The following is a 343,504-nucleotide window of genomic DNA, read 5'->3' as shown; positions in this document are numbered from 1 at the left end:
CAAAAGAAGATAAATAAGCGAAAACGGAGAGCTTAGGCTCTCCGTTTTTTTATGGGCGGTATAATCGATATTCATGCCAGTATGGCTGTACAAGCGGTCTAAAAATGAAAAAATTTTGCAAATGGTGTTAAGAGAAAGGGCAGGAGCGGGAGAGGAGTTTTAAATATGAAAACCTTATAAGTTTTTGAGCGAGATCAAAAAAATATGCTTTTAACGAAATTTCTTGTTAGAATATCCGCTGAGTTTTTACTCATATTTAACCTATTATTTTTTGAGGATTTAACTATGGCATATACATTACCTGAATTAGGCTACGCTTATGATGCGTTGGAGCCGCATTTCGATGCAAGAACAATGGAAATTCACCATTCTAAACACCACCAAACCTATGTAAATAATGCAAACGCAGCATTAGAAGCTCATCCTGAGTTATTAGAAAAATGTCCAGGTGCATTAATTAAAGATTTAAGCCAAGTGCCTGCGGACAAACGTGTTGCTGTGCGTAACAATGTTGGTGGTCATGTAAACCATACTCTATTTTGGAAAGGTTTAAAAACAGGTACAACTTTACAAGGTGCATTAAAAGAGGCGATCATTCGTGATTTTGGTTCTGTTGAAAATTTCCAAGCAGAATTTGAGAAAGCTGCAACTACTCGTTTTGGCTCAGGCTGGGCGTGGTTAGTTTTAAATGAAGGAAAATTAGCGGTAGTTTCAACTGCGAACCAAGATAACCCATTAATGGGGGTGGAAGTCGCAGGCTGTGAGGGATACCCTATTTTAGCATTAGATGTTTGGGAACACGCTTACTATTTACATTATCAAAACCGTCGTCCAGATTACATTAAGGCATTCTGGAATGTAGTAAACTGGGATGAGGCTGCCCGTCGTTTTGAAGATAAAGTGGCAACTTGTGGTTGTGCAAAATAAGCATATTGTAGCAAGCTAAACGAAAGGCGGAATTAAATTCCGCCTTTTTTGTTAGAACTATTTGGTTCCGAAAATTTTATCACCTGCATCGCCTAAGCCAGGAATGATGTAGCCGTTTTCATTTAAGTGGCTGTCGATTGATGCGGTATAAAGCTCAATATCTGGGTGTGCCGCTTCTAATGCCTTAATCCCTTCTGGTGCAGCAACGAGAACTAATACCTTAATATGTTTGCACCCAGCTTCTTTTAACAGATCGATAGTTGCGATCATTGAGCCACCAGTTGCCAACATTGGATCAACCACAATCGCTAAACGCTCGCCAACATCGTTCGCTAATTTTTTGAAGTATGGAACAGGTTCTAACGTTTCTTCGTTACGGTAGATCCCCACTACACTAATTCTTGCGCTTGGGATGTGTTCTAGAACTCCGTCCATCATACCTAAACCCGCACGTAAAATTGGCACAACGGTTACTTTTTTCCCTTTAATTTGTTCAACTTGTACTGGGCCATTCCAACCATCAATGGTAATTTGTTCTGTTTCTAAATCTTTGGTGGATTCATAGGTGAGTAGGCTACCTATTTCAGTTGCTAATTGACGGAAATCTTTAGTGCTGATATCACCCGCTCTCATTAAACCAATTTTATGTTTAACCAGAGGATGTTTAACTTCAATAACTTTCATTTTTATCTCCTATTGGGGCTGGGAATGTCGTATTATTTTATCAGAAATTCAGGCTGAGAGTTTAATCCAGATCAGACAAAATTGACCAAAATGCATTAATAATTGGCTCTTGCAAGCGACGTTGTTGTAGCAAAATGCCGAGTTCAAAAGATTCGATAGGCTGCTCAAGATGGAAAAAAGAAACTTGGTTATTTACAGGGCTATGCTGCGCAACGACATCAGGTAATAAAGCAACGCCACAACCAACAGCCACCATGGGTAGAATTGCTTCGTGTCCTTCCACGCTTGCATAAATTTTGGGCTGTTTAATTTTTTGCATTTTAAACCAAGCATCGATCCGCTTACGAGCAGGGCCATCAACTGGTAGGATAAATGGTACTTCGTTCCAATTAATCTCTTTTTGTTGCAGTAATTGTGTGGCAGGGCAGGCAATCCTAGGCACAATAAGAGAAAGGTGAATATCATCAATATAGTGAAATTCAATATTACTAGGTAAATGCTCCGGCTTGCCGGCGAGAGAAATATCAACTGCCAGTGATTGGACATTATGTAATGCCTTTGCTGGATCACCAGTGCTAAGTTGAATATCAATTCTGGGGTATTTGCGCCGGAACTTATCCAAAATTCTGGGCAAATGGCTGTAAGAAGCGGTGACAGAACAAAATAGTTTCAGCTCACCCTCTAATTCGGTCGTTTTGGGGGATAATCGATGTTGTAGTTCTAACCATTCTGCCCATGATTTTTCAGCAAAATGGCGAAATTTAGTACCAGCCTCAGTTAAATGTACTTGACGATTATCACGTAAAAAAAGCGGCTGGCCCAGCTCGTCTTCCATTCGTTGGATATGGCGAGAAAGGGCAGATGGACTAAGATGGTTTTTCTCTGCAGTTCGGGCAAAATTGCGATTTTGCACAATATCAAGAAAAAGCTTAAGGCTTTGAAATTCCATAAAGATACAAGATAAACAAAACCCCACAAAATTGTGGGGTTCGTAAATTATTTGATGCCTGGAATGCTGAAGCGTTTGTTGAAACGTTCTACACGACCACCAGTATCAACAACACGTTGTTTACCAGTGTAGAATGGGTGGCAGTTACCACACACATCAAGGTTTAAGTTTTTACCTACTGTAGAACGAGTTTTGATTACATTACCACAAGAACAAGTTGCAGTAATTTCAGTATATTCTGGGTGAATACCTTGTTTCATTATAGAGAACCTCATAAGAGACCATATCGCCACTAGCCGAGCGAGATAAGCAGTTCCGACTAGTACCATATGTATTAAAAAACACCAGGCTGTAGCCTAGCACCAAAAGAGCGCGTATTCTACGCTAATTTAAATTTGATTTCAACAATTCAATTCTGTGATTGAGATCACATTTTCTACTGATATTTTCCATTTGAAAGTGGAAAAATAGTGTAAAATCAGCGTACTTTTCACTTTGTTTTTTTAGGAGAAAATATGACAGAACGTAAAGTGTTAGCCAATGCGATCCGTTTTTTAAGCATGGACGCGGTGCAAAAAGCAAATTCAGGGCATCCCGGTGCACCAATGGGAATGGCTGATATTGCAGAAGTATTATGGCGTGATTTTTTATCGCATAATCCAACTAACCCTGCATGGGCAAACCGCGACCGTTTTGTGTTATCAAACGGACATGGCTCAATGCTGATTTATAGCCTATTACATCTTTCTGGCTATGACCTTTCTATCGATGATCTCAAACAATTCCGTCAGCTACATTCAAAAACGCCTGGCCACCCTGAATATGGCTATACTCCTGGTGTAGAAACGACCACCGGCCCGTTAGGTCAAGGGATTACCAATGCAGTTGGCATGGCAATTGCAGAAAAAACTTTAGCAGCACAATTTAACCGAGAAGGTCATGAAATTGTAAATCACTACACTTATGCATTTTTAGGCGATGGTTGTTTAATGGAAGGTATCTCACATGAGGCTTGTTCATTAGCAGGTACTTTAGGCTTGGGTAAATTAATCGCATTTTACGATGATAATAATATTTCAATTGATGGGCATGTTGATGGTTGGTTCTCTGACGATACTGCTCAACGTTTTGAAGCTTATGGATGGCATGTTATCCGCAATGTTGATGGTCATAATCCAGAACAGATCCAAGCTGCAATTGAATACGCTCAAGAAGAGAAACACCGTCCGACCTTAATTATCTGTAAAACCATTATTGGCTATGGTTCACCAAATAAATCAAATTCACATGATTGTCACGGGGCTCCATTGGGTGATGCGGAAATTCAAGCTGCACGTGAATTTTTAAATTGGGATTACGCGCCATTTGAAATCCCTACAGAAGTTTACTCGGCTTGGGATGCTAAAGTACGTGGTCAGCAAGCTGAAGCAGAATGGAATGCTAAATTTGCGGCGTATCAAGCTGCTTATCCAGATCTCGCGGCAGAATTTACACGTCGTGTAAATGGTGATTTACCAGAAAACTGGGCGAAAGATAGCCAAGCCTTCATTGAACAGTTACAAGCAAACCCTGCAAACATTGCCAGCCGTAAAGCATCACAAAATGCGATTGAAGCTTACGCAAAATTATTGCCTGAATTCTTAGGTGGTTCAGCAGACTTAGCAAGCTCTAACTTAACCTTATGGTCTGGTTCTCGCCCAATTCGTGCCACTGAAAACCAAGATGGCAACTACATTAACTACGGTGTGCGTGAGTTTGGTATGTCAGCGATTATGAACGGTATCGCCCTACACGGTGGTTTCATTCCTTACGGTGCAACCTTCTTGATGTTTATGGAATATGCACATAATGCCGTACGTATGGCTGCATTAATGAAACAGCGTGCATTATTTGTTTATACTCATGATTCTATTGGCTTAGGTGAAGATGGCCCAACTCACCAGCCTGTAGAGCAAACTTCAGCGCTACGTTTAATTCCAAATCTTCAAACTTGGCGTCCGTGCGACCAAGTGGAATCTGCGGTAGCGTGGAAAGCGGCGGTTGAGCGTAAAGATGGCCCGAGTGCATTAATCTTTACCCGTCAAAACTTAACACAAATGGAACGTACAGCAGAACAATTAGCCAATGTGGCTCGTGGTGGTTATGTCTTAAAAGATTGTGCAGGTACACCTGATTTAATCTTTATAGCGACAGGTTCTGAAGTAGAATTAGCTGTAAAAGCTGCTGAGCAATTAACTGCAGAAGGCAAAGCTGTACGTGTGGTTTCAATGCCAAGCACTAATCTATTTGATGCGCAAGACGAAGATTACCGTGAAAGCGTATTACCAAGTTCTGTAACCAAACGTGTTGCAATTGAAGCAGGTATTGCAGATTTCTGGTATAAATATGTTGGCTTTGGCGGACGTATTGTGGGTATGAATAGCTTTGGTGAGTCAGCACCAGCGGGAGAGCTATTCAAGCTCTTCGGCTTTAGCGTTGAAAATGTAGTTGCGAAAGCAAAAGAGATTTTATAATCATAACGCTTAAAAAAAACAACCGCTTGTAAACAAGCGGTTGTTTTTTATAGATTATTTTCAAACCAACTTTCTAAAATTAGGCAAGCAGAGATAGAATCTACTTTACTTTTTTTCAACGCACGGAATCCTCCTCGCTCAAAAATTTCACTGCGTGCTTCGACAGTGGTTAGACGTTCATCTTGCAGCGCGATCGGAATATTAAAGCGTCCGTTTAAGCGATTAGCGAATTTTTTAGCACGTTGAGTTAAAGGTTGTTCCGTTCCATCCATATTCAGAGGTAAACCAACAACTAATAAATCGGGTTGCCATTCTTGAATCACATTACCAATTATTTCCCAATTGGGGATACCATCTTGAGCTTTAAATGCTGGTAAGCCTTGAGCAGTGCCGGTAATACTTTGTCCTACTGCACAGCCAATGCTATTGGTGCCAAAATCAAAGGCTAAAATTGTTTGACTCATTATGCGCGACCTGCCTTTGCGGGGATAGTGTTAAAACCTAGTAAATCATAGGCTTTAGCCCAACGATCGAGATAGCCGGTTTCAAAAAGAATTTGTTCATCAGCTTCCCCGACTAGCCATAAATTACGTGCTATTTCTTGCTCTAATTGCCCAGATTTCCAAGTGCAGCACCCTAAGCATACTATAAAATGCTCTGGTGAATTATCTTGTCCAAAGGTATCTAAAATATCGCCTGAAGTAGTTAATACGACATGTTCTGTAACAGGGTAACTGTGTAAAAATGCATTTGTTGTTGGGCTATGTAGAATAAAGCCACGTTCTTGTGCAACAGGCCCTCCACTAAGCACTAGCTGATCCTTACTATAACTTCGTTCATTTGCTATTAAAAAATCCATTTTAGCAAGCAATTCCATCACGGAAAGATCCGTGGGTGAGTTAATCATTAGTCCCATTGCGCCTTGCTCGTTATGATCACAGATATAGATGACGGCACGATCAAAATAATCATCGTCCATATCTTGCGTGGCGATTAATAGTTGCCCTTGTAAATTCATGCGCAGAGATCTCCGTATAATGTTTGCAACGCGCTAATTGTTGCGAGCGAAGCCGTTTCTGTACGTAATATTCGCTTACCAAGGAGCACTTCAGTAAAGCCTTGTTGTTCTGTCATGCTGATTTCTTCTGCGGATAATCCGCCCTCTGAGCCAATAAGTAAACGCACGCCTTCTTTTGGCATATTTGGTAAGGATTTCAAGGTATATTTAGCGCGCGGATGAAGATTTAATTTTAGCATCGCATCTTGCTCTTTACACCAATCACTGAGTTTCATTATTGGGCGAATTTCTGGTACAACATTGCGTCCGCATTGTTCACAAGCTGAGATAGCAATTTTTTGCCACTGTTGTAATTTTTTATCTTGGCGCTCACCATCAAGTTTTACGCCACAGCGCTCAGACCATAATGGTGTGATAGTTGTTACACCGAGTTCAACCGATTTTTGAATGGTAAATTCCATACGATCGCCACGAGAAATCACTTGCCCTAGATGGATTGGAAGTGGGCTTTCACGATCATCAAACTGTGAATGGTGGATGATAACTTCAATGTGTTTTTTGCTGATGGTCTGAATAGTGGCATTAAAAATGTGGTTTGAACCATCAAATAGAATTAACTCTGCGCCTTCACCCATACGTAAGACGCGTCCAACATGGTTGGCTGCATCATCGCTTAAAATACAGTGGTTTTGGTTGGCGAGGGGAGTTGGATGATAAATTCTTGGTATTCTCATAGTGAATGTTAAGCGGTCGATTTTGCAAAAAATTCTGCAAAATTAACCGCTTGTTTGATTATTTTAAGTAGTGGATTGCTTGGGTTAATTCATTATCGTTGTAGATCGATTGAATTATTTCGCTATAGGTTTGATTTAATACCTTACGGATACCATTATTATCTGCGCCAAATGCGCCTTCATAAGCACGAGTAGTATTAAAGTTTTTGGTAAAGTTGCCTTTTGCTCCTTGCACTTGTACTTCCAAAGCAATTTCAGAAGAAATTTTGTGACGTAAATTGCCTTGTTCGACATTGGCAAAGAATTTTTTTACATTTACCACTAAATTCACATTGCCATTCGCAGGTACGACACCAAAACCTTTACTATTAAGACTTTGTTGCATGGCTTGCTGAAATAACTGACGTACATCAGGCACAGCAGTGAGTTTTTGCACATTACCGGCAGTGGTATAGCTCGCGACTTCAGCAGAGTTACGCAAATCATATGTCGTGACATTAACTGCAGCCGTTTGATTTTGAGTATTAAAACTGGCTGTTGGAACAGGAGTCGTGAACAAAATTGTATTTGACTGGCTTTGGCAGCCGGCTAATAGCGCCGCCCCAAATAGTGTTAAAATACAAAAGGATTTTTTTGAAAACAACATAGGCTTTCCTTCATCTGTTAGGGTAAAATTTTGTGACAAAGTATAGTATTATTCACGCCAAATTGCCAAAAATTCAAGGAGAAATTATGTCTGTTGAACAAACGATTGTAAGCAAACTGCATGAGCGCTTTAGCCCAACAGTGTTACATATCGAAAACGAAAGTCATCGCCATAGTGCTGGGCGAGGCGCAGAATCCCATTTTAAAGTAGTACTCGTTTCTGACGTTTTTAATGCTATGCGGGCAGTTGCTCGTCATCGTGCGGTGTATGAATGCTTAGCCCAAGAGCTGGAAAATGGTGTGCATGCCCTAGCTTTGCACCTTTATACTTTAGCTGAGTGGGAAGAAGATGGTGAAGCAATTCCAGCTTCGACCAATTGTGTTGGACATGGCAAATAGATTTATTTTATTTTCTAAAAAAATTGCTTGCCTTGACAGCGAAAAGTCAGTATAGTTCACCGTATCTTTCAAATGTGCATTTAAATGCACATTTTTTATTGATTCGGTGAGATGTCCGAGTGGTTGAAGGAGCACGCCTGGAAAGCGTGTATATGCGAAAGTGTATCGGGGGTTCGAATCCCCCTCTCACCGCCATTCAGTAGAGTGAAAGAATCTCCTTACTGTTTTCATAGATATTTCCTTGGTTAAGTTAAAGTAGTTAATACTTTATTTCTTAAAGTAGCCCAAACTTTTTGTTTGGGCTTTTTTTTATCCTGTTTTAAACAAAAAGCTACAGAGCAATGTCGCTGTAGCTTTTTCGGTTATTATTTAGCAATTTTCTGTAATCGGTAATCTGATTTCCCTTGTACAGGCTTACCATCAGGGCCACATAATTCGGCATGGGTTTCGCTGATTAAAACGGCTAAATTCTCCGAGTTTTCTAAACGAACCACATTAGGATTTTGTTTGTCCCAGCTATATTTTCCTTTGTCGGTGAATGGATATTCTTGTCCGCGTTTATAATAAACTGTGTGATATTCATAGCTATTATCTTGATTTAAAGTTAATTCTGCTTCAATTTTTTCGCAGTCGGCGCAAGGTAAGGTGCCTTTGAATACGCCTGAAACGCCTTTTTGTGGGGCGAAGCTTGAACAGGCGCTCAATAGTGTTGCTAACGCAAGAAATGCCATTTTTTTCATATTAAAAGTCTCCTCGTTGAGTAAAATGAATGGATTCAGTTAGAGTGTGTTGATGTTTCAAATTAAAATTGGGATCCACACGAATATTTAATGCATGTACCTGTGGCAAATCCTGTTGAATAAGTTTTAATAATAACCCTTGTTGTAGCAGTAAACCTTGACGTATAGTCGCATTTGGCACTTCCAACACAAGTTGATTATCAGCTAAATTACGAATACGGTAGAGTCCACGGTAAATACTAGGCAATGATTGTTGTATTTTATCATTTAAGCTATTTAACTCAGTGGCACGTTGGACTATGCGATGCAACGCAGAGTTCTGCAAAATTTCACTAATATTTTTAGTTGTTGAATTTTTCATCGTGTTAGCTCATTTTCCCTTGTTTTTGGCGTCAATCACCCCAATAAACCGACCTATTCTATAAAAATTATCGTATAATCAACACAATTTTTTTGAATTAAACCACTAATGACTCTCTTTTCTCGTTTCACAAAACCGACTTTTTGGACGCAATTCTTCTTTGGAATCGTTGCGGTTTTGGCGTTACCTGAAGTTTCACATAGCGAAAGCCATAACACAGATAACGTGGCTGAGCAGCAAGTGTTGAATGTTGTTCCGACAATCAAACAAGCTGATAGCGAGCAGATTTTTCTACAGCAAGCACGTACGAGTGTGCAGCAGCCGATAAAACAAGCGGTTGAAATTTGTATTTTTTCTGCAAAATACTACCGCTTGGAATGTCATCCTAATCCACCGATTCGGGCGGGGCCTGTTGCTTAAATTTTTCAATTTTTATGGGATAAGGTTAAACGTATTCCAATTCTGTCAGAAATGAGCAAATGCTCATTGCACATAGTGATTTTATCTTTTTAATGGAATTTTTATGTTTTCAAAATTAGCCACAGCGATCTTTGGCTCAAGCAATGATCGCACTTTAAAGCGTTTAAATAAACGCGTTGCACAAATTAATAAATTAGAACCTGAGTTTGAAAAATTAAGTGACGAAGCATTAAAAGCGAAAACCGCGGAATTTAAGCAACGCCTTGCCGATGGTGCAAGTCTGGATAGTTTATTGCACGAAGCGTTTGCGACAGTGCGGGAAGCAAGTAAGCGTGTATTAGGTATGCGTCATTTCGATGTGCAATTAATTGGCGGTATGGTGCTGACTAACCGTAATATCGCAGAAATGCGGACAGGGGAAGGCAAAACCTTAACTGCAACGTTACCTTGCTATCTTAATGCGCTTACCGGTAAAGGCGTACACGTAGTAACAGTCAATGATTACCTTGCTCGTCGTGATGCAGAAACCAATCGTCCACTATTTGAATTCTTAGGTATGACTGTTGCGGTAAATATCCCAGGCTTATCAGGCGAAGCTAAACGAGCTGCATATGCTGCTGATATTACTTATGCGACTAATAGCGAATTAGGCTTTGACTATTTACGTGATAATCTTGCTCATAGCAAAGAGGAACGTTTTCAACGCCAATTACACTATGCGTTAGTCGATGAAGTAGATTCGATCTTAATTGATGAAGCACGCACACCGCTAATTATTTCAGGTCCATCAGAAAATGCCACGGAAGTTTATCAAGCGATTAATACGATTATTCCGCATTTGATTGCTCAAGATAAAGAAGATACGGAAGAGTATACTGGCGATGGCGATTTCACATTAGACCTTAAAAACAAACAGGCAAGTTTAACCGAGCGTGGTCAGGTCAAAGTGGAGCAATTATTGGTGCAACTTGGTTTGATGCACGAAAATGAAAGTTTATATCAACCTTCTCGTATCGCTTTATTACATCATGTTTATGCCGCTTTACGTGCACATAAACTATTCGAAGTGAATGTAGATTACATTGTCAAAGATGGTGAAGTGGTGATCATTGATGAACACACAGGACGTACAATGGCAGGGCGTCGTTGGTCAGATGGTTTGCACCAAGCGATTGAAGCGAAAGAAGGTGTGGCAATTCAAGGTGAAAATCAAACAGTAGCGTCGATTACCTATCAAAACTATTTCCGCCTTTATGAGAAATTAGCGGGTATGACAGGGACAGCGGATACTGAAGCTTTTGAGTTTCAACAAATTTATGGTTTAGATACCGTTGTTATCCCAACTAATCGCCCAATGATTCGTGATGATCGTACTGACTTAATGTTCAAAAGTGAGCCTGAAAAATTTGCAGCGATTATCAAAGATATTCAAGATTGTATGGCTCGGCAACAACCTGTGTTGGTCGGGACAATATCCATTGAAAAATCAGAGGCACTTTCTGCGGCGCTGAATAAAGCAGGTATTGCTCATAATGTGTTAAATGCAAAATTCCACGCCCAAGAAGCAGAAATTGTCGCCGAAGCAGGTCGCCCTGGTGCAGTAACCATTGCCACGAATATGGCTGGTCGAGGCACGGATATTGTACTTGGTGGAAACTGGAAAGCGGAAGTGGCGAAATTAGAAAATCCAACTGATGAGCAAGTTGAAGCAATCAAAGCAGAATGGCAAAAAAATCACGATATTGTGATGCAGGCAGGTGGTTTGCATATTATCGGCACGGAACGTCATGAATCTCGCCGCATTGACAACCAGTTGCGAGGTCGTTCAGGTCGTCAAGGTGACCCAGGTTCATCTCGTTTCTACCTTTCATTAGATGATGCCCTAATGCGTATTTATCTGAATGAAGGCAAGCTCAATATGATGCGTAAGGCCTTTACCGAAGAAGGCGAAGCGATGGAATCGAAACTTTTAACTAAAGTAATTGCTTCAGCACAAGCCAAGGTAGAAGCGCATAACTTTGATGGTCGTAAGCATTTGTTACAGTATGATGATGTGGCAAATGAACAACGTAAAGCGATTTATGAGCAACGTAACTATCTACTTGAAACCGATGATATTTCAGCGATGATCGAAACTATCCGTAGTGATGTTTATAATGCGGTTATCGATCAATATATTCCACCGCAATCTATCGAAGAAATGTGGGATGTGCCGGCGTTGGAAACTCGTTTAAAACATGAGTTTGGTTTGGATTTACCGCTAGTAAAATGGCTTGAAGAAGATAACAATCTGCACGAAGAAACTTTGCGTGAACGTATTATTGCCATTGCAACAGAGCAATATCAAGCTAAAGAGGCAGTTGTTGGTGCGGAAGTCATGCGCAGCTTTGAAAAAGGCGTAATGCTACAAAACTTAGACGAACTTTGGAAAGAGCATCTTTCTGCAATGGATTACTTGCGCAAAGGGATTCATTTGCGTGGTTATGCTCAGAAAGATCCAAAACAAGAGTACAAAAAAGAGTCATTTGCAATGTTTACCGAATTGCTTGACCGCTTAAAAATGAATGTGATCAGCATCTTAAGCCGCATTCAAGTTAAAAGCCAAGAGGAAATTGAACGCGAACAACGCTTAATGGCAGAAGCACAACAAGCGGCAGAAAATGGTGAACAGGGTGGATTTGTCGCTGGCGATGTTAATGAAAATAAAACAGTGCTAAGTGATGAAGATTTTAAAAATCTGAATATCAGCCGTAATGACCCTTGCCCTTGTGGTTCAGGTAAGAAATATAAGCATTGCCACGGCAATAAAGCAAAATATGCGTAATTAAAACAAGCGGTGCGTTTTTGCAAAAAATCGGCAAAAACACACCGCTTGCCTTTAAGAGAGAATGCTATGACTAAACCGATAATCCAAGTTGCTGCAGGCATTATTCGTAATGAATTTGGGCAACTTTATTTGACTCGTCGTCAAGATGGGCAAGATTTTGCGGAATCTTTAGAATTTCCTGGTGGGAAAATTTCACAAAATGAAACGCCAGAGCAAGCGCTTAGCCGAGAACTTGAAGAAGAGATCGGTATTCATATTCTTGGCGCATTTCCTTACGAAAATTTCCGTTTTGAATATCCGACAAAAATCATCGAATTTTTCTTTTACTTGGTTGAAGAGTGGGTCGGTGAACCTTTCGGGCGAGAAGGGCAAGAAGGATTCTGGATTGCCCAATCCGAACTCGAAGAAGGATTATTTCCGCCGGCAAATTTGGAGCTGATTCGTAAATTAAAAGCGGAAGTAAATGCAGGATAATGAAAGGCTGATACATTAGTATCAGCCTAATTTTTATCCATAAAATAGAATAATACTTGACGAATTACTTTTGTACTAGTTTAATAGTGCAAAATTTCTTTCAAGGCATTGAATATGGTTCAAGTTCATCAAACACAGCTTCCTTATTATCAAGATACTACCGCACTGTTTCACTATCTTTGTGGTGCTTGTCCGCATACGCTGTTATTAGATAGTGCGGAAATTCAAAGTAAAAATAGCACGAAAAGTTTATTATTTGCAGTTTCTGCGGTGCAGATAAATTGTGATGGGAATACCGTAACCTTTAGTGCATTAACGGAAAATGGGCAAGCCATTTTGCCGAACATTCAAACCGCATTAAATCAATTAAATCCTACCCCAATTTGCACTTTTTCGGCGGAAAATCACCACTTGCAGGCGGTTTTTCCTGAAATTTCCGCAGAGCTTGATGAAGACAGTAAACTTAAAACCACCACAATTTTTGATGGTTTGCGTTGTGTGCAACGTCTGTTTGCAGGCAGTGAAAGCCCTGTCTATTTAGGTGGTTTGTTTAGCTATGATTTAGTCGCGCAATTTATGCCAATGCAGGGGATTGAATTAAAAGATGATGGATTAACTTGCCCTGATTTTAGTTTTTATCTTGCCGAGCAGTTGATTTTTATTGATCACCAAACGGAAACAGCAACCTTGCATTCGTTCTGTTTTAGTCCTGAACAAGCGGAAAATATCCAACAACAAGCGGTGCAAATTAGCGAAAAATTGGCAAAACAGCAACATCAACCATTAGCGCTTGAAACCCAATCAGTGCAAGGTGAAGCGGTGGCAAATTTAGATGATGATCAATTCAAAGCGATTATCCAGCAACTCAAATACCATATTCATATTGGCGATGTGTTCCAAATTGTGCCATCTCGCCGTTTTAGCTTGCCTTGCCCGAATACGCTCGCGACTTATCGTCAGCTAAAAATCAACAATCCAAGCCCTTATATGTTCTTTATGCAGGGGGAAAATTTCACCTTGTTTGGGGCATCGCCTGAAAGTGCGTTGAAGTATTGCCATCAATCTCGCCAGTTAGAAATTTACCCAATTGCCGGTTCTCGCCCTCGTGGCTTTGATGAGCAAGGCAACATTGATCCCGAATTAGATAGCCGTTTGGAATTAGAATTGCGTTTAGATCAAAAAGAGTTAGCAGAGCATTTGATGTTGGTGGATCTCGCTCGTAACGATGTGGCTCGTGTGTGTGAAAGTGGTTCTCGCCGTGTCGCCGATTTAATGCAGATTGATCGCTATTCGCACATTATGCACTTGGTTTCTCGTGTGGTTGGTACGCTCAAAAGCGATTTAGACGCATTACACGCTTACCAAGCCTGTATGAATATGGGGACACTCACAGGTGCTCCGAAAATTAAAGCCATGCAGCTGATTTATCAATTTGAGCAACAAAAACGCCATAGTTACGGTGGCGCAGTGGGCTATTTAACTTCCGATGGCAGCTTGGATACTTGTATTGTGATTCGCTCCGCCTTTGTGCAAAATGGTATGGCTTATGTCCAAGCTGGTTGTGGTGAAGTGTTAGATTCCGACCCGCAAATGGAAGCCGATGAAACACGCCATAAAGCAAGGGCGGTATTGAAGGCGATTGAGCAGGTTAATTTAGGCTAATTTTGCCCCCTCTCCCTGATTTTCACTTCTGAATGAAGTGAAAATCTGTCCCTCTCCCCATTGGGGAGAGGGGGAGAAAATCCGAAGGATTTTCGGAGGGAGAGGGGATATTGAGGACAACATATGGCAAACATTCTTTTCGTTGATAATTTTGATTCTTTTACTTACAACTTGGTTGATCAATTTCGCCAATTAGGGCATTCGGTTACGATTTTCCGCAACGATTATCCTTTGCAGGCTTTTTTAGACAAAGCTCGCAGTACGCCTGATTGCATTGTGGCGTTATCTCCCGGACCAGGTAATCCAAGTGAAGCAGGTAACCTTTTGGCGATTATTCGTGAGTTGAAAAATGACGTGCCATTGATTGGTATCTGTTTAGGGCATCAAGCCATTATTGAAGCCTTAGGTGGGGAAGTGGTGCATACAGGCACGGTGCTACACGGTAAAGTCTCTAAAATTGAGCACGATAATCAAGCAATGTTTGCAGGTATCAACAACCCAATGCCAGTGGCTCGTTACCATTCGTTAATGGGTGATAAATTGCCCGAAGAATTAACCGTTAATGCCAGATTTGGTGAGATTATTATGGCAGTGCGTCATAAAACCTTACCGATTTGCGGTTTTCAATTTCACCCAGAATCTATTTTAACGGTGGAAGGGAGTAAGCTATTGAAACAGTCAGTTCAATGGCTATTGGAGGCAAAAAATGATTAGTGTTTACGGATTAAAACACACACTTGCACCACGCCGAGCACTCATTGCAGACATTATTTTTAGCTGCCTTGAGGTCAATTTAGGCATTCCTAAGCAACGGCACGCTTTACGGTTTGAGTTACTTGATGATGAGAATTTTTATTTGCCTGTAAATCGTAGTGACAATTTTTTAGTGATTGAAATTAATTTAATGCAAGGGCGTTCAGAGCAACTCAAAAAACGTTTAATTAAAGGCTTATTTAGTGCGTTGCATTCAAAAGCTGGCATTATGCCGATGGATGTCGAGATTACGATTAAAGAACAACCCGAACATTGCTGGGGATTTCGTGGAATGACAGGTAACGAAGCCACAGATTTAGAATATCAAGTGCATCGATAAGACAATAAGGAAGAAAATATGCAACACGAACAAATTTTAGAAAAACTCTTTAGCCATTGTTTGCTATCTCAAGCCGAAAGCCATTATTTATTCAGCCAAATTATGCAAGGACAATTATTACCAGAACAGCTTGCGGCAGCATTAATTGCCTTGAAATTACGGGGGGAAACCATTGAGGAAATTAGTGGTGCAGTGGTTGCAACGCTCGAAAATGCTCAGGCTTTTCCACGTCCTGATTATGCCTTTGCGGATATTGTCGGCACTGGGGGAGATGGGCAAAATACGATTAATATCTCAACCGCAAGCAGTATTGTTGCGGCAACGATGGGTTTTCCGATTGCGAAACACGGTAGCCGTGGGGTATCAAGCCCAACGGGGGCGAGCGATGTATTATCAGCATTAGGTATTAATGTCGCAGTTTCGCCTGAAACCGCTCGCCAAGCATTAGACGAGATCGGTTTATGTTTTCTGTTTGCGCCAAATTACCACACGGGCTTTAAACATGCTATTCCTGTACGTCAAGCATTAAAAACGCGCACACTTTTCAATATTCTCGGACCGCTCGTAAATCCTGCTCGCCCAAGACATCAGCTATTAGGTGTTTATTCTCCAGAGTTGTTAAAAATCTATGCCGAAACGGTAGCTAACTTGGGACATAAACATACAATCGTTGTGTATGGCGCAGGGCTAGATGAAGTGGCGGTACACGGTGAAACTCAAGTGGCAGAGATTGAAAATGGCGAGATTCGCTATTACCGCTTAAGCCCTGAAGATTTTGGCATTACTCGTCATTCTATTGAGTCGCTAAAAGGCGGTGAACCTGCTGAAAATGCAGCAAAAATTACCGCTTTATTACAAGGTAAAGGCGAGATAGCGCATATTGATGCGGTAGCGGTGAATGTTGCACTACTCATGAAATTATTTGGCAAAACGGATTTAAAAGCCAATGTTATGCAGGTAAAAAATGTGCTTGAAAGTGGAAAAGCATTTGAAACTTTGCAGAAATTAGCGCAATATAGCTAACCGAACTCTTCTCAACCTAAAGCCCACTTTGTGTGGGCTTTCTTTATTGGATAAATTATGGCTGGAGCATCTCTTTTTACGCTTTTAGATGATATTGCCGCAGTGTTAGACGACATTGCATTAATGACCAAACTTTCTGCCAAGAAAACCGCTGGGGTAATTGGTGATGATTTAGCACTGAATGCCAACCAAGTGAGTGGCAAAGATATTCGTGCAGAACGAGAATTACCTATCGTTTGGGCGGTGGCGAAAGGTTCATTACTAAATAAAGTGATTTTAATTCCCCTTGCTTTGCTGCTCTCAATTTATCTGCCGTGGTTAATTAATCCGCTATTAATGATTGGCGGGGCTTACCTCTGCTTTGAAGGGGTAGAGAAATTACTGCACAAATTTTTGCATAAAAATCATGAAAATGCACCGCTTGTTGAACGTTCCGAAAATGAAAAAATCAAAGGGGCGATTCGTACCGATTTTATTCTTTCGGCAGAAATTGTGATTATCGCGTTAGGCGTGGTTCAAGGTGCGGAAATGATGACGCAAATTATTTCACTGTCATTAGTTGGTATCGGTATTACTATTTTTGTTTATGGGCTGGTCGGCTTAATTGTTAAGCTAGATGATATTGGTTTATGGCTGATGAAAAAGCACAATGTGACAGCACAAGCCCTTGGAAAATCATTATTATTTGCTATGCCAAATTTAATGAAAGCACTATCAGTGATAGGCATGGTGGCGATGTTTTTTGTTGGGGGCGGTATTTTTAGCCATAATTTACCGATATTACACCATTTCATCGAGCGCCTTGCGCTACCAAGTTCGTTAGCCTTTTTGGTTGATCCGATTGTCGGTGTGATTGTGGGGATTATTGCTTGTGTGATTATCCTGCCACTCATGAAGATTTTTGCAAGTGGTAAGCATGACTAAGCAGAGTATTTACGATAACCCCATTTTCTTTGAACGCTACAAACAGTTGCGAGGTAACCCAGTTAGCTTAAATGAAGTGGTAGAAAAGCCTACTATGTTTTCGCTTTTACCCGATATTAAGGGCAAAAAAGTCTTAGATTTAGGCTGTGGTGCTGGTGGACATTTATTGCATTATTTAGACCGAGGAGCAGTAAAAGTCGTTGGGCTGGATTTATCGCAAAATATGCTTAATCAGGCACAAGTTGATTTTGATACCTTGGGAATAGACAGTGAAAAATACGCATTTTACTGTTTGCCAATGGAGCAGATTGAGCAAATTCCTGATGCCAGTTTTGATTTAGTCACCAGCTCTTTTGCCTTTCACTATGTGGATAATTTCCCTGAACTTTTGGCAAAAATTTCCGCTAAATTGACCGCTTGTGGCACGCTGATTTTCTCACAAGAACACCCGATTACCACCTGCTATAAATCGGGCTATCGTTGGGAAAAGAACGAACAGAAACAGCAAGTTGCTTATCGTTTGAATTATTATCGAGATGAGGGCGAGCGAGAGCGGAATTGGTTTCAACAAGCCTTTAAAACTTATCATCGCACAACAGCAACGATTTTAAATAATTTAATTCAGGCAGGGTTTGACATTGAGCAAGTTGAAGAGCCGATGCTTGCTGAAAAGCCCGAATGGCACGATGAATTTAAAGATCTGCAACATCGTCCTCCACTACTATTTGTGAAAGCGAAAAAAAGGGTTTAAGTTATTCACATTGGCTGTGGATAATGTTGTGAATTAGTTTAGAGTAACAAGGGTAAAAAATCCAGAAAGCCTGTATTGTCAAGCTTGGGCTATTCTCATTACTTGATTGATTAGAAAATAGCGGCTTGAGTTTGTCGAATAAGCCACAAATTTAAAATTTCTCCTGCTGACTCTCTTTACAAATCTATACTTTTGTTGATTAATAACGGTATTCGTTACGTAAGTAGGAGTAAATTATGCAATTGAAATTATCTTATACCCTCGTGGCAACCCTCGTTGCATCTGGATTGTCTAGTCAAACTTGGGCGGCGAAAGTACCTGAAGGTACATTGTTAGCTGAAAAGCAGCAAATTGTGATCAACAATGGTGCAGAACCCTCCAGTTTTGATCCACACAAAACCGATGGCTTACCTGAAGCTCAAATTTCATATCAATTACTTGAAGGGTTAGTCACCAAAGATAGTGATGGCAATGAACAACCAGGTATGGCGGTGTCGTGGGAAAGTTCGTCAGATTTCAAACAATGGACGTTTAAACTTCGCCCTGATGCCAAATGGTCGAATGGTGAACCTGTCACTGCCCACGATTTTGTCTTCTCTTGGCAACGCCTTGCCACTCCAACTACTGCCTCTCCTTATGCCAGTTATCTAGATTATCTCAAAGTTGAAAATGCCCAAGATGTGATTGAAGGTAAAAAACAGTCGAGTGAACTTGGGGTAAAAGCCCTTGATGATTTGACTTTCCAAGTAACGTTAAGCGAACCTGTGCCTTATTTAGTGGGAATGACCACGCATCAATCAATGCTTCCTGTGCCTAAATCTGTCGTAGAAAAATATGGTGATGCGTGGGTGAAAGTTGAAAATTATGTGGGCAATGGTGCCTATAAATTAGCAAAACACGTTATTAACGAAAAAATCGAATTTGAGCGTAATCCAAATTATTGGAACGATAAAGAAACAGTAATTGAAAAAGCGACTTTCCTTGCAATTCCAAGTACCAATACGGATGTACAACGCTATCGCGCAGGAGAGATCGACATTACTAACTATGGATTATCACCAGAAATTTTCCCAAAACTGAAAGCGGAAATTCCAGATGAGCTGTTTGTGGTGAAAACCCTCAGCACCTATCTCTATGAAATAAACAACCAGAAAGAACCATTTAATGATGTGAGAGTACGTAAGGCGTTAAATCTTTCTTTAGACCGCACCATTATTACCGATAAAGTACTCGGACAAGGACAAACTCCAACTTATGTCTTCACTCCGCCTTATATTGATGAAGGTGAGCAAATTCAACAGCCAGCTTATTCCAACCAGCCGATGGCAGAACGTAATGCACAAGCGATTAAATTGCTTGAAGAAGTGGGTTTTAGCAAAGCTAATCCGCTCAAATTTACGATTTTATATAACACCAATGAAAACCATAAAAAAGTGGCGATAGCTGCTGCCAGTATTTGGAAAACAAATACCAAAGGTTTAATTGATGTGAAGTTGGAAAATCAAGAATGGAAAACTTTCTTAGATACTCGTCGCCAAGGTAAATCAGAAGTGGCTCGTGCAGGTTGGGCAGCAGACTACAACCAAGCAACAAGCTTTATTAATTACTTCTTATCAAATTCTAGCAACAATACGGCTTTTTATAAGAGCAAAGCCTACGATGCTGCTGTGGCGGAATCTTACCAAGCTAAAGATGCCGCAGGACGGGCGAGTGCTTATGCAAAAGCAGAGGCTATTCTTGCTGAAGATGCTGCAGTTGTGCCAGTCTATAATTACGTAAATACACGTTTGGTAAAACCTTATGTGAAAGGCTATACCGGTAAAGATCCGCAAGATGATATTTTGCTGAAAAATCTTTATTTAATTAAACATTAGTATTGCAAGCGGTTGAATTTCCAAAATTTTTTGCAAAATTTTGTAGCAATTTGACCGCTTGTTTTGTTCTTTTTAAATGTTAATTGGCTGGATATGTTGAAATTCCAATAATCTAGCTCCCTCTTTTAGAGGCACTATCAGGTTCTGTGAATGCTTGTATGTAGGGGCGTACTGCGTACGCTCTAACCTTGTATTTTCTACATTTAAATGTTGGAATTGACATCATTACGGGCGTACGTAGTACGCTCCTATACGAGTATTATCCTCGTTAAACTTAATTTTTCAGAACTTGCTCCCTCAATCCTCAACGAGGGGAACTATCTTCGATAGGACTTAGCATATGTTGAAATTTATTATCAAACGGCTGTTGGAAGCAATTCCGACCCTGTTTATTTTGATTACCTTCTCTTTCTTTTTAATGCGCCTTGCGCCGGGTAGCCCGTTTACCTCTGAAAAAGCCTATCCACCAGAGGTCATGGCGAACATTGAAGCCAAATACCACTTAAACGAACCGCTGTATAAACAGTACGGTATCTACTTAAAAGATCTCTCACAGGGCAATTTCGGGCCATCATTTAAATATAAAGACCAAACGGTAAATGATCTGGTTGCCTCTGCGTTCCCTGTCTCGCTTAAACTCGGGATTATTTCATTTATTTTTGCGGTGATTATCGGTGTGTCTGCCGGTGTGATTGCGGCACTCAAACAGAACAGTAAATGGGATTATCTGATCATGAGTTTTGCAATGACAGGGGTGATTATGCCGAGCTTTGTGTTTGCGCCGTTGCTCGTCCTCTTCTTTGCGATTTATCTGAAATGGCTGCCGGCAGGTGGCTGGAATGGTGGGCAACTCTACTATATGGTGTTGCCGGTGCTATCGCTGACCATCGGTTATGTGGCGGGGATTGCCCGTATCACTCGTGGCTCAATGATTGAAATTTTCCACTCCAACTTTATCCGTACCGCAAAAGCAAAAGGTTTGCCGATGCGCAAAATTATTTTTAAACACGCTTTACGCCCTGCGTTAGTGCCGGTGATTACTTACCTTGCCCCCGCTTTTGTCGGGATCATTACCGGCTCAATGGTGATCGAAAGTGTCTTTGGTTTACCGGGGCTAGGGCAACTGTTCGTAAACGGTGCATTAAACCGTGACTACTCGCTGGTGTTGAGTTTGACTATTCTAGTCGGCACACTCACCATTTTGTTTAATGCGATTGTCGATATTTTATATGCGGTTATCGACCCGAAAATTCGTTATTCATAGGAGTGTGTGAAATGTTAGCAGACAATAAAACTCAACAATTGGCGGAGAATTTAGCCGACAGCGCCGAGCAAATGGCAGTGGAAGGACGTAGCCTGTGGCAAGATGCACGCCGCCGCTTTTTCCGCAATAAGGCTGCTGTGGCGAGTCTGATTACACTTTGCCTGATTATTCTGTTTATTACCTTTGCGCCAATGCTAATGCCGTTTAGCTATGATGACACCGATTGGAATATGATGGGCATTCCCCCAGATTTTGAAAGTGGACATTACTTCGGCACCGATACCGCAGGTCGTGATTTGCTGGTGCGTGTGGCTATGGGCGGCCGAATTTCACTGATGGTCGGGATTGCAGGGGCGATCATTGCCGTGATTATCGGCACACTCTACGGCACAATTTCCGGCTATTTGGGCGGTGCAACCGACAGCATTATGATGCGTATTGTTGAAATTCTCGGTTCGTTCCCGTTTATGTTCTTCGTGATTTTATTGGTGACATTCTTTGGGCAGAACATTCTGCTGATTTTTGCGGCTATCGGTATGGTGGCGTGGTTAAGTCTTGCCCGTATTGTGCGTGGTCAGACGTTAAGCCTGAAAAATAAAGAGTTTGTGGAAGCGGCTCTGGTGAGTGGCGTGCCTCGCCGTCAAATTATCTGGAAGCACATTGTGCCAAACGTGCTAGGCATTGTGGTGGTGTATGCGTCACTGGAAGTCCCGTCACTGATTTTATTTGAATCTTTCCTCAGTTTCTTGGGATTAGGTACGCAAGAGCCGATGAGTAGCTGGGGCGCACTGTTAAGTGATGGTGCAGCCAATATGGAAACCCACCCGTGGTTGCTTGCTTTCCCTGCATTTTTCCTCTGCTTAACCCTGTTCTGTTTTAACTTTATCGGTGATGGCTTGCGTGATGCGCTTGATCCAAAAGATAAATAGGTGGCCAAAATGAAGTTATTAGAAGTTAAAAACCTTGATGTTTATCTGAAAACCGATGAAGAGCTGGTTCACGCTGTGAAAAACAGTTCGTTTACGGTGGAAAAAGGGCAGACATTGGCAATTGTGGGCGAATCCGGTTCGGGAAAATCGGTCACCTCAATGGCAATTATGCAGTTACTGCCAAAAAACATTGTCAGCTATGGTGAAAGATCCTCCATTTTATTCGAAGGTCACGAAATTTTAAGTTTAACCGAAGCTGATTTGCAATCGATCCGTGGCGACCGTATAGCGATGATCTTCCAAGAGCCGATGACCTCGCTCAATCCTTATCTGCCGATTGGCGATCAAGTTGCCGAAGCAATGAGTACCCATAATCCGCAAATGAGTGAAAAAGAAGCTCTGCAACACGCCCTTGAAATGTTGCAGAAAGTGAAAATTCCTGATGCCGAGAAAAAACTGAAATGCTATCCACACGAATTTTCCGGCGGTCAGTTACAGCGGATTATGATTGCAATGGCGATCATCAATAAACCGGATCTGCTGATTGCCGATGAGCCGACCACCGCATTAGACGTGACAACCCAAGCAGAAATTCTGGATTTAATGCTGGAACTGCAACGGGATATGGGAATGGCGATCATCTTGATCTCACACGACCTACGCCTCGTGAAAAAATACAGCGATGAGGTGTGTGTGATGCAATACGGTGAAATTATCGAACGGGGTAAAACCGATTATGTGTTTAATAACCCGCAACACCCTTACACCGTAGAACTGCTCACGCCAATTCCAAATAATCATAAGGTGGAGTTGAGTGACAATACTCCAACCCTGATTAATGGTGAAAAACTTTGTGTGGATTATGTGCTGAAACGCTCACTGTTTGGCAAGCCGACCAAAGTCTTCAATGCAGTAAAAGAAATTTCACTTCATTTGAAGCAGGGCGAAACCCTCGGGATTGTGGGGGAGTCCGGTTCAGGTAAATCCACACTCGGGCGGGCAATTATGCAAATCCTCGATTATCGGGGCAAACTTACCTTTAACGATAAAGAGATTGCTAACCTTTCCAAAGCCGAACGCCAATTACTGAAAAAAGATATGCAGATGGTGTTCCAAGATCCGTTTAACTCACTCTCACCACGTTTGACGGTGGGGGAAATTATCGGTGAAGGCTTGGCGGTGCATTATCCGCAAATGAGCAAAGCGGAGCGCCGTCAAAAAGTGGCGAAAATGTTGGAAGAAGTCAATTTATCGCCTGCGATGATCAACCGTTATCCGCACGAATTTTCCGGCGGACAACGTCAGCGGATTGCGATTGCCCGTGCAATGATCTTAGAGCCAAAATTTGTGTTACTCGATGAACCGACCTCAGCGCTCGACCGTTCAACCCAGATCACGGTAGTCGAACTACTGAACAATCTGCAACGTAAATACGGGCTAAGTTATATTTTCATTAGCCACGATTTAGCGGTGGTACGGGCATTAAGTGACCGTGTGATCGTCATGAGTCAAGGCGATGTGGTGGAAAGCGGTAGCGTAGAGAGTGTGTTTCAAGCCCCTCAGCATGTTTATACCCAACGTTTAGTTGCAGCTTCGAATCTCTAAGTGGCTTCTGAGCGCATTTGTAGATTTTTGATAAAAATCGACCGCTTGCATACTCATTTAGCAAGATAAAAATGGGGTAAAGCTTTCTGGCTTTACCCCATTGTGATTTAACTAACTGATTTAAACAGAGTGTTCTTCTGCTTTTTCTAGCTTGGTCATTGCCCCTTGAATGGTATGCTGCACCTCTAGTGAGATTAGCGCTCGTAGCAGTGCTTGGCAATCTTGGACTTTTTCTGCAACCGCTTTACCTTCATGGTCGAAGTAGCCTTCTGCTTTTAAGGTATTACTGAATGTTGAGAAGAGCGCTTTATCAAAGAATTCTGGTGCATTAATGCCATGTAACACTGAAAGACGTTGAGCGATAGAACGGCTCTCTTGCTCTAATTCTGCACGGCTACACTCAGGCTGTTCTAATAAAATGCTTAAGCTAATGTAATAACGTTGTAGCAATTCACGCACACCAGCAGAGTAAAGCTGCAATGAGCGGATTTGGCTACGGTTGATCATAAGCATCTCGCTTTCATCTTTAATTAAAGTTTGGCGGCTAAACTCATGAATAATCGCTTCAATTGTTTGGCGGAGCTCGCTCTCATCAAAATGCATAAACAGTTCCGCTTTTAAGAACGGATATAGACGTTGTACACTTTGAATCACTAAGTCTTTGGAAATCGCTTCATGGTGTAAGACAATATTGGCAACCAGCGAAGGTAAGACAAATAAATGTTGAATATTATTGCGGTAATAGGTCATTAATACCGCAGATTCACGATCTAAGCGAATCAACTCACCAAAATTATCTTTTTCCGAAATTACACCGGAGCGCGGCAGCGTAATGACATGATTTAACATTGTCTCAACATCATCGCTTGGTAATGTGATATCTGCCGTATAAGGCACATTTTTAAATAATTGCATCATACTGCTCATTTGCTCAAGTAATTGCTCACGACTTAACGCACGTTGGCGTGAAGCTAATAAAATTGAGCCAATTAAGTTTTTTGCATTAACTGCTGCAGCATTATTGATATTCACCATTACTTGCTTCGAAACCGCTTCCACTGCTTCATTAAACCATTTTGGACGGCTATTTCCATCTTCAATCGGCTCTTTCCATTCAGGATAATGTTGATTGAGGTAGTGGTTTAGCGCAATTGGCTCGCCAAAGTTTACGTAGCCTTGTCCAAGGTTTTTCAATTTTTTGATCACTCGTAATACTAAGCCCGCGTTCTCTTTCTCTTTTTCTGCTCCACGCAATTCTTTGGCATAGGTATCTACTTCTAAGACATGCTCATAGCCAATATAAACAGGCACAATGCTAATTTGGCGAGTTAAACCACGTTGTAGAGCTTGTAGTGTCATCGACATCATACCTGTTTTAGGTTCAAGTAAGCGTCCTGTGCGAGAACGGCCGCCTTCAATAAAGTATTCCACGGAATAGCCACGATAGAAAAGTTCTGCAAGATATTCACGGAAAATTGTAGAATAAAGACGGTTACCTTTAAAGGTACGGCGAATAAAGAACGCCCCCCAGCTACGGAAAATCGGACCAGCAGGGAAGAAATTCAGATTAATGCCTGCCGCAATATGTGGGGGCACTAAACCTTGATGGTATAAAATATAAGATAATAATAAATAGTCCATATGGCTACGGTGACAAGGTACATAGACAATTTCTTGTCCTTCTAGAGCAAGTTTACGCACTCGATCAGCGTATTGCACATTGATACCTTGATAAAGCTTATTCCATAGCCAACTTAACACTCTGTCGGCTGCACGCAAGCTTTCATGGCTCACTTTAGCAGCAATTTCATCCATAATTTTTTCTGCTTCTTTACGCGCTTTTTCTGGTGAGCTTTTTGGTTTTTTCGCTTCGTCTTCAATCGCTGCTAGAATGGCTGGTGATTGCAGTAATTTATTAAACATGGCTTGGCGATCAGGGAGGCGAGGGCCTGTTGCCGAATAGCGCTGTTTTGCAAAGTGCATTTTGGCGACACGTGCGAGCTTTTGTGCAATATTCGTTTCCGCGCCATGAGTTTCTACCATATAACGTAATGAAACAGCTTGTGAGAAACGTATAAAGTTGTCTCGCCCAAACCAGAGCATAGTCATAATACGTTGAAAATAGCCAAGTAGCTTTAATACCGGTAAACCACCTTTTTCTTTACCAGGTGCACGCCCCCATAGTACGGAAACCGGAACCACTTGAACATCAAGATCTGAGTTGTTTTTATGCAGGTCTAAATAGCGATAGAAGAGATTTTCAGTTTCGCTTTTTGCGCCTTTCGATTTAAAGAAACGGCGACCTTCATCTAAGAAAACAAAGCGTGGTAATGTTTGGCCATCGATCTCATTATGCCCAAGAGGATCAGGCAAATTTAGGGCAAGGCAGTTTTTTTGCAGAATTAAGAGATCGGTTTGAGAGGTGTAAGGAAGAACATAAATAATAGGCTGCTCAATTTTAAGTGATAATTCATTAATTGGATCTGTTGGAATTGAGCGAGATTTGACTAACAAAGAAAGTGGTAGGTTCAGTACCTGACGATAAACATTAAGCAATGCAGACATTTTTCTATCCCTTTTAGTAATTATACTTTGGACTAAAACGGAGCAAGTTTAGCATAAAATATGAATTTTCGCGGCAGATTATCGCTAAATCGCGCAACAAGCGCTGGGTTTTGGTAATAAATTTGCATAAAAAGTAAAAAATCAGGTTACAAATTTAGATTAACTGTATATAATGCCAAAGTTTTCTGTATATAAAGACAGTGGAGTTATTTTATGGCAAGACAGCAACATTTAACCGCTCGCCAACAAGAAATTTTTGATTTCGTTAAACAACATATTGAAACGACAGGTATGCCTCCAACGCGTGTTGAAATTGCACGTGAAATTGGTTTTAAATCGCCTAATGCCGCAGAAGAACATTTGAAAGCACTTGCGCGTAAAGGCTATATTGAAATGCTTTCTGGGACTTCGCGTGGTATTCGAATCTTGGTTGAAGATGAGGCAGCAAATGATGATGAGGGGCTACCTTTAGTTGGTAAAGTTGCTGCAGGTATTCCAATTGAGGCGATTGAGCATATTGAAACTCATTATCCAATTAAAGGAGATATGTTTTCACCTGCTGCGGATTACTTATTACGCGTAGATGGTAACTCAATGGAAAAAATTGGTATTTTAGATGGTGATTTGCTCGCAGTACATAAAACAAAATCGGTGCGTAATGGACAAGTAGTTGTTGCCCGTGTTGATGACGAAGTAACGGTTAAACGCTTTGAACGTAGTGGCGATTTAATTTACCTTTTACCAGAGAATGATGATTTAAAACCGATTGTTGTTGATCCAAAGGTTTCTTATATTGAAATTGAAGGATTAGCGGTCGGAGTGATTCGCAGTAACTCTTGGATGTAATTATTTGAATTAAATTCAAATTAAGCGAATAAATATAAGTAGTGAAACCGGAAGGCTTTAGCTATTTTCTTTGCTCAGGGAAGGAAAGTAATAAATTTGATGCTTTAAAGAATATTTAGATAAAAAAATATTGAAAAGCGGAGAATAACCTTTCAGAATATGTAATTTTTATTACAGAATTTAAAGAGAAATTATGAATATTGCGGAATTTCACCAAGAAATTGAACAAGTGTGGGAAAAAATTGAAGAGCGACTTGATGAACAAGGTTGTGATATAGATTGTGAGATTCAAGGTGCGGTAATGACGCTCACTTTTGATGATGATTCACAAATTGTGATTAATAAGCAAGAAGCCATGCTTGAACTTTGGTTGGCAAGTAAATTAGGTGGTTTCCATTTCGCTTTTCGTGATGGGGAATGGCTAAGCAATGAAAATCGTTCCTTCTGGTTACATCTTGAAGAAGCGGTAGCTCGTCATGGAGAAACAGTATCGTTTAGCTAATGGCAATCTCTACCCCTTCTCCTCTTGCAAAAGCCAAAGAGGTTCTACATAACGTTTTTGGTTATCAATCTTTCCGACAAGGTCAGGAAGAAGTGATTCAGGCAATTCTGTCAGGACAGGATTGCCTTGTCATTATGACTACTGGTGGTGGAAAATCGTTGTGTTATCAAGTGCCCGCCTTATGTCTTTCTGGCTTAACTATCGTGATTTCGCCTTTGATCTCGTTGATGAAAGATCAAGTTGATCAGCTATTGACGAATGGAGTTGAGGCCGGTTATCTCAATTCTACGCAAACCTTAGAAGAGCAGCAGCACGTTGAACAGAAAGCTATCGCAGGACAGCTCAAACTGCTTTATCTCTCTCCTGAAAAAGTGATGGGCAGTAGCTTTTATCACTTTATCTCATTATGTAAGATTAGCCTTATCGCTGTTGATGAAGCGCACTGTGTGTCTCAGTGGGGGCATGACTTTCGCCCTGAATATACTTTACTTGGTGGTTTGCGAAAAACTTTCCCAAATATACCGCTTGTTGCGCTTACAGCAACTGCTGATCCTACTACCCGAGCGGATATTATTCAGCATTTAGCCCTCAATCAGCCACATACTTATTTGGGTAGCTTTGATCGCCCAAATATTCGCTATACGGTGCAAGAAAAATTTAAACCCTTTGATCAGTTGCTTAAATTCATTCAGACACAGCAAGGTAAAAGTGGCATTGTGTACTGCAATAGTCGTAAAAAAGTGGAAGATATCACTGCTAAACTCGCTGCACGTAGAATTTCTGTGATGGGCTATCATGCTGGGATGAGTATGCAAGAACGAGAGACGGTACAAAATGCTTTTCAACGTGACAATATTCAAATTGTGGTCGCAACCGTTGCTTTCGGTATGGGGATTAATAAATCGAATGTGCGATTTGTGGTGCATTTTGATTTGCCAAGAAGCATTGAATCTTACTATCAGGAAACGGGTAGAGCAGGACGTGATGATTTACCTTCAGAGGCGATGCTACTTTATGATCCTGCTGATTATGGCTGGCTACATAAGGTATTATTGGAAAAACCAGAGAGTGAACAACGTCAAATTGAGCAGCATAAATTACAAGCAATAGGCGCATTTGCAGAGTCTCAAACTTGTCGCCGATTAGTGCTGCTTAACTATTTTGGGGAATCGCGTCAGAAAAATTGTGGCAATTGCGATATTTGCCTTTCGCCACCTAAAAAGTATGATGGTCTAGTTGATGCACAGAAAGTGATGTCGGTGATTTATCGAACAGGGCAACGTTTCGGTTTACATCATGTTATTGCTGTCTTGCGAGGTTTAAATAATCAGAAAGTAAGGGATTTCCAGCATGAGACGCTTTCGGTTTTCGGCATTGGCAAAGAGAAATCGCAAGAGCATTGGATAAGTGTTACTCGTCAGCTTATCCATTTAGGATTTGTTCGGCAAAATATCACGAACCACTCAGCATTACAGCTCACAGAACAGGCCCGCCCTATATTACGTGCAGAGCAGGGGCTGGAATTGGCGATGCCAAGATTAGGTTTTTCTGCAACTGCATATGTGCAAAAACAGGTTAGTCGACGTAATTATGATAAGGATCTATTTGCTCGTTTGCGTTTTTTGCGCAAGCAAATTGCAGATAAAGAGAATATTCCACCATTCGTGGTATTTAATGATGCAACTTTACAAGAAATGGCAGAGTTTTTACCAACGGATGAAAACGCACTGTTGAATATTAACGGGGTGGGAGAACGTAAATTGGAACGTTTTGGTGAGCTATTTTTAAATTTAATTCGAGAACACTTACATAATCGAACGTAAGGATATTGTATGCAAAATATGGAAAAACTAACAAAAAGTGTTGCAGTCATCACTTCAACTATTGGGCGAGCAGAGTTAGAAAGAGCAATTCAAAGTGTGCAAAATCAGACTTATCCTGCCAAGCATTATATTTTTGTTGATGGTGATAAATACCATGATAAAGCGCGGGAAATTTTGGTGAAGTATCCTGAAGTGATAGTGACTTATTTACCTATGAATACCGGTGCAGGCGGCTGGACAAATAGTGCAATTAATGCGATAGCACCTTATTTGATCAAAGAAGATATTTTCTGTTATTTGGATGATGATAACTGGTATGAGCCTAATCATATTGAAAGCTGTGTTAATACATTAATTGAGACGGGGGCTCCTTATGTTTATGCATTACGTAATTTATATACACAGAAAAATGAGTTCATTTGCCAAGATATTGTAGAATCAATAGGTTTTTATCGTAACCTTGTACAATATCCAATTACGGTACCAATTAATGAGACAGTAAATGCAGACTACTCTAAAAACAAATCCTTCCATATTGATACTAACTGTTATGCTATGTTGCGGGATGTCGCGCTTCAAGTTGCACCGAGTTGGTATAGTGGCAAAAATAATGATACCAATGTTTTTCATCGCTTAGTTCGTTTGAAATTAGAAGGTAAATGTACTCATTATTTTAGTGTGAATTATGTGATTGAACCTGCGAAACAAAGTAACTTGCCACCAATTTTATTAGAGATGGATCCCGATGAACTAGTTGAATTTTATAGTGATATTTTTAAATTAGAAAATCGGCTACAAAAACAGGCTTATGAAGATAATGGCGGTGGTAATAAATTTTGGGAGTTTAAAGCTTAATTAGTAGCTGAGTATTAGCGTTTACAGATGTAATAGAGATTTTTATGTAAAGGACGCACTATAGTGCGTCCTTTCATTTATCTTAACCATTTCTCCACTAATTCATTAGTCGTTTCTTTATGCACCCACATACTGCCAAGTTCCGGCATTGGAAATTTGGTGTGGTTGTAGCCGACAAATTGACGGAAATCAAACACTGCGTGTGGATAGCCGTTGATCAGTAAAAAGGCTTGATAACCATCTTCACTCCAACAAATTTCTAAACGGCGGGGTTCTTTTAATGAATGTTGCTCAATATCACTCACCCGAAATACAAATAAACTATCTACTACTGGTTGTTCGGTTTGGTGTAAGTCCATCGCATAAAAATAGCCGCTTTCTTCATCAATCTCAAACATCACCACTAAATGTTCGTGTTGGGTAGAATGCGCTCCATTGCGGTAAGGTTCGTTTAATAAAATATGATCAGTTAAAACAGAATAGAGCATTGAAATATCCTTATAAGCAAAATGCCACTGATTTCTCAGTGGCATTTCAAGATTTTCGAGCGATTATGCTTGACCTTTAATCTCTTTACGACCGTTGAATGGAGCAGGTGTTCCCGCTGCTGCCAAACGTTCTTCGATACGGATTAATTGGTTGTATTTAGCAACACGGTCTGAACGGCTCATTGAACCGGTTTTGATTTGACCTGCTGCGGTACCTACTGCTAAATCTGCAATGGTTGCATCTTCAGTTTCACCGCTGCGGTGAGAGATAACAGCTGTGTAACCTGCATCTTTCGCCATTTTGATTGCAGCTAAGGTTTCAGTTAAAGAACCAATTTGGTTGAATTTGATTAAGATTGAGTTTGCAATACCGTTTTCGATACCACGAGCTAAAATTTTGGTGTTGGTTACGAATAAGTCATCGCCTACTAATTGTACTTTATCGCCCAATACTTTAGTTTGGTATGCAAAACCTTCCCAGTCAGATTCATCTTGACCATCTTCGATAGACACGATTGGGTACTCTTGGCATAAGCCTTCTAAGTAGTGGGTAAACTCTTGTGAAGTGAAGGTTTTGCCTTCGCCTTTCATATCGTACACATTGCGTTCTTTATCAAAGAACTCAGATGATGCACAGTCCATCGCTAAAGTTACGTCTTTACCTAACACATAGCCTGCTTTTTCAACTGCTTCTTTGATACATGCTAAAGCGTCTGCATTTGAAGCTAAGTTTGGTGCGAAACCACCTTCATCACCTACTGCAGTATTTAAGCCTTTTGCTTTTAATACTTTCGCAAGATTGTGGAACACTTCAGCACCGATACGGAGAGCTTCTTTTAAGGTTGAAGCGCCAACCGGTTGAATCATAAACTCTTGAATATCTACGTTGTTGTCTGCGTGCTCACCGCCATTGATGATGTTCATCATTGGTAATGGCATAGAGTATTGACCTTCAGTACCGTTTAAGATTGAGATCCACTCATATAATGCTTTACCTTTAGATGCTGCAGCTGCTTTTGCATTTGCTAATGATACGGCTAAGATTGCGTTTGCACCGAAGTTAGATTTATTTTCAGTACCGTCTAAGTCGATCATAATTTGGTCGATCTCAGCCTGTGCAGTTGCATCCTTACCCACTAATGCGTTAGCAATCGGGCCATTTACCGCTTCAACTGCTTTTAATACACCTTTACCTAAGAAACGACCTTTGTCACCGTCACGTAATTCTAATGCTTCGCGAGAACCGGTAGATGCACCAGATGGCGCAGCCGCCATACCCACAAAGCCACCTTCTAAGTGAACTTCTGCTTCTACAGTTGGGTTACCACGAGAGTCGATAATTTCACGACCAAGCACTTTAACGATTTTTGCCATTTTAAAGTTCTCCATTAAGAGTTAAGTTGAAATAAAACTGGACGGGATTTTAAAGGGATTTTGCCTTTTTGTCTTGTAAAAAAGTGATCTGCTTCACAAAATCTAAAAGGAATTTGATCGAAAGGGGTTATTCAAGCAAAATAGTATTTGGATTTGCCGACAAGCGGTCGGTTTTGGCAAAAAAATGCAAAATAGATGACAATGAAAACAACAGAACTCTTACGCTGTGAAAATATCAGCAAATTTTATCAAGAAGGTGAAAATCAGGTTCAAATCCTGAAAAATGTTAATTTCTCAATGAAGAACGGTGAATTAGTCGCGATAGTTGGTAGTTCTGGTTCGGGAAAAAGCACACTTTTGCACACCTTAGGGGGGCTAGATCAAGCCAGTACCGGTGAAGTGTTCATAAAAGGGCAATCATTACAACGATTAAGCAATAATGCCCTAGCCAAATTGCGTAATGAGCATTTAGGTTTTGTTTATCAATTTCATCATCTGATGGCAGATTTTTCTGCGTTAGAAAATGTGATGATGCCAATGTTGATTGGTAAGCAAAATAAAAATGAAGCGAAAGATCGCGCAGAGGATATGTTACGCTCAGTTGGTTTAAGTCATCGCATTACGCATCGTCCTTCAGCACTTTCTGGTGGTGAAAGACAACGTGTGGCGATTGCCCGTGCTTTAGTGAATAATCCTGCTTTGGTACTTGCTGATGAACCAACGGGAAACCTCGATCAAAAAACCACTGAAAGCATTTTTGACTTAATTAAGCAATTAAATGCTGAACAAGGCATTGCTTTCTTGCTAGTCACTCATGACTTAAATTTAGCCGCTAAACTCAATCGTACGCTAACAATGCGTGATGGCGTGTTAATGGAGAATCACAAATGAATACCCCGTTTTTTATTAGTTGGCGTTATCAAAAAGGTAAGCAGAAAAATCGGTTGGTTTCTTTGATCTCTCTTTTTTCTAGTATTGGTATTGCGTTAGGTGTTGCGGTACTCATTATCGGTTTAAGTGCAATGAATGGCTTTGAGCGCGAGTTGAATCAGCGTGTTCTTTCGGTGGTACCGCATGCCGAAATTCAAGGCTATGGCAATGAGAACATTATTCAAGCGGGGCAAAATTTAGAAAAAATTGCAAAAAAAATTGAAGGAGTTCAAGCTGTATCGCCTTTTATTACGTTTACTGGACTAATTGAAAATGGCACGCAGCTTAAAATTGCTCAGGTGCGCGGCATTGATGCAGAGAAGCAAGAGCAGGTTAGCCAACTGGCACAATTTGTTCCTAGCGAACAATGGCAAGCTTTTAAACAGCATGGCGGGTTAATTTTAGGTGCAGGGATTGCGCGTGATTTAGCAATTGAGGTGGGAGATGAAGTCACACTACTTCTTCCAGAACCAACAGAAGACGGCAAGTTAGCACAGCCATTGCGTTTTAGTCTTGAGGTCACAGGTATTTTGCGTTTAGATGGACAGCTTGATCACAGCTATGCGCTACTGCCGTTGCAAACGGCGCAAGAATTGCTTGAGTTGGATAAAAATCACTATTCTGGTATTGAGCTTTCTGTCGCAAAACCGTTTGAAGTACGACAGCTCCGTTTTGATGCCCTACAGCATTTTCCGCAGCCACTTTATTTGCAAACGTGGATCGACAAATTTGGTTATATGTATAACGACATTCAGTTGATTCGGACTGTAATGTATATCGCGATGGTTTTGGTAATCGGTGTGGCTTGTTTCAATATCATTTCAACACTTGTAATGGCGGTAAAAGATAAACAAGGTGATATTGCGATTCAGCGAACATTAGGTGCGAATGATCGTTTTATTAAGCAAATTTTCCTCTGGTATGGCTTACTTTCAGGAATGAAGGGAGCGGTTATTGGCGTGTTGATAGGGGTAATACTCTCTCTAAATTTAACGCATATTATCAAATTCGCTGAGAATCTGTTTGGCGTAAAATTATTATCTGGTGGTATCTATTTTATTGATTTTTTACCAAGTGAAATTCATTGGCTGGATATTGTCTGGGTACTGCTTGCGACTATTATTTTAAGTCTTGCCGCGAGCCTTTACCCCGCGATGCGAGCCGCAAAATTAGAGCCGGCAAAAGTGTTAAGCGGGCATTAAAAACTGGGCGGAAGATTCCGCCCAAATTATTTGTCACTTTCACTATAGTGTTATTTCTTCCAACCTTTTAGTGCATCGGCAAAAGCATTATTCACGAAAGATTGATTTTGGCGAGGTTTTTGCTCTGTACGATCCGTTTTGCGATTTTTTTCACGATTTTGACCGCTTGTACTCTCCGTCGGTTTATCTTCTAAACGCATCGTTAAAGCAATCCGCTTACGAGCTACATCTACTTCCAGCACTTTCACTTTGACTACATCACCTGTTTTCACCACTTGATGCGGATCTTCCACAAAGCTGTTAGACAGCATAGAAATATGCACTAAGCCATCTTGGTGTACGCCAATATCCACAAATGCGCCGAAGTTTGTCACATTCGTTACTGTGCCTTCTAAAATCATACCGACTTTGAGATCAGAAATTTCTTCCACACCGTCCATAAAGGTCGCCGTTTTAAATTCCCCACGTGGATCTCGTCCCGGTTTTTCTAACTCTTTAAAAATGTCGTTTACCGTTGGTAAACCAAATTGGTCGTCCACAAAATCTACGGCGTGTAGGCGATGAATTTTGCTCTCATTGCCCATTAACTCCGCAAGGGTTGATTGCGTGGCTTGCAAGATTTTCTCTACCACAGGATAAGCTTCTGGGTGAACCCCTGAGGCATCAAGCGGATTTTTGCCATTGGAAATTCGCATAAAGCCAGCACACTGTTCAAAGGCTTTCGGCCCTAGACGAGGCACTTTTTTCAATGCTGAGCGAGATTCAAAACGCCCATTTTCATCACGATAGGCAACAATGTTTTGTGCCAACGTTTTGCTCATACCCGCAACTCGAGCAAGTAATGGTGCAGAAGCGGTATTTAAATCTACCCCCACCGCATTCACACAATCTTCCACCACCGCATCTAATTTACGTGCCAATTGGCTTTGATTGACATCATGTTGATATTGCCCTACGCCAATGGCTTTCGGCTCAATTTTGACTAACTCAGCCAGTGGATCTTGCAAACGGCGAGCAATAGAAACCGCCCCGCGCAACGAGACATCTAATTCAGGAAATTCAGCCGCTGCCAGTTCAGAAGCGGAATAGACCGAAGCCCCTGCTTCACTCACCACAACTGTTTGCGGTTTCCAATCAGTTTGTTTAATCAGATCTTTGGCAAAACGTTCGGTTTCACGAGAAGCGGTACCGTTGCCAATCGCAATTAAATCCACATTATGCTTTTTGCCCAACGTATAGAGTGTTTGCATTGCCTGAGCGGTTTGCCCTGTATGAGGATAAATGGTGGCGGTATCCAATAATTTTCCTGTGTTATCCACGACAGCCACTTTTACCCCTGTACGCAAACCGGGGTCTAGCCCAATGGTATTTCTTGCACCAGCAGGAGCAGCCATTAACAAGGCGGATAAATTACGAGCGAACACATCAATCGCTTCATCTTCGGCTTTTTCACGCAATGCCGACATCAACTCCGTTTCTAAATGCAAAGCGGCTTTAATTTTCCACGTCCAGCTAATCACTTGTGCACGCCAGCTATCCGCTGGTTGGTTATTTAAAATAATGCCCAAATGCTCACGAATAATCTCTTCGCAATAGGATTTTGTGCCTTCTTCATTTTCAGGATCGGCATTGAGCGAGAGCGATAAAATGCCTTCATTTCGCCCACGGAACATCGCCAACGCACGGTGTGATGGCACATTTTTAAATGGTTCACTATGGGCGAAATAGTCGCTAAACTTCACACCCTCTTCTTCCTTGCCGTCCATCACTTTACTTTCTAAGGTTGCGTAAGCGGTCAAATGTTGGCGTAATTTTGCAAGCAGTTCGGCATCTTCTGTAAAACGCTCCATCAAAATATATCTCGCCCCATCTAAGGCACTTTTCACATCAGCCACATTTTCATTTAAATAACTAAGTGCCGCCGTTTCAGGCGTTTGGCTTGGATCGTTCCAAAGCAATTCTGCCAACGGCTCAAGCCCATTTTCAATCGCAATTTGCCCACGAGTGCGACGTTTGGGTTTATAAGGCAAATAGAGATCTTCAAGTTCAGTTTTGCTTTCCGTTTGCTCAATTTTAAGGCGTAGCTCATCGGTCAGTTTGCCTTGCTCATCAATGGATTTCAAAATGGTTTGACGGCGATCATTTAATTCACGCAGATAAATTAACCGTGTTTCAAAATGGCGTAATTGGGTATCGTCTAATCCCCCCGTTACTTCTTTACGATAACGAGCGATAAATGGAATGGTATTGCCTTCGTCTAAAAGTGTCAGTGCGGCAAGAATTTGTTTTGGCTGTACGCTCAGTTCAGCGGCAATGATTTGGGAAATTTGGGAATTGAGAGAGTCACTCATTTTCTATCCTGTCTGTATATGAGAATGTAGGAGAAGTTGTCCTATATTGGTTAAAAATCTGCAAAATCTTACCATAAATCCTGTTGTCACGCTGTAAGCGGTCTGTTTTTCCTGAAAGTTTGCAAAAAGAAAGGCGAAATCTAAAGATTCCGCCTTTCATCATTAGCCTAGTAATTTATTCATTCGTTTAATAAACGCCGTTGGATTTTCTAACGTGCCTCGTTCCGCCAGTAATGCTTGTTCAAACAGCAGTTCAATCCAGTCGTTAAACTCATCATCACCTGCAATATCCGCCACTTTTTTCACCATTGCGTGATCAGGGTTTAACTCAAAGGTATATTTCACTTCTGGTGCAGTTTGCCCCATTGCGGCAAAAAGTTTCGCCATTTGGGTGGTCATTTCATCACTGCCCGTAGAAACAACCGCAGGCGTGTCGGTTAAGCGATGGGTGAGCACTACATCTTTCACACGTTCGCCAAAATAACCTTTGGCACGTGCTAAGAATGAACCAAATTCTTCTGTTTGAGCTTTTTTGCTCTCTTCATCTTCTTTATCCGCCAGATCGCCTAAATCTAAATCCGATTTTGTGATGCTTTGCAGTGGTTTGCCGTCAAACTCGGTGAGATAGCTCAACATCCATTCGTCCACACGATCAGAAAGTAGCAACACCTCAATGCCTTTTTTGTTAAACAGCTCTAAATGTGGGCTATTTTTAGCTGCGGTGTAGCTATCCGCAGTGAGATAATAAATTGCTTTCTGCCCCTCTTTCATTCTTGCAATATAATCGGCAAAACTCACCGCTTGTTCGCTGGAATCCGTATGAGTTGAGGCAAAGCGGAATAATTTTGCAATTTGCTCTTTATTCGCAAAATCTTCGCCCACGCCCTCTTTTAACACCAAACCGAACTCTTTCCAGAATTGTGCATATTTTTCACTGTCATCTTTTGCCAATTTTTCCAATAGCTGCAAGGCACGTTTAGTTAATGCGGTGCGAAGAGATTGGGTAACACGATTTTCTTGCAAAATTTCACGGCTTACGTTAAGCGGTAAGTCGTTCGTGTCTAACAAACCTCGCATAAAACGCAGATAATTCGGCATAAATACTTCGGCATCGTCCATAATAAACACACGTTGCACATAAAGTTTTAAACCGTGTTTTTGTTCACGTTGGAACAGATCCCAAGGGGCTTTGCTTGGCACATAAAGTAAGCTGGTATATTCCTGTTTGCCTTCCACTTTATTGTGCGACCAAATCATCGGGTCGGCAAAATCGTGGCTGATATGTTTATAGAACTCTTTATATTCGTCATCAGAAATTTCATTTTTTGAACGAGTCCACAACGCTTGGGCTTTATTGATTTTCTCCCATTTTGTGCCCGTTTCTTTCCCCTCATCATCGTACTCTTTGCTTTGAATTTCCACGCTCAGTGCGATATGGTCGGAGTATTTTGCGATAATTTCACGCAAACGCCATTCGCTTAAAAAGCCTTTCTCATCTTCACGCAAATGAAGCGTGATTTCTGTACCACGATCTTTTTTCTCAATATCGGAAACAACGTATTCCCCTTCACCAGCCGATTCCCACAGCACACCGTTTTCTGCACTATCACCAGCGGCACGGCTTTTTACCGTCACCTTATCCGCCACGATAAACGCAGAATAGAAACCGACCCCAAATTGCCCAATAAGTTGGCTATCTTTTGCCTGATCTTGCCCGAGATTGGCGAGAAATTCTTTTGTGCCTGATTTTGCAATCGTCCCTAAATTATCAATAATCTGCTCACGGTTCATACCGATACCATTATCCGAAATGGTAATCGTACCTAGCGTTTCATCTACCGACACACGCACACGCAATTCCCCATCGCCTTCATATAAAGCAGGTTCGGAAAGGGCTTTAAAACGCAACTTATCCGCCGCATCAGAGGCATTAGAAATCAACTCACGCAGGAAAATTTCTTTGTTGGAATAGAGAGAGTGGATCATCAGTTGTAATAACTGTTTGACTTCTGACTGAAAGCCACGAGTTTCTTGATTTGACATTCTTTTTCCTTATTAACATAAAAAAACGCCCCCTAGATGGGGGAAGTTTGGAAAATTTCAAGTAAACAAGCGCTGTATTTAGCGTATAATTTTGCAAAATTTCAAACGCTTAAAAATGACCTTAGAGACAGGGTTTATCTCGTCTATAAAAACGGACAAACTATGATAATGAGCCGGTATAAAGCCTCTCTCTACAAAAAATTATACGTATAATTTAACAAAATAAAAAAGGAATAATGCCATGAATCCCCCTGATATTTCACCACTACAAAATGTCGTCAATCGCTTGCAAGAAGGTCTGGCTCGTTATGAAAGAGACATTAGTGATGATCAAATTAGAGACGGCTTAATTCAACGCTTTGAATTTACTTATGAATTAAGCCATAAAATGCTTAAACGCTATTTAGAATGGACATTGCCAAACCCTGCTGAATTGGATGAGATGACTTTCCAACAGCTGATTCGTACTGGCAATGAACAAAATCTATTAAAAGGTAACTGGGAAAACTGGCGGAAATATCGGGATATGCGTTCACGCACCAGTCATACTTACGATGAACAAACTGCATTATTAGTTGTTGCCGGTATTCCTGAATTTTTAAGCGAGGCACAATTTTTATTACAGCAACTATCGGAGCGGCTAAATGGTTAAACTTGCCTTAACAGAACAAGAGAAGAGTATCGTTTTAGCTATTTTACAGCAACATATTCCAAGCCGAGAAGTATGGGCATTTGGATCAAGGGTAAAAGGCCCCCATAAGCCTTTTTCAGATTTAGATTTAGCCATTATAGGTAATCAGCCGCTTTCATTAGATGAACACGCAATACTTGCCGAAGCCTTTGATGACGCACCGCTGAATTTTAAAACCGATATTTTAGACTGGGCGATAACCAGCGAGCCTTTTCGCCAAATAGTGCAACAAAAATATGTTGTCTTACAAAAACCAAATGCTGAATCAGATAAACAATGAAATTCTCATTTAGCGTATAATTTATCAACCTTAAGAGAAACATTAAAGAAATAATGGAATTCCGCTATATCATCATCAACATCGTTGCGATTACTTCACTGCAACTGCTGATTTTTTGCTTTGTTCGTACACTAAGTTGGCTATTCGGTTGGCAGCAAAGCACTCGTAAAAAAATCGGCTGGACACTTTATTTAGGTATTAACAGCATTTTGCTTGTGCCGTTTTTAACGCCTTATAAAATCTTCCGCCCAATGGCGTTTATTTTGGTGTTTTTATGGTTTGCTTTTTTAATTAGCCTTGTCACACTCACATTAAATAAATTGAGTGGTTGGCGATTAAACGCTCTGCTGAGAAAGGTGTATCCCTTTGCTTATTTGGGTTTAATTGGTTTTGCCTTATTTAATGCTTATGTGCCACAAGCGGTACATTTTTCGGTAAAAATTGATAAACCGTTGAAAGAGCCAATCCGTATTGGTGTCGCAAGTGATACCCATCTAGGCGTATTGTTTGGGGCGAAACAGCTAGATAAATTGGCTGAGATTTTCCAACAAGAAGAGGTGGATCTGATTTTAATGCCAGGGGATATTATGGACGATGATACCCTTGCCTATGAAGCAGAAAATATGCAACCATCGCTTGCAAAACTGACAGCTCCACTTGGGGTGTATGCCACACTGGGCAATCACGATTTCTTTGGGCAACAACAAGCCATTTATCAAGCGATTGAGCAAGCAGGGATTAAGGTGTTGTGGGATCAAGCAGTAGAAATTGACGGAAAATTTGTCATTATTGGTCGTAATGATGATTTATACCGAAATCGTCCAACCGCAGAGCAGATTTTGCATAATGTGAATACTACATTACCCGTTTTTTTAATGGATCATCGTCCAACGGATATTGCTACTCATAGCCAATTGCCGATTGATATTCAGGTCTCAGGGCATACCCATAATGGGCAAATTTTTCCTGCCAACTTTATTGTAAAAATGCTTAATCGTTTAAGTTATGGTTATGAAAAAATTGGCTTGGGACACTATTTTGTGACTTCAGGTTACGGTTTTTGGGGCGTACCAATGCGTTTAGGCTCTCGTTCGGAAGTGTTTATTATTGATGTGGAAGGGCAGAGATAATATAAGGGGCGTCAGCCCCTTTCTATTCGTTAAAAATGTGCATTTGATGATCTTCAAAGGCTTGATAAAGTGTATAGAGTTGTTCGCCATTCGGTAATACCAAATCCGGATTTAATTCATACAATGGCACAATCACAAATTCACGATTTTGCATATCATAGTGCGGTACGGTTAAACGCTCGTTTTGAATTATTTCATTGCCGTAGAGCAGAATGTCCAAATCAAGTGTTCTTTCTCCCCAACGGCGTAGGCGGACACGCCCCTGTTCATTTTCGATACTTTGTAGCCAATTGAGTAGTTCAAGTGGAGCAAGATCCGTATCAAATTTCACCACTGCATTGACATAATCGGGCTGATCTTGTGGGCCGAGGGGTTTTGAACCATAAAAAGAGCTCACTTGTAGATTTTTTGCCGATTTTTGTAAAGTTTCGACCGCTTGCTTCAGTTGAGCAAGCGGATTTTCCAAATTCGAGCCGAGAGCCACATAAACGGTTGTCATGCAATTTCTCCTGTTACCGCTTTTTTCTTACGATAAACACGGCGGCGTGGTTTGCGTTTTTTCTTTGGCTGCTCGTCTTTAAAAGAGGGAATATGTTTCACGTTTTTGAGCTGTTCAGCACGTTGGGCTTCGTTGCTGAATTGGAACTCATGCCACCACGCACTTAATTCCACTAAATCGCCTCCTTCAATTTCCGCACGCATCACCAATAAATCAAAGCCAGCACGGAATTTGATATGTTCTAGCGTTTGCATTGGACGTTTACCTGTGCGTTTTGGGAATTGAAACTGCAACTGCCAAATATCACGAATAACTGCCGTATGGCGGCGATGCAATGCTACGGCTTTACAACTTTCAGCGAGAATATCATTTGCCGCAAGTTGCATGGCATCATAAGGGTTTAAGCCACCTTCATTTTTGAGTTCGTCAATTTTTTCTCGCAGTGGATACCAAAGCAGTGCAGCAAATAAAAAGGCAGGATTGACTCGCAAATTATCGCGAATACGATCATCGGTAGATTGTAGCGCTTTGCTAATCATTCTCTCTGCATTGCTATCTTGATGCTCAGTGAAAAATGGCGTTAAAACAGGGAAAAGCTGTTCAAATAGACCATATTGGCGTAATAATTCATAAGTTTTGAAGCCCGCGCCTGATTGTAATAATTTAAGCGATTCTTCAAATAAGCGGGCAGCAGGGATGTTCCCCAGTAAATATGCCATTTTTTTGATGGGGGTATCACTTGCTTTATCCAAGAACATATCCAATTTTGCCATAAAACGGATCGCACGTAGCATACGGACAGGGTCTTCTTGGTAACGTTGTACAGGATCACCAATTAAACGCAGATGTCCTGCTCGAATATCGTCGATACCATTAAAAAAATCAAAAATCAGATTATGCTGTAGATCGTAATAGAGTGAATTTACGGTAAAATCTCGACGTTCAGCATCTTCGCGTAGAGTGCCGTAAACGTTATCACGTAGAAGCATTCCTTCTTCGCTTGTTTTAGAAATTTTGTCGTTCGAGATTGACTGATGGTTGCCGCGGAAAGTGGCAACTTCATAAATTTCACGACCGAACACAATATGCGCTAAGCGGAAACGTCGGCCGATGAGGCGGCACTGTCTACCAAAAATTTTTTGGATTTCTTCAGGGCGAGCATTAGTGGCAATATCAAAATCTTTGGCTTTATGTTCAAGTAACATATCGCGTATGCAACCGCCGACTAAGTACGCTTGGTAGCCGTTTTGTGTCAATTTATTTACAATGGCTACGGCATTTTTAGGGAAATCTTTAGGACTAATATCATAATAACTCGCATCTTTGGCAAATTTTTTGTATTGGATATGCGGGCTATTAGAATCTTTAGTATTTTTCTTTTTAGGCGTCCCTTTGCTAGCACTTTGTCGTTTTTCTGAAAATGCTGGAGCAGTGCGGTGCTTTTTGCCGTCTGGAGACTTAAGTGCTGTCGTATTTTTCTTAGCTGACTTTTTAGTAAACAGCGATTTAATATAATTAAAAATAACTCACCTCGTTCAATAGAAAGGGCAATGAATTTCATTGCCCATTTTTTATATGTATGTTGGTTATCTGCCCATTTGTTTTTCGCGGATTTCAGCAAGAGTCTTGCAATCTACGCAAAGTTCTGCTGTTGGGCGAGCTTCTAGGCGTTTTAAGCCAATCTCAATCCCACAGGTATCGCAATAGCCATAATCGCCAGAATCTAACTTAATTAATGTTTGTTCAATGCGTTTTAGTAATTTACGTTCACGATCTCGGTTACGTAACTCTAAACTGAATTCTTCTTCTTGGGTTGCTCGGTCAGCAGGGTCGGCAAAGTTGGTCACATCATCTTGCATTTGTGCTTTAGTGCGCTGTGCTTCTTCCATAATTTGCGCATGCCACGCTTTTAGAATTTTACGGAAATGCTCAATTTGAGCATCGCTCATATAATCTTCATCTTTACTTGGTTGATAAGGTGTGACACCTGCAATTGCTAATAAACTGAGAGAAGTAGGCTGTGCCGCAGACATTTTTGCTCCTGTTGTTTTCATCGTATTTCTAGCCTGTTAAGAATAAAGGCTCTATTTTTAGGGGTAATTCAAAAGCGCGTATAAATAGCAGAAGTTTTATGATTTGGCAAATAAAATTTAGTAAGCTACTGATTTTTTGCTGGTGAAATCAGCAGTTTTTTCCACAGGCTTGATGCTTTTTAACGCAATTGAACCATTCTCTTGCTGTTACAGCGCATATTTGCATAAAAAAAACTAATCTGAACCGATAATTTATATCGGTTATTTACGTTTGAAAATATGAGCCAGATCACATTTTTCTTTGTTTTTCCTCGCTATCATATAAATAGATTTTAAATCTCTACTTAGGAGGACATGTTATGCAAGACTATCGTATTGAAGTTGATTTATTAGGTGAACGTAAAGTACCAAACGATGTTTATTGGGGCATCCACACATTACGTGCGATTGAGAATTTTAACATTTCTAAGAATGTCATTTCAGATGTGCCTGAGTTTGTCCGTGGTATGGTTATGGTTAAAAAAGCGACCGCGTTAGCAAATGGTGAACTTGGGGCAATTCCGAAAAAAATTGCTAAAGCAATTGTACAGGCATGTGATGAAGTATTGGTAAATGGACGCTGTATGGATCAGTTCCCATCAGATATTTATCAAGGCGGAGCAGGAACATCTGTCAATATGAATACTAACGAGGTTATTGCTAACCTAGCATTAGAAATTCTAGGCCATAAAAAAGGTGAATACAGCGTTCTTGATCCTATGGATCACGTCAATGCAAGCCAATCTACTAACGATGCTTATCCAACAGGATTTCGCATTGCCGTATACAATAGTGTGATGCACTTAATTTCAAAAATTTTATATTTGCAACAAAGTTTTGAAAATAAAGCAAATGAATTTGCTAATGTGCTGAAAATGGGGCGTACCCAATTGCAAGATGCGGTACCTATGACTGTTGGGCAAGAGTTTAAAGCTTTTTCAGTTCTATTAGATGAGGAAGTACGTAATTTAAAACGCACAGCAGAGTTGCTGCTTGAAGTAAACTTAGGTGCTACAGCAATTGGTACCGGGCTAAATACGCCTGAAGGCTATGCGCCTTTAGCGGTAAAATACCTCTCTGAAGTGACTCAATTACCTTGTACTCTAGCTGGCAACTTAATTGAAGCAACCTCCGACTGTGGCGCTTATGTTATGGTGCATGGTGCATTAAAACGCACTGCGGTTAAGTTATCTAAAGTGTGTAACGATTTACGTTTACTCTCTTCTGGGCCACGAGCAGGCTTAAATGAGATCAACCTACCAGAATTACAAGCGGGTTCTTCAATTATGCCAGCAAAAGTAAACCCTGTAGTTCCAGAAGTTGTGAACCAAGTATGCTTTAAAGTAATGGGGAATGATATTACTGTCACAATGGCAGCAGAAGCGGGGCAATTACAATTAAATGTGATGGAGCCTGTGATTGGGCAAGCAATGTTTGAAAGTATTGATATTCTTGCCAATGCATGTGTGAACTTACGTGATAAATGTATTGATGGCATTACCGTAAATAAAGAGATTTGTGAAAACTTTGTCTTCAACTCTATTGGTATTGTGACCTACCTCAATCCATTTATTGGTCACCATGAAGGTGATATCGTTGGTAAAATCTGTGCAACAACAGGCAAGGGCGTGCGTGAAGTCGTGTTAGAACGAGGTTTATTAACAAAAGAGCAGCTAGATGATATTCTTTCCGTTGAAAACCTAATGCACCCAACTTATAAAGCCAAACGTTTTGAAGAGGAATAAAAGCCTTGGGGTTAAAAGCCAGATCTATGATCTGGCTTTTGTTTTACGTTATTCTTGTGGTATGGCGACATTATGTTCTTGGAATAGTGCTTTTGCCGCCAATTTAAGCTGAAGATTTAAATTGAGATAGAATTTTTCATAAGCATAGCGATAAGTGCTATTAATCATTTTTTCGATCATCTCCGCTTTATCAGGAGAGGCTGCTAGTCGTTGTTGTTTTTGCTTCATGATCTTACAAGCGGTCAAAATGTCTTGAAATCCTGCAAAATTATCTTTTTTCAAGGTGCTACTTTGCGCGTTTCTACGGTAAAGATAAATATAGTTTGGAAAATACAGCACTTTTACTTCATGCATCAGGAAACAGTCGATCATAAAAAGGTTATCTTCAGAAATACTGACTCTTTCATCAAAATAGATCTGATGTTGGCGCAGAAACTCAGTACGGTAAAAACCAAGCCAACAACAAGTAAAGCCACAGCTTTCCTGCATTGCTCTAAAATATTGTGCTCCATTAATAGAGGCTGCAGGGTAAGTCGTGTTGAGCGATTCTGGCTTTCGTTGATATCCTATCGTGTTGTCTAACTCTTGTTCAACGACCAAGCCTCTTAAAATATCACAAGCACTCATGTCACAAAAGCGAATCAAACCATAATAGTGTGTATAGATAATACGATCATCTGCATCGACAAATTGGATATAACGACCTTTAGCCTGTTTGATACCCTGATTTCGCGCACTTGAAACACCTTGATGAGCTTGCTGGATAATTCGTATTTCGGCGTGTAGCTTTGCGTAAGCTTCTGCAATCTCGAGTGAATTATCACTAGAGCCATCATCAATAATGATAATTTCTTTGTCCACGTCAGTTGCTAAAATACTATTTAAACAAGAAGTGAGAAAAGGTTCTGCATTATAAACAGGAATAATAAAGGAGATATCGCAATTGTTTGCGATTAGAGTTGCTTCAGCCATTTTGAGAAAATAAGAAAAATATATATTGATTATACCAATTGAGGGAAATATAAAATCCCCCTTGCGGGGGATATATTTTACCAACCTTTTACAATTCCACCTGGGAAGTGTTTTAATGCTTCTTGATAAACTTCGTCTGTTTGGAAAGCTTTTACGTAATCTTGGATTAACGGATTGTCTTTATTGTCTTCGCGAGAAACAATTAAGTTTACGTAAGGAGAATCTTTGGCTTCCACGATAATGCCATCTTTTTCTGGATTTAAACCCGCTTGCCCTGCATAGTTATTATTGATAATAGCAAGATCCACATCATCTAATGCTCGGGTGAGGAGTGCGGTATCAATTTGAGTTATCGACACGTTTTTCGGATTTTCAACAATATCTAATTCAGTTGAATAAAGATTTGTTGGATCTTTTAATTTGATTACGCCATTAGCCTGTAACAATAAAAGAGAACGACCTACGGTGCTTAACTCATTTGAAATAGCGATTTTAGCATTTTCAGGTAGTGCTGCGATATTTTGAATTTTCTTGGAGTAAGCCGCGATTGGAAAGACAAAGGTATTGCCTTGAATCACAAATTTGTAGCCACGTTCTTGCATTTCACGCTCTAAGAATGGGCCAGATTGGAAAGCATTAATGTCCAAATCACCTGCATTGAGCGCAATATTAGGCTGAGTATATTCGTTAAACTCGACTAATTTTACTTCGAGATTGTATTTTTCTTTCGCAATACGGGCTGCAACTTCATTTACTTGTGCTTCAGGGCCTTGCATTACGCCAACAACTAATTTGCGTACGTCTTGCTGAGTTGCATTTGCTTTTTGTTCTTCTTTACAGCCGGTTAATGCTAAGGCTGAAAGTAAAGCGATGCTGAGAATTTTTTTGAAGTTCATTTCACGTTCCTTGTTTTTTGTATTAAAAATAGCGGTCTTTTTTTCAAAAATTTTGCAAAATTCTAAAAAAACTAGACCGCTTGATACTCGATAAATGTGATTACCAGCCTTTCACTACACCATCTTTAAAGTGTTTTTGCGCTTCTTGGAACACTTCTTCAGTTTGGTAGGCTTTGACAAAGTTTTGTACGGCTTCGCTATCTTTATTGTTATCACGAGCTACAATGATGTTCACATATGGAGAATCTTTATCTTCTACAAAAACACCATCATTAGCACTTAAACCGACTTGACCTGCATAAGTATTGTTTACCACTGCTAAATCCACATCATCTAATGCACGAGCGGCAACAGAGGTATCCACTTCTTGGATTTTGATGTTTTTTGGATTTTCAACAATATCTAATGAAGTAGAGAAGAGGTTAGTATTGTCTTTTAATTTGATTAAACCTTGTTTTTCTAACAAGATTAATGCACGCGCAAGATTGCTTGGATCATTTGGTACTGCAACTGTTGCGCCATCCGCTAATTCACTGACGTTTTTGATTTTTTTCGAATAACCCGCTAATGGATAAACGAAAGTATTACCTACGAGCACAAGATTTTTTAAGCCTTTAGCATCGCTATCTTTATCTAAATACGGCTTGTGTTGGAATGCATTTGCATCTAAATCACCATTGCTGGTGGCGGTGTTTGGCAATGCGTAGTCATTGAATAAAACAAATTCAACGTCTAAACCATATTTTTCTTTAGCAATAATGGCCGCAACTTCAGCCACGCTATGTTCAGGCCCTGCCATTACCCCTACTTTGATTTTTTGTGTTACTGCTGGTGCAGCAGGTGCTGCTTCTGCTTTTTTCTCTTCTTTGCAGCCTGTTAAAGCAAGCGCTGAAACAATGGCTAAGCCTAGTAATTTTTTGAAACTCATAAACAGTCCTCTTAAGAGTGGATTTATATTAACGGTGATCATTGCGATCGGCGATTTTGTTACCGTATTTTTCCGATAACATCACGAGTGCAACAATAATAATCGTTGCCACCCATTTTACGGCTTCCATATTACGATGGACACCGTAAGAAATTGCAGTATTTCCTAAGCCGCCTCCGCCTTGTGTACCAGCCATAGCTGAATAGCCAATTACACCGACTAAGGTGAGTGTGATTGCTTTAATGAGCGCGGTTTTAGCCTCTGGTAAGTAGAATTTGGTAATGACTTGCCAATTTGTTGCGCCCATAGCTTTAGCAGCTTCAGTCAGCCCTTTTGGCGTTTCTGATAGCGCATTGGCTGTTAAACGTGCAAAAAATGGCAATGCGGATGCGCTTAATGGAATAATTGATGCGGTTGTACCAATAGTTGTGCCAACCAGTGCACGGGTAGTATCCATTAATAATAATAAGAGAATAATAAATGGAATAGAGCGTCCTACATTAATGAAAATATTCAAAATGCGGTTGAGTAATTTATTTTCTAAAATCTCCCCCTTTTCGGTAATAAAGGTCAATACGCCTAGGGGCAGACCAAATAATACCGCGAAAGCAGTAGCGACAAGGCTCATATAGATGGTTTCGTAAGTTGAACGCCCAAGCAATTCCCAAATTGTTGGGGTTAGCTGGGTATTAATTGCGTTGATGATACTATCCAACATAGCCAAGTACCTCCACTTTGACATTATTATCAATTAAGTAAAAACGAGCTTCATCGATTTTTTCTGCTTCGCCCTCAACTTCTGCAACCACAAAACCGAATTTTACGCCACCAGCGTAGTCAATTTGTGACATCAAAATACTGAAATCAATACCAAATTTTTTAGAGGCATGTGACAGTAATGGCGCATCAACTGAGTTGCCGGTAAACTCAAATTTGATGATCGGTTTACTATTTGCTGTTGGCGAATTTGAAAGTTGCTCGGTATATTCTTCAGGTAATTCAAAATGGAAAGTTGATTGAATAAATTCTTGAGCCAATTCAGTTTTTGGATTAGCAAAAATTTCACTTACGGTGCCTGTTTCGACTAAACGACCTTTATCAATGACAGCAACGCGATCACAGATTTTTTTTACCACATCCATTTCATGGGTAATCAACAAAATGGTTAAACCAAGACGCTTATTGATCTCTTTGAGCAATTGTAAAATAGATTTAGTCGTTGCAGGGTCTAATGCACTGGTAGCTTCATCGCATAATAATACTTGTGGATCGCTTGCTAACGCGCGGGCGATTGCCACGCGCTGCTTTTGTCCGCCAGAAAGGTTACTTGGATAAGCAAGATGTTTATCAGCAAGACCGACCAATTCCAATAGCTCAGTAACCTTCTTCTTGATTTTATCTTTGGGCTCATTGCTGAGTTCTAATGGCAATGCGACATTGTCAAAGACAGTGCGTGAAGAGAGTAAATTAAAATGCTGGAAAATCATTGCGATTTGGCGGCGAGCGACAATTAATTCTTTTTCGCTGAGCGTAGTTAAATCCTGCCCATTAACAATCACTTGCCCAATAGTTGGACGCTCTAGCAGATTTACACAGCGAATAAGGGTGCTCTTACCTGCACCAGATGAACCGATAACCCCATAAATTGTGCCTTGGGGAACGGTTAAATTAACATTATCTAGGGCTGTGATTTTTTGCCCTTTGACCTCAAATTGTTTGCTGATCTGTTTCAGCTCAATCATAAATTATTATCCGTACTATTTTAGAAAATTAGCATAGCATTCTAGACGTCTAGAACTCTATGTCAAGTGTAGGTAAAAACTTTTTTATGCAGAAAAGGAATACGGAATAAATTTTTGATGATAAGAAAGCAAGCGGTAGCTTTTTGCCGATTTTTTACAAAAATAAAAAGGACTAAGTCCTGTGGCGTACAGAACTCAGTCCTTGAATTAAATGAATCTAACTTTTTGGGGTCAGATCATTATTGCGTCCTTAAGATAGCAAGATAAATTATTTACTTCCGAGTTGCGGCACAACACCATTTGTCGCAGAAATTAAGCCCGTGTTGGTATAAACGCCTAATTTCTCACGAGTATCTTTGATGTCTAGGTTACGCATGGTGAGCTGACCGATACGATCTGCTGGGGTAAACGGTGCATCTTCCACTTTTTCCATACTTAAACGTTCCGCTTCGTAGGTTAAGTTTGGTGATTCAGTGTTGATGATAGAGTAGTCATTACCACGACGTAATTCAAGCGTTACAGTACCCGTGATCGCTTTTGCCACCCAGCGTTGAGCGGTTTCACGCAACATGAGTGCTTGTGGGTCAAACCAACGACCTTGATAGAGTAAACGACCTAAACGTAAACCGTTGATACGATATTGCTCAATGGTATCTTCGTTGTGAATGCCAGTTACTAAACGTTCGTAAGCGATATGTAATAACGCCATTCCCGGTGCTTCATAAATCCCACGAGATTTTGCTTCAATGATACGGTTTTCAATTTGGTCGGTCATACCTAAACCGTGTCTGCCGCCAATACGGTTCGCTTCTAAAATCAGCTCAACGGCATCATCAAAGCGTTTACCATTTAACGCAACAGGCACACCTTCTTCAAAGGTTACCGTAACGGTTTCAGGTTTGATTTCAATAGATTGATCCCAGAATGCCACGCCCATAATTGGTTTAACGATGTGCATCGTGGTGCTTAATTCTTCTAAATCTTTGGCTTCGTGAGTTGCACCAAGCATATTTGAATCGGTTGAGTACGCTTTTTCTACTGACATTTTGTAGTCAAAACCGTTTTCAATTAAGAATTGCGACATTTCAAAACGTCCGCCAAGCTCGTCAATAAAGACTTGGTCTAACCACGGTTTGTAGATTTTTAATTTTGGATTGGTTAATAAGCCGTAGCGGTAGAAACGTTCAATATCATTACCTTTGAAGGTTGAACCATCGCCCCAAATGTTTACATCATCTTCTTTCATTGCAGCCACAAGCATGGTGCCAGTTACTGCACGACCAAGCGGGGTTGTGTTGAAATATGGCATACCGCCAGTGGTAATGTGGAATGCACCACATTGAATGGCTGCGATCCCTTCGTGAGCTAATTGCTGGCGACAATCAATTAAACGGGCATTTTCTGCACCATATTGCATCGCTTTTTTAGGAATTGCATTGTAATCATCTTCATCTGGCTGACCTAAATTAGCCGTATAAGCATAAGGTACCGCACCTTTTTTACGCATCCATAATAACGCAGCGGAAGTATCTAAACCGCCAGAGAATGCAATACCGACTTTTTGACCTTGTGGGAGAGTTTCAAGAATTGTGGCTGACATATTTTTTCCTATTATTGAATAATCATTGCAGAGACATAACGCGATAGGCGTACAAGCTAGGCATTCTAGCTTAAATCAAGCAACTTTTCATCTGAAAAATAATGGAATGCTTGGGCTTTAATGATTAGAATGCTGATCATTTTGCGACTAAATAGGAATTTCTATAATGACCAAAAAATTGCTTGTTATTCGAAATGATAAAATCGGCGATTTCATGCTCTGTTTCCCCGCCTTCGCGATGCTTAAGCAATCCGCGCCAGACTTAGAAATTACGGCACTTGTCCCCCAATATACGGCTGAACTTGCTAAACTTTGCCCTTCAATTGATCATATTATCATTGATAATAAAGATGAGCAGACTTTACAAGCGGTTAAAAACGGTGGATTTTCTGCAAGTATCACTTTTGTCTCTGATTGGTATAACGCTAAACTCACTTGGCAAAGTGGAATTAAATATCGCTTAGCCCCTGCAACAAAACTATTTCAGTTTCTCTACAATCAACGTCTAACTCAGCGCCGTTCTCGTTCTGAAAAGGCGGAATTTGAATACAATTTAGAATTGGCACGTCGTTTCTTATCCGATCACGCTTATGCAGTGGTTGAGCCGAAAGAGCCTTATCTTGCCTTTTCGTCTGAGCAAATCGCAAAAAAACGGACGGAATTGAGCGCTTGTTTAGGGCTTGATGAATGCAAGAAATGGCTATTTGTGCATAGTGGTACAGGTGGATCAGCGACTAATTTATCGTTAGCGCAATATGCGCAATTAGTGCAAGGTATTCGGGCAGAAGTGGATTGCCAAGTAATTTTGACGGCAGGAAGCTTAAATGAGGCAGAGAATGCAACAAAGCTTGCAGAAATGATAGCCTTACCTAATGTAGCTATTTATGCTAAAAATAATGGCTTAGGGGATTTTGCTCTGGCTTTAGCCTGTGCGGATCTTTTTATTGCAGGCTCAACAGGACCGTTGCACATTTCTGGGGCATTAAATGTGCCAACCGTAGGTTTTTACCCAAGCCGCCTATCGGCAATACCTCGCCGCTGGCGACCGATCAATCAGGCAGACAAACATATTGCCTTTTGTCCGCCAACGGGTAAAGCAACGGAGAAGAATCTAACCCTGATTGATATTAGCCTTGCTTTGCGTGAGATTGTGCCATTTGTCGAAAAAATGTGGCGAGCTTAACGGGTTCTATCCCATAAATCGGCATATTTCACGAAAGTGGAGTGTGCCGATAAAATAGCGAGTAACAAGCCTTGTTTTCCATCTAAAAAACCCGCCTTTAAAATATACATTTTGAAAAAACAGCTAAGTGCATGGCTGATACCTTGCCCAATTGATGCTTTTTTTCCTTGAGATGCACGTTGCATTGCCCATGCTTTGGCATAACTTGCTGATTTCACCAAATAATGGTGAATATCTTTATAAGTGAAATGCAGTAAATCGCCACTTAATTTTATTACTTTTGTGCCAGCAGGATAATGCACTTTCTCATGCACTAATTCATCGCCATATTTTGCTAATTTCGTTGGGTAAAGGCGCACAACATAATCTGGATACCAACCAGAATGGCGAATTTGTCGCCCAAAAATTTCACTTAAGCGGGCAAGCTGATACACGCTATCTGCTTTATTTTCCTGTACAGCACGTAAAATAGACTGTTTCAATTCTGGCGTTACTCGCTCATCTGCATCCAACCATAGTACATAGTCACTCGTAACATATTGCTGAGCCAATTGGCGTTGTTTGCCAAATCCTTGCCAATCGAGGTTCTCGTAAAATTTTGCCCCATATTCTAGGGCGATTTGTTTGGTGCTATCCGTGCTTCCACTGTCTAAAATGACGATTTCATCTACCCAGTCTTTGACGGTTTCTAAACAGGCTGCGAGATCTTGCGATTCATTTTTGACGATCATCGCTACACTTAAGCTTGGCATAGGCTTTCCTTTGAGTTGAAAATCAAATTTCGGCATTTTAGCACAACCAATTCCGACTTTAAAAACTTTGCAGTTTGTGCTATTTTGAGCACGTTTTTTACTTATTTTTAGAAAGGCAATTCAATGTCCATGACTTTAACCACGAAACAAAGACAATTTTTAAAAGGTTTAGCGCACCACCTGAGTCCTGTTGTGATGCTTGGCGGCAATGGCTTAACGGAAGGCGTGCTAGCTGAAATAGAGAATGCGCTAAATCATCATGAATTAATTAAAGTGAAAATTGCAGGTGCAGATCGCGAGACCAAACAGCTTATTATTCAGGCGATTGTGCGTGAAACCAAAGCCACCGAAGTTCAAACTATCGGGCATATTTTGGTACTATATCGTCAAAGTGAAGAGAAAAAAATCAGCTTACCTAAAGCGACGAAAACAGTTTAATTTGCATTTTTTTTATTAAAAATAACCGCTTGTTTTGCAAGCGGTTTTTTATAGGATTTCTATGTTTCAGCGACTGACTTTTTACACTTTTTTAATGTTACTTGTTCCACTTGCCGCCTGGCTAACAGGTTGGTATTGGGCAGGAGATGCTCATTTTATTCCAACTCTAGATTATCTTCTTTGGTTTATCACTGAAACAGGCTCTGCACCCTACGCGCTAATTCCTTGTGTATTATTAATGCTTTGGCTAATGAAACTTGCCCATAAACGCTATTCTTGGCTTTTGATTGGTGCGGTTTGTGCAGGTTCCGTGATAGGAACTCAAGCGATAAAAAGCGTAGCAAAATTTGGCTTTGCAGAGCCTCGCCCTTATGTGGTGCAAATGATGGGCGAGCAGAACGAGCAATTTTATGAACTTAAACGCCCCCAGCGTGCGGAGCTGGTTTCTGAATATTATAAAGATAGTGCATATCCGTTGATTGTGCAGCACCGTATGAATGAAACGGGCTATTCTTTTCCATCTGGGCATACAATTTTTGCAGTTTCATGGTTATTGGTTTTTGTGGGAATATTGCATGGTATGCATGGTCAAGCGGTTGTATTTGCCAAATATTTTGCAATGGTGTGGGCGTTGTTAATGCTGATTAGTCGCTTACGTTTAGGAATGCATTATCCCATTGATTTATTTGCAAGCACACTAATTGCATGGTTTTTTCATTTGGTACTATTTATTTGGATTGTGCCGATCTTAGAAAATTGGCAGTTTTTTAGGTTAAAAAAGGAATGATGAGATGGCTTACTACTACGGACTAGATATTGGCGGCACCAAAATGGAGCTAGCGGTATTTAATGAAAAATTGGAAAAATTACATACTGAACGAGTGCCAACCCCTCAGACAAGTTATGAGGATTGGTTACAAGCAGTGGAAAATTTAGTGAAAAATGCCGATCAAAAATTTGCAGCAAAAGGTACAGTCGGAATTGGCGTTCCTGGCTTTGTGAATCGTGATAATGGTATTGCTGAAATTACGAATATTCGAGTTGCGGATGGTAAACCGATTGGTAAAGATCTGGAAATGCGTTTAGGGCGAGAAGTGCGGATTGAAAATGATGCCAATTGTTTTGCGCTATCTGAAGCATGGAATAATGAAAATCAGCAGTTTCCGATGGTTTTAGGTTTAATCATTGGCACCGGATTTGGTGGTGGTTTAGTGTTTAATGGCAAAGTCCACTCTGGGCAAATTGGTATGGCGGGCGAAGTTGGCCATATGAAATTAAATTATCACGCACTGAATATACTTGGCTGGGATAAAGCGCCAATCTACGACTGTGGTTGTGGCAATCGAGCTTGTTTAGATACTTATATTTCTGGGCGTGGTTTCGAGTTGCTATATCGTGATTTGGTTGGAGAAAGCCTATCAGCAAAAATGGTGATTGAACGCTTTTACCAACAAGATCCTAAAACAGTGACTTTTGTTGAGAAATACATTGAGCTGATGGCCGTGAGTATTGCTGATCTGGTCACGGTGCTTGATCCTGATATGATTGTCTTTGGCGGTGGGTTATCCAATTTTGATTATATTTACCACGCATTACCTAAAGCGCTACCTCCTTATTTGATGCGCAGTGCAAAAGTACCAGTAATTAAAAAAGCCGTTCATGGTGATTCAGGCGGAGTACGAGGTGCGGCTGCACTCTTTTTGAAATAAGATCGAGGTTTTCATGGTTCAAATAACACCCATATCAGCGTTAAGTGATAATTATATTTGGTTCATTCAAGAACATAACCAAGTGATTATTGTTGATCCCGCTGAAGATCAAAAAGTGCTTGAGGTTCTTAAACAGGCAAATTTAACCCCTGTGGCAATTTTACTGACCCATAATCACAGTGATCACACTGCAGGTGTGGCAGGGATAAAACAGCGCTATCCAGAATTGATAGTATATGGATCTTGTGAAGTCAGCGAGTTTGCCGATCGAATTGTATATGATGGCGATCGCATTGAATTGTTAGGGCATCAATTTGAAGTGTTTGAAACTGCCGGACATACTGCTCATCATATTAGCTATTTAATGGATCTGGAGCATTTATTCTGTGGCGATAGTTTATTTTCTGCCGGTTGTGGCAGAGTATTTACAGGGGATTATCAAGCACAGTTTGCAGCGTTACAACGCTTTAAAAGCTTGCCGGATATTGTGAAAGTTTATGCGGCACATGAATATACGCTAACTAACCTTAAATTTGCCGAAACGGTACTGCCTATCAGCTGTAGTTTTGTGGAATACCAAGAATTAGCGCAAATAAAAAGAGCGCAGGGTAAGCCAACGTTACCGAGCACAATTGGCGTTGAAATGCAGATTAACCCATTCTTAAAATCGGAAAATTTGCAAGAATTTATTCGATTAAGAAAACTACGAGATAATTTCTAGGAGCAGTTAAAACCATTGGGGTATAAATTGAGTTAAATAGTAGCAGCTTGCAAGCGGTGCAAATTTGTAAAATTTTTGCAAAATAGCACCGCTTGGTTTTTTATTGTAACTTTCGTAAAAGCAGCCCTTATGGTATAGTTGCGACTATTTTTATTGAGCATCAACCCCTTATTGAAAGAGAGTTTAACGTGAAGTTTGATCCTGAAAATATGCCGCGACACGTTGCGATTATTATGGACGGCAACGGTAGATGGGCGAAACAGCAAGGCAAATTGCGAGTTTTCGGGCATCAAAATGCGGTGAAAGCGGTTCGTCGAGCGGTAAATTTTGCCGCTAAGCAGGGCATTGAGGTATTAACCTTATACGCTTTTAGCAGCGAAAATTGGCGCCGTCCGGAAAGCGAAGTGTCTGCTTTAATGACACTATTTATGAAGGTGCTAAATTCTGAAGTGAAAAAACTGCACCAAAATAATATTCGTTTGAAAGTTTTAGGCGATATTTCTAAATTCAGCCCAAGTTTACAAGAAAAAATTCAAGCTTCAGAAGCATTGACAGCAGAAAATCGTGGTTTGACTTTGAATATTGCTGCGAATTACGGCGGTTACTGGGATATTACTCAAGCAGCACAAAAATTAGCCATGAGTGTGCAGGCGGGAGAATTAGTCGTAAATGAAATTACACCAGAGCGATTGCAAAATGCATTAGTGACAGGCTCGCAGCCACAAGTTGATTTGCTAATTCGCACCAGTGGAGAACAGCGGATTAGTAATTTTCTACTTTGGCAAATTGCTTATGCAGAACTGTTTTTTACCCCTGTATTGTGGCCAGATTTTGATGAAGAAACCTTTAGCGAGGCAATTGCTGCATTTCAAGGGCGTGAACGTCGTTTCGGTGGTTGCTAATTAAGGAAAAGAATATGCTAAAAGAACGAATTTTATCAGCTATCGTGATGATTTTAGTGGTCGTTGGGGCGCTATTTTTACTCTCTCCATTGCCTTTTACGATAGCACTTGCAACATTGATTGTTATTGCAGTGTGGGAATGGGCACAATTTGCTGGTTTTAAACGAGCGATTGCGCGGGCGATAGTGGCCTTTGTTGCGACATGTTTGTTTATTTTTCCTATTATGGCGGCAACTAATCAGATTCAGGCTAGCCGTTTTTTAACCGATGAAACTGCGCCTTTGCTATTTATTGGTGTGATTTGGTGGGTTGTTGCGCTTTTTTTGGTGATAGGTTATCCAAATTCTGCGCGTTTTTGGGCAAAATCGGTAAGTGCTAAATTTATTTTTGCTTTTTGTACCCTAGTGCCTTTCTTTATTGGTACGCTAGCGCTGCGTTTCTATCAATATAATACAGACCAATACCAAGGGCTATATGTCTTGCTATATGTCTTTTTGCTTGTCTGGGGAGCGGATTCAGGGGCTTATTTTGTTGGTAGAGCGTTGGGTACACACAAATTAGCGCCTAATGTTTCTCCAGGAAAATCAATTGAGGGCGCGATAGGTGGTATTTTCTCATCAGCAGTGATCGCTTTACTTTTCTTAAAATTAACCCCTGAAAATGTATTTGGACGCGAACTTGAAATGATTCCGTTTTTAGTCTTATCCGTTTTAACCGTTGCTGTGTCAATTTTAGGTGATTTGACAGAAAGCATGTTCAAGCGCCAAGCAGGAATTAAAGATAGCAGTAATCTTATTCCTGGGCATGGTGGGATTTTAGATCGTATTGATAGCCTAACGGCTGCAGTTCCTGTTTTTGCTACAGGTTTTTTCTTCTTTCTATAAGGAATAATAGTGACTTCATTCCTCGCATTTTTCATTCTCATCTGTGTATTGGTATTTGTCCACGAGTATGGACATTTTTGGGCAGCACGGCGTTGTGGGGTAAAAGTTCTGCGTTTTTCTATCGGTTTTGGTAAAGTACTGTGGCGTAAAACCGATAAGCATGGTACGGAATTTGCTTTTTCTCTGATTCCGCTCGGTGGTTATGTACAGATGTACAATGGGGAACCAGAGTTCCATGCGGCTTCTTCGCAAGCACTCAAAAACAAAAGCCTGTTACAGCGTACTTTTGTGGTGATCGCAGGGCCAGCAGCTAATTTTATTTTCGCTATTTTTGCTTACTGGGCTGTCTTTGTTATTGGGATGCCAACGGTAAAACCAGTGGTTGGAGAGGTATTACCAGAAACAATTGCAGCGAGTGCGGGCTTAACGCCAGAGCTAGAAATTAAGAAAATTGATGGGCAATCTGTGCAAGATTGGGAAGAGGTCACTTTAAGCTTAATTGGCAAAGCAGGGAAGTCTTCAGTAATACTAGAAGCTAACCATGTTGATGAAAATATCACCCAGCAATTTTCGCTTAATTTGAGTCATTGGAATATTGATGGGACGAAAGAAAACCCATTAACTACTTTAGGGGTTCGCCCAAAACGTGCAAGCGTGGAACCTATTATCCATGCTGTAGTCGAACAGTCCGCTGCAGAAAAAGCAGGTTTACAACCCAATGATAAAATTATTACGGTAAATCATCAGCCTATGGATTGGCAATCGTTGGTTGAAACGGTGCAGACAGGTAAGACATTGGAATTAGAATTAGAACGTGACGGACAGCGTTTGAATGTGATGCTACAGCCAATTTTTTCAGCGAAAAATCAGCAGTATCTTATCGGTATTCAACCGACAGTTCAGCCCTTAGCTGCAAAGTATCGAACTGAATTAAAGTATGATATTCTTAGTGCTTTTTGCAAAGCTCTTGAGAAAGTTGCCAGTCTGGTAAAAAACATTATACAGTTTGTGTTTAGCCTAATTACAGGTGATATCTCTTTTAAAAATGTCGGTGGGCCAATTGCGATAGCAAAAGGTGCGGGATTAACCGCAGAAATTGGCTTGATTTACTATCTGAGCTTTATGGCATTAATCAGTGTTAATTTAGGGGTTATGAATTTGTTCCCTATTTTACCATTGGATGGAGGACAGCTCGTTTTATTGGCTGTTGAGGCTATTCAACGTAAGCCATTATCTGAGAAAATTCAGTTAAGGTTTCAGCAAATCGGTGTAGCTTTTGTACTGACTCTGATGGTTTTTGTCTTATTTAATGACTTAATTCATTTCTGATAACAAGCGGTCAGAAATTCAAATAATTTTACAAACTAATAGGATCTTTCAATGAAAAAACTATTACTTTCTACGTTATTAGCAGCGAATGGAGTAGCTTTCGCTGCGCCTTTTGTTGTTCAAGATATTCGTGTTGATGGGGTGCAACCTGCAACAGGCGAAGCAATAATTGCTAATATTCCTGTTAAAGTTGGACAACGTGCTACCGATAATGATGTTGCCAATGTGGTACGCCAATTATTTGTACAGAATTTATTTGATGATGTGCGAGCAACTCGTGAAGGCAATACTTTAGTGATTAAAATTACGGAGCGCCCGATTATCAATAAAGTGGATATCGTCGGTAATTCCGCTATTCCCAAAGATCCTTTAGAGCAAAACTTAAAAGCAAACTTAATTAATAAAGGTGAAGTGTTTGATGCTCAACGCTTATCTGCATTTAAAGAAGCATTATTAGAGCATTATCACTCTATGGGGCGCTACTCTGCGCAAATTGATACTCAAACTGTGCGTAATGAAAATGGTGGAGTTGATATTAAATTAGATATTAAAGAAGGTGATGTTGCTTACGTAAAACGGATTAATATTGAAGGAAATCAAGCGTTTAGTAGCAAAGAATTGATCAAAAGGCTTGATATTCAACCGGATGTTTCTTGGTGGAGCATTTTCCAGAGTAGTAAATTTGAGCAGCCTGCGTATAACCGTGATTTAGAAAATCTACGTGATTTTTATTTAAATCAAGGCTATGCGAAATTTGCTTTAACTGGAACAGATGTGCAGTTTAGCGATGATAAAAAAGAGGTGGATTTAACCTATAAAATTAGCGAAGGTCTTCCGTATCATATCAGCGCAATGCAAGTGGTTGGTAATACTGGGAAATTAGATAAAGAATTGAGTGGCGCATTGAAAGGCTTTGAAGCAGGACAATTATTCCGTAAAAGTGATTTAGTGAAGATAGAAGAAGAACTCAAAGAGATTTTAGGCAGAAATGGCTACGGCGCGGCAAAAGTTGATCTTTACCCAGTATTTGATGATGAAAATAAAACCGTTCGGATTAATTTCGTAGTGGATGCCGGAACACGTATGTACGTGCGTAAAATTCGCTTTGAAGGCAATGATGTAACTGCAGATTCAACGTTACGCCGTGAAATGCGTCAGCAAGAAGGTGCATGGTTATCGACTTCAGCAGCAGCTTTAGGTAAATCTCGTCTAGAGCGTACAGGCTTCTATGAAAGTGTTGATTTAAGCTACCCAGTGGTAGAAGGTACGGATGATCAAGTGGATTTGGTATATAAAATCCGTGAGCGCAATACAGGTAGTATCAGCTTTGGTATTGGTTATGGAACAGAAAGTGGTATTAGCTATCAAGCTGGGATCAAGCAAGATAACTTCTTAGGTATGGGGTCAACGATTAGTCTGAATGGTACACGCAATGACTATGGTACAAGCGTGAGTTTAGGCTATACCGAACCATACTTTACTAAAGATGGCGTAAGCCTTGGTGGAAACGTATTCTATGAAGATTACGACAACTCAAAAAATGACAATGTAGCGAGCTATAAACGTCGTACTTATGGGGTAAATGGAACTTTAGGTTTCCCTGTTGATGAAAATAACTCTTACTACTTAGGGTTGGGTTATACGCACGATACGATTAAAAATGCACGTCGTGAATATAATCGTGAGTTATATGTACGTTCAATGAATTATCCGATTGATGACAATTCAGATTATTACCCAAGAATTAAGGCAAATGACTTCGATTTTTCATTTGGTTGGAACTATAACAGCCTTAACCGTGGTTACTTCCCAACAGAGGGTAGCGTAGCATCCATTGGTGGTCGTGTTACAATTCCTGGCTCTGATAATAAATTCTATAAAATCAGTGCAGATTTCCGTAACTACTATCCATTAAACCGCGAACATAAATGGGTACTGTCCACAAAAGCGGGGGTATCTTATGCAAATGGCTTTGGCGGTAAATTATTACCGTTTTATCAAAATTATAGCTTAGGTGGTATCGGCTCTTTACGAGGCTTTGCTTACGGCGGGGTTGGGCCATTAGCAATTTATCGTGGTGATAATGGTGAATTTACCCATGTAAATGGCGATGTGGTTGGCGGAAATGCGATTGCAACAGCAAGTGTAGAACTTATTGTGCCAACGCCATTTGTGAGTGAAAAATTCCAACATAATGTAAGAACTTCGTTCTTTGTTGATGCTGGTAGCATCTGGAATACGAAATGGAAAAAAGATGTTTACCCAGGTTTAGATAATTACAAAGATTATAAACGTGTGCGAGCATCAGCAGGGATTGCGTTCCAATGGAACTCTCCAATCGGCCCATTGGTATTTTCTTATGCGAAACCGTTTAAGAAATATGAACGAGATGAGCTAGAACAATTTCAGTTTAGCATTGGTGGCTCATTCTAATTCTTGCAAGCGGTGTAATATTCAGGATATTTTGCAAGAATATTTCAAACTCACCGCTTATCTCTTTTATTTATTAAGGATGTTTTATGAAGAAATTATTTAAATTAGCAGCAATTAGTAGTGCATTAGCATTCAGCGTGAATGTCGCTCAAGCAAGCGATAAAATTGGTTTTGTTAATAGTGGTTTTTTAGTGCAAAATCACCCTATTGCGGTGGAAGCAGAGCAAAAATTTGCTGCTTTTATGCAAGAAAATCAATCGAAATTTGAAGCAGAAAGCAAAGCTTTAGCAGAGGAAGAGCAAAGTCTGATTGCAGAGCGCGATAAAATTAATGCAAAAGATCGAGCGTTAGCTGAAGAAGGGCAAAAATTTGAAGCTGAGGTGCAAAAATTCCAAAAAGATCAAACTGCGTTAGAAAGTGCAATCAAATCTAAAATGGCAGAATTAGATAAAAATACGCGTTTATCAACCAAGCAAAAAAATGCAGAGTTAGAAAAAGCGTTAGGCAAGCGCATGAAAGATATCGAAAATCGCGGTAAAGCATTGCAAAAACGCCAAGCAGATTTTGCTAAAAAAGCAGAGCCTTTCCAAAAAGAAGCGGCAGATTTCCAAAAGAAAGGTGAGGCTTTTGAACAAAAAGCTCGAGCTTTCCAAGAGCGTATTGAACAAGCAAATAAAGATGCAGGAGGTTTATCACCTGTAGAAGTACGTCAAAATGTTGCTAAAAGCATTGATAATGCAATTAAAAAAATTGCTAAAGATAAAGGTTATACCATCGTACTTCCATTAGAGGCGTCTGCACCAATTTACCTAGCTGATGAAAAGGCAGATTTAACCGAAGCTGTATTTTTAGAAGTGGGGGGAAAATTACCTTTGGAACAACCGAAAGCTGAAGAGAGTAAAGCAGAAGAAACTAAACCTGAAGAAGCGAAAAAATAATGAAGATATTCCGTTTAGCAGAGCTGGCGGAGCAGATCGGCGGTACTCTTAAGGGTAACGCCGATTTGGCTATTCAAAGCATTAGCGCATTGTCTAATGCAACAGCCCAGCAGATAACTTTTATTTCTAATATTAAATATCGTTCACAGTTGTTTGAAAGCCAAGCTGGGGCGATTATTGTCACTCAAGGCGATGTTGAGTTTTGTCGAGCAGATCAAAATCTCATTATTGTAGATAATCCTTATCTTGCTTATGCGCAATTGGCACAATATATGGATAATACGCCCAAAGCAGCGCATGGCATTGCATCTAGTGCTGTCGTATCTCCTGATGCCAAATTAGGGCAAAACGTTTCGATTGGGGCAAATGCTGTGATTGAAAGCGGTGTGGAAATTGGCGATGATGCAGTAATTGGTGCCGGTTGTTTTATTGGCAAAAACAGTAAAATTGGGGCGAGAACTCAACTTTGGGCAAATGTATCCATTTATCATCACGTACAGATAGGTACAGATTGCTTAATTCAATCATCAGCTGTGATTGGTAGCGACGGTTTTGGTTATGCTAACGATAAAGGTCAGTGGATTAAAATTCCGCAAACAGGTGGTGTTATCATTGGTAATCGAGTTGAAATTGGTGCTTGTACCTGTATTGACCGAGGTGCTTTAGATCCAACGGTGATTGAAGATAATGTCATTATTGATAACCTTTGCCAAATTGCTCACAATGTACATATCGGTTACGGTACAGCAGTAGCTGGTGGCGTGATTATGGCAGGTAGCTTGAAAGTAGGGCGTTTCTGCCAAATTGGGGGCGCAAGTGTAATCAATGGTCATATGGAAATTTGTGATGGCGCAATTATTACCGGTATGGGGATGGTAATGCGTCCAATTACTGAAAAAGGTATCTACTCATCAGGTATCCCATTGCAGCCTAATAAAGAATGGCGCAAAACTGCAGCATTAGTAATGAATATTGATGAAATGAATAAGCGTTTAAAAATGCTTGAAAAACGTTTAAGTGAATAATTTTTCTTAATTTTGAAGAGGTTTTACAGTGACAACGGAACTACAAACAGAAAATCGTGAGCCGAGAATTATCGAAGTAACCGAGATTATGGAAATGCTACCGCACCGCTATCCATTCTTATTAGTGGATCGAGTGGTGGATTTTGAAGAAGGACAGTGGTTACGAGCCGTAAAAAATGTGAGTGTTAATGAGCCATGTTTTACAGGTCATTTCCCGAATACACCGATTTTCCCAGGCGTATTAATTTTAGAAGCTATGGCACAAGCCACTGGTGTACTAGCGATCAAAAGCTATGGAAAATTAAAGGAGAATGAGCTTTACTATTTTGCTTCTATTGATAATGCCAAGTTTAAACAACCCGTTGTACCAGGCGATCAAATGGTTATCGAGGTAAACTTTGTGAAAGAAAAACGCGGCATTACATTATTTACAGGCAAAGCATTAGTGAATGGCAAAGTTGCCTGTGAGGCAGAATTGAAATGTGCTCGCAGATAATAGACCTTAGGTTCCGGGAGGTAATATGCAATTAATTGATCCTACAGCCAAAATTAGCCCGCTTGCCGTGATTGAAGAAGGTGCGGTTATTGGAGCTAATGTTGAAATTGGCGCTTTTTGTGTGATTGGTAAAGACGTTAAAATTGGCAAGGGTACAAAAATCCATTCGCATGTTGTTATTCAAGGCGATACTGAAATTGGTGAATACAACCAGATTTTCCAATTTGCTAGCATTGGTGAAATTAACCAAGATTTGAAATATAACAATGAGCCAACAAAAACCATTATTGGTCATCGAAACCGTATTCGAGAGAGTGTAACTATTCACCGTGGTACAGCACAAGGCGGTGGTGTAACTCAAGTAGGCGACGATAATTTATTTATGATTAACTGCCATATTGCACACGATTGTAAAATTGGTAATCGCTGTATTATTGCTAATAATGGTACGCTGGCAGGGCACGTGACACTTGATGATTTTGTGATTGTTGGTGGAATGTCTGCTATTCACCAATTTGTGGTCATAGGTTCGCATGTGATGCTTGGTGGAGGCTCAATGGTAAGTCAAGATGTCCCACCTTATGTGATGGCGCAAGGCAACCATGCCAGACCGTTTGGTGTAAACTTAGAAGGGTTAAAACGTCGTGGGTTTGAAAAAGCGACTATGCACGCTATTCGCAATATCTATAAATTGATTTATCGCAGCGGTAAAACAATCGAAGAAGTGCTTCCTGATATTGAACAGTTTGCTAAAACAGAAGCTGCAGCCAGCTTGTTCCTTGATTTCTTTAAACGTTCAACTCGCGGTATTATTCGCTAATTAAACAAGCGGTCTATTTGGGGATAATTTTTGCTAAATAGATTAAAAATAACTGAGTTAAGTAAAATTAAAGGGCTTGTGTTTATCACAAGCCCTTATTCTTAGAGAGTTTATTGTCTATTTTGCAGCACCAAATGCACCACCCCAAGTTTTTTCATTGTCAAAGAATGCTCCGCCTAGCTCTTTTGCATTTTCGCCATAGAATTTACCTTCAAGGTTTGCTTTTGTATTAAATGAATTTGATGAAGCACTACCATTAAAGCTGTTGCCCGAAATTGTTGCATTTACGTTAATTGGTGAAATGCCTGCATTCTCAAGTTTTCCAGATAATGTTTTCTTTGCAAAATCTACATTAAAGGTAGCTGAACCAAAAATTTCATCGTTATGAAAACGGTGATCTAATGTTGGGTAGTAATCATCGCTAAAGATGGCGACAAAATCCCCTTTATAGCTTGCAGTGCCAGAAGTTGGCATTGTTTTGGTTACGTTTCCGTTATAGAAAACATAGTCTCTATCATCAATATAAGGATGTTCAGAGTAACCAAAGCGAACATCGCTATATTTACCACAACATACGGCATAATCATCGTTAATTCTTGTCCAACCGCCACTGTAAATATTAGGTTGAGAAATTCTGATAGTTTGACCATCAACGACAATCTGTTCTAGATTTTTTGCATTATCATTTAATGATAGGCGAGTTACGCTGCGGAAATGGTCATCGCCATCAACACGATAAGCTGCACCGCTTTCTACTGCATTTGAATTATTTGTTGCAGTAGGCGTTGAACTAACAGGTTTATTTGTTGCTGTTGCGGGTTGAGTAACAGGTGTCGAAGTATTTGTAGCCGGCGTATTGCTACCACTATTACCACCGCCACTGCTACCACAAGCAGTAATAGCAAGGGAAGCTAAAATTGTTAAGGCTAGTTTTGCTGTATGTTTCATAGCATTCTCCTTTGGATGGGATTAAAAGTTGAGCATAATATACTTGTAAGTAAAGAGGTTATCAATAGAAAAAATAAAATCTGCATCATCAGCGATGAGATGCAGATTTTCGTTTTAAAGAGATGAATTTATTTAAATTACAGGGCTTTCAAAATATCGTCCACACGTTCTTTGGCATCACCAAATAACATTTGGGTATTTTCTTTAAAGAACAGTGGATTTTGAACACCTGCGTAGCCCACTGCCATTGAGCGTTTAAACACGATAACGTTTTGTGCTTTCCACACTTCTAATACTGGCATACCTGCAATTGGGCTTGATGGATCGTCCATCGCTGCTGGGTTTACCGTATCATTTGCCCCAATAACCAATACGACGTCAGTGTCCGCAAAATCGTCGTTGATTTCGTCCATTTCAAGCACCACATCGTAAGGCACTTTCGCTTCTGCTAGTAACACGTTCATATGCCCTGGTAAGCGGCCAGCTACTGGGTGGATACCAAAACGCACGTTTACACCACGTTCACGCAATTTTGCTGTGATTTCTGCGACCGGATATTGTGCTTGAGCCACTGCCATTCCGTATCCCGGAGTGATGATCACAGAGCTTGCATTTTTGAGCATTTCAGCCACTTCTTCTGCGGTGGTTTCACGGTGTTCGCCGTAGTCTTGCTCAGAGCCTGAGGCTTGAACTTCGGTGCCGAAACCGCCAGCAATCACGCTGATAAATGAGCGGTTCATCGCTTTACACATAATGTATGAAAGAATTGCACCAGATGAACCCACTAATGCACCAGTTACGATAAGCAAATCATTACTTAACATAAAGCCAGCCGCTGCTGCTGCCCAACCTGAATAAGAGTTCAACATTGACACCACTACTGGCATATCAGCCCCACCGATAGAAGCCACTAAATGCCAACCGAATAGCAGTGCGATCGCTGTCATCACTAATACAGGGAAAAGATTTTCAGGTTTGTTGATAAAGACGATCATCAACAAGGCAGAAAGTACTAATGCCGCCAAATTCCATTTATGTTTGTGTGGAATGTTTAATGCCGCTGAGGACACTTTTTTCCCTAAGAATTTACCGCTTAATTTACCGTATGCAACTAATGAGCCTGAGAAGGTTACCGCACCGATAAAGATACCTAAGTAAACCTCCACATTGTGGATAGTTTGCATTGCAGGTTCTAAATCGTGAGCAAGCCCATAGCTATTAAAGCCAACCAGCACGGCGGCTAAGCCCACAAAGCTGTGCAGGATTGCCACAAGCTCTGGCATTTCGGTCATTTCCACTTTTAATGCTTGGCGGATACCGAGATAGCCCCCAATCGCCATTGCGATTAAGATAAATAAAATGCCTGAAAAGCTTGATGTAGATTCTGGCCCGAAAATCGTTGCCACTAAGGCAATGCCCATACCGACAATCCCATACCACGCCCCAGCTTTGGCGGTTTCGTGTTTGGAAAGCCCAGCAAGGCTCATAATGAAAAGAATTGCTGCGATGATGTAGGCAGCTTGTACTAAACCAAATGACATTGTTGCCCCCTTAACCTTTTCTGAACATCGCTAACATTCTTTGGGTCACTTTAAAGCCACCAAAGATATTGATACTTGCTACTAAAATCGCAATAAAAGCGAGAATGCTGATAAAGAAATTACCGCCCTGTGCAATTTGTAGTAAAGCCCCCACGATGATAATGCCCGAAATCGCATTCGTTACCGCCATTAATGGGGTGTGCAGTGCGTGGCTAACATTCCAAACCACATAATAACCGACCACGCAAGAAAGGACGAACACGGTAAAGTGAGAAAGGAATGCCGCTGGTGCGACTGACATAATGAGTAAGAAGGCTAAAACCCCTGCACCTAATAAGCCATATTTCACTTTTGGATTTGCAGGTTTTTCTGCTTTTTCCACCGCTTGCTCAACAGGTTTGGCTTGCTGTTGCGGTTGGGCGGAGACTTGAATTGGTGGGGCTGGCCAGGTAACTTCCCCCTCTTTAATTACCGTTACGCCACGTTGCACCACATCTTCAAAATCAATGAAGATATTGCCATCTTTCTCTTTGCAGAGCAGTTTAAGCAAGTTCACTAAGTTTGTGCCGTAAAGTTGTGAAGATTGAGTTGGTAAACGGCTTGGGAAATCGGTATAACCAATCACTTTTACTTGATTTTCAGTGGTGACTACTTTACCTGCTTCGGTGTAGTCGCAGTTACCGCCCGTTGCTGCCGCTAAGTCCACAATTACCGAACCCGGTTTCATTGAATCTACCATCTCTTTGGTAATTAAGCGTGGTGCTTGTTTACCCGGAATAGCTGCGGTGGTGATAATAATGTCAACCTCTTTGGCTTGTTCTGCATAAAGTGCCATCGCACGTTTATTAAACTCTTCTGACATCACTTTGGCATAGCCATCGCCACTACCGCCTTCTTCTTGGAAATCAATTTCCAAAAACTCAGCACCCATGGATTGCACTTGCTCTTTCACTTCTGGGCGAGAGTCAAAGGCACGCACAATCGCACCTAAGCTATTTGCCGCACCGATAGCCGCAAGACCTGCCACTCCCGCACCAATCACAAGCACTTTTGCAGGCGGTACTTTACCCGCAGCGGTAATTTGCCCCGTAAAGAAGCTACCAAATTCGTGAGCGGCTTCAATCACAGCACGATAGCCTGAAATGTTTGCCATTGAACTGAGTGCATCAAGAGATTGAGCACGAGAAATACGAGGGACAGCATCCATCGCTAACACATTGATTTTTTTCGCAGAGAGTTTTTCCATTAACTGCGGATTTTGTGCAGGGTAGATGAAAGAGATAAGGGTAGCCCCTTCTTTGATAAGCGCAATTTCATTATCGTTGGGTGCATTCACTTTTAAAAGAATGTCCGCAGCCCACACTTCTTCTGCTTTGCCGATTTTAGCACCTGCTTGTGCAAAAGCACTATCTTCAAAGCTGGCTTTAAAGCCGGCATCGTGTTCTACGATTACCTCAAAGCCCAATTTTAAGAGCTGTTGAACCGTCTTTGGCGTTGCCGCTACACGACTTTCGCCATTCAACAATTCTCTTGGTACACCTATAAGCATAAAAACTCCTATTGGTTAAAATGAGAACGGGTTGTAAAAAGAGCTTAACTGTACCATTTATTTTTATGGTTGGGTAAAATTTTTCTAATCAATTCAGGAAATCTGTCGTGAGTGGGCGAAATAAAAAAATTCTCACTGATTTTCAATTTAATGTTTGGTGTTATAAACGCTTTTTTGTTATATTTACGCCAATTTTTGCCCCTGTTTAACAGGGGATAATTTTATAGCAAGTTTGATTTACGGATTTCTTTATGTTTAAAAAATTTTTAGGACTTTTCTCTAATGACCTTTCTATCGACTTGGGTACAGCTAATACGCTTATTTATGTAAAAGGACAGGGTATCGTGCTTGATGAACCTTCTGTCGTAGCAGTGCGCCAAGATCGTATTGGTTCAGCTAAAAGTATCGCAGCCGTTGGCTCTAATGCAAAGTCAATGTTAGGTCGCACACCGAAAAGTATCGTGGCTATTCGCCCAATGAAAGATGGTGTAATTGCTGATTTCCATGTGACTGAGAAAATGTTGCAGCACTTTATTAAGCAAGTTCATAGTAACAATTTTATGAAACCTAGCCCACGTGTTCTTATTTGTGTTCCAGCAGGTGCTACCCAAGTAGAGCGTAAGGCAATTAAAGAATCGGCAATGGGAGCAGGAGCGCGAGAAGTTTATCTAATTGAAGAGCCAATGGCTGCCGCTATTGGTGCAGGTTTGCCAGTAACAGAAGCTGCGGGATCTATGGTGATTGATATCGGTGGTGGTACAACAGAGGTTGCGGTGCTTTCTTTAAATGGTATTGTGCATTCTTCTTCTGTGCGTATTGGTGGTGATAAGTTTGACGAGGCGATTATTGCTTATGTGCGCCGTCACTATGGTTCTGCAATTGGTGAAACAACGGCTGAGCGCATTAAGAAAGAGATTGCTACAGCAGTTATCCAAAGCGAAGATGAAATTAAAACGACAGAAGTACATGGTCATAACTTGGCAGAAGGTGCGCCACGTACCTTTGAATTAAATTCAAAAGACGTGTTAGAAGCGATTGAGCAACCATTATCAGGCATTGTTGAAGCGGTTAAAGGAGTATTAGAGCAATGTCCTCCAGAGCTAGCAGCAGATATCTTTGAGCGAGGCATGGTTTTGACAGGTGGTGGTGCATTATTGCAAAACTTAGATGTATTGCTTTCTAATGCAACAGGTGTTCCGGTGATTGTTGCTGAAGATCCATTAACTTGTGTAGCACGTGGTGGTGGTAAAGCATTAGAGATGATCGATACTCATGGTGGCGATCTATTTAGTGACGATAACTAAATTTATTTGAGATAGATAGCGCCAAATGGACAATAAGTTTTTATTGTCCATTTCATTTTTTCCTTCCATTACGATTTTAGTGAAATTCAGATGAAGCCTATGTTTGCAAAGACTCCTTCGTTGGGGGTTAGATTTTTTTTAGCAGTTACTATGTCTATTGCATTGATTTTGCTTGATGGAAGAAGCAATGCAATGATTCAGATGCGTAACGTGCTAGAAAGCACGGTGAGCGGGCTTTATTATTTTTCAAATACACCAAGAACGGTTTTGGATGGGGTGAGTAATAATTTCATTGGTAGCCAAAAACTACAGTTAGAGAATCAAGCCTTAAAGCAACAACTCTTAGAAAAAAATAGTGATTTATTATTGCTTGATCAACTCAAGGTTGAAAATAATCGTTTACGCTTATTGTTGAGCTCTCCACTACGTCAAGACGAGTATAAAAAAATTGTTGAGGTGCTGACGGCAGAAATGGATGCTTATCGACAACAAATTATCATCAATCAAGGTAGTCATGATGGCGCATTTGTTGGGCAACCAGTAATTGATGAACGAGGAGTGGTTGGGCAAGTTATCTCTGTAGGAGAGACGAGTAGCCGAGTATTGCTTGTTACTGATGTAACTCATGGTATTCCAGTCCAAGTTTTACGTAATGATGTGCGTGCTGTAGCAAATGGCACGGGACATAATGATGAGCTAATTTTAGAAAATATGCCACGAGGAGTGGATATTGAAACAGGTGATGTTCTTGTCACCTCTGGCTTAGGGGGGCGATTTCCAGAAGGTTATCCAGTTGCTATTGTGGAAACAGTTCAAAATGATGGTTCAAGTCATTTTGCGCGAGCCACCGCACGTCCGCTTGCTTCATTAGAGCGCTTGCGTTATCTCTTGTTATTATGGCCGATGGGTGAAGACCGTCATAAATCACTTTCTCCTCAGGGCGTACGAGACGTTGTTGAAGAACGTCGTAATAGTTTAAACCCGATTGAGCGAATGAATAAAAAAGAAAAACTTAATCCGGATGTTAAGCCTGAACCCAAAGAGAATAATGAAATGCTAGAGAATTCAGAAATTGAGCTGGATGACGGTGTTGATCACAGCACTGAAGAAGGGGCTGAGTAATGCGGCATAATATCATTTTCAAATTACTCATCATTGCCTTTCTTTTTACCGTTGCGTTTGTGCTTGAAATAATGCCATGGCCGGTTGGTTTTCAAGGTCTACGTCCAGCTTGGATTGCGTTAGTACTCATTTACTGGGCATTGGCATTACCGAATAAAATTAGTGTAGGCACAGCCTTTGCTGCTGGCATTGTGTGGGATCTGATCCTTGGCTCCATTTTGGGGATTCATGCCTTAGTTTTATCGGTAGCGATCTATTTTGTGGCGAAACATCACCTAATTTTACGTAATCTGTCACTCTGGCTGCAAGGCATATTAGTGATGGCATATGTTGTCTTAATTCGCCTTTTTATTTTCTTGGTAGAATTAGTGCTACATGGAGCAGAATTTAATAGCCAAGAATTACTTGGTGCGGTCATTAGCGGTGTACTCTGGCCGTGGATTTTCTTGCTAATGCGTCAAATTCGACGAGGTTTACATTTACGCTAAATGCTATGAATAGCCTATCTTTTGATTTTTCTGACGATTTTCGACCGCTTGCGGCAAGAATGCGTCCTCGAAATTTAAGTGAATATATTGGGCAATCCCATTTGATCGGCGAAGGCAAACCCCTTCGCCGTGCTATTTTGTCTAAACATAGCCACTCAATGATTTTTTGGGGACCTTCCGGCACAGGAAAAACCACATTGGCAGAAATTATCGCTGCTGAATTAGATGCGGAAGTGGAACGCATTTCGGCGGTAACCAGTGGTGTAAAAGAGATCCGAGAAGCGATAGAGCGAGCGAAATTGAATAAACAAACTGGACGGAGAACGCTCTTATTTGTTGATGAAGTCCATCGTTTTAATAAAAGCCAGCAAGATGCCTTTTTACCCCATATTGAAGACGGCACCATTATTTTTATCGGGGCGACGACGGAAAATCCATCGTTTGAATTGAATAACGCGCTACTTTCCCGAGCAAGAATTTATATTCTCAAGCCGTTACAAGCGGTTGAAATTGAAAAAATTTTGCAAAATGCACTGAATGACAGTGAACGAGGCTTAGGCTCGGAAAAATTAGTGCTTGAAGATAATGTGCTTTCGTTGCTCGCTGATTATGTCAATGGCGATGGGCGCTTTGCTCTGAATTGTCTTGAATTAATGGCAGATATGGCAGAAGTGACAGCACAGGGAAAAGTGCTGAATAAAACACTTTTAGCCGAAGTGCTAGGCGAACGCCAAGCTCGCTTTGATAAGGGCGGCGACCGTTATTATGATCTGATTTCTGCTTTGCATAAATCGGTGAGGGGATCATCGCCAGATGGGGCATTATATTGGTATGCTCGTATTCTGACAGCAGGCGGTGATCCGCTTTATGTGGCTCGCCGTTTGCTTGCAATAGCCAGCGAAGATATCGGCAATGCCGACCCTCGTGCGATGCAGGTTGCCCTTGCTGCTTGGGATTGCTATACCCGAGTGGGAGCTTATGAAGGGGAAAGAGCGATTGCACAAGCGGTCATCTATCTTGCCGTCGCCCCAAAAAGTAATGCGGTCTACAACGCTTTTAATGCCGCTAAAAAACTCGCCAAAGAAGGCAAAGATTATGATGTACCAGAACATCTACGCAACGCCCCAACCAATTTGATGAAATCACTCGGCTACGGCGAAGAATATCGCTATGCCCACAATGAAGCAAATGCCTACGCCGCAGGGGAAAACTACTTTCCGCCAGAACTGAAAGATACCCAATTTTACTTCCCAAATGAAAGGGGAATGGAAAAACAGATTAAAGAGAAGATGGCGTGGTTAGCGAGTTTAGATGAGCAGAGTAATCAGAAAAGATACCGATAATTTGTAGGGGCGAACCGATGTGTCCGCCCGATTATACCTACGATTTTTAGGGCGGACACATCGGTCCGCCCCTACGAATTTTGTGAAAACATCAATGAAATTAAAAGATAAAATCTCCCAAGCTTTTAGCAAAGACGGCATGCTCAGTCAAAACATCAAAGGCTTTCGTCCTCGTGATGCCCAATTACAGATGTCGCAAGCGGTTGGAAAGGCAATAAATTCTGCAAATTCTGTGGTGATTGAAGCGGGAACTGGCACGGGAAAAACCTTTGCTTACCTAGTTCCCGCTTTGCTTTCAGGTAAAAAAACGATCATTTCAACAGGGTCTAAAAACCTACAAGATCAGCTATTTAAGCGAGATCTGCCAACCATTCAAAAAGCACTCAAGTATTCAGGCAAAATTGCTTTACTCAAAGGGCGAGCGAACTATCTCTGTTTAGAGCGTTTGGATCAAGTGACTGCGATGGGGGTATTGGGCGATAAAACGGTGCTTGCGGATCTCGGTAAAGTTCGCCGTTGGCAAACGGGGACAAAAACAGGGGATTTAAGTGAATGTATTGAAATCGCTGAAGATAGCCCGATTCTTCCGCAGTTGGTTTCAACGACAGAAAGCTGTTTAGGCTCGGATTGCCCAAATTATAAAGATTGTTATGTGGTACAAGCTCGCCGAAAAGCGATGGAAGCAGATCTGGTGGTGGTTAATCATCATCTGTTTTGTGCCGATATGGCAGTGAAAGAGACGGGATTTGGCGAGCTAATTCCTGATGCCGAATTAGTGGTTTTTGATGAAGCTCACCAGCTTCCTGATATTGCCAGTCAGTATTTTGGTTTATCGCTCACTTCTCGCCAACTTTTTGATATTTGTAAGGATACCAACATTGTTTATCGCACGGAATTAAAAGACGCTAAACAGCTTGGTACAGCCGCCGATCATCTGCAAAAAGTGATTCAAGATTTCCGTTTATTGCTTGGCGATGGCTCAGTTCGGGGCAACCTGCGAGAAATTTTTAATGATCGCAAAGTGGTCGAGGGTATCAATAAGTTGAGCGAAAATATCGATTTTTTAAGCGAAGTGGCGAAAAAATCACTTGGTCGTTCTGAAACGCTCGATAAAATTTTTGAACGCCTTGCGGAAGTCAAAGTATTACTTAAAAAATTAACCGATACGACTGTCACAGGTTATTGTTACTGGTATGAGGCGAATGGGCGATCTTTTGGGCTACATATCACGCCATTAACCGTTTCCGATAAATTTGGCGAACAGCTCAAGTCACAGAAAACCGCGTGGGTTTTTACCTCTGCAACGCTTGAAGTTGGTGGAAATTTCGATCACTTTTGCAACCGCTTGGGCATTGAAAATGCTGAGCAGATGGTGTTACAAAGCCCATTTGATTACCAAAATCAATCGTTACTGTGCGTGCCACGCTTTTTGCCTGATACCAATAAATCGCATACTTTAACAGCTTTAGGACAGATGTTAAAACCTGTGATTGAAGCCAATCATGGGCGTTGTTTCTTACTTTGCACATCCTATTTTATGATGCGTGGCTTGGCGGATTTTTTACGAGAACATAGCGATTTAAACGTGTTATTACAGGGTGAAACCAGCAAAAGCCGTTTGTTAGAAAAATTTGTAAAAGAGAAAAACAGCGTGCTAGTGGCAACCCAAAGTTTCTGGGAAGGCATTGATGTACGGGGTGATGCATTATCACTGGTGATTATCGACAAATTACCTTTTACCGCTCCTGACGAACCGTTACTTAAAGCCCGTATGGAAGATTGCCAATTGCAAGGGGGAAACCCGTTTAATGATATTCAAATTCCCGAAGCAGTGATTACCCTTAAACAGGGGGTAGGGCGATTAATTCGAGATGTGAGCGATAAAGGGGTAGTGATTATTTGTGATAGTCGTTTGGTGATGCGAAATTATGGGGCAACCTTCTTAAGAAGTTTACCGCCATCAGCACGTACACGAGATCTAACAAAGGTTATTCAGTTTCTTAAAAATGGATAAATCAATGCAAAACTTATTGAAAACAGTCGGGCAATTTGCCCGCTCCTTAGCGATTTTACTTTTTATGCTCTGGATTGGAAAAATACTGAATCGGGTAATTCCTGCCATTCCTGAAGGTATTTGGGGATTATTGTTACTCTTTTTCTGCTTAGTGACAGGGATTATTCAAAAAGCGTGGATTTTACCTATCGCTCGTATTTTTAACCGTTATATGCCTATCTGCTTTTTACCAATTTGTGTTGGGATTATGCAATACGGCGATGTGCTACAAACTCATTTTATCGATTTGGTACTGGCAAATATATTAAGTAGCGCTTTATCGCTCCTCATCATTGCTTTTATTGCAGAAAAATTATCTCACGAAGAAGAGGAAAATGAAAAATGACTTATCTCTTTTCTGGGCTCACAATCATGGCTTTTCTCATTGCAATTCGTTTAAGTCGTTTATTGAAGTCAAGTATTTTTAATCCTTTTATCCTCGCGTTACTCTTAATTATTGCTGTGTTATTGCTGGGGGATTTTTCGTATCAAGAGTATTATGCAGGTAACCAACCGCTTAATAGTTTATTGAATTTATCCATTGTTGCATTAGCGTTGCCATTTTATGAACAATTGCATCAAGTTAAGAGAAAATGGAAACAAATTTTAGCACTTTGTTTCATAAGTGCTGTGCTTACTATGCTAAGTGGAATGTATTTAGCGAAACTGTTTGGCGGAAGTGAAGAGATTATTGCTTCTATTGCTGGTAAGTCAGTAACCATGCCTATCGCACTATTAATTAGCCAAGAGCTAGGTGGTAACAACGCACTTACAGGTATAGGGGTTATGATTGCTGGTTTAACCGGTGCAGTATTTGGAACAATGCTACTCGGCATACTTAAAGTGAAACGCTTGTTTGCCATTGGTTTAAGTATGGGAGCAGTATCGCACGCGCTTGGTACGGCACGTAGTATGGAAATTGGTAACGAGGCAGCCAGTTTCGCAGCGATTGCTTTTGTGCTATGTGGTGTATTTTCTTCTTTTATCGCTCCTTTGCTATTGCGTTTAATTTTGTAAATTTTTCCTAAAAATTACCGCTTGTCAGGTGCAAATTTGGTGTAAAGCGGCTTTCGGCTTAAAATAGCTAAGATTTTTTAATGATTACCAAGATTATGAAACAAAAAAATATTTACTCGTTAGACGAGATGACTCAAGATCAAACCACTTGGCAGACTTTTAAACGTCTGTACCCGATGATTCATCCTTTCTTAGGTGGATTAATTGTTGCGGCGATTGCCATGATCTTAAATGCTGGTGCAGATGCTTACCTGATCACCATGCTCAAACCACTAATTGATGAAGGTTTTGGACAGGGGGCGGATCGTAATTTCTTAAAATATATGGCATTTATCGTTGTAGGCTTAATTTTTGCACGCGGGCTAACCAGTTTTGTATCAAATTATTGTTTGGCTTGGGTATCGGGCAAAGTCGTTATGACTATGCGTCAAAAAGTATTTAAGCACCTGATGTTTATGCCAGTTGCCTTCTTTGACCAAAACTCATCAGGTAAACTCCTTTCGCGTATCACTTACGATTCAGAACAAATTGCTAACTCGTCTGCATCGGCACTGCAAAGCGTAGTGCGTGAAGGGATTTATATTGTCTTCCTTGTCGCAACAATGTTCTATTACAGTTGGCGTTTATCCTTAGTGCTGTTTTTAATTGGGCCTGTGATTGCGATTTTAATTCGTTTAGTTTCGAAACGTTTTCGAGCTCTAAGTCGTAATATGCAAGAATCCATGGGGAGTATGACTGAATCTGCTGAGCAGATGCTACGAGGACATAAAGTCGTGCTTTCATTTGGTGGGCAAAAGGTAGAAGAAGAGCGTTTTAATCATTCAAGTAATGATATGCGCAGAAAAGGGATGAAAATGATGGCGGCAACCGCTATCTCAGACCCTATTATTCAAGTGATTGCCTCGCTTGCATTGGCAGTGGTGCTGTTTTTAGCTGGATCGCCTGAAATTATGGGGGATACGCTTACTGCTGGAGAATTTGCAGCAGTGATTGGGGCGTTAATGGGGATTTTGCGTCCACTTAAAACCTTAACCAATGTGAATGCCCAATTCCAACGGGGGATGGCTGCATGCCAAACACTCTTTACCCTATTTGATTTACCAACGGAAAAAGACACTGGCACACACAAAACCGAACGAGCCAAAGGTGATATTCGCTTTGATGATGTGACTTTCACTTACTACGGCAAAGATAAGCCAGCTTTGAAACAGATTTCATTTGAATTACCTGCTGGTAAGACCCTTGCATTAGTGGGGCGCTCTGGCTCGGGTAAATCAACAATTGCTAATCTCATTACCCGTTTCTATGAAATTGAGAATGGTAAAATTTCACTTGATGGCGTAGATATTCAAGATTATGAGTTGAATAATTTACGTGCTCAATGTGCGATTGTTTCGCAACAGGTTCACTTATTTAACGATACGATAGCCAATAATATCGCTTACGCGGCACAAGATAAATTTAGCCGTGAGCAAATTGAACAAGCAGCACGGGCAGCCTATGCGATGGAGTTTATCGAAAATCTACCACAAGGATTGGATACAGTGATCGGTGAAAATGGCGTAAGTTTATCAGGCGGACAGCGTCAGCGTCTGGCAATTGCCCGTGCTTTATTGCGTAATTCACCCGTTTTAGTGCTTGATGAAGCAACCTCTGCATTGGATACGGAATCAGAACGAGCGATTCAAGCCGCCCTTGATGAGTTACAAAAAGATCGTACAGTGCTGGTGATTGCACACCGCTTATCAACGATAGAAAATGCGGATGAAATTTTAGTGGTAGATCACGGTGAAATTATTGAGCGAGGCTCGCATTCTGAGTTGTTGGCAAAAGGAGGGGCTTACAAGCAGCTACATAAAATGCAATTTAGTGAATAAGTTTAAATGTGCTGCTTTACATGCTGGTTTTATTACAGACAAGCGGTTGTTTTAGCCACTAATTTTACAAAGTAACTACAAAAATAAAGGGAGCATTCGCTCCCTTTGTTCTTACTGGATTTTGCAGATTATTCTTGCGTTTCTACCGCTTGTTCGCTATCTGCTTCATCGTCAGTTGTATTGTCGTCTTCAATTTCGGCAATACGCTCTAAACCAACAACGCTTTCACCTTCAATGGTACGGATAATGCGTACACCTTGTGTGTTACGTCCGACTAAGCTCACTTCACCTACTCGGGTACGAACCAGTGTGCCGCCATCGGTAATCAACATAATTTGGTCGCTGTCAATCACTTGAACCGCCGCAACCACTTTACCGTTACGCACGTTTACTTTGATGGATACCACCCCTTTGGTGTTACGAGACTTAGTTGGATATTCCGCTAATTTAGTCCGTTTACCATAGCCGTTTTGGGTCACGGTGAGAATTTCGCCTTCATTTTTTGGAATAACCAATGAAACGACCTTATCTTTATTGAGATCAACATCTGTTTCATCGTTTTCCTCAACCTCAACGAGTTCTACTTCGGTTTCTTCTGCATCATCAGCAAGTTCGGTGAGGGCTAATTTCATTCCTCGTACCCCCGTTGCGGTACGACCCATTGCACGCACCGCTGATTCTTTAAAGCGAACCACACGACCTTGTGCGGAGAAAAGCATAATTTCACTTTCGCCATCGGTAATATCTACCCCGATTAACTCATCTCCATCACGTAAATTTAACGCAATCAAGCCATTTGAGCGGATATTGCTAAACGCATCAAGGGTCACTTTTTTCACGATACCGCTTGCCGTTGCCATTAGCACAAATTTATCTTCACTAAACCCATCTTTTTGGATTGGTAGGATAGAGGTAATGCGTTCGCCCGATTCTAATGGCAGAATGTTGATAATTGGTGTACCACGAGCTGCACGGCTGGCTTGCGGTAGCTGATATACTTTGAGTTGATAGACTCGTCCACGACTCGAGAAGCAGAGAATCACATCGTGGGTATTCGCAACCAATAATTTCTCAATGAAATCATCTTCTTTCATTTTGGTTGCTGATTTACCTTTACCGCCACGACGTTGTGCTTCGTAATCGGAAAGCGGTTGATATTTCACATAGCCTGCGTGAGAAAGCGTGACCACCACGTCTTCTGGGGCAATTAAATCTTCAAGATTAATATCACCAGAAGCTGAAGTGATTTCGGTACGGCGAGCATCGCCATATTCAGCACGCACTGCTTCCAATTCTTCACGAATCACTTCCATTAAGCGAGCAGGGCTATTTAAAATCAGTAAAAATTCGGCAATTTTAAGCAGTAATTCACCATATTCTTCCACGATTTTATCAAATTCTAAGCCAACTAAACGGCTTAAACGCATTTCTAAAATCGCACGGACTTGATCTTCCGATAAGCGATATTGGTCTCCGTGTCTGCCGTAATGATCTGCTAAATCTTCTAAACGGGCATCTGCTGAACCAGCTACTTCTAGTAATGCAGAGGCTAAGCCAATCTCCCAACTACGCTCTAATAATTTTTGGCTCGCTTCTTGGGTGGTTTTAGAGGTGCGGATCAGTTCAATGATCTCATCAATGTTAGCAAGGGCAATACCTAAGCCTTCTAAAATATGTGAACGTTCACGTGCTTTACGCAAATTGTAGATCGTACGACGAGTTACCACTTCACGGCGGTGATTGATAAAGGCGGCAATGATCTCTTTTAAGTTAAAAAGTCTTGGCTGACCGTGATCTAATGCCACCATATTGATCCCGAATGTCACTTGCATTTGGGTAAGGGCATAGAGCTGGTTTAATACAACCTCGCCAACGGCATCACGCTTGATATAGATTTCAATGCGAATACCGACTTTTTCACTGGATAAATCTTTGATATTACTAATACCATCAATTTTCTTATCACGCACTAATTCGGCAATTTTTTCCACTAATTTGGCTTTATTGACTTGGTACGGTAGTTCAGTAACGACAATTTGTTCTTTGCCATTGATATTTTCAACTTCGGCTTTGGCTCGCACATAAACTTTGCCTCGTCCTGTTTTGTAGGCATCTTCAATGCCTTTTCTGCCGTTAATTAACGCTGCTGTCGGGAAATCTGGGCCTGGAATATATTGAATAAGTTCATCAATACTGATAGCTTCATTTTCCATATAGGCAAGACAACCATCTAACACTTCATTTAGGTTGTGCGGTGGAATGTTGGTTGCCATACCGACCGCAATACCACTTGAACCATTGACTAATAACGCAGGAATTTTGGTTGGTAACACATCAGGAATCATTTCTTGCCCATCGTAGTTAGGCGAGAAATCAACGGTTTCTTTGTCTAAATCGGTCAGCAATTCCTGTGTGATTTTTTGCATTTTCACTTCGGTATAACGCATTGCCGCTGCACTGTCGCCATCAATTGAACCAAAGTTACCTTGACCTTCTACCAGCATATAGCGTAGTGAGAATGGCTGTGCCATACGTACGATAGTATCGTACACCGCACTATCACCGTGTGGGTGATATTTACCGATAACATCGCCGACCACACGAGCCGATTTCACGAATTTTTTATTGTGGGTAATGCCATTTTGGTGCATAGAGAATAGCACACGGCGGTGAACTGGTTTTAAACCATCACGCACGTCTGGCAACGCACGTCCAACAATCACCGACATTGCATAATCAAGATAGGACGTTTTTAATTCGTCCTCAATACCGATGGGGGTAATGTCTTTGGATACTTCGCTCATTGAAAATTCCTGATCAAATGAAAAGAAAAAGCCCCAAGGTTTTTCCCTGTAGGCAAAATTGTGCGAAGTATAGCATAAATCGGGGCTGATTTGGCGATTTTGTGAATTGACTTTCCGCTGTTTTCTGCTACTTTAGCCGCCATTTCCTGCATACAATTTAGATTAAGGAGCGAATATGCAAGAACGTTTAGTAACCTCGGCTCGTTCGGAGTCGTTGCTTAGCACGCACAAAGTGTTGCGTAATACCTATTTCTTACTTGGTTTAACCTTAGCTTTTTCCGCAATTGTTGCCACAATCACAATGCAACTTAATTTGCCAAGAATGCACTGGGGGATTATGCTTGCAGGCTTTTATGGTTTGTTATTTTTAACCAACGCTACAGCGAATAGTGCCGCAGGTATTGCCAGCGTATTTGCTTTAACTGGCTTTTTAGGCTATAGCGTAGGGACTATCTTAAATGTCTATTTAGGACATGGCATGGGGGATGCAGCAGCATTGGCTTTTGGTGCAACCGCATTAACTTTCTTTGCTTGTTCAGCCTATGTTTTAACCACTAAGAAAGATATGTCGTTTTTATCAGGAATGATGATTGCACTATTTGTGGTGTTATTAGTTGGCATTATCGCTAATATCTTCCTACAAATGCCAGCTTTAGCGTTAGCCTTAAGTGCATTATTTGTTGTATTTGCCACTGGCGGCATTTTATACTCCACCAGCAATATCATTCATGGGGGCGAAACGAACTATATTCGTGCAACTGTTGATTTATATGTTTCGCTTTACAACTTGTTCGTCAGTTTCTTACAAATTTTTGGCGTTTTAGGTCGCGATGACTAAGCTAGAATAAATTTGAAAAATGCCACAGTCTGTGGCATTTTTTGTTGCTATATACAAGCGGTCATTTTTGATGGATTTTTTGCAAAATGAATATGATTGAATTAAATGGACAACAATATCCTACCGATGAGTTTGGGTATTTAAAAAATTTAGATGATTGGAGCGAAGATTTAGCGATTGCCATTGCACATAAAGAGGGGATTGAGCTGAGCGAAGCCCATTGGGAAATCGTATTATTTGTGCGAGAGTTTTATCAAGAGTATAAAACTTCTCCAGCAATTCGTATGCTGGTTAAAGCGTTGGCACAAAAATTTGGCGAAGAAAAGGGTAATAGCCGTTATTTACAACGTTTATTCCCTGAAGGCCCAGCAAAGCAAGCCACCAAAATTGCAGGATTGCCAAAACCTGCAAAATGTTTATAAAAGAGATGGAATAATGAATAAACCGTTATCAATTTGTATTCTTCGCCTCTCTGCAATTGGGGATGTCTGTCATACGCTTGCGGTTGTTCAAGCAATTCAGCGACATTATCCAGATGCAGAAATTACGTGGATTATCGGCAAAACAGAAGCAAACCTGATGCAAGGTATTCCAAATGTAGCACTTGTTCCCTTTGATAAAAAAGCAGGCTGGAAAGGTATTTTTGCACTTTGGAAACAGCTTTCAAACAAGCGGTTTGATTTTTTACTGAATATGCAAACAGCTTTTCGATCCTCAATTTTATCATTAGGCATTAAAGCGGATAAAAAAATCGGGTTTAACCGTGATCGAGCAAGAGAAGGGCAGTGGTTGTTTACTAATCAGAAAGTAGAAATGACAAGCTCGCCCCACGTGCTAGATGGACAAATGATGTTTGCTCAAGCGATAGGTGTGCAAGATCTTTCAGCGCATTGGAATTTGCCGGTAAGTGAGCAAGCGCTAAATGATGCCGCACAGTTTATTGATTCTTCACGCAAGAATGTATTGATTGCGCCTTGTTCCAGTAAGAAAGAGAAAGATTGGTTGCCCGAACGCTATGGTGAAATTGCCCGTTTTCTGGAACAGCAGAATATTCATGTCTTAATTGCGGGGTCGCCTTCCGCATATGAGATGCAAACAGCCGCAGATATAGCAGCGCTTGCACCAAATTGTTGCAACATCGCTGGCAAAACTAACTTAAAACAGTTAACTGCATTAATTAAGCAAGTTGATTTGGTGATTTCCTCTGATTCTGGCCCAGCACACATTGCGACAACACAAAAGACACCGGTGATTGGGCTCTATGCATTGCATAATCCACGGCGTACAGGGCCTTACCAAGATTTAGATAAAGTTGTTTCGGTGTATGATCAAGCAATTCTTGAAAGTTATGGTAAACCTTGGCAGGAATTACCATGGGCGACGAAAGCGAAAGGCGAAAAATTGATGGATCGTATAACTGTTGAGCAAGTAATTGAAAAAGTGGTTGAAACCTTAAAGATAAACAGGTAGATTGTTTCTGTAATTTTTAATTTACAACACAGGAAACAAAAATGAACAAGGTCGTTAATCAAGACAGTATTCACAATGTCAATATTGAAGAGGAGTCAGTATTACTTACTCCTAAGGCACTAAAAGCAGAATTTCCACTTTCTGAAAAATTGCGTAAACAAATCGAAACATCACGCAAAGAAATTTCCGATATTATTCACAAACGTGACCCTCGTAAATTAATCGTGATAGGCCCTTGTTCTATCCATGATCCTAATGCAGCGCTTGAGTATGCAAAAAAATTAAAAGTACTTGCAGATAAATTATCAGATAAACTTTACATTGTAATGCGCGTTTATTTTGAAAAACCGCGTACGACTGTAGGCTGGAAAGGGCTCATTAATGATCCTAATTTAGATGGTAGCTTTGATGTGGAAAAAGGATTGAGAGTGGCTCGTAAATTGCTGTTAGACTTAGCAGAAATGGGATTACCGCTGGCAACTGAAGCTCTTGATCCGATTAGTCCACAATATCTTGCTGATCTGTTCAGTTGGTCTGCGATTGGTGCAAGAACCACCGAATCTCAAACGCACCGTGAAATGGCCTCCGGCTTATCAATGGCAGTAGGCTTTAAAAATGGTACAGATGGCAACTTAGGTGTCGCAATTAATGCAATGCAAGCTTCCGCCCAAGGGCATAGTTTTATTGGCATTAACCAGCAAGGGCAGGTAACGGTTTTAACCACCAAAGGCAATCCAGATGGACATGTGATTTTGCGTGGCGGTAAAACGCCAAATTTTGAAGCGAAATATGTGCAAGAATGTGAAGAAGCTCTACGTAAAGCAGGTTTACCCGAAGCGATTATGATTGATTGTAGCCATGGTAATTCCAATAAAGATTATCGCCGTCAGCCAATAGTGGCAGAAGATGCATTGCAACAATTATTGGCAGGAAATCAATCGATTATTGGTTTGATGATTGAGAGCCACCTATTCGAAGGTAATCAATCTTCCGAACAACCCTTTGAGCAGATGCAATATGGCGTATCAATTACAGATGCTTGCATTAGTTGGGAGACAACGGAAACATTATTAGAGAACTTTGCGGCTAAATTAAGAAATGCATAATTAATGATGAATGGTAGGGCAGGGATTATGATGAGCTCTGCCCATTTAAATATCAATTTTAGGGCAAGGATAGGCTTTGCTCTTTACGAAAGAATAAGAAATGAATAATCCTTTAACACCAATCCGAAATGAAATAGACCAAGTTGATCAACAACTTATCCAATTACTCGCAAAACGTCTTGAGCTGGTTGCAGAAGTTGGCAAAATCAAGCTTGAACATGGTTTGCCCTTATATGCTCCAGATAGGGAGGCTGCAATGATTGCAGCTCGCCGTGATGAAGCCGAAAAACAGGGGATTCCTGCGGATTTAATTGAAGATGTTTTACGTCGAGTGATGCGGGAGTCGTATATCAGTGAAAATCAGCATGGTTTTAAAGCGACAAATCCCGATATTCAGAAAATTGTTGTAGTGGGGGGACGAGGCAAACTTGGTGGACTGTTTGTACGCTATTTTGCACGTTCTGGTTATTACGTTGAGGTGCTTGGTGGACAAGATTGGCAGAACGCAGAATCTATTTTAAATAATGCAGATGTTGTTATTGTGTGTGTGCCAATAGATAAAACAGTGCAAGTGATTGAGCAGCTTCAACCTTATTTAACCGAAAATATGATTTTAGCGGATCTCACTTCGGTAAAAGCTCAACCATTAGCGAAAATGTTAGAGGTTCATGGCGGTGCAGTAGTCGGGCTGCACCCAATGTTCGGCCCTGATATTGCAAGCATGGCAAAGCAGGTGGTTGCATGCTGTAACGGGCGTTTTGCCGATCGCTATCAATGGTTATTAGATCAGATCCGCTTATGGGGGGCGAAGATCGAGCAGATTGATGCAACAGAACACGATCATTCTATGACTTATATCCAAGCGCTTCGCCATTTCTCAACCTTTGCCTATGGCTTGCATCTTTCCCGCCAACCAGTGAAGTTATCGCAATTATTGGCTCTCTCTTCGCCGATTTATCGCTTAGAGTTGGCGATGATTGGGCGGTTGTTTGCACAAGATGGGGCACTTTATGCGGATATTATTGCAGATAAGCCAGAGAATTTAAGTGTCATAGAGGCTTTGCAGCAAAGCTTTTCAGATAGTTTAAATTTCTTTAAACAAGGTGATAAACAAGGTTTTATCGAAACCTTTGAGCAAGTTCATCGCTGGTTTGGGGATTATTCCGAGCAATTTTTAAAAGAGAGCCGAAATTTATTGCAACAAGCCAATGATCTCCGAGTATAAATGCAAAAACGGTGCAATTTGTAAAATTTATGGCAAATTGCACCGCTTACTTTAGTGTTGTTAGTTTAGAGGCTTATCAAGCTGGATATCACTGACTAAACCTTTTTCATTGAAATAAACGAATAAGGTACGCTGGATAGGTTCTTCGTGCCCTTTTCTTTTGATGAAGACATAATCCCAGCGATCTTGCGCAAAATAGTCTTTTAATACCGGACTGCCAAGTAGGTAATGGACTTGCTCTTTATTCATACCCACTTTTAATTGATCGATATTCTCTTGTTCTAAATAGTTACCTTGTGGTACATCAATACGATACACAACTTTTTTTACTGTAGAACAAGCACTTACGCCAAGCGCAAGTAAAATCACCGCAATGAGAGACTTCATTTTCATAATCATACCTTTTATCAAAAAATTGTTGAAATAATACCTTGCTACTTGTTGCGTTGCAACTGATCACGCAAGTTGGCAGGTAAGCCTTTGATTGTGAGAGTGTCGTTTAGTTCGTCCCAAATAATGCGTTGGCTTAATAATTCGGCATCAAAACTAATGGTTACCCCTTTACCTGAACCAGAATATTTTGTGAGCGTTTTTAATGCATTGCGCACAGGTGGAATACTTTCTTCTAAATCGTACGCCTGATTTTGTGTAAAAGTAGCAAAATCTTGTTCATTTAAGTTTGGTAGGTTGGCCGACAGCTCTTGCAACGCGATTTCTTCACCGCTGTTCATTTGCCCTTTGCAGTAGTCGAATACCTGTTTTTTTACAGCTTGAGTTTGATTGCCATCTAATTCGCCTTGTTCGCAGTAGTCATGCACGGCTTGTAGTAATGTTTGGTTTTGTACTTGTGGATTTAGTCCTTCTTCCGCAGAGAGAAAGTCCATAAAGAAGTCAGCCACTTTGCGCCCAACACGTCCTTTAATAAAGGTCAGATAGCGATTCGATTGTGCATTTAGTTTTAATTCTGTCAAATTGATACGGCAAGCAATGTCATATTGTGCAATTTCAAGATATTCGGTACGTTTTACATCTAATTGTTCATCGACCAGCATCGAGGCGCGGCTATCTAACAGAGCGATGAAGAGATATTCGGTCGCAAGGAAGGTATAACGGCATAAAATAAAAGTACCGCCTGATGCAAAGGAATATTTTGCCAATTCGCTCGCAAGCATTTTGGCACTACTATGGCTAAATGGTAGAAAGTCATGTTCACCTTCTAATAAGCGATTTAACTGCTGGGCAAAAATAGATTCGTCTTTAAATACACCATAGGCTTTCGCTTTACCTTGATAGGCTTGATGTAGTTGTAGCATCATTTGTTCAACTTCAGGACTAATTGCCAGTAGTTCATTACGAAGCACGGTATCTAGTTGAGGCGTTTCGCTCTCAGCATTTTGCTGAAGTTGATGTAGGACAATTTCGGTAACAGTAATACTCATAGAGATCCTTGCAAGCGGGTTAAAAGAGAGAAAATTTTGCAAAGTATTATAAGCTATTTACAAATCTGGAAAAACCTTTCAAACTGCACGAATTAATTACACTTTTAAAGGAAATACACATGACAAAAATTATTCATACCGAAAATGCACCAAAAGCGATTGGCCCTTATGTCCAAGCAGTTGATTTAGGCAACTTAGTTTTAACGTCTGGGCAGATCCCTGTTAATCCTCAAACAGGTGAAGTGCCTAGTGATATTGTTAAGCAAGCACGTCAATCTCTAGAAAATATCAAAGCAATAATTGAACAAGCAGGATTGGCTGTGGCGGATATTGTTAAAACAACCGTGTTTGTGAAAGATTTAAATGACTTTGCTGCGGTAAATGCGGAATATGAAGCCTTTTTCCGTGAAAATAATCATCCAAATTTTCCTGCACGTTCTTGCGTAGAAGTCGCGCGTTTGCCCAAAGATGTTGGCATTGAAATTGAAGCAATTGCAGTAAGAAAATGATAATTTCGGCACGCGCTGCGTGCCTTTTTTCTAGGATTTACAATGAAATTTATCTATCCCACTTGGCAAGTGCCAAATAATATTCAAGCGTTGAGTACCACTCGTATTGGTGGAGTAAGTCAAGTCCCTTTTGACAGTTTAAATTTAGGCAATCATGTCGGCGATGAGCCACTTGCCGTGCAGCAAAATCGTAAATTATTGCACGAAGTTGCTAAGTTGCCACAAGCGCCGATTTACCTTAATCAAATTCATAGTACTAACGTTGTGCGTTTGCCGCTTTCTGAGCATAGCGATCTGAATGCCGATGCTGTTTATACCAATCAACCAAATCAGGTTTGCCTTGTGATGACAGCAGATTGTTTGCCCGTGCTTTTTTGTAGTCAAGATGGCACAGAAATAGCAGCGGCTCATGCTGGTTGGAAGGGGTTATGCTATGGGATACTTGAGACAACTGTTGCAGAATTTAAATGCCCTGCAAATGAGATTAGTGTTTGGTTAGCACCGGCAATAAGCCAAGCTGCATTCCAAGTGGGGGAAGAAGTTGTTGAACAATTTTGTGCGGTGGATAGCCAAGCACGAGCAGCATTTGTTCCCGATCCCACAACAAGCGGTAAGTTTTTTGGCAATCTTTACCAAATTGCAAATCAACGACTGAGTAAGCTTGGTATAAGCAATATATCAGGGGGAGAATATTGTACTTATACGGATAAGGAAAACTTCTTTTCTTACCGAAGAGAGCAACAAACAGGAAGAATGGCAACATTAATTTGGCGGCAGGCATAAATGAAGGGTGGAAATCCACCTTTTTCGATTTCAAGCAGTTGTGTTACAATCGCGCACTATTTTATAAGTTTAATTAAAGAAAATCATGAGCAGAAAAAAGAAAACTCGCCGTATTACCGATATTATGCCTACTCGTAAGGCTGATAAACCTGTAGTGATGCCGAAAGTTGGGAAAAGCAAAAATCGTAAACCGACACGTTATGAGTTAGATTTGTTGGCAAAAGAAGCCAAGAAAAAGCGTAAACATAAAGGTTTACCTTCTGGGTCACGCACAATTGATCCTGCCGAGCAGAAAAAAACGGAAGAGAAGGTGATAAAAGATAGCCGCATTGGTAGTAAGAAAAAAGTGCCATTAGTGGTGGAATTTATCAATCGTCCAGAGAAAAATGAATTTATTAAGCCTGTACCAGTGGAAGAAAAAGCGCGTCTTGCACCAGAACAAGAATTAGCGCAGTTAGAAAATAACGAATGCTTAAATCAGTTGCTTGATGATATTGAAGCAGGCAAAAAACTTTCTGTTGAAGATCAAAAATTTGTAGATGACTGTTTAGACAGAGTGCATGAATTGATGGAACAACTGGGTATTGTAGACGAAGACGAAAGTGAGGACGATTTATTACGCCAGTTTGAAACGATGGATGTTAATAAATTCCGTTAAATAGTATGTTACGATTTTTTCTATTAATTTTAGCGGTATTAGTCTTGCTATCGATGCTAGGTTATGCCGTTTATCTCTTTTCAAAATTGCGAAAGCAGAAGCAATTTTTTCAGCAAGCACAATATGCTAGAGGCTTGAATATTTGTGAAAGTGTGGAAATTATTGCAAAAGCAATGCAAAGTGGGCAGTGTGATTTATCTGAAGGTGTGTTACGCCTAAAGTCACTGTTAGATGTGTTGGGGCATAAATTGAGTTTGTATCCTGCAATGTGGGCGTTGTATCAGACGGTTGAAAATATGCCGATTCTGGAAGCTCGCAAACACTTAAAACGTAATGAACGAATGAAGCTAGATTTAGAACGCGAAGCGAAAGAAATTGAACTTGAAGAGTCGATCAACGCGGAATTAGTTACATTACTTGCTGAAAATGGCAAACGTAAACAAGAATATGAAAAGTTAGTGAAGTAGGTAGCAATGTCAGAGATTATCTGGGATATTGATCTCATTCAAAAATACAACCAGTCAGGTCCTCGCTATACGTCTTATCCGACAGCGTTGGAATTTAACGAATCTTATAACGATGATGATTTCAAAGCGGCAGCAGCTCGTTATCCAGATAAGCCGCTTTCGCTTTATGTGCATATTCCATTTTGCCATAAGCTTTGTTATTTCTGCGCATGTAATAAAATTATTACCCGTCATCAGCATAAAGTAGATATTTATCTCGATTATTTGGAAAAAGAGATCATCTATCGCTCTGCGTTATTCAAAAATCGCCAAGTAAGTCAAATTCACTGGGGGGGCGGTACGCCGACCTATTTAGACGAAGCCCAATCTGAGCGTTTAATGACAATGCTGAAAACGCATTTTAATGTGCGTGATGATGCTGAAATTAGTATTGAAATGGATCCGCGGGAAATTGAACTAGATATGCTGGATCACTTACGCAAAATCGGCTTTAACCGTATCAGTATGGGGATACAGGATTTCAATAAAGAGGTGCAGAAATTAGTAAACCGTGAACAAGATGAAGAGTTTATTTTCGCTTTAATGAAACGGGCGAAAGAGTTAGGTTTTGATTCGACGAATATTGATTTAATTTACGGCTTACCAAAACAGACGGTTGATAGTTTTATGTTTACTTTGGAGAAAGTGGTGGAGCTTAATCCTGATCGCATGAGTGTATTTAACTATGCCCACTTACCAAGCCGTTTTGCCGCACAGATCAAAATTAAAGATGAGATGCTGCCAGCACCTTCGACTAAACTTGATATTCTACAGCAGACGATCGAAAAGCTGGGAAATTCAGGTTACCAATTTATTGGTATGGATCACTTTGCCAAACCTGATGATGAATTAGCTATTGCACAAGCAAAAGGTGAGCTGCACCGCAATTTCCAAGGTTATACTACCCAAGAAGATGCCGATTTACTTGGTATGGGGGTGTCTGCAATCAGTATTCTTGGCGATAGCTATGCGCAAAACCACAAAGAGTTGAAACAGTACTATACTGAAGTGGAAATGCGGGGCATTGCGCTACATAAAGGCTTGATGCTGACGAAAGACGATTGTATTCGCCGTGATGTAATTAAAGGCTTAATTTGTAATTTCAAATTAGATTATGCGCTGGTTGAAAAACAGTATTCAATCGAATTTAAACACTATTTTGCTGAGGATTTGGCTTTACTTCAACCGCTTGTAAAAGATGGTTTATTAGATATCAATGATAATGGTATTGTCGTTTCTCCTCGTGGGCGTTTGCTTATTCGCAATATCTGTATGTGTTTTGATATTTATTCAAGACAACAAGCGAAAAGGCAGCAGTTTTCTCGAATTATTTAACGCAAAACAAGCGCTCAATTTTGAGCGTTTTTCTGCAAAATGGAAAGAAGAATGAAAAGATACCCATATAGTTTGCTTTCTATCGCTGTTGCAGCGGCTTGTTATAGTAGCCAGGCAGCAGCTGATTTACGCAGCCAATGTTTAATTGGCGTGCCACATTTTAGTGGTGAAGTGGTGCAGGGTGAGCAAACCCAAATGCCAATCTATATTGAAGCGGATCGGGCGGTGATTAACCAACCTCATGATGCAACTTATAGTGGAGAAGTGAGTATTCAGCAAGGGAATCGCAGTATTTTTGCTGATGAGGTACGCGTAGAACAGCATGGTGAAATGGCGCGAATGGCATATTTGCGAGGTAATTTTGATTACCGAGATAATCTTATCAATGCAAAAGGGCAAGATGCAAGTTTTGATTTAACCTCCAAGAATGCAGATTTAAGTCACGCGGAATACCAGTTAGTTGGCAGACAAGGACGAGGTCATGCACAAAGTGTTTCTGTAAGTGAAGAAACGCGAGTGCTGAAAAATGCAACTTATACTGCCTGCTTGCCAGATGATAACGCTTGGTCACTCGAAGCAAAAGAGATGGTACAACATGTGAAGGAAGAGTATGCTGAACTTTGGCACGCTAAATTCCGAGTGCTGGATGTGCCGGTTTTCTATTCGCCATATTTGCAATTTCCTATCGGTGATCGTCGCCGCTCAGGTCTGCTTTTACCTACCAATGTTGGGCATTCAAGTCGCGATGGATATTCTTATGGGCAGCCTATTTATTGGAATATTGCGCCAAATATGGATGCCACCTTTACTCCGACTTACTATAGTAAGCGCGGTTGGCAAGTGAGTCCTGAATTTCGCTACTTAACCGTTTTGGGTGAGGGTAAAGTTGCTGCTGAATATATGAATAAAGATCGCTTAGATGAGTGGACGGATAAAGGCCGTTCACGGCATTTACTTTTTTGGCAGCATAAAATTAATTTCTTAAGTAACTGGCGTTTTTCAGCCGATTATACACGGGTAAGTGATCGACGTTATTTTTCAGATTTCGATTCTGAATATGGTAATAGTACAGATGGTTATGCGACACAGAATTTTAAATTAGGTTATTATCAGCCAAATTATAATGTGTCGATTGCGGCTAAAAAATTCCAGACGTTTGATGAGTCTGGTGTGAAGCCGTATCGTGTTTTTCCGCAGATTGAATTTAACTATTATCAGAATGATTTGGTCAAACACGGTGATTTCCGCTTCTTTAGCCAACTTTCACATTTTGCAAATGATAGCAAAGAGATGCCAACTGCATGGCGTTTGCATGCCGAGCCAATGTTGAATTTTCCGTTTGCTAATCGTTATGGCAGTATTAATTTGGAAACCAAATTGTATGCCACCCATTATTGGCAAAAAAGTGGTGAGGGGGATAATGCCGAGCAAGTTGAACGTCGGGTGAGTCGCGTGCTACCTCAAGTGAAGGTTGATTTTAAAACGACCTTAGAGGCAGAGAAGCAGATTTTTAATGGCTTTACGCAAATATTAGAACCGCGAGTGCAATATTTATATCGTCCCTATAAAGATCAGCAAAATATAGGTTCTAAACGTCAAGATCATTTAGGATTAGGCTATGATTCTGCTTTATTGCAACAAGATTATTATTCGTTGTTTAATGATCGTCGCTATAGTGGTTTAGATCGTATTGCCTCGGCAAATCAAACTACCGTTGGCGCAACAACACGCTTTTTCAGTGATAAAACCGGTGCTGAGGTATTTAACTTTAGTGCGGGACAGATTTACTATTTTAATCCATCGAAAATTGATGACATTAGTGAAAATAGTACAGCTAAGCGTTCATCCTCTTGGTCGTTGGAAGCGAACTGGAAGTTCCATCCAAAATGGAATTGGCACGGTAGTTACCAATATGATACGCGTTTAAATGAAAGCTCATTGGCAAATATGTCGTTACAATTTAAGCCAAAAGAAAATAACTTAATTCAGTTAAATTACCGTTTTGCGAGTAAAAATTATATCAACCAAAACCTAAGTACAAATCGTTATGATCAAGATATTAAACAACTTGGTGGTGTTGTTGGCTGGGAATTAACTGATAAAGTTTCCATGATGGTGAGCCATTATCACGATATTGCCTTGAAAAAACCGGTGGAAAGCCAGCTATCTCTGACTTATAACACTTGTTGTTGGAGTGCAAATTTATATGCTGCGCGCCGTTTGACTGCGACCCCAACCGGTCGAAGCGATACCATCAACGATTTCTATTATGATAATCGCTTTGGTGTGAACTTTGAGTTACGCTTTGGCGGTAATTATAGTAGTGGTGTGCCGAGAATGCTAAAACGAGGTATGATTCCTTATACACAGGCATTTAATATTAATTAATAAAAACGTGTCATTCATAACATGAATGGCACGTTTTTCTCTATGACCCAAAGTAATGGGAACCAGTTCTCACAAGCGGTCAGTTTTACGCTATTTTTTTACAATTCATCAAAATAGTTATCGCCCCAAGTTTGTTCTGCAAGATTGAGTAAGTTAGCAAAATCTTGGTAGCTGGGCATAGTTTGATCAGCAATTTGCTGTTTGATTTCACTATTTAATTTTTGCCGTAACGTTTCATACCATTCTAGCAATGGTAACGGCAGTGGGGATTTTGCCCGTTTTCCCAGCCAATATAAACCTTGAAATGGAATACTTAATGCAAATAACGCTGTTAAGAAGGCGCTAGCGAAAGTAGATTGCTCTGGATCCGGGAAAAAATATTGCCAACAAATGGCAAAACAAGCAAACGCAGGCATTGCTTTTCCGGCAAATTTAACTAGGCGGATTAGACGATAATCAGGCATAAACAGATTAAGTTTTTTCTGATTGGGAAACGTATTCATATAACGTTGCCCCGCTTGAATGGTTGTTAGCATAAGTGCGATTCCGTCAAAATGATGGCGTATTGTAACGAAGTCGTAGAAATCTACAATAGAAATCACCACTAACAGTTGCTATACTTCGCAACATTTTTAACAAACCCGTTGAGAATTTCAATGCCGATTAATTTTCAATCTCTATTCCAAGATACTTGGAATTTCGTTCGTAACCGGGCACAATTTACTTTATCTGCTGTTGTGCTATTAGCCGCGTTACAAATTGGAATTAGCTTAATTATTCCTCGTTCTACATTCTTAGAGGCGGCTGAAGGAAGCGCTATTCATGAACAGATGAGAGCTATTGATCTGTTGATACCTTCAATGCTTTCCATGCTCGTTATTGTTTTTGTAAATGTATTACTGATCTTAAATATTAAATCAATTAATAACGGTGATTATCGAACCTTTCTGCATAATGCAGCTAGCGCTTTTAGTTTATTTCTGCAAGCCATTTTATTAACTGTAGTACAAGTCTTTCCAATCTCTTTAGGGCTTGCTTTTGCGTTGTTTCCTACACTTGGCGATAGCGCGCCTTTACTTGCAATGCCTGTCATGTTAATGGGATTATTTGTATTCATTAAATTAAATTTGGTGATTTATGCATATTTAATTGAAGAACCAAGAAAAACCTTGGGGGCAACGTTAAAATTTACTTGGGGACTCAGTTATGGACGTATGTTGCCATTAATTATGTTTACTGCCATTATCTATTTTATTCCTACTGCATTGAGCTCTGTAGTGGGGGCATTTAGTGCATTTGGTACATTTGGCGTAATTCTCGCTCAAGCATTGAATGCCTTTGTGAATTTAGTGATGGTAATTTTTAGTTTCCGTTTTTATCAAAGTTATCGCCAATAGAGGAAAAATGAAACAACTACTTGATTTTATTCCACTGATTTTGTGGTTTATCGTTTATAAAAGCCATGGCGTGCAAGAGGCAGCTCTTGTTCTTGTTATTGCGACGCTTATTCAGCTGATTTTACTTAAAGTGCTATATAAGAAAATAGAAAAAAACCAATGGATCATGGGAATTGCCGTTGTTTTCTTTGGCCTGCTGACAGCTTATTTTAATGATCTTGCCTTCTTGAAATGGAAGGTGACGATTGTCAATTTAATCTTTGCCTCAATTTTATTAATTAGCCAGTTTGGTTTTAACAAGCCATTAGTACAGATGCTCCTCGGTAAAGAGTTAAAACTGCCTCTAGCCATATGGAAAAAACTCAATCTTGGCTGGGCTAGCTTTTTTATTCTGTGTGCGGGGCTAAATATTGTAATCAGCGAATTTTTCTCAGATGATGCATGGGCAAGTTTTAAAGTGTTTGGCCTAACTGGGCTGAGCTTACTTGCCGTCGTTGCAACAGGGATTTTTCTCTACCCACATTTGAAACAACTAGAACAAAATAAGGAAGAAAGTAATGACAGAATCTAACGAAAGACCACACGGTAGCCTAGTATTGAGAACCTTAGCAATGCCTGCAGATACCAACGCCAATGGCGATATTTTTGGTGGCTGGTTGATGTCACAAATGGACTTAGGAGGCGCTATTCTCGCTAAAGAAATAGCGAAAGGGCGAGTCGTGACAGTATGTGTTGATAAAATGGTTTTTCTCACTCCCGTTTCGATTGGTGATGTAGTTTGCTGTTATGGCAGTTGCACTCGCGTTGGTCGTTCATCAATGGATGTGAAGGTTGAGATTTGGATTAAAAAAGTTTATGACGGCACAGGCAGACGTACGAAAGTAACAGAAGCACATTTTACCTATGTTGCGGTGGGAGAAGATAAAAAGCCACGACCAATTCCGCGCGAAAATAATCCTGAATTAGATCAAGCATTAGCGCTAATTGAACGCCATTCAAACTAAGTAAGGAGAAAACAATGATGATGTATTACGTAATTTTTGCCCAAGATTTACCAAACAGCTTAGAAAAGCGCTTAAGTGTGCGCGATAAACATTTAGCACGTTTACAAGCATTACAAGCGGAAGAGCGTTTATTAACTGCAGGGCCGAATCCCGCGGTTGATAGCTCAACACCAGGGGAAGCCGGTTTTAGTGGCTCAACAGTAATTGCTAAATTCCCTTCGCTAGAGGCGGCTAAAGAATGGGCGAGCCAAGATCCCTATGTTGAAGCAGGGGTTTATGGCGATGTTATTGTAAAACCATTTATCAAAGTATTTTAATTTTCCTAGGGGCAAGTCAAATTGCCCCTATTTCGATTTTGGCGCTATGGAATCTCTACTTTTTCAATCAGCAGAACAAAAGTTACAAACATTGTTTTCCTCTCAACGCATTCCTGACATTTTGCAAAATTCTGCGCAAATTGCACCGCTTGTAAAGGCAATTGCTATGTCAGATTTTGTCTATACCACTTTGCAAAACCAACCTGAATTGCTAACAAAATGGTTAGAGATGCCGCCTACTGAGCAACATTGTGAACATTATTCTACTCGTTTACATCAGCTGCTAGATTCTGTTGAAACAGAAGAGGAATTACATTCTACGCTGCGCCATTTTCGTCATCGAGAACTGGCAGCACTCAGCTATTTGCAATCCAACAACCCTCATTTAGTTCAAGTTGTTTTTGAAAAATTATCTGAATTGGCAGAAGCATTGATTATTAATGCTCGGGACTGGTTATTCACTCGTCTCTGTCAAGATTATGGCACACCAATGAATGAACAGGGCGAAGTGCAGGAATTCATCATTATTGGCATGGGAAAATTGGGAGGTCGCGAGCTGAATTTTTCCTCGGATATTGATTTGATTTTTGCTTACCCAGATATGGGTGAAACCACTGGTGGGCGTAAGCCAATGGAAAATAGCAAATTTTTTACTCGCTTAGGGCAGCGTCTTATCCAAGCTCTTGATCAGATAACAGAGGATGGTTTTGTGTATCGTACGGATATGCGTTTGCGTCCATTTGGAGAGAGTGGCGCTTTAGTGTTGAGCTTTACCGCGATGGAAGATTATTACCAAGAACAGGGTCGAGATTGGGAACGCTATGCGATGATCAAGGGGCGGATTTTGGGTGAAAATTTGCAAAATCATAATCATCGCTATTTATCACAAATGTTACGTCCCTTTGTTTATCGCCGTTATTTAGACTTTAGCGCGATTCAATCACTGCGTGAGATGAAATTAAAAATTAGCCGAGAGGTTGCTCGCCGAGGATTGACCGAGAATATCAAACTTGGTGCAGGTGGTATCCGAGAAATTGAGTTTATCGTACAAGCATTCCAGATGATGCGAGGAGGCAGGGATAAGATCTTACAACAACGCAGTTTACTCAAGGTATTGCCGCATCTAGCCGAATTAAAATTGCTTTCAAACGAGCAAGTCGCACAATTGCAGCAAGCTTATCTCTTTTTACGATTAGTGGAAAATAGTTTGCAGGCAATTGAAGATAAGCAAACACAAACATTGCCCCATGATGAAAAAGAACGTGAAATTTTAATTTATCTTACTAAGCAATATCTTGCTTCAACAGCAAAAGAAAATGTGCACTCTTGGCAAGATTTTCTGGCTGTACTTGCCCAGCATCAGAAAAATGTGCGAGCTATCTTTAATGAATTGGTAGGGGAAGAAGATGAAAGCGAAAAGAGTGACGAAAAACAAACATATGCCGCTTGGCGGGATATACTGCATTACCAAATTACTTTAGAAGAACTTGTCGTAAATTTACGTGCTTACACAGTGCAAGAAAAAGATTATGCAGAGATCTTTCAGCATCTTTCAACAATCTTACAAGAATGGCTTAAGCGTCCAATTGGCGTAAGGGGGCGAGATGTTTTACGTCAATTAATGCCGAGAGTTGTTGATCAGATTTTTAGTCAGCAGGATTATTTAGTATTGCTCCCACGTATTTTGAAAATCATCGATCAAATTGTGACTCGCACGACCTATTTGGAACTTCTCCTTGAAAAAGAGCAAATTCTGCCACAGCTCCTTAGTTTGTGTGGTAAATCGGTGATGATAGCTGAACAGATTGCGCGTTTCCCAATTCTACTTGATGAACTGATTGTTCAAAAAAGTTTAACGCGTGTGATAGGTTTAGATGAATATCCTGCCGCATTACAAGAATACCTAATGCGTATTCCCGAAGAAGATGAAGAAGCTTTAATGGATAGCTTACGTCAATTCAAGCAGAGCCAAATTCTGCGCATTGCGGCTGCCGACATTCTAGGGGTATTACCGGTGATGAAAATTAGCGATCATTTAACCTATCTTGCGGAAGCCATTATAGCCGTAGTGGTTAAATTAGCATGGCAATCGGTAGCTCGTCGATTTGGAGTTCCCGAACATTTGCAAGATGCGGCACAAGATTTTGTGGTGGTTGGCTATGGCAAATTAGGGGGGATTGAACTCGGCTATAACTCCGATTTGGATCTGGTATTTTTGCATAATGCGCCAGAAAATAGCGAAACCCAAGGGGGGAAAAAATCTATTTCCGCACATCAATTTTATTTAAAGTTGGCGCAGAAGATTAACGGCATTTTTAATTTAAATACTGCGGCAGGCGTGTTGTATGAAGTGGATATGCGCTTGCGCCCGTCTGGAGAAGCAGGACTGTTAGTTAGCACCTTTGAGGCGTATGATTTTTATCAGAAAAATGAGGCATGGACATGGGAAAACCAAGCATTAGTGCGTGCTAGAGCGGTTTATGGTTCGCCTGAATTGCGTCAAAAATTTGCACGAATTCGCCGAGAAACGTTATGCCAAAAGCGTGCAAGCGGTCAATTAAGTGAGGAAATTTGCAAAATGCGGAGCAAAATGCATATGCATTTTGCGAAAAATCAGTCGGATGTTTTCCATTTAAAAAATGACCGAGGTGGCATTACAGATATTGAATTTATCGCCCAGTTTTTAGTGTTAAATTATGCCGCATATTATCCAGATATGGCGGTTTGGTCAGATAATGTGCGGATTTTTGACAGTGCGATTGCATGTGGCATTTTAAGTGCCGAACAAGGCGAGCTGCTCAAGCAGTGTTACATCTGTTTACGTAATAGGGTGCATCAGCTTAATTTACTTAATCAAGAAAGTTATGTCGTTAAGACAGAGTTTGCAACAGAACGTGAAATTGTCTGTCAGATATGGAACAATCTCTTTTCTTCTCTTAAACAGGAGTAAGTTATGAAATTTCCCTCAAAATTAGCTTTAATCAGTAGTGCATTACTACTTTCTGCTTGTGCTTTAACCCCAGAACAAAAAGCGGTGCAAGAAGCGAAACGCTTACGGGCAGAGCAGGCTTTACAAGTTAAACTGGCAAGACAATGTGATACTGAAGCTGCACAGTTATTACACCAGCAATTTAACCCACCCTTAAGCCAAACAGAACAGCAAAAACAAGAATTTGAACAACGTTATGCAGAAAAAATAGGTCAGCCAATGTTTCAAGCATGTTATAAGTTGGCACTTGAAAATTACAAAGCTCAAGAAGAGCTAGAGTATATGCGCCAACGTTATTATTGGGATGATTATCCTCGTTGGGGATGGCGTCGTTTCTGCTATAGTTGCTGGTAATTTTAGGTAACTACACAAAAGTTTGGTAAAATTCTGACTGGCTTAAGTGAGGGGCAGCTAATAGCCAGTCTGAATGCTCAGTAGTCCCTAAATCAAACGAAAGTTTGATAGTTAATTTCCTCAATATACATAGTATGATCAAAAAATCCTCTTTGTTAGCCTTGTTGAGTGTATGGTGCTTTTCGCTAGTCGTGAGGGCAGAAACAATAGCAACGCCGTTAAGTTATTTAGTCGCGATGTCACAAGCTCAGCAACAGGCGAATTACGAACAATTTTATCTTTTCCAAGAAGGGCGTTCTCTTGAGTCATGGCGGTATCGCCATGTGCATTGGGATAATCAGCAATATGCCCAGTTGCTCAGTTTAGATGGTTCACGTGAAGAATTTTTACAGCAAGATAATTTAGTTGGCTATTTTGGCGATTTTCAACCCTTTAGCTTACAAACAAATAAAATTTTAGATAACCGTCCAATGGTGCTGTATGGTGATTTTAACCGTTTGGAAGGGTATAGTTTTATTGATATGGGTAAAGATCGTATAGCTAATCGAGTAGCCCGCCAAATTCGTATCGTACCGAAAGATGAGTTTCGCTATCAATATCGTCTTTGGATCGATGAAGAGAGCAAATTACTGCTAAAAAGTGAATTGCTCGATCGTGAACATAATGTGCTGGAGCTTTTCCGTGTGATTAATTTGCGTCTAGATGATCAGCTGTTGGATATGGTTGATGCTATTCGTCCGCTGATTTTATCTCCAATGATTCCAAGTAAAGCCCCAATGAATAGTGATAACTTAAGCTGGCAGCCTAAGTGGTTACCGAGAGGTTTTAGATTGCAATCGGTAGCGCGGGAACAGTTGCCTGATGGAGAAGAAGTTGATAGCCAGTTGTATAGTGACGGATTATTTTCTTTTACTATCTATTTGTCAGATAGCAAAGAATTGCCATTAAATGAGCATACTTGGCAAGATGGAAAAACAACCGTTTATACACTGAGTCTTGCGCAAAAAGATTTAGTACTTGTCGGTGAAATACCGCTTACAACGGCACAGCATATTTTGCAAAATATTAAAATAAAACAACCGCTTGAAAAATAAGGATAAATAAAATGATGCTTGAACAAGCTTTAGTCTTGCGCTACCAAAATGGCATTGCTACAATCCAAACCTTTGCCAAAAGTGGCTGTGGAGGTTGCGCAGCAGAAGGTTGTGGGACGAAATCATTATCCGCGTTAGTGGGCGAAAAACGTGAGCCACAATTTGATATTGTCGTGAGCCAACATTTAAACAGTGGTGATCAGATTGAAATTGGGATCACTGAAAATCATTTACTGCTTTCAGTTTTTTGGCTATATGCAGTGCCATTATTTGTGTTAATTGCAAGCACATTGCTCTTTTCAATGTGGTTTGCTAATGAACTTGTGATTGCTGGATTAATTTTATGTAGCACTCTTGTTGCATTTATCAGCATCAAAAAAATAATAAAACGCCAAATAATCAACGGCTTAAACCCGATATTTGTGCGTAAACTTTAGGGGAAACTAATGGAAAAAATTTGGTTTGAAAATTATCCGCCGAATGCAGAACGAATTATTGATGTTGAACCATATGAATCTTTGGTGGAAATGTTTGAGAAAGCAGTACAGCGTCATCCAGATTTAGCCGCCTACATTAATATGGGGCAGGTTTTAACTTATCGTAAATTAGAAGAACGTAGCCGAGCTTTTGCTGCGTATTTACAAAATGAGTTACGCTTAGAAAAAGGTGATCGCATAGCATTGATGATGCCAAATTTATTGCAATACCCGATCGCCTTATTTGGTGCATTACGTGCTGGACTGGTTGTAGTGAATGTGAATCCACTTTATACGCCCAGAGAACTAGAACATCAGCTTAATGATAGTGGTGCCAAGGCTATTGTTGTTGTGTCTAATTTTGCGGCAACGCTTGAGAAAATCGTATTTAATACGGCGGTTAAACACGTTATTTTAACCCGGATGGGTGACCAACTCTCTTTTGGTAAACGTACATTGGTTAATTTTGTGGTGAAATATGTCAAGAAATTAGTACCAAAATATAAATTACCGCATGCAGTGAGTTTTCGCGAAGCCTTGAGTATTGGTAAACAACGTCAGTATGTTCGCCCAACAATTTATCAAGACGATCTTGCTTTTTTACAGTATACGGGAGGAACAACAGGCGTAGCAAAAGGTGCGATGCTTTCACACCGTAATATGGTAGCAAATATCATGCAGGCAAAATGGGTAGCGTATCCTCTTACACAAGCTCGTCAAAATCGACTTGCAGTGATCGCCTTACCGCTTTATCACGTTTTTGCGCTAAGTGCGAATTGCTTACTCTTTATTGAACTTGGTGTAACAGGCTTGCTAATTACTAACCCTCGAGATATTCCTGGGTTTGTTAAAGAGCTTAAAAAATATCCTGTGATGGCAATTACCGGGGTGAATACGCTATTTAATGCCTTATTAAATAACGAACATTTTTCTGAAGCCGATTTCTCAAATCTGAAACTTTCAATTGGCGGAGGAGCTGCAATTCAACGTTCTGTTGCGGATCGTTGGCATAAAGCGACTGGTTGTCACATTATTGAAGGTTATGGTATGACCGAATGTTCACCATTGATTTCAGCCACTCGAAATGATTCTATTGAGTATTCAGGCTCTATTGGTGTACCTGTACCAAATACTGATATTCGTGTGGTTGATGATGCGGGCAATGATGTGCCAGCTGGAGAGCGAGGTGAACTTTGGGTAAAAGGGCCACAAGTAATGCGAGGATACTGGCAACGCCCTGATGAAACGGCAGAAGTCCTGAAAGATGGTTGGATGGCAACAGGTGATATTGTCACCTTTGGTGAAGATCTGAATTTACGTATTGTTGATCGCAAAAAGGATATGATCATTGTCTCAGGCTTTAATGTTTATCCAAATGAGATCGAAGATGTCGTTGCATTGCACCCAAAAGTGAATGAAGTCGTTGCAGTGGGTATTCCAAGTGAAAAATCAGGTGAGAGTATTAAAGTGTATGTCACTAAAAAAGATGAAAGCTTAACCCGCGAAGAATTGCGTAATCATTGCCGCCAGCATCTGACGGGTTATAAGATCCCTCGTGATATTGAATTCCGTGATGACTTACCAAAAAGTAATGTTGGTAAGATTCTTCGCCGTGTGTTGCGAGATGAAGAGATTGCAAGAATGGAGAAGTCTTAATCTTTTGTTAGTAAGGCATGCTAGAATATTTTCGAAGATGCAGTTGTTAGAAAAAACCGTTGGAAATTATTTTCCAACGGTTTTTCGTCTCTATTCTACATCATTTTCAATAATCTCAATTTTTCCTGCTGCGGGGGGATTATCACATAACCAGTTAGCAAGGCGGGTGTAGTCGGCAATAGCGAGATTTTCCGCCCGTGCATTAAGATCGATATTTAATGCTTCTAGTTGCTCTGGTGTAAATAGTGTAGAAAGGGCATTACGTAAGGTTTTACGGCGTTGATTAAATGCTTGCGTAGTAACACGATTGAGCCAATAAATATCTTTTACTGGATACGGTAAGGTCTTGTAGGGCACTAAACGTACCACAGCAGAATCTACTTTAGGAGCAGGCTTAAATGCATTTGGTGGCACTTCTAACACGGGCATCACTTGACAGTAGTATTGTGCCATAATAGTTAAACGTCCGTAAGCTTTGCTATTTGGAGCTGCGCATAAACGTTTTACCACCTCTTTTTGCAACATAAAATGCATATCTTGTACTAAATCGTGAAATTTAAATAGATGGAACATAAGAGGAGTAGAGATATTGTATGGCAAGTTTCCAAACACACGTACACCTTGTCCTTCTGGCAGATTTAAACTTTCAAAATATTCGCGGAAATTAAAACGCAATGCGTCTTGCTCAATAATTGTGAGCTTGTGATGTAAAAAAGGGTGATGACGTAAACGCTCAGCGAGATCTCTATCTAACTCAACCACGGTCAATTGCTCAACTTGTTCTGCAACTGGCTCAGTTAAAGCACCTAGCCCGGGGCCGATTTCGAGTAAGAATTGATCTTTTTTCGGATTAATTGCAGCGACAATATTATGAATAACATTCATATCGTGCAAAAAGTTTTGCCCAAAACGTTTACGGGCAGTATGTCCTAGATGTTTTTTTGAATTTGAACTCATTTTTATTCCTTACAAGCGGTAGATTTTTACCACTTTTTTGCAAATTTAATAAAGCAAAGAACCCCGCTTACGGCGAGGTTCTGCTATGTTAAGAAAAGATTAGTAGTATTTTATTTCTGCTCTATTTTTAAGCGCTTTTACCCAGTCTTTAGATGCATCTTGAGCTTGCTTATCAAATAACTGCTCATAAGCGCGTTGGAAATAAGCATCCTCAGTACGATCGCTTTGGCGAGTATCGGTGACTTTTAATACGTGCCAGCCAAATTGTGATTTAAACGGCGCTGAGATAACTCCTAATTTGCTTTTTTGGGCAGTTTGCGCAAAGGTTTTATCATAAGCATCTAAGAAATTCCAGCCTAAATCACCGCCTTCTGCGCCTGAAGCATAATCAACAGAATTCGCTCTGGCTGCATCTTCAAAACTGATTTTACCAGCTTTAATATCTGCCACAATGCTATTCAATTTTGCTTTGGCTTGAGCATCATTCAAAATCGGGTTGGTTTTGATTAAAATATGGCTCACACGATGTTGTAATGCCGTGATAGTTTTTAATTTGCCATTCGTTTTTGCTTCTTCAAGCATTTTAGTTGCAAGGCTTTGTACATCTTGTGGCTCAACGCGGATAGACTGCCCAATCGCTTGCTGTTTTACATTATCCATCAAAATTTGATGAGCAATTTGTTGGCGGTATTGGTTAAGGCTGATATTGTTATAATCTAAATAATCTAAAAATTGCCCATAAGTGATCCCATTTTGTACCACCATATTTTCAATAACCTGATCAACATAAGCGGTATTCACTTTAATGCCAGATTGCTGAATTGCACGCTGAACGAGAAAGTCATTAATTAAATCATCGGTTGCTGCTTTACGGTTTGCTTCTGTATTTTTACGTTTACCCAGCGTTTTTAGTACTTGGCTTTGCATGATAGGATGACCATCTACAGAAGCTACAACACGTTCTTCCACCGCATGAATTTGTGAAACGGCAAATAGTGCAAAAGTAGCAACAAATAATGATTTTAATGAGATAAATTTCATTTTTATTCCTGTTAAGTTGGTTGAAATGAATGCTGCTTAGAATAGCATTTATCTAAAAGGTTCACAAAGATTGAATTTTCTTAATGACATTGGTGGTAGAACAGCCATTTTCAAAGTTTAATACTCGAACTTCGCCACCATTCGCTAAAACTTCTTGATGTCCAGCAATTTCTTCCACTTTATAGTCACCACCTTTAACTAATAAGTTTGGTAAAATTTCACCAATCAGACGCTGTGGCGTATCTTCATCAAATGGTACAACCCAATCAACCGAAGCCAACCCTGCAAGCACTGCCATGCGGCTTGCTAAATCATTAATTGGACGATTTTCGCCTTTTAAACGTTTAACCGAATTATCGGTATTAACTGCAACAATCAAACGATCCCCTAATTTACGAGCATTTTCTAAGTAAGAAACATGTCCTGGATGTAAGATATCAAAGCAGCCGTTAGTCATCACAATTTTTTCACCACGCGCTTTTGATTGTTGCACAATCTGCTTTAGTTCTGCTTCTGAAACTACGCCAAAACCTGTTTCGGTGCGTTGGTGAATAGCTTGTTCTAGCTCACTTGGTGAAACAGTTGAAGTGCCAAGTTTACCCACTACAACCCCAGCAGCAGCATTGGCAATGTAACAAGCTTCTTCTAAATTTCTGCCATCAGCAATTGCCGTTGCAAGCACGCTAATTACAGTATCGCCTGCGCCTGTCACATCGTAAACTTCACGAGCTTGAGTTGGAAGATGGAATGGTTCGAAATTAGGGCGGAGCAGAGTCATGCCTTTCTCAGAACGAGTGACTAATAAGGCAGAAAGATCAAAATCAGCAATCATTTTTAAGCCTTTATGTACAATATCATCCTCTGTAGCACAATGCCCAACTACAGCTTCAAATTCACTCATATTTGGTGTTAAAAGCGTTGCACCACGGTAACGTTCAAAATCCGTACCTTTAGGATCGATTAATACGGGGACATTTGCTTGGCGTGCGATCTGAATCATTTTTTGCACATCATTTAACGTTCCTTTACCATAATCAGATAAAATTAATGCGCCGTAAGCGGTAATTTCTGAGGATAATTTTGCAAGCAACTCACTACTATCAACATTATGAAAACCTTCTTCAAAGTCTAAACGCAATAGCTGTTGATGGCGGGAAAGAATGCGTAATTTAGTGATAGTTGGATGGCTATCCAACGCTACGCAGTGGTTTTGAATTTGGTGAGAGTTTAATAATTTATCTAATGCTGAACCTGCATCATCTTGCCCAACTAAGCCATGTAAGGTGACAGGCACATTAAGCGCAGCAATATTCATCGCGACATTCGCCGCACCACCTGCACGTTCTTCATTTTCCTGCACTTTGACAACAGGAACCGGTGCCTCAGGGGAAATTCGATTTGTGGATCCAAACCAATAACGATCTAGCATCACATCACCAAGCACTAATACTTTTGCATGGTTAAATTGAGAGGAGTAGTGCATCATCATAATTTTTTACTCTAAGATAAGATGAAAAATGGCGACATTATAACGGATATTTAGCTACTTCAGCAGAAAATATAGATTGTTTTGTGTTTTCTTATGCAACATTTCAAGCGACAACCACGTGGTGGAGGCTGCAAGGCTGGAGACGCTATCCAGATATACTTCAAGATGTTTCAACTCACAGCCACTCGCAGGTGGCTGCACCCCCAGTCCCATTTTTTGGTACTGGTTCAAAGGTTTCAACTCACAGCCACTCGCAGGTGGCTGCGATTGGCGAAGTTATTGAACGTATTGAACGTGGTGTTTCAACTCACAGCCACTCGCAGGTGGCTGCGCATATTGGGGTATTCGTTTTTCATATCCTGATATGTTTCAACTCACAGCCACTCGCAGGTGGCTGCCTTGATCAGATGGGAGGCGGTGGTGCACTCCATGCAGTTTCAACTCACAGCCACTCGCAGGTGGCTGCAATTTGAGCATTTTTAACCTCTGCATTTTTTTGTTGTTTCAACTCACAGCCACTCGCAGGTGGCTGCTTGATTACAATGTGGGGCGTTTAACCTATAAGCCGTTTCAACTCACAGCCACTCGCAGGTGGCTGCCAACTGGAAGCGGATAACTTCATTATCCGCAAGAGTTTCAACTCACAGCCACTCGCAGGTGGCTGCTGGACGAACAACCCTATTGGCAGTATGTTGCGGTGTTTCAACTCACAGCCACTCGCAGGTGGCTGCTATTTTTATCCAGTCGTGTCAATGCTTGTACTTTAGTTTCAACTCACAGCCACTCGCAGGTGGCTGCCAAGGCCGCCCTGAAAGGCAAAGACGTAGACCATGTTTCAACTCACAGCCACTCGCAGGTGGCTGCCTCGTGATATTGATTTCTCTGACATTTACAAAGTGTTTCAACTCACAGCCACTCGCAGGTGGCTGCTCCCTATATTTCAACGCATTGTGCCACAAGGCTTAACGCTCTGTGATTCGCTAACTTGAAATAAAAGGAGTGATTTAAGTGTAGCATAAGATATGCAGTACTCGGAGAAATTTCTAACTGATTGATTATTAAAGGACAAATTAAAATCGCTAGTCTCCTCGTATTTTGATGAGAACCAGACGTTAGCGATGTTCCCAATACTACAAAATCAATGTATCTTTAAAAATATCTACCGCTCTCTTGGTGCCGTGGTGTTCCACTTTATTACGCCATTTGCTACCGAGATGGTAAAAGCGTAAGCTGTCTGTTTCAGGATTGTAAGTATCGAGGAGTTTTTGTTTGAGTTTAACCCATTGATCGGGTGTGACATCGCATTCAAAAACCGAATATTGAGCGCGAATACCATAGTCTAGGCAATGTTTGGCGATACGGCGTAGGCGTTTCTGCCCTTCGGCATCATCAAAAGAAATATCGTAAGTAATCAGCATCATCATCGTTGAGTTCTCACAAGCGGTCGATTTGGGGGGATATTTTGCAATTAGCGCATTAAAAATGGAGGATACTCGGTTAAATCACCTCGTAAATAGCGAGCCAATAACATTGCTTGAATATAAGGCAATAGGCCTATTTCTACCTCTTCACCCAAAAACGGGTGGATAATTTTTTCTTGCTTTTTGGCTTGCAGTGTTTGGAAGAGCAGTTTGCGTACTTCTGGTTTAAGCATAACTGCACCACCAGATTCAGTAATGAAATCATTCGGTTTTATCTGCCCTCGGTTAATCAGCGACAATACCATTCTATCCACCCACCACGCACGAAACTCTTCCAAAATATCCTGTGCCAAACTGTCTCGCCCCGGACGGTCGGCGTGTAGAAAACCAATTTGCGGATCAAGCCCCACACCTTGCAACGCGCCACTAATATCTTTCCCTACAATACTATAAAGAAATGAAAGCAAGGCATTCACACCGTCACGAGGCGGGCGGCGATTTCGTCCGTCAAAGTGAAATTCGCACTGTTCGCTCAGCAAATGTTGGAATACACCAAAATAGCGGGAAGCCGCATCACCTTCAATCCCTCTAATGAGATCTAAATTATCGGCTTTTTGTAATTGTTTCAGGCTCATATTTAACGCTGTAACCGCCTGCTCTACCGGCTCACACTGGCCGTGATTACGCAAACGGCGTTGTAATACACGCTTAGATGCCTGAATTTTGGCAGCAATAATGTTGCGAGCAACAGGCTCAGGGTTAGTCTCCGACTTTTTATACTGGGCTCTGCGTAACAACACATTACCGTTTTGCCGCCCTTGCAATCGTCCAAGATAACGCCCATTTTCTGTAAAAAACGCCAAATTGACATTATTTTCGCCGCAAAACCCCATCAAAAACGGTGACACTAATACATTCCCAAAACAGAAAATATGCCCAATTGAATGTACTGGCAACTGAGCAACTTTTTTCCTATCTTGCTCCACGACCAAAGTTTCACGTTCTTTGTGGAGATAACTGCCTTGGGTAGTAATGTAGAGGGTGTTTTGGAGTTTGCGCATGAACAATCCTCAAAGTTATTTAAAATTCGCTACATAATACCACATAAAAATACAACCCCTAAAAGGGGTTGCCTCGATTATCAATATATAATCAATAATCAATATTTCAACTCACAGCATCACCAAGGCTCGCTGATATAAGACTTTGTCTTACATTATCAAATTAATTTAAACTTAAATAAACCAAGCAATTAGTCCAACCATTCCTCCTATCCTAAATAACGTCATAATGAAAGCAACAATCCACACAGAGTATCCTTCACAAGATACATAGGTTGTCTTGTCCCCATTTTGTTCGACGAAAATAAATTTTTTCATGTCCAATCTCCCAAGTTGTTAGAAAGAGATTTGTTGCCACAAATTTCCTTATGACAACATGGGCATTATAGCTACCTTTAAACAAAAGTAAACTTTATTGAGTATTGATTATAATAAGGTGTGTGATAAATTGAATCATGTAATTAATTGTAGCTACCACCAAACAAAAACCACCTCATTTAAGTAATGATTATCGATTCTATTACAATGCTAAACTATCGAGCTTCATAAGCTGCTATTTTCACTCCTCAAACACCCCCTTCACATACCCCGCCGATTTATCCTTCTCCAACAACTTCGGCTGGCAAATCTCCACCAACGAGCAGGCTTTGCAATGTTTGCCATATTGGGGTAAAGGCGTTTTACCGCTTATCAGTAATGCGCGGACTTGAGCAATCGTATCCAGTGTTGCTTGTCTGAGATCATTTGAAAACACCACCGGCACACGATGGCGAGTTTGCATATACCATAACGCCCCCTCGTTAATAGTTTGCCCAGTCATTTCTTCCAAACATAACGCTTGAGCACAGAGCTGGATTTCATCAATCGGTTCAGGTTTTGGCTTGCCACGTTTATATTCCACAGGCTTTAGTTCGCCTGTTTTTAGATCTCGCTCAACCAAATCCAAAATGCCACTTATGCCTAATTTTTCAGCTGAAACATGAACCGTTCGCTCAAAGTGAACACCTTTTCGGGTTTCTGGCTCACCACTATCCACCCGTTTATGCAGCGCTTGACCTTGTGCAGTGAGATAGTTTTCTGCCCATGCCTGTTCGTTGTGTATCAACGCACATTGACGTGGGCAGAAGGCGTAGTGTTGCAAAGCGGAAAGCTGCACAATAAGTTGCTCACTTCCTGTAACAAGCTGTTGGTTTTGCTCCGTTTTTTGCAAAACACTCAGCATTTAGAATCCGTCAATTTCTTGCGGTGTTAAACCATCAAGCACGCTTAATTCATAGCTGCCATCTGCATTTACTTTCAAACTACTATGCACTTTCGCCGAAGAATACTGCCCTGATTTGCAGTTATGCTCCCACCAAATCAGTTTCACCACCTGCATTGAGCCTTCTGGGCGTGCAGAAGAGGCATCACCTTCAAACAGTTTAGTTAAAACGGATTTGATTTTTTTCGCATCACTATCTGAAAAACCAGTACGTTCGGCAAGCTGTGGTGACATTGCGCCATAAGCCACATAAACACCACCATCCACACGATGCTTTATCCCCATAGTGTCAGAAGATTTTTTGCTACCATCACCTTCTCCACTAACACTTTTAGTGATTTGAGTACTGGTAACACTTACGGGCGCTACGCTGAATGCCGAATGAATGGTTACTGGTCCGCGCACAGCAATGGATACGCCTGCGCCATCATCACTTTTACCAAATGCAAAAACTTGCCCAAAACTACGAACATCCAGCCACTTTTCACACGCTTTTTTAGCGGTTTCATCACGACTGGATTTTTTAGCATTAAACGCGTCACTACCTAAACCAACATCTTTATCTTTCGCACGGTTGGCAAGGCTAGTCATACTATCGGTTTTCTTTTCATCAGATTGGACAAAAATGCTTTCGCCAGCATCTTGCAAACGGTCTCGAATTTTGCGTTTTAAGCAAACATCAGTGATTTCACCAAAACCGTGAAAATCAGTACGAGGACGATTGCCATTTAATGGATCACCATTAGGATTAGCATTCTTAACGCTGATGATTAAAGCGAAGTCAATTTTTTTAGTTAAGCTCATAGTAATTTCCCTCAGTATTTTGAAGATCGTTATTCAGTTTCGGTTGTTTTGGATTTTTTTGCTGTCAATTCAGCTAGTTGGCGTGCAATTTCCATTTTTTGGCAGTGGTAGCCTAATAAGAATTCAGCACTCAGTGGCGAATCATTCGTATAGTCTTCGGTCACAAAAAGATCTGTAATCTCAGCTAATGCCTGACTGCCTGTATCTTTGTTATGATTTCTCAGGCGTTCTTGATAAGGTTTTAATGCAATTTCAATATTACGCCAAGTATAGAATGGACGGTTCGCAAATTTCGGCATATAACGCTCAGCATTAGTGGAACGCTTTTCTCCCGCTAAATATAAGGCATAAGCCTCGATATTTTCTGCCACAGCCAATAATCTGCCGTATAAATAATCACGTGAGCGATTTTCTTTATCTAAACTCATATCGTAAGTTCTCCTTTCTGATTCATTATGATGACGGGCTCGCCAGCCTTTATATAAAGCACAAGCCACACCGATATTCCGTTGCCATTCCCAGTTTTCACACCCGTGCGGATTACAAGCTACTTGAAAACTCTGTTGCACTAAGTCATAGGGAATAGGTACGCTCTTGCCTCCGGCAATCACCGGCAACAAACGGGCATAAAGTTGTTTTTTCTGGGAATCGCTAAGCGATTTACTATACACAGCATTGCCAATCGCGAATGGCGAAGGTGGAACAATTGCCCAAACTAGGCGTTTATCGTTTTTCTTGCCATTTTTTGTTTCAATACTATGGCGTTGATACCAAGAAAAATCATCAATCCACGCATCTAAATTGGCAAAATAATCTGCAGGTAAAAATTCTTGATAATAGGTCAAAGCCATTCGCCCTGGGGTTGCTGAATCTAACATCAATAAAGAAATTTGCTCGTGTGCTTTGAGCTTAGCCTTATAGCCTTGATATTTCTTTTTGATCATTTCAGCTGCATTTTTACCCAAATCTACTGAGTGATCGATTTTACCTCTAGTTTCAGATGGCATTTCACTTTCTACGTTATTTTCAACTGCACTTATCTCTTCAAGATCATAGTCGTAGCACTCATCAAAAGGATCTTGTAATGGTGAAGGTACTTTTTCTCCGCTTATTGCCCAAGCAACAGTAACTTGTTCACCGTTACGAATACCTTGACGAGAAATTAGCCAGCGTAAAGCACCGTGAGCCTTAGCAGAAACTTCCGTAGAAATACTTGCAGCTTCTTCTGCCGTTTCAAAACGCCCACGGAAGGTATAACCAGCGGTATCATTCGAAGAAATCAGTTTAGCTTTATCTCCTGTGTGACGTAATTTAGCAGGGTGCATATTAGAAACGGGGCTTTCTTTGCCTTGTATAAAGCAAAACCCTGTTTGGCTGTCTGCTAAAGCCAAGTAGTCAATCCATGATTGTTGAACGGTAACATCCGTCCAAGTATCACTTTGTGGATCGCCTTTGATTTCTACGCGCCAACAAACCAATGCCGAGCCAAATTCAATCTCGCCTTTTGTTTTAGGCAATGTTGAAAAAATTGCAGGCGCATCTCCCTTTTCTACCCACTTACTGAGCACCTTTCCGTCAGCTCCAAGCTGAAATACGCCAGCTGTAATTAAATCCTCAACGACTTTCCCTTTTTTCACATAATGCAGAACAGCAGACACTTTAGGATGAGAAGCAGCAGAATCGCACCAAGCCTGTAGTTGGTTCAAATAGCCTTCAAAATAGGCTTTTTTCTCACCTCCATAAGCAGAATAGTCTCTAGCTACATACTGAATTTTATCTGCCAACGGATGCGGCGCTTCTCCGCTTGTTCGGTTTTCTGAAGATTCGGTAGCAGGTAGCATAATTGCCGTTTTAGGAGGCATAACCTGAGCGGTTCGAAATTCACCATCGCCATTTAAAACAATGACAATATGGGCGTTTTGCTGGGTATGTCCAATAGGCGTTAGAGGCTCTTCACTCAGATTTGATGCTTTTTGCAAAGCTGCTTCATAAGTACGGTATAATTTTTGCATCCAACTCATAGCTCAAGCTCCTTTGCTTCCTCTTCCACCGCTTTTACATTTTCACCACGTTTAAAGGGCTTAAAAGGTTTCATTTTTTTAATAAAACGGGTTTTTAATTCACTATCGCTAACAGCTGGAAAATTAATAACGCCCTTTTGCATATTTGCCTGCCAAAAGCGGCTAATTAATTCATGATTTCCGGTCTCTTCAGGATAGCCGAAACTGTGGAACATCAAGCCAAAATCAATAGGCTCATCCACTTTATCATAAAAGCCTTCACCTTCGCCAAATTGGCAAGGTGCAATATAGCCTTGGCAATCACGCGTACCTAAGAAAATATCCTGTCGCCCGCCACGTTCAAGCATTCTTTCAATAATCGCGGTATGTTTGCCGACATTACGATCACCGGCAAGCTCTTCCCAATGCATATTCCAAGTAAAATAGGCTTCAACTTGATATTCAACGTTATGTAGGAAAGTATAGATTGCTAAGGTGTTACCGCCATTCCAATCCAAAGGTTTGGTCGATTTGGCTTGAGTTTGAATAGGCTTCATCACGCGAATACGGGAAATATGCCAGATCAGGGTAGGCTTCCAATAAATACTTCTCAGTATGCCTTTAAGCGCTTCGTAAGTTGGAACAGGGTAGGTAAATTTCTCACCGCCAATTTTGGTGATAGGGTCTGTAAATAGTGCCTGCCGACCCCATACACGAAAACTAAATAATCGACTACGGAATGTATTTTCGTTACTCATATCGCTCCTTTCTATAAATCATAAAAAGTCAGATTACCTGTCTCTTCGATAGATAATCCATATTCTTCTGTATAATGACGATCTTTTAAATAAAAGATCCCCGAACCTAATTGTGTTTCTTGAATAGCCTTCTTTTCTTGTAATTTTCGCCAAACATTAGGGAATACATTAACACTATAACGTTGAGCTTGTGACAATGCCTTATATTTTTTCTCATTGTCATCTGTTCCACATAATGTTGCAATAAGTTCTTTTGCATTTTCATAAGGCACAATAACCGCTTGTGTTGGCGCATCAATCGTTTGGAATAATTTCCCTGCACTTTTAAAGGATTGCATTAATAGCGGAAATACTGTTTTACGCTGATTATTTTTAGGTGTATAAGTATTTTGTGCATTATCAGATAACCAATCCAGTAAAGTACCTGAATAATGATTTGGCAGAGAATATCCCATTTCATTACTACGATTATAAAAATAATAATCAAAATATTGGCTCATTGCATTAGGCTGCAAAATGTCTTGTTCTTCAAAATCATTAAATATTCTCTCCGATTGTTGCTGACCAATATAAATATCCGGTAATACACTTTCTAAATTTGGCTCTTGAAGATTTAATACATAAACCTGTCCTTTACCCTTATTTTCGCCATGACGGTTACAGCGACCAGCGGCTTGTGCAATACTATCTAATCCGCCTAATGCCCGAATAACACAAGCCATAGAAATATCGACACCGGCTTCTATAAGCTGAGTACTGATACAAATCACAGGCTCTTTATTGTTTAATCGAGCTTTCATCTTATCAAAAATCGCTTTACGATGTGCAGAGCATTGATTAGTACTTAAATGGAAAAGTGCCTCTTGCGGAAGATTTCTATTTTGGCAATACCGATATAAATCCTGCACCCATTTCTTAGTATTAACGATAAATAAGCAACTAGAATATTGTCCAAATTGCTCTAATAAAAACTCACCTGCATTTTCTAACGAATAGCCACCCGTTTGTGGGCAATAATTAACTTCAACCCGAGAGAGTTTGTCAAATAGCTCCCGTATTTTGAACTGATTTCCTATTAATTCAGCATTATCTGCTAATTGAATTTGACCTAAATGAGGATTTTTAAGTGAATTTAGTAATGGCTGAGTTGCTGTACATAATACTGCACTGGATTTTCCAAAGTGAGTCAGCCAATTTAAAACATTACAAAATAGATGGACACATTTAATCGGAAGAGTTTGAATTTCATCAAAAATCAGCACACTTTTGGTCATTGCATGGATATGACGAACACCGCGCGTACCACTACCGAACCAAGCATCTAAAAATTGAACCATTGTAGTAAAAACTATCGGTTTATCCCAGTTTTCAGATAAAAGTTTATTTTGCCAAGTTTGCTGGTCAGGTTCGATATTAGAATGATGTTCCAGAACCCATTCTTCACCTAAAATTTCACGAACAGCTTGAGCATTTTGGTCAATAATTGAAGTGTAAGGAATAATATAAATGATACGATCAAGATTATGCAGCTTAGCGTGATGGAGTGCGTAACGGAGGCTCGATAATGTTTTTCCACCACCAGTTGGGACAGTTAAAGTATAAATTCCTTGTTGATCTGTTGAGCGTTCTAGACAGGATTCAGAAATCTCTCGACGAATTCCGTCAATCGGATATTTAATTGAAAAACCAGATAAATGAGATTCTAATTTATCAATCGCTTTTTGCCAATTTGGTGTGTTTGTAAGATTACGAATTTCTTTTTGTCTTTCATTTTCAAAATCAGAGGTATTAATTCGATCCGCATCAATCAAACAACTAAATAAAAATCGAGTTAAGCAGCCTAAGTAAAATTCTTTGAGCTTAAAAGGAATTTCTTTTTGATTTAAAATTGCCCGAATAGGTTTATCTACTAATCTTACTAAATCTATGCCCACTAATTCTTCTGCCCGATTTATGATGACTGCATCAGCATTTTTCTCACATTCCGATAAATGTGTCAGCTTATCATCTTTATCAAAGCGCTCTCGCCATTTTGGTTTCTCACTACCCTCAGGGCTTAAACAGTCAATTAGCCCCGCTCCGTGGTGTGAAGCAATACATAATCCTAAAATTTGCCCGACAAGCTCGCCTATACCAATAATTTTCCCATCTGCATTTTTAGCTGCGCCCAATTTTCTTAAACGGCCATAAATCCATTGAGTGCCTGCAGTTGAATGATCCCCTCCATTATTTTCATCTTCGCTATCTAAATCCGCGTAAGTTAAAATACCGGTTACGTGGCGAATATATGTTTGGAACTTCTTAGAATATTTACCAAAATCATGCATTAAACCGAGTAATTCCCCGGCATCAGCTAAATCTAATTTAGCAGCCAAAGTTCTTGCGATTGAGGCAGTTTCTAAAAGATGGTTTGAAACGGACTGTAACTGTTTGTTAGATTTTCGAACATGGGCGATAAATTCGGTCTTACTCATGTTAAAGCTCGTAAATTTATGCAGAGAATGGATGATGTATACTACAATTATATACAAGAACTTACAATGCTTATTCCTAAGATCGCATGCTATCTAGATTCATCAAAGGGGACGTTGCTATATACATATTATTTTGCAATATAGAGCAAGCACTAAATAGACTCTTGTTTGTGAAAAAAGTATTTTAGCTCACCAGCTACGCGTACGTAGCTGGGTTTTAAAATATCAGCATCCCCTTTCGGGTCGAAGTTTCAACTCACAGCTACGCGTACGTAGCTGGCGGTTTGGCAATTATGCACAAGCGGCGGATTTATGGTTTCAACTCACAGCTACGCGTACGTAGCTGGACCGAAAAAGGGGTATTTTATGCAAGCCACAAAATGTTTCAACTCACAGCTACGCGTACGTAGCTGGCACGCTGTATGTTAGCCGATACCAAAATGCAGAGTTTCAACTCACAGCTACGCGTACGTAGCTGGTAATGTTTTTTCTGGTGATAATGTAACGATAAATGGGTTTCAACTCACAGCTACGCGTACGTAGCTGGCACATCACAGACGTGGTCTGCACCGACTATTGGCGTTTCAACTCACAGCTACGCGTACGTAGCTGGCCGCCAAGGCTAACTGCTGTTCTTCAATATCGATGTTTCAACTCACAGCTACGCGTACGTAGCTGGATAAACTGCTTGGCTTGTTCTTTGGTAATCCAACGTTTCAACTCACAGCTATGCGTACGTAGCTGGGGCAGCAAATGTTATTCCCCATAAGGTAACATTCACGTTTCAACTCACAGCTACGCGTACGTAGCTGGCATAGATCGCTTCTTCCGGTACATCAGATAAAAATGTTTCAACTCACAGCTACGCGTACGTAGCTGGTATCTTAATCAAAATGAAAATCGCTTGAATCATTTGTTTCAACTCACAGCTACGCGTACGTAGCTGGCTTCATAAGATGATTGATAATTTAAAGCAGCATTGTTTCAACTCACAGCTACGCGTACGTAGCTGGTCCCCGCTTTCGCTAAATGTTCTCTAAACTTTGCTGTTTCAACTCACAGCTACGCGTACGTAGCTGGGCTTCAAAAGCAAAAACGTTAGCTTGTGTATTCAGTTTCAACTCACAGCTACGCGTACGTAGCTGGCTGCTGTTTGTCATTCAAAATTATCAAACAAAGAGTTTCAACTCACAGCTACGCGTACGTAGCTGGGAAAGCAGACATTAATTTTGCATTGACATCAGCAGTTTCAACTCACAGCTACGCGTACGTAGCTGGTGCCTATGGTAAAAAGCATTACAAATCAAGGCTCGAAAACCTCTTTTTCGCTAATATCCTAAAATAGGCTGATTCAGTATAGCATAAGGTTAAAGCTAAAATAGCGTGAATAGGCTAACATATTGAATTATTGAGGAAAAATGAAATTCGCTAACCTAATACGATTTTGGAGAGAACTCCGAGATAGCGAATTATACATCGGTAGGATATATTGAGAAAATCAATAGAAAATAGCACCTCAATACTAAGGATATTGAGGTGCAAATAAGTTACTTCCGATTTTTCTTAATAAACTTCATCAAGCGTTTACGTTTTCGAAGCTGGCTTGGTGTGAGTTTATTGCGTTTGCCGGCAAAAGGATTGTTACCTTCTTGGAATAGCACTCGAATCGGTGAGCCGATAATTTTTAGGCTCTTGCGATAATAATTTGATAAATAACGTTTATAGCTATCTGGTAAACGCTCAATTTGGTTACCGTGAATCACAATAATTGGAGGATTATAGCCACCAGGGTGAGCATATTTCAATTTCACTCGGCGACCATTTACCAATGGTGGTTGATGTTCATCGGTAGCCATTTGCAGAATGCGGGTTAGCATTGCAGTGGTCATTTTTTTGGTCGCACAGGCATAGGCTTCTTGAATGGAATCAAAGAGGTTGCCGACACCACTGCCGTGTAGCGCAGAAATAAAATGTACCCGAGCGAAGTCGATAAAGTCTAAACGGCGATCAAGTTCTGATTTTACGTTGTCTTTAATATCTTGCGATAGACCATCCCATTTATTTACCACGATTACCAGTGATTTGCCAGCGTTAAGAATAAAGCCGAGCAGGGAGAGATCTTGGTCGGATACGCCATCTCGGGCATCAATCGTGAGCAACACTACATTGGCATCTTGAATTGCTTGTAAGGTCTTGATTACTGAGAATTTTTCTACTGCTAAATGTACCTTACCACGTTTACGTACGCCAGCAGTATCAATAATAGTGTATTGCTGTCCATCCCGTTCCATCGGAATATAGATGCTATCACGGGTTGTTCCAGGCATGTCATAAACTACCACTCGATCTTCACCAAGAATGCGGTTAGTGAGAGTGGATTTACCAACATTCGGGCGACCAACAATCGCAATTTTGATATTTTTATCACTCTCTTCTTCGCTTTCTTCAAGCGCTTCGTCAAGTAGAGCTGTATCTTCTTCATTTTCAAAATCGAAGTTGTTCTCCCACTCATCTTGTTCTTCTGTGGTATTTGCAGAATTTTCCGCATTTTCGACCGCTTGTTCTTCGATTTTTTCCGCCAATGGGGCAAGCACCTGTTCAATAAGCTGTGTAACACCACGCCCTTGTGCAGCTGCGATAGGTTCTACGTCTCCTAACCCTAATTGATAGAACTCAGCAATATGGGAATCCGCATCAATGCCATCAGTTTTATTGGCTACCACCACGGTGGTTTTATCACGTTGGCGTAGGTATTGTGCAATGCCAATATCCGCAGGGACTAAACCTGCCCTTGCATCCACTAAAAACAGCACTACATCGGCCTCTTCAATTGCCAGTAGTGATTGTTCCGCCATTTTTTCTTCTACGCCTTCTTCCGTTCCGTCAATCCCGCCAGTATCGATCACGATAAAATCGTGGCCGGCGATATTGGCTTGCCCGTATTTACGGTCACGGGTTAAGCCCGGAAAGTCTGCCACTAGTGCATCACGAGTACGGGTTAAGCGGTTGAATAATGTCGATTTACCGACATTCGGTCTGCCAACAAGGGCAACTACAGGGGTCATAAATATTATTCCTTTACTTTTTTATTTGGTATGCTTTATGCAAAACGTTTTCCATTATACAGAAAATTACAGCGCTTAGCGAATTTGAGCGACCGGCTGAAACTACAGAACATAACTGAATTGAGAAGAAAATTCAGCTTATAAGCACAGGTAAGTAGTGAAGTTCGAGATAGGTTTATTAGGCGAGTTTTACTCAGCTCGCTTTTGGGGCTATTGTCCTATTGCCTATAGTAACATTCGATGGCTAGAATTTAGCTTGATACAGGCAAAAATAGTATAGAGCTGAGTTTAGATGAGGCTTTTAAAATATCAATATGCCTTTAATTTATATCATCTAATTTTAATGCTTGTGAAAACCGTTGTAATCCTTTTACATTGCCATCTTTAGCAAGGTTTTGTAGCGCAGAAGTTGGTGCGTGGAGGAGTTGGTTCATCAGTTTATAGCTGAGTTCCTGTAAAATCTTTTCGCTATCTTGCCCTTGTTCTAGAGCATTGCGGGCTTTTTCTAATAAATCTAAACGAATTTCTTCGGCATTTTGACGATAGTGTTTAATTAGTTGGCTTGATTGCTGTTGTTTCAGCCAAGCGAAGAAGTCTTTGCATTCTTGTTCAACAATCTCTTTTGCTTGTTCTGCTGCTTGTTGGCGTTGTGCAAGGTTTTGCTGAATGATATGTTGTAAATCATCAACGCTATAAGCATAAACACTATCTAGTTCGCCTGCTTTTTCATCAATATCGCGTGGCACAGCAATATCAATGAGTAGCATTGGATCAAAGCGGCGCTGTTTCTGTGCGGTTTCTACCATTTCTTTACTGATAAGCAGATCTGGACTTCCTGTTGAACTAATGACGACATCTGCTTGATTTAAACCAACTTGTAATGCGCTGAGTGATAAAATTTGCATTGGTGTTTCGAGTTTTTCAGCGAGCATTTCTGCACGGATATGCGTGCGGTTTGCGACCATCAAATTTTGAGCGCCGTGTTGAATGAGGTAACGAGCAACAAGTTCAATGGTTTCTCCTGCGCCAACGAGCAAAAAACGTAGCTTAGCGAAATCATCAAAGATTTGGCGAGCTAAACCACAGGCAGCATAGGCAACGGATACTGCACTGGCACCAATTTCTGTTTCTGAACGCACTCGTTTGGCGGTAGAAAATGTTTTTTGAAACAGGCGAGAAAGGTTGGTTGATATAGATTTTCCTTGTTGGTGATAAAAATATTCACTATCTTGATAAGCCTGTTTTACCTGCCCAAGGATTTGCGGCTCGCCTAAAATTAATGAATCTAAACCACAAGCGACTTCCATTAAATGGCGAGCAGTATCCATATTTTGCTTAAAATAGATACATTGACGTAATTCATTATGATCGAGTTGATGAATTTCAGCAAACCATTGGAAGCAACGTTCACGCCATGCTATGTTTTCTGGGTGATCTTCTTGCGGAGGAATATCTGCCTGATGGAAATAGAGTTCCGTGCGATTACAGGTAGAAAGGATCACAGCACTTTCCGCTAAATTTTGCTGGCTAATCTGCTCAAAAGCAAGTTGGCGTTTGCTTTCAACAAATGCCACTTTTTCGCGCAGGCTTACACTGGCGGTTTTGTGATTGATACCAAGAGCTAAAATTGTCATTCCTACCTACTCATTTGATTGAGAACTGTTTTCAACACGAACACTCAAAATGCAAAACGGCTGGATACCAGCCGTTCAAGAAGTTGCAAGCATTTTAATGAATTGTAAAAGTTGGTGCAAATAATTGTGTTGATAGGTTTGATTTATGGCAAATAATGCTATGGCATCTAGATGATATAAATAGATAGAATCTGCGCTTTAAAAGTAAAAAATATAGAGAAAATCACTGAACAATCAGAGGGGATTTACGCTATAATCCGCACAATTTTTTGATTTACATTCTCAGCTTGGAGGCAGTATGGTTGCAATTCGTCATTCTCATCAGCTAGACCCAAATAATTTTGAATTAGCGAGTTGGAGTGCAGGCTTAAAGATGTCGCCTGTCACTTTTGATGAATTGCAAACAGCTTGGCGTTATGCAGAAGAAAAATTGGATACCGAACAGCTACATCTTATGTGGGTAGGCTTGGAAATGGTTGAAATTCTGCATGGACTGAATATGGATGATGATAGTTTGGTCGCAGCGATGCTGTTTCCGCTAGTTAAGCACAATATAGCAGACCTTGCTCAAATCAAAGAGCAGTTTGGTAATGGGGTTAAGAACCTCGTTAAAGGTGTGCTGGAAATGGAGAATATTCGCCAGCTAAATGCCAATAACGCCTCTGATCTGCAAATTGATAATATTCGCCGTATGCTCTTGGCGATGGTTGATGATTTCCGCTGTGTGGTGATAAAACTGGCTGAACGGATTGTTTACCTACGAGATACGGAGCATCATAGTGAAGAAGATCTCGTGCTAGCCGCTAAAGAGTGTTCGCATATTTACGCGCCACTTGCGAATCGTTTAGGGATTGGTCAGCTTAAATGGGAGCTGGAGGATTACAGTTTCCGTGCATTACATCCGCAAGATTATCGCCAAATTGCCAAATTTGATCTTGCTGAACGTCGTTTGGATCGTGAGCAGTTTATTGCAGATTTTGTCGCACATTTGACCGCTTGCATTGGTGAAGAAATAGATAATGTACAGGTTTATGGTCGCCCAAAACATATCTACAGCATTTGGAAAAAAATGCAGAAGAAAAATCTGCGCTTTGATCAGCTTTTTGATATCCGTGCTGTACGGATTATTGTGCAAAACTTGGAAGAATGTTATACCGCTTTAAGTATCGTACATAGTCATTACAAGCATTTGCCTGAACATTTTGATGATTATATTGCCGATCCAAAACCGAATGGCTATCAATCCTTGCATACCGTTGTGCTGGGTAAAGGTGATAAACCTATTGAAGTACAAATTCGTACGCAAAAAATGCACGATGATGCTGAACTTGGCGTGGCTGCGCACTGGAAATACAAAGAAGGAGCAGGCGCTGGACGTTCTGGCTATGAAGAGAAAATCGTTTGGTTACGTAAACTCTTGGCATGGCAGAATGATATCGCAGACTCTGGCGAGATGGTTGATGATCTTCGTTCACAAGTCTTTGATGATCGGGTTTACGTTTTTACGCCAAAAGGAGAGGTGATTGATTTACCAAGCAATGCGACTCCACTAGATTTCGCTTATTCCATTCACAGTGAAATCGGGCATCGTTGTATTGGAGCAAAAGTTGCAGGCAAAATTGTGCCATTTACCTATATTCTGCAAATGGGGGATCAGGTTGAAATTATTACCCAGAAAAACCCAAATCCTAGCCGCGATTGGCTGAATCCAAGCCAAGGATTCGTCAATACCCCGCGCGCGCGCTCGAAAATTATTGCTTGGTTTAAAAAACTGGATCGTGAAAAAAATCTTCCAATTGGCAAAGAGATGCTAGAGAGCGAAATGGTAAAACACCAATTCAGCTTAAAGCAAATTGAAGATTATGCTTTGCCTCGTTATAACTTAAAACAGCTTGATGATCTATATGCGGCAATCGGTGGCGGTGATATTAAGTTAAATAACTTAATGAATTATCTGCAAGGTAAATTGGTAAAAACGAGTGCCGAACAAGCCGATGAAGCAATTTTGAAACACATGGCACACAAAGCTCAGCATACCCAAACTAAAACGGGCAGGGCAGGGGCGATTATTGTCGATGGGGTTGGGAATTTAATGCACCATATTGCGCGTTGTTGCCAGCCAATTCCGGGTGATAAAATTGTAGGATACATTACTCAAGGGCGAGGTATTTCTATTCACCGAGCAGATTGTGAGCAGCTTTTTGATTTACAAAGCTCTAGTCCTGAGAGAGTTGTTGATGCTGAATGGGGGGGGAATTTCACTAGCGGTTTTAGCTTAGTGATTCGAGTGATTGCCAATGATCGCAATGGTCTATTGCGAGATGTTAGCGCGATTATGGCAAATGAAAAAGTGAATGTGATTGGCGTTGCTAGCCGCACAGATATTAAACGTAGTATTGCTACTATTGATATTGAAGTAGAACTCAATAATATTGAATTATTAGATAAGCTACTTAAGCGTATTATGCAGCTTGATGATGTGATTGAAGCTAAGCGGCTATCAAATTAGGAATAGCAATGACATCACCGAAAATCAGTTTTATTATTCCTATCTATAATACTGCCATTTATTTATCTGAATGCATTGAGAGTATTCTGACTCAGCGAGTGGAGTTAGAAATTATTCTAGTTGATGATGGTTCAACAGACGATAGTTTAACTATTTGTTTAAATTATGTGAAAAAGTACTCGTTTATTACATTAGTTCATAGTCAGAATAAAGGGCAATCCGCAGCAAGAAATAAAGCGATTAACTTAGCTCAAGGAAAATATATCTATTTCATTGATTCAGATGATTATATTACTGGCGACCATTTTCCTGAAATTATTCGGGTTGCAGATCAATATGGGGTTGATATGATCCGCCTGCAAGCTGAAAAAGTTGCACAATTAACAGGTAAACGCTTAGCCATACCAACATTAAAAGCTAATAATAATGTTAATCAAGGCTATCTGCTTTCTGGTAAAGAGACGTTATCTTTAATGGTACAACAAACGTGGATCCCTGCAATTTGTTGGACATTGATACGGCGTGAATTTTTATTAAAACATAAGCTCAATTTTATTGAAGGAATAAAGGCTGAAGATCAGCTTTTTTATTTGCAATTACTCACAATAGATCCTAATGCCACATTAATTGAATTACCATTTTGGGTTTATTGCTATAGGATTCGCCCAAATAGCATAACGACTACTATAAATCCAGCTTACTTTTATGATCATTTTAGAATGATTGAACTGATCAATCAGTATCTTGAGCAACATAATTTATTAAGTGATGAGAGTATTTATCACGATGGTAAACATATAGTGCTGAATTTATGTCGCACAGCTTTTAATATGCTAAATAAATTCCCTCCAGAAGTAAGACATGAGTGCGAAAATTATTTAACTCAAAACTGGCAAAATTTAACCAACATATGGAATTATTTTAAATAATATTTAAGCACTACGGGCAGTTGTAATTTAATTGAAAAGCAACTTAGCTTAGGTTTAAAAGTGATTTATAAAAGGAAAATAAATGAAAAAACTTGTTATTTTAGGTTCAACTGGTTCTATCGGTAAGAGTACGTTATCGGTGGTTAAGCATAATCCTGAAAAATATGCTGTTTTTGCACTGGTTGGCGGAAAAAATGTTGCTTTAATGACTGAACAAGCGGTGCAATTTCGTCCAGAATTTGTTGCAATGGATGATGAAAATGCAGCGAAACAGCTTGCACAAAATCTTAAGCAAGCCAATGTAAATTGTGAAGTTGTTGCAGGACAGAAAGCTATTTGTGAGCTTGCAGCTCATCCAGAGGTTGATCAAGTGATGGCTGCTATTGTTGGTGCAGCAGGATTATTACCAACGCTTTCTGCAGTGCAAGCTGGCAAAACGGTGCTTCTTGCTAATAAAGAAAGTTTAGTTACCTGTGGGCAGCTTTTTATTGATGAAGCTAAAAAATCTGGTGCAAAATTGCTGCCTGTTGATAGCGAACATAATGCGATTTTTCAATCGCTGCCACCTGAGGCACAAGAGAAAGTTGGTTTTTGTCCACTTGCCGAGTTAGGCGTGAGCAAAATTATTCTAACGGGGTCGGGAGGGCCTTTCCGCATTAAGCCGTTAGCAGAGTTCAGTGCAATTACACCAGAACAAGCAGTTGCACACCCTAATTGGTCGATGGGGAAAAAAATCTCTGTTGATTCTGCAACCATGATGAATAAAGGTTTGGAATATATTGAGGCACGCTGGCTATTTAATGCAAGTGCTGATGAGATGGAAATTATTATTCATCCACAATCTATTATCCATTCCATGGTGCGTTATATTGATGGCTCTGTCATTGCGCAAATGGGGAATCCAGATATGCGCACTCCAATTGCCCATACAATGGCTTACCCAGATCGTATTCATGCGGGTGTTGCTCCGTTAGATTTCTTCCAATTAAAAGAGCTGACGTTTATTGAGCCTGATTTTGTCCGTTATCCGAATTTAAAACTCGCCATGGATGCTTTTACAGAAGGGCAATATGCAACAACAGCAATGAATGCTGCAAATGAAGTGGCTGTTGATGCCTTTTTGAATGGGCAAATTCGTTTTACTGATATTGTTGCCGTGAATCGAGCAACTGTCGAAAATATTACACCAATAGCAGTGCGAGAGATTGCAGATGTGCTGCATATTGACAAATTGGCGCGCGAAGTTGCGCAACAGCAAATTTTCCAATGCTAGAGGTGATTAATTCGCAGCCTTAAAAACAAGCGGTGCTTTTGCAGAAGAAATTTACAAAAGCACCGCTTGTTTTTTATTTTGATTCCATTGCTTTTAATACGGCAAAGCCAAGAGAGATTTCCCAAATCATTAAGCTATAAATGCTTATTCGTTCTAACCAAGGTGTGTATGCGGTGGTGATAAATATCGTACTTATTATGCAACTTAGCCCGATTAATCCTGCAATAATACTATAATATTTAAAACGCTTAATGTGATTGTTATCGATTGCGAAACCAATGGCAACCATGGCTAAATTACCTATCAAAAACGTCACTTCAAAGCCCAAGTTTTGTAGATAACCGAAAGTACTATAATGGCCACCTTGTGAAGCGGAAATAATTGAGCTACCAATACTAAAGAGTAATGAAAACAGCACACCAAGTAAGCGCAGCTTTTGTCCTGTAATATAAGTAACACAAATGATATAGCCGAGAATAAAGTTCCATGCTTGTAGCTGAAAAGCAAGTTGCATTGTATAGAACAGCGGAGTAAGCGAGCCGCTTTTTTCGTTCACGACAAAGTCTTTAGGTAATAACAGCTCAATAGTCGTATGCTTGGTGTATGATGAGAGTCCTACATCACTAAATAAAATGCTAATTAGCTCACCAAAGAAGTAGTATAGCCCAGTAAAGATAAGTACCACAGAAAACACTTTAATCGTAAAGCTACGGGTATTACGCACGCAAGGATGCATTAAGAAAGGGTAGAATTTAATAGCAAATGATCCGCTCGTGAAATAGTGTTCTAGGCGTTGATAGCATTCAGCTATTTTGCGTATAAGTAATCTCAGTTGTTCAAGTAACATAAAAAAATAATCAAAAGTCTGATAGGGTTTCCCTAGGTTATGGACTCATAACCCTAGAAAGTGAATACAAGCGCTCAGATTTTAGCATATTTTTACAAATAAAACGGCAGGTTTTGAGCTGTGATTGATCTGCTCCCCACCGCTTTATAAAGAGAATAATTATTCCCAGTTTACCTGTGTAAAGCTGTGATACACCGCCCAAATAAACAGCAACGCAATGATGGTTAAAATCACTTTTTCCACCGTAGTTAAAGGTGCCTTTTGTTGTTGTCGGCGAGAATAGAGAAATAAACCAATCCCCGGCACATAGAGCAATACGGAAAGTAGCAGATAATCAATCCCTGCAGCATAGACAATCCATAGACCGTAGAGCGAAGCGATAAAACCAGTGAGTTGAATGTACCATTTTGCTTTTTGTTGAATAGCTAATTTCAGCAGATAGGCACCAATTAAGAAATATGGGACTAAAATCATTGAAGTTGAAATTAACAACAACGCATTATAGCTTTTGCCGGTTAGCAACACTAAAAAGAGACAGAATTGCACGACAAAACCGGTGAACCAGAGTGAGTTAATCGGCACATCATTAGCGTTGAGTTTATCCAGAATTTTGGGGAATGCACCATTTTTTGCACCACGGTAAGGCACTTCAGCGGAATACATTGTCCAGCTTACATAAGAGGCAAGTACCGAAACAATTAAGCAAAGTGTGATGATAATCTTACCGCTTGAACCAATCATTGCTTCTAATAACCCTGCCATTGAAGGATTAGACATATTGGCAATTGTTTCACGAGGCAAGATACCGAGTGATAATACCGTAATCGCGACATACAACACTAAGGCTATGATAATCCCTAACACGGTTGCCAAGCCAACATCGCTTTTCTTTCTGGCATGAGCAGATAAAACGGATGCGCCTTCTACCCCAGTGAAAACCCAAAGTGTAATCAGCATAGTATTTTTTACTTGGTCGCTAACACCATTATTAAGCGAGGTCGCCTGAATATCTTGTGTAAATGTATTTGGGCTAAAATACCAAATGGCCAAGCCGATAAATAGTACAAGAGGGAAGACTTTCACAATCGTTGCAACCAAATTAACTGATGCAGCTTCTTTTACGCCGCTTGCTACTAAAATATGCACTAGCCAAACGATGATTGAAGCTCCGATAAAGGCGGCAAGTGTGTTACCCTGCCCAAAAATGATATTGGTTTCGCTATCGGTAAAGGTACCAATGCCCTCAAAAGCCACGACTAAATAGCCCACAATTCCAATGGTTGCACATAGCCAATATCCCCAAGCAGACATAAACCCCACCAATTCGCCAAAACCTTCACGGGCATAAGTGTAGATACCGCCGTCTAAATCTGGGCGTAGGCGGGAGATAAAGAAAAATGAAAGCCCAAGAAAGATAATCCCGACACCGGTAATCCCCCAGCCGATGAGCAAAGCTTCAGCGCCTGCAACTTCCGCCATATTTTGTGGCAAACTGAAGATGCCTGAGCCAATCATAGAACTTAAGACTAACGCGGTGAGCGAAATAAGCCCAATTTTTTTATTTGACATAGTTGTGTTTCCTTAATTTGAATTGAGATGTTGGGCTAAAACTTGAATATGCGCCGGTGTAATGCCACAGCAGCCGCCGATAATTGTTGCGCCTGCATTGCGCCATTTTTGCGCCCAGGCCAAATAAGCATTCGGATCTAAATCTGTACGAATTTCATCTAAGCCGTCATTTGCGGTTGCCTCTTTAGATTGTGGCGGGAAAGCATTCGCATAGGCGCCCAGTTGCACGGCTTTTTTGCCAATCACTTGTTTGGCGGCGATAATCGCTTGCTCAATCACTTCCGGTTGGCAACAATTAAATAATACCGCTTGCACACCTTGTTCTAACACGGCTTTTACTGCATCAACAACCCTTTCTCCAGAGCGTAAATAGGGTGTATCAGTTAAGCATTCATCTTGCAGCGTAAATGACACCCAAATAGGGCGGTTATCGTGTGGCAGAAAAGGAATAACTGAAAGCACCTCTTGGCTATGGCTTTGTGTTTCAAATAGCCAAAAATCGGCATAAGCGGATAGACCATCAATTAAGGGGCGAGCAACGCGTTCAACTTGATCTGCTTGAAATAAGTCGAAACGGTAAGAGCCAAAAAGCGGAGGAAGCGAGCCTGCGATTTTTACTTTTTTACTATCGGTTGCAGAATTTGTCGAAGTATCGACCGCTTGTTTTGCTAATTGTCCCGATAGCTTCGCCAGTGTAAATCCATCGGCTTGGAAACGCTTTTCACCGATATGAAAGGGAACAACGGCATAACTGTTCGTTGTAATTACTTCGGCACCGGCGTGAATAAAATCTTGGTGAACCCGAATAACTGCAGGAGGGGCTTCATAAAGGGCTAAGGCCGACCATTCCGGCTGTTTGAATGGGGCGCCAACACGCGCAAGCTCTCGTCCCATACCGCCATCTAAAATAGTAATGTGTGTCGTCATATTGCTTTCCTATGTCATATTGAGAAATATATTAATTAGCCGTTTAGACGGCTAGATAGCTATAATCTAGCACAGAAAAAGAAAAACGCAATGTTTGAAAGATGAAATGATTTGGCATAGGCAATTAGAAAAATTTATTTGCATTCTTTGCTAAAGTCGGTATCATTTAGACGTCTAGATGGAAATACTTCCAAAAAATTAGTGCAAGCGGTGTTTTTTGCAGATTTTTTATCAAAACACACCGCTTGCTTTCTTTATTCATTAATAGGATATAACACGATGGCAATTAATCTTTTTACTTCTGAATCCGTGTCTGAAGGGCATCCAGATAAAATCGCAGACCAGATTTCTGATGCGGTATTAGACGAAATTTTACGTCAAGATCCCAAAGCACGTGTGGCATGTGAAACCTATGTGAAAACAGGTATGGCATTAGTGGGGGGGGAAATCACCACTTCTGCATGGGTTGATGTAGAAAACCTCACTCGCCAAGTTATTTGTGATATTGGCTATACACACTCAGAGATGGGCTTTGATGGGCATTCTTGTGCAGTATTAAATGCGATTGGCAAGCAATCTTCAGATATTAATCAAGGCGTTGATCGTGAAAATCCGTTAGACCAAGGTGCCGGTGACCAAGGAATTATGTTTGGCTATGCTACTAACGAAACCGAAGTATTAATGCCTGCGCCAATTACTTATGCGCACCGTTTGATGGAGCAACAAGCAAAAGTGCGTAAATCCGGTAAATTAAACTGGTTACGTCCGGATGCGAAAAGCCAATTAACCTTTGCTTACGAAAATAACAAAATTGTCGGAATTGATGCCGTAGTACTTTCTACTCAACATGCAGAAGATGTGGATCAAAAAACGGTGTATGAAGGTGTGATGGAAGAGATTATCAAGCCTATCCTGCCAAGCGAATGGTTAAGTCAAAATACTAAATTTTTTATTAACCCAACAGGACGTTTTGTGATTGGCGGGCCAATGGGGGACTGCGGTCTAACCGGACGTAAAATCATCGTAGATACTTATGGCGGTGCAGCGCGTCACGGTGGAGGTGCATTCTCTGGTAAAGACCCATCAAAAGTGGATCGTTCAGCGGCTTATGCTGCGCGTTATGTTGCGAAAAATATTGTTGCTGCTGGTCTTGCTGACCGCTGTGAAATTCAGCTTTCTTACGCCATTGGGGTGGCTGAGCCAACCTCAATTATGGTGGAAACCTTTGGCACGGGTAAGGTGGCAAATGACGTGTTAGTAAAATTAATCTATCAATTCTTTGATTTACGCCCGTACGGCTTAATTAAAATGTTAGATTTAATTCGCCCAATTTACCGTGAAACAGCAGCTTATGGGCACTTTGGTCGTGAGAACTTCCCTTGGGAAAAAACCGACAAAGCCGCAGAATTGCGTGAAGCAGCAGGATTAAAATAAAGTGAGTATGAAAAAATTGTTGACAACCGTTTTTTTTTTTACAATGGGGAAGTTTTATTGGTAGCAAGTAGCAACTGATAAACAGTCGACAACAAAAGAAAACTTTATTCATCAGTTTCCCCTAAGTAGCAATACTTGGGGATTTTTTTATTTGTTTTGCAGAATTTTAGGGAAATAAGAGCGCTTGCGGCATACTTTAGGCTGAATTAAAACTTGATTTAGCTTTTTTATATTTCCGTGCATGGCTATTGCGCTAGCCAAATTTGACCATTCTCTAAGAGTAAATATACGCTGTCTTTGCTTGCTCTGGTTTTTCGAATCTCGGCAGGTAATGTTTGCGCCAATGTTTGGAGTTGACCTTGAGAGTCGAGTATTGCTATATGGCGATAATCCCGTAATGGCAAAACTGCAAAATGTGATGCGCTGGCGGCGAGATTTGTTTCATATTCGCCGTAGCGATGGTTGCTAAAGCCGTCTTGCATGAAATGTTCAGCTAATTTTGCACCCTGTGGGGTATATTCTACTAATTTCCCGCGCAGATGAGGCATTTGCACCGCATAAAGTTTACGATTAAACACAAATGGTGATTGCCAACGATTGTTTGGCAGAGGAGAGCTACTTTGTTCTAGCACTAATTTGCCATTTTGCTCGCCAATTAATACCGTTCTGCCTCCTTCTCCATTCCCAGACATGACGGATACCAATTTCGCACCACTGTTTGTGGCGAAATGTTCGAAACGATTGGCTTCAAAAACTAAACCTTTCATACTAAGTCCTTCGGCCAAAGGCTCAAGTGTATGACGTTCTAAATATTGCACTTCGGCAGCTTCTATCGCATCGCCTAATACGCCATGTAAATAAGTTGAATTATCAGGTTTTGCCAATATCGCAATGTGTCCTTGATTTGGCGCTGAATGCTTAAAATCAATTTGCATTGGTTGAGCATCAGGTAGCACTTCTGTACTTGCCATTGCGATAATTTCTGCTTGCGTGCCTTTGGTTTCAATTCGTACCAGTTTATGCTGTTTTCCTTGTTTGCTAACGGCAATGGTCGCAAAGGCAAGGGGATGCATACCCGCCTGTTTAGCTAAAGGAATGGTGGAGGTATAAAGTTGCTTTGCTGTCCATAGCATGAAATTACCTTGTTTATCTGCTCCTGCCACACGGTTATACGCCACGCTTGGTGCAATTTGGGTTGAGAAACCATCGCTTAATTTATTCATTATTGGCGTTGCTTGCCAGAGTTCTCCTTGAGTATTGATAATAAAAAGCTCATCTTTATCAGAAACAGCTAGCTGCGCTGCTTTTCCAATGGCTTGCATAGGAAAAGGGCTAAGTTGTATTTGAGCAAATAACGAGGTTGATAATAGGCTAACTAGCGTAAGAGATAATTTTTTCATGGTAATTAAGAAATGTAATGTGTGTTGAAAATACAATAGTAGCTGAAATTCTTAGGGTTTGTAACTAAAACGGTTTAGCTTGTGTTTAAATATTAAATATATATAATACTAACTATTCTCAATATTAATGGTTAAGGCTAAATTTATGACATTCAAACACAGCATTCTCTATTCCGCGCTTTTCCTCCCTTCTTTTCTCCTTGCTGAAACACAAATTGAATCATTAGATGAAGTAAATGTCGTTGCAGAACTAGAAAAATTTAAAGCTACTGATAATTTAAAAGCCGTTGTGGATTTAAGTTTACTTGGCAAACAGCTTGCTTTTACCTCGCCCATTACGGTGGTGAATTACGATGAGCAGGCATTTGCTGATAAAGCGCCACGTAATGTGGTTGATGCGTTGGCAAAAACCGATGCCTCTATTATGAACTTTGGTGGAGAAACCAATACGCTTGGTGGCATTTATGTACGAGGTTTACAGCTTGATGCGCGTCAGTTTAGCGTAAATGGCTTAGCAGGATTATATGGTGCTTATAACACAGCAACTTCCGCAGTCGGTTCAGCACAGCTGATTAAAGGCGCATCAACTGCAACAGTTGGAATGGATCCAGAAGGGGCAGCAGGTGCAGCAGTAAATATAGAAACCAAACGTGCAACCGATGAGCCGATTAACAAAGTGGGATTCGCGTGGTTTTCCAATAGCCGTTTACAAGAGAGCTTTGACTTTGGCAGACGCTTTGGCGCAAATAATGAATGGGGCGTGCGTGTCAGTGGGTTATATCGTGATGGTAATACCGCTCGCACAAATTATAGTGAACTTGCCAAAGAGATTGCGATTGGTGCCGATTATCGTGGTGAAAAATTGCGTGTAGGTGTGGATTATTTCCAAACTAAACGAGCTACCAAAGGTGGACGAGCAAGGGTGCAAGATATGCAAAATTTAACCTTTGCTATGCCAGAAGCACCGAATGGTAAAACGAACTTAGTGCCGAGTTGGTCTCGCCAAACGACAGATGATGAAACTGCATTACTCACATTTGAATACGATTTACCGTTTAATATGATGCTATCCGGTGGCATTGGGCATATGGAATCTAAATACTACGGTAACTTCACTCAATTAACGATGTTAAATAGCGATGGCAATTATCGTGCCGCTAATGCGACCGCCATTGATTTCCGCTCTCGTACTACTAGTGGTAATTTGAAATTGCAGGGTGAAATTGAAACAGGTTCTATCCATCACAGTTGGAGCTTCGCTTATGACGCAGTGCAACGAAGCCGTGATCACGATAATAACCCAACACGTCAGCGTGGTGGACGTTATACTACCAACATTTATTCGCCTGAATTTATTGATGAGCCTGAACATGGTAGCTTAAGCCAAGCGGCAGACAATAAATTTACGGCACAAAGTATCGCTGCATCAGATACCTTAGGCTTTATGGATAACCAAATTCGTTTAACGCTTGGTGGGCGTTTCCAATGGATTGAACAGCTTAATCGCACAACAGATGTACGTTTAAAAGCGGATCGTTTCAGCCCAATGGTCGCGCTGGCTTATGTGCCTAATGCGGATTTAGTCTATTACGCTAACTATTTAGAAGATTTAGAACCCGGTAATGCAGATCCTGATACCGGTGAAATGAACAGCCCTCGTGTAACCAAACAGATTGAAGTCGGTGTGCGTAAAAACTGGTATGAAATGCTCAGTACCAGTTTGAGTGTATATGAACTTAGCCGTCCAGGCATTATTCGTGGCAATACCGAAGCGATGGCAGCTCGTGCAGGGAAAGAGCAAGGAAAAGAACGCAATCGTGGGGTAGAAGTCAATCTCTATGCGAATTTGTTCAACAAAACGCTCCGCCCAAGTTTAGGTATTAGCTACAATCAAGGTAAAGTTATTGATTACCCCACTTATGCAGATACGATTGTAACTGGTGTGCAAGTTACTAGCCCACGCTGGATAGCCAAAGCGGCTGTGGAATGGGATACGCCATTCATTGCCAATTTAACCTTAAATGCAGGGTTACAGCACTATGGAAAATCTTATCAAGATACTCAGGCGAACTACCGTTTGCCGTCTTATACTACGGTGGATTTGGGCGGAAAATATCGCCTAAAATTGGGGAATAAACAGGAAATCACCTTACGAGCAGGGGTAGAAAATCTGTTTAATAAACATTACTGGCAAGTACAACGAGGCCAATATGATCGCAGTTTTGCAGTCGTTGGATTGCCAAGAACTTATTGGAGTAAAGTAGAGTATTCGTTCTAATTAGCAAGCGGTTGATTTTGCAAAAAAATCTGCAAAATCAGCCGCTTGTTTTATTTTTATTACATTATGAATTGGCAAACAGAATTACAGAATAGTTTCTCGTGGCTGATGAGCGCACTTTTTTGCACCGCACTGGGCTTATACCTGTGCGGTTTATTGCTTGGAAAAACGGAATTTGGACGGCGATTTTGGCATATTAGCCGTGATATTTGGCGGAAATCAAATAAAGTCAAAACAATCGGATTAGTGCTATTGTTATTGCTGATGGTGCTGATGGAAGTGCGAATCAGTGTACTCAATACGTTTTTTTATAATGGGCTGTACAGCTCAATGCAAAAACTCGATGTAGATGCATTTTGGTTTTTTGCCTTGATCAATCTGATGTTGGTAGTTGTTAAAATTATTCATTCGGTGATTAACTATTTTTTACAACAAGTCTTTGAAATCCGTTGGTTAGAAAAACTGAATCGTGAAATGCTGGATCGTTGGCTGGCGAATAAAAACTACTATTTGGTGAAATACGAAAAAGAGTTGCCAGATAACATTGACCAGCGAATTGAACAAGATGCCTCAGAGTTTATTCACGGCACATTAGATGCTGTGCGAGGCGTGCTTAATGCGATTGTTTCCACCATTGAATTTACTATTATTTTATGGGGACTTTCTGGCATTCTGGTGCTGTTAGGTTTTGAGGTACCAAAAGGCGTTGTCTTTTTTATCTATATTTTTATTTTGCTAGCCACTTTATTGTCGGTAGCGATCGGCAGACCTTTGATCAAACTGAATTTTAATAAAGAACGTTATCAAGGTGATTACCGTTATTCGCTGATTCGAGTGCGAGATAATGCGGAGAGTATTGCTTTTTATTCTGGTGAAGCCAAAGAGCAAGCCAATTTGCAAGCAAAATTCCAAGCTGTTATCCATAATCGCTGGCAAATTGTGCGAAAAATGTTGGGCTTAGATGGCTTTAATACGGGGGTGACACAAATTGCGATGATTTTGCCGTTAATGCTACAAGCGCCTCGTTTTTTCACTGGTCAGCTCACCTTAGGTGATATGCACCAAACCGTGCAATCATTTAACCGCTTAATGCGAGCGTTGTCATTTTTTCGCCTCTTTTATGATGATTTTACGCTCTATCAGGCTCGCTTAAATCGTCTCTATGGCTTTTTTACCACCCTTGATAAATTAGATGCAATGCCTGTACATCAGCCACTTGCCTGTTCTAAAGGCTTCTACTTAAAAAATTTTGGGGTGAAAGATCAATATGGTCATATCCTTTTTGCTCAGATCAACATTGAATTAAAAGCAGGGGATGCATTGTTGATTCAAGGCGATTCAGGCTCGGGTAAAACCACGTTACTGAAAGCGTTGGCGGGGATTTATCCTTTTGAAACAGTGGGTATTGCTGAGCGTGCTTGTGTTGAGCAACCGCTTTTTTTACCCCAACGCCCTTATATGCCGCAAGGTACATTAAAACAAGCGATTTGCTATCCGCATATTCAAGCAAGTGATGCGGAATTAAAAGCCGCAATGGCGCTATGTCGTTTAGAAAAATATCATCACGCTTTGGAGCAAGATAATGATTGGCAAGTTATTTTCTCTCCTGGTGAATTACAGCGTGTGGCTTTTGTGCGCATTTTGCTGAGTAAACCAGAACTGATTTTCTTAGATGAAACCACCTCTGCCTTAGATGAGCCAACAGAAGCATTACTTTATTGCACGATTAGAAAGGCGCTCCCACAAAGTATTATTATCAGCGTGGGACATCGTTGTACGTTACAGCAATTTCATAACAAAATGATTTCATTGTCAGAACGTGCGAATTGTGGGCTTGATGATTGTTGCGTTAAATAAAAAAACAAGCGGTTATTTTTAGCAAAAAAATCGCAAAATAACCGCTTGTTTAAACTCGCATTACAGCCTAACTATGGTGTAATAGCCGTTAGATGAAATCAATAGAGATTAGAAATCCATCAACTCTTTTTCTTTATCCGCTAAAATCTCATCAACTTTCTTGATGTAAGTATCCGTGATTTTTTGGATATCTTCTTGTGCTTTACGCTCTTCGTTTTCGCTGATTGCTTTCTCTTTTTCTAATGCTTTGATTTTGTCATTCGCATCACGGCGCACATTACGGATAGCTACTTTACCTTGCTCCCCTTCGCCTTTTACGATTTTAATTAAATCACGGCGACGTTCTTCAGTTAATGGCGGAAGTGGTACACGGATTGTTGTACCCGCAGAAGAAGGGTTTAAACCTAAATCAGAGGTTAAGATCGCTTTTTCAACTGCTTGGATTAATGAACGGTCGAATACCGTTACTGCGAGAGTGCGTGCATCTTCTGCTACCACGTTAGCTAACTGACGAAGTGGCGTTGCCGCACCGTAGTAATCTACTTGGATTGCATCTAATAAGCTTGGCTGCGCGCGACCTGTACGGATTTTCGCAATGTGCCCTTTTAAGGCTTCAAGGCTTTTTTCCATGCGCTCTTGGGTGTCTTTTTTAATTTCGTTAATCATCGTACATCCTTTATGGGTAAACAAAACGTGCGGATTTTACGATATTTCTGCTGTTTTTCCTAGCATTAAGTGTGATAGACTCTCATCGCTTTGACGTGATCAAGCGGTCACTAAATTCAATTTTTTTACAAAAGGACACATACTATGTATCAACAACAAATTCTCGCAGAACTTGAAGAAGCACGTACCGTGCTAGATAACTTTATTAACGATAAAAATAACCTAAAATTAATTCAAGATGCAGCGTTAATTATTGCGGAAAGCTTTAAAAATGGAGGTAAAGTGCTTTCTTGTGGTAATGGGGGCTCGCATTGTGATGCGATGCATTTTGCTGAAGAATTAACAGGTCGTTACCGCGAAAATCGTCCGGCTTATCCTGCTATTGCGATTTCTGATGTGAGCCATTTAAGCTGTGTGAGTAATGATTTTGGCTACGATTATGTTTTCTCGCGTTATATTGAAGGTGTTGGTCAGAAAGGTGACGTATTGTTTGGGCTATCGACTTCAGGCAATTCTAAAAATGTGCTAAATGCAATTAAGGCAGCGAAAGAAAAAGGCATGAAGGTGATTGCGATGACAGGCAAAGATGGTGGCCAGATGGCTGGTTTAGCGGATGTAGAAATTCGCGTACCGCATTTCCGTTATGCAGATCGCATTCAAGAAGTGCATATCAAAGTGATTCATATTTTGATGATGTTAGTTGAATTTGAAATGGCGAAAATGAAGTAATAAAAATAAAGAGGGGCAGAATAATGATCTGCCCCATAATTTTATGCATTATTTTTGCGGTTTTTCTTCCATTTCCAATAGACCACAATCCCGATAATAATTAAGCCAATCCAGATAATCATCTGCCCTTTATGGATTTGCTCTTCCAGCCAATCTAAGTTCTTGGCACCGAAATCACCAAGATAAACCCAAATCGGCACTGAGATAATCGCCGCACAGAAATCAACCAGTAAGAAGCGGGCAAAACTGACTTTACGGGTAATACCCGAGACCAAATAGACTACCGCCCGCAACCCAGGTAAAAAGCGAGCAATAAATAAGAGTTTCCATCCTTGGGTTTGAAAACGCTTTTGTACTTGGGCAAAACGTTCAGGCGTGGCGACATTGCGAATAAGTGGAAAATTTAAAATTTTCTTCCCATAAATTCTGCCAAGCCAATACATTGTACTATCGCCAACAAGTACACCGAGCATACTCACTACTAACATCCAGTGCACGTTGGTATAACCTAATCCAGAGATAACGCCGCCTGAAACAAGGGTAATATCTTCAGGAATAGGAACGCCAAATCCACAAGCAAGTAGAACTAAGAAAACAGCCCAGTAGCCGTAACTACTGAAAAAACTAATTAAAAATTCCATTCGTATTCCTTACTTATTTAAATTGCGTACTGATTTACGAATGACTAATTCTGGGTAAAATTCCAAAACTTTTGGCGGGTGCTCGCTTTCACTATTTTGAATACGTTCAAACAGTAGATCAAGCGCCATCTTACCTAGACGAATTTTAGACTGATTGACTGTAGTCAGCGGTGGTGCAAAAAAACGTGAACTATGGATATTATCATAACCGATCACCGAAATATCTTGTGGAACATGCAGTCCTTGTTCGGTAATCGCTGAAATCGCTCCAAGCGCCATCATGTCGCAGCCACAGAAAACCGCCGTTGGGCGTTCAGACTGTTTTAAAAGGTAGTTCATACTTTCGTAACCGCCCTCAGGCTGGAAGTCATTTTCAAAGACCCATTCTTGACGGACTGGCAAGCCAGCTTCTTCCATTGCTTTTACAAAACCATCATAACGTGCTTTAGCTGTGGTTTTATATAGATAACCTGCAATAATAGCGATATCTTTATGCCCATTTTCAATGAGGTGTTTAGTGGCAAGGTAACCGCCATCAAAACAGTGGTCGATAATGCGGTCACTTTTATCTTCATTTGGTCCCCAATCCATAACAACCATTGGCACTTTGGTTGATTTAAATAGCGCAAATGCATCTTCACGATATTCTGAACACATCACCAAAATGCCATCGACGCGTTTTTTCAATAGCATATCAAAATGATTTTTAATTTTTTCAGGTTCATTTTGCGTATTGCATAAAAACAATGAATATCCTTGTTGATAACAGTATTCTTCCACTGCCTGTACGATTTCGGCAAAGTAAGGTGCTTCGCTGGTGGTGATGATCATGCCAATAGATTTCGTGGTGCTCACTTTTAAACTGCGAGCAATGGCACTTGGGGAATAATTTAATTGTTCAACAGCATCTAATACCGCTTTTGTGGTATCCTCCGCAACAAATCGAGTCTTATTAATCACGTGAGATACCGTTGTGGTCGAAACACCAGCGAGTTTCGCCACATCTTTAATCGTTGCCATGTTTTCTCCTTACTGTCAAAAAATGTCGATATTATACCTAATTTGGTAAAATTTTTGGAAAAAATGACCGCTTGCATTTGCATTTTGTTTAAATCGTCTTAGAATAGAGAAGTTTTTTGACTTAATAATGGGAGAAATTATGGGTACTTTTGGTTATTCAATGTTAGCGGTGGTCGGTGCTTTAGGAATGATTGTTGCATTTGGATACTTCATTTTCTAATGAATTTTCATTGATAAGGGCGAGTAATCGCCCTTTTGTTTTTTTGTGAGCTGAATAATGAATAAACTTACATTTGCTTCCCTCTCCTTTAATGCAGATAACACCCCTGTTTCCGAACAGTTTGATGATATCTATTTTTCCACCCAAGACGGACTTGCTGAAAGCTACTATGTCTTCCAAGAGGGCAACCAGCTTTGGCAGAAATGGCAAAACCATTCACGAGCGCATTTTGTGATTGCGGAGACTGGGTTTGGTACAGGGCTGAATTTCTTTGCTGTAGCAGATAAATTTCGCCAATTTCGCGCAGCATTCCCTCAAAGCCCTCTTCAACGGCTCTATTTTATTTCTTTTGAAAAATATCCACTAACCGCTGAACAGTTAGCGACTATTCAGCAAAATTACCCACAATTTGCTGAATTTTCACAAAAACTGACCGCTTGTTGGCAGCCGCGTCAAACTGGATGTGAACGTTATCATTTTGATGCAATTTACCTCGATCTTTGGTTTGGTGAAATGGCAGAAAGTTTGTTGCAATTAGGCGATTACCACAATGGCAAAGTCGATTGCTGGTTTTTAGATGGCTTTTCACCGGATAAAAATCCCGATATGTGGAACGAACATTTATACCGCCAAATGTTTCGTTTAACCCGAAAAGGGGGCAGCTTTGCTACTTTTACCGCATCAAGTAATGTGCGCCGAGGGCTACAAGCGGTCGGTTTTGAGGTAAAAAAACGCAAAGGTTTTGGCAAAAAACGAGAGATGCTGTGGGGTGAAAAAACATCAGAAAGTGAGATGAGTGTATTGCGCTTTCCTTATTACAAGCAACCTGAGGCAAGTGAACATAATGAGGTGGCAATTATTGGTGGGGGAGTCGCAAGCCTCTTTTTGGCGTGGTCGCTGTTAGAACGGGGGATAAAGGTGACGCTTTATTGCAAAGATGCTGAACCAGCGCGCAATGCATCGGGTAATTTGCAAGGTGCTTTGTACCCTCAATTAAGCGATGACGACTCACGAAATGTGCGTTTTTATGTGCATAGCTTTGATTATGCCTTACGCCGTTTGGCGCAAATCACGTCACTAGTGCCGTTTGAACAGGGGCTAACGGGGGTCGCGTTATGTGCTTATAATGATAAGGCAGCAAAGAAACTGCAAAAAATTGCCGAGCAAGGTTGGAGCCCTTCGCTGTTTGCTCTGGTTTCTGCCGCTCAGCTAAGCGAAAAAATTGGCTTGCCTGTCACAGATAATGGCGCGTTTATCGCACAGGGGGGCTGGCTCTCACCTCGTCAGTTGGTACAAAATGGGTTTGCGTATTTGCAAAAGTTGGGCTTGAACATTGTATTTAATCATCACGTTGAGAAACTGGAATACCAAAATTGCCGTTGGCAATGGCAGCATAATGGACAATATTTTTCTCATCAAAATGTGGTGTTGGCTAATGGACATTTACTCAAACAATTTGAACAAGCTGAAGGTATTCCTCTGTATTCTGTGCGTGGGCAAGTAAGTCATATTCCAACTAACCGCATGCTGACAAAGCTGAAATGTGTGGTGTGCTATGACGGCTATCTTACGCCCAAATCCGCAGGCGACAGCCACTGTGTAGGGGCAAGCCATATTCGAGATAATCAAGAAACGCATTTTTCGCTAGAAGAACATCAGCAGAATTTTGCAAAGTTATCGCAAAATTTAACCGCTTGTGACTGGGCAAAAAGCGCAGATTTTTCGCAAAATCAAGCGAAGGTAGGCATTCGTTCAGCCTTCCGAGACCGTATGCCAATGTTTGGGAGCATGCCTAATTTTGCACAGCAGAAGCAACAATATGCCAATTTATATAACCAACTTCGGCGAAAAGAGCCAATTGAGATGGCGGCTTTTTATCCGCATTTATATTTAGTTGCAGGGCTTGGCTCACGAGGTTTAACCACCGCACCACTTTTAGGTGAAATGCTGGCAAGCCAAATTTGTGGTGAGCCTTTGCCATTAGCTGAAGAGCTTCATCAGGTATTGATGCCAAATCGTAGCTGGGTAAGAAATTGGTTGAAAGGAAGGTGTGTCGAATAATTGCTTTCTCGTAAATACAACAAGCGGTTTATTTTGCAGAAAATGTTGCAAAATAAACCGCTTGCTACTTTATGTGTGCGTTGAGGTTATGCTGCTAATACTAAACGTAATTGTACGGCACTTGGGGTGACCACAGGTAAGAAGGCTGCTTCACGCCACCGACGGATAAAATCAGAGCCCGCGTTGCGCAAATAGCCTCGGCCGCCACCCGCTTGTAACTCTAGTAGTACACTTTGCGCAACTACATCTACAATATCAATGCGTAATTTGAATAAAGATTTAGGGTTTTGAATAAAACTATCTTTTGCAACTAGTCCTGTTGCTAATTGCTGTTTGATTTTAGTCAGTGCCTGTTTTTGCTTCTCCCATTCAGGCTGAAGGATTACACGGTTACTTGCTAATGTGTTTTCTACCTCATTTAGGCTGCGTTCCGCCAAACCAAATGCCATACCGAATTGGAAACCTAAGAAATGAGGGCGAATTTGACTTAAAAAGAGGGGAGCATTATGAGAGAGTATCCAATCATCGTTGAGTTTTACCTTATCAAAGATTAAGGCTGCCGTATTGCTACCTTGTAAGGCAATAAGATCTAGTTCTTCAGTACGAGTTAATCCTTGTGCATCAGATGGGATTGCTATCACGATAGGTTCACGCCCATTTGGGGTTTCATAGCCTGCAATAAAAACGGCAGCAAAATGATCTGCGCGTAAATTTGTGACCCAAGGTAGCCGCCCATTCAAGTAGCATTCCCCTTTTTCTTCACAAATTGTGACATTTAATTCTTCAATTCCTGCAAGAAATTTCATAGCATTAGAGAGCGCTGTTCCGCCAGCTAGTTTGCCATTGAGTAAATCGGGTAACCATTGTGTGCGAGGAAAGGGATTCTCGCTTTGCAGGATATTTTCAATGAAAGTTCTATGCCCCCACGTAATGAAACCCGCGGTTAAGGAATATTGTGATATTTCACTAATGGCTTCAATCACTTGTTGTGCTGAACTATTATTGCCTCCAAGTTTGCTTGGTATGCCTAATTTAAACACACCTTCATCGGCAATTCGTTGTAGCAATTCATCGGCGAATTGATTTGATTGATCCAGTGAATCAGCATGTGCTACGAGCCAATCTCGGAAAGATTGAGATAAGTATGACATTGTGGTTTTCTCCTATATTTATTTATGTAATCGCAGAAATTCTAGGAGAATTAATTATTCCTTAAAAATAGAATAATATAATCTTATATTCTTTTTTGGAATATATTGTTTGAGAGAAAAAGAAAGCCCTGCTGCTCAGCAGGGCTCTAAACAAAGAGAGTAAGATAGATTATAAGGCAAAGCCTAACGCGTAGAATGCGACTAAAATAACAGCAATAATTACCGTGCCAATATTTAATTTATTAAATTCACCAGCAAGTACTCGGCCTACAACTAAAGTGGCAAAACCTAACATAATCCCTGTTACGATATTAGCAGTTAGCACAATAAATACGGCACAAACCAGCCCTGCCATCGCACCAATGAAATCATCAAAATCTAATTTAGACACATTGCTTAACATTAATAGACCTACATACATTAATGCAGGTGCTGTTGCATAGCCTGGTACTAGAAATGCCAATGGCTGGAAGAAAAGCATTAATAAGAATAACGCCCCAACAACCACAGCAGTTAAACCTGTCTTACCACCAACGGCTGTTCCTGCTGCAGATTCAATATAAACGGCAGCCGGTGCAGTACCGAATAAACCAGAAAGAATGCTCCCCATTGAGTCAGAGGTTAAAGCTCGACCTCCATTGATGATTTGCCCGTCTTTATCTAGTAAATTGGCTTGCCCAGCAACCGCTCGAATTGTGCCTGTAGCATCAAAAATAGCGGTCATAACTAAAGCAAAAATCACTGGCAATACGGCGGCATTTAAAGCACCCATCACATCTAATTCAAGGAAAAGTGATTGTTCACCGAAGCTTGGCATTTTGAAAACTTCACCACCGAATTTGACATTTGGATCGAAAATTAAACCGATTGCTGTAATGGCAATGATGACCCATAAAATAGAGCCTTTGACTTTCAACCGTTCTAAACCAATGATTGCCGCTAAACCAAATAACGACATAATGACAGGGAATGAGGTGAATTCTCCCATTTTTACAGGTAAACCAGCATCATTGCCTACGACTAAACCTACGCCATTTGCTGCGATCAACAGCAGAAATAAGCCAATTCCTATTCCTGCGCCATGAGCAATACTTGATGGCAGGTTTTTTAAGATCCAAGAACGGATGCCTGTCACAGAAACAATCGTGAAGATTACCCCCATTAAGAAAATTGCGCCTAAGGCAACAGGAATACTAATTCCTTGACCTAATACCAAGCTAAAAGCTGTGAATGCAGTAAGAGAGATAGCACAGCCAATTGCCATTGGCGCATTTGCCCATAAACCGATTAACATAGAGCCAAGTCCGGCTACCAAGCAGGTGGCGATAAACACAGATTCAGCAGGGAAACCCGCAGCACTGAGCATATTTGGTACAACAATAACCGAGTACACCATTGCAAGGAAGGTGGTTAAACCAGCAATAATTTCTTGACGGACGTTAGAGCCGCGTTCAGACAATTGAAAAATAGCATTTAAGGACATAGTAGTAAGCGCCTTTAGTTTTGAAGGGATTAAAAAATGGCGCGGATTTTACAGTAACGCAAACGATTACGCAAATGTTTATTGCCGTTGTTTTAGGCAAAAACAGAGAGAGAAGGGCGATTGGAGGTTCTCTCGCCTATATTGGATATTTTTACGAACAATCGGCGAGAGATAAACAATCTAAGCGATACGCTCAAAGCCTTTTTCTAAATCAGCAATTAAATCTTCCACCGCTTCCAAACCGATATGCACTCGAATTAATGTGCCTTCCAATTTCCGCTCAATTGTAGGGCGGATTTTGGCGATTTCGTTTGGTTGATTAGCGAGAATTAAAGATTCATAGCCACCCCAAGAGTATGCCATTGAAAATAGTTCAAAATGATCTAAGAAATTCGCAAGCTCTTCATCGCTTAATTTTTTGCAAAGTTCAAAGGAAAATAGACCGCTTGATCCTTTGAAATCACGGCTAAAAAAGGAATGTCCAAAACAACTTGGCAGTGCTGGATGGTAAACGGCTTTTACTTCTGGACGAGTAGCAAGCCAGCGCGCAATTTGGATACTGTTTTCGTGATGCTGCTGTAAGCGTACACCTAAAGTACGTAATCCACGAGCAGTCATATAAGCTGTATCCGCATCGACCATTTGCCCCATTAGGTAAGAGTGTTCACGTAGCTGATCCCAGCAACGTGCATTAGAAACAGCCGTTCCAATCATTGCGTCAGAATGTCCAACCAAGTATTTGGTGCCGGCTTGAATCGAAATATCAATACCGTATTCTAAAGCTGGAAACAGCACGCCTGCCGACCAAGTATTATCGATCATAATGACGATCTCGGGATTTTTTGCACGAGCAGCTTGTACAATTGATGGCACATCTGGCACTTCCATCGTTAGCGAGCTTGGACTTTCTAAAAAAAGCACTTTCGTATTCGGTTGAATGAGATCGGCAATACGACTTCCGAGCATCGGATCGTAATAAGAGGTGCTTACCCCCATTTTTTTCAGAATAATATTGCAAAAATCTTGCGTAGGCTCATAAGCCGCCCCTGTCATTAACACATGATCGCCCTGTGCCACAAAAGCAAGAATACTGTGGCTAACTGCTGCTGCTCCGCAAGGATAGAGATAACAGCCTGCGCCGCCTTCCAGCTCACACATAGCATCTTGAAGAGCAAAATGGGTTAGCGTGCCACGTCTACCATAAAATAATGCACCTTTATAACGGTTACGAGTGGCTTCTTTTTTATGCGCAACACTCTCAAAGACGAGTGATGAGGCACGTTGAATAACGCTATTTACAGCACCTTGTGTGTAGCGAGCTTTACGCCCAGCGTGGACTAAGGCTGTTGAAAGGTTGTGTTTGCTCATTTTTCTTCCTCTTTTACAGTCCCGCCTTGAGGCTGGCTTCGACAAATTTATCTAAATCGCCGTCTAACACTTGTTGGGTGGTACGGTGTTCTACGCCGGTGCGATGGTCTTTAATTCGCGAATCGTCTAGCACATAAGAGCGGATCTGGCTGCCCCAACCGATGTCGGATTTGTTGTCTTCCATCGCCTGTTTTTCCGCATTTTTCTTGCTCATTTCCAGCTCGTAAAGTTTCGCTTTGAGCTGTTTCATCGCTTGATCTTTATTTTGATGTTGCGAACGACCGTTTTGGCACTGTACCACAATGCCGCTCGGCATATGGGTAATTCGCACCGCCGATTCGGTTTTATTGACGTGCTGACCACCCGCCCCTGAGGCACGATACACATCAATCCGCAAATCCGCAGGGTTGATTTCAATATCAATATCGTCATCGACTTCCGGATAAACGAAAGCCGCCGAGAACGAGGTGTGACGACCGTTATTGGCATCAAACGGGCTTTTACGCACCAAGCGGTGAATGCCGGTTTCAGTTCTGAACCAGCCGTAAGCATAGTCACCGGAAATTTTCACGGTAGCGGATTTAATCCCTGCCACATCACCGTCTGAGGCCTCCATCAGCTCGGCTTTGAACCCTTTGCTCTCCGCCCAACGCAAATACATACGCAATAACATTTCCGTCCAATCTTGAGCTTCCGTTCCGCCCGAACCTGCTTGCAAATCCAAATAGCAATCGGCACTGTCGTGTGGGCCGCTGAACATACGCTTAAATTCTAAATCGGCAAGTTTTTTCTCTAATTCGTCCGCTTCCACTTGGGCTTCATTGAAAGTATCTTCATCTTCGGCTTCCACCGCTAATTCAATCAAGCCTTCAACATCTTCAACACCTTGTTCTAGAGCTTTGATGGTATTCACAATTTGCTCTAACATTGCCCGCTCTTTGCCAAGTGCCTGCGCCTTTTCCGGCTTATTCCACACATCAGGTTGCTCCAGCTCGGCATTTACCTCTTCTAAGCGTTCGACTTTACTATCAAAGTCAAAGATACCCCCTGATCACCGCGGTGCGCTCGCTTAAATCAGCCAGTTGGTTTTTAATTGGGTTTAATTCAAACATTTTCTTTCCTTATTTTATGACTAAAGAGCGAGGATTATAGCGGAACTCAAGCAAGCGGTCGAATTTTCACAAATTTTTGCAAAAGGAGTTATTTGCGAAACAAAATGTCGGGGCTTTAAATACAGTCTATTAAATTTAATCACGACAAGGAGCTAACAATGTTAAACCAAGTTAAACAATGCCTACAACAGACTGCAAATTCGTTTAAATTAACGATGCAAGGAGATCAAACAATTAAATCTAAGCTATCTGCAAATGAGAAAGCCTGTATCTTATTATGCAAAAATTGGAAAAAACGCTAATCCTGAGGCACAGCTTATATTCGGTGGTAGTTTAACAGCAGAAAAATTGCAACTGCTCGTACTATTTGGTTTTGATTATACTGATGAACGGTTGGTACAACTTTTTATTGAAGAGCTAAAACAAAATCCGCAAATATCAATTTCCTCACTTCAGCGTAAATATTCGCTAGGCTTTAATTGTGCTGCGCATAATTTAGAGCTAATAGATGGATTAAGAATTCTTTGGAAAAAGAGTGATAATGGTACTGTTGTTGCCGTTTTACCTTTTCCTAATGTTGCTAAGGTATTACAACGGAATGAATCTCATCAAAAAAATTGGTGAGTTCTTAGCTGAAAAAGTCAAATAATTCATTTCTTTATTACACAAGCGGTGCAATTTTGTAAAAACTCTACAAATTTGCACCGTTCTTTTTTTACCTTTCTCCGACTTTTAACTCTCCCGATTAGCCTGTTTTAAATGGCGTTATTTTTGTTTATTTCTGCAAAAGCATATCGAAAAAATTTTTTCCTACGACACAAAATATCGCACTGTTACATAAAATAGATGTATCCAATAAAACAGGAGTTGCAAATGAAAAAATACAGCTTAATTGAAAGTGATCGTAGCAATGGGAAGCAAAAACTGTATCAAATCAAAGCGTTAAAGACTTTTACAACCAGTAATAGCACAAAAGTTAAAGAAGGGGATTTAGGCGGTTTTATCAGTGGGGAGCATAATTTGTCGCACGAGGGAAATTGCTGGGTGGCGAATAATGCGGAAGTGTGGGATCAGGCTTGTGTTTCTGAAAATGCTTATTTAGGCGGGTTTTCTTCATTAAGTGATCAAGTGCAGTTATATGGAAATGCTCAGGTCATCAGAGGGGAGATAAGTGGCAATGTCAAAATTTATGATAATGCCAAAGTCTCAGTTAAAGGGAGTATTGAAGATGAGGTGGAAATTTTTGGCAATGCCGCAGTAGGCGGAAAAGAGACTTGGATTTGTGGTTCAGTAAAAATTTTTGACAATGCCCAAATTGGCGGAAATTCGTTTGGCTGCATTCGAATTTCTGATAATGTACAGATTTATGGTAATGCCAAAATTGAAGCAACGTGTGATATTAATGGAAATGTGGAAATTCAATGAAATTGCCCCTAATCTGACAATGGTAGCATTCTTTTCCATTCAACAACAACCTTATGCGTATTTTTTAGAACATAGCGATCTAGTAAAAGAAGGATAATAAAATGAAAAAAGATCTAAAAATCGTGGTGCTAACCGGTGCGGGAATTTCCGCCGAATCAGGCATTCGTACTTTCCGAGCCGAGGACGGTTTGTGGGAAAATCATCGGGTGGAAGATGTGGCAACGCCTGAGGGCTATAAACGGGATCCGGAGTTGGTGCAATGTTTTTATAATGAACGCCGGCGTAAGCTGTTTGACCCTGAGGTTCAGCCGAATGCCGCCCATTTAGCCTTAGCGAAATTAGAGGAAAAATTGGGCGAAAATCTGCTGATTGTGACGCAAAATGTAGATAATTTACACGAACGTGCAGGAAGTCGTAACGTCATTCATATGCACGGTGAACTATTGAAAGTCCGTTGTCCAAACAAAGGCACGGTGTATGATTGGCAAGGTGATGTGAAAGATGAAGATCGTTGTACTTGTTGCCAAATTCCACGCAAATTGCGTCCGCATATTGTCTGGTTTGAGGAAATGCCATTGGAGATGGACAGGATTTATTCCGCTTTAATGGAATGCGATATTTTTATCTCTATTGGTACATCAGGTAATGTTTATCCGGCTGCTGGTTTTGTGCAAGAAGCGAATAATTGGGGCGCCAAAACCATTGAGTTGAATTTAGAACCTAGTCTTGTTAAAAATGCGTTTCAAGAGGCGAGATATGGTAAAGCGAGTGAAATTGTGCCAGCATTTGTGACAGAAGTTTTAGAGGCAATTACTCAAGAATAAGCAAGCGGTCGATTTTGCAACATTTCCTGCAAAATCGACCGCTTGTTATGGAAAGATTATTGTTTCTTTGCCCAATCTAGGAAACGTTTTTGCGTTTCTTTGTCGGCTTGTTGGAACCAATATTGTAGCTGTTGTTCAGCAATATTTTCGCCTTGTACCATCACTTTCCCTTTGGTTGCTTTGCCATTGCTCGCAATAGCGATTGGCATTGCCGTTGCGGCTAGTCCTTTAACCGCTGCTTTATTTTCAGCAGCATTATAAGCAGCGATGTTATCCACAATGTTGGCATTTGGCATAAAGCCCTCGCCTTTTAAAATATCTTGCTGAGATTCAATTTGCTTACCTGAGGCTGTACTTACTTTTAATACGGGGGATTGTTGGAATTTTGCGACATCATTTTTAGTTGTGAGATTTGGGGCTGCGATCACAATATTTTCATTGCTCCCTTTAAAGGTGACTATAATCGGAGAAGATTCATAGAAACTTTCATCTGAACCTGAGCTATAAATGCTCGTGACTTCAACTACCGCTTGATGTGTTTGGTTTTCGTTTACTTGCAGCGAGGGGGTGTTTTTTTTCACTTTTTGCCCATCAAAAGCAAGAAAACTAATATTTGAAGAAGATGTTAAGGTAGCAGTTAAACCGAGCGTGCTAGCACTTAATGCAGCAATCGCAATCGCGATTCGACCTAATTTCATAAATAGCTCCTATGAGTTGTATCAAAAACCTGTGTATCCTATGCTAATTTCAATGAAATAGAAAGTAACAAAAGGTCGCTTGTCGATTTTTTTATAAAATTGTGATACTTTTCGCAAGTTTTGTTTTTTTGAGTAATGTTATGAGTGATGATCAGCAGGGAATCGTTTCCCAAGAAAAGAAATCTTTAATTAAATCGCTATTTGGCGGTTTATTCCAACAAGAGCCGAAAAATCGTGAAGATTTGGTAGAGGTGATTCGGAACTCAGAAGAAAATGAGCTTATTGATAGTGACACCAAAGAGATGATAGAAGGTGTGATGGAAATTTCAGAATTGCGTGTGCGCGATATTATGATTCCACGTCCACAAATCGTCTTTATTGATGCAGAACAGTCACTTGATTCTTGTCTTGATGTGATTATTGAATCAGCCCACTCTCGCTTCCCCGTAATTCGTGATGGCAAAGATACCATTGAAGGTATTTTATTAGCAAAAGATTTGCTGAAATTTTTACGTTCTGATTCAGAAGCCTTTGAAATGGAGGGAATTTTGCGCCCTGCGGTGATTGTGCCGGAAAGTAAGCGGGTGGACAGAATGCTTAAAGAATTTCGCTCTGAACGTTTTCATATGGCGATTGTTGTTGATGAATTTGGTGCGGTATCAGGCTTAGTAACGATTGAAGATATTTTAGAGCAAATTGTTGGCGATATTGAAGATGAGTTTGATGAAGACGAAATTGAGCCGATTCGTCAGCTTTCGCAACATACTTATGCTGTATTAGCTTTAACTAATATTGAGAAATTTAACGAACTGTTTGCGGTAGAATTCAATGATGAAGAAGTAGATACTGTTGGTGGTTTGGTCATGCAAGCTTTTGGGCATTTACCAAAACGTGGCGAAGAAATTGAATTGGGGGGAATGGTGTTTAAAGTCACCTCTGCTGACAGTCGCCGTTTAATTCAATTACGAGTAACCGTGAGCGATGAACAACTTGCTCGAATGGAACAACAAGATAAGCCGAGCGAAGAATGAATTTTGCAAAAAAATCGATGAAAGCAACCGCTTGTTTAAGCGGTTTCCTTTTTGGGGGGATAGGCTTATTTGCTTATTCCCCGTTTGACTATTGGATAGTCAGCTTTATTTCAGCAATTGCGTTAATTTGGATCGCAACTTTGCCACAAAAAGCGGCAGCACTACTTGGCGTATTGACTTGGGCAGTGAGCTATTTTGCTATTGGTGTGAATTGGGTGCATGTTAGTATGATTCAATTCGGTGGCGTACCTGAGATTGTCAGTTATTTAGCTGTGTTACTATTGGCTATTTATCTTGCATTTTATCCGCTTTTATTTGCGTATGTTATCCAACGCTTTAAATTGATAAATCCTTGGAGTATTGCTGCAATTTGGACGTTTAGTGAATATTTACGCGGTGTGATTTTTACTGGCTTCCCGTGGTTACAGTTTGGCTATAGTCTAATTGATAGCCCATTTTCTGGTATTGCGCCTATTCTTGGGGTGGAAGGGCTAACTTTTTTTGTTATGCTAATTAGTGGTTATATGGTGCAGTGCCAGCGACTTTTTGCAAATAAAGCCTCAAATTTCACCGCTTGGTTAGCCATGTGTGGCGTTATATTCATGGCTATTTTGAGCCAATTTATCATATGGGTAGCTCCAGATGAAAGCAAAGAAAGCAAACTGATTAGCTTAGTGCAAGGTAATATTGAACAGCGGATGAAATGGAATCCTGAACATTTTGATCACACCATTAGAACCTATGAGAGCTTAATTGGTGAAGTAATGGGGAAAAGTGATGTGATTATTCTGCCAGAATCGGCAATTCCCGTGTCTGAAGCTCAGATTTCGCCATTGCTTGAACAATTGCATTGGGTTGGAATGAAAGCTGGCAGTGAGCTAATTATGGGCACTTTGTATCAGAATTCGCATGGTTTATTTAATAGTGCCGTGGTGCTTGGTAATAGTGAATATCCCTACTCATTAGATACCTCTTTACGTTTTAACAAGCATCATCTTGTCCCTTTTGGTGAGTATGTCCCCTTTGGCAATTTACTTAATTGGATGCGCGAGGTTTTTGTATTGCCGGTAAATCTTGCGCAAGGTGATTTTATTCAGAAACCATTATTTGCAGGGCAACGTCAATTTAATACAGCCATCTGCTATGAAATTATTTTTGGTGATCAAGTACAGCAAAATCAAAAAGCTTACGCAGCAGATTATCTATTAACGATCACCAATGATGCGTGGTTTGGTGAGAGTATCGGGCCTTGGCAACATTTTCAAATGGCGCGAATGCGGGCATTGGAGCTGGGCAAGCCTTTATTACGTGCTGCAAATACAGGGATCACTGCTTTTGTTGGCGCAAATGGGCAAATAGAGCAACAAGCACCACAATTTGAGACTTTGGTATTAAGCCAAGAGGTTAAAAGTTATCAGGGACAAACACCATTTGCATTTTGGGGCAATTGGGCGATTTATGGTTTGAGTTTATTGGTTATACTGTTTGAAATAGCTTATAGACGTAAATTTAGGTAAATTTTTTGTTTGTTTTTTAGGCATTTGAAACGTGTTAATGAACTTTCTTGACAATCAACACACTAAGCAAGCGTGCGTTAAGATAGTTAAGATGCGTTAAAACGTAGTAAGTTAGGAGAACGCAAGATAATGAGCGAGCAAATCGCCGATCAGGAATTAGTAGAACGTGCGCAAAAAGGGGATAAAAAAGCGTTTAACTTGTTGGTAGTACGTTACCAAAACCGAGTAGCAGGGCTGCTAACCCGCTATGTTGCACGAGATGATATTCCTGATATTGTGCAAGAATCTTTTATTAAAGCCTACCGTTCATTAGAGTCTTTTCGAGGGGAAAGTGCTTTTTATACATGGCTTTATCGAATTGCAGTAAATACTGCAAAGAATCATTTGACAGCAATGGGACGACGTCCACCTAAAGAAGATATTCTTGCGGAAGATGCAGAAAGCTACGAAAGCGGCGTGCATTTACGTGAAGCAGATACACCAGAGAATTTGGTTTTATCTGAAGAATTAAAACGGGTGGTGTTCGAGACGATTGAAAATTTACCCCCAGAATTAAAAACAGCCATTACCTTGCGTGAGCTGGAAGGTTTAAGTTACGAAGAAATTGCTGAAACGATGCAGTGTCCTGTTGGCACTGTTCGTTCGAGAATTTTCCGTGCCAGAGAAGCAATTGATGCTAAAGTCAATCCACTAATGCAGGGTTAATAAATTTAAAACTATTGGAGTTATCTATGCAACAACGTGAAACTTTGTCTGCCTATATGGATGGACATGATGTTAACGGAGAATTTACAGACACTTTGTGTGCCAGTTCAGAATTACAGCAGAAATGGGCAGACTACCACGCAATTCGTAGCATCATGCGTGGAGAAGAACAGTTGCTTGGTGCAGATTTTTCGGCAAAAATGGCAGCACTAATTGAAAAAGAAGAAATCGAAACCGCAGTGGCAGGTGATATTAATGCTACAACTGAGAAACCACGAGGTTTATTACTGCAATTAAAACGTTGGAGCACGCCACTAATGCAAGCAGGTATTGCCGCGTCTGTTTGTTTTGCTGCAGTTGTAGGCGTAAACCTAATGAATGCAGAAAACGAGGTCGCTCAAGTGGAACAGCCTGTGTTACAAACGCTCCCATTTAGTAATTCAGTTCAGCCGGTTAGCTACAATTCACCCGCTTCAGAGCAACCAACTGTAGAGCAAATCGAGGCTCAGCAACGCCGAGTAAATGCATTATTACAAAATCATGAGTTGCAACGTCGTACGCATTTAAATAACGATAATTCCAAAGAACAAACTGCTGAAGTAGATAAAGTGAAATCACAGCAGTAATGTAAGAAATCCCCTAATTACTCAAATGGTAATTAGGGGTTATTTTTAGCGGTAATAGCCTTGTTCTAAGGCTTGCCAGTTTTCTGAATTAAAATAAATATGCAATCGTTCCTGTTCTTTATTAAATGAACGTAATAAGCGCGCTAAATTAGCTTGTTTCCACTCTTGCCCTGCTTGAATTTGGCATTTATCAAAATCAATCAACCAAAATTTCCCGCTTTCTTTCTCCCGCAAAATATTATGAATGTTAAGATCAGAATGATGCACTTGGTGATCGTGTAATTGACGGATCAGCTGCCCTATCTGTTGATAGTCTTCATTTGTTAAAGGTTGTAATTGCAATAGTTGGCTAAGATCCTGTGTGTCAGCAATTTTCTCCAGTAAAATATCAGCTTGATAGCACAGTGGTGAGCGTTGAATTTTTACTGCAATGGGTCTAGGTACAGGTAAATTCCATGCTCGCATCTGTGTGAGTAAGTCAAATTCCTGTAACGCTCGCGTCTTATTTAGTGTTTTAAACAGATAACGATCTTTGACAAATTTACCAAATAAGCCCCCACGGTAGTAGTGACGTAAAACTACATCAACCCCGAGTTTATCTTGTGTATACAGAAACCAAGTTGTACCACGCCCTTTTGAAAGGCCTAACAAGCGGTCGGAATTGTCAAAATTTTTGCAATTTAGCAGTTCTTTGATAAAGACCTGTTGCGAATCAGGAACAATATCTGAATTAAATTGATAATACATAGTAAAATTTTTTGGCAGAAATATGCGTGAAATTCTACACTATTTTTTCTTGCTTCGTTGTGTTTTCAAGCTAATTTGATACAATCCAACGCTTTAATTTTTAGGGAATAGCAAATGAACGAAATCTCACTGGAAGCCAAACAGGTTCGGCAAGCATTGGTTGCCAAAGGTATTGAAACACCAACGGTTGCTCTTACTCAGTCTAAAGCCGTACGTCGCGATAAAATTGAACAAAAAATGCGTGACGTATTAGAATTATTAGGCTTAGATTTAAATGACGACAGTTTGGAAGAAACGCCAAAGCGCTTAGCCAAAATGTATGTCGATGAAATTTTCAGTGGGCTAGATTATACGACCTTCCCAAAAATCACCAAAATCCAAAACCGTATGAAAGTCAGCGAAATGGTGTTGGTCGATGATATAACTTTGACCAGCACTTGCGAGCACCACTTTGTCACTATTGATGGTAAAGTTGCCGTTGCATATTATCCTAAAGATTGGGTGATTGGCTTATCTAAGATCAACCGAGTGGTGCAATTTTTTGCTCAACGTCCACAAGTGCAAGAGCGTTTTACGGAGCAGATTTTAACAGCATTTCAAACCATTTTAGAGACGGAAGACGTGGCGGTTTATGTTAAAGCAACCCATTTCTGCGTAAAATGTCGTGGTGTGCGCGATACCAATAGTCAAACGATTACTTCAGCTTATGGTGGAGTCTTTTTGCAAGATCGTGAAACTCGCAAAGAATTTCTTGCCCAAATCCAAAAATGATGAAAATTGCACTCGGAATTGAATATGATGGTAGCCGCTATTTTGGTTGGCAACGCCAGCAAGAAGTGGCTTCAATACAGCAATGTTTGGAAGAAGCGTTAAGCAAAATTGCTAATGCACCTTGCGAAGTTTTTTGTGCAGGGCGAACTGATGCAGGCGTTCACGGCACGGGGCAAGTGGTGCATTTTGAAACGAATATAGAACGTCCACTCAAAAGTTGGTGCTTTGGCACAAATGCACATTTGCCTGAGGATATTGCGGTAAAATGGGCAGTGGAAGTACCTGAGGATTTTCATGCTCGCTTTAGTGCGACAGCTCGTCGTTATCGCTATATTATTTTTAATCACCGCTTGCGTAGTGCTATTTTACCTAAAGGAATTTCACATTATTATCATGACTTAGATGCAGAGAAAATGCACCAAGCCGGACAATTTTTACTCGGGGAAAATGATTTCTCTAGTTTTCGTGCAGCGCAATGTCAATCACATACACCATGGCGTAATGTGCATCATCTTAATGTTTGGCGACAAGGACATTATATTATTGTGGATATTCAAGCGAATGCTTTTGTGCATCATATGGTGCGTAATATTGTCGGCAGTTTGATTGAAGTTGGGCAGGGACGACAACCAATAGAATGGATTAAATGGCTGCTTGAACAAAAAGATCGTACATTGGCTGCCCCAACTGCCAAGGCAGAAGGATTATATCTAGTGGATGTGAGTTATCCTGAACAATTTTCCATACCTAAAAAAACTTTAGGGCCTTTATTTTTAGCCGATTAAGATGAAATATAAAAATCCCCATTCTGTGTTAGTCGTGATTTATGCCAAAAATAGTGGACGAGTATTGATGCTACAACGCCAAGATGATCCTGATTTTTGGCAATCTGTCACAGGTTCGATTGAAGAAGGGGAACTGCCGTATCAAACGGCCATAAGAGAAGTGGCTGAAGAAACGGGAATTGATATTATCGCTCAAAATTTGAGCCTTTATGATTGTAAACAGAGCGTGGAATTTGAGATTTTCCCGCAATTCCGCTATAAATACGCCCCTGAAATTACACATAATACAGAGCATTGGTTTTTATTAGGCTTGCCTAATGAAATTGAACCACAATTAAGTGAACATTTAGCCTATCAATGGCTATCCGTTGAGGCGGCAATTGTTCTTACCAAATCTCCAAATAACGCACAAGCGATGGCAAAATATTTGCCAATATAGGCCGCTTGTCTGAAATTTCAAACAACAAATTAAGGAAACAAAATGGCAGGTCATAGTAAGTGGGCTAACATTAAACACCGCAAGGCGGCACAAGATGCACAACGCGGTAAAATTTTTACTAAATTAATCCGTGAATTAGTTACCGCTGCAAAATTGGGCGGTGGAGATGTTTCTTCTAATCCACGCTTGCGTGCGGCAGTGGATAAAGCGCTTTCAAGCAATATGACACGTGATACCATCAACCGTGCAATTGAGCGTGGTGTGGGTGGTGGTGATGACACCAATATGGAGACCAAAATCTATGAAGGTTATGGTCCTGGTGGCACAGCAGTCATGGTGGAATGTTTAAGTGACAATGCAAATCGTACCATTTCACAAGTGCGCCCAAGTTTTACCAAGTGTGGCGGTAACCTTGGAACAGAGGGCTCAGTTGGTTATCTCTTTAGCAAAAAAGGTTTAATTTTGATTCTTTCTGCGGATGAAGATGCACTTACTGAAGCCGCAATCGAAGCGGGTGCTGACGATATCCAACCTCAAGAAGATGGTAGCTTTGAAATCTATACCGCTTGGGAAGATTTAGGCTCAGTGAAAGATGGCATTGAAGCAGCTGGTTTCAAGATTGAAAACGCTGAAGTAACAATGATTCCATCCACTACCGTTGATTTAGATGCAGAAACTGCACCGAAATTATTAAAACTGATCGATATGCTGGAAGATTGTGATGATGTGCAAAACGTCTATCACAATGGTGAGATCAGCGATGAAGTTGCAGCGTTGCTGTAAGTATCAAAATAGATAGGGAATTAAGCGGTCGATTTGGTAAATTTTTTTACAAAATCGACCGCTTGTTTATTAAAAATATGGCAATTATTTTAGGCATTGATCCTGGTTCTCGTGTGACCGGCTATGGTGTTATTCGGAAAAATGGGCGACAACTGGAATACTTAGGCAGTGGCGCAATTCGTACTGCTGCAGATGATTTACCGACACGTCTAAAGCGGATTTATGCTGGCGTAACAGAGATTATCACCCAGTTTCAGCCAGAGATGTTCGCCATTGAACAAGTATTTATGGCAAAAAATGCAGATTCTGCTCTCAAGCTTGGGCAAGCTCGAGGTACGGCGATTGTGGCGGCGGTGAATCATGATTTGCCGGTATTTGAATATGCTGCACGTTTAGTAAAACAAACGGTAGTGGGGATTGGCTCAGCGGATAAAATACAGGTACAAGATATGGTTACTCGTATTTTACAACTCTCCGCTACACCACAAGCTGATGCGGCAGATGCACTTGCTATTGCGATTACACATGCGCACTCAATACAACATTCGCTCACGGTCGCGAAAAGCAGTAGGCAAAAAATAAGCTCCGAAAAAGAGCAAGTCCTCGCTTTGATGAAAACTCGCTATAGCCGTGGTCGCTTTCGTTTAAAGGGCTAGCATCATATTATTTAGATGAAAAGCCCTTATTGATTTACCAACCTAATGCTTGATGTGCCACCTGCTTTCTCAGTGTGGCGCAGTGTGATAAGCCCACCAAACCTAGGTTGCGCCAAATTTGAACAGGTAAACGTTCGCCACAAAAGAGTGAAATTAAACCATTTGTGTTTTGCATAATACGAGTTTGATCTTGATTTCTGGCTTGTTCATACTGATTGAGCAACGTAAATTCGCCAATATCTTGTCCTTGGCTAAAAGCCTTTCCGACTAATGTTGCCAATTCAAAGAGATCTCGCATTCCCAGATTAAAACCTTGCCCAGCAACAGGGTGGATCTGCTGTGAGGCATTACCGACAATAGCTAAGCGGTGGTGCACATGCGTTTCAGCTTTTTGCAAAGTGAGTGGGTAAATAAAGCGTTGGCTCACTTTTTCAAATCGCCCTAGCTTCCAGCCAAATTGCTGTTGGAGTGCCGATAAAAATTGTTCATCATTCATTGTCATTTGTACAGAAGGATCTTTCACACACCATACTAATGACATTGTTCTAGCGGTTAAAGGCAGCAGGGCGAAAGGGCCTTGCGCAGTAAAACGTTCAAAAGCTTGTCCATTATGTGGGGTGCTTAATTGTACATTAGCAATAATTGCGGATTGTTGATAATCCTGTAGCTGTTTCGTTTCAACGCCACACAGTTTAGCGAGTTGTGATTGAATGCCATCAGCAGCTACCAGCAGCTGGCAGCGAAGTTGTTCACCAGAGGTTAAGTCTAAATAGCACTCCTGTGCATTGCGTGTGACATTTTGTACAGTATCTGGGCAAAAATATTGAATATTGGGCTGTTGGGCAATAATCTCGGAGAGCTTCTCGCCCAATTTAGCAAGTTCGACTACTACCCCCAGTTTCGTTAATTTCAGTTCGGCAGCAGAGAGCATCGTTTTGCCAAAATGCCCTTGATCGGAAACGTGGATTTGTTGAATATCGGTGGCAATCTGACTGAGTTCTGCATTTAAATTCTCGCTCGCAAGCGGTTGAATTTGCGCTAATTTTTGCAAAGAACCGTAGGCAAGCGCAATCGAACGCGCATCAAATCCTCCTTGTTCGGCATAGTTGGGTAAGGATTTTTCAATAATTGCAATGCGCAATTTGTGCTTGGTTGCAGAGCTAAGCGCTAAGGCGAGAATAGAGCCTGTAGTCGCGCCGCCGACAATAGCAATATCAAATGATTGCATAATATATTCCCGTAACGTTATTTCACGACAATTAGCGGTGAATGATTATCTGGCGCTAACAATTTTCCAACATGATATAGTGGCACCTTATGTAATTTTGCAAGATTTTGCACATTTTCTACCGCTTGAGGACGTACGGCAATCAGCAGCCCACCGCTTGTTTGGGGATCACATAAAATCGCTTTTTGCTCATCATGCATGGGGGAAATTAAATGCCCATAGCTATCGAAATTACGAGTTGTTCCACCAGGAACTGCGCCTAATTCAATATATTCTTTTACGCCATCAAGCGTTTGAATCGCAGCAAAATCGATTTCAGCATGTAAATTTGAGCCTAGGCAAATTTCACTTAAATGCCCAAGTAAGCCAAAGCCTGTTACGTCTGTCATCGCAGTGATTTCATCCACTTTAGCAAATTCTGCACCAATGACATTCATCTCACACATTGCATCTCGGGCAAGGTTTTTATGCTCAGGCTTAAGTTTGCCTTGTTTTTCTGCGGTAGTTAGAATGCCAATACCAAGAGGCTTAGTCAAAAATAGTTCACAACCAGCCTCGGCAGATGCATTACGTTTGACTTGCTTGGTGGAAATCATACCCGTAACGGCTAAGCCAAAAATAGGTTCTGGATTATCAATCGAATGGCCACCAGCCAATGCAATCCCCGCTTGGCGGCAAGCAAAACGCCCTCCTTCAACAATTTGTTGCGCCACTTCGGCAGGCAATTTATTGATCGGGAATCCTAGAATAGCAATCGCCATTAGTGGTCTCCCACCCATCGCAAAAATATCACTCATTGCGTTGGTTGCGGCAATTCGCCCAAAATCAAACGGGTCATCGACAATCGGCATAAAGAAATCAGTGGTGCTTACGATGGCTTGTCCGTTGCCGATATCATACACTGCTGCATCATCAGCGGTGTCATTTCCGACTAATAAATTGGGGTCAAAAAAAGGTTCAAGTTGGCTGTGTAAAATGGTCCCTAACGCCTTAGGAGATATTTTACAGCCTCAACCTGCGCCATGGCTGTATTGGGTAAGCTTAATCGGTTGTTCTAACATGATGAAATAAAGCAGAAAAAATTGCTGAGATTATACCCGATTTGTAAAAAATTGGCAGTTTTTACCCGCTTGTAATGCTAAACTAACGCTATTTATTCACCCATTAAAAAATTATGCCTAGTGTTAATCAATCCGCCTTAGTGGGCTATAGCGCCGAGCAGATGTACCAGCTCGTCAATGATTATGAAAAATATCCACAGTTCTTATCTGGCTGCATTGGAGCAAAAACCTTAAGTTTAGGGGAAAACGAACTCAATGCGGAATTAGTCATTCAAAAATTGGGTATTAGTCAGCGTTTTAGTACCCATAACACCATGATCGTGAATGAAAAGATTACGATGCAGCTATTGGAAGGTCCGTTTAAGCAATTAAGCGGTGCTTGGACATTTGAGCCATTTGATGAGCAGAGCTGCAAAATTAACTTAATGTTAGAGTTTGAATTTGAAAGCCCTTTGGTGGCAATGGTGTTTGGCAAAGTATTTAATGAGCTGACACTTAAAATGGTGAATGCATTTAAACAGCGTGCGAAAGAGGTGTATGGTGTCTAAGAAAATTAATGTCGAGGTAGTATTTGCTTACCCGGAAAAATTTTTTTTAAAAAAATTGGCTCTAGATCAGGCAGTTAGTGTTCAGAATGTGATTTTACAATCGGGAGTATTAGAAAAATATACAGAGATCGACTTACGCGAAAATAAGGTAGGTATTTTTAGCCGAACAGTAAAATTAACCGATTTGGTTGAAGATGGCGATCGGATCGAAATCTACCGCCCATTAATTGCTGATCCTAAAGAGATGCGACGTAAACGGGCGGAAGGTAAAAAGTAGTTACCACTTTTTATGTTTTGGCTTCACAAATTCAATACCTTTATCTTGATATTGAATACCTTCTAATTGTAGTAGGTAGCGTTTATTTGGTAAGCCACCACCGAAGCCAGTTAAGCTATGGTTTTTACCCAGTACACGATGGCAGGGAATTAAAATAGAGATAGGATTTCTGCCGACCGCTCCTCCAACTGCACGCATGGCATTGGGCTTACCCAGTTTTTGTGCAATTTCACCATAAGTTATGGTGTTGCCGTAAGGAATTTGGCAGAGCTGCTGCCACACAGCTTGTTGAAAGTTTGTACCCTGTGGAGCAAGAAAATCAAGTTGGCTGAAATCTAAAGTTTCTCCGGCAAAATAGCGGTCTAAAACTGCGCAAGTTTTGCAAAAAACTTGCCAGATTTCACCGCTTGTTGAGCTTGCTGGCAGAAAACTTTCTAATGAGGTTGTCTGTTGTTCTTGCTCAAATTCGATATAAATGAGTTTATCGTGCTTGGCAAGGAGCAATAATCTGCCAACGGGCGAGGTGTAGTAGTGGTAATAAATCGTGTTCATCGTGTTTAAAAAATAAAATAAAGGCGTGTAGTGTACACGCCTTTTGCTTTATGATGAAATTAGAAACTGTAGTTTAGGTTTAAACCATAAACGTTAGCAACAGATTTTGAAGTATATTTGCCGCTATAAGTCGAGCTAGCTACGCGGTGTGATTCGGTAAATGATACTCGGCTACCACGAACATGCGCGTATGCTGCATCAATAGATAAATCTGGCGTGAAACGGTAAGTTGCACCTACAGCATACCAAGTACGATCTGCATCAGGGATTGAAATTGATGGCGCATTGACACTTGCGCTCTCATCAAAGGCAATACCTGCACGTAGTGTTAATGCATTGGTTAAATCATAAGATGCCCCTAATGCAATACGTGATGCATCGCTGAAGTTTTCTTCTTTGTGGAAACGATCCACATCATTTGCTGTCGCGCGTAATTCTTTGAATGAACTCCAATCGGTACGTTTGTAGCTATATTGTACGGCAAATTTATCCGTTAATTTGTGATAACCTGAAATTTCCCAGAATGCGGGTAATTCAAGATTTAAGCGAGCATCAATTTCTGCGCCACCAGTTCCACCTAAAGCGGTAAATACACTTGGAATTTGGTTTGAGTATTTGCCGTTGAATTTGATTTTAACTGGCGAATGGTAAGCGAAACCTAAGCGGTTATTTTCATTGATTTCATACATTAAGCCTGCATTCCAACCAAATTCCCATTCCTCACCTTTCATATGGCTTAAGACAGTGTTACGTTGAATACCGTATTGAGCGTAGAGTGCTGAAACATCGCCGGCATAACGGTTAAGTTTTGCTTTAGCATGAACTACATTGGCACCAGCACCAATGCTAAGACCGTAACCCAGCTTATAAGCTGCACTTAAGTTGTAGTTTGTAGCCGTTAATTCAGTGTTACCACCAAAGATACCTGCGCTATATTGATCATTAAAGTCTGATTTCAGACCATAATTCACATTTAAACCACCACCGATAACAAAACGATCAGTAACTGGTGCAACAAAATAAACAGTTGGAATCGTTGCAACCGGAATGACGTTTTTATGATCGGAATTATTGCCGAAAACAGTTGTACCTTCTACGTCAGAATCCACGTTTACATAGATAGCACCAGCAGAAACTTGCGCTTGTTTGAATAATGTCATTAAGGCTGGATTAGTCGCAACAACAGAGGCATTATCAGCTACTGCTGCATTACCTGCATAAGCTAAACCTAAACCTGAAGTAGATACTTCTGCTAATTGGAATGCTGCCGCATTCGCGCCAGCCGCGGTGAATGTTACAAGAGATGCAAACACTGTTTTGGTAAATTTTGTCATTTAATCTATCCTTAAAAAAGCGAAGCAGTAAAAATTACCGCCTTCTTACAATAAAAAACGGGCGGATTGTAAAGAGCAAGCGCTTGGCAATCAATGAAATTTTGCAAAAAAATAAAGTGTTCCGACCAGTTAAAGGGAACTTTTATTTTTTGGATATAAGAATTGTGAAAAATTGAATTTCAAGCATGATAAGAGTAAAATAGCGCGATCAATTTAATTTTATGGAGAGCGCAAAATGAGTGAATGTAAACTTAGCGAAACCCCAGCTTGTTGTTGTGTTGATGTGGGCACGGTGATCGATAATAGTGATCGAACTGTTGATTTTTCTCAAGTCTATTCGAGTGAATCTGAAGCACAAGATGCGTTAGATTATTTAATTAGTAAAGCTCGAGCCGCTGAATCTGAACCTTGTCGAATTGAAAGCGATGTTCAGCCTGTTGAAAATGGTTATTTAGCAACAGCGCATTTTGAATTTGCTTACCAAGTTGAGGCTATGATTTTCCAACTTTCAACACGTTAAATAATTTCTTAGGAAATTTCCTATTTTATTTATTTGTGAAACCTTTCAAAATACCCCACTAAATTCTTGACTAATTTAGTGGGGTATATCAGAATTTCCATCGTTTTTTATGTAGGTCTGTATTATGAAATTAACTTCTCGGGGTCGTTATGCCGTGACGGCAATTTTAGATATTGCACTACACGGTAAGACCTTACCTGTAAGCCTGGCAGACATATCCGAACGCCAATCTATCTCTTTATCTTATTTAGAGCAGCTTTTTGCTCAATTACGCCGTGATGGTATCGTGCATAGCGTGCGGGGACCTGGTGGCGGATACCAACTAGGTAAAACGCCAGAAGAGATTAATGTCGGTATGATTATTCAAGCAGTGAATGAAAGTGTTGATGTTTCTAAGTGTAAAGGAAATGGTAATTGCACTAATAATAGCCGTTGTTTAACACATTCGCTGTGGGAGCGTTTGGAAAACCAAATTGAACAATATCTACATACCATTACTCTTGCAGAGCTGGTAGAGGAGAATCGTGATCACGATTGTGAAAAATCACATTGCCATGATCACCATCACTAAGATTTTTTAGTTAGGAGCAACAATGAAATTACCTATTTATTTGGACTATGCTGCAACTTGCCCAGTGGATGAGCGTGTAGCAAAAAAAATGATGGACTATATGACCAAAGAGGGCGTGTTTGGTAACCCTGCATCACGCTCGCACAAATTTGGTTGGGAAGCAGAAGAAGCAGTAGATATCGCTCGTAACCAAATTGCTGATTTAATTGGTGCAGATAGCCGTGAAATTGTGTTCACTTCTGGCGCAACTGAGTCTGATAACCTTGCAATCAAAGGGGCGGCGCATTTCTATCAAACCAAAGGTAAACACATCATTACCGTGAAAACCGAACATAAAGCGGTATTAGATACTTGCCGTCAATTAGAGCGTGAAGGTTTTGAAGTGACTTATCTTGAACCAGAAGCAGACGGTATTATTGATTTAGCAAAATTTGAAGCGGCAATTCGTCCAGATACGATTTTAGTCTCTGTCATGCACGTGAATAACGAAATCGGTGTTATCCAACCAATCAAAGAGATCGGTGCAATCTGCCGTGCGAAAAAAATTATTTTCCACGTGGACGCAACCCAATCTGTGGGTAAAGTGCCGGTAAATGTACAAGAATTAAATGTAGATTTAATGTCTTTCTCAAGCCACAAATTATACGGGCCGAAAGGTATCGGCGGTTTATATGTTTGCCGTAAACCACGTGTACGCTTAGAAGCGATTATTCACGGTGGTGGTCACGAGCGTGGTATGCGCTCAGGGACATTGCCTGTTCACCAAATCGTGGGTATGGGCGAAGCATATCGCATTGCAAAAGAAGAGATGGCAACCGAAATGCCACGCATCAAAGCATTGCGTGATCGTTTATTAAAGGGCTTCAAAGATATGGAAGAAGTTTATATCAACGGTTCTATTGAAGAAGGCAAACGTGTTGATTCTAACTTAAACATCAGCTTCAACTTCGTAGAAGGTGAATCAATGATGATGTCATTAAAAGACATCGCAGTATCATCAGGTTCTGCTTGTACGTCTGCGAGCTTAGAGCCATCTTATGTACTTCGTGCGTTAGGTTTAGATGATGAATTAGCACACAGCTCAATCCGTTTCTCTCTTGGCCGTTGGACAACCGAAGAAGAAATAGATCACACCATTGAAATCGTGAAAAAAGCAGTAAACAAACTGCGTGAACTTTCCCCACTTTGGGAAATGTTTAAAGACGGTGTAGATCTATCAAAAATTGAGTGGAATCACCATTAATTTGTGCGGGCGTACAACGTATGCCCCTACAAAATAAATCTTAATGGAACGTATATATTTACGTTCGTAATATAATGTAGGGGCGTATGTCATACGCCCGATAAAAAAGGAATATCAAAATGGCATACAGCGACAAAGTAATCGATCACTATGAAAACCCACGCAACGTAGGTACAATGGACAAGGATGCTCTAGATGTAGGTACGGGGATGGTGGGCGCTCCTGCTTGTGGTGATATCTTACGTTTACAAATTAAAGTAAACGATAGCGGCATTATTGAAGATGCGCGTTTTAAAGCATATGGCTGCGGCTCTGCTATCGCATCAAGCTCATTGATTACCGAATGGGTAAAAGGGAAATCGCTTGATGAAGCAGCGGCAATTAAAAACAGCGATATCGCAGAAGAGTTAGAACTACCGCCTGTGAAAGTGCACTGTTCAATCCTTGCCGAAGATGCAATCAAAGCAGCAATTGCTGATTACAAAGAAAAACAAGGCAAATAATCGTAGGGGCGGACCGATGTGTCCGCCCGAATGCGTTATTTTTTATGGGCGAACACATTGGTTCGCCCCTACTATTTTCTTCATTTAATTCATTTCAAAAGGACGACTTATGGCAGTAACATTAACCGAAGCAGCAGCAAATCGTGTAAGAACCTATCTAGATAATCGTGGCAAAGGCATTGGCTTACGCTTAGGCGTAAAAACCTCTGGTTGTTCAGGTTTAGCCTATGTGCTTGAGTTTGTTGATGTGTTAAATGAAGACGATAAAGTATTTGAACAACACGGTGTGAAAGTGATCATTGATGAAAAAAGTTTAGTTTATCTTGATGGCACAGAATTGGATTTTGTTAAAGAAGGTTTAAACGAAGGCTTTAAATACAACAACCCAAATGTGAAAAACGAATGTGGTTGTGGCGAAAGTTTCAACGTATAAGGCGGTAAAATGAGTAATCCATTTGCATTATTTGATTTACCTGTGCAATTTCAATTAGATAACGCTCAACTTTCAGAGCGTTATCTTGCCTTACAAAAACAGCTTCACCCAGATAATTTCTCTGCTGCAACGACACAAGAACAACGCCTTGCAATGCAGAAATCCGCAGAAATTAATGATGCCTTGCATATTTTGAAAGACCCAATTTTACGAGCAGAGGCGATCATTGCGTTAAACACAGGTGAGCAAAAAGATCTGGAAAAACAAAGCACTAAGGATATGGCATTCTTAATGCAACAATTAGAATGGCGTGAGACATTGGAAAGCATTGAATCTGCAAAAAATGAAGCAAAATTGACCGCTTTCCAACAAGAAATTGAACGCACTCACAAACAAATTCTTGGGCAATTAGCGCAATCCCTTGAAAATCAAGAATGGCAAGTTGCTTTTGGCATTTGTGATAAGCTTCGTTTTACCAAGAAATTACTTGCAGAAATTGAAAGAGTAGAAGAGCAGATTTTAGGCTTTTAATTTAGTGTAATTATCGTAGGGGCGGATTTTCTATCAGCCCACAAGCGGTGAATTTTCTCTGTTTATTTGCAAAATTATGATACGGGCGAATATAAAGTCTGCCTCTATGAAATTAAGAATGGTGATAATAAATGAAATCTTTTGAAGAACTCAACGACAAAGCCAATTCTGCTTGGCTGATTATGCAAGACTGGTTTAAAGCTGCGCGTAATCACTATGAAATTCTACCTAAAAATGTTGAAGAAGCAGCAAAACAGTTAATTGGAATGCAACTTTCCACCAAAGCGCCTATTGGTGCGGTGATTTACGAAACGGGCGGCATTTTAATTGATCATGGCTGGTTACGTATTTTAGGTTCTGGCAATGAAAAATTACCTCGTGGTTTGTTTGATTGGAATTTTGGCAAAACCTTTGAAGAAAGTGGCGAACGCCCGTTTCATTTATTGATTGCTGATGATGCGGTCGGTGGATACTTTGCGGTAAACGGTGGTGGATTAAGCGAAAAAATCGGTATGGTGCATTATTTCCACCCGAAAAAACAGAAATGGGAAAGTATCGGCTTAAATTATTCGCAATTTATCGGTTGGGCATTAACGGCGGATATTGCGAGTTTTTACCACGATTTACGCCCTGAAAACTGGCAAGAATTAGTCAAAGATCTTAATGGCAGTGAAGTACTGAAATTAGATAGCAACGAAAAGCAATCTATTGAACGCCACTATCAAGCGACTTTTGCTCCTGATGAAATGGGGTATGCAGTCAATTAAGTAGGGTGCAACTTGTTGCACCGAAAAGGGTATAAATTAAATGGTGCAACAAGTTGCACCCTATAAAAGGAACAAAATGGCACTATTACAAATCTCCGAACCGGGGCAAACAAGCGCCCCACACCAACATAAATTGGCGGTGGGCATTGATTTGGGAACAACAAACTCACTGGTGGCAAGTGTTCGCAGTGGGCAAGCACAGGTTTTATTAGACGATAAAGAGCGTTCGCTGGTGCCGTCAGTGGTGCATTATGGCGAAACGGAAAAAACATTGGGTTACGAAGCCTTTGCTAAGGCAAGCGGTGATCCGAAAAATACTGTGATTTCAGCAAAACGCTTGATTGGGCGTAGTCTTTCCGATATTCAAACTCGTTATCCGAATTTACCTTATCAGTTTGTGGCAAGTGATAATGGCTTACCTTTAATTCACACTGCACAAGGCACGAAAAGCCCGATTGAAGTTTCTGCCGATATTTTGTCGCATTTGAATCAATTTGCTGAGCAACGTTTAGGCGGTGAATTATCGGGCGTGGTGATTACCGTACCCGCTTATTTTGACGATGCCCAACGCCAAAGCACCAAAGATGCAGCACGTTTAGCAGGGTTAAATGTTTTACGTTTACTTAACGAACCTACTGCGGCAGCGATTGCTTATGGTTTAGATAGCGGACAAGAAGGTGTGATCGCCGTTTATGACTTAGGTGGTGGCACATTTGATTTATCTATCTTGCGTTTAAGTCGTGGTGTGTTTGAAGTGCTTGCAACCGCAGGCGATACTGCACTCGGTGGTGATGATTTTGACCATTTGACTGCGGATTGGATTGCCGAGCAGGCAGGCTATAAACCGCAAACTGCAAGTGAACAGCGTGAGCTTTTAACCCTTGCGACCCAAACCAAAGTCGCCCTTTCACAAACGGATAAAACGAGCATAAATTTTGCAAATCAAACGATTGAAATTAGCCGTTTGCAATTTAATGCGCTAATTCAACCGCTTGTTAAGCGTTCATTGATGACTTGTCGCCGTGCATTAAAAGATGCAGGCGTGGAAGCAACAGAGGTACAAGAAGTAGTAATGGTTGGCGGTTCAACCCGTGTGCCATTGGTGCGTGAACAGGTAGGTGAATTTTTTGGTAAAACGCCATTAACCAGCATTGACCCTGATAAAGTGGTGGCACTGGGTGCGGCGATTCAGGCAGATATTTTAGTCGGTAACAAGCCAGACAGCGATATGTTATTGCTTGATGTTGTACCGCTTTCACTTGGGATTGAAACGATGGGCGGCTTAGTGGAAAAAATCATTCCACGCAACACGACTATTCCAGTGGCGAAAGCACAGGAATTCACGACTTTCAAAGATGGACAAACCGCAATGACAGTGCACGTGGTGCAAGGCGAGCGTGAATTAGTGGACGATTGCCGTTCGCTTGGGCGTTTTACCTTGCGTGGTATTCCGCCAATGGTCGCAGGAGCGGCACATATTCGGGTTACCTACCAAGTGGACGCAGATGGTTTATTAAGCGTAACCGCAATGGAAAAATCCACTAAAGTGCAGGCATCAATCCAAATTAAACCATCTTATGGCTTAACCGATGAAGAAGTGACACAAATGATCAAATCTTCAATGGAAAATGCAGGAGCAGATATGGAAGCTCGCTTGCTTGCTGAGCAACGAGTAGAAGCCGATCGTGTGATTGACAGTGTGATTATCGCCTTGCAAGAAGATGGGGCAGAGGTGCTTTCTGTTGAAGAGTTTAAAACGATTGAAGCAGAACTTGCTAAATTGATTGAACTGAAAAAAGGCACAGATCGCTTGGCGATCCAACAAGGTATCAAAGAGTTAGATCACGCCACTCAAGAATTTGCCGCTAGACGTATGAATTTATCCATTCAAAAAGCGTTGGCGGGTAAGAAAGTAGATGAAATTGTGTAATGTGAAAATTACAGTAGGGGCGGACCGATGTGTCCGCCCATAGAAATAGGGTAAATCTTATTATGTCAGACTACATCAAAACCCAACTTTCCGAAAAATTCCGCACGATTGCCGTAGAATTTAATTTGGAAGATAACCGTATTTTTGCGTTAAATGAGCGAATCAATGCGGAGTATGACGAAGCTTATATGAATGGCTATAACTGGGCGGCGTTTTTGCGTGCGTATTTAAGTATTTATCGTCCAAGCCTATTAGAGTTATTAGAAGAAGATCCTGAGCCAGGCTGTTATTATGTAACCTATCCGCTTTCGGAAAAGAGTAAAGAGAAAGCGCAGGAATTGAAAAAAATCATCGTTTATCTAGTGGAACACGAAGAAGAAATTTTAAATTTCATCGGTGAGCATTTAGATAACATTGAATGGGATTAACCAAAAGGAAACCAAAATGCCAAAAGTTGTATTTTTACCACATCATGAATTTTGTCCAGAAGGTATGGTGATTGAAGCCAATCCTGGGGATAATTTATTAGAGATTGCACATAAAGCAGGGGTGGAAATCCATCACGCTTGTGACTGTTCTTGTGCTTGTACTACTTGTCACGTTGTAATCCGTGAAGGTTTTGATTCGATGAATGAGGCAAGCGAGCAAGAAGAAGATATGCTCAGTAAAGCTTGGGGATTAGAGATGGACAGTCGTCTGTCTTGCCAATGTATTGTTGGTGAAGAAGATTTAGTGGTTGAAATTCCAAAATATAACTTAAATCACGCAAATGAGGCGGCGCACTAATGAAATGGACTGATGTGAGAATGATTGCGGAAAATCTTTACGATATGAATCCCGATCTAGACCCAACCACCGTACGTTTTACTGATATGCACAAATGGATCTGCGAAATGGAAGATTTTGATGATGATCCCGAAGCGTCTAATGAACATATTTTAGAAGCGATTTTGACCATTTGGTTGGAAGAATACGAGTAATATATGATACCGCAAACAAAAGTTTGCGGTTTTTCTTTAGGCTTTTCCTCGGAGATGCTAGAATTCTCACTTTCGTAATTTTCTTTTAACCCGAATGAAAAAATTTTTCCTTCCTTTTCTTGTTGCTTCGTTATTAGCAGGTTGTTCTTCCCAGCCGAGTAAAAATACCAAAAAAACAGTGCCACGTATTAAAGCGACGGCCGCTTATTTGCCTGCAGATAACTCTGCTTATGTTGTATTTGATCTGAACCAAAAAAAATTCTTAGAAGGTAAAGGATTAAATCTTGTGCGGCCAATTGCTTCAGTGACGAAAATTATGACTGCGGTGGTATTTTTAGAAGAGAATAAGCGAGGTCATGCATGCCAAACTCAGATTCTACCGTCAGATGCCGATTTTATCAAAGGTACAACTAGCCCTCTGCCTAAAAATGTCAATATCAGTTGTAATGAGTTATTAAAAGCGATGTTTGTTCGCTCAGATAATTATGCTGCGCATGCCCTTGCTCATGCGACACACTTAAGTAAAGCGCAATTTATTGCGCGTATGAACAGTAAAGCTCGTGAGTTGGGAATGATGCAAACCTATTTTGAAGATAGCTCTGGTTTGTCTGCAAATAATGTTTCGACGGTGTCTGATTTAGCCAAGCTATCTGGCTATGCGGCAAGTAAACCACAGATTCAGCAGTTATCAAATTCCCCTGCAGTAAGTGTATATGCGGCGGGACAAAACTTAGCAATGCGTAATACTAATAGTATGGTGCGAGAGCAGAGTTATCCGGCTTTAGTAAGTAAAACGGGGTTTACGCGAGAAGCTGGTTATAATCTTGCTTTTATTGCTCGCAATAGCTGTAATGGCAAGCGTATTGGTGTAGTTAGCTTAAATAATAGTAGTACTTCGGCAAGAACTAGTTTTACAGAATCAATGTTGGCAAAATATCAGTGTCAAGCAAATCCATACCGTAGCTATGAAGGATAAAAAAACGCCCTGTTCAAGCTAGTTGAACAGGGCGTTTTTGTTGAGGATGAATTATTTCACGCGCTCTTTATATTCACCCGTACGAGTATCTACACGGATAACTTCACCAATTTGTACGAATAATGGTACACGAACAACAGCACCAGTGCTTAATGTTGCAGGTTTACCACCTGTGCCAGCAGTGTCACCTTTTAAACCTGGATCGGTTTCAACTACTTCTAATTCTACGAAGTTTGGTGGAGTAACAGAAATCGCTGAACCGTTCCATAAGGTAATGATACATTCTGCGTTATCTACTAACCATTTTACGTTATCACCTAATGCTTTTTCATCGACAGAGATTTGTTCGAAGGTCTCTGGGTGCATAAAGTACCAGAAATCACCATCGGTGTAAGAGTAGTTGTAGTTATAATCTACAACATCAGCTGCTTCAACAGTAGAGCCTGATTTAAAGTTGATTTCTAATACTTTACCAGAGATAAGTTTACGGATTTTAGTACGGGTAAACGCTTGACCTTTACCTGGTTTTACAAATTCGTTTTCCACGATGACGCAAGGTTCACCATCTTGGATAAATTTCAAACCCGGTTTGAAATCTGTAGTGCTGTAATTAGCCATAATTTTCCTTAAAAATAGAATGCCTGATCGGCGGTTTCAAAAAGGTGTATATGATACATCAAAATCAGCCAAGATTTAAAATTTTTCGGGTATAATGCAGAACCTTTTATTTGCAAGAGGTCAAAAAGCCATAAATTTTTGCAAAATTGATTTAATTAGGAGTGAAAATGAACAAAATCATGACGTTAGCGGCGGTTTTCGCTTTGTCATTCTCTGCATTAACTGTATCAAAAGATGTCGAAGCAAAACGTGGTTTCAGTAGCCCTGTACGTAGTATGCCAGCAGTAAGAAAACCTGCTTCCACACAAAAAACACAACAACAGAAAACTGCGCAAAATCAGCAACAAAAAGCCGATGCCGATTTTAATAATACGCCACCGAAACAGGCTATGCCAAATAATAACGCGCAGATTCAGCCACAAGGTAATCGTTTAGCCGGTTTTGCTACAGGGGCGATGGCAGGTTATTTATTAAGTGATATGCTTTCGCCAAGTGAAGCTCAAGCTCAGCAACAAAATCAAACCGAGCCTATGCAACAGCTGACCGAACAGGTACAACAGGCCACGATGAATACTTCGCAAGTGCCAGCGTTTAAGGCAATTGACCCACAAAATGATCCTTTCTTAATTGAAAAAACTCAGGGTTATTTACGTTATTGCTTAAATGGAGTGCAATATCTTGTCAGCGCTGCACATACACAACTTCCTCCAACATTAATGGTAGATAGAACTAATGCGCCAGCGCAATGCATTATTACTCAATAAGTTGAATGCCTAATAGTCCTAGCAACAAAAGCCGTCTTTAATAAGGCGGTTTTTTCTTTATCAAGATAGCCATTCCAATTTTTCAGCAAAGCTGATTTTATTAGAAGTATATTTGATGCGGGTAAAGCGGATTTGCCAGACGTCACTTGTCATGCTTTGCGCGTAAGCATGTCGGCGATAATAAATAGCTAAGGCTTCTTCTTGTTCATTTTTCGGTAATATCTGTGCAATGGCCTGGAATTGCACACCTTCTATATCTGATATTAGGCAGGGTTGTCCAGCAATCGTCCCCGCGATTTTGGGATGTTTTTGCATTAATGAACCATGCTGCGTATTTTGACTAGTCAGAATAATAAGACGATTATTTACTGCATCAAATGCGTAGAAGCAACTTGCGCTCCAAAGTTGTTCATCTGCTTGGCAAGCAATACTAACAACATGGTTGTTTTGGATAAAGGTGCAAATCTCTTGGGGAATGGTATTTTTCATTTATTTGCCTTGCCAGCGTGGCATATTGATATCAAGCCCGAATAGATCCAATGCTCTTACAACACTATGTGTCACAACTTCATCAATATTTTTAGGTTGTTGATAGAATGCAGGCACTGGGGGAAAAATAATGCCTCCCATTTCTGTGACTTTACGCATATTGTCTAGATGCGCTAAATTGAGCGGGGCTTCTCGCACCATTAAAACTAAGCGACGGCGTTCTTTGAGTGTGACATCGGCAGCACGTGTGAGTAAATTATCACTCAACGCATTTGCGACCGAAGCGAGCGTGCGCATAGAACAAGGTGCAATTAGCATGCCTAGTGTTTTAAATGAACCGCTTGCAATGCTAGCAGCTAAATTATGAATGGGGTGGACGATATCCGCGAGAGAGAGCAGCTCTTCTTTACGGTAGTTTGTTTCATACTCTCGGGTTAAACTTGCTCCCTTCGACATGACTAAATGTGTTTCAATATGATCAAACGGCTTTAATAACTCTAATGCTTTATAACCATATTGAAAACCGCTTGCGCCACTGATTCCAATGATAATCCTATTTTTCATTAGCTTATCCATCAATCTCTTCACCTGTTGCATCGACTTTAAAGTTTAATGCCACAGAATTAAGGTAAAAACGTAAGCCTGTTGGTGCTGGCCCAGCAGGAAAAACATGCCCCATGTGTGCATCACATTTACCGCATCGAATTTCAACACGGTGAACCCCTAAACTATAATCATCTAAGTAGCGTAGCGAATCTTCGGCAACTGTTTGATAAAAACTTGGCCAGCCACAGCCTGCGTCAAATTTGGTATCAGAATAGAACAAAGGATTGTGACAACGTACGCAACGATAGATTCCTAGACGGTTTTCATGTAGAAATTTGCCGCTAAATGGTTTTTCTGTGCCATGTTTAATACAGATCTCAAATTGTTTTTCTGTCAGCTGACTAAGTGCTTTCATAATAAATTGCTATGTTTTTTATTCGGTTTGATTATTTTCTACTGTTTTAGCTTGGCTATAAAGTGATTTTTTAAATTTGATATAAATCAGAACATTTTTCATTCCCTTACGGTTTTGTCTTGTCAGGTATAGGGAACATTGTGCTATAATCCGAACCGTTTTCTGTTTGGGATTCGTTCCCAATTGTATCCAGAAAAAGTTTTTTGTTTAACTTTAAAATAGGAAAAATGCTTATGGCAATTAAAATTGGTATTAACGGCTTCGGTCGTATCGGTCGTATCGTATTCCGTGCAGCACAAAACCGTGATGACATCGAAGTAGTTGGTATTAACGACTTAATCGATGTTGATTACATGGCGTATATGCTGAAATACGATTCAACTCACGGCCGTTTCGATGGTACTGTTGAAGTACGTGATGGCAAATTAGTTGTAAACGGTAAAGAAATTCGTGTAACTGCTGAAAAAGATCCTGCAAATTTAAAATGGGATGAAATTGGTGTTGATGTTGCAGTTGAAGCAACGGGTATCTTCTTAACTGATGAAACTGCGCGTAAGCACATCACCGCAGGTGCGAAAAAAGTTGTTTTAACTGGTCCATCTAAAGACAACACTCCTATGTTTGTAAACGGTGTAAACTTCAACACCTATGCAGGTCAAGATATCGTATCTAACGCATCTTGCACTACAAACTGTTTAGCGCCACTTGCACGTGTTATTCACGAAACTTTTGGTATCAAAGAAGGTTTGATGACAACTGTTCACGCAACTACAGCAACGCAAAAAACTGTAGATGGTCCGTCTGCTAAAGACTGGCGTGGTGGTCGTGGTGCATCACAAAATATCATCCCATCTTCAACTGGTGCAGCGAAAGCAGTAGGTAAAGTATTACCAGCATTAAACGGTAAATTAACTGGTATGGCATTCCGTGTTCCGACTGCAAACGTATCTGTAGTTGACTTAACTGTAAACTTAGAAAAACCTGCAACTTACGAACAAATCAAACAAGCAATTAAAGATGCAGCAGAAGGTAAAACTTTCAACGGCGAATTAAAAGGCGTTTTAGGTTATACTGAAGATGCAGTAGTATCTACAGACTTCAATGGCGCAGTAGAAACTTCTGTATTTGATGCAGATGCGGGTATTGCATTAACAGATACTTTCGTGAAATTAGTTTCTTGGTATGATAACGAAACTGGTTACTCTAACAAAGTATTAGACTTAGTTGCGCACGTTCACAACTACAAAGGCTAATCAAGCTACTAGAAACAAAATAAATAAAGGCTGGGATTTCCCAGCCTTTTTCCTATTCAATTAATTATCTCGTTTAACAATAAATTCAGCTAATGCACTTAAAGCAGTTGTATCAAAAGGCATATCGGCTAAAGCATGCAAGGCTATTTGGTAGAGCTTTTCTGCTTTCTGTTGAGCGCCCTCTAGTCCTAATAATTTTGGATAGGTACTTTTATCTAAGGCTTGATCGCTTCCCACAACTTTACCAATCTTCTCACTTTCACCAATAACATCAAGAATATCATCTTGTACTTGAAAGGCTAAACCTATTGCTTGCGCATATTGCATTAATTTATCTCTAAGTTGAGCATTATTTGCATATGAGGAAAGATTAAAGCCCATGATCACAGAAGCAACAATTAATGCTCCTGTTTTATTTCTATGGATAAGTTCTAATTCAGCTAAAGAGATAGATTTATGTTCCGATTGCAAATCTAGACTTTGCCCTAGACACATTCCTGCCGCGCCTGCTGCTTTGGCAAGACACTGAATTTGAGCGACTTTCTCCGTGGGAGATAACAAGGAATCGGCTGAGAGCATTTCAAAAGCAAAAGTTTGGAGTGCATCGCCCGCTAAAATCGCAGTAGCTTCATCAAATGCAATATGGCAGGTTGGTTTACCGCGGCGGAGGTTATCATTATCCATTGCTGGTAAATCATCATGGACTAACGAATAAGCATGAATGGCCTCCATTGCCGCTGCAGAGCAGTCTAATTTTGCTAGTGGAACATTAAGCATTTTACCTGTTGCATAGATAAGAAAAGGGCGAATTCGCTTGCCACCAAGCAGCACCACGTATGACATCGCTTCAATTAAAGGGGTGTTACAAGCGGTATAATTTTGTAATTTTTTTGCCAATACTTCATTTACGCGATTTTGACAATTGTTCAAATCATAAGAAAGTTGATAGTTCATTATTGATAATCCACTAATGCTGCATTTTCATCTTTTTGTAATAAAATTTGGATACGCTGTTCGGCTTTTTGTAAGCGTTCTTGCCCTTGTTGAACTAATTTTATTGCACTTTCAAACTCACTCAATGCTTCTTCTAACGGCAGATCGCCACTTTCTAGACGCGCGACAATTTCTTCTAATTCTTTTAATGTGCTTTCAAAATCTTGAGTTGGTTTCTTAGCCATGATGTATCCTTATATTTTGATAGAATTTAGCGTAAATGATAGCATAAAATAGAAACTATCCAGCTACCAATTTTTGTGTTATGCAAGTTACCCAATTAAATTTATTTCCTTTAAAATCTGCGCAGGCATATTCTGTTCAACAAGTTTTTGTGCAAGCACAAGGCTTGAGTTTTGACCGTGAATTTATGATTACGGAATTAGATGGCACTTTTGTGACTGCCCGTAAAGATAAGATACTTTATCAATTTTCTGTATTGCCTATTCCTCAGGGGATAGTACTTTGCTATCAGCAAACTCAGTATGTTGTTCGTTATGCGGATTTCAAGCAAATGCAGCCGTGTGAAGTTTGGGGGGAGGTTTTTCTGTCTTATATTGCTGATACCCAAGTTAATCACTGGCTGAGTAGCATTTTTCAACGTGAGGTACAATTACGTTGGTTAGGTGTAGAATCACAACGTCAGCTTACTGCAATGGCTAAGCCGATGAGTTTTGCGGATAGTAACCCTATTTTACTTTGCTCACAGAAATCATTGCATCAAATTCAGCAATGGGCACCAGTAGAGGTGGCAATGGCACAGTTTAGAGCAAATATTGTGATTGATGGGCAGACAGCTTTTGCAGAAGAACTATGGCGAGTAATTCAGATAGGTGAAGTGATGTTTGAATTTGCACAACATTGTACTCGTTGCGTGATGATCACCCGTGATTTACAAACCCATGAACTGAATCCGCATGTAGAGCCTTTTAGAACATTGAAAACGCATCATACGAATGCGCGAGGTAAACCAATTTTTGGGATTCATCTTATTCCCCAGAATAGTGGTATTGTACGTGTTGGTGATAGGCTTCAAGTTATCCGTAGCGAGGAGATATAAGGTGGGGGCGTTTCCAGCTAACCTTCGGCACACGGCAATTTCGATTCTGGCTGCTTCCTTCCGGACCTGACCAAGTAAACCGAACGCCATTGCGAAGAACCAAAAACGCCCCCATTGGATTGCATAAGAATGCAAGACCTTGGATTATAGTGATTTATTCTAATAAAACAAGTTAAAAAATAGCAAGCGCTTAAATTTACACTAAAATTTGCAAAAAATTTGACAGATCCGACCGCTTGTTATGTTTACTTGCTCTAAAATGACATTTTTAGTTTTTTCAGGAAAGCAATATGTCTCAAGCACTTACACAACTCATTCAACTTCTCAGTTTAAAGCCTTTAGGCAATGGTATTTTTCAGGGCGAAAGCCAAGACTTAGGGCTACCACAAGTTTTTGGTGGGCAAGTATTGGCTCAATCGTTAGCTGCGGCAATGGCAGTGGTTAGCGAAGAGCGTTGGTTACATAGTTGCCATGCCTATTTTCTGCGAGCAGGTTCTGCCAAATTGCCGATAGTGTATGAAACAGAATTATTGCATGAGGGAAATAGTTTTACAGCTGCCTCTGTGACGGCAAAACAAGGGGGTGAGACACTACTTAGAGTTACTGCTTCATTCCATATTGATGAACAAGGCTTTGAGCATCAAGTCGCGGTGCCAGAGATGGAGGAACCGGAACAATTTTATTCTGAAGCTGATTTACTTGCACAAATGGCAACGATGTTGCCAGAGCATTTACGTCCTCTATTTAATTCAGAACGAGCATTCAATGTGCGCTTAAAATATCCAAATAATCCATTCCAAGGGCAGCAATTACCGGCAGAGCAACAATTGTGGGTAAAAACGAATGGTGTGCTTAGTCATCGCCGTTTACAGCAGTGTTTACTGGCTTATTTTTCAGATTTTCATTGTATTACAACCATGTTGCATCCGCATGAATGTGGTGTCTTTGAGCAAAAAGTTCGTTTTGCTACACTTGATCACAGTATTCGTTTTCATCGTGAATTTGATTTTAGCCAATGGTTATTTTTTGATATTCAAAGTCTCAATGCGAGTGGAGCAAGAGGATTAGCAAGTGCACAAGTATTTAGCCAAGACGGTAAATTGGTAGCGACTTATAGCCAAGAGGGGTTAATCCGCCCTATCTAAATTGGCAGATTTCCGATAAAATTCGCTATTTGTTATTTTAAGAAAAGAAAAACTATGATCGATTTCCGTCCTTTTTATCAGCAAATTGCGACAACAAATTTGTCTGCGTGGCTAGAAACTTTACCTTTGCAGTTAAAGCAATGGGAAAAACAGACACATGGTGATTATACAAAATGGGCAAAAGTCGTAGAGTTTTTACCAGATGCTAAAGTAGAAATTAACTTGAGCGATAAAGTAGAAGCCAAATTGGCTGAGCCATTAAGTCATGGTGAAATGCAACGTTTGGTATTCCATTTAAAGCAATTAATGCCATGGAGAAAAGGCCCCTACCACTTACATGGGGTGCATCTGGATACAGAGTGGCGTTCTGATTTTAAATGGGATCGCGTTCTGCCGCATTTATCACCATTAAAAGATCGCACGGTGTTAGATGTAGGTTGTGGCAGTGGCTATCATATGTGGCGTATGGTTGGAGAAGGGGCTAAGATGGTTGTGGGGATTGATCCCACCGAGTTATTTTTATGCCAATTTGAAGCTGTGCGCAAATTATTAGGTAATGATCGCCGAGCAAATTTAATCCCTTTAGGAATTGAGCAAATGCAGCCGCTACATGCATTCGATACCGTATTTTCCATGGGCGTGCTTTATCATCGTAAATCGCCGTTAGATCATCTTGTACAATTGAAAAATCAGTTGGTAAGAGGCGGTGAATTAGTGCTGGAGACGCTAGTGATCGATGGGGATGTTCATGATGTTTTAGTGCCAGCAGATCGTTATGCGAAAATGAAAAATGTTTATTTTATTCCATCAGTGCCGGCGTTAATTAATTGGCTTGAGAAAGTGGGTTTTAAAAATGTGCGTTGTGTTGATGAAGCGATGACAACATTAGAAGAACAACGTAAAACCGAATGGTTGGAAAACGAGAGTTTGGTGGATTTCTTAGATCCAGCTGATCACAGCAAAACGATAGAAGGTTATCCTGCGCCGAAGCGAGCGGTGATTATTGCTGAAAATCGTTAAAGCGTACTAGACAAGCGAATTTTTGTTCGTGACAGCAAAAATCGGCTGTTGTTGCTAATGAATTTACATTATCAATCGCTGCTAGACTTTACAAGACGTTCAAAAATAGTACAATAGTCCTTAAGTTAAAACTTGCCGTTCTGTATTTATACATGAACGGCAAGTTTTTGCTTTTCATTTTGAGTGGCTAACGCATAGTAGTGTAAAAAATCGTTACCTGTGTTATTCACTTCTCTCACATTTTTATTTTAATTTAGGAGAAAGAAATATGTCTTTAAAAGATATGACTGGTCAAAAAGTCCCTAATGTCACTTTCCATACTCGCCAAGGTGATGCGTGGGTTGATGTCACTACGGATGAATTATTTAAAGGCAAAACGATGATCGTTTTCTCTCTGCCGGGGGCATTCACGCCAACTTGTTCTTCAACGCATTTACCACGTTATAATGAATTAGCATGCGAATTTAAAGCTGTTGGTGTTGATGGCATTATCTGTATGTCAGTAAATGATACTTTTGTCATGAACGCCTGGAAAGCGGATCAAGAAGCTGAGAATGTGATTGTAATTCCAGACGGTAATGGTGAATTTACCGAAGGCATGGGCATGCTTGTAGGCAAAGAAGATTTAGGCTTTGGTAAGCGTTCTTGGCGTTATTCTATGCTGGTGAAAGATGGTGTAGTGGAAAAAATGTTTATTGAGCCACAGGAGCCAGGCGATCCATTCAAAGTGTCTGATGCCGACACGATGATGAAATACTTAAATCCAACTTGGGTGGAAAAACCATCAGTGTCTATCTTCACCAAACCAGGTTGCCAATTCTGTGCTAAAGCGAAAGCCTTATTAAAAGAGAAAGGTTTTACTTTTGAAGAAATCGTATTAGGTAAAGATGCGAGCTCTATCTCTGTACGAGCAATCACAGGCAGAGGCACTGCACCACAAGTCTTTATCGGTGGTGAGCATATTGGTGGTTACGACGATTTAGTTGCGCATTTTGCCAAGTAATCTGATTTTGTAAAAAATCGCATAATTTAGCCCGCTTGTAATTAATCAAGCGGGCTTTTTACATTTTTGCAAAATAGTATGCTAGCCTGTATTTCTCATACCTGCAGCAATCCCTGTAATAGTGATCATCAAGGCTTGCTCAAGAGCTGGGTCAGCGCTGTCACCTTGGCTACGTAAGCGATGAAGTAACTCAACTTGAAGAAGGTTAAGTGGATCAGTATATACATTACGTAAAGCGATCGAATCTGCCACCCAAGGGAGATCCGCCATCAATTGACCATCGTGCGAGAGTGATAATACCGTTTGTAGATCTGCTTGCAATTGGCTACGTAATTCTTTACCTAAACGGTGTAAATGGCTTGGTACTAGACGTTGATCATAATGTTCAGCAAGCCATAAATCAACTTTGCTAAATACCATCTCAAGCATACCAATACGAGTTGAGAAGAATGGCCATTGAGCGCACATCTCTTTGAGCAAAGTCTCATTACCTTGCTCAATTAATTGTTGCAGTGCTTTACCTGCCCCCAGCCATGCTGGCAACATTAAGCGGTTTTGCATCCATGCAAAGATCCATGGAATAGCACGTAAGCTTTCTACCCCGCCATTAGGATTACGCTTAGCCGGTCGAGATCCCAGCGGTAGCTTAGAGAGTTCCTGCTCAGGTGTAGCCGCGCGGAAGTATGGTACAAAATCAGGCTCGCCTCGTACAATACCACGATAGATTTCGCAAGAGGTTGCTGCGCTTTGTTCCATGACATTGCGCCAACTCTGTTTTGGTTCTGGTGGAGGGCAGAGATTTGCCTCAAGAATCGCACTAGCATAAAGATCTAAGCTGACAATAGCCACGCCTGGTAAGCCAAGTTTAAAGCGAATCATTTCGCCTTGCTCGGTCACACGTAAACCATTTTTGAGTGATCTTGGAGGTTGAGAGAGAAGAGCCGCATGTGCTGGAGCGCCACCACGACCAATAGTGCCACCACGTCCGTGGAAGAGGGTGAGCTCAATATGATATTTCTCGCATAAATTTACGAGAGCTTCTTGTGCTTTATATTGTGCCCAAGAGGCAGCTAGCATTCCCGCATCTTTGGCAGAATCGGAGTAGCCAATCATCACCATTTGGTAGTTATTGATAACACCACGATACCAACCAATTGAGAATAAGGTCTCCATCACGCTTTCACAACGTTCTAGATCGTCTAAGGTTTCAAACAATGGTGCGACAGGGATATTGGCTTTACAACCGGCTTCTTTGAGTAACAAGTGCACAGCTAATACATCGCTGGCTTCTTGAGCCATAGAGATAACATAAGCAGAAATCGTGCCTTGTGCTTGCTCAGCAACTACTTTGCAGGTATCTAGCACTTCTTGTGTTTCAGCGGATGGTGTCCAATCGGTTGGAATCAATGGGCGACGAGAACTGAGCTCACGCACTAAAAAGGCCTGTTTATCTTCTTCTGTCCACTGCGTATAGTCGCCCAAGCCAATATAACGTGTAATTTCGCCAATAGCATTAGCATGACGTGTGCTTTCTTGACGAATATCCAAACGCGACAGCCCTAAACCAAAGCAACGGATACGGCGCAGACAATCGAGCAAAGCCCCGTTAGCAATAATGCGCATACCACACTGATGCAGTGATTGGTAGCAATCATAGAGTGGCTCCCAAAGCTGATTATCATCGGTCAAAATTTCATCTTGACGAATAGTTAGCGGGCGGTCTTCCAACAATTCAGCATAATAGGCAACGGTTTTTATTAATTTAGTACGTAATGCTTTAATTACCACGCGATAGGGTTCTAAATGATCACCATATTTTGCGCGGAACTCAGGCGTACATTGCACCACAGAAAGTTCATCGGATAGCCCACGAATATCTTCTAAGAATAGTTCAGCCGCTTTCCAGCGTTGCATTTGTAGCACACGACGAGTCGTTTGCGCAGTAACGAATGGGTTTCCATCGCGGTCTCCACCCATCCAAGAAGAGAAGCGGACGGGCGCGAGTTCTACAGAATATTGCACTCCAAAGTGTTTTTCGAGTTGAAGATTGATTTGGCGACAAAAATCAGGTACGGCTTTCCATAAACTATTTTCAATAACGGCCATTCCCCATTTGGCTTCATCAACTGGGGTTGGACGTTGAGTGCGAATTTCATTAGTATGCCAAGCCAGAGCAATTAATTGCAAGAGACGGCGTTTAAGTTTTGTCGTTTCTGCTTCAGTTAAGTCATTATGCTCCAAACGGCTTAAACAGCGGTTTATTTCTACGTGTTTATTCACTAATGAACGGCGGGTCACTTCTGTTGGGTGGGCAGTGAGAACCAAATCAATGAGTAATTTATTGACTGTTGCAATCACTTTTTCGGCTGGAACGTTTTGTGCTTTTAAACGAGTAAAGAGTGCACCGAGTGAACGTCCTAGAGTATCTACTTTTTGTTGATTATTACGCGAAATAGAGTGGTATTGTTCAGCAATATTGGTGAGGTTAAGGAATTGGCTAAAGGCTCGGGCCACGGGAATAACGTTATCATCTGCAATGTTTGCCAGCATATCAAGGAGCTTTTCCCGAGCTTGCTCATCTCCATGGCGAGAATCGCGCGAGAGAATGCGGATATTTTCTATCAGCTCTAAAATGTCATTGCCTTGCGAATCACGGATAGTCTCTCCTAAAAAATCGCCAAGCATTTGAATATTACTGCGAATGGATTGGTCCATAATCAAGTTCCTTTAAAAATTAACAAACTGTGACAAGCGGCCCTTTTTAGCAAAAAATTTACCAAAAATAACCGCTTGTTTTATGGGAACAAGATATAACGAAAACCTTGTACTCGCAACGCCATTTAATTTATTTTATGAAATAAATTAGCTATTTTTATCACAAGTCAAATTTATCTCTGCCTTGCTGAAAAACGTACAGTAACATTATGCTTGGAATAAAGCTCGATGAGCAATTAATTGCTCTCTGGTCAGGCTAAATACCCCCAAACCGCCATTTTTAAATTCCAACCAATGGAAGGGAACGCTTGGGAATTGTTCAACTAAATGCACCATACTATTGCCGACTTCACATACTAACACGCCATTTTCAGAGAGATAATCTGCTGCTTGCGCAAGAATACGCTTGGTAATATCTAAACCATCAAAACCAGAGCCTAGTGCTAATTCGGGTTCATGGTGAAACTCTTCGGGCATGTCATCAAGATCTTCTTGATCTACATAGGGCGGATTGGTCACAATTAAATCGTAGCGATCCTGAGGTAAATTCTGGAAAAGATCGGATTGTAGTGGGAAAACGCGGTGAGTACAGTTGTGGCGTTCGATATTGATTTCGGCAACATTTAGCGCATCAAAAGAGAGATCAACAGCATCGACTTCTGCGTGAGGAAAACGCTCCGCACAAGCAATAGCAATACAACCACTGCCGGTACACATATCTAAAATGCGTTTTGGCTCGGCAGGTAAAATGCCAGTAAAACCTTGTTGAATCAGTTCACCAATCGGCGAGCGAGGAATGATTACCCGCTCATCAACATAAAATTCTAAACCGCAGAACCACGCTGAATTAGTCAGATATGCTACGGGTTTACGTAAACCCAAGCGAGCCTCAACCATTGCAACAATACGTTCTTTTTCTACTCGCGTTAAGCGAGCTTGATATAAACTTTCGGGCACATCAATAGGTAGTGCGAGTGCAGTTAAAACTAATTGGTTTGCTTCGTCCCAAGCATTATCATGCCCATGACCATAATAGAGATCCGATGAGTTAAAATAACTATATGCCCAGCGCATCATATCAAGTACGGAGCTAAGATCATCGGCTACCGGTGATTGCTGAATTTCATCTAACAGCTCAAGATTGTGTGTAAACATAAAATGAATTCCAAATGATAAATTTGCGGATTTATATCATATTTTGAGTTGTGATAGAATGCCGCCCTTGAATTTAAGAGGAAAGAATATGCAAGAAGATGATTTTTCACTGTTTCGTGACGCAGTGAAAGGAACAAAACAGATTAAGCAAGATACCTTTGTGCCTAAAAACGAAATTAAGGGGAAGGTAAGTGAAATTCGTCAGTTAAAAGAGCAGGCAGATACATTATTTTATTTTTCTGATGAATATGAGCCATTGTTACACGAGGTTGATGAGAAGGTTCGCTATCTACGTGAAGATATTGATCCTTATATTTTAAAGCAACTCCGTCGTGGGGATTTTTCGCCGGAGTTATTTTTAGATTTACATGGTTTAACCCGTGAGCAAGCCAAAAAAGAGCTGGCAAGTTTAATTATGGCATGTGAGCGAGAACAGATTTATTGCGCCAGCATTATGACAGGCTACGGCACTCGAGCTTTAAAAAATCAAATTCCACGTTGGCTAGTTCAGCACCCTAAAGTGATTGCTTTACATCAAGCACCGAGAGAGTGGGGCGGTGATGCAGCAATTTTGATTTTAGTTGAACAACCGGAAACCCCGGAGACACGTAGATAAGCGGTCAATTTTTTGCCTTTTTTTGCAAAATTTCGTGTTCAGGAAATCTTAATATACCTTTATAAAGGAGAATCAATGTTAGAACTTATTTTAGCTATTTTATGTAGCGTTACTGTTGGTGTATTAATTAAAGTTGCACGACAGAAAGGGATTGCAATCGATCAAAGTATTGCGGTTAATTATCTGGTTGCTATTAGTTTGACTTTTGCCTTACTTAAGCCTGATTTCAATGGGCAGAGCATTATGGAAATTGTGCAGACAAATCCTTCGTCTTATATCTTTTTTGCTTTAGGCTTTTTATTACCGAGTGTTTTTTTAATTCAAGCTAAAGCGTTGGAATATGCAGGGATTATTCGTACCGATGCCGCTCAGCGCTTATCGCTATTTCTACCGATTTTAGCGGCATTTACGCTATTTGGTGAAGCTGTAACCAGCAATAAATTAGTTGCACTTGTGCTTGCCTTTATTGCTCTGGGCTGTTTACTATGGCGTAGTCAGCAAGGAATGGAAAAAGGAGGAATGATTGCCGTTATTAGCTTAGCGTTAGTATGGGTTGGCTATGGCGTGAATGATATTTTATTTAAGCAGATGGCGAAAACGGGTTCAGCATTTTCGCTTACTTTAGTGATTTCTTTTATCTTTGCAGCATGTTTAATGTTTATTTACCTCTTATTAAAACGCACACAATGGCATATTCCAAGTGTGGCGGTAGGCTTGCTGTTAGGGACATTAAATTTCGGCAATATCCTTTTCTATATTAAAGCCCATCAAGCAATGAAAGATGATCCAACGTTGGTATTTACTGGCATGAACCTTGGTGTAATTTGTTTAGGCACATTGATTGGCGCATTAATTTTCAAAGAAAAAATCAATAAAATTAATTATACGGGTGTTGTGGTCGCAATAGTTGCAATTGTGTGCCTATTCTATTGGCGCTAAGGAATAAAAAAATGAAAAGCATCAAACAGTATGCTCAAGATTATGTGAATTGGGTGTTAAGGTTGGGGAAAGTCCGCTCAGCGATGTGGGGCTTTGTCTTTATTTCTTCCTTTGCCATTATTTTACAATGTTGTTTGAGCTTTTTATTTACAGGGCATATTCCAGCTAAAGACATTATTCGCTCAATGGTCTTTGGTTTATGTTCTGCACCTTTTGTGATCTACTTTTTTAATTTAATTGTGGAAAAACTCGAGCGTTCTAGGGCGCGTTTAGAAAAATCGCTTGATGAGCTTTCTATTCTACGAGAAGCAGATGCGCGTTTGAATGTAGAATTGGAGCAGCAAGCCGAGTTTTTACGCTCATTTTTTGATGCCTCGCCCGATTTAATTTTCTACCGAGACGGAGAAGGGCGTTATTTAGGCTGCAATCACGCAATGGAAATTCTAACGGGTAAATCAAAGCAGGAAATCCTTTGTTGTACACCCCAAGAGCTATTTACGCCAGAAAATGCGAAATTAATGACGGATACGGATCGCGATACATTAAAAACAAATACGGTATTAACGTATGAGCAGTGGATTCGTTTTCCTAATGATAAACTAGCTTGCTTTGAAATTCGTAAAGTGCCTTACTACGATCGTATTACAGATCGCCATTGTATTATGGGATTTGGTCGCGATATTACCGAGCGTAAACGGTATCAGGAAGTGATTGAAAAAAACAGCCGAGATAAGACTCGCCTTATGGCAACGATTAGTCATGAATTACGCACTCCGCTTAACGGCATCATTGGTTTAAGCCGCATTTTGCTTGAAGGTGAACTTTCTAATCAGCAGCGTGAATACTTAAAAACAATTAATGTCAGTGCAGTGTCTCTTGGGCATATCTTTAGTGATATTATCGACTTAGAGAAAATTGATAGTCGTCGTATTGAACTATTTAAAACGGAAGTGGAATTTTCACAAATTATCAGCAATATCAGCCACTTTGCGAATTTAATGGCAGAACAGAAAAAATTGAAATTTCATATTGCTTGTGCTGATGATCTACCTGAATTTATTGTGGTCGATAATGCACGCTTAAGCCAAATTTTATGGAATTTAGTGAGTAATGCAGTCAAATTTACCCCAGCTGGTGGTTCTGTCTTTTTAAATGTTGTGCGTTATGATCAAGACCACTTTGGCTTTATTTTACACGATACGGGGATTGGTATTGCCAAGCATGAACAACGTAAAATTTTTGCGATGTTTTATCAAGCTGAAAGCGCTGACCAGCGCAAGGCAGCAGGGAGCGGTATTGGATTAGCAATTTCAAAACGTATTGCAAGGCTAATGGGGGGAGATATCACAGTGGAAAGTGAGCTAGGTAAAGGTTCAACCTTTACCTTGACGATTCAGGCAAATATTGCAGATGGCACACAAAATGTGAAGATTAAACCTCATTCACTGAAAGTGCTACTGGTTGAAGATATTGAAGTAAATGTTGTGGTAGCAAAAGCAATGCTGGACAAATTTGGCTGCGAAGTCGATGTCGCGATGACAGGCGCGGAAGCCTATGAAAAATTTGCTCAGAATAGTTATGACTTAATCTTGCTAGATATCCAATTGCCAGATACGACAGGATTTGAAATTGCCCAGAATTTACGCCAACGTTATGAGCAAGGTGAAGTTGATTATTTACCACTATTAGTCTCATTAACTGCAAATATTATTCAAACAAAAGAAGAGTATCAACAACAGGGTATGGATGATGTATTGCGTAAACCATTATCTATTGAAGCACTTTCGGAATGTTTGAATTACTATTTCGGTGAAGAATTTTGGGAAAATACTGCAGAAAAAGCACCGCTTGCTAGCGAACAATTATCCTTAGATGCAATCTTTGATGAGCGTTTATTAGGTGAACTAATTGAAGTGATGGGCAAGGAAGGGGTATTAGCGAATTTCCAATTATTTTCTAAATTAATGCCTGATTATGTGAATAGTTTGGAACATAATCTAAAAGTTTGGCAAGAAACAGGCGATGAAAAACGGCGTAAACAAACCGCTGACGAAGCGCATAAAATTAAAGGGGCATTGGCCTCGGTCGGATTAACGAAATTGCAAGCTATTGCACAGTTAGCGCAAACAGATAATGGTGAAAATTGGCAGCAAGGCATTAATGATTGGGTGACTCAGATCGTTACGCAATGGCGTACAGATTTAGAGTCGGCGATTCAATGGGTAACAAAAATGGAATAAAGTCTCAACAAAATTCAAATAAATTGCGATTTTTAGCCGATTATTCTGTATAATGTGCCAGTTTTGTTTCCTAGTATTAGAAGGCGGCTATCAAAAGTATTTTTATTAAGGATATTTTTGCTAGTCGCAATTTTTAGGAAGATAAAACGATATAACTTATAGCAATTTAACAGGAATTTATTATGCTTAATCCTATTGTAAGACAATTTAAATACGGTCAGCATACCGTAACCTTGGAAACGGGGGCTATTGGTCGTCAAGCAACTGCTGCCGTCATGGCAAGTATGGACGACACCACGGTTTTCGTGACTGTGGTTGCGAAAAAAGACGTAAAAGAAGGTCAAGATTTCTTTCCTTTAACAGTTGATTATCAAGAACGTACCTATGCAGCAGGTCGTATCCCTGGTGGTTTCTTTAAACGTGAAGGCAGACCATCAGAAGGTGAAACCTTAGTTGCTCGTTTGATTGACCGTCCTGTTCGCCCACTTTTCCCTGAAGGTTTCTTTAACGAAATCCAAGTCATTGCAACCGTAATGTCAGTGAATCCACAAATTAGCCCAGATTTAGTGGCAATGATCGGTGCATCGGCAGCGCTTTCTTTATCAGGTGTACCATTTAATGGCCCAATCGGCGCAGCTCGTGTTGGTTTTATTAACGATCAATTAGTATTAAACCCAACGACTAGTGAACAAAAAATCAGCCGCTTAGATTTAGTGGTTGCTGGTACAGATAAAGCCGTATTGATGGTGGAATCAGAAGCAGATATTTTAACTGAAGAACAAATGCTTGCAGCGGTGGTGTTTGGTCATGAACAGCAACAAGTGGTGATTGAAAATATCAAAGAGTTTGTGAAAGAAGCAGGCAAACCACGTTGGGATTGGGTTGCACCAGAACCAAATACCGATTTAATTAATAAAGTGAAAGCATTAGCTGAAACTCGTTTAGGTGATGCGTACCGTATCGTTGAAAAGCAAGTGCGTTATGAACAAATTGATGCAATTAAAGCAGAAACAATTGCAGCAATCATTGGCGAAGATGAAACCATTTCAGAAGGCGCTATCGTTGATATTTTCACGGCATTAGAAAGCCAAATCGTGCGTAGCCGTATTATTGCGGGCGAACCACGCATTGACGGTCGTACTGTTGATACCGTGCGTGCCTTAGATATTTGCACTGGCGTATTACCACGCACTCACGGTTCTGCACTTTTCACTCGTGGCGAAACCCAAGCATTAGCTGTAGCAACATTAGGTACAGAACGTGATGCACAAATCATTGATGAATTAACCGGCGAAAAATCCGATCGTTTCTTATTCCACTACAATTTCCCTCCATACTCTGTGGGCGAAACTGGTCGTATCGGCTCACCAAAGCGCCGTGAAATTGGTCATGGTCGTTTAGCAAAACGAGGTGTGTTAGCGGTGATGCCAACTGCGGAAGAGTTCCCGTATGTAGTGCGAGTGGTGTCTGAAATCACCGAATCTAACGGTTCTTCTTCAATGGCATCTGTATGTGGTGCTTCTCTTGCGTTAATGGATGCAGGTGTGCCAATCAAAGCAGCGGTTGCGGGTATCGCAATGGGACTCGTGAAAGAAGACGAGAAATTCGTAGTACTTTCCGATATTTTAGGTGATGAAGACCACTTAGGCGATATGGACTTTAAAGTAGCAGGAACCCGCACTGGTGTAACAGCACTGCAAATGGATATTAAAATTGAAGGGATCACTCCTGAAATTATGCGTATTGCTTTAAACCAAGCGAAAGGTGCAAGAATGCACATTTTAGGCGTGATGGAACAAGCCATTCCGGCGCCTCGTGCAGATATTTCTGACTATGCGCCACGCATTCACACCATGAAGATCGATCCGAAGAAAATCAAAGATGTGATTGGTAAAGGCGGTGCGACAATTCGTGCTTTAACCGAAGAGACCAATACTTCTATTGACATTGATGATGATGGTACAGTGAAAATTGCCGCAACTGACGGTAATGCAGCGAAAGCGGTAATGGCTCGCATTGAAGAGATCGTTGCCGAAGTGGAAGTAAACCAAATCTATAACGGTAAAGTAACCCGTGTGGTGGACTTCGGTGCATTCGTTTCAATTTTAGGTGGCAAAGAAGGCTTGGTACACATTTCGCAAATCACAGATACTCGTGTAGAACGTGTGTCTGATTACCTCAGTGTCGGTCAAGAGGTGCAAGTGAAAGTGGTGGAAATTGACCGTCAAGGCAGAATCCGTTTAACGATGAAAGATTTAAATGCCGCAGCAGAAACAGAAACTGTTGAGCAAGAAAATTCTCAATCAGATATCGTTGAATAATATAATAAATTCAATCCCCCCGATTTAGGGGGGATTTAAATTTAATCACAACCTAAGGTTTTTTATGCAGCTTGCTAAGTTGTTCAATTTCCACTTTTGGTTATTTAATTTATTTACATTGCTCTTGCTAAGTGGCTGTGTAAATCGAAATACGGATTTAATTGCTCCGAATCGCTTACCACTATCAGAAGTCAGCCCACAGCTCCGTTTTGAGCAAGAGGTGATGCTGGTGCGACTCAGCCAAGTATTACAAGAAGCTGAACTGCGCAACAGTGAGCGTGCAGAATTGCATTTTGAACGAGGCGTTATTTACGACAGTCTAGGATTATGGTCATTAGCAAGAAATGATTTTAGTTTGGCGGTTGAGTATAACCCTAAAATGGCTGCCGCTTATAACTATTTAGGGCTTTATTTACTGCTAGACGACGACTACGATAGCTCTGTTGATGCGTTTAATGCCGTACTGGATTTAGACCAAAATTATGATTATGCTCGCTTAAATCGCGGGTTGCTGTTTTATTACAGTGGACGCTATGCGCAAGCACAGCGTGATTTTGAACGATTTTATGCAGCGGATAAAACCGATCCTTATCGGGTTTTATGGCTGTATTTTAATGAACTTGAATTAAGTCCAAGAACAGCAAAAGAGAATTTAATTGCGCGTTCTTACGGGCTTTCGAAGGAGTTTTGGGGAAGTAATATCGTTGATTATATTTTGGGTAAATTTACCTTAGATCAACTCCGTTACAAAATGGAAGCACAAGCAGAAGCAAATACTGCACAATATGCTGAAATTTTAACTGAAACATACTTCTATCTTGCAAAACAAACACTCAAAATGGGGCTAATCAATGACGCTAAGAGTTTCTTTCGTTTAGCTGCCGCAAACCAGGTTTATAACTTTGTTGAGTATCGTTTTGCCTTGTTTGAGCTTGCTCAATTACGAGCAACTCAAATTGATCCCGTTGTTGAGAAAAATTAGCGGGAATGACTAGGACAAACAAGCGGTCGTTTTTTGCAGATTTTTTACAAAATTGTACCGCTTGGATACTAAACAGGTTTTTATTTCTTGTGGGATTATCCCCAGTATTTTTATTCCTACCGAACTCAACAATTTATTTTTTTATTAGGCATTAGCTTTAATTGTAGTGCATATCGCATACCGAGAGTGTATGTCGCATATTCCCAGATTATTGCGGATAATGCCAAATCTCTATTTGGAATTTTATGACAACCGAAACTATGACTTTCGCCGACTTAGGCTTACCCCAAACCATTCTTGATGCTGTAAATGACATGGGCTTTGTTAATCCATCTCCCATTCAACAAGCCTGTATTCCACACTTACTTGCAGGTCGTGATGTATTAGGTATGGCACAAACAGGCAGTGGTAAAACCGCCGCATTCTCTTTACCGATTCTTGCACAAATTCAAGTTTCTGAACGCCACCCACAAATGTTAGTGATGGCACCAACCCGTGAATTAGCGATTCAAGTTGCTGATGCTTGTGAGCAATTTACCAAAAATATGAAAGGCATTCGTATTGCGACTATCTATGGTGGGCAATCTTACGGCTTACAGATTCGTGATTTAAAAGCAGGTGCACAAGTGGTGGTTGGGACACCGGGACGTATCCTTGATCATATCCGCAAAGGCACGCTAAACCTTTCTGCGTTAAAAGCAATTGTACTTGATGAAGCGGACGAAATGTTGCGTATGGGCTTTATTGAAGATGTTGAAACGGTAATGGCGGAATTACCAGAAGATCACCAAACAGCTCTCTTCTCTGCCACAATGCCTGAGCCTATTCGCCGTATTACACGCCGTTTTATGAAAGATCCGCAAGAAGTTAAAATTCAGGCAACTCAACGTTCAGCACCTGACATCACCCAAAGTTTTTGGCGTGTAGAAGGTTTCCGTAAAAATGATGCCTTATTGCGTTTCTTAGAAGTGGAAGAATTTGACGCTGCAATTATCTTTACTCGTACCAAAACAGGCACGGTAGATATTACCGAATTATTAGAACGCAATGGCTACCGTGCGGCAGCATTGAATGGTGATATGACCCAGCAAGCTCGTGAGCACGCCTTAGAACGTTTAAGATCAGGCCGATTAGATATTGTCGTGGCAACCGATGTCGCCGCTCGTGGTATTGATATTGAGAGAATCAGTTTAGTGGTAAACTACGACATTACTCTTGATGCAGAAAGCTATGTACACCGTATTGGGCGTACAGGGCGTGCAGGTCGCTCTGGTCGTGCCTTATTATTTGTTGAACCTCGTGAACGCCGTTTGCTGAAAAACATTGAACATCTCATCAAAAAACCGATTGATGAAGTGGCTATTCCAAACCACGAAATGTTGATGGCAAAACGTCGTGAGAAATTTAAAGCTCGTATTTCTCAGCAATTAGAGCATCACGATTTAGAGCAATATCGTGAATTATTGGAAGATTTATTCACGGCTGACCAAGATCACGAAGAGTTAGCGGCTGCAATGATGATGATGCTAACCGAAAAACAAAAATTGATTTTACCACCTGATCCTGAAATCAAACGCAGTCGTGAACGTGGTGGGCGTGAAAATCCTCGTTCATTAGAACGTCGTGGCGGTCGTGAACATCGTGAAAACAATGGCGTAGCGATGGATTTATACCGCATTGAATTAGGGCGTGAAGATGGCGTAGAAGTTCGCCACATTGTCGGTGCAATTGCCAACGAAGGCGACATCAGTAGTCGTTACATTGGGCATATCAAACTGCACGACACCTATTCAACCATTGAATTGCCGCAAGGTATGCCAAAACATTTAGTCCAACACTTTGCTAATAAAGCTCGTTTATTAAGCAAACCAATGCAAATGAGCTTAATCGGTGCAGTAGAAAATGGCGGCGGCGAACGTCGTGGTAATCCTCGCAAAGGCAGTCGCAATGATCGTCAAGATCGAGGCTTTAAAGAACGTAAAGGCGGTTTTAAAGAAAAGCGTTTTAACGAACGTGGTCGCCGTTAATTTTATTTGAGAAGATGGGCGTACTTGTGTGCGCCCTTAATTTTTTGTGAAATATGTTTATTCAATCTAAGCAAACCTTTTGCAATCTCACACTTGCTGAGCAAGATCACTATTTTATGCAACAGGCTTTAAATCTTGCAGATAAAGCTGAAGAAATGGGCGAAATTCCAGTGGGTGCGGTGTTGGTGACGAAAGCAGGGGAAATTATCGGAGAAGGGTTTAATTTGACTATCTCTTCAAATGATCCGACTGCTCATGCAGAAATTCAAGCGATCCGAATGGCAGCGGTGAAAATTCAGAACTATCGCCTGATGGATTGTACGCTTTATGTGACGCTTGAGCCTTGCCCAATGTGCGCAGGCGCGATTTTGCATTCTCGCATTGGTCGATTAGTGTTTGGTGCAATGGATTACAAGACAGGCGCAGTCGGCTCTCGTTATCATCTGTTTGAAGATTATAAAATGAATCATGCGCTTGAAATTAGAGGGGGTGTTATGGCAGAGCATTGTCGAGAAAAAATCAGTGCTTTTTTTAAGAAGAGAAGAGCGGAAAAGAAACAGAAAAGGCAGCAAAGCTTATAATAAAAAATCATATTAAAGTAAATTTTGCTATTTTCTGTAATAAGTAATTTCCTTTAGACTGCTTACAATTTCTTAATATTATTTTTGAGGTAATCATGTCTAAATTCCAAATTCACACGATTGAAAGCGCACCAGAAGCATCACAAGAGGCATTAAAAGCGGTACAGCAAGCGAATGGTTTTATTCCTAACTTAATTGGTGTGCTGGCGAATGCACCAACTGCATTAGAAACCTATCGTACTGTAGGTGGCATTAATGGTCGCAATAGCTTAACCGCAGAAGAGCGCGAAGTCGTACAAATTACAGCAGCAGTCGTCAATGGTTGTGGTTTTTGTGTGGCTGGTCATACTAAAATTTCACTAAAATTATTAAAAATGCCACAAGAGATTGTTGATGCGATTCGTGCCACTGCACGCATTGAGGCGAATCCAAAATATGACACACTGGCGCGTTTTACGATGGCAGTGATGCTTCAAAAAGCAAAATTAACCCCAGCGCAATTACAGGAATTTTTTGATGCGGGTTATAACCAACAAAATGCGTTAGATGTGATTTTAGGTGTCAGCTTGGCAACCCTATGTAACTATGCAAATAACATTGCAGAGACCCCAATCAACCCAGAATTGCAAGATTTTGCATAAAAAAGTAAAAAATAACCCGCTTGTATAGCGGGTTATCCGTTTTTAAGATTAGATTTCAAGCAATAGGCGGGTAGGATCTTCTAATAAATCGCGTACTGCAACTAAGAAGCCAACAGACTCTCGCCCATCAATTAAACGGTGATCATAACTGAGAGCCAGATACATCATTGGGCGAATGACCACTTCACCGTTTACCGCTACAGGACGATCTTTGATGGCGTGCATACCTAGAATTGCACTTTGTGGTGGATTAATGATAGGCGTGGACATTAATGAACCAAATACACCACCATTGGTAATGGTAAAGTTACCACCCGTTAGATCTTCAACGGTTAATTTGCCATCACGACCTTTTTCTGCGAGTTCTTTGATTTTTTTCTCAATTTCCGCCATAGATAGTTTGTCACAATCACGTAATACCGGCGTAACTAAACCACGAGGCGTGGAGACGGCAATACTGACATCAAAGTAGTTATGGTAAACCACATCATCACCATCAATAGAAGCATTTACTTCTGGGTAGCGTTTTAGCGCTTCTACAACGGCTTTAATATAGAATGACATAAAGCCTAAACGCACGCCATGCTGTTTCTCAAATTTTTCACCGTATTGTTTGCGCAAATCCATAATCGGTTTCATATCTACTTCGTTGAATGTGGTGAGCATTGCGGTAGTATTCTTCGCCTCCAGCAAGCGTTCTGCAATGCGTTTACGCAGACGAGTCATTGGTACGCGTTTTTCGCTACGTGCTGAGTAGGCAACGGTGCTGACAGTATTATTTGCATTTTCTGCTGCATTTTGTACCGCTTGTGATTGACGTTTAGCAACAGCTGCTTCGATATCTTCGCGGGTAATTCTGCCTCCTACGCCTGTACCGTGGATATCTTCAGCTTTGAGATCGTGTTCTGCTAATAAGCGGCGAATAGCAGGACCTTGTGCATCGGCGTCGTTATGTGAATGTTCAATTGCGGCTTCTTTACGATCGGCTGGTGTTGGCTCATTTTGGGCAATAGTAGCAGTAGAAATGTCACCAGCTTGAATAGCTGAAAGTTTACCTAGTAGCTGTTTGCTTACCACTGTAGCACCGGTTGCTTCCATAATTTCGGTTAAGATGCCATCTTGGGTTGCGGGCACTTCAAGTACCACTTTATCGGTTTCAATTTCAACGAGGACTTCATCACGCTTTACCACATCGCCTACATTTTTATGCCAAGTGGCAACAGTTGCATCGGCAACAGATTCGGGAAGGTCTGGAGTAATAATTTCGATAGTCATAAGTCTTTTCCTTTTATTTTTATTCGCGCGTATAACAATGATGTTACGGCAATATTGTGTTTACTGCAGGCGTTGCTTGCCCGCGAACTTAAAATGTTAAAGCATCATTGACGAGAGCTTTTTGTTGTTGAGTATGTAGCGACATATAGCCTACCGCAGGCGATGCGGAGGCTTCACGTCCTGCATAGCGTAATTTTGCTGTTTCAGGCAGAGATGCCTCAAAATTGTGTTTACTTGAGTACCAAGCACCTTGATTAAGCGGTTCTTCTTGACACCAAACAAAATCAGTCACATGAGCATAATCTGCTAGTACACGCTGCACATCTTCGTGCGGGTAAGGGTAGAGCTGTTCAATGCGGATAATGGCTATATCATGTTGATTATTCGCACGGCGTTGTTCAAGTAAGTCGTAATAGACTTTGCCTGAACACATCACTACACGTTTTACTTGTTTAGGATCAAGCGCATCAACTTCTCCAATCACGGTTTTAAATTCACCATTAATTAGTTCATCAAGCGATGAGACTGCAAGTGGATGGCGAAGTAGTGATTTCGGCGAAATCGCAATTAATGGGCGACGCATTTTACGTAATGCTTGGCGACGTAACATGTGATATACCTGTGCCGGGGTTGAAGGAATACAGACTTGCATATTTTGCTGAGCACAAAGCTGTAAATAGCGTTCTAAGCGTGCTGATGAGTGCTCAGGGCCTTGCCCTTCATAGCCATGAGGTAATAACATCACTAAACCACACATTCTGCCCCATTTCTGTTCACCAGAACTGATGAATTGGTCGATCACAATTTGTGCCCCATTAGCAAAATCACCAAATTGTGCTTCCCAGATGGTTAGCGTTTTCGGATTAGTAGTGGCATAGCCATATTCAAAGGCAAGCACGGCTTCTTCTGAAAGGACAGAGTCCCATACCTCAAATCTACCTTGATTAGCGTGTAACTGGGTTAATGGCACATAGCCAGTGCCGTCATTTTGGTTATGTACAACAGCATGACGGTGGAAGAATGTACCACGCCCCGCATCTTCACCAGATAAGCGAACGTGCGTACCTTCATCTAATAGTGTGGCGTATGCCATAGTTTCAGCCATTCCCCAGTCGAATAATTTTTCTTCTTGAGCCATGGCTTTACGGTCGCTGTAGATTTTTTCAACACGTGGGTGTGGGCGTACACTTTCTGGATAATCGCAAACACGTTTAGCTAAGGTTAAAAAACGCTCTTTCGGGAAGGTGTTTTCATAACCTTCTGTCCAATCGTAATTCAGATATTGCAACCAGTCCATTTTGGCAGTATCCATTTCACGCCATTCTTCAACTACACGCTCACCATTATCTAATGCATCTCGATAAGCATTGAGCATCTCAATTTCTTGCTCGGCAGTGATAATGCCTTCTGCAATTAAGCGATCGGCATATACTTTACGAGGGGTAGGGTGTTTTTTGATAATGCTATACATCATCGGCTGAGTGGCTAATGGCTCATCCGCTTCATTATGTCCATGGCGGCGATAAGAAATTAAATCAATAAAAATATCTCGTTTAAATTTTGCACGATATTCCACTGCCATTCTAGCAGCAAAAGCCACGGCTTCTGGGTCATCGCCATTAACGTGAATGATCGGCGCTTGAATCATTTTGGCAATATCGGTGCAGTATTCTGTTGAACGGGTATCATTAGGGTTAGAGGTGGTAAAGCCAATTTGGTTATTGATCACAATACGGATGGTACCACCGACAGTATAGCCGCGAGCATTTGACATATTTAAGGTTTCTTGCACTACCCCTTGACCAGCAACTGCTGAATCACCGTGTACTGTTACGGCTAATACTTTTTCTCGTGCTGTATCGTTAAGGCGGGTTTGTCTTGCACGAACCGAACCAATGACAACAGGGCTTACAATTTCTAAATGAGAAGGGTTAAATGCAAGAGCTAAGTGAATAGCACGATCATCGACTGCAAAGTCAGCAGAAGCACCTTGGTGATATTTCACATCGCCTGTACGGTGATCATCTGCATGCTTGCCTGCAAATTCATCAAAGAGGCTAGATGGTTTTTTGCCTAGCACATTAACCAGCATATTTAAACGTCCGCGGTGAGCCATTCCCATCACGACATCGGTCATGCCTTGACGACTCGCATGGCGGATGATCTCTTTCATCATTGGAATGAATGCATCAGAGCCCTCTAATGAGAAACGTTTTGCACCAGGGAATTTTGCTCCCAGATAACGCTCTAGACCATCAGCGGCTGTCAATTCTTTTAAGAGATTAATTCTCTCTTCTTTGCTGAATAAAGGTTTATTGAGCACGCTTTCAAGTTTAGATTGGAGCCACATTTTTTGCTCCATATCTTGCACATGCATAAACTCTAAACCAATGCTCCCGCAATAAGTTTCTTTTAAATTTTTTGCAAGCTCGCCCAGCGTAATAGTGTCTTTGTTATAAACGTAACGCCCAATATTAAAGGTTTCATTTAAATCCTGTTCGTTAAACCCGTGATGGCGATAGTCTAATTCAGGCACGCTAGACGTTTTCCAGCGATAATAATTGAGTGGGTCGAGGTTAGCTTCTAAGTGACCACGGAAACGGTAGGCATTAATAAATTGGAGAACTTTGACTAATTTCGCACTGGCTTCAGGGTCGATAACAGTAATCGCATCATTACGTTGCTCCCGTGCTAAACGGCGGAAGTAATCACGTACACCAGAGTGAGCTTGTTCAACCTCTGCAACTATGGGTAATTGTGCAAAAATTTTTTGCCAGCTTTCATCTACGCTGTTTGGATCTGCAAGATATTGTTCGTAAATATCTTCAACATAGGATTGATTGCTGCCTCCTAATGCAGTGGAGGCAAGTAATTCATCAAAGTTTTTGTACTGCATACAGACAACCTTAATCGTAAGAAAAGAATACATACAGAGTAACTCTGTACAGTCCGCTATATTATGCCTGAAATAAAACAAGAAAACTGTGAACTAGCTCTTGTTTTTACAAAATTTTAACAAAAAAGGCTTTGTTTTTAAACAAGCGGTTGCGTATTTGAAATAGCAAGCTTTTTTACATGAAATATAGTATTTAGTGAAAAATATAGAAAATATCGCTAACTTTGAATAAGTTGTTCTGTTTATCGCCAAGTAAACAGATAAATATTTGTCTAAATCAAACTTTTACCTAATTAATATTGTTTTAAGAAAATAGATTTCTAGAATATCGCCGATTTTACTTTCAAGGAGATATTCTATGAATGCGTCAGCAAAACGCTTTTCACTCACGTGGATGATTAATCTATTTGGTACTGCTGTTGGTGCAGGTGTGTTATTTTTGCCGATTAATGCTGGGCAAGGTGGTTTCTACCCGCTGATTATTATGGCATTGCTAGTTGGGCCTATGACCTATTTAGCACACTTAGGTTTGGCTCGTTTTGTTTTATCGTCTAAAAATGCTGGTAGCGATATTACTAACGTAGCACGAGAACATTTTGGTGGCGAAGCTGGCAAGTTAATTACTCTGCTCTATTTCTTCGCTATTTTCCCTATTCTGCTTGCCTATGGTGTTGGGATTACAAATGTAATCAGCTCATTTATGGTTAATCAGCTGGGTATGGCAGAACCATCTCGTTTCTTACTTTCAGGTCTTGCTGTTTTTGTGTTAGTCGGCGTTATGCTGTTAAATGAAAAATTGGTATTACGTATCACTGAATTATTAATTTACCCTCTCGTGGCAATTTTATTCGGGTTATCGTTATACCTTATTCCTCAATGGAACACAGCTATGCTTTCTGCAGATTTACCAAGTGCAGGGGATTTTTTCAAAACACTTTGGATCACCATTCCGGTATTGGTGTTTGCTTTTAACCACTCGCCAGCTATTTCTAGTAGTGCATTATCTCACTCGAAATTTTGTGATAACGATCCTGAGGCGACGGATAAACTTATGGTGCGTTCTTTACGTGGCACGGCAGGAATTTTAGTCGGTTTTGTTATGTTCTTTGTGTTTAGTTGCGTGCTGACATTAAGCCCAGAAGAATTACTGGCCGCGAAACAGCAAAATATCCCAATTTTATCGTTTTTGGCTAATAAATTTGATAATCCAATTATCTCTTATTTCGGGCCGGCAGTTGCTTTCTTTGCGATTACCAGTTCATTCTTTGGGCATTATTTAGGTGCACGGGAAGGTATGGAAGGCTTTGTAAACCAAATGCGTGAAACGCCAATTGAGCCAAGTAAATTCCGTTTAATTACCGCAGGGCTGTTTTTTGTCACTATCTGGCTGGTCGCTTATCTCAATCCTAGTATCTTAGGCTTTATTGAAAGTTTAGGTGGCCCGATTATTGCAATGATCTTATTCTTAATGCCGATGTATGCTATTCATACAGTGCCTGCACTGGCTCGTTTTAAAGGCAGATTTTCGAATGTCTTTGTTGTGGTAATGGGGTTAATTGCTATTTCTGCGATTGTGATTGACCTCTTCTAATTGCAGTTTGATAAGGCTATAATAGCTACGTTTTTATTATTGTTGTGTGTAAGCGGTCAATTTGAGCGAATTTTTTGCAAACTCAGATTGACCGCGTTTTCATTTTTTGGGGTAAATTTCAATGATTAGTGTATTTGATATGTTTAAGGTGGGCATTGGGCCATCTAGCTCACATACTGTCGGACCGATGAAAGCAGCAAAAAACTTTGTTGATGATTTAATCGCTGGCAATTTTTTAGCAAAAACCGACCGCTTGCGGGTAGATGTGTATGGTTCACTGTCGCTCACTGGGCGTGGGCATAGCACGGATATTGCGATTATCATGGGTTTAATGGGGTATTTGCCAGATAATGTTGATATTGAGATGATTGAACCGACTATCAACAAACTGAAAGCCGAGAAAAAATTACTGCTTGCTGAATCAGAGCCACATCATTGCAAAGAAATTAGCTTTGATTTCTATCAAGATATGCCTTTTCACTCAGAATTCCTGCCGCGACATGAAAACGCAGTAACTTTTCGAGCTTTTAATGGTGAAGAAAATTTGTTTGAAAAAACCTTTTACTCTATCGGTGGTGGTTTTATTGTTGATGAAGCCCATTTTGGATTGGAAGAAAAAGATGAAATTAGCGTACCGTTTCCATATAAAAATGCAGAAACGCTCTTAAAACATTGTGCCGATAATGGCTTACATCTTTCTACGCTGGTATGGCGCAATGAGTTAGCGTTACGTTCTAAACAGGAAATTAGTGACTACTTAGCTAAAATTTGGCAGGCAATGGACGCTTGTATTGAACGGGGCTTGCACACAGAAGGCTTATTACCAGGGCCATTGAAAGTTGTGCGTCGTGCTGCGGCATTGCGTCGAACATTGGAAGCAAACAATAAACTGACCAATGACCCAATGCAAATTATTGATTGGGTAAATATGTATGCCTTAGCCGTAAATGAAGAGAATGCCGCTGGCGGAAGAGTAGTCACCGCGCCAACTAATGGAGCCTGTGGTATTGTACCAGCCGTACTCGCGTATTATCGCCAGTTTATTGGAGAATTAAATCAAGAAACCATTGAACGTTATCTGCTTACTTGTAGCGTGATTGGAACACTGTATAAAATGAATGCGTCTATTTCTGGTGCAGAAGTTGGCTGCCAAGGCGAGGTGGGTGTTGCATGTTCTATGGCTGCGGCAGGTTTAACTGAAATTATGGGTGGTAGTCCAACCCAAGTTTGTATTGCGGCAGAAATTGCAATGGAACACAATTTAGGGCTAACCTGTGACCCAGTAGGCGGACAAGTGCAAGTACCTTGTATTGAACGGAATGCCATTGCATCGGTTAAGGCAATTAATGCTTGTCGAATGGCATTACGTCTAACTTCGCAGCCTCGGGTTACCTTAGATAAGGTTATTGAGACTATGTATGAAACAGGCAAAGATATGAATGCAAAATATCGTGAAACTTCGACGGGAGGATTAGCGATAAAAATAGTACCATGTGATTAGTCGGTTACTTTTTTGAGCCAACAGTGTATGTTTTCTTTCCCTGATTTTGCCTCATTATTCGGTAAAAATCAGGGAAAGGGGCAATAAATATTTTTCAGATGAAATAAGCAAACCCCTATGAAGTTTTCTCTTCCTCCCCTAAGCCTTTATATTCACATTCCTTGGTGTGTACAGAAATGCCCTTACTGTGATTTTAATTCTCACGCACAAAAAGGCATTATTCCTGAACGTGATTACATTCAACATCTTTTAATAGATTTAGAACAGGATCTTGCTCGCCATAAGCAGGCAATTCAGGGGAGAAGTATCCATTCCGTGTTTATTGGCGGAGGAACTCCCAGTCTATTTTCGGCAGAAAGTATCGCCTATTTGTTAGCCGAAGTGCAAAAGCGTATTGCTTTTGAAACGAATGCAGAGATCACGTTAGAAGCAAATCCTGGTACAGCGGAAGCGGAAAAGTTTACAGGCTATGCAGAGGGAGGTGTGAATCGCATTTCAATGGGCATTCAGAGTTTTGAGCCTGAAAAGTTACTGAAGCTAGGACGTATTCACGATAGCATAGAAGCAAAACAAGCGGTCAAATTTGCGCAAAATGCTGCAAAATTTGGCTTGAACAGCTTTAATATCGACCTGATGCATGGTTTACCCAATCAATCGGTTCAGCAGGCGTTGAGTGATTTAGCACAGGGAATTGCGCTTAACCCACCACATTTATCATGGTACCAATTGACGATTGAGCCGAATACGATGTTCTACTATCGCCAGCCGACATTGCCTGATGACGATGCGCTGTGGGATATTTTTGAGCAAGGGCATCAACTTCTTACAAATGCTGGCTATGAGCAGTATGAAACCTCTGCTTACGCCAAAAAAGGTTATCAATGTCAGCATAATCTGAACTATTGGCGGTTTGGGGACTATCTAGCCATTGGTTGCGGGGCTCACGGCAAAATATCCTATCCAAGCGGAGAAATTTATCGCTTTTCTAAAACGAAACATCCGAAAGGCTATATGCGAGGAGAATACCTGTATGAACAGCATGAAATAGCCCTAGAGGATCGCCCGTTTGAGTTTTTTATGAACCGTTTTCGCTTATTAGAAGCAACCCCAAAAGCCGAATTTGAAGCCTATACGGGATTAAATCGTGAAGTTGTTCGTGCGATCATGGATACTGCGCTGGGGAAAAATTTTATAACAGAAACCACTGATGCCTGGCAAATTACACAACACGGCAAATTATTTTTGAATGAGTTGTTGGAAAGCTTTTTAGTATGAGCAGCCTTAGAAACATTTGCTCATGTTATTGAAAGTTCAACGGTCTAGCGCATTTTTGCAAAATTTTCCTGAAATTCAACCGCTTGCTGTGTATAATCGCAAGCGGTTTTTTTTGATGGAAATTCTGCAAATGAATACACTGAAAGCAGGCGTTCGTGCGCCGGAGTTTACGTTGCAAAATCAGGCTGATGAGCCTGTTTCCCTTTCGCAATTTTTAGGCAAAAAAGTGCTGGTTTATTTTTATCCGAAAGCATTAACACCGGGGTGCACCACACAAGCATGCGGTTTGCGTGATAGTAAAAGTGAGCTTGATGAATTAAATGTGATTGTACTTGGCATTAGCCCAGATTTACCGAAAAAATTGGCTCAATTTGCAGAGAAAAAAGCACTTAATTTTACCTTGCTTTCCGATCCTGAGCACCAAGTTGCTGAAAGCTTTGGCGTATGGGGGGAGAAAAAATTTATGGGACGAACCTATGATGGTATCCATCGCATTAGTTTTTTAATTGATGAAAATGGTGTAATTGAACAAGTGTTTGATAAATTTAAAACAGGTGAACATCATCAAATGATCGTGGACTATATACGAGGCAAAAATGGGTAAGAAAGCAATTTTTTTAGACCGAGATGGCACCATTAACGTTGATCACGGTTATGTGCATCAAATTGATGATTTTCAATTTATTGAAGGGGTAGGAAAGGCGTTAAAGCAGCTGCAAGATCAAGGTTGGCTCTTGGTGTTGGTCACTAATCAATCGGGAATTGCACGAGGTTATTTTAGTGAAGATCAGTTTTTGCAATTAACCGAATGGTTTGATTGGTCGCTTGATGAAGATTATGGTGTGGTGTTTGATGGCATTTATTACTGCCCTCATCACCCAGAAGGCAAAGGGGAATATAAACAGGATTGCGATTGTCGCAAACCAAAAGCAGGTATGTTTACCCAAGCGATTAACGATTTAGGCATTGATCCACAACAGTCGGTGATGGTTGGGGATAAATTAGAAGATATGCAAGCGGCGTTTAATGCTGGAGTGAAAACGAAAATTTTAGTTCGTACGGGGAAACCGGTTAGCCCAGAAGCAGAACAAGCCGCTGATCTCGTGATTGAGAGTCTAGCAGAGTTGCCAAAACATTTATAATTGTGGCGGCAGACCGATGTGTCTGCCGAAATGTCTTAATAAATTTGACGGGCGAACAGATCGGTTCGCTCCTACATTGTTTAATTGAAAATGAATTACAACGACAAATCTCTTTCCGCCTTAAAATTAGGGCAAAAAACCGAATATAAAAATCAATATGATGCAACTTTATTGCAACCTGTACCACGCCGTTTGAATCGTGATGGATTAGGTATTACCGAACAGCAACCTTTTACGCAAGGGGCAGATATTTGGACGGCTTATGAACTTTCTTGGCTAAATCATAAAGGCATTCCACAAGTTGCGATTGCGGATATTTGGTTAGATTGCCAAAGTGAAAACTTAATTGAATCTAAAAGTTTCAAACTTTATCTCAACAGTTTTAACCAGACTCAATTTGCAGATTGGGAAAGCGTACAACGCACGATTCAAGCAGATCTATCTGCTTGTGCAAGCGGTCAGGTTTCAGTAAAAATTCGCAAACTAAGCGAGTTTACCGCACAACCGATTAGCGATTTTCAAGGTGAATTGCTTGATGAGTTGGATATTGAAATTGACAGTTATGCATTTTCTAACTGCTATTTAGAGAACGTGAGTGAAGGTGAACGAGTAGAAGAAACATTGGTGAGTCATTTGCTCAAATCGAACTGTCTGATTACCTCTCAACCCGATTGGGGTAGTGTACAAATTCACTATGTAGGCAAAAAGCTCAATAGAGAAAAAGTCTTACGTTACTTAATTTCATTCCGTGAACACAATGAATTCCACGAACAGTGTGTAGAACGCATTTTTTGTGATTTAATGCAGTTTGGTGAAATTGAAAAATTAACGGTTTATGCACGTTACACAAGACGAGGCGGATTAGACATTAATCCATTCCGCTCTAATTTTGAAAACGTTCCTCAATTTAATTATCGCATGGCTCGGCAGTAAGCTGTTTGGCAATTTGCATGTTTAACCATTCGGCACAAGCCGATATTTCAAAATTAGCCGTTGCATTATTATCCATATTAGGTATTTGGCGGCTAATAGCAATAAAAGTATCGGCATAATTTATTGGTTGCCAGCGTTGAATATTATGTGGGCAGTTGGCATAGAACGCGAGTAATGGCTTGCTATATGCACAAGCAATATGCACACTTGCGCTATCTACACTTATAATGATATCGGCAGAATGAGCCAGCGCAAAATATTCTAAAATAGTCGTTTTAGGGGATAAAGCAATGATATCGGTCAACCCTAGTTGCTGGGCGTAATCTTGATAAGTTGGTGTTGCCGAAAGTACAAAAGAAACTTGCTCTTTTGCGATAACAGCCTGAATTAGTGCTCGGAGTTCTTGGGGGGGAAGCTGTCTGCCACTGCCTTGCGGAGCAAGTAGAACCCGAATTTTTCCAGTCTGCCAACATTGTTGTAATGTGTTAGAAAGTTGTTGTGGTGTTAAGCTATAATGGATAGGCGCTGGAGATAGATATTTTCCCAATATAGAATGATATAGATATTGGCTAATATGTACATTTTTTAGGTTTGGTGTCGTAAAATCATAATTTTTAGTTTTATCTAAATTATAATATTTTTTCTTATTTTTCCCAAAATTAATCACAAATTTAGGAAAAAGAATAGAATCAAGAAAAATCGCGCGACTCGTATAAGTTGGCTGAAAATCAAGATAGAGATCCCATTTTTTTCTTTGTTGGAAATAGTTTTTAGCTGAATCCAGCATTAAAAAATCAATAAAATCTTCAGCAGCATATACGGAATAACAGCGTTCTGTAACGATAATGCCTAATTTGATATGTGGATAGTTCGTCTTTAACTGTTTTAAATGGGTAATATGCAAAATAGCATCTCCCAGAGCATAACCAATAGGCTTAAGTAATATAGAATTGATTTGCTTTAAATGAAAACTGGTTTCGGTGTAACGTGGTCTTTTCGTGCCAAACAGGTAGTTAATCAGTTGTTTCATGATGCTCAAAAAATAGTATTGTTTAGAAAATTATAGCACTATTTTATGAAAATTAATAAGGAGAAATTGTGAGCAAGAAAACAATATTATTGTGTATTTCAACCAATTTAGGGATTTCTAGGCTTTTAGAAAGAAATCTTATTGCTTGTGGTTTCAATGTTATTTTACTTTGCCCCTATAATGAAAAAGGAGAAGGATTTAAATATCCTACATTATGGGATCGAATCAAAGTTAATTTTCGTAAAAATATCTTAAAAGAGAAAGAAGCTAAGCGGAAGTTTGAGTGCGAGGTCTATTTCCGTAATTTGCAGGGAAAGATTAATCAGAAAATAGATTATTCTCTTTTTTTTCTTATGCAGGGGTTTTCTCCAGAAATAATTCTTAAAATTAAGGAAATAACAAAGGGTAACGGTATGATAAATTATCAATGGGACAGTTTGACTCGTTATCCTAAAGCAATGGAAAACTTAAAATATTTTGACCGCTGTTATGTATTTGATTCTAATGATCTTAAATATAATGAGTTGTTTTATAACCTCTATCCAACAACGAATTTTTATTTTGATTATGAAGATGAAATACAAATACAAGATAATGGTAAATTATATTTTATTGGTGGACATAATACTTCTCGGCAAAATGAAATAGTCAATTTTGCTCTATATGCTCAAGAACATAAAATTAATCTAGATATTCAAATAGTTTGTCAGGATATACATAAATGCCGTGATATTTATCCAAGCAATGTCAATTTATTGCCGTTGTCTGAAATTAAGCCTTTTTCAGAAAATATAGCATTAGCAAAACAATGCCATTGCATTTTAGATTTTGTGATTGCACAACATTCAGGCTGCTCTTTTCGGGTGTTTGAAGCATTAGGTTACGGTAAGAAATTAATTACAACGAATAAAAATATTAAATATTATGACTTTTATCACCCAAATAATATGTTTGTTTTAGACAATAACTTTGATGAACTAGAAGCATTTTTAACAAAACCTTATGTAGAGCTTGATCCTAGCATAAAGAAAAAATACAGTTTTTCTAATTGGATTAATTATGTATTAAATATTGAACCTTATCAGCCAATTTTATTACCAAATGAAAATTAAACAAATACTCCAAAAAATTCGTCTTGCTCTTGGCAAAATGCTGTTAGATAAGCAAACACAGAATGTAAATGGGCAGATTAAACCTAAAAAAATACTGTTTTTGCGTAAAGATGGCAAAATTGGTGATTTTGTGGTTAGCTCTTTTGTATATCGAGAGATTAAACGATTTAATCCTCATATCGAAATTGGGGTGGTATGTACGCCTAAAAACCAAATGTTGTTTATGGACAACCCCTATATTAATAATATCCACCTATTACCTTCTAGAGGGTTTAAAGATCATTGGTTATTAAGTAGAGAATTAATGAATTTTCACTACGACACAGTTATAGATCCTACGGTTTTATTGCGTAATCGAGATCTCTTTTTATTACGTTGTATTAATGCCAAATATTATATTGGCTATAAGAAAGAGAATTATCAGTTGTTTAATTTAAATATTACAGATAATTTACACTTTTCAGAAATTTACCATAAGGCATTAAGTTTATGTGGTATTAATAATGTTAATGTAACGTATGAACTGCCTTTTAATCCTGAGCGTGTAGAGAAAGTACAGAGATATATCTTAGAGAAAAAACTAGATAATTATATTGCAATTAACTTTTTTGGTGCAGCAAATTCACGTAAATTTTTGTTAGAAAATATACGCCGTTTTATTACAGAGTTTCGAGTAAAACAGCCCCAAAAACAGTTAGTATTATTAACTTACCCAGAAATAACCCCAATATTGAAACCATTACTATCAGATAGTTATGGTATTTTTATGTATGAAGATACCCAAACAATATTTGATACGGTTGAATTAATTAAATATGCAGATTGGGTTATTTCACCAGATACAGCAATTGTACATATTGCTTCTGGGCTTAATAAAAAACTGGTTGCTTTTTATCAAAAAAATGATGAGAACTGGTATAACTGGCGACCGACAACACAGGCAGAATGTCACGTCCTCTTTTTTGAGAAAAATATTAATGAAATCCAAGCTAATCAGCTAGATTTTGAATGGTTTAACTAATGGAAAAACATTATTACATTGGGATTATGTCTGGCACAAGTTTAGATGGGGTTGATCTTGCACTAATGGATTTTGCAAAAAATCCCCCTAAATTAACCGCTTGTGATTTTGTACCTATGCCAGAAGCCTTACGCCAAGCTATTTCCACTTTGGTTAAAAATGGTGAAACCAGTTTGCAACAGTTGGGGGAGTTAGATCACCGATTAGGGCACTTATACGCAGATTGCGTAAATAAATTTCTAGCTAAATATCATTTGCAAGCTGAGCAGATTATGGCGATTGGCTGCCATGGTCAGACAGTTTGGCATTCGCCAGTAGGGAAATATCCGTTTACTACCCAAATTGGTGATATGCATGTGTTGGCAGCGCAAACTCGTATTGATGTTGTGGGCGATTTCCGGCGGAAAGATATGGCATATGGCGGGCAAGGGGCGCCATTAGTGCCGGCATTTCATCAAGCTTTATTTGCTCAGCCAAATAAGATTATTGGGGTGCTGAATATCGGTGGAATTAGTAATATTTCACAACTTGTGCCGGATTCTCCGACTATTGGCTATGATATTGGCGCAGGCAATACATTGATGGACGTTTGGATCGAGCAGCATCAGGGCATGCGTTATGATAAAGATGGTGCTTGGGCGAAGAGTGGTAAAGTCGATAAAGCGTTACTTGCTGATTTGCTTGATGAGGCTTTTTTCCAACAGCCTCCACCGAAAAGCACTGGGCGAGAGCTATTTAATTTAGACTGGCTTGCAAAAAAATTATCAAAACATACCGCTTGTCAGCCTTGTGATGTGCAAGCAACGCTTGCCGAGTTCACTGCCCAGAGCATTGCCGATTCGCTTGCTCAAATTGATAATTCGCAAGGATTAGATTGTGAGTTGTTAGTCTGTGGAGGCGGTGCAAGAAATGGCTTTTTAATGGAGCGTCTCACCGCCCTTTGTGATGGCTGGCGCGTAACTACTACTAACGAATATGGGCTAGATATTGATTTTGTTGAAGCGGCCGCCTTTGCATGGCTAGCCTATCAGCGGATACACAATTTAGCCTCGAATTTACCGAGTGTGACTGGCGCAAAACAAGCGGTCAGTTTAGGGGTAATTTATACAAAATAAGATTATGAACGAGAATTTATTAAACACGCTTTCACAGCTGATAACAGAACAGCGTAATCCAAACACAATGAATATTGATACCTTATCTGCATTAGGTATTGTGCAGAAAATGAATGATGAAGATCAAAAGGTGGCATTTGCAGTAAAAGAAAATCTGCCACAAATTGCACAGGCGGTAGAGCAAATTGTTCAAGCATTCCTGAATGGTGGACGCTTAGTTTATATCGGTGCGGGGACAAGTGGGCGATTAGGTGTACTTGATGCCTCTGAATGCCCACCGACTTTTGGTGTGCCTGCGGAAATGGTTGTCGGTATTATTGCAGGAGGTGAGCGTGCATTACGTCATCCTATCGAAGGGGCAGAGGATAATAAACAAGCCGGTATGGATGATTTAAAAGCCGTTAATTTTAGTGCAAACGATGTGTTAGTTGGGATTGCAGCGAGTGGGCGTACACCTTATGTGATAGGCGCGTTGGAATATGCGAATAGCTTAGGGGCAACGACTGTCTCTATTGCGAGTAATCCAAATTCTGCAATGAGCCAGGTAGCACAGATAGCGATTGAAACAGTGGTTGGGGCGGAGGTTTTAACGGGCTCAAGCCGCTTGAAATCGGGCACAGCTCAGAAATTGGTACTGAATATGCTTACTACAGCAAGTATGATTTTAATTGGTAAGTGCTATCAAAATTTAATGGTCGATGTGCAGGCAAGTAATGAAAAACTCAAAGCGAGAGCAATTCGAATTGTGATGCAAGCAACAGAATGTTCGAAAGAACAGGCCGAGAAAACGTTATTCGATACCAATGGCAATGCAAAATTAGCGATTATGATGCTTTTATCTGGTTTGGATAAAAGCAGTGCTGAGCAGCTATTATTGAAGAATCAAGGTAAATTACATTTAGGCACTACTCACAGAGTGTAATGCCGTCAAGAATCCACGTAATTTGAGCACTTGTGTCAATATCATAAGAAACTAAAATGCATTCTTCATTGGGGTTCAAGTTGATCGTATACCATTTTCCCAATGTATAAATGGTGGGTGTTTTATTTCTATGGTAAATAAAACGCCCCTTTGTTATTCGTTTACCTAATACTGGCTGCACAGCAAACCGGAGATTTATTGCTGTTGAATGATTATTTGCTAGAGTAATATGTGTTTTTGATCCGGTGCTAATAAAACAATTATTCTCAATGGTTTGTATATTTATAGTTTGTTCTGAGTAAATCTGTTTTACTTTTAATAAAATGGTATCATGACTTGATTTCTTATCAGTATGAAATATAAATACCTTGAATTGGGGGTGTTCAAGCCGGAAATTTTGCCCTTGTTCGAAATAAATGTTGCCATGGTGTGAAATATAATCGTAGAAATTTCTTTCATATAATCTAAATGGCCCCGTTACATGTAAGCCTTGAACTTCTTCTTGATTAACAGTAAATATTTCTTTTTCTAATAACTGCCCAGTTTCAGTAATATTGCTATATTTTAAGTTTCCACTGGTTGGAAGGCTGTTATATTTTTCTGGTAATGGTGCTATAGCCCCTATTTCTAATGAATAAAGCACCACTAATAAGCTATCAATGCCAAATTTATGGGTGAATATTGCCTGCTGTGCTAATTTGTTACATATGTATTGTTGATATTTTAGCCATGCTTGGCGGTGCCCTGCAATTAATCCTACTTGCCAGAGTTTATAGCCTGTATTTAAGTAGTTTTTAATTAATTCCCTTATTGCTGTTTTATATGTATCTGTGACACAGTCATCAATAAATGAGCCGTAATTAAGATCATAGCAGCAATAGAGTTTTTCCTTTTCTTTAATTTCTGAGAATAAAGTCATTAAGTAACTAGGAAACCAAATGTCACCATCATACAATGCAATATAATCATAGTTAAATTTTTCTGCAATGAGAGCCGTGGTGAATTGTCGGTCAATATAGACAGTGTTATATTTATTTTCAGCTTCAAAAACTAAAATGTTATTTTTTAATAAGACCTGCTTTTTTATCTCAGATAAATGATATGCAATAATGCCAATATCACCTACGTAATTGGTATTTTTTAAGCTTAATAAAAATGGAATAAGATGGTTAAAGTAAAATTCATCGTCATCGTTAATTGCAGTTAAAATCAGTGTTTTCATTCTGTTATATCCCCACCCAGTTCTTGTAATAAATGCTGTTTTAATTTTTCTTTTTCTTCATTCGATAGTGTTTGTTTAGCATGATTATTGATCACAAAAAAATCTTCTACGCGTTCTCCGATTGTCGTAATTTTGGCATTGAGTAAATTTAATGAAAGTTGGTTAAAAATAGAGCTGATGCTAGCTAATAACCCATCTCTATCTAATGTAAATAGCTCAAATGTGGTTTGGTTGGGTTGGCTTGATTCTAAAAAACGAACTCGTGTTTTAGTTTTAAATGAACGGTATTTGACCGGTTTTTTTAATGCCTTAAATGGTTTGGTTGGCTGACTTAAAGTCTGAATAAGCGCTAAATGTATTTGTTGGCAACGGAGTTCATTTAATGGTTTTCCATCACTTTCCGTGACGATAAAGCTATCTAATACTAAGCCCGTTTTGCTGGTGATGATTTGTGCATCGTGGATGCTGATTTTTTTCTGGCTGAGAATATGAGCTATACGAGCAAAAAGCTGCGGTTGATCTTCGCAATAAATGAAAATCTCCGTAGCTCCTCGGGCATATTGATTACTGACTAGTACCATCAATTTGGGCAGTTCAAATTTTGCTTGTGTTACTAAACTCAGGGCATGCCAGACTAATTGAGTAGGGTTATGACGAATAAAATAACTTTTAGGGCAATGTTGCCAGAACTGTTCTAGTAGCTGGTGTTGCTGCGGAGAAAGGACCAATTTAAGTTGTTCGAGTGCCTCTTGGCGATGCTGTTGCACCAATTGTTGTTGATCGAGTAATGTTTCACCTTGAGCCAGTTGGCTGGTAGTAAGCTGATGTAGTTTCGCAAAGAGAGTGCGTTTCCAATCATTCCATAAGCTTTCATTGGTCGCATAAATATCTGCAACAGTTAAGCAGGTTAAAGCATCTAAAGCGGTCTGATTTTTTACTAATTTTGCAAATTGTTGAATCACTTCGGGGTCGTGAATATCACGTCGTTGAGCAGTAATTGACATGGTTAAATGCTGCTCAACCAGCCATGCCATATAATCAATTTCTATTTGGTTAAAGCCATGTAACGCGGCAAACTCTCGCATATCTATTGCCCCATTTTCGGCATGATCTCCTTTGCGCCCCTTGGCAATATCATGGAAAAGCGCAGCAAGGTAGAGCAGAGGCTTATTAGGTAAGCGAGGAAACAGTTTGTAACACAATGGGAATTTCTCATGATTTTCTGCTAACAGAAATTGTTCTAAATTTAGCATCACACGAACACTATGTTCATCTACGGTGTAAATATGGAATAGGTCAAACTGCATTAACCCTTCAATTGCAGACCATTGTGGTAGATAAGCAGTAAGCATGCCAAATTGGTGCATCGGTATAATTGCACGACTGATAACATTTGCTTGTGAAAATAGCCGAATAAATGCTGTACGCGCCTGTGCGTTATAACAAAGCGGTGTTGTTTGTTTTTTCAGTGCAAGCCTCAACTGGCGAAGGGTGTTTATTTCTATTTTTGCTTGCGGATACTGGGTTAGATAGAAAAAGAGATCGAGTGCTTTATGTGGTTGTGTGATAAAACAATGGGGGTGATAGGTAGAAATACGGTCATTGTGTAGGAAAAACAGTTCATCAAGCGGTTGTTTTTCACCTTTTTTCTGCAAAGGCTCAATGATTTTATGCTTAAACGCAACCAGAATGAGGCGACTAATTTGTGAAATAGATTGGGTTGCTTGGAAAAACTGTTTCATCATGTGTTCCACGGCAACATTTCCTTCACCTTCAAACCCTAGCTGTTCACTGAGCTGTAATTGGCGATCGAAACGTAAGCGGTTATCGTAACGCTTTAATTGTAAATGCAACGCAAACCGCATACGAAACAGTGTTTTTTGTGCTCGTTGCAATTCTTGAAATTCTTCAGGATAAAAAATACCTTTTTGCATTAATGTGGCAAAATTATTAGTGCCATAGTGGCGCAGCATAATCCACGAAATGAGGTGCAGGTCACGTAAGCCACCAGGACTGTGTTTGAGATCAGGCTCAAGATTGTAGCTAGTATTGTGGTAACGGGCATAGCGTGTATCTCGTTCTACCATTTTGGCATAGAAAAAGGGTTGAATTGCCCAAAAATCATCTTGAAAAATTCGAGCCATTAAAGCTTGCCATAAACATTTATTACCTAAAATAAATCGGCTTTCAAACATATTGCTTGCGACCGAGAGCTCTTGTCGTCCAATTTCTATGCATTCCTCAATAGTTCGCACCGCACTCCCAAGCTGCAGTTTACTGTCCCAAAGTAGATTAAATAGCGCATTTAAATGCTGTTGAGTAATTTCATCTAACGGTTTTTCTGTGAGTACCAAAATATCAAGATCGGATAAAGGGAACATTTCTTGCCGCCCATAACCACCAACGGCAACTAAGGCGAGATCTTGTCGCTTATCTAGTGCAAATTGTTGCCATAATTGTGAAAGTAATGCATCGTAAAAGTGGCTACGTTCAGTTAATAAGGTGAAGATATCCTGCTTTGCAAAGGCGTTCTTTTGTTGTTGATTAAAGGCGGTTAAAGCCGTCTTAAGCGTTGGGCTGTCAAGCATAGTAAAACGAAATAAGCGATAAATTCATCGTATTCTACCCTATGGTTGGCGAAAATTTGTAAAAAATCATGAAAATTTTACCGCTTGTAGAAAGTATTGATTTCGTACTGAAAGTTTTAGCGATTTCCGCTAAACTAGCGTACTTTTCAAATCGTGTTTAGGGCAAGTCAATGGCACAAACAAATCAGCAAAAAGAGCGAAGCGAGGCAGACAAAAAGTTCGAGCAAATCAATATTGCACCACATTCAATTGAAGCAGAGCAGGCGATTCTCGGCGGAATCATGCTTAATAGTGAAACCTTAGATAGTGTTGCTGAGCGTATTCAACCCTCTGATTTTTATAATAAAACACATGAATTTATCTTTTCGCAAATGTTACAACTTGCCAAAGAAGGTCAGCCGATAGATTTACTCACCATTGATCAAGCGCTAAAAGATAAAGGCATTTTGGAAGATGCAGGGCGTTTTGCTTATTTGGCCGAACTATCGAAAAACACGCCGAGTGTGGCAAATATTCTTGCCTATGCGGATATTGTCAGTGAATGTGCAATTCGTCGTGAGTTAATTTCGGCAAGTAATAAAATTGCCGAGATTAGCTATAGTCCTAAAGGCATGACGGTAAAAGACGTATTAGATGAAGCCGAGCGAACAGTGTTCCATATTGCAGAAAAACGAACCTCAAGTGATGAAGGCCCGAAAAAAATTGATAGCATTTTAATGGAAACATTAAGCCGTATTGAAATGTTATCTAATAGTAAAAATAACGGTGGGGTAACTGGGGTTTCAACAGGTTTTATTGATTTGGACAAACGCACGGCAGGGTTGCAACCTTCCGATCTGATTATTGTCGCGGCACGTCCATCAATGGGTAAAACCACTTTTGCAATGAATTTATGTGAAAATGCCTCCATGTTGGATATCGAGGTGACGGATGAAAACGGTAATGTGAAAAAAGTACCGAATAAGCCTGTACTTATTTTCAGCCTTGAGATGCCTGCCGAGCAAATTATGATGCGTATGTTTGCCTCGCTTTCTCGAGTAAATCAAACCAAAATTCGAACGGGGCAATTAGAAGACGAAGAGGATATGGCTCGCATTGCCTCAACGGTTGCTATGTTACAAGAACGGGCCAATATCTATATTGATGACAGCTCAGGATTAACTCCAACAGAATTACGCTCTCGTGCTAGACGAGTCTATAAAGATAATGGTGGCTTAAGCTTAATTATGGTGGACTATCTGCAATTAATGCGGGCACCGGGGTTTGCTGATAATCGTACACTTGAAATTGCTGAAATTTCTCGTTCGCTTAAAGCATTAGCGAAAGAATTAGAAGTGCCAGTGGTTGCCCTTTCGCAGCTTAACCGTAGTTTGGAGCAGCGAGCAGATAAACGCCCAGTAAACTCTGATTTGAGGGAATCAGGTTCTATTGAGCAAGATGCAGACTTAATTATGTTTATTTATCGTGATGAGGTGTATCACGAAAACTCAGAGAAAAAAGGCATTGCCGAAATTATTATTGGTAAACAACGTAATGGCCCGATTGGACGTGTGCCATTAACATTTAACGGGCAGTGGTCTCGATTTGATAACTATACGGGTAATGCCTATAACGAGGAAGATTAAGATGTTATGTGCAATTTATAAAAGTCCTAAAAAAGCTGGAATGTATCTTTATGTGGCAAAGCGAGATCACTTTGATGATGTTCCTCTGTCATTACGTGAGATGTTTGGTAAACCACAATTTGTCATGTTGTTCAATTTGGCTGGTGATAAACCCTTAATCAGAGCTGATAAGCAAGAAGTGCAACAAAAAATCGCGCGAGAGGGGTTTTATCTACAAATGCCCCCACCATCAGAAAATTTATTGGAAGGTTTTCTTGCACAGCAAAAAAAGGAGGTGAGTGATGAACCTTAGCATAATTGTTGCAAGAACCCAAAATCATGTAATTGGTAAAGATAATGCAATGCCGTGGCATTTGCCTGTTGATCTTGCTTGGTTTCGTCAAAATACACTGGGTAAACCGGTAATCATGGGGAGAAAAACCTATGAATCTATAGGGCGTTTATTGCCTAAGCGTCCGAATATCATTGTTTCACGCTCAGGCATTTTGGTAGAAGGTGCACATGTTGCAACTTCCTTGCAACAAGCGCTTGAAATTGCGGGAAATTATGCAAAAGGTGATGAAATTATGCTAATTGGTGGTGGTGAGTTGTTTAAGCAAGCCATGCCATTGGCAGAGAAACTCTACTTAACCGAAATTCAAGCTAGGCTTGAGGGGGATACTTTCTTTGAATTCGCTGAAAATGAATGGCAGGTGGTTAGTGAGCAATTGAGTGAAATTGATGAGAAAAACCCGTACCGTTGCCGTTTTCTTTGTTTAGAAAGAAAAAGCGTATAAAGACGTAACTAAGAGTATAAAAAAGTTTAATAAAATGTCTCTTTTTTAAACTTTTTGAATAAAAAATTTGAACTGAGTCACAAAAAAATAACAATCTGGTTACATTTTGCTGGTTTCTCTGTAGAATGTCACCTTGTCCGACCACTCTCGGTCATATTTTATTTGTGAGGTGTTCTATGGCTCTTTTCTTGAGCGTATTTCCAATCGTTTTACTCATTTTCTTAATGGTAAAACGTAATGCGTTACCGTCTTATGTGGCGTTACCTTTAACTGCCGCATTGATCTTTGTATTGCAGTTAACCTATTTTGGCAGCGATTTTACTTTAGTAGCGGCAAACATTGTTGCAGGTTTAGGTGATGTATTAACGCCAATTACTATTATCTTCGGCGCAATTTTATTTAACCGTTTCTCAGAAGTATCTGGCGCGACCAATACCATGCGCAAATGGTTAGGTAATATCAACCCTAATCCTGTGGCACAATTGATGATTATCGGTTGGGCATTTGCGTTTATGATTGAAGGGGCATCAGGGTTTGGTACACCAGCAGCTATTGCTGCACCAATCTTGGTTGGCTTAGGCTTTAATCCGATTAAAGTGGCTATGTTGGCATTAGTGATGAACTCCGTACCTGTTTCTTTCGGTGCTGTGGGTACACCTACATGGTTTGGTATGGATCCATTGCTGAAAAACGGTGCATTAAGTGCTGAGCAGGTGCTTGAAATTGGGTCTATGACGGCATTAATTCACGCATTTGCCGCAGTGGTGATCCCAGTAATGGCGCTACGCTTAATTGTATCTTGGAAAGAGATTCGTCAAAACATCGTATTTATTTACATTAGTGTATTTGCTTGTGTGGTGCCTTATTTCTTAATCGCACAATTCAACTATGAATTCCCATCATTGGTTGCTGGTGCAATCGGTTTATTAGTATCTGTATTTGTTGCTAATAAAGGTATTGGCTTAGCAAAAACAGAAAATAACCTTGATGACAATGCAGTAACAACCGGTGAAGTAGCAAAAGCATTATTACCTACCGCATTAGTGATCGGTTTATTAGTGATCACTCGTATTCAACAAATTCCATTCAAAGGCTGGATGAATGATGCAACTACATGGTTAGCAAGTTCAATCGGTTTTGCAAAATTTGATCTAAGTTATGGCTTGATTTTCTCCTTAAAAGAGATTTTTGGCACTTCTGTTGGTACTGGCTATAAACTCCTTTATGTACCATCATTGATTCCATTTATCGTAACTGTGTTACTTTGTGTTCCAGTATTCAAGGTATCTGGTAAAAATGTCGCAAGCGTATTTGGTTCAAGTTTAAGCCAAGTGAAAAAACCATTCTTAGCCTTACTTGGTGCAATCATTATGGTGAAATTGATGCTAATTGGTGGTGCCGATTCTATGGTGCAAACTATTGGTAGAAGCTTTGCGGAATTCACAGGGCAATCGTGGACTATTTTTGCCTCATTCCTAGGTGCAATTGGCGCATTCTTCTCTGGTTCTAATACGGTATCTAACTTAACCTTTGGTGGCGTACAATATGCAACAGCGCAACAAGTGGGCTTATCTGTTACCTTAATTCTTGCGTTGCAATCTGTAGGTGGTGCAATGGGTAACATGGTGTGTTTGAATAATATTGTTGCAGTATGTTCAGTGACTGGTATCGAAAAACAAGAAGGTAATATTATTAAGAAAACAGCAGTGCCAATGTTTGTTTATGGCGTTATTGCTGCATTGGTTGCCTACTTGATTATCCCTATCTTCTATAATGTATAATAGACGATATTGGTAAATAAAAAAGGAAGCGGAAAACGCTTCCTTTTGCCGTTTTAGGGCGTAAGTATTTGATTTTAATTCTTATTATTGTTGGAGTGTTCCTATGAACGTGAATTTTTATGTCACCTGTATTGCAGATGTAATGAAAGCAGGAGTGGCGAAAAATACCGTATTATTACTCGAAAAACTCGGTTGCCAAATTACTTTTCTTGAAAAACAGGGGTGTTGTGGTCAGCCTGCTATTAATAGCGGCTATACCAAACAAGCTTTGCCAGGGATGAAAAACTTGGTGGAGACTTTTGAGGCAAATGATTACCCAATTGTTGCCCCAGCAGGTTCTTGTGTTTATGCAATTAAAACTTACCCACAACATTTTGAGCGTTTTGGTGAAAAAGAGTGGGCAGCGCGTGCACAAAAAGTGGCAGATCGTTTTCACGATCTCACAGATTTTATCGTAAATAAACTCGGTGTTAGCGATGTCGGGGCATACTTGCCGGGTAAAGCAGTTTATCATCCTTCTTGTAGTTTATTCCGCAAATTAGGTATTGTCGATGAACCAATCACCTTACTAAAACACGTGAAAGGTTTAGAGTTATTACCAATTAAAAACCAACAAACTTGCTGTGGTTTTGGTGGCACATTCTCAGTCAAAATGGCTGAAATTTCGGGCGAGATGGTAAAAGAGAAAGTGGAGCACATTGATGAAGAGCAACCAGATTATTTAATTGGTGCGGACGTGAGCTGCTTAATGAACATTGGTGGACGTTTAAGCCGTGAAGGCAAAGATATAAAAGTGATGCATATCGCTGAAGTTTTAATGCAAGGGGAGAAATAATATGTCTTATTTACAAACAAACACCCTACCATTTAAAGCGCGTATTGAGAAACAAGTCAATGATGCTGGCGTACGTAAGGCATTGGTTAAAGCACAAGAGACTATCGGAGCAAACCGTCAGCGTATGGTTGATGAATTGGGTAATTGGGAAGAGTGGCGTGATGATGCAAAAGCAATTCGTAACCACGTTTTAGCCAATCTTGATGCATATCTTTACCAATTAAGTGAAAAAGTGACCCAAAATGGCGGGAAAGTATTCTTTGCAGAAACCGCAGAAGATGCGACTAACTACATCAAGCAAGTAGCAAAAGAGAAAAATGCCAAGAAAATTGTAAAATCGAAATCCATGGTGACCGAAGAGATCGGGATGAACCACGTGTTAGAAGCAGAAGGCATTAAAGTTGTGGAAACTGATTTGGGTGAATACTTGCTACAAATCGTGGGAGATAAACCATCACATATTGTTGTGCCAGCAATTCATAAAGATCGCTATAAGATTCGTCAAGAAATGCACGATGTGTTGGGTTATGAGGGTTCAGAAACGCCAGAAGAGATGACGGCTTTCGTTCGTCAAAAAATCCGTGAAGATTTTTTAGAAGCAGATATTGGTGTTTCTGGCTGTAACTTCGCTGTGCCAGAAACAGGTTCTGTCTGTTTAGTGACTAACGAAGGTAACTTACGTATGGCAACCACCGTGCCAAAAACGCATATTGCAGTGATGGGAATGGAGCGTATTGCGCCCACTTTCCAAGAGGTTGATGTGTTAATCACAATGTTGGCGCGTAGTGCTGTAGGGGCAAAATTAACCGCTTACAATACCTGGCTAACAGGGCCTCGTTTAGAAGGCGAAACAGATGGCCCAGAGGAGTTCCATTTAGTCATCGTGGATAATGGTCGCTCTAAAATTTTAGAAAGCGAGTTCCAAGAAGTTTTACGTTGTATTCGTTGTGGTGCATGTTTGAACACTTGTCCTGCTTACCGCCAAATTGGTGGCCATGGCTACGGTTCAATCTATCCAGGGCCGATTGGTTCGGTGATCTCTCCATTATTAGGTGGTTACGATGAGTTTAAAGAATTGCCATATGCATGTTCGTTATGTACCGCTTGTAATAGCGTGTGCCCAGTGAAAATACCACTGGCTCAATTAATCTTAAAACACCGTGAACACATTGCTCAAGCGGGTATGACACCTGCGGCAGAACGTTTGTCCATCTTTGGTTTCAACTTTGCCAACTCTCATCCAAGCATATGGAAAGTGGGTATGAAGCTCGGTGCGAAAGTAGCAGGTAAATTTATCAAAAATGGTAAAGCACCAGTGAATTTCGGTGCGCTTGGTGAGTGGACAAAAGCGCGTGATTTGCCGGCAGCGGAAGGGCAAAGTTTCCGTGAATGGTTTGAGAACAGAAACTAAAAGGGACTGAAATATGGATTTCCAACAAAATCGTGAAAATTTCTTAAATAAATTAGCCGAGCGTATGGGCAGACCACGTCAAAACGTGCCAGAGCCAATGCCGGCATTAGAAAACAACCATGCTATTAGCCGTTTAACCGATCGCAGCCAAGAACAATTAGTGAAAGAGTTTATTGACTTTGCTCGTGTAATGGTAGTGGATGTGGTTGAAGCGAAAGAAGAGAATTTAGCTCAAGCGATCATCGATATTTGTGAAAAATATGGCGGGGGTAACATTGTGGTAAATAATGATCAACGCTTAGTGGATTTAGGTATTACCCCTGCATTACAGCGCAAATATAGCGAGTGCCATTTGTGGGATTTTGAACAAGGTGATACTAATATCCAGAAATCGCAAGCAGCAAATATTGGTGTGGTGTATGGAGAATATGGTTTAACCGAATCTGGCGGTATTGTTTTGTTCTCAAACAAAAATAACGGTCGCTCAGTTAGTTTACTGCCGGAGAGCTCTGTTGTTGTACTACGTAAAAGCAACGTCTTGCCAAGGGTGGCACAGCTGGCAAAAATTCTCCACGACAAAGCTCAAAATGGTGAACGTATGCCATCTTGTGTGAATATCATTTCTGGTCCGTCTGCAACAGCGGATATTGAATTGATCAAAGTTGTTGGAGTGCACGGGCCAGTGCATAAGATCTATTTATTAATTGATGATCTATAAATAGGCTAATATTTATTTGAAGAAAAGCTATCCTGAGTTTAAGCTCAAGGTAGCTTTTTTATTATGCAAAGATATTTCGTTGTTTTGAGATGAATTGATGTTTACAATGGGGTGTAATTAGCGCAGCTATAAGGCTAGGTTAAAATATACACTGATACAAGCGCGCTAAAATAGCCAAAAATTTACAAATTTGATTTCTAAACCAATATGAACCAACAGACTATTCTTACTGCTGCCCACTGGGGGGCAATTAATGTGACTGTCGAAAATGGTGTCGCAGTCTCCTCTGAATCAGCTATTGCTAGCGAAATTCCTAATCCCTTAACAACAGTTGTGCCCGATCAAATTTATAGTGATGCTCGAGTCCGTTATCCCATGGTACGCAAAAACTATTTAGCAGGTAATACTGATACCAGTCTGCGCGGGCGTGATGAATGGGTCAGAATTTCTTGGGATGATGCTCTTGATTTAGTTCATCGCAAATTGATGGAAAATCGCCAACAGTATGGCGATAGTGCTATTTTTGCCGGATCTTATGGCTGGTATAGCTGTGGTTCACTGCATGCATCTCGAACCCTGTTACAGCGCTATATGAATTTAACTGGTGGTTTTACTGGCACAACGGGTGATTATTCTACGGGGGCAGTGCAAGTTATCATGCCACACGTATTAGGTGGGATAGAGGTTTATGAACCTCAAACTTCATGGCAGCAGGTATTGGAGCATACTGAGATTTTGGTGTTGTGGGGGGCTAATCCCCTGACGACTTTGCAAATTTCATGGACAGCAGCAGAACCACAGGGCAGGGATTATCTAAGCAAACTTAAAAACAGTGGTAAACGAGTGATTTGTCTCGATCCTATTCGTAACGAAACGGCTAAGCTACTTAATGCGGAATGGATTCCCCTCCACACCGCAACTGACGTACCTCTTATGCTAGGTATTGCCTATTCTCTCATTCAGTATGATCTGCATGATCGTGATTTTCTGACTAAATATACAGTGGGCTTTGAAAAATTTAAAGATTACCTACTTGGCAAAGAAGATGGAATCGCTAAAAGTGCTGAATGGGCAAGCCATATTTGTGGTGTACCCGCGCAGACTATAGAACAACTGGCTCGTGATTTTAGCGCACACCGTACCATGATTATCGGTAGTTGGGGGATTCAGCGCCAGCGTCACGGTGAACAAGCACACTGGGCGCTTGCTGCACTGTGTGCAATGCTTGGGCAGATTGGGCAAGATGGGGGCGGTTTTGTTTTTAATTATCGTTTAATGTCTGGTGGATTATCAGGCTTGCAAGCGGTACGTTTAGGGGCAATTTCTGCAAAAGTAGGGGAAAGCCTTGGTCAAAAAGAGGGGCAAAGTGCGTGGTTGGTTCAGTCAAGCCAAATTAATTTCCCTGTAGCCCGTATCGCGGATGCTTTGCTTAACCCCCATAAAACGATTGATTTTAATGGACGCAAAATCACGTATCCTGAGTTGAAAGTGGTTTATTGGGCAGGCGGGAATCCCTTTGCTCATCATCAAGATACGAATCTGTTAGTCAAAGCATGGGACAAGCCAGATACCATTATTGTTAATGAAATTAACTGGACACCTACAGCGAGAATGGCGGATATAGTACTACCTGTTACCACTAGTTATGAGCGTAATGATTTAACTATGATTGGGGACTATGCTACCAAGCATATTGTGCCTATGAAACAGGTGGTTGAGCCACAATTTGAGGCGAAAAGTGACTATTGGATTTTCCAGCAGCTAGCAAAACGCGCAGGCGTGGAAAGCGAATTTACCGAAAACAAAAATGAAATGCAGTGGCTGGCACAGTTTTATGAAACTGCTCGGCAAAATGCTGAAAAAGCTGGTATTAGCATGCCAGCATTTGAACAGTTTTGGACTGATAACAAATTGGTGAGCTTTGAGAATCAGGCTGAGACCCAAACTTTCCAGCGTTTTCGTCAGTTTAGAAGCGATCCCATGAAAAATCCACTCAAAACACCAAGTGGCAAGATTGAAATTTTCTCAGAAACCGTTGCTGCAATGAACTATGATGATTGTCTAGGGCATCCAACTTGGTTTGAACCAGAAGAGTATAAAGGCAATACGAATGCAGATTATCCGTTGGCGTTGGTGACTCCGCATTTACCATACCGCCTACATAGCCAATTGGCCGCAACTTCATTACGTCATCAATACGCGGTAAATGATCGCGAACCAGTGCTCATTCATCCAGAGGATGCTGCACAGCGGGGCATTAAAAGTGGTGATATAGTGCGGCTTTTTAATCCACGTGGGCAGATTTTATGTGGGGCAGTTGTCAGTGATAATATCATTAAAGGTACTGTTGCAGTACATGAAGGTGCGTGGTTTGACCCACAAGATCTCAATACTGCACAGGTGCTTTGCAAAAATGGCAATCCGAATGTGCTCACCAGAGATGAAGGCACTTCTAAATTGGCACAAGGCAATTCATCGAATACCACGATTTTGCAACTTGAAAAATACCAAGCTGAAGCCCCGGAAATTCGGGTACTTAAAGCACCTCACTTCATTGAACGTGGTTAAAACGTAGAATTTGCGTAAATGGACGAGGGCAAACTTTAGTTTGCCCTCGCTTTTACATGTTATGTGTCGAGACAGAGTAGATTATGCTGGTATATCCTTTTCAGCATGTGGATTTTGGGTAATAAACATGGCATCACCATAACTGAAGAAGCGATATTGTGCTTTTACTGCATGGGCATAAGCATTCATGCAATTTTTATAGCCAGCAAAGGCAGATACCAACATAATTAAGGTAGATTCTGGCAAATGGAAATTGGTCACCAAGGCGTCCACAATGCGGAATTTTTTACCTGGATGGATAAAAATGGCTGTATCGGAATAAAATGGTGCGATTAATTTCCCTTCTTTTTCTGCAGCTTGAGCGGCGCTTTCAATTGAGCGTACCGAAGTCGTGCCCACACAGATCACACGTTTACCTGCAGCTTTGGTTTTTAAAATAAGATCAACCACTTCTTGCGAAACTTCTGCATATTCTGAATGCATTTTATGGTCAGCTAATTTTTCTACTCTTACTGGCTGAAATGTTCCTGCACCAACATGTAGGGTAACAAATGCGGTATTCACGCCTTTCTCGCGTAATTTTTCCAGCATAGCATTATCAAAATGTAGTCCGGCTGTTGGTGCGGCTACAGCTCCTAATACTTTGCTATAAACGGTTTGATAACGCTCTTGGTCGGTGTCTTCATCTGGACGATCGATATAAGGCGGTAGAGGCATATGCCCTGCCTGTTGTAATAAGTCGAAGAGAGGCGCATTTGCGCTAAAATGTAATTCGAATAAAGCATCGTGACGAGCTGTCATGACAGCATGTAAACCATTGCCTTCCCCTAATTTGTCTTCACCTAAAATAATTTCGCTGCCTTCCTTAGGCGCTTTTGAAGCACGAATATGTGCTAAACAACGATGCTCATCTAGCACACGTTCTACTAGAACTTCTAATTTTCCACCACTGGCTTTTTTGCCATATAAACGAGCAGGGATGACACGAGTATTGTTAAAAATAAGTAGATCGCCTTGTTGAATATGTTGGAGAAGATCGGCAAATTGCTGATCTTGATATTCTCCCGTTTCGCCATTTAAATAGAGCAAGCGACTAGCCGTGCGCTCTTGGGTTGGATAACGGGCAATCAAATTGTCAGGGAGATCAAAATGAAAATCTGAGACAAGCACAATAAGTTCCTTTGTAAAAAAATAGAGAAAAAACACCGCTTGTTATAGCAGGGATAGCTAGGACTGTTGCTAATTAATTTGAATTATCAGCAGCTCCTAAAAGTTGTTCAATCGCTTGAGTAAGTTTGTGGCGATCATGGCGGTAATAGACATCGTCTGAGCTGAGTGGTTGGCGTAGCACTTGGATAGTATCGGGCAAACTTGATTGCTCTTCGAGTGTGGTGATAACAGCATTCAAACGTCCTTGCCCGATGCACTGTTCAAGCCATTTGATGCGATCGTTAAGTGATAGCTGACCCGCAATGCCATGTTCTCTACCAATATTATCAATAAAGATAATTTTAGCATTACTAGCGCTTAATATTTCTGCTAATTCTTTAATCAGCAGGCTAGGCATTACACTGGTCAGAAAGCTGCCAGGGCCGAGTAATACCAGCTCAGCATTTTTAAGGGTATTCAGTGCCTCAGGGGTTGCAGGCACATTAGGGGACAGCCGAAGTTGTTGTGGCAATTGTTTGAGCTGATCGATCTCCACTTCGCCGAGAATTTGCTCCCCATTGGCAAGTATAGCTAGGAGATCAACGGGTTCTTCAGACATTGGCAGTAATCCTACACGGACATAAAGCAAATTACGCACTAGCTCAATAGCTTGCGTTGGACGAATTTGCATATCCTCCAGCGCTTTTAAGATCAAGTTGCCAAGATTATGCCCAGCCAATTCGCCATTACCACTAAAACGATACTCAAATAGCGCAGAGGCGACAGTAGGCTTAATCGTAATTTGAGTTAAACAATTACGTAAATCTCCCCAAGCAATGCCACCATGTTGGCTACGGATTCTACCGGTTGATCCTCCGTTATCGCTAGTAGCCACAATGCCAGTCAGGCGCTCTTTTAAAAAAGATAAAGAAGAGAGAACGCGACCTAAACCGTGTCCACCACCGATAGCAACGACGCTATTCAAGCGGTTTAGCTGCGGATAATTCATAAACCTTCACTCTCTTTAGGTGTTGGGAGCGCATTAAGTACAGCCTTAACCAAAGTGGCAAGCGGGATCGCAAAAAAGACACCCCAAAATCCCCATAACCCGCCAAAAATGAGAACTGCAACGATGATCGTTAAAGGGTGTAAATTTACCGCTTCAGAAAAGAGTAGTGGTACAAGTAAATTACCATCAAGCAGCTGGCTGATGATATATGCAAGTAAAACATAGTAGAAGTCAGGCGATAAGCCGAATTGAAACAACGCTACTAAGGCAACAGGAATGGTTACCAGCACTGCGCCAATGTAGGGGATTAGCACAGATAATCCAACGGCAACAGAGAGCAGAAGTGGGTAACGAAGATCAAAAAAGAGAAAAATGATGTAAGTGATGCCACCGACAATGAGAATTTCAAGAAATTTACCACGGATATAATTCGCAATCTGCTGTTGCATTTCATTCCATACTTTGCCAGCTAGATGGCGATTGCGTGGTAGAAATTTAATAGTTGAGCGGATAAATAAGGTCTTATCTTTGAGCAGAAAGAACACCATCAGCGGCACTAAAAAGGCATAAATGCCAATAGCGACTAAATTGACAATAGAGTTCCAAGAGAAAGCCAATAAAGAGTTACCAAATTCAAGAATACGGCTATGTAATGAAGATAGCAAACTATCTAAAGTTGCATAGTCGATTAACTCTGGATAATGTTCAGGTAATTCAGATAACCAGACGTTCAGTAATGTGAACATCGATGGCAAATCTTTTAAAAACGTTACAGCTTGATTCCAAAGGCTAGGCAACAGCACAACAAAGAGAAAAATAGACAGCGAGATGAAACCGCCTAATACTAGAGTAAGGCTTAATACCCGAGGTAGTTTAAGGTTGGTACTTAAAAAGCGGATTGGCCATTCTAATAGATAGGCAAGAACAATGGCGACTAACAGAGGCATTAGTAAGCCGCTAAAAAAATAGATAATGCCAAAACCGATAAACAGGATGGTTAGCAGCGCAACAGTTTGTGGGTCATCAAATTTCTGCCGATACCAATTTTGGAACATTTCTAACATATCATATCCTCATTTTCTCTTTCTACTAAATGCCAAAATCCCCCAGAGGGGGATTTATTATTTCTGGCTACACACGGCAATAAAACCGAGTTTTTTTTCAGGGCTATTAAACGTTCTAAACATTTTTTTGAAGGTCTCGCGATTCTGGGTTTTCAGCGCGTTACGAATAATTTTTATTGCCCCCATAACGCCTTCATCATAAATTAACCCTTTAGGTGAGAGAAGGGTCATTTCGCCTGAGAAGGTATCAACATTACGAAAACCGCATTCAGCAAAAGTCGATTTCCAACCTTCTTTACTGAGTGGTGTAACGGTAATATTAATCGCATCGCGCAATTCGGTAATAACCGCCTCGGCATCTTCTGTATTGAGCATCACATCATGAGTGAGTAAGAATCCATTCGGTTTGAGTACCCGCAAATATTCGCGAATCGCTTTCTTTTTTGCTTCCAGCGGTAGCATAGTAAGCATGGCTTCATTGATCACAATATCAAAACTATTATCTTCGAATGGTAGTTTGGTTGCATTGGCACGCTGCACTTGTACTAATTCGTCTAGCTGATTTTCTTTGATATTTTGGCGTGCCTTTTCTAATGCTTCCTCATCAAGATCGACCCCGACTACTTGGCAACCAAATTGCTTTGCGACCTCAATAGCGGTTGTACCCATATTACAAGCAACTTCTAATACTTTTTTATCTTGGCGAAAATCGCCATTAGCGAGTAACCAATCGGTTGCGAGTTTACCACCTGGGCGTAACCGTGTTTTACCAAGACGAGCTAAAAAATGGTGACCAACTTCTTCTTTTTTCATATAGAACCCCATTTTGTAAAAATTCCATTCAAACTAACCGCTTGTTATGCGTATAGTTACGCAGGATTATACTGTTTTTTATATACAAAATCATAGCTTTTGCTAAAATGTTGCTGATTTTTTAACAGAGCATTTAAGGATAATTATGGCAAAACAAATACAAGCAAATAGTTATGCCCACGGGCGAGGTGAAATTAAAGAAAGTGCAGTAAAAGCCTTGGTAACGGATCGCTTATTTCATAGCCGAGTAGAACGCAAACGTAAAGGAAAGGGCAGTTACCAACGTAATGCAAAACATCGTAAAGCAGAAGGGCAAAATGAAACCCCATTTAAAAATGCACAAATTGCGTATTTTTAAATGGGGTTTTAGTTATCCTTGCAGGGTTAGACGGGGTTAGGCGGCTCGTACCCCTAATGAATGGCACAATGCATAAGAAAGATCTGCTCGGTTTAAAGTATAGAAGTGGAAATCTTTAACCCCTTCTTTTGCCAACACTTTAACCATCTCCATAGCAATATTAGCACCCACAATTTGCGCTGTGCTTTTATCCTCTTCACGAATGCCTTGATAAGCATGGTGTAACCAAGCTGGGATTTTCACATTGGTGATTTTTGCCATTTTTTCTAATTGTTTATAGTTCAGGATTGGCAGAATACCTGGCACAATCTCGACATCAATTCCCGTTGTTACACAGCGATCACGGAAGCGCAGGTAGCTTTCAATATCAAAGAAAAACTGAGTAATTGCACGGTTTGCTCCCGCATCCACTTTCTGCTTTAAGTAAATTAAATCTGATTGTGCAGATTTAGCTTCAGGGTGTACTTCAGGATAAGCTGCTACAGAAATATCAAAATCAGCAACTTCTTTTAGTAATTTGACTAAATCAGAAGCATAAAAAGGCGCTTTGTTATAACCAGCGGGCAAATCGCCACGTAAAGCCACAATGCTACGAATTCCATTTTCCCAATAATCTTTTGCAATTTGGCGTAATTCATCTGGCGTGGCATCAATACCAGTTAAATGGGGAGCAGAAATAATGCCCGTATCTTGCTGAATCTTTTTCACAAGTGATGCCGTGCGATCACGTTCTCCTGAGTTTGCGCCATAAGTCACAGAAATAAACTTTGGTTTTAGAGTTGCTAAGCGTTGAATTGAATCCCAAAACAGGCTTTCCATTTTTTCCGTTTTAGGGGGGAAGAATTCAAACGAGACATTTACTTTGCCATTTAATTCAGCAAGATTTTGATTGAGTAAATCAGTTGTGCGGGCATAGCTCATAAGCTTTTCCTTTTTGTTATATATGATGTTTAGTTTGCATACTGTGTCTGCATTTAGACGTTTAGACGGCTAGAATTCTATTCGGATAGCAACATAATGTCAATTTGATCATTTTCATTATGTCAATGAAAAGAATTCATCAGCTCAAGCGCCCCAATTTTGCATTTTTTTAGCAAAATTTAGCCGCTTGCTTAATAGATATCGCGTAGTAAACGTCCTTCAGCAACTAAATGTGCCACAATATTATTAAAATCATCAATATAAGGTTGATGACCAATGCGTTCTGCAATTTCAAGTAGGCTTTCATCAATCGCTTTGCTCATCTTTTTACTGCCGCATACGTAAAAATAGGCACCTTGCTGGATTAATTGCCAAATCAACTCTGCCTGTTGCTTGAGAAGATCTTGAACATAAACTTTTTCTGCTTGGTCGCGAGAAAAGGCGGTGAAAAGTTTCGTTAAAGTTCCGTTGTGCAGATATTGTTCAAGCTCATTTTGGTAGAGAAAATCATGTAAGCGGTGGCGCTCACCAAAAAAGAGATAATGCGAAGAAGCGCGTTGCTCGCGTTGTAGGGCTTGTAAAAAACCGATATAGGGGGCAATACCGGTGCCTGCGCCAATCATGACGATTGGTATCTGCTTATTTGTTAGATGAAAAGTCGGGTTTGATTTTGCAAAAATTGGTAAAAAATCGCCCGCTTGGCATTGAGCAATATAGTGGCTTGCCGTGCCGTAGTAGTGACGCTCACCGAGTTGATAGCTTACCTCACGGACGCATAGATCAACATATTCGGGATGTGTTTGCCCACAAGAGCTGATGGAATATGCACGAGCAGTAAGATTAGGTAACAGAGCATGTAAATCTTGTAGGCTCACGCGATGTTCTGGGTCGAAATCGCGTAGGAGATCGAGCAGATCGTGTCCATAAAGATAGTCTTCAAGCGCTTTTTTATTGGCGATTTTTGTTAGCGCTTTAAGCTCAGTGCTATCGCAAATTTTTGCGACATCACGCAGAATATTTTTATTCAATAAGCGTAGCTCTTTTTGCTGTAATACCTCTTTTGCTGAAGAGTCATTAAACCAATGGCAGAATTCGGCAAGGAGTGAGTCCGCGTTCGGTGCTTGAAGATAAATGAGATCGCCGGCTTGGTAGAAGATACCACTCTCTTTTAATGATAAGCGCAGATGAAATACTGCGGGAGTTGATTGTGCCAGCTGTTGAATGTCTAAAACTTGTGCCGCATAGGTTTGGTTAGCAGCATACACTTTCACTGAGAGGGAATGGGAAAGAGGTGGTGTAATTGGATTCGCTAATGCTTGAATTAAAAGGTTTAGCCATTGTTGGAAAATCGCTTGGTAGTTTAAATCTGCATCTACACGTTCAATAATGGCTGTCGCGTGTTTACATTGTAAAAGATGATCTAGATGTTTGCTGTAGCCACAAAATTTGTCATAGCTGGTATCCCCTAAGCCAAAAATCGCATAGGAAATATGACAAGCGGGGAGATTTTCTAGGTGATTTGCAAATTGATCCGCATTAGCTGGTGCTTCGCCATCGCCAAAAGAGCTGGTTACGATAAGGAGTAAGGTGTGAGGGGGGAGTTGCTCTAAATGTGTGTTATTCAGGCTGGCAATAGAGTGTGGATGAGCGGCTAAACAAGGTTGTTGTTGTAGTTGCTGAGCAAGTTGTTCCGCACGACCTGATTCTGAGCCGTAAGCAATGTGGATATGAGAAAAGAACGGCATAGCAATTCCTTATTTCTAGAATAAATACTGAAAAAGGGCGAATTATTCGCCCTTGTTACTAAGTTCTTGTTTAATTTAACCGTGGAAATCATCAAAAATTTCTTTTGAAAATTCAACAGCATCAAAGTTTTGCATTAGATCGTTAATTACGCGACGTACACTGATATAACCTGTGATCTGTCCTGCTTCATCAAACATAGGCTGAACGGTAGTATCAACGACATACACCACCCCACCTTTACCGCAGTTAGGCACGATACCTGTCCAAATTTTGCCAGCTTGGATTGTATCCCACATCTCTTTATACACTTCTTTTGGTACCGCAGGATGGCGTACGATGTTGTGTGGTTGCCCGATTAACTCTTCACGCGAGAAGCCAGTTAATTTACAGAAAAGATCATTTGCATAGGTGATCACGCCTTGTAAGTCTGTAGTGGAAATCACCAAAGTATCTTGTACGGCTTTCAGGATAGTTTCGTTAGACGGCACGATTTGTTGTGTCATGTTAAAGTCTCCATAGAGTAATGAATGGGTAATACCCGACTAAAATACTAGGAATAAGATAACGCATAATGAGGTATTTTTCTCAAGCTTTTTGTATGAAATCTGATTTAGATCAAATGGCACGGATTTTATTATTGGGTATGTGTGTACAAAAGCTCACCGATACCAAAATCAGATTGATTCTTGTCAAAAAGGAAAACGTTTAAACAGCCAACAAGCCTTGGATTTGTTACAATGCAGATGTTTTTTTTATTATGTAAATAAATTGTCAAATGTATTTCACTCGTGTTGCAAAAAATTCATCAAAATTAACCGCTATACGCATTTTTTTAGAGGAAAATGGATTACGGTTAGATGAGTGTATAGCACAATTTGTTGTCGTCTTAGATGAACATGAGCGTATTCTGGCTTGTGGCGGTATTTCCGGTAATATTATTAAATGCATTGCGATAAAACCTGATATGCGGGGTTCGGGCATTGTGCTACAGCTTGCTACTGAGCTGGTTAATTTGGCTTATGAACTTGGTCAGCACGAACTTTTTATCTATACCAAACCTGAATATGAAAAGCTGTTTCAGCATTGCGGCTTTTATCTGATAGCGGAAGCGAAACCGAATGTAGTTTTATTGGAAAATAGCCGAACTCGGTTAGCAAAGCAGCGTGACCGTTGGGCACAAATGCGAGTTGCCGGTGAGAAAATCGGCGCAATTGTGATGAATGCCAACCCATTTACTTTAGGGCATCGCTACTTAGTTGAACAAGCGCTGTCACAATGCGAGCATCTACATCTTTTTGTAGTGGGAGAAGATGCCTCCCAATTTTCCTACCATGATCGTTTCCAACTTATCCAACAAGGCTTAGCCGACCTTTCTCATCTTACTATTCATCCTGGTTCAAATTACATTATTTCTCGAGCAACCTTCCCTGATTATTTTCTTAAAGATCGGGGGTTAGCGGACTCACTCCATTTGGAGTTTGATCTCAAGCTATTTCGTCAGCAAATTGCCCCAAGTTTGGGTATTACGCATCGTTTTGTTGGGACAGAACCACATTGTGCTGTAACACGAGAATACAATCGCCAAATGCACTATTGGCTAACAGAAGCAGACATGAGCGCAGATAAAATTACCGTAGTAGAAATTGAACGTAAAAGTTGTGATGGCGAGCCTATTTCGGCAAGTCGGGTTCGTGCATTGTTGTCACAGCACGATTGGCAAGCAATAGAGAAGCTTGTACCAGCCTCTACCTTCGCATTTTTAAAACAAATTGAAACAAAATAAGGAAATCGTTATGCAAATTACGAAAGCAGCCCTCGCGGGGACGCTGGAATCAAGTGATGCTCTGATTCGAGTTGCACCTGCACAAGGTTTAGATATTGAAATTAACAGTTCGGTTGGTAAGCAGTTTGGTGATCAAATTGAGGCAACAGTAAAGTCAGTGCTAGCACAACTCAATGTTACTCATGCACAGGTGATTGTAGAAGATAAAGGTGCACTAGATTGTGTGTTACAGGCGCGTTTAAAAGCAGCATTGCAACGTGCCACCGATGAACCGATCAACTGGGAGAAAATGCTATGAGCCAAAAGATCAAATTACGCCGCAGCATGTTGTTTGTACCGGGCTCTAATGCCGCAATGCTGAGTAATTCTTTTATTTATAAACCTGATTCAATCATGTTTGACTTAGAAGATGCCGTGGCTTTAAAAGAAAAAGACAGTGCGCGCTTATTAGTGGCACACGCGTTACGTCACCCGCTCTATCAAGAAATGGAAACCGTAGTGCGAGTGAATCCATTAGACAGTGAATTTGGTTTAGCCGATTTAAACGCGGTAGTACGCGCAGGTGTCGATGTGGTACGCATGCCGAAAACAGAAACAGCCCAAGATGTGCTTGATATGGATCACGCGATTAGCGAGATTGAAAAAAATTGTGGACGAGAAATAGGTTCAACCAAAATGTTAGCGGCAATTGAATCTCCGCTGGGGATTACCCAAGCGAATCAAATTGCATTTGCTTCAAAACGTTTAATTGGTATCGCCTTGGGGGCAGAAGATTATGTTCGTAATTTGAAGACAGAACGCTCACCGGAAGGCATTGAATTACTTTTCGCACGTTGTTCTATTTTACAAGCGGCGCGTGCAGCGGGTATTCAAGCTTTCGACACAGTTTATTCCGATGCAAATAATGAAGATGGTTTTTTAAAAGAAGCAGCGCTGATTAAGCAACTGGGCTTTGATGGCAAATCCCTCGTCAATCCTCGTCAAATTGAATTATTGCACAACTTATTTGCACCAACGCAAAAAGATGTTGATCACGCTCGGAAAGTCATTGAAGCTGCGAATGAAGCAGAGCAACAGGGCTTAGGGGTTGTATCGCTAAATGGCAAGATGATCGATGCACCGATTATTGAACGAGCAAGATTAGTCTTAGAGCGTGCCAAATCAGGCATTCGGGAGGAATAATATGCGTACTAGAGAAGAACGTTTAGCAAAATTAAGCACAAATTTGACCGCTTACCAAGCTGCGCCAAAAGCGGAATCATTACAACGAACAGCAAAAGATCGCAAAGTATGTGACAGTCTGGAAGAGGCGATTCGTCGTTCAGGGTTACAAAATGGTATGACGATTTCATTCCATCATGCTTTTCGTGGTGGGGATTTTATCGTCAATATGGTTATGGCAAAAATTGCCGAAATGGGCTTTAAAAATTTAACATTGGCTTCGAGTTCCTTAATTGATAGCCATTTTCCACTTATTGAACATATCAAGCATGGCGTAGTGCGTAAAATTTACTCTTCGGGTTTACGTGGCAAGCTGGCTGATGCCATTTCATGTGGGGATATTCAATTAGCAGAACCGGTGAACATTCATTCACATGGTGGTCGTGCGCATTTAGTTAGAACGGGAGAGATTAAAATTGATGTCGCCTTTTTAGGCGTACCGTGTTGCGATAAATTTGGTAATGCTAATGGTTTTAGCGGTGAAAGCAAATGCGGTTCATTGGGATATGCCAAAGTCGATGCGGAATATGCCGATAAAGTAGTGTTATTAACCGAGCAATTTGCCCCTTATCCACATCATCCTGCCAGCATTGCACAAGATCAGGTGGATTTCATTGTGAAAGTGGATGCTGTAGGCGACCCGAAAAAAATTGGTGGTGGTGCAACCCGTATGACGACCAATCCCCGCGAATTACTGATTGCGCGCAAAGCGGCGGAGGTGATCTTTGCTTCAGGCTATTTCAAGGATGGATTCTCAATGCAAACAGGCTCCGGTGGAGCAGCATTAGCGGTTACACGTTTTCTTGAAGATAAAATGCGCCGTCAAAATATCACGGCAGATTTTGCCCTAGGAGGGATCACTTCTTCAATGGTTAAACTACATGAAGCGGGTTTAATCAAAAAACTCATTGATGTGCAAAGTTTTGATAAAGATGCCGCAGAATCATTGGCGCGTAATCCGAACCACATTGAAGTTTCAGCAAATCAATATGCAAACTTTAGTTCTAAAGGGGCGAGTGTTGAACGGCTCGATGTGGTGATTTTAAGTGCCTTAGAGATTGACCGCCATTTCAATGTCAATGTACTAACGGGCTCTGATGGTGTGATTCGAGGGGCTTCAGGAGGGCATAGCGATACCGCTGCATCTGCACAGGTTGCCATAATTGTTGCGCCTCTTGTCCGTGGGCGAATTCCTACGGTGGTAGAAGAGGTGATCACCTGTGTTACGCCTGGGGAAAATATCGATATTTTAGTGACCGATCATGGCATAGCAGTTAATCCAACGCGCGTTGATCTCATTGAGAATTTAACGCAAGCGGGGATTGAGCTTTTTAGCATTGAGCAATTGATGGAGAAAGCTTACGCCCTAACGGGTAAACCGAAGCCGATCGAGTTTACTGAGCGTCCTGTGGCGGTAGTTCGCTATCGTGATGGTTCAGTGATTGATACTGTGTATCAGGTAAAAAGCTAGATTGTCGGGCGCACAGTGTGCGTCCATTAAAGTACGCGTTTTGAATATTTAAACATACTATAAAGGCGAACGTATATCGTTCGCCTAATATGAAAAGCCAATGTTATCGCTTACATTTTCTACTACCGGCCGTCCCATTGATTTAGACGAACTACTAATGGCACGAGAAACACGTTTCGCCATTCAACAAGCGCTGCTGAGTAAATATCGGCAGAGTGTGCTTTCTGTGACTCTGACTGCAGTGGGGGCGCTGAAGAAAAATGCCTTATTGGATTTTGTCTTTGCAAAATGTTTAGCGAAATTAACCGCTTGTTTTAATCGTTTGGGCATTACCCCGACAGAACAACTTATCCGTGAATTAGAAACAGGGCACGAAGCATTGTTTGCCTTACCGATTGACGCCGAATTATTAAAACAAGCGATGATTGCTTTAGAGGATGAGAGTCCTCTAGCGCGTTTATGGGATCTCGATGTAATTAGCCCTACAGGCGAGTTACTCAGTCGGACAAAAATGGGATTGGCAAACCGCCCTTGTTTAGTTTGCCAAGGTGTAGCCAAAATTTGTGCCAGAGAAAGACGGCACAGTACAACGGAAATTATTGCAGAAATGCAGCAACGGGCAATGGCTGAGAATTTTGCAGACCAGATTAGTGAGCGAGTGCAGCAAGCGTTATTACATGAAGTGCAACTTACCCCTAAGCCCGGCTTGGTGGATAGCGCAAATAATGGCGCACACCATGATATGGATTTTACCACCTTTATGGCGAGTTGTGAGGCTTTAGCGCCATTTTGGTCTGCCTTTGTGCATAAAGGGATTGCGACAGTAAATCAGCCTGTTTCGCAAATTTTAGCGCAAATTCGACCGCTTGGGTTACAAGCTGAGCAAGCAATGTTACAGGCTACAAATGGTGTAAATACCCATAAAGGCGCAATTTTTGCTTTTGGCTTAGTTTGCACGGCGTTAGGGCGTTTATTTGCTTCACAACATTTTCAGATTGAACATAGCGTGGAACAAGTGTGCGAAATAGTCGCACAAATCTGTTATGGCGTGACGGCGGAGTTGCAAAATTATCCTGAGAATGCACCGCTTACTCATGGGGTAAAACTTTTCCAACAATATGGTTTAACTGGGGCAAGGGGAGAAGCAGAGGCCGGATTTCCACAGGTGAGAAACACATTACAAATGCTTGGGGAAAAGCCTAATTGGCATATCGCCTTATTATATTTGATGCAAAGTAATCCTGACACCAATGTGGTGCATCGAGGAGGAATGGCAGGGTTAGCGTTTATACAGCAGCAAGCGGCACAGCTATTGAATGGCTTACAGCATTTGCATAACCAAGCTGACTTTATTAAGCAACTTAATGCGTTTGACCATCAGTGTATTCAACGTAACCTGAGCCCAGGTGGCAGCGCAGATCTGCTTGCATTAACCATTTTCTTTCATTTTTTATTAACTTTATGAGGTAACAACTATGGCTTTATCTAAAAATGCCAAACTTGCAATTATGGCGGCGATTCCGATTGTTGTCTTTTTGCTCCCTGCGCCAGAGGGTTTATCCTTAATTGCGTGGCGTTTATTTGGGATCTATCTTGCCACCATTTTAGGGCTCATCTTAAAGCCTTATGGTGAGCCAGTTATTTTGCTCACTGCGGTAGCACTTTCTATGGCAACTATTGGTAATACCAGTGGAGCTGGGGAATTTGTTAAAGCTGGACAGGCGCTAAGTGGCTATCAATCACCTACTACTTGGCTAATTTTCACGGCTTTTACCATGAGCTCGGCATTTGTGATCACAGGATTAGGTAAGCGAATTGCCTATCATTTAATTGGAATGTTTGGTCATACAACATTACGTTTAGGTTATGTGACCATGTTTTTAGATCTACTTTTATCGCCGGCAACGCCATCGAACACTGCGCGAGCAGGGGGGATTGTCTTCCCGATCATTAACAGCGTGGCTGTAACACTTGGCTCTGATCCTGAGAAAAGTCCGAAAAAGGCAGGGCGCTATCTGTTAATGAATGTTTATATGGTGGTAAAAACAACGAGCTATATTTTCTTAACGGCAATGGCTCCGAATGCACTAGCACTTTCTATTATGGCGCCAATTTTAGGTTTTGAACTTGACTGGGTAAAATGGTTTTTAGCAGCCAGTGTACCAGGGCTACTGTGCTTATTCTTAATTCCATTGGTTTGTTATTTTGTTGCGCCACCAGAATTAAAAGAGGTGGATAATAAAACCATTGCTCAAGAAGGTTTAGCGGGATTAGGCCCAATGAGCTTACGTGAAAAATTCTTGTCTGTACTCTTCTTTGGCGCACTGTTTGCTTGGATCTTTGCAAAAGAATTAGGTGTGAGTGCAACGACTGTTGCATTAATCACCATGGTGTTATGTGTGTTCTTAAATATTGTCAGCTGGGATGATGTCCGTAAAAATAAGGCTGGTTGGGATACCTTAATCTGGTATGGCGGCATTATTGGGATGTCTTCTATCTTAGATAAAGCAGGTTTCTTTAAATGGCTTGCAGATACCATGCAAGCAAGCATCAATTTTGGTGACCATGGCATTATTGCTTTACTTGTGATTTTAACCTTAAGTGTGGCGGTTCGTTATTTATTTGCTTCCGGTGGTGCTTATGTTGCGGCAATGGTACCAGTATTTGCAACAGTAGGTAAAGTTGCTGGTGCACCAGTAGAACTACTGACGATAGGGCTGTTATTTGCTAACTCCTATGGTGGTTCTGTCACTCACTATGGTGGTGGCCCAGGTCCAATCACTTTTGGTGCGGGGTATAATGATATTAAATCGTGGTGGATCGCAGGAGCAATTATTGCATTTGGTAGCTTAATTATTCACTGTACAGTGGGTATTGCATGGTGGGAATTACTGCTTGGCATGGGCTGGTTGTAAATTATATTTCAAATAGAAAAGCAGGGTGCAGATTAAAGCACCCTGCTTTTTTTATGGCAATCGCAATAAATTGTTTTTAAAAATGCTTATTTGTTATCTTTGTGTTAAAAATATGTTGCAAATTATTGTTTATTGGATTATAAATAGACAAATTTCCGAAAGGAGGATGCTATGCAATATGTGAAACAACCTTTATCTGGCGAAGCGATTAAGTTGAACATAGATGGTTCTTTAAATGTGCCAACTCATCCGATTATTCCTTTTATTGAGGGGGATGGTATAGGGGTTGATGTGACCCCCGCAATGCAAACGGTCATTAATGCCGCAGTGGAAAAAGCATACGGTAGTAGTCGCAAAATTGAATGGCTGGAAATTTATGCGGGTGAAAAAGCCAATCAAAAATATGGTGAAGGTACATGGTTACCAGCAGAAACCCTGGAGCTCATTCAAAAATATCACGTTGCGATTAAAGGTCCGCTAATGACACCGGTAGGCGGAGGTATCCGTTCATTAAATGTGGCAATGCGTCAAGGCTTGGATTTATATAACTGCCTACGTCCGATTCGTTATTATGAAGGTACGCCAAGTCCAGTAAAACAACCGGAATTGGTTGATATGGTCATTTTTCGTGAGAATTCTGAAGATATTTATGCTGGCATAGAGTGGCAGGCAGGGTCTGCTGAAGCGCAGAAGATCATTACGTTTTTACAGCAGGAAATGGGTGTCACCAAAATCCGCTTTAGTCAAGAATGTGGGATCGGGATTAAACCTGTTTCTAAGCAAGGCACGCAACGCTTAGTACGGGCTGCATTGCAATATGTGATCGATAATGATCGTGACTCTTTAACTTTGGTACACAAAGGCAACATTATGAAATTTACCGAAGGCGCATTTAAAGAGTGGGGCTACCAAGTTGCAAAAGAATTTGGTGCGGAGCCGTTAGAAGGAGGCAGTTGGCATCGTCTAATTCACCCAAGAACAGGCAAACAAATTATTATCAAAGATTGTATTGCTGATGCGTTTTTGCAAGAGGCGTTATTACATCCTGCTGATTATGATGTTATCGCTACACTTAATCTCAATGGCGACTATATTTCCGACGCGCTGGCGGCACAAGTAGGTGGAATTGGTATTTCACCAGGCGCAAATATCGGCGCAGAGGCTGCAATTTTTGAGGCGACCCATGGTACTGCACCTAAAATTGCAGGGCACAATAAGGCCAACCCCGGTTCTCTTATTTTAAGCGGTGAAATGATGTTACGCCACCTAGGATGGGTAGAAGCCGCTGATCTGGTGGTGAATGCGGTGTCAAAAACAATTGCAGCGAAAACAGTGACATTTGATTTTGCTGAAACATTAGCTAACGCAACACTTCGTTCAACTTCTGAATTTGCCGCAGATATTGTGGCAAATATGTAAGGTTTTGCAAATTATGGGAGGAAAAAGACCGCTTGTTAATCTGAATTTAACCTGCGGTTTTTTTGCTTTTTAGCGAATATTATTTGTTAATTATTGATTGGGGGAGTAAGTATGTCATTTTTAAAAGATTACCACTTACAAGTTGCAGAACGGGCTAAGCAAGGCATTGTGCCGCTACCACTAAATGCTGAGCAGGTTGCCCAACTGGTTGAATTATTAAAAGCACCACCGCTAGGGGAAGAAGCAATTTTAATCGAGCTATTGGAAAATCGCATTCCTGCAGGTGTGGATGAAGCCGCTTATGTTAAAGCCTCTTTTTTGGCATCCATTGCGAAAGGCGAAGTCCTTTCACCACTGATTAGTCCACAACGTGCGGTAGAGCTGCTTGGCACAATGCAAGGTGGCTACAATATTGAGCCTTTAATTCAGGCTTTGGATAATCCTGAACTTGCTCCCATCGCTGTGCATGCCCTCTCTTTTACCCTTTTGATGTTCGATAATTTCCACGATGTGGTGGAAAAAGCTCGCAATGGCAATTCATATGCGCAACAAGTTTTACAATCTTGGGCAGATGCCGAATGGTTTTTATCACGGCCAAAATTGGCAGAAAAAATCACTTTAACGGTATTTAAAGTCAGCGGAGAAACCAATACTGATGATCTCTCACCTGCTCAAGATGCGTGGTCTCGTCCAGATATTCCTCTGCATGCCCTTGCTATGCTGAAAAATCCGCGTGAGGGGATTGAGCCGGATGAAGCCGGTGCAATTGGGCCGATGAAACAGATTGCGCGTTTAAAAGAGAAAGGCTTTCCATTGGTTTATGTAGGCGATGTGGTAGGAACGGGCTCTTCACGCAAATCGGCAACCAACTCTGTGTTATGGCTGATGGGGGAGGATATTCCTTATATTCCTAACAAACGCGCTAGTGGCGTGGTGTTAGGTGGCAAAATTGCGCCGATTTTCTTTAATACGATGGAAGATGCGGGTTCACTCCCTATTGAGGTGGATGTTTCTAAACTCAATATGGGCGATATTATCGATCTTTATCCTTATGAAGGCAAAATCTGTGCGCATACAAGCGGTCAGGTTTTAGCAGAATTTTGCTTAAAAACGGAAGTGTTGTTAGATGAAGTGCGAGCGGGAGGACGTATTCCACTTATTATCGGACGCGGTTTAACTCATAAAGCTCGTGTTGAATTAGGGCTGCCTGAAAGCGAAGTGTTCGTGAAGCCACAAACTGCAGGAGAGAATACCCGGGGTTATACGCTTGCTCAAAAAATGGTAGGGCGCGCTTGTGGTGTAGAGGGGATTCGTGCAGGGCAGTACTGTGAGCCGAGAATGACTAGTGTGGGTTCGCAAGATACTACTGGCCCGATGACCCGTGACGAATTGAAAGATTTAGCGTGCTTAGGCTTTTCCGCAGATCTTGTTATGCAATCCTTTTGCCATACAGCAGCCTATCCAAAACCCGTTGATGTAGTGACACATCACACCTTACCTGATTTTATTATGAATCGTGGTGGGGTTTCACTTCGCCCAGGGGATGGTGTTATCCATTCGTGGCTGAATCGCATGTTGTTACCTGATACGGTAGGCACAGGCGGTGACTCTCATACGCGTTTTCCCATCGGGATTTCATTCCCTGCCGGTTCTGGCCTAGTGGCTTTCGCCGCGGCAACCGGTGTGATGCCGTTGGATATGCCGGAGTCAGTATTGGTTCGCTTTAAAGGTGAGATGCAACCAGGGATTACGCTGCGTGATCTTGTACATGCGATTCCTTACTATGCCATCCAACAAGGTTTGCTGACGGTAGAAAAAGCCGGCAAGAAAAATATTTTTTCAGGGCGTATCCTTGAAATTGAAGGTTTGGAACATTTGAAAGTGGAACAAGCTTTTGAGCTTTCTGATGCTTCGGCAGAACGCTCTGCAGCGGCTTGCACCATTAAATTGGATAAGGCGCCGATTATTGAGTATCTCAATTCCAATATTGTTTTGCTGAAATGGATGATTGCCGAAGGTTATGGCGATGTGAGAACACTGATGCGCCGTATTCAGGCAATGGAAGCGTGGCTTGCCAATCCTCAATTGCTGGAAGCGGATGCAGATGCCGAGTATGCGGCGGTGATCGACATTGATTTGAATGAAATTAAACAACCGATAGTTTGTGCACCGAACGATCCTGATGATGCCCGCTTACTCTCAGACGTACAAGGTAATAAAGTTGATGAGGTATTTATCGGCTCTTGTATGACCAATATCGGTCATTTCCGTGCAGCGGGTAAATTATTGAGCCAGCACCAAGGTGCGATCCCAACGCGCTTATGGGTTGTACCACCGACAAAAATGGATGCAAGCCTGCTTTCAGATGAGGGCTATTACAGCATTTTTGGTAAGAGTGGTGCGAGAATCGAAGTACCGGGATGCTCACTCTGCATGGGGAATCAAGCCCGTGTTGCGGATGGTGCAACAGTCATTTCTACCTCTACCCGTAATTTCCCAAACCGTATGGGTAAAGATGCCTTTGTGTATCTTGCTTCTGCTGAGCTTTCGGCTGTGTGTGCATTGCTTGGTCGCATACCAACACCGGAGGAATATTTGGATTATGTGCAGCGTTTAGATAATGATAAAGAAGATACTTATCGTTATATGAATTTTGACCAAATTAATCGCTACACCCAAAAAGCAGGAAATGTGATTTTCCAAACAGCGGCGTAATGTGGCAAAAAATTGCCGAAATGCCACCGCTTGTCGGGCGTAAATAGCCCGACATCTACTTTCAAAACAAAATATCAATAAGGAGTAATCCTATGCCAAAACTACATCCTACTTTAAAAGCTGAACTGCATATTAATGATGGACGTGTGATTGAACTGCCAGTTTATGAAAGTAACTTGGGCTATCATGCGATAGGTGTTGATATGCTGCAAAAAAATCAATTGTTTACTTACGATCAAGGTTTAACCTCTACGGCATTATGTGAATCCAGCATTACCTATATTGATGGTGAGCAAGGCATTTTATTGCATCGAGGCTATCCGATTGATGAGTTAGCCACGAAAAAGAATTATCTTGAAGTGGCTTATTTATTATTGAATGGAGAATTGCCGAATGCAGCAGAATTTGCGGCGTTTAAAAAAGAAATTGCTTCGCACTATATGGTTAATGAGCAATTTACCAAAATGTTCCAAGGCTTCCGCCGAGATTCGCATCCGATGGCGATGCTGTGTGGCGCGGCGAGTACTTTAGCGGCATTTTATAACGATTTGGTCGATACCAGTTGTGATAAATCCCGTGAGCTAACAGCCATTCGCTTGTTGGCAAAAATGCCGACCTTAGCCGCGATATGCTACAAATATAGCGTAGGTCGTCCGTTTATGTATCCGCAAAATCACCTATCTTATGCAGGCAATTTTTTATATATGATGTTTGCCACCCCGTGTGAACCTTATGTAGTCAATCCGGTATTAGAACGGGCAATGGACAGAATTTTCACCTTGCATGCCGACCATGAACAGAATGCTTCTACTTCCTCAGTGCGCAGTGTGGCATCTTCAGGACCAAATCCGTTTGCTTGTATTGCTGCCGGTATTGCATCACTTTGGGGAGCGGCGCACGGTGGCGCGAATGAAGCGTGCATCAAAATGCTACAAGAAATTGGCACGGTAGATCGCATTCCAGAATTTATTGCTCGTGCGAAAGATAAAAATGATCCTTTCCGTTTAATGGGATTTGGGCATCGAGTGTATAAAAATTACGATCCGCGTGCGAAGGTGATGCGAGAAACATGCCATGAGGTGTTGAAAGAATTAGGGGTAAATACCCCGTTGCTAGAAGTGGCAATGGAATTAGAGCGCATTGCGTTAAGTGATCTTTATTTTATTGAGCGCAAGCTCTATCCAAATGTCGATTTCTATTCTGGCATAATTTTACAAGCTATCGGTATTCCGACATCTATGTTTACGGTGATTTTTGCTTTAGCAAGAACGGTCGGCTGGATTGCCAATTGGCGTGAAATGTATGAAGAGAGCCTGAAGATTGTTCGCCCAAGACAGATTTACACAGGACATAAAGAACGACATATTGAGTAATATTTTGCAAAAAAATGGGCAAAAACAGCCGCTTGTCCCTAATTAGAGTCAAGCGGCTGTTTTGGCTGAAAAAATGCAAAATTAGGCAGGATTATCTATATCAATAAATTCAACATCTAATGTATAGGTTTCTGCTAGCCATTTTCCAAGCGCTTTAATGCCATCCCTTTCCGTTGCATGATGCCCGCACGCGAAATAGTAAATGCCTTGTTCTCGCGCAGAGTGGGTAGTTTGTTCAGAAATCTCACCGCTGATAAAAGCATCACAGCCCTTTTCAAAGGCAAGATCGATATAACCTTGTCCACCGCCAGAGCAAATGCCCACTTTTTTTATTGGCTTATGCCAGCTTTCACACACAAACTCATCACATAAAATCACAGGGCGTTGTAGCGCCTGTTCTAGACGCTGTTTTAATTTTTGCGCAGAAATAGCTGTGTCGAATTCTGCGATAATGGGAATTGAATTGGGTTTATCTTCCATACCTTGTAAATTTATGGCACCGATATGTTTGGCAAGCTGAGCATTGTTACCCAGTTCTAAATGGATATCTAGGGGTAAGTGGTAGCCAAATAGGTTGATCTCATTTTGTAATAACGCTTTGATTCGTTTACCTTTCATACCACGAATGCACGGATTTTCACTTTTCCAGAAATAACCGTGGTGGACTAAAATGGCATCAGCATTTTTCTCAATCGCTTTTTCAATTAGCGGCAATGTAGCGGTTACTCCGGTAATAATTTTGCGGATTTCTGCTTTCCCTTCTACTTGTAAGCCGTTCGGTGCATAATCCGAAATTTCACGACTATTGAGTTTGGCATCTAAGATTTTTTCTAATTCAAGATTGTTTAACATGAAAAGTTCCTATTCTTGTGCTAAAGCGGTAATTGGATTTAAACGGGATGCGTTACGTGCGGGAATATAACCAAATATGACCCCGATAAGGGTAGAGCAAACAACAGCAACAACGACTGATTCAGGGGATAAAATCATTTTGAAATCGCTTCCCCAGTAGTTAAAGCCGACAATAATCATTGCTGCCAGCAAAATACCAATTATCCCACCGAGTAAACAGATTAAAATCGCTTCAATTAAAAACTGTTGCAGAATATTGCCTTGTTTGGCGCCAATAGCCATACGCACACCAATCTCTTTAGTGCGCTCAGTAACAGAAACAAGCATGATATTCATCACCCCAATACCGCCTACCACCAGTGAGATTAATGCAATAGAAGAAATAAGTAGTGTCATTGTGCCAGTTGTTGCTTCTATTGTTTGTTTGATTGTGTCGGTATTCATCACAAAGAAATCTTTTTTGCCATGACGTGCAGTTAAAAGCTCTGTTAAGCTTTTTTCTGCCGTTTGGCTTTCAACATTATCTTTAATTTTAACTGTGATAGAGTCAATCTGTTTTGCACCAGAAATACGTTGCATAAGCGTAGTATAAGGTGTCCATAGGCTCAAATTGCTGGACTGACGCATTTCGTTGTCGGCAACACCAATAATTTGTAATGGCTTTTTATCTACCAGAACAATTTCGCCAAGAGGATTTTCAAACGGCAGGCTATTTTTGGTATTGGAATCAATAACCACAACTTGGGCAGACTGTACCACCTCTTCGGCAGAAAAAAATCTGCCCGATTTAAGAGTAATGCCTTGTACATCAAAATATTGTTCGCCCACACCACTGATTTGCCCAGATACTGCGACATTGCCGGAGACAATGGTGCCGCTGTGTGAGCTTGTTGGTGTAGCACTTTCTACATAGTTTTGTCGAGCCAATGCCGAGACATCGCTGATAGTGAGATTCCGAGTTAAATTTGCTCGCCGGTCACCAAAGCCTGTACCGTTATACACACTCATTGTGTTTGTGCCTAAGTTATTGATATTAGAGAGAATTTGTTCTTGAGAACCTTTGCCAAGCGCTACGACAGAAATCACCGAGGTAATCCCAATAATAATACCGAGCATAGTCAGTAATGCGCGCATTTTATGGGCAAGAATAGCACTGACTGCCATGTTAAAAGATTCGATGAGCTGATCGATAAAACGGGGTTTTTTCGCTGGGCGTTTATGATCTTCTCGTTTTCCTGAAAGCACTTTTTGCCGCTCATCGCGGATAATGGCACCGTCTTTTATCTCAATAATACGCTCAGCGTGAGTGGCAATCTGCGGATCGTGGGTAACTAAAATGAGTGTATGTCCTTCTTGGTGTAGCGCTTGCAAAATTTCCATTACGGTTTCGCCACTTTTGGAATCCAACGCCCCTGTTGGCTCATCGGCAAGAATAATTTCACCGCCGTTCATTAATGCACGAGCAATACTCACTCGTTGCTGTTGCCCGCCCGAGAGCTGGTTAGGGCGATGCTGTGCTTTATCACCTAAACCTAATTTGTCTAATAATTCCTTGCCGCGTTTTAGGCGTGCGTTATTTTCTAAGCCGGCATAAATGGCAGGGAGAGCGACATTTTCCACAGCATTGAGGCTTGAAAGTAAGTTATAACGTTGGAAAATGAAGCCAAATTTACGCTGACGTAGATCAGAAAGTTGATTACTCGAAAGGCGTTGTGTTTCTACGCCTTCAATTTTGTAAGAACCCGAACTGGCGGTATCTAGGCAACCAAGGATATTCATAAGGGTGGATTTACCAGAGCCAGAAGCGCCAATAATTGCCACAAAGTCGCCTTGTTCAATAGTTAAATTAATATTTTTTAAAATGTGTGCAGGATTTTCAGCACTGCCCACATATTTATTTAGAGCCGAGATTTCAATTAATTTTGTCATAACAAGCGGTCTGTTTTGGAGAAAAATTTGCAAATATAGATAAGCATGCTGTTTGGCATGGATAAATCAATATTGGCATTCGTTTATTCTAACCATAAAGGCAGTTGAATTTTAACGCGTAACCCTCCCAGTGGGCTTTTTTCCGCAACAGCACTGCCTTGGTGGTTTTCAACTGCATTCGCAACAATTGCTAATCCTAAGCCTGTGCCGCCTGTTTGGCGCGCACGGTCGTCATCAACTCGGTAGAAAGGACGGAAGATCTCTTTATATTGGTCTGCTGGCACGCCATCGCCATCGTCATCAATGACAATATTTAAGCGCTGTTCTGCATCAATATAGGTTGCTAATTTTACCTGACTATGTGCATATTTTTTGGCATTGCGTAGTACATTTTCCACCGCGCTAGATAACAGTGCTTGGTTGCCATTAATAAAATAGTGAGTAGGATTATCAATGTGTTGTTCAAGAATTAATTTGAATCCTGCGTTTTCTAATTCAAATGTCACATCTTCGAGAACATCTGCCCAAATATGATGCACTGCAAATATGTCTCGGTGCATATGTTGGTTTAAGTTCTGTCGCGAAAGTTGTAGTAAATCTTGAATCATGCTATCCAGCTTGCCAATTTCACTTTCTAAACGGCAGATCTCTTTGCTTTCGCCATTTCTTCTTCTCAGCAATGATATTGCAAGCTGCATACGAGTAAGTGGCGTTTTTAATTCATGTGAAACATCAGAGATTAACCGCTGCTGATAGTTTTGTAAGCGTTGTAACGCTTGAATCATTTGGTTAAAGCTGGTACCTACTTCACGGATTTCTGTCACGCCTTCAATTTCAAGCTGAGGATTTTCATTTAAATCGCCTGTCGCAACGGCATTGGCAGCAAGGCGTAACTGTTTAACGGGCTTAGCAATTCGGTGTGATTGCCATAACACAATAGGAATACTGACCAATAACATAATTGCCAGCATTGCCCATGGTGAGTCAAACATCCTGTTGAGAAATTCTTGCTGAGGACCAACTTGTTGAATGAAATATTGGTAATAGCTATGGTTGTCAGAATGAATTTCAAACGGCCCATAGAAAGCAAGATTACCAAACATACATTTTAGTGGGGTAATGGGATTATTTGCTTTAAGAATAAACACTTGTAGCAAATTCAGCTGTTTTTCTGTGACACCGCTAATTTCCCCTGTGTCTTTTTCAAATAAAATAATGTCAAAACCACTAGCAGAGGAGAGAGAGAGTCTGCGGTCGAAGATCTCATCCAGATTATATTCGTTTTGAGTGTGTAAACTTTCTAAACGAAAATATTCTCGTGTTTCCTCCTCGATTGGATTGTAAGTGCGCGGATCAAGATTAGGGAAAATTAGCGCGAACCCTAAAATAAGCGCAATAGTTACTATAAAGGAGGAAAATATTTGGTAAGCGAGATAATTTCGTAGAATGTGAAGTTTTTTTAAAATCATAGTGCAAAAATAGATGTCTCCCAATAGTTATGGCCAATTTAAAATGAGTTGACGATAGAATCTAAGTTGGGAGACGTTTTAATCATTGTTATTCTGTGACTAAAAGATAACCTCTGCCTCGCAGAGTTTTAAACCAAGGCAAATTGTCCGTTCTATGCGGAAGTTTTTTGCGTAAATTCGACATATGCATATCAATAGAACGATCATAGGGGGTGAGATTCTTGCCTAAAATCTCCATACTGAGCAACTCTCGAGAGAGAATATGTCCGGCATTCCGCACTAAGATTTCAAGTAACGCATATTCTGTACCAGTTAATTCAATCTCTTTACCCGCGAATATTGCTTGTTGGCGTCCTGGATAGAGTTCTACGCCACCAAATAAAATGCGATGGCTACTATCGTCTGGTTCGGATTCTGCTTCACGCCGTTTCAGTGTAGCTGAGGTCACGGTTCTGCGTAAGATTGCTTTAATTCGAGCCACCAGTTCACGATCATTGAACGGCTTAGGTAGATAATCATCTGCCCCCAACTCTAGCCCCAGAATGCGATCGATTTCATCGTCACGTGCGCTTAACATTAAGACGGGTAGCTCGTATTTTAAGCGGATTTGCTTTAATGTTTCGATACCATTTAATACTGGCATCATGACATCAAGCAACACAATATCAAATTCTTGCTGAGCCAATACATCTAAAGCTTCTTTGCCATTATGTACAATGTGCGAGTCGAATCCTTCAAATGAAAGCAATTCTGCAAGTAATTCCGTCAGTTCAATATCGTCATCAACAAGTAAAATTTTAGGCATAATGATTCATCCCTAATAGGGCGTGTTGAGGTTTCAAATGGGGTGGCGGCTTTTGGCAGATTTTTGCCGTAACAAGGCAAAAAATGTGAAGTCTAGTGGGCTAAACAAACATTCTTTAAGCGACAACGCACTTCATTTGAAACATCAATACACCCTATTTAAATTAATAAAAAAACAGTCGTAAATTTTCTTTACATTTCATCGATAGTCAAGCAGTTTATCGGTTTTTATTGCGTAGAACGGTGTTTTTTGATTTTTTCCCAAATAGCATCCAATTCACTTAAACTGCAATCTTGCACTGTTTTGCCTTGCGTTTTAACTTCATTTTCAACTAAACGGAAACGTTTCTCAAATTTTAAGTTAGCATTTCTCAACGCGCTTTCCGCTTCAATATTATAGTGGCGGCATAAATTTACACTCGCAAAAAGTAAATCACCTAATTCTTCTGCGGTTTTTTCCGCGCTATATTGTTCTGCATTCAATTCATCTTTTACTTCCTGTAGCTCTTCTTCTACTTTTGCCAACACATCTATTGGGTTATCCCAATCAAACCCGACTTTAGCACAACGTTTTTGTAGTTTTTCTGCACGTGTTAGTGCAGGAAGAGCAAAGGGGAGATCGTCTAAGATCGATGCTTGTGCTTGGTGTTTGTGGTCTTTGGCTTTTTGCGCTTCCCAATGGGCTAATGCCTCTTCACTATTAGAGGCTTTTACCTCACCAAATACATGTGGGTGACGATAGATCAATTTTTGATAGATATCATTGAGTACATCTTGAAAACTAAAGCTACCTTCTTCTTTCGCAAGTTGGCTAAGAAAAACCACTTGGAGCAGTAAATCGCCTAATTCTTCTCGCAGTGCATTGCGATCATTCGTTTGAATTGCTTCTGCAACTTCATAACTTTCTTCCAGCATATGTGGTAGCATAGAATTGAAATCTTGCTTTAAATCCCAAGGGCAGCCGCCATTTGGGTCACGCAGTTTTGCAACAACTTCTAAAAATTGTTCAATTGTGATCATATTTTCTCCCTTCTATAACGTTGAGTGTGTGGATATTTCAAAGGATGTGGCAGCATGTCCTATAATTTTGCATATTTTAACGGAAAAATGACCGCTTGCTGAAGAGATTGCCCCCATTTTGGAGTAAAAAATGCTAAACTCTCTCCGTTTTCTTTTGTTGCTAGGATTTGTCAAATATGCCTTCTCGCTCCGCCCCTCGTGAATTTGCCGCGATCGATCTCGGCTCGAATAGCTTTCATATGATTGTTGCTCGCATTGTAAATGGCTCAATCCAAGTTTTATCTCGGATTAAACGCCGAGTGCGTTTGGCGGAAGGTTTAGATGAAAATCGTATTTTAAGCCAAGAGGCTATTGAACGAGGGGTTGCGTGCTTAAATTTGTTTGCTAAACGCTTACAAGGTTTCTCACCGGAAAATGTGAAAGTGGTTGGTACTTACACTTTACGTCGTGCACTAAATAATCAAGACTTTCTCACGCAGGCCGCTAAGGTTTTTCCTTATCCGATTAATATTATTAGTGGGCAAGAAGAAGCTCGTTTAATCTATTCCGGTGTTAGCCATACTCAAGCTGAGTATGGTAGAAAGCTGGTGGTTGATATTGGGGGCGGCTCAACAGAAATGAGTATTGGTGATGGCTTTTTCCCTTTACGGGCTGAAAGTCGGCATATGGGCTGTGTGAGTTTTGCTCAGCGTTTTTTTGCTGAAGGTAAGCTAGATAAACGCCGTTTTGAACAGGCTTATCAAACTGCAATGGCAAAAATTGAGGATCTGGGGTGTGAATATCGTGAGCTTGGGTGGCAAAATGTGTTTGGCTCATCAGGCACTGTCAAAACAGTGAGCAAAGTGTTGAGTGTAAACGGTTATCGAGATGGCATTATCACTGAAGCGCGTTTAAAGAGCTTGATTGAGCGTTGTTTGCAATTTGATAATCTGCAACATATTCAATTAAAAGGGTTATTGGCTGAGCGAGCAGATGTATTGCTCCCCGGATTGGCAATTTTATTAGCCTTATTTCATACATTCCAGATTCAAACCATGCGCTATTCAGATGGTGCATTGCGCGAAGGTGTTATGTATGGCTTGGACGATGTTTTTCAGGTAAGCAATATTCGCCAGCGTACCGCGGAGGCATTAGCAGAGCAATTTAATATTGATAATCGCCAAGCGACTCGGGTGCGTGATACCGCATTACAGTTGTTCGAGCAAGTGAAAGAGTGGAAAAATCGTAAGCAGAATAAAGAATTGCGCTCAATGCTAAAATGGGCTAGCCTGCTACACGAGGTGGGTATTAGCATTAACCACAATAATGTACATCGCCATTCGGCTTATATCATCGCTCATCGTGATTTACCGGGCTTTGATAATGAGCAACAACACCTGCTTGCATTGCTTATGCGTTATCATTTGAAGGGCTTTAAACGAAGTGATATTAAAAGCACAAGCCGTTATCAGTATCGAGATATTTTAACTCTGTTGCGCTTATTCCGTTTGGCAGTTTTACTCAATAAGGCTCGCCAAGCAGCGCCATGCATTGAGCAATTAACGTTGCAAATAGACAAAAACCATTGGCAGTTAATTTTTAGCCAAGGCTTTTTAAGCCAAAATCCACTGGTTCAGGCAGATTTAGAAGAAGAGCATCACTATTTATCTGCATTAGAACTAAGTTTAACGTTTAATGATTAAAGGATAATTATGTTAGCCATTATTTCCCCTGCGAAAACATTGGATTTTGAGAAAAAAATGACCAATTTTGCATTTTCTCAGCCAGAATTGACCGCTTACAGCCAAGAATTAATTGAAATTTGCAAGCAGCTTTCGCCCGCAGAGGTGGGGAGTTTAATGTCGATTAGTGACAAGCTCGCAGCACTGAATGTCGCACGTTTTGCACAGTGGCAATTAGCCCATAATGAGCAAAATGCAAAAGCCGCGATTTTTGCATTTAAAGGAGATGTATATACGGGGCTAGATGCAGAAAGTTTAACGAGCGAACAAATCTATTATGCTCAAACGCACTTAAGAATGCTTTCGGGGCTATACGGTTTACTTAAGCCACTGGATTTAATGCAACCATATCGCTTGGAAATGGGGACGAAGCTGGCGAATTTGAAGGGTAAGGATCTTTATGCATTTTGGGGCAATGTGATTACTGAACATTTGCAACAAGCTATTGATGCACAAGGCGATAATATTTTAGTCAATCTAGCCTCTGATGAATATTATGGGGCGATTAAGGCGAAAAACCTCAATGCCACAATAATCAAACCTGTATTTTTAGACGAAAAAAATGGTAAATTTAAAGTGATTAGTTTTTATGCGAAAAAAGCGCGTGGCATGATGGTGCGTTTTATGCTGGAAAATCAGCCAACCTCCGTTGAGCAACTTAAAGCATTTAACTATGGGGGCTATTGGTTTGATGCAGATAGTTCTAGCGAAAATGAGTTAGTCTTTAAGCGGGAAGAACGGCATGAGTAATGTTAACATTGTGGGGGCGTACAGCGTACGCCCGTTCTCATTTTTAGCCTTTGTGTTTTTACTGGCTGGCTGTATTTCTCACCCCGCTCAATTTTCAACACCAGAGAAAATTGTATTTCAGAATCAGATCTTTGAACGCATTACTCACAATCAGCTAGATGAAATGCAGCAAATGCTCTATTTACCGAAGGATAGTGGTCAAACTCCGGAAAACTGGCAACAAGGGGTATTACTATTTCTAGATAAAAATACACAAGCGAGAAGTTTGTCTGCTCGTGCTAAATTGCGCCAACAGCGTTTTGCGGATCAAGTGAATACTCAAGCAACAGTTGCCATTAACCAGCAAGAGCTGCAAAGCCAAGTGATCTACCCACCAACTGAGCGTTGGCAAAATGTGCAGCTAGAAGTCACTCGAGGGCGTGATTTAGATTGCGGCTACGGGCAGATGCAATTTGCGGACAAGCGGTCGATTTCAGACAAAAATTTGCAAAATTTAGCGGAATTTCAACCGCTACTAATGCAACTTGCTGCACAATTTGCTCAATTAGCATGGCAGATTGGGTGTAGGTAATCATTATGGCACAAGAATATAATCAACAGGTTAAACGAGCTGCCCATTTTGCAGTGTTTGTGGCAGGTATTCTCATTATTGTGAAAGCCTTTGCTTGGTGGCAAACAGGCTCAATGACAATTTTAGCGGCAATGACCGACTCTTTGGTGGATTTGTTTGCTTCTGTGACGAATATGTTGGTATTACGCTTTGCATTGCAACCCGCTGACGATGAACATACTTTTGGACATGGTAAAGCAGAATCACTCGCGGCATTGGTACAAAGTGCATTTATTACAGGTTCGGCAGTATTCTTACTGTTACAAGGTATTCAACGCTTAAGCGAACCACAATGGATTATGGGGAGTGAATTAGGGATTTGTATCGGTATTTTTTCAATGCTATTAACTGGGGTTTTGGTGTTATATCAGCGTCAAGTGGTGCGACAAACAGGTAGTCCTGCAATTGCTGCAGATTCACTTCACTATCAAACTGATTTATATATGAATGGCGCGATTTTAGTTGCAATGGGATTAAATTTAGCAGGTGTCATCTATGCTGATGCGCTATTTGCGATCGGAATCGCACTTTATATTTTATATAATGCGGGCAAAATGTTGTGGGATGCGGTGCAAGCCCTATTAGATAAGGCGTTACCGAAAGAAGAAATTGAACAAATCTGGCAAATTGTACATAAACAAGATGATATTATCAGCATTCACGACCTTAAAACACGTCGCGCAGGTGCGGTGCGTTTTATCCAATTGCATTTAGAGATGGCTGATGATTTAACCCTAATGAAAGCCCATGAAATTGCAGATTGTCTAGAGCATAAAATTTTAGCGACTTTTCCGCATTCTGAAGTGATTATCCATCAAGAACCAACTTCTATTGTACAGCAAGAAGAACGAGAGAAACGACAATGTATCAAGCCATAGCACATTTCAGCTACCAAAATTTTGAGCAAGATCCTGTTAATTTAATCAACCAAATTCTTGAGCAATGGCGTTTTAATGGGCAAATTTTAGGCAGAGAATTTGGCGTAACTCATCACAAGTTAGGTGAACAGTTTGAATTTCAAGTTCGCTTATCGTTACCAGAACAAGATAGTTTGTTAGATAAATATAATAATGATTGGGTAAGGCAAGCGATTGAATATGCCGAGCAGGCTGGAGTGGCATTGATCTTTTTTGAGGTTGTGGGGCGAGATTATAACGAAAATGATACCGCAAACTGCGAGCCTGCGAGTTTTCAGCTGCTCTATACTAGCTATGTTGATAGTGCCTCACCGTTATACCATGGGGATGTATTGCAAGCGATACCACTTTATCGTTTAGGCGATCAGCCTGAATTAACTGAGCAAATATTAAAATGGCAAGAAAATTGGCAGGCTTGTGATCAACTACAAATGAATGGTGGCGTATTAGAGCAGGAAGCATTAGCACAGATTTCTGAACTTGAAAGCCCATTAAGCCAGCAAGGTCGAGCATTATGCGCGGCCATTGAGCAGGTGAGCCAAATCCCAACCTATTATTATCTCTACCGTTTAGGCAGCGATATTAATCTAGAGAATGAACGAAAATGTCCTAGCTGCCATGGCGAATGGAAGCTAACTGAACCTTTACATGAGATTTTTCATTTTAAATGTGATAAATGCCGTTTGCTCTCAAATTTAAGTTGGGAATTGCTGTAAGCGGTTGAAAAATCAAGAAAATTTGCAAAAAAGAAACGCCCGAGTAATCGGGCGTTTGAGTTAGCGTTCTCTCAAGCTTTCATCAATAGTTGTTTTGAATGGGCTTAGGAAATAGTCCATTATATTTCTTTTATCTGTTTTTATTTCTGCAGATACTAGCATGCCTTGTTTTAAATAGGCACGAGAGTCATTAATATTAAGGTAATCTTTATCCATTGAGATCGTTGTACTAAAAACAAAGCCGAGCTTTTCATCTTGTATGGCATCTAAACTGATATGTTTCACTTTTCCTGTGATATACCCATATCGGGTATATGGGAAAGCTGCGATCTTTAATATAACGTCTTGTCCAGTTTGTATAAATCCAATATCTTGGTTGCTGATTGTTGCTTCGACTTCCAATTGATCTTTTTCAGGGGCAATAATCATTAATGTCTGAGCAGCCGTTGCGACTCCACCAATAGTATATGTTTGTAATTGCTGAACTACGCCATCTATAGGTGAACGGAGTATCATAAACCCTTGCCTTTGTTTCGTTTTTTCCCATTCAAGTTCAGCTTGAGATAAATTGTTGTAAGTATTTTTTAAATCATTTAACAGATCTCTTTTAAATGAATTGATAAATGCTTGGTATTCTTGTATAGATTGAATAATTTCTTTCTCGATTTCATTAAGTCTGTTTTTCTGTGTGATTAAATTATTTTCGATTTCTAAGAGTTTATTTTTCTGTTGAAAGTATTCGTGCTTTGAGGCACTTTTCTTTCGGTATAGTGTATATAGATCATCTGTTCTTTCTTTTTCATAATTTTTTATATCGCTTAAAGTTGATATAATATCAATAATAGTCTTTTTCTCAGCTTGTTTTTGTTCAATCTGTACAGCTAGGCGCTGTTTTTCTGCTTTCCAAGCTAGATATTGGCTGTTTGCAAACTCTTGCTCTTGTATTACCTCTTCTGATGAGTAAACATCATTCTTTTCGTATGTTAAAGTTGGAAGTTTTTCTTGTTCAATACTATACAATAAGGCGTTTAAACGTAAACTACTTAGTAATAATGTGGCTAAATGAGCCTTAGATTGAGAAAGATCGGTATCTATTCCCGTTGCTGTTAATTCAATAAGCGGTTGATGTTGCGTTACTTTCTCTCCATTTTTTACATAGATATTTTTTATGATTGCTGTTTCTAATGGTTGTATATTTTTGCTACGGTTGCTTGCAATAATTTTACCATGAGCAACAGTAACAACTTCTACTTTTCCTAAATAAGCCCAAAGAAGAGTAAATATTAAAAAAAGAATAATTAATCTGGCAGACCATTTAGGCAATGATGATACAGGTTTTTCACATAATTCTAAGTGAGCAGGAAGAAATTCTGTTTCATCGGCTGTTCTTGGTAAACTTTCGAGTTGTTTTCTATCCTTCCAAATAACCTTAAATATTGAGTAATATTTCTGAATTAATTCTTTGAAAGCGGATAATTTAAATAATAGCATCTTAGTTATTAGATTGTAGTTGATAAAGGTGGTAATAAATTCCTTGTAATTCAAGCAAAGTATGGTGGTTTCCTTGTTCAACCAATTGTCCTTTGTCTATTACCATGATTCTGTCTGCATGCCGAATTGTTGAAAGACGATGTGCAATCATAATGACTGTACGACCTTCACAAATTCTGCGCATATTTTGCATAATGATATATTCAGATTCATAATCTAGAGCACTTGTTGCTTCATCAAAAATAAGTATTTTAGGATCAGTAATCAATGCTCTTGCAATAGCAATGCGTTGCTTTTGTCCACCAGATAGATTTGCACCTTGTTCCCCAACAATAGTGTCGTAACCTTCAGGTAAAAGCGATATAAATTCATCGGCACCCGCTAATCTTGCAGCTGTAATGATTTGCTCCATTGGTATAGAAGGATCTGTTAAAGCAATATTTTCCCTAATGGAGCGATTTAGCAAGGTATTATCTTGCAATACAACACCAATTTGCCTACGTAACCACATAGGATCAACAAGAGACAGGTCATGTCCATCAATAAGCACTCTGCCAGATAAGGGAGTATATAACCTCTGAATGAGTTTAGTAATTGTACTTTTACCTGAGCCTGAACGACCAACGATACCGATAATTTCTCCAGAATGGATACTCAGAGAAAGCGAATGGAGTATATTTATTCCGTCTGGACGGTAACGAAATGAAACACGATCTAATTCGATTTTCCCTTGTATTTCAGGTAAGGAAATAGTGCTTTTCGGCACCTCTGTAGGCGTATTAAGAATATCGCCTAAGCGACTGACAGATATACCTACTTGTTGAAAATCTTGCCAAAGTTGTGCTAAGCGGATAACGGGATTAGCCACTTGACTTGCCAGCATATTAAAAGCAATTAATTGTCCAACTGTAATTTCATTGCTAATAACTAAGTGTGCACCAATCCATAAGTTTGCGACCATCACTAATTTTTGAATGAGCATAATACCTTGCTGTCCGACAGTCGCAAGCTTAGTCACGTTAAAACTAGAAGATACATAGCTAGCAAGCAATTTGTCCCAATGATTAGTCATTTGTGGGCTGACAGCCATTGATTTAATGGTGTTGATAGCACTAACTGATTCGACTAAGAATGATTGGTTATCTGCATTGCGTGCAAATTTATCATTCAATCGATGACGTAATACTGGGCTAATAGTTGCAGACCATATGGCATATAGCGGTAGTGAGATAAAAACGACTAAGGTTAGCCAAATACTATATTGCCACATAACAATTAGAAAGATAAAAGAGAAGAGTAGGTCTAGCACTGAGGTTAATGCTTGGCCTGTTAAAAATGTACGAATCTGTTCTAATTCCCTTATTCTTGCCACTGTTTCACCGACTCGGCGGGTTTCAAAGTAAGCAATAGGCAGAGCTAACATATGCCGAAATAACTTTGCACCAAGCTCTACATCAATTCGGCTCGTAGTATGAGCAAAGATAAATGTTCTAATGCCACCTAAAACGATTTCAAAAATGACCACAATTAAAAGCCCAATGGCAATGACATTAAGGGTGCTAAAGCCTTGATGCACCAGCACCTTATCCATGACAACCTGAAAGAAAAGTGGTGAAATTAGTGCAAAAATTTGTAATGCAATTGAAATAATTAGCACTTCAATAAAAATATGACGATATTTGATGATAGCAGGAATAAACCAAGTAAAATCAAATTTTGCTAATGTACCTAGTGTCGATGCCCGAGAAGCGACAAGAAGTAATTTTTCATTGTAGCGTTTATCAAACTCTGATTCAGAGAGTAAAACAGTATCGTCAAGTTCAAAATCATAAATTAAATATTGGTTATTCTTATGTTCTATTTGTGCCAGAATGAAATGATCGCCTGTTTCCTCATTCCATACCATAGCTGGCAGGTTAATAAAAGGCAAACGAGCTTTAGTTTTTTGTACTAATTTCGCTTTAAGCCCAAGTTCTTTCGCGGCAAGTAACCAAGAAGGGAGATCTAATCCTGAACCGTCAATATCGTATTTATGTTTTATTTGTTCCGGTGATACTGGAATTTGATGAAAATGGGCTAATAAGATTAGCCCATCTAGTGCAGATTGAGTTTTCAATGTAATAACCTTATTTTATTTCTTCCCAAGCAGTTTGAATATAGTGATATCTCGGAAAAATTGCAGGATTAGGAATACCTGGACCAATTGATTCTGGTATATTAAACCTTCCATTATCATTAAACATCGCCATAGCTTCCACTAATTTATCAACTTTATCGTAGGATAAGGATTTAGTCCCATTAAGCGTTATTTTCTCTATTTTATACTGATTAGTAACGTCTTTTTCACCGATAATACGTGTTTCATAATATCTTTTACGACCTCCACGCCATCTTGTTTCAGTAATAACTTCTTTTTCTTTAAACCAATCTTGTATAGTAATACGATTTTGGGATTTGCTATCAAGAATAGCCAAATCTTCACCAAGTTTTCTAAATAAAAGCATTCCCTTAACATTTTTAATATTAAGAGTATCTTGCCCGCCTTTATCTGTAATAATCATATTACGGTGTTTGCTTATATCCGCATTATAAGTAGTATTTTTAGAATCTCCGGTAATAATAACCGCATTAAATGATGCATCACCACTATATTCAGAAATAAATCTTGGGATATCATTGTGATGGATATGTTTGAATTGCTTAAATTCACTATTATCAGAGAAAACTTTATTATAAGCAGTATTTTCTTCCATACCTGTTACTTTTAAGGCTTTCACCTCAGCATAGCCATTTGCTAATGTACTCCCTTTCATAAAATCCGCAACAAGCTTTTCTGAATTCTTGATATTTGCCTTTTTTAATGTATCCATTACAAAATCGACACAGTTATGGGCTTTACCGATCAGGTCATAATCTCCTTGATTATTCTTATATTTGTTAGCTAGATTTCGTGAATATATCAATGCGTTATAGTACTCTTTTTCAGAGACTTCAATTATTTTATAGGAGTGATTTTTATTTCTTCTTATTCTTTCTTGAGAATCTTTATATTCTTCTTTTATTCCTCCTGTAATATTACCAAGCTTTATTTTATCAATATTGGCCCCAAACCATCCATCTCTTTTAGCATTATGCACAAATTCGATATTAGTATGGCCAACAACAGTATCTTTATATTCATGTAAGACAAGATAAAATCCTTTACCTGTAGGAAAGCCTGCATAAACTTTATCTATTCTTTCTGGTGGTTCTATAGGTTGTTTTGCTTCTGGTGCTGGTTTAGGCTTAGGATTTGGTCTTGTTGGCCGAACTAAATAATCGTCTTTATCATTCTTATGTAGTTCTATTTCACCTCTGTCTGGTCTTTCGTTTCTTCCAACAACTGTAACCTCATCTAAATGAGCAATATCATCACTATTTCTTGCCATAATTTTCTCCTTAATATTTAATTACGAATGAATTCTCATCAATTTTTTCTAATTTATAGTATCCTTCTTTGCAGCGGATAATATTTTTCATCCTAATAAAAGAAAATGCGATACCTTTGGGTTGGCTATTTTCCCTATTGTTATGATTTATAACATTAGCCTTCTTGCAAGGAGAGGATAATAATTCATATAAAAATGATTTGTTGCGGATTAAATCTGGATCTTTTATCTCAAATAGAAAATTCTTTTCTTTATAAGAAGAGTATCTTTTATCATCAGGGTAAATACTAATAATATAATCTGGGACATAATTATCTTCTGTATCATATTGATATGGATCAATTCCAGTTTTATGAAAATGCCACTCAGTCTTAATAAAATCAAGCAAGGCTATATGGTGATCGATATAACCAAACTCACCTCTTAAAAAATTAACACTACAAGCACTAAAAGGTATAATACAAGCTAAGCATGTAAGTAGTTTTTTAAACATGATTTTCTCCTTATATTAATATTTAATTGCAAATGAGTTATCATTAATCTTTTCTAATTTATAGTATCCTTTTCTACAGCGGATAATATTTTTCATCCTAATAAAAGGAAATGCGATACCTTTAGGTTGGCTATTTTCCCTATTGTTATGATTCATAATATTGGCCTTGCAAGGAGAAGATAATAACTCAAATAAGAAAGATTCATTATGAATTAAGTCGGGATCGTTTATTTGAAACAAGAAATATTCTTTTTTGTAAGAGTCATATTTTTTATCATTAGAATAAATGCCAACAATATAATCAGGGACATACGTCTTTTTTGTACCATATTGATATGGGTCCACACCTGTTTGATGAAAATACCATTCGGCCCGAATTAGATCGTCTAGTGCTATATGGTGATCGATATAACTAAACTCACCTCTTAAAAAATTAACACTACAAGCACTAAAAGGTATAATGCAAGCGAGGAGTGTAAGTAGTTTTTTAAACATAAATTTCTCCTAACTGTTTAAAAATAAATTAAATTTTGTTTAGCATTTATTATTTTCTTATGGGTAAAATTTAAGAATGCTATATGATTAAGAGAAGAAAGAGGTTTTTACAAGAGTAGTTGCTAATGATATTGATTTTAAATATCATAGCAAGAAGAAGGGTGAGAAAATGTGATCTGATTCACAAAAAATTTAGCTAAAGCATAGAACTTAAGTAATATTGAAGTAGCTACGTATGAAGTTAATCTAAGTTGAGAATTGCTGTAAGCGGTTGAAAAATCAAGAAAATTTGCAAAAAAGAAACGCCCGAATGATCGGGCGTTTGAGTGTTCATAATTAAACACGTTTGAAGTCTAAGTGAACAAGTTTTGGCTTGGTCGGGTGACGTTGCATTGCTTGCACTTTCACTTTTTCTTCTTTACCTGCAACAACGATAGTTAATACTTCGTTGTAGAACGCATCGTGAACTTGTGCGTTGTTTACTTTATCGTGGTCTAGGATGATTGATACAGGTTCTGCGTTACCACCGTAGATGATTGCAGGAACTTGACCATTGTGACGCAGGCGGCGGCTCGCACCCTTACCTTGCGCCGAACGAACTTCAGCTTCAAATGTAAATGACATTTTAATTTCTCATAAAAAAGGGAACTTGCGTTCCGTGAAAACAAAAATCGCAGGCGACCCAGCGATTCCCTATAAATTTGCGGCAAAAAGCCGAGTGCGAATTCTAATTAAATTTGCAAAAAAAGCAAATTATTTTGCAAAAAATCGCCAATTTTTACCCGCTTGTTGGTTTGTTAAAAATAATTAGCTTAATTTGCAAGCAAAGTGATGTAATTTCGGCTAAAATAGCAAACGTTTTGTATCATTTATTTTTCATTTTTATTTTTACAGGAGCAGTCCAATGGCGCAACATCAGCCAACTAATCAACTTAGCCCCGAGAATATTCAAAGTGTCAAAAATGCAATTTTGCATAAACTTGTGTTTGCTTTAGGGGTTGAGCCGCGTGATGCAACTCGTCGTAACTGGCTTAATGCCGCTTTACGTGTCGTGCGTGATCTTTCTACTGAATCATGGTTACAAACTCGTCGTAGCCAAGCAGCAAATACAAGCCGTCGAGTTTACTATCTTTCCATGGAATTTTTGATGGGGCGAACCTTTAGTAATGCGATGATTTCAGAAGGTGTGTACGAATTAATGCGTGCAGCTTTTAAGGAACTGGGGCAAGATTTGGAAGATATTATTAACGAAGAAGGTGACCCAGGTTTAGGTAATGGCGGTTTAGGTCGTTTGGCGGCTTGTTATATGGATAGCCTTGCCGCGATGAAAATTCCTGCCATTGGTTATGGTATTCGCTATGAATATGGAATGTTCCGCCAAGAAATTAAAAATGGCGAGCAAGTAGAACATCCTGATGATTGGCTAGAAAAAGAGTTTGTTTGGCCGTATTTACGTGCTAGTAAGCGTTTCCCTGTGCGTTTTGGTGGCAGAACATGGCAGGAAGGCAAAAAAACGGTATGGCAAGCAGACGATGAAATTATTGCTCAAGCGCATGATCAATTGATTCCAGGCTTTGAAACAGCATCAACCAACAGCTTGCGTCTATGGTCTGCACATGCAGGAGATAAAGTATTCGGTTTATCTGATTTTAATCGAGGTGATTATTTTGCTGCAATGAGTAAGCAAAATAGTTCAGAAAATGTCTCTCGGGTGCTTTATCCAGATGATTCTACCTACAATGGTCGGGAACTACGTTTACGTCAAGAATATTTCCTCTGTTCGGCATCAGTGCAAGATATTGTTCGCCGTCACGAAGTGGAGTCTGGTTCTTGTTTAAACTTGGCTGAAAAGGTAGCTATTCATCTGAATGATACGCACCCAACTTTAGCTATTCCTGAATTAATGCGGATTTTAATTGATGAAAAAGGTTATAGTTGGGAACAAGCGTGGAATACGACACGTAAAACATTCTTCTATACTAACCATACCTTAATGAGTGAAGCACTGGAAACTTGGCCGGTTGAAATGGTTGCTCGTGTATTGCCACGCCATTTACAGATTATTTTTGAAATCAATGAATGGTTCTTGCAACAAGTGCGTGAACAATTCCCAGGTGATGAAGAATTAATCCAACGGGTATCGATTATTGATGAACACGGAGATCGCCGTGTGCGTATGGCATGGTTAGCCGTCATTGCATCAGGCAAAGTGAATGGTGTGGCCAAAATCCACTCAGATTTAATGGTTGATTCGATCTTTGCAGACTTTGCCAAAATCTATCCTGAGCGTTTTACAAATGTCACAAATGGTGTAACTCCTCGCCGCTGGATCCAAATCGCTAACCCTGGTTTAGCAAATATCTTAGATAAATATATCGGGCGTGACTGGCGGACAGAATTAACCCAATTAGAGCAATTAAATGCATTTGCCGATGATGCTGATGTGCAAGCTCAAATTGCTGCAGTGAAAGTGGAAAATAAACGTAAATTGGCAGAGTATGTAGCGCAAACGCAAGGGATTAAATTAAACCCTGAAGCAATTTTTGATGTACAAATCAAGCGTATCCATAAATATAAACGCCAACAGTTGAATGTGTTACATATTATTGCACTCTATAACCGCATTTTACGTAACCCAAGTGCTGATTGGCAGCCTCGTGTGTTTATTTTTGCAGGTAAAGCGGCAAGTGCTTACTATGCGGCGAAAAAAGTGATCCGCTTAATCAACGATGTGGCAAATGTGATCAATAATGACAGCCGAATCAATGATTTGATTAAAGTAGTGTTTATTCCTAATTACAGCGTCACGCTTGCTCAGTTAATTATTCCCGCTGCAGATGTTTCTGAACAGATTTCATTAGCAGGAACAGAAGCATCTGGCACTTCAAATATGAAATTTGCATTAAACGGGGCATTAACCATTGGTACGCTTGACGGTGCAAATGTAGAGATCTTAGAGCGCGTTGGTAATGAGCATATCTTTATTTTTGGTAATACGGTTGAGCAAGTGGAAGAGTTGCGTCGCCGTGGGTATTCTCCATACCACTATTTTGAGAGAGATGCGGAGCTAAATGAAGCAATTTCACAAATCTTAAACGGTAAATTTTCGCCAGAAGATCCGTATCGTTATCAAGATTTAATCTTAAATTCAGGGGATTATTATCAAGCTTGTGCAGATTTCCGTGCTTATGTGGATATGCAAGAGCAGGTTGCAAAAGCATTCCGTAACAAACAGGCGTGGAATAAGTCTGCAATTATCAATATTGCCAATATGGGATACTTTTCATCAGATCGTTCTGTATTGGATTATGCTCGTGATATTTGGCATATTGAGCCAATGGATGAAAAGCAGCTCGCTGAACAGCCAAGTGTTGCGGAGTTGATGTCAGACGCTTCAAAACTATTAATCATTAAATAGCGACTCCCCCGAAGGGGGAGTATTATTGCGAAGGGATATCTCTACTTAAATAAACAAAAGGCATAGTGGTGTATCACTATGCCTTTGTTTTAGGATTGGTTAGACAGCGGTCACTGGAATTTGTGATTTTGTTCCACCGGCTAACTCTGCGAGTTCTTCCATCCGATTGATGGTAATATATTTACCTTGTACGCTAATCATACCACTTTTCTGGAAACGACCTAACAAACGGCTAATGGTTTCAATGGTAAGCCCAAGATAGTTACCAATATCGCCACGAGTCATAGTCAAACGAAACTCTCTGGCTGAGAAACCTCGTTCTGCATAACGCTGTGACAGGTTATAGATAAATGCGGCAAGCTTTTCTTCAGCACTCATTTTTGATAAGAATAAAATCATTGCTTGATCACTTTTGATTTCATTGCTCATTAAACGCATTAGCTGATGTCGAATTTTTGGCATTTTACCCGCTAAATCGTCCAGAATATCAAATGGGATTTCACAAATCATTGATGTTTCAAGTGCTTGTGCGAAACCGACATGTTTCATATCTGCAATGGCATCAAAGCCTACTAAGTCGCCAGGGAGATGGAAAGCAGTAATTTGTTCTTCGCCATCTTCGCTAATTGTATAGCTTTTTAGCGTTCCTGAACGGATTGCATAAATTGAACGTAATTCATCGCCAGATTTAAAGATTACCTGTGATTTCTGTATCGGTTTTTTTCGCTCAATAATATTATCGAGCTGAGTCAATTCATGTTCGTTAAGAGTAAAGGGCAAGCAAAGCTGGCTAATGCTGCAATTTTGACAGTGAATTGTGCAGGTATGTCTTCCATTTGATTTAAAATCCGATACAATTTTCATATTTAATACTCTTAAATTTGATTTAGAACAAATTCTAACATTGAATAGCAAAATAGTGAAATATTATCGGAAAAATTGGAGAATTTATGGCTGCTGAGAAGCTAACGAAAAAGCGTTTAATACAGATCGTAGTTATGCTGATTATTTTAATTGTTGCATTTATCTACCGAACTTATCATTATTCATAGCCAAAGGCGAGGGGGCTCGCCTTTATGTTATTTAGCTAACTTTTCCTTATAGTGTCGGCGACAAACAGACAGGTAGCTATCATTGCCGCCAATTTGAATTTGTTCACCATCTTTAACCACTTCGCCATGTTGATTTAAACGTATCACAAAATTTGCTTTGCGCCCACAATAACAGATAGTTTTCAGCTCTTCTAATTGATCTGCCCAAGCTAAGAGATAACGGCTTCCTTCAAAAAGCTCTGCTTGGAAATCAGTGCGTAGTCCATAGCAAAGAACAGGGATACCTAATTTATCTACAACTTCACTTAATTGATATACCTGTTGTTTGGTGAGAAATTGAGCCTCATCTACCAAGATACAATGCAATGTTTGTTTGTGGTGTTCTTGGCTAATTTCAGCGAAGAGGTCTGAATTTTTATCAAAAAGATTTGCCTGTTGGGATATACCAATCCGTGAGGCAACTTTGCCTACGCCGTAGCGATCATCAATTGCTGCTGTATATACCAACGGGCGCATGCCACGTTCTTGATAGTTATAAGCAGATTGAAGTAGGGTTGTGGATTTCCCTGCATTCATTGAGGAATAGTAGAAGTATAATTTTGCCATATGTAGGATATAAAAAGAAAAACGGCTAAACGAATTAGCCGCTTTTAGTCTTTGTGTATAAATTAAACGTTGTCGATTTGACCTAATAAAGAACGTAAACGTTCTTGGAAATTTTGATGTTCCGCTTTAAGTTGCTCGTGTTCTTGGCGTAAAGCATCATTTGCACGTTGCGCTTCATCATTTTTTCCTTTTAACTCTTCAACTTCTAATTGCAATAATTGAATCGTTTCTACAGCTTGTTTAATTTTGTCTTCAAGTTGGTCAAGAATAGTTACAGACATAATGTTCCCCTTATATGGACGTTGTCAAAGTGTTCAAAAGTGTAAAGATTTTACCCCAATCCGACAGCTTTTTCATTATAAAGTTTGCAATAAAATTATGATTTATCGTTAAATTTCCGTAATTTGCTGAAATTTTATCTTCAATGATTGCAAGCGCTTAAAATTCCCTTAAAATCTACAAAACGTATCACTATTTAAGTTATGCATTTTTGAGAAATTACATGAAAAATAAATTTTTAACTTTGGCTGCTGCCAGCGGATTTTTCTGTGTCGCATTTGGTGCTTTTACTGCACATGCCTTAGAAAAAACACTTTCTCCACACGCGTTGATTTGGATCGACAAGGGCTTGAAATATCAAATGTTTCATACGCTTGCTTTGCTTGCCTTGGGCTTGTTTCAAATTGTTGATGGCAGACAAAATCCGCCGGCTTGCCGTGCTAAGGCTTTTAACCTGATCGGTGGCAGCTGGGCATTAGGTATTTTATTGTTTAGCGGAAGTTTATATGCCCTAGCATTAGGTATGAGTAAAACTTTTGTGTGGACAACGCCGATTGGTGGTACGCTCTTTTTAGTGGGTTGGGCAGGATTAATTTTTATCAGTGTGAGAAGTCGAAATGTTCAATAAATTAGCGTTATATTGCCGTGCTGGCTTCGAAAAAGAAGTGGCAGGGGAGATCACTGAGCGAGCAGCAGAGCTAGGTATATTCGGCTTTGCTAATGTAAAAGCGGATTCAGGCTATGTCATTTTTGAATGTTATCAGCAAGGGGAAGCGGATCGACTTGCCCGAGAGCTAAAATTAGTCAGCCTTATTTTTGTGCGACAAATGATGGTGGTCAGTGATTTGTTGCAAAATTTAGCAGAAAATGACCGAATTTCGCCGATCTTGGCAAAATATGCTGAACTTAATCCTAAAAATAGCACAGAAATTGTGATCGATACGCCAGACACCAATGAATCCAAAGCGCTTTCGGTTTTTTGTCGAAAATTTACCGTACCATTGCGTGCTGCGTTGAAAAAGCAGGGCTGGTTACAGGCAAAGGCGAATGCTAAAAATACGATCACGTTACATATCATGTTTGTTGGCTCGGGAAAATGTTTTGTTGGTTATGGTTATAATGAAAACCGATCATCAAATCCAATGGGGATTATGCGTTTAAAATTTCCAAACGATGCTCCTAGCCGTTCTACTTTAAAATTAGAAGAAGCTATTTTAACCTTTGTACCAAAAGCAGAAGAACCCAAACGCTTTACTGAGCAAATGATCGGTGTGGATCTTGGTGCTTGTCCGGGCGGTTGGACTTATCAGCTCGTTAAACGTGGTTTATTTGTTTACGCAGTCGATCACGGTAAAATGGCCGCAAGCCTGCACGATACAGGACGAATTGAGCATTGTCCGGAAGACGGTTTTAAATTCCAACCGCCTAAACGCAAAAAAATAGATTGGTTGGTGTGTGATATGGTAGAGCAACCGATGAAAGTCGCAAAGTTAATGGCGAAATGGCTGACAAGTGGTTTGTGTCGGGAAACTATTTTTAACTTAAAATTACCGATGAAAAAACGTTATCAAGAAGTGAAATTATGCTTAGATTTTTTAGCAGACACGCTTGATAAACAAGGGCTGAATTTTCGTATTCAGGCGAAACATCTCTATCATGATAGAGAAGAAATTACGGTGCATATTCAGTTGAAATAAATTTGCAGCAAGCGGGGCTTTTTTTACAAAGTTTTGCAAAATTACTGTAAAATCGACCCGCTTGTAATTCACAACATGAAGGATAAAAACAATGACATTAAAAATTGGGATCGTGGGTAGCAGCGGTCGTATGGGAAGACAATTAATTCAAGCTGTACACAACATAGAGGGTGTGGAATTAGGTGCTGCTTTTGAGCGTAAAGGTTCATCTCTTGTGGGCAGTGATGCTGGCGAATTGGCAGGTATTGGTGCAAATGGGATTATTGTTTCAGATAATTTAGAAAGCCAAAAAGCAAATTTTGATCTCCTCATTGATTTTACTCGTCCAGAAGGCACACTAGCTCATCTTGATTTCTGTGTGGCAAATAATAAAGCGATGGTGATTGGGACAACAGGGTTTGATGATGCGGGTAAAGCCGCCATTCAAGCGGCGAGTGAAAAAATTGCGATTGTGTTTGCCTCAAATTACAGCGTGGGTGTGAATTTAGTGTTCAAACTTTTAGAAAAAGCTGCAAAAGTGATGGGCGATTACTGTGATATTGAAGTGATTGAAGCACATCATCGCCATAAAGTAGATGCCCCATCAGGCACAGCACTTTCAATGGGTGAACATATTGCGAAAACACTAGGGCGTGATTTAAAAACGCACGGCGTATTTGCACGAGAAGGTATTACAGGCGAACGTAAGCGTGATGAAATCGGCTTTGCGACTATCCGTGCTGGCGATGTGGTGGGTGAGCATAGTGTTTGGTTTGCCGATGAAGGTGAACGTGTAGAAATTGCGCATAAAGCGTCAAGCCGTATGACGTTTGCTAACGGTGCAGTGCGTGCGGCAAAATGGTTGGCAAATAAACAAAATGGTCTGTTTGATATGACAGATGTGTTGGATTTAAACAATCTATAAAATTTCCGTAGGGGTGGATCGATGTGTTCGCCCTAAATATCGTTTGAATATCGGGCGGACACATCGGTCCGCCCCTACAATGGATCATAATATGAATTTTAATAACATTGAAACTAAACTTGTTCAATTAGGCAATCGCACCGATGAACGCACTGGTGCGGTGGCAACACCAATTTTCCTTTCAACTGCTTATGGCCACGCAGGTATTGGTGAATCCACAGGCTTTGATTATACTCGTACTAAAAATCCAACTCGTACTGTGCTAGAAGAGGGCGTAGCTCGTTTAGAAAATGGTGATGCAGGTTTTGCGATGTCGTCTGGCATGGCAGCGATTCAGCTTTTAATGCAACTTTTCAAAGGTGGCGATGAGTGGATTATCTCAAGCGATGTGTATGGTGGTACTTACCGCTTGCTGGATTTCAGCTATAAAAATAACAACACTGTAAAACCTGTGTATGTAAACACCGCTGATCTTGATGCGATTGAAAATGCGATCAATCCTAATACCAAAGCGATTTTTGTGGAAACCCCATCAAATCCATTAATGGAAGAGTGTGATGTGGCTGAGATTGCGAAAATTGCTAAAAAACACAATTTAATGCTGATTGTGGATAACACTTTCTTAACCCCAGTTTTATTCCGTCCGTTAGATTTAGGGGCGGATATTGTGATCCACAGTGCAACCAAGTATCTCTCGGGGCATAACGATGTGCTTGCAGGTATTATCGTGGCAAAAGGTCAGGAACTTTGCGAACGCTTATTCTATCTGCAAAATGGTGCTGGGGCAGTGCTCTCGCCATTTGATAGCTACTTAATCATTCGTGGCTTAAAAACCCTTGCATTGCGTATGGAACGCCATCAAGCAAACGCCACTGAAATCGCTAAATTTTTAAGCGAACAGCCACAAGTTCACAGTGTGCTTTATTCAGGTAAAAGCGGAATGCTCTCATTCCGCCTGCAAGATGAAAACTGGGTCAATCCATTTTTAAAATCAATCAAAATGATTACCTTTGCAGAGAGTTTAGGCGGCACAGAGAGCTTCATTACTTATCCAGCTACCCAAACCCATATGGACATTCCAGAAGCAGAGCGTATTGCGCGTGGCGTATGTAACCGCCTATTGCGTTTCTCAGTAGGGTTAGAACACGTTGATGACATTAAGGCAGATTTATTACAAGCTTTTGCACAACTGAAATAACGTAATAAAAAACGGTGGGGCAGATCAATCAATTTTCCCACCGTTTTTGTTTAGATTACTTAATGGCAATCATTGAACCAAAATTAAAACACTGAAACCAGAGTTCAACTTGGCTAAAGCCTGCTTGTTGTAAGCGTTGTTTGTGTGTATCGATGCTATCTGTTCGCATCACGTTTTCTAATGCGGTGCGTTTTTGGCTTACTTCTAATTCGCTGTAGCCATTGGCTCGTTTGAAGGTGTGGTGTAAATCAATTAGCAGTTCATTCATCGCTTGATTTGCAAACGTGAATTTTTCAGAAAGCACCAATACGCCATTCGGTTTTAAGCCTTGATAGATTTTTTTGAGCAAAGCCAAGCGGTCATGTGGCGGTAAAAATTGCAGCGTGAAGTTGAGAATGACCATAGAGGCATTTTCAATTTCCACATTACGAATATCGCCCAAATGAATATCTACAGGAATAGATGATTGATAAGCATTGATATGGCTACGACAGCGTTCAACCATCGGCTCGGAATTATCAATACCGATGATTTTGACATTTTGGGCTTTGACATTGCGGCGAACTGATAAAATCCCTGCCCCGCGGGAACAGCCGAGATCGTAAACTTGCGAGTTGTCTGTTACAAAACGTTCGGCAAGCATACCTATCGCGGTAATGATATTGGAATAGCCCGGCACAGAGCGCTGAATCATATCGGGGAAAACCTCAGCAACCGACTCATCAAAAGTAAAGTCGCCGAGTTTTTCAATTGGGGCGGCAAAAATAGTATCTTTCATTTATCGAACCGTTGCGACTACTAAAATCATCATAAAGCTGATCACAGCTAAGATGAAATGTTTAAGTGAAAATGGTTGAGTTTTCTTAAAGGCTTTAGCCGCAAAGATGATATATAACACGAGGAAAACGAGTTTTGCTGCAAGCCAAGTAGAAAATTCATAACCGACTATAAAAAAGAAGGCTCCCCCCGAGATAAGTAGTAAAGTATCAACTAAATGAGGGGCGATTTTTAAGAGTTTGTATTGTCTCCAATCGACCATTCTGGCAGAGAGAATACCGCGAACTAGCAACAGCGCTAAACTCAAATAAGCTAAAGCAATATGAGAAAAATATAAAGTTTGCATGGATCACTCCGTAAATATTATTGTTCCACAATCACAGATTTTAAATATTGAAAAATTTCACGATAATTTTTTGGTGGCTTATTAGCTTGCTTTTCTTTTTGTGCTGCGCGGATTAAATTACGCAGATGTTGGCGATCTAAGGCTGGGTATTCTTCAACAAGCGTATTTAATACTGTATCGCCCTGCGCTATTAGCTGATCTCGGGTCTGTTCTAATTTATGTAATAGTGCAAGCTGCTGGTTATGGCGATTTTCGACTTTATCTAAAGCTTCTTGAATTGGCTCTGGATCAACATTGCGTAGCAGTTTACCAATATATTGAATTTGGCGACGGCGAGCTTCCATTTTTAGTTTTTGTGCCAATTCAATAGCATCTCGTAAGCTATCATCTAACGGCATTTTGGCTAGATTAGCACTATTGAGCTCAACCAAGCTTGTACCTAATTTTTTTAGATGCTCGGCATCACGTTTAATTTCACTTTTGCTGACCCAGATAATCTCTTCTTCATCATCCGTCCAGTCGATTTCATTATGTTTTTTCTTTGCCATATTAATTTTCTCTTGAAAAGGGAAAAGCCTATTGCAGGAATAGGCTTTAAATTAGCGTGTATTCTATGCTTAAAGGAAAAGAGGGTCAAATGAATAAGCACTTATCGGTACGTTAAATTACAGGTATAATCTCACCATTTTTGAAATTGAAAGGCAATAAAATGAGCTTAACGAGCAAATCAGAATTACAACACCAAGAGCAAGAATTAAAACAAGCGGTTGAAATCGCCTTAAATTTTGCCAAAAAAGCAGGGGCGAGTGCGGAAGTGGCGGTAACAAAAGTGGCAGGCTTATCCGTTTCTACCCGTTTAGAGCAAATTGAAAATATTGAATTTAATAATGATGGGGCGTTAGGGATTTCCGTCTATTTGGGCAATCGTAAAGGCAATGCTTCAACATCTGATCTTAGCCCAAAATCGATTCAGCAAGCGGTGGAATCAGCTCTTGCTATTGCAAAATATACATCGGAAGACCCTTGTGCAGGGTTGGGCGAAAAAGCGTTGATGGCATTTGATGCCCCAGATTTAGAGCTTTATCATCAAGCAGAGATCGATGTTGATCAAGCAGTACGAATGGCGATAGAAGCCGAGCATTTTGCCTTAAACAGCGATGAACGCATTGTTAATAGCGAAGGGGCAAGTTTTAATTCGCACAGTGGCGTGCGTGTTTATGGCAATACGCACGGAATGCTGCAAAGCTACCTTTCTAGCCGTTATTCGCTCTCTTGTTGTGTCATTTCTGCCTTTGACGAGCAATTAGAGCGAGATTATGAATACACGGTTTCTCGTGAATTTGACAAACTTGCTACGCCACAATGGGTAGGGCAGCAGGCTGCGATAAAAGCGGGAGATCGCCTAAATCCACGTCAGCTTAAAACGTGCGAAGTGCCTGTCATTTTCTACAACGATGTCGCAACAGGGCTTATCGGGCATTTAGCCGGGGCGATTAGTGGCGGTGCGTTGTATCGCAAGGCAAGTTTTTTACAAGATAAATTAGGCGACCAAATTTTACCGAATTGGTTTGAAATTGCAGAACGTCCACATCTTTTACGCCAACTCGCATCATCGCCATTTGATAGCGAAGGGATTAAAACGCACGATCACCAAATTATTCAAGATGGCATTTTGCAAACCTATCTGCTCACCAATTACAGTGCAAGAAAACTCGGAATGCAAACCACAGGACATGCAGGTGGCATTCACAACTGGTTGGTTAAACCAAACCGCACAGGTGGTTTAGATACATTGCTTAAAGAGATGGGAACAGGGCTGTTAGTGACAGAAATGCTTGGTAGTGCGATTAATGGTGTAACAGGCGAATATTCACGTGGGGCAGCAGGTTTCTGGGTGGAAAATGGTGAAATCCAGTATCCCGTTGCTGAGATTACTATTGCAGGGCAGTTGCAAGACATGTATCAAAATCTTGTTGCAGTTGGTGATGACATTGAGCAGCGTTCTAATATTCAGACGGGTTCGATTTTATTAGATAAAATGAAAATTTCAGGCAACTAGAAATAAGAAACCCTGATGATAAATCAGGGTTCTTTTTGCAATATGATGAACAAGTAAAACCGCTTGTTAGCCTACCCAAAGTAAAATCGCTAAAATTTGTGGTAGTACAATTCGGCAGAACATGACTAGCGGATAAACCGTTGCATAAGCAAGAGCTGCTGCACCATTAGTTTCTTTAAGTGCATTTGCAAAAGCAAGCGCAGGAGGGTCTGTCATTGAGCCTGCGAGTAGTCCACATAGGGTAAGGTAATTGAGTTTACCATAGAGGCGAGCTACGATAGCTGTAATGAGTAGAGGAATTGCGGTAATGACTGCGCCTGCGGCAATCCAAATCATCCCGTCTTTGCTTAGCAAAGTTGATAAGAAATTGCCTCCAGCTTTCCAACCCACTACGGCCAAAAATAGTACAATTCCAATTTCTCGTAGCGCTAGGTTGGCACTAGGAGGCATAAACCAATAGAGTTTTCCAATGCTGCCAATGCGAGCGAGTAGTAGCGCGACTACCAAAGGGCCTCCGGCTAAGCCCAGTTTGAGTGCAACGGGGAAACCCGGTAAATAAAGCGGAATGGATCCTAATAATACGCCAAGTCCAATCCCGATAAAAATCGGTAACATTTGCACCTGTTGTAATTTCTGTTGAGCGTTACCGATAATTGCCATAACCGTGTCGATATCTTCTTTCCGACCAACTAGCGTAAGCACATCTCCAAACTGTAAGTGCATTTCACCGTTTGCGACTAATTCAACGCCTGCGCGATTTAAGCGTGAAATAACGACATCATATTTGCCTTTGAGCATTAATTGGCGGATCTGTTTGCCAAAGACTTTCTCGTTTGTGACTACCGCACGTTCAGAACGAAACATAGTACCTTTGGTGGAAAGTGATGTTTCGACATTTTCGCCTAGAATAAGCTGCATTTTGCGTAAAGTACTAGGTTCGCCCACTAAATGTAAAATATCACCAATTTGCAGTTGAGTATCGACTTTTGGTACAAAGAGTTCGCCATTGCGTTTTAAGCGAGAGTAAACTACATCATGCAGTTCAAAATCAGGAAGTTCCTTTAAGGTTAAGCCATTTAAGTTGGGATTCGTAATTTTTACATTCTGGGTGCTTAAGCCGATTTTATCTGCATTATGATGGCGTTCAAATTCTGTGGCTTCTTGTTCAATATTTATATGCAGTAATACACGAATGAGCCACATAGAAAGCAAAATGCCAATGATGCCAAATGGGTAAGCAATCGCATAACCCATGCCCATCACGGCAGTATCCGCGCCGAGTTCATTGAGAATTTGTTGCCCTGCACCAAGCGATGGTGTGTTAGTTACAGCGCCAGAAAATACACCTAAAATGGCTGGTAATGGAATGGCGAAAAGTTTATGTAGTATGATCACCAATAAACCACTTAAGGCGACAATCAGTAAGGCAAAGCCGTTAAGTTTTAAGCCTGATTGGCGGAGAGAGGAGAAGAATGCTGGCCCGACTTGAATTCCAATGGTATAGACAAAGAGGATAAGACCGAATTCTTGAATAAAGTGTAGTGTATGAGGGTCAAGTTGAATACCCCACTGGGCAGCAAAGTGGGCAACAAGAATTCCACCGAAGAGAACCCCTCCGATACCTAAGCCGACCCCCCGAATTTTGATTTGCCCTAGCCATAGCCCAATAACTGAAACAAGAGAGATTAAACTAACTGTTAATGCAATATCGCTCATAATTTAAACGCAAAAATGAAAGGTGGCGATATTCTAGCAAAGAGCCAGTATGAAATATGCGATCTGGCTCAAATTTCAGCGAATAAATCAAAGTTAATATGAAATATCAACACGCTTAATGGTAAGTATTAACAAAACGTTGGTAAGCGGTCAAAAATGCTTCAAAATCTTCCAAGCCACAGAAGGCAATACTTTCTTCATCATAATAGTTTAAGCCTTCTGCGATTGCGTCTAAATCGTCCAACTCCATTTCTAGGTTATTGGCTTTGGCAACAACTTCTTCATAACTGATATAAAGTGAATATTCATGCCCTTCAAATAGCGCCTCGTAATGGTTAGGGAACGCTTTGCGACAACGGTCGATTTCTTGCAAAATTTTATCAAGATCTTTTGGGTTGGGGGCAAGTTCGGTGTTTAACCAACGAGCAAAAGCTTCGTGATCCATTGAACATTTTGCTACAACGCCATGCATTGTATGAGTAAATTGGTATTCCATAAGCACTCCTAAAAAATAAGCGGTCTTTTTGCAAAAAATTCTGCAAAAATGACCGCTTGCTATTTTAGCAGATTAATCTATTTGAAGATAATATCGTTTTTCGGATCGAATTTGCTTGGATCAATCGGGGAGTTTTCTTCAAAATATTTTTTCAACATTTCTGCATCAACAAAACCTGTGCTGACATAGCTTGGATGTTTTTTCATCACAGGATAGCCATCACCGCCTGCTGCGCAATAGTCTGGAATAGACACTTTATAACGTTTATTCAGATCTAATGGCGCACCAGCAATTTTTACCTCAGACACTTGTTTCGCTTGGCGATCAACTACCATTGAAATCCCTGCAAATTGAGGATATGCTCCCATATCAACTTCTTTTAATGCGACAACATTGAGATAATCCAGCAATTCTTGACCGGTGAGATCAACTGTTGAAATAATATTTCCAAAAGGCTGTACAGTAAGGATATCTTTATAAGTTACATCACCTTCATGAATTGAAGTACGAATACCACCTGAATTCATAATCCCTACATCTGCTTTTACTCGCTCCATTTGTGATTGCGCGATGAGGCGACCTAAATTTGTTTGGTGGAATCGAATGACATCGCGATTTCCTTCTAATACACCACCTTGCACTGTCCCTACTTTAATACCAAGTAGTTTATCACCCTCATCTTGGTATTTTTTCAGATGCTCAAAGACAGCTTGATCTTCGGCAATTTCATCTTGGTAGAGTTGATATTCGGTTTTGCCGTCTTCTAACTTCACTTTTTGTTTTAGGTTAATTGGGATTAACTCATATTTCACTAATTTGGTTTCACCGTTTTTAAATTCAAAATCAGCACGACCTAGATATTTACCCCATTCACCAGCTTGTACAATCCAAGTACCATTTTGATAATCTGGTTTACACTCATCACCTGGTTTATACGGTGCTTTTAGACCTGTACCTTCATCATTTACGCATACGGTGTCGTGCGTATGTCCCCCCACAATTAAATCTAATGCATTATGATCTAAACGGCGTGCTAATGACACGTCACCAGGCGCATTCATGCCATGTTGTTCATCAAAATAGTAGCCCATATGGGTTAAGGCAATACGAACATCAGGTTTTTCCTTTTCATTAATTTCTTTTAATGTCGTGCGAGCGGTTTCAATCGGGTCTTGGAACACAACATTTTCAGTAACATCAGGATTACCTAGTTTAGCCGTATCTTCAGTAGTTAAGCCAAGTACAGCGATTTTTAACCCACCTTTGTCAAATGTTACATAAGGTTTAACTAATGGTTTTTGCGTTTTTTTATTGACAACGTTGGCAGAAATAAATGGAAAAGTTGCCCATTTTTCTTGCATATCAAGTACTTGTAAAGGATGGTCAAATTCGTGGTTACCTAAAACTAGGGTATCTACACCTAACATGTTTAGGCCTTCAATATCCGGCTTAGCATTTTGCATATCAGATTCAGGCACCCCAGTATTGTAGTCACCCGCATGAATAAAGAGTAGCTCGCCACCTTTTTCTGCCACTTCTTTACGAACCGCATCAATTGCTGTTTTTTGAGCGGCAAAACCGTATTCACTTTTATCATTTTTCCAGAAGTGCCCGTGGGTATCATTTAAATGGAGTACGGTAAATTGATAAGTTTTATCTGTTTCATAAGCCATAGCAGTTGATGCAGCCAGCATTGCAACAGAAAGCAGAGTTTTTTTAAATTTCATGGATATCTCCTTATTTGCTGAGGGAAAAGTCAATTTAATTGCATAAAATTAATAGCCAAGTAAGGCAAAATAGTACTATTGAGGTAAATACTGCGGCAGAACCGATATCTTTTGCCTTGCCAGAAAGCTCGTGAAATTCACTACCAATGCGATCTACAACTGTTTCAATGGCGCTATTGAGTAATTCGGTAATCAGTACGATGAAGACTGATGCACATAACAGCACTTTTTCACTGGCACCTTCCCCTAGATATAAGCCAGCGGGGAGTAGAAAAAAAGAAAGCCACATCTCTTGACGAAATGCAGCTTCAGATTGGTAGGCTTTTTTTAAACCTTGTAAAGAATAGCGGGTTGCATTGAACACGCGTTGTAAATTTACGCTATTTTGAGGTTTCATGACAGTGTTGCTAAAAAAATTTTGGCACATTTTACCGAAAATAGTGTTTGTAAGCAAAAATCGATTTGAAATTAATGCGTTAAATTAAATCGAAAGCATATTTTAGTTACAAATTTCAAAAAATTGTACATGAACTATTCCAAAAAGCAGGCTTTTCCGTTAATCTTCAAAACTTCATTTTTATATATTTTGTCTTATAAGGAAGCTTTATGAGTAATCAATCTTTATCAGCCAGAATCCTTGGTGGTAATTTAGTATTACGTATCGCCATTGGTTTGGTGCTTGGGATAATCTTAGCAGTCATTAGTAAAGAGGGCGCGGAGAGCGTAGGCGTTTTAGGTCAATTCTTTGTAAAATCTTTACGCGCAATTGCGCCAATTTTGGTGTTCTCCTTAGTACTATCTGCTATTGCAAATAAAGAAGTAGGTAGCGACAGTCGCTTGAAACCTATTATTGTACTTTATCTATTAGGTACATTTACCGCGGCATTAACCGCAGTTGTTTTAAGTTTTGCATTCCCAACAACCTTAGAATTAGCGAAAGATCCAGGTAACTTAGCACCGCCACAAGGTGTTGGTGAAGTATTGAAAACAGTGATTTTCAATTTAGTGGATAACCCGATTGGTGCAATTTCAAATGGTAACTTTATTGGTATCTTAGCGTGGTCTATCGGTTTAGGCATTGCTTTTCGTCACGGTTCTGCGAGTAGTAAAGCGTTCTTAAATGATTTTGCAAATGCGGTGTCATTTGTGGTGAAAGTTGTGATTGCCTTTGCGCCAATTGGGGTTTTTGGCTTAGTTGCAGAAACAGTTGCAACCAACGGTATTGAAGCTTTCGTTGGCTATGCGCAATTATTAGCCGTATTATTAGGGGCAATGTTAATTGTTGCATTAGTGATCAACCCGTTGTTGGTTTATTGGAAAATCCGACGTAACCCATATCCATTAACTTTAAGTTGTTTACGTGAAAGTGGTACAACGGCATTTTTCACGCGTAGTTCTGCAGCTAATATCCCTGTGAATATGAATCTGGCAAAACGTTTAGGTTTAAAAGAAGAAATCTATTCTGTTTCTATTCCATTGGGTGCAAACATTAATATGGCAGGTGCAGCGATTACCATCACTGTATTAACTTTAGCAGCAGCTTATACTCAAGGTATTCAGCCAGATTTCTTTACCGCATTATTATTAAGTGTTGTGGCCTCTGTATGTGCTTGTGGTGCATCGGGTGTTGCTGGTGGTTCATTATTATTAATTCCATTAGCGTGTAGCTTATTTAATATTCCAAATGATATTGCAGCACAAGTTATTGGGGTTGGCTTTATTATTGGGGTATTACAAGACTCCGCTGAAACCGCACTGAATTCTTCTACTGACGTGTTATTTACCGCAGCAGTAAGTATGGAAGCGGACAATAAATAAGCGAAAAATGAATGAATAAAAGGGTGTGGTCTGATTTGCGCTAAAAAGTTAGACTCATTTAAATCTAGGACTGAGTTTGGTATTCCATCGAACTCGGTCTTTTTTATTGTCAAGAGAGTACGTTTATTTTGGGATCGAGATCGAAAAAGTTTGTTTCTACACTGTTCTTTTCCTGAGAGCTATTCATAATCAATCGTTGTGAATTTTAATGATACTTTAGATGAACGTAGAGCGTTGCTGTTATTGCTTCTTGATAAGTATATTGCCCATACTTTACTTGCCTTCACTTTATTTATGGCTAGGTTTTATTTGGGGAACATTGCTATTGTGCTATGCAGGCGTAAGACAAGATAAACTATTAGGTTTAACGGCGATATTTATCCTACAGTGCTATATCAGAGTCAGTGATTTTGCAGAAAATTTACATAAACAGACCGCTTACACAAGTCAAGAACAGATCCATATTCAACGTATTTTAAAGCAAGACGGTATGCCGAGTGCGATTGCACAACGAGAAGATGGCAGCCTTGTATATTTATGGTGGCAGGCGGAAACAGCGCTATTTTTGGATCAAAAGTATTTTGCCGAATTACGTTTACGTCCTATCTCTGCCAGATTGAATGAGGGCAATTTTAATCGACAACGCTGGTATATCGCCCAGCACATTTCGGCAACCGCAACCGTCAAAACAGCGCAGAAGCTTACTCAACCATCGCAAGGATTTCGGGCATCTTGGCTTACAAAAATAGCTCAACAGACTCAAGAATTTACCTCTCAAGGGGTGATTTTAGCGCTTGCTTTTGGTGAACGAGCATGGCTTAACCCACAACATTGGCAATATTTTCAGCACACAGCGACGGCACATCTAGTGGCGATTTCTGGTTTGCATATTGCGCTTGTTTTTGCATTGGGGTTTGGGGTTACAAAAGGTGGGCTCTATATTTTAGGGAGCATTTGCTACCGGTTTCAGCTAAAACAAGCGGTGAAAAATCCATATTTTTTTGCAATTTTGGGCGGGTTCTTAACCGCTTGGGGCTATAGTTTTTTAGCTGGATTTAGCATACCAACCGTACGCGCAGTGATAGCAATAAGCCTTATATTAGGCTGCCGTTTGAGTAGACGTTATTATACTGCTGGGCAATTATGGTTACGGTGTGTCACTTTATTGATCGTGTTAGATCCATTCTGTTTGCTTTCCGATAGTTTTTGGCTTTCGATTTTAGCGGTGGCAGGGTTAATCTGTTGGTATCGTTATTTTCCATTATCACATTTTTCAATTTTTGAACGACTGCAGAAAATTTGGGGTGTACGGTATTTGGTGCAATTAATTCATTTGCAAATTGGCATTGCATTTTGTTTTTTACCTGTACAGCTCTATTTTTTCGATGGGCTTTCTGCTTGGGCATTTGTTGCAAATTTATTGGTTGTGCCACTATTTAGTTTACTTGTTGTACCATTAATTTTATTCAGTTTACTGAGTAATAACTTGCTACAGAGTTGGGCATGGGTAGATTGGCTATTACAAATTAATTTAGATGTACTGGAATATTTATCAACAGCATGGTTACCGATTAGTCAGATTATGCAATGGCGTTTAGTCTGTCTTGCCTTATTTTTCTTACTCATTACTTATTATAGGGAGCTGCTTAGAAGTAGGTTAAGTTTAATTATTGTTACCACATTGGCATTGTATCAATGTGGTAGTTGGTGGCTGAATGTAGCTAAATCTGAAGTGGCATGGATACATTTTGATGTTGGACAAGGGTTGGCAATGGCATTTGTTTATACCGATGAAAATGGCAAACGTAAAGTGGTGTTGTATGATACCGGAGCGGGTTGGCAAGGTGGTTCAATGGCAGAGATAGAAATTCTCCCCTATCTGCGCAGAAATGGGCTAACGCTAGAAGCCATTATCGTCAGCCATGATGATAATGATCATGCAGGCGGAGTTAGACCATTATTGCAATATTACCCTTATAGTCGTTTAATTTTATCTGCTAAAAATCGCTATTCGCCAGATTTAGCCGAGGCCTGTGTGGCAGGAAAACAGTGGCAATTTGGACAATTACGTTTTACAGCTGTTTATCCCTATCAAGTGGTTGAGAGAGCAAAAAATGCAGATTCTTGTGTTTTAGTGGGGGAAATAGGTCAGTATCGTATTTTGCTCACTGGGGATAGCGGTACAGCTCAAGAGCGAGAATTTGCCATGCGAGTAGGGAAAATAGATTTTCTTCAAGTTGGGCATCATGGCAGTAAAACCAGTACAAGTTACACGTTACTTGCAGCGACACAGCCACAAGCTGCTTTTATTTCTGCAAGTCGTTTTAATCCTTGGAAAATGCCAAGTTTATCTGTAACAACACGTTTAGATAAACTTGGTATTCAGCATTTTAATACTGCGGATAAAGGGATGATAACGGTATTATTTGAACGGGAGAACTATCGGATTAAAACCGCTAGAAATCATTATAGCCCTTGGTATTCTGACTATTTTGCGAGATAGCCATCACTAAAAACGGCAATACCTTTTTAGAATTTTGTTATAATAAGCACTTTTTAGTAGCAAAGAGATTTCCCTATGGCAACAATTGCAGCAAACCCACTCGTTCTCGTTGATGGTTCATCTTATCTTTATCGTGCTTTTCATGCTTTCCCTCCTTTAACGAATAAACAAGGTGAACCTACCGGTGCAATGTACGGTGTATTGAATATGTTAAAAAGTCTGATTGCACAGGTTGCGCCAAGCCATATTGCGGTAGTGTTTGATGCTAAAGGAAAGACCTTTCGCGATGAGCTGTACGAACAGTATAAATCGCACCGACCGCCTATGCCAGATGAACTGCGTGCCCAAATTCAGCCATTACACGCTATGATTAAAGCGTTGGGTATCCCTCTCATTTCTATTGAAGGCGTGGAAGCAGATGATGTGATTGGGACGCTAGCGGTACAAGCGGCAAAAGATGGTAAGGATGTACTAATCAGCACCGGCGATAAAGATATGGCGCAGTTGGTGAATGAACATATTATGCTGATTAACACCATGAATAATACATTGCTCGATCGTGATGGTGTGGTTGAAAAATATGGTATTCCGCCGGAGCTTATTATTGATTATCTCGCTCTGCTAGGCGATAGCTCAGATAATATCCCTGGGGTAAAAGGTGTAGGCGAGAAAACAGCCATTGCGTTATTGCAAGGTATTGGTTCAATGCGAGAAATTTATGCGAACCTAGATAAAGTGGCAACGCTTAGCTTTCGTGGGGCAAAAACATTTGCGCCTAAATTAGCGGCAGAAAAGGCGATGGCAGATCTCTCTTATACCCTTGCAACCATTAAAACCGATGTTGAATTAGCACTTAGCCATGATCAGCTCATTCCCCAACCACAAAATCGCGATGTGCTAATGGAACTATTCGGACGTTACGAATTTAAACGTTGGCTCAATGAAGTGATGGGAGACAGTAATCCGGTTACTCAAGGTAGCAAGGAGAAAATAGCGAACAAGTATTCCGTAACGCAAGCGGTGGTTTCTGAAGAAAAATTTGCAAAAATAACATTAGATCGTAGCGCTTACCAATGTGTTAATAATGCAGAATTATTTGAACAATGGTTAGAAAAACTACAGCGTGCGAAATTAATTGCCGTAGATACTGAAACCGATAGCTTAGAAGCCGTATCTGCCAAGTTAGTTGGTGTTTCTTTTGCGCTTGAAAATGGTGAGGCGTGTTATATTCCTTTGCAACATCAGGGCATACAAGCGACACAGAGTGATTTATTTGCAGATGATGAGCCACAAATAGGACTATTACCTAATCAGCTTGATTTAAACGAGACGCTCGTCCAATTGAAAGCTATTCTAGAAAACCCTCAGATCCAAAAAATTGGTCAGAATATTAAATATGATTTGACCATTTTTGCCCAGCACGGTATTGAACTACAAGGCGTTGCTTTTGATACTATGCTTGAATCTTATACGCTTAATAGTACTGGGCGACACAATATGGATGATCTTGCTGATCGTTATTTAGGGCATAAAACGATTTCATTTGAAGAGTTAGCTGGTAAAGGCAAAAATCAGCTCACATTTGACCAAATTGAACTGGATAAAGCAACAGAATATGCGGCTGAAGATGCGGATATTACGATGAAGCTGCATCAAGTTCTCTCAAGCGAGTTGGCAAAAGAACCAAGTCTGAAAAAGTTGTTCTCAGAAATAGAAATGCCTCTAGTTTCTGTGTTATCACGAGTAGAACGTAATGGCGTATTAATTGATCCACAACGTTTACTTACCCAATCCAGAGAAATTGAACAGCGTCTTTCGGCGTTGGAGCTGGCAGTGCATCGTGAGGCAGATGAGGTATTTAATCTCGCTTCAACCAAGCAGTTACAAGAGGTTTTATTTGATAAACTGGGATTGCCAGTGATTAAGAAAACGCCAAAAGGAGCACCATCAACGAATGAGGAAGTGTTAGAAGAACTTGCTCAAATGGGGCATGCTGTGCCGAAATTGATTATTGAACATCGAGGTTTAAGTAAGTTGAAATCAACTTATACTGATAAATTGCCACAGATGATTAATCAAAAAACAGGTAGAGTTCATACCTCTTATCATCAAGCGGTAACTGCAACAGGGCGACTTTCTTCAAGTGATCCAAACTTGCAAAATATTCCTATCCGTAATGAAGAGGGCAGACGTATTCGCCAAGCTTTTATTCCACGTGAAGGTTATGTCATACTTGCGGCCGACTATTCGCAAATTGAATTACGGATTATGGCGCATCTTGCTAATGACCAAATGATGATTCAAGCCTTTGCTCAAGGGCAAGATATTCACCGAGCGACAGCTTCTGAAATTTTTGGTGTCTCTTTGGCTGAAGTGAGCAGTGAACAGCGTCGTAGTGCTAAGGCGATTAACTTTGGCTTGATTTATGGCATGTCTGCTTTTGGCTTGTCTAACCAGCTTGGCATTGGGCGTAAAGAGGCTCAAGAATACATAGACAAATATTTCCTGCGTTATCCTGCAGTTCAACAATTTATGCTTGATATTCGAGAAAAAGCAGCAGAGAAAGGTTATGTGGAAACACTGTTTGGGCGTCGTTTATATTTGCCAGAGATTAATTCCAGTAATCAAATTCGCCGTAAAGCGGCGGAACGTTTAGCGATTAACGCACCAATGCAGGGAACAGCAGCAGATATTATTAAAGTCGCAATGATTGGTATTGATAAAGCAATTCAAGGTTGTGATGATATTTTTATGATTATGCAAGTGCATGATGAATTGGTTTTTGAAGTCAGAGCGGATCGAGTAGAGCACTATACGGCTTTAATTAAAGCAGAAATGGAAAAAGCGATTGTGCTGAAAGTGCCACTTATTGCAGAGGTAGGGATTGGGCTGAATTGGGATGAGGCTCATTAATTATGCGTTGATACACGGCGGGGAGACCCCGCCGTTTGCATTTTTATAAAAGTTTTTAGGTTACAGAACTTTGACAATAGCTGAACAGAGCGCATCAATATTTTCATCTGTGATGCCTGCAACATTGATTCGGCCAGATCGAACCGCATAAATTGCAAACTCTTCGCGAAGTCTATCAACTTGCTCAGGGCTTAAGCCACTAAATGAGAACATACCATTCTGGGCGATAATAAAATCAAAATTTTGTGTTGCTCCTTTTTCCTTTAATAGCTGCACAAATTTGGTACGCATTGCTTTAATGCGATTACGCATTTCAGCTAATTCAGCAACCCAATCTGCTTTTAACTGTGGATCAGCGAGTACGGTTGCAACCGCGCTTGCACCATGTGATGAAGGGTTAGAGTAGAGTACACGGATAATTGATTTCACTTGGCTGAAGGCATTATTGGCAATCTCTGCGTTATCTGCAACTAAAGTGAAAGCACCTACGCGCTCATTGTATAAGCCAAAGTTTTTTGAGTAAGAACTTGAAATAAGCACTTCTCGATGATTTTTCACAAAGGTGCGTAAGCCAAACGCATCTTCTTCTAAGCCATTTGCAAAGCCTTGGTAAGCAAAATCAAATAATGGTAGCCAGCCTTTTTCTGCTGACATTTCGGCTAAGGTTTGCCATTGCTCTGGGGTTGGGTCGATACCTGTTGGGTTATGGCAGCAACCGTGGAATAGCACCACATCACCGTGTCCAGCCTGAGAAAGATCCGCAATTAAGTTATCCCAGTCAAGCGCCTTGGTTTCTTTATTATAATAGCGGTATTCTTTGATATTCATGCCTACTGCATTGAAAATCGCATTATGATTTGGCCATGTTGGCGTAGAAATCCATATGTTCTGTGCAGAAGTCTGGCGTTTGATAAATTCCGCAGCAATGCGTAGTGCACCTGTACCACCAAGGCTTTGCGCTGTTTTCGCTCTGCCTTCTTTAATTACATCAGCGTTTTCACCGAATAATAGTGCTTGAGTTTGAGCATTAAAATCGGCGATGCCATCAATAGTTAAATAATTTTTGGTATTTTCTTGAGCAAGTAAGCGTGTTTCCGCTTCTTTTACTGCTTTTACAATCGGGGTTTGACCATTAGCATCTTTATAGACCCCAATACCTAAATTGATTTTTTCGGCACGGGTTTCAGCTTTAAAGGCTTCGCCTAAACCTAAAATAGGATCGGCAGGAGCTGCTTGAATATGACTGAACATTGACATTGTGTTTCCTTATTGATTTTTTGAGTGAAAAAACCCAGAATTTATACGACTAAATGCTTGGTTTTGCAAGTCACAAGCGCTGTTTTTCTGCAGATTTTTTGCAAAATTTACCGTGCTTACTAATTAATTTGAATTATGACTAGACTATTGTATCCTGTGTTTAACAACCATGTCATAAAACGGAGTTTTAAAAAGAGGAAGTTATGCCAATTAGACATAATCATGCTGAGCAACAATTTATATATATAACTGAAGAGGATATTCCAGCGGGTAAGCTTAGCTATCGTTATTTATCGGATGATACGATTGATGCTTATCACACTCGTGTTTTTGATGAATTTCAAGGGAAAGGGATAGCAGGGGAGTTATATAACGCATTGATTACATTTGCACTGGCGCAAAATTTGCGAATTAAACCAAGTTGTAGTTATATTGAGCTGCGTATGCGAAGAAGTCACCCAGAATTAATTGCTTAAGCGTTGGCATAGCAGTATGCAAAAATTAAGGGGACACTGCTAAATTGTCCCCTATGTAGCTATTTTTTACTTATTGCCCCTAAAATACCCCGCATAATTTGCTTGGTCACTTGATTACGCAAATTACGACCAACAGATTTGGCGACATTACCCACTAGCTGTTCTGCCACGGTTTGGTCTTTTTTCTTCTTCGTGCCAAAAATAGCGCCTAAGAACCCACCAAGAATACTTTCTTCTTCCTGTTTGGCAGCTTCTGTGGCCTGTTGCACTGCTTGAGTTTGGGCATTTAATACTTCATAAGCAGATTCATTATCAACATATTGGCTATAGTGTAGATAGAGATCATCTTGCTTAACTAAACTTAAACGCTCATTTTCGCTTAATGGCGAGAGCTGGCTTTGTGGCGGATAAATATACGCAATTTCAACCGGCGTTGGCATACCTTTTTCATCTAAGACCGAAATTAATGCCTCTCCTACGCCTAATTGCGTGATGGCTTCAACCACATTGACATTTGGATTAGCCCGGAAGGTTTCTGCTGCGGCTTTTACTGCTTTTTGATCTTTAGGAGTAAAGGCACGTAAGGCATGTTGAATACGGTTACCAAGCTGACCAAGTACACTTTCGGGCAAATCGAGCGGATTTTGAGTGACAAAATAAACCCCAACACCTTTAGAGCGGATTAATCGCACGACTTGCTCAATTTTATCGACTAGCACTTTGGGCGCACCATCAAAGAGTAAATGCGCTTCGTCAAAAAATAGCACAAATTTCGGTTTCTCAGGGTCGCCTACCTCAGGTAGTTGTTCAAACATTTTTGCCATAAACCAGAGCAAGAATGCGCCATACATTTTTGGTGAGTTGATCAGTTTTTCTGAATTTAACACATTGATCACGCCTCGCCCATCTCGAGTTTGAAACCAATCTTGTAAATCTAGCGCTGGCTCACCAAATAGGCTGGTTGCACCTTCATTTTCTAGTGCGAGCAAGGCGCGTTGAATTGCACCAACACTAGCCGCTGAGACGTTGCCGTATTCTACTTGGAAGGTTTTTGCATTTTCAGCGACAAATTTCAGCATCGCTCGCAGATCTTTAAGATCAATTAATAACAAACCTTTATCGTCAGCAACACGGAAGACCAAATTGAGCAGCCCCTCTTGGGTATCATTCAAATTAAGTAAACGAGCCAGCAGCATCGGGCCCATTTCAGAAATTGTGGTGCGCAGCGGAATACCCGTTTCACCGAATACGTCCCAATAAGAGACCGGGAAACCATTGAGGTAACTTTCTCCGCCTAAATCAAATTGCTCAATACGTTCTGCAATTTTTCCGGAAAAATTGCCCGCTTGCACTAAGCCAGAAAGATCCCCTTTTACATCGACTAAAAAAACGGGAACACCATCATTACTAAAGGTTTCCGCAAGTTTACGTAAAGTAACCGTTTTTCCTGTACCAGTCGCACCGGCAATTAAGCCATGACGGTTTGCCATTTTGGCAGTGAGAGAAATAGGTGTGCCCGTTTTGCCATGGGCGATAGCGTAGTTCATAGTTAATCCTTATTAAACCGAACAAGCGGTTAAGTTTATGCAAAATTTTGCAAATTAGCGTATGCCTTGATTAAAACCTCGTTGCCAATTCTGTTTGAAATGTGTTGGCAGGCTTGCAGCTGTGTAGCCACAATAATTTAAGCGTTGTTGGTACATCTGTTGCTGTTGATTTGCAAAAGATTTTCCCACACGATAACCATCAATATACCAGTCATCACTATCACGACATTGTGTCGTATTTATCCGCTTCGTTGTTGGTTTTGCCGTTTGTTTATTGTGAACAGTAGCGACTGTTTGCGGTTGTGTTCGGAGGTATCGTTCGTAATCTGCGCTATGTGTTTTGACAACAGCCACAGGCTTATTTTCTGGTTGTTTAAAATTTTCTGCTAAAAAGGTTTCAAGAGATTGGCAGCCCGTCAGTAGGGCTGCAGAATAAATTAAGCTTAATTTCAAGTATTGCATTGCTATTAGCGTTTACGGTTATTGATTGGTAAGCGACGTGTTCTGTTTTTAGCCTTCACTTTGGGTAACGGGAATAAGGCTTCACTATCATACTGGCTAACTGGAATTGCATGTCCAATGTAGGCTTCAATTGCAGGTAAATTAACAGCATAGCGTTCACAAGCAAAGCTTATGGATTTGCCACTTTCGCCAGCTCGTCCTGTGCGACCAATACGGTGAACATAATCTTCACGATCATCTGGGAGATCGTAATTGAACACGTGAGTAACATCAGGAATATGCAGACCACGAGCCGCCACATCGGTTGCCACTAGAATATCTAATTCGCCACGGGTGAAACTTTCGAGTAAAGCAAGACGTTTCTTTTGTGCAATATCGCCAGTTAAAATGCCAACACGATGCCCATCTGCGAGTAAATATTGCCATACTTCTTCACATTTGTGTTTGGTGTTGGCGAACACAATGCAACGTTCAGGCCATTCTTCTTCCATTAAGGTGAGTAATAATGCCATTTTATCTTCGTTAGAAGGATAGAAGAGTTCTTCCTGAATACGGTGTCCTGTGCGTTGTTGAGGCTCAATTTCAACATATTCAGCGTTATGCATGTCTTCATAGGCAAGCTCACGTACTCGGGGAGAAAGTGTTGCTGAAAACAACATTGTTAAGCGTTGAGCAGGTTCAGGGCATTTACGCATTAAATAACGAATATCTTTGATAAAACCAAGATCAAACATTCGATCTGCCTCATCTAATACAATCACTTGTATTGCGTTTAGATTTATTACCCCTTGTTTGACATAATCAATTACACGCCCAGTCGTGCCAACCAAAATATCGACACCTTTTTCAATTGCCTGTAGCTGTTTATCATAACCATCGCCACCATAGGCAAGTGCAAGCTTAAAGCCAGAGTGTTTGATGAGCAGCGCTGCATCTGAGGCAATTTGTACTGCTAGTTCACGAGTTGGGGCAAGAATTAAGGCTCTTGGCTGGTTTTTTTCTGTTTGAATATCGTTATTGAGTAAGTGGTGAACGGTTGCGACTAAAAAAGCAAGTGTTTTGCCGGTACCCGTTTGTGCCTGTCCTGCAATATCTTGTCCTGCAAGGGTATGAGGTAAGGTTTTAGCTTGAATTGGAGTACAAAATTCAAAGCCTTTGCTATCTAATGCAGCCAGTACTCGCTCATGAATAGGAAAATCGCTAAAACGTTGTTCTGTAAGGTGTTTTGACATAATTTTGTTCTTTTGCAAAAAATTGTGAAGTTTTAACCGCTTGTTTGGCGGAAAATTATGGGAAAGATAGCATAAAAGGGGAACCTTGAGTAGAGCTCAATAAAGCAGATATTGCAGTTTAGCGCTTTTGTGATTTCCACAGCGTTGAATAACATAGTTCTCTTTGTTTTTATTTTTGAGTAGAATCTTAGCAACTGTATCTCCCCAAAATTTTTGGCAAGATACAGTTGCTAAGTATTCTTTTTAATATAGGAAAATGCCATGGCAACATCAATTACCCTTAAAAATCGCCATTTCTTGCGTTTAATGGATTTTACTCCTGCCGAAATTCAATTCTTATTAGCGCTTTCCGCTAAACTTAAAGCGGATAAAAAAGCGGGCAAGGAAGCAAAAACCTTGCAAGGCAAAAATATCGCACTGATTTTTGAAAAATCTTCTACTCGCACTCGTTGCGCCTTTGAAGTAAGCGCATTTGATCAAGGCGCAAATGTCAGTTATATCGGGCCTTCTGGTTCGCAAATCGGGCATAAGGAGTCAATGAAAGATACTGCGCGCGTGTTGGGTAGAATGTATGACGGCATTCAATATCGTGGTTATGGGCAAGCATTGGTACAAACATTGGCAGATTTCTCGGGTGTACCAGTGTGGAATGGTTTAACTGATGAGTTTCATCCAACGCAAATTTTGGCGGACTTTTTAACAATGCTGGAGCATTGCAACAAGCCGCTAAATCAAATCAAAATGGCCTATCTTGGTGATGCGCGCAATAATATGGGTAACTCTTTTGTGGAAGGCGCAGCACTAATGGGGGTAGATTTACGCTTAGTTGCACCGAAACAGTTTTTTCCTGAACAGGCATTATTAGATGAAGTTGCTGAGCAAGCGGTTAAAAGTGGGGCAAAAATTACTTGCACCGAGGATGTGGCTGAAGGGGTTAAAGATGTGGATTTTATCTATACAGATGTATGGGTTTCCATGGGCGAGCCTGAATCAGCTTGGGTGGAACGTATTGCATTGATGAAACCTTACCAAGTAAATGCAGAATTAATGGCAAAAACGGGTAATCCTAATACGAAATTTATGCATTGCTTACCCGCATTCCATGATGATCAAACAGTGCTGGGTAAAGAGATTGCGGAGAAATATGGTATGAATGGCTTGGAAGTGAGTGATGAAGTGTTTGAAAGTGAAGCATCAATTGTGTTTGATGAAGCTGAAAACCGTATGCACACCATTAAAGCGGTTATGGTGGCAACATTAGGCAATTTTGAATACCCGATGAGTTAATTTCATATAAAAAGCACTACCGCAAAAATAGAAAAATGCGTAAAATATGCAGGAATCTTGCTTACGCAAACGATTACTTAATTAAATTATCAACAAATCAGGAGTATGCCCAATGTTAAATCGTTCAATGAACATTAAAGATTTTGACCCTGTTTTATGGCAGGCAATCCAAGATGAAAATACCCGTCAAGAAGAGCATATCGAACTGATTGCTTCTGAAAACTACGCCAGCCCACGAGTGATGGAAGCGCAAGGCTCACAATTTACGAATAAATACGCAGAGGGCTACCCAGGTAAACGCTATTATGGCGGATGCGAGTATGCAGATATTGTCGAGCAATTAGCGATTGACCGAGCAAAAGAGCTATTTGATTGTGATTATGCTAACGTTCAGCCACATTCTGGTTCGCAAGCAAATGCGGCAGTTTATGGCGCGCTATTACAACCATTAGATACTATTTTAGGTATGAGTCTTGCCCATGGTGGACACTTAACGCACGGCGCAAGCGTCAGTTTCTCAGGCAAAATTTACAAAGCGTTTCAATATGGGATTACTGATGAAGGCGTGATTGATTACGAAGCGTTACGTCAACAAGCGTTAGAAGTGAAGCCTAAAATGATCGTAGGCGGTTTTTCAGCATATTCGCAAGTAGTAGATTGGGCAAAAATGCGTGAAATTGCGGATGAAGTTGGCGCTTATTTATTTGTGGATATGGCGCATGTTGCAGGTTTAATTGCCGCAGGTGTTTACCCAAGCCCATTGCCACATGCTCATGTGGTGACGACTACAACGCATAAAACGTTGGGAGGACCGCGTGGTGGTTTAATTCTTTCAAATGCAAAAGATGAAGAACTTTATAAAAAGCTACAAAGCTCCGTGTTTCCTGCTAATCAAGGTGGGCCATTAGTTCATGTGATAGCAGCAAAAGCAGTCTGTTTCAAAGAAGCCTTAGAGCCTGAATACAAAGTGTATCAACAGCAAGTAGTGAAGAATGCAAAAGCAATGGTGGAGGTGTTTAAGCAGCGTGGCTATAACGTTGTCTCAAACGGTACAGAAAACCACCTATTCTTAGTTGATTTAGTCAGTCATAATTTAACCGGTAAGGCTGCAGATGCGGCTCTCGGTAAGGCGAACATTACTGTAAACAAGAATGCAGTACCAAATGATCCACAAAAACCATTTGTGACTTCGGGTATTCGTGTAGGAACTCCGGCGGTGACTCGTCGTGGTTTTAAAGAAGCTGAAGTGGCGGAATTAGCCGGCTGGATGTGTGATGTATTAGATGCTTGTGGTAAAGAAAATGAAGCGCAGGTGATCGACGCAACCAAAGCGAAAGTGCTGGAAATTTGTCAGCGTTTACCTGTTTATCCTGCATAAGCAAGCGGCTGTTTTTACGAAAAATTTTACAAAAGCCCCGAGGATTCGGGGCTTGCTTTTTGAGAGAATAATGGGCTATTTCTTATTTGGTTATTTTATTTGGATTAATAGCTTGGCGTGGTATTTGATGTATACCGATAAGCGAAAAGCGATGAAAAACGCATGGCGTGTTCCAGAAAGTCATTTACTGGTTTTTGCCCTTGTTGGTGGTTTTATTGGTATATACCTCGGGATGAAATATAACCGACATAAAACGAAACATTGGCAGTTTCATGTTGCTGTAATTTTCTCAGCTTTTCTGTGGCTGCTTGCGATTCCTGCATTCTATCTTTATTTACAGGTTTAGATGTGATACATCATTAAATTGTACTAACGAGGTTTTGCCCTGTTCAACCTGTACGACATTAATCGCAGTATTCATTACAAATTCATGTTTTTCAAGATTACGGAATTCTTGCCAAGGTAAGCCTTTTAGCACAGCAGTAAGCAGGGTCAATGTCATTCCATGGGAAACAATCAAAACGTTATCGCCATCTTGATGGCGTTGTACAATTTGCTCAAATGCTTGGGTCGCACGCTGATAAAGTTGTTCAATAATTTCGCCTTGGCTTTCAATTGCTTGATATTCGGCTGGTTTAGTACGCAGTAGTTTATATTCAGGGTGTTCTGCAAGATCAACGGATTTCTTGCCTTCCCATAAGCCAAAATCGAATTCATTTAAGCCACGATGATGAAAATGTGGAATCGTGCGATCGCCAATAATGTAATCTGCGGTATCTTGAGCGCGTTTTTGCAAACTAGAATAGCACGCTGAAAATGGAATATGGCTAAGCGCTTGCCCTGTCGTTTTTGCACCAAGAATGCCTTCCTCCACTAAATTTGAATTTTGAGAACCTTGTAGTCTGCCCTCTAAATTCCATTCGGTTTTACCGTGGCGGATTAAATAAATATTAATGGACATTTTGTTTTCCTTCGTATTTTTATTAAAATGTGCTAAAAATCAAGCATGCTAGGTATATCTAGCACAACCTTTATTAGTATAACAAAGTATGTGCAATTCTCAATTTCCTGTCATTTTCCAACATTCTGATTTTGTGATAATTAACAAACCTGCGGGTATCAGTGTGCATCGTGATGAGCAAGCGATAGGATTATGCGAAAATCTTGCAAAGCAGCTTAATGTGCCACAAGTCTGGCTTGTTCATCGTTTAGATAAAGTTACTTCTGGCTTGTTGATTTTTGCTTTAAATAAAGAAGCTGCCGCCTATTTTTATCAGCTGTTTGAACATCAACAGATTCAGAAGACTTATTGGGCATTAGCAACGGATAAACCAAAGAAAAAACAAGGCACAATTATTGGTGACATGCAAAAGAGCCGTAATGGGGCTTGGAAATTATGCCATAGTAAAGAAAACCCCGCGATCACTCGCTTTTGTTCACGGAGCCTTGAGCCGAATCTTCGCCATTTTATTTTACAACCTAAAACAGGCAAAACCCACCAGCTACGGGTAGCAATGAAAAGCCTTGGTAGTCCAATTCTAGGCGATACGCTATATGCAGGAACGGTTTCGGATCGCGTTTATCTGCATGCCTATCAATTAGATTTTCTATATCAAGGTGAACAGATTACTGTTTCTACATTGCCCGATATAGCAAGCGGTCAATTTTGGCAAAAAATCTGCAAAGAGGGATGATCAATAATATTCATCATTTAATTCATCAAACGCTGAGCCTTCTTCAAATAGGCTTTCCATAAATTCGGCAACAGTTTTCTTTCCCTCTTTGCCTAAGCCAAAAACATTAATATCGCTGATTGAGGAGGATTTCCGTACGCGGACAATCGCTTGTGGAAATTCTTCCCCCACACGCTGTTCAACAATTTCCATCATTCTGGCAAATTTGTTTTCTTCCATCTTCTGCATATTCGCAATACGGATATCAATAGTTGCGGTCATACTATTCCTCTGGTTATTTATATACTGAATTAATAAACAGTATAACCGAAAAATAAAACCTGTCAATAAATACAGTAGGTTGTTTTAGATCAATATTTATAGAAAGAGGCTAAATATTTAAGCTGAAAAGTTTCTGACAAATCTTAATTTTTTTGACATTTATCAAATAAAAATCGGATTCCACTCTTTAGAATGGCAACAACTTTAACAAAGGTTACAACTTAGTAACCATAATCATAGGGATGGTAAAAATGAAAAAAACAACATTAGCACTTATGTTAGGTTCTGCTTTAGTAGCAGGTTCAGCAATGGCTCACGAGGCAGGTTCAACACACTTCCGTGTAGGTGGTGTTTTTGTCAATGCAAACTCTCATTCTAAAACAACAACATCCACTGAGGTAAAATTAGATGTACGTGATAACCAACAATTAGGTTTAACGGCAACCTATATGTTTACTGACAATATCGGTGTGGAATTATTAGGTGCAACACCATTCTCTCACAATATTGATGCAACAGTACCGGCAGTTAATGCAGTATTGAATAAAGCAGTAAAAGTAAAACACTTACCACCAAGTCTTTATATGCAATACTATTTCTTAGATAAAGATGCAGCTGCTCGTCCGTATTTAGGTGCAGGTGTAAACTACACTCGTTTCTTCAATGCGAAATCACAAAATGCAGCCGTTACTGATTTACAAGTGAAAAAACATTCGTTTGGTCCAGTCGTAAACGGTGGTATTGATATTAAAGTCGCAAACAATGTTTATTTGAATGCTGCAATGTGGTACACCCATATCCGCACTAAGGCAAACTTCAAAGCATTAGGCTTAGATCACGAAGTAAAAATCAAGCTTGATCCAGTTATCTACTTCGCAGGTTTAACTTACAAATTCTAAATTTATTAGAAAGCAAAACGCCAGCGTTAAGCTGGCGTTTTGCTTTGGCGTTATTCCCACTCAATGGTCGCTGGTGGTTTACCTGAGACATCATAAACGACACGAGAAACACCGTGTACTTCGTTGATAATACGATTAGAGATTTTGCCGAGTAACTCATACGGCAGATGCGCCCAGTGAGCGGTCATAAAGTCAATGGTTTGCACTGCACGTAGTGAAAGCACCCAATCGTATTTACGCCCATCGCCCATTACACCAACGGATTTCACTGGCAGGAATACGGTAAAGGCTTGGCTGACTTGGTAGTACCAATCTGCATTGTGTAATTCTTCCATAAAAATTGCATCGGCTTGGCGTAGAATATCGCAGTATTCTTTTTTCACTTCGCCTAATACACGTACGCCTAATCCCGGTCCAGGGAATGGGTGGCGGTTGAGCATTTCCGCAGGTAAGCCTAAGGCTAAGCCAATTTTACGCACTTCATCTTTAAAGAGTTCACGCAGCGGTTCCACTAAGCCTAATTTCATATAATCAGGTAAGCCGCCGACATTGTGGTGCGATTTGATCACGTGGGCTTTACCGGTTTTGCTGGCAGCAGATTCAATCACATCAGGATAAATTGTGCCTTGTGCTAACCATTTCACAGACGGCAGTTTTTTAGATTCATCATCAAATACATCAACGAAAACTTTACCAATAATTTTGCGTTTCGCTTCTGGCTCATCAACGCCTGCTAATTCACTCAGGAAGCGATTTTCGGCATTCACACGCACAATGTTTAAGCCAAATTTATCGCCAAACATTTCCATTACTTGATCGCCTTCATTTAAGCGGAGTAAGCCGTTATCCACAAATACGCAGCGTAGGTTTCTACCGATGGCACGGTGTAGTAGAAGTGCTGTAACAGAGGAATCCACCCCGCCAGATAATCCTAAGATCACTTCATCATTACCCACTTGTTCACGAATGCGTTTTACTGCATCTTCAATAATGTTTTCCGCCGTCCAGTTGGTTTCACAAGCGCAAATATTTACCACAAAGTTTTGTAATAATTCCAAGCCTTTTTTGGTGTGGGTTACTTCTGGGTGGAATTGCACGCCATAGAATTTACGGCTTTCATCAGACATCGCCGCAATCGGGCAGGTTGGTGTTTTGGCGGTAACTTGGAAGTTGGTTGGGAGTTGCGTAACTTTATCGCCATGACTCATCCACACATCAAGCTGTGTACAAGCGGTTGGATTTTCCAATAAATTTGCAAAAAGGCTATCTTGATTTGCCACTTCAACCGCCGCATAGCCAAATTCACGGTGATCGGAATTTTCGGTTAAACCGCCAAGTTGCATTGCCATGGTTTGCATACCGTAGCAAATACCGAGCACCGGCACGCCAGCGTTAAACACATATTCAGGTGCACGCGGGCTATTTGCTTCTGTGGTACTTTCAGGGCCGCCAGAAAGGATAATCCCTGTCGGATTAAATTCACGAATTTGTGCTTCGGTTACGTCCCAAGCCCAAAGTTCACAATACACCCCAATTTCACGCACACGACGTGCAATAAGCTGGGTATATTGTGAACCGAAGTCTAAAATTAAAATTTTATGGTGGTGGATGTTTGTCATGATGGTTTCTCTTTGTTTAAATAAAGCGGTAGGGGGGATTGAATAATCCTTAAAAAGCCTGTTAGTAACAAAGCGGCTTAGCACCTTTAAGATTGGTATAGGTTAAAATCAGTGAACGAGCTTGTTCGAAGCTCTGTTTTGCTTGAAATCTTTGGGCATTGAGTTGCAGAATTTCGTATTTAGCAAAGGGTTTTTTCTCTGCATCAAGCAGTGTAAATAGATTTTCTCTTATTGGGCTAAGGTGGACGGCTTCCGTTTCATTGAGAGAATAAGAACCGTCAGTGTGGCAGCTATAATCATAAATTTTAACTAAACCACTCGGATGGAATTTCAAAACACGATACTGGCTTTCAACGGGTTGCATCGCCCAATAGCCTTGATAGATTTCTGATTTCAGGTCTTTAGCATTAAATGATGAGCCACTATTACTGCTACAAGCGGTCAAAATAAAAGCAGAAAATGCAAAACTGGCAATAGAAGAAAATTTCATTGGAAAATAGAGCAAAAATAAAAAGCGTATTGTACCTGATAATCAAAAAATAGGGCGGAGCAGATGCTGTTCCGCCCAAGTTTTTTTATCAATTAGAACGATAATTTGGAGCTTCTTTGGTAATGGTTACATCGTGAACGTGGCTCTCTTTAATGCCAGCACCGCTGATGCGTACAAATTGTGCTTTGGTACGGAGTTCTTCAATGGTGGCACAGCCCGTTAAGCCCATACAAGAACGCAAGCCACCCATTTGTTGATGGATAATCTCTTTTAAGTAGCCTTTGTAAGGGATACGTCCTTCAATGCCTTCAGGCACTAATTTATCAGCAGCATTGTCCGATTGGAAATAGCGATCTGATGAGCCTTTCGCCATAGCGCCGAGCGAGCCCATACCGCGGTATGATTTAAATGCACGACCTTGGTATAGTTCAATTTCCCCAGGGGCTTCTTCTGTACCTGCAAACATTGAACCGACCATCACACAGCTTGCCCCAGCAGCAATCGCTTTGGCAATATCGCCAGAGTAGCGGATACCGCCATCGGCAATCACAGGAATGCCACGCTCTTTTAATGCTGCTGCAGCATCAGCAATCGCGGTAATTTGTGGCACGCCCACACCGGTTACGATACGAGTAGTACAGATTGAGCCTGGTCCAATCCCCACTTTTACTGCACTTGCACCTGCATCAGCCAGAGCAATTGCCCCTTCAGCAGTGGCAATGTTACCTGCGATAATCGGTAGGTTAGGGTATTTAGCACGAGTTTCACGTACACGTTGTAAAACGCCTTCAGAGTGACCGTGTGAGCTATCGATGAGTAATACGTCCACACCGGCTTCGACTAATGCCGCAATACGTTCTTCGTTACCTGGGCCTGCGCCAACTGCAGCACCAACACGCAAGCGACCTAATTCATCTTTACACGCATTCGGTTTGCTTTCCGCTTTTTGGAAATCTTTTACGGTGATCATGCCTTTAAGTTTGAAATTGTCGTCCACCATTAACATTTTTTCGATACGGTTTTCGTGCATCAATTCCAAAATATCTTCACGGCTGGTACCTTCTTTCACGGTAACAAGGCGATCTTTCGGTGTCATCATTTCAGCAACAGTTTTATTAAGATCTTTCACAAAGCGGGTATCTCGTCCGGTCACAATGCCGACTAAATCACCATGACTATCCACAACTGGATAACCTTGCCAACCGTTTTTCTTGGCTAACTCAGAAAGTTCACGCAAAGTTAATTCTGGGCTAACGGTTACTGGCTCGGTGATAATGCCATTTTCAAATTTTTTCACACGGCGAACACGATCCGCTTGGCGCTCAATCGACATATTTTTATGGATAAATCCAATACCGCCTTCTTGAGCGAGAGAAATTGCAAGTTTAGCTTCAGTTACCGTATCCATTGCTGCTGAAAGCATTGGGATATTGAGCGTAATGTCTTTGGTGAGTTGAGTAGAGAGGTTGGCTGTATTGGGAAGCACAGTAGAATGTGCAGGGACAAGAAGTACATCATCAAAGGTGAGCGCTTCTTTTGCGATTCTAAGCATTGCAATAGTTCCTTAAATTTAAAAGTTTGAAAAGTAAATTGGGAAAAATTGCGGGCGGATTATACAGATTGGAATTAAGCTTGTAAAATAAAAAATGAGTAAATGCAAACGTTTTCGTTGCTTTTTAAGCAGTAAAAGAATGAAAAAAACGCAAGCGGATCGTTTTTGCAAAAATTTTACAAGAAACGAGCGCTTGCGTTGCGTTAATAAGGCACTAAACAATTTCGTGATATAACTCTTGATATTGCTGTGCCACCTTTGCCCAACCAAAATCTTGTGCCAGTGCATTTTGACGCACACTGGACCAGAGTTTATTTTTCTTCCATAAATTAATTGCCCGATAAACAGCATCAGCAAAGGCATCGGCGCTTGGGTAATCAAAGACAAAACCTGTTGCGCTGCGGTTTTCGATGGTTTCTTTATGGCTATCGACAACGGTATCGGCTAATCCACCGGTGCGGCGAACTAATGGCAATGTCCCGTATTTTAAACCATAAAGCTGAGTTAAACCGCAAGGCTCGAAACGGCTTGGCACTAAAATCACATCACCGCCGGCAATAATTTGGTGTGAAAGTGCTTCATCATAGCCAATTTTGATGCCAATTTTGTCTGGATAGCGGGATTGTGCTTCACGCAATGCCCATTCTAAATCAGGGGAACCGCTGCCAAGAACGATGATTTGTACATCTTGTTGCATAATTTCATCAATTTTGGCAAGCAGGAAATCTGCGCCTTTTTGTTCAGTTAGACGTGTAACCATAACAAAGAGCAGTGCATCTTTATTTTCAGGTAAACTAAAGTAACGCTGTAATTCAGCTTTGTTTTTCGCTTTGCCATGCATATAGTTTGGGCGATAGTTTGCGACGATATTGGCATCACTTTCTGGGTTCCATACTTCTTCATCAACACCATTTAAAATCCCGCGTAATCTGCCTTCAGCTTGGCGTGTTTGTAATAATCCATGCAAGCCAGCACCGGCGATGGGTTCGGTAATTTCACGGGCATAAGTTGGGCTAACAGTGGTGATTTTATCTGAGAAGTATAAACCTGATTTTAGGTAGGACATTTCCCCATAAAATTCTAAGCCATTTGGGTGGAAAAATTCCCAAGGCAAGCCAAGCTCTCCAATATGATAGGCTTGGAATCGTCCAAGATAGGCAATGTTATGAATAGTAAAGACACTTTTAACGGGACTATTCCAACTTTTTAAGTAAGCACAAGCTAAACCTGCTTGCCAATCATGAGCGTGTAACACATCCGCTCGTCCCCACCAGTGGTCTAAGCCTGAAGCAAGCTGTGCGCCAACTAAGCCAAGGAGTGCAAAACGTTTGTAGTTATCCCAGTAATCGTTATAGTTATCATCGTAATAAGGCAAACGGCGGGCGAAGAGGTGTGGCGCATCAATTAAGTAAACGCCTAAGCCGTTAAATTCGGTATAGCGAATGGAGATCATTCCTGCAAAAGTGCCAATGTTTGCAACCTCAACACTTTCTCCCATTTTTTCTGCAACTTGTGGATAAAGTGGGAGCAACACCCGCACATCATTGCCTAATTTTTGCTGTGCGTAAGGAAGAGCCCCCATTACATCTGCTAATCCGCCAGTTTTGATAAGCGGATACATTTCCGAGCAAACATGTAAAATTTTCATTGAACTTAAACCTACGTTGATTTGTAAAATTTCTAGCCAAAAGAACCGCTTGTTTAGGGCAGGTTTGCACCCGCCCAAGAAGGAATGTTGTTTAAGCCTTATCTTTTGCCATTTTATCTAACATTTTTTGCGAGACAAGCACAATCCCGCCTTTGCTAATGCGGAAGTATTTCGCATCTTGTACGGCATCAACACCGATTTGTAAACCATCAGGAATAGTACAGTGGCGATCGATAACAGCACGTTTAATCACACAATTTTTACCAATATCGACTTGTGGCATAATCACCGCTTCTTCAATAACGGTTTCTTCTGCGACTGTTACACGGTTGAACAGTACTGATTTACTGATTTCTGCATCCGTGATTACACAGCCACCCGCAATAAGAGAATTATCAAGGGTTCTAGCGCGAGGTTTGTTATAGAAGAAACGAGCTGGTGCAGTTTGTTGTGGGCGTCCGTGGATTGGCCAAGACTCATCATATAAATCTAGCTGTGGTTTTTCACTCACAAGATCCATATGTGCAGCCCAATAGCTATCAATAGTGCCGACATCGCGCCAGTAGATTGCGCCTGTTGTATTACGACCTTCGCAAGAACGTTCGAATGGGTGGGCATAAATAACACCTTGCTCTACTGCTTTTGGAATAATGTCTTTACCAAAATCGTGTGAAGTGTTTGGATCGCTCACCTCATTTTCGAGCATTTCATAGAGATAATCTGCATCAAATACATAAATCCCCATAGACGCAAGTGATGAATTTGGTTTGTCTGGTATCGCTGGTGGGTCAGCCGGTTTTTCAACGAATGCTTGGACTTTCAGTTTTTCATTAACAGCCATTACACCAAATTCGGTTGCTTGTTCACGAGGGACTTCAATACAACCTACGGTACATTTCGCGCCAGAATCGACATGATCTTCTAACATTTTGTTGTAATTCATCTTATAGATATGGTCACCTGCGAGGATAATGACGTATTTTGGACGGTAGTGCGATTTCATCATTTCCATATTTTGATATACCGCATCGGCAGTGCCACGATACCATGTGTTCTCATCAATTTGCTGACGAGCTGGTAACATGTCGATATATTGATTACGCTCGTAAGGCAAGAAGGACCAACCACGTTGTAAATGGCGGAGAAGTGAGTGAGCAGCGTACTGAGTAATTACACCAACTTTAAGTAGATTAGAGTTGATACAGTTAGAGAGTGCGAAGTCGATAATACGGCGACTACCTCCGAAATAAACGGCCGGTTTGGCACGTTTATCGGTGAGTTCATATAAGCGAGAGCCGCGTCCGCCGGCGAGAATTAACACTAGCGTTTGTCCTGTTAGGTTACGGCGAGAAGTAGTTTCTTGTGTGAGCATATTATGTCCTCCATCATTTGAAGAGTTTAATTTAATTCTTTTGCAGTACGCATACTCCAATATCCTTTAGAGCAACCGCAAGCGTATCCGTCAGCAGAGTCGTATTTTCTTTACCCAAAAGAATTTGCCATTTTCCCTTAGGCAGTAAGAACTGTTGCATGCTTTGTTTAGCATTGATCAAGAGCAACCATTTGTCTTCCAGCAGAATTTGTATGGCTTTTATTTGATTGTTATTCCAATCTGCTTGTTGCAGAGGGGTGCCATTTGTACTAAGCCAAGAGACGAGTTCGTTATCCCACCATTTGTGATAACGTGATAACAATGGAATTTGTTTACGCAGAGCAATTAAGTTTGCCGTGTAATCTATTAATGAATGATCAGCGTTTTGCCAATCTAGCCAAGAAATCTCATTATCTTGACAATAACTATTGTTATTACCCTGCTGGCTATTACCCATTTCATCACCTGCAAGCAGCATTGGTGTGCCTGCAGACAGCAGGAGAGTTGCCAATAATGCACGGCGAGCATGGTTGCGTTTATCTAAAATAATAGGGTTATTACTCGCACCTTCTTCGCCAAAGTTATAGCTAAAATTGTGGTTATGTCCGTCCTGATTTTGTTCACCGTTTGCTGCATTATGTTTGTCGTTGTAACTCACTAAATCTTGCAGGGTGAAGCCATCGTGAGCGGTGATAAAATTAATACTGTTATAAGGTTTTTTTTGCTCACCGAATATGTCGTCGCTACCTGCAAAACGACGGGCAAAAACATCTAAACGCCCGCTTTGGTGTAAGAAAAAAGCTCGCATATCATCACGATAGCGATCATTCCATTCGGCAAAAGGCTTAGGGAAAGAACCGAGTTGGTAGCCATTAATGCCAATATCCCAAGGCTCAACAATCAGTTTTACGTGATCCAGCGTTGAGTTACTCATAATTGCGGTGAAAAATGCCGAACGATCTGAAAATGTTGGCGTTCTACCGAGTACGCCACCTAAATCAAAACGGAAACCATCGACATGGCACTCTTTAACCCAGTAGCAGAGGCAGTCAATGACCCAGCGTAATACGATTAAATCAGAAGAAACATTCAAGGTGTTACCACAACCGCTCCAGTTGTGATAATTACCATCTTCAGTTAGCCAGTAGTAGGCTTGATTATCAATTCCGCGTTGCGACAGCATCGGACCATCTTTGCCACCTTCCGCAGTATGGTTAAATACTACGTCCATGATCACTTCAATTCCTTCCGCATGAAGCGTTTTAACGAGTTGTTTAAATTCCGTGAGTGGATCTTGTTTATTCGCGGCAAGTTTTGGATCAACGGCAAAATGACCAAGCACGTTATAGCCCCAGTAATTAGATAGCCCTAAGCGCTGTAAATGAGGCTCATCAATGTGGTAGGTGATTGGTAGAAGCTCAACTGCGGTAATTCCTAGTTTTTTTAAATAATTCACGGAAGCGGGGTGAGCCAAGCCGGCAAAGGTGCCTCGTAAATGTGGTGGCACAGCAGGATTCATTTGACTAAATCCTTTGACATGTGTTTCATAAATCACTGTTTCTTGCCAAGGCACAAAAGGCTTATAATCTCCTCCCCATTCAAAGCCCTCTCGATTAATCACTATAGATTTTGGTGCCAAATGCGCATTATCTCGCCCGTCATTCCAGATAAACCATTTTGCGGTTTGTTCGCTAGATAAATCAGGCGAACCGCTAATCGCGTTAGCATAAGGGTCAATAAGTAATTTCTCTGGGTTAAACAGATGACCGATTGCCTCATCGCTCTTGCCAGCAACACGAAAGCCATACTCTGTTCCTGCGTTAAGCTCTTCAACAAAGAGATGCCAAATGTCGCCAGTTTTGCTCATGGGTAGTCGTATTTCCCCCCGATTTTTGCAAAAAATACACAATTCTACACCGCTTGCATGTTGCGAAAAGAGTGCAAAATTGACCCCATTTATACCGTTAATTTCAGTTAAACGGCTGCCAAGAGGAAAAGGTCTACCAGCTTGATATTTCATCATATCTTATTTTTTCTTCGCTTTTTTCTTATTTTTTAGTGCAGTTTTGGGCGTATGTTTTATGTTACGGGAGAGGTTGTTTATATTGCCTGAGTACTCTTTACGCAAAAAAATGGTTGAAAGTGGCGGTAATGTCACACTGATCGAGTAGTTTTTACCGTGGGAGGCTATTTCTTCTGTCGTGATAAGAGCGTGGTTTTCAACGCCACTTCCCATATATTGTTCTTTATCTGAGTTTAGAATTTCACGGTATTTTGCCGGTGCATGTACGCCAAAGCGATAATTTTCGCGTACTACAGCAGTAAAGTTACTGATTACAATAATGCTTGAACCATCTTTTGCTTTACGCTCAAATACAAAGACGGATTGCTCTGCATCATCGACAACTAACCATTCAAAACCTTCTGGAGAATAATCAAGTTCGTAAAGCGCAGGGGTTTGTTGATAGAGGTGATTAAGTGCTTTGACCCAATCTTGCATACCGATATGCCAGCCACCGTAGCCCTTATCTAGCAAGAACCAATCTAAGCTTTCTTGGAAATTCCATTCACGCCCTTGGGCAAATTCATTGCCCATAAAGAGTAATTTTTTACCAGGATAACCCCACATATAGCCATAGTAAGCCCGTAGGTTGGCAAATTGTTGCCAGCAGTCCCCAGGCATTTTCCCTAAAAGAGAATATTTGCCATGCACCACTTCATCGTGTGAGAGTGGTAACATAAATTGCTCACTATATTGGTACACCATGCCAAAGGTCATTAAATCGTGGTGATATTTACGATGAATCGGATCTTTTTGCATATAGCGTAAAGTGTCATTCATCCAACCCATATTCCATTTATAGTTAAAGCCTAAACCATGGTTTTGAGTTGCGTGAGTGACACCTGCAAAAGAAGTGGATTCTTCAGCGATCGTGATACCGCCATGTCCTTCTTGTTTTAGCAGATCATTGGTTTGGCGCAAAAAATCAATGGCTTCTAGATTTTCACGCCCGCCATATTGGTTAGGAATCCATTGACCATCTGCGCGAGAATAGTCGCGGTAGATCATCGAAGCTACAGCATCAACGCGTAAGGCATCAATACCAAAACGTTCAATCCAATAAAGCGCATTAGCCGTGAGATAATTGCGCACTTCGTGTCTGCCATAGTTAAAAATAAGAGTATTCCAATCTTGGTGGTAGCCTTCTTTCGGGTCTGCATGTTCATAGAGGTGTGTGCCATCAAAGTAGGCTAAACCGTGTTCGTCGGTTGGAAAGTGTCCTACCACCCAGTCTAGAATGACATTAATACCTGCATCATGGGCTTTTTGAATTAAATAACGTAGGCCTTCAGGCGTACCAAAGCGGCTGGTGGGTGCATAAATGCCTGTTGGTTGGTAGCCCCAAGAGCCATCGAATGGAAACTCAGAAACAGGTAATAATTCAATATGCGTAAATCCCATTTCTTTTACATATGGGATCAGTTCTTCAGCAAGCTCTTCATAGCTTAGCCAGTAATTGTTTTCGAGATTGCGGCGCCATGAACCGAGATGAACTTCATAAACCGAAATAGGTTTATCTGGATTATTTGCAGCTCGTCGTTTTGAATCTACCTCGACGATTGCGGGTAAACCTGTTGCTACGGAAGCAGTGTCTGGTCGAAATTGTGCAGCAAAGGCATAAGGGTCTGATTTTAAACGTAACGTCCCGTTTTTATCTAAAATTTCGAATTTATATAGTGTGCCGGCTTTCGCATTTGGAATAAAAATATCCCAAATACCACTTGTTGGGTGGAAACGCATTGGGTGGCGTCTACCATCCCATAAGTTAAAATCGCCAACAACTGAAACACGCTGAGCGTTGGGAGCCCATAAACTAAAATGAATACCGCCCACGTCATTTTGGGTAACCAAATGCGCACCTAATTTTTCATATGGACGAATTTGTGTGCCTTCAGAAAGTAGCCAATTATCAAGGTCAGAAAGGTGGGATTGGAAACGGTAGGGATCTTCAATATCAATTTGAGTATGGGCATAGGAAACCAACAAGCGGTAGGAAAAATCAATTTTTTTACCAATTAATTCCGTGGCAAAGAACCCTCGTTCATCAATTCGTTGCATTTCAGCTAGTGGGTTTGCATTTTTATCAATAATTTTAACCGCTTGAGCTTCGGGTAAATAAGCCCGAATAATCACCCCATGTGTAGAAGGATGAATACCTAAATAGGCAAAAGGATCGCGACATATTCCTGCAGAAAGTTGTGTAATAAAATGCGTATCTTGTTCAGAAAGGAGAGGAGAAAGGCTTTTATCGGTCATTTTACGCTCCTGTAGGAATAGTAATGAAAACGTTTTCGTGGAATGTATCAAAAAACACTTTTCAAAACAACGATAAAGTTTGACCTAGATCAGTTTTCTCTCCGAGTCTTATTTTCTTTTTGATATTCAATAAGTTAAACCAATTTTTTCTTGACACTCTCTGTTTATGCGCAGCGCTCATAAGATTATTCTTTGACGTATTTTAGCGAACAGAGAATCAAGAGGATATACAGCAGTTGCGCACTCAGACCTTCCCATGAACTATAAAGTCCGATAGATGGTAGATTTGTGAGTTCATCAATAAGATGTCTAGGTAAGATTTGGGTTAGCTGTAATGTGTGGATGCTTACACCTAAAATTTTAAATCCAAGGGCATAAATAAGCCATGTCATCAGCTTAAATAGCTGAGGAAGTGGCAATTTGCTTGCAGAACGTTGCATTAACCAAGCAATACCTGCTAAGCAGAGTAAAGCAAAGACAATGCCGAGTAGAAAATCTTGCAGGCTAATTTGCGGTAAAATGCCAGCGTAAAACAACATCGTTTCTGCGCCTTCGCGAAAGACAGCAAGGAAGCTGAGTGAAAGCATAGAAAACAGGCTTCCTGTTGCAAGTGCATTCCCCACTTGCTGCTCAATAAAATGTTTCCAACCCTGTTGTGACGATTTGTTGTGTAGCCATGCTCCGACAAATAGCATAGCTATTACGGCGGTAATACCGACTAACCCCTCTAAGATCTCACGATGAATGCCTGCTGTTATTGTTGGGAAAAGCTGTTGTAGGGCGAGTGCGCCAACAATACTGGCTAAAATGCCTAGCCCTGCACCAGCATATACCCAATGTTTTGCGTTAGGCTGTTTGGTGGCATTCAGTGTGGTTAGCAATGCCATGATAATTAGTAATGCTTCCAAGCCTTCCCGCAATAGAATAAACATTGCATCAAACGCGTTATAGCGGCTGCCTAAATTTAGTAATTTTAAATTAGTAATCAGTTCGGCTAATTTGGCTTGGTTGGCAATTTCATGGCTTTTCGCCATAATAATGGGTAAATCGTTTTCTAGGCGTGTGTAGAGATGGCTATCACGGGTACGTACCTCACCTTCAAAAACAGGCCAGTGCTGAATAAACAGGTAAATTGCTGATTGTGCTTGTGTATGTTGCTGTGCCAGTGATGCTGAATAGGCATCCTCCAATAAGACGATACCTTCAAGTAAGGTTTGTGGTGCGTTTGTATTTGTAGTTTGGAGCTGTAATAGATTTCCAGCATTAAAATCATCTAATGCTATCCCTAATTGCTGTACTTGTTGATGCATTTCCTTAAAATTTGCCGGCTCTGCGAGCATTGCTACACGTAGTAGTGCCATTGCTGTTTCAATCTGCCCATAATGCCCGAGGCTGATTTCTCGGACAATTTTTTCATTGACTGTCCAAGTATTATTAAAGCGCTTATAAGCGTTTTGAATCTCATCTAGTTGCTTTTGCTCAATCGCGTGAACTAGTTTTTGATAAATCGGTTTAATACGTTTAGCAAACTGTTCCTGCCTTGCTGTGTAATCAATAGGATTTTGTTCTTTCTCAAAGGCAAGTAACGCTCTTGCTAGCAACTCAAGGGTATCTGCATTCGGTGAGTTTTTTGCAGAATATAACGCAGAAAGTACCGCTTGTCCTGCTGTGGATTTATGTGTTGGAATGGTTTGGAAATGATGTTCTAATTGAACTAGATGAGGTAGGGCGGTATCTGGGCTACCTTGTTTGATTTCTGCCATTGCATCAGAAAGCTGCACAAATAATAAGGAAGTTTCTACTTTTGCCCATACAGGGAAGGATAAGCAGAGAAATAGGAGCAAGGAGAATTTTTTGAGCAGCTGAAACATGTAATGCATTTCCATTGTTGGTTTATAAATTCTTCCCCCAAAAGGAGGAAGAAAGATTAGCATTGGGCAAAAAGCGCCTTACCTAAGTAATCATTTTCATCTGTTACGCCCGCAAAGCATGCAAATAATCCACTGCCGATATGAGTAATATATTCATTCATTTTGTCAATATTGCCCAAGCTGTTTTGAATATCAATAAATTGTTGTGGGTGTTTTTGGAAGGAAATAAACAGTAAACCTGCATCAAATTGCCCAGTTTTCGGATCAATTCCGCTGGCATAAGAAAATGAGCGACGTAGTATATTATGTCCTACCTTTTTAGCTAAATGCAGATGCGAAATCTCGGGGATAATTTTTTCACCATTTGCATTTTTTTGCTCTAAATCGACCGCTTGGAATTCTTCCTGTTGGCCAAGAGGTGCGCCGCTATCTCGATGTCTACCAAAGGTTTCTTCCTGCCCATTAAGATGTGTTCTATCCCAAGTTTCCAAATGCATCTGAATGCGACGAACAGTAAGGAACGAGCCATTTTTGAGCCAGTTGTCACCTTGATACCATACAGCATCTTCAAGTGCTTCCCCTTGAGGATTGCCTGTGCCATCTTTAAAACCAAATAGATTGCGGGGCGTTTCGTTCCCTTCAAAAGAATTAAACCCCGATTGACTCCAACGCATGCTGATATTAGCGCGAGCGGCTCGAACGAGATTGCGCACCGCATGGAATGCAACCTGTGGGTCATCAGCACAAGCTTGGATACAAATATCACCATCGATATAAGGCTGACGTAGTTGATCGCGTGGAAAGTGCGGTAGGGGATTTAACTCTGCGGGTTTGAGATGTTCGATCTTCAATTTTTCAAAAAAGCTTGGGCTCACACCGAATGTGAGTGTGAGATGGTATGGGTTTAAACTATCAGACTCGCCAGTATCAGCCGGAGGTAGATAGGCATTTTGCTGATAGGGGCGGACATTTTTACCCGCTGTAAGGTTAGCACTGTAAGCCGTCCAAAGCTGGAACATTGCCTTAATTTTTTGTATGTCATCAGTATGGAGGTCTAGCACCATAAAGTAAGTATGATGCTGAGCTGGCGTTGCAATTCCTTGTTGGTGCTTGCCATAAAATGGGTAGATATTTGTGATAGTTGGTGTTGCACGTGGTTCTAATGCAATAACTGAGCCAGCAAACATACTGGCTCCGAGACTTGTACCCCAAAAAGCGGATTGCTTTAAGAAATCACGGCGTGGGAGTAATATATTTTTGCTCATCATTGTACCTTACTCTTCGAGTAATACACCCATTTGTGCAAGAGGTTCACCCAGTTTATTTACCGCTTCGGCAAGAGCTTTAATATCTGCAACGCTTAATTTATCGTAACCTACATAATCGTAGCCTTGTTTAGCTTGGTTATGTTTCGCTAACAGCGCATTCACTTCGGCAAAGCGCTCCATGATTTCTGTGACGAGTTTGCTGTCTTTTTTAGCTAGATGAGGCTGGAATAAAGTAAAAATTTTTTCAGCACCTTCTATATTCGCTTTGAAATCGTAGAGATCCGTTTTGGAGTAGATTTCTTCTTCCCCCGTCACTTTTGTGGTGGAAACCTCGTTAAGTAAATCAACAGCTCCGGTAATCATGAGTTCAGCAGTAACATCAGCGGTTGGAATTTTTGCTCTTAACTCTTTGACATCATTCATAAGTTGAGTAGCAATAGCTTCCGTTCCTTGAGTAGTATTCTGTTCCCATAAGATTCGTTCAATTTTATGGAAACCTGACCAATCATCTTCATTTTTGCCTTCTTCAGTAAGATCAGCTAAACGGGCATCGATCCGCGGGTCTAGATCACCAAAACTTTCTGCGATAGGTTCAGAACGTTCAAAATACATGCGTGCAAGTGGGTAGATTTTTTTAGCATTGTCAAGATCCCCAGCTTTTAAGTAGTTCACAAATTTTTCAGTGTCGAGCACGAGTTGATCAATTTGTTCTATCACAAAGGCTTTGTAATCTTGAGTTTCTTTAGAGAGATCAAGCGCATGGACATGAGAGGCAAATAAAAGACTGGAGAGTAAGACAGAGAGAGAAGTTAAACGCATAGGACATGCTCCTTTAGTTAAGAAAACTAAATGCGAGTTATTCGCACACGCATAAAATACATGGTTCTTTGCCGTTATGCAAATAGAATTTGTTAAAAAAACAACATTGTGGGCTTTTTTTCGGCAATTGAAAAAAAATATGTTATTTGTTAATTGACAGTACCTGAGAAATCTATAGAATACGCCTCGTTGTTTACAACAACGTATTCAAATGCGGGAATAGCTCAGTTGGTAGAGCACGACCTTGCCAAGGTCGGGGTCGCGAGTTCGAGCCTCGTTTCCCGCTCCATTATTTCTTATCTCATGGCGTGTTAGCAAAGCGGTTATGCACTGGATTGCAAATCCATGTAGCTCGGTTCGACTCCGGGACACGCCTCCATATCTCCTTAACAGCTTATATTAATTTTGAATTGGATCTATATTTTTAGCAATGTAAATTTGTTGCCGTTTTATGGCTATAAAAAAGCTCCCATAAGGGAGCTTATGATGTCGTAGGCAGATTAAAATGCGACACTTTCTTTTAAACTTACTGTTAAGTTAAACACTAAGTTTTCTTTTGAACCGTCTTTGCTATCTAAGCAGTAGTAGCCTTCACGCTCAAATTGATAGCCTTGACCCGCTACGGCATTTTCTAAACTTGGCTCAACAAAACCGTGTTTCACCACGAGTGAATTTGGATTCACTGCGGCATTGATGTCTTCTTCTGCACCCGGATTTGGTACAGTGAACAAGCGATCATAAACACGGAACTCTGCTGGACGGTTGTTGGTTGCAGATATCCAGTGAATCACGCCTTTGACTTTACGTCCGTCTGCTGGATTTTTACCTAAGGTTTCCGGATCGTAGGTGCAGAAAATCGTGGTAATTTTACCGCTTGCATCTTTTTCTACACGCTCGGCTTTAATCACATAAGCATTACGCAGACGCACTTCTTTCCCTAGCACTAAGCGTTTATATTGTTTATTCGCTTCTTCACGGAAATCCGCTTCATCAATATAAAGCTCTTTGGTAAATGGCAGCTGGCGAGTGCCTAATTCTTCACGATTTGGGTGATTTGGTGCGGTTAGAATCTCTTCGCCCTCAAAGTTTTCAATCACCACTTTCACAGGGTTTAATACTGCCATTGCACGAGGTGCATTGGTGTTTAAATCATCACGAATACAGGCTTCTAATGCACTGTATTCCACCACGTTATCTTGTTTTGTTACCCCGATACGGTGGCAAAATTCACGCAGTGATGCAGGGGTATAACCACGACGACGTAAACCTGAAATGGTCGGCATACGAGGATCGTTCCAGCCATCGACCACTTTATCTTCAACCAGTTTGAGGAGCTTACGTTTAGACGTGAGTGTCCCTTCTAAATTTAAACGAGAAAACTCATATTGGTGTGGCAATGGGCGTTCAATACTGATGTTTTCTAATACCCAATCATACAAACGGCGGTTGTCTTGGAACTCTAAGGTACAGAGCGAGTGGGTAATACGCTCAATAGCATCGGAAATACAGTGAGTAAAATCGTACATTGGATAAATGCACCATTTATCGCCAGTTTGGTGGTGGGTAGCAAATTTGATACGGTAGATCACAGGATCACGCATCACCATAAATGGAGATGCCATATCAATTTTTGCACGCAGGCTCATTTTACCTTCTTCCACTTCGCCGTTTTTCATTTTTTCAAATAGGGCTAAGTTTTCTTCCACACTGCGATCACGGTATGGGCTGTTTTTACCTGGTTCCGTTAGCGTGCCACGATATTCACGCATTTCATCAGGGCTGAGTTCACACACATATGCCAAACCTTTTTGGATTAACTCAATGGCATAGCCGTAGAGTTGATCAAAATAGTCGGAAGCATAACGAGGTTCGCCCTCCCATTTAAAGCCAAGCCATTCCACGTCTTCTTTAATAGAATCCACATATTCTACGTCTTCTTTGGTTGGGTTAGTGTCATCAAAACGCAGATTACATTTGCCTTGATAATCTTGGGCAATACCGAAGTTTAGGCAGATAGATTTTGCATGACCGATATGTAAATAGCCATTTGGTTCAGGTGGGAAACGAGTGTAAACATTACTATGTTTACCGTTTTTTAAATCTTCATCAATAATATGGGTAATAAAGTTGGCACGAAAATCAGGATTTTCGGCACTTGAAATAGTTTCGCTCATAGTCTTCTCTTTTTAAAAAATAACAGGGTATTCTACACATTTTGCGTTGCAACTCAACGGCTTTAAAAAATTGACGGAATAAAAGTTACTCAATACAATATCGTCCCGCCTAAATCAGACTGTGCAAGCGGTCTGAAATCAGCAATTTTCTGCAAAATCATTCAATTCATACAATATCAAGGACAACATAATGAAAAGATCCCTTTCTATCGAATTTTCTCGTGTCACTGAAGCTGCCGCTTTGGCGGCTTATGCTTGGTTAGGTCGTGGTAATAAAAATGCAGCCGACGATGCTGCAGTAAAAGCGATGCGTTATTTGTTAAATCAGCTTGATATACGGGGTGAGGTTGTCATTGGTGAGGGGGAGATAGATCAAGCTCCAATGCTCTATATTGGCGAAAAAATTGGTAAACATGGAGCAAATGATGAAGAGATTACCATTGCAGTTGATCCGATTGATGGCACACGGATGACTGCAATGGGGCAAAGTAATGCATTATCAGTGCTTGCGGCAGGCGGAAAAGGTACTTTATTACAAGCGCCCGATATGTATATGGAAAAATTAGTTGTAGGCAGTGATTGTAAAGGGATGATCGATTTAAATTTGTCGATTGAACAAAATTTGCGCCGCATTGCTTCTAAAAAAGGGAAACTACTTTCACAATTAACCGTTGCTGTATTGGATAAACCGCGCCATCAAGCTGTAATTAGTGAAATGCAAGATTTAGGTATCCGTGTGATGGCTATTCCTGATGGCGATGTGGTGGCAGCAATTCAATGTTGTTTACCAGAGGCGGATTTAGATGCACTTTATGGGATTGGTGGTGCACCAGAAGGGGTTATTGCAGCAGCAGGCGTGAGAGCCTTAGGTGGTGATATGCAAGCTCGTCTTGTACCTCGCCATCAAGTTAAGGGCAGTACACCTGAAAATTTTGCTGCAGCAGAAAAAGAGATTGCACGTTGCAATGAATTAAATGTACCCGTCAATGAAGTATTGAAATTAGAAGAGCTTGTGCGTGATGATAATCTAGTTTTTTCAGCAACGGGGATTACTTCAGGAACATTATTAAGCGGTGTTCAACGTAAAGGTAATTTGGCGACAACGGAAACATTATTAATTCGTGGACGTTCCCGCACGATTCGTAAAATCCAATCTTCACACTATATTGATCGTAAAGATGATGATTTATTGCGCTTAATGAATGTATAATCGCCATTTTGATTAAAAAAATCACACTTAATAAACTTTTTTAAAAAAGTGCTTGCAAGAATTTTTTATCGCCCTATAATGGCAACCATTCAGACGCGGGGTGGAGCAGCTTGGTAGCTCGTCGGGCTCATAACCCGAAGGTCGTCGGTTCAAATCCGGCCCCCGCAACCAGTTTTCAGCTCATTGTTCTAACGGACAATGAGCTTTGTTTCATATAGCGTTTGTAAAAAAATTGTAGAAAAATTTTTTCAAAAAAGAATATGAAACAAACCGCTTGTAAGCCCCACTGATGTTTGGGGCTTTTTTGCGGCGATGGATTATTGTAGGGGCATATGTTATACGCCCACTTCGACGAGATAATTTGGGTTGAATATTATACGTCTCTACAATAGTCCCAGAGTCAACTTTGTTTTTTAAGAGGACTTAATTAAGTCCTTTTTTTATATCTAAAAAATGGGAGGAATGCTTTGGCAACCTTGGAACAAAAATTACAAGAACTCGTGCAAGGCACGATTGAATCAATGGGATTCGAGCTCGTTGGGGTAGAATGCCAGCGAGCGGGCCGTTTCTCAACAGTGCGTTTATATATTGATAAAGAAGGTGGCGTAACTATTGATGATTGTAGTGATGTTAGCCGTCAAGTAAGTGCGATTTTCGATGTAGAAGATCCAATTAGCGATAAATATAATTTGGAGGTCTCTTCACCAGGACTTGATCGCCCGCTTTTTACGCTAGCGCATTATGAGCGTTTTATTGGAAGAGAAGTGGTGGTTCATCTACGTATTCCAATGTCTGATCGTCGTAAATGGCAAGGTGAGATTGTAAGTGTCAATGGTGATACAGTAACCTTAAAAGTAGAAGGTAACGAACAGGCGTTTGCATTCGGTAATATCCAGAAAGCTAACCTTGTGCCGGTATTTAATTTTTAATTGTAAAAAATCATGAAAAATGCCCCGCTTGCCATAAGCAGGGTGAAGAATATTATCAAAAGGAAATTTTCTCAAATGAGCAAAGAGATTTTACTTGCCGCTGAAGCGGTATCCAATGAAAAACTGCTACCAAAAGATGCAATTTTCGAAGCCTTAGAAACGGCATTAGCAATTTCAACCAAGAAAAAAGCAGCCAATGAGCGTGAAGATGTAAAAACAGCGAAAGGTATTGATATTGACGTGCGAGTCGTTATTGATCGTAAAACAGGTGAATTTACCACTTTTCGTCGTTGGCTAGTGGTAGAAAATGTTCACAATCAAACACGTGAAATTAGCTTGGAAGCCGCACAGTATGAAGATCCAAGCATTCAGTTAGGTGATTTTATTGAAGATGAAATTGAATCGATCGCCTTCGATCGTATCACTATGCAAACCGCTCGTCAGGTGATTAGTACTAAAATCCGTGAGGCAGAGCGTAATAAAGTCATTGATGAATTCCGTAGTGAAGAAGGTAATATTGTGCTTGGTACGGTAAAAAAAGTAAGCCGTGATAGCATTATTTTAGAATTGCCGGGTAAAAAAGATGCTACGATCAAAGCGGAAGCCATCATTGTGCGTGAAGATATGCTTCCGCGCGAAAACTTCCGCCCAGGAGACCGTATTCGTGGGGTGTTGTATGCAATTAAGCCTGAGTCAAAAGGGCCACAGCTTTTCATCACTCGTGCAAAACCGATCATGTTACAAAAATTGTTTGAGTTAGAAGTACCAGAAATTGGCGAAGGCGTGATTGAAATAAAAGGTGCTGCTCGTGATCCAGGAAGTCGCGCTAAACTGGCAGTGAAAACCCATGATAAACGTATTGATCCTGTTGGTGCTTGCGTAGGTATGCGCGGAGCACGAGTGCAAGCGATCAGCAATGAATTAGGTGGTGAGCGAGTTGATATCGTACTTTGGGATGATAATCCTGCACAATTCGTAATCAATGCGATGGCTCCAGCAGATGTAAGTTCTATTGTGGTAGATGAAGATAATCATTCTATGGATATTGCAGTTGAGCCATCAGCGTTAGCCCAAGCAATCGGTCGTAATGGTCAAAACGTACGTCTTGCAACTCAATTAACTGGTTGGACATTAAATGTGATGACGACCACTGATTTAGATCAGAAGCATCAAGAAGAAGACAATAAAGTGATCAATCTTTTTGTTTCGAGCTTAGAGATCGATGAAGAATTTGCGCAAATCTTAATTGAAGAAGGCTTTAGTAGTCTAGAAGAGTTAGCTTATGTTCCAATGGCTGAACTTACTGCGATTGATGGTTTAGAAGATGAAGATTTGGTTGAAGAGTTACAAACCCGCGCGAAAAATGTATTAACGCAACAACTGTTAGCCGAAGAAGAAGCGTTAAAACAGGCGCATATTGAGGAGCGCTTGCTCAATTTAGAGGGGATGGAACGCCACATCGCGCTAAAACTTGCAGAAAAACAGATTACCACCCTTGAAGCATTGGCAGAACAAGGTGTTGATGATCTTGCAGACATTGAAGAATTAACAGCTGAACAAGCGGGCGAATTAATTATGGCCGCACGTCAAATTTGCTGGTTCAGTTAAATAGGGGAAGAATTATGAGTGAAGAGATTAAAACAGAAGCACCAAAGAAACTGAGTTTACAGCGTCGTACTAAAACGACAGTAAGCGGCACGACCGCGGGCGGTAAGTCAAAAGAAGTACAGGTAGAAGTACGTAAATCACGTAAAGTGGATACTGAAGCAGCCAAAAAAGCAGCGCTTGAAGCAAAATTGAAAGCGGAAGCTGAGGCAAAAGCGCAAGCAGAAAAAGCCGCTCAAGAAAAAGCTGCAGCAGAGGCTCAAGCTAAGAAAGCAGCAGAAGAAAAAGCGAAAGCAGCCGCTATGAAAGCTGAAAAAGCAGTTGATGCAGAGAAAGAAGCAAAAAGAAAAGAAGAAGCTGAATTACGCCGTAAGCAAGAAGAATTAGCTCGTGAAAAAGCCGAGATGGAAGCAAAACGAGCGGCTGAAAATGCTCGCCTTTTAGCAGAACAAGAGCGTGAAGAAACCATTATCGAAGATAATGATGATTTTGAAGATGAGCGTTTTAGTTCTAGTTATGCACGTGAAGCGGATCGTGATTCAGATCGCCGTAGTGAAAATAACCGTAACCGTGGCGGTAATAAAGCGAATGCGAAAGGCAAAAAAGGCGGACGAGATGAAGAGCGTAATGAGCGTAATGACCGTCGTAATAGTAAAGATGCCAAAGGTAAAGGTAAGCAGGGCAAAAAAGGTTCTGCATTACAGCAAGCGTTCACAAAACCGGTACAAGTTGCAAAATCTGATGTAGTCATTGGTGAAACTATCAGCGTAAAAGATCTTGCGGAAAAAATGGCTGTGAAAGCCACCGAAGTGATCAAAACAATGATGAAAATGGGAGAAATGGTCACCATCAACCAAGTGATTGACCAAGAAACCGCACAGCTTGTTGCAGAAGAGATGGGGTACACTGTTATCTTACGCAAAGAAAATGAGTTGGAAGAAGCGGTATTAGGTGATCGTGATACGGCAGCAGAAAAAGTGACTCGTGCGCCAGTGGTGACGATTATGGGGCACGTTGACCATGGTAAAACTTCATTGCTTGACTATATCCGTAAAGCGAAAGTGGCGGCTGGTGAAGCAGGGGGTATTACTCAGCACATCGGTGCATACCATGTGGAAACTGATGATGGTAAGATGATTACCTTCTTAGATACACCGGGACACGCAGCCTTTACTTCTATGCGTGCGCGTGGTGCGAAAGCAACGGATATTGTAGTACTTGTGGTTGCAGCGGACGATGGTGTGATGCCACAAACTATTGAAGCGATTCAGCACGCCAAAGCGGCAGGGGCACCATTAGTAGTTGCAGTAAACAAAATTGATAAGCCAGAAGCTAATCCAGAGCGTGTAGAGCAAGAGTTATTACAACACGATGTCATTTCGGAGAAATTTGGTGGTGATGTACAATTTGTTCCTGTTTCTGCGAAAAAGGGGATGGGGATTGATGACTTATTAGAAGCGATTATCCTGCAATCTGAAGTGCTTGAATTAACCGCAGTGAAAGATGGTATGGCAAGTGGTGTCGTGATTGAATCTTACTTAGATAAAGGTCGTGGTCCTGTAGCAACTATCTTGGTTCAATCAGGTACGCTAAACAAAGGCGACATCGTACTTTGTGGCTTTGAATATGGTCGTGTGCGTGCGATGCGTGATGAAAATGGTAAAGACATTGAATCAGCAGGCCCTTCTATCCCTGTGGAAGTATTAGGTCTGTCAGGTGTGCCAGCGGCAGGTGATGAAGCAACTGTGGTACGTGATGAGAAGAAAGCTCGTGAAGTTGCATTGTATCGTCAAGGCAAATTCCGTGAAGTGAAATTAGCTCGTCAGCAAAAAGCGAAACTGGAAAATATGTTTAGCAATATGGCTGAAGGCGATGTAGCGGAATTGAATGTTATTGTGAAAGCAGACGTACAAGGCTCTGTGGAAGCGATTGTTCAATCATTACACGAACTTTCAACCGATGAAGTGAAAGTGAAAGTAGTGGGTTCTGGTGTAGGTGGTATCACCGAAACCGATGCAACCCTTGCAGCTGCATCAAGTGCAATTATTCTTGGCTTTAACGTGCGTGCCGATGCAACCGCTCGCCGTGTGATTGAAACAGAAAACATTGATTTACGTTACTATTCAATCATCTACGAATTGCTCAATGAAATTAAAGCGGCAATGAGCGGTATGCTACAACCTGAGTTTAAACAAGAAATTATTGGCTTGGCAGAAGTACGTGATGTATTCCGCCATCCGAAATTTGGTGCGATTGCAGGTTGTATGGTAACCGAAGGGGTGGTTAAACGTAATAATCCAATCCGTGTATTACGTGATAATGTGGTTATCTTTGAAGGGGAATTAGAATCACTGCGCCGTTTCAAAGATGACGTATCAGAGGTACGTAATGGTATGGAATGTGGTATTGGCGTGAAAAACTATAACGATGTAAAAGTCGGCGACCAAATTGAGGTCTTTGAAGTGGTTGAAGTTAAGCGTACAATCTAACCACATCGCTAACTTTAGTAAACCTTTTTAAAAGAGTTCCCTGCTCACGGTAAGTAGGGAACTCTTTTTTAGTAATGACATTTAATTAGAATTGAACATCCGGAAAAATTTCTGTTTATTTAGCGTATTCCGATAGCTTAATTATGATAATTTATACCCAAGATCTATGGCATAGAGTAATAAACTCAATGCAATGGCATACATAATTAAGCCTGTAATAGCATCTAAAATTTGCCATGTGCGTCGTTGTGCAAAATAGCCAGATAATAGTCCTGCGCCATAACCTACACCAAAAAACCAGAGAAAAGAGCAGATCAGAGCACCACTTAAAAATTGGATTTTTTGCTCTAAAGTTAAAGTTCCTCCAATTCCACCGACAATAACAACGGTATCAATATATACATGTGGATTAAGTAGTGTAATTGCGAGAGTAATAGCTATTGCTCGTTTCAAACTAACTTTTCTGCATTGTTCAGCTTGGAGTGCGCCAATCCCTCGATAGGCGGCAATAAATGAACGACTGCCATAAGTAAAAAGAAAAATAGCGCCAACTAGAGCGAGTATTAAGCTAGATAATGGTGACTGTGCAATGATAGAACCAAGCCCTAAAACCCCCAATGTCATCAGCACTACATCGCAGAAAAAACAGATAAATGCAACCCAAAATACGTGCTGCTTGAGGATACCTTGTTTGAGTAAAAAAGCATTTTGTGCGCCAATTGAAACAATCAGCCCAAAGCAGACCACAAAACCGTGTAAGAATGAATGCATAAATTGCTCCGAGAACGTTAAAAGGATGAAAAATTTGAGTATTTTACGTTATAATATAGCATTCTAGTCAGCTTGGGGTAAATATGTCTAATCCAACAGAAAAATCCTGCATTGTTATTGCGATTGCAGGTGCATCCGCATCCGGTAAGAGTTTAATTGCATCGACAATCTATAAGGAATTAAAAGCAGAATTAGGTCAGGAAGATATAGGGATTATTTCTGAGGATGCTTATTATAAAGATCAATCCCACATGGTGATGGAAGAACGGATAAAAACCAATTACGATCACCCTAATTCTATGGATCACGCATTATTAGTCCAACATTTAAAGCAGTTAAAGCAGGGGCAGTCGGTTGAGATTCCAGAATATGATTACGCTGAGCATAATCGCAAAGCAACAGTCACTTACTTTTCTCCGAAAAAAGTGATTATTCTGGAAGGGATTTTGTTGCTTACAGATGAACATATTCGTAATGAAATTGATATGTCTATTTTTGTTGATGCGCCATTAGATATCTGTTTTATTCGTCGTTTACAACGGGATATGGAAGAGCGTGGACGTACATTAGAATCAGTGCTTAATCAGTATCGAACTACCGTTCGCCCAATGTTTTTACAGTTTGTGCAGCCTTCGAAACAGTACGCGGATATTGTGGTGCCACGAGGTGGTAAAAATCGTGTAGCCATTAATATTCTTAAAGCACAAATTAAAGAGTTACTTGGTAAAAAATAGGAATAGTTATGCGTTTATGTGATAGCGATATTGAGCGTTACTTAGATAAAGGCATTATCAGCTTAACGCCTCGTCCTTCAAATGAAAAAATTAATGGCGCAACTATTGATGTGCGTTTAGGCAACTCTTTTAGAGTGTTTCGCGAGCACTCAACGCCATATATTGATTTAAGTGGTCCTAGAGAAGAAATGTCTGCACAGCTTGAGCGCGTGATGAGTGAAGAAATTATTATCGCAGAAGGTGACGCGTTTTTCTTACACCCAGGGGAACTTGCTTTAGCTACTACTTTAGAAAGTGTTAAATTACCTGCCAACATTGTAGGCTGGTTAGATGGGCGTTCTTCTTTAGCCCGTCTTGGCTTAATGGTGCATGTTACGGCACACCGTATTGATCCCGGTTGGGAAGGCAAAATTGTACTGGAATTTTTTAATGCAGGTAAGTTACCTTTGGCATTACGGCCTAATATGGCGATTGGTGCATTAAGTTTTGAAATTTTAAGTGGCTATGCTGAACGTCCATATAATGCTCGTAAAGACGCAAAATATAAAAATCAGCAGAATGCGGTTTCGAGTCGGATTGATCATGACTCATAGGGATACGTTCTCTAAACTTATGCCGAGTTTAGTGCTCGGTGTGTGAAACTGTTTTCTGAAGCAGGGATGCTAGTTTTCGTATTTTAGAGATTCTTATTTTCTACTTGCCTCTAAGGGCTTTTCTATAAATCATCTATGTCAAAGGATAATTGGCATAAAGTTGCCAATTATCGATTCATTTTCACTTCTTTTTGTTTATTTTTAAGCTTAATTTTTTGCTGATAATCTATTAGCTCAACTTGTTAGATTTGCATTGGAAATATTAGCGATCTGAACCCTCAATGGGTCGAGGTTTTTAGGCTGTAAAGAAATTTTTACAAAAAATGCTTGAAATTTCTTCTCTAAACTCCATTTATGTTCTCGTTGAAATTCAGCATAAGGCTGAATAACGATTTTAGGAGTAAATGATGAACATTGATAAATTCACTTCCAAATTTCAAGAAGCCATTGCCGAAGCCCAATCTTTGGCAGTAGGGCGTGATCACAATTACATTGAGCCAGTGCATTTGATGCAAAGTTTACTTTTGCAAAATGATGGCTCAATTTCACCGCTTGTTACCACACTGGGGGTATCGCCTGCGCAATTACAAAATGAGTTGGAAAACCTTATCAACCGTTTACCGAAAGTACAAGGGGCAACCACGCAGCCTTCTCAAGCCTTAATTCGTCTATTAAATCAATGCGATAAACTAGCACAACAAATGGGCGATAGCTTTATTTCCTCTGAATTGTTTGTGCTTGCGGCATTGGACGATAGTGGCGATTTAGGCAAGTTATTGAAAACGGTCGGGCTAACCAAAGCTAAAGTGGAACAAGCGATTAACCAAATTCGGGGAGGAGAAAAAGTGAATAGCCAAAATGCAGAAGAGACTCGTCAAGCGTTAAGTAAATATACGATTGATTTAACCGAACGAGCAAGAAATGGCAAATTAGATCCTGTTATTGGTCGTGATGAAGAGATTCGCCGTACCATTCAAGTGTTACAACGCCGTACCAAAAACAACCCTGTGTTAATTGGTGAACCGGGTGTGGGGAAAACGGCAATTGTGGAAGGTTTGGCACAACGCATTGTGAATGGTGAAGTGCCAGAAGGGTTGAAACATAAAAAAGTGCTTTCTTTGGATATGGGGGCATTGATCGCAGGGGCGAAATATCGTGGCGAGTTTGAAGAGCGTTTGAAAGCGGTGCTGAATGAAATCAGTAAAGAAGAGGGCTCAATCATTCTGTTTATTGATGAAATTCACACAATGGTGGGGGCAGGCAAAACCGATGGAGCGATGGACGCAGGTAACTTGCTCAAACCAAGCCTTGCACGTGGCGAATTACACTGTGTGGGGGCAACTACGTTAGATGAATATCGCCAATATATTGAAAAAGATGCGGCATTAGAACGCCGTTTCCAAAAAGTGCTAGTGGACGAGCCGAGTGTGGAAGATACTATTGCGATTTTGCGTGGTTTGAAAGAGCGTTATGAAATCCATCACCACGTACAAATTACCGACCCTGCTATCGTAGCAGCGGCAACCCTTTCACACCGCTATATTTCAGACCGCCAGTTGCCGGATAAAGCGATTGATTTAATTGATGAAGCGGCAAGTAGTTTACGTATGGAAATTGATTCTAAACCAGAACCGCTAGACAGATTAGATCGCCGTATTATTCAGCTTAAATTAGAGCAACAAGCACTGCAAAAAGAAGATGATGAGGCAAGCCGTCAGCGTTTGGAAAAACTGAATGAAGAGTTGCAAGCTCGTGAGCGTGAATACGCGGAATTAGAAGAGGTTTGGAAAGCAGAGAAATCCGCAGTGCACGGCACGCAGCATATCAAAGAAGAGTTGGAAAATGCGCGTATTAAAATGGAGCAAGCACGCCGTGAAGGTGATTTGGCGAAAATGTCGGAGTTGCAATACGGTGTTATTCCAAATTTAGAGAAACAGCTGCAAGCGGTGGAAAATGGCGAAAAAAATGCAGAAAATCAATTACTTCGCACTAAAGTGACCGATGAAGAAATTGCCGAAGTGCTTTCTCGTGCAACGGGTATTCCTGTTGCCAAAATGATGGAAGGCGAAAAAGAAAAATTACTGCAAATGGAAACTGTGTTACACGCGCGTGTCATTGGGCAAGATGAAGCGGTAGATGCGGTGGCAAATGCCATTCGCCGTAGCCGAGCTGGGCTTTCTGATCCAAATCGCCCGATTGGTTCATTCCTCTTTTTAGGGCCGACAGGCGTCGGTAAAACCGAGCTTTCCAAAACGCTTGCGAATTTCTTGTTTGATAGTGAAGATGCAATGGTTCGCATTGATATGTCGGAATTTATGGAAAAACACAGCGTTTCTCGCTTGGTGGGCGCACCTCCGGGTTATGTCGGCTATGAAGAAGGGGGCTATCTCACCGAAGCTGTTCGCCGCCGTCCATATTCCGTGATTCTGCTTGATGAAGTGGAAAAAGCTCACCCTGATGTGTTCAACATTCTGTTACAAGTGCTTGATGATGGGCGTTTAACCGATGGACAGGGTAGAACGGTAGATTTCCGCAATACGGTGGTAATTATGACCTCTAACTTAGGCTCACATCTTATTCAAGAAAACGCCCATAAAGGCTACGATGCGGTGAAAGAGATGGTGATGGAAGTGGTTGGACAACATTTCCGCCCAGAATTTATCAACCGTATTGATGAAACCGTGATGTTCCACAGTTTAGGCAAAGAGCATATCCGTTCAATCGCGCGTATTCAATTGGAGCGTTTAATTAAACGCTTAGCGGAGCGAGGCTACGAAGTGAGTGTGAGCGATGCAGCACTGGATCATATTGGTGAAGCAGGCTTTGATCCACTCTTTGGAGCAAGACCGCTTAAACGAGCGATTCAGCAAGAACTGGAAAATCCATTGGCAAGCCAAATTCTCAGCGGAAAACTACTGCCGAATAAAGCGGTGGTGATTGACGTAGAAAATGGCGAGATTGTAGCGAAGCAGTAACGAGTATCTGGCATGAAACAAAGCCGAGTAAGGTTGCTTACTCGGCTTTTGCATATTTTCTTAGTAAATCAACCGCTTGTTAGTGGTTGTGAAGCATACAAATTATTCATTCTCTGCTTTAGTTTGCCTAATGGCTAACATTCGGCGACGCTCTAATTCTTGTCGGATAGCCTGTTTTTCAAAACCATCTTGAATGACCTGTTGTACATCAACTTGCATTGCAGCATGATAATAGGATTTGGCTCGCTCAGCTTGTGGGTATGGACGATCTTCAAAACCTAAACGCCCTTTACTATCGGCCTCACAAACTAAGAGGTAGTCAAAAAAACGTTCGGGTTTACGCCATACATCCAATTTATTGAACAGTTTAATCACCGTTTCAGGTCGAAGCTCTGTCATTTTGTGGCAGTGGGAGTGAAATTCTGTGACCAATAGAGCAAATTCTTTGCAATGATTCGGAATTTTTAGGCGATTGGCAAGGTTCACTGTGGGGGTGATGCCATTCACCTCATGCCCATAATGGTGAGGCAGATTATCCTTAGGACTAAGTGCTTTACCGAGATCGTGGCAGAGGGCTGCAAATAAAACACTTTCAGAATCTGTCGCTTTAGCAGAGAGCTTTTTTGCTTGAGCTAGAACCATTAATGTATGTACGCCACAGTCAATTTCAGGATGGTGTTTTTCTGGCTGTGGTATACCAAATAATGCATCGATCTCGGGGAATAATACTTTTAATGCGCCAACTAAGCGTAAAATATGGAAATAAACTTGCGGATTATCACAATTAAAGGCTTTTTGTGTTTCTAGCCAAACTCGTTCCGGTGTGAGATTTTCTAATTCGCCAGATGCGCTGATTTGCCGCATAAGCTTGAGTGTCTCTGGTGCAATCTTAAACCCAAAGGTATGTAGCCGAGCAGCAAAACGCGCGACACGTAGAACCCGTAGTGGGTCTTCACTAAATGCGGCAGAGACGTGGCGTAATATACGCTGTTTTAAATCTGCGACTCCCTGATATGGATCATAGAGTGTACCATGTTCATCTTGAGCAATAGCATTGATGGTTAGATCACGGCGTAGTAAATCCTGCTCTAAAGTAATCTCAGGAGAGAAATCACAAATGAAGCCATTATAACCTTTGCCATTCTTTCGCTCAGTGCGAGCGAGAGCATATTCTTCTTTTGTTTTAGGGTGTAGAAAAACAGGGAAGTCATTGCCGACTTGCTGATAGCCGAGTGCAAGCAGTTCGGTAGGGGGTGCGCCTACTACCAGCCAATCACGATCTTTAATTGGTAAACCAAGCAGTTGGTCTCGTACCGCCCCGCCGACAAGGTAGATTTGCATTTACTGTTTCACTCCACCAAATTCGTTACTTAATTTTGCGCTAAATAGGCGTAACTCTTCTGTCATTAACAAGAAATCAGCATCAAAGCGTTGAGCTTTGTCCTCTTTGAGAATGTCATCATTTTTCTCCCGCACTTCGTCGGCAAATTTAAGGCGAGTAAGGGTCGCATCTTCATTGAGCACACAGGAAAAATGGGTTTCCCAATCAATAGCCAGTTTAGTGATAAATTTACCCGCTTGTAAATGGTTGGCGATCTCCTCGCTTTCTAAATCTTGTCGTTTACAGCGGATAATACTGTCATTCTCGAAATCTTTTAATTCCGCTTCTTCAAGTAGGGTGAGCCAACTAGGTGTATGGCCTTTGGCGACCCAATTTGTCATCACTTCGCTTGGGCTTAATACAAATGACAACGGCACTACAGGTAATGAACCGAGTGATTTGCGCAGTAGAGCTAAAGTAGCTTCTGCACGTTTAGCTGAGCCCGCATCGACATAAATAAGCTGGTTGTCCAAATCAAGCCAAATTGCGGTTGATTGATGTTTACTAAAAGCGCGCGGCAGTAGGGTAGCTATCACATCATCTTTAATTGCCTGTTTTTCCGTTTTCTTTAATTTACGTTGTTCTTTTTCTTCTAACACGGCAATGCGCTCTTCACAGGTTTTTTTTATCACATTAGCCGGCAATATTTTTTCTTCTTTATGTGAAATAAGTAGAAATTGGTTGCCTTGCGAAAAATGCAGCATTTCACTGCCTACAAGCGGTGCAAACCAACCAAATTTTTGCAAATCGTGTTGCGAGCAAGGGCTAAATTTTTGCGGTGCAAGTTGAGCTTCTAATTCGCTATGATTTAAATTTAACGTGCTGGTTAAGCGATAGATCATAATATTTTTGAACCAGAACATTTGGGTAATCCTTAAGTGTGGCGTAGAATAACGACTATTCTACCGTAAAACCCATTTCACCAAAAGGAACAGACTATGCTGAGTAAAAAAATCGCCTTTATCGGGGCTGGTAATATGGCGTTTGCGATCATTAAAGGGCTTATTCGCAGTGGCTATCCTGCAGACTTGATCGCGGCTTGTAATAAGAGTAATCAGGCGAGATTGGCTGAATTACAGCAACTGGGGGTGCAGATCGCTTTTTCGAATTGTCAAGCCGTCAAATGGGCAGATTGTGTGGTTTTAGCCATAAAGCCGCAGGTGATGGCGGAGGTCTGTGAAGAATTAGCTAAGATTGATTTTACTGAAAAATGGCTCTTGTCAATTGCAGCTGGCATTTCGGTAGCACGCTTAACCCAATTGTTACCAACAGCAAACCAGATTATTCGTGCCATGCCAAATACGCCAGCGTTAGTTGGTGAAGGGATGACGGGGCTTTTTGCAGAAAAAACGGTTAATTCAAGCGCTTGCCAGTTTGTTGAAAGCCTGCTGAATGCTGTGGGGAAATGTTATTGGGTGACACAAGAGAGCCAAATTAACCAAATCATTGCCATTACAGGATCGAGCCCTGCCTATTTTTTTCGTTTTATGGAAGCGATGCAAAAATCTGCTGTGGCGATGGGGTTTAGCCAGCAAGATGCGAGAGAATTGATTCAATCGGTTGCATTAGGCGCTGCAAAGATGGTGCAAGAAAATCCTGAGCTACCGTTATCTCAATTAAGGGAAAATGTAACCTCAAAAGGCGGAACAACAGCACAAGCTCTAGCCGTATTTGAACAATATCAGTTAGATAAGCTTGTGGAGGAAGCAATGAATGCCGCAATTTTGCGTGCAGAGGAAATGGAAAAATCGCTATGAAATTAACACCTTTTCAGTGGTCATCATTTAACTTTTTTGGCTTTTATGCAGCATTTGGTGTACTCGTGCCATTTTTGCCGGTTTGGTTAAATCATCATCAATATAATGTGGATACCATAGGAACCTTGATCGCGCTGGGGTATCTCTTTCGTTTAGTTGGTGCGATGTTTTTTTCTAAAAAAATTAAAGAACCTAATCAGCTTTTACCGTTGAGCCGTTTTTTAACATGGGGTGCTGTGGTGCTTGTGCTAGGAATGGCATGGAGTGTTTCATCTATTTGGTTTTTTGTCCCTCTGCTCGCGTTCTTCCATATTGTAAACGGAGGTGCTATGCCAATTGCAGATACGATTGCAGCAAATTGGCAACAGCAAAATATGTTGGATTATGGTAAAAGTCGATTATTTGGTTCACTTGCATTTGTGGTAAGCTCGGTTTCAACGGGCTTTTTGCTGGAATGGACGGGGCAGGATGCGATTATCACCATTTTAGCATTGTGGCTGATTTTACTTGGGATTGGTATCTCTTTTCAGCCAAGCCAAACATTTAAAAGTGTGAGGGAGAATCAGACTCACCAAGAAATTAGTTATCGGCAATTGCTCTCTAATCGTACTACAGTGCGGATGATTATTGCGGTTTCATTAGTACAGGCATCACACGCTGCTTATTATGCCTACAGCACAATGCATTGGACGAGCAATGGCATTTCTACCCAACAGGCGAGTTTGCTTTGGGGGCTCTCAGTTTTAGCAGAAGTATTATTTTTCTATTTCTCAAAACGTTTATTTGGCAATATGGGGATTCGTACATTAGTGCTGGTTGCAATTGCTGGTGCAATGATTCGTTGGGGGCTATTAGCAAGTACAGTTGAGTTTTCTTGCTTAGTTTTAGTTCAATTATTGCATACGGCGACATTTGGGATTTCACACTATGCGATGATCCGTTACATCGCTACTCAACCGATGGCTCATTCAGCAAAATTGCAAGCGCTCTATTTTAGTGTAGCAAACTGTGGGGCAATGGCCGCATTGACCTTTATTGCGGGTAAACTTTATCTGGTTTCACCACAGGTAAGTTTTGGATTAATGGCAGCCACTGTTATTCCCGCATTATTTATTCTGCCCAAAAAGTTTATTGTGAAAATGCAGACAACAAGCGGTGAAAAACCATAAATTTTTTGCAAAACAGCGATTTTTACTTGTAATTTTTGGGAATTTTGCTAAATTCTTTCGGTTTTTTACTAATAAAAATAGGTCAATTTATGAGCCAATTAGATTTGATTAAATCTTCAATTAAATCCATTCCTGATTATCCGCAAGCAGGAATTATTTTCCGTGATATTACTTCATTATTAGAAGTTCCGGCGGCTTTCCAAGCATCTATTGATGCGATTGTGGCTGAATTTAAAGATAAAGGCATTACCAAAATCGTGGGTACAGAATCTCGCGGCTTTATTTTTGGGGCACCTGTTGCGCTTGCCTTGGGATTACCCTTTGAATTAGTGCGTAAGCCAAGAAAATTACCCCGTGAAACGATTGCACAGTCTTATGAATTAGAATACGGTCAAGATACCTTAGAAATGCACATTGATGCGGTTCAAGCAGGTGATAAAGTATTGGTTATTGATGACCTACTTGCCACTGGTGGCACAGTAGAAGCGACAGTAAATTTAATTCGCCGTTTGGGCGGTACAGTAGAAGATGCTGCTTTTGTAATTGAACTGCCTGAGTTAGGTGGTGCAGCACGTTTAGAAAAACAGGGTGTGAAATCATTCAGTTTAGTGACATTTGAAGGACACTAAGTGAATTGAGGATTGGGTAAGAATTGAAAGTGGGCACTTAAGAACATTTTCAATTCTTTTTTATCGTAGAACGTTGTTTATTTCGATTTTTCAATTCTCCGCCAGTAACTATCAATTCTTCATTATCAATTTTATTTATCATTATGTCTTATCAGGTTCTTGCCCGTAAATGGCGACCACAGCGTTTTAGTCAAGTAGTTGGTCAGCAACATGTTTTATCAGCCCTTGAAAATAGTTTGCGAGAAAACCGTTTACATCATGCTTATCTTTTTTCAGGCACCCGTGGTGTGGGCAAAACCTCAATTGCTCGTTTATTTGCCAAAGGGCTAAATTGCGAACAAGGGATTAGTGCCGATCCTTGTGGTGAATGTGCCAATTGCAAAGCGATTGAAGAAGGACGTTTCATTGATTTAATTGAAATTGATGCTGCCTCTCGTACTAAAGTGGAAGATACGCGAGAGCTATTAGATAATGTGCAATATAAGCCAACTGTTGGGCGTTTTAAGGTTTACCTGATCGATGAAGTGCATATGCTATCTCGTAGTAGTTTTAATGCTCTACTGAAAACCTTAGAAGAACCGCCAGAGTACGTCAAATTTTTATTAGCAACCACTGATCCGCAAAAACTACCGATCACAATTCTTTCTCGTTGTATGCAGTTTCATCTGCGTGCTTTAGACCAAAGTCAGATTCGTAAACATCTGGAATTTGTGCTAGGTGAAGAGCAAATTCCTTTTGAATTTCCAGCGTTAGAGCGTTTAGCGAAAGCGGCACAGGGTAGTATCCGAGATAGTTTGAGTTTAACTGATCAGGCTATAGCGCTAAGCAATGCGAATATTACCTTAGCGATTGTTAGCCAAATGCTAGGGTTGCTTGACGAAAATCAGCCATTAGAATTAGTGCAAGCACTTGCTCTTGCGGATGGTGAGAAAACAATGCAAATTGTGCAAGATGTGGCGGAAAGGGGAGTTGATTGGCAGCAATTACTTAGTGATGTTGCTGAAACGTTACACCAAATTGCGATGTTGCAGCTACTGCCAAATAAAGATGGAGAGGAAACACCACTGCATTTTCTTGCTCGTAGCATATCACCTGAAGATGTACAATTTTTCTATCAAGTGATGCTAAGCGGCAAAAAAGAGTTGCCATATGCACCTGAACCTCGCCGTGGCATTGAAATGACAATGTTACGAGCCTTAGCATTTCATCCTAAAAATGCGGATAAAAGTCCGATTGTTGCTACTGGCACAGTGCCAGTCACTTCGGCAGCAGTAAATAGTGGGCAGCAAATCGCACAGTTACGTGATAAGTTAGTGGCTCAGCAAGCTAGTGTGACTTCGCAAGCGGTACAAAATGACCGAAATTCTGCAAATAGTGCTTCTAATATGAGTTCTACGCCTACTGTGCAGACAGCAGTAAGTGGTGGTGTCAGCGCTGCTATGCAAGCATTGCAGGCGAGCCGCCAGCTTAAAGCACAGCAACAGGAAAGTGAAAAAAAAAAGTCTGAGCAAGCGGTAAAAATATCCACACCTAATTTAGTCAAAGCAAGTTCTGCTAAGCAAGCAGTGAAAAATGTGGAACAAAGCTTTGCTAGGCTGCTTTCTAGCCAAGATAAAAAACGTCAAATCGATCTTCCCCGAGCCCCAACTCAAGAACAAGTAACCAGCGATGAAGAATATCGTTGGCAATGGTTAAATCCTGAATTGGAAAATCAGCAGGAAACAGCAAATCCTTCGGAAATTAAACAAGCGATTTTGCAAGAACGTACACCAGAATTAGTCAAAAAAACCATTGAACTCTCTTGCCAACAAGATGCATGGGCAAAATTGGCTAATGAACTGAATTTAGGTGGGTTTTCTCGTCAGCTTGCTTTAAATAGTTACATGGCAGAAAAACGAGATGATTACATTAAATTAGTGTTAAAGCCTGCAATGTCTCGCTTGAATAATGATGAATCGCGTAAAAATCTGGCTGATGCTCTCAAAGCGAAAGGGTTGGATTTAGAACTGATTATTGGCGAAGATGACCGGTATAAAACACCTTTAGAAATTCGGCGTGCTATTTTTGAGGAGCTAACTCAAGCTGCTAGAGTGTCACTTTTTGCTGATGATAAATTAAAGCTGTTACAACAGGCTTTTGAAGCAGAAATTGATGAATCGACAATCCGTGCTGTGGCAGAATGAACCTGCTCCATTGATATAAAAAAGAACAATGAATTTTATTTTTAGTACCTTATAAGATGAAAGCACTTGAAATTACTAATCTAATTAAACAATACCCTACTGGTGTACAAGCGGTTAAAGGGATCAATCTCACCGTAGAGCAAGGTGATTTCTATGCCTTGCTTGGGCATAATGGCGCGGGGAAATCGACTACTATTGGGATTATTAGTTCACTTGTGAATAAGACCTCTGGTAGCGTGAAAGTCTTTGGCTTTGATTTGGATAGACAAAAAATCCAGCTTAAACAGCAGATTGGCTTAGTGCCTCAGGAGTTCAACTTCAATCAGTTTGAGAAAGTGATTGATGTATTACTCAATCAAGCTGGATTTTATGGTGTATCTAGAAAAGCGGCTTTAGAACGCGCGGAATATTGGCTGAAAAAACTTGAATTATGGGAAAAACGAGAGCACTTTACTCGCGAGCTCTCAGGGGGGATGAAACGTCGAGTGATGATTGCCCGAGCTTTAATGCATAACCCTAAATTACTGATTTTAGATGAGCCTACCGCGGGGGTAGATATTGAATTACGTCGCAGTATGTGGGATTTTCTGCGCGAGTTAAATCAAAATGGTACGACTATTATTCTTACTACGCACTATTTGGAAGAGGCTGAGACACTTTGCCGCCATATTGGGATTATTCAACAGGGGGAGCTTATTGAAAATACAACAATGAAAGCGTTATTGGCGAAGTTAGAAACGGAAACTTTTTTGCTAGATTTGAGTAAAAATCGACCGCTTGTTATTGATGATTATCCTTTTAAATGGCTTGATGACGATACTATTGAAGTAGAAGTGAAACGGCAACAAGGCTTAAATAAACTGTTCCAACAACTTAGTGAACAAGGTGTTGAAGTGTTAAGTATGCGAAATAAATCTAACCGCTTAGAAGAGTTATTTTTAAAGATGGCGGAGAAATAATCTATGCAAAACCTAATTGGATTTTATACCCTTGCGACTAAGGAAACGAAACGCGTATTACGAATTTGGCGCCAAACATTAGTTCCTCCTATCATTACAACAACCCTCTATTTTTTGATTTTTGGAACCTTGATCGGGCATCGTATTGGTCAAATGAATGGCGTGAGCTATATGCAATTTATTGCACCTGGTTTGATTATGATGTCAGCAATTACGGCTTCTTATACCAACACCGCTTCTTCGTTTTTCCTCAGTAAATTTGTGCGTAATATAGAAGAATTATTAGTATCCCCCCTTTCTAGTCATACGATTATCTGGGGATATGTAACAGGGAGTATTGTGCGAGGAGGCTTAGTCGGCATGCTTGTGATGGTGGTAGCGTTATGCTTTGTTCGCTATGAGATCCATTCGTGGCTAGTGATTATCCTAACCATGTTCCTCACTACCACCGCATTTGCTTTAGGTGGCTTGATCAATGCTGTTTTTGCACGCACCTTTGACGATATTGGTATTATCCCTACATTTGTGCTAACACCCTTAACTTATTTGGGAGGTGTGTTCTATTCGCTTTCATTATTACCTGAATTTTGGCAGATGGTGTCTAAATTCAACCCGATAGTGTATATGATTAGTGGCTTCCGCTACGGCTTTTTAGGCATCAGTGATACCCCTTTATTTGCAACCTTTGGTGTGTTGGGGCTCTTGGTTATTGGGTTATATTCTTGGGCGTACTATTTAGTTGAAAAAGGCATTGGACTACGAACTTAGTTAATCTTGAGCAATTAGGCATAAAAATGGCGGGATCTCCCGCCATTTTCAATTTAGACAATTGACATTATTTGCTTAAATCGACTTTATATACAGCAAAGCCAACTTCATCGGTAGCAACTTGTGTCATTGGGTATTGTGCTTTTTCTTTGATAAATTCAGCCGCTTTGTCACTCGGAGAAGTTTCAAAGCGAACATCTAATTTATCATTACCTGTAATTGGAGCAATACGCCAGTTACGATCTGCTGTTGGTACAACGTGCCCATGTGCTTTACTTTCATCACGGATATAATCTGCAAGGATTTGGCGGTTTTCATCTGGTGAAGCGTAAACAATATGTTTATCACCTGTACCAGGGAATTTATCACCATAAGCACGATAGTTATTTGTAGCAATCAAAAATTCTGCTTTCTCATCAACTGGTTTGCCTTGATAGGTTAAGCTTACTACACGGTGAGAATTTGGGTTGATTAGTTTACATTCACCATCATAACGTGCAGGTTGAGTAATATCATATTGATACTCAACACCATCAATGACATCAAAGTTATAAGTACGGAAGCCTTCCCAATCAAGGAGTGATTGTGGTTCAGTACTTTTCGGATCGATTTGTTTAAACATACCTGCACTGCATTCCAACCACTCTTTTAATTGTTCCCCAGTGACTTTTACAACAACTAATGTATTTGGATAAAGATAAAGATCCGCTGCATTACGGAAAGTTAAATCACCTTTATCAACCTCTGTATAGCCTGTTGGATCATTTTTACGACCGCCCGCTTTAAATGGTGCACCTGCACTTAAAATTGGTAGACCTGCAAGATCTGGTAATGCTTTTACAGCATTTTCTACATAAGCTTTTTGTGCAGCATTGACAATTTGAATTGTTGGATCATCTTGTACTAAGGCTAAATAACTAAACATATTGTCTGTTGCTTTACCGATAGGCTGTGCGACATATTTACGTGTTTCTTCATGCGTTTCTTTCAGTAATGTGGCAATTTCAGGGTGATTTTCTGCATTAGCTTTTTTGGCTTCTGCATCATAAATTGGACGTAACTCAGCACGTCCGTCAATGACATCCCATTTGCCATTATTTTCTGCCAGTACTAAATCAATTACACTGATATTATTCGCCCAATAACCAGCCATACTTTCAGGTGTTTTCTTCACTAAGCCTTTTTCAATATTCACATTTGGCGATTTAGAAAACTCTTTATTTGGGAAGAGACGGTGAGAATGTCCGAAAATTACTGCATCAATACCTTCCACATCAGCCAGATAGAACGCTTGGTTCTCACTCATTTCTTTATAAGGTTCATCTGATGGACCAGTATGCGCGAGAGCGACAATGATATCAGCACCTTCTGCTTTTACGATAGGCACATATTTTTGAGCAGTTTTCACGATATCACGGGCTTCAACTTTGCCATCTAAATTCGCTTTATCCCATACCATGACTTGTGGTGGCACAAAACCGATATAACCGATTTTTACACTATGCTGATTACCGTCTTGATCGATGATCTCTTTAGTTTGAATAAAATAAGGTTGGAAGAACGGTTCATCGCTACCCACTTTGACGATATTAGCGTTAATGATCGGAAATTTTGCTTGTTTGATGGCATTATCTAAGTATGGTAAGCCATAGTTAAATTCGTGGTTACCGAGTGTGCCGACGTCATATTGCATCGCATTTAACACTGCAACAGCTGGATCAGGCTTACCCTCTTTTGAACCTTTTGCTGCTTGATAATCAGAAATTGGATTACCTTGAATTAAATCGCCATTATCTACTAAGACGCTATTTTTTACTTGCTCACGAGCTTGTTTAATCAAGCTTGCAGCACGCGTAAAACCGAATTTATCGGTTGGCGCATCTTTATAATAGTCAAAATCGGTTAAAAAACCGTGAATATCGGTAGTACCGATAATACGTAAATCGGCTTTTTTCACTCCATCTGCAAATGCAAATTTATTTGTGCCAAGCACTAACATTGCTGTTGCACTAAGTTGGATAAAACGTCTTCTGTTAAGCATAGCATGCTCCTTGTTAGCTTTATATGAGAAAAAAGGCTGAAATATATTCAGCCTTAGGAAAAAATTTAGTCTATAGTGACATTATTAATAATGACATCTTCATTTGGTACATCCGCATGAAAACCGTGATTACCTGTTTTTACACCTTTAATTTTGTCTACGACATCCATGCCTTCAACAACTTTACCAAATACCGCATAGCCCCATTCCTGCACAACCTCTTTACCATACATTTCTTTTGAACGGTAATCGAGGAATGTATTATCTGCGACATTGATAAAAAATTGTGAAGAGGCAGAGTGAGGCTCCATTGTCCGAGCCATAGCAAGTGTTCCACGTAAGTTGCTTAAACGGTTATTTGCTTCATTTTGAATAGGCGCTTTGGTTGGTTTTTCTTTCATACCTGGTTCCATTCCACCACCTTGAATCATAAAACCATCAATGACGCGATGGAAAATTGTGCCGTTATAAAAACCTTCTTTACAATAATCCTCAAAGTTTTTTGCCGTAATAGGTGCTTTGTCAAAATCTAATTCGATTTTAATATCGCCATAATTGGTATGTAATGTAATCATTTTATTGTCCTTTATATCCAGATAGGAAAGTTAGGCGCATATTATTAAAAAGTTTTGCTGAAATTGCAAAATTTTCTCAAAAATAAACCGCTTGTCGGCTATACTTAATATGTGTATTTGAATGAAGAGTTAATAAGGTTTCTATTATGTTAAAAATTTATAATTCTTTAAAAAGAGAAAAAGAAGTATTTAAACCGATTAATCCCAATCAAGTGGGAATGTATGTTTGTGGTGTGACAGTTTACGATCTTTGCCATTTTGGACATGGTAGAACTTTTGTCTCTTTTGATGTCATTGCGCGCTATTTGCGATATAGCGGTTATAACTTGCGCTATGTGCGAAATATTACCGATGTGGACGATAAAATTATTAAACGTGCCGCAGAAAATAATGAAACCTGCGATCAGCTTGTAGCACGAATGATCGCAGAAATGCATAAAGATTTTGATGCATTAAATATTCTTCGCCCTGATGTTGAGCCTCGAGCTACCCAACATATCGCTGAAATTATTGCAATGGTGCAACGCTTGATTGATAACGGTAACGCTTATGTGGCGGATGATGGTGATGTTATGTTTAGTGTGCCATCTTTTCCTAAATATGGTGCGCTATCCCGACAAGATTTGGATCAATTGCAAGCAGGAGCAAGGGTTGAGATTAAATCAGTAAAACGCAATCCGATGGATTTTGTGTTGTGGAAAATGTCTAAACCGAACGAGCCAAGCTGGGATAGTCCGTGGGGCAAAGGTCGCCCTGGTTGGCATATTGAATGTTCAGCAATGAACAGCAAAGAACTTGGCAATCATTTTGATATTCACGGTGGTGGCTCGGATTTAATGTTCCCACACCATGAAAATGAAATCGCACAATCATGCTGTGCGAATCATGGTGATTATGTTAATTATTGGCTACATACCGGTATGCTTACGATTGATGAAGAGAAAATGTCAAAATCGCTCAATAATTTCTTCACTATCCGTGATATTTTGAATAAATATGATAGCGAAAGCGTGCGTTATTTCTTCTTAACGGCACAATACCGTAGCTTATTAGATTACAGTGAAGAGAATATCGGTTTAGCACGTAAAGCATTAGAACGTTTATACACTGCCTTGCGTGGTTGCGAACTCGTGGAACAAGCGGTCGGTTTTGAGCAATATATTGCAAATTTCAAAGATGCAATGGACGACGATTTTAACACCCCAGGCGCATTAGCGGTGTTATTTGAAATGGCTCGAGAACTGAATAAATTGAAAACTGAGAATCCATTGCACGCCAATCAACTTGCTGCTCGCTTAAAAGAATTAGCTGGAGTATTAGGTTTGTTGGAGCAAGATCCTGAAACCTTCTTACAAGGTGGCTCAAACAGCAACGATGATGAAATAGCGGAAATAGAAGCTTTAATTAAACAGCGTAATGATGCTCGAGCGACAAAAAATTGGGCGGTAGCGGATGAAGCACGTAATAAACTCACTGCAATGGGAATAGTGCTAGAAGATGGTGCAAATGGCACAACGTGGCGTAGAGCATAAAGGAGCAAATATGTTGAATAGCATTACGATTGTAGCGGTTACTGGCATGCAAGCCTATGCTCAAAACTCTGTGTATGCTATTCAACGTAGCTATTTAGAATTACAAAAGCAACTTCCTGCGGAACGGTTGCGTTGTTTGTTAATTAGCCCAGAAAAGCCAGAACACTTTTTTGATAATATTCAACATATTGCTTGTAAGCCATTTGGCTATTTAGAATATAGTCTGTTTATGGTTTATTCTTTGGCGCAATTTATTGAAACTAGCCATGTGCTTATTGTGCAAGAAGATGGTTGGGTATTAAATGGCAATAATTGGCGTGATGAGTTTTTTCAATATGATTATATTGGTTCCCCTTTAATGATTCTTGTTGATGAAAAGGGGAAAACATATCGTGATGCATTTTGGGAAAAACATAAATTTGATATTCCTGATGGCATGATTGGACACCAAAATGGTGGTTTCTCATTGCGTAGCAAAAAACTCTTGGAAGCCGCGCGGAAATATCAATTAGGCTTTAATGTGCAGCCACCGGAATATATTCAATCTTTACCATTTGAATTTAAATGGACGGAAAGTACTCATCAGCATTATGAAGATGTTTATTTTTTACAACGACATAAGCAATTAAGCGAATTAGGCTTTAAATTTGCGCCCCCTCATTTGGCTGCCTTATTCGGTTTCCAGCATCTTATGCTTCAAGTCTTGGAAAAAACGAATGTAATGCGAATTTTAGGCTGCCATTTTTCATCATCCTTGAAAATAACAGGGTTAAATCAAGTCACGGTTTTACATCATCAATTTTCTTCAATGGAAGAATTAATCAGAAACGGTCGTATTTTTATTCTTGTTGAACAGGGAATGGAAGTCTATATACCGCCAGAAGTCTCTTTTAATGGGCAAAGCTGTTATCTTAAAAAGAGATGAAATCATACAAGATAGAGAATTAGACTAGGCTTATTTTGCGGATGTGTTGATGAAATAAAAAACCGCTGAAAGTGGTCTCTTAATTTTGTCCACTACCCCCAAATTGCAAAAAAATAGGCAAATCCGACCGCTTGTATATAATAAAATCTGCACTTTATAGAAATAGCTTAAAGTGCAGATTTTTCTCTTTATGTGCCAGAATTAGAGATTATTTTTTTCACCGCGGGATAGACTGATTACGCCTGAGCGCACCATTTCAATAATCGTGGTTTCTTGTGTGACGGCTTCAATGAAAGCATTGATTTTCTCACTTGAGCCGGAAAGCTGAATCGTATATTGCTTTGGCGTAATATCCACAATTTGACCGCGAAAAATATCAGCCATACGTTTAAGCTCGTCACGAGAGCCGCCTACTGCGCGCACTTTAATTAACAATACCTCTCGCTCAACATGTTCAAATTCACTTAAGTTAATCACTTTAAACACATCAATAAGCTTGTGTAACTGCTTTTCAATTTGCTCTAGTACTTGGCTATCACCTTGCGCAACAATCGTCATGCGTGAAAGGCTTGGATCTTCCGTTGGTGCAACAGTTAAACTCTCAATATTAAAGCCACGTTGAGAAAAAAGCCCGATCACACGGGATAATGCCCCTGATTCATTTTCTAATAATACTGATAATGTTCTACGCATCTGTTCGCTCCGTTTTGCTTAACATCATATCTTTCATTGCTCCACCACGTACTTGCATTGGGTAAACGTGCTCGGTTTCATCTACTCGAATATCAACAAATACTAATTTGTCTTTGATTGCAAATGCTTGCTGTAATTTTTCTTCTAGCTCCGAAGGGTGGTCTATTTGAATTCCAACATGCCCATAAGCTTCCGCAAGTTTAACGAAATCAGGTAACGAATTCATGTAAGACTGAGAGTGTCGCCCTTGGTAAATCAGATCTTGCCATTGTTTTACCATTCCCAAGAAGCGGTTATTTAAACTGACGATCACAACAGGCGTATCATATTGACTTGCAGTAGAAAGTTCTTGGATATTCATTTGGATACTGCCATCGCCAGTAATACAAACAACAGTCGCATCAGGATGTGCTAGTTTTACCCCGATTGCCGCAGGTAAGCCAAAGCCCATCGTTCCTGCGCCCCCAGAATTGATCCAACGGCGAGGTTTATCAAAAGGATAGTGTAACGCAGCAAACATTTGGTGCTGGCCAACATCAGAAGCAACATAAGCATCGCCTTGAGTTAATTTATAAACCGTACGAATAACATCTTGTGGTTTTATCACATCACCTTGTTCAAAATCCAAACATTTTTTCGCTTTCCAGCTATTAATTTGCTCCCACCAAGCGCTTAAATCACTTTGACTTTTTGCTAAATTTTCATCATCAAGTAGGCTTAAAAACTCTTCTAAGACATTTTTTGCATTGCCAACAATAGGAATATAGGCCGGTACAGTTTTAGAAATTGATGCTGGATCGATATCAATATGAATCACTTTCGCGTTTGGGCAGTATTTTGCAAGATTATTAGTAGTACGATCATCAAAACGGACACCAATACCTAAAATTAAATCACTCTCATGCATTGCATTATTGGCTTCATAAGTACCATGCATTCCTAGCATGCCTAAAAACTGTCTATCTGTACTTGGATATGCGCCTAAACCCATGAGCGAGCTTGTGACAGGAAGGTTTAATTTTTGAGCGAAAGCGGTTACTTCTTCGGCTGCTTCAGAAATGATGACGCCCCCACCAACAAAGAGAACCGGTTTTTTGGCAACAGTAATCGCTTTTAATGCGCGTTTGATTTGCCCTTTATGTCCTTCAGTTGTTGGATTATAAGAGCGCATTGCCACAGATGCGGGATATTCATAAGGAAATTTATTTGCAGGATTAACCATATCTTTTGGCACATCAATAACAACAGGGCCGGGTCTCCCTGTCGAGGCGATATAAAATGCCTTTTTGATAATTTCTGGAATCTCTGCGGGATTTTTAATGAGAAAGCTATGCTTTACCACAGGACGAGAAATACCAATCATATCGCATTCTTGGAATGCATCAGTACCGATTAAATTTGATGGTACTTGACCGGAAAAAATGACTAGCGGAATTGAATCGGCATAAGCGGTAGCTATACCTGTAATGGCATTGGTCGCACCAGGGCCTGAAGTTACAAGCACACAACCCACTTTACCTGTAGAACGAGCATAGCCATCAGCCATATGTACAGCAGCCTGTTCATGGCGTGTAAGCACATGTTCAATACCACCAAGGGTATGAATGGCATCATAAATATCTAGAACTGAGCCACCAGGATAACCAAAAAGATACTCTACGCCCTCATCGCGCAGGGATTGTACGATCATTTCTGCACCAGAAAGTTTTTTCATAAATTCTCCAACAACTAGATAGGGAGGCCCCTAATAAAAATGAATGTTTTGGATTCTGCGCTTAAAAATAGCACTTGTCTAGTCTATTTTTGTAACAATTTGATAACATGTATATAGTTTGAAAATCTAAAAATCTTTAAATTTTAGATTTTTATAAAATAAAATTGGTAAATAATAGCTTTCGCAGAGTTAAAAACCAAATTTTATAAAATATGTAAAATTAAATAAAAAATACACAAGCGTTGTTTTTTTATACAAATGGGAACGATAACAACTTTTTTAAAAAATTGTTAAAAAATTAGATCAAAGTCATATTCTTTCCGAATAAATTTGAGTAGAATGCCTCAAGATTTTTCACTTACAAAGAAGGATATACCTATGGACGAGACTCTTCGCCAAGCCGCTCTGGATTTTCATGAATTTCCGAAACCAGGCAAAATTGAAGTTACCCCAACCAAATCTCTTGCGACACAGCGAGACCTTGCCTTAGCTTATTCTCCAGGTGTTGCTGAACCTTGCTTAGAAATTGAAAAAGATCCTTCAGCAGCTTACCGTTATACAGCAAAAGGCAACTTGGTCGCCGTTATTTCTAACGGTACAGCCGTATTAGGCTTAGGCAATATTGGTGCATTGGCAGGTAAACCTGTTATGGAAGGAAAAGGCGTTCTATTTAAGAAATTTGCAGGTATTGATGTATTTGATATCGAAATTAATGAACGTGATCCAGAAAAATTGGTGGAGATTATTGCCTCATTAGAGCCTACTTTTGGCGGAATTAATCTGGAAGATATTAAAGCACCAGAATGTTTTTATATTGAACAAAAATTACGTGAGCGTATGAATATTCCTGTATTCCATGATGATCAACATGGAACAGCAATTATCAGTGCTGCTGCAGTCATTAATGCATTACGTATTGTTGATAAAAAAATCGAAGATGTACGCTTAGTCGCATCTGGTGCAGGAGCTGCATCTATCGCATGTTTGAATTTGCTTGTTTCTCTTGGTATGAAACGTGAAAATATCGTTGTATGTGACTCAAAAGGTGTGATTTATAAAGATCGTGATGATCGCATGGACGATACCAAAAAATTATATGCGATTAACGATAATGGCTGGCGTACTCTTGCTGATGCTATGCCAAATGCAGATATTTTCCTTGGCTGTTCAGCCGCAGGTGCATTAACACAAGATATGGTGCGCTCGATGGCTGCTCACCCAATAATTCTTGCTCTTGCGAACCCAAATCCTGAAATTACCCCACCAGAAGCAAAAGCTGCTCGTCCTGATGCGATTGTGTGTACAGGTCGTTCAGATTATCCAAACCAAGTTAATAACGTACTCTGTTTCCCATTCATTTTCCGTGGTGCACTAGATGTTGGAGCAACAACAATTAACGAAGAAATGAAAATGGCTGCGGTATATGCGATTGCTGATTTGGCATTGGCAGAGCAAAATGAGGTCGTAACTTCTGCTTACGGTGGTGAAGGGGCGACCTTTGGAGCAGACTACATTATTCCTCGTCCATTTGATCCGCGTTTGATTGTTCGCATTGCGCCAGCCGTTGCTAAAGCTGCAATGGAATCAGGGGTTGCGACTCGTCCAATTACAGATTGGGATGCTTATATCGAAAAACTCTCTCAATTTGTTTATAAGACTAATCTGTTTATGAAACCAATCTTCAGCCAAGCGAAAGCGGATAAAAAACGCATTGTCTTAGCAGAAGGGGAAGAAACAAAAGTATTACATGCAACACAAGAAATTGTGTCAATGGAATTAGCTTATCCAATTCTGATCGGTCGTCCTGCGATTATTGAAGCAAAAATTAAAAAACTGGGCTTACATATTCAAGCAGGCAAAGACTTTGAGATCGTCAATAACGAAAGTGATGAACGTCATGAACAACTCTGGAAACGCTATCATGCATTAATGAGTCGTCGAGGTATTACTGAAGCAATTGCTAAACGCGTTACAACGTCAAATACCAGTGTAATCGGTTCATTATTGGTTGAGATGGGGTATGCAGACGGCATGGTATGTGGTTTGTTTGGTTCATATAGTCGCCATTTAGAAGCAATTAAAGATGTGATTGGTGTAAAAGCAGGTGTGAAAGTACCAGCGGCGTTAAATAGTTTGGTTTTACCAACCGGTAACGTTTTTATGACGGATACCTACGTGAATGCTGAACCTAATGCAGACGAGTTAGCTGAGATCACTTTAATGGCAGCAGAAGAGATGAAGCGTTTTGGTATTGAACCTCGTGTAGCATACGTTTCTCACTCAAACTTTGGTTCTAACAACCAATTGGGTGCGCCAAAAATGCGTGAAGCCTTAGCCATTGTGAGAGAGCGCGATCCTGCTTTAATGATTGATGGTGAAATGCATGGTGACTTAGCTTTAAATGAAGAGCTACGTTTGGCGCATATGCCAGAAACAACCTTAAAAGGCACGGCAAATTTATTAGTGATGCCAAATGTAGAATCTGCCCGCATCAGCTATAACTTGCTGAGAGCGACAACTACAGCAGTAACGGTTGGTCCTATCTTAATGGGGGTGAATAAATCTGCACATATCTTAACGCCAGCAGCATCGGTTCGCCGTATTATCAATATGGTGGCATTTGCCGCAGTAAAAGCTCAAACTGAAGCTTAATCAGCTCAATGCTGGGGGTTTATAAATTATCAATAAACCCCAGCATAGTTTCAAAATATTTATGTAATAAAAAACATATTAATTATCTTAATTGATATGTTTTTGTTATGTATATTGGAAATATATTTTTAATTAATTAAAAAGCTATTTGATAATAATTCTCTTATAACGTAGAATCGAAATATCAGCTAACTTAATTAAGTAAAAATATGCTACTTCGTCCAAAAAGCCTTTACACAACAATTGTATTTGCAATTATCTCTACTTACTCACAAGCTAATCAAGTGCCAAATTTACCCGAGCTGAATCGGCTTGATGCGAGTCAACAACAACGGCAAACGCTGCATCAACAGGCTCAACATGCGCAACTGCAACATCAAGCTGAGGTAAGGTTAGAGACTTCTCATCAGCAATTATCCCTTTCAAATAACGAATCACCTTGTTATCCCATTCATAACATCTCTCTCATCGATTACGATTCAAACACTCAAAAAAGCCAATTTCAATGGGCATTAGATAAAGCCGTGCGAGATTTAAAATTAACGCTACCGCACTGTTTTGGTGGTGAAGGTTTAGGTATTTTAATGAAGCAAGTCCAAAATAATATTATTGAGAAAGGTTATGTCACTACTCGGGTTGTTACCGAGGAGCAAGATTTACGCGGTGGAAAATTAGTTTTAACGGTAATTATAGGCAAAGTGCGGAATACCATTGTGGCAGATAGTGGCAGTACGCCGCGTTTTACTAAATTAAATGCACTCACTGCATTTACCTTTGCTAAGGGCGATATTCTCAATGTGCGTGATATTGAACAGTCGCTAGAAAATTTAAAACGAGTCCCGACAGTAGAAGCGAATATTGAGATTTTACCGAGTGATGATGAAGCGGCTTCAGTGGGTGAAAGCGATTTAAAAATCAGTTATACCCAAGCCTTTCCATTTCGCCTAAATGTAGGTTTAGATGATTCAGGTTCAAAATCCACAGGAAAATGGCAAGGTTCGGCAACACTTTCAGTTGATAATCTGTTGTCGGCAAATGATCTTTTTTACGCCTCATTTACACATAGCATCAAACAAAAGGGAGATGATAAGGGTAAGCGAGCGAGTAAAAATCTCACGCTTTATTACGCAATTCCATTTGGCTATTGGAATTTAGCTTTTTCCCATAATCAGAGCCGTTATCATCAAGAAGTTTTTGGTGCTTTTGAAAACAGCTATATCTATGCCGGTGAAAGTGCCAACGATAAGCTAACGCTTTCTTATTTGCTTTATCGTGATAGCGTACGTAAAACAACAATCTCTGCTTCGGCTTGGTCTCGCCAATCACAGAACTATATTGATGGAGCTGAAATTGATGTACAAAAACGTCGTATGGCGGGTTGGGAAGCTGGATTTTCACATAAAGAATACTGGGGAAACAGCACACTAGAATTCTCGGCAAATTATAAACGAGGTACAGGTGCGAGAGGGCAGCTACAAGCGCCAGAGGAATTATGGGGAGAAGGTACATCTCGCCCACAAATTATTAGTGCGTCAATGAGCTTCAACAAACCATTTATGTGGGGGAGTCAGCCATGGCAATTTAATTCCAGTTGGAATGCACAATGGAATAAAACACCACTGATCCCACAAGATAGATTGAGTATTGGTGGACGTTATACCGTGCGTGGTTTTGATGGTGAATTAACGCTTTCTGGCGAGCGTGGTTGGCTATGGCGAAATGAACTCGCTTGGAATTTAAACGGCTTAGGACAACAGATCTACTTCGCATTAGACGGCGGACGAGTAACCGGCTGGGCAACGAAAAATCAGCTCGGTCATCATTTAATGGGCACTGCATTAGGTTTACGGGGTTATTTTAAAGGTATCTCCTACGATGTTTTTGGGGGCAGACCAATACGTAAACCAGAGGGATTTAAAACATCTGATGCTGTCGCAGGCTTTAATTTAAATTACCATTTTTAATGTTGCGCTGGATAGCGCTTTAATAGACAAACACAACAGGATATAAAACTATGAACAAGCAATGTTTCCGCGTTATTTTCAGTAAAACACGCCAACGTTTAGTGGTGGTCTCTGAACTCGCAAAATCAGAAGGTAAATCTA

The 343,504-nt window shown here is 40.6% G+C and carries 306 protein-coding genes, 4 tRNA genes, 1 other RNA gene and 2 CRISPR repeat arrays; of the genes, 185 read left to right on the top strand and 126 right to left on the bottom strand.

The window, feature by feature from the left end; genetic code table 11:
• Positions 1-285: 285 nt before the first annotated feature.
• Entirely contained in the window at positions 286-927 is a 642-nt protein-coding gene (gene sodA, locus EDC51_RS03550; protein ID WP_015432932.1) for a superoxide dismutase [Mn], read from the top strand.
• Positions 928-984: 57 nt separating this feature from the next.
• Here the strand turns inward: sodA and upp are convergent, their stop codons facing one another.
• The 3 genes from upp to rpmE form a co-directional block, all read right to left on the bottom strand.
• Positions 985-1,611: a uracil phosphoribosyltransferase gene (gene upp, locus EDC51_RS03545; RefSeq protein WP_015432931.1), complete on the bottom strand. Its 627-nt coding sequence runs from the start codon at positions 1,609-1,611 to the stop codon at positions 985-987.
• Positions 1,612-1,672: 61 nt separating this feature from the next.
• A complete protein-coding gene (gene ilvY, locus EDC51_RS03540) occupies positions 1,673-2,560 on the bottom strand; it encodes an HTH-type transcriptional activator IlvY (RefSeq protein WP_064318901.1) in 888 nt (295 codons plus the stop codon).
• A 47-nt stretch (positions 2,561-2,607) separates the two neighbouring features.
• Entirely contained in the window at positions 2,608-2,820 is a 213-nt protein-coding gene (rpmE, locus tag EDC51_RS03535) for a 50S ribosomal protein L31 (RefSeq protein WP_015432929.1), read from the bottom strand.
• Positions 2,821-3,075: 255 nt separating this feature from the next.
• Here rpmE and tkt point away from each other — a divergent pair, with 255 nt between their 5' ends.
• On the top strand, positions 3,076-5,073 hold the full coding sequence (gene tkt / locus EDC51_RS03530; protein WP_131928187.1) for a transketolase: 1,998 nt from the start codon (positions 3,076-3,078) through the stop codon (positions 5,071-5,073).
• Positions 5,074-5,120: 47 nt separating this feature from the next.
• Here tkt and ruvX read toward each other — a convergent pair whose 3' ends face one another.
• Genes ruvX through EDC51_RS03510 form a run of 4 tightly spaced genes read right to left on the bottom strand, consistent with a single transcriptional unit; the run spans position 5,121 to position 7,471 of the window.
• A complete protein-coding gene (ruvX, locus tag EDC51_RS03525) occupies positions 5,121-5,537 on the bottom strand; it encodes a Holliday junction resolvase RuvX (RefSeq protein WP_015432927.1) in 417 nt (138 codons plus the stop codon).
• A complete protein-coding gene (locus tag EDC51_RS03520; protein ID WP_131928186.1) occupies positions 5,537-6,097 on the bottom strand; it encodes a YqgE/AlgH family protein in 561 nt (186 codons plus the stop codon). Before EDC51_RS03520 ends, ruvX begins: the two co-directional genes overlap by 1 nt.
• The gene (rsmE, locus tag EDC51_RS03515) at positions 6,088-6,825 is read right to left on the bottom strand and encodes a 16S rRNA (uracil(1498)-N(3))-methyltransferase (protein WP_131928185.1); all 738 of its coding nucleotides are present in this window, start codon (positions 6,823-6,825) and stop codon (positions 6,088-6,090) included. Before rsmE ends, EDC51_RS03520 begins: the two co-directional genes overlap by 10 nt.
• A gap of 58 nt (positions 6,826-6,883) precedes the next feature.
• On the bottom strand, positions 6,884-7,471 hold the full coding sequence (locus EDC51_RS03510) for a YajG family lipoprotein (RefSeq protein WP_131928184.1): 588 nt from the start codon (positions 7,469-7,471) through the stop codon (positions 6,884-6,886).
• Between the two features lie 86 nt (positions 7,472-7,557).
• On the opposite strand from EDC51_RS03510, the gene EDC51_RS03505 reads away from it, so the two are divergent.
• Together EDC51_RS03505 and EDC51_RS03500 are read left to right on the top strand one after the other, a co-directional pair.
• Positions 7,558-7,869: a BolA family protein gene (locus EDC51_RS03505; protein WP_025266904.1), complete on the top strand. Its 312-nt coding sequence runs from the start codon at positions 7,558-7,560 to the stop codon at positions 7,867-7,869.
• A 105-nt stretch (positions 7,870-7,974) separates the two neighbouring features.
• Positions 7,975-8,064, top strand: a tRNA-Ser gene (locus tag EDC51_RS03500).
• Positions 8,065-8,234: 170 nt separating this feature from the next.
• Here EDC51_RS03500 and EDC51_RS03495 read toward each other — a convergent pair.
• A complete protein-coding gene (locus EDC51_RS03495; protein WP_025266905.1) occupies positions 8,235-8,609 on the bottom strand; it encodes a copper resistance protein NlpE in 375 nt (124 codons plus the stop codon).
• A gap of 1 nt (position 8,610) precedes the next feature.
• Positions 8,611-8,970, bottom strand: a complete 360-nt coding sequence (locus tag EDC51_RS03490) for a DciA family protein (protein ID WP_131928183.1) — start codon at positions 8,968-8,970, stop codon at positions 8,611-8,613.
• Between the two features lie 108 nt (positions 8,971-9,078).
• On the opposite strand from EDC51_RS03490, the gene secM reads away from it, so the two are divergent.
• The 13 genes from secM to EDC51_RS03425 all read left to right on the top strand — a co-directional run bounded on the left by secM (position 9,079) and on the right by EDC51_RS03425 (position 23,816).
• Entirely contained in the window at positions 9,079-9,390 is a 312-nt protein-coding gene (gene secM / locus EDC51_RS03485; RefSeq protein ID WP_015432920.1) for a secA translation cis-regulator SecM, read from the top strand.
• 103 nt (positions 9,391-9,493) lie between these two features.
• Complete coding sequence (gene secA / locus EDC51_RS03480; RefSeq protein WP_131928182.1) at positions 9,494-12,214, top strand: preprotein translocase subunit SecA; 2,721 nt, start codon at positions 9,494-9,496, stop codon at positions 12,212-12,214.
• A gap of 69 nt (positions 12,215-12,283) precedes the next feature.
• Entirely contained in the window at positions 12,284-12,691 is a 408-nt protein-coding gene (mutT, locus tag EDC51_RS03475; RefSeq protein WP_025266908.1) for an 8-oxo-dGTP diphosphatase MutT, read from the top strand.
• Positions 12,692-12,805: 114 nt separating this feature from the next.
• Positions 12,806-14,353, top strand: coding sequence for an anthranilate synthase component I (gene trpE / locus EDC51_RS03470; RefSeq protein ID WP_131928181.1), 1,548 nt, complete (start codon positions 12,806-12,808; stop codon positions 14,351-14,353).
• A 123-nt stretch (positions 14,354-14,476) separates the two neighbouring features.
• Complete coding sequence (locus EDC51_RS03465) at positions 14,477-15,067, top strand: aminodeoxychorismate/anthranilate synthase component II (RefSeq protein ID WP_131928180.1); 591 nt, start codon at positions 14,477-14,479, stop codon at positions 15,065-15,067.
• Positions 15,060-15,446 (top strand): tautomerase family protein, encoded by a 387-nt coding sequence (locus tag EDC51_RS03460; protein WP_025266911.1) that lies wholly within the window; start codon positions 15,060-15,062, stop codon positions 15,444-15,446. The genes EDC51_RS03465 and EDC51_RS03460 overlap by 8 nt, the downstream gene beginning before the upstream one ends.
• 18 nt (positions 15,447-15,464) lie before the next feature.
• Complete coding sequence (gene trpD, locus EDC51_RS03455; protein ID WP_131928179.1) at positions 15,465-16,469, top strand: anthranilate phosphoribosyltransferase; 1,005 nt, start codon at positions 15,465-15,467, stop codon at positions 16,467-16,469.
• A 57-nt stretch (positions 16,470-16,526) separates the two neighbouring features.
• Positions 16,527-17,393, top strand: a complete 867-nt coding sequence (locus tag EDC51_RS03450) for a DUF808 domain-containing protein (RefSeq protein WP_131928178.1) — start codon at positions 16,527-16,529, stop codon at positions 17,391-17,393.
• Complete coding sequence (locus EDC51_RS03445) at positions 17,386-18,144, top strand: class I SAM-dependent methyltransferase (protein ID WP_125134613.1); 759 nt, start codon at positions 17,386-17,388, stop codon at positions 18,142-18,144. Before EDC51_RS03450 ends, EDC51_RS03445 begins: the two co-directional genes overlap by 8 nt.
• 236 nt (positions 18,145-18,380) lie before the next feature.
• Positions 18,381-20,018 (top strand): ABC transporter substrate-binding protein, encoded by a 1,638-nt coding sequence (locus EDC51_RS03440; protein WP_131928177.1) that lies wholly within the window; start codon positions 18,381-18,383, stop codon positions 20,016-20,018.
• A 340-nt stretch (positions 20,019-20,358) separates the two neighbouring features.
• Positions 20,359-21,282, top strand: coding sequence for an oligopeptide ABC transporter permease OppB (gene oppB / locus EDC51_RS03435; RefSeq protein WP_131928176.1), 924 nt, complete (start codon positions 20,359-20,361; stop codon positions 21,280-21,282).
• 11 nt (positions 21,283-21,293) lie between these two features.
• Positions 21,294-22,211 carry an oligopeptide ABC transporter permease OppC gene (gene oppC / locus EDC51_RS03430; protein ID WP_131928175.1) on the top strand — a complete coding sequence of 306 codons (918 nt, stop codon included), beginning with the start codon at positions 21,294-21,296 and terminating at the stop codon, positions 22,209-22,211.
• A 9-nt stretch (positions 22,212-22,220) separates the two neighbouring features.
• A complete protein-coding gene (locus EDC51_RS03425) occupies positions 22,221-23,816 on the top strand; it encodes an ABC transporter ATP-binding protein (protein WP_131928174.1) in 1,596 nt (531 codons plus the stop codon).
• A 120-nt stretch (positions 23,817-23,936) separates the two neighbouring features.
• On the opposite strand, the gene plsB is transcribed toward EDC51_RS03425, so the two are convergent.
• Positions 23,937-26,381 carry a glycerol-3-phosphate 1-O-acyltransferase PlsB gene (plsB, locus tag EDC51_RS03420; RefSeq protein WP_015432907.1) on the bottom strand — a complete coding sequence of 815 codons (2,445 nt, stop codon included), beginning with the start codon at positions 26,379-26,381 and terminating at the stop codon, positions 23,937-23,939.
• Between the two features lie 213 nt (positions 26,382-26,594).
• Here plsB and lexA point away from each other — a divergent pair, with 213 nt between their 5' ends.
• The 4 genes from lexA to EDC51_RS03400 all read left to right on the top strand — a co-directional run bounded on the left by lexA (position 26,595) and on the right by EDC51_RS03400 (position 30,407).
• A complete protein-coding gene (lexA, locus tag EDC51_RS03415) occupies positions 26,595-27,227 on the top strand; it encodes a transcriptional repressor LexA (RefSeq protein WP_015432906.1) in 633 nt (210 codons plus the stop codon).
• 193 nt (positions 27,228-27,420) lie between these two features.
• Positions 27,421-27,729 (top strand): iron donor protein CyaY, encoded by a 309-nt coding sequence (gene cyaY / locus EDC51_RS03410; RefSeq protein ID WP_025266919.1) that lies wholly within the window; start codon positions 27,421-27,423, stop codon positions 27,727-27,729.
• Positions 27,729-29,552, top strand: coding sequence for an ATP-dependent DNA helicase RecQ (gene recQ / locus EDC51_RS03405; RefSeq protein WP_015432904.1), 1,824 nt, complete (start codon positions 27,729-27,731; stop codon positions 29,550-29,552). The genes cyaY and recQ overlap by 1 nt, the downstream gene beginning before the upstream one ends.
• A 9-nt stretch (positions 29,553-29,561) precedes the next feature.
• Positions 29,562-30,407 carry a glycosyltransferase family 2 protein gene (locus EDC51_RS03400; RefSeq protein WP_015432903.1) on the top strand — a complete coding sequence of 282 codons (846 nt, stop codon included), beginning with the start codon at positions 29,562-29,564 and terminating at the stop codon, positions 30,405-30,407.
• 77 nt (positions 30,408-30,484) lie between these two features.
• Here the strand turns inward: EDC51_RS03400 and EDC51_RS03395 are convergent, their stop codons facing one another.
• Both EDC51_RS03395 and eno read right to left on the bottom strand, forming a co-directional pair.
• The gene (locus EDC51_RS03395) at positions 30,485-30,895 is read right to left on the bottom strand and encodes a DUF2251 domain-containing protein (protein WP_064318916.1); all 411 of its coding nucleotides are present in this window, start codon (positions 30,893-30,895) and stop codon (positions 30,485-30,487) included.
• 63 nt (positions 30,896-30,958) lie between these two features.
• The gene (gene eno, locus EDC51_RS03390) at positions 30,959-32,269 is read right to left on the bottom strand and encodes a phosphopyruvate hydratase (protein WP_131928173.1); all 1,311 of its coding nucleotides are present in this window, start codon (positions 32,267-32,269) and stop codon (positions 30,959-30,961) included.
• 201 nt (positions 32,270-32,470) lie between these two features.
• Here eno and lolD point away from each other — a divergent pair, with 201 nt between their 5' ends.
• Positions 32,471-33,160 carry a lipoprotein-releasing ABC transporter ATP-binding protein LolD gene (lolD, locus tag EDC51_RS03385; RefSeq protein ID WP_025266923.1) on the top strand — a complete coding sequence of 230 codons (690 nt, stop codon included), beginning with the start codon at positions 32,471-32,473 and terminating at the stop codon, positions 33,158-33,160.
• Positions 33,157-34,401, top strand: a complete 1,245-nt coding sequence (lolE, locus tag EDC51_RS03380) for a lipoprotein-releasing ABC transporter permease subunit LolE (RefSeq protein WP_015432899.1) — start codon at positions 33,157-33,159, stop codon at positions 34,399-34,401. The genes lolD and lolE overlap by 4 nt, the downstream gene beginning before the upstream one ends.
• A 50-nt stretch (positions 34,402-34,451) precedes the next feature.
• Here lolE and EDC51_RS03375 read toward each other — a convergent pair whose 3' ends face one another.
• Together EDC51_RS03375 and htpG are read right to left on the bottom strand one after the other, a co-directional pair.
• Entirely contained in the window at positions 34,452-36,752 is a 2,301-nt protein-coding gene (locus EDC51_RS03375) for a Tex family protein (RefSeq protein WP_131928172.1), read from the bottom strand.
• A 162-nt stretch (positions 36,753-36,914) separates the two neighbouring features.
• Complete coding sequence (gene htpG, locus EDC51_RS03370) at positions 36,915-38,795, bottom strand: molecular chaperone HtpG (protein ID WP_131928171.1); 1,881 nt, start codon at positions 38,793-38,795, stop codon at positions 36,915-36,917.
• Between the two features lie 241 nt (positions 38,796-39,036).
• On the opposite strand from htpG, the gene EDC51_RS03365 reads away from it, so the two are divergent.
• From EDC51_RS03365 to EDC51_RS03355, 3 genes are read left to right on the top strand one after another with little or no spacing between them, the layout of a single operon-like run.
• A complete protein-coding gene (locus EDC51_RS03365) occupies positions 39,037-39,447 on the top strand; it encodes a nucleotidyltransferase substrate binding protein (protein ID WP_131928170.1) in 411 nt (136 codons plus the stop codon).
• A complete protein-coding gene (locus EDC51_RS03360) occupies positions 39,440-39,766 on the top strand; it encodes a nucleotidyltransferase family protein (protein ID WP_131928169.1) in 327 nt (108 codons plus the stop codon). The genes EDC51_RS03365 and EDC51_RS03360 overlap by 8 nt, the downstream gene beginning before the upstream one ends.
• Before the next feature lie 53 nt (positions 39,767-39,819).
• A complete protein-coding gene (locus tag EDC51_RS03355) occupies positions 39,820-40,896 on the top strand; it encodes a metallophosphoesterase (RefSeq protein ID WP_131928168.1) in 1,077 nt (358 codons plus the stop codon).
• Positions 40,897-40,918: 22 nt separating this feature from the next.
• On the opposite strand, the gene folK is transcribed toward EDC51_RS03355, so the two are convergent.
• The 3 genes from folK to dksA all read right to left on the bottom strand — a co-directional run bounded on the left by folK (position 40,919) and on the right by dksA (position 43,428).
• A complete protein-coding gene (gene folK / locus EDC51_RS03350; RefSeq protein ID WP_131928167.1) occupies positions 40,919-41,395 on the bottom strand; it encodes a 2-amino-4-hydroxy-6-hydroxymethyldihydropteridine diphosphokinase in 477 nt (158 codons plus the stop codon).
• Complete coding sequence (pcnB, locus tag EDC51_RS03345) at positions 41,392-42,918, bottom strand: polynucleotide adenylyltransferase PcnB (protein ID WP_249038461.1); 1,527 nt, start codon at positions 42,916-42,918, stop codon at positions 41,392-41,394. Before pcnB ends, folK begins: the two co-directional genes overlap by 4 nt.
• A gap of 63 nt (positions 42,919-42,981) precedes the next feature.
• Positions 42,982-43,428, bottom strand: a complete 447-nt coding sequence (gene dksA / locus EDC51_RS03340) for an RNA polymerase-binding protein DksA (RefSeq protein ID WP_025266926.1) — start codon at positions 43,426-43,428, stop codon at positions 42,982-42,984.
• A 359-nt stretch (positions 43,429-43,787) separates the two neighbouring features.
• Here dksA and aspA point away from each other — a divergent pair, with 359 nt between their 5' ends.
• Positions 43,788-45,212: an aspartate ammonia-lyase gene (aspA, locus tag EDC51_RS03335; RefSeq protein WP_015432890.1), complete on the top strand. Its 1,425-nt coding sequence runs from the start codon at positions 43,788-43,790 to the stop codon at positions 45,210-45,212.
• A gap of 48 nt (positions 45,213-45,260) precedes the next feature.
• On the opposite strand, the gene EDC51_RS03330 is transcribed toward aspA, so the two are convergent.
• From EDC51_RS03330 to argG, 6 genes are all read right to left on the bottom strand, one after another.
• On the bottom strand, positions 45,261-46,184 hold the full coding sequence (locus EDC51_RS03330; RefSeq protein WP_131928165.1) for a glycosyltransferase: 924 nt from the start codon (positions 46,182-46,184) through the stop codon (positions 45,261-45,263).
• A gap of 77 nt (positions 46,185-46,261) precedes the next feature.
• Positions 46,262-47,080 carry a MetQ/NlpA family ABC transporter substrate-binding protein gene (locus EDC51_RS03325; RefSeq protein WP_131928164.1) on the bottom strand — a complete coding sequence of 273 codons (819 nt, stop codon included), beginning with the start codon at positions 47,078-47,080 and terminating at the stop codon, positions 46,262-46,264.
• 100 nt (positions 47,081-47,180) lie between these two features.
• Positions 47,181-48,008: a MetQ/NlpA family lipoprotein gene (locus tag EDC51_RS03320; RefSeq protein WP_131928163.1), complete on the bottom strand. Its 828-nt coding sequence runs from the start codon at positions 48,006-48,008 to the stop codon at positions 47,181-47,183.
• Positions 48,009-48,036: 28 nt separating this feature from the next.
• Complete coding sequence (locus tag EDC51_RS03315) at positions 48,037-48,726, bottom strand: methionine ABC transporter permease (RefSeq protein WP_064318927.1); 690 nt, start codon at positions 48,724-48,726, stop codon at positions 48,037-48,039.
• Positions 48,716-49,750 (bottom strand): methionine ABC transporter ATP-binding protein MetN, encoded by a 1,035-nt coding sequence (gene metN, locus EDC51_RS03310; protein WP_015432885.1) that lies wholly within the window; start codon positions 49,748-49,750, stop codon positions 48,716-48,718. Before metN ends, EDC51_RS03315 begins: the two co-directional genes overlap by 11 nt.
• Positions 49,751-50,018: 268 nt before the next feature.
• Entirely contained in the window at positions 50,019-51,350 is a 1,332-nt protein-coding gene (gene argG, locus EDC51_RS03305) for an argininosuccinate synthase (RefSeq protein WP_131928162.1), read from the bottom strand.
• Between the two features lie 166 nt (positions 51,351-51,516).
• Between argG and EDC51_RS03300 the strand changes: the two genes are divergently transcribed.
• Positions 51,517-52,533 carry a glycosyltransferase family 9 protein gene (locus EDC51_RS03300; protein WP_025289556.1) on the top strand — a complete coding sequence of 339 codons (1,017 nt, stop codon included), beginning with the start codon at positions 51,517-51,519 and terminating at the stop codon, positions 52,531-52,533.
• Here the strand turns inward: EDC51_RS03300 and EDC51_RS03295 are convergent.
• Positions 52,530-53,285 carry a glycosyltransferase family 2 protein gene (locus EDC51_RS03295; protein ID WP_125134633.1) on the bottom strand — a complete coding sequence of 252 codons (756 nt, stop codon included), beginning with the start codon at positions 53,283-53,285 and terminating at the stop codon, positions 52,530-52,532. The genes EDC51_RS03300 and EDC51_RS03295 overlap by 4 nt on opposite strands.
• A 123-nt stretch (positions 53,286-53,408) precedes the next feature.
• On the opposite strand from EDC51_RS03295, the gene yhbY reads away from it, so the two are divergent.
• From yhbY to lpxA, 12 genes are all read left to right on the top strand, one after another.
• On the top strand, positions 53,409-53,723 hold the full coding sequence (gene yhbY, locus EDC51_RS03290; protein ID WP_081601339.1) for a ribosome assembly RNA-binding protein YhbY: 315 nt from the start codon (positions 53,409-53,411) through the stop codon (positions 53,721-53,723).
• Positions 53,724-53,784: 61 nt separating this feature from the next.
• Complete coding sequence (locus EDC51_RS03285) at positions 53,785-54,510, top strand: phosphatase PAP2 family protein (RefSeq protein ID WP_131928161.1); 726 nt, start codon at positions 53,785-53,787, stop codon at positions 54,508-54,510.
• A 4-nt stretch (positions 54,511-54,514) separates the two neighbouring features.
• Entirely contained in the window at positions 54,515-55,432 is a 918-nt protein-coding gene (gene nagK, locus EDC51_RS03280; RefSeq protein WP_015432879.1) for an N-acetylglucosamine kinase, read from the top strand.
• A 13-nt stretch (positions 55,433-55,445) separates the two neighbouring features.
• Complete coding sequence (gene gloB, locus EDC51_RS03275; protein ID WP_025289552.1) at positions 55,446-56,153, top strand: hydroxyacylglutathione hydrolase; 708 nt, start codon at positions 55,446-55,448, stop codon at positions 56,151-56,153.
• Between the two features lie 188 nt (positions 56,154-56,341).
• On the top strand, positions 56,342-57,055 hold the full coding sequence (uppS, locus tag EDC51_RS03270) for a polyprenyl diphosphate synthase (protein ID WP_082892857.1): 714 nt from the start codon (positions 56,342-56,344) through the stop codon (positions 57,053-57,055).
• A gap of 14 nt (positions 57,056-57,069) precedes the next feature.
• Positions 57,070-57,939 carry a phosphatidate cytidylyltransferase gene (locus tag EDC51_RS03265; protein WP_015432875.1) on the top strand — a complete coding sequence of 290 codons (870 nt, stop codon included), beginning with the start codon at positions 57,070-57,072 and terminating at the stop codon, positions 57,937-57,939.
• A gap of 9 nt (positions 57,940-57,948) precedes the next feature.
• Positions 57,949-59,268: a sigma E protease regulator RseP gene (rseP, locus tag EDC51_RS03260; protein WP_131928160.1), complete on the top strand. Its 1,320-nt coding sequence runs from the start codon at positions 57,949-57,951 to the stop codon at positions 59,266-59,268.
• A gap of 51 nt (positions 59,269-59,319) precedes the next feature.
• Entirely contained in the window at positions 59,320-61,701 is a 2,382-nt protein-coding gene (gene bamA / locus EDC51_RS03255; RefSeq protein ID WP_131928159.1) for an outer membrane protein assembly factor BamA, read from the top strand.
• Positions 61,702-61,787: 86 nt separating this feature from the next.
• Positions 61,788-62,639 carry an OmpH/Skp family outer membrane protein gene (locus EDC51_RS03250; protein WP_131928158.1) on the top strand — a complete coding sequence of 284 codons (852 nt, stop codon included), beginning with the start codon at positions 61,788-61,790 and terminating at the stop codon, positions 62,637-62,639.
• Positions 62,639-63,664, top strand: a complete 1,026-nt coding sequence (gene lpxD / locus EDC51_RS03245) for a UDP-3-O-(3-hydroxymyristoyl)glucosamine N-acyltransferase (RefSeq protein ID WP_015432871.1) — start codon at positions 62,639-62,641, stop codon at positions 63,662-63,664. The genes EDC51_RS03250 and lpxD overlap by 1 nt, the downstream gene beginning before the upstream one ends.
• Positions 63,665-63,692: 28 nt before the next feature.
• Positions 63,693-64,160 (top strand): 3-hydroxyacyl-ACP dehydratase FabZ, encoded by a 468-nt coding sequence (gene fabZ, locus EDC51_RS03240; protein WP_015432870.1) that lies wholly within the window; start codon positions 63,693-63,695, stop codon positions 64,158-64,160.
• A 25-nt stretch (positions 64,161-64,185) separates the two neighbouring features.
• On the top strand, positions 64,186-64,980 hold the full coding sequence (gene lpxA / locus EDC51_RS03235; RefSeq protein ID WP_015432869.1) for an acyl-ACP--UDP-N-acetylglucosamine O-acyltransferase: 795 nt from the start codon (positions 64,186-64,188) through the stop codon (positions 64,978-64,980).
• A gap of 117 nt (positions 64,981-65,097) precedes the next feature.
• Here lpxA and EDC51_RS03230 read toward each other — a convergent pair whose 3' ends face one another.
• The 3 genes from EDC51_RS03230 to pntA all read right to left on the bottom strand — a co-directional run bounded on the left by EDC51_RS03230 (position 65,098) and on the right by pntA (position 69,018).
• Positions 65,098-65,928 carry a Slam-dependent surface lipoprotein gene (locus EDC51_RS03230; RefSeq protein ID WP_131928157.1) on the bottom strand — a complete coding sequence of 277 codons (831 nt, stop codon included), beginning with the start codon at positions 65,926-65,928 and terminating at the stop codon, positions 65,098-65,100.
• A gap of 137 nt (positions 65,929-66,065) precedes the next feature.
• Positions 66,066-67,469, bottom strand: a complete 1,404-nt coding sequence (pntB, locus tag EDC51_RS03225; protein ID WP_131928156.1) for a Re/Si-specific NAD(P)(+) transhydrogenase subunit beta — start codon at positions 67,467-67,469, stop codon at positions 66,066-66,068.
• Between the two features lie 10 nt (positions 67,470-67,479).
• A complete protein-coding gene (gene pntA / locus EDC51_RS03220) occupies positions 67,480-69,018 on the bottom strand; it encodes a Re/Si-specific NAD(P)(+) transhydrogenase subunit alpha (RefSeq protein ID WP_131928155.1) in 1,539 nt (512 codons plus the stop codon).
• Between the two features lie 251 nt (positions 69,019-69,269).
• Here pntA and EDC51_RS03215 point away from each other — a divergent pair, with 251 nt between their 5' ends.
• From EDC51_RS03215 to msbA, 8 genes are all read left to right on the top strand, one after another.
• Entirely contained in the window at positions 69,270-70,322 is a 1,053-nt protein-coding gene (locus EDC51_RS03215) for a rod shape-determining protein (protein WP_015432866.1), read from the top strand.
• A 90-nt stretch (positions 70,323-70,412) separates the two neighbouring features.
• Positions 70,413-71,444, top strand: coding sequence for a rod shape-determining protein MreC (gene mreC, locus EDC51_RS03210; protein WP_131928154.1), 1,032 nt, complete (start codon positions 70,413-70,415; stop codon positions 71,442-71,444).
• On the top strand, positions 71,444-71,932 hold the full coding sequence (mreD, locus tag EDC51_RS03205) for a rod shape-determining protein MreD (RefSeq protein WP_015432864.1): 489 nt from the start codon (positions 71,444-71,446) through the stop codon (positions 71,930-71,932). Before mreC ends, mreD begins: the two co-directional genes overlap by 1 nt.
• 5 nt (positions 71,933-71,937) lie before the next feature.
• Positions 71,938-73,275 (top strand): replication-associated recombination protein A, encoded by a 1,338-nt coding sequence (locus EDC51_RS03200; protein WP_131928153.1) that lies wholly within the window; start codon positions 71,938-71,940, stop codon positions 73,273-73,275.
• Positions 73,276-73,369: 94 nt separating this feature from the next.
• The gene (locus EDC51_RS03195; RefSeq protein WP_131928152.1) at positions 73,370-75,289 is read left to right on the top strand and encodes an ATP-dependent DNA helicase; all 1,920 of its coding nucleotides are present in this window, start codon (positions 73,370-73,372) and stop codon (positions 75,287-75,289) included.
• 4 nt (positions 75,290-75,293) lie between these two features.
• On the top strand, positions 75,294-75,674 hold the full coding sequence (locus tag EDC51_RS03190; RefSeq protein ID WP_249038460.1) for a CidA/LrgA family protein: 381 nt from the start codon (positions 75,294-75,296) through the stop codon (positions 75,672-75,674).
• Entirely contained in the window at positions 75,671-76,345 is a 675-nt protein-coding gene (locus EDC51_RS03185) for an LrgB family protein (RefSeq protein WP_025266936.1), read from the top strand. The genes EDC51_RS03190 and EDC51_RS03185 overlap by 4 nt, the downstream gene beginning before the upstream one ends.
• Positions 76,346-76,440: 95 nt before the next feature.
• Positions 76,441-78,222 carry a lipid A ABC transporter ATP-binding protein/permease MsbA gene (msbA, locus tag EDC51_RS03180; protein WP_131928150.1) on the top strand — a complete coding sequence of 594 codons (1,782 nt, stop codon included), beginning with the start codon at positions 76,441-76,443 and terminating at the stop codon, positions 78,220-78,222.
• 128 nt (positions 78,223-78,350) lie between these two features.
• Here msbA and gyrA read toward each other — a convergent pair whose 3' ends face one another.
• The gene (gene gyrA / locus EDC51_RS03175) at positions 78,351-81,026 is read right to left on the bottom strand and encodes a DNA topoisomerase (ATP-hydrolyzing) subunit A (protein WP_131928149.1); all 2,676 of its coding nucleotides are present in this window, start codon (positions 81,024-81,026) and stop codon (positions 78,351-78,353) included.
• 175 nt (positions 81,027-81,201) lie between these two features.
• Between gyrA and EDC51_RS03170 the strand changes: the two genes are divergently transcribed.
• From EDC51_RS03170 to tyrA, 5 genes are all read left to right on the top strand, one after another.
• Complete coding sequence (locus tag EDC51_RS03170; RefSeq protein ID WP_015432857.1) at positions 81,202-81,864, top strand: Bax inhibitor-1 family protein; 663 nt, start codon at positions 81,202-81,204, stop codon at positions 81,862-81,864.
• A gap of 86 nt (positions 81,865-81,950) precedes the next feature.
• The gene (locus EDC51_RS03165; protein WP_015432856.1) at positions 81,951-82,286 is read left to right on the top strand and encodes a TusE/DsrC/DsvC family sulfur relay protein; all 336 of its coding nucleotides are present in this window, start codon (positions 81,951-81,953) and stop codon (positions 82,284-82,286) included.
• A 13-nt stretch (positions 82,287-82,299) separates the two neighbouring features.
• Positions 82,300-83,334 (top strand): glycosyltransferase family 9 protein, encoded by a 1,035-nt coding sequence (locus EDC51_RS03160; protein ID WP_409360070.1) that lies wholly within the window; start codon positions 82,300-82,302, stop codon positions 83,332-83,334.
• A gap of 41 nt (positions 83,335-83,375) precedes the next feature.
• Positions 83,376-84,440: a 3-deoxy-7-phosphoheptulonate synthase gene (locus EDC51_RS03155; RefSeq protein ID WP_064318944.1), complete on the top strand. Its 1,065-nt coding sequence runs from the start codon at positions 83,376-83,378 to the stop codon at positions 84,438-84,440.
• Between the two features lie 100 nt (positions 84,441-84,540).
• Positions 84,541-85,665 carry a bifunctional chorismate mutase/prephenate dehydrogenase gene (gene tyrA / locus EDC51_RS03150; RefSeq protein WP_015432853.1) on the top strand — a complete coding sequence of 375 codons (1,125 nt, stop codon included), beginning with the start codon at positions 84,541-84,543 and terminating at the stop codon, positions 85,663-85,665.
• A gap of 60 nt (positions 85,666-85,725) precedes the next feature.
• Here the strand turns inward: tyrA and bamE are convergent, their stop codons facing one another.
• Both bamE and yejK read right to left on the bottom strand, forming a co-directional pair.
• On the bottom strand, positions 85,726-86,058 hold the full coding sequence (gene bamE / locus EDC51_RS03145; protein ID WP_015432852.1) for an outer membrane protein assembly factor BamE: 333 nt from the start codon (positions 86,056-86,058) through the stop codon (positions 85,726-85,728).
• A 41-nt stretch (positions 86,059-86,099) separates the two neighbouring features.
• Complete coding sequence (yejK, locus tag EDC51_RS03140) at positions 86,100-87,104, bottom strand: nucleoid-associated protein YejK (RefSeq protein WP_015432851.1); 1,005 nt, start codon at positions 87,102-87,104, stop codon at positions 86,100-86,102.
• A gap of 119 nt (positions 87,105-87,223) precedes the next feature.
• On the opposite strand from yejK, the gene EDC51_RS03135 reads away from it, so the two are divergent.
• The 6 genes from EDC51_RS03135 (at position 87,224) to lptD (ending at position 93,283) form a co-directional block, all read left to right on the top strand.
• Positions 87,224-87,613, top strand: a complete 390-nt coding sequence (locus EDC51_RS03135; protein WP_015432850.1) for a RidA family protein — start codon at positions 87,224-87,226, stop codon at positions 87,611-87,613.
• 42 nt (positions 87,614-87,655) lie between these two features.
• Positions 87,656-88,396 carry a peptidoglycan editing factor PgeF gene (gene pgeF, locus EDC51_RS03130; protein WP_131928148.1) on the top strand — a complete coding sequence of 247 codons (741 nt, stop codon included), beginning with the start codon at positions 87,656-87,658 and terminating at the stop codon, positions 88,394-88,396.
• 85 nt (positions 88,397-88,481) lie between these two features.
• Positions 88,482-89,054, top strand: a complete 573-nt coding sequence (gene yihI, locus EDC51_RS03125) for a Der GTPase-activating protein YihI (RefSeq protein WP_131928147.1) — start codon at positions 88,482-88,484, stop codon at positions 89,052-89,054.
• Positions 89,055-89,059: 5 nt separating this feature from the next.
• Positions 89,060-89,521, top strand: coding sequence for a DUF2489 domain-containing protein (locus EDC51_RS03120; RefSeq protein WP_015432847.1), 462 nt, complete (start codon positions 89,060-89,062; stop codon positions 89,519-89,521).
• 6 nt (positions 89,522-89,527) lie between these two features.
• The gene (hemN, locus tag EDC51_RS03115; RefSeq protein ID WP_131928146.1) at positions 89,528-90,895 is read left to right on the top strand and encodes an oxygen-independent coproporphyrinogen III oxidase; all 1,368 of its coding nucleotides are present in this window, start codon (positions 89,528-89,530) and stop codon (positions 90,893-90,895) included.
• A gap of 51 nt (positions 90,896-90,946) precedes the next feature.
• A complete protein-coding gene (gene lptD / locus EDC51_RS03110; RefSeq protein ID WP_170169263.1) occupies positions 90,947-93,283 on the top strand; it encodes an LPS assembly protein LptD in 2,337 nt (778 codons plus the stop codon).
• Between the two features lie 98 nt (positions 93,284-93,381).
• Here lptD and yfbV read toward each other — a convergent pair whose 3' ends face one another.
• Positions 93,382-93,819, bottom strand: a complete 438-nt coding sequence (gene yfbV / locus EDC51_RS03105; RefSeq protein WP_015432844.1) for a terminus macrodomain insulation protein YfbV — start codon at positions 93,817-93,819, stop codon at positions 93,382-93,384.
• 120 nt (positions 93,820-93,939) lie between these two features.
• Here yfbV and EDC51_RS03100 point away from each other — a divergent pair, with 120 nt between their 5' ends.
• The 9 genes from EDC51_RS03100 to fadD all read left to right on the top strand — a co-directional run bounded on the left by EDC51_RS03100 (position 93,940) and on the right by fadD (position 102,570).
• Entirely contained in the window at positions 93,940-94,680 is a 741-nt protein-coding gene (locus EDC51_RS03100) for a hypothetical protein (RefSeq protein WP_131928144.1), read from the top strand.
• Positions 94,681-94,687: 7 nt separating this feature from the next.
• The gene (locus EDC51_RS03095) at positions 94,688-95,251 is read left to right on the top strand and encodes a septation protein A (RefSeq protein WP_025266943.1); all 564 of its coding nucleotides are present in this window, start codon (positions 94,688-94,690) and stop codon (positions 95,249-95,251) included.
• On the top strand, positions 95,238-95,684 hold the full coding sequence (yciA, locus tag EDC51_RS03090; protein WP_025266944.1) for an acyl-CoA thioester hydrolase YciA: 447 nt from the start codon (positions 95,238-95,240) through the stop codon (positions 95,682-95,684). The genes EDC51_RS03095 and yciA overlap by 14 nt, the downstream gene beginning before the upstream one ends.
• A gap of 20 nt (positions 95,685-95,704) precedes the next feature.
• On the top strand, positions 95,705-96,001 hold the full coding sequence (locus EDC51_RS03085) for a YciI family protein (protein WP_025289530.1): 297 nt from the start codon (positions 95,705-95,707) through the stop codon (positions 95,999-96,001).
• A gap of 46 nt (positions 96,002-96,047) precedes the next feature.
• Complete coding sequence (gene glnE, locus EDC51_RS03080) at positions 96,048-98,951, top strand: bifunctional [glutamate--ammonia ligase]-adenylyl-L-tyrosine phosphorylase/[glutamate--ammonia-ligase] adenylyltransferase (protein WP_131928143.1); 2,904 nt, start codon at positions 96,048-96,050, stop codon at positions 98,949-98,951.
• Between the two features lie 3 nt (positions 98,952-98,954).
• On the top strand, positions 98,955-99,344 hold the full coding sequence (locus tag EDC51_RS03075) for a hypothetical protein (RefSeq protein WP_131928142.1): 390 nt from the start codon (positions 98,955-98,957) through the stop codon (positions 99,342-99,344).
• 134 nt (positions 99,345-99,478) lie between these two features.
• The gene (locus EDC51_RS03070) at positions 99,479-100,438 is read left to right on the top strand and encodes a MucB/RseB C-terminal domain-containing protein (protein WP_131928141.1); all 960 of its coding nucleotides are present in this window, start codon (positions 99,479-99,481) and stop codon (positions 100,436-100,438) included.
• An 11-nt stretch (positions 100,439-100,449) separates the two neighbouring features.
• Entirely contained in the window at positions 100,450-100,875 is a 426-nt protein-coding gene (locus tag EDC51_RS03065; protein ID WP_131928140.1) for a SoxR reducing system RseC family protein, read from the top strand.
• 9 nt (positions 100,876-100,884) lie between these two features.
• Entirely contained in the window at positions 100,885-102,570 is a 1,686-nt protein-coding gene (gene fadD, locus EDC51_RS03060) for a long-chain-fatty-acid--CoA ligase FadD (protein WP_025266950.1), read from the top strand.
• 90 nt (positions 102,571-102,660) lie between these two features.
• Here the strand turns inward: fadD and rsmA are convergent, their stop codons facing one another.
• The 12 genes from rsmA to hemA all read right to left on the bottom strand — a co-directional run bounded on the left by rsmA (position 102,661) and on the right by hemA (position 120,535).
• Positions 102,661-103,527 carry a 16S rRNA (adenine(1518)-N(6)/adenine(1519)-N(6))-dimethyltransferase RsmA gene (rsmA, locus tag EDC51_RS03055; protein WP_015432834.1) on the bottom strand — a complete coding sequence of 289 codons (867 nt, stop codon included), beginning with the start codon at positions 103,525-103,527 and terminating at the stop codon, positions 102,661-102,663.
• Positions 103,528-103,626: 99 nt separating this feature from the next.
• Complete coding sequence (locus EDC51_RS03050) at positions 103,627-104,568, bottom strand: peptidylprolyl isomerase (protein WP_015432833.1); 942 nt, start codon at positions 104,566-104,568, stop codon at positions 103,627-103,629.
• A 61-nt stretch (positions 104,569-104,629) separates the two neighbouring features.
• Entirely contained in the window at positions 104,630-106,057 is a 1,428-nt protein-coding gene (gene hldE, locus EDC51_RS03045) for a bifunctional D-glycero-beta-D-manno-heptose-7-phosphate kinase/D-glycero-beta-D-manno-heptose 1-phosphate adenylyltransferase HldE (RefSeq protein WP_025266953.1), read from the bottom strand.
• A gap of 167 nt (positions 106,058-106,224) precedes the next feature.
• A CRISPR array of direct repeats spans positions 106,225-106,987; the repeat unit is 32 nt; unit sequence GTTTCAACTCACAGCCACTCGCAGGTGGCTGC.
• 200 nt (positions 106,988-107,187) lie between these two features.
• Entirely contained in the window at positions 107,188-107,481 is a 294-nt protein-coding gene (gene cas2, locus EDC51_RS03040; RefSeq protein WP_131928139.1) for a CRISPR-associated endonuclease Cas2, read from the bottom strand.
• 44 nt (positions 107,482-107,525) lie between these two features.
• Positions 107,526-108,539, bottom strand: a complete 1,014-nt coding sequence (cas1c, locus tag EDC51_RS03035; protein ID WP_131928138.1) for a type I-C CRISPR-associated endonuclease Cas1c — start codon at positions 108,537-108,539, stop codon at positions 107,526-107,528.
• A gap of 559 nt (positions 108,540-109,098) precedes the next feature.
• Positions 109,099-109,761, bottom strand: coding sequence for a CRISPR-associated protein Cas4 (cas4, locus tag EDC51_RS03030; RefSeq protein WP_131928137.1), 663 nt, complete (start codon positions 109,759-109,761; stop codon positions 109,099-109,101).
• Positions 109,762-110,604 (bottom strand): type I-C CRISPR-associated protein Cas7/Csd2, encoded by an 843-nt coding sequence (gene cas7c, locus EDC51_RS03025; RefSeq protein ID WP_131928136.1) that lies wholly within the window; start codon positions 110,602-110,604, stop codon positions 109,762-109,764. It lies immediately after the preceding gene.
• A 29-nt stretch (positions 110,605-110,633) separates the two neighbouring features.
• A complete protein-coding gene (gene cas8c / locus EDC51_RS03020; RefSeq protein ID WP_131928135.1) occupies positions 110,634-112,625 on the bottom strand; it encodes a type I-C CRISPR-associated protein Cas8c/Csd1 in 1,992 nt (663 codons plus the stop codon).
• Positions 112,622-113,362 (bottom strand): type I-C CRISPR-associated protein Cas5c, encoded by a 741-nt coding sequence (gene cas5c / locus EDC51_RS03015; protein ID WP_131928134.1) that lies wholly within the window; start codon positions 113,360-113,362, stop codon positions 112,622-112,624. The genes cas8c and cas5c overlap by 4 nt, the downstream gene beginning before the upstream one ends.
• Before the next feature lie 11 nt (positions 113,363-113,373).
• Positions 113,374-115,836, bottom strand: coding sequence for a CRISPR-associated helicase Cas3' (cas3, locus tag EDC51_RS03010; RefSeq protein WP_131928133.1), 2,463 nt, complete (start codon positions 115,834-115,836; stop codon positions 113,374-113,376).
• A 248-nt stretch (positions 115,837-116,084) separates the two neighbouring features.
• Positions 116,085-117,114: a CRISPR direct-repeat array (repeat unit 32 nt; unit sequence GTTTCAACTCACAGCTACGCGTACGTAGCTGG).
• A gap of 269 nt (positions 117,115-117,383) precedes the next feature.
• Positions 117,384-118,901, bottom strand: coding sequence for a ribosome biogenesis GTPase Der (gene der / locus EDC51_RS03005; RefSeq protein WP_025266960.1), 1,518 nt, complete (start codon positions 118,899-118,901; stop codon positions 117,384-117,386).
• A gap of 320 nt (positions 118,902-119,221) precedes the next feature.
• Entirely contained in the window at positions 119,222-120,535 is a 1,314-nt protein-coding gene (hemA, locus tag EDC51_RS03000) for a glutamyl-tRNA reductase (protein WP_015432820.1), read from the bottom strand.
• Positions 120,536-120,833: 298 nt separating this feature from the next.
• On the opposite strand from hemA, the gene relA reads away from it, so the two are divergent.
• From relA to ispC, 3 genes are all read left to right on the top strand, one after another.
• Positions 120,834-123,044 carry a GTP diphosphokinase gene (gene relA / locus EDC51_RS02995; protein ID WP_015432819.1) on the top strand — a complete coding sequence of 737 codons (2,211 nt, stop codon included), beginning with the start codon at positions 120,834-120,836 and terminating at the stop codon, positions 123,042-123,044.
• Between the two features lie 8 nt (positions 123,045-123,052).
• Positions 123,053-123,973 (top strand): glycosyltransferase family 2 protein, encoded by a 921-nt coding sequence (locus tag EDC51_RS02990; protein ID WP_131928132.1) that lies wholly within the window; start codon positions 123,053-123,055, stop codon positions 123,971-123,973.
• Positions 123,974-124,055: 82 nt separating this feature from the next.
• Positions 124,056-125,246: a 1-deoxy-D-xylulose-5-phosphate reductoisomerase gene (gene ispC / locus EDC51_RS02985; RefSeq protein WP_131928131.1), complete on the top strand. Its 1,191-nt coding sequence runs from the start codon at positions 124,056-124,058 to the stop codon at positions 125,244-125,246.
• A 73-nt stretch (positions 125,247-125,319) separates the two neighbouring features.
• Here ispC and EDC51_RS02980 read toward each other — a convergent pair whose 3' ends face one another.
• The 3 genes from EDC51_RS02980 to EDC51_RS02970 all read right to left on the bottom strand — a co-directional run bounded on the left by EDC51_RS02980 (position 125,320) and on the right by EDC51_RS02970 (position 128,589).
• On the bottom strand, positions 125,320-126,093 hold the full coding sequence (locus EDC51_RS02980; protein WP_131928130.1) for a DUF998 domain-containing protein: 774 nt from the start codon (positions 126,091-126,093) through the stop codon (positions 125,320-125,322).
• A 159-nt stretch (positions 126,094-126,252) separates the two neighbouring features.
• A complete protein-coding gene (locus EDC51_RS02975; protein WP_015432815.1) occupies positions 126,253-127,662 on the bottom strand; it encodes a basic amino acid/polyamine antiporter in 1,410 nt (469 codons plus the stop codon).
• A gap of 12 nt (positions 127,663-127,674) precedes the next feature.
• Complete coding sequence (locus EDC51_RS02970; protein WP_015432814.1) at positions 127,675-128,589, bottom strand: homocysteine S-methyltransferase family protein; 915 nt, start codon at positions 128,587-128,589, stop codon at positions 127,675-127,677.
• A 279-nt stretch (positions 128,590-128,868) separates the two neighbouring features.
• Between EDC51_RS02970 and metK the strand changes: the two genes are divergently transcribed.
• Complete coding sequence (gene metK / locus EDC51_RS02965) at positions 128,869-130,023, top strand: methionine adenosyltransferase (protein ID WP_131928129.1); 1,155 nt, start codon at positions 128,869-128,871, stop codon at positions 130,021-130,023.
• Between the two features lie 245 nt (positions 130,024-130,268).
• On the opposite strand, the gene EDC51_RS02960 is transcribed toward metK, so the two are convergent.
• Positions 130,269-131,423, bottom strand: a complete 1,155-nt coding sequence (locus EDC51_RS02960; protein WP_131928128.1) for a hypothetical protein — start codon at positions 131,421-131,423, stop codon at positions 130,269-130,271.
• Between the two features lie 145 nt (positions 131,424-131,568).
• On the opposite strand from EDC51_RS02960, the gene EDC51_RS02955 reads away from it, so the two are divergent.
• Complete coding sequence (locus EDC51_RS02955; protein WP_131928127.1) at positions 131,569-133,701, top strand: TonB-dependent receptor; 2,133 nt, start codon at positions 131,569-131,571, stop codon at positions 133,699-133,701.
• Positions 133,702-133,767: 66 nt separating this feature from the next.
• On the top strand, positions 133,768-135,558 hold the full coding sequence (locus tag EDC51_RS02950; protein WP_131928126.1) for an ABC transporter ATP-binding protein/permease: 1,791 nt from the start codon (positions 133,768-133,770) through the stop codon (positions 135,556-135,558).
• A 108-nt stretch (positions 135,559-135,666) separates the two neighbouring features.
• Here the strand turns inward: EDC51_RS02950 and frr are convergent, their stop codons facing one another.
• Positions 135,667-136,224 (bottom strand): ribosome recycling factor, encoded by a 558-nt coding sequence (gene frr, locus EDC51_RS02945; RefSeq protein ID WP_015432808.1) that lies wholly within the window; start codon positions 136,222-136,224, stop codon positions 135,667-135,669.
• A gap of 144 nt (positions 136,225-136,368) precedes the next feature.
• Between frr and lpcA the strand changes: the two genes are divergently transcribed.
• Positions 136,369-136,953 carry a D-sedoheptulose 7-phosphate isomerase gene (gene lpcA / locus EDC51_RS02940; protein ID WP_064318963.1) on the top strand — a complete coding sequence of 195 codons (585 nt, stop codon included), beginning with the start codon at positions 136,369-136,371 and terminating at the stop codon, positions 136,951-136,953.
• A 41-nt stretch (positions 136,954-136,994) separates the two neighbouring features.
• On the opposite strand, the gene EDC51_RS02935 is transcribed toward lpcA, so the two are convergent.
• Both EDC51_RS02935 and purR read right to left on the bottom strand, forming a co-directional pair.
• Positions 136,995-137,594, bottom strand: a complete 600-nt coding sequence (locus tag EDC51_RS02935; RefSeq protein ID WP_131928125.1) for a DedA family protein — start codon at positions 137,592-137,594, stop codon at positions 136,995-136,997.
• Positions 137,595-137,603: 9 nt separating this feature from the next.
• Entirely contained in the window at positions 137,604-138,614 is a 1,011-nt protein-coding gene (gene purR / locus EDC51_RS02930; protein ID WP_015432805.1) for an HTH-type transcriptional repressor PurR, read from the bottom strand.
• Between the two features lie 277 nt (positions 138,615-138,891).
• Here purR and mnmC point away from each other — a divergent pair, with 277 nt between their 5' ends.
• Positions 138,892-140,895, top strand: a complete 2,004-nt coding sequence (mnmC, locus tag EDC51_RS02925; RefSeq protein ID WP_131928124.1) for a bifunctional tRNA (5-methylaminomethyl-2-thiouridine)(34)-methyltransferase MnmD/FAD-dependent 5-carboxymethylaminomethyl-2-thiouridine(34) oxidoreductase MnmC — start codon at positions 138,892-138,894, stop codon at positions 140,893-140,895.
• Positions 140,896-140,981: 86 nt separating this feature from the next.
• On the opposite strand, the gene EDC51_RS02920 is transcribed toward mnmC, so the two are convergent.
• The 4 genes from EDC51_RS02920 to prfB all read right to left on the bottom strand — a co-directional run bounded on the left by EDC51_RS02920 (position 140,982) and on the right by prfB (position 146,009).
• A complete protein-coding gene (locus EDC51_RS02920; protein ID WP_131928123.1) occupies positions 140,982-142,046 on the bottom strand; it encodes an acyl-CoA dehydrogenase family protein in 1,065 nt (354 codons plus the stop codon).
• A gap of 169 nt (positions 142,047-142,215) precedes the next feature.
• On the bottom strand, positions 142,216-143,529 hold the full coding sequence (locus EDC51_RS02915; RefSeq protein WP_015432802.1) for an NCS2 family permease: 1,314 nt from the start codon (positions 143,527-143,529) through the stop codon (positions 142,216-142,218).
• A 180-nt stretch (positions 143,530-143,709) separates the two neighbouring features.
• On the bottom strand, positions 143,710-144,897 hold the full coding sequence (gene metC, locus EDC51_RS02910) for a cystathionine beta-lyase (RefSeq protein ID WP_131928122.1): 1,188 nt from the start codon (positions 144,895-144,897) through the stop codon (positions 143,710-143,712).
• Between the two features lie 13 nt (positions 144,898-144,910).
• Positions 144,911-146,009, bottom strand: a protein-coding gene (gene prfB / locus EDC51_RS02905; protein WP_131928121.1) for a peptide chain release factor 2 whose coding sequence is annotated in 2 segments (ribosomal slippage) — positions 144,911-145,933 and positions 145,935-146,009 — 1,098 coding nt in all. Because the reading frame shifts where the segments join, the coding sequence is not laid out codon by codon here.
• 255 nt (positions 146,010-146,264) lie between these two features.
• Between prfB and EDC51_RS02900 the strand changes: the two genes are divergently transcribed.
• The 3 genes from EDC51_RS02900 (at position 146,265) to cobB (ending at position 148,258) form a co-directional block, all read left to right on the top strand.
• Positions 146,265-146,633 carry a hypothetical protein gene (locus EDC51_RS02900; RefSeq protein WP_131928120.1) on the top strand — a complete coding sequence of 123 codons (369 nt, stop codon included), beginning with the start codon at positions 146,265-146,267 and terminating at the stop codon, positions 146,631-146,633.
• A gap of 249 nt (positions 146,634-146,882) precedes the next feature.
• Positions 146,883-147,434 carry an LbetaH domain-containing protein gene (locus tag EDC51_RS02895; protein ID WP_131928119.1) on the top strand — a complete coding sequence of 184 codons (552 nt, stop codon included), beginning with the start codon at positions 146,883-146,885 and terminating at the stop codon, positions 147,432-147,434.
• 101 nt (positions 147,435-147,535) lie between these two features.
• Positions 147,536-148,258, top strand: a complete 723-nt coding sequence (gene cobB, locus EDC51_RS02890; RefSeq protein ID WP_131928118.1) for a Sir2 family NAD+-dependent deacetylase — start codon at positions 147,536-147,538, stop codon at positions 148,256-148,258.
• Between the two features lie 56 nt (positions 148,259-148,314).
• Here cobB and EDC51_RS02885 read toward each other — a convergent pair whose 3' ends face one another.
• Positions 148,315-148,956, bottom strand: coding sequence for a curli polymerization inhibitor CsgI-related protein (locus EDC51_RS02885; protein ID WP_125134719.1), 642 nt, complete (start codon positions 148,954-148,956; stop codon positions 148,315-148,317).
• Positions 148,957-149,096: 140 nt separating this feature from the next.
• On the opposite strand from EDC51_RS02885, the gene corC reads away from it, so the two are divergent.
• The 4 genes from corC (at position 149,097) to EDC51_RS02865 (ending at position 152,835) form a co-directional block, all read left to right on the top strand.
• Positions 149,097-149,987 carry a CNNM family magnesium/cobalt transport protein CorC gene (gene corC, locus EDC51_RS02880; protein WP_064318971.1) on the top strand — a complete coding sequence of 297 codons (891 nt, stop codon included), beginning with the start codon at positions 149,097-149,099 and terminating at the stop codon, positions 149,985-149,987.
• Positions 149,984-151,504, top strand: coding sequence for an apolipoprotein N-acyltransferase (gene lnt / locus EDC51_RS02875; RefSeq protein ID WP_025289503.1), 1,521 nt, complete (start codon positions 149,984-149,986; stop codon positions 151,502-151,504). Before corC ends, lnt begins: the two co-directional genes overlap by 4 nt.
• 129 nt (positions 151,505-151,633) lie before the next feature.
• Positions 151,634-152,209 (top strand): RNA polymerase sigma factor RpoE, encoded by a 576-nt coding sequence (rpoE, locus tag EDC51_RS02870; protein ID WP_015432787.1) that lies wholly within the window; start codon positions 151,634-151,636, stop codon positions 152,207-152,209.
• Between the two features lie 26 nt (positions 152,210-152,235).
• The gene (locus EDC51_RS02865) at positions 152,236-152,835 is read left to right on the top strand and encodes a sigma-E factor negative regulatory protein (protein WP_125134721.1); all 600 of its coding nucleotides are present in this window, start codon (positions 152,236-152,238) and stop codon (positions 152,833-152,835) included.
• A 45-nt stretch (positions 152,836-152,880) separates the two neighbouring features.
• Here the strand turns inward: EDC51_RS02865 and EDC51_RS02860 are convergent, their stop codons facing one another.
• Entirely contained in the window at positions 152,881-153,582 is a 702-nt protein-coding gene (locus EDC51_RS02860; RefSeq protein ID WP_015432785.1) for a 3-deoxy-D-manno-octulosonic acid kinase, read from the bottom strand.
• Between the two features lie 114 nt (positions 153,583-153,696).
• Here EDC51_RS02860 and folE point away from each other — a divergent pair, with 114 nt between their 5' ends.
• The 5 genes from folE to ruvC all read left to right on the top strand — a co-directional run bounded on the left by folE (position 153,697) and on the right by ruvC (position 157,016).
• On the top strand, positions 153,697-154,353 hold the full coding sequence (gene folE / locus EDC51_RS02855; protein WP_015432784.1) for a GTP cyclohydrolase I FolE: 657 nt from the start codon (positions 153,697-153,699) through the stop codon (positions 154,351-154,353).
• Positions 154,353-155,138, top strand: coding sequence for a tRNA pseudouridine(38-40) synthase TruA (gene truA, locus EDC51_RS02850; protein ID WP_025266964.1), 786 nt, complete (start codon positions 154,353-154,355; stop codon positions 155,136-155,138). Before folE ends, truA begins: the two co-directional genes overlap by 1 nt.
• A gap of 1 nt (position 155,139) precedes the next feature.
• Positions 155,140-155,577: a dihydroneopterin triphosphate diphosphatase gene (nudB, locus tag EDC51_RS02845; RefSeq protein ID WP_015432782.1), complete on the top strand. Its 438-nt coding sequence runs from the start codon at positions 155,140-155,142 to the stop codon at positions 155,575-155,577.
• 42 nt (positions 155,578-155,619) lie between these two features.
• Complete coding sequence (locus tag EDC51_RS02840) at positions 155,620-156,360, top strand: YebC/PmpR family DNA-binding transcriptional regulator (protein ID WP_015432781.1); 741 nt, start codon at positions 155,620-155,622, stop codon at positions 156,358-156,360.
• 77 nt (positions 156,361-156,437) lie between these two features.
• Positions 156,438-157,016, top strand: a complete 579-nt coding sequence (gene ruvC / locus EDC51_RS02835; protein WP_025266965.1) for a crossover junction endodeoxyribonuclease RuvC — start codon at positions 156,438-156,440, stop codon at positions 157,014-157,016.
• A 34-nt stretch (positions 157,017-157,050) separates the two neighbouring features.
• Here ruvC and ubiH read toward each other — a convergent pair whose 3' ends face one another.
• Both ubiH and selD read right to left on the bottom strand, forming a co-directional pair.
• On the bottom strand, positions 157,051-158,244 hold the full coding sequence (ubiH, locus tag EDC51_RS02830) for a 2-octaprenyl-6-methoxyphenyl hydroxylase (protein ID WP_131928117.1): 1,194 nt from the start codon (positions 158,242-158,244) through the stop codon (positions 157,051-157,053).
• Positions 158,245-158,261: 17 nt separating this feature from the next.
• On the bottom strand, positions 158,262-159,305 hold the full coding sequence (gene selD, locus EDC51_RS02825; RefSeq protein ID WP_131928116.1) for a selenide, water dikinase SelD: 1,044 nt from the start codon (positions 159,303-159,305) through the stop codon (positions 158,262-158,264).
• 113 nt (positions 159,306-159,418) lie between these two features.
• Here selD and EDC51_RS02820 point away from each other — a divergent pair, with 113 nt between their 5' ends.
• Together EDC51_RS02820 and EDC51_RS02815 are read left to right on the top strand one after the other, a co-directional pair.
• Positions 159,419-159,853, top strand: a complete 435-nt coding sequence (locus tag EDC51_RS02820; protein ID WP_025289499.1) for a type II toxin-antitoxin system RatA family toxin — start codon at positions 159,419-159,421, stop codon at positions 159,851-159,853.
• The gene (locus EDC51_RS02815) at positions 159,843-160,130 is read left to right on the top strand and encodes an RnfH family protein (RefSeq protein WP_025289498.1); all 288 of its coding nucleotides are present in this window, start codon (positions 159,843-159,845) and stop codon (positions 160,128-160,130) included. Before EDC51_RS02820 ends, EDC51_RS02815 begins: the two co-directional genes overlap by 11 nt.
• On the opposite strand, the gene EDC51_RS02810 is transcribed toward EDC51_RS02815, so the two are convergent.
• Both EDC51_RS02810 and EDC51_RS02805 read right to left on the bottom strand, forming a co-directional pair.
• On the bottom strand, positions 160,131-160,682 hold the full coding sequence (locus EDC51_RS02810) for a methylated-DNA--[protein]-cysteine S-methyltransferase (protein WP_131928115.1): 552 nt from the start codon (positions 160,680-160,682) through the stop codon (positions 160,131-160,133).
• Between the two features lie 59 nt (positions 160,683-160,741).
• Positions 160,742-162,016 carry a porin gene (locus EDC51_RS02805; protein WP_015432773.1) on the bottom strand — a complete coding sequence of 425 codons (1,275 nt, stop codon included), beginning with the start codon at positions 162,014-162,016 and terminating at the stop codon, positions 160,742-160,744.
• 235 nt (positions 162,017-162,251) lie between these two features.
• Between EDC51_RS02805 and EDC51_RS02800 the strand changes: the two genes are divergently transcribed.
• The 12 genes from EDC51_RS02800 (at position 162,252) to EDC51_RS02745 (ending at position 170,470) form a co-directional block, all read left to right on the top strand.
• Positions 162,252-162,536, top strand: coding sequence for a YfcZ/YiiS family protein (locus tag EDC51_RS02800; protein ID WP_131928114.1), 285 nt, complete (start codon positions 162,252-162,254; stop codon positions 162,534-162,536).
• A 124-nt stretch (positions 162,537-162,660) separates the two neighbouring features.
• Positions 162,661-163,107, top strand: coding sequence for a Fe-S cluster assembly transcriptional regulator IscR (gene iscR, locus EDC51_RS02795; RefSeq protein ID WP_015432771.1), 447 nt, complete (start codon positions 162,661-162,663; stop codon positions 163,105-163,107).
• Between the two features lie 22 nt (positions 163,108-163,129).
• Positions 163,130-164,350 (top strand): IscS subfamily cysteine desulfurase, encoded by a 1,221-nt coding sequence (locus EDC51_RS02790; RefSeq protein ID WP_131928113.1) that lies wholly within the window; start codon positions 163,130-163,132, stop codon positions 164,348-164,350.
• A gap of 119 nt (positions 164,351-164,469) precedes the next feature.
• Positions 164,470-164,853, top strand: coding sequence for a Fe-S cluster assembly scaffold IscU (iscU, locus tag EDC51_RS02785; protein ID WP_025266968.1), 384 nt, complete (start codon positions 164,470-164,472; stop codon positions 164,851-164,853).
• Positions 164,854-164,962: 109 nt separating this feature from the next.
• Positions 164,963-165,286 (top strand): iron-sulfur cluster assembly protein IscA, encoded by a 324-nt coding sequence (gene iscA / locus EDC51_RS02780; RefSeq protein WP_015432768.1) that lies wholly within the window; start codon positions 164,963-164,965, stop codon positions 165,284-165,286.
• Between the two features lie 9 nt (positions 165,287-165,295).
• The gene (gene hscB, locus EDC51_RS02775; RefSeq protein ID WP_131928112.1) at positions 165,296-165,817 is read left to right on the top strand and encodes a Fe-S protein assembly co-chaperone HscB; all 522 of its coding nucleotides are present in this window, start codon (positions 165,296-165,298) and stop codon (positions 165,815-165,817) included.
• Between the two features lie 131 nt (positions 165,818-165,948).
• Positions 165,949-166,584 (top strand): DUF2625 family protein, encoded by a 636-nt coding sequence (locus tag EDC51_RS02770; RefSeq protein WP_131928111.1) that lies wholly within the window; start codon positions 165,949-165,951, stop codon positions 166,582-166,584.
• Between the two features lie 76 nt (positions 166,585-166,660).
• The gene (hscA, locus tag EDC51_RS02765; protein ID WP_131928110.1) at positions 166,661-168,514 is read left to right on the top strand and encodes a Fe-S protein assembly chaperone HscA; all 1,854 of its coding nucleotides are present in this window, start codon (positions 166,661-166,663) and stop codon (positions 168,512-168,514) included.
• Positions 168,515-168,576: 62 nt separating this feature from the next.
• Positions 168,577-168,942: an Imm51 family immunity protein gene (locus tag EDC51_RS02760; RefSeq protein ID WP_025266970.1), complete on the top strand. Its 366-nt coding sequence runs from the start codon at positions 168,577-168,579 to the stop codon at positions 168,940-168,942.
• Between the two features lie 16 nt (positions 168,943-168,958).
• A complete protein-coding gene (gene fdx / locus EDC51_RS02755) occupies positions 168,959-169,300 on the top strand; it encodes an ISC system 2Fe-2S type ferredoxin (RefSeq protein WP_015432763.1) in 342 nt (113 codons plus the stop codon).
• A complete protein-coding gene (gene iscX / locus EDC51_RS02750; protein WP_005711410.1) occupies positions 169,300-169,494 on the top strand; it encodes a Fe-S cluster assembly protein IscX in 195 nt (64 codons plus the stop codon). Before fdx ends, iscX begins: the two co-directional genes overlap by 1 nt.
• 94 nt (positions 169,495-169,588) lie before the next feature.
• Entirely contained in the window at positions 169,589-170,470 is an 882-nt protein-coding gene (locus tag EDC51_RS02745; protein WP_131928109.1) for a D-alanyl-D-alanine carboxypeptidase family protein, read from the top strand.
• Between the two features lie 51 nt (positions 170,471-170,521).
• On the opposite strand, the gene efp is transcribed toward EDC51_RS02745, so the two are convergent.
• Positions 170,522-171,088, bottom strand: a complete 567-nt coding sequence (gene efp / locus EDC51_RS02740; RefSeq protein ID WP_015432760.1) for an elongation factor P — start codon at positions 171,086-171,088, stop codon at positions 170,522-170,524.
• Positions 171,089-171,255: 167 nt separating this feature from the next.
• Between efp and EDC51_RS02735 the strand changes: the two genes are divergently transcribed.
• Entirely contained in the window at positions 171,256-171,852 is a 597-nt protein-coding gene (locus EDC51_RS02735; RefSeq protein WP_131928108.1) for a hypothetical protein, read from the top strand.
• Positions 171,853-171,912: 60 nt separating this feature from the next.
• Here the strand turns inward: EDC51_RS02735 and EDC51_RS02730 are convergent, their stop codons facing one another.
• Genes EDC51_RS02730 through msrB form a run of 3 tightly spaced genes read right to left on the bottom strand, consistent with a single transcriptional unit; the run spans position 171,913 to position 173,302 of the window.
• On the bottom strand, positions 171,913-172,341 hold the full coding sequence (locus tag EDC51_RS02730; RefSeq protein WP_015432758.1) for a PNPOx family protein: 429 nt from the start codon (positions 172,339-172,341) through the stop codon (positions 171,913-171,915).
• Entirely contained in the window at positions 172,342-172,905 is a 564-nt protein-coding gene (locus EDC51_RS02725; RefSeq protein ID WP_170169262.1) for a UbiX family flavin prenyltransferase, read from the bottom strand.
• 4 nt (positions 172,906-172,909) lie between these two features.
• On the bottom strand, positions 172,910-173,302 hold the full coding sequence (gene msrB, locus EDC51_RS02720) for a peptide-methionine (R)-S-oxide reductase MsrB (RefSeq protein ID WP_409360069.1): 393 nt from the start codon (positions 173,300-173,302) through the stop codon (positions 172,910-172,912).
• A gap of 233 nt (positions 173,303-173,535) precedes the next feature.
• Between msrB and gapA the strand changes: the two genes are divergently transcribed.
• Positions 173,536-174,555, top strand: a complete 1,020-nt coding sequence (gapA, locus tag EDC51_RS02715) for a glyceraldehyde-3-phosphate dehydrogenase (RefSeq protein ID WP_015432755.1) — start codon at positions 173,536-173,538, stop codon at positions 174,553-174,555.
• A 60-nt stretch (positions 174,556-174,615) separates the two neighbouring features.
• Here the strand turns inward: gapA and ispA are convergent, their stop codons facing one another.
• Positions 174,616-175,509: a (2E,6E)-farnesyl diphosphate synthase gene (gene ispA / locus EDC51_RS02710; RefSeq protein ID WP_131928106.1), complete on the bottom strand. Its 894-nt coding sequence runs from the start codon at positions 175,507-175,509 to the stop codon at positions 174,616-174,618.
• Complete coding sequence (gene xseB / locus EDC51_RS02705; protein ID WP_015432753.1) at positions 175,509-175,733, bottom strand: exodeoxyribonuclease VII small subunit; 225 nt, start codon at positions 175,731-175,733, stop codon at positions 175,509-175,511. The genes ispA and xseB overlap by 1 nt, the downstream gene beginning before the upstream one ends.
• Before the next feature lie 80 nt (positions 175,734-175,813).
• Between xseB and EDC51_RS02700 the strand changes: the two genes are divergently transcribed.
• On the top strand, positions 175,814-176,608 hold the full coding sequence (locus tag EDC51_RS02700; protein ID WP_015432752.1) for an MOSC domain-containing protein: 795 nt from the start codon (positions 175,814-175,816) through the stop codon (positions 176,606-176,608).
• Between the two features lie 7 nt (positions 176,609-176,615).
• Here the strand turns inward: EDC51_RS02700 and ffs are convergent.
• Positions 176,616-176,714: signal recognition particle sRNA small type (ffs, locus tag EDC51_RS02695), an RNA gene on the bottom strand.
• A 184-nt stretch (positions 176,715-176,898) separates the two neighbouring features.
• Here ffs and EDC51_RS02690 point away from each other — a divergent pair.
• The 3 genes from EDC51_RS02690 to EDC51_RS02680 all read left to right on the top strand — a co-directional run bounded on the left by EDC51_RS02690 (position 176,899) and on the right by EDC51_RS02680 (position 179,776).
• Positions 176,899-177,753 (top strand): acyl-CoA thioesterase, encoded by an 855-nt coding sequence (locus EDC51_RS02690; protein ID WP_131928105.1) that lies wholly within the window; start codon positions 176,899-176,901, stop codon positions 177,751-177,753.
• A 54-nt stretch (positions 177,754-177,807) separates the two neighbouring features.
• Complete coding sequence (cmoB, locus tag EDC51_RS02685) at positions 177,808-178,773, top strand: tRNA 5-methoxyuridine(34)/uridine 5-oxyacetic acid(34) synthase CmoB (protein ID WP_131928104.1); 966 nt, start codon at positions 177,808-177,810, stop codon at positions 178,771-178,773.
• 268 nt (positions 178,774-179,041) lie between these two features.
• Positions 179,042-179,776, top strand: coding sequence for a glutathione peroxidase (locus EDC51_RS02680; RefSeq protein ID WP_015432749.1), 735 nt, complete (start codon positions 179,042-179,044; stop codon positions 179,774-179,776).
• 81 nt (positions 179,777-179,857) lie between these two features.
• On the opposite strand, the gene ppc is transcribed toward EDC51_RS02680, so the two are convergent.
• Complete coding sequence (ppc, locus tag EDC51_RS02675; protein ID WP_131928103.1) at positions 179,858-182,491, bottom strand: phosphoenolpyruvate carboxylase; 2,634 nt, start codon at positions 182,489-182,491, stop codon at positions 179,858-179,860.
• A gap of 207 nt (positions 182,492-182,698) precedes the next feature.
• Entirely contained in the window at positions 182,699-183,646 is a 948-nt protein-coding gene (gene prmB / locus EDC51_RS02670; RefSeq protein WP_015432747.1) for a 50S ribosomal protein L3 N(5)-glutamine methyltransferase, read from the bottom strand.
• An 88-nt stretch (positions 183,647-183,734) separates the two neighbouring features.
• Here prmB and smrB point away from each other — a divergent pair, with 88 nt between their 5' ends.
• The 8 genes from smrB (at position 183,735) to EDC51_RS02630 (ending at position 193,993) form a co-directional block, all read left to right on the top strand.
• Positions 183,735-184,262, top strand: coding sequence for an endonuclease SmrB (smrB, locus tag EDC51_RS02665; RefSeq protein WP_025289484.1), 528 nt, complete (start codon positions 183,735-183,737; stop codon positions 184,260-184,262).
• A gap of 75 nt (positions 184,263-184,337) precedes the next feature.
• Complete coding sequence (locus tag EDC51_RS02660) at positions 184,338-185,201, top strand: EamA family transporter (RefSeq protein WP_131928102.1); 864 nt, start codon at positions 184,338-184,340, stop codon at positions 185,199-185,201.
• A gap of 11 nt (positions 185,202-185,212) precedes the next feature.
• A complete protein-coding gene (locus tag EDC51_RS02655; protein WP_015432744.1) occupies positions 185,213-187,441 on the top strand; it encodes an ATP-binding protein in 2,229 nt (742 codons plus the stop codon).
• Between the two features lie 182 nt (positions 187,442-187,623).
• Positions 187,624-189,762 carry a polyribonucleotide nucleotidyltransferase gene (gene pnp / locus EDC51_RS02650; RefSeq protein WP_131928101.1) on the top strand — a complete coding sequence of 713 codons (2,139 nt, stop codon included), beginning with the start codon at positions 187,624-187,626 and terminating at the stop codon, positions 189,760-189,762.
• A 64-nt stretch (positions 189,763-189,826) separates the two neighbouring features.
• A complete protein-coding gene (nlpI, locus tag EDC51_RS02645) occupies positions 189,827-190,744 on the top strand; it encodes a lipoprotein NlpI (protein WP_015432742.1) in 918 nt (305 codons plus the stop codon).
• A gap of 245 nt (positions 190,745-190,989) precedes the next feature.
• Positions 190,990-192,771 (top strand): DEAD/DEAH box helicase, encoded by a 1,782-nt coding sequence (locus EDC51_RS02640; protein WP_131928100.1) that lies wholly within the window; start codon positions 190,990-190,992, stop codon positions 192,769-192,771.
• 53 nt (positions 192,772-192,824) lie between these two features.
• Positions 192,825-193,352, top strand: a complete 528-nt coding sequence (gene tadA / locus EDC51_RS02635) for a tRNA adenosine(34) deaminase TadA (RefSeq protein WP_131928099.1) — start codon at positions 192,825-192,827, stop codon at positions 193,350-193,352.
• A 95-nt stretch (positions 193,353-193,447) separates the two neighbouring features.
• Complete coding sequence (locus EDC51_RS02630; protein WP_064318988.1) at positions 193,448-193,993, top strand: carboxymuconolactone decarboxylase family protein; 546 nt, start codon at positions 193,448-193,450, stop codon at positions 193,991-193,993.
• A 48-nt stretch (positions 193,994-194,041) separates the two neighbouring features.
• On the opposite strand, the gene odhB is transcribed toward EDC51_RS02630, so the two are convergent.
• Positions 194,042-195,268 (bottom strand): 2-oxoglutarate dehydrogenase complex dihydrolipoyllysine-residue succinyltransferase, encoded by a 1,227-nt coding sequence (odhB, locus tag EDC51_RS02625; protein ID WP_015432738.1) that lies wholly within the window; start codon positions 195,266-195,268, stop codon positions 194,042-194,044.
• Between the two features lie 88 nt (positions 195,269-195,356).
• A complete protein-coding gene (gene sucA / locus EDC51_RS02620) occupies positions 195,357-198,164 on the bottom strand; it encodes a 2-oxoglutarate dehydrogenase E1 component (RefSeq protein WP_131928098.1) in 2,808 nt (935 codons plus the stop codon).
• A gap of 358 nt (positions 198,165-198,522) precedes the next feature.
• Between sucA and EDC51_RS02615 the strand changes: the two genes are divergently transcribed.
• The 6 genes from EDC51_RS02615 (at position 198,523) to queF (ending at position 204,606) form a co-directional block, all read left to right on the top strand.
• Complete coding sequence (locus EDC51_RS02615) at positions 198,523-199,755, top strand: aromatic amino acid transport family protein (RefSeq protein WP_015432736.1); 1,233 nt, start codon at positions 198,523-198,525, stop codon at positions 199,753-199,755.
• A gap of 121 nt (positions 199,756-199,876) precedes the next feature.
• Complete coding sequence (locus tag EDC51_RS02610; RefSeq protein ID WP_015432735.1) at positions 199,877-201,256, top strand: L-serine ammonia-lyase; 1,380 nt, start codon at positions 199,877-199,879, stop codon at positions 201,254-201,256.
• A gap of 117 nt (positions 201,257-201,373) precedes the next feature.
• Positions 201,374-202,531: a radical SAM family heme chaperone HemW gene (gene hemW, locus EDC51_RS02605; protein ID WP_131928097.1), complete on the top strand. Its 1,158-nt coding sequence runs from the start codon at positions 201,374-201,376 to the stop codon at positions 202,529-202,531.
• A gap of 130 nt (positions 202,532-202,661) precedes the next feature.
• Positions 202,662-203,135, top strand: a complete 474-nt coding sequence (gene bcp, locus EDC51_RS02600; protein ID WP_131928096.1) for a thioredoxin-dependent thiol peroxidase — start codon at positions 202,662-202,664, stop codon at positions 203,133-203,135.
• Positions 203,128-203,673, top strand: coding sequence for a D-glycero-beta-D-manno-heptose 1,7-bisphosphate 7-phosphatase (gene gmhB, locus EDC51_RS02595; protein ID WP_064318992.1), 546 nt, complete (start codon positions 203,128-203,130; stop codon positions 203,671-203,673). Before bcp ends, gmhB begins: the two co-directional genes overlap by 8 nt.
• 90 nt (positions 203,674-203,763) lie before the next feature.
• Positions 203,764-204,606 (top strand): NADPH-dependent 7-cyano-7-deazaguanine reductase QueF, encoded by an 843-nt coding sequence (gene queF, locus EDC51_RS02590; protein WP_131928095.1) that lies wholly within the window; start codon positions 203,764-203,766, stop codon positions 204,604-204,606.
• On the opposite strand, the gene EDC51_RS02585 is transcribed toward queF, so the two are convergent.
• Complete coding sequence (locus EDC51_RS02585; protein WP_025289469.1) at positions 204,581-205,636, bottom strand: glycosyltransferase family 9 protein; 1,056 nt, start codon at positions 205,634-205,636, stop codon at positions 204,581-204,583. The genes queF and EDC51_RS02585 overlap by 26 nt on opposite strands.
• Before the next feature lie 68 nt (positions 205,637-205,704).
• Between EDC51_RS02585 and EDC51_RS02580 the strand changes: the two genes are divergently transcribed.
• From EDC51_RS02580 to murQ, 4 genes are read left to right on the top strand one after another with little or no spacing between them, the layout of a single operon-like run.
• Positions 205,705-206,748, top strand: a complete 1,044-nt coding sequence (locus EDC51_RS02580; protein WP_131928094.1) for a hypothetical protein — start codon at positions 205,705-205,707, stop codon at positions 206,746-206,748.
• Positions 206,738-207,769 (top strand): glycosyltransferase family 9 protein, encoded by a 1,032-nt coding sequence (locus EDC51_RS02575; protein WP_249038459.1) that lies wholly within the window; start codon positions 206,738-206,740, stop codon positions 207,767-207,769. The genes EDC51_RS02580 and EDC51_RS02575 overlap by 11 nt, the downstream gene beginning before the upstream one ends.
• The gene (locus EDC51_RS02570; protein WP_131928093.1) at positions 207,769-208,884 is read left to right on the top strand and encodes an anhydro-N-acetylmuramic acid kinase; all 1,116 of its coding nucleotides are present in this window, start codon (positions 207,769-207,771) and stop codon (positions 208,882-208,884) included. The genes EDC51_RS02575 and EDC51_RS02570 overlap by 1 nt, the downstream gene beginning before the upstream one ends.
• 4 nt (positions 208,885-208,888) lie before the next feature.
• Complete coding sequence (murQ, locus tag EDC51_RS02565; RefSeq protein WP_409360068.1) at positions 208,889-209,806, top strand: N-acetylmuramic acid 6-phosphate etherase; 918 nt, start codon at positions 208,889-208,891, stop codon at positions 209,804-209,806.
• Here murQ and EDC51_RS02560 read toward each other — a convergent pair.
• Positions 209,790-211,028, bottom strand: coding sequence for a hypothetical protein (locus tag EDC51_RS02560; RefSeq protein WP_131928091.1), 1,239 nt, complete (start codon positions 211,026-211,028; stop codon positions 209,790-209,792). The two genes, murQ and EDC51_RS02560, sit on opposite strands and share 17 nt — an antisense overlap.
• Positions 211,025-213,616 (bottom strand): bifunctional uridylyltransferase/uridylyl-removing protein GlnD, encoded by a 2,592-nt coding sequence (gene glnD / locus EDC51_RS02555; protein ID WP_131928090.1) that lies wholly within the window; start codon positions 213,614-213,616, stop codon positions 211,025-211,027. The genes EDC51_RS02560 and glnD overlap by 4 nt, the downstream gene beginning before the upstream one ends.
• Before the next feature lie 170 nt (positions 213,617-213,786).
• Between glnD and dnaB the strand changes: the two genes are divergently transcribed.
• From dnaB to EDC51_RS02515, 8 genes are all read left to right on the top strand, one after another.
• Positions 213,787-215,241 carry a replicative DNA helicase gene (gene dnaB / locus EDC51_RS02550; RefSeq protein ID WP_015432723.1) on the top strand — a complete coding sequence of 485 codons (1,455 nt, stop codon included), beginning with the start codon at positions 213,787-213,789 and terminating at the stop codon, positions 215,239-215,241.
• A gap of 1 nt (position 215,242) precedes the next feature.
• On the top strand, positions 215,243-215,533 hold the full coding sequence (locus tag EDC51_RS02545) for a YcgL domain-containing protein (RefSeq protein WP_131928089.1): 291 nt from the start codon (positions 215,243-215,245) through the stop codon (positions 215,531-215,533).
• A complete protein-coding gene (locus EDC51_RS02540) occupies positions 215,523-216,017 on the top strand; it encodes a dihydrofolate reductase (protein ID WP_025266986.1) in 495 nt (164 codons plus the stop codon). The genes EDC51_RS02545 and EDC51_RS02540 overlap by 11 nt, the downstream gene beginning before the upstream one ends.
• Before the next feature lie 176 nt (positions 216,018-216,193).
• On the top strand, positions 216,194-217,798 hold the full coding sequence (locus tag EDC51_RS02535) for an L-lactate permease (protein WP_015432720.1): 1,605 nt from the start codon (positions 216,194-216,196) through the stop codon (positions 217,796-217,798).
• A 103-nt stretch (positions 217,799-217,901) separates the two neighbouring features.
• Positions 217,902-218,633: a (Fe-S)-binding protein gene (locus EDC51_RS02530; RefSeq protein ID WP_064319000.1), complete on the top strand. Its 732-nt coding sequence runs from the start codon at positions 217,902-217,904 to the stop codon at positions 218,631-218,633.
• Position 218,634: 1 nt separating this feature from the next.
• Positions 218,635-220,044, top strand: a complete 1,410-nt coding sequence (locus EDC51_RS02525; protein WP_131928088.1) for a LutB/LldF family L-lactate oxidation iron-sulfur protein — start codon at positions 218,635-218,637, stop codon at positions 220,042-220,044.
• Positions 220,045-220,057: 13 nt separating this feature from the next.
• Positions 220,058-220,762 carry a LutC/YkgG family protein gene (locus EDC51_RS02520; protein ID WP_015432717.1) on the top strand — a complete coding sequence of 235 codons (705 nt, stop codon included), beginning with the start codon at positions 220,058-220,060 and terminating at the stop codon, positions 220,760-220,762.
• A 207-nt stretch (positions 220,763-220,969) separates the two neighbouring features.
• Positions 220,970-223,330: a molybdopterin guanine dinucleotide-containing S/N-oxide reductase gene (locus tag EDC51_RS02515; RefSeq protein WP_131928087.1), complete on the top strand. Its 2,361-nt coding sequence runs from the start codon at positions 220,970-220,972 to the stop codon at positions 223,328-223,330.
• Between the two features lie 81 nt (positions 223,331-223,411).
• Here the strand turns inward: EDC51_RS02515 and queA are convergent, their stop codons facing one another.
• The 4 genes from queA to EDC51_RS02495 form a co-directional block, all read right to left on the bottom strand.
• Positions 223,412-224,500 (bottom strand): tRNA preQ1(34) S-adenosylmethionine ribosyltransferase-isomerase QueA, encoded by a 1,089-nt coding sequence (gene queA, locus EDC51_RS02510; protein ID WP_131928086.1) that lies wholly within the window; start codon positions 224,498-224,500, stop codon positions 223,412-223,414.
• Between the two features lie 73 nt (positions 224,501-224,573).
• Positions 224,574-225,488 carry a gluconeogenesis factor YvcK family protein gene (locus tag EDC51_RS02505; protein ID WP_131928085.1) on the bottom strand — a complete coding sequence of 305 codons (915 nt, stop codon included), beginning with the start codon at positions 225,486-225,488 and terminating at the stop codon, positions 224,574-224,576.
• Positions 225,485-226,552, bottom strand: coding sequence for an AI-2E family transporter (locus tag EDC51_RS02500; RefSeq protein WP_015432713.1), 1,068 nt, complete (start codon positions 226,550-226,552; stop codon positions 225,485-225,487). Before EDC51_RS02500 ends, EDC51_RS02505 begins: the two co-directional genes overlap by 4 nt.
• Positions 226,553-226,609: 57 nt before the next feature.
• A complete protein-coding gene (locus EDC51_RS02495) occupies positions 226,610-227,365 on the bottom strand; it encodes a class I SAM-dependent methyltransferase (protein WP_131928084.1) in 756 nt (251 codons plus the stop codon).
• Between the two features lie 145 nt (positions 227,366-227,510).
• Here EDC51_RS02495 and EDC51_RS02490 point away from each other — a divergent pair, with 145 nt between their 5' ends.
• Complete coding sequence (locus EDC51_RS02490; RefSeq protein WP_025289455.1) at positions 227,511-227,723, top strand: alternative ribosome-rescue factor A; 213 nt, start codon at positions 227,511-227,513, stop codon at positions 227,721-227,723.
• Positions 227,724-227,759: 36 nt separating this feature from the next.
• Here the strand turns inward: EDC51_RS02490 and metF are convergent, their stop codons facing one another.
• The 3 genes from metF to EDC51_RS02475 form a co-directional block, all read right to left on the bottom strand.
• Complete coding sequence (gene metF / locus EDC51_RS02485; protein WP_064319005.1) at positions 227,760-228,644, bottom strand: methylenetetrahydrofolate reductase; 885 nt, start codon at positions 228,642-228,644, stop codon at positions 227,760-227,762.
• A 191-nt stretch (positions 228,645-228,835) separates the two neighbouring features.
• A complete protein-coding gene (locus EDC51_RS02480) occupies positions 228,836-230,389 on the bottom strand; it encodes a diflavin oxidoreductase (RefSeq protein WP_131928083.1) in 1,554 nt (517 codons plus the stop codon).
• 75 nt (positions 230,390-230,464) lie between these two features.
• Positions 230,465-230,893, bottom strand: coding sequence for a PAS domain-containing protein (locus EDC51_RS02475; RefSeq protein WP_015432708.1), 429 nt, complete (start codon positions 230,891-230,893; stop codon positions 230,465-230,467).
• Positions 230,894-231,165: 272 nt separating this feature from the next.
• Between EDC51_RS02475 and citC the strand changes: the two genes are divergently transcribed.
• The 9 genes from citC to EDC51_RS02430 all read left to right on the top strand — a co-directional run bounded on the left by citC (position 231,166) and on the right by EDC51_RS02430 (position 243,287).
• Entirely contained in the window at positions 231,166-232,173 is a 1,008-nt protein-coding gene (gene citC, locus EDC51_RS02470; protein ID WP_131928082.1) for a [citrate (pro-3S)-lyase] ligase, read from the top strand.
• A 10-nt stretch (positions 232,174-232,183) separates the two neighbouring features.
• On the top strand, positions 232,184-232,471 hold the full coding sequence (gene citD, locus EDC51_RS02465) for a citrate lyase acyl carrier protein (RefSeq protein WP_015432705.1): 288 nt from the start codon (positions 232,184-232,186) through the stop codon (positions 232,469-232,471).
• 8 nt (positions 232,472-232,479) lie between these two features.
• On the top strand, positions 232,480-233,355 hold the full coding sequence (gene citE, locus EDC51_RS02460) for a citrate (pro-3S)-lyase subunit beta (protein WP_025289451.1): 876 nt from the start codon (positions 232,480-232,482) through the stop codon (positions 233,353-233,355).
• A gap of 1 nt (position 233,356) precedes the next feature.
• The gene (gene citF / locus EDC51_RS02455) at positions 233,357-234,865 is read left to right on the top strand and encodes a citrate lyase subunit alpha (protein WP_015432703.1); all 1,509 of its coding nucleotides are present in this window, start codon (positions 233,357-233,359) and stop codon (positions 234,863-234,865) included.
• Positions 234,866-234,965: 100 nt separating this feature from the next.
• The gene (citG, locus tag EDC51_RS02450; protein ID WP_131928081.1) at positions 234,966-236,330 is read left to right on the top strand and encodes a triphosphoribosyl-dephospho-CoA synthase CitG; all 1,365 of its coding nucleotides are present in this window, start codon (positions 234,966-234,968) and stop codon (positions 236,328-236,330) included.
• Positions 236,331-236,340: 10 nt separating this feature from the next.
• Positions 236,341-237,780, top strand: a complete 1,440-nt coding sequence (locus EDC51_RS02445; RefSeq protein ID WP_015432701.1) for an anion permease — start codon at positions 236,341-236,343, stop codon at positions 237,778-237,780.
• Between the two features lie 171 nt (positions 237,781-237,951).
• Positions 237,952-239,199, top strand: a complete 1,248-nt coding sequence (gene icd / locus EDC51_RS02440; protein ID WP_131928080.1) for an NADP-dependent isocitrate dehydrogenase — start codon at positions 237,952-237,954, stop codon at positions 239,197-239,199.
• A 111-nt stretch (positions 239,200-239,310) separates the two neighbouring features.
• Positions 239,311-241,914 carry a bifunctional aconitate hydratase 2/2-methylisocitrate dehydratase gene (acnB, locus tag EDC51_RS02435; RefSeq protein WP_131928079.1) on the top strand — a complete coding sequence of 868 codons (2,604 nt, stop codon included), beginning with the start codon at positions 239,311-239,313 and terminating at the stop codon, positions 241,912-241,914.
• Between the two features lie 92 nt (positions 241,915-242,006).
• Positions 242,007-243,287 carry a citrate synthase gene (locus EDC51_RS02430; RefSeq protein WP_131928078.1) on the top strand — a complete coding sequence of 427 codons (1,281 nt, stop codon included), beginning with the start codon at positions 242,007-242,009 and terminating at the stop codon, positions 243,285-243,287.
• 81 nt (positions 243,288-243,368) lie between these two features.
• On the opposite strand, the gene EDC51_RS02425 is transcribed toward EDC51_RS02430, so the two are convergent.
• The 5 genes from EDC51_RS02425 to mazG form a co-directional block, all read right to left on the bottom strand.
• Complete coding sequence (locus EDC51_RS02425) at positions 243,369-244,139, bottom strand: Nif3-like dinuclear metal center hexameric protein (RefSeq protein ID WP_025266993.1); 771 nt, start codon at positions 244,137-244,139, stop codon at positions 243,369-243,371.
• A gap of 9 nt (positions 244,140-244,148) precedes the next feature.
• Positions 244,149-246,068, bottom strand: a complete 1,920-nt coding sequence (locus EDC51_RS02420) for a MacB family efflux pump subunit (protein ID WP_025289449.1) — start codon at positions 246,066-246,068, stop codon at positions 244,149-244,151.
• A gap of 83 nt (positions 246,069-246,151) precedes the next feature.
• Positions 246,152-247,537, bottom strand: coding sequence for an envelope stress sensor histidine kinase CpxA (gene cpxA, locus EDC51_RS02415; protein WP_131928077.1), 1,386 nt, complete (start codon positions 247,535-247,537; stop codon positions 246,152-246,154).
• Positions 247,538-247,625: 88 nt separating this feature from the next.
• Positions 247,626-248,342, bottom strand: coding sequence for a response regulator (locus tag EDC51_RS02410; RefSeq protein WP_131928076.1), 717 nt, complete (start codon positions 248,340-248,342; stop codon positions 247,626-247,628).
• A gap of 227 nt (positions 248,343-248,569) precedes the next feature.
• A complete protein-coding gene (gene mazG / locus EDC51_RS02405; protein WP_015432693.1) occupies positions 248,570-249,361 on the bottom strand; it encodes a nucleoside triphosphate pyrophosphohydrolase in 792 nt (263 codons plus the stop codon).
• A gap of 176 nt (positions 249,362-249,537) precedes the next feature.
• Here mazG and ppx point away from each other — a divergent pair, with 176 nt between their 5' ends.
• Genes ppx through EDC51_RS02380 form a run of 5 tightly spaced genes read left to right on the top strand, consistent with a single transcriptional unit; the run spans position 249,538 to position 254,075 of the window.
• Positions 249,538-251,043 carry an exopolyphosphatase gene (gene ppx / locus EDC51_RS02400; RefSeq protein WP_064319014.1) on the top strand — a complete coding sequence of 502 codons (1,506 nt, stop codon included), beginning with the start codon at positions 249,538-249,540 and terminating at the stop codon, positions 251,041-251,043.
• 9 nt (positions 251,044-251,052) lie between these two features.
• Entirely contained in the window at positions 251,053-251,832 is a 780-nt protein-coding gene (yaaA, locus tag EDC51_RS02395) for a peroxide stress protein YaaA (RefSeq protein ID WP_131928075.1), read from the top strand.
• On the top strand, positions 251,825-252,403 hold the full coding sequence (locus tag EDC51_RS02390; RefSeq protein WP_249038458.1) for an ABC transporter ATPase: 579 nt from the start codon (positions 251,825-251,827) through the stop codon (positions 252,401-252,403). Before yaaA ends, EDC51_RS02390 begins: the two co-directional genes overlap by 8 nt.
• 5 nt (positions 252,404-252,408) lie before the next feature.
• Entirely contained in the window at positions 252,409-253,320 is a 912-nt protein-coding gene (locus EDC51_RS02385; RefSeq protein ID WP_015432689.1) for a cation diffusion facilitator family transporter, read from the top strand.
• On the top strand, positions 253,305-254,075 hold the full coding sequence (locus tag EDC51_RS02380; RefSeq protein ID WP_131928074.1) for a Zn-ribbon-containing protein: 771 nt from the start codon (positions 253,305-253,307) through the stop codon (positions 254,073-254,075). Before EDC51_RS02385 ends, EDC51_RS02380 begins: the two co-directional genes overlap by 16 nt.
• A 60-nt stretch (positions 254,076-254,135) precedes the next feature.
• Here the strand turns inward: EDC51_RS02380 and EDC51_RS02375 are convergent, their stop codons facing one another.
• From EDC51_RS02375 to rplY, 6 genes are all read right to left on the bottom strand, one after another.
• Positions 254,136-255,566 carry an HlyD family type I secretion periplasmic adaptor subunit gene (locus tag EDC51_RS02375; RefSeq protein WP_131928073.1) on the bottom strand — a complete coding sequence of 477 codons (1,431 nt, stop codon included), beginning with the start codon at positions 255,564-255,566 and terminating at the stop codon, positions 254,136-254,138.
• 1 nt (position 255,567) lies between these two features.
• A complete protein-coding gene (locus EDC51_RS02370; RefSeq protein WP_249038457.1) occupies positions 255,568-257,682 on the bottom strand; it encodes a type I secretion system permease/ATPase in 2,115 nt (704 codons plus the stop codon).
• Positions 257,683-257,692: 10 nt separating this feature from the next.
• Positions 257,693-258,994: a hypothetical protein gene (locus EDC51_RS02365; RefSeq protein WP_131928071.1), complete on the bottom strand. Its 1,302-nt coding sequence runs from the start codon at positions 258,992-258,994 to the stop codon at positions 257,693-257,695.
• A gap of 10 nt (positions 258,995-259,004) precedes the next feature.
• Positions 259,005-259,487: a hypothetical protein gene (locus EDC51_RS02360; protein ID WP_064319019.1), complete on the bottom strand. Its 483-nt coding sequence runs from the start codon at positions 259,485-259,487 to the stop codon at positions 259,005-259,007.
• Between the two features lie 15 nt (positions 259,488-259,502).
• On the bottom strand, positions 259,503-259,982 hold the full coding sequence (locus tag EDC51_RS02355; protein WP_064319020.1) for a hypothetical protein: 480 nt from the start codon (positions 259,980-259,982) through the stop codon (positions 259,503-259,505).
• Between the two features lie 336 nt (positions 259,983-260,318).
• Positions 260,319-260,606 (bottom strand): 50S ribosomal protein L25, encoded by a 288-nt coding sequence (gene rplY / locus EDC51_RS02350; protein WP_025289442.1) that lies wholly within the window; start codon positions 260,604-260,606, stop codon positions 260,319-260,321.
• A gap of 280 nt (positions 260,607-260,886) precedes the next feature.
• Between rplY and EDC51_RS02345 the strand changes: the two genes are divergently transcribed.
• Positions 260,887-263,400, top strand: a complete 2,514-nt coding sequence (locus tag EDC51_RS02345; protein WP_015432681.1) for a glycogen/starch/alpha-glucan phosphorylase — start codon at positions 260,887-260,889, stop codon at positions 263,398-263,400.
• A gap of 99 nt (positions 263,401-263,499) precedes the next feature.
• Here EDC51_RS02345 and EDC51_RS02340 read toward each other — a convergent pair whose 3' ends face one another.
• From EDC51_RS02340 to zapB, 3 genes are all read right to left on the bottom strand, one after another.
• The gene (locus EDC51_RS02340) at positions 263,500-264,264 is read right to left on the bottom strand and encodes an FNR family transcription factor (RefSeq protein WP_025266999.1); all 765 of its coding nucleotides are present in this window, start codon (positions 264,262-264,264) and stop codon (positions 263,500-263,502) included.
• Between the two features lie 215 nt (positions 264,265-264,479).
• Complete coding sequence (locus tag EDC51_RS02335) at positions 264,480-265,058, bottom strand: thymidine kinase (RefSeq protein ID WP_015432679.1); 579 nt, start codon at positions 265,056-265,058, stop codon at positions 264,480-264,482.
• A gap of 62 nt (positions 265,059-265,120) precedes the next feature.
• Positions 265,121-265,339: a cell division protein ZapB gene (zapB, locus tag EDC51_RS02330; protein WP_015432678.1), complete on the bottom strand. Its 219-nt coding sequence runs from the start codon at positions 265,337-265,339 to the stop codon at positions 265,121-265,123.
• A gap of 221 nt (positions 265,340-265,560) precedes the next feature.
• On the opposite strand from zapB, the gene EDC51_RS02325 reads away from it, so the two are divergent.
• From EDC51_RS02325 to EDC51_RS02310, 4 genes are all read left to right on the top strand, one after another.
• Positions 265,561-265,965 (top strand): DUF423 domain-containing protein, encoded by a 405-nt coding sequence (locus tag EDC51_RS02325; RefSeq protein ID WP_015432677.1) that lies wholly within the window; start codon positions 265,561-265,563, stop codon positions 265,963-265,965.
• Positions 265,955-267,034 (top strand): 23S rRNA (cytidine(2498)-2'-O)-methyltransferase RlmM, encoded by a 1,080-nt coding sequence (gene rlmM / locus EDC51_RS02320; protein ID WP_131928070.1) that lies wholly within the window; start codon positions 265,955-265,957, stop codon positions 267,032-267,034. The genes EDC51_RS02325 and rlmM overlap by 11 nt, the downstream gene beginning before the upstream one ends.
• A 91-nt stretch (positions 267,035-267,125) precedes the next feature.
• Entirely contained in the window at positions 267,126-267,938 is an 813-nt protein-coding gene (dapB, locus tag EDC51_RS02315) for a 4-hydroxy-tetrahydrodipicolinate reductase (protein ID WP_015432675.1), read from the top strand.
• A gap of 91 nt (positions 267,939-268,029) precedes the next feature.
• Positions 268,030-269,136 carry a methionine biosynthesis PLP-dependent protein gene (locus tag EDC51_RS02310; RefSeq protein WP_131928069.1) on the top strand — a complete coding sequence of 369 codons (1,107 nt, stop codon included), beginning with the start codon at positions 268,030-268,032 and terminating at the stop codon, positions 269,134-269,136.
• Between the two features lie 55 nt (positions 269,137-269,191).
• Here the strand turns inward: EDC51_RS02310 and cmoA are convergent, their stop codons facing one another.
• The 3 genes from cmoA to yjgA are packed head-to-tail and all read right to left on the bottom strand — an operon-like array spanning position 269,192 to position 270,807.
• Positions 269,192-269,914 (bottom strand): carboxy-S-adenosyl-L-methionine synthase CmoA, encoded by a 723-nt coding sequence (gene cmoA / locus EDC51_RS02305; RefSeq protein ID WP_015432673.1) that lies wholly within the window; start codon positions 269,912-269,914, stop codon positions 269,192-269,194.
• Positions 269,915-270,259 (bottom strand): SirB2 family protein, encoded by a 345-nt coding sequence (locus EDC51_RS02300; RefSeq protein ID WP_064319026.1) that lies wholly within the window; start codon positions 270,257-270,259, stop codon positions 269,915-269,917. It abuts the gene before it with no gap.
• A gap of 17 nt (positions 270,260-270,276) precedes the next feature.
• Positions 270,277-270,807 carry a ribosome biogenesis factor YjgA gene (yjgA, locus tag EDC51_RS02295; RefSeq protein WP_015432671.1) on the bottom strand — a complete coding sequence of 177 codons (531 nt, stop codon included), beginning with the start codon at positions 270,805-270,807 and terminating at the stop codon, positions 270,277-270,279.
• A gap of 161 nt (positions 270,808-270,968) precedes the next feature.
• Here yjgA and pmbA point away from each other — a divergent pair, with 161 nt between their 5' ends.
• A complete protein-coding gene (pmbA, locus tag EDC51_RS02290) occupies positions 270,969-272,318 on the top strand; it encodes a metalloprotease PmbA (protein WP_131928068.1) in 1,350 nt (449 codons plus the stop codon).
• Between the two features lie 66 nt (positions 272,319-272,384).
• Here the strand turns inward: pmbA and EDC51_RS02285 are convergent, their stop codons facing one another.
• From EDC51_RS02285 to EDC51_RS02270, 4 genes are all read right to left on the bottom strand, one after another.
• Positions 272,385-274,034, bottom strand: coding sequence for a putative transporter (locus EDC51_RS02285; RefSeq protein ID WP_015432669.1), 1,650 nt, complete (start codon positions 274,032-274,034; stop codon positions 272,385-272,387).
• Positions 274,035-274,149: 115 nt separating this feature from the next.
• Positions 274,150-274,530, bottom strand: coding sequence for a YacL family protein (locus tag EDC51_RS02280; RefSeq protein WP_025267002.1), 381 nt, complete (start codon positions 274,528-274,530; stop codon positions 274,150-274,152).
• A gap of 77 nt (positions 274,531-274,607) precedes the next feature.
• Entirely contained in the window at positions 274,608-276,257 is a 1,650-nt protein-coding gene (ushA, locus tag EDC51_RS02275; protein ID WP_015432667.1) for a bifunctional UDP-sugar hydrolase/5'-nucleotidase UshA, read from the bottom strand.
• Positions 276,258-276,291: 34 nt separating this feature from the next.
• Positions 276,292-276,654, bottom strand: coding sequence for a diacylglycerol kinase (locus EDC51_RS02270; RefSeq protein ID WP_064319030.1), 363 nt, complete (start codon positions 276,652-276,654; stop codon positions 276,292-276,294).
• A 209-nt stretch (positions 276,655-276,863) separates the two neighbouring features.
• Here EDC51_RS02270 and sstT point away from each other — a divergent pair, with 209 nt between their 5' ends.
• The 3 genes from sstT (at position 276,864) to polA (ending at position 283,491) form a co-directional block, all read left to right on the top strand.
• On the top strand, positions 276,864-278,075 hold the full coding sequence (sstT, locus tag EDC51_RS02265; protein WP_015432665.1) for a serine/threonine transporter SstT: 1,212 nt from the start codon (positions 276,864-276,866) through the stop codon (positions 278,073-278,075).
• A gap of 262 nt (positions 278,076-278,337) precedes the next feature.
• Positions 278,338-280,578: a DNA internalization-related competence protein ComEC/Rec2 gene (locus EDC51_RS02260; protein ID WP_322788380.1), complete on the top strand. Its 2,241-nt coding sequence runs from the start codon at positions 278,338-278,340 to the stop codon at positions 280,576-280,578.
• Positions 280,579-280,653: 75 nt separating this feature from the next.
• On the top strand, positions 280,654-283,491 hold the full coding sequence (gene polA, locus EDC51_RS02255) for a DNA polymerase I (RefSeq protein WP_131928066.1): 2,838 nt from the start codon (positions 280,654-280,656) through the stop codon (positions 283,489-283,491).
• Between the two features lie 60 nt (positions 283,492-283,551).
• On the opposite strand, the gene EDC51_RS02250 is transcribed toward polA, so the two are convergent.
• On the bottom strand, positions 283,552-284,742 hold the full coding sequence (locus EDC51_RS02250) for an amino acid aminotransferase (protein ID WP_172635301.1): 1,191 nt from the start codon (positions 284,740-284,742) through the stop codon (positions 283,552-283,554).
• A gap of 209 nt (positions 284,743-284,951) precedes the next feature.
• On the opposite strand from EDC51_RS02250, the gene EDC51_RS02245 reads away from it, so the two are divergent.
• Positions 284,952-285,224, top strand: coding sequence for a GNAT family N-acetyltransferase (locus tag EDC51_RS02245; RefSeq protein WP_015432661.1), 273 nt, complete (start codon positions 284,952-284,954; stop codon positions 285,222-285,224).
• Between the two features lie 59 nt (positions 285,225-285,283).
• Here the strand turns inward: EDC51_RS02245 and EDC51_RS02240 are convergent, their stop codons facing one another.
• Genes EDC51_RS02240 through rhlB form a run of 3 tightly spaced genes read right to left on the bottom strand, consistent with a single transcriptional unit; the run spans position 285,284 to position 288,465 of the window.
• A complete protein-coding gene (locus EDC51_RS02240) occupies positions 285,284-286,771 on the bottom strand; it encodes a helicase HerA-like C-terminal domain-containing protein (protein ID WP_015432660.1) in 1,488 nt (495 codons plus the stop codon).
• A 54-nt stretch (positions 286,772-286,825) separates the two neighbouring features.
• Complete coding sequence (locus tag EDC51_RS02235) at positions 286,826-287,233, bottom strand: hypothetical protein (protein ID WP_125134815.1); 408 nt, start codon at positions 287,231-287,233, stop codon at positions 286,826-286,828.
• A gap of 5 nt (positions 287,234-287,238) precedes the next feature.
• Positions 287,239-288,465: an ATP-dependent RNA helicase RhlB gene (gene rhlB, locus EDC51_RS02230; RefSeq protein ID WP_064319036.1), complete on the bottom strand. Its 1,227-nt coding sequence runs from the start codon at positions 288,463-288,465 to the stop codon at positions 287,239-287,241.
• Positions 288,466-288,726: 261 nt separating this feature from the next.
• Between rhlB and argF the strand changes: the two genes are divergently transcribed.
• The 3 genes from argF (at position 288,727) to EDC51_RS02215 (ending at position 291,476) form a co-directional block, all read left to right on the top strand.
• The gene (gene argF, locus EDC51_RS02225; protein ID WP_131928065.1) at positions 288,727-289,752 is read left to right on the top strand and encodes an ornithine carbamoyltransferase; all 1,026 of its coding nucleotides are present in this window, start codon (positions 288,727-288,729) and stop codon (positions 289,750-289,752) included.
• Positions 289,753-289,864: 112 nt separating this feature from the next.
• Positions 289,865-291,130 (top strand): serine hydroxymethyltransferase, encoded by a 1,266-nt coding sequence (gene glyA / locus EDC51_RS02220; protein ID WP_015432656.1) that lies wholly within the window; start codon positions 289,865-289,867, stop codon positions 291,128-291,130.
• A 70-nt stretch (positions 291,131-291,200) separates the two neighbouring features.
• Complete coding sequence (locus EDC51_RS02215; RefSeq protein ID WP_015432655.1) at positions 291,201-291,476, top strand: DUF1294 domain-containing protein; 276 nt, start codon at positions 291,201-291,203, stop codon at positions 291,474-291,476.
• Here EDC51_RS02215 and EDC51_RS02210 read toward each other — a convergent pair.
• Entirely contained in the window at positions 291,465-292,091 is a 627-nt protein-coding gene (locus tag EDC51_RS02210; RefSeq protein WP_025289426.1) for a histidine phosphatase family protein, read from the bottom strand. The two genes, EDC51_RS02215 and EDC51_RS02210, sit on opposite strands and share 12 nt — an antisense overlap.
• 88 nt (positions 292,092-292,179) lie before the next feature.
• Between EDC51_RS02210 and EDC51_RS02205 the strand changes: the two genes are divergently transcribed.
• Positions 292,180-292,824, top strand: a complete 645-nt coding sequence (locus EDC51_RS02205; RefSeq protein ID WP_131928064.1) for a TIGR01621 family pseudouridine synthase — start codon at positions 292,180-292,182, stop codon at positions 292,822-292,824.
• On the opposite strand, the gene EDC51_RS02200 is transcribed toward EDC51_RS02205, so the two are convergent.
• Positions 292,825-293,085, bottom strand: coding sequence for a DinI-like family protein (locus EDC51_RS02200; protein WP_015432652.1), 261 nt, complete (start codon positions 293,083-293,085; stop codon positions 292,825-292,827).
• A gap of 251 nt (positions 293,086-293,336) precedes the next feature.
• Here EDC51_RS02200 and EDC51_RS02195 point away from each other — a divergent pair, with 251 nt between their 5' ends.
• The gene (locus EDC51_RS02195; RefSeq protein ID WP_064319040.1) at positions 293,337-293,984 is read left to right on the top strand and encodes an OmpW/AlkL family protein; all 648 of its coding nucleotides are present in this window, start codon (positions 293,337-293,339) and stop codon (positions 293,982-293,984) included.
• Between the two features lie 50 nt (positions 293,985-294,034).
• On the opposite strand, the gene guaA is transcribed toward EDC51_RS02195, so the two are convergent.
• The 10 genes from guaA to efeO form a co-directional block, all read right to left on the bottom strand.
• Positions 294,035-295,603 carry a glutamine-hydrolyzing GMP synthase gene (gene guaA / locus EDC51_RS02190; protein ID WP_131928063.1) on the bottom strand — a complete coding sequence of 523 codons (1,569 nt, stop codon included), beginning with the start codon at positions 295,601-295,603 and terminating at the stop codon, positions 294,035-294,037.
• A gap of 61 nt (positions 295,604-295,664) precedes the next feature.
• Positions 295,665-296,093, bottom strand: coding sequence for a hypothetical protein (locus EDC51_RS02185; RefSeq protein ID WP_131928062.1), 429 nt, complete (start codon positions 296,091-296,093; stop codon positions 295,665-295,667).
• An 88-nt stretch (positions 296,094-296,181) separates the two neighbouring features.
• Entirely contained in the window at positions 296,182-297,645 is a 1,464-nt protein-coding gene (gene guaB / locus EDC51_RS02180) for an IMP dehydrogenase (RefSeq protein ID WP_131928061.1), read from the bottom strand.
• 214 nt (positions 297,646-297,859) lie between these two features.
• Positions 297,860-299,293: a glycogen synthase GlgA gene (glgA, locus tag EDC51_RS02175; RefSeq protein WP_025289419.1), complete on the bottom strand. Its 1,434-nt coding sequence runs from the start codon at positions 299,291-299,293 to the stop codon at positions 297,860-297,862.
• 91 nt (positions 299,294-299,384) lie between these two features.
• Entirely contained in the window at positions 299,385-300,665 is a 1,281-nt protein-coding gene (glgC, locus tag EDC51_RS02170; protein WP_064319047.1) for a glucose-1-phosphate adenylyltransferase, read from the bottom strand.
• A gap of 31 nt (positions 300,666-300,696) precedes the next feature.
• Entirely contained in the window at positions 300,697-302,685 is a 1,989-nt protein-coding gene (gene glgX / locus EDC51_RS02165; protein ID WP_170169264.1) for a glycogen debranching protein GlgX, read from the bottom strand.
• Between the two features lie 6 nt (positions 302,686-302,691).
• Positions 302,692-304,983: a 1,4-alpha-glucan branching protein GlgB gene (glgB, locus tag EDC51_RS02160; RefSeq protein WP_131928059.1), complete on the bottom strand. Its 2,292-nt coding sequence runs from the start codon at positions 304,981-304,983 to the stop codon at positions 302,692-302,694.
• Between the two features lie 185 nt (positions 304,984-305,168).
• Entirely contained in the window at positions 305,169-306,854 is a 1,686-nt protein-coding gene (locus EDC51_RS02155; RefSeq protein ID WP_131928058.1) for an FTR1 family iron permease, read from the bottom strand.
• Positions 306,855-306,910: 56 nt separating this feature from the next.
• On the bottom strand, positions 306,911-308,122 hold the full coding sequence (gene efeB, locus EDC51_RS02150) for an iron uptake transporter deferrochelatase/peroxidase subunit (RefSeq protein ID WP_131928057.1): 1,212 nt from the start codon (positions 308,120-308,122) through the stop codon (positions 306,911-306,913).
• Between the two features lie 6 nt (positions 308,123-308,128).
• Positions 308,129-308,941: an iron uptake system protein EfeO gene (gene efeO, locus EDC51_RS02145; RefSeq protein ID WP_015432641.1), complete on the bottom strand. Its 813-nt coding sequence runs from the start codon at positions 308,939-308,941 to the stop codon at positions 308,129-308,131.
• 213 nt (positions 308,942-309,154) lie between these two features.
• On the opposite strand from efeO, the gene EDC51_RS02140 reads away from it, so the two are divergent.
• Together EDC51_RS02140 and EDC51_RS02135 are read left to right on the top strand one after the other, a co-directional pair.
• Positions 309,155-309,230 (top strand) — tRNA-Gly (locus EDC51_RS02140).
• A gap of 16 nt (positions 309,231-309,246) precedes the next feature.
• Positions 309,247-309,320, top strand: a tRNA-Cys gene (locus EDC51_RS02135).
• A gap of 121 nt (positions 309,321-309,441) precedes the next feature.
• Here EDC51_RS02135 and glnS read toward each other — a convergent pair.
• The gene (gene glnS, locus EDC51_RS02130; RefSeq protein ID WP_131928056.1) at positions 309,442-311,115 is read right to left on the bottom strand and encodes a glutamine--tRNA ligase; all 1,674 of its coding nucleotides are present in this window, start codon (positions 311,113-311,115) and stop codon (positions 309,442-309,444) included.
• 190 nt (positions 311,116-311,305) lie between these two features.
• Here glnS and glpX point away from each other — a divergent pair, with 190 nt between their 5' ends.
• The 5 genes from glpX to infB all read left to right on the top strand — a co-directional run bounded on the left by glpX (position 311,306) and on the right by infB (position 317,348).
• A complete protein-coding gene (gene glpX, locus EDC51_RS02125) occupies positions 311,306-312,325 on the top strand; it encodes a class II fructose-bisphosphatase (RefSeq protein ID WP_025267009.1) in 1,020 nt (339 codons plus the stop codon).
• 94 nt (positions 312,326-312,419) lie between these two features.
• Positions 312,420-312,496, top strand: a tRNA-Met gene (locus EDC51_RS02120).
• Positions 312,497-312,792: 296 nt separating this feature from the next.
• Entirely contained in the window at positions 312,793-313,254 is a 462-nt protein-coding gene (rimP, locus tag EDC51_RS02115; protein ID WP_015432638.1) for a ribosome maturation factor RimP, read from the top strand.
• Positions 313,255-313,329: 75 nt separating this feature from the next.
• Entirely contained in the window at positions 313,330-314,862 is a 1,533-nt protein-coding gene (nusA, locus tag EDC51_RS02110) for a transcription termination factor NusA (protein ID WP_015432637.1), read from the top strand.
• 14 nt (positions 314,863-314,876) lie between these two features.
• Positions 314,877-317,348 carry a translation initiation factor IF-2 gene (infB, locus tag EDC51_RS02105; RefSeq protein WP_409360067.1) on the top strand — a complete coding sequence of 824 codons (2,472 nt, stop codon included), beginning with the start codon at positions 314,877-314,879 and terminating at the stop codon, positions 317,346-317,348.
• Positions 317,349-317,489: 141 nt separating this feature from the next.
• Here the strand turns inward: infB and EDC51_RS02100 are convergent, their stop codons facing one another.
• Positions 317,490-318,119, bottom strand: coding sequence for a LysE/ArgO family amino acid transporter (locus EDC51_RS02100; RefSeq protein WP_131928055.1), 630 nt, complete (start codon positions 318,117-318,119; stop codon positions 317,490-317,492).
• Positions 318,120-318,202: 83 nt separating this feature from the next.
• Here EDC51_RS02100 and udk point away from each other — a divergent pair, with 83 nt between their 5' ends.
• The 3 genes from udk (at position 318,203) to clpB (ending at position 322,421) form a co-directional block, all read left to right on the top strand.
• Entirely contained in the window at positions 318,203-318,853 is a 651-nt protein-coding gene (udk, locus tag EDC51_RS02095; RefSeq protein WP_015432634.1) for a uridine kinase, read from the top strand.
• Between the two features lie 8 nt (positions 318,854-318,861).
• Positions 318,862-319,446: a dCTP deaminase gene (dcd, locus tag EDC51_RS02090; RefSeq protein ID WP_015432633.1), complete on the top strand. Its 585-nt coding sequence runs from the start codon at positions 318,862-318,864 to the stop codon at positions 319,444-319,446.
• Positions 319,447-319,853: 407 nt separating this feature from the next.
• Positions 319,854-322,421, top strand: a complete 2,568-nt coding sequence (gene clpB / locus EDC51_RS02085) for an ATP-dependent chaperone ClpB (protein ID WP_131928054.1) — start codon at positions 319,854-319,856, stop codon at positions 322,419-322,421.
• 102 nt (positions 322,422-322,523) lie between these two features.
• Here the strand turns inward: clpB and EDC51_RS02080 are convergent, their stop codons facing one another.
• Complete coding sequence (locus EDC51_RS02080) at positions 322,524-323,762, bottom strand: multifunctional CCA addition/repair protein (protein WP_131928053.1); 1,239 nt, start codon at positions 323,760-323,762, stop codon at positions 322,524-322,526.
• The gene (gene rdgC / locus EDC51_RS02075; RefSeq protein WP_131928052.1) at positions 323,763-324,665 is read right to left on the bottom strand and encodes a recombination-associated protein RdgC; all 903 of its coding nucleotides are present in this window, start codon (positions 324,663-324,665) and stop codon (positions 323,763-323,765) included.
• 75 nt (positions 324,666-324,740) lie between these two features.
• Between rdgC and proC the strand changes: the two genes are divergently transcribed.
• The 6 genes from proC to EDC51_RS02045 all read left to right on the top strand — a co-directional run bounded on the left by proC (position 324,741) and on the right by EDC51_RS02045 (position 331,267).
• Positions 324,741-325,559: a pyrroline-5-carboxylate reductase gene (gene proC, locus EDC51_RS02070; protein WP_015432628.1), complete on the top strand. Its 819-nt coding sequence runs from the start codon at positions 324,741-324,743 to the stop codon at positions 325,557-325,559.
• Positions 325,556-326,728, top strand: a complete 1,173-nt coding sequence (locus EDC51_RS02065) for a 3-phenylpropionate MFS transporter (protein WP_131928051.1) — start codon at positions 325,556-325,558, stop codon at positions 326,726-326,728. Before proC ends, EDC51_RS02065 begins: the two co-directional genes overlap by 4 nt.
• Positions 326,729-326,817: 89 nt before the next feature.
• Complete coding sequence (gene apt, locus EDC51_RS02060; protein WP_025267013.1) at positions 326,818-327,357, top strand: adenine phosphoribosyltransferase; 540 nt, start codon at positions 326,818-326,820, stop codon at positions 327,355-327,357.
• Positions 327,358-327,500: 143 nt separating this feature from the next.
• Positions 327,501-329,540 carry a DNA polymerase III subunit gamma/tau gene (gene dnaX / locus EDC51_RS02055; protein WP_131928050.1) on the top strand — a complete coding sequence of 680 codons (2,040 nt, stop codon included), beginning with the start codon at positions 327,501-327,503 and terminating at the stop codon, positions 329,538-329,540.
• Between the two features lie 56 nt (positions 329,541-329,596).
• Positions 329,597-330,499, top strand: coding sequence for an ABC transporter ATP-binding protein (locus EDC51_RS02050; protein ID WP_015432624.1), 903 nt, complete (start codon positions 329,597-329,599; stop codon positions 330,497-330,499).
• Positions 330,500-330,502: 3 nt separating this feature from the next.
• The gene (locus EDC51_RS02045; RefSeq protein ID WP_025289403.1) at positions 330,503-331,267 is read left to right on the top strand and encodes an ABC transporter permease; all 765 of its coding nucleotides are present in this window, start codon (positions 330,503-330,505) and stop codon (positions 331,265-331,267) included.
• A 67-nt stretch (positions 331,268-331,334) separates the two neighbouring features.
• On the opposite strand, the gene cpdB is transcribed toward EDC51_RS02045, so the two are convergent.
• Both cpdB and EDC51_RS02035 read right to left on the bottom strand, forming a co-directional pair.
• Positions 331,335-333,308, bottom strand: a complete 1,974-nt coding sequence (gene cpdB, locus EDC51_RS02040) for a 2',3'-cyclic-nucleotide 2'-phosphodiesterase (RefSeq protein ID WP_131928049.1) — start codon at positions 333,306-333,308, stop codon at positions 331,335-331,337.
• A gap of 65 nt (positions 333,309-333,373) precedes the next feature.
• On the bottom strand, positions 333,374-333,883 hold the full coding sequence (locus EDC51_RS02035; RefSeq protein WP_025289401.1) for a peptidylprolyl isomerase: 510 nt from the start codon (positions 333,881-333,883) through the stop codon (positions 333,374-333,376).
• 146 nt (positions 333,884-334,029) lie between these two features.
• Here EDC51_RS02035 and cysS point away from each other — a divergent pair, with 146 nt between their 5' ends.
• Positions 334,030-335,415, top strand: coding sequence for a cysteine--tRNA ligase (cysS, locus tag EDC51_RS02030; protein WP_131928048.1), 1,386 nt, complete (start codon positions 334,030-334,032; stop codon positions 335,413-335,415).
• The gene (locus tag EDC51_RS02025) at positions 335,390-336,340 is read left to right on the top strand and encodes a DUF5672 family protein (RefSeq protein ID WP_131928047.1); all 951 of its coding nucleotides are present in this window, start codon (positions 335,390-335,392) and stop codon (positions 336,338-336,340) included. Before cysS ends, EDC51_RS02025 begins: the two co-directional genes overlap by 26 nt.
• A gap of 201 nt (positions 336,341-336,541) precedes the next feature.
• Here the strand turns inward: EDC51_RS02025 and ilvN are convergent, their stop codons facing one another.
• The gene (gene ilvN / locus EDC51_RS02020; RefSeq protein WP_015432618.1) at positions 336,542-337,033 is read right to left on the bottom strand and encodes an acetolactate synthase small subunit; all 492 of its coding nucleotides are present in this window, start codon (positions 337,031-337,033) and stop codon (positions 336,542-336,544) included.
• Positions 337,026-338,747 (bottom strand): acetolactate synthase 3 large subunit, encoded by a 1,722-nt coding sequence (locus tag EDC51_RS02015; RefSeq protein ID WP_015432617.1) that lies wholly within the window; start codon positions 338,745-338,747, stop codon positions 337,026-337,028. The genes ilvN and EDC51_RS02015 overlap by 8 nt, the downstream gene beginning before the upstream one ends.
• A 378-nt stretch (positions 338,748-339,125) precedes the next feature.
• Between EDC51_RS02015 and EDC51_RS02010 the strand changes: the two genes are divergently transcribed.
• The 3 genes from EDC51_RS02010 to EDC51_RS02000 all read left to right on the top strand — a co-directional run.
• The gene (locus tag EDC51_RS02010) at positions 339,126-341,399 is read left to right on the top strand and encodes an NADP-dependent malic enzyme (protein WP_064319065.1); all 2,274 of its coding nucleotides are present in this window, start codon (positions 339,126-339,128) and stop codon (positions 341,397-341,399) included.
• Between the two features lie 209 nt (positions 341,400-341,608).
• A complete protein-coding gene (locus tag EDC51_RS02005; protein ID WP_131928046.1) occupies positions 341,609-343,363 on the top strand; it encodes a ShlB/FhaC/HecB family hemolysin secretion/activation protein in 1,755 nt (584 codons plus the stop codon).
• Positions 343,364-343,413: 50 nt separating this feature from the next.
• Positions 343,414-343,504: ESPR domain-containing protein (locus EDC51_RS02000; RefSeq protein ID WP_211334986.1), on the top strand; the 91-nt coding region annotated here is incomplete at its 3' end.

This window comes from Bibersteinia trehalosi (genome assembly GCF_004346205.1).
GTDB classification, from domain to species: domain Bacteria; phylum Pseudomonadota; class Gammaproteobacteria; order Enterobacterales; family Pasteurellaceae; genus Bibersteinia; species Bibersteinia trehalosi.
Note: the sequence above shows the minus strand (reverse complement) of the source record. Positions and strands in the feature narration are given on the sequence as shown.

Bases quoted from the DNA above. Each gene is read 5' to 3' on its own strand.
- sodA (WP_015432932.1), top strand. From the start codon at position 286: ATGGCATATACATTACCTGAATTAGGCTACGCTTATGATGCGTTGGAG.
- upp (WP_015432931.1), bottom strand. From the start codon at position 1,611: ATGAAAGTTATTGAAGTTAAACATCCTCTGGTTAAACATAAAATTGGT.
- ilvY (WP_064318901.1), bottom strand. From the start codon at position 2,560: ATGGAATTTCAAAGCCTTAAGCTTTTTCTTGATATTGTGCAAAATCGC.
- rpmE (WP_015432929.1), bottom strand. From the start codon at position 2,820: ATGAAACAAGGTATTCACCCAGAATATACTGAAATTACTGCAACTTGT.
- tkt (WP_131928187.1), top strand. From the start codon at position 3,076: ATGACAGAACGTAAAGTGTTAGCCAATGCGATCCGTTTTTTAAGCATG.
- ruvX (WP_015432927.1), bottom strand. From the start codon at position 5,537: ATGAGTCAAACAATTTTAGCCTTTGATTTTGGCACCAATAGCATTGGC.
- rsmE (WP_131928185.1), bottom strand. From the start codon at position 6,825: ATGAGAATACCAAGAATTTATCATCCAACTCCCCTCGCCAACCAAAAC.
- EDC51_RS03510 (WP_131928184.1), bottom strand. From the start codon at position 7,471: ATGTTGTTTTCAAAAAAATCCTTTTGTATTTTAACACTATTTGGGGCG.
- EDC51_RS03505 (WP_025266904.1), top strand. From the start codon at position 7,558: ATGTCTGTTGAACAAACGATTGTAAGCAAACTGCATGAGCGCTTTAGC.
- EDC51_RS03495 (WP_025266905.1), bottom strand. From the start codon at position 8,609: ATGAAAAAAATGGCATTTCTTGCGTTAGCAACACTATTGAGCGCCTGT.
- EDC51_RS03490 (WP_131928183.1), bottom strand. From the start codon at position 8,970: ATGAAAAATTCAACAACTAAAAATATTAGTGAAATTTTGCAGAACTCT.
- secM (WP_015432920.1), top strand. From the start codon at position 9,079: ATGACTCTCTTTTCTCGTTTCACAAAACCGACTTTTTGGACGCAATTC.
- secA (WP_131928182.1), top strand. From the start codon at position 9,494: ATGTTTTCAAAATTAGCCACAGCGATCTTTGGCTCAAGCAATGATCGC.
- mutT (WP_025266908.1), top strand. From the start codon at position 12,284: ATGACTAAACCGATAATCCAAGTTGCTGCAGGCATTATTCGTAATGAA.
- trpE (WP_131928181.1), top strand. From the start codon at position 12,806: ATGGTTCAAGTTCATCAAACACAGCTTCCTTATTATCAAGATACTACC.
- EDC51_RS03465 (WP_131928180.1), top strand. From the start codon at position 14,477: ATGGCAAACATTCTTTTCGTTGATAATTTTGATTCTTTTACTTACAAC.
- EDC51_RS03460 (WP_025266911.1), top strand. From the start codon at position 15,060: ATGATTAGTGTTTACGGATTAAAACACACACTTGCACCACGCCGAGCA.
- trpD (WP_131928179.1), top strand. From the start codon at position 15,465: ATGCAACACGAACAAATTTTAGAAAAACTCTTTAGCCATTGTTTGCTA.
- EDC51_RS03450 (WP_131928178.1), top strand. From the start codon at position 16,527: ATGGCTGGAGCATCTCTTTTTACGCTTTTAGATGATATTGCCGCAGTG.
- EDC51_RS03445 (WP_125134613.1), top strand. From the start codon at position 17,386: ATGACTAAGCAGAGTATTTACGATAACCCCATTTTCTTTGAACGCTAC.
- EDC51_RS03440 (WP_131928177.1), top strand. From the start codon at position 18,381: ATGCAATTGAAATTATCTTATACCCTCGTGGCAACCCTCGTTGCATCT.
- oppB (WP_131928176.1), top strand. From the start codon at position 20,359: ATGTTGAAATTTATTATCAAACGGCTGTTGGAAGCAATTCCGACCCTG.
- oppC (WP_131928175.1), top strand. From the start codon at position 21,294: ATGTTAGCAGACAATAAAACTCAACAATTGGCGGAGAATTTAGCCGAC.
- EDC51_RS03425 (WP_131928174.1), top strand. From the start codon at position 22,221: ATGAAGTTATTAGAAGTTAAAAACCTTGATGTTTATCTGAAAACCGAT.
- plsB (WP_015432907.1), bottom strand. From the start codon at position 26,381: ATGTCTGCATTGCTTAATGTTTATCGTCAGGTACTGAACCTACCACTT.
- lexA (WP_015432906.1), top strand. From the start codon at position 26,595: ATGGCAAGACAGCAACATTTAACCGCTCGCCAACAAGAAATTTTTGAT.
- cyaY (WP_025266919.1), top strand. From the start codon at position 27,421: ATGAATATTGCGGAATTTCACCAAGAAATTGAACAAGTGTGGGAAAAA.
- recQ (WP_015432904.1), top strand. From the start codon at position 27,729: ATGGCAATCTCTACCCCTTCTCCTCTTGCAAAAGCCAAAGAGGTTCTA.
- EDC51_RS03400 (WP_015432903.1), top strand. From the start codon at position 29,562: ATGCAAAATATGGAAAAACTAACAAAAAGTGTTGCAGTCATCACTTCA.
- EDC51_RS03395 (WP_064318916.1), bottom strand. From the start codon at position 30,895: ATGCTCTATTCTGTTTTAACTGATCATATTTTATTAAACGAACCTTAC.
- eno (WP_131928173.1), bottom strand. From the start codon at position 32,269: ATGGCAAAAATCGTTAAAGTGCTTGGTCGTGAAATTATCGACTCTCGT.
- lolD (WP_025266923.1), top strand. From the start codon at position 32,471: ATGAAAACAACAGAACTCTTACGCTGTGAAAATATCAGCAAATTTTAT.
- lolE (WP_015432899.1), top strand. From the start codon at position 33,157: ATGAATACCCCGTTTTTTATTAGTTGGCGTTATCAAAAAGGTAAGCAG.
- EDC51_RS03375 (WP_131928172.1), bottom strand. From the start codon at position 36,752: ATGAGTGACTCTCTCAATTCCCAAATTTCCCAAATCATTGCCGCTGAA.
- htpG (WP_131928171.1), bottom strand. From the start codon at position 38,795: ATGTCAAATCAAGAAACTCGTGGCTTTCAGTCAGAAGTCAAACAGTTA.
- EDC51_RS03365 (WP_131928170.1), top strand. From the start codon at position 39,037: ATGAATCCCCCTGATATTTCACCACTACAAAATGTCGTCAATCGCTTG.
- EDC51_RS03360 (WP_131928169.1), top strand. From the start codon at position 39,440: ATGGTTAAACTTGCCTTAACAGAACAAGAGAAGAGTATCGTTTTAGCT.
- EDC51_RS03355 (WP_131928168.1), top strand. From the start codon at position 39,820: ATGGAATTCCGCTATATCATCATCAACATCGTTGCGATTACTTCACTG.
- folK (WP_131928167.1), bottom strand. From the start codon at position 41,395: ATGACAACCGTTTATGTGGCTCTCGGCTCGAATTTGGAAAATCCGCTT.
- dksA (WP_025266926.1), bottom strand. From the start codon at position 43,428: ATGTCTGCGGCACAGCCTACTTCTCTCAGTTTATTAGCAATTGCAGGT.
- aspA (WP_015432890.1), top strand. From the start codon at position 43,788: ATGCAAGACTATCGTATTGAAGTTGATTTATTAGGTGAACGTAAAGTA.
- EDC51_RS03330 (WP_131928165.1), bottom strand. From the start codon at position 46,184: ATGGCTGAAGCAACTCTAATCGCAAACAATTGCGATATCTCCTTTATT.
- EDC51_RS03325 (WP_131928164.1), bottom strand. From the start codon at position 47,080: ATGAACTTCAAAAAAATTCTCAGCATCGCTTTACTTTCAGCCTTAGCA.
- EDC51_RS03320 (WP_131928163.1), bottom strand. From the start codon at position 48,008: ATGAGTTTCAAAAAATTACTAGGCTTAGCCATTGTTTCAGCGCTTGCT.
- EDC51_RS03315 (WP_064318927.1), bottom strand. From the start codon at position 48,726: ATGTTGGATAGTATCATCAACGCAATTAATACCCAGCTAACCCCAACA.
- metN (WP_015432885.1), bottom strand. From the start codon at position 49,750: ATGATTGAGCTGAAACAGATCAGCAAACAATTTGAGGTCAAAGGGCAA.
- argG (WP_131928162.1), bottom strand. From the start codon at position 51,350: ATGTCAGCCACAATTCTTGAAACTCTCCCACAAGGTCAAAAAGTCGGT.
- EDC51_RS03300 (WP_025289556.1), top strand. From the start codon at position 51,517: ATGACCAAAAAATTGCTTGTTATTCGAAATGATAAAATCGGCGATTTC.
- EDC51_RS03295 (WP_125134633.1), bottom strand. From the start codon at position 53,285: ATGCCAAGCTTAAGTGTAGCGATGATCGTCAAAAATGAATCGCAAGAT.
- yhbY (WP_081601339.1), top strand. From the start codon at position 53,409: ATGTCCATGACTTTAACCACGAAACAAAGACAATTTTTAAAAGGTTTA.
- EDC51_RS03285 (WP_131928161.1), top strand. From the start codon at position 53,785: ATGTTTCAGCGACTGACTTTTTACACTTTTTTAATGTTACTTGTTCCA.
- nagK (WP_015432879.1), top strand. From the start codon at position 54,515: ATGGCTTACTACTACGGACTAGATATTGGCGGCACCAAAATGGAGCTA.
- gloB (WP_025289552.1), top strand. From the start codon at position 55,446: ATGGTTCAAATAACACCCATATCAGCGTTAAGTGATAATTATATTTGG.
- EDC51_RS03265 (WP_015432875.1), top strand. From the start codon at position 57,070: ATGCTAAAAGAACGAATTTTATCAGCTATCGTGATGATTTTAGTGGTC.
- bamA (WP_131928159.1), top strand. From the start codon at position 59,320: ATGAAAAAACTATTACTTTCTACGTTATTAGCAGCGAATGGAGTAGCT.
- EDC51_RS03250 (WP_131928158.1), top strand. From the start codon at position 61,788: ATGAAGAAATTATTTAAATTAGCAGCAATTAGTAGTGCATTAGCATTC.
- lpxD (WP_015432871.1), top strand. From the start codon at position 62,639: ATGAAGATATTCCGTTTAGCAGAGCTGGCGGAGCAGATCGGCGGTACT.
- lpxA (WP_015432869.1), top strand. From the start codon at position 64,186: ATGCAATTAATTGATCCTACAGCCAAAATTAGCCCGCTTGCCGTGATT.
- EDC51_RS03230 (WP_131928157.1), bottom strand. From the start codon at position 65,928: ATGAAACATACAGCAAAACTAGCCTTAACAATTTTAGCTTCCCTTGCT.
- pntB (WP_131928156.1), bottom strand. From the start codon at position 67,469: ATGTCATTTGGTTTAGTACAAGCTGCCTACATCATCGCAGCAATTCTT.
- pntA (WP_131928155.1), bottom strand. From the start codon at position 69,018: ATGCTTATAGGTGTACCAAGAGAATTGTTGAATGGCGAAAGTCGTGTA.
- EDC51_RS03215 (WP_015432866.1), top strand. From the start codon at position 69,270: ATGTTTAAAAAATTTTTAGGACTTTTCTCTAATGACCTTTCTATCGAC.
- mreC (WP_131928154.1), top strand. From the start codon at position 70,413: ATGAAGCCTATGTTTGCAAAGACTCCTTCGTTGGGGGTTAGATTTTTT.
- mreD (WP_015432864.1), top strand. From the start codon at position 71,444: ATGCGGCATAATATCATTTTCAAATTACTCATCATTGCCTTTCTTTTT.
- EDC51_RS03200 (WP_131928153.1), top strand. From the start codon at position 71,938: ATGAATAGCCTATCTTTTGATTTTTCTGACGATTTTCGACCGCTTGCG.
- EDC51_RS03195 (WP_131928152.1), top strand. From the start codon at position 73,370: ATGAAATTAAAAGATAAAATCTCCCAAGCTTTTAGCAAAGACGGCATG.
- EDC51_RS03190 (WP_249038460.1), top strand. From the start codon at position 75,294: ATGCAAAACTTATTGAAAACAGTCGGGCAATTTGCCCGCTCCTTAGCG.
- EDC51_RS03185 (WP_025266936.1), top strand. From the start codon at position 75,671: ATGACTTATCTCTTTTCTGGGCTCACAATCATGGCTTTTCTCATTGCA.
- msbA (WP_131928150.1), top strand. From the start codon at position 76,441: ATGAAACAAAAAAATATTTACTCGTTAGACGAGATGACTCAAGATCAA.
- gyrA (WP_131928149.1), bottom strand. From the start codon at position 81,026: ATGAGCGAAGTATCCAAAGACATTACCCCCATCGGTATTGAGGACGAA.
- EDC51_RS03170 (WP_015432857.1), top strand. From the start codon at position 81,202: ATGCAAGAACGTTTAGTAACCTCGGCTCGTTCGGAGTCGTTGCTTAGC.
- EDC51_RS03165 (WP_015432856.1), top strand. From the start codon at position 81,951: ATGAATATGATTGAATTAAATGGACAACAATATCCTACCGATGAGTTT.
- EDC51_RS03160 (WP_409360070.1), top strand. From the start codon at position 82,300: ATGAATAAACCGTTATCAATTTGTATTCTTCGCCTCTCTGCAATTGGG.
- EDC51_RS03155 (WP_064318944.1), top strand. From the start codon at position 83,376: ATGAACAAGGTCGTTAATCAAGACAGTATTCACAATGTCAATATTGAA.
- tyrA (WP_015432853.1), top strand. From the start codon at position 84,541: ATGAATAATCCTTTAACACCAATCCGAAATGAAATAGACCAAGTTGAT.
- bamE (WP_015432852.1), bottom strand. From the start codon at position 86,058: ATGAAAATGAAGTCTCTCATTGCGGTGATTTTACTTGCGCTTGGCGTA.
- yejK (WP_015432851.1), bottom strand. From the start codon at position 87,104: ATGAGTATTACTGTTACCGAAATTGTCCTACATCAACTTCAGCAAAAT.
- EDC51_RS03135 (WP_015432850.1), top strand. From the start codon at position 87,224: ATGACAAAAATTATTCATACCGAAAATGCACCAAAAGCGATTGGCCCT.
- pgeF (WP_131928148.1), top strand. From the start codon at position 87,656: ATGAAATTTATCTATCCCACTTGGCAAGTGCCAAATAATATTCAAGCG.
- yihI (WP_131928147.1), top strand. From the start codon at position 88,482: ATGAGCAGAAAAAAGAAAACTCGCCGTATTACCGATATTATGCCTACT.
- EDC51_RS03120 (WP_015432847.1), top strand. From the start codon at position 89,060: ATGTTACGATTTTTTCTATTAATTTTAGCGGTATTAGTCTTGCTATCG.
- hemN (WP_131928146.1), top strand. From the start codon at position 89,528: ATGTCAGAGATTATCTGGGATATTGATCTCATTCAAAAATACAACCAG.
- lptD (WP_170169263.1), top strand. From the start codon at position 90,947: ATGAAAAGATACCCATATAGTTTGCTTTCTATCGCTGTTGCAGCGGCT.
- yfbV (WP_015432844.1), bottom strand. From the start codon at position 93,819: ATGCTAACAACCATTCAAGCGGGGCAACGTTATATGAATACGTTTCCC.
- EDC51_RS03100 (WP_131928144.1), top strand. From the start codon at position 93,940: ATGCCGATTAATTTTCAATCTCTATTCCAAGATACTTGGAATTTCGTT.
- EDC51_RS03095 (WP_025266943.1), top strand. From the start codon at position 94,688: ATGAAACAACTACTTGATTTTATTCCACTGATTTTGTGGTTTATCGTT.
- yciA (WP_025266944.1), top strand. From the start codon at position 95,238: ATGACAGAATCTAACGAAAGACCACACGGTAGCCTAGTATTGAGAACC.
- EDC51_RS03085 (WP_025289530.1), top strand. From the start codon at position 95,705: ATGTATTACGTAATTTTTGCCCAAGATTTACCAAACAGCTTAGAAAAG.
- glnE (WP_131928143.1), top strand. From the start codon at position 96,048: ATGGAATCTCTACTTTTTCAATCAGCAGAACAAAAGTTACAAACATTG.
- EDC51_RS03075 (WP_131928142.1), top strand. From the start codon at position 98,955: ATGAAATTTCCCTCAAAATTAGCTTTAATCAGTAGTGCATTACTACTT.
- EDC51_RS03070 (WP_131928141.1), top strand. From the start codon at position 99,479: ATGATCAAAAAATCCTCTTTGTTAGCCTTGTTGAGTGTATGGTGCTTT.
- EDC51_RS03065 (WP_131928140.1), top strand. From the start codon at position 100,450: ATGATGCTTGAACAAGCTTTAGTCTTGCGCTACCAAAATGGCATTGCT.
- fadD (WP_025266950.1), top strand. From the start codon at position 100,885: ATGGAAAAAATTTGGTTTGAAAATTATCCGCCGAATGCAGAACGAATT.
- rsmA (WP_015432834.1), bottom strand. From the start codon at position 103,527: ATGAGTTCAAATTCAAAAAAACATCTAGGACATACTGCCCGTAAACGT.
- EDC51_RS03050 (WP_015432833.1), bottom strand. From the start codon at position 104,568: ATGAAATTTATCTCATTAAAATCATTATTTGTTGCTACTTTTGCACTA.
- hldE (WP_025266953.1), bottom strand. From the start codon at position 106,057: ATGATGATGCACTACTCCTCTCAATTTAACCATGCAAAAGTATTAGTG.
- cas2 (WP_131928139.1), bottom strand. From the start codon at position 107,481: ATGATGATGCTGATTACTTACGATATTTCTTTTGATGATGCCGAAGGG.
- cas1c (WP_131928138.1), bottom strand. From the start codon at position 108,539: ATGCGCAAACTCCAAAACACCCTCTACATTACTACCCAAGGCAGTTAT.
- cas4 (WP_131928137.1), bottom strand. From the start codon at position 109,761: ATGCTGAGTGTTTTGCAAAAAACGGAGCAAAACCAACAGCTTGTTACA.
- cas7c (WP_131928136.1), bottom strand. From the start codon at position 110,604: ATGAGCTTAACTAAAAAAATTGACTTCGCTTTAATCATCAGCGTTAAG.
- cas8c (WP_131928135.1), bottom strand. From the start codon at position 112,625: ATGAGTTGGATGCAAAAATTATACCGTACTTATGAAGCAGCTTTGCAA.
- cas5c (WP_131928134.1), bottom strand. From the start codon at position 113,362: ATGAGTAACGAAAATACATTCCGTAGTCGATTATTTAGTTTTCGTGTA.
- cas3 (WP_131928133.1), bottom strand. From the start codon at position 115,836: ATGAGTAAGACCGAATTTATCGCCCATGTTCGAAAATCTAACAAACAG.
- der (WP_025266960.1), bottom strand. From the start codon at position 118,901: ATGACCCCTGTAGTTGCCCTTGTTGGCAGACCGAATGTCGGTAAATCG.
- hemA (WP_015432820.1), bottom strand. From the start codon at position 120,535: ATGACAATTTTAGCTCTTGGTATCAATCACAAAACCGCCAGTGTAAGC.
- relA (WP_015432819.1), top strand. From the start codon at position 120,834: ATGGTTGCAATTCGTCATTCTCATCAGCTAGACCCAAATAATTTTGAA.
- EDC51_RS02990 (WP_131928132.1), top strand. From the start codon at position 123,053: ATGACATCACCGAAAATCAGTTTTATTATTCCTATCTATAATACTGCC.
- ispC (WP_131928131.1), top strand. From the start codon at position 124,056: ATGAAAAAACTTGTTATTTTAGGTTCAACTGGTTCTATCGGTAAGAGT.
- EDC51_RS02980 (WP_131928130.1), bottom strand. From the start codon at position 126,093: ATGTTACTTGAACAACTGAGATTACTTATACGCAAAATAGCTGAATGC.
- EDC51_RS02975 (WP_015432815.1), bottom strand. From the start codon at position 127,662: ATGTCAAATAAAAAAATTGGGCTTATTTCGCTCACCGCGTTAGTCTTA.
- EDC51_RS02970 (WP_015432814.1), bottom strand. From the start codon at position 128,589: ATGACGACACACATTACTATTTTAGATGGCGGTATGGGACGAGAGCTT.
- metK (WP_131928129.1), top strand. From the start codon at position 128,869: ATGGCAATTAATCTTTTTACTTCTGAATCCGTGTCTGAAGGGCATCCA.
- EDC51_RS02960 (WP_131928128.1), bottom strand. From the start codon at position 131,423: ATGAAAAAATTATCTCTTACGCTAGTTAGCCTATTATCAACCTCGTTA.
- EDC51_RS02955 (WP_131928127.1), top strand. From the start codon at position 131,569: ATGACATTCAAACACAGCATTCTCTATTCCGCGCTTTTCCTCCCTTCT.
- EDC51_RS02950 (WP_131928126.1), top strand. From the start codon at position 133,768: ATGAATTGGCAAACAGAATTACAGAATAGTTTCTCGTGGCTGATGAGC.
- frr (WP_015432808.1), bottom strand. From the start codon at position 136,224: ATGATTAACGAAATTAAAAAAGACACCCAAGAGCGCATGGAAAAAAGC.
- lpcA (WP_064318963.1), top strand. From the start codon at position 136,369: ATGTATCAACAACAAATTCTCGCAGAACTTGAAGAAGCACGTACCGTG.
- EDC51_RS02935 (WP_131928125.1), bottom strand. From the start codon at position 137,594: ATGGAATTTTTAATTAGTTTTTTCAGTAGTTACGGCTACTGGGCTGTT.
- purR (WP_015432805.1), bottom strand. From the start codon at position 138,614: ATGGCAACGATTAAAGATGTGGCGAAACTCGCTGGTGTTTCGACCACA.
- mnmC (WP_131928124.1), top strand. From the start codon at position 138,892: ATGAATAAACTTACATTTGCTTCCCTCTCCTTTAATGCAGATAACACC.
- EDC51_RS02920 (WP_131928123.1), bottom strand. From the start codon at position 142,046: ATGTCATACTTATCTCAATCTTTCCGAGATTGGCTCGTAGCACATGCT.
- EDC51_RS02915 (WP_015432802.1), bottom strand. From the start codon at position 143,529: ATGTCCTTAAATGCTATTTTTCAATTGTCTGAACGCGGCTCTAACGTC.
- metC (WP_131928122.1), bottom strand. From the start codon at position 144,897: ATGAGCAAACACAACCTTTCAACAGCCTTAGTCCACGCTGGGCGTAAA.
- EDC51_RS02900 (WP_131928120.1), top strand. From the start codon at position 146,265: ATGAGAAAGCCTGTATCTTATTATGCAAAAATTGGAAAAAACGCTAAT.
- EDC51_RS02895 (WP_131928119.1), top strand. From the start codon at position 146,883: ATGAAAAAATACAGCTTAATTGAAAGTGATCGTAGCAATGGGAAGCAA.
- cobB (WP_131928118.1), top strand. From the start codon at position 147,536: ATGAAAAAAGATCTAAAAATCGTGGTGCTAACCGGTGCGGGAATTTCC.
- EDC51_RS02885 (WP_125134719.1), bottom strand. From the start codon at position 148,956: ATGAAATTAGGTCGAATCGCGATTGCGATTGCTGCATTAAGTGCTAGC.
- corC (WP_064318971.1), top strand. From the start codon at position 149,097: ATGAGTGATGATCAGCAGGGAATCGTTTCCCAAGAAAAGAAATCTTTA.
- lnt (WP_025289503.1), top strand. From the start codon at position 149,984: ATGAATTTTGCAAAAAAATCGATGAAAGCAACCGCTTGTTTAAGCGGT.
- rpoE (WP_015432787.1), top strand. From the start codon at position 151,634: ATGAGCGAGCAAATCGCCGATCAGGAATTAGTAGAACGTGCGCAAAAA.
- EDC51_RS02865 (WP_125134721.1), top strand. From the start codon at position 152,236: ATGCAACAACGTGAAACTTTGTCTGCCTATATGGATGGACATGATGTT.
- EDC51_RS02860 (WP_015432785.1), bottom strand. From the start codon at position 153,582: ATGTATTATCAATTTAATTCAGATATTGTTCCTGATTCGCAACAGGTC.
- folE (WP_015432784.1), top strand. From the start codon at position 153,697: ATGAACGAAATCTCACTGGAAGCCAAACAGGTTCGGCAAGCATTGGTT.
- truA (WP_025266964.1), top strand. From the start codon at position 154,353: ATGAAAATTGCACTCGGAATTGAATATGATGGTAGCCGCTATTTTGGT.
- nudB (WP_015432782.1), top strand. From the start codon at position 155,140: ATGAAATATAAAAATCCCCATTCTGTGTTAGTCGTGATTTATGCCAAA.
- EDC51_RS02840 (WP_015432781.1), top strand. From the start codon at position 155,620: ATGGCAGGTCATAGTAAGTGGGCTAACATTAAACACCGCAAGGCGGCA.
- ruvC (WP_025266965.1), top strand. From the start codon at position 156,438: ATGGCAATTATTTTAGGCATTGATCCTGGTTCTCGTGTGACCGGCTAT.
- ubiH (WP_131928117.1), bottom strand. From the start codon at position 158,244: ATGCAATCATTTGATATTGCTATTGTCGGCGGCGCGACTACAGGCTCT.
- EDC51_RS02820 (WP_025289499.1), top strand. From the start codon at position 159,419: ATGCCTAGTGTTAATCAATCCGCCTTAGTGGGCTATAGCGCCGAGCAG.
- EDC51_RS02815 (WP_025289498.1), top strand. From the start codon at position 159,843: ATGGTGTCTAAGAAAATTAATGTCGAGGTAGTATTTGCTTACCCGGAA.
- EDC51_RS02810 (WP_131928115.1), bottom strand. From the start codon at position 160,682: ATGAACACGATTTATTACCACTACTACACCTCGCCCGTTGGCAGATTA.
- EDC51_RS02805 (WP_015432773.1), bottom strand. From the start codon at position 162,016: ATGACAAAATTTACCAAAACAGTGTTTGCATCTCTTGTAACATTCACC.
- EDC51_RS02800 (WP_131928114.1), top strand. From the start codon at position 162,252: ATGAGTGAATGTAAACTTAGCGAAACCCCAGCTTGTTGTTGTGTTGAT.
- iscR (WP_015432771.1), top strand. From the start codon at position 162,661: ATGAAATTAACTTCTCGGGGTCGTTATGCCGTGACGGCAATTTTAGAT.
- EDC51_RS02790 (WP_131928113.1), top strand. From the start codon at position 163,130: ATGAAATTACCTATTTATTTGGACTATGCTGCAACTTGCCCAGTGGAT.
- iscU (WP_025266968.1), top strand. From the start codon at position 164,470: ATGGCATACAGCGACAAAGTAATCGATCACTATGAAAACCCACGCAAC.
- iscA (WP_015432768.1), top strand. From the start codon at position 164,963: ATGGCAGTAACATTAACCGAAGCAGCAGCAAATCGTGTAAGAACCTAT.
- hscB (WP_131928112.1), top strand. From the start codon at position 165,296: ATGAGTAATCCATTTGCATTATTTGATTTACCTGTGCAATTTCAATTA.
- EDC51_RS02770 (WP_131928111.1), top strand. From the start codon at position 165,949: ATGAAATCTTTTGAAGAACTCAACGACAAAGCCAATTCTGCTTGGCTG.
- hscA (WP_131928110.1), top strand. From the start codon at position 166,661: ATGGCACTATTACAAATCTCCGAACCGGGGCAAACAAGCGCCCCACAC.
- EDC51_RS02760 (WP_025266970.1), top strand. From the start codon at position 168,577: ATGTCAGACTACATCAAAACCCAACTTTCCGAAAAATTCCGCACGATT.
- fdx (WP_015432763.1), top strand. From the start codon at position 168,959: ATGCCAAAAGTTGTATTTTTACCACATCATGAATTTTGTCCAGAAGGT.
- iscX (WP_005711410.1), top strand. From the start codon at position 169,300: ATGAAATGGACTGATGTGAGAATGATTGCGGAAAATCTTTACGATATG.
- EDC51_RS02745 (WP_131928109.1), top strand. From the start codon at position 169,589: ATGAAAAAATTTTTCCTTCCTTTTCTTGTTGCTTCGTTATTAGCAGGT.
- efp (WP_015432760.1), bottom strand. From the start codon at position 171,088: ATGGCTAATTACAGCACTACAGATTTCAAACCGGGTTTGAAATTTATC.
- EDC51_RS02735 (WP_131928108.1), top strand. From the start codon at position 171,256: ATGAACAAAATCATGACGTTAGCGGCGGTTTTCGCTTTGTCATTCTCT.
- EDC51_RS02730 (WP_015432758.1), bottom strand. From the start codon at position 172,341: ATGAAAAATACCATTCCCCAAGAGATTTGCACCTTTATCCAAAACAAC.
- EDC51_RS02725 (WP_170169262.1), bottom strand. From the start codon at position 172,905: ATGAAAAATAGGATTATCATTGGAATCAGTGGCGCAAGCGGTTTTCAA.
- msrB (WP_409360069.1), bottom strand. From the start codon at position 173,302: ATGAAAGCACTTAGTCAGCTGACAGAAAAACAATTTGAGATCTGTATT.
- gapA (WP_015432755.1), top strand. From the start codon at position 173,536: ATGGCAATTAAAATTGGTATTAACGGCTTCGGTCGTATCGGTCGTATC.
- ispA (WP_131928106.1), bottom strand. From the start codon at position 175,509: ATGAACTATCAACTTTCTTATGATTTGAACAATTGTCAAAATCGCGTA.
- xseB (WP_015432753.1), bottom strand. From the start codon at position 175,733: ATGGCTAAGAAACCAACTCAAGATTTTGAAAGCACATTAAAAGAATTA.
- EDC51_RS02700 (WP_015432752.1), top strand. From the start codon at position 175,814: ATGCAAGTTACCCAATTAAATTTATTTCCTTTAAAATCTGCGCAGGCA.
- EDC51_RS02690 (WP_131928105.1), top strand. From the start codon at position 176,899: ATGTCTCAAGCACTTACACAACTCATTCAACTTCTCAGTTTAAAGCCT.
- cmoB (WP_131928104.1), top strand. From the start codon at position 177,808: ATGATCGATTTCCGTCCTTTTTATCAGCAAATTGCGACAACAAATTTG.
- EDC51_RS02680 (WP_015432749.1), top strand. From the start codon at position 179,042: ATGTCTTTAAAAGATATGACTGGTCAAAAAGTCCCTAATGTCACTTTC.
- ppc (WP_131928103.1), bottom strand. From the start codon at position 182,491: ATGGACCAATCCATTCGCAGTAATATTCAAATGCTTGGCGATTTTTTA.
- prmB (WP_015432747.1), bottom strand. From the start codon at position 183,646: ATGTTTACACACAATCTTGAGCTGTTAGATGAAATTCAGCAATCACCG.
- smrB (WP_025289484.1), top strand. From the start codon at position 183,735: ATGCAAGAAGATGATTTTTCACTGTTTCGTGACGCAGTGAAAGGAACA.
- EDC51_RS02660 (WP_131928102.1), top strand. From the start codon at position 184,338: ATGTTAGAACTTATTTTAGCTATTTTATGTAGCGTTACTGTTGGTGTA.
- EDC51_RS02655 (WP_015432744.1), top strand. From the start codon at position 185,213: ATGAAAAGCATCAAACAGTATGCTCAAGATTATGTGAATTGGGTGTTA.
- pnp (WP_131928101.1), top strand. From the start codon at position 187,624: ATGCTTAATCCTATTGTAAGACAATTTAAATACGGTCAGCATACCGTA.
- nlpI (WP_015432742.1), top strand. From the start codon at position 189,827: ATGCAGCTTGCTAAGTTGTTCAATTTCCACTTTTGGTTATTTAATTTA.
- EDC51_RS02640 (WP_131928100.1), top strand. From the start codon at position 190,990: ATGACAACCGAAACTATGACTTTCGCCGACTTAGGCTTACCCCAAACC.
- tadA (WP_131928099.1), top strand. From the start codon at position 192,825: ATGTTTATTCAATCTAAGCAAACCTTTTGCAATCTCACACTTGCTGAG.
- EDC51_RS02630 (WP_064318988.1), top strand. From the start codon at position 193,448: ATGTCTAAATTCCAAATTCACACGATTGAAAGCGCACCAGAAGCATCA.
- odhB (WP_015432738.1), bottom strand. From the start codon at position 195,268: ATGACTATCGAAATTATTACTCCAGACCTTCCCGAATCTGTTGCCGAT.
- sucA (WP_131928098.1), bottom strand. From the start codon at position 198,164: ATGCAGTACAAAAACTTTGATGAATTACTTGCCTCCACTGCATTAGGA.
- EDC51_RS02615 (WP_015432736.1), top strand. From the start codon at position 198,523: ATGAATGCGTCAGCAAAACGCTTTTCACTCACGTGGATGATTAATCTA.
- EDC51_RS02610 (WP_015432735.1), top strand. From the start codon at position 199,877: ATGATTAGTGTATTTGATATGTTTAAGGTGGGCATTGGGCCATCTAGC.
- hemW (WP_131928097.1), top strand. From the start codon at position 201,374: ATGAAGTTTTCTCTTCCTCCCCTAAGCCTTTATATTCACATTCCTTGG.
- bcp (WP_131928096.1), top strand. From the start codon at position 202,662: ATGAATACACTGAAAGCAGGCGTTCGTGCGCCGGAGTTTACGTTGCAA.
- gmhB (WP_064318992.1), top strand. From the start codon at position 203,128: ATGGGTAAGAAAGCAATTTTTTTAGACCGAGATGGCACCATTAACGTT.
- queF (WP_131928095.1), top strand. From the start codon at position 203,764: ATGAATTACAACGACAAATCTCTTTCCGCCTTAAAATTAGGGCAAAAA.
- EDC51_RS02585 (WP_025289469.1), bottom strand. From the start codon at position 205,636: ATGAAACAACTGATTAACTACCTGTTTGGCACGAAAAGACCACGTTAC.
- EDC51_RS02575 (WP_249038459.1), top strand. From the start codon at position 206,738: ATGAAAATTAAACAAATACTCCAAAAAATTCGTCTTGCTCTTGGCAAA.
- EDC51_RS02570 (WP_131928093.1), top strand. From the start codon at position 207,769: ATGGAAAAACATTATTACATTGGGATTATGTCTGGCACAAGTTTAGAT.
- murQ (WP_409360068.1), top strand. From the start codon at position 208,889: ATGAACGAGAATTTATTAAACACGCTTTCACAGCTGATAACAGAACAG.
- EDC51_RS02560 (WP_131928091.1), bottom strand. From the start codon at position 211,028: ATGAAAACACTGATTTTAACTGCAATTAACGATGACGATGAATTTTAC.
- glnD (WP_131928090.1), bottom strand. From the start codon at position 213,616: ATGCTTGACAGCCCAACGCTTAAGACGGCTTTAACCGCCTTTAATCAA.
- dnaB (WP_015432723.1), top strand. From the start codon at position 213,787: ATGGCACAAACAAATCAGCAAAAAGAGCGAAGCGAGGCAGACAAAAAG.
- EDC51_RS02545 (WP_131928089.1), top strand. From the start codon at position 215,243: ATGTTATGTGCAATTTATAAAAGTCCTAAAAAAGCTGGAATGTATCTT.
- EDC51_RS02540 (WP_025266986.1), top strand. From the start codon at position 215,523: ATGAACCTTAGCATAATTGTTGCAAGAACCCAAAATCATGTAATTGGT.
- EDC51_RS02535 (WP_015432720.1), top strand. From the start codon at position 216,194: ATGGCTCTTTTCTTGAGCGTATTTCCAATCGTTTTACTCATTTTCTTA.
- EDC51_RS02530 (WP_064319000.1), top strand. From the start codon at position 217,902: ATGAACGTGAATTTTTATGTCACCTGTATTGCAGATGTAATGAAAGCA.
- EDC51_RS02525 (WP_131928088.1), top strand. From the start codon at position 218,635: ATGTCTTATTTACAAACAAACACCCTACCATTTAAAGCGCGTATTGAG.
- EDC51_RS02520 (WP_015432717.1), top strand. From the start codon at position 220,058: ATGGATTTCCAACAAAATCGTGAAAATTTCTTAAATAAATTAGCCGAG.
- EDC51_RS02515 (WP_131928087.1), top strand. From the start codon at position 220,970: ATGAACCAACAGACTATTCTTACTGCTGCCCACTGGGGGGCAATTAAT.
- EDC51_RS02505 (WP_131928085.1), bottom strand. From the start codon at position 225,488: ATGAATTATCCGCAGCTAAACCGCTTGAATAGCGTCGTTGCTATCGGT.
- EDC51_RS02500 (WP_015432713.1), bottom strand. From the start codon at position 226,552: ATGTTAGAAATGTTCCAAAATTGGTATCGGCAGAAATTTGATGACCCA.
- EDC51_RS02495 (WP_131928084.1), bottom strand. From the start codon at position 227,365: ATGAAAAAAGAAGAAGTTGGTCACCATTTTTTAGCTCGTCTTGGTAAA.
- EDC51_RS02490 (WP_025289455.1), top strand. From the start codon at position 227,511: ATGGCAAAACAAATACAAGCAAATAGTTATGCCCACGGGCGAGGTGAA.
- metF (WP_064319005.1), bottom strand. From the start codon at position 228,644: ATGAGCTATGCCCGCACAACTGATTTACTCAATCAAAATCTTGCTGAA.
- EDC51_RS02480 (WP_131928083.1), bottom strand. From the start codon at position 230,389: ATGCCGTTCTTTTCTCATATCCACATTGCTTACGGCTCAGAATCAGGT.
- EDC51_RS02475 (WP_015432708.1), bottom strand. From the start codon at position 230,893: ATGACACAACAAATCGTGCCGTCTAACGAAACTATCCTGAAAGCCGTA.
- citC (WP_131928082.1), top strand. From the start codon at position 231,166: ATGTATTTCACTCGTGTTGCAAAAAATTCATCAAAATTAACCGCTATA.
- citD (WP_015432705.1), top strand. From the start codon at position 232,184: ATGCAAATTACGAAAGCAGCCCTCGCGGGGACGCTGGAATCAAGTGAT.
- citF (WP_015432703.1), top strand. From the start codon at position 233,357: ATGCGTACTAGAGAAGAACGTTTAGCAAAATTAAGCACAAATTTGACC.
- citG (WP_131928081.1), top strand. From the start codon at position 234,966: ATGTTATCGCTTACATTTTCTACTACCGGCCGTCCCATTGATTTAGAC.
- EDC51_RS02445 (WP_015432701.1), top strand. From the start codon at position 236,341: ATGGCTTTATCTAAAAATGCCAAACTTGCAATTATGGCGGCGATTCCG.
- icd (WP_131928080.1), top strand. From the start codon at position 237,952: ATGCAATATGTGAAACAACCTTTATCTGGCGAAGCGATTAAGTTGAAC.
- acnB (WP_131928079.1), top strand. From the start codon at position 239,311: ATGTCATTTTTAAAAGATTACCACTTACAAGTTGCAGAACGGGCTAAG.
- EDC51_RS02430 (WP_131928078.1), top strand. From the start codon at position 242,007: ATGCCAAAACTACATCCTACTTTAAAAGCTGAACTGCATATTAATGAT.
- EDC51_RS02425 (WP_025266993.1), bottom strand. From the start codon at position 244,139: ATGTTAAACAATCTTGAATTAGAAAAAATCTTAGATGCCAAACTCAAT.
- EDC51_RS02420 (WP_025289449.1), bottom strand. From the start codon at position 246,068: ATGACAAAATTAATTGAAATCTCGGCTCTAAATAAATATGTGGGCAGT.
- cpxA (WP_131928077.1), bottom strand. From the start codon at position 247,537: ATGATTTTAAAAAAACTTCACATTCTACGAAATTATCTCGCTTACCAA.
- EDC51_RS02410 (WP_131928076.1), bottom strand. From the start codon at position 248,342: ATGCCTAAAATTTTACTTGTTGATGACGATATTGAACTGACGGAATTA.
- mazG (WP_015432693.1), bottom strand. From the start codon at position 249,361: ATGATCACAATTGAACAATTTTTAGAAGTTGTTGCAAAACTGCGTGAC.
- ppx (WP_064319014.1), top strand. From the start codon at position 249,538: ATGCCTTCTCGCTCCGCCCCTCGTGAATTTGCCGCGATCGATCTCGGC.
- yaaA (WP_131928075.1), top strand. From the start codon at position 251,053: ATGTTAGCCATTATTTCCCCTGCGAAAACATTGGATTTTGAGAAAAAA.
- EDC51_RS02390 (WP_249038458.1), top strand. From the start codon at position 251,825: ATGAGTAATGTTAACATTGTGGGGGCGTACAGCGTACGCCCGTTCTCA.
- EDC51_RS02385 (WP_015432689.1), top strand. From the start codon at position 252,409: ATGGCACAAGAATATAATCAACAGGTTAAACGAGCTGCCCATTTTGCA.
- EDC51_RS02380 (WP_131928074.1), top strand. From the start codon at position 253,305: ATGTATCAAGCCATAGCACATTTCAGCTACCAAAATTTTGAGCAAGAT.
- EDC51_RS02375 (WP_131928073.1), bottom strand. From the start codon at position 255,566: ATGCTATTATTTAAATTATCCGCTTTCAAAGAATTAATTCAGAAATAT.
- EDC51_RS02365 (WP_131928071.1), bottom strand. From the start codon at position 258,994: ATGGCAAGAAATAGTGATGATATTGCTCATTTAGATGAGGTTACAGTT.
- EDC51_RS02360 (WP_064319019.1), bottom strand. From the start codon at position 259,487: ATGTTTAAAAAACTACTTACATGCTTAGCTTGTATTATACCTTTTAGT.
- EDC51_RS02355 (WP_064319020.1), bottom strand. From the start codon at position 259,982: ATGTTTAAAAAACTACTTACACTCCTCGCTTGCATTATACCTTTTAGT.
- rplY (WP_025289442.1), bottom strand. From the start codon at position 260,606: ATGTCATTTACATTTGAAGCTGAAGTTCGTTCGGCGCAAGGTAAGGGT.
- EDC51_RS02345 (WP_015432681.1), top strand. From the start codon at position 260,887: ATGGCGCAACATCAGCCAACTAATCAACTTAGCCCCGAGAATATTCAA.
- EDC51_RS02340 (WP_025266999.1), bottom strand. From the start codon at position 264,264: ATGAAAATTGTATCGGATTTTAAATCAAATGGAAGACATACCTGCACA.
- EDC51_RS02335 (WP_015432679.1), bottom strand. From the start codon at position 265,058: ATGGCAAAATTATACTTCTACTATTCCTCAATGAATGCAGGGAAATCC.
- zapB (WP_015432678.1), bottom strand. From the start codon at position 265,339: ATGTCTGTAACTATTCTTGACCAACTTGAAGACAAAATTAAACAAGCT.
- EDC51_RS02325 (WP_015432677.1), top strand. From the start codon at position 265,561: ATGAAAAATAAATTTTTAACTTTGGCTGCTGCCAGCGGATTTTTCTGT.
- rlmM (WP_131928070.1), top strand. From the start codon at position 265,955: ATGTTCAATAAATTAGCGTTATATTGCCGTGCTGGCTTCGAAAAAGAA.
- dapB (WP_015432675.1), top strand. From the start codon at position 267,126: ATGACATTAAAAATTGGGATCGTGGGTAGCAGCGGTCGTATGGGAAGA.
- EDC51_RS02310 (WP_131928069.1), top strand. From the start codon at position 268,030: ATGAATTTTAATAACATTGAAACTAAACTTGTTCAATTAGGCAATCGC.
- cmoA (WP_015432673.1), bottom strand. From the start codon at position 269,914: ATGAAAGATACTATTTTTGCCGCCCCAATTGAAAAACTCGGCGACTTT.
- EDC51_RS02300 (WP_064319026.1), bottom strand. From the start codon at position 270,259: ATGCAAACTTTATATTTTTCTCATATTGCTTTAGCTTATTTGAGTTTA.
- yjgA (WP_015432671.1), bottom strand. From the start codon at position 270,807: ATGGCAAAGAAAAAACATAATGAAATCGACTGGACGGATGATGAAGAA.
- pmbA (WP_131928068.1), top strand. From the start codon at position 270,969: ATGAGCTTAACGAGCAAATCAGAATTACAACACCAAGAGCAAGAATTA.
- EDC51_RS02285 (WP_015432669.1), bottom strand. From the start codon at position 274,034: ATGAGCGATATTGCATTAACAGTTAGTTTAATCTCTCTTGTTTCAGTT.
- EDC51_RS02280 (WP_025267002.1), bottom strand. From the start codon at position 274,530: ATGGAATACCAATTTACTCATACAATGCATGGCGTTGTAGCAAAATGT.
- ushA (WP_015432667.1), bottom strand. From the start codon at position 276,257: ATGAAATTTAAAAAAACTCTGCTTTCTGTTGCAATGCTGGCTGCATCA.
- EDC51_RS02270 (WP_064319030.1), bottom strand. From the start codon at position 276,654: ATGAAACCTCAAAATAGCGTAAATTTACAACGCGTGTTCAATGCAACC.
- sstT (WP_015432665.1), top strand. From the start codon at position 276,864: ATGAGTAATCAATCTTTATCAGCCAGAATCCTTGGTGGTAATTTAGTA.
- polA (WP_131928066.1), top strand. From the start codon at position 280,654: ATGGCAACAATTGCAGCAAACCCACTCGTTCTCGTTGATGGTTCATCT.
- EDC51_RS02250 (WP_172635301.1), bottom strand. From the start codon at position 284,742: ATGTTCAGTCATATTCAAGCAGCTCCTGCCGATCCTATTTTAGGTTTA.
- EDC51_RS02245 (WP_015432661.1), top strand. From the start codon at position 284,952: ATGCCAATTAGACATAATCATGCTGAGCAACAATTTATATATATAACT.
- EDC51_RS02240 (WP_015432660.1), bottom strand. From the start codon at position 286,771: ATGAACTACGCTATCGCCCATGGCAAAACGGGCACACCTATTTCTCTC.
- EDC51_RS02235 (WP_125134815.1), bottom strand. From the start codon at position 287,233: ATGCAATACTTGAAATTAAGCTTAATTTATTCTGCAGCCCTACTGACG.
- rhlB (WP_064319036.1), bottom strand. From the start codon at position 288,465: ATGTCAAAACACCTTACAGAACAACGTTTTAGCGATTTTCCTATTCAT.
- argF (WP_131928065.1), top strand. From the start codon at position 288,727: ATGGCAACATCAATTACCCTTAAAAATCGCCATTTCTTGCGTTTAATG.
- glyA (WP_015432656.1), top strand. From the start codon at position 289,865: ATGTTAAATCGTTCAATGAACATTAAAGATTTTGACCCTGTTTTATGG.
- EDC51_RS02215 (WP_015432655.1), top strand. From the start codon at position 291,201: ATGGGCTATTTCTTATTTGGTTATTTTATTTGGATTAATAGCTTGGCG.
- EDC51_RS02210 (WP_025289426.1), bottom strand. From the start codon at position 292,091: ATGTCCATTAATATTTATTTAATCCGCCACGGTAAAACCGAATGGAAT.
- EDC51_RS02205 (WP_131928064.1), top strand. From the start codon at position 292,180: ATGTGCAATTCTCAATTTCCTGTCATTTTCCAACATTCTGATTTTGTG.
- EDC51_RS02200 (WP_015432652.1), bottom strand. From the start codon at position 293,085: ATGACCGCAACTATTGATATCCGTATTGCGAATATGCAGAAGATGGAA.
- EDC51_RS02195 (WP_064319040.1), top strand. From the start codon at position 293,337: ATGAAAAAAACAACATTAGCACTTATGTTAGGTTCTGCTTTAGTAGCA.
- guaA (WP_131928063.1), bottom strand. From the start codon at position 295,603: ATGACAAACATCCACCACCATAAAATTTTAATTTTAGACTTCGGTTCA.
- EDC51_RS02185 (WP_131928062.1), bottom strand. From the start codon at position 296,093: ATGAAATTTTCTTCTATTGCCAGTTTTGCATTTTCTGCTTTTATTTTG.
- guaB (WP_131928061.1), bottom strand. From the start codon at position 297,645: ATGCTTAGAATCGCAAAAGAAGCGCTCACCTTTGATGATGTACTTCTT.
- glgA (WP_025289419.1), bottom strand. From the start codon at position 299,293: ATGAAAATTTTACATGTTTGCTCGGAAATGTATCCGCTTATCAAAACT.
- glgC (WP_064319047.1), bottom strand. From the start codon at position 300,665: ATGCTCACACAAGAAACTACTTCTCGCCGTAACCTAACAGGACAAACG.
- glgX (WP_170169264.1), bottom strand. From the start codon at position 302,685: ATGAAATATCAAGCTGGTAGACCTTTTCCTCTTGGCAGCCGTTTAACT.
- glgB (WP_131928059.1), bottom strand. From the start codon at position 304,983: ATGACCGATAAAAGCCTTTCTCCTCTCCTTTCTGAACAAGATACGCAT.
- EDC51_RS02155 (WP_131928058.1), bottom strand. From the start codon at position 306,854: ATGTTTCAGCTGCTCAAAAAATTCTCCTTGCTCCTATTTCTCTGCTTA.
- efeB (WP_131928057.1), bottom strand. From the start codon at position 308,122: ATGATGAGCAAAAATATATTACTCCCACGCCGTGATTTCTTAAAGCAA.
- efeO (WP_015432641.1), bottom strand. From the start codon at position 308,941: ATGCGTTTAACTTCTCTCTCTGTCTTACTCTCCAGTCTTTTATTTGCC.
- glnS (WP_131928056.1), bottom strand. From the start codon at position 311,115: ATGAGCGAAACTATTTCAAGTGCCGAAAATCCTGATTTTCGTGCCAAC.
- glpX (WP_025267009.1), top strand. From the start codon at position 311,306: ATGAAAAGATCCCTTTCTATCGAATTTTCTCGTGTCACTGAAGCTGCC.
- nusA (WP_015432637.1), top strand. From the start codon at position 313,330: ATGAGCAAAGAGATTTTACTTGCCGCTGAAGCGGTATCCAATGAAAAA.
- infB (WP_409360067.1), top strand. From the start codon at position 314,877: ATGAGTGAAGAGATTAAAACAGAAGCACCAAAGAAACTGAGTTTACAG.
- EDC51_RS02100 (WP_131928055.1), bottom strand. From the start codon at position 318,119: ATGCATTCATTCTTACACGGTTTTGTGGTCTGCTTTGGGCTGATTGTT.
- udk (WP_015432634.1), top strand. From the start codon at position 318,203: ATGTCTAATCCAACAGAAAAATCCTGCATTGTTATTGCGATTGCAGGT.
- dcd (WP_015432633.1), top strand. From the start codon at position 318,862: ATGCGTTTATGTGATAGCGATATTGAGCGTTACTTAGATAAAGGCATT.
- clpB (WP_131928054.1), top strand. From the start codon at position 319,854: ATGAACATTGATAAATTCACTTCCAAATTTCAAGAAGCCATTGCCGAA.
- EDC51_RS02080 (WP_131928053.1), bottom strand. From the start codon at position 323,762: ATGCAAATCTACCTTGTCGGCGGGGCGGTACGAGACCAACTGCTTGGT.
- rdgC (WP_131928052.1), bottom strand. From the start codon at position 324,665: ATGTTCTGGTTCAAAAATATTATGATCTATCGCTTAACCAGCACGTTA.
- proC (WP_015432628.1), top strand. From the start codon at position 324,741: ATGCTGAGTAAAAAAATCGCCTTTATCGGGGCTGGTAATATGGCGTTT.
- EDC51_RS02065 (WP_131928051.1), top strand. From the start codon at position 325,556: ATGAAATTAACACCTTTTCAGTGGTCATCATTTAACTTTTTTGGCTTT.
- apt (WP_025267013.1), top strand. From the start codon at position 326,818: ATGAGCCAATTAGATTTGATTAAATCTTCAATTAAATCCATTCCTGAT.
- dnaX (WP_131928050.1), top strand. From the start codon at position 327,501: ATGTCTTATCAGGTTCTTGCCCGTAAATGGCGACCACAGCGTTTTAGT.
- EDC51_RS02050 (WP_015432624.1), top strand. From the start codon at position 329,597: ATGAAAGCACTTGAAATTACTAATCTAATTAAACAATACCCTACTGGT.
- EDC51_RS02045 (WP_025289403.1), top strand. From the start codon at position 330,503: ATGCAAAACCTAATTGGATTTTATACCCTTGCGACTAAGGAAACGAAA.
- cpdB (WP_131928049.1), bottom strand. From the start codon at position 333,308: ATGCTTAACAGAAGACGTTTTATCCAACTTAGTGCAACAGCAATGTTA.
- EDC51_RS02035 (WP_025289401.1), bottom strand. From the start codon at position 333,883: ATGATTACATTACATACCAATTATGGCGATATTAAAATCGAATTAGAT.
- cysS (WP_131928048.1), top strand. From the start codon at position 334,030: ATGTTAAAAATTTATAATTCTTTAAAAAGAGAAAAAGAAGTATTTAAA.
- EDC51_RS02025 (WP_131928047.1), top strand. From the start codon at position 335,390: ATGGCACAACGTGGCGTAGAGCATAAAGGAGCAAATATGTTGAATAGC.
- ilvN (WP_015432618.1), bottom strand. From the start codon at position 337,033: ATGCGTAGAACATTATCAGTATTATTAGAAAATGAATCAGGGGCATTA.
- EDC51_RS02015 (WP_015432617.1), bottom strand. From the start codon at position 338,747: ATGAAAAAACTTTCTGGTGCAGAAATGATCGTACAATCCCTGCGCGAT.
- EDC51_RS02010 (WP_064319065.1), top strand. From the start codon at position 339,126: ATGGACGAGACTCTTCGCCAAGCCGCTCTGGATTTTCATGAATTTCCG.
- EDC51_RS02005 (WP_131928046.1), top strand. From the start codon at position 341,609: ATGCTACTTCGTCCAAAAAGCCTTTACACAACAATTGTATTTGCAATT.